This is a genomic window from Pseudomonas sp. KH_046_2 (assembly GCF_057838985.1).
On record NZ_CM174480.1, the window covers coordinates 2,812,710 to 3,274,082 of the forward strand.

Here is a 461,373-nt window from a genome sequence, read left to right on the forward strand (position 1 = left end):
CAGGGCATGATCCAGCGGATCGGACACCGGCAGCAGCAGCAGGTCGCAATGACGCGATAACAGGCTCAGTTGTTGCTCGGCACTGTCCGACAGGGCGCGTTCGTCGCAGATCACGATCACCAGGCTGCCCGGGCGTGACACTTCCCGGGCGCGGCGCAGGGCGATACCGAAGGCGTCACGGTCCGGCTCGATTTCGCTGTTGAGCGACTGATTGACTCGCACCAGCCGGTTGAGCAACTGCAGCAGGCTTTGCTTGCTGCGCCGAGGCTTGATTTCGTAGTGCTCATTGTCGCCATACACCAGTCCGCCGACCCGGTCGTTGTGCCCCAGGGCCGCCCAACCGATCAGACTCGCGGCCTGGGCGGCGAGCACCGACTTGAACATCAGGCCCGAACCGAAAAACAGCCGGCGGCTTTGTTCGACCATGATGAAAATCGGCCGCTCACGTTCTTCGTGAAACAGCTTGGTGTGAGGCTCCTGGGTGCGCGCGGTCACGCGCCAGTCAATGGTGCGCACATCGTCGCCGGCCTGATAGACCCGCACCTGATCGAAGTCGACGCCACGCCCGCGCAATTTGGAATGGTGCAGGCCGATCAGCGGGCTGCGTTGGCTCGGCGTGGAAAACAGCTGCACTTCGCGCACGCGATGGCGCATCTCGATCAGGTCGGCGAGGCTGACACGGATGCCCGGCTCGGGCGGCAGGCTGGCGTTCATCGGGGTCAAGCGACGGCTACGACGTCGAGAATCCGCTGGACCACACGGTCCTGATCGATGCCGGCGGCTTCGGCTTCAAAGGAAAGAATGATGCGATGGCGCAGTACGTCGAACAGCACGGCCTGGATATCTTCGGGGCTGACGAAGTCGCGTCCGGCCAGCCATGCGTGGGCGCGGGCGCAACGGTCCAGGGCAATCGAACCGCGGGGGCTGGCGCCGTAGGCGATCCACTCGGCCATCTCCGGATCGAACTTGGCCGGGGTGCGGGTGGCCATGACCAGTTGCACCAGGTATTCCTCCACGGCGTCGGCCATGTACAAGCCGAGGATTTCCTTGCGTGCGACAAAAATCGTCTGTTGGGTCACCCGACGCTCAGGCTTCGCTTCGCCGTTCAGGGCTTCTCCACGGGCTTGCTGCAGAATCCGGCGCTCGACAGTGGCATCGGGAAAGCCGATTTTCACGTGCATCAGGAACCGGTCAAGTTGGGCTTCCGGCAGCGGATAGGTACCTTCCTGTTCGATGGGGTTTTGCGTGGCCATCACCAGGAACAGCGGCGACAGCTCATAGGTGCTGCGCCCGACACTGACTTGCCGCTCGCCCATGGCTTCGAGCAAGGCCGACTGAACCTTGGCCGGGGCACGGTTGATTTCGTCCGCCAACACCAGGTTGTGGAAGATCGGGCCTTGCTGGAACACGAAACTGCCGGTTTCCGGGCGGTAGATTTCCGTACCGGTAATGTCGGCCGGCAACAGGTCAGGGGTGAACTGGATGCGGTGGAACTGGGCCTCGATGCCTTCGGCCAATTCTTTGATGGCCTTGGTCTTGGCCAGGCCAGGAGCGCCTTCGACCAGCATGTGGCCGTCGGCGAGCAGGGCGATGAGCAAGCGCTCGATGAGCTTTTCCTGGCCGAGAATCTGCGTTGAAAGAAAGGTTCGCAGCGCCAGCAGCGCTTCACGATGTTCCATCGATGACTGTTCCTGCAAAAGGGTGGCCGAGGACGTTCGAAATACGCCAGGGCTGGGGGCGTTACTTTAATCCATCGCGGGGGGCGCCGACTAACGGCATTTTGCGCAAAGTGCGGGAAATGATTGGGGTAATTGCTGGATTTTTGTAGCAGGGGAGTGATTGGGTGGCTGTGCCGGCCCCATCGCGAGCAGGCTCACTCCTACATTATTGACGGTGTACGACGATCAATTGTAGGAGTGAGCCTGCTCGCGATGAGGACAGATCAAACACCTCAAATCTGGCTGATAAAGGTGCCAGTGCCTTTAAGAATGTTCTGCAAGGTCTCTTCCACTTCAGCCAGATCCGTCATATCGGCATCAAAAGTGATCTCCAGTACATCATCCCCATTCAGCGCATCGGCATCCGCAGCCGCAATTTCGATCTTCAGCAGGGAAGGGCTGAGGGTGACTTTCACGCCATCGAGGGTCGAAGGTTCGCCGTCGAGGGTGATTTCCAGTTCGTCTTCATCCGGGTAGCGGCTCATCAGGAACATTTCGCCCTGTTCGCTGTGGCAGCAGAGCATGGCCATGTTGTCTTCTTCGTCGTCGCAAGGGTTGACGATCAAGAGGGCGGTTTTCATTTTCATGGGAAATTCCTGGCTCGACGGGCGTGGTAAACGCAGCAAAGGGCGATTCTGCCAGTCCGCGCACATTTCTGCTTGTCCGCGTGTGAATGACCGGGTTACGAACGGGCAGAGTGTTACTGGTCATTTCTGGTACGCATGTCCCATAAAACCGGATGGATAACCGTCATTTTTCTGTACGACTGCTAGTGTTGTTCGATGCGCATGCCTTGAGCTGCGTGCCGATGACCGAATATGTCGCAGCACCGCAAGCACGGGCCTTGCCGCTCTGGTTAAGCTGCGCAACGGATGAGCACCCGTAAAGACATTGCGCTGCACGCAGCCCAGTCGTTTTTGCAGATGCCCATTCACGGAAGGTGAATGTGACCCGAGTGTCCCGTCCAGCTTCACCCACCTGTCACCCTGTTTCCTCTGCCCGAGAATCAGGAACGGGGTGACGGGTAGCCCCGAACAGGGGTTTTGCACGCGACGCTTCCATCAATAACAAGCCCAAGCGGAGTACCACAGATGGCGTTCTTCACCGCAGCCAGCAAAGCCGACTTCCAGCACCAACTGCAAGCGGCACTGGCGCAGCACATCAGTGAACAGGCACTGCCACAAGTGGCGCTGTTCGCTGAACAATTCTTCGGCATCATTTCCCTTGACGAGCTGACCCAGCGTCGGTTGTCCGACCTCGCTGGCTGCACCCTTTCTGCATGGCGCCTGCTTGAGCGCTTCGATCACGCGCAGCCGCAAGTGCGCGTCTACAACCCCGATTACGAACGCCACGGCTGGCAGTCGACCCACACCGCGGTCGAAGTGCTGCACCACGACCTGCCATTCCTGGTGGACTCGGTGCGTACCGAGCTGAACCGCCGCGGCTACAGCATCCATACCCTGCAAACCACCGTGCTCAGCGTGCGTCGTGGCAGCAAGGGCGAGTTGCTGGAAATCCTGCCAAAAGGCACCCAGGGCGACGACATTCAGCAAGAGTCGCTGATGTACCTGGAAATCGACCGCTGCGCCAACACCGCCGAGCTCAATGTGCTGAGCAAAGAGCTGGAGCAGGTGCTCGGTGAAGTCCGTGTGGCCGTCGGCGATTTCGAGCCGATGAAGGCCAAGGTCCAGGAGATCCTGACCAAGCTGGACAACAGCCAGTTCGCCGTCGATGGCGACGAGAAGAGCGAAATCAAGAGCTTCCTGGAATGGCTGGTGGGCAACCACTTCACCTTCCTCGGCTACGAAGAGTTCGTGGTCAGCGATGAAGCCGATGGCGGCCATATCGTCTACGACAAGGATTCCTTCCTTGGCCTGACCAAGCTGCTGCGCGCTGGCCTGACCTACGATGACCTGCGCATCGAAGACTACGCCGTGAACTACCTGCGCGAACCGACCCTGCTGTCGTTCGCCAAGGCTTCGCACCCAAGCCGTGTCCATCGTCCGGCTTATCCGGATTTCGTGTCGATCCGTGAAGTTGACGCCAACGGCAAGGTCATCAAGGAATGCCGTTTCATGGGCCTGTACACCTCGTCGGTGTATGGCGAGAGCGTGCGGGTGATCCCGTACATCCGCCGCAAGGTTGAGGAAATCGAACACCGTTCCGGCTTCCAGGCCAAGGCTCACCTGGGCAAGGAACTGGCGCAGGTACTCGAAGTGCTGCCGCGCGACGATCTGTTCCAGACCCCGGTTGACGAGCTGTTCAGCACCGTGATGTCGATCGTGCAGATCCAGGAACGCAACAAGATTCGAGTGTTCCTGCGCAAAGACCCGTACGGCCGCTTCTGCTACTGCCTGGCCTACGTGCCGCGTGACATCTATTCCACCGAAGTGCGCCAGAAGATCCAGCAAGTACTGATGGATCGCCTGAAAGCGACCGATTGCGAGTTCTGGACCTTCTTCTCCGAGTCCGTGCTGGCCCGCGTGCAGCTTATCCTGCGCGTCGACCCGAAAAACCGCCTCGACATCGACCCGCTGCTGCTGGAAAAAGAAGTGGTGCAGGCCTGCCGCAGCTGGCAGGACGACTACGCCGCCCTGACCATCGAAAGCTTCGGCGAAGCCCACGGCACCAACGTGCTGGCCGACTTCCCGAAAGGCTTCCCGGCCGGCTACCGCGAGCGTTTCGCCGCTCACTCGGCGGTGGTCGACATGCAGCACCTGCTGAGCCTCAACGAAAAAAATCCGCTGGTGATGAGCTTCTATCAGCCGCTGGGCCAGGTGTCCGGCCAGCGCATGCTGCACTGCAAGCTGTATCACGCCGACACTCCGCTGGCGTTGTCCGACGTCCTGCCGATCCTGGAAAATCTCGGCCTGCGCGTGCTGGGTGAGTTCCCGTACCGCCTGCGCCACAACAGTGGCCGCGAATTCTGGATTCACGATTTCGCGTTCACCGCCGCCGAAGGCCTGGAACTCGACATCCAGCAACTCAACGACACGCTGCAGGACGCCTTTGTCCACATCGTGCGTGGCGATGCCGAGAACGATGCGTTCAACCGTCTGGTACTGACCGCCGGCCTGCCATGGCGCGACGTGGCGCTGCTGCGTGCCTACGCCCGTTACCTGAAGCAGATCCGCCTGGGCTTCGACCTCGGCTACATCGCCAGCACCCTGAACAACCACACCGACATCGCTCGCGAACTGACCCGGTTGTTCAAGACCCGTTTCTACCTGGCACGCAAGCTGAGCAGCGACGACCTCGAACAACGTCTGGAACACGCAATTCTGGCCGCTCTGGACGACGTCCAGGTACTGAACGAAGACCGCATCCTGCGTCGCTACCTGGACCTGATCAAGGCCACCCTGCGCACCAACTTCTACCAGACCGATGCCAACGGCCATAACAAGTCGTACTTCAGCTTCAAGTTCAACCCGCACTTGATCCCTGAACTGCCGAAGCCGGTACCGAAATTCGAAATCTTCGTTTACTCGCCGCGCGTCGAAGGCGTGCACCTGCGCTTCGGCAACGTGGCCCGTGGTGGCCTGCGCTGGTCCGACCGTGAAGAAGACTTCCGTACCGAAGTCCTGGGCCTGGTAAAAGCCCAGCAAGTGAAGAACTCGGTGATCGTGCCGGTGGGTGCGAAGGGCGGCTTCCTGCCGCGTCGCCTGCCACTGGGCGGCAGCCGTGACGAGATCGCGGCCGAGGGCATCGCCTGCTACCGCATCTTCATTTCCGGCCTGCTGGACATCACCGACAACCTGAAGGACGGCGCCCTGGTGCCGCCGGCCAACGTCGTGCGTCATGACCACGATGACCCGTACCTGGTAGTGGCTGCGGACAAGGGCACTGCGACCTTCTCCGACATCGCCAACGGCATTGCCATCGACTACGGCTTCTGGCTGGGTGACGCGTTTGCGTCCGGTGGTTCGGCCGGTTACGACCACAAGAAGATGGGCATCACCGCCAAGGGCGCGTGGGTGGGCGTTCAGCGCCACTTCCGCGAGCGCGGCATCAATGTCCAGGAAGACAGCATCACCGTGGTCGGTGTCGGCGACATGGCCGGCGACGTGTTCGGTAACGGCTTGCTGATGTCCGACAAGCTGCAACTGGTCGCGGCCTTCAACCACCTGCACATCTTCATCGATCCAAACCCTGAGCCGGCGTCGAGCTTCGCCGAGCGTCAGCGCCTGTTCGACCTGCCGCGTTCGGCCTGGTCGGACTACGACACCAGCATCATGTCCGAAGGTGGCGGCATCTTCTCCCGTAGCGCGAAGAGCATTGCGATTTCCCCGCAAATGCAGGAACGCTTCGACATCTCGGCCGACAAGCTGACCCCGACCGAGCTGCTGAACGCCTTGCTCAAGGCGCCGGTGGATCTGCTGTGGAACGGCGGTATCGGTACTTACGTCAAGGCCAGCAGCGAAAGCCACGCCGATGTCGGCGACAAGGCCAACGATGCATTGCGCGTGAACGGCAACGAACTGCGCTGCAAAGTCGTGGGCGAGGGCGGTAACCTGGGCATGACCCAACTGGGTCGCGTCGAGTTCGGCCTCAATGGCGGCGGTTCCAACACCGACTTCATCGACAACGCCGGTGGTGTGGACTGCTCCGACCACGAAGTGAACATCAAGATCCTGCTGAACGAAGTGGTTCAGGCCGGCGACATGACCGACAAGCAACGTAACCAGTTGCTGGCGAGCATGACCGACGAAGTCGGTGGCTTGGTGCTGGGCAACAACTACAAGCAGACCCAGGCACTGTCCCTGGCGGCTCGTCGCGCCTTGCCGCGGATCGCCGAATACAAGCGCCTGATGAACGACCTGGAAGGTCGCGGCAAGCTGGATCGCGCCATCGAGTTCCTGCCGGCCGAAGAAGCCATCAACGAGCGTGTCGCTGAAGGCCATGGCCTGACCCGTGCCGAGCTGTCGGTGCTGATTTCGTACAGCAAGATCGACCTCAAGGAGCAGTTGCTGGGCTCCCTGGTGCCGGACGACGATTACCTGACCCGCGACATGGAAACCGCTTTCCCGCCAACCCTGGTGAGCAAGTTCTCCGCGGCGATGCGTCGTCACCGTCTGAAGCGCGAAATCGTCAGCACCCAGATCGCCAACGATCTGGTCAACCACATGGGCATCACCTTCGTTCAGCGACTCAAAGAGTCGACCGGCATGAGCCCGGCGAACGTGGCCGGCGCTTATGTGATCGTGCGCGACATTTTCCATCTCCCGCACTGGTTCCGTCAGATTGAAGCCCTGGACTACCAGGTCTCCGCCGACGTGCAACTGGAGCTGATGGACGAGCTGATGCGCCTGGGCCGTCGCGCTACGCGCTGGTTCCTGCGTGCCCGTCGCAACGAGCAGAACGCTGCCCGTGACGTCGCGCACTTCGGTCCGCATCTGAAGGAGTTGGGCCTGAAGCTCGACGAGCTGCTCAGTGGCGAGATCCGCGAAACCTGGCAGGCCCGTTATCAGGCTTACGTCGAAGCCGGTGTGCCGGAGTTGCTGGCCCGTATGGTGGCTGGCACCTCGCACCTGTACACCCTGCTGCCGATCATCGAGGCCTCTGACGTGACCGGCCAGGACCCGGCGGACGTGGCCAAGGCGTACTTCGCCGTGGGCAGCGCGCTGGACATCACCTGGTACATGCAACAGATCAGCGCTCTACCGGTTGAAAACAACTGGCAGGCCCTGGCCCGTGAAGCGTTCCGCGATGACGTCGACTGGCAGCAACGCGCGATCACCATCTCGGTCCTGCAACAGGGCAACGGCACCCAGGACGTGGAAACACGACTCTCCCTGTGGATGGCGCAGCACGAGAGCATGATCGAACGCTGGCGTGCCATGCTGGTGGAAATCCGTGCCGCCAGCGGCACCGACTACGCCATGTACGCGGTGGCCAACCGCGAACTGCTGGACCTGGCGTTGAGCGGTCAAGCGGTAGTGACTGCCGCTGTCGCCGCCGAGCTGGAACCGGCTGCCTGATCAGGCGCTGAATGAAAAAGCCCCTGTATCGAAAGATGCAGGGGCTTTTTTTGCCTTGAAGTTCAGGGAAGTTTGTACTGGCCTCTTCGCGAGCAGGCTCGCTCCCACAGGTAGTATGCGGTCAACTGTAGGAGCGAGCCTGCTCGCGATAGGGCCTTCAGTTTCAATACAACTTTTGGCTTGAGTTATTATCAAGCATCGACACATTACTTGTCGGGCTGGTCAGTAAATTGCTGAGCGATTGGTCAAACTTTTGCAGCGCCCTAACTTGCACACTCTGTTGCTCGTTAATGTCCGCAACTATCTCTTCACTGCGCTTATAGTCGGCCCATACCGGACTAAGTGCCTTGGCGTCATGGCCTTGTGCAGTACCGATGTAGTTGAAGTTCTTGTCATAAAAGTCCGCACTGACATCCGCCTGGATATCCGAACTGCGCGATGTCATCAGCTGACTGCGGGTGTCGACCACTGCCATCACATCCGGTTTTGCGGCCCTGAGGCTCTGCATGTCCGGGTATACGATAACCGAGCCGAACTGCCGCTGGAGGGAGGCCTTGACCCAATCCACCGCCATGTCCGGCCTGGAGGTGGCCACATAGGCGTCATGGATCGGCTGTATCAACAGGCTCTGGCCGAAACCGGTGCCGGCGTTGGCCTGGTAATCCTGAAGATAAGCGCGGTTGGTCTGGGTATTCTGGCTGTAGACGATGCCCAGCGAGACATGGCTGCCGTTGGTAATGCGGGTGGCAGCGCTGCGGCCTACCGGTTCGGTGAAGATACCGTTCAGCGAAGAGACCGCCGTAGGTGCGGTAGGGACCGAGCAACCGGTTAAAACAACAGCCATGGTCAACGTACTGGCGAGCGCAAGTTTCATGGTGTTTCTCCAGTGAAACAACTTCAGTCGAAAGTTAAAGTTGCCGGCGTGGTACCGGCGGTGATTCAAGACTAAACCCTGAATGATTTATTTAAATAGCCAATACCTGCACTTGTCTGGTGACCAATAGTTTTGTTTGGTTTAAAAGTTCTCGGTTAATTGCGTGAGGAAATAAAAAGGCCCGAATCCACGATTCGAGCCTTTTTATTTATAGCTGTACGTTCAGCCATCAGTGTTCCAATGGGATCAACACTTTCTCGTCCGGGGCCAAAACCATGAATACCAGCAACTTGGCAGGCTGGGTTGCGCTGGCGTTTTTCGACACCAGGTGTTCCGACCCCGCCGGCTCGTACCAGAATTCTCCGGGCTTGTAGGTTTTCGCCGGCTGGCCCTTCACCTGGGAGGTGATTGCCCCGGAAAGGACATAGGCCATGGTGGTGCCTTCGTGTTTGTGGGCGATGGAAGACTGACTGGGTTGGTAATCGACCTCGATCATCAGCGCTTTCTTGCCAGGCACGTTCTTCAGCATTTCCTCCTGCAAAACGGTGACCTTTTCCGAAGGGTCATGGGCAAAGGCCGATGCGCAAAACATCAGGGCCAGGGCGGCAAGGGGGGCGGCACACAAGCGCAACATGTTCATGGTTCTTTACCTGCGGTGGTTGGTTGTTGCAAACCACAGTAGTGCGCAAGCTGTAGAGGTTAAACAGCCAATATTCTGGAAGGCGAGGGGACCAATTGCAGACGGGCCAACGGAGAAAAAATGATGGTGAGGGAGCAAGCTCCCTCACCACAGGAAATGGTTAAACGATCGGAAAACTGTTGAAGTCCACGGCATTGGCCAGCTGGCTATCAATCAGGTTGATGAAGCCCTGGACTTCGGGGCAGTTGAAATGCGAACGCATGGCCGCTTCCGATTGCCAGTGGGCGCTGACGGTCCAGCGATTGGTGTCCTCGGGGCAGCGGTCGACCATATAGGATTCGCAGCCGGGAAGTTCACGCAGGGTTTCGACAATCTTCTGCAGTTGCTTGCCCAGTTCATCCGAGCGGCCGGCGGCGGCCTGTACCTGTACGGTATTGATCACTTCATGGGACATTGCTCACACTCCTGAATCAGGTCGGACGAATCCTGCTCATTGAGGGATAACGCCTATGCAGGATAGGCCCGGCCCCCGGGACCGCCAATAGCCAATCGACAGATAAAGCCGCAGGCCAATCCGTCAGGCCACCTGCTGCAGAATGTCGCGCAATCGGTCCAGGGCGATGTCGATGTCGAGGGTTTCGATGGCGCCAAAACCGAAGAAAAGCCCGGCCCTGGGCGCTTGCTGATAGAAAAAGCTGTCGATGGCATAGAGCCCGACTTCGACTTTTTTCGCCAGTTCGATCACCAATGGCATATCCATCGGCACTTTGCACATCACCACCATGTGGAAGCCGGCGGTGGACGGTACCGCCTCCAGCCAGGGCGAAAGATCGCCAGCCATGCGCGCCAGGATCCGCTCGCGGCGCCCGGCATAGACCGTATGGCAGCGTCGGATGTGCTTGAGCAGGCAGCCTTCGGCGATGAACTTGGCCAACGCCCATTGCGGCAGGGTCGAGGTGTGCAGGTCAGTGAGTTGTTTGGCGCGCACCACAGCCTCGAGGATCGCTGGCGGCAGGATGGCATAACCGAGCCGCAGTTCCGGCAACAGGGTTTTGGAGAACGTCCCGACATAGGCGACGATCCCCCGTTCATCCATGCTTTGCAGGGAATCGGTGGGGCGGCCTTCATAGCGGAACTCGCTGTCGTAGTCGTCCTCGATGATGATCGCACCCAGCTCATGGGCCTTGGCCAGCAGTGCTTCCCGGCGCGCCTGGCTCATGGGCATGCCCAGCGGGAACTGGTGCGAAGGGGTGACATAGATCAGGCGTGTGCCGTGAGGAATCTGGTCCACCACAATGCCTTCGGCGTCGACCGGCACACCAATCACCGTGGCGCCATGGGTGCCGAACAGCAGGCGCGCCGGCGGGTAGCCGGGGTCCTCCATGGCGACCAGGCTGCCCGGACTGATCAGCACCCGGGCAATCAGGTCCAGCGCCTGCTGTGCGCCGTTGCACACCACCACATCCTCATCCTGGCAATTGACCCCGCGGGAGAACGCGATGTGCTGCGCAATGGCGTTACGCAGCGCTGGCAAGCCCTCGGGCAAGCTGTACAAGCCCTTGGAGCCGGCCATCTGGCGCAGTGCATGGGAGGTGCAGCGCCGCCAGTCGTCTTGGGGAAACTGGCCCTTGCTGGTGGCGCCACCAATGAAGTCGTAGCGCAGCGAGCCTTCCAGGGTCGGATGACGCAGAAACACCGGCAGGTTGCGCCAGGACTCGATCACCTCGAAGCTGGCTAGCTCGGTGTGGCTCTGTTTACGCTGCACCTTCGAGGAGCGCGCGTTGACATAGGTGCCTTTGCCGACCACCCCGGTGAGGAAGTTTTCGTAGGTCAGCTGGGCGTAGGTATCGGAAATGGTCTTGCGCGATATACCCAGTTGTTCGGCCAGCAAGCGGCTGGGCGGCAGTTGCGTCCCGGCGGTCAGGCGACCGGACTCGATGGCGCTGCGCAGTTGGTTGTACAGCTGGCCGGCCAGATCCTTGCGGCCGTTGATGACAACATGTAGTTCCATACCGGCGAGGCTCCGGGGCTGTTGGGCGCGTGTGCGTCGCGCAAGATTACCCCTATCCGCTTGTGGTACAGAAGTTGCGCAGTGGAAAAACCGTCGATTGGTCTGGCGGCGGTGGTCCCCGGGGAAATCGCCTGATTGGATCTGTCATGCACCCGCGTCGGAGATTACCGTGAAGACCACATCACGGTTGCACGAGATCGCTCCATGAACCCCCGTCTGGATTACTACAGCGCCTCCCCCAAGGCGATGAAAGCCATGATCGCCATGGAGGCCCTGACCAGCAGCCTGAGCATCGAGCAGGGCCTGCTGCACCTGATCAAGATTCGTGCTTCGCAGCTCAACGGCTGTGCCTTTTGCACCGACATGCACTCGGTGGATGCAAGGCGCCTGGGCGAAAGTGACCGGCGTCTGTATTCCATTGTGGTCTGGCGCGACAGCAACTTTTTCAATCTCCGGGAAAGAGCCGCGCTGGCCTGGACCGAGGCGGTCACCTTGCTCTCCGAAAGCCACGTGCCGGACGATGTCTACGCCCAAGCCCGTGAGCAGTTCAGTGAAAGCGAAATGGTCGACCTGACCATTGCCGTTACCACCATCAACAGCTGGAATCGCCTGGCCGTGAGCTTTAGGCAGACACCCAGCCCCTGAGTCATTGTCACAGCAGGTTCATGAACGTTGCGCAGGATGCAACTGTCAGTGTCAGTTCGACAGGGAGTCCTCAATGTCAGTCATGGAAGCCAGCGCCCATCAGGGGGCTGCCGAGTATCGTGTCGCTATCGATAAAAACACGTCCTGGCGCCAGTTGGCGGCGTCTATCGACCCCGAACTGGCGCTGTGTTTCACCGTCAGCGCCCGTTGCGGTTGCTTCATGCAGGCCGCCCGCAGTCTCAACATCAAGGCCACCCGTCTGCGCAGGCAACTGGTGCTGCTGGAAACGCAGTTCCAGTGTTCGTTGTTCAATCATGCAGACAATGGTTTCAGCCTCAGCCGCGATGGCTTGCGATTGCACGCACAATTGCTCGCCCTGGCCCATGAGCGCAACTTGCCGGTAATCGCGCAGCCGTTGATTCGCCTGGCCGTGGCGGATTCGATCCTGCATGACATTCTCGGTCGTGACCTGGTTGCACTGCTGCGGCGCAACGCCAGCGTGCGCCTGGACATCATGACCCTCGACAGCGAGTTGGCCTTGCAGGCGGTCAGCGCCGACGTGGTGGTGTGGCTGGGTGAGACCGGATCGCCGTTACCGGGGCCGAGCTTTGCCACCACCGAACCCCGGCGCCTGGCGCAACTGGAATACCTGCCGCACATTGCCAAGCGCTATTCGCGGGTTGCTTCCAGGCCAGAATGTCTGGATGACCTGGCCGATTTTCTCCTGGTGCAATGGCAGCAGGACGGCCAGGTCGAAAGCTTCCGACCATGGAATGCACTGGTTGACCAGCGCCTGGCCGGGGCGGTGCAACTGCAATCCTGGGAACTGATGCTGGAGATGATCCGTTGCAGTGCCTGCATCGGTCTGCTACCGCATTACATGAGCCACTTCGACCGCGGGCTGATTGCCTTGCCGGGCCTGTTTGGCCAGCCCATGCGGCGTCAGGTGTGGATGGCGGTCAATGCTGATTCCGGGGGCGACGAGCAAGTACGGATGATCGTCGAATTGATCGAAAATACCTTCAGCGAGCGCCGGGAGTGGTTCGAATGAAGATAGCTTGAATAGACTGCAATCCTTGTGGCGAGGGGGCTTGCCCCCGTTGGGTTGCGTAGCGACCCCCGACAAACCATTACTCGTTTTCACCCTGCAAACCGCAGTGCCCGTTATTGCGACTGCTGCGCAGCCGAACGGGGGCAAGCCCCCTCGCCACAAAGGTTTCGTTCGTTATAGAGTGAATGGCCATGTCTGCTTCAAGGATGATTCACCCATGCCAAGCACCGAACCTGTCATCACCCTCGAACGTTTCAACGAATCTCATATCGAAGGCATTACGGCGCTTTACAACGATCCGACAATCGCCCGTCAAACCCTGCAAATGCCATTTCAGTCCACCGAACTCTGGCGCAGTCGCCTGGCGCTGGATAACGAACGCCTGGTGAAAGTGGTGGCCCTGCATCAAGGCACGGTCATCGGCAACATTGGTCTGGAGCAGTTCTCACGCATTCGTCGCAGCCATGCCGGCAGTTTCGGCATGGGCGTTGCGGTGGCGTGGCAGGGCAAGGGCGTGGGTTCGAAGCTGCTCGCGGCGGCACTGGACATCGCCGACAACTGGATGAATCTGCGGCGCATCGAGCTGTCGGTGTATGCCGACAACGAAGCGGCCATTGCCCTGTACCGCAAGTTCGGCTTCGAAACCGAGGGCCTGTTCCGTGATTATGCCGTGCGCGACGGCGTGCTGGTGGACACCTTGAGCATGGCGCGCCTGCGCCGCAGGCCCAAGGCTGGTTGAGTCAGTCGCCCAGGGCAAACGACACCGCAGCCAATACCGTTCGCACTTTTAGTCGTACGCTGGCAACGCGCATCTGCCATTCTGAAAGTCCGCAGTACTGCTTCAACCAAAGGACCACCGCAATGGACGATGTACAGCAGCTGGGCGAGATGCTTCGTCACTACGCAGAAAGCGAAGCGCACAAGAAACAGCTGTTCGAGTCGCAATCGGCACAATGGGCGACGCGCATTGCTGAGCTGTTCGATCAGATCCAGCAGTGGCTGGAGCCGGTGCTGGTACCGCATCTGCTGGAAGTAAGCCGTGAGGCCTATGTCGCATCGGGGCCGAGCGTGCCAGTCGAGACATCGACGTTCAAGAGCGAAAAGCTGTCCATTGTGATTGCTGGCAAGCCGGTGGAGTTCGTGCCGGATGTGATGGGTGTCGGCGGGCAGATTTCGGTTGCCGTGATGGGGTTTACCGCAGCGCGTTATGGCAGCGTGTCACTGGTGTGCCTGCCGCCGTCCACTGGCTGGCAGTGGCGCAAGACCAATGGCTTGAAGGACCCGGATACCTTTGAGTTCGATGCGAACTTTCTGGCGCAACAGCTGCAGAGCCTGATTCCCCGCGAGCGCAGCTGATTTTTTCGGTCAGGGTGTCCCGCGTCTATCTGGACCATAGGCGCGGGCTCGCTGGCGTCAGCCGTTACTGTCGCACGTTCTGATACAGCATTAACCTTGAGGTTTCATGCATGGCGCGGGTCAGTTGCGCCAGGCGTTTGAACTCTTCAGGGTTTTGTTCAGCCACGTTATCCAGAGGCGTCTTCGAGGCAAGGTCGTGGAGTGTTGGTGAGCTGCCGTCGTGCTCCATTTGCACCATGTAATGTTGAGTCACGCCGGCAATCAACGGGAACGTTCCCTCACGCAATACCAGCGGTACCACGCGTTCACCCTCGGGCGCCGGCTGCTGGATATCTCGACCCATGCCGCTGTTGCGGAACTCAAGACCGGCCATGCCCGCCACGGTTGGCAGCAAATCCACCAGGCCAACCGCCTCCTGGACCTTGCGTGTACCGAGCAAGCCCGGGGCATGGATGATCATCGGCACCGCATTGCTTTCCAGGCCCAGTTGCTCATAGGCCGGGGCCAGGAAAGGGATCTGCGCGATACGGGTGTTATGGTCGCCAAACAGCACAAAAATGGTGTTGTCGTAGTAGCCGCCTGCCTTGGCGATTTCCATCAAGCGGCCGATGTTGAAGTCAAGCAGGCGCACGGCGTTGTATTGCTCGACACTGCGCGATCCAGCGGCCTGGACTTCCTCGAGGGTAGGGTGCTTGACCTCGAATCCGTCATTGGTCTTGGGAATCGTGAAGGGACGATGGTTGCCGGCCGTCTGTACATACGCAAAGAACGGTTTGTCCTTGGGCAGCGCTTGCAGGAGCTGGTCGGTTTCCTTGAACAGGTCCAGATCGGAAATGCCCCAGACATCCACCACCGGGGATTTCCAGTCCCGCTCTTCGTACAAGCGAACGCCGTCGATGCTTTGCCGAATCAAGGCATTCATGTTGGCCCAGCCGGAGTTGCCGCCGATGGTGTAGATCTTCTCGTAGCCGGTGAAGGCATTGACCAGGGAGTTCTGCCGGGTGATCAGCGGGTTACGCGTCGCAGTCTCCTGACGTGTGACGTCAGGGACCCCGCTAATGCTGGCCCATACTGTTTTTGCAGTGCCTGTCACCGGCACATAGAAGTGCTCGAAGAACCAGCTCTGCGTGGCCAGGCGATCGAGATTGGGGGTCGGATTGATCGGGTTGCCGTAGGCCCCGACGGCACTGGTGCCCAGGGATTCAAGCATGACAAACATCACGTTCGGCGGTCGTGATCCCGGTACTTTGTAGGGTTGTGGTGCCTGGTGGCGAACAAAATTGAGAGTTTGCGGATCGGGCTGGTCAACGCCCAGGTAGTTGGCCATGACTGAATAGTGCTTGCGCACCTGCGCTTCGTCATAGCGCGACTGGCCGACCTTGAGCGTGTCATAGAGGAATAACACCGGGTTGAGCCCCAGTGCGGCAGTCTGGTTATTGCCCGAGAAGAAGGCATCGCTCCAGCGCAATGGCACCGGGTTTTCCAGGTTCATGTTCTCGACACGGCCCAGGATGCCCAGCAATACCACAATGACCATCAACGCACCGCCCCATGTGGCGCAGAGCGGGTGAATCGGTTTGCGAGGGCGGTCCAGCGTCACTCGTTCCAGACGCACCAGGGCCAGTGTCGTCAACGCTACCGTTGCCAGCCAACCCAGAGAAATCCAGATGACCGGGTAGGTCTGCCAGACCATGTCACGGGATATCTGTGCATCCTCGATGAAGCGCAACACCGTCGCGTTGATCCTCACGCCCAGGTACGCGTAATGCCCGAAATCGATGATGTAAACCAGCAGCAGGGCACCCAGGGACGCGAAGATATACAGGCGGGCGATCCAGCGCAGCAAGCGGCTTGTGATGAGGTTCCAGCGAGGAATCCAGGCCAGCAAGGCCAACGGCAGCATCACCAGAATGGCCAGGCGCAGATCGAAACGAAAACCGATGCCCAGGGTTTTGCGCACGGCCTCGTCGTTGGTCAGGGCATTAGCGTCGAAACCGGAATAGCCGAAAAAGAACATCACCCGTAGCAGGGCAAACAACGCAAACAGAATCGCTGTCGCGCCTAGCCAATAGTGCAAACGTCTCGATTGCAGCCAGCCCATCCATGTTCCCCTGTTAAAAATGTCGTTGGAGCTCAAGCGGATCCGGATACGTTACGCACTGAGCTGAGTCGTTTGTTCAGGTAACCATACGTCCAGCGTGTGAAAAGCATCAGAAGTGCCACGCAGCAAAACAGACCCAGTAGCGGATCAATCAGGTAATCCCAATAGTTTTGCGAAGGTTTTATCCCGGCGATGAAGGCCAGGGTCGCGCTGGCCAGCATCACGACGGCCAGGCTGTTGCGCAGGTAAAACAGGCCCAGAGTGAGCAGTGCGAAGAAAATCAACATCGGGCGCGGGTTGTATCCAAGCCGATAAGGATCCAGATCGCTCAGACCAAGGGTTGCCGGATACAGCACCAGGGCCAGCAGGGCGAACATGATCAATATGCCGGTTTTGCCCTGCTGCGCAGGTGGCAGGAAGCCCAGCCGACGTAAACACCCCCATGCCATGAACACCAGTGACGTGATCGCAAGGTCATCGATGTGGCTGCGCAAATACACGGCCAACGACAACCCGTCCAGTGGAATGAAGCCGGCGGCCAGCAAGGCGGCAAGCAGAGCGATACGCCAGTTCCTGTTCAAACCGAAAGACGGCAGCACGAGGAAGATGATCATCGCGAAGCTGACATGGGCTTGCCAAAGGTTAATCATTTGAGTCGCTCGGACAGCCACGCATCGTTGAAAGCAACGTGCTTGATGAAAGTGTTGTTCCAGGAATAAACCAGGTGATACATGCCGTCGGGGCTGCGGATGAAATATGGATATTCATATTCAAACTCGCAGCCTCGGGGGTTACAGACACGTGTGTCGAGATTCTTCAGGAATTGCGCCTCCAGCGGTTGGCGGAGCGCGCCACTGGAACCGCGGAACTCATTGCCTATGATTTTTTTGTAGGCCAGGGGTGAAAACGGATCGCCTTCCGGATCAGGTGATTTGTCCAGGTCACGCAACGAGCGCCAATCGTCCATTTTTTCGTCGGTACCATAGAGGCTTAGCTTGAAGCGCCCCTCTTGCAGGTCATTGAGCGCTACCAGCAACCCATGCTTGGGGGTTGCGACGGCCGCCAGCGAGGAATTGGGATTCGATGGGTCGAGCGGATAAGGTTCACTCCAGGTTTGTCCGGCATCTTCAGTGCGGGTCGCCAGAACACGGTGGTGAGTGTTGCCGGCATATCGCAACAAGGCGATACCGCGCTGCCCATCCAGCGGTACCACCGTGGGTTGCAAAGAGTTCTTGCCGTGGCTGATGCGGTATTTGTCGATCACATCACCGTCTGCGCTCAAGTAGAGGTACTCGGCAAACTTGCCCAGGAATTCGTGGTAGACCGGTAAACCAATGGAACCGTCGGCATGAAATACCGGTGCGGATCGGACCAGGGTGCTGATGTTCAGAAAGGGGGAGGTGATCAGTTGGCGCGGAGCGGACCAATGTTCACCGAAGTCGTCGGAAACCATCACGTTGACTGCACTGCCGGCCCAGCCGCCCATGGACACGGATACGTAGAACAACCACAGGCGTTTATCCGGTGCCAGAGCAACCACCGGATTGCCCAGCTTGCGGATGTATCTTTGGGTGCCCTGTTGGGTCGAACTCCGAGTCGCCAATACCTTTTCAGCACCCCATTCGCCGGTTTTTGCGTCGAAGCGGGCGGAACGCACCTGCACATCGGCTGCGCCTTCGCGAGAGCCAGCAAACCAGGCTGTCATCAAGCTACCGTCAGGCAAGGCTGTTACGGCCGAGGAGTGTACGAAGTCCACCAGCCCGGACGAGGCGAAACGGCTGGTATAAATGGGCCGGGCCACTTGATCGGCCACAGCCTTCACTGGATTCATCGCAAAGGACGAATGCGTGTGGGCAGGATTGAGCAACCATGCGGTCAAGAAGAGGCAAGACAGTGCGAGATAAGCACCGAGGGCAGGAACACTGGGTAGTCTGATGCGCATGTGAGGCTAGGCATCTCTTGGCCCGATCGAGGGCCATAACCTATCATCTATAGTTGCAAGTCCGGGTTTTCGCAAACGAAGTATTTGTTAGCAAATGTGTTTTCGGTGTCGCCGCTGTTGAAAAAGTCGACCCGGCGAAAGGGGGAATAGATCGAATCCAGGCGTATATTGATAGTGTCGATCCAGATGGTTGAGGCGATAGTAAATCGTCGGTGGTGTGACAGGCCAGAGCGCTGGGGGAGCCAGATATCCCGAACGTTTGGAGGTGTTACATGAGCCAGTATCAACGACTCTTTCTGATAGCCGGTCCAGCGATGCGCCACACCCCGGCATTGGAGCGAGCTGTCGCCATTGCCGAGGCCACTGGCGCTGCGCTGCACATCACGGTGTTTATCGAAGACTCCAACCTGATGGGTTTGATGAGCGCCGGTGCACGTTTTCGCGAAGCCTGTCAGCAAGAGAACGAAAAATGGTTGAAGGATGAGGCCGAGCTTATTCGCGGGCGCGGAGTCACGGTGAGTACCGAAGTGCTTGTTACGCGAACCGCGCTGCAGGAAATACTTCGGCACGTGGCAGAAATGCAGCCGGACCTGGTGATCAAGGACGTGCAGCACGAGTCAGCGCTCAAGCGCGTTTTCATTACGCCTCTGGATTGGCATCTGTTGCGCGAGTGTCCGGTGGCTGTGCATCTGGTCAGCGAAATCAGGTGCCCACTTCCGCGGGTGGTAGTGGCGGCAGTCGATCCATCACAACCCGAGACTCAGATCACTGGCATCAACGACCGCATCATCCAGGCGGCGAACGGATTGTCGATGCAATGCAGCGCGGAGCTACATCTGCTGCATGCCTACGATCTATCGCAGACACATATATCCGACGCAGGTGCTGGTGCAGTGACGATGCTGGGCTTCAGCAGCGATGTGCGCAAGTCACTGCAAAAGTCATTTATCGCACTGGCCGACCACTACGGCGTGCCCACTGAGCGACAACACTTCGTTGAAGGGCCACCTGGCAAAGCACTGGGCGACTTTGCAGCGCATCACCGGGCCGATGTGATCGTCATGGGAAATGCGCATCGCCAGGGACTGGGCAAATGGGTGGGCAGTACGACGGAGCATGTCCTGTACCAAGTGCCCTGCAACATTTTCGCCGTTACGGGATCTGCCGATCAGTGAATGGATTGGCCATTACTCAGCCAAATGACTCGCTCCTGCAGCTATCACATCGAATTCGCAGGAGCGAGGCTTGCTCGCGAGAGGCCTTTGAGTCAGCCCCCCGATCATTTCAACGCCGGATCCCCCATGTTCATTTTCTTCCAGCCCTGCAACAGCACTTGTGCCTTGGGCTCCTGCCCGTTGTCCAGGTAGTACTGGATCAACGACAGCCGTGCATTGCGGTTGGCCGGTTGTGATTTCAACAGCCGTTCCAGCTCTGCGCACGCCTGGTCAACCTTGCCGCTGTCATGCAGGGCCACCGCCAGCACATAGCCAAACTGTCCACTCTGCGGTTCCAGTTGCGCTGCTTTGAGCAGGTACGGCATGGCTTGAACGGCCTTGCCCGCACGAATCAGCGCCAGGCCCTGGGTGTGTTGCAGCAGGCCTGAGTCAGGGTGGTCCTTGAGGCTTTGCGCCAGCAGGGCATGGCCTTCCTGGCTGCGACCGTTGGCCTCCAGCCATTGCACCAGGGTCACCAGCGCCGGGAAGAAGTCCGGATCGCGCTGCAGGGCTGCGCGCAGGAAGCCTTCGACTTCAGCATTGCGACCGCTGGCCTGATACAGCATCGCCAGGTTGAGGTTCGCTTCGGCACGTTCGAGCAGATTCTTCTGTACCGTCTCGTATTCGGCGATGGCGGCATTCCAGCTGTCTTGAGCCGTGCCCAGGCCGTTGCGCGCCACACTGAGCAAATCCCGGGCGGCGGCGATACGCACGGCTCTGACAGGGTCATTCAACAAGGGTGTCAGCAGTGGTGCGCGTTCCGGCGGTGGCAGGAATGCGCTGAGCGCGCGTATGGCGCTCTCACGTACTTGCGGCGCCGGGTTGTTCAGGTCCTTGGTGGCCAGTTTCAACGCTTGTTCGCTCGGATACAGCGACAGTTCGCCGAGCAGCGTCGCGCGCTGGATCGCCGGCAGATTGCTGCGTTGCAGTTGCTCGAACAACGCCTGCGCCGCGCCCGGTTGACCATTGCGGATCAGCCACAGGCTTTCGTCGTAACGAGGGGCTTGTACCGCACTGGCATTGGCGGTGTTCCACAGCTTGAACTGCTCGGTGACCTTCTCACCGGCCTTGCCTTGGTGGCAGGTCAGGCAGGCGTCCGGCGTCCCCAGTTTTTTCGCCCGCTCGGGGTTGGGAATGCTGAAGCTGTGGTCATGCCGGAAGTCGTTGCCCATATAGAACTTGCCGGGCATGTGACAATCCACGCACTGCGAACCCGGCTGGCCCATGGTGTGGCGAGTGTGTTCGATGGAATCGTAGTTTTTCGCTTGCAGGCCCTTGCCGTCGACACCTTCCACAGTGGTTTTGCCGGCGGTGTTGTGACATTGCAGGCACACGCCATTGCCTGGCGCCTTCAGCTGAGTGCTGTGGGGGTTGTGGCAGTTGCTGCAACGCACGCCCTTGTCGAACATTTTGCTCTGGGCGAAGGAGCCGTGTTCGAACACTTCGTCCTTGATTTTGCCGTCCAGCGCGTACAACTCGCGGGTCAGGACGCTCGGCAGGTAGTCGTCCATCAGCCGTTTGCCGACCGTGTAGCCATCGTCCAGCGGCGCGCGGCGCGAGTGGCAGCGGGCGCAGGTTTCGATTTCGACGGTGGCGTTCTTGTCCTTGAGATCGACGGCAAACCCGGCATGGATCAGGTCGGTTTTCTTCGCGGTCCATTCCAGGTGATTGGATGCCGGGCCATGGCAGGCCTGGCAGCCGACGCCGAGGCTGTTCCAATTGCTGTCGAAGGTGTTTTTCGCGGCATCGAAATTGCGCTTGTAACCGGTGGTGTGGCACTCGACGCACATGAAGTTGGCGTTCTGGCTCGGCTTGCTCCAGTGCAGCGGGTTCTTGAAGTTCACGCCCTGGCCCGGATAGAGGTGAAACCAGCGGTGCTTCTCGGTATCCCAGGCCACGGCGAGGGCCTGGAGGCGGCCTTCGCCGACCTCGATCAGGTATTGCTGCAAGGGAGCTATGCCAAAGGCATAGGCCACCTTGAAGTCGGCATTCTTGCCGTCGACGCCGGGGGTGTTGACCCAGAATTCGTCGCCTTTGCGCGAGAACACCGTGGTCTCTTTTTCGGCCTTGAAGGTGACGTTGTTGAAGTCGCCGAGCAGGGTGTCGGCATTGGCTGCCTGCATCGCCAACTGGTGATGGGAGCCTTGCCAGTCCTTGACCTGCTCGCCGTGGCAGCCCTGGCATTGTTGTTCGTCGACCATCTTCGCCGGTGCGACAACCACCGGTTGCGGTTTGGCTGGTTGAACGGCGGGTGTGCTGACAGGCGCTGGCTTGAGCGGCGTCGGTGTGCCGCTCATCAAAAACCAGCCGATACCGGCTACGGCCAACAGCAGGATGCCGATGGTGACGGGGAAGAGATAACGGTTGATCAGGGTCGGTTGCGAATCAGGGTTTGGGCTTGCAGCTTTATTTTTATGTTTCGGCATTACGACTTCCATGGTCCAGGTGCGTTTGCCTTGCGGCGCGCGATGACGCTTGATGCAGCTTTGCCGGATGGTCGGCGTGTGTCAAATGACATTGTTTCGAGGCTGATGGCCCCTTCGCGGGCAAGCCCGCTCCCACAGGGTTTGGTGTTGTTCACAGCAATTGAGTACGACACAACACCTTGTGGGAGCGAGCTTGCTCGCGATGGCGATCTGTCAGGTGCCGCATCACTCCCCGACAAACCACCGGAAATACGGATTCCCGGAATCCCCACGCATCACCTCGCGCATATCCCTGGCCCAGGCGTCACGGTTTCCGTCGTAGGCATGCAGGCTCGCCCGATAGAACTGCATCAGGCGTTGTTGCTGGGTGTTCATGCGCTCAATGAACCCGGCGTCGGCGTTCAACACCGCTGGCGGCTGGTGCAAGTCGAGCAGGGCCGGCAATACGCGGCTGATCTCTTTCGAGCGAACCCAGGGCGCGTATTCGATCTTCGGCTGGTCGTCCGTCACCGGTTGCGCATCGCCAGCGAAGCGCTCAAGCCCCGCACGGTCAGTCACCCAGGTGGCGAGCAACGCCGCGGCCGAACCGACGCCGACATCCTGCAAGGAGCTGCGAACGCTGTCCTGCTGGAAGCGCGCGTTGATCTTCGCCGCGTCCAGTTCAATCGGCTCCATCGAGCCCACCAGCAGCATCTCGTGGAATTCGCTGGTCCACAGGGTCGCGTACGGGAACACGTCGAGGAAGCTGCGCACCAGTGAGCGCGAGTCGTCGATGTTCTGCGTCGGCAGCGGTAGCCATTGGGCCACCAGGCCTTGTTTGTGCAAACGGCTGGCGGCCAGTTGGTAGAAGTCCCGGGAATACAGGTTGACCACGCCGGCAGCGGAGGGCGGTGGCGGTTCGAGGGTGATCAGGTCGTAGCGCTGCGGATTGCGCAGCAGTTCCTGGCGACCGTCACGCAAGCGTACGTCGACCCCCGGATCGGACCCGGCATTGAAGTTGCCCTTGAACAACGGCGCCGCCTTGACCACCGAGGGCAGCAGTTCGGCGACCACGCGATGTTCCAGGCCGGGGTAGCGGGTCAGGGCGCCGGCGGTGATGCCGGTACCGAAACCGATTACCAGCGCCGAGCGCGGCTCACCGTTGTGGATCAACAGTGGCAGCAGCGCCTGAATCCGCATGTAGCGCAGGGATGGCATGGCGTCGCCGGTGTTGGACACACCCTGAATGTACAAGCGCTGGAACGCTCTTTCGCCCTTGCCTTGGGAGACCACGGCGACGGTTCCGCCACGTCCTTCTTCGTAGAACGTCAGCGTGCCATTGCGCGCACCCGGCAGCAGGCTGGCGAGCTTGTTGACCGGCGTGAACACGGCGAGTGCCAGGGACACCAGGCCGATAGCAACCACCGCCTGGCGTCGGCCTTTCTTCACGCCATGGCCCTTGCGCACGGCGAAGCAGGCGATACCGGCGGCGATCATCGCCAGCAGGCCCAGAGTCCGTACCAGGCCCAACATCGGGATCAGGACAAAACCGCAGAGCATCACGCCGACAATCCCGCCGAGGGTATTGAACGCGACGACTTCGCCGACATTGCGCCCCACCTGTTCGCCGCCGACGCTCAAGCGCAGGGCCAAGGGGAACGCAGCCCCCAGCAACAGGGTCGGTACAAACACGATGCTCAAGGCGGCCACGGCAAAGCGCGTGCTCATGCCCGCCAGTTCACTGCCGCCCAATGACAATACCCAGGATTCGGCCAGGGTCTGGGCGAGCACCAGCCAGCGTCCGAGCAAGGCCACTTCCAGCAAGGCAATCGCGCCGGCCGCGGCAATCAGCAAACCGAACACCCCCCAGGGATCGCGCAGGCGATCGACCCGACGGGCCAGCAGGATGCTGCCCAGGAACAACCCGGTGAGGTAAGTCGCCAGCACCACGGCAAAGGCGTAGGTGCGGGTGCTCATGAATTGCACGATCGATTGCGACCACACCACTTCGTAGCCCAGGGCCACACCACCGGCAATGGAGTACAGCCACAGGGCCAGGCGGTCGGGGGCTTTTTCAGTGTGATGTTTCACCGGGGCATCGACGGGTGCCACGCGCTGGCGCTGGAACCACAAGGCACCGGCAGCGGCCAGCAGGTTGAGCATGGAGGCGGCCAGCGCGCTGCCGCGCACACCGAGGGTAGCAATCAACAAAAACGCGGCGAGCAGGGTGCCGACGATGGCCCCGGCGGTGTTCGCCGCATACAGTTGCCCGCCGGCCTTGCCCAGCTGTTGCGGGTCGGTGGCCAGGGAGCGAACCAGCACCGGCAGGGTGCCGCCCATCAACAGCGCGGGAATGCCCACCAGCGCGAACGGCAGCACCCAGGCCAGCAAACCCACGTGTGCTTCCAGCCAGGCAAACGGGCTGGCCGCCAGGCTCATGGCGAAGGTCGCAGCGACACCGAGCACGGCCACCAGCACTTCCAGCCCGGCGTACAACAGCACCGGTTGTTGCATCCGGTCCGCCCAACGCCCGAACAGCAAACCACCCAGGGCCAGCCCGGCAAAGAACGCGCTGATGCCGGTGGTGATGGCATAGACCTCGACACCCACCACCAACGACAGCTGCTTGATCCACAGCACCTGGTACACCAGCGCGGCGGCGCCGGAGACAAACAGCAACAGGGCGGGGATCAACAGCGCCGGGGAGGCGACATGGGAGGCAGGTATGGCCGACGACTTGCTGGCGACACGTGAGGTCATTGCGGATTGCCTTGTTCCAATTCGAAATAGCCTGTGACCGCACCGGCCCTTCGCGAGCAGGCTCGCTCCCACATTTGGAATGCAGCCCCTGTGGGAGCGAGCCTGCTCGCGAATGAAGTCGATGCGGTCCCAGATCGAAAATAAGTCCGCTCGCCGGTGAGGGCGAGCGGCGGTCCAGCGGTCTTACTGTGCAGCTTTCATTTTTTCCGCGATTTTGGCGTCTACCGCAGCACGGATCTGGTCGATGCTGAAGCTGGCCGGTTTCTGGCTAGGTGGATAGTCGATGAAGGTTTGCAGGAATACCGCCGACTTGCCCACGGCAACCGCAGCCAGGTAGACGTTCTTGGTTTGCCAATCGTAATACTGATCGGAAACCACGTCGGCACGTTCATAGGGGTCCATCCGCAGGTTGAAGATCTTCGGCACGCGCAAGCAAACGAACGGTTCGCTCCAGACCTTGAAACCGCCTGGCGCACGTTGTTCGCAGAACACTGCTTTCCAGTTGTCGAAGCGCATGGATACCAGCACGCCGTCGTCGTTGAAGTAGTAGAACTCCTTACGATCGCCTTTCGGTTGTTGGCCTGTCAGGTACGGCAGCTGGTTGTAACCGTCCAGGTGCACCTTGAAGTTGGTGCCGCCGGAGGTAGGTGCCCAGCCTTTGAGCAACTTGTTCTTCACATCGGTTTCGCCGGCAGCGGCCAGCAGCGTCGGGAACCAGTCCAGACCGGAGAACATCTCGTTGGAGACCTCACCCGGCTTGATCTTGCCCGGCCAGCGCACAATCGCCGGAACGCGATAGGCGCCTTCCCAGTTGGAGTTCTTCTCGTTACGGAACGGCGTGGTCGCCGCGTCCGGCCAGGAGAACTGGTTCGGGCCGTTGTCGGTGGTGTAGACGACGATGGTGTTGTCGGTGATTTTCAGGTCATCGAGGGTTTTCAGCAGTTTGCCGACGTCGCCGTCGTGCTCGATCATGCCATCGGCGTAATCGTTGCCGGGCATGCCGCTCTGGCCCTTCATCGACTCGCGCACGTGGGTGAACAAGTGCATGCGGGTGGTGTTCATCCAGACGAAGAACGGTTTGTCCGCCTTGGCCTGTTTCTCGATGAACGCCTGCGCGGCGGCGGTGGTTTCGTCGTCGATGGTTTCCATGCGCTTGGTGTTCAGCGGGCCGGTGTCTTCGATCTTGCCGTCGGCGAAGCTGTGGATCACGCCACGCGGGGTGTTGGCCTTGACGAAGGCAGCGTCGTCCTTGGGCCAGTACGGGCGCTCAGGCTCTTCTTCGGCGTTGAGGTGGTACAGGTTGCCGAAGAACTCGTCGAAACCGTGGTTGGTCGGCAGGTATTCATCCTTGTCGCCCAAGTGGTTCTTGCCGAACTGACCGGTGGCATAGCCCTGGGACTTGAGTGCCTGGGCAATGGTGATATCACGCTTTTGCAAACCCACCGGAGCACCCGGGATGCCGACTTTCGACAAACCGGTGCGCAATGGTGTCTGGCCAGTGATAAACGATGACCGTCCGGCCGTGCAGCTGTTCTCCGCATAGTAGTCGGTGAACATCATGCCTTCTTTGGCGATGCGGTCGATGTTCGGAGTCTTGTAGCCGACCACACCCATGGAGTAGGCGCTGATGTTGGTCTGGCCGATATCGTCGCCGAAGATCACCAGAATGTTGGGTTTTTCAGCGGCCCCGGCGGTTGCCGAAAACGCCATGACCGTAGTCGCCACAAGGGCGAGTTTCGGTATCCACTTACGTATGCGAGTCATCTGACTGGCTCCTTATGCTCACTTGCGTCGCGTGCAGCGACAAACGTTTACTGCAGTCCTGCGTTACGTCTTTTTATTGCACTTGCTCAGGTGTGGCGGCATCGAACGGGTAGATCCGACGCCATTCGGACGCCATGTCGACAACCGTCCAGCCACGTTTGTTTGCTTCATCCAGGGCCTTGTCCAGGCGGCCGATCTGCGATTGGCGGTCGTAAGCCCATTCGCGTTTGGCGTCGGTGTGATGCACCAGGCCCATGAAGCGTTTTCCGGGACCGGCGGCGGTCCACTGGAGCATTTGCAGGTCGCCGTCGGAGTTGCCGAAGGCGAGGATTGGCCGACGACCGATCACCGCGTCGATGCTGACCGGTTTGCCCGGGCCATCGTCGTTGTGCGCGAGTTTCGGCGTGCGCAGGATCGACGCCTTGCCATCCTTGTAGTCAAAGGTTGTGACGAATGTGGTGCCGATGACCTGCTCGGGTGGAACGCCGTAGACCTTCTCGGCGAAGGCGCGCATGAACCCGGTGTCGCCGCCGGAGACGATGTAGGTCTTGAAGTCCTTGCCGCGCAGATAGTCGAGCATTTCCAGCATCGGCTGGAAGATCATCTCGGTGTACGGCTTGCCGGTTTTCGGATGGCGGGCCTGGGTCAGCCAGGTCTTGGCGTAGTCATCGAAGGCTTCGGTGGTCATCCCGGTGTGGGTGGCACCGAAAATTTTCATCATGCCCTCAAGGCCACTGGCAGCCAGGGCCTTGTGATCGTTTTCCAGCACCGCCTGGAACGGCTGGGTGGTTTTCCATTCCGGATGCTGCGATGCGGTGCGCTTGACTTCTTCCAGGGCGAACAGCAACTCGAAGTACATCGGCTGCTCGCTCCACAAGGTGCCGTCGTTATCGAACACGGCAATGCGGTCCTCGGGCTTGACGAAGTCCTTGCTGCTTTGATCGGTGACTGTCTGCACGAATTCGATGATCTGCTTTTTCGACGGCCCGTCGTTCCACGAGGGCAGCGGCTCGGCGGCCTGCACCAGCAGCGGCAGGCTCAAGGCCAGGGTCAGCAGGAAACTGAGTGCGCGATGATGGCGCAGCGATATCGAATTTGTCATGGGAAATCCTTCTCGTGAACGGGGTTGAGCGGATGAAGCGCAGAGACGACTGATTCTCTGTTGTGTCCGGCCTGACTATGCAGCGTAGACAAGGATTCTCCGATTTGGCGTAGCGCCTGCTCTTTGTCCGGTTCGCGGCCATAACAGGCCCGCAGGAAGGTTTGCAGGCGCGGGCCGAGATTGGTCAGTTTCAGGCCGTGACGGCTGCGCCGGGTCCACAGGTACAGGGCGCTGAGTTGCGCCGGTTTACCCTCGATTTGTGCCGGGATCTGCCGCCACGCGTAGTCGGCGGACTCGAGCCAGGCAGCGTGTCCGGCGCGGCGTCGGGCTTGCCAGTTGAGGTAGATGCGATGAGCCAGCGGGCGGGCAAACCAACCGAGCGTCACCACCGCCAACACCAGTGCCAATAATCCAAGCCAGTGCCCGGAAAGGTGCAGGCGATTCTGCTGGCCGAGTTTTTTCAGGTCCTCGGTGATCGAAAAAACCGGCTTGTAGGCGCCATTGGCTGTCGCCTCGAAGGTCACGGCAGGCACCGTGACGGAGCTGGTTTTCTGGCTGCGGGTATCCCACCATTTCAGTTCGATCGATGGCAGGGTGTAGTGGCCTTCGGTGTCGATTCGATAAGTCACGCTGTCGATGCGCTGACCACCGGTAAAGCCACCACGCCCGTCTGACAGATTGCCGACCTGCGGGGCTTTCGGATAGCGACTCAGGCCACTGACGTCGCCCAGTGCTGGCGTTGGCAATGACATCGCCAGGGCACCGTCCGCCTGCAAGGTCAGTTCCCGGGTGATGCTGTCGCCGACCTTCAATGGCGTGGCCGAATTGAAGGTCTTCTGGGTAAACCGCAGCCCTTGGGCCACCAGCACCGCCTCACCAGGCTGGAACCCCGGAGGTTGCGCGGCGTTGAAATGCAAAGGCTGGCTTTGGGCGCTGAGTTCGTGGCTGGCCTGACCCGGTGTGGCTTGTACCGTCAGTGCCGGAATGTCGAAGCCCTGGGCCAGGTTCGGGGTGATCAGGTAGCTGTAGCGCATGCCGCTGAAGGATTGACCGTCGAAGGTCTGGTTGATGTGCTGGGCATGGCCGTCCGGTGGCATCACCAATGCGCCGGGCAGTTTCAGGTCGGGCAGGGTGGGGGCGCTGGTGAACCAGGTGTCGGTGAAGACATCGAGTTGCAACTCGACCAGGCTGCCGACCATGACGGGGTCGGCGGGTTGCAGGCTGGCGCTGACCCGCAGTTGCGGTTCATTGCCCCAAGCTGCGAGGCTCGTCAGGCATAGGAGTACGGTGCCAATTGCTGCGGCGACTGATCTGACGCCATCGCGGGCAAGCCCGCTCCCACAGTTGATTGAAGTGATTCCCACAATTTGTGTGCGATACAAAGCCCCTGTGGGAGCGGGCTTGCCCGCGATGGCGGCGACTCGGTCTTGAAGGCTGATCATGGTTTAGCCCCCGCCTGATCCTGCAGGCTGAACTTCTGCTTGAGGAATTTTGCCGGTGAAGTGGTCAGGTTCTGCAGCCACTGCTCATCCGATGCCGCTTGCTGGGTCTCCACCTTTTTGCTTTGGCCTTTGCCCGGTGCCTTGTCCATTTTGATTTCGTCGGGCTTGACCTCCGGCGTGTTTTCTTCCGCGCTTTCGGTGTCTTTCTGCAAGGCGATGGCCAGGGCCAGGTTGGCCGTCGCTTCCGGGAACTGCGGTTGCAACTTCAGTGCCTGGGTATAGGCCGCGATGGCCTGATCGAACTTGAACCGGCGCACGTAGATATTGCCCAGGTAGAAATACGCCTGCGGTGTGTTGAGGCGCGCGAAGCTGGCCAGTGCCAGGTCGAAATCGGCCGCGTTGTAGGCGGCAACGCCTTTCCAGTACGAATCGACAAACAGTGCCGCCGCCTGAGGGTAGTGTTTATGCTCGAAGGCCCAGCGACCTTGTTGGTCGCGGGTGAAAAAGGCATCGGTCAGCGCGTTGGCCTGTGCCGGCGCCGGTTGCAGGCCCAGGCCCACCGCCAGCAGTAGTGCGGCCATCCAGTTCAGGCTCCAGCCCCTGCGTACGCTGAAGAAGGCGATCAGCAACAGCGGCCAGCACAGCCAGTAACCGGCGTCTTTCCAGTGCAGTTCGCGCTGTTCGTCACTGGCTGCCTGGAAGTGCTGCTCGGCGTGCAGTTCGATCCAGTCCAGATCGTCATCGTTGAGGGTCAGGCTACCCAGGGGGGCATCAATCGTTGAGGCCAGCTGCTTGAGGGCGTCCTGATCGAAACTGCCCATTTGTGGGCGACCGTTGCTGTCGGTGCGTGGCTGGCCGCTGGCATCGCGGATGATCCCGCCGTCGCTGCTGCCAGCCGCCAGTATCAGCACTTGCAGCGCACTGTCCGCCAGTTGCTTGTCCAGCCCGGCCAGTGCCGAGGTGTCGGCGCCATCGGTGATCAGCAGCAGGGTGCCGGGTGTTTTCTCGGCGGCGAGCAGGCGCTTGGCCTGATTGATGACCGCGCTGACATTTTTCCCCGGTTTGTTGATCAGGTCGGTGCTCAGGGCCTGAATGAACGTATCGAGCAGCACCGGGTCGTCGGTGGCGGGCAACACCAGGTGCGCGCTGCCGGCGTAGGCAATCAAGGCATTACGCGAACCGGCGCGGCGCTGGATCAAGTCGTGGAGCTTGTGCTTGACCGCTTCCAGGCGACTTGGAGGAACATCGCTGGCGTCCATGGACGGCGACAGGTCGACGGCGATGATCAGCGGCGCACGGTTTTCCAGAAAATCCGGCCGATCCTGTTCCCAGGTCGGTCCGGCGGCGGCGATGGCGCCCAGTACCAGCAGCGCAGACACCAGATGCACCGGACGCAGGCGTTGCCGGTCTTGTGGGGTGATCAGCAGATGCGGCAGCAGGTGCGCGGCGATGTTGCTGCGCAAGCGCCGTTGCAGGTCCTGGTTGCGCCGCCACAGCAATGGCAGCAACGCACCGAACAGCGCGAGCAACAGCCACAGAGGGCGCAAGAAATGGAAGTCGCTGAGGTTGATGTCCATGTCAGGCCTCCTGCCGTTGACGGGCGAGCATCAGCCGTGGAAGCAGCAGGGCGCCCAGGTGATAAAGCGCGAGCAGGGCGATGGCCGCGCCCAGCGGCCACCAGAACAGATCGCGTTTGGGCTGATGGCTGAGGGTTTTCACCTGATGCGGAGTCAGTTTGTCGAGGGTGCTGTAGACCTGATCCAGGGCGTTACGGTCTTCGGCGCGGAAGAAGCGTCCGCCCGTGGCTTGGGCAATGTCCTGCAAGCCTTGCAGGTTGACCTTGGCTTCGCCCTCGGCATTCGGGTCGCCGATGCCGATGGTGTGAATCACCACGCCTTTGGCCGCAGCCATGGAGGCAGCGTGATCCGGGGTGATGGCGCTGCTGGTGTCGTTGCCGTCGGTGAGCAGGATCAGCACTTTTTCCTGCTCGTGGGCCTGGTCCAGCAGTTTGAGGCTCAGGCCGATGGCGTCGCCGATGGCCGTGTTGGGACCGGCCATGCCGATGCCGGTGTCATCCAGCAGCAGTGACAGGCTGGCGTGGTCGAGGGTCAACGGCGCCTGCGGATAAGCGCCGGTGCCGAACACGATCAGTCCGATTCGATCGTCTTTACGTTTGTCGATGAACCCGTGCACCACTTCCTTGACTGCGGCCAGGCGATTGATTTTCTGGCCGTTGGCGTCGGTGAAGTCGGTGGTTTCCATCGACTGGGAAATGTCGATGGCCAACATCAGGTCGCGCACCGGCTGCTGGCGCTCGATGGGTTTTTCCACCAACACCGGCCGGCTCGCCGCCACCAGCAACAGCGTCCAGACCAGCAGGCTCAGGAGCAATTGCCAGCGGTTGCTGCGGGTGCCGGCCTGGCTCGGTGCCTGGCCGATAGCACGGCTCATTGCCGCGAAAAACGGTACACGCACGGCGCTGCGCGCCTCGCGGTAATCGGGCAGGTAGCGATAGCCGAACCACGGCAGCGGCAGCAGGATCAGCAGCCAGGGGTAATCAAGCTGCCACATGATGTCGCTCCACCCAGGTTTTGCAGGTGCTGAACAGTTGTTGGCGGTGTTCAGTGGGCATGGCCTGCAATGTTGCGTCGGAGGCGTAGGCCAGCAGCGAGAGTTGTTGGCTGAGGTCAGTAGGCAAGGGTTGTTTAATTTGCCGCTGCAAAAACGCCTGCCAGTCCTCTTTCCCCAACGCCGCAGGAGATCCCTGTGGGAGCGGGCTTGCTCGCGAAGAGGCCATTGCATTCAATATTGATGTCGACTGACAGGACGCCTTCGCGAGCAAGCCCGCTCCCACAGGTTTTGTGTTCCAACCGGAGGGCATTGAAAGGGCCACGCGTTTGAGCAACTCCGGAAGCTCGCGCAACGCACTCAGATCATTGCTGCGCTGCTGCAGTTCCTCCAGGCGCACCAACGCCTCGCGCCGATAGCGATCACGCCGCCATTGTAAGTAGCGCCGCGCGCCGATCACCACCAGCGTAACGATCAGCAGCGCCAGCAACGCCCACCAACCCCAGGTTTGCGGCGCATAACTGACCGGCGCCGGCAGTGCCATTTCCTTGAGTTGGTCGATGCTCGGGATGGCGGGGTTCATCGGCGCCCTCCGGCAAACTTGCCCAGTTCGGCACGCAGTTGTTCGTGAGCTTCTGTAGCGGTGCTGAACATCATCAACGGCACCTGGCTGCGGCGCAGCAGGGTAGCGACGTCCTTGAGGCGGCCGCTGAGAAAGTCCCCGAGCGGCTGGTGCACTTGTTGCCGATCCACCGCCAGCTCCACCTGCAATTGCCCCTGGGTAACCAGCACCCGGCCGTTTTTCGGCAGGTTCAGCGCCAGCGGGTCGTAGACCTGCATGGCAATCACATCGTTATGGGCCGCCAGCTGCCGCATCAGTTGCAAGGTGCGTTCGCCGGCCCCGGCGAAGTCGCTGACGATGCAGATCAGGTGATCGTGACCGGCCACAGCCAGGCAGTGCTGCAGGACCTTGTCAAGCTGGTCTTCGCCTTCGGCGTCCGGGTTGGCGGCATTGAGTGCCTGGTTCTGCTGGGCGATGCGGCTGCACAGCGCTTCGATCCGTTTGCGGCTGCGCAGCGGGGCGATGCTGTCGATGCGTTGATCGTTGAAGACCAGTCCACCGACGCGGTCGCCGGCGTTGAACACCATCCACGCCGCCAGGGCGCCGAGCTCGGCGGCGACAGTGGATTTGAAGCTGCGTTGCGAGCCGAAGAACATCGACATGCGCTGGTCTACGAGGATCAGTGCCGGGCGGTCGCGCTCTTCGGTGAATGTCCGTACCACCGGTTTGCCGGTGCGCAGGGACGCGCGCCAGTCGAGGTGACGCAAATCGTCCCCCGGCTGATAGCGGCGCAGTTCATCGAAGTTCAGGCCCCGGCCACGCAAACGCGAAGCGTGGTTGCCGGCCAGGATGCTGCCCTGGGGCTGACGCGCCAGAAAACTCAGGTCACGGGCCTTGAACTCCAGGGCCATCAACTGCGCCAGAGAGACATACACCAGGCCGTCGGCACTGTTCATGGACATCAGGCTGGAATCGCCACTTTATCGAGCAGGCGGTCGAGCACCTGATCGGCGCTCACGCCATCGGCCACCGCGTCGTAGCTCAGTTGCAGACGATGACGCAGCACTGGGTGCACCACGGCACGGACGTTGTCCGGCGACACGAAATCCTGGCCCTGCAACCAGGCGTCGGCCCGGGCGCAACGGTCCAGGCCAATACCGCCGCGGGGGCTGGCGCCGATGCTGATCCAGCGCCCGAGGTCGGCGTCGTAATCGGCCGGGTGGCGAGTGGCGTTGATCAGGTCGATCAGGTAGCGGTCGATGGCCGGGGAGACGTGCACCGCGCTGACTTCACGGCGCGCGGCGAACACCACGTCCTGAGACAGGGAGAAGCCCTGCACGGCAGCGGTCTTGGCGCCGAGGGCCTGTTCTTCTTCGCGCAGCAAGCGCAGCACCTGGCTTTCGTTTTCCGCGCTCGGGTAATCGAGCAGCACTTTCATCAGGAAGCGGTCCATCTGCGCTTCCGGCAGCGGATACGTGCCTTCCTGTTCGATCGGGTTCTGGGTGGCGACCACGATGAACAGGTCCGGCAGCGCATGGCTGTTGCCGGCCACGGTGATCTGGCGTTCTTCCATGGCTTCGAGCAACGCCGCCTGGACCTTGGCCGGCGCACGGTTGATTTCGTCGGCGAGGATCAGGTTGCCGAACAGCGGGCCTGGCTGGAAGCGGATCTCGTTTTTACCCTCGACCTGATGCAGCACCTCGGCGCCGGTGATGTCCGACGGCAGCAAGTCCGGGGTGAACTGGATGCGGCTCATCTTCGCGTCCAGGTGTCTGGCCAGTGACTTGACCGTGCGGGTCTTGGCCAGGCCGGGCAAGCTTTCGAGGAGCAAATGCCCGTTGGCCAGCAAGCCGACGAGCATCTGCCGGATCACCTGGTCCTGGCCGAGCACCGCTTCGGCGATGCTGGCTTGCAGGGCGTTGAGGTCGTTGAGTGCGCTCATGGAGTCTCCTAGAAAAACGCCAGGGTCATGTTGACGCTGATGCCATTGCCTTCAGGGCGGTTCTTGGTGTCGAACTCCGGCACCCAGCGCGCATTGAAGTTGGCCTGGGCGTCGGCGAACTTGCCAGTCCAGCCCACTGTCGGGCCGGCGCCCACGGAGCGCCCGCGGAAACCGCTGTCGGCGCCGGACCCCGAGTCATCGGTGATCTGCTGGATGTAACCCGCGGCGATACCGGCGTTCCAACCGTTGCCAAAGCCGTGGGTCCACAGCGCATCGAGGGTGTAGATATCGCCGTTGCGATAATTGGTGGCGTCGTTCTCGGTGTAGAACTCCAGGCCGCTCGACAGCGTGAATTCGCCGCCTTTGCCGTCCAGATGAGTGAACGCCACGGTCGGCATGAAGGTGTAGTTGTTCTGCCCGGGGTTGGCCAGGCGATCATCGTTGTAGGCACCGGTGGGCACGTAGATCGGCAGCGAGAACGAGATGTGGTTGAGTTCGTCGAAGTGATAGCCGGCGGCAATCGGCGTCACCAGCATGTCGGCGAACTGGGTGCCGGTGTCCGAGGTGCCCAGGGTTCTGCCGCGAGGGCCGGTGATGCTCGCGGTGATGTCGGTGTACTGCACCGGTACGCCGATGGCCGAGGCGTAATTCCAGCGACCCTTGCCGGTGTCCCAGACATGGGTGAAGTTGGCCATGGTGTAAGACACTTTCATGTCCAGCCCGGTACTCAGGGCACCCACGATCGGCACCTGGTCGTTGCCCTTGAGGTCGCCGTCGTACCAGATGCTGGTCAGGGACATGACCCAACCCGGTTCCGGGGGCACGATCCCCGCGTTGGAAAACACTTGTTGCCCGGTGATGGGGCGTCCGACACCACCCTCGGCCGCCAGTACCAACGGGCTGCCGCTGACCATGCACAGCGCCAACAACAGGGGGCGCACTACGAAAGGCCTGATCATGACTGACTCCACTTATTGTTTTTGATTGACGGGGTTCAACAGCGGCATTTTCCATTCGCCGTTGCTGACTTCCGGTTTTGGCAAATACAGGCGCAATATCCCGTAGAACGGTCCGTTCGGTGCCGGCAGCCAATTGCTTTGCAGGTCTTTGGCCGGCGCCTTGTGCTGCACATAAAGAGTCAGGCCGCCATCGGCATCGAGCTTGAGATCAGGCAGCATGCGCGAGTTGATCAGGTAGCGATTGAGCGGGTTGGCCACCAGCAGCTTGTTCTTGCCGTCGTACATGGTCAGGGACCAGAACGCATCGGCCGGGGGCAGGGCGCCCTTGTCGAAATGCAGGGTGTAGTCGTTTCTCGAGGCGTCGACCGGTTTGCCGTCCTTGTCGACGAAATAACCGATGTAGTTCGCCTCTTCGGCGGAGTTGCCGAAAATCCCCATGTTGGCACCGGCATAGCGGTACAGGTAATTGCCCTTGAGGTGATCGCGGGTGCCGAAGAAATCACCGCTGCTAACCTCGTGGGTATCGACTTTGGTTTTCTTGAATTCGGCAAACCCGGCCTTGGCGTCGCTGATGCCGTCTTCCAGCGCCTTGCGCTGCTCGGCGCTGAGTTGGCTCAAGTTGAATGGCTTGCCGGCCTCGATACCGATCTTGGCGAAGCGCGCCAACAGGTCCTTTTCCACGTCCTGGGCCGGGGCGAACGCCAGCATGAAGTTCAGGTAGCGGAACAGGTCCGGGGTTTCGCTCATGGTCGGCGTGGGTTTTGGCCAGTCGATCTTCGGTGCGGCCACCGGCGCTTTGTGTTTGTCGTAATGACTCAGGGGTTCAACCTTGTAACCCTTCTGGATCTGCTTGACCTTGGCCAGATCCTTCTCATCGAACAGTTGTGTGCGGTACAGCGCATAGGCGATGTTGCTTTCACTGCGCAGCAGGTGGTCGATGTTCAGCGGTTGCTGGCCCTGCCAGTTGGGCCCGGCGATCATGAAATGCCCGCCATTGTTGCCGGTGCTGCGGGTGCCCAGGTAGGCAAAGTTCTGCGTATAGGCGTCGATCAGTTGCACCGAGTAGTAACGATGCTCTTCGATCGGCGGCAGGGTCAGTACCAGCGGCTCGGCGCGCAAATCCATCCAGACAAAGGAGTAGGGCGTGTCGGCGTTCGGCGTGACAAACGCGGTGTCCTTGGCGGTGAAGGCCTTGGCGGTGTTGCCGATCTGGTTGAACGGTGCCTTGAAGTTCGGGCTCTTCTTGTCCACAGCCTGGGTGTAGAGGGTCTTGTACATCTCCACCACCGGGAAGCCGTACAGATAAGCTTCCCTGGCGATGGCCCGGGCTTCCTCCGGGGTGGCGGTGAAGTCGGCCCAGGCGCTGGTACTCAGGGCAATCAGGCTGAAGCCGGTTGCGCGAAGGGCAACGTTCATGGATAGGTCCTTATGGACTGAGCTGCTCGTGCAGCAGTCGTTCGGTGAGCACATTGAAGAAGTCGCGGGCGTTCAATCCGGATGGAGTGGAGCGCAGGAAAGAAAGGCGTGTCAGCCGAGCATCTTGCGGCGGGCGACAGGTTGGACGGGGTGTTGGGGTGTGCCCGGGTATAAAAGCAAGGCGTATGCAGACTCGCCAAAAGAAAGGCGCGCATCTCCATATTTTTCGACATGATTCCCCCGATTCCCTGGTGGCTCATTGGGTACTCGGCCTTATTTTTGGCCGTTACTCCGTAATACCTTTCTGAACGAGCCGTAGGACGCGTCAGATAGAGTTAAGCATCTAAACATGAGTTAGCCAGTCGAATGAGTTAATTCTTTCGTTTTGTGTACAGGTTCTCGTTGTTTTTATGTACTAAGAAGTTAATACGAAACAAGGGGTTGGCGCTTTGAGCTGATAAACAGGGGGAGGATGCAGGCTTGCGGGCGGATGCGAGCCCCGGTGGGAGCGAGCGGGCTCGCTCCCACCGGGATGTTCAGTTTTTCTTCGCTTGTTCCCACACACGCTCTTCCTGCTCGCGCAGTTCCGGCGTGAACTCGGCACCAAAATCTTCGGCTTCAAACACTTGGCGAATCTCGATCTCGGCCTCGGTGCCCGGCATCGGGTTGGGGCAGCGCTTGACCCATTCGATGGCTTCTTCCCTGGACTTCACTTTCCACAACCAGAAACCGGCGATCAGTTCCTTGGTTTCGATGAAGGGGCCGTCGATCACCGTGTGTTTGTCACCGGAAAATTTTACCCGTGCGCCTTTGCTGCTCGGGTGCAGGCCTTCGCCCGCGAGCATGATGCCGGCCTTGACCAGTTCTTCGTTGTAGTTGCCCATGGCCGTCAGCAGTTCCTGGCTGGGCATGACGCCGGCTTCTGAATCCTGGCTGGCCTTGATGATGATCATGAATCGCATGGTCTCGTCTCCGTTGCAGTTGAGTGGCTCGATTTATAGTCGAACGACGGTGGAGCAATTCGACAGAGTGTTAACAAAAGTTTTCGTCGATGACGTGTGCCTTTCGTCATGAACCTCGGGAAGCAGTGGGTTAGGGCGTACTCTGTACTTTTGCCGACCTGTTCGGCTAACACAGGTTTGTGGGTTGTATCCAGTTTTGTGCCCTGTTACATGACAATTTATGTTTGACCGTAGGTCGTAGGACAATTTCATGGTTAACTTCGGCCTCGTCAAAATTCTCCACCACAACGTTCAGAAGGACTCCGTTCATGGCTCAAGTCACCCTTAAAGGCAACCCGGTTCAAGTCAACGGCCAACTGCCACAAGCCGGTTCCAAGGCGCCAGCCTTTTCCCTGGTTGCCGGCAATCTGTCCGACGTCACCCTGAAAGACTTTGCCGGCAAGCGCAAAGTGCTGAACATCTTCCCAAGCGTCGATACCCCGACCTGTGCCACTTCCGTGCGCCAGTTCAACGCCAAGGCCAGCGACGTGGCCAACACCGTTGTTCTGTGCATCTCCGCTGACCTGCCGTTCGCCCAGGCCCGTTTCTGCGGCGCCGAAGGCCTGGAAAACGTACAGAACCTGTCGACCCTGCGCGGTGCCGAGTTCATCCAGAACTACGGCGTTGCCATCGCCGACGGCCCACTCAAAGGCCTGACCGCCCGTGCCGTGGTGGTTCTGGACGAAAATGACAACGTGCTGCACAGCGAGCTGGTTGGCGAAATCGCTGACGAGCCGAACTACGAAGCGGCACTTGCTGTTCTCAAGTAAGTTAGCTTCATTACAATTGTTAACGGCCTGGCTCTGTCCAGGCCGTTTTCATTTGTGCTTCAGTGTCTTACACAAAACTCCTGTTACGTAAGCCGAAGGTAAATTGCCGGTAAAGGCGCTTTGCTTAAGACACGCCAGTGCTTATCGTTCAGCCTCATGTAAAAAAGCCCACGCGCCCAATGGTTGATCACTCAATGCAATCCTCCGCTTCCCGTAGTCCTCGTCGCTGGCTGTTCGGCCTGCTTGTCCTGATGGTCATCGCTGGCCTGTGCTGGAAATTCTGGCCCGGCAGCGCTGCACCCAAAGAGGCTGCGGGGCAGAAAGCCGTCGCCGGGCAAACCGGCAGGTCAGGCGGAATGCGCCCTGGATTCGGTGGCGCGTCCGGGCCGGTACCGGTGCGAGTGGCACCGGCGGTCAAGGGTGATTTCCCGCTGTATTTCAAGGCGCTGGGCACGGTCACGGCGCTGAACACCATCAATGTGCGCAGCCGCGTCGGCGGTGAGTTGGTCAAGATCCATTTCGAAGAAGGGCAGATGGTCAAGGCCGGCGACCTGCTGGCCGAAATCGACCCGCGCCCTTACCAGAACGCCTTGCTCCAGGCCGAAGGCACCTTGCTGCAAAATCAGGCGCAATTGAAAAACGCCCAGGTCGACGTCGAGCGCTATCGCGGCCTGTACCGCGAAGACAGTATTGCCAAGCAGACCCTGGACACCGCCGAAGCGCTGGTCGGTCAGTTCCAGGGCACGGTCAAGACCAATCAGGCAGCGGTCAACGACGCCAGGCTCAACCTCGAATTCACCCGGATCCGCGCACCGATCACCGGTCGCGTCGGCCTGCGTCAACTGGACGTCGGCAACCTGGTAGCGGCCAATGACACCACCGCACTGGCGATCATCACCCAGACCCAACCGATCAGCGTGGCCTTCACCCTCCCGGAAAACAGCCTCGACACCGTGCTCGCCCGTTATCGCAGTGGCGCCAAATTGCCGGCTGAAGCCTGGGATCGCGGTGATACCAAATTGCAGGCCACCGGCGTGCTGCAGAGTCTGGACAACCAGATCGACGTCACCACCGGCACCCTGAAATTCAAGGCCCGTTACGAGAACCGCGATCAGTCGCTGTTCCCCAACCAGTTCGTCAACGTGCGCCTGCTGGCCGACACCCTCAAAGACGTCGTACTGGCGCCTTCCGCCGCGATCCAGTTCGGCACCAACGGCACGTTCGCCTATGCCCTGGACGGTGACAAGAAGGTCAAGATCCGTCAGTTGAAAGTCGGCGCCAGTGACGGCGAGAACACCGTGGTCATCGAAGGCCTGTCCGCGGGCGACCGGGTGGTGTTGGAAGGCACTGACCGCCTGAAGGACGGCAGCGACGTGGAGGTGGTCAACGACAGCCAGGACGTGCCGACCACACCAGTCGAACACCTGCAAGGCGGGTCGGCGGTCAACGCGGCTGAGCCTGCGACCACCGGCAAGGCGAAAAAGGGCGGCGCATGAATCTCTCGCGGCTGTTCATCCTTCGCCCGGTAGCCACCACGCTGAGCATGCTGGCCATTATCCTGGCCGGCGTGATTGCCTATCGGCTGCTGCCGGTGTCGGCATTGCCCCAGGTCGATTACCCGACCATTCGCGTCATGACCTTGTACCCTGGCGCCAGCCCGGATGTCATGACCAGCGCAGTGACTGCGCCACTTGAGCGGCAATTCGGGCAGATGCCCGGCCTGACGCAAATGGCCTCCACCAGTTCCGGCGGCGCGTCGGTGCTGACCCTGCGTTTCAGCCTCGACATCAATATGGATGTGGCCGAGCAACAAGTGCAGGCAGCGATCAACGCCGCGACCAACTTGCTGCCCAAGGACCTGCCGGCACCGCCGGTGTACAACAAGGTCAACCCGGCCGATACACCGGTGCTGACCCTGGCCATCATCTCCAAGACCATGCTGCTGCCCAAGCTCAACGATCTGGTCGATACCCGCATGGCGCAGAAGATTGCCCAGATCAGCGGCGTCGGCATGGTCAGCATTGCCGGCGGCCAACGCCAGGCCGTACGCATCAAGGTCAATCCGGAAGCCCTGGCCGCCAATGGCCTGAACCTGTCGGACGTGCGAACCCTGATCGGCGCCTCCAACGTCAACCAGCCCAAGGGTAACTTCGACGGCCCGACCCGGGTCTCGATGCTCGATGCAAACGATCAACTGACGTCGCCCAAGGACTACGCCAACCTGATCCTGGCCTACGCCAATGGCGCACCGCTGCGCCTCAAGGACGTGGCGGAAATCGTCGACGGCGCCGAGAACGAGCGTCTGGCCGCGTGGGCCAACGAGAACCAGGCCGTACTACTGAACATCCAGCGTCAGCCCGGCGCCAACGTGATCGAGGTGGTGGACCGGATCAAGGCCCTGCTGCCGAGCATCACCGACAACCTGCCCGCCGGCCTCGACGTGGTGGTGCTGACCGACCGCACCCAGACCATCCGCGCCTCGGTCAAGGACGTGCAGCACGAATTGCTGATCGCCATCGCCCTGGTGGTCATGGTCACCTTCCTGTTCCTGCGTCGTGCCAGCGCCACGATCATTCCGTCGGTGGCCGTGCCGCTGTCGCTGATCGGTACGTTCGGCGTGATGTACCTGGCAGGCTTCTCGGTCAATAACCTGACCCTGATGGCCCTGACCATCGCCACCGGTTTCGTGGTGGACGATGCGATCGTCATGCTGGAGAACATTTCCCGATTCATCGAAGAAGGCGACAGCCCGCTGAACGCAGCGCTCAAGGGCGCCAAGCAAATCGGTTTCACCCTGATCTCCCTGACGTTGTCGCTGATCGCGGTGCTGATTCCGCTGCTATTCATGGCGGACGTGGTCGGGCGCTTGTTCCGCGAATTCGCCATCACCCTGGCGGTGGCGATCCTGATTTCCCTGGTGGTTTCCCTGACCCTGACGCCGATGATGTGCGCGCGGTTGCTCAAGCGTGAACCCAAGGAAGCAGAGCAGGGCCGTTTCTACCGTGCCAGCGGTGCGTTCATCGACTGGATGATCGCCGCCTACGGACGCAAATTGCAGTGGGTGCTCAAGCACCAGCCACTGACCCTGATGGTGGCCATCGGCACCTTGGCGCTGACGGTATTGCTGTACATGGTGGTGCCCAAGGGTTTCTTCCCGGTGCAGGACACCGGCGTCATCCAGGGCATATCCGAAGCGCCGCAATCGATTTCCTTCGCCGCCATGAGCGAGCGCCAGCAGGAACTGGCCAAGGTCATCCTGGCCGACCCGGCGGTCGAGAGCCTGTCGTCCTACATTGGTGTGGACGGCGACAACTCGACGCTCAACAGCGGTCGGTTGCTGATCAACCTCAAGTCGCACCACGACCGTGACCTAAGCGCCACGCAAGTGATTGCCCGCCTGCAACCGGAACTGGACAAACTGGTCGGCATCCGCCTGTTCATGCAGCCGGTACAGGACCTGACCATCGAAGACCGGGTCAGCCGCACGCAGTACCAGTTCAGCATGTCGTCGCCGGACTCTGAGTTGCTGAGCCTGTGGAGCGGGCGTCTGGTCGAGGCCCTGGCCGACCGGCCGGAATTGACCGACGTCGCCAGCGATTTGCAGGACAAGGGCTTGCAGGTCTACCTGGTGATCGACCGCGATGCGGCGTCGCGGGTCGGGGTGTCGGTGTCGAACATCACCGATGCGCTGTACGACGCCTTTGGCCAGCGGCAGATTTCCACGATCTACACCCAGGCCAGTCAGTACCGCGTGGTGCTGCAATCGCAGTCCGGCGAGAAGATCGGCCCGCAGGCGCTGGAGCAGATTCACGTCAAGACCACCGATGGCGGGCAGGTGCGCCTGTCCAGCCTGGCGCGCATCGAAGAGCGTCAGGCGCAACTGGCGATCACCCACATCGGCCAGTTCCCGGCGGTGATGATGTCCTTCAACCTGGCCCCCGGCGTGGCGCTGGGGCATGCGGTCGAGATCATCGAGCAGGTGCAGAAGGACATCGGCATGCCGATTGGCGTGCAGACCCAGTTCCAGGGCGCTGCGGAAGCTTTCCAGGCTTCGTTGTCGAGCACCTTGCTGCTGATCCTGGCGGCGGTGGTGACCATGTACATCGTGCTGGGCGTGCTCTACGAGAGCTACATCCACCCGATCACCATTCTCTCGACCCTGCCGTCGGCGGCGGTGGGCGCCTTGCTGGCGTTGATCCTCAGCGGCAACGACCTGGGCATGATCGCGATCATCGGCATCATCCTGCTGATTGGCATCGTGAAGAAGAACGCGATCATGATGATCGACTTCGCCCTCGACGCCGAGCGCAACCAGGGCATGGACCCGCAAACGGCGATCTATCAGGCGGCCTTGCTGCGTTTCCGGCCGATCCTGATGACCACCCTGGCCGCGCTGTTCGGTGCGGTGCCGTTGATGCTGGCCACCGGTTCCGGCGCGGAACTGCGCCAGCCGCTGGGTCTGGTGATGGTCGGCGGCCTGTTGCTGAGTCAGATTCTGACGCTGTTCACCACGCCGGTGATCTACCTGTATTTCGACCGTCTCGGTCGGCGCTGGGGGCGCAAGCCTGAGTCCGTGGAAACGGTAGAGCAGCCATGAACCTTTCCGGACCTTTCATCAAGCGCCCGGTCGCGACCATGTTGCTCAGCCTGGCGATCATGCTGCTGGGCGGCGTCAGCTTCGGTTTGCTGCCCGTGTCGCCGCTGCCGCAAATGGACTTTCCGGTGATCGTGGTCCAGGCCAGCCTGCCCGGCGCCAGCCCCGAGGTAATGGCGTCGACCGTGGCCACGCCTCTGGAGCGCTCCTTCGGCAGCATTGCCGGGGTCAACACCATGAGCAGCCGCTCCAGCCAGGGTTCGACCCGGGTCATCCTGCAATTTGACCTGGACCGTGACATCAACGGCGCGGCGCGGGAGGTGCAGGCCGCGATCAACGCCTCGCGCAACCTGCTGCCCAGCGGGATGCGCAGCATGCCGACCTACAAAAAGGTCAACCCGTCCCAGGCGCCGATCATGGTGCTGTCGCTGACGTCGGATGTGCTGGAAAAAGGCCAGCTCTATGACCTGGCCTCGACGATCCTGTCCCAGAGCCTGTCCCAGGTGCAGGGCGTCGGCGAGGTGCAGATCGGCGGCAGTTCGCTGCCGGCGGTGCGTATCGAGCTCGAACCACAGTCGTTGAACCAGTACGGCGTGGCCCTGGACGATGTGCGCAACACCATCGCCAATGCCAACGTGCGCCGGCCCAAGGGTTCGGTGGAAGACGATCAGCGGCTGTGGCAGGTCCAGGCCAACGACCAGCTGGAAAAAGCCAAGGACTACGAGTCGCTGATCATCCACTACAACGGCGGCGCGGCCCTGCGCCTGAAGGATGTGGCCAAGGTCAGCGATGGCGTCGAGGACCGCTACAACAGCGGTTTCTTTAACGACGACGCGGCGGTGCTGCTGGTGATCAACCGGCAGGCCGGCGCCAACATCATCGAGACGGTTAACGAGATCAAGGCGCAGCTGCCGGCGTTGCAGGCGGTGCTGCCGGCCAGCGTCAAGCTGAACCTGGCCATGGACCGCTCGCCAGTAATCAAGGCCACGCTGCACGAAGCGGAAATGACCCTGCTGATCGCTGTGGCGCTGGTGATCCTGGTGGTGTTCCTGTTCCTCGGCAACTTCCGCGCCTCGCTGATCCCGACCCTGGCGGTACCGGTGTCGCTGGTCGGCACCTTTGCCGTGATGTACCTCTACGGCTTTTCGCTGAACAACCTGTCGCTGATGGCGCTGATCCTGGCCACCGGGCTGGTGGTGGACGATGCCATCGTGGTGCTGGAGAACATTTCCCGGCACATCGACGAAGGCGTGCGGCCGATGCGGGCGGCGTACCTGGGTGCCCAGGAAGTCGGTTTTACCTTGCTGTCGATGAACGTGTCGCTGGTGGCGGTGTTCCTGTCGATCCTGTTCATGGGCGGGATCATTGAAAGCCTGTTCCGCGAATTCTCCATCACCCTGGCGGCGGCCATCGTGGTTTCGCTGGTGGTGTCGTTGACCCTGACCCCGATGCTCTGCGCCCGCTGGCTCAAGCCGCACACGCCGGGGCAGGAGAACCGTCTGCAACGCTGGAGCCGGCGGGCCAACGACTGGATGGTCGGCAAGTACGCCACCAGCCTCGACTGGGTGCTGCGCCACAAGCGCCTGACCCTGCTCAGTCTGTTCGTGACAATTGGGGTGAATATTGCGCTGTATGTTGTTGTTCCAAAAACATTTTTGCCGCAACAGGATGCCGGCCAGCTGATCGGGTTCGTGCGCGGAGACGACGGCCTGTCGTTCAGTGTGATGCAGCCGAAGATGGAGATTTTCCGCCGGGCAGTGTTGAAGGATGAGGCGGTAGAAAGCGTCGCCGGGTTCATTGGCGGCAACAACGGCACCAACAACGCCTTCATGCTGGTGCGCCTCAAGCCGATCAAGGAACGCAACATTTCCGCGCAAAAGGTCATCGAGCGTCTGCGCAAGGAAATGCCCAAGGTCCCTGGTGCACAACTGATGCTCATGGCGGACCAGGACCTGCAATTCGGTGGCGGCCGCGAGCAGACCTCGTCGCAATATTCGTACATCCTGCAAAGCGGTGACCTGGGGGCATTGCGCGAGTGGTATCCGAAAGTCGTCACCGCGCTCAGGGCCTTGCCGGAGCTGACGGCGATCGATGCGCGGGAAGGCCGCGGCGCCCGGCAAGTGACCCTGATCGTCGACCGCGACCAGGCCAAGCGCCTGGGTGTCGACATGGACATGGTCACGGCGGTGCTGAACAACGCCTACAGTCAGCGGCAGATTTCGACCATCTACGACAGTCTTAACCAGTATCAGGTGGTGATGGAGGTCAATCCGAAGTACGCCCAGGACCCGATCACCCTCAAGCAGGTCCAGGTGATCACCGCTGACGGCGCGCGGATCCCGCTGTCGACCATCGCCCATTACGAAAACAGCCTGGAAAACGACCGGGTCAGCCACGAAGGCCAGTTTGCCTCGGAAAGTATTGCCTTCGACATGGCCGAAGGTGTGACCGTAGAGCAGGGCGGTGCCGCCATCGAACGGGCGATTGCCAAGGTCGGCCTGCCGGAGGACGTGATCGCGAAAATGGCCGGCACAGCCAACGCTTTCGCGGCGACTCAAAAAAGTCAGCCGTGGATGATTCTGGGGGCGCTGGTGGCGGTGTATCTGGTATTGGGTGTGTTGTATGAAAGCTACATTCACCCGCTGACCATCCTGTCCACCCTGCCGTCGGCCGGGGTCGGCGCGTTGCTGTCGATCTATGCGCTGGGCGGCGAGTTCAGCCTGATTTCGTTGCTGGGGCTGTTTCTGCTGATCGGCGTGGTGAAGAAAAACGCCATCCTGATGATTGACCTGGCGTTGCAGTTGGAACGAAGCCAGGGCATGGCGCCGCTGGAATCGATTCGCAGCGCCTGCCTGCAACGTTTGCGACCTATCCTGATGACCACCCTGGCGGCGATCCTCGGTGCCTTGCCGTTGCTGCTGAGCCGCGCCGAGGGGGCGGAAATGCGCCAGCCGCTGGGCCTGACCATCATCGGCGGGCTGATCTTCAGCCAGGTGCTGACGCTTTACACCACCCCGGTGGTTTACCTCTATCTCGACAGACTGCGCCATCGCTTCAATAAATGGCGTGGGGTGCGTACCGATGCTGCTCTGGAAACTCCGCTATGACTGAACGTTCGCTTTTCAACCTGGCTGCACCGCTGATCACGGCCCGAGGCTCGCGTGTGTTGAGCCTGTCACTGTGTTTGGCGATGCTCAGTGCCTGCGCCGTCGGCCCGGATTACCAGCGCCCGCAAACCGCCGAGCCGGCGCAGTACAAGGCCGCAGAGGGCTGGCGTCAGGCCAATCCGAGCGATGCCCTGGCGCGCGGTGCGTGGTGGGAGTTGTACGGCGACCGGCAGCTCAACGACCTGATCGAAAAACTCAACAGCGCCAACCAGACCGTCGCCCAGTCCGAAGCGCAGTACCGCCAGGCCCAGGCCTTGGTGCGCAGCGCACGGGGGGCGTTTTTCCCGACGGTCGACCTGAACGTCAGCAAGAACCGTTCAAGCCAGGGCACCGGCAGCAGCAACTCCAGTCTGAGCAGTTCGTCCAGCGGCATTCGCGACACCTACTCGGCCCAGGCGGGCGTCAGTTGGGAGGCGGATGTGTGGGGCAAGCTGCGCCGAGGCCTCGAAGCCGACACCGCGAATGCCCAGGCCAGCTTTGCCGATCTGGCGGCCATGCGTCTGAGTCAACAGTCGGAGCTGGTGCAGAATTACCTGCAACTGCGCGTGATCGATGGCCAGAAGCGCTTGCTCCAGGACACGGTCGAGGCCTATCAGCGTTCGTTGAAGATGACCGAGAACCAGTACCGCGCCGGCGTATCGGGCAAGGACGCCGTGGCCCAGGCCCAGACACAGCTCAAAGGCACCGAAGCCGATATGATCGACCTGATCTGGCAACGCGCCCAGTTCGAGAACGCCATTGCCGTGCTGATCGGCCTGCCGCCGGCGCAGTTCAGCCTGGCGGAAAGCCAGGACATTCCGCAGTTGCCGCAAGTACCGTCGGCCCTGCCTTCGCAGTTGCTGGAGCGTCGCCCGGACATCGCTTCGGCCGAGCGCTCGGTGATGGCTGCCAACGCCAACATTGGCGTGGCCAAGGCCGCCTATTACCCCGACCTGACCCTGAACATGAACGGCGGCTACAGCAGCAGCACCTATTCCAACTGGATCAGCCTGCCGAACCGCTTCTGGTCGGTCGGACCGCAATTGGCCATGACCCTGTTCGACGGCGGCCAGCGCTCGGCAGAAGTCGACCGCAGTGAAGCGGCCTATGACGAAACGGTGGCCAAGTACCGCCAGACCGTGCTGGACGGTTTCCGCGAGGTGGAAAACTTCCTGGTGCAGCTCAAGGTGCTGCAGGACGAAGCCGTCGTGCGCCAACAGGCACTGGATGCCGCCCGGGAATCGTTGCGCCTGACCCAGAACCAGTACAAGGCCGGTTTGATTGCGTACATCGATGTGGTGGTGACCCAGGCTGCGGCGCTGAGCAATGAGCGCAGTAATCTGGATCTGTTGCAAAGCCGCCTGATTGCCAGCGTACAGTTGATTGCCGCGTTGGGAGGTGGCTGGGATGGGCAGCTTGAGGTGAGCGATAGCCGATAGCGCAATCTGACGCACGCTGCAATCCATGTGGGAGCAAGCTCGCTCCCACAGGTTTTGTGCGTTCGAAAGGAGTTAATGTAAAACCTTAAAACAAACGTTTCATCGGGATGATGGCCTTTTGCTAATTTTGTGAGTGCGTTCTCATTCGGAATCAGTACAATCGCCGCATTTGCCCCCCCAGCGAGAATCAATACCAATCACGGGGGCATTCGCGAGAAGTCCCCATGTACATCGGCAGCTATTCCCCCACCCTGGTTATCATTTCCCTCTGTGTAGCGATTCTCGCCTCATACACTGCACTCGACCTGACCGGACGCATTGCCACCGCCAAAGGCCGCGCCGTGCATTTGTGGACCGTGGGCGGGGCCGTTGCCATGGGCATCGGCATCTGGTCGATGCACTTTATCGGCATGCTCGCGTTCAAGTTGCCAATCGACCTTGGGTACGACGGCACCATCACCCTGTTGTCGCTGCTGATCGGCGTGCTCTCCAGCGGTTTTGCGCTGTGGCTGGTCAGCCAGCCGCATTTGCCGGCCTGGCAACTGGCCTTTGGCGCGTTGGTCATGGGCGCCGGTATCAGCGCGATGCACTACACCGGCATGGCCGCCATGCGCATGCAACCGGGCATCGACTACGACCCGACGCTGTTCGGCGCCTCGCTGCTGATCGCTGTCGGTGCTTCGGGCGCGGCATTGTGGATCGCTTTCCATCTGCGCCAGCACACGCCTTATGTCCGTCTGATCCGTGGTGGTGCCGCCGTGGTCATGGGCATCGCCATCGTCGGAATGCACTACACCGGGATGGCCGCCGCACGCTTTGCCGATGGCAGTTTTTGTGGGGCGGCAGTCAATGGCCTGACCGGCAAGGGCCTGGACAGCCTGGTGCTGATCACCACGTTGGCGGTGCTGAGCATTGCCTTGCTGACCTCGATCCTCGATGCACGCCTGGAGGCGCGCACCGCGAGCCTGGCCCATTCGCTGACCGAGGCCAACCGTGAACTGACCCAACTGGCCCTGCACGATACCCTCACCGGGTTGCCGAACCGGACGCTGCTCGCCGATCGAATCGATCAGGCCATGTCACGGGTCCGGGAAGACGGGGGGTGCTTTGCCCTGATGTTCATCGACCTGGATGGCTTCAAACCGGTCAACGATGCCTTCGGCCACCACATGGGTGATCTGCTGTTGCGCGAAGTGGCCGTGCGCCTGCGCGAAGACTTGCGCAGCCAGGACACCCTGGCGCGGATCGGCGGCGATGAGTTCGTGTTGCTGGTGCAATTGAGCGAACAGAACGACGCCTTGAACCTGGCGGCCCGTCAGGTCGGGTTGATCGCGCGCGCGTTCCGGGTTGCCGACCATGATTTGCACATTTCAGCCAGCGTCGGTATCGCGCTCTACCCGGGCAATGGGCAGTCCGCCCACGAATTGCTGATGAACGCCGACGCGGCGATGTATCACGCCAAGGGCGCGGGTAAAAACGGCTACAGCTTTTTCGATGCCTCGATGAACAGCAACGCCCGCAAACAACTGCAATTGCTGCAGGACCTGCGCAATGCCGTGGAACAGCAGGAATTCAGCCTGCATTACCAGCCCAAGTTCGACGCCGCCAACGGCCGGCCAGTGGGCGCCGAGGCCTTGTTGCGCTGGGAGCACCCGACGCAAGGGATGCTGTTGCCGGACAAATTCATCGAAATGGCGGAAAAGACCGGACTGATCATTCCGATCGGCGAGTGGGTGCTCAACGAAGCGTGCCGCCAGATGCGCGAGTGGTACGTGCTGGGCTATACCGACTGGCGCATCGCGGTGAACCTTTCGGCCATCCAGTTTTGCCATGCCGGGTTGGTGCAGAGCGTCGCCAAGGCGCTGGCGACACACCATCTGCCGGCCAACAGCCTGACCCTGGAAATCACCGAAACCACCGCCATGAGCGATGCCGATGCGAGCATGACGGTGCTGCAGGAACTGTCGGAAATGGGCGTCGACCTGTCCATCGACGATTTTGGTACTGGCTATTCGAGCTTGATGTACCTCAAGCGCCTGCCGGCCAACGAATTGAAAATCGACCGCGGTTTTGTCCGGGACCTGGAGCACGACAGCGACGACGCTGCCATCGTCTCGGCCATCGTCGCCCTCGGCCAGGCGCTGGGGCTGCGCATTGTCGCCGAAGGTGTGGAGACGGGCATGCAGCAGGACTTCCTGACGCAACTCGGCTGCGATTCGTTGCAGGGTTACCTGCTGGGGCATCCGCTGCCGGCCGCAGGTTTCATGGTGGAAATCCATCGCGGAGAGCAATTGGTCGAGCAGCTCAAAAACAGTGCCGAGTGTGAAATGTCGATGACATGACAGCTGACGTGAAGCCATGCAAAAACCGCCAATGGCGGTTATTCTTGCCCCCGACCGCTTAAGCTTTGATTGGGGGAAAGCTCGCATGGACAAAGTCATCGTCATCACCGGCGGTAGCCGCGGCATTGGTGCCGCCACCGCTCTGTTGGCCGCCGCGCAGGGCTATCGGATCTGCATCAACTATCAGGCGGACGAACAGTCTGCACTCGGCGTGCTGGAGCAAGTCCGCGCCCTCGGTGCGCAAGCCATTGCGGTAAGGGCCGATGTCAGCATCGAAGACGAAGTCATCGCGCTGTTCCATCGGGTAGACACTGAGTTGGGCCGAGTCACCGCGCTGGTGAACAACGCCGGCACCGTCGGGCAGAAGTCCCGGGTCGACGAGATGTCCGAGTTCCGCATTCTAAAAATCATGAAAACCAACGTCCTGGCGCCGATCCTCTGTGCCAAGCACGCGATCCTGCGCATGTCGCCCAGGCACGGAGGGCAGGGCGGCAGCATCGTCAACGTATCGTCGGTCGCCTCGCGCTTGGGATCACCCAACGAGTACGTGGATTACGCCGCGTCCAAAGGCGCGCTGGACACCTTCACCATCGGCCTGTCCAAGGAAGTGGCGGGTGAGGGGATTCGGGTCAACGCCGTGCGCCCCGGCTTCATCTATACCGATTTCCATGCCTTGAGCGGCGATCCGGATCGGGTCAGCAAACTGGAGTCGGCAATCCCGATGGCCCGGGGCGGGCGTCCGGATGAAGTGGCGGAGGCGATTGTCTGGTTGCTGTCGGACAAGGCTTCCTATGCGACCGGGACTTTTATTGATCTTGGTGGTGGGCGTTAACTCCTGGAACAGGCGTTGTTTGCGCTGGCCTCATCGCGAGCAGGCTCGCTCCCACAGGGTTCCTTGGTGTACGCAAAATCTGTTTACACCGGAGATCCCTTGTAGGAGCGGGCCTGCTCGCGAAGGCAATAGAGCAGGCAACATCCAACCATCAAAACGACCGCACAATCCGCCCCAACGTCTCCATCGCCTTTTCCGATTCCTCGGTCCACGGGCTCCCATAATTCAACCGAATACAATTCCTGAAGCGCTGGGTCGGTGAAAAGATCGGCCCCGGCGCAATGCTGATGCCTTGGGCCAACGCCATCTGAAACAACTTCAACGAATCCATCTGTTCCGGCAGTTCCAGCCACAGAAAGTACCCGCCCGCCGGTTGGCTCACCCGCGTCTGCGTCGGGAAATAGCGGGCGATGGCGGCGAGCATGGCGCTTTGCTGGTCTTCCAGTGCGTGGCGCAATTTACGCAGGTGCCGGTCGTAACCACCGTGTTGCAGGTAATCGGCGATTGCCGCCTGGGCCGGCATCGACGCGCACAGCGAGGTCATGAGTTTCAGTCGTTCGATCTTCTGCGCATAACGCCCGGCGGCAACCCAGCCGATGCGGTAGCCGGGGGCGAGGCTCTTGGCGAACGAGCCGCAATGCATCACCAGACCTTCGGTATCGAAGGCCTTGGCCGGTTTTGGTGCTTGCTGGCCGTAATAGAGTTCGGCGTAGACATCGTCCTCGATCAGCGGCACCTGGTGGCGGCGCAACAATTCCACAAGCTGCTGTTTCCTGGCCTCGGGCACGGTCGCGCCCATGGGGTTCTGGAAGCTGGTCATGCACCAGCAGGCCTTGATCGGATGGCGCTCCAGGGTTTGTTCGAGCACGCCGAGGTCGATGCCGTCGCGCGGGTGCACGGGGATTTCCACGGCCTTGAGTTTCAGGCGTTCGAGTACTTGCAGGCAGGCGTAGAACGCCGGGGCCTCGATGGCCACCAGATCGCCGGGTTGGGTCACCGCTTGCAGGCACAGGTTCAGGGCTTCGAGGGCGCCGTTGGTGATCAGCAGTTCTTCCATGGGCAGCATCAGCCCGCCGACCATGTAGCGCAGGGCGATTTGCCGACGCAGTTGCGGGTTACCCGGCGACATGTCGGTGACCACCATGCGCGGGTCCATCTCGCGGCTGGCGCTGGCCAGGGAGCGGGACAAGCGTTGCAGGGGAAACAGCGTCGGGCTGGGGAACGCCGAGCCGAAGGGCACGGTGTTCGGATCCTTGATCGAGTCGAGCACCGAGAACACCAGTTCGCTGACGTCGACTTCGGTGGACTCGTTGACTTCATTGCTGATCACCGGCTCGGAAAACGGCCGGGGTGCGTGGGCGTTGACGAAGTAGCCGGAGCGCGGACGGGCGCGTATCAGGCCGCGACGCTCCAGCAGGTAGTAGGCCTGGAACACCGTCGACGGGCTGACGCCGTAGGTCTGGCTGGCGTAGCGCACCGACGGAACCCGCTGACCGGGACCGAGGACGCCGGAGCGGATCAGTTCTGCGATGTCGTCGGCGAATTTTTCGTAGCGTTTCATCGGTGTCCCGCAATGGAGTCGGTTCGATTAATTGTGGCGAGGGGGCTTGCATTGCCAAAACAGGACTGCACTTCACCAAGGTCAGCATCTTAAAGGCTCAGCGATTCATCGGCGCAACAAACCGGCTTTTTGCCACGCTGTAGACGCCGGGCTCATCGCTGTCGACCACCTTGAAACCGATGCTCTGCGAACTGCTGGCCGGACGTTCCGTGAGCATCGTCACCGACACCGGCACATCGACAATCTCGCCCGGCGCCAGGCTGAATTCAGTCCTGCCCTGCAACTGGAAATCATCGGCATCCACCAGGCTCAATTGATAGTCCTGACGCTGCTGGGTTTTGTTGATCACCTTCAGACTGTAGATGTTTTCGATCTGCCCCTGGCTGTTCTCGCGGAACAGGCCCCGGTCCTTGCTGACGTCGAGGGACACCATCGGTCGTTCCGCCAGCGCCATCACCAGGGCTGCGATCATCACCAGCAGCACGGCGGTGTAGCCGATCAGGCGCGGGCGCAACAGATGTGTCTTGCCTCCCTGCAACTGATGTTCGGACGTATAGCTGATCAATCCTGGTGCGTAGCCCATTTTGTCCATGATCGAGTCGCAGGCGTCGATGCACGCGGCGCAACCGATGCATTCCATCTGCAAGCCATCGCGAATGTCGATGCCGGTCGGGCAGACCTGCACGCACAGCTGGCAATCGATGCAATCGCCCAAACCGACCTCGGCGGGTTTCACCTCGCGTTTGCGCGGGCCGCGGTTTTCGCCCCGGGCCACGTCGTAGGAAATGGTCAGGGTGTCCTTGTCGAACATCACGCTCTGGAACCGTGCGTAGGGGCACATGTGCATGCACACCGCTTCACGCAGCCAACCGGCATTGATGTACGTGGCGCCGGTAAAAAACAGCACCCAGAACAGACTGACGCCACTCATCTGGAAGGTCAGCAGCTCTTCGGCCAATGGCCGGATCGGCGTGAAGTAGCCGACGAACGTCAGGCCGGTCAGCAGGCTGATGGCCAGCCACAAGGTGTGCTTGGCCGAGCGACGCATCAGCTTGTTCAGGCCCCACGGCGCGGCTTGCAACTTGATCCGCTGGTTGCGCTCGCCTTCGGTGATCTTCTCGCACCACATGAAGATCCAGGTCCACGAACTTTGCGGGCAGGTGTAGCCGCACCAGACCCGGCCCGCGAACACGGTGATGGCAAACAGGCCGAATGCGGCGATGATCAACAGCGCCGAGAGCAGGATGAAATCCTGCGGCCAGAAGGTCGCGCCGAAGATATGGAATTTGCTTTCGGAAAGGTCCCAGAGCACCGCCTGGCGGCCGCCCCAGTTCAACCACACGGTGCCGAAAAACAGCAAAAACAGAAAACCCGCGCCGCTGATGCGCAGGTTGCGGAACAGCCCGGTGAAGCTGCGGGTGTGGATCAGGTTGTCGCTGGATTTGGCCTTCGTCTTCAGACGCGAAGGCTCGAATGTTTCTACGGTTCGGACGGGGATTCTCTCGCTCATGGTCTTTCGCTCATCAGCCTCCATCAGGCATGAGCACTATGAGCGGCGATCTGTTTGCATAACAGACTCAGGTATTGCATTAAAAAGCGGATCAGATGGCTGTGTTTGCACCGCCTGCGACAACTTGAAGCAGCCGTCGCTGCCGGGCCCAGGGGCCTTTGCAAAACAGCGGCGGCAGGTGCGGATCAATCCCGGTCAAATCACCGAACCACTGTCGGTGGCTTTCAAGTGCCGGCGTCCATCCACCGCGCCTGCCGGTCAGGGATTCACCCTGTCTGCGGAGGATTTTTCACAGCCTGACTCCTGCTCGTTGCTCTTTGTTTCCGAGAGTTCGTGCTGGCTGTAGTCCATATCACCGTGCAGCAGATGATTCTCCAGCTCCCTGATGATCGAGCTTTTGGTTGGTTGTTCAAAGGTTTTGCGTTCGGCTTCGAAGCAAAGAAATTCGTAGTTGAATATTTTCAAGGGAAGGCCAGCCGTCGATTGGTCGTTCACGGTTGAGCGCGTGGTGCAGTGCGCTAGCTCTGTTTGTGAATTCACTGACGCTGGAAAAAATCGTTTTCATGGCTGGCCACGCTCAAGGCTGACGGAGTGATGGCTATTTAAGGTGGGGGGTGTAAGTTTCGTAAAGTGTCGGGCGGGCAGAATTGCCGCTTCAGGACCGGTACTACGCGTTCTTGGGAAATGTCATTCATTTTTATGGTCGTCCTTGGTTTCTACGCAGGAACGACCAATTGTCGTCATTCAGGATTCACAATCACCGGCGGTATCGTCGTTGGAGGTTCTTCCTTTGGCGGTGGGGTCGTGGCAGGAATGGATTGTTCAATGTTCAAGCCTCCAGTGGCACATGGCGTGAGTCGTGCTTAAGTAGGTGGACTGGTTGGTTGACCGCAGCGCGTAGGACTTGATTCCGGAAATTGTCGATGAAACTTTCCCGGCGGCTGTCGCTCGGAACCTAAGTGAGTGCATCCCGGGGTGGATTGCCCGGCGGGGTGACGACCAGACACAAGCGCGTCCATGGGGCGTAAGGAGAGAGGCTCGATGACGGCTGAAAAACCGACTGAGTTGAGCTACAACCCGCACATGCCGCTGTCGCAGGCGCTGTTGCTGCCGCGTATCGTCATTGAAAACATCATGCCGACCCTTGAAGGCGGGCAGTTCGCGGTCAAGGCCGTGGTGGGGCAGGACGTGGTGGTGACGGCCAAGGTCTTCGCCGACGGGCATGACAAGCTGGCGGTGCGCGTGCGCTGGCGGGCCGAGGACGAGGACGTCTGGCAAAGCGCGGCCATGAACGACCTGGGCAACAACGGTTGGCAAGGGCAGTTCCGGGTCCACAGCCAGGGCCGTTATCTGTTCTGTATCGAAGCCTGGATCGATCAGTTCGCCAGTTTTTGTTATGAACTGGAAAAGAAGCATGCGGCTGCCGTTCCAGTCAGCCTGGAATTGCAGGAAGGCCGGATTCATGTGCAACAAGCCGCCGAACGCAGCGAAGGGCAACTCAGCGAGCAACTGGCGGCCTTGCACCATGAACTGTCAGGGCTGCTTGAAACCGAGCAGATTGCACTGTTTTTGCACCCGCGTAGCGCCGACCTTATGGCCCGCGTCGATCATCGCGCCTACCTGAGCCTGAGCCCGGAGTACCCGGTGGATGTGGAGCGCGAACTGGCGCAGTTCGCCAGTTGGTATGAATTGTTCCCGCGTTCGATCACCGACAGCCCGGCGCGCCATGGCACCTTCAATGACGTGCATTCGCGGCTGGCGATGATCCAGGACATGGGGTTCGACGTGCTGTATTTCCCGCCGATCCACCCGATCGGGCGCAGCTACCGCAAAGGCCCGAACAATTCGCTGACGGCGGGCCCCGATGATCCGGGCAGCCCTTATGCAATCGGCAGCGAAGAGGGCGGGCACGAGGCGATTCACGCGCAGTTGGGCACCCGCGAAGACTTCCGCCGACTGGTGGCGGCCGCTGCGGCCCATGGCCTGGAAATCGCCCTCGACTTCGCCATCCAGTGCTCCCAGGACCATCCGTGGCTCAAGCAACACCCGGGCTGGTTCAACTGGCGGCCGGACGGCACGATCAAATACGCGGAGAACCCGCCGAAGAAATACCAGGACATCGTCAACGTCGACTTCTATACGCCCGAGGCGATTCCGAGCCTGTGGGTGGAACTGCGGGACATCGTAGTCGGCTGGGTCGAAGAGGGCGTGAAGATCTTCCGCGTCGATAACCCACACACCAAGCCGTTGCCGTTCTGGCAGTGGCTGATCGCCGATGTACGGGCGCTGTACCCCGAGGTGATCTTCCTCGCCGAAGCCTTTACCACCCCGGCCATGATGGCACGCCTGGGCAAGGTCGGTTACTCCCAGAGCTACACCTATTTCACCTGGCGCAACACCAAGGCCGAACTGGCGACCTATTTCACTGAACTCAACGAGTCGCCCTGGCGCGAATGCTACCGGCCGAATTTTTTCGTCAATACACCGGACATCAACCCGGCGTTCCTCCACGAATCCGGGCGCCCCGGGTTTCTCATCCGCGCCGTGCTGGCGACCATGGGCTCGGGCCTGTGGGGCATGTACTCGGGTTTCGAGTTGTGCGAGTCGGCGCCGGTGTCGGGCAAAGAGGAATACCTCGACTCCGAGAAGTACGAAATCCGCCCCAGGGACTTCAACGCGCCGGGCAACATCATTGCCGAGATCGCCCAGCTCAACCGCATCCGCCGGCAGAACCCGGCATTGCACACGCATCTGGGCCTGAAGGTCTACAACGCCTGGAACGACAATATCCTGTACTTCGGCAAACGCAGTGCCGATGGAGGCAATTTCATTCTGGTGGCGGTCAGCCTCGATCCGCACAACGTGCAGGAGGCGAACTTCGAGTTGCCGTTGTGGGAAATGGGCTTGCCGGACTACGCCAGCACCCAGGGCGAAGACCTGATGAATGGCCATCGCTGGACCTGGCATGGCAAGCAGCAATTCATGCGGATCGACCCGGCGTACCAGCCGTTCGGGATTTGGAGAATTACCGCCTCTTGAGAACACCACAGGGGATTCTCAGCCTGTGACCAAGATGAATTCACCGGGAGTTTCACATGGCGAAGAAACCCAAGGCAGCCACGTTCATCAAGGACCCGCTCTGGTACAAGGACGCGGTGATCTATCAAGTTCACGTCAAATCGTATTTCGACTCCAACAACGACGGGATTGGCGACTTTCCCGGCCTCATCGCCAAGCTCGACTACATCGCCGACCTGGGCGTCAACACCATCTGGCTGTTGCCGTTCTATCCCTCGCCACGGCGCGACGATGGTTATGACATTGCCGAGTACCGCGGCGTACACAGCGACTACGGCACCATGGCCGATGCCAGGCGGTTCATTGCCGAGGCGCACAAGCGCGGCCTGCGGGTGATCACCGAGCTGGTCATCAACCACACCTCCGACCAGCACGCCTGGTTCCAGCGGGCGCGCAAGGCCAAACCCGGATCGGCGGCGCGGGACTTCTACGTGTGGTCCGATGACGATCAGAAATACGATGGCACCCGCATCATCTTTCTCGATACGGAGAAGTCCAACTGGACCTGGGACCCGGTCGCCGGCCAATACTTCTGGCACCGTTTCTACTCCCACCAGCCGGACCTGAATTTCGATAATCCGCAAGTCATGAAAGCGGTGCTGTCGGTGATGCGTTACTGGCTCGACATGGGCATCGACGGCCTGCGCCTGGACGCCATTCCCTACCTGATCGAGCGCGACGGCACCAACAACGAGAACCTGCCGGAAACCCACGACGTCCTGAAAAAGATCCGCGCGGAAATCGACGCCAACTACCCCGACCGCATGCTGCTGGCCGAGGCCAATCAGTGGCCGGAAGACACCCAGCTGTACTTCGGCGAAACCGACAAGAAAGGCCTGAACGGCGACGAATGCCACATGGCCTTCCACTTCCCGTTGATGCCGCGCATGTACATGGCGCTGGCCCAGGAAGATCGCTTCCCGATCACCGATATTCTGCGCCAGACCCCGGATATACCCGCCAACTGCCAATGGGCAATCTTCCTGCGCAACCACGATGAGCTGACCCTGGAGATGGTCACCGACAAGGAACGCGACTACCTGTGGAATTACTACGCCGCCGACCGCCGTGCGCGAATCAACCTGGGAATTCGCCGCCGCCTGGCGCCGCTGATGGAGCGCGATCGCCGTCGGGTCGAGCTGCTCAACAGCCTGCTGCTGTCCATGCCCGGCACGCCGACCCTGTATTACGGCGATGAGATCGGCATGGGCGACAACATCTACCTCGGCGACCGCGACGGCGTGCGCACGCCCATGCAATGGTCCATCGACCGCAACGGCGGTTTCTCCCGGGCCGACCCGGCCAGCCTGGTGCTGCCGCCGATCATGGACCCGCAATATGGCTACCTGTCGGTCAACGTCGAAACCCAGGCTGGCGACCCGCATTCGCTGTTGAACTGGACCCGGCGCATGCTCGCCGTGCGCAAGCAATCCAAGGCCTTCGGCCGCGGTACGTTGAAGATGCTGTCGCCGAGCAACCGGCGGATTCTGGCCTACACCCGCGAATACACCGGGGTGGACGGTAAACACGAAGTCATTCTGTGCGTGGCCAACGTGTCGCGCAGTGCCCAGGCCGCCGAGCTGGATCTGTCGGCCTACGTCGGCATGGTGCCGGTGGAAATGCTCGGGGGTAACGCGTTCCCGCCCATCGGCCAGCTGAATTTCCTCCTGACCCTGGCGCCTTATGGCTTCTACTGGTTCGGCCTCGCCGCGGAAAACCAGATGCCGAGCTGGCACGTGGAGCCCGCACAGAGCTTGCCGGACTTCACCACGCTGGTGCTGAAAAAGCGCATGGAGGAACTGCTCGAAACGCCGTCACGCACCACGCTGGAGCAAGGCATTCTGCCCAGCTGGCTGCAAAACCGCCGCTGGTTCGCCGGCAAGGACGCCGCCATTGAACAGGTCGACCTGGCCTATGGCGTGCGGTTCGGCGACCCGCAGCATCCGGTGCTGTTCAGCGAGATCAATGTCACCAGCGCTGGCCAGAGCAGCCGCTACCAGTTGCCGTTCGGTTTTATCCCGGAAGATCAGGTCGGTACGCCGTTGCCTCAGCAATTGGCGTTGTCGCGGGTACGGCGCGGACGCCAGGTCGGCCTGATCACCGATGCCTTCAGTCTGGAAACCTTTGTGCATGCCGTATTGCAGGGGATTCAGGCCGGTACCGTGTTGGCCTCCAGCGACGGCGACATTCGTTTCGAGTCCACCGCGGAGCTGGAAAAACTCGGCCTCAATGCCGAGTCGCCGGTACGTTACCTTTCAGCCGAACAGTCCAACAGCTCGGTGGTGATAGGCAACAGCCTGGTGTTGAAGCTGATCCGCAAGGTCGCCTGCGGTGTGCACCCGGAACTGGAAATGAGTGCGTTCCTGACGCAAGCCGGGTTCAGCAATATTTCGCCATTGCTGGGTGCGGTGGTGCGCCGGGACGGGGCGGGTGAAGACAACTTGCTGATGATCGCCCAAGGCTATCTGAGCAACCAGGGCGATGCCTGGGAGTGGACCCAGAACAACCTCGAACGGGCGCTTCGCGATGAATTGGCCGATGCCGTGTCCGAACAGGAACAGCATTACAACGCGCTCGGCGAACTGAAAGATTTCGCCGCTATGCTTGGTCAGCGCCTGGGGGAAATGCATCAGGTGCTGGCGGCACCGAGTGCCAACCCGGACTTCTTGCCCCAGGTCACCACGCAGAAAGAGGCGCTGGCCTCGGCCAGGGATGTTGCGGCGCAAATCGAGCACGCGCTGAATTTACTCAAGCAGCATAAAAATCAACTGAACCCGGCGGACCAGACCTTGGTCGGCCGTTTACTGGACAACAGGAAAGCCATCCTCGGTCATGTACAAGCGTTGGGCAAAAAGACCGCGGGCGGCTTGCGCATTCGTGTACACGGCGACCTGCATCTGGGGCAGGTGCTAGTGATCAAGGGCGATGCCTACCTGATCGACTTCGAAGGCGAACCGGCCCGGCCATTGCATGAACGAAGGGGCAAACACAGCCCGTACAAGGATGTCAGCGGCGTGCTGCGTTCCTTCGACTATGCAGCGGCGATGGCGATCAATGTGCAGAGCGTCGACAACACCGCAGCGGCCGATGCCGCGCGCTTGCGCGTGACCGAGCGCTACTTGAGTGAGGCACGGCAAGCATTTGTCGACGCTTATCGGCTGGCGGCAGCTAGTCTTGCCCATGCATGGCAAGATCCCGAAGGCGAGGATGCCGCGCTGGCGTTGTTCGGTCTTGAGAAGGCGGCGTATGAAGTGGCCTATGAGGCGGAAAATCGCCCCACCTGGTTGCCCGTGCCGTTGCACGGTTTATATGGATTATTGAGTGGGCTTAAACCCTTTTCCGATCTTGGTGGAGAGTAGTCATGAGTGTCTCGAACAAGGAACAGGGTCATCACAAAGAAGCGCTGCTGCCCGGCGCGCGGGATATCGATGCATTGGTGCGCGCCGAGCATATCGATCCTTTCGCCATTCTCGGCCCCCACGCTGACGGTGCCGGCGGGCAATACATCCGCGCTTATCTGCCTGGCGCCCTGAGTGTGCAGGTACTGGCCAGGGAGTCCGGGCAAGAGCTCGGTCAACTTGAAGCCACCGAAACACCGGGGTTGTTTGTCGGGCATTTCGAGCGGGTGCAAGCGTATCTGCTGCGCACCCGTTGGGCCGGCGGCGAGCAGACTGCCGAAGACCCTTACAGCTTCGGCCCGTTGCTGGGCGAAATGGACTTGTACCTGTTTGCCGAAGGCAATCACCGCGACCTCAGCGGGTGCCTGGGCGCGCAACTAAAGACCGTGGACGGCGTCGACGGCGTGCGTTTCGCGGTGTGGGCGCCGAATGCCCGGCGGGTGTCGGTGGTCGGTGATTTCAACGTCTGGGACGGGCGCCGGCATCCGATGCGCCTGCGTCATCCCACCGGCGTCTGGGAGTTGTTCATCCCGCGCCTGCAAGCCGGGGACATCTACAAATACGAGATTCTCGGCGCCCACGGCATTCTGCCGTTGAAGGCCGATCCCGTGGCGCTGGCCACCAGCCTGCCGCCGGACACCGCCTCGAAAGTCGCCTCACCCTTGAACATCGACTGGCAGGACCAGGACTGGATGATGTCCCGGGGCGACCGCCAGCGGGTGACGGCGCCGTTGTCGATCTACGAATTGCACGCCGGCTCGTGGCAATGCGAGCTGGACGACCTGGGTGAAGTGGCCCGCCAGTACACCTGGCCGGAACTGACCGAGCGGCTGATTCCCTATGTAAAAGACCTGGGCTTCACCCACATCGAACTGATGCCGATCATGGAGCACCCGTTCGGCGGCTCGTGGGGTTATCAGTTGTTGTCGCAATTCGCGCCGAGTGCGCGGTATGGCACGCCGGACGAGTTCGCCGCGTTCATCAACGCCTGCCACCAGGCCGAACTCGGGGTGATTCTCGATTGGGTGCCGGCGCATTTCCCCACCGATACTCACGGCCTGGCCCAGTTCGACGGCACGGCGCTGTACGAGTACGGCAACCCGCAGGAAGGTTTCCACCAGGACTGGGACACACTGATCTACAACCTGGGTCGCACCGAAGTGCACGGCTACATGCTGGCGTCGGCGCTGCACTGGCTCAAGCATTTCCACGTCGACGGGCTGCGGGTCGATGCGGTGGCCTCGATGCTGTACCGCGACTACTCGCGCAATGCCGGCGAATGGGTGCCGAACCGCCATGGCGGACGGGAGAACCTGGAAGCCATCGACTTCCTGCGTCACCTCAATGACGTGGTGGCCCTCGAAGCGCCCGGTGCCTTGGTGATCGCCGAAGAATCCACCGCATGGCCGGGTGTCAGCCAGGGCACGCAACAGGGCGGCCTGGGCTTTGCCTACAAATGGAACATGGGCTGGATGCACGATTCGCTGCATTACATCCAGCAGGACCCGGTGTACCGCGCCCATCACCACAACGAGCTGAGTTTCGGCCTGGTGTACGCCTGGTCAGAGCGCTTCATCCTGCCGATCTCCCACGATGAAGTGGTGCACGGCAAACACTCGCTGATCGACAAGATGCCCGGCGACCGCTGGCAGAAATTCGCCAACCTGCGGGCCTACCTGACTTTCATGTGGGCGCATCCGGGCAAGAAGCTGTTGTTCATGGGCTGCGAGTTCGGCCAGTGGCGCGAGTGGAACCATGACCAGCAACTGGACTGGTACCTGTTGCAATACCCCGAGCACAAGGGCGTGCAGAAACTGGTGGCCGACCTCAACCTCTTGTACCGCGAAGCGCCGGCGCTGCATGAGCAGGACGATGTGCCGCAGGGTTTTCAATGGCTGATCGGCGATGACGCGATCAACAGCGTTTATGCGTGGTTGCGCTGGAGCAAGGACGGCGAACCGGTGCTGGTGGTGGCCAACTTTACGCCGGTGCCCCGCGAGGCTTATCGCGTCGGGGTGCCGTTTGCCGGGCAGTGGAACGAGGTGCTCAACAGCGACTCGTCCATCTATGCCGGTTCCAACTACGGCAACAGTGGCGGGGCGGTTGCCGAGGAAACGCCGAGCCATGGCCAGGCGTTGTCGCTGGTGCTGAATTTGCCGCCGTTGGCGGTGTTGATGTTGCGGCCGCAGGGCTGACCCGAAGTCGGCGGTGCTGCTATTCGCGAGCAGGCTCGCTCCCACACTGGATTGATGTCGTACTTAAACCCGTGTGGGAGCGGGCCTGCCCGCGAAGGGGCCGGGAAATCGACACCGACACCTGGCGCCTGGCAATGAATGGCCGTGATTCAGAGATGCACCTCCACCGCCAACGGCAAATGGTCAGACAAGTGCGTCCACGGTTTGTGCCCGAGTATTTTCGGCTCATGGCTGCTGGCGTTGCGCAGGTAGACGCGGTCCAGGCGCAGCAAGGGAAACCGCGCGGGGTAGGTCTTGGCCGGACGGCCAAGGTGGCGTTCGAAGGCTTCGTGCAAGTAGTCGCGGCGGGCAAGGGCGGCATTGCCCTGCATCTGCCAGTCGTTGAAGTCACCGGCAATGATCACCGGCGCATCATCCGGCAGGGACTCGAGGAGCTGACAGAGCAACTGCAATTGCAGCTGGCGATGGCTTTCCAACAGGCTGAGGTGAACGCAGATGGCATGCACTTCGCGATGCCCCGGCACGTCCAGCACGCAATGCAGCAAGCCACGGCGTTCCGGGCCGGTAATGGAAACATCCAGGTTTCGATACTCGCGGATCGGGTATTTCGACAGCAGGGCATTGCCATGGTGACCGTCGGGATAGACGGCATTGCGCCCGTAGGCGAAGTCGCTCCACATGCTGTCGGCGAGAAATTCATATTGCGAGGTTTGTGGCCAATCGTTGTAGCGGGAGGAGTGGCGCTCGTGTTCGCCGACGACTTCTTGCAGAAACACCAGATCTGCCGACGTACTGCGCACCGCTTCACGCAATTCCGGGAGGACGAAGCGCCGGTTCAGCGCGGTAAACCCCTTGTGGGTGTTGACCGTCAGCACACGTAGCCGGTGAATCGCCGGGGGCGTGTTCAACGGCGTTGATTCGGCTACCTGCCGTTTTGAATGACTGGCCACATCCACTCCTCTGATCCAGGGCTGCTTATGTATGCGACTGATGCGACAGCAGGCAGTTCAGTCTGACCGGTTGCGCATTCAAACCAGGACAATTTCATAAGGCAAACGAATGCGCTCCAGCAGCGTCCGCGGCAGCGACGGCGCGAGGCCGATGGCCGGTTCGCCGTCCAGTTGGCTGGCGTAGGCGTGGGTGGCGTGGCTCTTGCGGGCGACGGTCCAGGTATCGAGGCGCACCTTGCGGGCACGATGCCAGGGAATCAGTTCCCGGTCCCGTGCCGGCCAGTGCCAGGCCCAGAACGGTACGTCGTTGTAGGTTGCCCCTGCGTTGGCCGCCGCCCTGGCGCTGGCACGGCCAACGGTGTCGTGGTCGACGTTACCGTCCTTGCGCCAGGTGCTGAACACCACATCACCGGGGCGCAGGTAACGCGTGATGAATTGGGCGATCTGTTCTTCGTGTTCCACCAGGACGTTGTCGGTAAAGCCGCCACGAATCCACTTCAGGCTGTGCATCGGTAACCCGAGACGGCGTATGGCTTCGACGCTTTCCTGAGGGCGAAATACACTGAGGCGTTTTTCCGACCATTGTCGAGAGCCCGGATGGCTGGCGCTGCCGTCGGTGATCGAGATCAATTGCAGCGGGTGGCCGAGGTTACTGAGCAGCTGCAGCAGGCCGCCGCAGGTCACGACCTCATCGCCGGGGTGCGGGGCAATGAGCACCGCGCGTGCGCCGCAGGGCACCAGCGACTGGGTACTGATGACCGGAATGCTGTCCAGTTGCGGGGCGCTGTTCCAGATCTGTGATGGCAGGCTGGCTTCGCTCAGGGAAACGGGTTTCATGGTGGATACGTCCTTGTTCTGCGTCGCCTTCAGTCGTGCATGGGACAAGCCCGGTCGACCCGTGAGGGCTGGTTGATAGCGAGGAGCGACAAGCCCAACCCTGGATCGCCGCGCTTCGAGTATTGCTCATGTAACGCTATTCGTCGCGCCGCGAACCTGGCCAGAATGATTTTTCCGCTCTACGGCAGTGGTGCCTTGAAATCGTGAGCCTCAACGTTACTCTTCCTCCTCATGCTGCAACTCGAACAACAACAAAGAGCGGCCGGTGACCGAGTACTCGTGGCCAAACTCGAAGCGCTCCTGGCCACGGATCGACGGTTGATTGGTGTCGATCATGCACGTCCAGAAACCGCCGTCAGGCACTTCCGGCAGCCGGAAATTGACAATGTCGTGATGTGCGTTGACCACCAGCATCAACGTCGCGTCGACGCCTTTGCGGCGAATGCCGGTTTCCTGGGCGCGGCCGTCGAGCAGCATGCCCAGGCATCGATTGTGCGCATCGTGCCAATGCTCGGTGGTCATTTGCGTGCCGTCCGGCGCCAGCCAGGTCACGTCCTTGACGCCGATGTCCTCGTTGTAATTACCCACCAGGAAACGCCCGCGCCGCAGGACCGGGTAAGTCAGGCGCAACTTGATCAGGCGTTTGACGAACTTGAGCAGGGCCTTGCCGTCTTCGCTGAGGTCCCAGTTGACCCAGCCGATCTCGCTGTCCTGGCAGTAAGCATTGTTGTTGCCGTCCTGGGTGCGGGCGAACTCGTCGCCGGCCACCAGCATCGGCGTGCCCTGGGCCAGCAGCAGGGTGGCGAAGAAATTGCGCATTTGCCGATGGCGCAGCGCGTTGATCTCGGGATCGTCGGTGGGGCCTTCGACGCCGTGGTTCCAGGACAGGTTGTTGTTGCTGCCGTCCTGATTGTTTTCGTCGTTGGCTTCGTTGTGCTTGTCGTTGTACGACACCAGGTCGTTGAGGGTGAAGCCGTCGTGGGCGGTGACGAAATTGACCGATGAGTAAGGCCGCCGACCACGTTGATTGAACATCTCACCCGAAGCGGTCAGGCGGCTGGCAAAGTCCGCCAGTTGGCCGTCGTCGCCTTTCCAGAATGCACGCACGGTGTCGCGGAATTTGTCGTTCCACTCGACCCAGCCCGGCGGAAAGTTGCCGACCTGATAACCGCCGGGGCCGCAGTCCCAGGGTTCGGCGATCAGTTTGACCTGGCGCAGCACCGGGTCCTGGCGGCAGGCCACCAGGAAGCTGTGGCGTTCGTCGAACCCGTCGTGATAGCGCCCCAGAATGGTCGCCAGGTCGAAGCGGAAGCCGTCCACGTGCATTTCCGAGGCCCAGTAGCGCAGGGAGTCGGTGACCATTTGCAGCACGCAGGGGTGGCTCAGGTCCAGGGTGTTGCCGGTGCCGGAATCGTTGATATAGAGGCGCTTGTCATCGGGCTTGAGGCGGTAGTAGGACGCATTGTCGATGCCGCGCATGGACAGGGTCGGGCCTTGCTCGTTGCCCTCGGCGGTGTGGTTGTAGACCACGTCGAGGATCACCTCCAGATTGGCTTCGTGCAGGTGCGCGACCATTTCCTTGAATTCGGCGATCTTGCCGCTGGCCAGGTAGCGCGGGTCGGGGGCGAAGAACGCGATGCTGTTGTAGCCCCAGTAATTGGTCATGCCCTTGTGCAGCAGATGCTGGTCGTTGACGAACGCATGGATCGGCAGCAACTCCACGGTCGACACGCCGAGCTTGCGGATGTGCTCCACCACATCATCGACCATCAACCCGGCAAAGGTGCCGCGCAGGTTTTCGGGGACGGCAGGGTGACGCATGCTGAAGCCGCGCACATGGGTTTCATAGATGATCGTTCTGTCCCACGGCACACTGACCCGATGATCGTGGCCCCAGGTGTGCGCCGGGTCGATGACCTTGCATTTGGGCACGAAGGGCGCGCTGTCCCGCTCATCGAAACTGAGGTCGGCGTCGGGGTGGCCGATGGTGTAGCCGAACAGCGCCTCGGACCATTTCAACTTGCCGACCAGTTGTTTGGCGTAGGGGTCGATCAACAGTTTGTTGGGGTTGAAGCGATGGCCATTGGCCGGGTCGTACGGGCCGTAGACGCGATAGCCATAAATCAGCCCGGGATGAGCGTCGGGCAAATAGCCGTGATAGATCTCGTCGGTGTATTCGGGCAGTTCGATGCGTTCGAGCTCCACCTCGCCAGTGTCGTCGAACAGGCACAGTTCAACCCGGGTGGCATGGGCGGAAAACAAGGCGAAGTTGACGCCCAGTCCGTCCCAGGTCGCACCCAGCGGAAAGGGCAGGCCTTCACGGATTCGCGTGGCTTCAGCGCGGGGGGCTGGCGCGGCGGATTTCTTCGGACTGGTCATAGGTACTCCTGTCAGTACTGCAACCTGTGGGAGCGAGCTTGCTCGCGATAGCGGTGTGTCAGGCACCATCAATACCGGATGTGATGGCCTCTTCGCGGGCAAGCCCGCTCCCACAGGGACCTGTGAGTTGCCACAGAATGCAGCCACACCATCAAACACTGTGGGAGCGGCGGTGCGGCGGTCCGACTTGCCCGCGAAGGGGTCTCAAGACATATTCAAACCGCTGGCGGTTTTCGCGCAGCCCGGGGCTTTTTCTCGACGGCTTTTTCTCCCGGCGGGATCACTTTTGAAGTCGCCGCCGGTTTGGCCTTGGTTTTTGCCGCGGCGACCTTGGCATCGCCAGCCTTGCCATTGGCCGTTTTGCTGACCGGGGGTTTACTCGTGGTTGCCTTGGCCGGTTTTTTCGGGGCCAGGGCTTCGGCTTCCGCCAGCTTGCACGCCATCTCCCAGTGGCGGGCTTCCTGACCTTCGGGTTTTCCTTCGGATTCCCAGATCTGATAGGCGAATTCGCGGATGCGTTTATCGTCGGTACTCATCGTAATGCTCCTGAACTGAACTCAAGTGTGGGCAGTTTGAAAAATGAGATTGACCGGGAAATCCCCCAGCGCGGCGCTGATCAGCAGCTCCCTGTGTTTTGTGACTGTGATGCCGGAAAAAAGTCCCTGCAGATGTTCGTCAGGGACGGTGAACGGCAGTTTGACCCGTGTATCGCCCCACAGCGGCGCGTGGACCTGTGGTACGGCACCGTTTTCCAGCAGTTCGGCACAACGTATCGGCACAATCACGATGGCGCGTTTTCCCTCCCGTTCACGGACAAAACCCAGCACTCGATGGGCCGAGCTGCCCACCACTTCCAAAGCCTGGTAGGTGCCACACCGAAACAGCTCGGCATGCTCGGCGCGCAGGCTCAGGGTGCGCGCAATCAAGGCTTGTTTGATGCGCCCGTCACGCCAGTTCTGGATCAAATCCGGCAGGTCCACCGTTTGCTGCAGTGCCTGCTGGCGGCTGGCGTAATCCACGGGGCGACGGTTGTCCGGGTCGACCAGGCTGAAGTCCCAGAAATCGTTGCCCTGATACAAATCCGGTACGCCGGGCACAGTCATGCGCAGCAAGGTTTGCGCCAAACCGTTGAGTGCGCCGGGGGCGCCGATCGAGCGGGCAGCCTTGGCCAGGGCGGTCCGCAACAGCTCGCCTTCAGGGCTGAGCAGCAGGCGCTGAATGAAGTCTTCGCTCGCTTGCTCGTAAGGGTCATTGGGCGCGCTCCAACTGCTTTGCAGCTTGGCTTCGCGCAGGGCCTTGCGTTGCCACTGGCAGAGGCGTTTTGCGTAGTCCTCGAGCGCCGGCGGATGATCGATATCCAGTTCCAGCGGCCAACTGCCGAGGATTGCCTGGTACAGAATCAATTCATCCCCCGCCGATGGCATTTGATCGTCGTTGCGCAAGGGCCGGGCGAGGGCGCGCCACAGGCCGATCTGGTCGGCGTACCAGCCGCTGCGCTCGCTCAGTACCGCCAGCCGCGCCCGTGAATCTTCGCCGCGCTTGTGGTCGTGGGTGGCGCTGGCCAGCAGATTGTCCGGGAAGGTGTCGAGGCGCTCGATGCAGGCCTGATGAAAGTCGGCGAGGGGTGCACTGAACTGCTCGGTGTTGAAGCCAACGTCATTGCGCGAGAGCAGGACCGCCGAACGATAGAACGCGGTGTCTTCCACCGCTTTCGCCGCCGCCGGCGAGGTCAGTTGCTGGAAACGTACGCAGGCGTGCTTGAGGCGTTTGCGCTGGCGACCGGCCGGGCGTTGCCGCCAGAGCTCACCGCCGAGCCAGCCGGCCAGGCAGTCGAGCACCGGCCAGTCCGCTTCGCCCAGGGTTTGACGGGCACCGGCCATGGCCTGCTGGAAAAAAACCTCGTCCTGGGCCAACCGGCCGAGGGGGCTGATGTAGGTGCGGTACACCGGGAAATGCACGATCAGCGCCTGCAAGGCCCGGCGAATGGCGCCGAGGGTCAGGTCGCGGGTCATGAGATTGTCCCGGGCCACTTGCAGCAGGGCCTGGGCGACACTTTCGAAATCTCCGGCCAGGGAACCACCGAGGATTTGCTGGCGCGCCAGTTGTGCTTCCTGGCAGAAGTCGGCGGGTCGCTCGCTGTGACGGTGCCAGAGTTCGGCCAGTGTCTGCGCGCCCCGTGGATCCTGTTGCAGCAGTGACAACTGGTTCATGAATTCGTAGCCGGTGGTGCCGTCCACCGACCAGTCGCGATGCAGGGTTTCGCCTTCGCCGAGGATCTTTTCCACATAGATGGGCAGGTGGCGGCCCGCCGAAAGGCTGTCGACCCGGCGGCGCAGCTTGCGGCAGTAGCCCCGCGGGTCGGCGAGGCCGTCGATGTGGTCGATGCGCAACCCGTCGATCAGCCCTTCAGCCACCAGTTGGAAGATTTTCGCGTGGGTGGCTTCGAACACGGCGGGACGCTCGACCCGCAGTCCGCCGAGCTCATTGATATCGAAGAAGCGCCGCCAGTTGATGTCATCGGCGGCGGTGCGCCAACTGGCGAGGCGATAGCTCTGGCGCTCCAGCAGGTTGTGCAGGCGCCGGAAGCCTTCGCCGGTCAGTGAGTCGTAGTTGTTCAGGTGCTGCTCGATGGCCTGGGCAAGAGCCGGATCGCTGACCAGATCGCGAAGTTCTGCCTTCAGCGGTTGCGCCAGGTTGTGGGCATCGGTCTGGTAGCTCAGGGTGCTGAAGCGGTCGGCCAGGTTTTTCAGTTGTTCGGCCTGTTGCGTATCGAGCGGTGCATCGGTCCTGAGCAGTTCGCCGTAATCGCTGGGACAAATCGGAAAGCGGTGTTCGTAGTGCTCGACATGGAAGCTGCCGTGCCAGGCATCGAAGCGCAGGGGCAGGGTGCCGTCCTGCAACGCGACGCCGTAGTCGCTGCCCAGAAACGGCAGGAGCAACTGGCCTTCCATCAACGGATCGGGTGAATGCCACTGGATATCGAAAAACTCGCCGTAGGGGCTCAGGCGCCCCCACTCCAGCAAATCCAGCCACCAGGGATTATCACTGCCGCCGACCGCCATGTGGTTGGAGACGACGTCGAGGATCAACCCCATGTCCTGCCCGTGCAAGGCACTGACCAGGCTGCGCAGCGCCGCCTCACCGCCCAGTTCCGGGTTGACCCGGGTCGGGTCCACCACGTCGTAGCCATGCATCGACCCCGCACGGGCGCGCAACAGCGGGGAGGCGTAGACATGGCTGATGCCAAGCCGCGCGAAATACGGCACCAGTGGCACCGCGTCTTCCAGCGTGAAGCCTTTGTGAAATTGCAGGCGCAAGGTGGCGCGCAGTGGTCGGGTCGGCACCTGGGTCATCGATCACGCTCGGCCGCCTGGAGCCGCGCACAGGCGAGCAGTTCCAGGCGTCGCGCGGCATCCGCTCCATCGAGCAGGGCTTCGCTGTAGCCCGGCAAGCGCCGCGACCAGTTGGGGTGGGTGTCGATGGTGCCGGGCAGGTTGGCTTGCTGTTCGACGCCCAGGGCATCTTCCAGGGGCAGCAGCACCAAGGGTGCCCGGGTATGACCGAGGAAGCGCACGCTGGCATCGAGCACCTGGTCGGTTTCGTGGGACTCTTCGCGAAAGTTCTGCGGGTCCTGGCTCAACGCCCGGCGCAGGCCTTCACGCTCACGTTCACGGTGCTGGCGCCATTCGATTTCACCGCTGGCATCGACCATGCCGAGCCGGGCATTCCAGTCGATATCGCGACCATGCCACCAGCCGTTGAGGGTGGGCAGGTCATGGGTGCTGGTGGTCGCCAGGGCGTTGTCCGGCCAGTCGAGGATCGGCTTGAAGTGGGTGTTGTCCTGTTCGAACAGCAACACCCGCATGCCCAGCATCGAACGGGCGATGAGTTTTTCCCGCAGGCCGTCCGGCACGGTGCCGAGGTCTTCGCCGAGGACGATGGCCTGGTGGCGATGGGATTCCAGGGTCAGCAGGCGCAGCAGGTCGTCCACCGGGTAATACAGGTAAGCGCCGTCGGCCGGCGGCGAACCGTTGGGGATGACCCACAGACGCTGCAAGCCCATGACGTGATCGATACGCAAGCCACCGGAGTGGGCGAAGTTGGCCCGCAGCATTTCGATGAAGGCCCGGAAACCATTGCGCACCAGGCCTTCAGGGGAGAACGCGGAAATCCCCCAGCCTTGGCCAGTGCGGTTGAGAATGTCCGGCGGCGCACCAACGGTGAGGGACGCGAGCAGTTCGTCCTGACGGCTCCAGGCCTGGCTGCCGCCGCCATCGGCGCCGACCGCCAGATCGGCGATCAGGCCGATACTCATGCCGCTGGCACGGGCGGCGGTTTGCGCGCGCTCCAGACAGCGCGTGATCAGCCACTGACAGAAGGCGAAGAAGCCGATACGCCCGGCATTCTCTTCGGCGAATGCCGCCAGTTCGGCGGTGCGCGGGTTGCGCCAGGGTTCGGGCCACTGCCGCCAGTCGAGGTGCTCACCGCGGGCGGCGCGCGCCTCCTGGATGGCTTCGAAACGGCAGTGGTTTTCCAGCGCTTCGCCGGCAGCGTGACGAAAACTGCTGAAGTCTTCATGCAAAGGGTGTTCACCCTGGACGAAACCTTCGTACAGCGACTGCAACAACCGATGCTTGGCTTCGGCAGCAGCCGGCCAGTCAATCAGCGGACGTTCTTCCAGCGCTTTGAGTTCAATCGCCAGTCCGGTGGCATCAATGGCGGAACGCAGGGCACGTTCGCCGAGAATGGTGCCGGGGGCACAGTAAAGGCTGTTGAGAAACAATCGGCTGGATGGGGAATACGGACTGTAGCGTCGGGTGTCACTGGAAAACATCGCATGCAACGGGCTGATCGCCAGCGCCTCGGCGCCACGCTCACCGGCCACCCGGGCGAGGTCTTCCAGCGCCTGGGTGTCACCAAACCCGCCATCGCCGGGGCGGCGCAATCCATACAACTGCACGCTCAGGCCCCAGGCACGGGGGATCGGGTTATCCACGGCATCGGCCACGCTGTAACAACGGGACGGGGCCACGGCCAGGGTGAAGGTTTGTCCGTCGATGCTGACCTGTTGATAGCCGACCGGTACCAGCCCCGGCAGCACTGCCTTGGCGTCCAGTTTCAGGTTGAGCCGCGAACCGTCTTCGAGGTGGATTTCGCAAGGGGTCCCGGGCTCGAAAAAACGCGCCAGGTCCAGGCCCGCCCCGACATCGGCGGTGATCAATGGCGGCAAGTGATGGGTCTGTTGCGCCGCTTGCAGTTCCAGCAGGCTGGCGTCGATTTCCTGGGCACTGCCTGCCGGGTGGCCAAGGCCGGTCAGCACGTTGCGCAACACGGAAGGTGCGACTTTTTGCGGGCGGCCGTTGGCGTCGAGCCAGTCGACAGCGAGGCCGGCACGGCTGGCCAGGATTTCCAGTTGCGCATCACTCATGGACGCTCTCCAAACGAGGTAGCAAAGGGGGCTGCGGCGGCGAGGCTGACGAGCGCGCAATACGGGGCAAGGGTGTTTGGGGTCGGCAGGTCGGGGTACTGTGGCGGGTATTCGAACAAGCGCGTGGCACCGGTCTGTGAGGTGTGGACTACGGGCCTGGCACTGAGGTTCAGGTCAATGCGCAGCTGGCTGCCATCACCCAAGCGCCAGGATGCACTGATCGCGCCTTCGCCCAGTACGTCGCTGCCCAGTGCCTGGGCGCCCGGCAGGCGCGGGATGATGTGCCGGTGGCGGATCTGCAACAGTCGGCAATACAGGTCGTGCATCTCGCAATGGCCGGTCGATGGCAGGACCGGGCGGGACGCTGCAAACGTCTGCGGATCGTTCGGGTCCGGAATGTGTTCGCGCAGGATAGGGTCGGCAAAGGCGCTGAACGCCGCGAACTCATTGCGCCGACCGTCGCGTACCTGTTTGGCCAATGCACCGTGATGGCTGGTGAAAAACAGGAAGGGTTGTTCAACGGCAAACTCGTCGCCCATGAACAGCAGCGGAATCATCGGCGACAACAGCAACAACACCGTGGCGGCCCGCAGCGCTTGCGGGTGGGCGAGTTGATGCAGGCGCTCGCCGAAGGCCCGGTTGCCGATCTGGTCATGGTTCTGCAAAAACAGGATGAAGGCACTGGGTGGCAGATGCCCGCTGGGTTCACCCCGCGCCACACCATGGCGGTTGATATGGCCCTGGAACACGAAACCCTGGCTCAGGCAGCGCGCCAGTTGTTCGGTGGGGTTTTGCGCGTAATCGGCGTAATAGGCGTCGGTTTCGCCGGTCAGCAATACATGCAGGGCGTTGTGGCCGTCGTCATTCCATTGTGCGTCGTAACCTTGCTCCAGCAGGCTGGCCTGGTTGTGTTCGTTCTCCACCATCAGCCACACATGCCGCGCCGGTCCGGTCTGCTGGCGCACCCGAAGCGCCAGTTCCTGGAGGAAATCCGGGTCTTCGATGGCATGCACCGCGTCCAGGCGCAAACCGTCGAAACGGTATTCGAGCAGCCACATCAAGGCGTTTTCGATGAAGAAGTCCCGGACTTCGCGACGGCGCAAGTCGATGGCCGCGCCCCACGGCGTGTGTTGGTCCTCGCGAAAAAAGCCTTGGGCATAACGATGCAGGTAGTTGCCGTCCGGGCCGAAGTGGTTGTAGACCACGTCGAGAATCACCGCGAGGCCGTGGCCGTGGGCGGTGTCGATCAAGTGCTTGAGCTGCGCGGGTGAGCCGTATGACGCCTGGGGCGCGTAGGGCAGGACGCCGTCATAACCCCAATTGCGCTCGCCGGGAAACTGCGCCACGGGCATCAGTTCGATCGCGGTGACACCCAGTTCGACCAGCCGTGCCAGATGCTGCTCGACGGCACTGAAGCCGCCGAGCGCACCGACATGCAATTCGTAGATCACCGCCTCGTTCCACGGCCGCCCCAGCCAGGCGCTGTGTTGCCAGGCATAGGCCAGCGGATCGACCACCACACTGTGCCGGTCGATGTCGCCGGCCTGAGCGCGGGAGGCCGGGTCGGGCACTTCCAGTTCGCCGTCGATGCAGTAGCGGTAACGCGTACCCGCCGCGCATCGGGTGTCGCTCACGAACCAGCCGTCGGCCTGGGGCAGCAACGGCAAGGACTGTCCATTTTCCAGTTCGACACTGACGTAGAACGCATCTGGCGCCCACAACGCGAATCGCGTGTGCTCTGCGTCCAGCATGATTGCGCCGTGGGGCCAGGTCTCAAGGGTCCGTAACGGCATCTTGAAAGCCTCTTACTGTTTGTTCGATTTCCCCAATGCTTTAGCCACAAGCTGTTCGTAGAGCTCGGCGTAGGGCTCGACCGCCTTGCACCAGTTGAACGGCGCCGCCATGGCCCGGCAGCGCATGGCGTGCAGCAGGTCGGGAAAGGCGAACACCTTGAACGCGCGGCTCAGGGCTTCCTGGTAGCTCTGCACCGTGGATTCATCGAACAGGAAACCGGTCACGCCGTTTTCGATGGTGTCGGCCAGGCCACCGGTATTGCGGGCCACCGGCAACGAGCCGAAGCGCTGGGCATACATCTGGCTCAGGCCGCATGGCTCGTAACGCGAAGGCATCAGCAGGAAGTCGCTACCGGCGAACATGCGCCGGGCGTCGGTTTCGTTGAAGCCGATGCGTACGCCGATCTGCCCGGGGAAACGCAGGGCCAGTTCACGCATCGATTGTTCTTCTTCCGGCTCGCCGCGGCCGATGATCGCGATTTGCCCGCCGTTTTTGACGATGTACTCGGACACCGCTTCGGTCAGGTCCAGGCCTTTCTGATAAACCAGGCGCGAAACCACCGCAAACAGTGGACCTTCGGAGTCTTGCAGGCCGAACAGTTCGCGGACATGGGCGGCGTTCACGGCCTTGCCATCCCAGTCGCCGATGCTGAACGGGCAGAACAGGTGTGGATCGGTCGCCGCATCCCAGCTTTCATCGATGCCGTTCGGAATGCCGCTGAGCAGGCCTTGCTGGGTCTTGGCGGCGAGAAAGCCGTCGAGACCGCAGCCGAAATCCGGGGTGGTGATTTCCTGGGCGTAGGTCGCGCTGACCGTGGTGATGTGGCTCGAATAGGCCATGCCGGCCTTGAGGAACGACATCTTGCCGTAGAACTCCATGCCTTCCTGTTGCAGCGCGTGATGGGGAATGCCCAGTTCGGGGCATGAGCCCAGGCTGGTCACGCCTTGATAGGCCAGGTTGTGGATGGTGAACAGCGTCGGCGTGCGCTGCCCACGCCAGTGCATGTAGGCCGGGGCCAGGCCGGCGGGCCAGTCGTGGGCGTGCACCAGGTCTGGGCACCAGTGGATCTGCGCGAGGTTGGCGGCAATGTCGGCCGCCGCCAGGCCCAGGCGGGCGAAACGGATATGGTTGTCCGGCCAGTCGCGGCCGTTGTTGGCGCCGTAGGGCGAGCCTTCGCGCTCGTAGAGTTCGGGGCAGATCAACACGTAAATGACCAGGCCATCGGGCATGTCCATGCGCCCGATCTTGCACGGTGGCAACGCAGCATGACCGCCAAGCTCGCCAATGATATGGATCGGATTTTCGCTGTGCAGCACCTGCGGGTAACCGGGGATCAACACCCGTACATCGTGCAGATGGGCCATGGCCCGTGGCAGCGCCGCGGAAACGTCGCCCAGGCCACCGGTTTTCACCAGGTCGGCAATTTCCGAGGTGACGAACAGGACTTTCTTACGGTTCGGATTCTGGTTGGCTGCCGGGGTCAGGGTCCTGGTGCCTGGAACGCTGACGGGTAGGGTGTTTGCGGCAGTTACGGCGCTCGATTCGCCGACCTGATGAGCACGCTCTCCCTGTATTTCCAAAGCCGTACCGATCATATGAATCTCCCGTGTTGTTGATCTAATTCTTAGGTCTGGCAAACGGTGTTTCATGGCCAATTTCCCGTGGCCGGCGCAAACGCGCTGCGCATCAGTGAGCAAGCGCTGCCCAATGCGTCGAAGCAAAAGGGTTGAATCAGCCGTTGCAAAGATTGCACCAGTCGCAACGCACCTTCTTGTCAGAGGACCGATCGGGAATGGAAAAAGTTTCGACTATTTTTCCATTTTATGACCGACCGGTTTCGCTTTGAGAAAGTGAGTCTAGGCCAGAACTTAGAGCGGTAAAGGGCAGATGGCAAAATTGTTCGACAATCGGTTTGTAGCGGTACGGACGTGCCTGATCGAGGTGCAAACGCCCCGACGAAGTGCATGTTTTTTTGTGTTTCGGCTTCAAAAAGTCACGGGGTAGTCACATAAATGTGCGACGTGATTTATCAGGCGTGCACTATTGTGGTGCGCATTTTTGAGTCCCGCATTTGGCCGAACCGCTGCCTTACTGCCCACCGTGATGCCTTGTTATAGTTCGGGCCTCATTTTTGCCCGCAAAAGGATCACTGGCATGTCTCAGTACAGCGCGTTCAACGTCGAGCTGGTCGATAAAATCGCCCATGTGCAGATCAACCGACCGGAGAAGATCAACTCGATGAACGCGGCGTTCTGGAGCGAGATCGTCGAAATCTTCCAGTGGATCGACGACACCGATGAAGTGCGCGTGGTGGTCCTCAGCGGGGCCGGCAAGCATTTCTCTTCGGGCATCGACCTGATGATGCTGGCCGGTGTGGCCAATGAGCTGGGCAAGGACATCGGACGCAATGCGCGCCTGCTGCGACGCAAGATCCTCACCCTGCAAGCGTCGTTCAATGCCGTCGACAACTGCCGCAAACCGGTGCTTGCAGCGATTCAGGGGTACTGCCTGGGTGGCGCCATCGACCTGATTGCCGCGTGTGACATGCGTTACGCCGCTGAAGACGCACAGTTTTCGATCAAGGAAATCGACATCGGCATGGCCGCCGACGTTGGTACGCTGCAACGCTTGCCGCGGATCATCGGTGACGGCATGCTGCGCGAACTGGCTTACACTGGTCGCACGTTTGGCGCTGACGAAGCGCGAGGCATGGGCCTGGTCAATCGCGTCTACAGCGACAATGCCAGCCTGCTCGACGGCGTGATGGGCATTGCCCGGGAAATCGCCGGCAAGTCGCCGATCGCCGTCACCGGCACCAAGGAGATGATCAGCTACATGCGCGACCATCGCATCGATGACGGCCTCGAATACATCGCCACCTGGAACGCCGCCATGCTGCAATCCACCGATCTGCGCGTGGCCATGGCGGCCCATATGAGCAAACAGAAACCCGAATTTCTGGATTGATTAACCATGATTCCTCGCTGGACCACCGCAGTACTGGACACCGATCAACCCGGCGGCTGGGCCATCGCGCGCAGCCCCGAAGGCTTTCTGTTCGATGACAACGGCGCACTGTTCGCTCGCGAATGGCTAAAACGCCAGGACCTGTCGATTCTGGCCGAACATGGCATCGGGCATCTCGATGGCGAGCCGGTTTATCTGCTGGAGTTGCGCAGTCACAGCGAGGTGCCGGGTTGCAACTGGAAAGGCCTGCGGGCGTTCATGCTCGAAGGCGACCACACGCTGTACAAGGTGCTCGGTTACGCCGCGCAGATCGGTACATGGGCCCGCGAGCACCGCTTTTGCGGTAACTGCGGTCAGGCCATGACCCAGGTGCCGCGCGAACGGGCGATGTATTGTCAGCCGTGCGATCTGCGCAGCTACCCACGGATTTCGCCGAGCATGATCGTACTGGTCACCCGAGGCGATGAAGTGCTGTTGGCACGCTCACCGCGTTTTGTCAGCGGTGTCTACAGCACATTGGCGGGGTTCGCCGAGCCGGGCGAATCGGCCGAAGACTGCCTGATTCGCGAGGTTCGCGAAGAGGTGAGCATCGAGGTCAGGAACATCCAGTACATGGGCAGCCAGTGCTGGCCGTTCCCGCACTCGATGATGCTCGGTTTTCACGCCGAATATGCCAGCGGCGAGATCGTCTGTCAGGAAGACGAGATCGAGGACGCCCAGTGGTTCAACGTGCACGAGCTGCCGCCGTTGCCGGCGTCACGCTCGATTGCCCGTTACCTGATCGACGTCTACGTGGCCCGGCGTTTAGGCCACGCTGAACCAGTGCTGCCAGGCTAGGCGCACGGTCAGGCCCAGCACCACGGTGATGAACACCGGACGAATGAATTTCGCGCCGCCGCTGATGGCGGTGCGGGCGCCGAAGAAGGCGCCGACCATCAACGACGAGCCCATGCACAGGCCGATGACCCAGTCCACCTGACCGGAAAAGATGAAGATCGACAGCGCCGCCGCGTTGCTGACGAAGTTCATGCTGCGCGCCACGCCGCTGGCCTTCACCAGGTCGATGGGGTAGAGCAGCAGGCTGCTCACGGTCCAGAACGCGCCCGTGCCGGGACCGGCCACGCCGTCATAGAAGCCGAGGCTGAAGCCTTGGGTCGACTGCCACTTTTTCTTGATCGGTGCGTTGCTGTCCAGCGGCGCTTTCGGCGTGCCGCCAAACAAGAGATAGACACCGCAAGCGAAGACGATCACCGGCAGCATTTTGTTCAGCCATTCCGCCGGCAGGTAATGGGCGACCACGGCACCGGTCAGCGCGCCGACCAGGGTGCCGACGATGGCGTGCACCCATTGCGCGGGGTGGAACAGCTTGCGGCGGTAGAAGGTGAAACTGGCAATCGCCGAGCCGAAGGTCGAACTGAGCTTGTTGGTGCCCAGCACCAGGTGCGGCGGCAGGCCGGCGGTCAACAAGGCCGGGGTGGTCAACAGACCACCGCCACCGGCGATGGCGTCGATGAAACCGGCAACAAAAGCGACAAGGGCCAGGATGGCCAGGGTGGAGAGGTCAACGCTGAGTTCGAAAGGCATGGGATCGGCTTGAATAGCGGGGAAGAGCGGGCCGCCATCATATCCGTAACCATCGTTTCCCGCGACTCGGATTGTCACCGGGGAGGCCGGGTCAGGAGCGTAATTCTGCAGGCATTAAGAACTTGATATTGTCGACGTAATAGGCCCCCTTATTGCCAAATGGATCACTTGGAATAGCTAAGTGAACATCCACATGCTGATAACCTGGTGGAAGAGTGCCCTCAATGGTTATCAATTGATTTTTTGGCCCTACATAACTCAATCCCTGCCAGATTTCCGATGCTTCGTCGATTGGTGACGTTGCCCAGACTGTGTACAAGACGAACGCATTAACCAGTGGATTGGCCTTTCCCTCTGCACCTGTGATGTGCACGCGTTGATGGTCGCTGTTTACCAACTGGTACGCCTCAGGGGCCTGGACATTGAAACTGAACGTGAAGGGACCCGACGGTGTTTCGAAAACATCAGACGCCAGATTTTGCCCAAGACTTTTGCCTCCGGTCATTCGGGCTACATAGTTGAAGTCCCTGAGTTCGACTGACATAGGCGTGTGATTGTTGCTTGCCGTCCAGTGGCTGAAGTCACCGGTACTGAAGTTACCATTCAAGAGGTAGTTCTTGTTCTTGATCATGTTATTTACTCATTGCCAGGTAGCGGGGGAGTGAGCGATGACCATCGCTTTCGCCGGGAAAGTCCTCGCTGTGTGGCAATGATGGGATGCATCCGCGCATGCATCTACTGTCACAAATGACAGTAGATAAGCATTTTTGGCAATTAAAAGAATATCTGTCTGACGTTTTAATGAAACTGATGTGTTGGTGCGGGCAATAACGCCTCATGTGCTGACTTGATAGACAGCGGCAGTTGCTTGATACGGACAAGACGTTGAATGCCATGTTGCTGAAGGTGATCGGGCATCATCGACCAATGACGATGTCTTCAACGGGGCCAATCACCTCCAGCGTGCTGGCAAACCACGCAACGGTCTGCCATTGAATCTGGATTACAGGCCCAGATCCGACAGCCCCGGATGATCATCTGGGCGACGCCCCAGCGGCCAGTGGAACTTGCGCTCGCTTTCCTTGATCGGCATGTCGTTGATGCAGGCGAAGCGGTGGGCCATCAGGCCGTCCTCGTTGAACTCCCAGTTTTCGTTACCGTAGGAGCGGAACCAGTTGCCCGAGTCGTCGTGCCATTCATAGGCATAACGCACGGCAATGCGATTGTCGGTAAATGCCCAGAGCTCCTTGATCAGCCGGTAGTTCAGCTCCTTGGCCCATTTGCGGGTCAGGAAGCTTTTGGCTTCTTCGCGGTTGTGGGCGAACTCGGCGCGGTTGCGCCATTGGGTGTCCAGGGTATAGGCCAGGGACACACGCTCGGGGTCGCGGGAGTTCCAGCCGTCTTCGGCCAGGCGAACTTTTTCAATCGCCGATTCACGGGTGAAAGGGGGTAATGGCGGACGTACTTCGGCATTAGACATTTAAAGTCTCCGTATCAAGTTAATGTTCAAACAACTGTCGAGCTTGATCAGGTTGCTACAGGTCCAATAACTTTCGCGCCATGCATTGCGCATTATCGGCGGCACTGTGATCACCCATTACAAGCGCCACGGTAATGGCACCGTCGATCAGGATCAGCAACTGTCTGGCCAGCAGCTGCGGATCCTCGGCGCCATGTTCGGTACACAGCTCGCACAGGTAGTCGAGCAGCTTCTGTTTATGCTCTTTGGCGACTAGGCGCACCGTGTCCTGCGGGTCGCCGGTTTCACCGCTGGTGTTGATGAAGGCGCAGCCGCGGAAACCTTCGGATTCGAACCACGATTTGAGCACGGTAAACAGGTTGAGCAGTCGCTCGGCCGGGGTGTGTGCCTGGCCGACTGCGCCTCTGTACCAGTGCATCCAGCGCTGGTCGCGGCGTTGCAGGGCGGCCACCACCAGATCGTCCTTGTTGGCGAAGTAGCGGTAGATGCTTTTTCTGGAGACGCCGGCGGTTTTCACCAGAAGATCCATGCCAGTGGCGGCTATGCCACTTTTGTAGATCAACTTTTCGGTGACATCCAGAATGATGTCGCGTGTGTCATTGCTAGTGATTTCGTTCATGTGGCAAACAGTAGAATGATCGTTCTCCATGGTCAATCGATATTTTTGTAGTGTCTGATAAATGGTCTTCGCGAGCAGGCTCGCTCTCACATTGAAATGCATTCTCCTGTGGAAGCGAGCCTGCTCGCGAAGGGGACATTACAGACAGTAACAAGACCCGAACCTCTGCATGGTGTAAGCTCTCGGGTTCTTCGGATTCGACCCAATTGCGAGCCCTATGCCGTCGCTTTTCAAACGCTCCCTGCTGCCCAAGTTGCGCAGTTTTCCGCTGTCGGCCGATGCCGTTGGCGTCCTTTCCGGCGCTGCCGAATTCCGTCGTTGCCTGCTGGAGAAAATCGCCAGCGCGACCCGGCGCATTTACATCGTTGCGCTGTACCTGCAACAGGATGAAGCCGGCCAGGAAATCCTCGATGCCTTGCACGCTGCCAAACTGGCGCGTCCGGAACTGGACGTGGTGGTGGTCGTCGACTGGCTGCGCGCCCAGCGCGGCCTGATCGGTGCCGGCAAGCAACCGGGCAACTCAGCCTGGTACCAGGAAATGACCCGCACCCATGCCAGCGAAGTGCCGATCTACGGCGTCCCGGTTCAAACCCGCGAACTGTTCGGTGTGTTGCACCTTAAAGGCTTCGTGATCGATGACTGCGTGCTCTATAGCGGCGCGAGCCTGAACAACGTCTATCTGCACAAGTTCGACAAGTACCGCTACGACCGCTATCACCTGCTGCACAATCGTGAACTGGCCGATTCGATGCAGCACCTGGTGCAGCACGGCCTTGTGGCTTCCAAGGCGGTGCACCGCCTCGACCTGCCGAACCTGCCGACCACCCGCAGCCTGCGCAATGACATCGGTGACCTGCGCAGCCGCCTCAAGCACGCGGCCTACGACACCACGCGAGGCACCACCGACAGGAGCGGTTTGTCCGTCAGCCCGTTGCTCGGTGTCGGCAAGAACAATCCGCTGAATCGGGTGATCTGCGAACTGATCGCCAGCGCCCAGCAGCAACTGACGATTTGCACGCCGTACTTCAACCTGCCGCTGGCGATCATCCGCGAGATCAACCGTGCGCTGGCCCGCGGGGTGAAGATCGACATTGTGGTCGGCGACAAGACGGCCAACGACTTCTACATTCCACCGAGCGAACCGTTCCGGGTCATTTCGGCGCTGCCGTACCTGTACGAAATCAGCTTGCGCCGGTTTGCCAAGCGTCATCAGCGCAACATCGACAGCGGCCAGTTGAACCTGCACCTGTGGCGTGATGGCGACAACACCTACCACCTCAAGGGCATGTGGATCGACCGGCGCTATACCTTGCTGACCGGCAACAACCTCAACCCGCGGGCGTTTCGACTCGATCTGGAAAATGCCTTGTTGCTCGATGATCCCCATGGCGAACTGCTGGAGCCGCGTCGCAAAGAGCTGGCAGAGATCTTCCAGCACACTCGGCGAATCGAGCACTTCCAGAACCTGGAAACCCTGGCCGAATACCCGGCGGGCGTGGCCAAGTTCCTCAAGCGCGTGAGTCGTGTGCGGATCGAGCGGTTGCTCTATCGCATTCTGTAAAGCCGGTGGGTCACAGAAAAGCAATCGCGAGCTTGCTCGCGATGACGGCCTGACAGCCGACCAGGTCATCACAGACGAACGAACCCAACAAACAGGCCGGCCGGTAGGCCGCCTCGAGCGCTGTTGCGGTGTACGCCCCCTCGTGAGGCCGAGCGCAGGTTCTGCGCAGTGGGCAACCCGGCATGGATGCCGGGTTAGCTGCCGCCGGCCATGGATGGCCGATGGCGGCGGGCCCACGGAGCAGGACCGGAGCGAGGGCATGCCGAGCCTTGGCGAGGCACCGAACGTCAGGGGCAAGAGCCCTTGGTTACTTGGGGCTTTTCCAAGTGACCCGCCGTAATTGGATGGACTCGCCCGCGCCGAGGCGTCAATGCGCCACGGGGGCAGTCTAAGAAGCCACCGACAGCGAGGGCGAATCCATGAAAAAGAATACGACGGTTAAACAGTCCCTGTCTCCAACCGATCTATCGACATGCACGACAGTGGCAGTCGATCTTGCCAAGCAGATATTCCAGGTCGCGGGGGAAGATGCCCTTGGCCAAGTGCTTTACGAAGAGCGAATCAAGTCGCGTGAAGCCTTTCATACCTTCCTGCGCAAACTGCCGCCAACCGTAGTGGTGCTGGTAGAAACGGGCCCAGGCGCTCAAGCATGGGCGCGGCAGCTACAGGCTCAGGGCAATCTGGCGCGAATTCTTCCGGCGCAACTTGTGGCCAAGCACCGCAGCGGCGCCAAAAATGATCGTAATGATGCCCGGGCCATATTGCGTGCGGGGCGCGACAGCAAAATTGCGGCGGTCCCCATCGAAAGTGCCACAGCACTGGCCATGCAGGCCTTGCACCGTGCCCGGCAGGGTTATGTGCGTCGGCGCACAGCCATGAGTAACCAGATGCGGGGCTTGCTGATGGAACACGGTATAACCCTGGCACAAGGTGATGTCGCTATCAGTCAGACCCTGCCTCGGGTGCTGGAAGACGCGACACAACCATTGCCAGACATATTGCGTGAGCTGATAGACGAGCTGCTGGGCGAGTGGCGTCAGTTAGGCGAACGGATCAACGTGCTGACCGGTCGCCTGGAGAGCGCCGCGAACGAGGATAAAACAGCCCGGCGACTGATGACCGTGCGCGGTATCGGCCCGATCATCGCCACAGCGCTTTTGGCCAAGGAGACCGAACCTGAACGTTTTGCCAATGCACGCCAGTTCGCGGCCTACTTTGGCATGGTGCCTGAGCAGAACAGCAGTGGGCAGAAGATTCGCCTGGGCAGGATGAGCAAACGAGGCGACAGCTATGTGCGCAGCCTGATGGTTCAAGGGGCTCACGCGGTATTGAGGCATTTGCGCCCTGATTCAGAGCAGCCCGACGATCGTCGGTTGCAACGTTGGCTGGGTCGACTGGGACGCAAGGAAGCGGCGATACGGTTGGCGAACCGCAACCTTCGAATCGTTTGGGTGCTGCTACAAAATGACCAGACTTACCGCAGCCAACCGGCCAATGGCCGGCCAGCTGCGCCAAGTTACTGATCGACAGCGTTCTGCCTCCGGGGCGCCAAGGCGCTCCAGCCCCTGCTAGAAAACATTGACCCCAGGTCAGACCGTCGCGGATCGATGCCTGCGCCCTTACCGGCCTTCGAGGCCTGAACGTAATCGGCATGCCGCGAGCTCAACCAATGTTGGCCAGAAGCCGAAGACAGCTTCCTCGAACAGGCCTTATACATAGATGCAACCGGGTAGCAGTGTTTGAAAAGCAGGTAGACCGTAGGGGCGAGTCCATACATAAGGGCGGAACCCTAAGCCGCCGTTACCGCAGAAACGGATATGTACACCCTCAAAAATCCATGTCGCCTGCCAAGCAGCCATCGCGAGCAGGCTCGCTCCCACAGGGTTATTCGATCTGCGTTGAGGTGGTGGTTTCGGCTAATATGCCCCCCACTCGAACAAGAACAGGGCTTGCCGCGATCCATGTCGGAAAAAGACACCATCTGCGCACAACTGCTGCGTGAAGCACTGTTGCAAAGTTGCGCTCCGGGAGCCGCCACCGAAGAGGTGTTGCACAAGCTCGGTATCGACCCGCATTTGCTGGACAGCACCGATGCCCGCCTGCCGGCCACGACCTATGCAAAGTGCTGGCGACTGCTGGCACGGCGCGGGGATGACGAGTTTTTTGGCATGGACCCACGCAAGCTAAAGTCCGGCAGTTTTGCCTTTCTGTGTCGTACGGCCATGCTCCAGCCCAACGTGGCGGCGGGACTGACCTGCGGCCTGGACTTTCTGTCATTGATGCTTGAGCGGCTGCCGGCACAGTTGGTGCGCCAGCAAAGCCTGGCGGAAATCGTCCTGCTGGAGGACGACAAGGACCCGCGCCGGGCCTTCACCTATTTCACCTACTGGATGATCGTGCATGGTGTTGCCTGCTGGCTGGCAGGACGGCGGATTCCGATCCTGGCCATCGAACTGCGCTGCTCGAAGCCGGATTTCTGTGATGACTATCAGGTGATGTTTTCCGAGAACCTGCGCTTCGACCGCCCACGTACACGGATGATTTTCTCTGCCGATTGCCTGGACCTGCCCATCAAGCGCAGCCCTGAAGAACTCAAGCGATTCCTGGCCCATGCGCCGGCGAACATACTGGTCAAATACCGAGATCCGCAGAGCCTGGCCAGCCGCATCAAACATGATCTGCGCCACCTGCCGGCCGAACACTGGCCGGAAACCGAAACCCTGGCACAACGCCTGTGCATGTCGGCTTCAACCCTGCGCCGCCGACTGGCCGAAGAAGGGCAAACCTACCAAGGCCTCAAGGACGGCGTGCGCAAGGAACTGGCGATTGTCTGGCTGGCCGAACCCACGATCAGCTTCAGCGAAATCGCCACGCGGCTGGGCTTCGCTGACGTCAGTTCGTTCTACAAGGCGTTTCGCAAGTGGTCGGGGTCAAATCCGGGGCATTACCGCAGCCTGATTCTCAATGACACCGAGTAAGTTCAGCGGCGCAACGACCATTTCTTCGCAGGTAATTAACGGCTGCCAGTCGTCGATGCCGGCAGATTGAGCGTGCCACTGTCCACGAAACGCATCGTGTTGAATACCCCGCCCGAGAGTTTGCCGCGCAGGACGTAGGGCATGTTGTTCAGCGTTTTCATCTGGCTGATGCCATAGGTCTGGCGGATTACCGAAAACGCCGAAACGCTGACTGGTACGCTCACGACGGTGTCGGAAAAACGCCCGATCGTACCCCTCTCATCGGTGACACCGGAGGCGAAGGGCTGGCCGTTGATATCCAGGTCCAGGGCGATGCCGCTGTAGGTGAGGGTATAGTCATTGGGGTTCTGTACGCGGATTCTCACGGCAAAGCGCACCTCCATGCCTTCGCCTTGCAGGGGCTCGACACCCACGACGTTGATTTTCAACGGGTCTCGATTGGGCAGCGAGGAACAGGCGCTCAGGCAGAGCAGAAGGGAAATCAGGACGGCGTGGAGGCTGCGCATGGACGTGCTCTCATCTGAAAAAGGCTGAACCGCCAGCGGCTCAGCCCTTGAGCCGGTCTAGTGGTTCGACTGTGCGACCACCGCAGGCTTTACGGGTTCATCCCTGGCGGTCACAACGGGGTTCTGCATCACCTGAAGCACTGAGGCCTCCGGATCGAATTCATCCTCTTCCAGTTCGATGAACTCCTCGGGCAGGAAGATATTAAGAACGATAGCGCACAGCGCGCCGACGGTGATGGGCGATTCGAAAATGTTGTGCAGGGCTTTGGGCAGTTCGCGCAAGACTTCCGGCACGGCAGCCACGCCCAGGCCCATGCCTACGGAAATCGCCACGATCAGCATGTTGCGCCGATGCAGGCCGGCCTCGGCGAGGATCTTGATCCCGGCCACGGCGACGGTGCCGAACATCACCAGCTCCGCGCCACCCAGCACCGGTTTCGGCATCAGTTGCAGTACCGCACCGATCATCGGGAACAGGCCAAGCACCACCAGCAATCCGGCAATGAAAAACGCTACGTAGCGGCTGGCCACGCCGGTGAGCTGGATCACCCCGTTGTTCTGGGCGAAGGTCACCATCGGCATGCTGTTGAACACCGCGGCCATGGCCGAGTTGAGGCCGTCGGCGAGCAGGCCGGACTTGATCCGGCGGATGTACACCGGGCCTTTGACCGGTTGCCGGGAGATCATCGAGTTGGCCGTAAGGTCACCGGCGGCCTCCAGCGGTGACACGAGGAAGATCACCGCCACCGGAATGAACGCCACCCAATCGAAGTTGAACCCGTACTTGAACGGCACCGGTACGCTCATCAACGGGACTTCGGGCAGGCTGTTGAAATCCACCTGGCCCATGAGCCATGCCACCCCGTAGCCCAGGGTCAGGCCGATGACAATCGCCCCCAGGCGCAGAAACGGCACATCCACCCGGTTCAACACCACGATGGTTCCCAGCACCAGCGCCGCCAGGGCCAGGTGACTGGCCGCCCCCAGATCCGGTGCGCCGAAGCCGCCGGCGATGTCGGTCATGGCGACCTTGATCAACGACAAGCCCATCAGCGTGATGATCGTCCCGGTCACCACCGGGGTGATCAGCATGCGCAATTTGCCGATGAACTGGCTCAACACCACTTCGATGAACGCGGCAAAAAAACACACGCCGAAGATGGTCGAGAGAATCTCATCGGTGCCGCCACCCCGGGCCTTGACCATGAAGCCGGCGCTGAGAATCACACTGATGAACGAGAAACTGGTGCCTTGCAGGCACAACAGGCCGGAGCCCACTGGACCGAAGCGCCGCGCCTGCACGAAGGTGCCCAGGCCGGAGACAAACAACGCCATGCTGATCAGATAAGGAATTTCGCTTTGCAGGCCCAGGGCGCTGCCCATGATCAGCGTCGGGGTGATGATGCCGACGAAACTTGCCAACACGTGTTGCAAGGCGGCGAAGACGGTGGCGGTCAGATGCGGGCGATCATCGAGACCGTAGATCAGGTCGCTGTGGCGTGGAGCAGGGGCTTTTTCAGAGGCGGTCATGGTGGTTTGCGTGCCAGAAGGCGGGCCGGGTCAGAAAATGGAGGCGCAGGATGCCAGAACCGTCCGGCCACGGCAAAAGAACCTCCAAATCAGTGGTTTACAATCGTGGAGCCAACACCTCGCCAACGCTGCGGCGTCTGGCGTGCAGTTGGCTGGCCTGGATCAACTGTTCGAGGTCTTCGGGCGTGACGTCATAGAACGCTTCCATGTCGGCCAACGCCAGTTTCAGGTCATCGGCGGTGATGGCCTGACGGTCGACCGGCGGATGATCGGCAGGAATCCTGGCCACCGGTTCGCTGGCACTCTTGGGGTAACGAACTCGGGTCAGGTTGTTGTAGGCCAGGGCGCAGAGCAGCATCGTCGCCGCGCTGAGCATCACCGGTCCGATGGCTCTCCAGTCCATGGCAATGGTTGCCGGATCGGCCAGCACCAGGGTCAGGGCCAATGCACCGGCCGGTGGATGCAGGCACCGCAGCCAGCACATCAGGATCAACGCCATGCCCGCCGCCAGGCAAGCGCTACCAAGGGTTCGGCCCAACACATGGGCCACCAGCAAGGCAACCACCCCGGCGCAAAAGTAACCGCCGAGAATCGACCAGGGCTGGGCGAGCGCGCCCGAAGACACGGCAAACAACAGCACCGCCGAGGCGCCCAGCGGGCCGATCAAGTGCTGGGCCACCTCGATGCCGAACACCTGGCTACAGAGCCACACACTCATCAGTGTCCCCAAGGCCATGCCGATGGCGGCGCGGCTCCATTCGGTGGGGCGGGTGTTGATGGCGGCGGGCAACCAGCGAGCAAGCATTTCGAGAAGACTCCGGCAGAAAAATCGAGGCAAAAAAAAGGGCTTGGCTGGGGAACCCAGAAAGCCCTTGAAGTTGTTCCAACTGTTGGGGGAGGAACGTGCACAGTGTGCCGTTCAATCCTGCTACTGACAAATTCATATTAATGAGCTTTCAGTGCATTAATTTTGCTGTAATTTGCTCCGTCGGCCGCTTGTGTAGCACAGCAAACCACCCAGGGCCGCGAGTGTACTCAAGGCATAAAACATCGTCGGCGCCGGGGTGTGCATCAGCATGAAGCCGCAAATCACCGGGCTCAACGCACCGCCAAGGGCCGCAAGGTTTTGCGCGCCGTAGTAGCTGCCCCGCAGTTCTTCCGGCGCCAGGGTGTCGACGAAGAGAAACTCGGCCGGGTAAATGATGATTTCACCGAGGGTGAAGATGAACATCGCCATGCACCAGCTCACCAGGCTGTCCGCCAGGCTGAAGCCGATCAGCCCGAGGACGAACAGGCCGGTGCCGGCAACGATCCATTGGCGCAGTTGCTCGCGCTTGAGAAAACGCCCGATCTGGTATTGCAGCAGGATCACACTGATGGCGTTGCAGGCGAGCAGGGCGGCCATGATTTCCATGGTGTTCCGGGGATTGCTGGTCACCAGCAGGTACTGCGACAGGTAAAAGGTAAACCGCCCGTGCACCACGGTGCTGAGCAGGCAACCGGCGGTGAACAGGATCAGGGTGCGGTCGTTTTTAAGGGTGATCAGGGTTTTGAGAAAACTCTGCGCCTGACCGGTGACAGGCGAACGCGCCGGGTCCTTCGCGATCCCGGTCATCAGGAAAATACTGAAAAAGGCGATGGCCGCCGCGATCAGGAAGGGTGCACTGGCAAAGACCCCGGCAATCAGCACACCGAGCATCGGCCCGACGGCGTAGCCAATGTTGGTCAGCGTATAGCTCAAGGAAAACGCCTTGGCGCGCTGGCCCACGGGGAGGTTGTCGCTGAGGATCGCTTTCGAGCCGATGAGGAACAGCGATGAGGCGGTTTCGGTGACGATCAGGGTGATCGTGGTCAGGTAGAGGTTTTCAGCAAAGGTCAGCAACACCAGGCCGACCGCGCTGGACGCCATCGAGAGAATCAGCAACCGGCGTTTTTCGAAGCGATCGATGATGTAGCCGCCATACAGGGAAAGCAGGGTGGCGACGAACACCGCGATGCCGAGCAGCAAGCCAACGTCCTGCTGGTTGAGGCCCAGCTTGTCGCTGACGAACAGTGTGAGCAACGGGCTGGTGATGGCGCGGCTGACGACGATGGTCAGCGAGCAGATCAGCAGGCGGCGGATAAGGGGGGAGTAGCGGGTCACGGCGTGAATGTCCTTATTCGATCGGGCCGGCATCAGCCCGATCGTGAACGCTACTCTAGCAGTCGGACACTCGGTCGTTCGACCACTGACTGGGTTAACCATTGCTGGTACGGAATCGGCAATTTGCTCGACTCGCCCCGGCCGATCGGGAAGTAGGTGAAACCAATGCGTGCCAGACGGTCCGAGTCGTACAGGTTGCGGCCGTCAAAGATCACTGGTGCGTTGAGCCGCTGCTGGATCAACTGGAAGTCAGGCGCCTTGAATTGTTGCCATTCGGTGCAGATGATCAGTGCATCGGCGCCGGACAAGACCGACTCGGGCGTACCCATTAACATCAGTTTCGATTCGTCGGGATACAACTTCTGGGTTTCCTGCATGGCTTCCGGATCGAATGCACGGACATTCGCCCCGGCGGCCCACAAGGATTCGAGCAACACCCGGCTCGGTGCATCGCGCATGTCGTCGGTGTTTGGCTTGAATGCCAGGCCCCACAAGGCAAAGGTCCTGCCACGCAAGTCGCCCTTGTAGAACGCGTTGATACGCTCGAACAGCTTGAATTTCTGTCGCTCGTTGATGGCTTCCACCGCTTGCAGCAGGTCACTGGAGCAATGGGCCTGTTCCGCGCTGTGGATCAGGGCGCGCATGTCCTTGGGGAAACATGAGCCACCGTAACCGCAACCGGGGTAGATGAAGTGATAGCCGATGCGGGAGTCGGCGCCGATGCCCAGGCGGATCGATTCGATGTCGGCACCCAGGTGTTCGGCCAGTTCGGCGATCTGGTTGATGAAGCTGATCTTGGTCGCCAGCATGCAGTTGGCGGCGTACTTGGTCAGCTCGGCGCTGCGCAGGTCCATGAACATGATGCGCTCATGGTTGCGGTTGAAGGGCGAGTACAGATCACGCATCACGTCACGCACTTCTTCGCGTTCACAGCCGATGACGATACGGTCCGGGCGCCGGCAGTCGGCCACGGCCGAACCTTCTTTCAAGAATTCCGGGTTGGAGACGATATCGAACTGCAATACGCGCCCGGCGCTGAGCAGGCATTTGTCGATGTGTGCACGCAAGGCATCGCCGGTGCCGACTGGCACGGTGGATTTCTCCACCAGGATCGTCGGTTGCTCGCGATGACGGGCCACGGCGTCGCCCACCGACATCACGTAGCGCAAGTCCGCCGAGCCGTCGTCCCGGGACGGTGTACCGACCGCGATGAACAGCACCTGTCCGTGCTGGACGGCGAATTTTTCGTCGCTGGTGAACTGCAACCGCCTGGCGTCAAGGCCTTCGCGTACCAGGCTGGCCAGCCCGGGTTCGAATATGCTCACGTGGCCTTGTTGGAGCAGTTCGACTTTATTCTCGTCAACGTCCATGCAGACCACGTCGTGGCCGACTTCCGCCAGAACCGCCGCCTGCACCAGGCCAACATACCCGCTACCAAACACGCTGATTTTCATTGGACACTCCTTTGTTCGGGCGCACGGGCTGTTTCGGTGAAGCAGGATAGGCAGGGCCATGTTTCAATTCGGTTATCGTGTGGAAAAGCTACTTGCGGGCGTGTCGGTTGACTTTTTTCGTCATGGCCGGCAGGTTGCACGTCCATTCGGGCTGCACCGGCTTGCGAAAAGTCCTGCAGAGGTAATGTCTTTTACATCACCGTAATTTCACTTCCTGCTTGTTTCACTGAACTGTTTACATTCAAGGCTGTTTCGTTTGATTGACTTAGCTGTTACTGATTCACGCTCATCCCGGACCAATCCGCTGACCCTTTATCTGACGCGACTGGCGCCGTCCAGCCAACTGACCATGCGTTATGTGCTGCAGGATGCCGCCGACCGCCTGGGCTTCGAAGACCACGATATAGAGGAAATCCCCTGGCATAACCTGCAGCCCGAGGACGTCATTGCGCTGGTGGCCACCTTGCGTTCGGACGGCTATGCGCCGAACACGTCTTCGCTGTATGTCAACGCAGTGCGCGGGGTGATGAACGAAGCGTGGCGCATGAGCCTGATCTCTCAGGAACATCTGTTGAAGATGCGTACGGTGAAGGGTATGGCCGGTAAAAGGCTGTCCCAGGGGCGCAATCTCAGGCGCACGCTGATCCAGGAGCTGATGGCGGTCTGCGCTGCCGATCCGCGGCCGCAAGGCCTGCGGGATGCAGCGATCATCGGAATTTTGTACGGCTCGGGAATGCGCAAATCCGAATCGGTGAACCTGGAGCTGAACCAGGTCGATTTCACCGAGCGCAGCCTGCGGGTGACGGCCAAGGGCAACAAGCAGTTGATCAAGTACGCCCCGGCCTGGGCCTTTGCCAAGCTTGAAGCCTGGCTTGAGCTGCGCCGTTCGTTGCTCAAGGATGGCGAGTCGGACGACCCGTTTCTGTTCAACCGCATCCGCCGGGGCAGCCACATCACCCGTGAGCGCATCACCAAACACGCGATTTACTACATCGCCCGGCAACGGGGTGCGCAGGTCGGGGTGAAAATCATGCCCCACGACTTCCGGCGTTCATTCATCACCCGGGTGATCGAAGAGCATGACTTGTCGATTGCGCAGAAACTGGCGCACCACAGCAACATCCAGACCACGGCCAACTACGATGTGCGCGATGACAACGAGCGGCGTCGGGCGGTGGATCGATTCGATTTGTAAGCGATCACATCTCGCTCAGTACATGGGCATGGCCAATGGTCGAGACCTGAACCGCGCTGCCGGCCGGTGGCGCATACATGCCTGAACTGCGCACCAGCAGTGATCGACCCGACTGCTCGTTGCGGGTCAAAGGCTGGAGCTCCACCGTCAGCGTGCAGGTGTTGCCGCTGAAATCCCGATCGGTGACCACGGCCCGGCAGCCGCTGGCCTCCGGGTCGCTGGGCAGGATGCTGGCCAGTTGCAGTTGTTCGGGGCGCAGCATGATCTGCGCCGAACTGTTGTTGCGGTGGTTGTTGACCGGGATCCGCCCCAGGTCGCAATGGGCCCAACCGGCCTCGATGCGGGCAGGCATGACCACGGCATCCCCCAGAAACAGTGCGGTCTGCTCGTCTTCGGGGTAGCGGTAAAGGTCCAGCGGATGCCCCGACTGCACCAGTCGGCCATGACGCATCACCGCCAACTGGTCGGCGAAGGACAGGGCTTCACTCTGGTCGTGGGTGACCAGGATGGTGGTGACACCCGCGTCCTCCAGCAGCCGCGCAACCATCTTGCGCATGGCGGCGCGCAATCCGGTGTCGAGCGCCGAGAACGGTTCGTCCAGCAGCATCAGCCGTGGCTGTTGCGCCAGGGCCCGGGCCAGGGCCACACGCTGTTGCTGACCGCCGGACAATTCGTGAGGCCAGCGCTGGGCCATCTTTGCGTCCAGCGCCACGCTGTCCATCAGTTCGGCGACGCGCTGCTGTTTTTCAGTGCCCTTGATGGACAAGCCGAATCCGATGTTTGCGGCCACGGTCATGTGCGGGAACAGTGCGCCGTCCTGTGGCACATAGCCGATCAGGCGCTGATGGGCCGGTACTTCGTGGGTGCCGTCGACCAGCGTCTGGCCATTGAGCGACAGGCGTCCGGAATCGGGGAACTCGAAGCCGGCAATCATCCGCAGCAACGTGGTCTTGCCCGAGCCGGAAGGGCCGACGATGACCGTGCGACTGCCGCTGGGCACCGACAGGCTGACGTTGTCCAGGGCGCAATGGGCGCCATAAGACTTGTAGAGGGCATTCAATTCAAGTGTGTTCATCGGCCAGCCGTTTTTTTCGATTGGTGATAAAGAAGTCCGGTCAACGGAAGCGACAGCACAACCATCAATAAGGCGTAGGGCGCTGCGGCTGCGTAATCGATTTCGCTGGTCAAGGCCCAGAACCCGGTCGCCAGGGTGCGCGTGCCGTTAGGGGCCAGCAGCAGGGTGGCGGTCAATTCGTTGGTGATCGCCAGGAACACCAGCGCCGCGCCGGCGGCCGCCCCCGGGGCAGCCAGGCGCAAGGTGATCAGCCACAGTGCCCGGGCCGGCGAGCGGCCAAGGCTGCGGGCGATGTTTTCCAGTTCCACCGGGGCCTGGGCAATGCCTGCGCGCAGGCTCACCAGGGCACGGGGCAAGAACATCAACAGGTACGCCAGCAGCACGGTGAAGGTGGTCTGGTAGATCGGCCGGGCAAAATGGATCGTGACGGTCACCAGCGCCAGGGCAACGATAATGCCGGGCAAGGAACTGGTGATGTAGTTGCAGCTTTCCAGCACCCGTTGCATTCGACCGGGGTAGCGGATCGACAGCCAGGCAATCGGGATCGCCGCGCAGGTGGTCAGCGCCGCGCCCGCGATGCCGAGCAGCAGGGTTTGCTCCAGGGCGGGCAACAATTCGGCCATGTCCCAGACTTCCACGCCACCGGCGATGAGCCATTTACCCAGAGTGATCAAGGGCACGCCCAGGGCCAGGGCGCAGGTCACGATTTGCAGCGTCAGCGAGAGCAGGGTGGAGACCGGTTTCAGGTACACGACCCGTTGCTCCCGGGCGCTTCCCGAACCGACACGAGCGTAACGCGCGGAACCCCGGGCGGCGGATTCGGCCGTCAACATCGCCAGGCAACACAGCGCCAGCACACTGGCCAGCATGTGCGCAGCCGCACCGTTGAAGGTCGATTTGAACTGATCGAAGATCGCGGTGGTAAAGGTGTCGAAGCGGATCATGGCGTACAGGCCATATTCGGCCAGCAGGTGCAGGCCGACCAGCAAGGCGCCGCCGCAGATCGCCAGGCGCAATTGCGGCAACACCACGCGGAAAAACACTTTCCAGGGTTTGAGCCCCATGGACTCGGCGACGTCTTCGATGGCCGGATCGAGCCGGCGCAAGGTGGCCGCTACCGGCAAATACAGGAACGGGAAGTAGGCGATGACCGAGACCAGGACACCGGCAAACAAGCCGTGAATCGGTGGCACCAGGCTGACCCAGGCGTAGCTGTGAACGAACGCCGGCACCGCCAGCGGCGCGGTGGCCAGCAACGACCACCAGCGCCGCCCCGGCAGATTCGTGCGTTCCGTGAGCCACGCCAGCGTCACCCCCAGCGCGACGCACAAGGGAATCGTCAGCAGCACCAGCAACACGGTATTGACCAGCAGTTCACCGACACGAGGGCGGAACACCAGAGCCACAACGGTTGACCAGCCGGTCTGCAGGGACACGCCGATAACGTAAGCGATCGGTAGCAGTGCCAGTAATGAAACCAGCACCGACAAACCGATCACCCATACACCGCCACGTCCCGCAAAGACTCCACGGGATCGTCGACGCAAATGTGCGGGTGTCGCCTCAGCGACCCCCGCAGGCAGGGTTTCTGGCATCAATTTAGAGCAGTCCGGCCTGTGTCATCAGCTCCACGGCTTTTTTACTATCGAGTTTCGAAGCATCGACAGTCGGCGCATCGAGTTGATTCAGAGGCACCAGTTTAGGGTTGGATGCAGCGCCTTTGCCCACGGCGTATTCAAACGATTTGCCGTTTTTCAGGACAGCCTGGCCATCCTTGCCGGTAATGTATTTGAGAAACGCCTGAGCTTGTTCCTGGTGTTTGCTGGAAGCGAGGACGCCGCCGCCGGAGATGCTAACAAAAGCGCCAGGGTCTTTGTGCTTGAAATAGTGCAGGGTAGTGTTCTTGCTGTTTTCGCCCGTCTTGGACTGATCCACCAGGCTGTAATAGTGGTAGATCACGCCGCTGTCGATCTGCCCGGCATTCACCGCCTTGAGTACCGAGCTGTTGCCGCGGTAGTTGGCATAGTTGGTTTTCATCCCCTTGAGCCACTCCAGCGTGGCGGCTTCACCCTTTTGTTGCAGGATGGCCGCGACGATGGCCTGGAAGTCGGCACCGCCTGGCGATGCACCCCAGCGACCCTTCCAGCTCGGCGAAGCCAGGTCCATGATCGATTTCGGCAGGTCAGCTTCCGGCAGTTTACTCGGGTTGTAGACGAACACCGTGGAGCGCGCGGCAATCCCCACCCATTTGCCGTGGGCCGGACGGTAGGCGGAGTCAACCTGCTCCAGCGTGGCCTTATCGATAGGCGCAAACAGCCCGGCATTATCGACCAGGACCATGGCCGGGGAGTTTTCGGTCAGGAATACGTCCGCCGGAGAAGCCGCACCTTCCTGCACGATCTGGTTGCCCATCTCGGTGTCATCGCCGTTGCGCAAGGTGACGGGAATACCGGTTTCCTGGGTAAAGCCCTCGACCCAGGCCTTGGTCAGGCTTGCGTGTTGCGCGTTGTACACCACGATGCCGACGGAGTCAGCGGCATAGGCCTGGCCAGCGCTCAGCAAAGCGGTGGCCAGCAGGGCTTTTTTCAAGAACGAAGGGATTTTGGGAATCATTCTGCGGGCTGCTCCTGGTGCATTTTTTTGAAAGTCATGCGCATTCAAACGCCAGTTAACCAATGCGAATCATTTGCATGTTTTTGAAGTGCGGGAAATGTAGAGATCCAAATGAGAAAATAACGTCAAAAAAACGTTAATACATGTAATTTTCATTCAGATTAGCAGCACTGTATCCACTGTGGTTCGACTCGTCGATCAAACGATGCCGTCGATCAGAATATGGCGCTGTCCCCGGCTGCATTTTTCGATCCGGGCGTCGACCTTGTAGACGTCTCGCAGCATCTGCCCGGTGATCACTTCTTCGCTGGGGCCACTGCCTTTTGTCGTGCCTTCGGCGATCACCAATACCTGATCGGCAAAGCGCAGCGCCTGATTCAGGTCATGGATGGCGATGAACACGATCACCTCGCGCTTTCGCGCCAGCTCGCGCATGAAGTTCAGCACCTGCACCTGACGGTGCATGTCCAGGGCGCTGGTGGGTTCATCCATCAGCAGCACTTCCGGTTCCCGAACCAGGGTTTGCGCAATCGAGACCAGTTGCTGCTGGCCTCCGCTGAGTTCACCGAGGTTGCGAAATGATAGCTCAGTGATGGCTAGTGCGCCGAGGATCTGGTCCACCCGTTTCAACTCGTCGTCGTCGACGGTCCAGCCGGGGGTCAATTGCTTGCGCGCCAGCAGAACCGATTCGTAGACTGTCAGACGGGCGCTGGCATTCAGGCCCTGAGGCATGTAGCTGATGCCTTGCAGGCCTTTTTTTGAATCTTGCAAATTGACCCGGCCTGGCCCGTCGATCAACCCGGCCATGCGTTTGAACAGGGTGGATTTTCCGGCGGCATTCGGTCCGACCACGGCGACCACCTGGCCGCCGATGAAGCTCGAGGTGGTGACGCCGGAAATGATCTCGCGCTGACCGTAGCGGGCGCCGAGGTTCTCAAGTTGTATCTTCACCATGAGTTTTTCTTCCCGCCCAGAATCAGAGAAATGAAGAACGGCACGCCGATCAGCGAAGTGACCACCCCGATCGGAAAGATCGCACCCGGAATCAGGGTTTTACTGACCACCGAACTGGCGGACAGGATCAGCGCCCCGGTCAACAGCGATGCGGGCAGAAAGAAGCGTTGATCTTCGCCGATCAGCATCCGTGCGATATGCGGGCCGACCAGCCCGATAAAACCGATGGTGCCGACAAACGCCACCGGAAACGACGCCAGCAGGCTGACCATGATCAACGTCTGGAAGCGCAGGCTGCGCACGTTGATGCCGAAACTCGCGGCCTTGTCATCGCCCAGGCGCAGGGCAGTCAGCGCCCAGGCACGCCGGGCGAAGACCGGCAGGGTGATCAGGATCACCAGGCAAATGATGCCGAGTTTGGGCCAGGTGGCCTTGGTCAGGCTGCCCATGGTCCAGAACACCACGGCCGCCACGGCTTGTTCGGTGGCAAAAAACTGCACCAGCGCCAGCAGTGCATTGAAGGTGAACACCAGCGCAATCCCCAGCAATACGATGGTTTCGGCGGTGACGCCGCGGCGCATGCTGAGGAAGTGGATCAGCAGCGCTGACAGCATCGCCATGATGAACGCATTGACCGGGACCATGTATTGCGCCGCCAGGGGAAACAGCGCCACACCGAAGGCCAGGCCCATGGCCGCGCCAAAGCTGGCCGCAGCGGAAATGCCCAGGGTAAAAGGGCTGGCGAGGGGGTTGTTGAGGATGGTCTGCATCTGGGCGCCGGCCAGGGACAACGCGGCGCCGACCGCCACCGCCATCAATGCCACCGGCAGGCGAATGTCCCACATCACCACGCGCACTTGTGCCGGCGCGCTGTCCGGCGAAAGCAGTGCGCCGAGCACTTCACTCAGACTGTAACTCGCCGGTCCCAGCGCCAGGTCCAGCAACACGCTGAGCAGCAGCAAAACAGCCAGCGCCACGAGGATCAAGCGTTTGCGCAACACCAGATGCCGATAGACGTCGCGCTGCACCACAGGGGCTTCGCCGAGCGAGCTCATGGCATGACCTCCGGGTTCTTCAGACTGACGAAATAGCCCGGTTCGTAGGGGACCGGCAGGAACCGCTCATGCAGTTCGCGAAACGAGGCATCGGGGTCGAGGTCGGCAAACAGTTGCGGATGAAACCACTTGGCCAGTTGCTGAATGGCCACGAATTGGTAAGGACTGTTGTAGAACTGGTGCCAGATGGCGTGAAACCCCTGGTCGTCCTGCGCTTTGATACCGGCATAGGCCGGGCGCCGGGTGTACCACGCCAGTTTGTCCCGTGCCTGCTGCAGATCGGCGCCAGGCCCGACCCCCACCCAGTGTCCGCCCGGCGCAAAGGCCTGCCAGTTGGCGCTGGTGACCACCACCTGGTCCGGGTTGGCCACCACCACCTGTTCGGCGTTCAACTGACCGAAGGTCGTGGGGATGATGCCTTTGGCGATGTTGTTGCCGCCGGCCATTTCGACGAAACGGCCGAAATTTTCGTCGCCGAAACTCAGGCAGCAATCGTCGGTGTAACCGCCGATGCGCTCTATGAAGACGTTTGGTCGCGTTGGCCGGCGGGCCTCGATGAGCGAGGTGACCCGGCGGATCTGCTGGTTGCGAAAATCGATGAACGCCTCGGCGCGATCTTCCTTGCCAAACAGCTGGCCGAACAGACGCATGGTCGGCTCGGTGTTTTGCATCGGGTTATTGCGAAAGTCGACATAGACCACCGGGATGCCCAGCGCATCGAGTTTCTCGATGTACCGAGCGTCTTCAGTGGCGTGCTGCGCCTCGATGTTGAGGATGATCACATCGGGTTGCTGGGAGATGGCCTGCTCGATGTCGAACGTGCCGTCTTCAAAGCCGCCGAAGGTCGGGATGTTCGCGATGTCCGGAAATTTGCGCAGATAAGCGCCGTATGTATCCGGATCGGACTGGATCAGATCCTTGCGCCAGCCGACGATGCGCTGGATGGGGTTTTGTGTGTCCAGCGCGGCCACCAGGTACAACTGACGACCTTCGCCGAGTATGACCCGCCTGACCGGCACGTGAACCTTGACCTTGCGACCCAGCAGATCTGTCACAGTCACGGCGGCAGGGTCTTGATCGAGTGCATTCGCAGCACGCGGTGTCAGGGCAAGCGCCGTCATGATGAAAAGCCCGACAAGCAAAAACGCAGCGAGGCTGCGTCGATGTACAGATGCCATGGTTGAAACCTTTACCAAAGGCCAGCCCGGACAACGGCTCAGGTCGCTGTCCGGGGCCGGGCGTTTCAGAAATCGACGGTGGCCGACATGAGCAGGGTGCGTGGCGCGCCCTGGGAGAACGCACCGTAAGAGGCCACGCCGGACCAGTATTCACGGTCGAACACGTTCTGCACTGTCGCCCGGAATGTGGTCGGTCGCTCGGCGATACGCGTGGTGTAGCGGGCGCCGGCATCGAAACGGGTCCACGCGTCAAGCTCCTGGGTATTGGCCTGGTTGACGTACTGGCTGCCGGTGTAGATCGCGCCACTGGTGAGCGTCAGGCCTTCGACCCAGGGGGTGTCCCATTCAGCCCAGAGGTTGGCCTGGACGTCAGGCACCCCCACCGGTTTGTTGCCACGGTTGGCGGGCGTGCCGGAGTCGGTCAGCTCGGCGTCCAGCAGCGTGACGCCACCGAGCAGGCGAGTGCCCTGGGCAATTTCGCCAAACACATTCAACTCCACGCCACGGTTGCGTTGCTCGCCTTGCACCGAGAACACGCCGTTGGCCAGTTCGCCGCTCGGCTTCTTGATCTGGAACAGGCTGAGGGTCGAGGTGAAGGTGCCGTAGTCGACCTTGACCCCGACTTCCTGTTGCCGGGAGATGTACGGCGCGAAGATCTCTCCCGAGTTCGAGGCGGTGGCCGGCGCGATATCGCCTTTGCTCAGACCCTCGATGTAGTTGTAGTAGAACGAAACATGGTCCCAGGGTTTGACCACCACCCCGAACATCGGCGTGGTTTCGCTTTCGTCGTAGGACGTGGTGACGAAACCGGCCGTGTTGTAGTTGTCGGACTTGATGTTCTGGTTGCGCAGACCGAGGGTGACCTGCACGCGCTCGTCCAGTACCGAAAGGGTATCGGCCAGTGCCACGCCGGACAGCTCGGTCTCTGACACTTTGGGTGTGGCAGGCGTTGCGATGTTCGGCTTTGGACGATCGATCGGGTGGTAGATGTTGGACAGCACAGGTGGTCCGGAAATGATGCCGCGGGACAATTCATCGCGGTAACGGGTGACTTGCAGGGTGGTGCTGTGGCTGATCGGGCCGGTGTCGAAGCGCAGCCGGGCGCCGGCGTCGACGGTGTAGCGCTCGACTTCGAACTTGTAGTAACCGGGAATCGAGGACGTGTCGCCGGCGCTGTTGAGGATGGTCGGGGTCTGGTCGGACATCCGCGACACATCGGATTTACCGCCGCCGGCATGGGCGAACACGGTCAGTGCGTCGTTCAGGTCGTACTCGCCGCTAAGCAGTGCCGACTTGTCGCGGGTTTCGGACCAGCCCCATTCCTGTGTCACGTTGGTGCGGCCGTTGGCGGCAGAAGGAATGTCGACGCCCTTGGCAATCAGGAAGGGCCGAGAAGGGGCGTCAAACTCTTCTTTCTGGCTGATCAGGTCCAGGGAGGTGCGCAGGCGTTCACCCTGGTAATCCAGGGAGATGGCGCCGATGTCGACGTCCCGGGATTGTTCGTCGATGGCGGTGTCGCCGGTTGCCGTGCTGCCGTTGATGCGCACGCCGAACTCACGGCCTTCGCCGAAGCGGCGGCTGACATCGATATGCCCACCGACCTGGGAGTTCATGGCGTAGCTGGCGGTGAAGCGGGTCAGGTCCTCCTCCAGCGAGCGCTTCGGCACCACGTTGATCACGCCGCCGATGCCGCTGTTGGGCGACATGCCGTAGAGCAGCGCGCCAGGGCCCTTGATCACTTCAATGCGCTCGGCGTATTCGGTAAACACCCGATAGTTAGGCGCGACACCGTAGACACCGTCGAAGGCCAGTTCGCCGAGGTTGCCTTCACCCACCGGGAAGCCACGGATGAAGAACGAGTCGACCACGCCGCCGGTCTGGCCGGTGGAGCGCACGGAAGAATCGCGCTCCAGTACGTCGGCCACGGTCACGGCTTGTTGATCCTTCATCAGGGCCGAGGTGTAGTTGCTGACGCTGAAGGGGGCGTCCATCACATCGGTGTTACCCAGCATGCCGAGCCGGCCACCTCGGGCGACCTGTCCGCCCGGGTACACCGCTGGCAAGCCGTCAGTGCGCCCATCGGTGCCGTTGACTGTGGTGGCGCCCAGCGTCAGGGTGCCCGCACTGTCGGCCGGGCGGCGCGCCAGGGTGTAGCTGCCGTCGCCGCGCGCAACGATTTGCAGATCGCTGTCCGCCAGCAGCACGCTGATGGCTTCCTGGGTCGAATAGGTGCCGGACAGGCCCAGGCTGCTCAGGCCATCGGTCAGCGATGGCTGGAACGACAACGCAATGCCGGCTTCCACGGCAAATTTCGACAGGGTCGTACCGAGCGGGCCAGGGGCAATGTTGTAGGTACGGGTGGCGGTGGCATCCAGTTGCGCCGGCTCGGCGGCTTGGGTGTACAGGCTGGCGGCACCGGTCAGGGCAAGGCTTAGCAGTGCGCTGCGGATCGCCAGTTTGAGTGAGCGATCCGAACGCAGAGGTCGTGCAACGAACATGGAGTGATGACCCTATCGACGAGGTTGAGAAGTTCTTCCTTTCCTTGCCAGCCGAGATCAAAAAAAGTATCACCCGCGCAGCAAATATTCTTTTGCACGGGATCAGGCGGGGTAGAGCGTCACCCAATAACCGCTTAGATGGCCGGTGGCGATGACCGGGTAGGTCTGCACCAGCATGTTCAGGGTGCGTTGGGTCTCACGGATGGGAAAGGCACCGGAGATCCGCAGATCGGCAATCGCCGGGTGGCAGCGCACGATGCCGCTGCGATAACGCGCCAGTTCGACCACGAAATCTGCCAGCCGCAGGTTGTCGGCCATCAACATGCCCTGGGTCCAGGCGCTGACGGAGCGGTCGACGTGACTGAGCTGGCCAAAGCTGCGCGACGAAAAGTCGGTACGTTCTCCGGCATTGACGATCAAGGGCGCTGCACGACTGGCGTCGGACAACCGGACCTTGACCGCTCCCTCAAGGACCGCGAGTTGGGTGCGGGTCGACAGTTCTCGTACGGTGAAGCGGGTGCCCAGGGCCTGCATCAGCCCCTGCCGGGTGCTCACCAGAAATGGCCGCGCCTGGGGCAGGCTGTCGGTTGCGGTCTGCACCAGGATTTCGCCTTCGCGCAAACGGATCAATCGTTGGTTGGCATCAATCAGCACATCAATGGCGGTGTCGGTGTTCAGGGTGATCTGCGACCCGTCGGCCAGGGTCAATTGGCGTTGCTGGCCGATGGCGGTGCGGTGGTCGGCGGTCCACTGTTGCGACTCCACCAGCTTCCAGCTGCCCCAACCCACGGGCAACGCCGCCAGAATCATTGCCAGTTTGCCCAGCGCCCCCCGGCGTGCCGGATTGCTCGGGCGGTCCAGTGCCGACATCGCCAGCGACGGCGGCACCCCGCCAAGCTTGGTTTGCAGCAACCGGGCGCGGGCCCAGGCACGATGGCGCTCAGGTGTGCTGACCTGCCAGCGTTCCCATTCGGCGCGTTCGGTTTCGTCGAGTTCGCCTTCGCCCAGGCGGATCAGCCATTCAGCGGCCTCTTCGAGGGCCTGTCGATCGAGCTGGATATCACTGCGCAAAGTCGACATTCATTCCACCAGCAACAGGCACTGCACGAAGGCTTGCTTCATGTAGCGTTTGACGGTGATCAGCGATACACCGAGCTGTTCGGCGATATCGTCGTACTTCAGGCCGCTGATCTGCGACAGCAGGAATGCCCGTTTGACCAGCGGCGGCAAGGCATCGAGCATGGCGTCGATTTCATGCAGGGTTTCCAGCACGATGAAGCGCAGTTCGGGGGATGGCACTTGCGGGGCCGGCAGCAACGCCAGGGCGTCGAGGTAAGCGCGTTCCAGTGCCTTGCGCTGATACCAATTGACGAGAATGCCCTTGGCCACGCAACTCAGGTACGCCCGAGGTTGTTCAATGACCGAAACCCGCGAAGCCAGAATGCGGGTGAAGGTGTCCTGCGTCAGATCCGCCGCATCCATGGCGTTGCCCAGTTTTTTCCGTAACGTGGCGTACAGCCAGCCGTGATGGCCGCTGTACAGCGCCTCGATCACGGCCAGGTGGTTGTTGTGGGGTAAGGTGAGGGCGTCGCTCATGGATGACTTTTTTGTAATTGAGAAGTATTCCCAATGCTAATGGACAGCCTGCCTCTGACGCAAGCACGATCCTGTCCGGTCAGTCGCCTGTCGCGGTTTCACCCGATGGCACGGCCGTGCCTCGCGTGCGCAGGGCGATGACGGGAATCAACGCCAGCAGATAGGCGGCGCAAACGAACAGGTAGGTGTACTGCAGGCCATACGCCTGGCTGAGCAGACCGCCGACCGAGATGCCGGCGATGGACGCCAGTTGCAAGGCGCTTTGCGCAACCCCCATTACATAACCTTGTTGAGCGTTGCCAACCGCTTTTGAAATCTGCGCCATCAGCACCGGGGTCGTCGCCCCCAGCAGTACGCCCCAGATGAAATAGGCGCTGACGAACACAAGCGGTTGGCGGGTGATGGCGGCAACGGCGCTCAGGCCGGCGCAGCCGAGGATGATGTAGGTGAGGCGGTGTAGTGTCTGCTGCCGGTTCCTGTTTTCGAAATACCGCGCCCATGGGCTTGCCGACAGGATGAAACCCAGCGCCAGCAAGCCGTAGCACAGGCCCACCAGCGAATGGCTGACCTGGAAAACCGAGCTGACATACAGCGAGAACGAGGTTTGCGGGAGCATTCGCGCCAACAACAGGATGCCCATGACGCCCAACAGCGGCAGCAGCGGCGAATGTCGCCAGAGAATGCCTGACCGATTGGACTGCGCTGTTGCATCCGCCACGGGCGCTTTCGGTGCGGGCGGCACGTTCGGCAGGGTTATCGCGGCCACGACGGTGCATACCGCGCATAGCGCCGAGGCGATGATATTGATCCAGAAAAACGTCGCGTAATCGAGGATCAGACCGCCGACCACCGCACCGAGCAAAGAGCCGACATTGGTCGAAATCTGCAGAATGGCGAACAATCGCGCTCGTCGCGCCGGCGCTTCGATGCTCACCCCATAGGCCTGGGCCGGGGCAATGTAGCCGGCGAACGCACCCTGCAAAAAGCGCAACAGCAGGATGACCCAGATATCGCTGCACAGGGCCAGGCCAAGCTGCGTCAGGGACAAACCGGCCAGGGCGCGGATCATCATCAGCTTGTGCCCATGGCGGTCACCGATGCGACCCCAGAACGCGCTGGTGAGCATGATGCCCAGCATGGGGCCGATGTAAACGGCGATGCTGGCGAAGCTGAACAGCGCTTCGGAGTTTGTCAGCCCTCGCAGGTACAGGGGCCAGAACGGGCCGCTCATTTCCATTGCGCCCATGGAGACAAGCTGGATCGTGAACAAGAGAAAAATCAGGATTCTGACGCTCGATCCCTGGAACGTACCTGCAACGGGCATTGACGGCTCTCGGTGGTTAAACGCTATCGATGGATGGCGCGAAGAGTACCGGCCTTGTCGCTGTGCTGAACACCCCACTGGCGAAGATCGCTGGCACAAATGAAAAAATCGAGAGGCCGGGCCACTCGGTTTTTTTCGTCTCGGCGATCAGGCCCGGCATGGCGGCGGGCATCAGTGCCACCAATAGCCAGATGCCGAGGGCGGCATCGCCCATAACGTCAATGGCCGCAGGATTTGCAGGGCGTTGGCGATGATCCAGCCCAGCAGCACGATGAACGCCAGGGACAGGCTGAACATCTCGGTATTCTCGAAAGTCTCTTTGCTCAATTGCAGGTAAAGCAAAGCAACCATGGCCGTCGTGGCAATGAGGACGTTGAGCCAACCGTTGAAACGAATTCACAGGCCGTGGCTCATCAGCGGCAGCAAGTAGAACACAACGAACGTCAGTAACAACGCCAATGTTGGAGCACCAGGTAAGTGCTGCTAAACAAAGCCTGTAACAGCACAATAAGTTTCCGTCGAGACTAAGTTCAGCGAATTGATTGCCGCTCAGGTTAAATCAGCGCAGGGGTGGGGACGGTGAACGGGATGTGAAAAAATTGCAGGGGGGATTGCGGCGGGTAATTAGTCAACTACTGGAAATTGTTGTCTTTTGCTATTGCCTGGAATGACAGCGGAAAACAGAGAGAACGTATGGAACGGGATCAACGGCGAACTTGTCGCCGTTGATCCGGGAGGCGGGAAAAAGTCGTTCAAGGCGAAGGGCAGTTCGCCTGTGGTCTGGTGGCAGCCTGGCTGATCAGCGCAGCCAGGCGTTTGACGTTGTTTTGCTGGGCCAGTACCAGGTCGTCAATGGTCGCACCTGACGGCGTTTGCAAGGTGCTGCGGCAAACCACCCGTGCCGTGTCGCCTTCGTCGACACCGCGCAGGCGCCATTTCACGTCCATCAACGCGTATTGACCGGGGACCGAGTCAAAACGCTGCACATCGACCCGCACCGAGTATTTGCCTTGTGCGGGACTGTTGCTCAGCTGATCGGCCAGCGCACTGCTCAATTCGTCCACGAGGGTCGCGCCCCACCATTGGGTTTCCAGGATCGCCAGGCCACTGTTGCCCTCGCGAATGACGATCTGCGCGCGATCGACCTGGGGTGGCACGCTGATCATCTCGATCTGAATCACCCCGACGGTGGTCCTTGAGTGATCGCCCACCTGAGCCGGGGTCAGGGTGTGGAAGTGAATCGGGTCACTGCGGCAAGCGGCGAGCAGCAACAATGCGGTGACCAGAGTGAACTTCAGCGGAAAAGCCATGGGTGATGCTCCTGTGTTCAATTGCGCGGTGGCCCTTGCAGATCCATGGGGGCGGCATTGTTCGGACGGCCGCGAAGCAGCGATTCCGGATGCCGTCCCAGGTAATCCGAAAGATCACGCAAGGATCTCGACGTGCGTCCCAGTTCATCCAGGGTCTGCCCCAGTTTTTCCCGTTGCGGCGAGTCATCGGCCAAGGTCGAACTGGCGGATTGCAGGGTCGAATTGGCCGTTTCCAGCGTTTTGCTGACGTCCGCCAGGGTGGTTTGCACGCCAGGCAGGATCTTGCCGTTGAATTGCATCATGCCTTTGCGCAGTTCGACGAGGTTGCCGTCGAGATTGCCGGCAATACGTTCGATCGGCAGTTTGTTGATCTTGTCGACCATGGCTTCGAGTTTTTCCTGCAATTGCTCGAGGCTGCCCGCAATGGTCGGGATCATGACCGGGCGTGCGTTTGCATCGAAAGCGACTTTGTCGGCCTTGGGGTAGAAGTCCAGAGAGATGTACAACTGGCCGGTCAGGAAGTTGCCGGTGCGGGCCTGGGCACGCAGGCCGTTGTCGATAAAGGTGCCGATCAAGCGTACGCCAGCGGCTTCGTTATTAGGGTCATGATCGAGCGCCTTGAGCATTTTGATGTGGGCCTGGCCCAGGCGCTGCGGGTAGATCACGATACCGACGTTGATTGGAAAGGAACGTTTTTTCTCGTCGTAATCCAGATTGACCGCCACCACCTTGCCAATTTCCACTCCGAGGAATTCCACTGGAGCATCAACCTTGAGCCCGCGCAGGGCCTGGTCGAATCGCATGGCCAGGTACTGCGGCTTGCCGTTTGGCGGAGCGAGGGCGGTTTGTTGGTCCTCGAACAGTTCGTAGGCGTACTCTGCGGCAGCAGGTTTATCGCCGGGGCTGTAGTCGGGCGCACGGAAGGCAATGCCGCCCACCAGCAAGGAAGACAACGACTCGGTCTTGACTGCAAAACCGTTGGCGCCCACGTTCACGTCAATGCCGCTGGCGTTCCAGAAACGGGTATTTTCGGTGACGTACTTGTCATGGGGGGCATGGATGAACAGCTCTATGTTCACGCCCTTGCCATCCGGGTCCAGTGCGTAGGCCACCACCTGGCCCACGGGGATCTTGCGGTAGTAGACGGGAGAGCCGATATCCAGCGACCCCAGGTCCTGGGTGAACAGGGTGAAACGCTTGCCCGGCTCGCCATAGGTGATGGGTGGCGGGTTTTCCAGGCCCTTGAAGTTTTTTGCCCGGCCGTTGGCCTGGCCGATATCGGCACCGATGTAATCGCCCGACAGCAACGTATCGATACCGGACACACCGCCCGCGCCAATGCGCGGCCGCACGACCCAGAACTGCGAATCTTCGCGGGTAAAGCTTTCGGCCTGCTTTTCCAGTTTGATGGTGGCGTTGACGCTCTTCTGGTCACCGCTCAGCTCCACATCGGAGACATGGCCGATCACGACATTGCGGTATTTGACCTCGGTTTTATTCGCGGTCAGGCCGTCCCCGGTCTTGAACGTGACAACGATGGTCGGGCCTTGCTGCAAAATGCTGTGAACCACCAGCGAAATACCCACCAGCACCGCGACGATCGGCACGATCCAGACCAGCGAAACGCTGAAACGGCGGGTCTTGATCGGCGCCAGCCCGGGGGCTTGCGGCCCGTCAGTGGCTTGTGACTTCATCCGTGACCTCCTCATTGTGTGGGTTTTCCCGTTCTTTATCCCAAATCAAGCGTGGATCGAAACTCATTGCCGACAGCATGGTAAATACCACCACCAGACCAAAAAACAGAATGCCCGGGCGCGGTTCGATATCGGCCAGGGCCTGGAACTTGACCAGCGAGGCCACCAGGGCGACCACGATCACATCGAGCATCGACCAATAGCCGATGACCTCGACGAAACGGTACAGCGTTGACCGCTCCTTGCGTGCCCACTCGCTGTCGCGTTGCACGGTGACCAGCAGCAATGTGATGGCGACGAACTTGATGCCAGGCACGGCGATACTGGCAATGAAAATGATCAGGGCGATGTCCCAGGCCCCGGCCTCCCAGAACTCCAGCACGCCGCTCATGATCGTGCTGTCGGCGCCATTGCCGACCATTTCGGTGTTCATCACCGGTAGCAAATTGGCGGGGATGTAGAACACCAGGGCGGCAATCATGAAGGCCCAGGTGCGGGTCAACGAATTGGTTTTGCGCCGGTGCAGTGGCGCACCGCAACGCTCGCATTCGTGGGGCTCGCAAGTCATATCGCAGGCCAGGCCGCAGGTGTGGCACAGGCACAGGTTGAGCTCGTCGGCGTACGGAGGCGTGCTCATACAAGGTCCCATAGTTCGCGGATATCGCGCCCGGCAATGCGGATCATCATCAGGCTCAGTGCAGCCAGGGCAAACAGACCGATGCCGGGCAGCACATCAAGCAGTCCGGCGAGCTTGATCACCGCGACCATGGCACCCAGCAGGCAGACCTCGAGCATGCTCCAGGGCCTCAGGGTTTCCAGCCAGCGCATGCAGAACTTGAATCCGGGCGAGCGTCGCCCTCTGAGGGCGAAGCCCAGCACCCAGATCAGCAGCATTAACTGGAAAATCGGCGCGATGATCATGGCGATTGCCGCCACCATGGCGATGAAGGTGATAGGCCCCAGGCTCAGGGCCAGCACCGAGTCCCAGAGCGTTGCGCTGTTCTTCACGCCTTTGAGGTTGATGCTCATCACCGGATAGAAGTTGGCGAATATCCAGAGCATCAACGCGGTGAAGGTCAATGCAAGACGCTGTTCCACCGTGAGGCCGTTATAGCGCTGAAGTACGCCGCCGCAGCGCGTACACAGGGTTTTCTGGTGTTTGGCGAGCGTTGCTTTTTGGTACACGCTGTCGCAGTGCTCGCAGATGATCAGCTGATCAGTAGTTGCCATGGGTCAAGCTCAACAGAAGGCAGGAAGTTCAGAGCACCCCCTCAATATAGAGGTGACTTGCAATTGAGCAAATCGAAAGTCGCAACCTTAACACTATCCGCCGCCCGGGGATGACTCGACCCAAGGTATTTCATGGGGAAACATGCGACGAACGACTTTGAATTCCTCTGCCTGCAATGCGCGTTTTGACAATAACCGTACTAGGCTGATTCGGGTGCCTTGAGTAGCAACAGGAATTCAATTGTTTGCTCAGTTGAACGCTTGGAACTAACCAGAGGGCATGGTTTGGGGGTAACACACCAGGTTCCTGTTACGGATTATTTGAAAACAAGTAGCCGGCCACAAGGATCCGTCCCGATAAAGGAAGGTCGCCATGAAAAGACTCTCGCATCGCTCAAGGTTCTACATTGCAGGTTCATTACTGATAGCGCTTAACGGTATGGCCCAGGCAGCACAAACAGAAAAACCCAATATCCTGTTCATCGTGTCCGACGATACCGGCTACGGCGATCTTGGTCCGTACGGTGGCGGTGTCGGTCGAGGCATGCCGACACCCAGTATCGACCAACTGGCCGCTGAAGGCACAACCTTTTACTCGTTCTACGCACAACCGAGTTGCACGCCAGGGCGAGCCGCCATGCAGACCGGGCGCATCCCCAATCGCAGCGGCATGACCACCGTGGCCTTTCAGGGCCAGGGCGGCGGGTTGCCAGCCGCCGAGTGGACGCTGGCCTCGGTGCTCAAGACCGGCGGTTACGAGACCTACTTCACCGGCAAGTGGCACCTGGGTGAAGCCGACTATGCGATGCCCAATGCACAGGGGTATGACGTGATGAAGTACGTCGGCCTCTATCACCTCAATGCCTACACCTACGCCGACCCGACCTGGTTCCCCGACATGGACCCGGAAACCCGGGCGATGTTTGCCCAAGTGACCAAGGGCGCACTCTCGGGCAAGGCCGGAGAGAAGGCCGTCGAAGAGTTCAAGATCAACGGCCAGTATGTTGATACGCCGGTCATCGATGGCAAACCCGGTGTAGTCGGAATTCCCTACTTCGACGGCTATGTGGAAAAGGCCGCACTGGAATTCCTCGACACCGCCGCCAAATCCGACAAGCCCTTCTTCATCAACGTCAACTTCATGAAAGTGCACCAGCCGAACCTGCCGGCACCGGAGTTCGTTCACAAGTCGATCTCCAAGTCCAAGTACGCCGACTCGGTAGTCGAACTGGATACGCGCATCGGCCATATCATGGACAAGCTCAAGGCGCTGGGCCTGGATAAGAACACGCTGGTGGTCTACACCACCGACAACGGCGCCTGGCAGGACGTTTACCCGGATGCCGGCTACACGCCATTTCGCGGTACCAAGGGCACCGTACGCGAGGGTGGTAACCGGGTTCCTGCGATCATGGCCTGGCCCGGAAAAATCAAACCGAACGCCAAGAACCACGACATTCTCGGCGGGCTCGATCTGATGGCGACCTTCGCCTCGGTGGCCGGCATCAAGTTGCCGGAGAAGGATCGTGAAGGTCAGCCGATCTTTTTCGACAGCTATGACATGACCCCGGTGATTACCGGCACTGGCCCCGACCCACGTAAAGAGTGGTTCTACTTCACCGAAAACGAGTTGTCGCCGGGGGCGGCCCGTGTGGGCAACTACAAGGCCGTGTTCAACCTGCGCGGCGACGATGGTGCCCAAACCGGTGGCTTGGCCGTGGACACCAACCTGGGTTGGAAAGGCGCCACCAAGTACGTGGCGACGGTGCCTCAGGTCTTCGATTTGTACCAAGACCCACAGGAGCGCTATGACATCTTCATGAGTAACGTCACCGAGCGTACCTGGACCATGGTGCCGATCAGTCAGGCGATCAACAAGCTGATGCAGACCTACATCAAGTATCCGCCACGCAAGATGCAAAGCATGACCTATGACGGGCCGATCGAATTGTCCAAGTATCAGAAGTTCCAGTCGGTTCGGGAGGATTTGCAGAAGGAAGGCATTAAAATTCCGATACCTCAATAGGCGTATCGCAGCGGCCACTTAAGGTCGCTGCAGCCCCGCCTGACCTGCCGGGACGCCTGAAACGAGGGACAACCCGCATCAGGCGCCCGGTGGTCAACCCAGCACTTCCCGCATCCGATACCAGAACATGCCAAGGGCCAGTAACGGAGAACGCAGGGCGCGTCCGCCGGGGAAGGTCATGTGCGGCACGGCGCTGAACACGTCGAAGCCTTTGCTGTGGCCGGCATGGATCGCTTCGCCCAACAACTTCGCGCACCAATGTGTCACGTTCAGTCCATGACCGGAGTAGCCCTGGGCGTAGAACACGTTGGGGTGCTGGCTCAAACGCCCGACCTGCGGGAAGCGGTTGGCCGAGATGCCGATCATGCCGCCCCACTGATAGTCGATGCGCGCATCGGCCAGTTGCGGGAACACCTTGAGCATTTGCGGACGCATGTAGGCGCTGATGTCCGAAGGATCGCGCCCGGAGTAGTGGCAGGCACCGCCGAACAGCAAACGCCGGTCAGCCGAAAGCCGGTAGTAGTCCAGGCCGACCTTCTGGTCGCACAGCGCGACGTTGTGCGGGATCAGTTGCCTGGCGGCGTCTTCCGACAACGGTTCGGTGGCGATGATGTAGCTGCCCGCCGGGAGCACCTTGCCGCTGAGCTTCGGTTCCAACTCTTCGAGGTGCGCGTTGCAAGCCAGCACCAACGTATCGGCGCGCACCGTGCCACCCGCGCAACGGACCTGCACCGTGCTGCCATGGATCAGCTCCAGCACCGGGCTCTGCTCGAAAATCTGTACCCCAAGGGACTCGGCAACTTGCGCTTCGCCAAGGACCAGGTTCAGCGGATGCAAATGCCCCGAGCCCATGTCCACCAGACCGCCGGTGTACACACCGGAGTTCACCACCTGTTCACGAACTTTCTCCGGCGCGACCAGTCGGGTTTCAAAGGCGTAGCCGGATTCAATCAGTTCCGCCTGCTCGGCCTTCAGCGCCTTGAACTGGGCCGGGGTGTTGGCCAGTTCGCAGAAGCCCCAGCTCAGGTCGCAATCGATACCGTGCTCGCGGACGCGATTGGCGACCACCTGCACCGACTCGGTCCCGGCATGTTCCAGGTACTGCACCCCTTCGGCGCCGATGTGCTTGGCAAAGCCGCTGACGTCATGACCGATGCCGCGAATCAACTGGCCGCCGTTGCGCCCGCTGGCGCCCCAGCCAATTCGCCGGGCTTCCAGCAGGACCACCGAGAGCCCACGCTGGGCCAGCTCGATGGCGGTGTTGATGCCGGTGAAGCCCGCGCCGACCACGCAGACATCGGCCACAAGGTCCGAGGCCAGTGCGGGACGCTGCCTCATGCCCTTGGCGGACGCCGCGTAATAGGAGTGGGTGTGTTCCTTGGTGTACTGATTCATTTGTTGGACTTCACTTTGCTCCACGAGCGGGTCATCAGGCGCATGATCGACTGCGGCGGCGTGGTGGAGATGTAGAGTTTGTCGAGGACTTCCTGGGGCGGGTAAACCTCGGGGTTGTTGACCAGTTCAGGGTCCATGTACTGCTTGGCGGCCGGGTTCGGGTTGGCGTAGCCGACCGACGCGCTGACCTTGGCAATCACTTGCGGGTCCAGCAGGTAGTTGATGAAGGCGTGGGCTTGCTTAGGATTGCTGGCGTCGGCGGGGATGGCCAGCAGATCGAACCACAGATTGGCGCCTTCCTTGGGAATGGCGTAGGCGATGTTCACGCCGTTGCCGGCTTCCTTGGCCCGGTTGGCGGCCTGGAACACGTCGCCCGAGTAACCGAACGCCACGCAGATGTCGCCGTTGGCCAGGTCCGAGACGTACTTGGAGGAGTGGAAGTAGGTGATGTAGGGGCGGATCTGCAGCAGCTTGGCTTCGGCCTTCTTGAAGTCCTCGGGGTTTTCGCTGCGCGGGTCCATGCCCATGTAGTTGAGCATTGCCGGGAACACTTCGTCCGCCGAATCCATCATCGACACGCCGCAGGCGCTGAGCTTCTTGATGTTTTCCGGTTCGAACAGCACGGCCCAGGAGTCGATCTTGTCGATGCCCAGCACAGCCTTGACCTTGTCGACGTTGTAGCCGATGCCGTTGGTGCCCCACAGGTACGGCACCGAGTGTGAGTTGCCCGGATCGTTTTTCTCCAGCAGCGCCAGCAATTTCGGGTCGAGGTTCTTGAAATTCGGCAGTTGCTCGCGATCGAGCTTGAGGAACGCGCCGGCCTTCACCTGGCGGGCGAGGAAGTGGTTGGACGGCACCACCACGTCATACCCGGTACGACCGGCAAGCAGTTTGCCTTCCAGGGTTTCGTTGGAATCGAATACGTCGTAGATCACCTTGATCCCGGTCTTGGCCTGGAAGTCGGCGAGGGTGGTTTCGCCGATGTAGTCGGTCCAGTTGTAGACGCTGACCTGTGGCTGGGCCTGGGCAACGGCGCTGAGCAGAACCGCCAGCGCGGCCGGGACCATGGATTTCAATAGACGCATGTCGATACCTTCTTGGAATTATTGGGTTATTCCGATGTTTCTTTGGTGTTCTGGCGGCCGTCTTCGCGAGCAGGCTCGCTCCTACATTTGGAATGCGTTCCCCTGTAGGAGCGAGCCTGCTCGCGATGAGGTCGTTACGGACAGCGCAGATCTCAGACGCTGAGCATCAGGAACTCACGCTCCCACGAACTGATCACCCGTTTGAAGTTCTCGTGCTCGGCGCGTTTGACCGCGACATAGCCGCGCACGAACTTGCCGCCCAGGTAACGGCTGATGGTGTCGCATTCTTCCATCTGGGTCAGGGCGTCTTCGATGGTGATGGGCAGGCGCAGGTTGCGACGCTCATAGGCGCGGCCCTGTACCGCAGCGCTCGGCTCGATGCGCTCGACCATGCCCAGGTAACCACACAGCAGGCTGGCGGCGATGGCCAGGTACGGGTTGGCGTCAGCGCCCGGCAGACGGTTCTCGACGCGCATGGCATCGGGGCTGGAGGTCGGTACGCGCAGGCCGACGGTGCGGTTTTCTTCGCCCCATTCGACGTTCACCGGCGCCGAGGTGTCCGGCAGGAAGCGGCGGAACGAGTTGACGTTCGGCGCGAACATCGGCAGCACTTTCGGGATGTACTTCTGCAGGCCGCCAATGTGGTGCAGGAACAGCTCGCTCATGTTGCCATCGGCATCGGCAAAGATCGGCTGGCCGGTGGCAATGTCCACCACGCTCTGGTGAATGTGCATGGCGCTGCCGGGCTCGTCGCCGACCGGCTTGGCCATGAAGGTGGCCGCCACGTTGTGCTTGAGCGCCGCTTCACGCATGGTGCGCTTGAACACGGTGATCTGGTCCGCCAGGTCCAGGGCGTTGCCATGACGGAAGTTGATTTCCATCTGCGCCGGGCCGTCTTCGTGGATCAGCGTGTCGAGGTCCAGGCCTTGCAGCTCGCACCAGTCGTAGACGTCTTCGAACAGCGGGTCGAATTCGTTGGCCGCGTCGATGGAGAACGACTGACGACCGCTTTCGGCACGGCCCGAACGGCCCATCGGCGCCTTGAGTGGCAAGTCCGGGTCTTCGCAGCGCTGGGTCAGGTAGAACTCCATTTCCGGCGCGACAATCGGCCGCCAGCCTTTGTCGGTGTACAACTGCAGGACTTTCTTCAGCACGTTGCGCGGCGACAGCTCGATCGGGTTGCCGAACTTGTCGAAGGTGTCGTGGATCACGATGGCGGTCGGCTCGATGGCCCATGGCACCACGTAGACGGCGTCGGCGTCCGGCTTGCAGACCATGTCGATATCGGCCGGGTCGAGCAGGTCGTAGTAGATGTCGTCGTCGACAAAGTCCCCGGTTACCGTTTGCAGAAGGACACTTTCCGGCAGGCGCATGCCTCGCTCATGCAGGAACTTGTTGGTCGGTGCAATTTTGCCGCGTGCAATGCCGGTCAGATCGCTGACGACGCACTCGACTTCGGTAATCTTGTGATCTTTCAGCCAAGTGAACAGCTGATCGAAAGGGACATTCATAAAGACCTCGTTATTGGTTTTATTAACGCCAGGAGAGACCGGTTTCATCCGCCGGACACTTCCCCTGTAGCGCGTTGACGACTATCTTGTGCGAGCCTTGCAGTTCCATCTATCCACTTTAAGCAGCACAAAGCGCACCAAAAGAGTGCGTAAGGTCGCCCCATGACAGGTTCCACTTCCCTCCAGGTCCAAGCGTTCAGCACTGCCGATGTCGCCGAGCAAATCCGCGCCACGCCGGGTTGGGTGCAGCAATACCAGCAGATGTCGCCGGGGCATTTCGCGGGTCTGGTGCGTTATCTGGACCTGCAGGGCGTGGAGATTTACGAGGAGTCGATGAACACCCGGGTCGAGCAGAATTTCAGCGCGCCCCAGGGGTCGTTGTCGTTCTGTTTCGATCGCGGCGACAACGCGCTGTACGTGTTGAATGGCGAGAGCCGCAACATCTGGATCACCCCGGAGAACTACCAGGAAATCGCCGTGGTGTTCGGGCCGGAGTTTGTAAAGCGCCACAGCCTCGACATCGCCAGGCTCGAAGGGCTGTTCATGGCACCGCTCAACTCCCGGCAGAACGCGCTGTTCTGTCGTTGGCTCAGCGGGACCTTGACGCGGCTGTCGCAGACCTTCGATCCGCCGAGCCGCGAAGCGCTGACCCAGCAACTGCTGGAAGACTGCCTGTTCATCCTCGACAACGCCTGTGTCGGCCTCGACCAGGGGTCCCTGCAGCGTCGGGCCGGGGAGCGGTCGATCATGAAGCGGGTAGGGGAATGGGCGGCGGACACCCCGGAAGAACACCTCAACCTGCTGGAGTTGTCCCAGGTCGCGGGGGTTTCACTGCGCCAGTTGCAGCATGCGTTCAAGACCTACACCGGCATGTCGCCGACCCAGTGGTTGCGCCTGCGCCGACTCAACAGCGCCCGCCGCGAATTGCTCAGCCGCACGCCCACGCAAACCACCGTGGCCGAGGTGGCGATGCATTGGTCGTTCTGGCATCTGGGGCGGTTTTCCAGCAGCTACCGCGCGTTGTTCAACGAGCTGCCGAGCGACACCCTCAAGCGTGCGAGTACCACTCAGGCAAGCGGTCGCAGCCGACGTTAGAACGTCGGCGGCGTAATCACCCAGATCACCACCGCATCCACCTCGCCGGGATTACCGTAACGGTGCGGTTCCTGGCTGGAAAAGCTGAAGCTGTCGCCTTCATTAAGCTGGAAATGGCGCTCGCCGACCCACAACTCGAAACTCCCCGAGAGCAAGTAGCCGGCCTCTTCACCGTCGTGGCTGTAGCTTTGCTGGCTGTAGGTGCCGGGCGGGAAACGCGAGTGGAGCATTTCCAGTTGGCGGTTGGCTTGCGGCGTCAGCAACTGGTCGACGATGCCGTCTTCGTAATGCACGTTCAGGCGACTGTTCTTGCGCACCACGACGCCATCGTCTTCGGGCGCGGTGACCGCTTCACTGGCGAAGAACCACTGGATGGTGACGCCGAGGCTGCGGGCAATGTTGAACAGCGCCGGAATCGACGGGTAGGCGAGGTTGCGTTCCAGCTGGCTGATGTAGCCGGCGGTGAGTTCGCTCTGTTGCGCCAGTTCCGCCAGGGTCATGCCCCGGCGCTTGCGCAGGCCGCGAATGCGCGTGCCGAGGAAATGCGGTTCGGCGCTGCCTGAGGCGGGCGGGGTCTTGCTGTTGTTGCTCATGGAAAGTTCCGAACCGGGGGCTGCACTACGTCCCTTGTAGGAGCGAGCTTGCTCGCGATGGACTTCAGAACACCGCGTGTTATCCAGAAAGCACGAGTCATCGTTAGCGACCATCGCGAGCAAGCTCGCTCCTACAAAGAGCAATCATGTGAATGTAAAGCCCCGGAGTATAAACAGCCTTAAAGCTCCCACGCGACTTTCAGGCCTTCATAAATCGCTTCTTCGGCGGTGCGCGGCGCCAGGCAGTCGCCGATGCGGCGAAACTCCACCAGCCCCTGCAGTTCATCACCCAAACTATCCACCGGTTGATGGCCTTGGCACAGCACCAGGGTGTCGATGTTTTCCATCAGCATCGGCTCGCCACTGGCGGTGTGTTGCAGGTACACCGTGTTGTCATCGCAGCCATACAACCGCGCGTACGGCGTGATCGGCACGCCCAGCTTATGCAGCTCGCCGGCCAGTTGATCGCGCACGTACAGCGGCAGGTTTTCCCCGCAATGGGTGCCGTTGACCGCCAGTTGCACCTGATGCCCTGCGCGTACCAGACGTTCGGCGATGCCGGGGCCGATCCAGTCGCAACGCCAGTCGACCACCACCACCGAACGGCCGATCTGGACTTCATCGCGCAGCACTTGCCAGGCGTCCACCACCTGCAACTCACCGCCGCGCTCGAAGGGCGGCCAGTAGGGCTCGGCTCCGGTAGCGACGATCACTACGTCCGGTTTTTCCTGCTCCACCAGCGCGCGGTCGACCCGGGTATTGCGCACCACGCGCACGCCAGCCAGTTCCATTTCCCGCTGCAGGTTGGTGCTCGCTCCGCCGAATTCGCTGCGCCGTGGCAGCAGCTGTGCGAGCAGCACCTGACCGCCGAGTTGCGAAGCGGCTTCGTACAGCGTCACGTCATGGCCCCGCTGAGCTGCGACGGTGGCCGCTTTCATCCCGGCCGGGCCGCCGCCGGCGATCATGATGCGTTTGCGTTTCGGCGCCTGTCGGCGTTCGCCGAAGATCAGCTCGCGCCCGGTTTCCGGGTGCTGGATGCAGGAAATCGGCAAGCCCTTGTGGAAGTGGCCGATGCAGGCCTGGTTACAGGCGATACAGGCCCGCACGTCTTCGACGCGGCCGGTGTCGGTCTTGTTGGGCATTTGCGGATCGCAGATCAGCGCCCGGGTCATGCCACACACATCGGCCTGGCCGCGAGCCAGAATCAGCTCGGCTTCCTGGGGCTGGTTGATGCGCCCGGTGACGAACAGCGGAATGTTCAGACTGGCCTTGAACGTCCCGGCTTCTTTAGCCAGGTACGCCGCTTCGATCGCCATGGGCGGCACGATATGCACCGCGCCGCCAAGGGACGCCGAGGTACCGGCGACGATGTGCACGTAATCGAGCTGCGCTTGCAATGACTGCACGGCGGCCAGGGATTCGTCCTCGGTCAGGCCCTCCGGGTCGCGCTCGTCGGCGGAGATGCGCAGGCCGACAATGAACTGCTCGTCGGTTGCCGCACGCACGGCTTTGATGACTTCGCGCAGAAAACGCAACCGCTGTTCCAGTTCGCCGTTGTAGCCATCGGTACGCCGGTTGACCCGCGGATTGATGAATTGCGCCGGCAGGTAACCGTGGCTGGCAACCACTTCGACGCCATCGATCCCGGCCTGATGCAGGCGCCGGGCGGCAGCGGCATAACCGGCGACGATCTCGTCGATCATTGCCTGATCCAGCGCGCGGGGCATCACCCGGAAGCGTTCGTTGGGCACCGACGATGCGGAGTAGGCCACCGCCAGCAAGCCATCGCTGGACTCCATGATCTCCCGCCCCGGATGGAACACCTGGGACAACACCACAGTGCCGTGGGCATGGCAGGTTTGCGCCAGTTGGCGGTAGCCCTCGATGCACGCGTCGTCGGTGGCCATCAGCACGTGGGAGGTGTAGCGCGCACTGTCATGCACGCCGGCCACTTGCAGCACGATCAGCCCGGCACCGCCTTCGGCACGCGCCCGGTGATAGGCGATCAATTGCTCATTCACCAGGTTGTCGGTGGGCATCGAGGTGTCGTGTCCGCTGGACATGATGCGGTTCTTCAGGCGCTTGCCACGGATCTCCAGGGGTTCGAACAGGTGCGCGAAGGCGGGTGTCGAGGTCGGCATGGGGCGGGTACTCCTGGCAGGCTGAAGCCGAAAGACCGGGTTTTCGGCGTTGTAATTATTGTGCTATAGAAATTTACCAGTAGTAAAAAATCAACTTGTTTTTTTACTTTTTAGTCGATCGGAGTCGCATCCTCTACAGGGCGAAGGCCAGCGGGTAGGCTCAGCAGGGTGTTTATACGTGGGGGTTCATCTGACCAAGGATTTGACGCAGTCGTGCTAGGGTTTAACAGTCTTGGCCCCAACAGCGCCAAGGCAAGGCTGAATGACCGTCTTGAGGCCGTCATTGTTTTCTGGCAATGAGAAGGTTGCGGTCAATTGCTTGTCGCCAGCTTTTGCCGGATCCAATGAAAGTTTCAGGGGGTGGCCGCGTGCGGCATCGCTCGCCCAGTGGGCCAATTCATCGCGGGAAATGGAGGTAGTGATCGCAAAGATCGTTCCGACCTGGAAAACCCCACCGTGAGTCCAAAATCCAGAAACCCGATGATTGGTGGTGCGTGCTCCAGCAGTGATGCGCAGTGGCCCATCTGCGGTGGCATCCGGGCCTTCAAATGGATTGCTATCAAAGCCCAGTGATACAGGTGCAATCTGCAGTGTAAAACCGGCCGCTTGATTCTGCGGATGACAACTGATCTGCAGGCTGGCGTTAACGTGATAATCGCCATAAGCGCTGTCACCGAATGTACGCGCGGTCAGCAAGGGGTTATCGGCATAGGGTTGCTCAAGCAACCAGACGGGGCGCGTCGGGCGGATGATTTGAGTCCCTTCAGTCTTCGTGCCACCCGCCTGAGCATGAGCTTCGAATGGTAAAAAACAAGTGGCTGTAAGCAATGTAAAAAAGAGAACTTGAGTAGAGTGAGGTGAGCCAATCATGGTGGTGTTCTTCCGTGTGCTGGATTTTCCAGAATAGGGGAAATCAACATCCAGTAGTTTCAAGCCATGTAAGTAGATTTCTCCGGTATAGGTACGCGCAGCGACTGGACGTGACTGTACGTCCAGCCGTACTGTCTGCCCCAGCCGATTAGCCTGGAGAACCACGACAATGAATAAAATCGCCAATCACCTGGCCCCCGAGCGCAGCGCCACCGAGCAGCGCCTGCGTGAGGAACTGGCGGCCTGTTACCGCCTGATTGCGCACTTTCGCATGACCGATTTGATCTTCACCCACATCTCGGTGCGCATTCCGGGGCCGGAGCATCACTTTCTGATCAACCCGTACGGGCTGATGTTCGATGAGATCACTGCGTCCAACCTGGTGAAGATCGACCTCGATGGCCATGCCGTGGAGCCTTCGCCATACCCGGTGAACCCGGCCGGCTTCGTGATCCACAGCGCCATCCACGGCGCCCGCGAAGATGCGCAGTGCGTGCTGCATACCCACACCAAATCCGGGTGCGCGGTGGCGGCGTTGAAGTGCGGGCTGTTGCCGGTGAACCAGATTTCCATGGAGTTCTATGGACGGGTCGCTTACCACGACTACGAAGGCGTGGCGCTGGACCTGAGCGAGCAGCAACGGCTGGTGGCGGACCTGGGCGACAAGTCGGTACTGATGCTGCGCAACCATGGTTTGCTGACGGTGGGCGAGACGGTGAGCCAGGCATTCCTGCGCATGTACTACCTGGAAAAGGCTTGTGAAATTCAGTTGGCGGCCCAGGCCGCCGGTGAAGTTGTTTTGCCGTCGCACGAGGTCTGCGCGCATACCGAACGGCAGTTCAATGAGCCGGGGCGGCCGTTGGAGGAGGGGGAGTTGAGTGACCCGGATGCGATGCAACTGGCTTGGGCTGCGTTGTTGCGGTTGCTGGATCGAGTGGCGCCGGGTTACCGCGACTGATCCGGATTTTGTGTTGTATGGACTGACGTCATCGCGAGCAAGCTCGCTCCCACAGTGGTTTGGGTTGTTCGCAGATCTTGCGTACACCCGTTAACCCTGTGGGAGCGAGCTTGCTCGCGATGGGGGCGCCTCGGTTCTCAGGCTTACACCCGACTGGAGACTTGGCCCGCTCTTGCTGTACATTCGTTCAGCTCGCCGCTAACCCGCGCGGGCCTAAACGATTGAACCAAGGAGCGTGTCGCCCATGAATCAGGAAGCCCGTTTTTCCCGCATGGAACCGGAGTTGCGCAAAGCCAACCTGATCGAGGCGACGCTGGTGTGCCTCAAGCGTCATGGCTTCCAGGGCGCGTCGATCCGCAAGATATCCGCCGAGGCCGGGGTCTCGGTGGGGCTGATCAGCCATCACTATTCCGGCAAGGATGAACTGGTGGCCGAGGCCTACATGGCGATCACCGGGCGGGTCATGACCTTGCTGCGAGACGCCATGGAGCAAGCCGCGCCGAATGCCCGGGAGCGTTTGTCGGCGTTTTTCCGCGGGTCGTTTTCCGCCGAACTGCTCGACCCGCAACTGATCGATGCCTGGCTGGCGTTCTGGGGCGCGGTGAAAACCGCCGAGGCCATCAACCAGGCCCACGATCATTCCTATGGCGAGTATCGCGGCATCCTGCGCAAGGTGCTGGCGGAACTGGCCCGAGAGGAGGGCTGGGAAAACTTCGACGCCGACCTCGCCGCCATCAGCCTCAGCGCCTTGCTCGACGGCTTGTGGCTGGAGTCCGGGCTGAACCCCGGCACCTTCACCCCGGAGCAGGGCATCCAGATTTGCGAGGCCTGGGTTGACGGCTTGCAGGCCGGCGGCCGTCAGCGCTTTTGCGTGCAGACGAGCGACTGTTGATCAGTCGTTCAGCAATCGATATTCTCTGGCGCCGATGCAGCAAAACACTCTAATAAGAAACTGGCCTCAGGGCCTATGCCGGACACCAAGCGATGACTCCTCGGGTATTGATCGTCGATGACGATCCGCTGATTCGCGATCTGCTGCACGCCTACCTGTCCCAGGAAGGCTACGACGTCCATTGCGCCGCCACGGCGGAACTGGCGGAAACTTTCCTCGCCAGCCAGAACGTCGACCTGGTGATGCTCGATATCCGCCTGCCGGGCAAGGACGGCCTGACCCTGACCCGCGAGCTGCGGGTGCGCTCGGAGGTCGGGATCATACTGATCACCGGGCGCAACGACGAAATCGACCGCATCGTCGGCCTCGAATGCGGCGCCGATGACTACGTGATCAAACCACTCAATCCAAGGGAGCTGGTGTCCCGGGCGAAAAACCTGATTCGCCGGGTACGTCATGCGCAAACGCCAGCGCCAGCCGTCGCGGCGGCCAAACCGGTCAAGCAGTTCGCCGACTGGGCGCTGGACACCGACCGCCGTCGCCTGATCGATCCGTCGGGCAGCGAAACCCTGCTGACCCACGGCGAATACCAGTTGCTCAGCGTGTTCCTGCGCAACAGCGGCCACACCCTCAGCCGCGATCAGTTGATGGACCAGATCCGCAACCGCGAATGGGTGCCCAACGACCGCTCCATCGACGTGCTGGTCGGGCGCCTGCGCCGCAAGTTGCACGACGATCCGGCCGAACCCCAATTGATCATCACCATTCACGGCGCCGGTTACCTGTTCACCGCCAGCGTGGCGGCCTGAAACTGATGGCGCGATGGCTTTGCCTGCTGGCAATGCTCGTGGCCGGCCATGCCGTCGCGGCGGACAAGGTTCGCTATTGCGATTACCCGGTGTACCCGCCGGTCTCCTGGAGCGACGGCAAGCAGGTGCGCGGCCTGGCGCCGAATGTGGTGAAAAACCTGTTTGGGCAGTTGGGTTACGAGGTCGAGATGGTGGTGCTGGGCAACTGGAAACGCTGCCTGCTGGACGCCGCCGAAGGCCGGGTCGATGTGGTACTGGCCTACAGCACTGCACAACGGGAGCAGAGCATGCTGTTCTCGACGGTGCCGGTATTGCGTGAAGAAGTGGCGCTGTTCATCAACCGCCAACACCCGGTGAAATTCGAACAACTGGACGACCTGGCCCGTTACCGTGGCGGCCTGTTGTTCGGCGAGAGCTACGGCGTGGAATTCGATCGTATGGTTGCGCGCAACAACAATATCGAATGGGTTTCCGACAGCCACCAGAACTTCGGGAAGCTGATTCGCGGGCGCATCGATTTCATCACCCAGGAGCGGCGCACCGGCCAGCTGTACGTGGAAAACCTGCCCGGCGGCCAGGACATCGTCGCCTTGCCCAAGGCATTGAGCGTGGACTATCTGCGAGTTGCCGTATCGCGGCGCTCGCCCTTGGCCACTCGTATGCCCGAGATCGATGCGCAGTTGCAGCGCATGGTCGATGCCGGTGACATCGAGCGCTGGCTCAACGAAAGCGAAGTGACCTACCGCGACATGATCAACCTGCCGGCGGATGCGCAATGATCCGCGCCCGTCCTGGTGGACTGCTGCGACGCCTGTTGCTGTTCATTCTGTTGTTCAGCCTGTGCTTCACCGTGCTGGCCAGCAGCGTGCAGCTGTACATTGAGTATCGACGGGAAATGCACGACATCGATTCGCGCATGGAACTGATCCGCGCCGGCTACCTGGCCAGCCTGGAACGCAGCCTCTGGGACTTGAACCAGGAGCAGTTGAACGTGCAGTTGCGCGGGCTGGTGGACTTCTCCGACGTCGCGCGGGTGCACTTGACCAGCGCCGATTTCGACCTGGTACAGGGCAATCCGCACCCCACGGGACCGCTGCGCATCGAGCGCTTTGCCCTCGACTATCAGCCGCCGTCCGGCACGTTGCGCAACCTTGGCGAGCTGGAGGTCAGTACGGATCTGGGGGCGGTGTACCAGCGTCTCTACGCCACCGGTTTGACCAGCCTGTTGTGGATGGCAGTGTTTCTCTGCGGCTTGGCCGTGGCGTTGTCGGGCTTGTTTTATCGACTGGTGACCCGGCACCTGAAAGTCATGGCCGAGTTTGCCCGGCGCATCGCGGCAGGTGAATGGCACGAACCCCTGCACCTGGACAAGCGTCGTGGCAGTGACGAAATCGACACCGTGGCCCATGCGCTGGACGATATGCGCCGGGCGATCCTGCGGGACATCGAGCGCCGGGAAACCGACCGCCTGGCCTTGCAGGACAACCGTGACGAGCTGCTGAAAATGGTCGAGCGCCGCACCGCCAGCCTGATGCGTGCCAAAGACGAAGCGGAAGCGGCCAACCTTGCCAAGTCGCGGTTCCTGGCGACCATGAGCCACGAACTGCGCACGCCCCTCAACGGCATTCTCGGCATGGCCGAGTTGCTGCGCGGCGCGCGTCTGGATGCCCAGGACGGCAAACGCCTGGATGCCTTGCACAAGGCCGGCGAAGGCTTGCTGACGATCCTCAATGAAGTGCTGTATTTCGCCAAGCTGGAGGAGGGCGTCAGCCATCCCGAACCGGTGGATTTCTCGTTGCGCCAGTTGCTCGACGAGGTGCTGACACTTCTGGAACCGCGCGCGCTGAACAACGACACGATCCTCAGTTGCCGCATCGATCAGCGGATTGCCGAGTATCACCACGGCGCCGAGCAGTTCCTGCGCCAGGTGCTGAGCAACCTGCTGGCCAACGCGATCAAGTTCACCGAAGGCGGCGAAGTCAGCGTCGAGGTGGCGCTGCTCGGCGAAACCGGCGAACAGACCGGGCAGCGGCTGCGGGTCAGTGTCACGGACGACGGCATCGGCATTGCCCCGGCGATGCAGGCGAAGATTTTCGAGCGCTTCACCCAGGCCAGCGAAGAAGTCGCGCAACGTTTTGGTGGCACCGGGTTGGGATTGGCGATCTGCAAACATCTGGTGGAGCAGATGGGCGGCTGCATCGGCGTGGACAGTGAAGAGGGGCGCGGCAGTTGCTTCTGGTTCGAACTGTCCTTGCAGCCGGCCAGCGGCGTGGCTGAGGTTGCGCCGGTTCGCGCGGCGGGGCCGGCACTGAACATCCTGGTGGTCGAGGACGTGGCGCTCAATCGCGAAGTGGCCAAGGGCTTGCTGCAACGGGACGGCCACCGGGTGTGGCTCGCCGAAGAAGCGGATCAGGCGCTGGAACACTGCGCGGCGCAGGTGTTCGACCTGATGCTGCTGGACGTGCATCTGCCGGGCATCAGCGGTGTCAAGCTGTGCCGGCAGATCCGCCACAGCGACGGACCGAACCGCCATACGCGCATTTTCGCCCTGACCGCCAGCGTCCAGCCGGCACTGGTGCGCGGTTATCTGGAGGCCGGCATGGACGGTGTCCTGGCCAAGCCCTTGAAACTGGAAAACCTGCGCCAGGTGCTGGAAGGGCATGCGCCTGTCGCCGAGTCGCTGCCGAGCGATGAGGCCATGGACTGGCCGCTGTTGCAGACCCATCGCAGCCTGCTCGGTGCGCAAAAGGTCCAGGGCCTGCTGGCGGTGCTGCGTGATTCGATCCTGCAACACCGCGATGCGCTGCATGAAGCCATGGCCGCCGACGACTGCACAGAGGTCGCGCAACTGGCTCACCGCCTGGCCGGTAGTTGCGACTCCCTGGGCTTTCGGGGCTTGGCCAGCACCTTGAGGGCGCTGGAGACCTTGGCGCTGGAAAACGATGAATCGGCGATCCAGCGCATGGGCCCGCTGCTCGATGAGCAATTGCAGCACTCGCTCGATACTCTCAAAGGCCTGCTGCAGAGCTGACGTACAAGTTTGTTACGACTTTGTACAACTTCGATCTTTACGGTCAACGCGACCTTACATGGCTTTCCAATAATCGACGCAACCGCCGCAGCGCGGTCTTCGAAGCTTATTGGAGATAATAATAATGAATTGCCGTAAAGCTGATCCCTCCCTGCGCCGTGACGTCCTGTCGCGCGCAGTTCACCTCATCGACTGCTGAGGTGCCGACATGAACGAAAACACTGATCGTAAAGGCATACAGCTGACCCGCGCCCTGAAAAGCCGGCACATTTTCATGCTGTCCCTGGGCGGCGTCATCGGCACCGGGTTGTTCATGGGTTCCGGCGTGACCATCAATCAGGGCGGCCCGGTTGGGGCGATCCTGGCTTACCTGGTTGCGGGGTTCCTGATGTACCTGGTGATGGTCTGCCTGGGTGAACTGTCGGTGCAGATGCCGGTGTCCGGTTCGTTCCAGACCCACGCCACCCAATACATCGGCCCGGCCACCGGGTTCATGATCGGCTGGGTGTACTGGATGAGCTGGGCCACCACCGTGGGCCTGGAATTCACCGCCGCCGGCATGCTGATGACCCGCTGGTTCCCGGAGGTGCCGATCTGGTACTGGTCGGCGCTGTTCGTGGTGGTGCTGTTCGGTATCAATGCCATGGCGACCCGCGCCTTTGGTGAAGCCGAATACTGGTTCTCGGGGATCAAGGTCGCGGCGATTCTCGGTTTCATCGTGGTCGGCGTGCTGGTGATCTTCGGCGTGATGCCCCTGAGCAGCGGTGCACCGGCACCGATGGCGACCAACCTGATCGGCGATTCGTTGTTCCCCAACGGCCTGTCGGCGGTGTTCGCGGTGATGATGACCGTGGTCTATGCGTTCCAGGGTTGCGAGATCATGGGTGTGGCCGCCGGTGAAACCGATCAGCCGGAAAAGAGCATTCCCCGTGCCGTGCGCAACGTGGTGTTCCGTGTGTTGATCTTCTACGTGCTGGCGATCATCGTGCTGTCGGCCATCGTGCCGTGGCAGCAGGCAGGCTTGATGGAAAGCCCGTTCGTGCAGGTGTTCGACATGGTCGGCATTCCCTACGCCGCCGACCTGATGAACTTCGTGATCCTCACCGCGATCCTGTCGGTGGGCAACTCCGGCCTGTATGCCTCGACGCGCATCCTGTGGGCGATGTCGAAAACCGGTATGGCGCCGAAAAGCCTGTCGTCATTGAGCAAGCGTGGCGTCCCGCTGCGCGCCTTGAGCATCACCCTGTGCTTCGCGCTGGTGTCGCTGATGACCAGCTTCGTCGCCGCCGATACCTTGTTCATGGTGCTGATGGCGGTGAGCGGCATGTCCGGCACCGTGACCTGGATTGTCATCGCCCTGGCGCAGTACAAGTTCCGCAAGGCGTACTTGCGTGACGGCGGCAAACTCAGCGACCTGAAATACCGCGTACCGTGGTTCCCGGTATTGCCGCTGATGTGCATCACGCTGTGCTGCTTGCTGTTCGTGTTCCTGGCCCTGGATGAAACCCAGCGTCCGTCGCTGTATTGGGGCTTTGGATTCATTGCGCTGTGCTATGGCGCGTACTTCCTGATCCATCGCAAGCGTCAGGGCGTGCTGGCGCCGAGTTTGCCGACTGTGTAATTCCTTAAATCCAGCACATTCCCTGTGGGAGCGAGCTTGCTCGCGATGGCGGCATCAGGTTCAACATCACTGTTGACTGGTCCACTGCTATCGCGAGCAAGCTCGCTCCCACAGGGGTTTTCGGCGTTCGGTAAATTTGCGACCCGCCTCCTGTCGCCAGTTGTTCGAAGTTGTAACAGCGCTAACGGCTTACGCTCGCCAATCTATAAATAGTTCAATAAAACCAATGTGTTATCGAATTCATGAGCTTGTTACAGCCCATTTCTCCACCGATTGCCGCCTTACTGAACACTCGTTTAGTATGGCCTCAAGTCGCATCACCTCAGACCCATCACAATAACTCGAGGATTCCCATGACCACTCAATCGTCGCTGCTCAGCCAGGTCGAAGCAGGCGTTGCCTGGATCACCCTCAATCGCACTGCCCAGCGCAATGCGCTGGACATTCCGACGCTGAAAAACCTGCACGGCTTGCTCGATGCTTTCAACGCCGACCCTGCGGTGCGTGTGGTGGTATTGACGGGCAGTGGCCGCAGCTTCTGCGCCGGTGCCGACCTCGATGAGTGGGCCGATGCCGAAGCCCGGGGCGCGCTGGAAACCTACGGCTGGACCGAAAACGCCCATGCCTTGATGACCCGCCTGCACAGCCTGGAAAAACCGACCATCGCCGCCATCAACGGCACCGCCGTCGGCGCCGGGATGGACCTGACCCTGTGCTGCGACCTGCGCATCGCCGGGCAATCGGCGCGCTTCAAGGCCGGCTACACCAGCATGGCGTACTCGCCGGATGCCGGCGCCAGTTGGCACTTGCCGCGCCTGATTGGCAGCGAACAGGCCAAGCGCCTGCTGTTCCTCGACGAGTTGTGGGGTGCTGACCGTGCTCTCGACGCCGGTCTGGTCGGCGATGTCTGTGCCGACGATCAACTGCTGACGGTCACCAGCGAACTGGCCGCACGCCTGGCCGCCGGCCCGACCTTCGCCTTCGCCCAGACCAAAAAACTCATGCGCGAAGGCGCCGAACGCAGCTTGGCCGAGCAACTGCAAGCCGAACTCGCCGCCGGCCTGCTCTGCGGTCGCAGTGAAGACGGCAACGAAGCCCTGCGCGCGGCCATGGAAAAACGCCCGGCACGCTTCATCGGCCGTTGATTCCCCACACTTCTTTCAGCATACGAACAACAGGTAGCAGCATGAATTTCCAACTGACCCAAGAACAAGAAATGTTGGTGGACTCGGTACGCAGCTTCGTCGAGAAGGAACTGCTGCCCTATGAAGAGCAAGTCGACCGCGCCGACGAGGTTTCCCCGGAACTGGCGGCACAGATTCGCGGCAAGGCCATCGCGGCAGGTTTCTACGCCTTCAACATGCCCGAAGAAGTGGGTGGTGGTGGCCTGGACTACCTGTCCCAGGCGCTGATCGAACGTGAGCTGTCCAAGGTGTCCTGGGCGCTGCACGTGTTCGTCGCGCGGCCGTCGAAAATCCTCATGGCCTGCACCGGCGAGCAGATCAACGACTACCTGTTGCCGTGCATCCAGGGTGAAAAGATCGACTGCTTCGCCCTGACCGAGCCGGGTGCAGGCTCCGATGCCAATGCGATCAAGACCCGCGCCGTGCGCGAAGGCGACGATTTCATTCTCAACGGCAGCAAGCATTTCATCAGCCACGCTGGCCATGCCGATTTCGCCATCGTCTTCGCCGTGACCGACACCTACGAACACAACGGCAAAAAGCGCAACGCCGTGACCTCGTTCCTGGTCGACCGCAACACCCCGGGCATGACCATCCGCCGTGGGCCCAAGTGCGTGAGCAACCGGGGTTATCACACCTTCGAAATGTTCTTCGATGACTGCCGCGTGCCGGCCAGCAAAGTGCTGGGCGAAGTCGGCAAGGGGTGGGAGGTGGCCAACGCCTGGCTGACCGCCGGGCGGGTGATGGTCGCCGCCAACTGCGTCGGTCAGGCCCAGCGCGCACTGGATGTGTCGCTGCAATGGGCGGCGGACCGCAAGCAATTCGGTCAGCCGATCGGTACTTACCAGGGCGTGTCGTTCAAATTGGCCGACATGGCCACGCAAATCCGCGCCGCCGAACTGCTGACCCTGCACACCGCCTGGAAAATGGACCAGGGCACCATGACCGATGGCGAGGCCGGCATGGCCAAGCTGTTCGCCAGTGAAGTGCTCGGGCGTACCGCCGATGAAGCGGTGCAGATTTTCGGCGGCATGGGCCTGATGGACGAAGGTCCGGTGGAGCGCATCTGGCGTAACGCGCGGATCGAACGGATCTGGGAAGGCACCTCGGAAATCCAGCGCCACATCATTTCCCGCGAGCTGCTGCGGCCGCTGCTGCGCTGATCGGCCCGGAGAACTCCCATGTCCCAAACCATTCGTGACAACCTCAAACGCATGCTCGCGCCGCAACACGTGGCGTTCGTCGGCGGTCGCAGCATGGCCCGCGCCCTCAAGCGCTGTGCCGAAGGCGGCTACCAAGGGCAAATGTGGCTGGTCAACCCGCAACACGACAGCCTTGAAGGCGTGCCGTGCGTGCGCAGCGTTGCCGAGCTGCCTTGCGGCCCGGACGCGGTATTCATTGCCACCAACCGCGAACTGACGTTGACTTGCGTGGCCGAACTGGCCGCCATCGGCGCGGGCGGCGCGATCTGCTACGCCTCCGGCTTCGCCGAGACTGGCGCCGAAGGCCAGGCCCTGCAACAGCAACTGCTCAAGGTCGCTGGCGACATGGCCTTGCTCGGCCCCAACTGCTACGGCCTGCTCGACTACCTGCACAGCTCCGCGCTGTGGCCGGTGGCCCATGGCGGTAAAGCGGTGGAGAAGGGCGTGGCGGTGCTGACCCAGAGCGGCAACTTCGCCTACAACCTGTCCATGAGCGACCGCTCGCTGCCGGTGGCCTACATGGCCTCGGTGGGCAACCAGGCGCAACTGGGCGTGGCTGAACTGATGGACGTGTTGCTCGACGAGCCGCGCGTCACCGCGATCGGCCTGCACCTGGAAGGCCTGAAGAACGTGCCGGGGTTTGCCTGTGCCGCGCACAAGGCGCTGGAGAAGGGCATCCCGATCATCGCCCTGAAGACCGGCGTGTCGCAGATCGGCGCCGAACTGGCCTTGAGTCACACCAGTTCTTTGTCGGGTTCCGATGCGCTGTACGACGCACTGTTCGACCGTCTCGGCGTGATCCGCGTCAGCGGCCCGGTGAGTTTTGTCGAAACCCTCAAGGCCGCCGCCTGCGGCAACCTGCCTGCGGGCAACAGCCTGATCGCGCTGGCCTGTTCCGGTGGCGACGCCGGGCTGATTGCCGACTACGCCGAACGCAACGACCTGGGCCTGCCGAAACTCGATCAAGGGCAGGTTGGCGAACTCGCGCAAGTGCTGCCGACCTACGCCAACCTGGTCAACCCGCTGGATTTCACCACGGCGATCTGGGGCGACGGCGAAGCCTTGAACCGCATGCTCGACAGCGCGCTGCGCACCGAGGCCGACGCGGCGATGCTGGTGCTCGACTACCCGTCGGAGTTCACCGGCGAGCGAAAGGAGTGCGACCTGCTGCTGGAGTTGTACTGCGCGGCACTGCAACGTCACGGCAAGACCGGTTTTGTCACCTCGGCCTTCCCCGAGTTGCTGCCGGCCCATGCCCGTGAGCGTCTGCACGCCCAAGGCGTCGCGGCCTTGCAGGGTGTTGAAGACGGCTTGGCCGCGTGGGGGCGCATCGCCGGTTATCAGCGCAACCGTCAGGCGTTGCTGGCGCTGGGGGAATCGGCGCTGGTGCCGTTGAGCCCGCAAGCGCTGCAAGGCGAAGGACGCTTGCTCAATGAATGGGATTCCAAACAGGCGTTAAGAGCCTTTGGCCTGCCGACGCCCAACGGCGTTTTGAGCACCCCGGACAAGGCCCTGAAGGACGCCGAAGCATTGGGCTATCCGCTGGTACTCAAAGCGGTCAGTGCCCAACTGCCACACAAGACCGAGGCCGGCGCCGTGGCGCTGAACCTCAAGGACGGCGCGGTATTGAGTGCCGCACTGGAGAAGATGCGCGCCAGCATTGCCGCTTACGCCCCGGGCGTACCTTTCGATCAACTGTTGCTCGAACCCATGGCCAAGCCGCCACTGGCTGAGCTGATCGTCGGGATCAAACGCGAAAACGATTTCGGCCTCGCCTTGGTGATCGGTGCCGGCGGCATTCTAGTGGAACTGCTCAAGGACAGTCGCAGCCTGTTGCTGCCGACCACCGACGGCGCGATTCGCAATGCCTTGCTCAGCCTGCGCAGTGCGCCGTTGCTGCAAGGTTTCCGTGGTCGCGAGCCTGCTGACCTGGACGCCCTGGTGACCGCTATCCGCGCCGTGGCCGACTACGCCTGCGAAAACGCCGCGCACTTGCTGGAGCTCGATGTGAACCCATTATTGGTCGGTGCCCAAGGCACGACTGCGGTCGATGCGTTGATTCGCCTCGGCCAGGAGTGAGGACATGAAAATGCAAAGCAAAACCTTGACCGGTGGCCAGGCCCTGGTGCGTCTGTTGGCCAACTACGGCGTCGATACCGTGTTCGGCATCCCCGGCGTACACACCCTGGAGCTGTATCGCGGCTTGCCCGGCAGTGGCATTCGCCACGTGTTGACACGCCATGAGCAGGGCGCCAGTTTCATGGCCGACGGCTATGCCCGGGTCAGCGGCAAACCCGGCGTGTGCTTCGTCATCACCGGCCCCGGCGTGACCAACGCCGCCACCGGCATTGGCCAGGCCTACGCCGACTCGATTCCGATGCTGGTGATTTCCAGCGTCAACCACAGCGCCAGCCTCGGCAAGGGCTGGGGCAGCCTGCACGAATGCCAGGACCAACGGGCGATGACCGCGCCTATTACCGCGTTCTCGGCAGTGGCGCTGACCGCCGAAGACCTGCCGGAACTGATCGCCCGTGCCTACGCGGTGTTCGACAGCGAGCGGCCGCGCCCGGTGCACATCTCGGTGCCGCTGGACGTGCTGTCGGCGCCGATTGCCCGTGACTGGAGCAACGAGGTGGTGCGTCGTCCGGGTCGTGGTCCGGCATCCGTCACTGCCATCGATCAAGCCGTGGCCAAACTGAAGACTGCCAAGCGTCCAATGATCATCGCCGGTGGTGGTGCGCTCAATGCCACCTCTGAACTGCAAGACATCAGCACCCGGCTCGCTGCGCCGCTGTTCACCAGCGTCGCTGGCAAAGGCCTGCTGCCGCCGGATGCGCCGCTCAATGCCGGTTCATCCCTGTGTGTGGAGCCGGGCTGGAAGCTGATTTCCGAGGCCGATGTGGTGCTGGCGGTCGGCACCGAAATGGCCGACACCGATTTCTGGCGCGAACGCCTGCCACTCAATGGCGAACTGCTGCGCGTCGACATCGACCCACGCAAATTCAACGACTTCTACCCCTGCGCCGTGGCATTGCATGGTGACGCACAACAAACCCTCAGTGGCGTGCTTGAGCGCCTGCCGTCCGACGTGCGCGACGCTGGCGCCGCCACTGCCTCGGTCGCCGCCCTGCGCGCAGCGGTCAAGGCCAGCCATGGCCCGTTGCAGTCGATCCATCAAGCGATTCTCGACCGTATCGCCGCAGAGCTGCCGGAAAATGCCTTCATCAGCACCGACATGACCCAACTGGCCTACACCGGCAACTACGCCTTCGACAGCCTGGCCATCCGCAGCTGGCTGCACCCAACCGGCTACGGCACCTTGGGTTATGGCCTGCCGGCCGGTATCGGCGCCAAGTTCGGCGCGCCGCAACGGCCGGGCCTGGTTCTGGTGGGCGACGGTGGTTTCCTCTACACCGCCCAGGAACTGGCCACGGCTGTTGAAGAACTGGACAGCCCGCTGGTGGTGCTGCTGTGGAACAACGACGCCCTGGGGCAGATCCGCGACGACATGATCGGGCTGGATATCGAGCCCATCGGCGTGCTGCCACGCAACCCGGATTTCGCCGCCCTCGCGCGTGCGTTCGGCTGCACCGTGACTCAGCCGCAAAGCCTGGCCGAGTTGCAGACCGACTTGCGCCAGGGCTTCAAACGTAACGGCGTGACTTTGATTGAACTCAAGCATGCCTGTGCGCATTGATCTGCATTTCAAGGGGATGAAGCCATGCGCTTTTCCGATCTGACTCAACGAATCGCCGGTGACGGCGCCGCCGCGTGGGACATTCACTACCGCGCCCTGGCAAAGCGCGAGCAGGGCGAAGACATTCTGCTGCTGTCCGTGGGCGATCCGGATTTCGATACCCCACAGCCTATCGTGCAGGGCGCCATCGACAGTCTGCTGAGCGGCAACACTCACTACGCCGAGGTGCGCGGCAAGCGTGCCCTGCGTGAAGCCATTGCCAGGCGTCATCAACAGCGCAGCGGTCAAGCCGTCTCGGCGGATCAGGTCACCGTGCTGGCCGGGGCGCAATGTGCGCTGTTCAGCGTGGCCCAATGCGTGCTCAATCCCGGTGACGAGGTGATCGTCGCCGAACCGATGTACGTCACCTACGAAGCGGTGTTCGGTGCTTGCGGCGCCGTGGTGGTGCCGGTGCCGGTGCGCTCGGAAAATGGTTTCCGCGTGCTGCCCGAAGACGTCGCCGCGCGCATCACCCCGCGCACCCGGGCGCTGGCACTGAACAGCCCGCACAACCCGTCGGGCGCGAGTCTGCCGCGCAGCACTTGGGCGGCTTTGGCTGAACTGTGCATCGGCCACGACCTGTGGCTGATTTCCGATGAGGTCTACAGCGAACTGCTGTTCGAAGGCGAACACGTCAGCCCGGCGAGCCTGCCGGGCATGGCCGAGCGCACCGCGACCCTCAACAGCCTGTCGAAGTCCCACGCCATGACCGGCTGGCGCGTCGGCTGGGTGGTGGCGCCGCCATCCCTGGCCGCGCACCTGGAAAACCTCGCGTTGTGCATGCTCTACGGCTCGCCGGATTTCATTCAGGACGCTGCCGTGGTGGCCCTGGAAAGCAACCTGCCGGAACTCGAAGCCATGCGCGAAGCCTATCGCCAGCGTCGCGACCTGGTGTGCGACAGCCTGGCCGATTGCCCCGGCGTGCGGGCGTTGAAACCCGATGGCGGGATGTTCGTGATGCTCGATATCCGTCAGACCGGGCTCAGCGCCCAGGCGTTTGCCGACCGTCTGCTGGATCGCCACGGCGTGTCGGTGCTGGCGGGAGAGGCCTTTGGTCCGAGCGCGGCGGGGCACATTCGCCTCGGTCTGGTGTTCGGTGCCGAACCGCTGCGCGATGCCTGCCAGCGCATTGCCCGTTGTGCTCAAGAATTGATGGAGGCCCAGGTTCATGCTTAATCACAAGACACTGTTTATTGATGGTCGCTGGCAAACCCCATCGGGGCAGGGCATCGCCGAGGTGATCAACCCGGCCACCGAGGAAGTCTGCGGCAGCGTTCCGCTGGGTGATGAGCGCGATGTCGAAAACGCCGTGGCGGCTGCACGCCGGGCCTTCGCTTCATGGTCGCGCACGCCGTCCAGCGTGCGTGCCGGCTACATCCGCGCCCTGGCCGAGCAACTGCGCAATCGTGCCGATGAGATGGCCGCGGTCATCACCACGGAACTGGGCATGCCGGTGCAATGGTGCCGCTCGGTACAGGTCGACGGGCCGATCACTGGCCTTGAGCAATACGTCGAACTGGCTCATCTCATGGACGAAGTGCGCGAAGTCGGCAACTCGCTGGTGGTCCGCGAGGCCGTGGGCGTCTGCGCGTTCATCAACCCGTGGAATTACCCGCTGCACCAGTTGATCGGCAAACTCGCCCCGGCCCTGGCCGCCGGTTGCACCGTGGTAGTGAAGCCGAGCCAGGAAACCCCGCTGCATGCCTTCCTGTTGGCGCAAATGATCGAGGACATCGGCCTGCCGGCGGGGGTATTCAACCTGGTCAGCGGGCCCGGCTCGAAAGTCGGCGAAGCGCTGGCCAAACACCCGGACGTGGACATGGTGTCGTTTACCGGTTCCACCGGCGCCGGGGTTCGCGTTGCCCAGGCGGCGGCGCCATCGGTCAAGCGGGTGTGCCTGGAACTGGGCGGCAAGTCGCCGCTGCTGATCGCCGAGGATGCCGATCTGGCAGCGGCGGTGCGCTACGGCGTGCAGGACGTGATGATCAACTCCGGCCAGACCTGCACCGCACTGACCCGCATGCTGCTGCCGGCCAGCCGCTACGCCGAGGCTGTGGAACTGGCGCTGGCGGAAACCCTGAGCCTGCGCATGGGTGACCCCCTCGACCCGCAAAGCTTCCTCGGCCCGATGTGTTCGGCGGGGCAAAAACGCACCGTGCTCGACTACATCAAGGTCGGCCAACAGGAAGGCGCCCGGCTGCTGTGCGGCGGTGACATGCCGTCGGCATTCGAGCGCGGCTTCTATGTCAGCCCGACACTGTTCGCCGATGTCGACAACCGCATGCGCATCGCCCAGGAAGAAATCTTCGGCCCGGTGCTGTGCCTGATTCCCTACACCGATGAGGCGCAAGCGATCCAGATCGCCAACGACTCACCGTTCGGCCTGTCCAGCGGCGTCTGGGCCGGCAGTGCCGAGCGCGCCTTGCACCTGGGGCGGCAGATGCGCGCCGGTCAGTGCTTCCTCAATGGCGCGGCGTTCAATTATCAGGCGCCGTTCGGTGGCTACAAACAATCGGGCAATGGCCGGGAGTGGGGGGAAGAAGGGCTGAACGAATTCGTCGAAGTGAAGGCGATCCAGGTGTGACGGTTGGCGATTCAAAGGTTGTATGCGCCGGGCCATGGCCCGGTGTTTTGCGTGGTTTTGAATTGGAATTCCATTAGCTTTTGATCAGGGGCAATGCAATGAGCGATAACAAAAACAAGATTACTCAAGCGAACCATGAATTCAGTTTTCCGCGTAGAGACTTCCTCAAGTACAGCGCGGCCGCCGCGGCGGTGGCCGGGGCGTTCTCCATGGGGCTGCCGTTTGGCGCTTTTGCCGAGGAGGCCACGCCGAAACCCGGCGGCGTACTGCGTCTGGGCCTGGCTGGAGGCAGCACCACCGACTCCAGGGATCCGGGCTCCTGGGCCGACACCTTTACCTTCGTCGGCTTCTCGGCGGTCTATAACACCCTGACCGAAATTGCCGTCGACGGCACGGCGATCCCCGAACTGGCGGAAAGCTGGACTTCGACCCCGGACGCGCGCATCTGGACCTTCAAAATCCGTCAGGGCGTGACCTTTCACAACGGCAAGACCCTGACCGCCGACGATGTGGTGGCTTCGATTCAGCATCACCTCGGCGAGAACTCCACCTCGGCGGCCAAGACCGTGCTGGGCGACGTGGCCAAAGTCAGTGCCAACGGCAGCGACAGCGTGGTGTTCGAACTGCACTCGGGCAACGCTGACTTCTCCTATGTGGTCGCCGACTACCACCTGGCGATCATGCCGAGCAAGGATGGCGTGGCGGACTGGCAGGCTGGCGCCGGCACCGGTGGCTATCGCCTCAAGGACTTCGAGCCGGGCGTGCGCATGACCCTGGAACGCAGCCCCGACTACTGGAAACCGGGCCGGGCGCACTTCGCCAGTGCCGAGTTGATTGCCATCTCCGACGGCGCGGCACGGGTCAACGCGCTGGTCACCGGGCAAGTGGATGTGATCAACAAGGTCGACCTGAAAACCGTGGCGCTGCTCAAGCGCAACCCGAACCTGATCATCGAAGAAACCAAAGGCGCCCAGCACTACACCTTCCCGATGCTCACCGACAGCCAGGTGTTCCTGAACAACGACGTGCGCCTGGCGATGAAACACGCGATCAACCGCGAAACCCTGCTGGCCTCGGTGCTGCACGGCTACGGCCTGGTAGGCAACGACCACCCGATCCAGCCCGGCAGCCGCTTCATCAACACCGCGCTGGAACAACGTACCTACGATCCGGATAAATCGCGCTTCTACCTGAAAAAGGCCGGCCTGGATTCGCTCAAGGTGCGCCTGCAAGCCTCCGATGCAGCCTACACCGGTGCCGTGGACGCCTCGGTGTTGTTCAAGGAACAGGCCCGCGCGGCCGGTATCGACATCGACGTGGTGCGCGAGCCGGCGGACGGCTTCTTCTCCAACGTGTGGATGAAGCAACCGTTCACCACCTCGTTCTGGTACAGCAGCCTGACCGCCGACCGCATGTTCAGCATCGGCTACGCCAAAGGCGCTGCGTGGAACGAAACCCACTGGGACAACCCGCGCTTCAACCAACTGCTCAACGCCGCCCGCGGCGAGATGAACGACCCGCTGCGCCGCGAGATGTACAACGAAATGCAGGCGCTGTGCCGGGACGAGGGCGGGGCGATTGTGCCGTTGTTTGCCAGCTCGGTGGCGGCGCGCTCCAACCGCGTGGTTCACGGCGGGCAGACCGCGCCCTATGGCGAGCTGGATGGGTTGCGGGTGATCGAGCGGTGGTGGCAGGCGTAAGCCTATCGTCGATGCAACGAAGATCCCTGTGGGAGCGGGCTTGCCCGCGATGACGGTGGCACATTCAACATCAATGTTGCCTGACAGTCCGCTATCGCTGGCAAGCCAGCTCCCACAGTGGATATGTGCAATCTGCACCAGCGTGCCCATTTCAAGGAACCGCACGATGAGAAGTATTTTCAAGCTGTTGGGGCAGCGCCTGGCTCTGGGCCTGCTGTCCCTGTTTGCCGTATCAGTGATCATCTTCCTGGCCGTCGGCATGCTCCCGGGCGACATTGCCCAAGCCATGCTCGGCCAGTCGGCCACCCCGGAAACCGTGGCGGCCTACCGCGCGCAACTGGGCCTGGACTTGCCGCCGCTGACCCGCTTCGGCCACTGGATCTGGCAGTTGCTCCACGGTGATCTCGGTGTATCGCTGGCCAACCAGCGGCCGATCGCCGATCTGGTCAGCACCCGTTTGGGCAACACCTTCAGCCTGGCGCTGCTGGCGGCTTTGGTTTCCGTGCCGTTGGCCTTGCTGCTGGGCATGCTCGCGGCGTTGTACCGCAACAGCTGGTTCGACCGTTTGCTCAACACCTCGGCCCTGAGCGCGGTGTCGTTCCCCGAGTTCTTCGTCGCCTACATCCTGATCCTGGTGTTCGCGGTGAAGCTCAACTGGTTCCCGAGCATTTCCAACCTGGCGCCGGACGCTTCGTTGGGCACGATACTGGAGCGCTCGGTGTTGCCGGTGGCGACCCTCAGCCTGGTGGTGATCGCACAGATGATGCGCATGACCCGCGCATCCTTGATCAACCTGCTGGCCAGCCCCTACATCGAAATGGCCCGCCTCAAGGGCATCAGCCAGTCGCGGATCATCTTCCGTCACGCCTTGCCCAATGCCCTGGCGCCGATTGTCAACGTGGTGGCGCTGAACCTGGCGTACCTGGTGGTCGGCGTGGTGGTGGTCGAGGTGGTGTTTGTCTATCCGGGGCTCGGCCAGTTGCTGGTGGACTCGGTGGCCAAACGTGACATCCCGGTGGTGCAGGCCTGCAGCCTGATCTTCGCCGCGACCTACATCCTGCTCAACACCAGCGCCGATGTGCTGTCGATTGCCAGCAACCCACGCCTGATGCATCCGAAGGGGTAGACCATGAGCCTGTTGATACAAGTATGGCGGGCGCCCCTGAGCGCCAAGTTCGGTTTATTGATGATCCTGCTGTACGTGCTGGTGGCGGTGTTCGCGCCGGTGCTGGCGCCGTTCGGCGAAACCCAGGTGGTGGGCGGGGGCTTTGAGCCATGGGGCGGGCAGTTCCTGTTGGGCACCGATAACCTGGGCCGCGACATGTTCAGCCGCCTGGTCTATGGCGCGCGCAATACCCTGGGCATTGCCTTCCTCACCACCGTCCTGGCGTTTTTGCTCGGTGGCACCTGCGGTTTGATCGCGGCGATCAAGGGCGGTTGGGTCGATCAGGGTTTGTCGCGGGTGGTGGACATCCTCATGGCCATTCCGCAACTGATCTTCGCCTTGCTGATCCTCAGCGTGGTCGGCACCACCGCGACCTCGCTGGTGCTGGTGATTGCGCTGCTGGATGCGACCCGGGTGTTTCGCCTGTCTCGCGCGGTGGCGATGAACGTCGTGGTGCAGGACTTCGTCGAAGCCGCACGCCTGCGTGGTGAAGGCCTGTGCTGGCTGGTGACCCGCGAGGTGTTGCCCAATGCGGCGGCACCGCTGATTGCCGAGTTCGGCCTGCGTTTCTGCTTCGTGTTCCTGTTCATCAGTGCGCTGTCCTTCCTCGGCCTGGGCATTCAACCACCCACCGCCGACTGGGGCAGCATGGTGCGCGACAACGCCGTGCTGATTACCTTCGGCGACATCAGTCCGCTGTTGCCCGCCCTGGCCGTGGCCTTGATCACGGTCAGCGTCAACTTCGTCGTCGACTGGTTGCTGCACAAATCCAGCGGCCTCAAGGAGTGCTGAACATGACGACAACCAAACCTTTGCTGGAAATCCGCGACCTGCACATCGAAGGCCATTACGAAGACGCCTGGCATCCGCTGATCAAGGGCATCGACCTGACCCTGCAACGGGGCGAGGTGCTGGGCTTGATCGGTGAGTCCGGCGCGGGCAAGTCGACCCTCGGCCTGTCGGCCATGGGCTACACCCGCGACGGCTGCCGGATCACCGGCGGCTCGGTGCACTTCGACGGCATCGACCTGCTCAAGGCCAAGCCCGAAGCCCTGCGCAAGTTGCGCGGTTTGCGCATTGCCTACGTGGCACAGAGCGCGGCGGCCTCGTTCAACCCGGCCCATCGACTCATCGATCAACACGTCGAAACCGCCGTGAAGAACGGTGGCATGAGCCGCGAAGAGGCCATGCGCGACGCGGTCGAATTGTATCGGGTGCTGCGCCTGCCCAATCCCGAAACCATTGGCCAGCGCTATCCGCATCAGGTGTCCGGCGGCCAGTTGCAGCGAGTCATGACGGCGATGGCCATGGCCTGTCATCCGGACCTGATCATCTTCGACGAACCGACCACCGCGCTGGACGTCACCACCCAGATCGAAGTGCTCGCCGCCATTCGTGATGCAGTGGCGACCTACGGCAGCGCGGCGATCTACATCAGCCACGACCTGGCGGTGGTGGCGCAGATGGCCGACCGCATCATGGTGCTGCGCCACGGCAAACTGGTGGAGGAGGCCGAGACTCGCAAGATGCTCGGCGACCCGCAGGAGGACTACACCAAGTCGCTGTGGGCGGTGCGCAGTTTTCGCACCGAGCCCAAGGCTTGCCCGCAGCAGGAACAGCCGCTACTGGAGTTGCGCAACAGCTGCGCCAGCTACGGCCAGCAACCGGTGCTGCACGACGTTTCCCTGAAGCTGTATCGCGGCCAGACCCTGGCGGTGATCGGCGAGTCCGGTAGCGGCAAAAGCTCCACGGCGCGGCTGATCACCGGTTTGCTGCCGCCGACTTACGGCCAGGTGCTGTACGACGGTGAACCCTTGCCGGCGGACTTTCGCCAGCGCAGCAAGGAACAACTGCGGCGCATCCAGATGATCTACCAGATCCCCGACACCGCGCTCAATCCGCGGCAGCGCATCGTCGACATCATCGGCCGGCCGCTGACGTTCTACCTCGGCCTCAAGGGCAAGGCCATGCGCGCCCGGGTCGCCGAACTGCTGGAAATGATCGAACTCGACCCGGCAACCTTCATGGAGCGTCAGCCCCGGGAACTGTCCGGCGGGCAGAAGCAACGCATCTGCATCGCCCGGGCGCTGGCGGCTGATCCGCAACTGATCATTTGCGATGAAGTCACTTCGGCCCTCGATCAACTGGTGGCCGAGGGCGTACTGAAATTGCTCAACCGCATCCAGCAACAGCTGGGTGTCGCCTACCTGTTCATCACCCACGATGTTGCTACAGTGCGGGCCATTGCCGATGAGGTATTGGTCATGCAAAGGGGCAGGGTGGTGGACCACGGCTCGCGCAGCCAGATCTTCACTCCGCCGCATCAGGACTACACCGGGCTGCTGTTTTCTTCCGAACCGCAAATGGACCCCGACTGGCTCGACCGGTTGCTGGCGTCGCGCGCTTCCACACCTTCAACCGATACGCTGGAACAAGTCTAAGGAACCACCATGAAAGTACTGATCGTCCACGCTCACCCGGAGCCGCAATCCTTCACCGCCGCCCTGCGGGACCAGGCTGTTTCCTCCCTCGAAGCCCAGGGCCACGAAGTGCAGGTCAGCGACCTGTACAAAATGAACTGGAACCCGGTGGCCAGCGACGCCGACTTCTCCAATCGGGAAAACCCCGAGTACCTGGTCTATGCCCTGGAACAACGCCTGGGCGTGAAGAGCCAGTCGCTGGCGGCGGACATCCAGGCTGAACTGGACAAGCTGCTGTGGGCCGACCTGCTGATCCTCAACTTCCCGATCTTCTGGTTCTCCACCCCGGCCATGCTCAAGGGCTGGATCGACCGGGTGCTGGTGTCCGGCATCTGCTACGGCGGCAAGCGTTTCTATGATCAGGGTGGTCTGGCTGGGAAGAAGGCGCTGGTGACCGTGACCCTGGGCGGGCGTGAGCACATGTTTGGGGAGGGCGCGATTCATGGGCCGTTGGAGGATATGTTGCGGCCGATCCTGCGTGGCACGTTGGCGTACGTCGGGTTCGATGTGCTGGAGCCGTTTGTGGCGTGGCATGTGCCGTACATCAGTGATGAGGCGCGCCAGCAGTTTCTGGTTGATTACGGGCAGCGGCTGCAGCATTTGAGTGATGATCAGCCGCTGGTGTTTCCGAAGTTGGCGGAGTTTGATGACAAGCTCTATCCAATTGGCCGCTAACTTTTACATTGACTGGATCTGAGATGTATCGCAGATCCAGTCCGTTTGCCGGTTTTAATTGGATGAAATAACGGGTGTCCAGATTAAAGTTAACGTTTTTTTGCGCTATCGCATTTCTTATAACTTTATTTGTCACTTTGTTTTTGTTTCGGATTTCGTTGTTGGCCCTTCTCGCAAGATCGCGAAGACCATTATGAGTCTGGGCGGCGTAATTGTAGAATTCACTCTTTGGACTCGATTCGCTTCCTGTTGGGCCGCCAAGGGCATCCCGGATTTTATTAATTGCTGTATTGCTGTCCATATGTGTGTTATGCCGCATTTCGTTCGTAAAAATTTCCAGAGCTATGTCTGGTTTAATTATGTGGGGTGTTATTGTTTGAAGTTGTAATGGGGGTGTTGCTTCTAATGCGAGGGTTTTGAGTGAAAGGGGGTCGCTAAGATTGGGGGTGGTGAGATGGCGTTTATAAATAAAATTGTATTGACTCTTTTGCAGTCGTTCGATTGTGTTTTTTCTGAAAGTTTCCGCATCTTGTTTGATTTTTGAAATGAGCTGATCAATCTCTCTGTTGATGTTCTTCTTGTTTATTATATTTTGAAAGAAATTTCTAACAGGCTTTATAATGTGACCTGTTGGGTCGCTGAAATTAGTTGGGGCGCCCTTGCAGTAGTTATACGAATTCAATCCTCCCTCACCAAACGGACTCCAACTGTCTGGACTATTGAATCGCATCAAAACCGGATTAAACGCCCGATATCCATTCCCCAATAAATAATGCCCGGTCAGCGGATCCGGCCGTTCACCGTTGAACCCGAGCAAACTGCTCATGCCACTTTCGGCGGAGCGATGGCCGTAGGGGGAATAGGCGATGGGTTGTGGTTGTTGGCCGCTCTTGAGCGTGTTCAGCACCGAGCGTTGCAGGTCCGTGGCTAGCAGGGTGGTGTCGAGTACTCCGTTCTGGCGCTGATGTTGCGCCAGCAGCAGGTCGTCGTGCTGGACGATTGAGTGTCCGACCGCACCCTGTACCTCGGTGGCCAGGCGACTTTTGCAATAGAAACGATGACGTTCCGGGGTATCGGACAGAGTGTGGCTGGTGAGGCGATCCAGTGGATCATAGCGATAACGGCAAATCAGGACTTTTTGAGGGGAAGACATGGTGACTCCTACTCTCACGGGGGTGAAAGCCTGAGTTTGGGTTCAATTGCTTTCGGCGGGTACTAGCAGAGCTAATAGTAGGTGGGCCGAGAATTGCGCGGGCTGTACTGACGTCATCGCGAGCAGGCTCGCTCCTACAATGATTGGTGTTGTTGCAGATGCCCGAGTACCCACACAAATCCCTGTGGGAGCGGGCTTGCCCGCGATTGGGGTATCAGCTTCAACATCTATGTTGACTGGGCCACCGCTATCGCGGGCAAGCCCGCTCCCACAGTTTTTGTATTTGCAGTTCAAATTGACGTGTGTTTAATGGGTGTTTAACGGCTGTCAGCGTTACTTCCCGCAAGCTACGACGGCTTGCGTCTTTGCCTACAGCTACGCCAGAATCCGCCGGCTTGTGCGTCTTGGGGGCGGGTTCTATCGTTGGCCGGTCGCTGCAAAACAGTAGCGATCGGGTTTGGTAGCCCGGTTATCCAGGCGCAGAGCACCACGCTTTGCAGAGTTTTTTCTCTGCTTAATGGTGGCCATGCGTAGGGCGTCTTCGGATGCGCCGGGTTCCTGGGCCGGTCTACCAACCTGCGTATGGCCGCCACCCATCGTTTGGTAGCGAAGGTTGATGGCTCCTCATCTACATCCAGGAGTTTCATCCATGTTCAAAGTCACACCCAACCCGCCGGACACCGATCCGACATCCCCGTACGAAACCCTCGACTCCCAAAAACTCCACGAAGCCGCCGAGCGCGCCCTTGATCATTACCTCAACCCCGGCCCCGGCATCATGGCCACGCCGCGTAAACCTAGTTCCATGTTCATCGTCAATCCCGAACTCAATGTCGAGACCTTACTGGTGCACGCCTGCGAGTCGCTGGCATCGGCCCATGTCATGGCCAACGATCTGGTGGATCATCTGCAAGGAACCAGCCGCAATGCGCTGCTGGGCATTGCGCAGGTGATCATGCTCGGAGAGCTGGCGGTGAACCGGGCGCTGGATCAGCTCGATCCGCCTGAGTAACCACAAATCTCCATATCTCCGATAGACCTGTAGGAGCGAGCCTGCTCGCGATGGCGCCAGTACTCCCGGCATAGATGCTGGCTGGTCGACCGCCTTCGCGAGCAGGCTCGCTCCCACACAACACCCACCGCTTGTTCGCAAGTCCTTCTCTGCGGGGCCGTTGAACTACACTTTTCAGTTGTTCCACCCGATCGGCAGGGCGACGCATGGCGTCGCTTGCCGCCGCCAGTCGCCCCAAGGCTTGCCCATTGCGGCAAGCCTGTCGGAGGTCATCATGAATAGGTTTTCACCGGTCAGCCTGTGCATCGCATTGTCGGTTTTGAGTAGCCCGCTTTGGGCGCAATCGGTGGTGCCGATGAAAGGGCAGAGTTCGCAACAAACCCAGGCTGACATCAACGAATGCAACAGCATCGCCGCCAGCCAAAGCGCCTCGACGTCTTCCACGCCTTCCGGCGGGAGGGTCAAGGGTGCCGCTGTGGGGGCTGCCGCTGGCGCGACGGCTGCCCAGGTGCGCGGCAATCAGCACGACGAAGCTTATGATCGTGTCGACGATGACAGGAAACAGGACTATCGCCAGGACCGGGCCAAATCGACGGCAGCGGCCGGGATGGTGGTCGGTGGCTCGCGTCAGCGCCAGGAACGCCGGGCGGACGAGAAAACCACACAGGCGAATACCGCGTCGGCTTATAGCAGCTGTCTGCAGGGCAAGGGGTATCAGGTCAATCCTTGAATCAGGTACGCAACACACTGTAGGAGCGAGCTTGCTCGCGAAAAACCTGAGTGCGCCGCGGACTGTCAGGTGCCCAGTGTCATCGTTAACGACCATCGCGAGCAAGCTCGCTCCTACAAGGACAAGGAAGCAGACGGGTAAAGAAACGGCCTGTAGTTCAAATCTGACAACCGTTCATCGGTGAACTACGCTGCGGTACGTACCCTCGATTTGAATTTTGTGAAGTAAGGATCCGACACATGCGGAGCAGGCTGCTCGCTGTAATGTTTACTGTTTTCGGGATGTTCTGGTCGGTGCAATTGTGGGCCGAAGATGCGCCGAAAGTGGTTGATGCTCCCGTTGAATTGAAAGTGGCCAACCGCAGCATCATGGTGTTTCGCGCGACCATCCTTGGAGAAGCCCCGGCGTCGCGGGTCAAACGGGCGAAATCGGTGATCGGTGAGGCGCTGGATGACGCCGACGATCTCAATGTCTCCATCGATCCGATCATGAAAAGCTACATGGTGCTGCTGGGTAGCCGGCGCGCCTTTATCGTTTCGCCCAAGGACTTCGACGAGACCGAATTCGACTCGGTACAGCAGGCCGCCGAAGCCGCGGCCGGCAAGCTGCGCCAGGTCGTGGCCGAAACCCAGGAGGCCCGCAGCCTGCGGTTGATCCTGCGCTCGGTAGTCGCCACGTTGCTGGCCACCGGCATTTACATCGCGCTGCTGTTCGGCATGTCGTACCTGCGGCGCAGAGTGCTGAAGAAACTGCCCGAGCTGATGCATCGGCACACCCAGGCCCTGAAAGTCGGACGGGTTCCGCTGGTCGACGCCAATTACCTGTATCCGTTGGCCAGCCGCCTGCTGGAGCTGGTGCGCTGGATCATCGTGTTGCTGCTGACGTACGAATGGCTGGGCTTTGTCCTGTCGCGCTTTCCCTATACCCGTCCCTGGGGCGAAAGCCTCAACAACTATCTGCTGGAGCTCGGCGGTTATCTGCTGCAAGGGATCGTCGGTGCCATACCCGGGCTGGGCGTGGCGCTGGCGATCTTCTTCATCGCCCGCGGCGCAACCGCGTTCATGCGGCGGATACTGCGGCGCATGGCTGCACCGGGAACCCTCAGCTGGCTGAACCATGAAACCCTGCAACCGACCCAACGCCTGACGTCCCTGGCGATCTGGCTGTTTGCACTGGCCATGGCCTACCCGTACCTGCCGGGTGCCGGCACCGATGCCTTCAAAGGCTTGTCGGTGTTGATCGGCCTGATGATTTCCCTGGGTGCTACCAGCGTGGTGGGCCAGGCGGCGGCGGGGTTGATCCTGACCTACACCCGTACCCTGCGCCCCGGCGAATTTGTGCGCATCGGCGACTACGAAGGCACGGTGACCGAACTGGGCATGTTCACCACCAGCATTCGCACCGGCCTGGGCGAGGTGCTGACCCTGCCCAACTCGATGATCACCGGCACCGTCACCAAGAACTACTCGCGGGTGGTACAAGGCCCCGGCTACGTGGTCGACACCATCGTGACCATCGGCTACGACACACCGTGGCGGCAGGTGGAGGCGATGTTGCTGGAGGCCGCGAAACGCACGCCGGGGATTCTCGAGGTACCGCCGGCCCAGGTGTTCCAGACGGCATTGTCGGACTTCTACCCGGAATACCGGCTGGTGGCCCAGGCCATTCCCAGCCAGCCTCGGCCGCGCGCCGTGCTGCTGAGCATGCTGCACGCCAACATCCAGGATGTGTTCAACGAGTACGGCGTGCAGATCATGTCGCCGCACTACCTGGGCGATCCGCAACAAGAGAAATGGGTGCCCAGGGACAAGTGGTACCCGGCCCCCGCGCAAGAACCGAAGGAATCCTGATTTCGCCTGAAAGGGAGTTCGCACCATGCTTGAGTTCATTCTCCACGCCCTGCGGACTGACCCGGAAATCGCGGTGTTCCTGGCCATTGCCCTGGGCGTCTTCATCGGGCGCATCCACATCGGCAGTTTCCACCTCGGTTCCGTGGCCGGTGCGCTGCTGATGGGGCTGCTGATCGGCCAGATCGGGCTGGAGGTGCCGACCGGATTGAAGTCGGTGTTCTTCGTGATGTTCATCTACGCGGTCGGCTTCAAGAGCGGGCCGGAGTTTTTCGGCAGCCTCAATCGCGGCACGTTGAAACTGGTGGTGTTGAGCGTGGTGCTGTGCGGGACGGCGCTGGCGGCGATCTTGCTGATGAATGCGGTGTTCGATTTCGACGCCGGTTTCACCGCCGGGCTCGGCGCCGGCGCACTGACCGATACGGCGATCATGGGTACCGCCACCAGCGCCATCAATCAACTGTCGATCGACACTGCGGCCAGGGCCCAACTCAACAGCCACATGGCGATTGCCTACGCGATCACGTACCTGTTCGGCACCATCGGCCTGATCGTCTTCGTCGGCAGCATTGCCCCAAAACTATTGGGCGTGGACCTCAAAGCCTCGGCACGGGAGCTGGAACTGGAGCTGGGCATCGCCAAGGAAGAAGACGCGATCACCGTGCCCTACACCCGCATTGTCGTGCGTGCCCACCAGGTGGCCGCCAATGGTTCGGCGAATGGGCAGCGTATTGCCGATGTGGAGAAACAGCATGAATCGCTGACCGTCGAGCGCGTGGTGCGTGCGGGAAAAGTCTTCGAGCGTGACGAAGCTTTCACGCTGATGGCCGGGGATATCGTCGGGGTCTATGCCTTGCGCGAAGCCGTGGGCACGCTCACCCAGTGGATCGGGCCGGAAATCGACCATGCCGAATCCTTGTCTTTCCCGACCCGCGAGGTGGACATCGTCGTGACTTCGCCTGAGTTCGCCGGCAAGACGATCCATCAGGCGAAAAGCCGGATGGAAAGCGCCAGGCGCCTGGGCTGCTTCATCAATACCATCACTCGCCAGGGCTACGAGTTGCCCTTGCTGCCCAACACCGTGCTGCGTCGAGGTGACGTGATCACCCTGACCGGCCGCACCGCCAGTGTCGAAGCGGTGGCCAAGCGGTTAGGGCGGATTCGCGAGAACAACTACAAGAGCGACATCGCCGTGCACACCCTTGGCATGGTGCTGGGCTCGTTGCTGGGGCTGTTGTCGACCCATATCGGGATGATCCCCGTGGAGCTGGGCATCGGTGGCGGGGTGTTGGTCGCCGCGCTGGTGATTGGCTGGTACAACTCGCGCCACCCGGAAATCGGCGCATTGCCGCCGGCTGCGCAATGGGCCTTTTCCGAGTTCGGCTTGACCGCGTTCGGCGCGGTGGTCGGCCTGCTGGCCGGGCCTGCAGCCTTTGCCGCGATGAAGGAACAAGGCCTGGCATTGCTGCTGTCCGGCGCCGTGGTCACCATAGTGCCACCGCTGGTGGCGCTGTACTTCGGCCGCTATGTGCTGCGCCTGCACCCGATGATCCTGTTCGGCGCCCTGGCCGGTGCGCAGACCGAAGCGGCGTCGATGAACAAGATCATCGAGCAGTCCGGCAGCAACACCCCGGTGATTGGCTTTACCGTGTGTTATGCGATTTCCAATGTGCTGTTGGCGGTGTGTGGGCCGATCATTGTGTTTGTGGTGGCGGGGTAGCCATTCCTGTGGCGAGGGAGCTTGCTCCCGTCGGGTCGCGAAGCGACCCCTCTCTTAAAAACAGGCCTGCTGCGCAGTCCAGCGGGAGCAAGCTCCCTCGCCACAGGTGCATCTGATTCTCAAAAACCGCTTTCCCTCATCAACACCGCCATCAAATGCGTCGCACCATCAGCCAGCAAGCTGCGTCGTTCCCCTTCGATTTTCAGATGACCCCGGGTTTCCCGCAGGCTCGGCAAGGGTTCGTCGAGTTGAATCAGCACCTGGAACAATGCCGCGCTGGGGATCAGCGCGTGTTCCGCCGAGGTGGTCGGCACCGGGCCGCCGAAGCGTGAGGAAAGCATGCGGTGCGACAGTTGGCTGGCGCGGGTGCTGCCGATCACCAGGACGCGGCCATTGAGCGGGGTGGTCTGGCCGTCCGGGTAAAAGCGCACGGGGTCACCGATGGCCATGCGGTGCACCTGATCCTGGGCGACATAGGCGTCCACCTGCCAGCTGCGCGGGTCGATCAACATGCCCAGGGATTCCTGGCGACCCACCCACTGACCGGGTTTCCAGTCCGGATTGACGTCCAGCCAGAGCCCGGCAAAGGGTGTTTGCAGGTTGAGCCGGGCGATCTCCGAGCGAGCGGCCCGGGCTTCTTCGAATTGCACGTTCAGGCGTTGGCGGGTGACGGCGTCTTCCTGCAAGCCACCGGGGTCGGCCAACAGGCCTGAAAGGCGCGCTTCATAACTGCGGGCATTGGCTTCGCTGCTTTGCAGGCGCGAGGCAATGTCCGGCTCGTCGAGCACGATCAGGGTTTCGCCGGCTTTGACGGGGCCTTCGGCATGAATGGATTGCAGGCGCGCCGGGTAGGGCGCATAGACGCGCAACTGGTGTTCGGCACGGGCTACGCCGACCGCGTCGATCTGGCTGTGCCAGGGGATCGCCAGCCCGGCGACCATCAGCGCCAGCACGCCGTAGAACACAAGTTTGCGCCGGCTTGGGATGCCGGCGCGCTGTTGCCACCAATGATTCAATTCGCGCACCACCGGCATGGCGATGAACCAGGACAATTCGACCATGAACAGGATGATCCCCAGCAGTTTGAAGAAGAACAGGTAGACCGCCAGGGCAATCCCCAGGAACAGTACCAGCCGATACAGCCAGGTGAAGATCGCGAACGTCACCAGCAGCCGGCGTTGCCCGGTCGGGAAGGCTTCCGGCCAGTCTTCCTGCAGGCCCAGCAGATTACGCCGCAGGGTGACCCGTGCCAGGGCCGATGCGCGCTCGTGCAGGTTGGGAAAGTCCAGCAGGTCAGAGAGGATGAAGTAGCCATCGAAACGCATGAACGGGCTGGCATTGAGCGCCAGTGACAGCAGCCAACTGGTGGTCGCCAGGTACAGCAGGGCATTGCGCAGCGCGCCTGGATCACACAACGCCCAGCCCAGGGTCGACAATCCGGCCAGGGACAACTCGGTGACGATACCCGCCGAGGCAATCGCCAGGCGCTGGCGCGAGCGACTGAGCTTCCAGCTCTCGCCCGTGTCGGTGTAGAGCATCGGCCACAACACCACGAAGGCGATGCCCATGTGGCCGACCCGCAAACCCAGGCGTGTCGCCACCAGTGCGTGCCCCAGCTCATGCAGGGTCTTGGCGACGATCAGCGCCAGGGCGAAGCTGAACAGGCCTTCGGTGGAAAACGACTCGACCACGGCGTGGGTAAAGACATCCCATTGCTGCAGGACCAGAATCACCCCCCACAGGCTCAGGGCGAAGACCAGCAGGCCAGTGAGCGGGTGAAACAGCCAGCCCAGCGCACGGGCCAGGTGTTGCAACGGCTGTTGCGGACGCAGCAACGGAATGCGGAAGAACAGGTAATGGTGCAACCACCAGCGCCAGCTCAGCCAGCTGCCTGCCTCATCCTTGGCCTTGAGCCGTTCAAGCGCGGCGGGGGCGGCGCGCAGCAGTTGGTGCTGTTCAAGGAACTGACGGAAGTCGAGGACCTGTTCGACATCCGGTTTGAGCGCGGTGCCTTCAGCAATTTGTGCGCTGATCTGCCGGGGCGACTGACCCCAGCGCAGCAGGCATTCGAACTCCAGCCAGCCGATGCGGTAAAAACGGTTGATTACCGTGTCCTGGATTACCCAGGCCGGTTCGCCGTTGCTGCCGTTGGCGGCTTCGCTCAGGCGCAGGTCTTCGCGCAAGGGCGGCAGGGGCAAGTCAGCGGGATCGAGCATTACCAGCCACTCCACGCCCGCAGCGTCGCCAGGGGCCGGCGCAGCAAGTAGTAACCGAGCATCACCCGGCCGCCGTAGAGTTTGGCGGTGCCGTGCAGGCCCAGGCGCGCATGCTCCGGCGCACCTTCGATGCTTGCCAGCAGACGGTAGGCGACCACGCCTTCATCGCTGGGGCGCGCCTGGTAGCTGGTTTCGAGGATCTGGCCCTTGAGCGGGGTCAGCGGGTACGCCGTGAGAAACAGCGTGACTTGCGCCCCGGGCTCCAGGGCAATGGCATCGGCCACCGCCAACTGGATCAGCATGGCCGGTTGACTCGGGTCGGCCACTTGCATGATCCGTTCGCCGGTGACCACTGGTTTGCCCAGCCAGTCGTTGGGGTCGCTGAACACTGCCACGCCGCCGCGGGGTGAAAGGACTTTGGTGCGCTTGAGTTGGGCTTGCACCGCCGCCAGTTCGGCCCGGCGTTGCTGGGCTCGGCCCTGGAGCAGGGTCAGCTCGCTTTTGCTTTGTGGATTATCGAACGCCCGCTGGCTGGCTGCCTGCAACTCGGCATCGGCCACCGCCACTTCCTTGCCCAACACTTCGGCGCGGCTGCGCAAGGTGGTTTCGTCCAGGGAGAACAACGGCGCCCCGGTTTCCACCGGTTGGTTGGGGCGCACCTGGATCTGCTCGATCACGCCGTCGATGGGTGAACTGATGATTTGCGCCTGGCGCGACACGATCTCCGTCGGGGCCAGTGCGGTTTGCCTTACCGGCAGCAACAACAAGGCGCCGAGCACGATCAGGCCCAATAGCAGTTGCTTGCGGTTGGGGTGCCAGCGGCCGAGGCGCCGATGCCGGGTCAGTGCGGCCCAGCAGTAGCCCCAGGTGTTGGCCAGGCCTTTGAGGTGCTGCCACAACACGGCCGGCGGCTCCTGCTCCAGCAGCAACACCAACAGGCCCAGGCGTTGCCCTTCACGGTCCTGGACCGGAATGCACCAGAGGCCCGACGGCCACCATTCGCTCCAGCCTTCGACGACGTCCGGCGGCGGGGAGGTGGTGTCCGGTGTCAGCCACACCGGTTCGCCATCGGTCACCTGAGTGGCGATCCAGCGACTGGCCCGGCGCAGCCAGACCAGGTACGGCGAATCTTCACTGGGACGTGACAGCCCGGAAACGTTCAGCAGTTCCAGCGACGATTCCCGTTGGGCAAAGACCAGCGCCTGATGAAACGGCAGCAGCGGATACAGGTCGTTGGCCATGCTGAACGCCAGGGCGTTCAGCGAGTCGGCGGCCATTGCCTTGTCCCGCAGGGCGTCGAGTTCGAGCAGCAGGTGAGGGTGAGGCAGCGGCTCGTTCATGGTCATGGTTGGGCACTGTTTTGTGCGTCGTTTTGCAGCGCAGTGTCCTGGTTGAACCGCGCCGTGCCGCTCATGCCGGCCATCAGGTCGGGGTATTTCTGGTCGAGCCGGGCTTCGAGCTCGACCGTCTGGGCCACCGCATCGACCCGCGAGTTGATGGCGCTGACGTGGGCTGGGTAGGTCTTGCCGGTTTCATGAATGCTCACTTGTAGCGGCAAACCGGGCTTGAGGGTCTTGAGCAGGTTGGAAGGTACGTTGAGCCGGACTTTCAAGGTGCCGTCGCTGACCAGATCGAACAGCGGTGTACCGGCGGTGACGGTCTGGAACGGCTTGACGTAGACCTTGGCGATACGCCCGGAAAACGGCGCCAGCACCTGGCAGTAGCCGCTCTGGGCCACGCCCATGGCACGCGCGCCGTCGGCTTTCTGCACTTCGGTGTTGGCCATGGAGACTTCGATGTCGCCCACCGCGTTGAGTTGGCGCAGCTGTTTTTTCGCCTCCAGGTTCTGTTTGGCCATGGCCAGTTCGGCGGCCGCCACTTTACTGCGGGCCTCGGCTTCGTTGCAGTTGAAGCGGGCGAGCACTTCGGCTTTGGCGACATGCTCGCCGAAACCGGTTTTCATTTCGCCCAGGGTGCCGCTCATCTGGCTCGACAGGGTGGTTTCCAGTTCAGCGGCCAGCAACACGCGAATGGCACTGGCGCTATCGAGGGTGGGGGCCGACGGTGTGTCATCGGCGTTGACGGGCAGGATCAGACAGGCCAACAGCAGGGCCCCTATACGGGACTCAAGGGCGGTTTTGCGCATTCGGCATTCCTTGCTGGGTGATGAGCAGGCGTTGCTGCTCTTGTTCGTTCAATTTGCGCTGGATTTCCCGGGCCAGGGTCTTGACGTCGTGCTTGGAGATTTCATCTGGCAGGACGTCCAGCCCCACGGAGTTGTACAAACGCCCCCACGCTGCCTGGGCACTGGAGAACGCCGCTTCACGCTGGTAGCGCGAGAGCAGGTAGCGACCTTCGGAGCGGATCACTTCAAGCTCGGACCCCAGCGCGCCGGTTTTCGCCGCCTGGGCGTAGTCGAGCAGGCTGCGATCGACCCGCAGGCTGTCTTCTGTGAATTCCACTTCCTGACGCGCCAGTTGATAGCGCAAGGTGCCGACCCGCACCTGGGTCAGGATCGCCATGGACAGGGCCACCCGGCGAGCGTCGTCGGTTTCGCTCTGGGATTTTTGCGCGGCATTGAGCGACGGCAATTGCAGCAGGCGTATGAGGTTCATCGAGACTTGCAGCCCGGTGGCGTTCCAGTCGTTGTTGTAGAGGAACTTGTTGGTGTCGTACCGGTAGCCGAAATCCGCGGTGACGTTCGGCCACAACTGGGCCTTGGCAATGTCCAGGTCCTTCTGGTTGACCCGCTTGCGATACCACTCTTCCATGATTTCCGGGCGGTGTTCCAGGGACAGTTGCTCCAGCTGCGCCATGCTTTGATGCACTTGCGGCAACGGTGGGTCCTGCATGTCGGCCAGGATCATTTTCGAGCCCGGCGGCAACGACATCAGCGCGGCGAGTTCGGCCTGGGCGAATTCCAGGTCCTGGCGGCGTACGGTCAGCAGGTAGATGGAGTCGAGCAGGGCGCGCTGGTAGGCGAGGATTTCCTGGCGTGGCAACAAGCCACGTGATTCGGCTTCCCGGGCGGAGGTCAGCGCGGTGTGGGTGCGCATCAGCAGCTTGTCCACTTCGGGCATCAGCCGTTGCGCGCCGAGGGCACGCCAGTAGGCATTGCGCACATCCTGCAGGACGTTTTGCGCGACCTTGCGCCGACGCTCCTCGGCCATGAGGATCTGATCGGACTTTTGCTGGGTGCGGTAATAGGCCACGCCGAAATCCAGCAGGCTCCAGCTCAGGCCCAGGCCATACAGCTCGCGATAGCGCTCTTCGGAGGTCGACGCGCGCAAGCTGACCTGGCGGTCTTCGATACCGATGGAGGTACCTCCGGAATCATTGTTTCGCCCGGCATAACCGGCCGAGGCCACCAGCCTGGGCAGCATCTCGTGGCTGGAAACATCGCGCAGGTCCGACGCCAGGGCGCTTTCCATGAGCTTGAGACGGTAGTCGAGGTTGTATTTCAACGCCCGGGCGGCCGCTTCATAAAAGGTGATGGGCGCGGTCACCTGTTCCTGGCCGGAATACATGCGCGCCTGATCGGCGAGGATGCGTTGCCGGTTCTCATCGTCGGTGGCGGGCTTGGGCTCCAGTGACGAACAGGCACTGAGCAGTAGTGCAGAAGCGAGGGCGGAACTGATGAACCTCGTCGCATGTTTCGGCATGTTCAATCCTTTGTGCTCTTTGAATTTATTTTGTTCGGTCACTTCAATTGCCCCGTTTGGTCGGGTGCAGACGCAGGGCGGCATTGCGCACCTGCGCGCTGAACCCCCGGGCCGGGCGCGGCTCCTGGGCTTTTTCGCCCTGGGCCGGACCGTGGGTCATGCCCGCAGGATCGACGACAAACAACGATGGATCAGGCAGCAGGCCATCGGCACTCAGGCCGACGCGGCCATGTCGTCCGAGAATCCAGGCCATTTCCAGCTCACTGTCGAGCCGGCTGTCGCGCACGGCTTCGGCGACGAATTGGCCGGGGACCAACCCCAGGCCATTGCCCAGCGAATCGCTGGTGAACTCGCCGCTGGAGCTGATGCGCAAGTTGCTGCCATCGGCGTTCCAGCTGGAGAGTTCATTCAACCGGGCGTTACGCTCGACTACCGGTGTCACGAAGATCGCAGGCACCGGATCGGGGATCAGCAGGCTGCTGCTCTGTCGGTCGGGGTCTCGATCGAAATGATTGCCTTCCGGTGCCGGGATGAAGGGTGTGGCTATGTCCAGAATGATCACCAGTTCCGCCTGATCGCTGGCTCCGCTCAGATCATTGATGGTGTAGGTAAAGACATCACGAAGCACTTGCCCAAGACCAGCGGCTGCCAACACTTGTGGATTGCTCTGGTCGATGGTGTAGGTGTAACTGCCATCGGCGTTGAGCACGAGGGTGCCGTACAGACCGAGGATCGGCTGGCCGATCACGCCCGCCGTGCCTGTGCCGTTCTCGGCACCGGTGCGTATCGCCACCACTTGCAGGTGATCGTTGCCATCGACGTCGCTGTCGTTGGGCAAAACATTGCCAGTCGCTTGCGGTGCCGGGGTTTCGTCGCTGGCAACCGCGCTGTCGTTTTGCGCCACCGGGTTGTCGTCGGCCCCCTGTATGACCACGGTCAGGCGCGCATCCGAAGTGACCCCGGCGGTGTCGGTCATGCGGTAGGTGAAAGTTTCGCTGAGGGTTTCGCCCGCCGTGCGCAAGGCCTGCACCAGCGGATTGCTGTTGTCGATCAGGTAGGTGTAGCTGCCGTTGGCGTTGATGATCATTTGCCCGTAGCGTCCGGCCAGCACTTGCCCTGCGCTGGCGGACTGGCCGTTTTCGCCGGTAACACTCAGCACCTGTCTGCTTTCGCCATTGGCCACGCCATCGACATCGCTGTCGTTGGCCAGCACGTTGCCCGTGGCGTTGCTGCCTGGCGTGCCATTGGCCACGCCGCCCGCTTCGACGGCGACAGAGTTGTCGTCCCGGGCAATCGGGTTGTCGTTGCGGCCATCGACGGTGATGCGCAATTCGGCCTGGCTGCTGGCACCGAAGACGTCGGACAGGGTGTAGCTGAAGACGTCTGTCAGGGTCTGGCCGCTTTGACGCAGGGCCTGGACCACCGCGAGGCTGTTGTCGACGGTGTAGGTGTAGCTGCCGTCGGCATTGATCACCAGGTCACCATAAAGCCCGCGCAGCACAGTACCCAGGGTGCCGCCGGTGCCGGTGTCGGCAAGCCCGCCGGTGCGGATCGCCGATACGTTGAGGGCATCGCTTTCGGCATCGGTGTCATTGCCGAGCACATTGCCCGTGGGGTCGATGCCGCTCTGGCTGTTGTTGAGGCCACCGGCTTCGACAGCCGTCGATGCATCACCGCCGGCCACCGGTGCCGAGTTGCGCCCGCGGATGATGATGTGAATTTCCGCCAGATCGCTTTGCCCGCCAAGGTCGGTGACCTGATAGGTGAAGCGTTCATTGAGAAATTGCAGCGGTCCCAGCGCCAGTACCGTGGGGTTGCTGGAGTCGACGACATAGGTGTAATTGCCGTCGGCACCGATGATCAGTTGTCCGTAGAGTCCGTTGATCAAGGTGCCGTTGGTGTTGTCGGTGCCTGGATCGACGGCGTCCAGGGTGCCGCCCGCCGCTTCAGTGCCGAAGCGGATGCCGGTGATTTGCAGGCTGTCGCCCTGATCGATATCGGTGTCGTTGGGCAACACGTTGCGGGTCGGGTTGATGCTGTTGCCATTGCCGTCATCGGCGACGGCGAGTGCCACGTCGTTGCTCGCCACCGGGGCATCCCAGGCGCCGTCGATGCGGATGTTGAGTTGGGCGACATCGGTGGCGCCGGCAGTGTCGCGCATCCGGTAGGTGAAGGTTTCCACCAGCGAATCGCCGACCTTCAGTGCCTGGACTGCGGCCAGGTTGTTGTTGATCACATAACTGTAGGTACCATCGGCGTTGATGGTCAGGGTGCCATACAGACCATTGAGGGTTTGTGTGGTGCCGACCGTGGTGAAGGTTCCAGCGGCGGTTTTTTCGCCACCCCGGACATCCGTGACGGTCTTGCTGTCGTTGGCGTCGACGTCGCGGTCATTGGCCAGCACGTTACCGGCAGGGTTCAGCCCAGGAGTGGCGTTGGCGGTGCCGCCAGCCTCGACGGCCACCGTGCTGTCGTCCGCCGCCCGCGGGTTGTCGTTGGCGCCACGGATGATGATGGTCAGCGTGGCCGTATTGCTGGCACCGAAGAGATCGCGGACCTGATAGGTGAAGGTTTCTGTCAGCACATCAAGCGGCGTGCGCAGGGCCTGGACCCGCAGGTTGTTGTTGTCGACCAGGTAACTGAAGGTCCCGTCGCCGTTCAATGTCAGGGTGCCGAACTTGCCGACCAGCCCGCTGCCGAGCACGCCGATGGAAGTCCCCTCGTTGAATCCGGTCACGCTGAGCCTTTCGGTATTGCCGTCGACGTCGGTGTCATTGAGCAGCACGTTACCGGAAGGGTTGGTTCCCTGGGTGCCGTTGTTCAGCCCGCCCGCTTCGAAGGCGATGCTGATGTCGTTGCGCGGAAGCGGCGTGTCGTCGCGACCGCGAATGTCGATGTTCAAGGTCGCGCGATCTTCGGCGCCACTGGCATCGATCACGGTGTAGCTGAAGGCATCCACCAGCCTTTCGCCGAACCGCAATGCCTGGACCTCGGCCATGTTGTTGTCGAGCCGATAGCTATAACTGCCGTCGGCATTGAGGGTCAGCCAGCCATAAGTGCCGCGCAGTTCGCTGCCCAGGGCGCCGGCTGTGCCGGTGGCGGCTTCGTTGCCGGTGCGCACCGAGGACACGGCGCGGGTCTCGCCATAGTCGTGGGCGGGCAGGTCGGCGGGCACCTCGCCACCGTCGACGTCGGTGTCGTTGTCCAGCACATTGCCGATCGGGTCCTGGCCGGGCTGATTGTTATTGGTGCCACCGGATTCAATGGCGATGGAGGTGTCATCGGTGGCGACGGGGTCGTCGTTCTGGCCACGGATCAGCACGATGATTTCCGCCGAGTCGGTTTCCGGCGTGGGGGCGACGTTGTCGCTGACGGTGTAGGTGAAGCGCTCCAGCAGCAGATCGCTGCCACGGCGCAACGCCTGGACATCCGCATTGGCATTGTCGAGCGCGTAGCTGTAGCTGCCGTTTGGAAAAATCGTCAGCGTTCCGTACAGGCCAACAATCACCGTGCCGCCGGCATTGACGGCGATTGGCGTGCCGGTACCAGCCTCTTCACCGGGCTTGATCAAGATCACTGTCAACGGGTCGCCATCGGGGTCGAAGTCATTGGCCGTGGCGTCGCCGGACGGATCTCGGCCGGCGGTGCCGTTGGCAATGCCGCCTTTTTCAGTGGCAATGGCAATCACGTTTTGCGATACGGGTGGATCGTTGACTCCGTGCACGGTGATGACCAGTTGCGCAGTGTCGGTCAGCCCATTGGTATCGGTGATCCGGTAGGTGAAGAACTCGGTCAGGGTCTGTCCCGCGGCGAGCGCCTGCACAGCGGCATTGGTACTGTCGACATCGTAGAAGTACGAGCCATCGGCGCCGATGCGCAAGGTGCCGAACAGGCCGGTCACCACCGTGCCGTCGGCTGAGGTAGTGCCCGTGGCGACGCCACTCAGGACATCGGTGGCCGGGTTGTAAGTCGCTTCGCTTTTATTGATCACCCCATTGACCAGCAACTGGCTGTTGGGTTGGTCCACCGCGTCGACGTCACGATCGATACCGTTATCGACAAGTCCGGGGCGGCTCGGGAACTGGACGACGTTGCCACTCGGGTTGCTTTCGCTGGCATTGTTGTTGGTGGAAGCCGCTTGCGCCTCTGCCTGGTCATCACTGGCCACCGGGTTGTCATTGGCCCCTTGCACCACGATGCGCAACTGCGCCACGTCGTCGAGCCCGCCGGTATCGGTGACCCGGTAGCTGAAGAAATCAACCAGTTGCTCACCGGCGCTCAGGCGCTGAACCCTGGTGTTGTTGTTATCGACCACGTAGCGATAAGTGCCATCGGGGTTGATGGTCAGGGTGCCGTACAGGCCGACGACGCTGGTGGCGGCGGTAACAGGCGTGAAATTGGCTGCAATGATCTCCGGGACCGGACGGATGCCGGTCACGGTCCTGGTTTCGCCATTGGCGGTGCTGTCCACATCGGTGTCATTGGTCAACACATTGCCGACCGCGTCGCTGCCCGGGGTGGTGTTGAACACGCCTCCGGCTTCGACGGCAACGCTATTGTCATTGACGCCCACAGGCGTGTCGTTGGCCCCCTCGATGGTCACGGTCAGGGTGGCAGTAGCGGTGGCACCGGCCAGGTCACTGGCAACGTAATCGAAACGATCGGTCAGGGTCTGGCCCGACAGGCGCAGGGCCTGTACGGCGGCATTGTTGTTATCGACGATGTATTCGTAGGAGCCATTGCTGCCGACCAGCAACTGTCCGAACTGGCCGTTGATCACCACCACACCGACGACCGGCGTCTGAATGCCGGCGCCCGGGCCGACCGACAGCACGTGCAACCGGTCGGCATTGGTGGGGATATCGACATCGGTATCGTTGACCAGCAGATTGCCCCGCGGGTCGACCCCAATAGCCGTGTTGTTGGTGCCGCCCGCTTCAATGGCGGTGGCGCTGTCATCGACCGCAATCGGTGGGTCGTTGACCGGGGCGAGGATGATTTGCAGGGTGTCGGTGTCGCTCAGGGCATCGGCAGATGTGCCGGGCAGGCCAGAGCCATTGGCATCGCCATAATTGCCCTGGTCGTTACTGACCACGGTCAGGGTGTCGGTGCCGTTGAAGTTCAGGTTACCCAGATAGCGCAGGCTGGCCAGTGCCGTGTTGAGGTCGGCGAGGGTACCGGTCAGGGACAGGGTGGCGGTATTGGCCCCGGTGACCGTCACGCCAGGAACGGTTGCACCGAGGGACAAGGTGCCGTTGAGCACACTCAAGGTCACGATCAGGTTGCGGCTGGCGACATTCGGGTCGCGGTTGGCGTCGACGTCGGCGACGCTGATGCCGCCGATGCTCAGCAGCACATCCTCCTGGCCGTTCTGGGTGCCGGGCAGGGTGTTGACCGGTGCATCGTTCTGTTCGACGTAACCGGCGTTGGCCGCCTGTGTCGCGGCATCGCCCAGGGTGATGGTGACCTGCCCGAGCGTGCCAGCATCGGTGTCGACCCGCACGCGCAAATCCCCCAGCGGCTGCGGATAGCTGACCAGTCCGGCCGGAACGTCAATGCGGAAAACGCCCAGGGGCAGCACGCCAAAGTGGTACTGGCCGTTGGCGTCGGTGACCGTGGTGAAAGTCAGGTTGTCGGCCGTAGTACCGAGCTGACCGTCGGCGCCGGCCCAGGTCAGGGTGACGGTCTGCCCGGCCAGACCGGCGCCGTCGGGCGTGGCGCTGGCGGTCGGCGAGGCAGTGTCGTTCCACAGGGTGCCGGTGATGACGCCGAGCCCGGCATTGTCGCGCAGGATGTACTGGTTCGGGCCGACGGTGCTGCCGGTGCGTTCACCGTTCGCCGTGCCGTCGATGCCGACAAAGTTGCCGCCCCAACTGGTGAAGTCTTCCGGCAGGCTGCTCCAGGTCAGGGTGGCGTTGCTGCTGGCGACAATCGAGGCATTGGGCAGGGTGACCTGATAGCGCACCTGAATCTGTGCGCCCACGTCCAGTTGATCGAAGTTGACACTCAAACCGCCGGTGGTGCTGAAGCTCACGCCGGCAGGCAGGTTGCCGGGGCCGGGGCCGAAAGTGGTGCCGTTGAGGGTGACGCTGAGCAAGGTGTAGTTGCTGCCACCGGCAAAGCTGTCGCTGACTTGCGTATCGAATGCCGGCAGGCCGCCGTTCTGAGTGAAACTCAGCTGCACCGTGGCGCTGCCGGTGGTGCCGCTCGGGTTGGGGTCGAACGCGACGATCTGTTTGTCCAGGCCGCTGAAGCTCGGCTCGACGATGCGTTCGAAAACCGTGTCGCTGTTGGCACGGCCCGCGCCGTTGACGATTTCGTGGGCCGAGACCGCCAGTTGAGCGCCGCTGATGTTACTGGCGGTGTTGCTGACCCGCACGTTGAACTCGATGGCGATGCCTTCCAGATCGTCGTCGTCGGCGCTGTTGACCACGTTGCCAAGGTTGAAGGTCACGACCTGGCTGCCGTCGGGATTGGTCACGACGGTCAGCCGGCTTGGGTCGAACACGCCGTTGGGCGCCAGCCCTGACAGGTCGGGAGTGATCGGCAAGGCTTGGGGACTGTTCTCGTTACCGTTGACGTTGAGTGTGCCGCCGACGATCAGGTTGGCATCGCTGGTCAGCCCGCCGTTGGAGATGAAGGCAATGCGCAACGCATTCACCAGGGCGTCCGGTGAAATGAACTGCAAGCCGTTGGCCAGGGTGATCTGGATCTGATAATTGGGGTTGTTGCCCTCGGGTACCAGTACCACTACCCGGTAGCGAATCACTTCGCCGATGGTCACCTGTTCCACAGCGGTAGTGGTCGGGCTCGGTGCCGCAGTGTCGGGCAAACCGCCGACCCGGGAGATTTCAATGGACTGTGCCACGGGCACCAGCAAGGTCGAAGCATTGCGGTAGTCGTTGAGCGTGCCGCCGTTGATCAGGCCATTGACCCCTGTGCGCTCGTCACCCTGGGTGCCATCCAGGCTGGTCCATTGCACCGTTGCCACGTTGGCGAAGTTGGACGTGGCCGCCGCCGTGGCATTGACCACGCCGGTCACCTGCAAGACGATGCTGCCACCCTTGGCAATGTCGATGTTGGCGCCGTTGGCGGTGCGCAACTGGCCGCCAACGATCTCGAAACCCACGCCGCCGTTGTTGGTGGCGCCGTTCTGGTACAGCACGCCAACCAGCGTGATGTTGCTGAGCTGGGTCGGCAGGTTATCGAGGAAGCTGATGTCGAAGGCAGTGAAGTCGCTGGCAGCGTTACCGTTGCTGATGGTGATCGTGAAGCTGACGGTGTCGCCCTGGTCATAGCCGCCGTTGCCGGTGGTTGTCGTCAGTGCCTGGCTTATCTGCAGGGTGGGTTCACGCACGATCACCGTAGGTCGGCCGCCGGTGACTGCGACTGTGCGATCCACCGCGACATTGCCGTTGGCGGTGTTGCTGTCCGGGTCGCTGTAGATCAATTGCGCGTTGTTTTGCCGGGACACGTTGGCCTGGTTGCCGATGACGTTGTTGGCCACCAGTTGCAGACGTATCACGAAGGTGTTGTTGCCGGTCTGGTTGTCGGCCGACACGCTGGACACGCTGAAGGTCCAGCGCGCATCCACACCATCGTTACCCACTGTGCCGCCCTGTCCACCAAAACCACTGACCAGCACGCTGCCGGCGAAGTCCGCTCCCAGGGCGCCACTGCCGGCGCGGGTGGTGATGATCTGGTAACCCAGGCCGCCGTTGAACGAGGTGTCCAGGCGCATGCCCGGCGGGATCAGGTCGTCGATGCGCAGGTTTTGCGTGCTGCCTTCGGGCAGGGTGATCACGATGTCGTAGCGCATGCTTTCGCCGATCACCAGGTCGCTGCCGGTGGTGTGGCTGGCGCTGGAGTCGCCATTGTCCAGCGTGCCATCGGCATACACTTTGCGAATGACCGGCGCGGCGACTTGCTGGTTGGCGAGGTCGGTCAGGTCGGCCGGCGTGAAATCGGTGCCGCCGTTGACGCTGGCATAGTTGCTCAAGGTGGCGGTGGATTGCAGGGTACGACTGGCCTCGATGGTGTTGCTGACCGCCACGTCGTAGCTGATCACCACCAGATTGGCGCCGCTGGTGTCGGCGGCGGTGCCGCTGCGTCCGGCGAGGAGTGTGGCCTGGCCGCCAGCGTCAAGGAAGGTGATCTGGTTGCCGCTCACGCTGTAGTCGGTGCCCAGCACCAGCAGCGTGCCGTCGCCTCGATAAATCTGCAGGTTCGCTGCCGCCAGGCTGCCGCCGACGAAGCTCAATCCGGTCGGCAGGGTGATGCTGGTGCTGACATCGAAAGCGCCGCCACCGCCGCTGTTTTCAATGGCGGTGACCAGGCGCAGCCGATCGCCGCCGTCGATGTTGACGATATTGCCGTCTACGGCTGCCAGGCTGGTGACGCTGCCATTGAAGGGCACTCCGGTGCTGCCCGGCGGGTTCCAGCTGCCGGTGGTGTTGCTGACGGTGCCGTTGGTGCCGGATACCACGCCGTGTTTGATATTCAGCACCGGCTCGGCGACGGACACGATCACCGCGACGTTGGAGGAAATCAGCGTACGGTCGGTGAGGGTGGTTTGCTGGCTCGATTGCGCCAGTACGTCCAGCGAGCGCTGGTCGGCAAAGGGCTGGTCGCCCACGCGCACGGTAAAGCGGATGACGATGCGGCTGCCGGTGGTGTCGGCCGTGGTGAAGCTGCCGAAATCGAAGACCACCGAGTTGCCGTTGGCACTGGTGACGCTGACCACGCCGCCGGCATTGGTGTTGCCGGGACCGATTTGCCATTGGCCAACATCGCTGCCCGTGGCCCAGGTCACGCCACCCACGTTGAACAATGGCAATGGCAGATAGGCCGTGAGCTTGAATTGTTCGTAATCACCGGTGACCAGGTCGTAGCTGAGCTGGAACGTCACTTCATCGCCAGGGCGCAGTTCACCGCTGGCCGGCGGGGTGCCGTTATTGACCTCGACCAGGCTGATATCGACGACGCTGGTAGGGATCACGCTGGTGGTCGCCGAACCATCGGTTTCGCCCTGGCCGGTGAGGTTGAGAGGGTCTTGCAACAGGGTGCCATCGACCACCGCACTGTTACCCAGTTCGTCGCCTTCGTTGATTTCCGGCTGCGGGTTGCCGGAAGGCGGTTTGTAGGTCTGGCCGACGATCGCCGAATAGCTGAGCACCGCCAGCATGGCGCCCTGAAGCTGCTGGTCGAAGGCCAGGTCGCCATTGAGCCAGCCCCGCTGGGCAAACGAATTACGCAACGACTGGGCAATGTCGAACACCATCGATGTGCTGCCGTCGGTATTGTTGACGACGGTGGTGACCAGGGTAATGGTCTGCGTGACGCCGTTGATGGTGACGGTCATGGCCGGGGTGCCGGTCAGTGTCTGGCCGTCACTGAGCTGATCGCGAATGATCAGCTGACCTGCGTTGAAGGCGTCTTTGCCGAAGGCGAAGTAGTCGGAGACGGCCAGGTTCAGGTTGTACTGCAAGGTGTCGCCGGGGGTGATGCCGGTGTGGCCGATATCCGTCTGCACGGTGACGGTCTTGAGCAGCGTGATCGATTTGGCGATGAACTGCGTGGTGACGCCGGTGCCGCTGAAATCGATGGTGGTGTTCGGCGCGGTGAGGTCCCGTGGGTCAAGCGGTACCCATTGGCCGGAAGCACTGGGCGCGTCAAGGGTGATGGTCACGTCGTCGCCGGTTACCGGGTTGATGATCGGCAGGCCGTTGGCATCGACTTCCGGCACGTAGAATGCGACCACGGTATCGGTCTTGCCCGCAAGGCTGGCATAGGTCACGGAAAACGAGCTGAGGTACACGTCGTCGGCGGCGATCAGCACGGCGATTTGCGCCGCGTTGGTGACCACCGTGCCATCGTGCAGGGTGATGGAGGTCACTCGGCCACCGGGGCCGGAGGTAATGGCGGTGACTTGCACATTGTCCGGCAACGGCTGGGTCACCACGACGTTGGACAGCGTCTGGCCTGGGGCCGGGGTCACGGATAGGGTCAATGTACGACCATAGTTGGGGCCGGTCGCGGTTTCACCCTCCGGGGTGCTCAGGATTTCATCGAAGGTGATGACCGTCGGATGCACCACAAACGCGGCGGTACCGGCCTGAATCAGGCTGGGATCGTTGGTCGGGTTGTCCAGGGCGTCGTTACCGAACTCAAAGCCGCCGCTGGTGCGGATGGTCAGGTCCGGGGTGCCATTGGAAAAACTGGTGTCGGCCAGGTTGCTGAGGCTGGCGTTGATCTGTACCGGGATGACGGGTTGCCCATTGGTGACGCTGGCAAAGGGCAGCTCAATGACCACCAGGGTGTCGCCCGCGCGCATGCCGTAGGTCGACGCGTTGATGACAAGGAAGTTGCCGTTGGCGTCTTTGGCCAATGGGTGGGTGGCGTTGCCCGACGCATCGAACGTCACCAGGTGGCTGACCAGGTTTTGCCCCAGGTAACTGGCGGAGATGAAATTAACGCCGTCATTACCGTCCCGGCCGGTGGTCGGTAGCGCCAGGTTGATGAAGGGGGCAAAACCGGTCTGGGTGGAGGTGTTGCTGAAGTTCACGGTGAACGAGAACGTGTCACCCAGCAAAACATTGCTGCCGGCGACGGGCAGGCTCGCGGTCGGTGCTGCATCGGCCAGCAAGCCGTCGAAACTGGCCATGGCGGCGCTGCTGATCGCAATGCTCTTGTCGATATCGCCGACTCTGGTTTCCAGCGTCCAGTCACCACCGGCCCGGGTGCTCCCGGTGTCATTGCTGGAGGCGGCCACATCGGCGCCGGTCCAGCGGGCCAGCTCGGTGACCAGGGTTTTGCCGGCCATGCCCGCGCCGATGTCGCAACCATAGAGCTGGATATCCGCGCCCTGGATCAGGTTGTTGCGCCATTGTCCGAGGGTCTGGCTGAGTTGGTCGACGTTGTCCGAGGTGATGGTGCGATTGCCCAGGGTAAATTGCCCGGCGGCGCCGTGGGACATGACCTGGATCGAATCGACTTTGCCCAGTTGCGCCAGCGCCGCGGAGATCGCCGCCAGGCCATCCTCACCGGCGTTGACCACTATGGCGGTGACGTTGCCCGGCAATTGGGCCAGCAGTTGATCGCGGTTTTCGATACGGCTGTCGAGCACCAGCAGGCTACGCGCCGCCGATGGCGCCTGCTCGGTGGCGGCACGGCCTTCGGTCGGGGTCGCATGAGGGACGGGGGCGTCAACCGCCGCATGCGTGGCGGTCGGGTCCGTATGCGGCTGATCGGCTGCCGCCGAAGCGGCCGCACCGTCGAAAAGAATCCTTGGTTCCAGCGCAAGCGCCTGGCGTTGCGGACGCAAATGGGAGCCGAAACGTGGATGCCCTGACCCTTGCATAGTGAGGCCCTCTGCCTACGCGGTTAACATTCCATTGATACCAAGCCCACTACTGGACTCATGGAGCGTAGGACGTTTCTGTAGCTTTTCCAGTGTGTTAGCGGATTTTTCTAAAGTCCCGGGAAGGACTCCGGGAATTTGGGGTAAGTGGCTTTTTGGCACTATGCGGGGAGGGAGGGTGTATTGCGGGAGGAGAGGCGTGGGATGTTGCCCAAGGGGCGTTGAGCGACCGGCAAGGCCGCTCAGTTGTAGCGGTGTCAGAAAAGCATATAGGCGGATGCAGTCGTCTGATTCAGGTCGATCTCGCCGACCTCCAGCACTTCGTATTCGGCGCGCAGGCCGATGTTGCGAAAGACATCGAACTCGACGCCGACACCGTAGGTCAGGTCAACCCCGGTATCGTCGTCGGTGGCATTGCCGTCGGCGTCCCAGGCGTGAGCACCGACACTGCCGAACACCCGCAACCGATCGCCCAGCGGAAAGCCGACATGGGCGGCAGCCTGGGCCGACTTGCCGTCGAAATCGACATTCTTGTCCTTGAATTGACCGAGATCGACATAGGCACCCTCGAAGGCCAGGTAACTATTGACGCGATACCCGGCATAAACCTTGTAGCTGGTGTCGTCGTCGTCCAGTCTGGATTCGTCGGTCTGAATGCTGCTTACGCCAGCTCCAAGATACAAACCTTTGTCATCAGCGAGCGCCTGAAAAGACAGCAGCGATAGCAGTGAAGCGAAGCCAAGGTTTCGAAGTAGCATGTTGAGTGGAGTCCTTGTACAGGGTTGTCTGGTGTTAGGGTTCGGCGAGCATTTGAGTGGCCATGAGGGGTTAATAGAAGTCATTGATTGATATTTTTGAGTCGTAGGGCGGGATGTTTGCCGGGCATTGAAAGTAGCGTCTTGCCAACGCTTGAATCGGCAGTGCTTTGGAGAACAACCAGCCTTGCGCCAATAAAACCCCTTCCGAAACCAGATGCGGCAGTTGCTCCTGAGTCTCGACGCCTTCGGCCACGACCTTGAGTCTTAGCGACTTGGCCAACTGGGCAATGTGGCGCCACAAGGCGTCCTTGGCCGCGATCTTGTCGTCTGCGATGAATGAGCGATCTATTTTCAGAATGTCGAAAGGCACTGAATCGAGGAGCGAGAGGTTGGAATAGCCGGTGCCGAAGTCGTCCACGGCAATGCGGTGTCCGCACGCACGAAGCCGTCGCAATTGCAGGGCGGCAGGCTTCTGGTCGAGCATGGTCCTTTCGGTAATTTCAAAGGCCATGGCGGACACAGGCATGTTGTAGGTGGCCAGCACGTCGGCCACATAGTCAGGGAAACTCGGGTCCTGAATATCCTGGGCGGCAAGATTGACCGTAATGTAGAAGTCCTTGCAGGCCCAAAGGTAGGTGCTGTAGTCCTCCGCGACTTGTCGAACCACCGAACGTGTAAGTTGGCGGATCAAGTCGGACTTCTCCGCTACCGGAATGAAAACATCCGCAGGTACTTGGGTGCCGTTGTCGTTCCAGAGAGAAAGTGATTCGGCGCCCACCAGATAGCCCGTCGTCAAATTGACGATGGGCTGGTAGTGAACGCCCAGCGTGTTGGCTTTCAGGGCTTTGCGAAGCCGTGCGGCGGTAGAGGCGTAATGTCGTTGAATACACATTGCGAGCAAGAGCAGCGCTGCGAACACGCATGCAAGGCCAATGAATAATTTGAATTTGAGACTTGTCAGGTAGCTCAACGGAAGAGAAATGACAGCGATCAGTTCATTTCGGTTGCCCGCAAAGGCGATCAGGACCTTGTCTGCCGAGGTAACCAGTTCTTCCAGGTGGAACGGCTTGCGCATCGTCAGCGGTTTGTGGCCCGTGGAGGCAATGGGCAATGCGCCGCCGGGGCCGATGAGGTCCAGTTGCAGGTCCTCGGGAAACTTCAGATTGTCGAGCAGGATCTTCTTGTTAGCCCAGACGTAGGTTGACTGTTCCGACACAATGATAAAGTCGGTGTCCGCAGAAACCGTGTGGCCAGCATCCACCCAGTAGGTTCGCTTCCCAACGGAGAACTTGCGTTTCTCGCTACCGCTCAGTATCGACTGGAGTTCTTGTCCGTAGGAGGAACAGATCTTGCCATTGGGCAGCTGGATTGCCGCTTGATCAACAAAACGCAGGTTCTTGACCACATCAGCCAGTTGTGAATATTGCTCGACGGAGCATTCCTGGCCCGAACGATCAAGATCGCCGAGGGTTTCCAGTACTTTGTCGATCTGCGCATTGGGCTCCACTTGAGCAGCACGCAGTTCGGCATAAACGTTATTCAACTTCCGTGCAATGAATGGCTCCGCCAGTGCTCCAGCACAGAGCCATGCGGCCCAACCCGCCGCAGCAATCAGACAGACAGTGACTGCGTGCCTTCCAAGTAACGCTTTATATGCGGCAACCATCGAAAAACCCCGAGGTATCATTATTTCACTGTGCATTCTGTAGTTACGGATCAAGCGTCCTCAGTTCCAGTCAATTACCCAAGCCAATAAGATGCCGCTTGCATAAACGGCAATGCACAGTGCGATTTTCTGCTTGAGTGGCAGTGTGTTTATACGATGATGCATGCTTATCTCCTTGAGTAGGCAAATAAGCAATTGTGGGCGTCTGTGGTTAATCAAGGAAAATCATTAATCATCATTTACTGGGGCATTGATAAATGCCTGTTAACGATAATGTCTAACCCCAGCGACCTGATTGTAAACAGGTGAGGTTGTGTTCCTGGGCCTGGCTGAGTTGCGTTTGGCCGTTGCCGACGGTGTCTCTCCGTAAGCCAGCTGATACGCCTTGGAAAACCGGCCCAGATGGTGAAAATTCCAGAACATCGCGGTTTCTGTAACGGTGGGCCACGTTTTATTGATCAGGTCGCGACGGGCACTTGCGAGTCTCAAGTTCCTGATATAAGCGATGGGCGACATCCCGAACGTTTCAATAAAGCCAAAATGCAGGGTGCGAGTGGTGGTTTCAAGTTGCCTTACGAGCGACTTTATAGTGAGCGTTTTTTTTGTGTTTTCATGGATGTACTGTATGGCTTCTATCGCCACCTTTCTTCTTGTCGGGACTTTGCGGCTGAAACCGCCATCGGGTGTCAACGATTTCAACAGAGAAGCGAGTACCGCACTTTCAATCGCCGGACCTTCTGCTTCGCGCAGTTGTGCTGAAGCAGCATCGTAGATGTCGACGCAGCAAGCGCTGATGGCTTGAATGGCCGATTGTATGAGTTGAAAGTTTTCCGCCTGGAAGCTGTGTTGTGTCCGGTTTGCAAGGATATCTATGACAGAGTGATGTTGGCGGCACCGGTTATAGTTTTCCAGTGTCGTGGTGATGCTGAAAAGTGTTTCATTCGGTTCGCAAGTGTAATGCACCGATTCATCGCTGTGCAGTACGATGACTTCGTCAGGCCGTAGTTTGTGATTGTTTACAACGGGGCGACCAATCGGGGCCTGGGAGATGGCGAATGTCACGAATCCGGCAGGGACAGAACTGACCAGCGTCACGGATGAGTCGAACTCAAGGCGACTGCACTGCAGTCGCGGACTGTGAAAGAGTTTGTATTGCCGAATGCGCGCCTCATGCTCGGTCGGAATAAGGCTCATTTCCCATTTGCCTATTGTTCTATTCAGTTGGCTCGGCAAGGCAGAAGACAAATGAAAGATCTCGTCGGGCGGTGCGATACTCATGAAATTGAAGGCTCATCTGTTAAATGATTAGGGTCAAGCATTGAACGGACTGTCAGAGTCCCCGGATCAGTTCCAGTTCCGCCGAAAACGCGTACTTGCTGTCCAGCGGTGAGTCGTCCATGTGCTGAACGTTGCGCGGATCAATTCTCGAACTGAAAATCTGCGATTGGGGTTTCATCGGGTCAATGGCTGCGGCTGTAAAGGAGCAAAAGTCGTCAATACGATAACCGGTTTTTACCTGGTAGCCAGTTTTCACAGTACTTGGGGCCTTCTTGTTGGTTTCGACACTCGTCAACTTTGCACTATAGACGCCCTTGTCGTCGGCCATGGCCTTGAGGGAAAGCAATAAACCAAACGACACGGTGACGAAGTTTTTCAGTAGCATCGAGGCGATTCCTTATTAACAGTTTATTCAGGCAGAACAGAATGTCAGCTGCATCTGCCACGACTTGGGCTGCAAATAATCTCACTTCGATGGTGCCGGCCAAAGTCAATAACTCATATTTTCCAGGTCGCCGGAGGAGGACAGTCACCGCTTGCCCCTGCGAATACCACGCGCCTCAAAGCAGTATGAGTGAGTTGGCGTAGCTCATGCCGGTATCACTGTCCCGGGCGAGAATCAAGCAGGCTCGATTCCAAGGATTATCGGCGGGGGATTTTTGGCAGGAGAGACGTTTGATTCAAATCAATAAGTGTTATTTTTGTTTGAAAACATCTTTGATGTGAACCTGTGCCAGGCGGGTGTCGAGTCGCTACGAGAGGCCGATTAATGGTTCATGCAGCGCAAGCGGCCAAGCTCATGGATGTAAAAACACACGGCGTTTTTATCCTGGGTCGGGATCAACTCGTAGTTTAGAATGGCGCCTTCTTGCAAGACATATTGACGCCTGAAGAACAGGTCAGGGGTCTTTTCAATGGCAAAAAGTTCATTGTCCTGGCTGAGTTTGATATTGCTGACCTTGATCTCGACGTGTGTATTGTTTTCTCCGATTATATTCGCCGAGATGGTCGCGTTGCGGATTTTCCCATTCAGGCTTTCCAGCGTGGTCCCCGTGAGTCGACCATGCCCGATAGTGAGGTACTCTTCGGTGTTGAGTTGGTTGAGATCCTCCAGCCATTGTCGGGATTTTGTCTGGTAACTGGTATTTTCCATGTAGTGCGAGGGTGAATAGACAAAAGATAAAATGCACAGTGCATTGATCAAGACTATAAGAGGCCAGTGAACGGCTTGCGGGACTTCAAACTTCATAAGGCGACTTCCAGACATTGACGAATCATCAAGGCGAGGTCTCTTTCGCTGCTGTTCAATTGCAGATTTGCAGTGCTTTGATCCTGGCGAATGCACGAAACGGAATAATTGGCTTTATACAGGTTGACCCAGACCTGGCCCTTCAGGTTTGGTGCTAGCTGTTCAGTTTGTTTGACCGACAGTTCCATCAGCGCTTGAGCCTCGGCAAGATCACCGCCCACGGCGTGTATGACCAGTCCATTCTTGTCGATACTGGAAATTTCAATTTTTGGCGCGTCGAAGTCGAATTGAAAAATAGTAAAGGCAACGACTGCCAGCGTAACGACATAAGCGATCAGCTGGGCCTGTGTAATGCGGGTGGGTTTACGGGTTTTACCTGACGCTGCCAGTCGTTCATCACCACCCGTTGGCGGTAGTTGCTCAGTGATGGGCGCGGGTGGCTGCGCTGTTTCCTCTAGGGGTGATGGCACATCAGCTTGTGCATCGACGACACATTGCCGGTTGAAGCAATACCCTCGTCGAGGAACAGTCATCAAGATCTCGTGATCCCGACTGTCATTGAGGATATTGCGTAGCGAGAAAACCGTCTGGTTCAAACTGCCGGAGGCAACCACACGGTCATTCCAGGTGTAGTCGATGATTTCATCGCGGCTTTTGGTGACACCTGGCTCCATGAGCAGCAGGTCCAACAGACGCGACTCAGCTCTGCCTAGAGTGGAATTTTGTACATCTCCATGGGGGGTTGTAATGGAAAGCATGGCGCTGTCCGGATCGAATACCGCCACGGCGCCATTTTTCAACTTGAAGGTGTAGCTCATAGAAATCTTCCGTTCAGGCGGTGCTGGCCTGAGTATAGGGGCCGGATTTGGCTCGGTACATTCTGGTCCGGGAAGTGAACGAAGATGAGGGCCAGGCGGAAGGTGCACTGTGTGTCGCATTTACAAGGCCGGACTGGCTCGTTTCAGAGGCGTGCAGTGCGGCAAACAGCTCGGCCTGTCAGCGGTGTCAGTTGAATCAAACAAAGAAAAGGCATTGCTGGATGACCCATGGTTTTCGATTTGGACACCATGAATAATGCTTGGATAGGATCAATCGCGCTATCCGAAAACTGCAAGCCCGGGCAGGTGGGTTTGCGCGCAGCCACGCCTGAATGAACCCACTTCGCTGTTCCGACAGGCTTCAATTTCAGTCTGGATTATCAACGGGGGCGGGGCTTTTCTTGAGTGGGCGCAGGCGGCCAGAGGTCGGTAACACTTCAGGCCATTGTCTTCGTCGATCAAGGCAAGACATCGTAGCCACGTTGTTGCAGGCAGCTGCTGTAGACGGAGTTGTTGGCGGTGATGCTTTGTTCGCTCTCACTCATATTCTGCCGGCGCTCCTGACGTTGCCTGGAGCCCCCCACGACGGCGCCGGCAGCCGCGGCACTGTGTGCCCGGTTCTGGCGATAGTCTTGCTTGGTATCGTCGTCGATCTGGTCATAGAGGTTTTCATGTTGACGACCGCGAATTTCTGCCGCGGTCGCACCGGCAACCGCGGCGGTTGCGGCGCCCTTGACCCGGCCACCGGAGGGCACGGTGCTTTGCACCGGATGTTGCGCGTTGGCCTGGGATTGGCAGGCACCGGTGTCCTGCTGGATGGTCTGGGAGGTCTGACCTTTGAGGGGGATTACCGTCGCCGCCAGGGCGCTGGTACTCAGCAACATCGTAGTAACCGCTAAGGCATGGGCCAGTATTTTCATCATTGAGTCTCGCGTCAGGCGTTGGCACGGCTAACGGTTAGTCAGAGGGAAAACGCGGCGGGGCGCCACATTGAAACCCCATGCCGGTTTGCTTGCGATGGGGTTTGCCCGAGCGTCAACGCTTGAGGAGGAGGGCCTGCATATCGTCTGTCATGCCTTTGAGTGCAACCTTGAAGTCATTGGCAACAATCGGCTGTTCGGCATTCTTGATGGTCTCGCCGAATACCTTGCGCACGATTTTCGCGACCGGCATACCGGTCTTGGCGTCGATCAGGTTGGCTTCGATGTACATCTCGGCGGTCTGGTCCCGATGCCCGGTGGCTGCTTGTGTCGCCCCGACAATGGCCCCGATTGGAACAACCTCATACCAGTGCATGCCTTCGTTGTTGGCGCTGACGTGAGTGATCGCCGCCTGCAGGATCAGCGACCGCGAATCGGTCGGCGCCAGCTGCGGATAAGGGACGATCGCATAGCGACGGGCAAAGGCGGTCTTGACGCTGTTGCTGGCCATCAATTGCAGGTCTTGCAGGGTCTTCAGGCTGACGCGTGCGGTCGGCTGCGGCGATGGATACAGTTCCATCTGCCGGAACACCACAGTGGAGTACGCGCGAGGATCGAACCCTGGCGATACCCAGCGCAATACTTTCTGCTCACTCGGTGTAGTTTGCTCCTCCAGGCCCTGGTAATTGCCCAGGAAGCCCGAGTATTGCTCTTGCTGCGCGACTTTCGAGACACAGCCGACCTGAAATACACAGCTCAAAGCAATACCCGCAATCCATTTATTCGACATGCCCATGTGTTTGGTTCTCAAGTGATGAAAGTTGTCATTCGGGTTCCGACCGGGCCCCGGGCATTGGTCCGGGCGCCTTGTATTCAGGCACTGGTACTTGCCGGTCGGTTACGCAAGGCAGGTGCTTGCACGCCGGTCAATGCGGGCCGAATGCTGCCTGTAGCGGCGGGATAATCCGAATCAATAACTCTCAAAAACTGTTAAACACGGGGCCGGGAAAAATTGCACATCGATCACAGTTGCCTACGCTAACCCTTTGCAACGCCGGTTTTGGCGTCTACAGGTGAGTGAGATGGATTTGAAAGAAGGATGGATGGGAACCGCCTCGACACTCGTCGTTGCGTTGGGCTTCATCCCGATGGCTCAGGCCGACGATTCGGCAGAGTTGGCGAGGAAAGCCCTCAACCCGGTCGCGGCGATGTACAGCCTGCCGGTGCAGTACAACTGGGACCAGAAGATGGGGCCGACCGGGGAGGGCATGCACAGCGTCACCAACATCCAGCCTGTGCTGCCGTTTGCCTTGAACGAAGACTGGAACCTCATTTCCCGGACCATTCTGCCGATCATCGACCAGCACGGCCTGGCTCCCAATGGCGTGGCGGACAAATCCGGCAGCGGCGATATCACCCAGAGTTTTTTCTTCTCACCGACCAAGCCCACGGACAGTGGCTGGATACTCGGCGGCGGCCCGGCGCTGCTGATACCGACCGGCAGTGACGAATTGCTCAGCAGCGAGCAATGGGGCCTCGGCCCGACGGCGGTGGCGTTGAAACAGTCCAATGGCTGGACCCGAGGCATTCTGGCCAACCATATCTGGGGCCTGGACGACAGCCCGCCGGACGACAAGGAAAAGGTCAACCAGACCTTCCTGCAACCCTTCCTCTCGTACACCACCCATACGTACACGACCTACGGGGTGAACACCGAGTCGACCTACAATTGGCAATCGCGCGAATGGTCGGTACCGGTCAACCTCACGGTCACCCAACTGCTGAGGATCGGCGGTCAACCATTGACGGTGCAGGCTGGTCCGCGCTACTGGCTCGACAGTCCGGAAGACGGCCCGCAAGGCTGGGGCTTTCGCGCCGCCGTGACGTTACTGTTTCCACGCTGATACGCCGTTTCGCACGCCCTGGAGGAGACACCCCATGGACCGATTCACTGGCGGTTGTTTGTGCGGCAAGGTGCGCCTTGTCGCGTCGGGGCGCCCGTTCCGGGTTGGCGTTTGTCACTGTCTCGACTGCCGCAAGCACCATGGGGCGCTGTTCCACGCCTCCGCGATATTTCATCAGGATGCCGTGATAATCGAGGGCGAAACCCGTGACTACGTCGGGCGGCATTTCTGTCCGCACTGCGGTTCGTCGGTGTTCTCGCGCAGTGCAGACGAAATCGAAGTGAACCTCGGATCCCTGGATGCCCCTGATCAGTTGACGCCAACCTACGAAAGCTGGACGGTGCGCCGCGAGGCCTGGTTGCCGGCGTTTGCACTCACCCGACACTACGAGCGCAATCGAGATTCCACGGGGCGTTTTGATGACTAGCGAGCACATACTCATATGCCATGAAAAGCGGCTATGACAATGAGCGCGAGAAAACACACCAACTGAACGCTAAAGAAAGTAAACCGAACCGCCACGAACCCATTGGTTTGCTCATGGGACACGTGAACCAACGACTGGCACACGCGAGCGATCAGGACGAGCGTGGACAAGTAGTTCACTGCAGCGCCGTTGACATCAAGGGCTGTCATCACGAACACGATGACGCCAAAGACTGGCAGGTTTTCCACACAGTTGGCGTGTGCCCTTGTCCCGCGCCGATACCAATCCTCGCCTTCGAGCCGATCGCTGCGGAAAGAGGCGATCGGAACACTGGAGAACAGGATCCCGACCCAGCGATACACCCCGACGGTTGCCATCAACAGCAGCAAGGTCCAGGTCGCAAACCCGAGCAGCATCCACATCGGTATGGTCATGGCCGCCATCCTCAACAAATCATTGTCATCGCGCTGCGTGACCGACAAACAGTCGGTCACGCGCTGTCGGTCAATTGCTCATGATGGGTGCCAGCGCAGTCTGAATCCGGGCCATCTGTGCCGGCGTTGTCATCTGCGTCAGCAGTCGGCCGAAGTGTGGATGCTGCACGCCCGAGATAATGTATTGCCAGCGGTAGGCGCTCAGCATGCAGGTCTTGATTTGCGCGGTCTCATCGATACTGAACGATCGTGAAGCATTACTGATGAAGTAGTCGGCATCGGCTGCCGATTGTGCCTGCAGGATTGCGTCCACGGCCGCCACCAGCGCAATCAGGTCATTCACTGCCAGGTCACGCTCGCCTGGCGAGAGTTTCGCGTGCTCGTCCTGCCACTCCAGTTCATCGAGTACGACGTGACGGCTTTCATCCTTCCAGTGGAACTTGAAGACATCCTTGAACAACGGGCACAGCTCCTCGCGCGGGGCGATGCTTTGCACGTAGTGCGCCTGAACGAACAGCTCGATGTGACAGGTCAGCGCCAGCACCGACCAGGTACTGGCCGCCAGTACCGCGCGCGCCACCTCGTTCGGATCGGCAACCTGGCGATATCCCGCTGGCAATTGCGAACTCATCATCGTCTCCATGCGCCGGAACAACTCCTGGTGCTTGATCTCGTCGTTGGAAAAACGCACCAGCGCTTCAAGCGCCAGTTGATTGTCAAATACATGAGCCCGACCCTGATCGAGCATCTTGGCACTGATGAAACGCTCGACCAGACCAAAGATGTACGCGTAGGTCCGGCCCTGGATCTGACTGAGCAGGCGCGCATCGGCCCCATCGAGAAAGGTCAGGCGGTCGACCTGCGACAGTCCGTCGGGCAGGAATTTGCGCGAGAAGTCGAAACGGCGGTCCTGGAGCAGATCGCGATCGATCTGCCATTCGGTTTTTTTCGAAGACCTGACCATTTGCGCATAACGGGCGGTGTTGCCTGACGCTGAGCCGGGTAGGGTAACGACGCTGTTCATATGGATCTCCTGCTGCCCTGGTTGAGTTGGAATGGGGCAATTTCGGGTGACGTCGGAGCCAATGACCTCAGGTGAAACCTCTGGGGACAATCTCGATCGCTGAGTCCGCGTTGGTGCTAATCTAGGCGTCGCAGTTCGGGCGGTGAATGACCGGTGCGCCTGAATACCTGCTCCGGACTCCGGAAAGGAGGGCGGTCAAGTGTTGGATGCGCTTTCTGATGTCTTGCGTGTGATTCGGCTGTCTGGAGGGGTCTTCCTCGAGGCGGAGCTCACTGCGCCCTGGTGCATCAACGGCAGAATCTCGGCGGATGATTGCAAGCCGTTCCTGGCGGCACCTCGACACATCATTGCATCGCACTTTGTCGCCACGGGGCACATGCAAATTCAAATCGACGGTAGTGCCGCCATCGAGGTAGGGGCAGGCGAACTCGTTCTGCTTCCCCGCAACGACGCACATTCCTTTGGCAGCGACCTGAGCATTGCGCCCATGCCGGCCAGAGAAGTCATCCAGCCGCCAGAAGTCGGCGGCATTTCACGGATCAAGTACGGCGGGGGCGGCGAGGCCACGCAGTTGCTGTGCGGGTTTCTTGGTTCGGAAACCCCCTTCAGTCCGTTGCTTTCGTCGTTGCCTTCCTTATTGAAACTGGATCTGCGCGCGACGGCTTCGGGCACCTGGATCGAGAGCTCATTCCGTTTCGCTGTCAGTGAAATCGCGGCGGGCCGCGTCGGCTCGGCAACGGTCATCGCCAAGCTATCGGAACTGCTGTTCGTTGAAGCCGTCGGCCAGTATGTCGCCAGCCTTCCCGCAGAGCGGCGAGGCTGGCTGGCGGGTTTGCGCGATCCGCACATCGGGCGCGCCCTGGCGCTACTGCATGCCCGCCCGACCGAAGGCTGGACCGCAGAAGCGCTGGCGCTTGAGGTGGGCATGTCGCGCTCGGTGTTCGCCGAACGCTTCACGGCATTGGTCGGACAGCCACCGATGCAATACCTGACGCTGTGGCGCATGCACGTAGCGGCTCAACAGTTACGCGAAGGTCGGGGCAATGTGGCGCAAATCGGCTTTGCCGTTGGCTACGATTCCGAGGCTGCGTTCAGTCGCGCATTCAAACGCCAGTTCGGCACATCTCCCGGCACCTGGCGCAGACAATCAGCGTGAGGGGGGCTGTGCCACCTCTGCATGGTTACCTGACCAGGCTTGACCCTTTGCACTCAAGGAAGCCGAGGCGATTCTGCCCGAGCCTGGCTGGCTCGCAGCGTTCTGGAGACCTGGGCTTGAATCTCGTAGGCAGGCGCCTCGACGGCTTCGTAATCACGGGTATAACGAGTGGCGAACTCGCGATCGCCCCATTGCTGGTACTGCTGCACGTGCTTCAACTCATGCGCCCACAGCGCGACATCGTTCTGTGCATCTTCGGCACTTCGAAAGACGATGATGTCTATCAGGGTGACCGCACGTACATCGGGATTCTGCAGCATGGTGTTTGCGGCGTTCAGCTCCACATCATCGCCGACCTTGTAGCGCGCCGAATCGAGCACTTGAAGGTCATAGTAGGGTTCGAGCTGGGCCCGGATGTTCAGCGGGATTGGCCGGATATCGCCCGTTGCCGCGGAGTCGCGCGATTGCACAATCCAGCTCTGCAATCCAGAGGCCGCCATCTGGTTCATGTCGTCGAAGATCGATCCAGCTTCCTCTTCGGAACCTGGAGCACAAAAACAAGCGACCATGCAGACCTGGGACTGTCCGGCCGGGCAGGCGAAAACCGAGGACGAGGTGCCTGCGCAAAAGAGCACGATCGCTAACCGGAAAACCTGACGCAAAAATACAGCTGACAATGGGTTCTCCCCTGGGCAATGGCGGTCGGCAGGCGATACGTTGGGCATCTTGCACCCATTGTCCTGCCGCGTGTTGGACCGCTGCGACACCGTTCGATTCCCTGGGTTTCACAGTATTTTCAACATTGCCTGAAAGTCCGTGCCTGGCCGAAAGCAGCACGTTTACGCCGGAAACAGTAACGGGTGTTTAAGAAAATCGGTTTGGCATGGGAACTTTACTTCGGAAATCGCTTCAATAGGCTGTCCTGGTGGCCACTCGACATGCCTGCCAGGCCAGGCATGGCGCAACACCAAGGATATCTGGAAGCAACAAACCATTCAGGGATTAAAGGACTTATCGAATGAACACTACAGATCAAGTGCAAGGCAGCAGCAAGTACAGCGCAAAATGGCAGGCGCGTTTTGCGTTCTTCGATGCTCACGGTGCGCCCAATGCACCAGGTTACAAACCGGCACTGCAGCAGCTTCCCCTGAAACAGAAGATAACCATCAACGCAAACATCATTGCGTTCTTCTTCGGACCGATTTATCTGTTTGTGCTGGGACTTTGGAAAAAGAACCTGACGCTGATTGCGCTCATGGTTGCAATTTCCTTCGCTCTGGACGCTGTGTACGCCATGGTCGACTTTGGCTACGCCAAGCAGGTCAACTTTGGCGTGGGTTTCGCTTTCAATCTGCTCTACACCCTCTCGACCAATTACGCCTACTACCTCAAGGAGCAAAAGGGCGAACAGGGATGGAACCCGTTTAAAGGCATGCGCTGGTAAACAGTTCTGCAAACACGACTACAGGGTCATGACAAAACATGGTCCTGTAGTTGAGTCGGGATCAAATGCGTCCCCTTGCTACTCGTCCTCTACTGGCTGTGCGGGCGAAGGGGCCCATAAGGCTGTCTCTTGAAACGGTAAAAAGCCGGCTGATCAGATGGGTCTAACCGAACCTCGAACATTGACGCAGCTGCGACGGACTCACGCCAAGGCGTTGCTTGAAAGTGGTCGCCATGTGCGCCTGTGAATTGAAACCGCAGGCGTAGGCGATCTCCGTCAGGGTGGCGGCGGAATCGCGCATCAGGGCGCGGGCCTTGGCCAGGCGTCGGTCGATCAGGTAACTGTGGGGGCTTTTGCCGGTGGCGTTTTTGAAGGCCCGCATGAAATACCCTTCGGACAATCCAAGCAGGCCCGCCATCGCCGGTACGCCCAACGGGCCATCGAGGCCTGCATCAATGAATTCATCGAGCAAGCGCATCCGGCTGCCGGTTATCGAGCCGTGGAGGGCTGTCGACAGCGCTTCGCTAGCCGTCGCGCGCTCGGACAATGCCAGTGCCCAGGCTTCCCAATCGTCCTCCACGGAGGCCAGCAACAGCGCGGCGCGCATTCGCCACGCGAGGGCAGTGGCCTGCCGGTCGATGCGATTGTTGAAGGCACGATCCCCGACCAACGCCATACCGTCGGTGCGAATCACCCGCAGGTATTCACCACCTTGAGGGGATTCGGACAACACGTCACACCCGGCGGGGACAAACGCCAGGCCGTTGGGCACGGCCTCGAAGGGGCGTATTCGGTCACTGCCGATGGCGTGCAGGCCTCGCTGGCTGTCGAAGGCAAAGCCGATTCCCGCCTGGGTCGCGACATAGCGGGTCGCGTAGGAACAGCCGGGGAGCAGTTCGATCGCCCAAGGGCCGGCCTCGATACGACGGACCGGTTCGGACAGCAGTGGCGGCGGGCGGTTTCGATGACTCATGGACACCATAGTAGTGAAGAGAGGGGACAAAAGTCAGGTCAGTTTTTTGAAAGCCGGAGTACTGCGCCGTTGTTCAGACTGGGCAAAACCTCAGGGAGACCTCTCATGCACAGACTGACTCGCGACGATATCGAACAGGCCGCTCGCCACGTTTACCAGGTCATGCCCGCCACCGCCCAGTACCCTTGGCCCTTGCTGGCTCAGCGGCTGGGTTGCACGGTGTGGGTCAAGCATGAAAATCACACGCCTACCGGTGCTTTCAAAGTGCGCGGCGGTATCACGTTCATGCACTGGCTGAAGCGCGAGCACCCAGGCGCGAAGGGCATTGTCAGCGCTACCCGCGGCAACCATGGCCAGAGTCTGGCACTGGCGGCTCGCACATTGGGTTTGCAGGCGTTGATCGTCGTGCCGGAAGGTAACTCGGTAGAAAAGAACAACGCCATGCGCGGCTTTGGTGCTGAAGTGGTCGAGTATGGCCGCGATTTCGATGATGCCCGCGAAGAGGCTGCTCGCCTGGCGCAAGCGCATGACCTGTTCCTGGTTCCGCCGTTTCACACAGAATTGGTCAAAGGCGTCGCCACTTATGCGCTGGAGCTGTTCAATGCAGCGCCGGACCTGGACACCGTTTATGTACCGATTGGCTGTGGATCGGGGATTTGCGGGGTGATCGCCGCCCGCGATGCGCTAGGTTTGCAAACAGAAGTGGTTGGCGTGGTTTCCACGGAGGCGGCGGCTGCACAGTTGTCGTTTGACGCTGGAGCGATATGCGAAACCGCCTCGGCCAACACCTTTGCCGACGGTCTGGCCGTGCGCAAGCCGATTCCCGAAGCCTTTGCCGTTTACGCGGCAGGTGCGGCGCGGATCGTATCGGTCAGCGATGAGCAGATCGCCGAAGCCATGCGTGTGTATTACACCGATACCCATAACCTTGCCGAAGGAGCCGGTGCGTCGGCGTTGGCAGCGCTCATCTCGGAGCGTGAAGTCATGTCGGGAAAAAGGGTGGGGGTGATTCTGTCCGGTGGCAACGTCGACAGATCGGTGTATGCGCGAGTGATTGCGTGAAGGGGGCCATGAGCCTGGTCACATAAATTTGAAATGCACGGCATTGCTCGACACAATCGCGCCCCGATCCGGCCAAAGGCGCCGGACGTTCGTGGTGAAAAGGGGCCGCAGTTGAACGAACAGACATTGTCCATGCGCCTGGAGCGCGTGGCGGCACAGGTGCCAGCCGGTGCGCGCCTGGCCGATATCGGCTCGGATCACGGTTACCTGCCGGTGGCGTTGATGCGCCGTGGCGCCATCACGGCAGCGGTGGCCGGCGAGGTGGCGTTGACGCCGTTCCACGCGGCCAACCGCACCGTGCGCGAGAACGGCCTGGACTCGCAAGTTACCGTGCGCCTGGCCAACGGCCTGGCGGCAATCGAGCCGGGAGACGGGATTACAGCAGTCAGCATTTGCGGCATGGGCGGCGAAACCATCCGCGACATCCTCGACAGCGGCAAGGCGTACCTGAGCGGTCAGGAGCGCCTGATCCTGCAACCCAACGGCGGCGAGCAGCCGCTGCGCCAATGGCTGATGGACAATGGCTACCGCATCCTCTGCGAGGAAGTGCTGCGGGAAAATCGTTTCGACTACGAAATCATCGTCGCCGAGCGCTCCGGACCGGTGATCTACACCGCCCAAGAGCTGTACTTCGGCCCGTTGCAGATGCAGGTCCGCAGTCCGGCGTTCCTGCTCAAGTGGCAGCGCAAGTTGCGCCAGAAACAGAAGACCCTGAGCCACTTTGCCCGGGCGCAGCAGGTCGTGCCCGAGGAGACGGTGCAGGACATCGCGCGGCAGGTCCGGTGGATCACCCAATTGCTGGCTTGAGCCAGGTCCGGGATTTGTAAACGTCTTCGCTTACGCGGGCGATGGATCGGCTTTTTTCCCGGACCCATTGCCTTTGGCCTGACGGGCGCTGCGACGCAGTTCCTGTGGCGTGCGCCCCACGACTCGCACGAAGCTGCGGAGCATGTGGTCGGCATCGCCGAATCCGAAGCACCTGGCGATCTCTTCGAATGTCTGCATGCCGTCCTCGACCAGTGGCCGCGCCGACTCGATACGCAGGCGCTCGATAGCTTTCGCCGGCGTCACCCCGACCGATGCCGCGAACACGCGGCCAAACTGGCGCACGCTCATATGTGCAACGTCTGCCAGGCGTTCGACTGACAGATCATCACGCAGATGATCGCGCACATAGCTCAACACCGTGCGGATCCGATCCGAGCCTGGGTCGAAATCCAGCAGCGAAGAAAACTGATACTGACCACCGGGTCGCCGATAGTAGACAACCAGCATGCGCGCGACGGAGCGTGACACGTCCTTGCCCAGGTCCTGCTCGATCATCGCCAGGGCCATGTCGATGCCCGCCGACATACCGGCGGACGTCCAGACATTCCCGTCTTCGGTCCAGATTCGATCTCCATCCACGCGCAGTGACGGATAGCGTGCCTGCAATTGCGGCGCGTAGTTCCAGTGCGTGGTCGCGACACGACCGTCGAGCAGGCCGCTCTCGGCCAGCAGGAAGGCGCCAGTGCAGACGCTGGCAGTGCGGCGAGCGCGCGGGGACATCTGGCGTATCGCCGCGGCCATCGGCAGCATCCTGTCATCGATCGGCGCGGTGGGGGCGCCGACGATGATCAACGTGTCCAGGTGGTCGACCACCTGCAAGGCCTCGGTCGCGACTTGCAGTCCACTCGAAGCGCTGATCAATCCGCCTTCAAGGGAAGCGACAGTGAATCGATAGCCGGGAGGACGTGCACGATTGGCATTGGAGAAGGCTTCGAGCGGGCCACTCAGATCGAGCAATACGAAGCCCGGATAGACCAGGAAACATATGTGACGCTGCATGCACGGAACATCCACAGTCTGAATGGGGTCATGGTACGCGCTTGCTGTCGGGAAGGTCACGGGGGGCATTGAACCCTGCCGTCTCATGCAAGATGCCTGGGCTTGTCGGCCGAAATCCAGGGATATATGTCCATTTCGTGCGGTCTTCTCGCCGTACCGTAAATGCACCACCCCCACATTGCGGACGTGCAACATGACCTTCAACCGAATTCATCCCGCCAGACTCATCTCCTGCGCCACCTTACTGGGGGCTATCCTGATGGCGCCCGGCATCGGCTTCGCCGCCGAGAACCCTTACGCCGATCCAGTCAAACCGGCGCTGCCGGCCTCCACCTTTCAATGGGATGCCAGTCGAACCGCACTGGTCGTGATCGACCCGCAAATCGACTTCATGAGCCCGCAGGGTGCTGGATGGTCAGTCTTCGGCCAGAGCGTTACCGAGCAGAACCTGGTGCCGAATCTGACCCGGCTGTTCACGGCGTTCAAGCAGGCTGGAGCGACCGTCGCCATCTCGCCGCACTACTATTATCCCCACGATCATCAGTGGGAGTTTGAGGCGCCAGCGGAGACTGTTCAGCACAAGCTGGGAATGTTCGACCGCAAGGGTGCCCTGACGCTGGATGGATTCCGCAATTCGGGTGCCGACTTCATGAAGGAGTTCAAGCCCTTCATCGAAGACGGCAAGACCCTCGTCGCCTCACCACACAAGTTGTATGGCCCGCAAAGCAACGACCTGATGCTGCAGTTGCGCAAGCAGCGGGTCGACAAAATCATCCTGGCCGGCATGGCGTCCAACCTGTGCGTCGAATCGCACCTTCGCGAGTTTCTGGAGTGCGGTTTCGAGGTGGTAGTCGTACGTGACGCGGTCGCCGGCCCGAAGCTGCCTGACGGCGACGGATACGGGAGCGCGCTGGTCAATTTCCGCTACATCGCCAACGATGTAATGACTACCGACGAAGTCGTGAAAAAACTGGAAGGGCGCTGATCTGCGGTATGACCCATCCGCTGAACAGACACGGGAGTCCTTGTGGCTCCCGTGCCCGCAGACTGACCCGGAATGACTCAAGAGCGAAGGATCCGCCTCATCACTCTTCCTCTCTGAGTGCATGGATCCGCCCTGATTTTTCCGCAGCTATCAGCGCAGCATGGTCTTTCGCATTTTGATTGGCATAGGCGATGGAGAACTTGCCGACGGCCTGGTCGAAGGTGTCCAGCTTGCCCAGATAGCCACTGATGAGCGCTGCATCCCCGGATTTGGCGTGGGCACGGGCGAGGGTAAGACCACACCACTCGGCGTACATCTTCATCCGTGTGGCGGAAATGCCTTCTATGGGTGCTGACATTTTCATGTCTCGCAACTGGCGTACAAAGAAATGCCGGCCATTTTGACCGCGTGTCCAGCCCAGGAAGATGTCACTGGAGGACTGCATCAACCGCTGTCCGGTGACAACGCGCTGCCCCTGGTTCTCGTAGTCGCTGTTGCCTGCATAGGGTGCCAACACCGAGGGACAGGCTTCCTTGAATTGCAGGAGCAAGGGGTGGTTTTCCGCGGAAAAGAACAGACCGACGAAACAATAGGTCCCCACGCTCCCGATTCCGACAGCTTTGACCGCAATGTCTTCGAGGCGATAACGATCGAAGAGCACGCGCCGTTCATGGGGTAGCGACAGACGATAATCACGCAGAGCGATACGGACTCGCTGCTTGAAACCTTTTTCATACACATGAAAAAGCAAGGGCGGCTGATCGATCAGTCGCCGCCGCCCACCCACTTCGCTGCTGATCTTGGGATAGAGGTAATCACCCAGGCGCAACCTGGCCTTTGCGATCACCTGCTCGCGAATTTTCTTGATTTCGGCATTGGGCGCCATATCGATGATCGTTTGGGCATCCAGGCGGTCATACCAGACATCCAGCGGGCCCATTTTCGAAAATTTGCGCAGGCCCTCGCGGTAAGCGCAAACGCATTTGACGGCAATGCACCGAGCCTCCTTATCGTTGAGTCGGTTATCGCGCGCGGCCACGGCAAAACTGATCGCCAGGCGCTTGACGTCCCATTCCCAGGGGGCCGGGAGCGTTTCGTCGAAATCGTTGATGTCAAAAATCAGGTTGCGTTCAGGTGTCGCGAACAACCCGAAATTCATCAGGTGGCAATCCCCGCAGGCCTGCACCTGGACGCCAGTGGTCGGGGTCGTGGCCAGGTCATGGGCCATCAAGCCAGCGGAGCCGCGTAAAAAGGTGAATGGACTGCGCAGCATGCGCCCGTAGCGCAGTGGCACCAGGTTGGGCAGTCGAAAGCGGTTGGACTCTTCGAGCAGTTCGATAGGGTCGCGGTGTTTGCCGGGTGGTTTCCATTCGGCGTGAACCGAATGCGGCAAGCGTTCGCGTAGTTGCTCACCGGCGAACAGACGTTCCTTGCGCGAGAGAAAGACCGAATCGTCACCGGAGTCGTCCGACGGCTTTGCCAGGCCGTCGGCAGATTTGCTTTTGCGGGGGGGCATGTCCACTCCTTTGCTCAACGAAGTCTGACTCGCTCGGGCACAGGATCTGGTAATGCGACTGTTCCATCAGCCCCCGGGGCGCGCGTGCACTGGCATCATGGAAAGTGTCGAAGCTGTTTTTCAAGCGTAGCAGTTCCGATCCTGGATGCTGTATTGCCAGTACTGAATCTGCGCTCGAATCGAAGTGGTTTGCGGATGACCGCAGGCGACTCGAACTTGCCGGTGACAGGTAGGAAATTGAGCCACTGGTCGGGTTTGGCGACGAAAGTTCAGCGCAAAAGCGGTTTTTTTTTCGGCGTGGAACAAAAAACGATTCAGCGGCGTAGCGTCGCGGGTTTCAGCCAAAGAGGCAGGTAGCCTCAGGTGCTGGAAACAGTACCGTTTGTCGATGTTTGTGCTCAAAAATTGAACGATCGGGATATGCTGGGCTCTGATTTTCCAGCAGACGGCCCCTTGGGGACACGCTGCACTCACTAGAAAAATGGACGTATACCTCATCTGCATTGAATGGAATGCACATGGGGATTTTTTTTACCTGAGACCTGGAGTGATAGTATGCCGTCATCACTGACTCGCTGGGCGAGTCGCACTCTCTTGTAATACCAAATTATTTAGTTGCTTCAATCTTTGCCAACTTGACCTTGCAGGTGCGAACAAATAATTCGTATGCCTGGGGCATGGTCAATTTGCACTGCTGCTATAAGTGGAGATGTAAACTTGGATATTAATACAATGATCGGCCTGATCGGCCAGAAAGAATCCATGGAGTTTTTGCGTTTAGGTGTTGTGTACGTTCATCTATTGGCTTGCTGCGTAGCTATTGGCCTGGTGTTCGCCAGCGATGCGGCAATGGTAAAGGACTTGTTGAAAGGTCGCGTGTCGTCGGGGCACGATAATGAACATATGGCCAGTCTTCAGAAGTCTGTTGCCAATGCGTTGATATTCTTGTGGGTCACCGGAGCTGCGATTATAGGTATTGATTACCTTGAAAAAGGCATGACCTATTTTGCCAACCCGAAACTTCAAGCCAAAGTTATTATTGTATTGCTGCTGACGTTCAACGGCATGTTGTTGCACCGCTATGTATTGCCGGCAATGCTGAAGGCCGGTTCGCTGCTTGATCTCCAGATCAATGTGCGAATGTTTGCCCTGTTCTCTGGCGCACTGTCGGGCGTGTCCTGGTTGTATGCCGCCATGCTCGGTGTCGGTCGACCGCTGGCCTGGAAGTATTCGCTCACCGAGTTGCTGATGGCCTATCCGGTGTTGATCGTGCTCGGTTTTGCGATGATGGTGGCACTGACCCAGTGGGCGCGTAAGCGCAACGAAGCAACTCCGGTTCAAGAGACTTCGTGGCTGTTTGCGGGTATTCCTGCGCTGCGCTGAGCTGACGAAATTCCGGGAAGAGACGGGTGAAACCGTCTGAACCGTTCAAACTTCAGACCCCCTCCTTGTGAGGGGGTTTTTGTGCGTGCGGGTATCAGCAAGTCAAAGAAAACCGGCTCGATAGGCCGGTTTTTTTTCGAGTGAAATACGTCCATTTCATTTCAGCGCCAACGCATTGATCGTCGCGTGTGAAAGCGATCCGAAGCGCGTAACCAGAGGTCCAGACGGTGAGAAGCCCATCATCCTTTCGACAAGGGGGAGGGTAGCGGGGTTGAGCTCGCGTCTACCGCTCATCGGCAAGGCATAAAACAGGCTTTGACATCATTGGGGCTTTGGTTGAGTATTCATCTATCGCATACGATCAAATCGAAAGCGATAAGACGTAACGACAACCCTTGCCGTTTGGAGACTCAGCCATGAACACCGGAAGCCGCCGCACAATGTTTATCTCGACCGCTCACGCTTCCCATGGCCAAAACGGCAACAACTGGATCATTGCACAGGCCAATTGATGAACGTCGTCTCTTTAAGTGCCACAAATATCGCATGCGATAAGATCGCACGAAATATTAAATCCTGAGGAAATCCCCATGAGCAAGATCGAAAAAGTACTGGCCAGCGGCAAAACCCACACCACTCACAACAGCGCAGGCAACACCTCGCGCGGCCACAACGGCAACCTCGACATCGTGCTGTCGTCCCCTGGCAGCGACACACCGGCACACGTGCTCACCGCCGTCCAGCCGCACCCGAAAGCCGAACAACTGTTCGCCGGAGCGTGGTCGGCCTGCTACATCGCAGCGGTGGGGCTGGCCGCCCAGCAGATGAAGGTGACACTGCCGAGCGACACGGCCGTCGATATTGAAGTGGACCTGGGCCAGACCGGTGCGGCTTACTTCCTCCAGGCCCGACTGACCCTGCGAGTGCCAGGGCTGGACCAAGGGGTGGCGACCGAGTTGGCCCACAACGCCGATGCAATCTGCCCTTACTCCAAGGCCACACGCGGCAACATTGATGTCGACATCAACGTCCTGACCGTATAACCCACTGCACGGCCGACTCACCGGGGATCTTCCCGGTGAGCCGGCCGTCGGTGTTTATGCGCACTTCCGATACCATCGCGTACGACGTATAGTTTCAGCCTCGCCAGGCTGACCCAAGAGAACGTCCATGAAAAACACCGACAAGACATCCGCCCTGGAGCTCAAACTCTCCGAGTTCCTGTGTTTTGCGGTCTATTCCACCAACCTGGCCTTCGGCAAGGCCTACAAGCCGATGCTTGAACGGCTCGGCCTGACCTATACGCAATACATCACCCTCGTTGCGCTGTGGGAGGAAGACAACCAGACCGTTGGCAGCCTCGGTGAAAAGCTGTTTCTCGAATCCAATACCCTCACGCCGATCCTGAAGAAGCTGGAAGCGATGGGTTATCTGCTGCGCCAGCGCGACCCGGAAGACGAACGCCAGGTGCGGATCAGTCTCACCAAAGAGGGCCGAAAACTGCGCGAAGGCCTAACCGAAGACGGCTTCCCGCAAACCGGACTTGATCCCGACGACTTCGTGCAGATGCAGAAGGCGATTGTGAAGTTACGGGGCAGTCTCATTCGGTCGACGAAAGACCGGGAGTAAGTGGGAGCGAGTTAAGTGAGTGGCCCCCGGATTTGTGGGGTGCACTGCGCGGAGAAACCCTTTCCAGAGGGTAATGCAGCTGTCGGATGTTGTGCGGCGGTTGTACCGCAAGTTTGGTCCTTGATCTGAATCCCCCCGATTTCGGAGTGAATTCACCCCGCTAATGGGCGCGATTCCCCGGCAGGATTCGCGTCTGCATCAGCTCGGGCATTTCAAATTCCGAGCAATGTTTGCGGGGCGTTCAGGTATGCCGACAAATATTGTCACATCGATGGCAGGGTAATTGCTCAGCGAGGCTATCCCGTTCATGAAAGGTGTCGGGACGCCGTGGAGCTGCAAGTACCCCCATTGAGTGATTGATGTAACTGTCGGGTTGCATTACGAAATACCCCTGGCGACTCAATGGAAGTGCTGCGGTCATCCTCTGCAACTGTCCAGGGGAAGTCGTTATGAACCACTCCAAGGTAGTGCTGCTGCGCCGTCTGTTGTGCTTGCTGGTTTGCCTGCTGACGGCAACGCTGGTTGCGGCCGACGAACCTCAGGGCAATGACAGTCAAAGCAATGAGAAGTGGGTGGAGCCGGCACGCTCCAGGCTCATGCATGTGATTGGCGCGATGCCGTTCTTTCCCCATCGGGCCAATACCACCGGCAACCTGGTCTTGAATGTGAAGGACTTCGACAATGCCCAGGTCTGTGGCGCTTGCCATACGGAGATCTACAAGCAATGGCGCTCGTCGATGATGTCCCAGGCCTGGGATGAACCCATCTATCGGGCCTTGCTCAAGCGTGCGAGTGCGGCCACCGAGGGCAAGGTCGATAACTTCTGCACCGGCTGCCATACCCCGATCGGTCTCACGACCGGGCAGATCACTTCGCAAGTCAACCGCTCCTCGATTGAAGACAGCGAGAAGAATCATCCGATGCCAGGGGTAGATTGCGAGACCTGCCACAACATCAGTGCCCGCACGGGCCTCGATAACGGTGCCTATGTCCTGAGCCCTCGAGCGAACGGTAAACCGACCAAGTTCGGCCCGCGCAGGGATGCCGTTTCGCCTTATCACGACACCGTGTATTCCGCTCTGCACACGCGCTCGGACTTTTGCGGCACCTGCCACAACGTCACGCATCCCTTCAGCAGTGTGGCGGTCGAGCGCACTTATGACGAATGGCAGGAGAGCACCTACAGCCTTAACAATGTGACCTGCCAGAACTGTCACATGCCGGGTTTTGCAGGCAAGGCCGCGATCATGGGGCCAGACCGCGAGGAGGTCGCCTCGCATTGGTTCAGCGGAGCCAACGCGACGATGCTCAAGCATCTCGGTCAGGAGGAGGGCGCGCAACGCGCGCGCGACATGCTCGCACGCGCGGCGGAAATAACGTTCCAGCCACCGCCGGCCGCCATCATTCCCGGACAATACGCCTCGGTAGCGGTCAAAGTTGCCAATGTCGGCGCCGGGCACAAGCTGCCGACCGGCTTTCCGGAGGGACGGGAGATGTGGATCGATTTCCGGGTGCAGGATGCCAGTGGTCGCGAGATCTATCGCCTGGGTGCGATCAAGGACGGCAAGACCGAGGTCAACACGCGAAACTTCAAAGTGCACATAGGCGACAAGGACGGCAATCCGCTGGACGTCGAGGTCTGGAATGCCACGCAGATTCTCTCGGACAACCGCATTCTGCCCAAGGGCTACGATGTCGGGGAGTTCTCTTTCCTGGTGCCGGCCGATGCGGTCGGGCCGCTGACTCTGACGGCCGAACTGAACTACTGGCCGTTTTCGCAGAAGCTGGCCGACTACCTGCTCGGCAAGGATAAATTGCAGGTGGAAATCACCCGGATGGCCAACGTCACGCAGAGCGTACCCCTGTCGACCGGATCCAAGACGGCGAAGCGGACGGTACCCTCGAAGTTGAAACTCGACGACGCTAGCGCTTACTACACAGAATGAATATGTCACTGCCATCATCGAACAGGTAACGCGTTTCGGACCGCGAGCGCATCCACCCCAAAGCCGACCGTGATGACAGGCGGCTTTGGGATTGAAACGATCATGCAAGCGGTTTTTGGCGTTTGCTGACGACATAACCAGCCGTTTGATAGACGACGCTAGCCTTTGCCTCCGCTGCCTCCGCTGCCTCCGCTGCCCCCGTTTCCACTGCCACTGCCACTGCCACTGCCACTGCTATCTTCCTGGTCATTGTCGACCCCGACCTGTGGCCCGACACCATCTCCCGTACGGAATGTCGGTAACGCAACCGAGTTCACGAATTTCACGCCGTCCCAGCTGGGCAATGGCGTGGGCATCAATTGGATCTGGCCCGGGTGCTCGGAGTCCCAGCGCAGCAGCATCGCCGTGTCCTCATGCTGTGTGTTGTGGCAGTGCTCCATGTAGGTACCGGCAAACTCACGGATGCGTATGGCCATTTCGACATTGTCGAGGCTCTCGGGATGGCGGCCTACATTGTAGATATCTTTGCGCGCGCCTTTTTCCCATTCTGGCGGTGGTTTGCCACCTTGAGTGAGAATGATCCCTTCCTCGAAATGCACATGCACCGGGTGACTCCAGCCATTGCCGCCGTTCTCGATCTTCCAGACTTCCAGCGTGCCTTCACCCTTGAACCCTGCCGGCGTCGGGCCAGTGGCCAGTTGTGGCGCGGCTGAAATCCGCCGCGGGTCCATGCCGAAGCCTTCACCGCCATCGGTCTTGATCGTCCAAGGCTTGAAATCCGTGCCGTTGGAGCGGCCAAAGATAAAGGTGCGGTGCCGCGCCTGGGCAAGCCGGGCGATATCGGCAGGGTCATCACGGTGCAAGGGCAGGGGGATCATGAACTTGCCCTCGGGCTTGCCAGGCTTGGCGGGCTCGAAGTCGACCGGATTCATGCTGACATCCTGGCCGGCGTAAGGCTGCACGTTCAGTTGCAGGAACAGGCCCACGCCCGGGTCACCGTTGACCCACTGTGGCCCGTGGCTGGTTTGCCGGACAACGGGCAGGTACTTCCCGGAGAGTACATCCGCCAATGGAATGTCACGTTCGGGACGCTTGCCGTTTTCATGCTCCTCGATGTTGACGAAGAAAATCTTGTCGCCCGGGTTGATGCCGTTTTTCGCGAAGTCAACGACGATGTCATAGCGTTCGGAAATGCCCTGTATCGGCAGAATGGCATTGTGGTCCTGTGTGTCGCCGTCGCCATCGAGGTCCAGGCTGCCATCGAACGGCACCGCGTGTTCCATGATATTGCCGTCGTTGGCAATCATGTGGAACGGCACCCGGTTATATGAAACCCCGGCGTTTTTCGGGCCAGGAAACTCGCCACCATTACCATTGACCTGACGCACCACCGCCAGCTTGAAGTAGCGAGAAACCGATCCGTTGAGAATGCGGAACCGGTAGCGGCGGGCACGTACGTCCAGGAAGGGCTTGTACTCCCAGTTGGTCAGCACCTGGTCACCGAGAAAACCGTCGGTGTTGAAGGGGTTGAACCACAACTGGCCGGCCTTGTCCCAGGCCTTGTCGGCGATCGTCAGGTTGACGTCATAGTCGCGGTTTCCCCACCCCAGCCCCGAACCGCTGGCCAAGCGCAGGTTGACCCCGTCGTCGACCGCCTCGTTGCCGCGGTCCACGGCGCTGTAGTAGTTCATCATCGTCGCATTGCCCTTGTAGACATTCTGCGCGGTGAAATCGAGCATGTGGTCGTGGAACCAGTGGCTGCTCATGGTTTCGCGCCAGTCGCCACGGATCTTGATGGTGCCGTTGTCGCAGGTCTTGAAGCCGGGGTTGGCGTCGTTGACGAACAGGATTTCACCGGGATCGCACGGGAATGCTGCACGCGGATCCTGAGCGCTGGTATTGATGCTGTCATAGCCGGCCAACTGGATCGGCCAGCGATAGTCGTAGTACTGGCCAGGGAAGAAAAACGCGTTGGCAAAGCCGTCGCTTTCCGCAGGCGAGTGGCCGTTATGTTCATGGGTGGTGATGGTGTGCAGGCCAAAGCCCCGGTTGGCCGATGGGTCTATGGGCAAGGCATCGTAATGACGCATCAGCATCGCCTGGCCATAGCGTACTAAAAGCAGTTTGGGCGGAAAGGTGCCGTCGAATGTCCACAACGCGTTATGGTCCTGGACAGGGAAGTTGGCGTGAAACTGCACTTGAATGCCCTTGGTGGTGCCCTCGTTGGCCGGGTTGCCGTTGGTGTTGTGATAGAGCCCGCCTGGCGCGAATTCCCCCACGGCGTAGTTATGCCGTTGCATACGATCACGCAAGCCGCTGTTGACATGCGCGCCGGCTTGCACCGTCTTGAAGGCGTCGCGCGGGAAAAACTCATTGAAACGCTGGTGCGACCAGCCTTTTCCCGGTGGCCGGCCTTCTGCGGGCGAATCGACTCGGCGATTGAGGAAAAGCTCGATCTGCGCCTTCCAGGGGTTGCGGTCCAGGACATTGGAGAACTCTGTCGGGAAGGGCGTCAATGCCGGCTGCCTGAGAAAGGCATCCAGCGCATCCGGCGACGGACCGCTACGAGCCACGTTCAATGGATCTTGCGCCGGTGCGGGTCCCACCGTCGGCACCGGAAACGGAACGGGTGATGGCGGGTCGGTCGCATCCAGTTTGTTCGAGCCGAACTCCTCGAACAGTTCGAGCTTCTGGGTGAACGGTTGAACCCCGAACACCGGGCTGGCATTACCGTTAGTGGGGATGTTGAAGCTGGGTTGCAGATCGGGTGGCAGCACATTGTCGACCAAGGGGGTCTGGCGGTTACCGACCACACCATTGGGCAAGTCGAAGGCGCCGACGTTTGCCGGAGGCAACTTGAGCAAGTCCCGCAATGCGGCTTCGGGGTCGGCGGGCTGATTGGTGAACGCCGATGGGTCGGTAGGAGGCGGTGGATCGGTGTTGTCGAGGGGCACTGCCTGGGTCTGGGACAAGCCCAGCCCAAACATGAACACGGCAGCAGAGATACTCAGCGCCAGTCTGGTTTTGGACAATGAACCAGGTTTCAACCTTCCGGTATCTAGTTTCATCGCAAACACCTCTGACGTGTTTCTCGGAGCGTGGCAATACATGGGTAACGAGCCACTGCTTGCCGCCCGGTTGGTAAATCGTTTGGTCCCGGGCCGGGATGGAAACGATGCATATCTCCCGCCAAAAGTGACAGGAAGTGACTAGTGGCTCTACGCCGCCTCCCCCTTGTCTACCGGCTTCAATCCGGCAGATGAGCAGCCAGGATGACAGCCCCGATGACGGGGAATATCCCCCAATACCGGGGGCGATTGTGTGGGGTGCTTGGGCTAAGAGACTTGGCCACTTTCTGAATGTTTCGATGACCGATTGCTGGCCAACCCGTAACAGGCGGACTGAACCTCGGTACGAGATTCAGTCCGTTGCCCTGTAAACGTCTTAACCTTGAAGCGCTTCCATCAGCACTCTGAGCAACGGGCCTTGTGCGTACTCCTCCATGCTGGAGGTCAGCACCACCGGCAGTTTCAAGATGCTGGCGGTCTTGGCGAGCATCAGGGCATTGCGTTTCAACTCTTGGAACGGAATCGATTTCCCTGGCGCCGGCTCAGGCAAGGCGTTATGCCGGGCGTCCGTTCAAACCGGCCGCACCGCCAGTATTTGCTCGATCAGCCACGCCAGCGCCGGCTCATGTTGGCGTTGCGCCAGGTACACTAGTTCGAGGTGGAACGAGCCGACGTCGAAGGGCAGTTCGAACACCTGCAGCGGTAGCAACTGCGCGAATTGATTGGCCAACTGGGTCGGCAGGACGACGCTCAAGTCTGAGTGGGCGACCAGGTGGGCTGCCTGCAGGTAGTTGGGTGTGGTGTAGACGATTTTCCGCGACAGGCCTTGCTTGCCCAGCCATTGGTCGACCATGCCGCGCGACTGGCCGCCACTCACCCAGAGATGGCGCAGCCCCAGGAAGTCATCCAGCGTGAGTGTGTCGTGTGCCAGCGGATGCTGCTTGCGCACCGCCAGTCGCAGGGTTTCGCTGTGCCAGGCCCGGCGGGTGAAACGCGCCGGCACTTCTTCGAAGCGTCCCAGAACCATATCCAGTTCACCCCGGTCCAGCAGCTCGGCAGGAAGGCTGGGGGCGAGGTGAGCAACGTCGATTCGCAGGTTTGGCGCCAGTTCTCCCAGGCGCGCGAGCAAGGGCGGCATGCACAGCTGTTCGACAAAGTCGGTCAGGGCGATGCGCACCTGCTGCTGGCTCAGGCGAGGGTCGAAGGTTTCCCCGGCATTGAGTGTCTGTTCGATCTGTTGCAAGGCCGCGCGAATCGGCCCTTCAAGCGCCAGCGCCCGGGAGGTGGGTTGCATGTGGCGGCCAACCCGCACCAGCAAGGGGTCGTCGAACAGTGAACGCAGGCGGGCGAGGGCATTGCTGACGGTGGGCTGGCTGAGGGCCAGGCGCTCGGCCGCTCGCGACACGTTCTGTTCGCGCAGCAGCATATCGAGCACCCGGAGCAAATTCAGATCGAAGCTTTTTAAATTCAAATTACAAATACCAGACATATGAAAATGAAATTTCAAAAATAGTAGGCGCCTGCTTAGGGTGACGGCAATCTTTTCCACTGCGCCAACCCATGAGGCCCGTCATGAAGTATCAAGCTCCCCTGCGCGACATGCGTTTTGTGCTCCACGAAGTGTTCGATGTCAGCGGCCATTGTGAGCGGCTGGACAACGGCCTGGACCGGGAAACCATCGACGGCGTCCTCGAAGAAGCCGCCCGCTTCGCCGGCGAAGTGGTCGCGCCGCTGAACCGCAACAGTGACGAGCAGGGCTGTCAGCTGATCGACGGCCACGTCACCACACCCCTGGGTTTTCGCGACGCCTACCGGCAGTACGTCGATAACGGCTGGGCGAGCATGACCGGGCCGCTGGAATTTGCCGGCCAGGGTTTCCCGCAGCTGATTTCGGCCAGTTTCCACGAAATGCTGATGGCCGCCTCATTGTCCTTTCGCATTTATTCCGGCCTCACCGAAGGCGCGGTGCTGGCTCTGCATCGTCATGGCAGCGAGGCGCTCAAACAGGCTTATCTGGAAAAAATGGTCAGCGGTAAATGGTCCGGCACCATGTGCCTCACCGAGCCCCAGGCCGGTACCGACCTAGCCCTGTTGCGTACCCGTGCCCAGCCTCAGGCCGACGGCAGTTATCAGGTCAGCGGCAGCAAGATTTTCATCAGTGGTGGCGAGCAGGACCTGACCGCCAACATCATTCACCTGGTGCTGGCCCGTTTGCCGGATGCACCGGCCGGGGTGAAGGGCATCAGCCTGTTCCTGGTTCCAAAGTTCATTGCCGCGGCCGATGGGACACCGGGGCTACGCAATTCGCTGAGCTGCGGCGCACTGGAACACAAGATGGGCATCAAGGGCGCGTCCACCTGTGTGATGAACTTCGATGGCGCACAAGGCTGGTTGATCGGTGAGCCGAATCAGGGGCTGGCGTGCATGTTCACCATGATGAACGACGCACGCTTCCAGGTTGGCTTGCAGGGACTGGGCATCGCCGAGGCCGCCTTCCAGGGTGGTCTCGCCTATGCCCGCGAACGCCTGCAATCGCGGGCCATCAGCGGTCCGGTGGCGCCGGACAAGAGTGCCGACCCGATCATCGTCCACCCCGATGTCCGGCGCATGCTGCTGACGCAAAAAACCTTGAGCGAAGGCTGCCGTTTGCTCGCGGCCTACACCGCCCTGCAACTGGATCTCGAACACGGCGACCCGCAACCCGAGGCTCGCCAGAAGGCAAGTCGTCGCGCGGCGCTGCTGATTCCGATCGTAAAAGCCTTCTTCACCGACGTCGGCCAGGAAGTCGCCAGCCTGGGCGTTCAGCTGTACGGCGGTCACGGTTACATCCGCGAGTGGGGCATGGAGCAGTTGATGCGCGACAGCCGCATCACCCAGCTATACGAGGGGACCAACGGTATCCAGGCGCTGGACCTGCTTCGGCGCAAGGTGCTGGGCGACGGCGCTACGGAATTGGGCGCCTTGATCGATGAACTCGCGGCGCATGTTGATGCCGCTGGTTCGCAAGCATCACTGAGGGAAACGGCCGAGGCCATGCAGCAGCGTCTCGCCGAGTGGCGTGAACTGGGTACCGAGGTGGTTGAGGCGTGTCGGCGCGATGTGCAGGAGATCGGCGCCATGTCGGTGGACTTCCTGGCGTACAGCGCTTACGTGCTGGTGGGCGGGTTGTGGTTGCAGGCGGCTGTGCGTGCCCAAGCCGCGCTGGATGCGGGTACCGACGAACCCGGGTTCTATCGGGCCAAGCTGCAAGCGGCGGATGTTTACTGGCGCCGGGTGCTGCCCCGTGCCAGTGGCCACCGCGAAAGCCTGCGGGGCGGCGCCCATTGCCTGATGGCCATGGACGAGGCCGATTTCGCATTTTGATGGCAGCATCGTGAACCCCCACCTATATGCATAATGCTGTTCACTTAAGGACGAACACTGTATCTGTGGCGAGGGAGCTTGCTCCCGCTGGGGCGCGAAGCGGCCCTAAAAATGGGACTGCTGCGCAGTCCAGCGGGAGCAAGCTCCCTCGCCACAGGTTGCTTATTGTTTGCCTTATCTCTTAAGTGAGCAGCATTACACCTAGGTTCAGGCTTGCGCGGCGCTGACCTTGCCAGTGATCGTGGCGTTTTTGCGCACCGCTTGATAAAGCAGGCTGGAAACCATGAACCCGACGATGGCCAATAAGCTCATCAACGAGAACACGTAGTTGTAGCCTTGTTGACCCGGGAAGTGGTCAAGGATGGCGCCATAGATGACGTAGGCGAACATGCCCGGCGCATAGCCGATCAGGCAACCGATGCCGAAGGCTGAACCGGTGATGTGTTGTGGAATGCCGACTTCACCCATGGGTGCCCAGAACACGCCGCGCATGGAAAAGACAATCAGCGCGAAGGAGAGGGTGGCCGCCATGCCTGCGTAGATGTAATCCGGGCTTTTCGGGATGAGCATGATGACGCCCATCAGCGGCAACAACGCCAGGAATGCCCACTTCAGATAGCGGCTGGAACTCTTGAACTGCTTGTCGGCAATGAAGCCGCCAGCGGGGCCGCCCAGGATCTTGAGGAAGTACTGGTTGATGATGCCGTAGGCGCCTACCAGTGCCACCGGCAGTTCGTACATTTCCTTGAGGTAGGGAATGAAATAGGTCAGGCCGCAGTACACGATGTAGACCATGAACACGTTGAGGCTGACCAGCCAGATGCCCGGCACCTTGATGGCTTCGAACAGGTTCGACAACCCGTTCTTTGGCTTGACGGTCGACTGGGTTTTGCCGCTCTTGAGCAGCAGCCAGGTCAGGGTACCGGCAAGAATGTCGATGACCGAGTAGAACAGGATCGCCGATTTCAGGCCGTTTTCACCGGAGCCCATGGCGACGAAGACGCCCAGCGCAGAGAAGGCGACCAGGGTATCGATGACGCCACGCCCGCCTTCGAGCAGGCCGAACAGGCGACCCTGTTCCTTATCGTCGCCCAGGTTGCGGATGGCTTTGAGCAGCGAAGGCCAGAAGAGGCAGTCGGCACACACGGCCAGCAGGCAGAACACAACCAGCAGGTTGCTGAAGGGCGGAAAGGTCGCCAGGTAGAGTCCGAGGCCGCCGGTACCGATCAGGCCGAGGGGGATCAGCTTGCGCGTGTCGTACCGGTCGGCGAGCATGCCGCCCACCACGAACAGCGCGGTGGCGATGATGGCGTTGGCGCTCAGCAGCACGCCGATTTCAGTGTGGGACAGCCCCATGAATTCTTGCATGGGGATGTAGAAGGCGTCTTTGAGATTCGCCAGCTTGTAGATGGTGCCGCCACCGAGGATGAGAATCAGGAATCTGAGCCATTTGGCCTTGTCTTGGGATGTCATTATTGTTCTCCAGGCATTATTGGGTAGGCAGTGCCGATGGGCACGTCAGGTTCAGGCGTTAGCGCAATGGGCCAGGGTCAACTCGGCCAGGGTGCGGAACTCGGCCAGCAGACCTCGTACGTAGGCGACCTGGTTGTTTGCCCAACGGTGTTCATCGGCCAGCATTCGCTCCAGCGAGAAGCCTTCCGGCAGCGCTGTTTCACTCATTTCCCGGTACGCAATGAACGGGTCGGCGGCTTCGTCGAGCTGGCGGAACGCCGGGGCGACGTAGTGGTTTTCCTGCTCGAGAATGAAAGCGATCACTTGCGGAGTTGATTCGCCGAGCATCAGCAGTTCGAACAACATGCGTGCGCTGGGCAGGTCGTCTTCGTCACTGCCTTGCAGCACGCCGTAATGCCCGAAGCCGTTTTGCTCAGGCACGATGCGCACACCCTTGAGGTGGGTCTGGCGTATGTGCGGAGCCAGTGTGCGTAGCGCCTGCATAGGCTGCTCGCAGGCATTGATCATGTTGCCGAAGTCGAACAGGGCGTGCAGGCGAGGGTGGTTCAGCCGGCTCAGCAGTTGCGCGATCTCGCCGCTCTTGAGTTCCTCATGCTGCTCGAAGTCGAAGAACAGGTCGTGTTCGTCTGCCTGTTGCGCAAGGTAGTGCAGGTCTGACTCGATCACGTCCATGACCCGGGACAGCGCCCCTTCGTAGCGTGAGTAGACGCGGATGTTGCGGGTGCCCAGCGCCTTGGCAATGGCGATCACTTGATCGACATCTTTTTTCAGGGTGCTGCTGATTTCCAGATGCACGTCCAGCCCGAGTGCATTGGCCTTGGCAGCGAACGCCTGAAGCTGCGCGGCGGTCATTTGGCTCAGGCTGTTTTCCTCACCGTCGAGCAAGTGCAGGCTCAGGCCCTGCAGTTCGTGGCGATAGGCAAAATCCAGCAGGTCGCCAGGGGTGACACGGCCGTGGGTCAGATTGGTCAGCAAAGGGTAGGCATGGGCAAACAGGCGCAGTTGCGCCAGTCGGTCGAGCAACTGGCGAGCCAGTGCCTCGGTCAGTAGGGGGGGAGCCTCGGCCTCGACAGCCTTATGGCTGAGCAAGGCGTTGAATCGTTCCTGGATCTTATTGTTCATTCGAGTCGTTCCTGGTTCAGACACCGGGTCTACCGGCGCAGCCTTTATCGCGCCAGTCAGGAACTCTCGATAGATCCATTATCAGTTAAATCATAAGACCACTTGCCTTGGGTCAAGTGGCCGGTTGCAGGTAGCCCATTTTGCCCAGGGCCTGGGCCAGCGCTTCGACCCGCGCTTGGGCCTGGTCTTCGGGGGTGCTGGCAAAGCCGATCAGCAGCGCCGGCGGCAAGACATGCTCCAGGCAGTAATCACTCAAAGGATAGGTATGAATACCATGCTGGCCGAGCTCCCTGGCCAGGGCGTCGTCATCGAGATGCGCGGGTAACCAGGCGATCAGGTGCATGCCGGCTTCCACCGGCGTGATCCTGAAGAATGTGCCCAGGCGTTTCTGCAGTTGTTCCACCAGTGCCTGCTGGCGAGCCTGGTACAGGGCGCGCATTCGACGTATATGGCCGAGAAAGTGGCCTTCGCGCATGAAGTCCGCCGTGACGGCCTGGAGCAGGGTGGGCGGGCTGCGATCCATGACCGCCCGCAGGGTGCAGAAGGGTTCGATCAAGGCGTTCGGCAGTATCACGTAACCCAGTCGTAGCGAGGGGAAGAGCACCTTGCTGAAGGTTCCGGCGTAGATGACCCGGGCCCATTGGTCCATGGCATAGAGTGCCGGCAGGGGGCGGCCGTTGTAGCGAAACTCGCTGTCGCAGTCGTCCTCGATGATCCAGCTTTGATTCTGGGCGGCCCAGTCGATAAGTTCCTGGCGCCGCCCATAACTCATGGTGACGCCCAAGGGATGCTGGCGAGAAGGTGTGGTAAACACCAGGCGGGCGTCAGGACACAGGGCCAGGCCTTGCCGGACATCGATCCCCTGTTCGTCGATACGCAACGGCACGACCCGGCCACCTTGTGCCTGGAGCGCAATGCGCGCCGCGATATGCCCCGGATCCTCCATCCAGAAGCTGTCCTGCGGATTGAGCAACAGCATGCCCAGCAGGTTGAAGGCTTGCTGGGCGCCGGACACGATGACCACCTGATCGGCAGTGCAATCAATGCCACGGGCATCGAAGACGTACTCGGCAATCGCCTCGCGCAGGGCCAGCAATCCCTGTAGTTCGCCATAGCCGAGCATGGCCTTGGTCGGCTTGTGCAGGTGGCGGTTCAACAGGCGCTTCCAGACCGATTGCGGAAACGCATCGTAGGCGCTGTGGCTGGGCAGGAACGAGGTCGGGCTGCCGGTCGCCCAGTCGGCATAGGAAACACCGCGAAAATGATCGCTGCGCAACGACAGCATGGACTGGCTCAGGTCGGACAGGCGAGGGGGCTGGCGCTTGTGCTCATCGTCATCGATACCGCGGCTTTCCCACTCATGGCCGACATAGGTCCCGGCCCCTGTCCGCGACGTCAGAAAACCTTCGGCAATCAGTTGATCGAACGCATTGAGAATGCTGATTCGCGACAGCTGCAGTTCCTTGCTCAGGGTCCGGGTGGACGGCAGGCGCACGCCGCCCTGAATCCTGCCACTGAGAATCTGTTTGCGAATCTGCAAGTAGAGTTGGCGGTACAAGGGAATGGAACTGGCACGGTCCAGCTCGATACCTGACAACAGCAAACCTGCGGAGGATTTCATTTTTGGTTCGTCTGGATGAAGTGTGGTTTGGCCTGAAATGCCGTCAGGCGCCCGGGTGCGAAAGGGTATCGAGGGGTGCCGGATAAGTCATCCACCACAGCGTCACAATAATATGGCTGCTGAGTACGGCATTGCACTAACCGATCTTGTCATGGTCCATACACCCCGCACGACCCTCAGCGGTCGAACCGACCGACCCCGCATCGAAAACTTGATCAAGGACCGCGAAAGCATGATCGCCGCCACATAATCAGCAACGCCCTTCACCGGGTTCCGTGAATCGGGCCTCGCCGCACGTTTATCCCTCAATTCCATTCGAAGATTCAACCCATGTACCTACGCAAAATTGCAGTTGGGCTGTCGGCCCTTGTTTTGCTCTCGACCGGGGCGCAAGCCCGCAGTCTTTTCGACCTTCTCAAGCCACCCACCGCGCAACATGAACAAACATCCCGCTCCGGCTCGATCAGCCAGAACGCGGCCCTGGACCTCTATTCAAGCAAACAGAAACAGGCTTCGTTTGACGGCTGCGCAGACCTGTTCCCGGCAGCGAAACCGATCAACACGGCCACAGTGCCCGCATCGATGAAACCCCTGGCGCTGTGTTCCGACAACTTCGCGGTGCTGTACTCGCAAACCAGCAAGACCCCGCTGGTGGTGGTCGAACGCCTGAATGCGGCCCTGTTGCAGGATGCCAAAGGGGAAGAGCGCACCAACCAGTTCTACCCGGACCCACGCATACCCAAGAGTGGGCGCGCCGAGTTGAGCGACTACCGCAGCCAGCAGCCGGCGGTGGACCGTGGCCATCAATCCCCGGCAGCCGATGCCCCGAATCCCAAGGCAATGGCCCAATCCTTTGCGCTGTCGAACATGGTGCCGCAAGACCCGACCAACAACCGCAAGATCTGGAGCAAGGTCGAGTCTGACGTCAGGAAGTTTGCCAAGCGTGCCGATGGCAACGTGTTTGTCTTTACCGGTCCGCTCTTTGATCCCGGCCACTCGACCATCGGCGACAACCAGGTCTGGGTGCCGACCCGACTGTTCAAGCTGGTGTACGACGCATCGTCCAAACGTGCCTGGGCCTACGTGCTGCCTAACGCAGAAACCCGAATCGAGAAACCGATGGACTATGAGACGTTCGTGAAGAGTACCGGGCTCAAGCTGCTCGGGAACCTGCCCGTCACTGGTTCGGCCGGGCGCACCTGATGGCTGAATGAGCAGCGCCCCAAAGGTTGGAGGCAACCGATGGGGTGTTTTATTGCCATGAACCACGCAAAAACAAGGTCAAGGAAATAAATTCAGCAAGAAGTAACAAATAGTAAAAATGAACTATACCCAATAGGGCAATCGCTCCTGACCCCGGGACATGATGCCTCCATAGATACGCGTCCCAGGAACTTCAACGTCAGACAGACCGAGAGATTCTGGTTATGAACGCTTCGAAAATCGCTGCCAGCGATGCGGTCCGAGATCGCTTACGTAATGCCCGTGCGGCGCTCCGGCTCGACGAGACTCACTTCATCCGATGTCTCCGTGATCTCGGTAGATGATCTGGCGGCAGGGGCGCCGGATCCCTTCAAGCGACCGTCTTCGACCTCCCTATTTTCCGGTGGCCCTTCGCGGGCCGCATCAAGAACATGGCGGCAGCATCATCCTGCGCAGCACCCGACCTGCAAGATATACGTGGTCAAGCAGTAAGCATTAGTCCCTGTCCGGCCGCGCGCTGAACGTCGCCAGACCCAGGTTCAAAACTCTGCAAAAGGCAAGGAGTTTGCGATGGCTGATTCAAGCAAGAAAATGGGCCTGATGGGACTCACGACGCTGGTAACGGTCAACATGATGGGCTCGGGCATCATCATGTTGCCCACCAACATGGCTCAATTGGGTGCCGTCTCGCTGCTGTCATGGATCTTCACCGCGATCGGTTCGATGGCCATCGCCTACTGCTTTGCCCAGTGCGGGGTCTTCTGTCCGCGCTCCGGCGGCTTGTCCGCCTACACCGAAGAAGCTCATTCAAAGTCGGGTTTTTTCCTCTGCTCGTACCTGTACTTCCTGTCCCTGGCCATTGCCAATGTGGCCGTGGCCATTTCGGCGGTGGGCTACATGACAGCCTTCGTGCCCTGGTTGGGTACGGGTGCCATTCCATTGTGCGTCGGCACGATCGGGCTGATCTGGCTGACCACCTTCGCCAACTTCGGTGGCCCGGGCATCACCGGCAAGATCGGTGCGTTCACGGTGTGGGGGGTGATCATTCCGGTAGCGGGCCTGAGCATCATCGGCTGGTTCTGGTTCAAGCCCGATGTGCTGGCCGCCGCCTGGAATCCCAACAGCCTGCCGATTTCCGAAGCCATCGGCAAAGCCATACCCCTGACCCTGTGGGCCTTCCTGGGCATGGAGTCGGCGGCCCAGGCCACCGATGCCGTAGAAAACCCCAAGCGCAATGTGCCGTTGGCCTGCCTGTTCGGCACCCTGGGTGCCGCCGTAGTCTATGTGCTGTCGACAACCGTCATCCAGGGCATCATTCCCAATGACGAACTGGCCAAATCCACGGCGCCTTTCGCGTTGGTCTACGCCACGATGTTCAGCCCGATGGTGGGCAATATCGTCATGGCGCTGGCGGTCATGGCCTGTGTCGGCTCGCTGTTGGGCTGGCAATTCACCCTGGCGCAAACGGCCAAGATGACAGCTGACCAGAACCTGTTCCTGAAGCTGTTCAGCAAGGTCAACGCCGTGAATGCGCCCGTCGTCGGCATGATTGTCTGCGGCGTGTTGCAGACCCTCATGGCCCTGTCGACCATCTCGCCCGATGCCGCCGCCCAGTTCAGCAAGCTGGTCAGCCTGGCAGCGGTCACCAACCTGATTCCCTACATAACGGCGATGACCGGGCTGCTGGTGATCATGCACAAGGCCGGGGTCTCGTCGGCCATCTACTCGCGTAACCTGGTGGTCTTGCTGATTGCAATAACGTACTCCTTGTACGCCCTGTATGCCTGCGGCAAGGATGCAGTGATGGGCGGCACCCTGGTGCTCGCTTTCGGCTACCTGCTCTATGGATTCCTCGCCAAGCGCTTTACCGAAGCGCCAGCGGCCAACCCGGCCAGGGCCGCAAACCCTTAGGCGTGGCCAACAGGACTGCACAGACATCTGCATACGGGGAAACCGGACATGAACGTACCATTTGCCACAACCACCAGACTGCTGCTGGCCTTCGCACTCTCGACGCTGCCGCTGGTGGCCGGCGCCAACACCCTTGAACGCGTGCGCGCAAGCCACACCTTTACCCTGGGCTACCTGCCTGACCTGGCCCCATTCAGCAAGCAGGAAGGCGACAAGGCCAGCGGCTATGCCATCGACCTGTGCCTGAAAATCGCCGACAAGCTCAAGAGCGAGCTGGGCCTGCCCGACCTGCAAGTGCACTATCAGCCCGTAACGGTTTCGGACCAGGTCAGTGCGGTGAGCCAGGGCAAGGTTGATATCCTCTGCACGCCGACGGCGCCCACCCTGGAACGGCGCAAGATGATCAGCTACTCCATACCGGTCTACACCGCCGGCCTCTCGGTCGTGGTGCGCAACGATGCTGGCGAACCCTTGCTCAATGTGCTCAATGGCAAGGTCGCCAATGCCGGCCCAACCTGGCGTGCCAGCATCAACAACGGCCTGGCCAATCAAACCTACGCGACCCTGGAGGGGGGCGTGACCGAAGACTGGATTCGCGAGCAGATGCGCCTGCTCAACGTGATTGCCTCGCTGGTGACCGTGGCCAACAACGACGAGGGCATCAAGCTGGTCGCCGAGGGCAAGGCCGATGCCTTCTTCTCCGAACGTATGCTGCTGCGCAACGAAATCGCCAGGGAAGGCGCGGCGAAAAACCTGATGCTCCTGGACCGCATCTTCGAGTACTCGCCGGTGGCGATGATCGTGGATCGCAACGACGAAGACTTCCGCCTGCTGGTTGATACAGCCCTGAGTGAAGCCTATTACTCGGGCTTTGTAGAAAAGGCCTACGACCAGTATCTGGGCGGGAGCAACCTTACCGTGAAGAGACTGTTCAGGGTCTATGCATTGCCCTGATGGGTTTTGTAGGAGCGAGCTTGCTCGCGATGGTCGTTAACGAAAACGCGTGTTCATTGACTGAACGCAGCGCCCTTGAGTCCATCGCGAGCAAGCTCGCTCCTACAGATGAGCAGCATCACGTCTGTGGACGGCCACCGGCTTGCTGGTCAGCGCCAATTCGCCAGGACCATGGCGAAGTAGCCGAGGACCGTCAGCAGGATTCCCGAGACTTACGGGACTACCGGACGCCCGTCTGGCGTAGCGCAGCCGGGGTGTAATTGTTCGCCGAAGCTACGACGCCGAATTGAATGCTGCGTTTTTCCTCGTTTTTCAGGCCCAGCACCGAATAGCGGCCGGACTGCAGGTCATAGAGGGCTTCAGCGGTATAGCCCGGCACTTGCTTGTGGTAGTACTGCTGGGCATGCCCTTCGCCCACGCGCCACAGCTGGCCGCGTCCGTCGTAATGGTCCACCTCCGCCAGTTGCCAGCTGTCCTCATCGAAGTACATGTGTCGCGTCGCGTAAATGTGACGTTCGCCTGGCTTGACCTTGGCCACCACCTCCCATACACGGTGCAGCTCGTAGCGGGTCAGGTCCTGATTGATATGACCGGCCTTGAGGATGTCGGCGTACTTGAGGTTGGGTGAGTCGAGTTTGTAGCTGTTGTAGGGGATGTACAGCTCCTTTTTTCCGACCAGTTCCCAGGTGTATCGATCCGGTGCACCGTTGAACATGTCGTAGTTGTCCGTGGTAGCCAATCCATCGGCGGCAGTGGCCGGGCCGTCGTAGGCCACTTGTGGCGCCCGGCGCACGCGACGCTGGCCGGCGTTGTACAGCCAGGCATCACGGGGTTCCTTCACCTGGTCGATGGTTTCGTGGACCAGCAACACGTTGCCGGCCAGACGGGCCGGGCCTGTCACGCGCTGGATGAAGTAGAACAGGATGTTGTCAGCCTTGCTCTTGTCCAGGTCCGGCAGTTCTCGCGGGTAGGAGATTTCGTCTTCCAGTTCAACCATGCTGAAGGCGCCGTCGGCTTGCGGTTGCACCCGGGTTGCCCAGCGTTTGAGGTTGCCGCCGCGATAGCGGGTCAGGTGATTCCACAGCACTTCGATACCGCTCTTGGGCATCGGGAACGCGTAGTAACGGCTATCGGCAAAACCGGTCAGGCCATTGCCACCATCAACACCTTCGGTTTTCAGGGCACTGGCCTTGATCACCGAGTAAATGTCTGCCGGCACCGCCGCGGTGCGGTGAGTCGGGTAGACCGGCATTTTGTAGGTGTCGGGATAGCGCGCGAACATGGCCAACTGGCCTGCCGACAGCTTGTCCTTGTATTGATTTACGTTGGCGGCGGTGATGGTGAATAGAGGTTTTTCGTTGGCAAAGGGGTCGGACAAAAAGCCCTTGCCGTCGACTGTCCCTGCGGTGGTTGGCAGGCCTCCGGTCCAGGCGGGAATGCTGCCTGCGGCGTTCGCGGTTTTGACGGCGCCCATCGGCGTCAGCGTGGTGCCCAGCTGTGCAGCCTCCTCGGGAGAGACCTTGGCCATGACAGCCGTGGCCAGAAGGGAAAGCGCCAGGGCACCGGTTTGCACGAGTATTTTTGTTGTTTTCATGTAGTTGCTCTCAGGTTTTTCGATGGGCAGGGTCAGGTCATCGACCCAGGTAAAGCAGGCCAATCACCAGCATTGCGAGGAACAGCGTTTCACCAACCAGCAACGCGATCGGGCGCCAGCCGACAGTCGCGAGTTTTTGCAGTGAGGTTTTCAAACCCAGGGCAGCGATGGCGATCACCAGGCAGACGCGTGACGTGTCACTCATGGCGCTCGACAGCGAAATCGGCAGGACACCACTGCTGTTGATCGCGACCAGGCAAACGAAGGCGAGCAAAAAACCTGGAACCAGCGGCATCCGCCGTCCGGTGTCTGTCTGCTTGCCCTGTTGTCGGCGGAAAAACCAGGCAATCACCACGACTGCGGGAACCAACAGTGCTACACGCAGCAGTTTCACCACGGTGGCGATGTCGCCGGTCGCCGGCGAGATCATGTAGCCCGCACCGACCACCTGCGCCACGTCATGAATGGTGCCGCCGAGAAAGGTCCCGGCTTGTTCAGGAGAAAGGCCGAGCAATTTGCAGAGGATCGGATAGGTGATCATGGCCACGGTCGAGAGGCCGGTGACACTGACCACCGTCAGCAAGGTATCGCGCTCGCTGTTCTCATGTTTGGGCAGCACGGCGGAAATCGCCAGGGCGGCCGACGCACCGCAAATGGCCACGGCGCCACCGGTCAACACGCCGAAGTCGGCGCGTACGCCCAGCAGGCGAGCGCTGAGCCAACCGACAACAATGGTCGCAGTCACGGCAAACACGGCCGCCAGTACGGTTTCCCAGCCGAGCGAGCCGATCTGTTCCAGCGTGATACGCGCACCCAGCAGGGCGACACCGATGCGCAACAGGGACCGCGAGGCGAACTCTATGCCTGGCAGGCAGCGGCTATGCTCGCTGAGAAAATGGCAGGCCATGCCGAATAGCAGGGCATACAGCAGCGTAGGGCCACCGTAGTGATCAGCGATGAAGCCCGAGGCCATGGCGATCGCCAGGCTGACCAGCAGACCGGGACTGATCTGCCGCAACTGGCTGAGCCATTGCCGGGGTGGGCTGACGGGTGCGCTGATGTGCGACGCAGGGGGCGCGTTCTTGATCATCTTGGTTTTCTCTATGGTGTCCAGAGCAACGCGCGGGGAGCTACGTCAATCTGGACGCCATGCGGGGGATTAGTCGGTGACTGCTTGCTCGTAGCACGTCAAGGCACGATCGATCGGAACCCACGGTTGGGCGGAAGCACACCACAGGTGCAGGGCCGGGTTGAGTGCCGAGGTATCGCTGAGCGTGCCGGCCTTGACTGCAAACAGGCCGGGCATCGTGGTCACCGCGCTATACAGCGCAGAGCCGCAGTTGCTGCAGAAAAACCGCCGCACTGGCAAGCCGCTGCCGCCATTGCTGGAGAAACTGCCCAGGCTCTTGCCGGCGACTTCGAAGCCGTCGATTGGTACCAGCACGTTGATCGAAAAGGCACTGCCCGATTGTTTCTGGCAATCGCTGCAGTGGCATATAGCAGTCATCAGTGGGGCCGCGAGGGTGGAATACTGGATGTTGCCGCACAGGCAACTGCCATTGAGGGTCGTCATGGGTCAATTCTCTTCAGGGAGGACAGGTGTTACTTGCAATGGGTGCTGTCGGATTTCCAATGCAGGGCGTTTTGGACAGTGCGCCGCAAGCTGTGTCGCGCACCCAACAACAGTGTGCAGGCGAGGGCGCAGGCAATCAGCGTCACAATCAGAATCGAGTAGCGAATGGCGGCAGGGTCGACCAGCAGGTAGTCGGTGATGACACCGATAGCCACCGGACCGATGCCGGCACCGAGCAAGTTGAGTACACCTGTGAACAGGGCGATGAACTGTCCGCGCATCGGTGCAGGCGACATTTCGACGATTAACGCCGGGCCGACACCAAACAGGCAGACCCACAGGGCAGCAGTGAGCCCCAGGAAAGGCAACGCCATCCAAGCGCTGGGCGCCAGCAGTAACGGAGTGGCACACAGCGGCAAGACCATGCTGGCGATGATCGCCACACGCAGATTGCCATTGGCCACGCCGCGGCGGCGCCAGTATTCACCCAGCCAACTGGCAATGAGCACACCAAGCGGCGAGCTGACACACATGATCAGCCCCATCACTGTGCCGGCCTTGGCGTAAGTCCATCCGAACTCGCGTACCAGGTAGCTGGGCACCCAGGCGCCGCCACCGTATACCGCGGCGTTATAGCAGCCCATTCCGACCACAATGGCGAAAAAGGTGCGTCGGTTTGCGCGCAAAAACGCCAGCACTTCGCCCAGTGGCACGCCAGGCGTCACTGAGGTCGGTGTCGTCCGTCCGACGCGATCCAGTCGCGGCTCCGGCACGCCCATCATCAGCAACAGAACAATCAGCCCTGGCAGGCCAATCGACATTAGCGTGGATTGCCAGGGCGCGAGGGTGCCAAGCAATGGCAGGGTCAGTGGATGGGTGCTGAAGTAGCCCAGCACCAGGCCGGTGGCGAGAAGACCTCCGCCAACACCGACCGGGCCACCGGCGCCGAACACGCCGAGGGCGCGGCCGCGTTTCTCCGGTACGAACAAGTCGCTGATCAGCGACACCGCGCCCGGCAGCAACACCGCCTCGCCGACCGCCACACCGATGCGTGCGAGCAGCAGGTGCCAGAACTCGGTGGCCAGGCCACTGGCAGCTGTGGCCATACACCACAAGCCAATGCCGACAATGATGATCAGCCGTCGGTTGCCACGATCGATCAGGCGCGCGATCGGCAGACCGGCCAAGGCGTAGAAGAGGGCGAAGGTGAAGCCATGAAGCATGCCCATCCAGGTATCGTTGACGTGCAGCGATTGCTGGATCGGTCCGACCAGCAGGCTGAGGATCTGCCGGTCCATGACCGAGAAAACATAGGCGAGCAGCAGCACACCAAGGGCATAGCCGGCCCGGCTGCGATTGGGCAGTAACGGCGCCGCGCAAGGCGTTGTCGGCGCCGGGATGGTCGTTGTACTAGTCATCGACGGTTTACCTCTTGGGCTTGTTCTTGTTGTCGAGGTCGCGCGACACACAAGTCGCCGCGCGGTACAGCCTTAGCCGGCCGACGCGATCGCATCGGGCTGCTGCCAGAGGTTGTTGTCCTGCCAGATGTTTTCCTTGCGCCAGTGCATCGGGAGTTCGGCGCCGGTGTGCTCTATCACTCGACCGATCAGAAGCTTTAATTGCTGCGCCTCGTCGAAGGAAAGTGCTTCCAGAGCAGTCATCTCGGCGGCCTTGGCGAAGGACAGCCACTGGATCGCCAATTGGCGCCCTTTGTCGGTGAACAGCACGCGCGCCTCTTGCAGAGTCAGCAGATCCTTCTGCAGCCAGATCGCCAGCTGTTCTCGAGCTAACGACTTGCCGGTGAACTCGAACAATTGGCGCAACTCGTCCAGGGTCCGGCCTTCGCTGAAACTGAGGATGCCCAATAGCTCGAAGTCCTGGTCCTGCATGCCCATCGCCTTCAACTGCTGGCGAATCGGCAACTGGAGCTGGTAATAGGCGCGGCCGAAGAGAAAACCGAGCCAGTTTTCGCCGTATACAACACTTTCCTGGCCGCGCGCGGCGGCAGGCAGCAGGCGCCGGTAGCCACCGCTGTGGAACACCAGCGGGGCCTTGTCGAAGCGGTCGAATGCCAACACTTCACCAACCAGGATGATGTGGTCGCCCCCCTCGTACTGATAGGTGGTCTTGCACTGGAAGCGTGCCGAGCAGCCATCGAGCAGCGGAATGTCGCTGGGCCCGCGCTGCAGTTCAAGCGCTGCGAACTTGTCGGTGCCGCTTTTGGCGAAGCGATTGGACAGCAGTTCCTGGTCAGTAGCCAGGATGTGCACGGCGAAGTGCGAGCCTTCGGTGAAGGCGTGTGCCGACGAGGAATCCTTGTTGATGCTCCACAGCACCATGGGCGGGTCGATCGACACCGAGTTGAAGCTGTTGGCGGTCAATCCGTAGTCCTGACCGTCCTGGCCGCGGGTGGTGACGATGGTCACGCCGGTGGTGAAGGCGCCTAGCGCCTGGCGGAACTGCTTTGGGTCGAAGTCGGAGGTATTCATCGACGGGAACTCCATTGCCGCCGGACACGTCGGCGGCTGATTGTTATTGGATTGGAGTGGCTCAGCGGTCGAGCAGAGGCATGACCAGGCGGCCGAAGCGCTCGGCTTCCTCGTGATGCGGGTAGCCGGACAGACAGAATCCGCTGCAACCGGCATCGACGAACGCCAGCAACTGGTCGGCGACCTGCTGCGGGTTGCCGACCACGGCAATACCGGCACCGGGGCGCACTTCGGTGATGCCGGTCCACAGGTGTGGAGTCATCTTGCGGCCGGCGGTTTTGGAGAGCTCTTTCATTCGTTGGTTGGCAACGGACTCGGCCATCATGGTCTTGACTTGTTCGGTCCAGGTCGGATCGGCGCCGTTGACCAGGGTATCTGCGGCGGCCCAGGCCTCCTCTTCGGTTTCCCGGCAGATGATCTGCAGGCGCATGGCAAACTCGATTTCCTCGCCACGGCCATATTTGGCAGCGCGTTCGCGCATTTCCTTGATCTGTTCGGCGATGCGGTCCGGGTAGTCGCCCCAGAACAGGTGTACGGCGGAGTGCTTGGCGGAAATTTCGGCAGCCTGTTCCGACCCGCCCCCGAGGAAGAACGGTGGGTGCGGTTGCTGGAACGGGGCGGGGATGACCTTCGGGCCATGTGCCTGGTAGTACTTGCCTTCGTATTCCACACCTTGCTCGGTCCACAGGCGTTTCATCAACTCGACTTCTTCCTCCAACTGCTCGTAGCGCCCGTCCTTGGAGGCGATCTGGCCCTCCGCGTAGGCGTCTTTCTCGCTGAGGCCGGCGATCAGGTTAATGTAGATGCGTCCTTTGGACAGTTGGTCGAAGGTGGAGAACATCTTGGCCTGGGCGACCGGATGGATGAAGCCAGGCTTTACCGCCACCAAGGCTTTCAGTTTCTGGGTGCGGGCGATGACGAAGGAGGCAGTCACCCAGGCATCCCAACAGAACGGGGTTACGGGGACCAGTACGTAGTCGAATCCGGCCTGTTCGGCGGCGACGGCTACCCGCTCGAAATGCTCAAGGGATTGCGGGATGCTTTTGTTCGGATCGCTGAAGGCAGTGGTATCGCCAATAGTTGGAATGAACCAACCCATCTGCAGGGTTTTTTTATTATTCATGCTTGGGCTCTTGTATCGAGGGAACGATGGAGCTACTAAAACAAAGCCGGTACAGTGAGGGAAATGAATAGATAGAATCTCAGGTATGCACAACGTAAATACGCGCACCCTCGACCTGAACCTGCTGGTGGTGTTCGCCACCCTGTGGGATACGCAGAACGTGACCCGCGCGGGCGAACGCCTGGCATTGAGTCAGCCGGCGGTCAGCCATGCGCTACGGCGACTGCGCGAGCGCCTGGGCGACGAACTGTTCGTCACTGGCCGTCATAGCCTGGTACCGACCGCGCGCGCGGCCGAACTGATCGGCCCGGTGCGGGAAGCACTCAGCCGCCTGGACGACGTACTGCAAGGCTCTACGCCGTTTTTGCCGGCAGCGACGCAGCGCAAATTCCGGATTGCCTCCGGCGATTTCGTCGAGTTCCTGATCTTGCCCCGGCTGATCCAGCACATTGCCCGTGAAGCGCCTGGGGTGATGATCGAAGTGGTGCCACTGCCGCCGAGCAATGCATTGCCACCGCTGCTGGAAACCGGCGAGATCGACCTGGTCATCAACACCCCCCTGGCGTTGGGGGCTGGCCTGCGCGAGGAGTCGATCACCACGGTTTCGCTGCTCACGCTGATATGGCAGCGCGAAGGCTTGCCGCCCGGGCGCTTTCCGCTCGACCTCTACCTGGAGCGACCACAGGTCATGATCGAAATGCACCAACGGGTGGGCAACATTATCGACACGACCCTGCAGGCCCAGGGGCTGACTCGTCGTGTTGGCGTATTGGTGCAGAACTTCATGGCGATGCCGGTGATTGCCTCGCAAACGGGCTATATCTGCAATCTTCCCGGGCCGATTGCACAGGTTTTTGCAGAAACTTTCGGACTTAGCTGCCACCAGCCGCCAGTCGATTTCCCCGAACCCGAATTGATTGCGTACTGGCACGCCCGATTCGATTCAGATTCAGGCTTGAGGTGGTTGCGTGAGCTGATAAAGGATTGCGCGGTCACCCGCCCTGCGTGAAGCGCGGGTGTTCAGGCGGTGATCGGGTGGATCATAAACTCGACTGTCCGCACTTGGGCGACCACCCATTAAATTGAGACGATCGTTCTGAGTATGGATCGGAATGATATGTATTTACTTATAAAAGATAATCGTTATTATTCGCGCGATAATTCATACAAAGGTGTCCATGGTGGCTCGATCGCGCATTTACCCAGCCTCTCTGTCGTTGCTGGGTGTTCTGGTTGTACCTGATCTACAGGCAGAAACGGAGTCTGCTCTAACCCTACCGGCAACCGCTGTGAACAGTGAGTACAGCGAGCAGAGCTACATGCCGACCGAGAGCAGGAGCGCGCTGAAGATCGATGCGCCGCTACGTGATATCCCGCAAACCGTCAACGTGGTTCCCCAGAGCGTCATCAAGGATCAAGGGGCGCGGTCGATGGAGGACGTACTGAAGAACGTCCCTGGTATCGGTCTGTCCAATGGGGACGGCCAGCGCGACCAGGTCACCATCCGTGGTTTCAGTGCCATTGGCGACATGTATGTCGACGGCATTCGCGACGATGCGCTGTACTTCCGGGATCTTTCCAACGTCGAGCGGGTGGAAGTGATCAAGGGGCCGGCTGCGGTGCTCTATGGCCGAGGTTCTTCGGGGGGGCTGATCAACAGCATCAGTAAGGCACCCAACTTCGCACCCAGGCAGGAGGTCGGCGTCAGTGTCGACAGCGAAGGCGAAAAACGCACTCAGTTCGATGCCGGTTGGGCCGATCAGCAGCACGGCGATAAAGCCTTTCGTGTGACAGGCGCGCTGGAGAACAGTGACACCTTCCGGGATGACGGCTACACCGACCGCAAGGCCATCGCACCTTCGGCTTACTTCAAGCTCTCGGACGATCTGGAACTGGACCTGGGCGCTACCTATCTGTATGACAAGCGTCTGATCGACTTCGGCATCCCGGCATTCGGCGACCGTCCGGTCGATGTGGACCGCGACAAGCGCTTCGGTGCCGCCGACCCGGATGATGACTACACCCGCAGCGAGGTGTTCTCGTTCACGGCGGGTGTCGACTACCGCATCAATGATGACTTCACCCTGAGCAACACCAGCCGCTACTACCACTACGATCTGGATCGCAACAACACACTTGCTGACTCCAGCCCGACACGTTTCGTCACTGCTCCCAATGGTGAACTGCTGGTAAAACTCAACCGCGGCAACGTGCAGCGCAAGGAGGACGGGTGGTTCAACCAGATCGAGCTCAAGCAGCGCGCCGTACTCGCCGGGATGAACCATAACCTGCTCTACGGTGTGGAACTGGGGCGCCAGGTGAAGGACCAGTCCGTATTCAGCCAATCCAATGTGGCCAGGGTGCCGGTGTATCGCGATGCTTTGGTCGATGTGCCGTTCCAGGCCAACCGGCAAACCGCCAAGGGCACCAATACCCAGGATACCGCCGGGTTCTACGTGCAGGACTTGATCGAGCTGGCGCCGCAGTGGAAGGCACTGCTGGGTGTGCGTTACGACGTATTCGACCAGGAGTACGCCGATGACCTGACGCACAACGAGCTGTCCCGCACCGATACGACCTGGAGCCCGCGAATCGGTCTGGTCTACCAGCCTGATCAAGTGCAGTCCTATTACGTCTCGGTGAGCCGTTCCTACCAACCCTCCGCCGAGATGTTCGCCCTGAGTACGACGAACCAGGATCTTGAACCAGAGGAGACCACCAACTTCGAGATCGGCGGCAAGTGGGACCTGCTCGACAATCGCCTGGCGTTGACGGCGGCGCTGTTCCGCCTGGAACGCACCAATATGAAAACCAGCGATCCGGCGAACCCGACCAAACTGGTGCTTGCGGGTGAACAGCGCACCGATGGCCTTGAGCTGACCGCCAGCGGGCAGTTGAGTGACAAATGGCAGGTCTATGCCGGATACGCCTTTCTGGATGCCGAGATCACCAAGTCCAACAGCTTTACCAACGGTGTAGCCAACGAAGGCCAGGTACCCACCTTGACGCCACGCCACAGCGCCAACCTGTGGTTGGTGCGTTCGCTGACGCAAACCTGGCGTGTGGGCATGGGGGCCAACTATGTCGACGATCGCTATACCGCGCTGGATAACAATGTGGTCATGCCGGCTTATACAACCGTGGACGCCGCGTTGCTGTACAACGAGCCGGAATGGGACATGGCCCTGCGTCTGCGCAATGTCTTCGACAAGGACTATTACGCGTCGGCGCATGGTTCGGTGGATCTGATCACGCCCGGTGCCCCACGGACGCTGGAGCTGAGCACCAACTATCGCTTCTGAGTACAGCCCTGAAGTACAGGCGCCCGGCATTGTCGGGCGTTTGTTTGGGGGGCTTTCAAAAAGCGCTGTTCATGATCAGGGTCCGGCAACAGGCAGGAGTCGTATTTCCCGAAGAGCCGGTAACGATTAAGCGCAATGCGGTCGTATGCCCAATCTCGAAGCTTGCGAGGGAAGATGCGCAACAGGCTCACAGGGCGCCAGAGTGCGGGAAGCAGGGCGATGATTTCGAAAAAAGCTTGCGAACGCTCCCAGTAGCGTCGCTCGCGGATCACCACCATGGTGTGGAATTGATCCATGGGCAAACCCGCCCACGCGAGCAGAGCCTGCCCCTCGGGTGACTGAACCGCCGCCAACCGCACGTGCCGCTGGCGGTCATGGCGAATCAAGAACCTCACCCAGCCATTGCATAGCTTGCAGACACCGTCGAACAAGACCACAGTCTCTCCTGGCTTGAGCAGTGGCGCGGGGGAGGGGCGGATTTGCGAGGCTGGCATTTGAGGCTCGAGGTCGCACATTTTAGTTAGCCGGGGGGCGCGCTACACAGATCAGCTTTTGGCGCGATCGGTCGCCTTGGCTTTGCTTTGAGCTACAGCGCCTTCAGTCTTCTGTTTCTGTGCTACCTGGTAGGTTTCCATCGAGACTTTCCGGGCAGACTCCATGCGTGCGAAGGTCTTGTCACCACCACCTGTGGCCATCGCCAGAGAAGAAGCGGTCAGGGTGGCGACGACGAAAAGGGCTTTCATGGATTTCATTTGGGTATCCTCAGATGAGATTTTGACATTAGCTATAAACGGGATTCATTTACTGACGCTGAACGTCCTTGTTCAAGCTGGCTTCACCAGCCAGCCAGGGCGGCGTTTCCTGGTGACCAGGTGCCTTGCTCCATACGCGCTTCGGTGTCTCGGTTTTTTGCCCAGGCAGTGAGCAGTACCATCGCCCCGAATCCACCGACGATGAGAACCGGATAGGCGGCCAGCAACTCCAGCAGCGAGTATTTCCAGGCCAGCGGACGACCCACACCCAGCATGGCGGCATAGAACCACGACACGCCAGAGAGGGCACCGGAGAACAGCGCGAGCATGCGCAGGCTGAAGGAAAGTTTGAGTAACGAACCGGCTTTTTTCAGCGCCGGCAATACAGCGCTATGCAACAGGTAGCCGTTAAAGGTCAACAGCACAACGATGCCGATCTTGGCTTGCAGTTTGGGATTGAGGAAATACTCCATCCCCTTGCCGGCATAATCGATCCCGACAATGCCAATGCCCGTAATCCAAAGCGCTACAAGTGCAAGCGATACGGTTTTTTGAAGGCTTTGCATGTGCGCGTCATCGTGGTGACCTGACGCATCCCCCTTCAGGAGTTGCTTGACCATTGCAATGTCACTGGTCAAGACCAGCCCGATTGCAACGCAGCAGGCGATTAGATGAAAATATACAACGCCCAAACGCACATATTCCACGGTGGACGAAGAAAACATACTAAGTTCCATGGTGACCTCTTGGTTGTAATAGTGAATCAACTTGGCTCTCGGCACGGCTTGATTGGAATTTACCGTTGCTGACTGCCATTTAGATCCAGCAATTACTATTAATTAATCTTGCGACATTACGCCACCAAGATAATAGTGAGTTTCGCGAATGAACTATTAGTCATTCGATCATGTCCATTTTCAGGTAACAAAAAACCTCAATCACACTTGGTGCATAGGAGGTTTAACTTCCGCTTCTGGGGGGCGGCGAGGCCCGGAACCCGATCGACGAGACGGATCAGGCAATGCTGGTGGGGTCGGCGGGGCTGCCACCCCATTCGAGGAAACGGATCTTGTGAACTTCGCCCTCGCTGTCTTCGTAGACCAGGGTCACCGGTACCACGCCGGTCTTGTCGGATGTATCGGTGCGCTGCAGTACCCGCTTCACATCGATGTCCATCCCGTAGTGGTATTCGACGGCTGAGACATGCGCGCCGGGTTCTTGCAGGCTGTTCTGGTCGAAGACACTGGGTGCGAGACTGGAAATCACCGCACTGACAATTGTGGCCATGCTCATAAGGCTGTACCTCTTCTGAAGTTCGCTTGACAAGGACCTAATGTGACACGCGATGAAAGTGAAGTTCACTTTACCGCGACGAACGCGCCCGCCAGAAAAGCCTGTAGTGGCTGCAAACTCCCGGCAATTCCCCGCGCTTGACGCCTCTCGACCATTCGTCCTTTAACCCCAGTATTTGTTGGTCAAAGTCCATTTTTTGAGGGAGGTCATGACATGTCATGACGGATTTTCACGCCTGGTGATTTCAATTCATTCGGCTGAGTCCGAGCGATCGCGAACGCCGGTTATCCGGGCCAGGCGTCAGATCGCAGGATTCAACACGTGGGCCCAAAGAGAAATTTATGGACGGGGGGAGGCTAGCGCTCCTTCATGCGCCCTCTATACAGGGCAGGTGCCAGGCATTGCGGGCAAGCCATGAAGAAAGGCGGCAATCTGCTTGCTATTGCACAGATGCACCACAGCAATCCCTGGGCCTGTGGCCAGGCGCACCGCCTCGATACCCGGGCGGTAACCATGATCGAAATTCCACACAAAGTTCAGAAAGGTCACCCGCTTACATGGCGCCTGCCGGCTCGTTCGTGCTTCAGGCGGATGCGCCCACGCCTTCGGCGTTCTCCTGCGACGCAACGTCATGCAGGGAAATCCTTGAAGTCTCCGGTAATGCCAACCCGCCCGCCAATGCGAGCAATGCAATCGCAATCAGATAGAGCGCCGGCGACAGGTTGCTGCCGGTGGTGCTGATCAGCCACGTCGCCACCAGCGGCGCGGTGCCGCCGAACAGGGTGTACGCCATGTTGTAGGTGATAGCCGAGGCGGTGTACCGAGTACGGGTAGGGAAGGTTTCCGAGAGCAAGGCCGCGGTTACCACCCCACACAACACCGCGCCAATCGCCAGGAGCATGACGCCGACGATGGACGCGGCGAACGAACCGGAGCTGGCCATCAGGAACGATGGATACACGACCACGATCAACAGCGCGCAAGCGGTCATCACCGTGATTCGACGCCCGACCCGGTCCGAATACAGCCCGGCCAGCGGGCAGATCGCCGCAGCGAACAGCAATGCAATCAGAGATACCAGCAGGGCCGTTGCGCGACTCAGGCCACCGGCGACTTGCAGGTAGGTCGCGAAGTAGGTGGTGAACATGTAAAACGAAAGTGCCGTGAGTGACACAAAAGCGCCCAGGCAACAGATCGCCGCACCATGGTTGCGCAAGGTTTCCCTGAGTGGAGAATGTGCGACAGCATGCTCCTGAGTCACCGCCTGGAATGCCGGTGTCTCATCGAGCTTCCAGCGCAAGTAAAGCCCCACCAGGCCCAGGGGCGCGGCAATCAGGAACGGCAAGCGCCAACCCCAGCTCCCCATTGCTTCGGCCGACAAAGACGCCTCGAGTGCGTAGGCCACCACGGCGGCCGCGGCGAAGGCGGAAAATGTCGACACCGGAATGAAGCTGCCGTACCAGGCGCGTTTATCACTCGGTGCATGTTCCATCAGGTAGGCACAGGCACCTGCGTATTCTCCCCCGGCGGAAAAGCCTTGGGCGCAGCGGATCAGGGACAGAAGAATCGGCGCCATGACCCCGATCGCCGCATACGTGGGCAGCAGACCGATCAGGGTCGTGGCACCGGCCATCAGCAGGATGGTCATCGCAAGGGTGCGCTTGCGGCCGATCCTGTCGCCCAGCATGCCGAAGAAAATCCCGCCAAGGGGCCGAAACGCAAAGGCCACGGCGAATACCGCAAAGGTCTTGAGCAGCGCGGCGCTGGCATCGCCGCTGGGGAAGAATTGCTGGGCGATGGTCGTGGCCAGAAAGCCGTAGACGGCAAAGTCGAACCACTCGACGAAATTACCGATGCCGGCAGCCACAATCACTCTTCTCAGCGTTTGTGGGCTGACTTGTTCCATAGTTGCGCTCGTCATGCTTGACCTCGACAGTTCGTCAGTAAGCTATCGATTATCGGGGCAGGCACTGAGGTGGCTCACTTCAAAAGTGTCATCCACATAGTCAGTACCGACTTCATGCCGTTGAATCAGGCATGATTCGCGCCAGATTGGCCGAGGGAGAGAAAAGGGCGATTTTTTCGCGAATTTGAAAAGCGTTGAGGGTATTGTCGGTCGCCGGGATCAGATCAATCAGAAGGGATGAAGATGACATTGACTGTCGAAAGCCTGGTCAGGATCGCAATGACCAATCCGGTAAACGCAGAACTTTCCACTCGTTTGCCTGAACTCGGTTTGAACCAATGCATGCTCACGGCCGGTTGTTTGTTCCAGGCCGTCTGGAATCATCAGGCACAACGATCGCCAGAGTGGGGCGTGAAGGATTACGACGTCTTTTACTTTGATGATGACCTGTCGTGGGAAGCGGAGAATGAAGTCATCCAGTCAGGTCAGCGTCTGTTCCGGGACCTCGACGTGAACATCGAGATCAGGAATCAGGCTCGCGTTCACCTGTGGTACGGCCAACGCTTTGGCGGGGATTATCCAAGGCTTGAGTCGGCTAAAGACGGGATTGACCGCTACCTGATTGCCGGCACCTGCATTGGCCTGGACATCGAAACCGGCGAGGTCTATGCGCCCAACGGGCTGGCCGACACAGAGCACGGGCTACTTCGAATCAATCCCAGGAATCCCAAGCCAGACCTGTTCGATCAGAAGGCGAAAAGTTATCAGGCTCGCTGGCCTTGGCTCAGGATCCTGAAACCCCAAAGTTGAATTGGCGCGAGCATGCCGGCCCTCCCGCCATGGATAAAAATTCAACCCCTTGATCAGAGTTTTTCCAGGAAGCCCAGTAGCAGCTCATTGACCTCTGTCGCGCGTTCTCGCTGTATCCAGTGGCCGGCATCTTCAAGGATATGACACCCGCGCAGGCCCGGCAGTGTCTGCGCGAAGGCTTCAATCTGCCGTGGGGAGCCCGGAAACTTCAGCACGGCGTCGCGGCTCCCGGCAATGAACATCGACGGTTGCCGGATAATGCAATCGCGCCAAGGTGCCAGTAGTGCCCATGAGCGCGTCATGTTGCGGTACCAGTTCAAGCCGCCGCGAAATCCGCTACGGGTGAATTCGCGGGTGTAGTAGCCAATATCCGCAAGGCTTAGCCAGGCTGGCAGGGTTTCGGGTTCGATCATTCCTCCCAGAAAGCCCTGGCCCGGCTGCAGCCGACCGAACACCAGCCGATCGGGCCCGTCGCCCGAGCCACTGAAGTAGATGCGCCGGATCGACGACTCGACGTCCCTTTCCAGCTCGGCCTCGGCCACACCTGGCGTCTGGAAATACTGGATGTAGAAGTCGTTGATACCCCGCGAGGCAAGTGCACTCAGGATTTCCACCCGCCCCGGTGGTGAGAAGGGAACGCTCATGCCGACCACTGCGCGGAACAGATCGGGTCGCATCAATGCTGCGCTCCAGGCCACCTGCGCGCCCCAGTCATGGCCGACGATCACGGCTTGCTCTTCGCCGAGTGCGTTGACCAACTCCACCATGTCGCCTACCAGGTGGAGTGTGGTGTAGGCGTCGGGTTCGGCCGGCGCCTCTGTGCCGCCATAGCCACGCATGTCGGGCGCGACCGCTCTATAGCCGGCGGCCGCCAGCGCAGCAAGCTGGCTGCGCCACGAGTACCACAGCTCCGGGAAACCGTGGCATAGCAAGACCAAGGGGCCGCAACCCTGGGTGGCTACCTGCATGCGGATGCCATTGATGTCGAGTATTTCGAGGTGTGGCTCGTTCATGTGCGCTTCCTGCAATTCAAGCGATGGACTCCAGCAAACGCGGCAGACTCGCCAGAGCCTGCTGCTTGCTGACAGAGAGCCGATGCAGTTGTACCAGTTTCTCGGTGTCGGTTTCCTGCAAGCCCCTGACCACCGCCGTCATAAAGTACAAACGCGACTGCCTGATCCAGCGTGTCAGGCCTTCATGCTCTCCCCAGCGTAGTTGGTTACCCAGGTAGACCGACCACATTCTGATCCAGTCCGTGGGGAGGTGAGGCGGGGGGACCATCGTGCAAAGCGCGTTCATTTGCGTTTGATCGGCCAGATGGCTTTCCACGTACGCGATCAAGGCCGCGCTGAACAAGGGTTGGCAGCTGCTCACCATCAACAGGTTGATCTTGCCGCCGTCGAACACCTTCATTTCAGGCAATGACGGGATGGCACTGGCGCTGCAGTCAATGTGCAGAGCATTGGGACTCGTGGCGATGCTGCCTTGCTCGAGCACGATGCGCGTTGGCTCGATAACCCGCACTTTCCCCAGGCGCACAATGTTGTCGATGCGTCGAAGCTCACGCAATTCCGCCTGTGAGACGGTAGCGCAGCGGTAAACAGTGGGTTCGACGGACTTGTCTATGCGCAGGAGCTGGCCCGCCGCCTCAAGCCTGGAGAACAGGTCCGGGATCGAGTCTGCGGTTGCCATGGCCTCGAATTGTGCAGTGAGGCCACCGATTGTTCGCTCGAAGCTTTCGAGGCCAGGTTGCAGGTTGGCCCGGTCGATCAACCACGGATCGTTCGGCATGATCCAGCAGATTTTATCGGGTGCAATACCGTTTTGCAGACACCACAGGCAGGCGTCGATCCCGGTCTTGCCCGATCCCACCACTACGTAGCTGGAGTGTGGGTGCTGGATCTTCGGCAGGTTGTTCAGTGGCACGCATTGCACGCAGGGCTCCACCCTGTACCTGGGCGGGTGGGTCGAAGGAACTGCCGTCTGGGCGTGGGTGGCGTCTACCACCTTTTTGTGCACCTGGACCTGATGGTTGACGCCGCTGACTCGCGAGGTAAAGCGGTGGTCGTCAATGAGGTCGCCGGTGTAGTCGCACATGGGGAAGTAACGGACTCGACCTGACGGCAGAAACTGCTGATTCATCACCTGGTCGAAGTAGCTCACCACCTCGGCGCCGGAGGCTAGCTCATACAAGCCCTCATTGAGCTCCGTCTTGTCTTTCGTTCCACTGCCCAGTTCCCGTGAGTTGACGCCGTAGAAGGCCGAGGGCTGGTGCAACCGGACAAACGGGTAGGCATCATTCCAGTGCCCGCCAGGTCGGTCGTGTCGATCCACCATCATGATGCGTGCGTTGGTTTCCTTGAGTAGCGTATCGACGAAAGCCATGGCCATCGCGCCAGCACCGATGATCAGGTAGTCGGTTTCGATGTGATTTTCTTCCATATGCTTTCGCCTTTGCGAAGGTTGCACCCCCTTCAACCTCCGTAGATTAGCTACCTGTACCGAACCCGATAGAACGAATGGGCCTCATGCACATAACCGATGGAGTTAATGGCTGCAGCCTGAGTGACGACTCATGGAAAACGGCAAAAGCGGCCATTGGCAGACTTCCAGGAACCCGTGGTGCACCACGGGAATCTGGCCCGGTATATTTAGCTGATATCATTCAACAACTTACAAACCGAGCAGAAAAACATGAATCGTCGAAAAAAAATAAATCAGATACTAAAGGCTAACGCCAAGAAGGCCAGCGCCAAACTGGCACCGAAAAGCAAGGAAAAATACATCAGTAAAGCGGACCGATTGAAGCTGGCTGCAGAATCCAGTGACGAGTCAATCAGCGCTGGATCGCCGCAGGCCTAGCGGATACCGGCACCCGCCATTGACTCTGGCACCCACTGCGCCGTCGAAAGCGGCTCGATGTAGCGGATGCCGCCATGCGGGCCCACCACGCCATTGATGTTATAGGTGCCTTTCGACAGGTCGTAAGTCATGAAAGGGGTGGCGTCCGGGACCTGCTGGTCGTAACTCTGGCTGAAGAACGCGAAGGAGCCACGGTACAGCTGGCCACGGGTGTCGTACTGATCGGAGGCCACCGCGGCCCAGGTGTCTTCATCCAGGTAAAAGCGGCGCTTCTGGTAGATGTGCTTCGCCCCGGGCTTGAGGTTGCCCTCCACGACGTAGACCCGGTGCTTTTCCCAGCGTACGAAGTCCGGGGCAACGAAGTCAGGCGTGGTCAGCGACTTGGCAGCGCGAGCGTAGGTGAGTTTGTACGTGTTGTAGGGAACGATCATTTCCTGCTTGCCCACCAGCGTCCAGTCGTACAGTTCGAGCGCACGGGCGGTACCGGGGTTGGGAGTGTCGTAGGCCAGAATCGAAATCTGTTTGACGCGGCGCTGTGCAGGCATGTACTGCCACGCGCGGCCAGGGAACTGCGTCGGGTTGGTGGCGTTCTTGAGCATGATCGACTCGCCGGCTCGGCGCGCAGGTCCGGTATAGGACAGTTTCAACTGATAGTAGATGTCGGAACTATTGAACGGCTTCGACAGGTTCTCGTAGATCGGGAAGGAGACGAATGCCTCGCCGGTGACCGCCAGGCTCGGTACGCCCGCTGTGTCGACGCTCCAGGAGTCGTACTTGGAATGGATGTTGACGCCCTGGTAGCGCAGCAGGAAATTCCACATCGCTTCGGCGCCGGATTGCGGGATCGGGAACGGCACCCCGGGCATCACATTGTCGATGGCGATCCCGCCGTTGAGGGACCTGGCGTTGGTGGCATTCTTGCGGCTGTTGTCCAGTATCGCCTGTGGGAGCGATGCCGTGCGGTGGGTCGGATAGACGTCGATGCGAAAGTGGGGGTAGCGCTTGGCCAAGGCCACTGTGGTGGCGGTCAGCATGCTTTTGTACGCATCGACGTTCTTGCCGTTGATCACCAGCAGCGGTTTTTCGCCCGCGAAGGGGTCCGGGCGCATGCTGTCGCCGGTCTTGAAGCTGGATGGGGCGGTGGTCAGGCCACCGTTGTAGGGCGGAATGGAACCGTCGGCATTACCGGCCTTTTCGGCTCCCACCCACGTCAGGCTGGTGCCCAGCCGGGCGGCTTCCTGGCTCGATACATAGGCTCGGGCATCGATGGCCAGCGCCATGAGGGGTACAGCAGCCAGAAGATTTTTCACGAATTTCATATTGTTATTCTCCTGCCTGGCGTACCAGGCAACTCGTGACTCAGGCGCAGCAGTCGCTTACGTCGACTCATCGCCAGAGACCTTTTCAGTACTGCCATTAGATAGCCCCCGTATCAGGGGCGCTTTTCATTTGACGACAGCCCCTTGGCTATTGATGACAGGCCCGGGCTGTCTCGACGGGCATTCGATGGGGAGAGTGACCATCACGTGTTTGTATTTTTCGGCGGAATCATCGGGTTACCGAATGGTCATAACCATGGCTGAACACTGCCCGGATGAAGGTTTCGGGCAGCCATGACCCTTCCATACCTCCGACGTTTAGGACGTTTTTATGAATCGCGCAGTAATCTTGATCGTGGCCATTTCCAGCGCCGTCTTGTTGGGAGGCTGCGGCCCGCACTGGGATGACGGAGAACGGTACGGGCGATATCACGATCATGACCATCGACGTGGATACGACCAAGGGGATGACGATGATCAAGGTTATGACCGTCGATATGATCGTCGTGATTATGATCGCGACCACCGTCGCTACCGTGATCGCGATGACAACGACGACTGATACGTTGACTTCGAGTGATGGAAGCCAGGTCTGGGCAATACACAGCGAATAATTTGCAGCCCGTCTCAGACCTGGCACTAAAGTGAACAAAATCATTGAAAAAAACCGCCATAAGCTTTAAACGGAAAGCCAAATGGCACATTGCAAGCAATCAGCCAGTGAGTTTCAGCCGTTTTGGCTCAGGGAGCGCTGATGAGTTTTCGTACATTGACCGGTTCCCCGCGGCAATCGAGCAATGACGCAGTTGCCGCATTTCACCCCCCAGGGAGACCGGATACTGTCGGCATGGCTTGCGCCGGCAACGACGACAGGATCGGACAACTGCTGGACTCGGCGCGCAACTGGGCCCATACCACCGCGTGGGTGTTTTACCGCGCCGGTGAACAGTTACATCGGGTTGGCCAGGGCGACCCACGGGTACAGTGGCCTTCAAGCGTTGCGAATGACGAATTTGAAGCCTTTTGCCTGGCCTCGAACCTGCACCGCTGGCCCACCGGCAGGGGCGAAAGTGAGCTCGGTTGGCTGCTCGCGCCGGTCGCCGATGCTGCAGAACCGGCGCTTGCTGAACTTGCCCAACGCCTGGGCATCGAACTGCAGACCAATACCCTGGCCCGTGCGCAAATCACTCAGCGCGTGCTGTATGAAATTACCTACCTGGCCAGCTCGACCCGTGACCGGTCAGAATTCCTGGTGGGGGCTCACCGGCTGCTGGCCAGCCTGATCGACGCCGAGAACTTCTTTCTCGCGTTGTATAACCCGCACACCGGCAAGATCGACTACCCGTATTACGTCGACATCATCGACGTTGATGCCCTGGAATCCGAAAACTACGAATACCTTGTCCCTTCGCGCCTGTCGCTGACGGGCCAGGTGTTGACCACCGGCCAGCCGTTGCTGATCGATGCCGCCGGTATTCTCGCGGCCCAGGCCGAGGACCGTTTCCATTGTGTGGGTGATCGTCCCGAATTCTGGATGGGTGCGCCGTTGAAAAACGCCTCGGACGAGGTGTTTGGCATGCTGGCGATGCAGGTCTACGACGTTTCTCGCATCTACAGCGCTGAAGACCGCGCGCTGTTCCTGGTGGTCGCCCGTCACGTGGCCATGGCGCTGGACCGGATTCTGCACCGGGAGGACCTGGAAGAAACGGTGTTGCGTCGCACCCTGGAGCTTTCGGCAGTCAACGACGCATTGCGCCAGGAAGTCACAGAGCGGGAGCGTGCCGAACATCTGCAAAGCGCGTTGTTCCAGATTGCAGAATTGTCGAGCCAGCCGGGTGACATGGCCGAGTTGTTCCAGACCCTGCATGGCATCGTCGGTGATCTGCTGTTCGCGCAGAACTTCTACATTGCGCTGTTTGACGACGGGACCGGCGAAGTGACGTTTCCCTATTACGTGGATGAACGGCAGACCACCTGCCCGGCGGCACGTCGAGGGCGCCGGGGCTTGACTGAGTACGTCATCCGTCAGCGCCGCCCCTGCCTGATTGACGTCGGCGAGGCTGAACGATTGTCCGCGCAGGGTGAAATCGAAATTGCCCATGAGTCCGTGCGCTCCTTCTCCTGGCTGGGCATTCCCTTGTTCGAAGACGACGTGGTGCGTGGTGTGCTGGCGGTGCAAAGCTATACCTCGCAGGTGCGCTATACCCTGCGCGACCAGGAACTGCTGACCTTCGTGTCGCGGCACATCGACACAGCGTTGTCGCGACGCACGGCCGCCGAAGCGATTCATGCCGCCAACCTCCAGCTCGAAGCCCGGGTACAGAGCCGCACCCGCGAACTCGATCACGCCAATGCCAAGTTGCAGCACGAAAACTCCCACGATGCGCTGACCGGGCTACCCAATCGCACCTATCTGCAGCAGCGTCTCAACCTCGCCTGGTCGCGGTTCGGCAGCGAAGGCGGGCACCTGGCGGTGATGTTCATCGACCTCGACCGCTTCAAGATGGTCAACGACAGCCTCGGCCACCATTTTGGCGACCTGCTGTTGATGCAGGCCGCCCACCGATTGCGCGGTTGCCTGCGCGACACCGACATGCTGGCGCGCCTGGGGGGCGACGAGTTTTCAGTGATGGCTCCCGAGGCATCGCTGGAGGTGGTGATCGAAATCGCCGAACGGATCCTGGTGGCATTCGACCTGCCGTTCTTCATCAATGGCCATGAGGTTTTTTCGTCCTGCAGTATCGGCATCGTCAGCGCCGACAGCCAGTTTCATCACGAACCCGCCGACTTGCTGCGCGATGCCGATGCGGCGATGTACCGGGTCAAGAGTGCCGGGCGCGACAGCTACGCGGTGTTCAACCAGGAATTGCGCCGTGAAGTCTCGGACCAGGTCGAGCGAGAAGGGGCCTTGCGCAACGCGCTCAAGCGCACCGACGAACTGCTGCCGTATTTCCAGCCGATCGTCAGCGTCGAAACCGGCGAACTGTTGGCCCTTGAAGCGCTGATCCGCTGGCATCAGCCGGGCGGCCGGGTGATCGCACCGGGCGAGTTCCTGCCGGATGTCGAGGGGTTGCGCCTGATCGGCCGACTGGACCTGTACATGCTCGCCAGCATTGCCGCGATCCTCGCACAGCCCGAACACGCCAACTGGCCGCCGGTGCACGTCAATTGCTCCAGCTACAGCATGACGCGCCCTGAATTCGCTAGTGAGGTGCTGGCACTGTTGGCACAGCACCGGGTTTCGCCATCGCGAATCTGCCTGGAACTGACCGAAGGTGCGCTGGTCGCCGAGCCGGCGATTGCCCGACAGACCATGCAACAACTGGCCGACAACGGCATGTCAGTGGTGCTCGATGACTTCGGCGCAGGGTTTTCATCCCTGAGCTATGTGCATCAATACCGTTTCAGCGGCTTGAAAATCGACAAGTCATTCATCTTCGAACTGACCACCAGCCCTCGCAGTCGCGCGATTGTCCGGGCCATTGTGCGGATGGCCGAATCGCTGGACCTTAGTGTGGTGGCCGAAGGCGTCGAGGACCAGGCGACGCTGGAGTTGCTGCGTGAAATGGGGGCAGGGCAGGCCCAGGGTTATCATTTTGCCAGGCCGATGTCCTTGAAGACGTTGCTGGCGAGTTCACTGCTCGGTGGCTAGCAGGGGGGCAACACTGTCCGCTACCTGGGGCGCCCAATGCCGCCCATCACCACGCGCCTGTTGGCGCTGCTTGTACTTTGCCTGACGCTTGAAGTGCCGGCCCCGAGCGACAGCTTCAGGTACTACCCCTTTGGGGGTACTCACTCCGCGTGATAGGAAGTTTTGCCACGTTCCGCATACTTGTCGGGCCTTTGACCAAAGTCATCCGCTTCCTGGCCAGGACGCTTTTTCACCTGAAAGGTCTGACAATGAAACTTGAACTCGTACAGTTGGCGGGTCGCGATGGCGATGTCGCTTACAACCTGGAACGCATTCTGCAAGCGATTGCCGAAAGTGCGCCTGGCACCGATATCGTGCTGTTCCCCGAGTCGTACATCACCGGTTTTCTCGATCACGGCAATATTGCCCGGCTCGCCGAACCCGTTTGCGGTCCCAGCGTCCAGGCCATCTGCGCTGCCGCCCGGGAGCGAGATGTCGCGGTGGTCGTCGGTTTGATCGAGCGCGATGGCGAGCGCTTTTACAACACCACCTTGTTCATTACCCCGGAAGGCGTGGCACTCAATTATCGCAAGACTCATCTGTGGGTGGGTGAGCCGGGATTGGTGCTGCCGGGCGATCGTTTCTCCACCGTGCAATGGCGCGGAGTGCGCATCGGTTTGTTGATCTGCTACGACATTGAATTCCCGGAAGGCGCGTGCGCCCTGGCGGCACTCGGTGCGCAGCTGATTCTGATTACTGACGGCAACATGCAGCCTTACGGCCATGTGCACCATACCGCCGTTGCTGCCAGAGCCCAGGAAAACCAGGTCTTCGCCGCCATGGTGAATCGCGTCGGCGAGGGGGTTGGCGAAGTCTTCGCCGGGGGCAGCACCGTCGTCGACCCGTTCGGCAAGCGACTGTGCGAGGCCGGATCGCAAGAGAGTCGGCAGGTCATCGAACTGGACATGACGCAGGTCACCGCGGCACGGGCGCTCTATGACTACCGCGCGGAAAAGCGCTTGCAATTGCACGGTGCTCTAGATGAGCAGGCGGACGGTCGCCGTGAGTGGTTGATTCCCTGAGCGGCGAATCCTGTTTCACATTCCAATAAGAACAACATTGCGGCGGACTGCCCTCAGTTGGCCGATTCGCCAGGAGCACCCCATGAAATTCAAGCGTTTGCTGCACCTTGGCCTGTTAACCGTTTGCGGGCTGGGGACGACCGCCAGTTGGGCACAGGGCCCCAGCGTGAACCTGTACAACTGGTACGACTTCATTGACCCGCAAGCACCGAAGGAGTTCGAGAAAGAGACCGGCACCCCCATGGTGCTCGATACCTTTGACAGCTCTGAAGTCATGCAGAGCAAGTTGATGGTGGGACGTAGCGGATACGACGTGGTGGTGGTGACGAACAGTGCGCTGCCCAACCTGATCAAGGCCGGCGTACTCCAGGAACTCGATGGCAGCCAACTGAGCAACCGTTCGCACCTTGATCCGGACATTCTCGCCAAGGTCGCGCAGAACGATCCCGGCAACCGTTATGCGATTCCCTACATGTGGGGCACGACGGGGATCGGCTATGACGTCGACCAGGTGACCAAGGTCCTGGGGGCGGCAGCCCCGGTGGATTCCTGGGACCTGATCTTCAAGGAAGAGAACATTGCCAAACTCAGCCAATGCGGCGTCGCCATGCTCGACTCGCCCAGCGAGATCATTCCGATCACCTTGCACTATCTCGGCTTGCCGCCTGACAGTAAAAACCCTGAAGACTATGCAAAAGCCGAAGCGCTGCTGCTGAAAATCCGTCCCTACATCACCTATTTTGATTCGTCTCGGTTCATCACTGACCTGGCCAACGGCAACATTTGCGCGGTGGTGGCCTGGTCCGGTGGGGTGTACGACGCGAAGATCAACGCCGAGCGCGCCAACAACGGGCGCAACCTGGCTTACCGGATTCCGCGCGAGGGTTCGTCGGTCTGGATGGAAACGCTGGTGTTGCTCAAGGATGCACCTCATCCGCAGCAAGGATTGAGTTTCATCAACTACATGATGCGCCCCGACATCATCGCCAAGAGCTCCAACTACCTGGGTTATCCCAACGGTAACAAGAGCGCCATGGCGTACATCGATGAGGGGCTGAAAAACAATCCTGACGTCTATCCTCCGGCAGCCACACTGGCCACGTTGTTCCCCGATCAGCCACTGCCGCTCAAAATCGAACGCATCCGGACCCGGATCTGGAGCAAGGTCAAAAGCGGGACTTGAATCTATTGATCACCTCCCCACTGCCAGGTTGGGCAGTGGGGTTTGACGAGATACACCGGGCTTTCATACCGATCTTCCTGATTGCTTCGATGAAAAATGCAACGTGAAATACCACAGCACCAGAGCCGTCGCACTGATCAAGGCGCCCAGCAGGCTGACGGCAGTCCATCCCCATAACGCATACACCTGCGTTGCGGCGGCGGCACCCAGCGCGCTGCCCACCGAGTAAAAGCACATGTAGGCGCCGACCATGCGACTTTGGGCATCGGGCCGTGCCGCGAAAATCAGGCTCTGGTTGGTGACGTGTACGGCTTGCACCGCGAAGTCGAGCAGAATCACCCCGCAAACCAGCGCGATCAGCGACGACTGCGCAAAGGCGATGGGTAGCCAGGACAGCGTCAGGATCGCCAGCGAAATACCGGTGACCCGTTGCCCCAGCCCCTGGTCGGCCCAGCGACCGGATCTTCTGGCAGCAAGGGCGCCAGCGACACCCGCCAGGCCAAACAGGCCGATGACCGAGTGTGAAAGCGACAGCGGTGGGGCGCTCAACGGCAGCACCATGGATGTCCACAGCACGGAAAAAGCGGCAAAGATCAGCAAGGCCAACAGGCCCCTGGTTCGCAACACTGGTTCGGTCATGAACAGCGTGAAGAGCGAGCGGATGAGTGTTGGGTAGGTGTATCGACTGCGTGGCGTCACTGCAGGAGGCAAGACTTTCCACAACACCGCCGCAAGGGTCAGCATCAGTCCCGAGGAAACGAAATACACGGCGCGCCAGCCCGCCAGATCGGCGATCAGTCCGGAGGTGAACCGCGCCAGAAGAATGCCCAGGACAATGCCGCTGGTGACGGTCCCCACAGCCTGGCCACGTTGTGCCGGCGTTGCTAGCGCGGCGGTGCAGGCCACCAGCACTTGAACCATCACTGCCAGTAAACCCACAGCGATCATGGCCCCCAACAGGGTCAGCCATTGCTGTGCGGCGCCGACTCCCGCCAGCGCAATCGCGGACAGCAGCATTTGCGTCAGAATCAGCCCCTTACGGTTCAACAAGTCGCCCAAAGGGACGATGAGCAGCAACCCCAGCGCGTAACCGACTTGAGTCGCCGTCACCACAAACCCGATCATTGATGGGGCAACATCCAGGCTCCGGGCCATTGAGTCGAGCAAGGGTTGTGCGAAGTAGACGTTGGCGACAGCAAGCGCGCAGGTGACAGAAAACAGGAACGTAAGTTGCGCAGAAAGCCCCGAAGCCTGCGCGGTGAATGGATGGATGGCTGAATCGGTATCTGCTTTCACATGAGCCTCCGTGGCGCTAAACTGGTTTCAATTAGCAACTCGATTCAATTATTATCGAATCAGGTTTCAAATTGCAACCACCTTACTCAAGGCCAGACGATTGACCTGGCTGTCCTTATCCAAAAGGTAAACACCATGGTCGCAGACCCTTCATCGCAAGGCAGCGAATGCCCGGTAGCACGAACACTGGAAGCCATTGGGGATCGATGGTCGCTGATGATCATTCGCGATGCGTTCGACGGCATTCGCCGATTCAGCGAGTTTCAAAAAAGCCTGGGGGTGGCCAAGAACATTCTGGCATCACGCCTGAAGACGCTGGTTGAGGTCGGTGTGTTCGACGTTCAACCTGCGTCGGATGGCAGTGCCTACAAGGAGTACGTCCTTACAGAGAAAGGACGGGAGATCTTTCCAGTGGTGGTCAGTATGAGGCAGTGGGGTGAACGGTTTCTGTTCACGCGTGAGGAGACGCGTTCGGTGTTGCTGGACAATGAGTACGGCCAGTCCCTGATGCCGATTGAAGTTCGCTCCGCGAGCGGTCAAAAACTTGGACCGTCCGACTGCCACCGAGTGAGGGTGGTTGCCGACGAGTCGTGAATCAAACGGTTTAAGGCGAGTCAGTCGAGCAGCGACACCCGCCGCGGTTCGATGATACCGTCATCAAGATTGGCCGCCACGTCGGCGATGTCATGCACTAGCAGCGGGCGGCTCTAGCGGCATTCTGGTTACTCGCGCTCCCGATCTACAGCTCGCCTCACCTGGTTCAACAGGTGATCGACATCCTCAGCGGTGGTGGCGAACGAGGTGACAAAGCGAACGACGTTCGGTCCCCAACGATCGTGATAGAACCCGAAGCCGGCCTTTAGCAGCGCATCGATCATTGCCGGGTCCAGCCGACAGAACAGGATGTTCGCCTCGGTGCCGCCGAGCACCTCAACGCCGCTCAGGCCAGCAAGTCCCTGGGCCAGGCGCTGGGCGGCAGCATTGGCCTTGCGTGCATTGCGCAGCCAGAGATCGTCGGTCAGGTACGCATCGATCTGTGCCGACAGAAAACGCATCTTGGAAGAGAGATGGCCTGCGCGCTTGCGGCGGTAACTCAGCTCGGTGGCGAGGGAGGTATTGAACAGGACGATGGCTTCCGCCGCCAGCACGCCGTTCTTGGTGGCACCGAACGACAGCGCATCCACGCCGGCCTTCCACGTCATCTCGGCCGGGGAGCAGCCCAGCGACACCAGGGCGTTGGCAAAGCGCGACCCATCCATATGCAATCCCAGGGAAGAAGACTTGCAGACGTCACCAATGGCTGCGATTTCATCCAGGGTGTAGATGCTGCCGACTTCAGTGGCCTGGGTGATGCTGACGCAGGCGGGCTGGGTCGTGTGCACGTCGCCGACTTTGTCGCGAGTGCGCTCGCGCAGTCGGCCGATATCCAGCTTGGCCGCCGGACCGTCGACAGTCATCAGCTTCGCGCCGCTGGAAAAGAACTCCGGCGCGCCGCATTCATCGTTGTTGATATGGCTGGCCGGATGGCAGTAGATGTTGCCCCAGGGTGGCGTCATCGCGCTCAGGCACAGGGCGTTGGCGGCGGTGCCGGTGGGTACGAGAAAGACCTCCACGTCACGTTCGAAGATCTCGCAGAACTTGCGCTGAACCTGCGCCGTCAACTCGTCGGTGCCATAGGGGCTCGCCTGGCCCGAGCTGTGTTTGACCAGGGCTTGTGCCACCTCCGGCGATGCACCGGCGATGTTGTCACTTGAAAAACCCAGCGCGGGCGGTCTGTTTGTTTCACCGTTCATCATCCAGTTCTCGGCTGCGCAGGCGAAGGTGTTTCGCCCGGATTGGCGCATCCTATGGAGGGGAAGGGTTGTCGCGCTTGTAAAAAATTGACGGTGGCCTGGTGGTCGACGGCCTAAGTCCTGTAGCGCGATGGCGCGACGCCGAATGCCTGCCGAAAGGCGCGGTTGAAATGGCTTTGATCGTAAAAGCCGACGGCGTGGGCGACCTCGACGATGGGTTGCGCGCTGCGAGAGAGCAGACCACAGGCCCGTTCGAGACGCAGGCGAAGCAGCCACGCGTGGGGCGTCATGCCGATGGTCCGCTTGAACTGCTTGAGGAATGGGAAACGCCCCAGCCCACAGAGTCCGGCGAGATCATCGAGGGTGATTCGCTCATCGATGTGGCTGAAACAATAGTCCCTGACGCGAGACCATTGCAGAGGTGAAAGCGTGCCGGTAATCGTTTCGGGCTTGATCGCCCGTGACTGGCTCAACAGCTGTTCAAGCAGGGTGAACCATTGCGTCTGCACCGCGAGGCTGCCGGGGCCAACGGCCTGCTGCATCGCGTCGTGCAATCCGCGCAGGTTGCCGGCAAGCCCCGTGTTCTCGAGCAACACACCGGTCAATTCAAGCTCTTTCGGTTGACCGCTGATCTCTTCGCACAGGCTCGCGACCAACGCCTGGGACAGGCGGAATGTCTTGAGCGTATAAGCGCCGCCGCCCTCGGACACGCCATCGTGGATTTCACCTGGCGGCATCAGGGCAACACTGCCCGGACCTAAAAGAAACGACTCGCCTTTCGATCGATGACGCTGGATGCCTTCGGTGACAAAACCAATGTGGAAATCGAGGTGGTAATGACGATCGAAGCCGACATCCGCAAAACGTGCGGAGCCCAGCACCAGGCCTGGTACTTCGGACACGTGATGGTACTTGGCATGCTCAGTCATGAAACCCGTTCAACAATCGGCGAGGAGGGCGGGGACCACGAAGTTTAGGTCCTCCAGCGGTATAGATCCATGGGTTGCCAGCAATTGGCCTGAGTTCGTGCATGAGTCATTGAGTGTCAACCGAAGTTGCTCGACATGATGATGTTGCGCAGCAAGTGACTACGGCTCATTTGTCCGCTGCGCAACATCCAGTAGCCGCCCTTAACTTTGTGGCACCACCCGCGCTTCGTTTCCGGCACCCTCGACGTACACGTTCATGCCTTTTCTCAGCGCCGGGTTGATCGGCTGGGTCACCTGAACCAGTACGCCGCTCTGGGTGCGAACGATGATCTGCTGTGCGTCCACGGGCTGATCATATTTTTTCTTTTCGACGTAGTTGCCGCCTGCCGCACCCGCGAGGGCACCGGCGACCATCGCCACATCCCGGCCGGTGCCCCCGCCGATCAGGCTACCCAGGGCCAGACCGCCAATACCCCCCATTATGGCACCGACGCCGCTATCGTGATTGGTCTGCATCTGGGTCTGTGTAATCTGCTCGATTTTCCCCGAGCGAATTTCCATCTCGCCAGCGCCCCCGCTCCCGGCACCCACCGCGGCACAGCCGCCAAGCACCAGACCAAAAAGTGTAATCGTCAGCCAGGAAGCGATTGTTTTCATCGTCGAACTCCATTTTCAGAGGAAGTGGATCATGCAAACGCATCCAATGACGTTAGACGAAAAAGTCCGGTTCATGCGCTTGTTTGGCGGCGCACAGCGCTTGAGGTTCGTGAACCAGAACGCCAGGCGCGGATGAGCGGGTGGGTGATATTGATTCGCCAGCGTGGCTCAAGCCGTTCCGGCTCCCTTACCGCTCAGGCGGGGAATTGGGCCATCCAGTGCCTGGCAATTTCTTCGCGTCGGCAGATCCACACCGCGTCGTGGCCTTGCACGTAATCGAGAAACCGCGCCAGCGCCATCGCCCGACCAGGATGGCCACTGATCCGCCCATGCAGGCCGACGCTCATCATCTTCGGGTGTTGCGCGCCCTCCTGCCACAGCAGGTCGAAAGCATCCTTGAGCAGCCGGAAGAAGTCTTCACCGCAGGCGAAACCATTCGGCAGCAGGTAGCGGGCGTCGTTGTTGACCAGTGTGTAAGGGATCACCAGGTGGGCGGGCGAGCCTGGGAGCCAATAGGGCAGATCATCGTTGTAGGCATCCGAGCTATAGAGAAACCCGCCTTCCTCACGCAACAGGCGGCGGGTGTTCTGGCTGACCCTTCCGGTGTACCAACCTGCGGGGCGTTTACCGCAGATCTGCTCGATCACGTCGAGGGTGAGGCGGATGTGAAGCCGCTCCTGGTCTTCAGGCATGTCGCGATAGTCCAGCCAACGGTAGCCATGCCCGGCAATCTCATGCCCGGCAGCGCAGAGCGCATGGCCAATCGCCGGGGTGAGTTCCAGTGCCCGGCCGACGGCGAAGGCGGTCAGCGGCAGGCCTCGGGCGCTGAACAGCTGCAGAATGCGCCACACACCTGCGCGCGATCCGTATTCGTACATGCCCTCGACACTCAAGTCCGGTTCCCCCACACGCGGCGGACGGCCCGGTAGCTCGTGAAGCCAGGCCTCCGACTGTGCATCGCCATTGACGATGCATGACTCCGCGCCTTCTTCGATGTTGAGAACGAACTGGACCGCGACGCGCGCCTCACCGGGCCATCGCGGGTGGGGTGGGCAGCCGCCATAACCGATGAGGTCGCGAGCGGACATCAGCCCAGCTCGAAGGTCGTGACGCCGAACACACGTTCGTGCGCGATCGCCGGGGGAGGGCCGAGGTACATGCGTGCGCAGCCGAAAACCTCGATCATGCCCTGTTGTTGCACGAGCGCCATCGCGGCGGGGTTATTCTGCGGGGCATCGAGAAACAGCGGGCCACCCTGCGCATATTCCGCCAGGCGCGCGTAGAGGGCGTTGGCTGCCAGGGCGTCATCGGCGAACAAGGGGCCGATCTTGCAGCCTTCCCGGCAGCGCCTTATCACGCCATAGCCGCTTAGCCTGCCTTCGCGCCGGCAACCCGCGGCGAGTGCATCGGCCTGGGCTATCCACCCGCTCAGGAAACTTGCGCGCGCGGCGGGGAAGCAGGTGCGGTCGTAATCGACCACCTGATCGAACGGGAAGGAGGCCAACGGGACGATGTCCTGGCCGTCTACCTGCGAGGTCGTCGGGTGGGCGGTGAAATTGGCACGAAATCGCATGTTGCGATGGGAGAAGACGAAACCACCCTTGGCGTAGTAATCCTGCATCGCGAAGACGCCGTCCATGCCGATGCTCGCGCCTGGGCGCAGGCGGGCGAGGAGTCGCTCGCGGCGTGCGTGCCAGAGGGTATTGCCCAGGCCTTGACCGCGATATTCAGGCCGGACGATGAAAAAACCCATGAAACCGAATTCGCCATTGTAGGAGGTGATGGCACCGCCGCCGATCAATTCGCCGCCCTGATACGCCGCGATGAAGGCGGAAGGGTCCGTAGCCCAGAACAGCTCGGCATCGTGAAGGCCGGGATTCCAACCCTCACGGGCAGCCCAATCGACGAGCTCGTCCAGCTCGGGACGGGTCATGTTGCGTATGGCCAGCTGATTCGACACCGCGAAGTTCTCCTCAGTCGCTTAGGACTCTTGCGCCAGACCTGCTACGGCCTGCAGGAGCCTGGGCATGTTTTCCAGGGCTTTTTTCCTGGCTTCAGTAAATCGGTTCAACACGGCAAGCTTTTCAGGGTCCCCCTCTTGCAGGCTTCTCAGCACGGTCGGCAAAAGGTGCAGATGGCACTGCGCAAGCCAGTCGGACAACCCCGCATGGTTCTTCCATTGCCGCTGATTGCCAAGATAAGCGGCCCACATCCTGACCCAGTCCACCGGTGAGCGTGGCAGCGGGACAAACCCACATAGTTGATTCATCTGCATCTGATCGTCGAGGTGGCTTTCCACGTATGCGATGAGTGCGGCACTGAACAGAAGCTGATAACTGCTGACTGTCACCAGGTTGATCCGATTGCCATCAAACGCTTTCACGCTTCCCTCAGGAATAATCGGGACAGCGCTTGCGCTGCAGTCGATGTAAAGGGCGTCGGGATCTCCAGCGATGCTGCCCCTTTCGAGGGATATACGGCTGGCTTCAATCGCGCACACCCGCCCCAGGCGCACTACATTGGTTATGCGCCGTAGCGCACGCAATTCACCCTGTGAAATGGTCGCAGCGCGGAAGGCGGTGGGTTCGACGGCTTGATCGATGCGCAGCAGTTCGCCGGCACTTTCGAGCCTGAGGAACAGGTCCGGGATCGAATCTGCAGCACCTATTGCTTCGAACTGGTTCGCGAGGCTACCGATCGTTCGTACAACATTCTCCTGGCCGGGTTGAAAGTTGGCGCGATCCAACAGCCAGGGGGCGTTTGGAACGATCCATTGAATCCTGCCTGGTGCCACGCCATTCTCCAGCAGCCACAGACAGGCATCGATGCCGGTCTTTCCTCCGCCCACCACCACGTAACGCAAGTAAGGCTGTCCGATCTTTGGCAAGTCGTTGAGCGGTACGCACCGTATACCGGGCTCTACCCGGTAATGCGGTGGATGGGTCGAAGGAACGGCTGCCTGTGCAATAGTCGCATCCACCAGCTTTCTTCGTACCTGGACAGCATTACGTTCGCCGGTGAGCAAGGAAGTGATGCAATGACTATCGGTGCGTTCACCTTCGTAGTTGTGCATCGGAAAATATTGCACCCGACCTGACGGCAAGAATCGATGATGCATAAGCTGATCGAAGTAACTGACAATCTCGGCGCCTGAGGCCAATTCATATAAGCCACCGCCCCATTCGGATTCGTCCTTTTGGCCGGAGCCCAACTCGCAGGAGTTAACGCCATAGAAGACAGACGGCTGGTGCAAGCGGACGAACGAGTAGGCATCGTTCCAGTGTCCACCGGGTTGAGCGTGTCGATCCACCATCAGCACGCTCGCATCCGACTGATCGAGCAAAGTATCGACGAAGGCCATGGCTGTTGCCCCCGCGCCGATGACCAGATAATCCGTCACTAGGGTGGTTGTGTTCATAGGTACGCCCTGATGAAAGTTGAAAATACGCCTCCATCGAATCAGGCTAGTTGTTTTCGCTTGTCGCAAAAGAACGGTTGTTCCTTGCCGACATAGCCAACAGATTTAAAGGCTCTCTAAATCCCATGTCGACTCATCTGCTGGTGGAACCCCGCCAGGCAAGCGCTGGCGGTTTTGTCGATGGTTCAATGCATCGGCAGCAGCTCCCGAAAATCTACCTCCAGACACTCCACTACCAGTGGCGCAAATGATCACGCAACTTCAGTATGGAAAGGATAGTCCGTGTAACCCGCTTGCGTGCCACCGAAAAACGACTCCCGGTCGTACTGGTTCAGCGGCCATCCATTGCGCAGGCGCTCGGGCAAGTCAGGGTTGGCGATGAAGTGGCGGCCAAACGCGACCAGGTCTGCATCGCCGGCCTCAAGGATCGCGTTGGCCGATTCACCGGAGAAACCACCCGCCGCGATAAGGGTGCCCTTGTAGTGCTGGCGGATGAGTTGGGACGCCACCGGATTCTGGTCGCGACGCTCGTCTTCGGCGACACCCAGGATGCGCGGCTCGATCAGGTGCAGATAGGCGAGGTCCAGCTTGTTCAGCTCGCGCGCGACATAGGTGAACAGGCCAATGGGGTCGCTGTCGGACATATCGCCGAAATTTCCGCTCGGCCCCAGGCGCACCGCCACCCGATTGCTGCCCCAGACGGAGATCACTGCTTCTACCGCTTCCAGCAGGAACCGGCTGCGGTTCTCGAACGAGCCACCGTAGATATCCGTACGTTTGTTGCTGCCGTCCTGAAGGAATTGATCAAACAGGTAACCGTTGGCCGAGTGCAGTTCCACGCCGTCGAATCCGGCTGCGATACCGCGTTTGGCCGCGGCGCGGAAGCTTTCTACCAGGTCGCGGATTTCAGTGACGGTCAGTTCGCGCGGCGGGCTGCCGGGTGTCCAGCCAGTCTCGGTGAAAGCGAGGCCGCCGTGGTCCATGACGGAAGGGGCCACCGGTTGGGCACCGCCTGGCTGCAGGAGGCTATTGGATTGGCGCCCCGCATGATAAAGCTGCAGAAATATCTTGCCGCCCTTGGCATGAACAGCGTCGGTCACGAGCCTCCAGCCGGCGATCTGGCTGTCGTCATACAAACCGGGAGCACCGAGGTAGCCATTGCCGTTGGCTGCGGCGATAGTCGCTTCGCCGATCAGCAAGCCGCCGGCGGTGGTGCGCTGGGCGTAATACTCGGCCATCAACTGGCCAGGGATGGCGCCCGGCTCGGCACGCATACGGGTGAGTGGCGCCAGAACGACGCGATGGGAAATCTGGTAAGGACCTATCTGGATGCTCGTATGCAGTTTGGACATGACATCGATACCTATCAGTGGTGGGATGGGCGCAATGTAGGCGTAAAATCCGCGGAGAAAAATATCCCGCGATGCCGAACATTTCGGATGGATTTTCCGCAATCCCGCCTTTTGGGTGGGGTTCTACCGGAGCAGGCAGGAAACGTGATGGAAAGTCTGAGTGGCATCTCGACGTTCGTGCAGGTTGCCGAAACGCGTAGCTTTACCGAGTCCGCCCGCCAGTTGGGGGTGTCGTCCTCGACCGTGGGCAAAACCATTGCCCGGATGGAGGAGCGCTTGCATGTAAGGCTGTTTCATCGCAGCACTCGCAGTATCACGCTGACGGCCGAGGGGGCCCTGTTCCTTGAGCGATGCCGCCGCATCCTCAACGAGGTCAGCGCTGCCGAGTCCGAACTGTCAGGCCTGGCTGGCAGTCCACGAGGGCGACTTCGCGTAGGCACTCCGCTACTGGGCGACTTGATGATGCCGGCCTTTGACGGGTTTATGGAGCAGTATCCGGAAGTGGAACTGGATATCGATTTTTGCGACCGCATGGTCGATGTGATTGATGAGGGGTTCGACGTGGTGATTCGGACCGGCGAGCAAACCGATTCACGCTTGACTGCGCGCCGCCTGGGTTCCTGCGCACACGTGCTGGTGGCGTCGCCCACGTATCTCAAGCGGCATGGTGTACCCAGGTATCCGCATCAATTGGAGCGACATTCATGCCTGCAGCACAAATTCCCCGCAACGGGAAAGCTGGAGCGTTGGCCGCTGCGGCTCGAAGCCTCCGAGGCTGAACTGGTGCTGCCCGCCACGATGACGTCGAACACGATCGAGCCTCTTGCCTATGCCGCAACCAGGGGCAGGGGCATTGCCTTTCTGCCGACTTTCCTGGTGCGCGAAGCGCTGGAAAGCGGCCAACTGGTCACAGTGCTGGACGACTACATTGACCGCGAGGTCGTCTTCTGGATGCTGTGGCCAGCCAGCCGTTATGCCTCACCCAAATTGCGCGTTTTCATTGATTACATGAGCGCGCACTTGCGCATCTGATCGCTTACGCCTGCAGGTTCAGTATCACCCTTGACTGACCGGCATCAGGGCGAGCCTGCTCCCGCAGGGGTGGGCTTAACCCAAAGCAGTGAAATCGCTGGCGTGCAACTCCTGGACACCCACCAGTTGGATTTCGAACTCGGGGGTGGCGTCGGCGTTGACACTGCCCTGGAGAATGCCATTGGCAAAGCGCAGTTGACCGGTGGCGTTGGCAGGGTCGAAGGCGTTGCTGCCGATGAAGGTGAAGGCGTCGACAGTTGCGGTCAGCGGATTGGCGTCCAGGCCGGTGAAATCCAGATGATCGCCCTCGGTGCTCTTGAAACCGTTGATCACATCGCGCAAAGCCCCGACGCTCATGTCCGACAGCGCACTGAACGCGAAGACATCCGTGCCAGTACCACCGGAGAGGTTGTCGGTGCCGGCACCGCCGATCAGCCGGTCATCGCCCGAGCCGCCCACGAGCGAATCGTTGCCCGCACCACCGTTCAAAACGTTCGCGGCGCTGTTGCCCGACAGACTGTCGGCGTAGGCGCTTCCCGTCAGGTTTTCCACGAACTTCAAGGTGTCGAGCCCGGAGCCCGTGGTGTTTTGTTGCGCTGACGTCGACAGGTTTACGGTAACGCCGGACAGCGCGCGTTCAAAGGACACCGTGTCAATGCCATCGCGCCCGTCCAGCACATTGTTGCCGGCTCCGGCGAACAGCGTGTTGTCCAGCGCGTTGCCCGTGCCATTGGCGGCGCCAGTGCTATCGATGTACAGATGCTCGACGTTGTTGCCGAGGGTATAGGCCGCCAGGCTGCTGTGCACAGTGTCGATCCCTCCAGGTGCCACATTGCTGTTGATCTCGATCATGGCGTCATCGGCGTTGTCGACATAGTAGGTGTCGTTGCCATCGCCGCCGCTCATGCTGTCAGCCCCGGCGGCACCATCAAGAACGTTACTGGCGGCATTGCCGGTGATGAAGTTGTGCCGCTCATTGCCGGTGCCGTTGATGTCCGACACGCCGGTGAGCACCAGGTTCTCGAGATTGGCGCCCAGGGTCCAGCTGACGGAGGCCTGCACCGTATCGATCTGCGAGGTCGATGTACTGCTTTCCACCACGCGGTCGAACGCATTGTCGACCACATAGATGTCGTTGCCATTGCCACCGGTCATGGTGTCGGCGCCAAGGGATCCATCCAGTGTGTCGTTGCCCGAACTGCCCACCAGGGTATCGGCCTGGTTGGTGCCGGAAATCATGTTCCGGGCGTTGTCGAAAATGTCCTGCACGCTGTTGTTGTCGTTGGGGTCGCCCTGGAAGCCAAGGTCACCGGCAATGTAGTCGGCCAAACGCTGACCGACGATCTCCGCCGACTCCTCGTGCAGATGCCAGACGTCGTCGGGATACGCCAGCGGATCGACTTCGTGGCGCAAGGGGAGGTCGGTGTAGTCCACCGCCAGCTTGACGTCGGCGCGTTCGGCGGCGATGGCTTCCTGGGCGGCGCGGACATAGCCAGCCCCCTCGACGATGGAGGCAATCTTCTCTTGCGAATAACCACGGGCACGCGCCGCGTCCTGATCGTAGTGACCGGTTTCCATCATGTACACGCTGAAGTTGCCGAACTGGGCATGCAGGTAATCAAACACTTTGAGGGTCGCGGCTTTGTACGCCGCTGCTGCCGCGGCTTTGTCCGTGGCGCGGGCGATCTCCTGGGCGGCTTCCTCGCCCTGGCCCCAAATGATGCCCATGGTGACGTTATTGATCGATTGCAGTTCGCTGAGCTGGTCCCGCAGCAGCGTTACAGCGCGCAACAACGCGGCCCCGGGTTGGTTGGTGTCGGTCAGCCACCAGCACAACTCGAGTTCCCCGGCGCCGAGCGTCGACAGGCCGGTGACCGTACTGCCACCCACCGCGATGTCGATGCCGTTGCCATCGGCATCAGTGAACTGGCTGCGCACGTCGTAGGGGGTGTAGCGGTCCAGGTCGTTGACCAGCATCGAGGTGCCGGACTGACCGTCGTCCTCGGTCATGCGTAGCAGGCGCGCATTGGATTGGCCGAGGGTGGGCAGGTAGAGGATGTCCTGCTGGACGCGCTCGCCGAACACGAAGTCGCTGGCGGTCAGGGTGTTGAGGTAGTTGCCGCTGAGGGCGATTTCAAAACGATTGCCATCGGCATCCGCTTCGGCGGACTTGATGTAGGTCTTGTCGCCGGCCGAGTTGAGGGTGATGTACAACGTGCCATTGTGGCCATCGCCGAGGCCGAGAAAGCCCACGCCCGAAACATCGATCTTGTCGACACCCGCGGTGAAGTCATAAATCGTATCGGTGGCCGTGACCCCGCCGGTGTCGTAGTCGCGGTAGCTGTCGAGTACGTTGCTGTAGCGGAAGGTGTCGGCACCGGCGTCGCCGTACAGCGAGTCGCGTCCGGCGCCGCCGTCGAGCTTATCGTCGCCCGCGCCGCCGCTGAGGCTGTCGTTACCCGCCAGGCCGAGCAGGGTGTCGGCCGAATCGCTACCCAGCAGCGAGTCGCTGGCGCTGGTGCCGGTGATCACACGATTGAAGATGAAGTGGCTGGCGGTCAGGGTGCCGGCGAGGTTGCCCGAGAGAATCAATTCGAAGCGATTGCCGCTGGCATCGGCATCGTAGTCCTTGATGTAGGTGCGGTTGCTGCTGGCGCTGTAGCTGACCTGCAGGGTGCCACCACGGCCATTGCCCATGCCTGTGAAACCGAGGCCGGCGAGGTCGATCTTGTCCTGGGTGACGTCGAAGTCGGTGAGGATGTCATCGAAGCTTGTGGTTGCGTTGCGGTAACTGTCGGACTGAGCGGTGAAACGGAACGTATCGGCGCCGGTGCCGCCTGTGAGTTTGTCGATGCCAGCACCACCCACCAGAATGTCGCCACCGGCCCCGCCATTGATAGTGTCGTTGCCGGCAGCGCCGTAGAAAATCTCGCTGGCGGCGCTGCCCAGCAGGGTGTCGTTGCCGGCCGTACCTTGCACGATGGTCATCGGCACCGTGGCGCTGACGTAGCTGCCGTCGCCATAGATCAGCGTGGCGCCGTTGCTGGTGTGACTGATGGTATTGCCAATAATGGCGTTGCGATCGGTGCCGTCTTCATTGCGCTCTGCAACGCCGTAGGTCGACAGGTTGCTGCCGGTGATGAAGTTGCCCTGGATGGTGTTATCGCTGCCGTTGAAGTACTGGCCGGACACGCCCAGGGTGTCGTCGTAGGACTGGATGATGATCTCCGGGACGGGGTTGCCCAGGGAATTGTTGTTGAGCGTGTTGTCGATGATCTCGACGTGGTTGCTGCCGTAGATGCGGACCCCGGCGCTGGCGTTGTCGTGAATGTCGACGCCGCTGACGGTTACCTCGCTGGACAGTTTGATCAGCACCCCTTCGGCGCCGTTGCCGTACACCTCGCCACCGGTGATGGTGATGTTGCTGGGGGAGGGGATGTCCTCACTGCCGCGCTGCACGACGATGCCAGTGCCGCCGTTGTTGTAGGCAACGTTATTGGTGAGCGTGAAGTCGTGGGTGCTGGTAACGATGTTGAAACCGTGCCGGTCGTTGTCGTAGGCGACGTTGTTTTCGAAAGTGCTGTCGCTGAGGAAGTCGGCAACGAAACCGTCCAGGCCATTGCCGTGGGACACGCTGTTATTGATGACCATGTTCACGGTCTGCTCGTGGGGGTCGAAACCGTATCCGGAGCAATCCTTGATCTCGACGCTGTCGAGGGTGACGTTGGAGTCGTAGCCCGCTTCGCCGGGAATGTAGCCGTTGAACCAACCGTCGATCTTGCCCGTGGTGTTGTCACGGTTGCCGTCGATGGTGAGGTTGCTGACGCCGAAGTCGTGGGTTTGCTCGCCATAGGCGGAGCGGATGACTCCGGTGATCTTGGTGTCGGAGCCGTCAGCCACCTTGACGGTGGTTGCGCCCATGCCGTCGCCGTACAGGTAGACGTTGCTCTTGAGCATCAGGCAGCCGTCGGAGGGTTCCTCACCTCCCGAAACGATGTAAGTTCCGGTCGGCATGTACACCTGCCCCCCGCCTGCAGCGGCCGCCGCATCAATTGCATTTTGTATCGCCGCCGTGTCGTCAGTGATGCCATCTCCTTTGGCGCCAAAATTTTGTACATTGAAAATCATGAGTTTATCTCCGTATCAGGCGAAAACCTCGGTAGTGCCAATATTCAATCGACAGCTACCGTTTTATGACCCAACGGAGCGCAAAAGTTGTGACCGCATATCGGGCAAGCGTCAAAAAACCGAGCCAACTGATTAGCGGTTATGAGATGTTTCGATGAGATAACGTTTTGTTGACGCTCGCTCAAGTAGCGAGGTCGAAGTGGACCAGCCAAAGAATGGGTGGAAGGTGTCTGGAGAGTCCGGGACGATTCAAGTGGGCTCTACGTTTACCCCGAGGTTTAGTGAGATACTGGCACCGTAATACTTCGGACTTCCCTTTTACTGCATGGATTGCACCTCGCTTGAAAACCATAGCGCTTACCTTCGCCTTACTTATTCCTATCGGCACCACGTACTCTCTGCGCATTGAGAAGCCCGAATGATGTTTACCAAGCGGCGCAGCTCCTTGGTGGGATTCATTCTTTTGGCGGTTGGTTTGGTTGGTTTTTCGACCTTGTTACTGCTGACGTCCGAGACCGAACGTCGGGAAACCCGTTTTTCAGAATACGTACAGAACATTTCCGGCATCGTGCGCAACCAACTGGATACCAATGAAGCGGTATTGTCGGGTTTTTCAGCATTTCTCCAGGCCGTCGACCAGAGCGATACGGAAGCAGCAGTTCGTTATGCGGCAGCGGTTTTATCCGCGTACCCTCATATTTACATGCTCGAGGCGGCGAGGGCGGTACCCATTGCCGAGCAGGCTGCCTTTGAAGCACTGTTGAGACGCACCTGGCGTGCGGATTTTGCACTCAAGGATTTCCCGAGCCTCGCTCAACAGCCCGCGCAGCATCAGGTCAATCTCAATGAGACCTGGCCCGTGTTGTTCATGTACCCGCCACTCCCGCAATCCAGTTCGATCTATGGCGTCAGGCTGGAAACCGTTGGGCATCTTTCATATGCACTGGCTCGAACCCGCAGTAATCAGAAGCCCGTCGTATCACCCGTTTTCTCGATGTACGAAGGTGGTAATGCTTACATTCTGATGCAGTCTGTCAATCGGACCGAGGATGCAAGAGAGAGCACACGCCCCAATTTTTTCGGCAGCACGATGTTGTCCTTACTGTTGATCAGAACGGACTCGTTATTGGAAGCCGTGAACGATGCGAACGTCGATCCTTTCGTCCATATCAGCGCTGTTCTGAAAACCGGCGCCGGTTCAGAAAACAACGTGTTTTCCACAGACACAAAGCAGGCAGGTTTTCTGGATCAGCTTTTCCTGCCGCGCCTGACCGATCGGGTCGACATTAAAAACGCTTCACAACCAATGACGTTGCTGTTTGAGCGTCAGTTGCGGTTTGGGGATGTTCTGAGCGCCGAAACGTTGGTGATCCTTGCCGTTTTGGCTGGGGCGCTTGTCCTCATGCCGCTTGTGTTGATTCGGCATTTCAAGGCGATAGAAAGGGCAGAAGTCGAGCACGAACGAGCAACGTACCTGGCAACCCATGACGTACTCACAGAGTTGCCCAACCGCTACCTCTTTGCTGACCGTTTTGAGCAGGCCATTGCCAATTGGAAAGTGAGTGGGAAACAGTTTGCCGTGATGTTGATCGACCTGGATCACTTCAAGGAAATCAACGACGAATGCGGCCATGAAGTAGGCGATCAAGTGCTTCGAACAGTCGCAAATCGCATGCTTCAGGCGACTCGCTCGCGTGACACGGTCGCACGCTATGGCGGGGATGAATTCGTCATTCTGCTTACGGACATTACCAACGCTGAGAGTGCTGAAAAAAAGGCGGAGCGGTTGTTTGAAGCCATCGCGCAGCCAGTCATGACAACCGCTGGAGAGCGATCGCTCTCGTGCAGTATCGGGGTTTCGCTATTTCCTGTTCACGGCCAGAGCCTCGACACTCTGCTGAAGGCGGCGGATCAGTCGATGTATGGCGTCAAACAATTAGGTCGCAAAGGCATTGCAATGACTGAAACGCTAGAGGCCTGATCTGGCGAAGTTTCAGCGATGCTTGACTGAAGCCGAGGTCTATCGAAGGCTTGAATGGAACATTTCGACTAAAGGACGCGACATTTTATGGACATCCCCTTTTCTCAGATCAACGAGCGTTTGAACAATCGCCGATTTACTGTAGCGGATAACGCCAATGGGCTATCCGGTACGGGTACGGTGTTTCATTACCATGTCGAGGAAAGTGCTATTACGAGCACTTACCAAGGTGGCCGGATTCGCATGGGCAATCAAGTCGGCCGGGTGACAGGCCCCGATACCATTGAGCTTCTTTTTCACTGCTTGACCACGGATGGTGAAATGCTTGCCGGCTGGTCTCGGGGCTCGGTAGGCGTTGATCACGCAGGGCGTACCACTCTGACCTTCGTATGGGGTTGGTTGTCAGGCGCGACTGGAGGAGGGGAGTCAAGCTACGTCGAGCTTGCGACGTAGCGGTTAAGGATTTTTAGTAATTTCGCATCCAGCTGTGTCGTAGCCGTTCGGAAATCTCACTCGCTCGCTGCTTCATGCGAAGCACAGGAATGATTCTTCAGCCTTGAGATCAATCTAGATTCCGCGCGGAGTTGGTCAGCGCACGAGAACATTGCAACAGCGCCGGCGCCAGTTGCCGCTCGGCGTCCGCGCGGCTCCAGCGACTGGTGGGTGCTACCACATGCACCGCCGCTACCGGCCGACCGTTAGCCCCCAGCACCGGAGCACCGATGGTCATGTCGCCGAGGAAAAGTTCCTGGGTATTGACTGCATAACCTTGCTCCCGCACCACCTGCAGCGACTCCAGAATCTTGTCGACCTGCGTCAGCGTATGGCTGGTATGGGCGACTCGCTGGCTATTCTCGATTAACACCAACGCTTCATCCTGCGGTAGCGCACTTAAGTAGGCCCTGCCGGACGCTGTGCAATACATCGGCACGCGCGAGCCAATCGGCATATGCACCGGCACAAAACCTGAGCTGACGAAGCGCGCAATGTAGGTCATGTCGTAGCCCGCTGGCTCCGTAAGGCAGGAGGTCTCTCCGGTCAGTCGCGTTAGTTCGGAAAGGAACGGGTTGGCCACTTCGATCAGCGAATGGGCATCCAGGTAACTGAACCCCAGCTCCAGCACCCGTGGTGTCAGTTGGTAATGACGTGTGCGGGAATGTTTCCGAAGGTAACCAAGGCTCTCCAGGGTAAATACCATGCGCTGGGCCGAGCTTTTCGTCATGCCAGCGGCGTCAGCTACCTCTGCAAGGCTCATGCTACGGCGCTGCGCACTGAAAGCCTTGAGCACCGACAGACCTTTTTCCAGGGATTGATTGTGCAAACTGTTGCGTTCTTCGGACATGGCGAACTCGCTGTCAGATCGATCGATTATGGGGAGATTTCTACACCACAAAGCAAAAATAGGCCATTAAATATCGCATATCGATACAATATAATCATTTTACGTATTTTATGAATCGATATTCACTCAAATAGAATCGGAATGGCATGAGGCTTGCGGTTGTTCTCTTGCCGCTAGCGGTATTGACGATCCGTTTTCCTTTTGGAGTAACCCGATGAACAGTCTTTCACCATTGTTTCGCCGCCTCGCCTTCGGTCTATGTGCCACCCTTTGCGTGACCGCCGTGCACGCCGCCAGTGCGACCACGTACAAAGTTGGTGCAACAGCCAGCGGCTCGCCGTTTACCTTCCTCGATATCAAGAGCAATAGCATCCAGGGGGTGATGGTCGATGTCGCCGAAGCGGTGGGCAGGGCCGGGGGCTTCACCAGCCAAATCGAACAGACCAACTTCGCCGCGCTTATTCCCTCCCTAACTTCCGATAAGCTCGACTTCATATCCGCTGGCATGCTGAAAACCGAAGAGCGTACAAAAGTCGTCGACTTCAGTAACCCGGTCTACGCCTACGGAGAAGGCCTGATCATCAGCGCCGATGACAATGCCGCCTACCCCGACCTGAGTCCGCTCAAAGATCAGGTAGTGGGTGTGCAGGCCGGCACCATCTTTTACGACCAGCTCAAAAAGCTCGGCATCTTCAAGGAAATCCGCACCTACGACTCCATTGGCGAGATGGTTCGTGACCTGTCCCTGGGGCGCATCAAGGCCGCTGTTGGTGACCAGCCGGTGGTGGCCTATCAGATCCGGCAGAATCTGTTCAAAGGCGTGAAACTGGCCGCCGACTACAAGCCCACCAATGTCGGCGAGGTTTGCCTGGTGGTGCGCAAGGGCGACACCGAAACCCTGGAGCGATTGAATCAGGCCATCGCCAGCATTAAAGCCGACGGAACCCTGGCCAGTATCCTCAAGAAGTGGGGGCTTGATACCCAGGTGAACCTATGAGCCCCACTGAATTCCTGCAAAGCGCCGTAGATTTTTTACCCATCCTGCTTCAGGGCGCCTGGGTGACTATCCAGATCACCGTACTGTCGTTCCTACTCAGCAGCGCCATTGGCCTGGTGCTGGCGTTGCTCAAGCTGTCGCCGATCCGCGCGCTGTCGGTGGCGGCGAGCACGGTGATCAATGTGATTCGCGGCCTGCCGATCATCGTGCAGCTGTTTTACATTTACTTCGTGCTGCCGGACATGGGTGTGCACCTCACTGCCTTCCAGGCCGGGGTGATCGGCATGGGTATCGCCTATTCAGCCTATCAAGCCGAGAACTTTCGTACCGGTATCATCGCAGTGGAGCAAGGACAGCGCGAAGCCGCCGAAGCCTTGGGAATGCGCTCGGTACTGATGATGCGCCGCGTGATTCTGCCCCAGGCATTCCGTATCGCCTTGCCACCCTATGGCAACACCTTGGTGATGATGCTCAAGGACTCATCACTGGTATCCACTATTACCGTCGCCGAGATGACCCGCCAAGGGCAATTGATTGCCTCATCCACCTTTCAGAATATGACTGTTTACACCCTGGTAGCGCTGCTTTACCTGCTGATGAGCCTGCCGTTGGTGTATGGCCTGCGTCGTATGGAACAGCATCTGGGTCGGAGGAAAAAAGCATGATCGAGATTCGACAGCTGCAGAAACATTACGGCAACCACCGCGTACTGCACGGAGTAGATCTGGACGTGGCCAAGGGTGAAGTGGTGTGTCTGATTGGCCCTTCTGGTTCGGGCAAATCCACGCTGCTGCGCTGCATCAATGCACTGGAAACCTACGACGGCGGCGCCATCACAGTGTTCGGCGAAACCGTGCAACGGAGCAGTAAAACCGTGCACGCGCTACGAAGTCGCATGGGTATGGTGTTCCAACGTTTCAACCTGTTTCCCCATCGCACCGTGTTGGAAAACGTCATGGAAGGGCCGGTATACGTCAAAGGTGAGTCACCCACTCAAGCACATGAAGAAGCCCTGGCCTTACTGGAGAAAGTTGGCCTGTCGGCAAAGGCGGAGTCCTACCCGGAACAACTCTCCGGCGGCCAGCAACAACGGGTGGCCATCGCACGCGCCTTGGCTATGAAGCCCGAAGCCATGCTGTTCGACGAACCTACCTCGGCCCTCGACCCTGAGCTGGTAGGCGACGTGCTGGAAGTCATGCGTACGCTGGCGGATGAAGGCATGACCATGATCGTGGTCACCCATGAAATGGGCTTTGCCCGCGAAGTGGCCGACCGCGTGTGTTTCCTCCATGGCGGCTACATCGTTGAAAGCGGCCCGGCGGAGCAAGTCCTGGGCAATCCGCAGCAACCGCGAACCCAAGACTTTTTGCGCCGGGTACTGCATCCGACCGCCAGCACCCGGAGCCTTTCATGAAGTCACTATGGGCAGCGACTGCGCCGTCAGCCGTACCGACGCCTGCGTTGAGCGAATCGTTGAAGGTGGATGTGGCGATTGTGGGAGCGGGGTATACCGGCTTGTCGACGGCCCTGCACCTGGCTGAGAAGGGAGTAAGCGTCTGTGTACTGGAGGCCAATGAACCTGGCTGGGGCGCTTCGGGCCGTAATGGTGGACAGGTCAACCCGACGTTGAAATACGATCCGGATCAACTGGTGCAGATTTACGGCGCTGAGCGCGCTGAACCCTTGATCGATACTGTGTCGAGCTCCGCTGACCTGGTGTTCAATTTGATCGAGCGGCATGAGATTGATTGCGCGCCAGTGCGAAAGGGATGGATGCAGGTTTCCTACTCGGACAAAGGCGTAGCCGGGCTGCATGCCCGTGCGGACCAGTGGGCCCGGCGTGGTGTGCCAGTGCAGTGTTTGGAGGCGAGGGCAGTGGCTACGCGCATGGGCAGTGAAGCTTTTGCCGGCGGTTGGCTGGATGGCCGGGCTGGGGCAATTCAGCCTTTGGCTTACGCACGCGGGTTAGTGCGTGCGGCGCTGGCCGCAGGTGTGCGGATTCATGGCCAGAGTGCCGTGACTGAGTTGCAGCGCCAAGGCTCTGGGTGGCAATTGCAGACCACTTGCGGCGCACAAGTAACGGCGGATCAGGTGGTACTGGCAACCAACGGGTACAGCAGCAACCTGTGGCCGGGTATGGCGCAGAGCATATTGGCTGCCAATAGTTTTATCGTCGCTACCAAACCGCTGAGTGGGTCTGTTGCCGAAAGTATTTTGCCAGGACAGGAAACAGTTTCTACGGCGCAACGATTACTACTGTATTTCCGTAAGGATGCCTACGGTCGTCTGTTGATGGGCGGACGAGGGTTGTTCAACGATCCTACTGGGCCGACAGACTTTGCTCACCTGGAGCGCTCGCTGGCATTGCTGTTTCCGCAGTTGGGGCCATTGGAATTTGAGTATCACTGGGCTGGCCGGATCGCGATCACTCGAGATTTCATGCCCCATGTTCATGAGCCGGCGCCTGGGCTGACCTTGGCGCTTGGGTGTAATGGCCGGGGGATCGCTCTGTGTACCAGCCTTGGGCAGCAGTTGGCTGGGCGCTTGTGTGATAGCCGCGCGGCGTTTGCGTATCCGGTGTCGCAATTGCAGCGGCTGCCATTACATGGGTTGCAGAGGTTCTATATTGGCGCGGGAGTGGCTTGGTATAGCTTGTTGGATCGGTTGAATGTGAGTTGAGGGATTCTCTATTGCGGATGTCGAGGCCTGATCGTTCGTACCCGGGACGATCAGGATCAACGCCATCGCCAAGCTGTTTTGTGCCACATAGCAATGCGGAGGAGGAAGCGTGATGGATTCCCCGATACACGATTTAACATAATATACATTACACGTAATGTGATATTGCCAGATTGACCCCGACATACACAGATCTTGAAGCACGCAACCACCTCATCCTCGCGTCAGCTTTTCGATCAATGCCCAATGCTCAGGAAACTGCTGTCCGAGCTTTTGCCGGTCACCCATTTCCATATCCGCGAAATCAAAGCCTGGTGAAACCGCTTCACTGATCAAGCCGAATCCTGCCGCGCCGTGCATCACCAGCGAAGCTTTCCAGATGCCACCGGGCACGTGTAGCTGCAAGCATTGTCCGGCGAGAACGTCGTGACCCATCACGATGGTTTTCAATGTGCCGTCCGGAAAAATCAGCCTGTACTGAATCGGATCGCCCAGATGATAGTAATGAACGATGTCTGACTGGTTGAGATGGAAATGACCTATTGGAGAATCCTGGGTCAACAGATAGAAAATCGACGTCATGCAATGTCGTTGGCCAGCGGACGTCAGGATCATGTGCTGGTCGTCCGATTGGTAGGTTCTGCGAAAGAAACCACCTTCGATATGGGGCTCAAGGCCCAGGGCTTTGATCAGCCCTGCAATTTTTGGGGGGCGTTGAGTCATCTTGCCTCCTTGCCGTTGATTCGCGATTTTATTGGTATATTCAATGCCTTTGACAACATAACTCGACTAAATAGTGCTTTAGTCGAGTTGGCTTTTATCCTGGCCGGCACCCTGTCCCACCGTTTGCTGCCCCCGCCAGTTTCTCATGGCTGGCTTCGGTATCACAGTGTGTCGGCACGACACCTCGATACACAGACTTTCATCCGGCCTGCAATTGGACACAGCCCGGATACGTTGCCGCGCTTCAATGCATGCAAGGTTTGAAGGGGCTCGGACGGAACCCCTGACCCCTGGCTGGTAAAGGAGATATCCCATGAAGATGGCACTGCGCAACAGCAACCCCGGCAAGACATGCCGCCACCTGGTCGGCCCTTCTATCTTCGCGCTGACGCTGTTCGGCGTCCTCGGCGCGGCCCACGCACAAACGGCGGCCACCACCGCGCAGCCGGCGGTGGCCCCGGCCGGTACCACCCAATCGGCGCCCTCGCCCTTTGGCCCGCTCAAGCATGTCAACGCCGGACTGCTGGACGTGGCGTACGCCGAAACAGGCCCGGCCAACGGGCCGGTGGTGATCCTTCTGCACGGCTGGCCGTATGACATTCACAGCTATGACGAGGTTGCGCCGTTGCTGGCCGCCAAGGGCTATCGGGTGCTGATGCCCTATGCCCGGGGTTATGGCGATACGCATTTCCTGTCCGACAAAACACTGCGCAATGGCCAACCCGCTGCGCTGGCCAGTGATGTCATCGATTTCATGGATGCCCTGAAGATCAAGCAAGCGGTGCTCGGTGGCTACGACTGGGGTGCGCGTTCGGCCGACATTGTCTCGGCACTATGGCCGGAACGGGTCAAGGCACTGGTCTCGGTCAGCGGGTATCTGATCGGCAATCAGGCCGCCGGAAAGAACCCGCTGCCACCCAAGGCGGAATTGCAGTGGTGGTATCAGTTCTACTTCGCCACTGACCGTGGCCGCGCCGGTTACGAGAAGAACACCCACGACTTCGCCAAATTGATCTGGCAACTGGCTTCGCCGAAATGGGCATTCGATGACGCCACCTTCGACCGCAGTGCCAAGGCGCTGGACAACCCCGACCATGTCGATATTACCGTGTTCAACTACCGCTGGCGCCTGGGTCTGATCCAGGGCGAGAGCCGATACGAAGCGCTGGAGCAGAAACTGGCCACGGCACCGTCCATCAGCGTGCCGACCATTACCCTTGAAGGCGATGCCAACGGTGCGCCGCACCCTGCCCCCGAGGATTACGCCAAGCGCTTCACCGGCCAATACGAGTTCCGGCTGATTAACGGCGGCATTGGCCACAACCTGCCGCAGGAAGATCCGCAGGCGTTTGCCAAGGCTGTGATCGATGCGGACCATCTTTGAGGTCTGATCCGGCATTCGCCTGCTGTTGCCCCACCTTCGTGGGCACGGTCCCTTGTAGGAGCCAGCTTGCTGGCGTTGGTCGTAAACGATAACGCGTGTGAACTGGATAAACGCGGTGCACTTGAGTCCATCGCCGGCAAGCCGGCTCCTACAGGTATTGCTGCGGCAAACATGAGCTATCTTTTCAGCAGCCCACCTGCATCAGGTGATCGCCATCCAGTAAGGACGCTTTATGATTCGTTTGCCCCGGCGCCATGCCGTCTTTGCGTTGACCTTCGTCAGCGTGCTCACCGCCACCCCCCTGCTGGGTGCCCAGGGCAAAGCGCTCGAAGCCACCGTTGCCGGCTCGGTCGCAGGTCCCGTGGCAGGCACCAAAGTAACCGAACCGTATGTGCGCATGATGGCGCGCGAGGCGTATTTCTGGGCCTGGCCTATGGCCAACATCTTCAATCGTCGCCAGGCGTTCAAAAACCTGCCCGAGCCCGGCTTGATGGGTGGCATCGTACCCGTGGCCCCGATCAATCGGCTGTCGATGCTCAGTGACTACATCGACCCGGCCGAGCGACTGGTGGCCTGCCCAAACCAGGACGTGGTGTACGGCGCAGGCAGCATCGCCCTGGACCTTGAGCCGGTGGTGCTGCAAGTACCGGACTTCGACGGCCGCTTCTGGGTGTACCAGGTGGTCGACCTGCGCTCCGACAGCTTCGCCGAGATGGGCAAGATGTATAACACCCAACCGGGTTTCTACCTGCTGGTCGGCCCGGACTGGAACGGCAAGGTGCCGCCCGGCATCAAGCGTGTGTACCGGGCACGAACGAACACCGGGTTCGTGATCCCCCGGGTATTCCAGGACGACACCGCGGCCGACCGCCAGGCCGTGCAGCCGGCATTGTCGGGCATCGACATGTACCCGCTGTCGCAATACGACGGCAAGATGAAGAAGCGCAACTGGGCCAGGCTGCCGAAATTCCCGGCCCAGGCTTCTGATGGCAACGCGGAAACCAAATGGGTGGCGCCGGAGAAATTCTTCGACGAACTGCCGGCCCTGCTCAAGGACGCCAAGCCATTGCCGGGCGAAGAAGTCCGCTACGCGCAAATGGCCGCCCTCGCGGCCGTCGCCAAGGCCGATCCGCAACTTCGCGCCGCGATGATCGATGAGGCGAGAAAGGCCGACAGCGAAGTGATCGACCCGCTGTTGCAGTTCCGTAACTACGGCCTGCAATTGCCCGATCACTGGAGCACGGTGAGCAACGGCGCAGCGTTCGGCACCGACTATTTCACCCGTACCGCCGTCGCGCGCTCGAACATATTCGTCAATCAGCAGAAAGAGACCAAATACTTCTATCAGGACCTGGATGAGAACGGCCTGCGTCTCAACGGCCGGTACGGCTACAGCGTTACGTTCGCCAAAGGCAAGCTGCCGCCGGTCAAGGGGTTCTGGTCGCTGACGCTGTACAACGAACAGCACTTCTTCTCGCCGAACGAGCTCAAGCGTTACTCCATCGGCACCAAGAACAAATCTCTGCAAACCAACCCTGACGGCTCGCTGACCATTTACGTGCAAAGCGAATCACCGGGCAAGGACAAGGAAAGCAACTGGCTGCCCTCGCCCAAGGACGCCAGCTTCTCGTTGTACATCCGGGCTTACTGGCCGGAATCCGACGTACTCGACGGCGACTGGACCCCACCGGCGGTGGTGAAAACCAAATGAACAGGACCTGAAAAGAGGAAGTACTCAGATTTCGCGTCCGACACAGTTCAACTGTGGGAGCGAGCCTGCTCGCGATGGCGGCGATGTGGCGCGAGTGATTGTGTAGAGGCGACTGAATAGGTTCGCCTGGTACTGTAAACCGGATGTCGGCTACGAGTAATGGATCTCACTCAAGTCGATCGACACCAGCAACGCCTCTTTGTTGACCTGCCCATCGGCCTTGCGCCGATAGGCTCGCCGCTTGCCCGGCATGCGCAATCCGTCGGCTTCGACGTAATCATGAACCAGCTGGGCAGCGGGCATGCCGCCGCTCACATCGACGTTGTAGTCGTGGCGGCGCAGCAGAAAGTCATCGCCGAAATAGAAGTCCTGGATGGCGCTGTGGGTTGCGATGCTGTCGGGAAATTGCACCCGCAAATGCCGCCAGCGCTCGGCGCCCTCTTGCAAGGGCTCGATTTCCTCGCAGGTGACGCCCGGCAAGGTGAACAGGAAGGGCATGGTCAGGTAGGACCACATCGCATAGCCGTTGAAGTAGGCCCGGTGCAACGGGTCCCAGGCCGTGTGCTCCCCATGGCCCTTGAAGGATGCCCGGGGTGCCTGGCGCTCGGCAATCACCTTGCCCGCGGTATTCTCGATGGCGATTCGGTTCGGCGTATAGGCCGTGAATTGCTCCGGTGAGCCGAAAGGTCTCACCGAGGCTCTTTGTTCATGCAGCCACACGGTCATCTGGCGTGGCGCGCTGTCCTGGGTCAACCCTTTCATGCCCCAGAGCGAGCCGCCGGTGACGATCGTGGCGCAGACCTTATTGAAACTGTTCCAGCGCACCAGGCCGCCATGGGCAGTCAGCACCTGGTCCAGCAATTCGCGATCCTGTGCAGACATGATTGCGTCCCCTCCTCGCCCTGTAGCGCTTGCGTCATTACCAGAATAATCGATAGTCGGCCGCATGCAGGACCGGGCCGATGGACAGCCGTATTGAGGTTCAAACCACTTTGCGCACCCGGCATCAAAGACAGCACACCGATTCAATGTTCCCGACCCGATCTACGTAACCATGAGGACCTCACTCCCCCCCGGTAAGGACAGTGTCATGGCCATTGCAAAGGCAGTACCTGGTAAAACCCTGCCCCTATGATCCTTTCCCCGCAAGACTCCAGGGCGGCCATTGCCCTGTGCTTCTGCCTGTTGGCCACCCACGCACTGGCCGAGGAGTCAGCACAAGTCCCGGAAGGATTTTTCGAAGGCGCAACGCTTGGCGTGCTCAGCCGAAACTTCTATCTGAACAGCGACTATCGATCCCCCTCGCCGACCGGCAAGAGCTACAAGGCCGAATGGGCTCAAGGTTTCATCAGCGCTTTTGAATCCGGTTTCACGCCGGGCACAGTTGGTTTCGGCCTTGATGCCCATGCCTTTGTCGGACTCAAGCTCGATGGCGGCAAGGGCCATTCCGGGACCGGATTGCTGCCGGTGGACAGTGACGGCCGCAGCGAAAACAACTACTCCAGCGCTGGCGGCGCGATCAAGCTCAAGGCATCGAACACCACCCTGGCGTTTGGCGAGATGGAGGTCGAATCCCCGGTATTCGACACCGCGGACAAACGCCTGCAGCCGGAGTACGCCACCGGTTTTCTGCTCAACAGCCGCGAAATCGATGGCATGAACCTGCAAGCCGGTCACTTCACAGCGTTCAAGAATCAGGACAGTGCGTCAGGCAAGGGCAACTTTTTCGGTTATGGCGCCAACACCGAGGCCGGCGGCATTTCGTTTGTTGGCGCCGACCTGTTTACCCAAAGTCCTATCGGCGGTGCCCTGTATGCCTCGGAGCTGACCGATACCTGGCATCAGTACTACGGCAACCTGCACTTCAAGCAGTCCGAGGTGTTCCTCGACGCCAACCTCTATCACACCCGGGACACTGGCCAGGCGCTGGTCGGTGCCATCGACAACACCGCGTACAGCCTGTCCGGCAGATACACGATCGGCGCCCATGGTTTCACCCTGGCCTATCAGAAAATCGACGGTGATACGCCATTCGATTTTGTCGGTGGCGACTCCATCTATCTCGCCAACTCGATCAAGTACGCCGACTTCAACGGCGCCCGCGAACGCTCCTGGCAGGTTCGTTACGACCTGGACCTGGCCACCTTCGGCATACCCGGCCTGAAGTTCATGACCCGCTACGTCACCGGCGACCAGATCGACGGCACCCATGCGCCGCAAGGCGGGGCCTACAACCCGTTCGACCCGGCGACCGGCACCTTCGTGCCGCAACAAGGTGAAGGGGGCAAACACTGGGAGCGCGACATCGACCTGCACTACATCGTGCAGTCCGGGGAGGCCAAGGGCTTGTCGCTGCAACTGTCCCATGTGTCGCACCGAGCGAATGCGGCCCAGGCTGGCGACGACATCGACCGGGTGTACGTGGTTATCCAGTACCCGCTGGGCTTCGGGCCGTTCTGAGCGGAAAGTGGCGGAAGGCAGCCGGAGTCGAACCTGCCCGGGAACGGATGCCGTCCCCAACCGGGTTTGAAGCCCGGCCGCGCCACCGGGCGCGATTGCCTTCCTTGAGTTCAGTTTTCATTGCGCTGGGCAAACGCACTGTCCAGGCGAATCTGGCGTCGATCACCAAAGCGCCGGGTCAGGCCTATACGGTCGAAGTACTCCAGTATCTGGATACTGCGCTTGCGCCCCAGGCCCACCGCATCACGAAACGCCGCCACCTGGATCACCGGGTTGGCGTCCGCCAGTTGCAAGAGCATAGCCGCCAATCGGCGAATCATGCTGTCGGTGTAAAAAAGGTCGCGCACCACCTGGTGCATCAAGCCCAGGCGCGCCATTTTGCGCAGCAATGCGCGGACGGTTGCTTCGTCATGCCCAAGGTTGCGCACCCAGGGCGGGTCGAATCCCGCCTGTTCGAATAACGGCTGCAATTGTAGCCACAGGGCTTCGTCCTCTTCGCTCAAACGCACCTGATGCCCGGGCAGCTGCAACCACGGGCCGCTGCTGGCGATGTCGCCGCTGGCCAACAACTCGTCGAGCAGGCTGATAAACGTTGGGCGTTCCAAAGTACTGCCGGTGAATCGACGCAGGCGATCCCGGTCCGGGCCCATCTGATCTGGTTCGAGTTCATGGAAACGCGCGAGCTGGTCCACTAAAGGCGCTTTCAAGGCTTCCCAGCGACTTGCACTGAACAGCAATGCGCCTTGACGGGTATCGATCAGGCGCACGTAGGCAGGCAACACCCAGCTGCTGCGCGGTCGGTTGAATTGCCGCTCCAGACGCTGAGGATCGAGCCCTGTGTCGCTATGGGCCAGCAATGCCGGCAAAACATCTTCCAGCCCGGCACAGTTCGCCAGCGCACCCAGTTGCGCCAGGCGTTCGGGGCTGCGGCGTTGCCGGTCAGGGGCAAACGGGTCGAGCACCCGACCGCCGCCCAGGGTTCGTTGGGCACTCTGGTCACGCAGGATCAGCGGATCACCCTTCACTGCATGCACCGCCGTATTGAGCAGCAGTTGCGCAAACATCCGTCCACCGGGCGCCAGGCTGGTGCCTTCCAGCAAGGCGACGCGCCCGGTCACATCCTGGGTGCCGAGGTGTACGTGCACCGGTTGAAAGTGCTCGAAGGGCCAGGGTTCGCCGGCCAGCAGTTGCATGTCGATGTCCAGACGTTGGGTGGGCGCATACAGGCCTTCGGCGAGTAACCAGTGGCCGCGATGGATGTGTTCCAGGGCCAGCCGTTCGGCGCTCAGGTTCAACGCCACGCGCTGGCCGGCAAAGGCGTGGTCGGCGGCCTGGTTTTGCGCGTGCAGGCCGCGAATGCGCACCGGTTTTCCTTGTGGCCCCAACAGCAGGGTATCGCCCACCGCGACCTTGCCGGACAGCGCCGTGCCGGTCACCACGATACCGGCCCCGGCCACGCTGAAGGCCCGGTCGATCGCCAGGCGAAAACCACCTTCGGTGCTGCGTTGCTGAACTTCTCGCTGGGCTTGCAGCAATTGTTGGCGCAGGGTTTCGATGCCCTCGCCGGTCACGCTCGACAGCACAATCAACGGTGCATCGGCATAGGGACCGGGCGCCAGCAAGGTGCGGATTTGCTCGCGCACGTCTTGCACCCGAGCGCTGTCGACCTGGTCGCACTTGCTTATCGCCACCAGTGCCCGAGGGATACCCAGCAACTCGACAATCGCCAGGTGCTCGCGGGTTTGCGGCATCACCCCGTCATCGGCGGCCACCACCAGCAACACCAGATCGATGCCCTGCGCCCCGGCCAGCATGTTGTGGGTGAAGCGCTCATGGCCGGGAACGTCGATGAACCCGGTCAGCGGCGCATCCGCCTCCAGCGCGGCATACAGGTAGCCGAGGTCGATGGTCATGCCGCGCTCGCGCTCTTCGCGGCGTCGGTCACCCGCCTGCCCGGTCAGCGCCTGGAGCAGCGCCGTCTTGCCATGGTCGATATGTCCCGCGGTGCCGACAATCACCCTGCCCGGCCCTCCACCTGTAATTGATCGAGTTGCGCCAGCCATGCCGGCTCGTCGTCCAGTTGCCGCAGGTCGAGCCACAGGGCGTCATCGTCGATGCGCCCCAGGACCGCAATCGGCAAGGCGCGAAAGGCTTCTTCCAGCGTCAACAGCGAGCGCCCGCGCAAGCGCTTGGAGGTCAGCGGGCGCAGACACAGCGCTGCGCTGGCCAACCGCGCCACCGGCTGGCTGCCGCTGCCGATCATGCCCAGTGCCGACATGGCGCTGACGCTCCAGCCATCACCCAGCACCTGGGCCAGCCCCGGCCGCAAACGCTCGGCCTGGGCGAGGATATCGGCCTGTGGCCGGGTCAACAGGCGCAGGCTCGGCAAACGCTCGGCGAGACGATCAGGGTTGCGGTACAAACCCAGCACCGCTTCCAGGGCGGCCAGGGTCATTTTGTCGACCCGCAGCGCACGCTTGAGCGGATTTTTCTTGATCCTGGCGATCAGTTCCTTGCGCCCGACAATCAACCCGGCCTGTGGTCCGCCGAGCAGTTTGTCGCCACTGAAGGTGACGATGTCCGCGCCATCGAGCAGCGCCTGGCGTACCGTCGGCTCTGCCGGCAGGCCCCAGCGGGTCAGATCCAGCAGGCTGCCGCTGCCGAGGTCTTCGAGCAGCGGCAAACCGTGCTGGTGGGCAATCTGCGCCAGTTCAGCCGTCGCCACGCTCGTGGTGAAGCCTTGAATGCTGTAGTTGCTTGCATGCACGCGCATGATCAATCCACTGCGTGGGCCGATGGCGGCCTCGTAGTCGCGGGCATGGGTGCGGTTGGTGGTGCCGACTTCATGCAGCTTCACCCCGGCGCGGGCCATGATGTCGGGGATGCGGAAGGCGCCGCCGATTTCAATCAGTTCGCCCCGGGAAATAATCCCTTCCTTGCGCGCGCCCAGGCTGTTGAGGGTCAGCAGCACCGCCGCGGCATTGTTGTTGACCACGGTCACCGCTTCGGCGCCGGTGAGCTCGCGGATCAAGCCTTCGATCAGGTCGTCGCGATCTCCACGCTTGCCACTGCGCAGGTCGAATTCGAGGTTGAGCGGATAGCGCGCGGCCATTTGCACCGCCTCAATCGCTTCCTCGGGCAACAGCGCCCGACCGAGGTTGGTGTGCAAGACCGTGCCGGTGAGGTTGAACACCCGGCGCACATGGCTGCGATGCTGGATGGTCAAGCGCTCGCCGACCCTGCCCGCCAGTACCTCGGGGCTGACTTCAACAGCTTCGAGCAAACCTTGCCGTACCCCTTCGCGCAATTCATCCAGCAATAGCCGCAAGGTGACCAGCAAGGCGTCGCGGCCATAGCGCTCGGCCAACGGCTGGCACGCCGGGTGCCGCAACAAACTGTCGATGGAAGGTAGACGCAGGGGTTGGCTGGCACCGCGTGCAGACATCTGGCGCTCCTGAAAACGAATGGCCGTCGCGCCAGAGTGTAGACGCTGTGGTTACTCGTCTCCCGGCGCCAGCAACAGATTGGGTGCCAGACGCTGATAACCGTCCTGGGCCAGGCGCATATCGAGCATCAGGCTGGACAGGTCGGCCGACAACGCTTCGGCGTGCGCATCGTTCTCCAGATAGAGCAACTTCAGATAACTGTTACAACCGGGGCAGACTTCGGCGCGCAAAGGCGCCTGGTTGGCGGCATGGCGATCATCTTCAAGGCTTAGATATTCCAGGCCCTTGCTCTGCTCGCAATACACGCACTTGACCCGCACCACATGCCACTCGCAGGCACACAGCGAACAGACCAGATAACGCAAGCCGTTGTGCTTGCCGCGATGGCGGATCACTCCGGCCATGGCCGGCGAGCCACAGGCCGGGCACTGGCTGAGACTGTCGCCGGGGGTTAGCGCGAGGTTCGGCGTACTCAACAGCCAGTGGCTCCAGGCTGTTTGCAGCGCCGCACCGAGAAACGGCACCAGCGCTGCCGGCACCAGCGAATACTGGCCGCTGACCAGTGCCACCGCCCAGGCGCGACGTTGCCCGGCACCGGCCAGGCGCAGGGTGTCCACGGCATCGGCCACGGTGGATTGCGGCGGTGCGCTATAGCGCTGCAACAAGGCATCGAGGTAAAGCTGCCAATCGTCTTCACGCGCCAGGCTATCGGCCGCGAACGGCGGCAAGCCGTGTTGCTGGCACAACTCGATGCGTTGTCGGTCGATGGGCTCGCAAAGCGGAGGGTCGTCCAACACCTGTTGCTGCACCCGGCACAACCCGGCGATCAGGCGCAGGTAATCGGCCAGCGGGTGCCCTTCGGCCAACGCTTCCAGGCGCTGGGCGCGCAGGCTGAACAGGTTAGACGGTGGCATGTACAGAAACGGCGGAGAACTGGCCGCCGCTTCGATTTCTCCAGGTTCCAGGATGGTTGGCAAATGTCAGCCCTTTTTAGTGATCGGTCGCTCAGGCGCTTCGTCGCGGGTCTCATCTTGAGTCACTTGGCGATACCAGAGTTCGTGGTGTTTCCTCGCCCAGCCGCGGCTGACCCTGCCGTGCAACATGGCGCTGACCGAGCCCTTGATCCAGATGCCGGCATAGATGTGCACGATGATGCTCAGGATCAGTACGAAACCGGCCAACGCATGCAGCAACATCGCCCAGCGTATCGTGGTGATGCCGAAATACTCGCTGAAGTACGCACGCCAGATCACCAGCCCGCTGAACAACAGCACCAGCATGCACAGCAGTAAAGTCCAGAACAGCAGCTTCTGCCCGGGGTTGTATTTGCCGATGGGCGGGACGCCCTCCTCTTCATTTTTCATCACCCGGTCGATGCGCTTGAGCCACAGGCGGTCATTGGCGATGAAGTAGTTGGCGCGCCAGAAACGCAGCACCAAACCGAGAAACAGCACGAACATCAGCACGCCCATGAACGGGTGCAGGATGCGTGTCCATGGCCCGCCGCCGAACAGGTTGCTCAGCCAGAACAGCGCCGGGTGGAACAGTGCCAGTCCGGACAACCCGGCCATCAGGAACAGGATCGCCACCAGCCAGTGATTGGTGCGCTGGTTGCTGGTGTAGCGCAGGATCGTCTTGTTGCTCATGGCCTGCCCTCCCCACGGGGATCGAAGGTGTGCACCGACGGATCGACTTCATGCACGGCGGTGTCCGGCGGCTCCGGATGTTCATCCTCTTCGACGATTTGCGGGCCGACCCGCACGTAGTGGAAGAACCCGGCCAGCACCGCTGCGCCCATGGCCAGCAGCGCCAGAGGTTTGCTGATGCCTTTCCACAGCCCTACCAACGGACTGATCGCCGGGTGATCGGGCAAACCGGCGTACAGCCTTGGCGTATCGGCGTGGTGCAGCACATACATCACGTGGGTACCGCCAACGCCTTCGGGGTCGTACAGGCCGGCGTTTTCAAAGCCCCGGCTCTTGAGGTCGACGATACGTTCGGCGGCATGTTCCTTCATGTCGTCCTTGGAGCCGAACACGATGGCACCGGTCGGGCAGGTTTTCACGCAGGCCGGTTCCAGCCCTACCGCCACCCGGTCCGAGCACAAGGTGCATTTGTAGGCCTTGTGATCCTTTTGCGAGATCCGTGGAATGTCGAACGGACACCCGGTGATGCAGTAGCCGCAGCCAATGCAGTGGTCCTGATCGAAATCGACGATGCCGTTGGCGTGCTTGATGATCGCCCCGGGGCTTGGGCATGCCGCCAGGCAACCGGGCTCGGCGCAGTGCATGCAACCGTCCTTGCGGATCAGCCATTCCAGGTTGCCGGCGTCGGTCTCGTGCTCGGTGAAGCGCATCAACGTCCAGGTTTCTGCGGTGAGGTCCTGCGGGTTGTCGTAGGTGCCATGGTTGTGACCGACTTCGTCCCGCAGTTCGTTCCATTCCGAACAGGCGACCTGGCAGGCCTTGCAGCCGATGCATTTGGTGGTGTCGATCAGCTTGGCGACTTCCTCCACTCCGCGCACCGAGGGCGCGGGAGTGGTGGTGGCCGAGCGGGCGATGATGTCTTGGCTGGCCATTTAGACTTTCTCCACGTTGACCAGGAATGACTTGGATTCCGGGGTCTGGGTGTTGCCATCGCCGAGGAACGGCACCAGGGTGTTGGTCAGGTAACCGTGGCGCGTGAGGCCGGTGAAGCCCCAGTGCAACGGAATGCCGATCTGGTGCACCACCTGGTTGTTGACCTGCAGCGGACGAATCCGCTTGGTCACCACCGCCACCGCTTCGATGAAGCCACGCTTGCTGCTGACCCGTACCCGGTCGCCGGCGACAATGCCTTTTTCCTTGGCCAGCACTTCACCGATTTCGACGAATTGCTCCGGTTGGGTAATCGCGTTGAGCTTGCAATGCTTGCTCCAGAAGTGGAAATGCTCGGTCAGCCGGTAACTGGTGGCTGCGTACGGGTAATCCTTGGCCACGCCGAGGGAGTCCCACACCGAATCGAAGATCCGCGCCGCCGGGTTGCTGGTGGCTTTCTTGTTTTGCGGGTGCAGCGGGTTGATGCCGATCGGCGTCTCGAACGGCTCGTAGTGTTCCGGGAACGGGCCTTCGTTCATCTTGTCGACGGCGAAGAATCGGGCCACGCCCTCAGGGTTCATGATGAACGGATTCATCCCCGCTTCCGGCGGCACATCAGCCTTGTAGTCCGGCACATCGGTGCCGCCCCAGGTTTTGCCGTTCCACCACACCAGGCGTTTTTTCGGATCCCACGGCTTGCCGTGCAGGTCCGCCGAAGCGCGGTTGTAGAGAATCCGCCGGTTGGCCGGCCAGGCCCATGCCCAGCCTTGATGCTGGTGCATGCCGAACGGATCGTTGTTGTCGCGCCGGGCCATCTGGTTGCCCAGTTCGGTCCAGCTGCCACAGAAAATCCAGCAGCCGGACGCGGTGCTGCCGTCATCCTTGAGCTGGCCAAACCCGGCCAGTTGCGCATTGGCCTTGATCGCAGCGCCTGTGGCGTCGGTGAAGTCGGTGGTGGCAGAGCCGTTGATTTCCTTGGCCAGCTCTTCCGGCGAAGGTTCGTCGGGGATCTTGTACGGCCACGACAGCTTGAGCATCGGATCGGGGTATTTGCCGCCTTCAGCCTGGTAGCGCTGGCGCAAACGCAGGAACAGCTCGCTCATGATGCGGATGTCGGTGTGCGCTTCGCCGGGGCCATCCGCGCCCTTCCAGTGCCATTGCAGCCAGCGGCTGCTGTTGACCAGCGAACCATCCTCCTCGGCAAAGCAGGTGGTGGGCAGGCGAATGACTTCGGTCTGGATGTCGGCGCTGTTCACGTCATTGTACGGCCCGACCTTATGCCAGAACTCCGAGGTCTCGGTGGCCAATGGATCCATCACCACCAGCCACTTCAGCTTGGCCAACGCCACCATCACCCGGTTCTTGTCGGGTAATGCGGCGATGGGATTGAAGCCCTGACACAGGTAGCCGTTGACCTTGCCCTGGCCCATCAGGTCGAACACCTTGAGGATGTCGTATTGGGGAATGTCCAGTTTCGGCAGGTAGTCGTAAGCCCAGTTGTTCTCGGCCGTGGCGTTGGCGCCGTACCAGGCTTTCATCAGGCTGACGTGGAATTTGCTGTAGTTCTGCCAATAGGACAGTTGCCCCGGGCGCAACGGTTTTTGCGTGCGCTTGACGATGTAGGCGTTGTAGTCCTGTTCGGCATCGCCGGGTAGCGAGAGGTAGCCCGGCAGTGAGTTGGACAACAGCCCCAGGTCGGTCAGCCCCTGGATGTTGGAGTGCCCGCGCAAGGCATTCACCCCCCCGCCCGGCATGCCGACGTTACCCAGCAGCAGTTGCACCATCGCCGCGCTGCGGATCATCTGCGCGCCAGTCGAGTGCTGGGTCCAGCCCAGTGCATAGAGGATGGTCATGGTCTTGCCCGGCGTCGAGCAAGTGGCGATCTCCTCCCAGATTTTCTGCATGGCGTCGACCGGCATGCCGCAGATCTGGCTCGCCAGTTCCCTGGTGTAACGGCTGTAATGCTGCTTCATCAGTTGATAGACGCAGCGTGGGTCTTGCAGGGTCGGGTCGACCTTGGCAAAGCCGTCTTCACCGAGTTCATAGCCCCAGCCGGACTTGTCGGTGTAGAGGCGCTTGGCCGCGTCGTAGCCGCTGAAAATCCCGTCCTCGAAACCATAGCCGGCTCTGACGATGAAGGACACGTCGGTGTAGTTGCGCACGTATTCGTGCTGGATCTTGTCCTCGGTCAGCAGGTAATTGATCAGCCCGCCCATGAAGGCAATGTCGGTGCCGGTGCGGATCGGCGCGTAATAGTCGGCCACCGAGGCGGTCCGGGTAAAACGCGGATCGACCACGATCAGCCGCGCCTTGTTGTGCGCCTTGGCTTCGGTCACCCATTTGAAGCCGCACGGGTGCGCTTCTGCTGCGTTGCCGCCCATCACCAGAACCAGATTCGCGTTGGCGATATCGGTCCAGGTATTGGTCATGGCACCACGGCCGTACGTCGGGGCAAGACTTGCCACCGTCGGGCCGTGTCAGACACGCGCCTGGTTATCGAACCCCAGCATGCCGAGACTGCGCACCACCTTGTGGGTGATGTATCCGGCTTCGTTGGACGCCGCCGATGCCGCGAGGAAACCGGTGGTCAGCCAGCGGTTCACCGTTTGGCCCTGGGCGTTCTTCTCGATGAAGTTGGCGTCGCGGTCGGCCTTCATCAGGTCGGCGATGCGATCGAGGGCTTCATCCCAGGAGACGCGGGTCCACTCGGTGCTGCCGGGTTTGCGCACCTGCGGGTATTGCAGGCGGCCGGGGCTGTGAATGAAGTCCAGCAGGCCTGCGCCTTTGGGGCAAAGGGTACCGCGGTTGACCGGGTGGTCGGCGTCACCTTCGATGTGGATGATGTTTTGCGCGACATTCTTCGCCGCATCGCCCTGGCTGTACATGATCAAGCCGCAACCGACCGAGCAATACGGGCAGGTGTTGCGGGTTTCATGGGTGTGGGCGAGCTTGAAGTGACGCACCTGTTCGGCAAAGGCAAGTGTCGGGGCCATGCCCAACGCGCCCAGGCTAGAGCCTGCAAGGCCGATACCGGCGACCTTGAAGAACTGACGACGGCTGAGATCCATCGTGCACTCCTGATCAGGTGGAACCCGGGTACATGGCCGGGCTTTTTTGAACAACCACGGTCGGGGCAGTCTGGCTGCCGACACAACAAACTGTAGTCAATGCTGTCGAAATCACCATGACAGCCGACCGTCGGGCAATTCCCGGTGGGCGCCCAAGGCACACAAGCTCGCTCCCACAGGGCTTGGCGATTATCATGGTCAGCATTCCAACCCAGCTTTCATGAGACTACGCATGACTTTCGATTTTGATCAGGTGTTCGACCGCCACAACACCGGCAGTACCAAGTGGAGCCGCTACCCGGCCGACGTGTTGCCGATGTGGGTCGCCGACATGGACTTCGCCGCACCGCCGGTGATCATCCAGGCCCTGCAAAAGCGACTGGAACACCCGATGGTCGGCTACAGCGTGGCCCAGGAAGACTTGCGCGAGGCGATCGTCGCCGACCTCTGGAACAAATACGCCTGGCGTGTCGAGCCCCAGGAGCTGATTTTCCTGCCGGGCGTCGAGTCCGGTTTCAACATGGCGCTGAAGGCACTGGTGCAGGCGCCACAGAATGTCGTTGTGCAGGTACCGAACTACCCACCACTGCGCCACGCACCCGGGCATTGGGGCCTGAACAAGGTCGAGCTCAACTTCGATGCACAAGCCGATGGCACCTACACCACGCCGCTGGATACCTTGAGCCAGTCGCTGCAAGGCGGTGGCGCACTGCTGCTGAGCAACCCGCATAACCCGCTGGGCAAGGCCTTCCCCCGCGCAGAGCTGCAAGCCATTGCCGACATTTGCCTTGAGCACAGTGCCTGGATCATTTCCGACGAGATCCACGCCGAGTTGTGCTTCGACGGCCGCACGCACATTCCGATGGCTACCCTGAGCCCACAAGTGGCCCAATGCACCATCACGCTGATGTCGGCGAGCAAGGCCTACAACATCGCCGGCCTGAAGACCTCGTTCATGATCATCCAGGACCGCCACCTGCGCGAGAAGGTCAACCACGCCCGTTGCGGCATGGTCGACAGCGTCAATCCGCTGGGCATGGAAGCCACCCGCGTCGCCTACAGCGAAGCCGCACCATGGCTGGCCGAGCTGAAGGTCTACCTGCAAGGCAACCGCGACTTCCTCGCCGAGGCCGTGCGCACCCGCCTGCCGGGCATCACCATGAACCTGCCGCAAAGCACCTACCTGGCATGGCTCGACTGCACGGCACTGGGGCTGGACAACCCGCAGCAGTTTTTCCTCGAACAGGCCAAAGTGGGTTTGAGCGCGGGCCTGGACTTTGGTGATGACTGCAAGCAGTTCGTGCGCCTGAACTTCGGCTGCCCACGGTCGCTGCTGGAAGAAGGCATTGCGCGGATGGAGCGCAGCTTGCGCCATCTCAAGGCCTGATACACCCCTCAAGTCACAGACAACCCCCTTGTGGGAGCGAGCCTGCTCGCGATGGCGTCCAGTCAGTCGGCAATGATGTTGCCTGACACGGCGCTATCGCGAGCAGGCTCACTCCCACAGGGCGACAACCCGATGCTGTGATGCTCCGACTCATTGAACCGATGCAAGCCTGCAATGGCCCACCAACGCGGCAGCAACTGCCTGACTTTGCTCTCGCCAAAACGGTCGTCGATCAACATCACCACCCCTTGATCCTGTTGCGTACGGATGACCCGTCCGGCGGCCTGCACCACTTTCTGCACACCGGGATAAAGGTAGGTGTAGTCATAACCGGCACCGAAAATCGCGGCCATGCGCCGTTTCAGTTGCTCGTTCACCGGATTGAGCTGCGCCAGCCCCAGCGTGGCGATAAATGCGCCGATTAACCTGGCACCGGGCAAGTCGATGCCTTCACCAAAGGCGCCGCCCAGCACCGCAAAGCCGATACCCTGGCCGTCGGCGTGAAACTGATCGAGAAACTGCTGGCGCTGCGCTTCGCCCATGCCTCGGGACTGTGACCACAGACTGATGTGCGGATGTTTCTCGGCGAGTAACTGCGCCACCTGCTGCAAATAATCGAAACTGCTGAAAAACGCCAGGTAATTGCCGGGGCGTGCGCCGAACTGCCTGGCGATCAAGTCCACGATCGGCTCAAGAGACGACTGGCGATGGACGTACCGGGTGGAGATCTGGTCGACGATGTGCACTTGCAGTTGATCGGCATGAAACGGCGACTCGACGTCGATGCACACGGTATCCGCCGGTGTCCCCAGTAAATCGGCGTAATAGTGCCGGGGGCTGAGGGTCGCGGAAAACAGCACCGTGCTACGCGCGGCGGTCAGGCGCGGGCGGATGAACCCCGCGGGGACCACATTGCGCAGGCACAGTTGCGAGAGGTTGCGCTGGCGCTCGAGGTCGCGCTTGCTGATGTCGAACAGAAACTGATCATCGAACAGTTCGGCGACCCGGCAAAAGTGCAGCATGTCGAAGTAAAACCCCTGCAGCGCACTGTCCAGGCCTTGAGGGTGATCGTTGAGGTAGTCGCCGATGCTGGCGCTGCACGATGACAGTGCCTGAAGGAGCTTTTCCGGCGCCTTGTCATAGGCCTGATAAGCACCGGTTTGTGCGTTATGCAAGGCATTCCACTCGCGGTTGATCCGCTGCATCGGCTTTTTCAGCACTTCGGGCGCGTTTTTGCGTACGCCGTTGAAGGTCGCCTGATCGAGGCTGGCGCTGTACATCTGCCGGCCGCGTTCCACCAGATTGTGGGCTTCGTCGACCAGCACCGCGACCTTCCAGTTGTTGGCCTGGGCCAGACCGAACAGCAACGCGCTGAAATCGAAATAATAGTTGTAGTCGGCAACTACCACGTCGGCCCAACGCGCCATCTCCTGGCTCAGGTAATACGGGCAGACATCGTGCGCCAGGGCAACCTCGCGCAAGGCGCTCTGGTTCAACAGGCTCAGTTGGCTGGCCGCCTGCCGTGCGGCGGGCAGGCGATCGTAGAAACCCCGGGCCAGCGGGCAGGACTCGCCGTGGCAGGCTTTGTCCGGGTGTTCGCAGGCCTTGTCCCGGGCGATCATCTCCAGCACCCGCAACGGCGGCGCATCGGCGCGGGCAAGTATCACTTGCGCGGCGTCCAGGGCCAGTTGGCGTCCCGGGGTTTTCGCCGTGAGGAAGAACACCTTGTCCAGTTGCTGGGGCGCCAGCGCCTTGAGCATGGGAAACAAGGTGCCCAGGGTTTTGCCGATTCCCGTGGGCGCCTGGGCCATCAGGCAGCGCCCCGTGCTGACAGCCTTGAACACCGACTCGGCCAGGTGGCGCTGCCCCGGCCGAAAGTCGGCGTGGGGAAACGCCAGACGCTGCGCTGCGAGATTGCGCCCGTCACGATGGGCCACTTCCTGTTCCGCCCATTGCAGGAAACGCGCGCAATGCTGTTCGAAGAACTGTTGCAGTTGCGCGGCCTCGAAGGGTTCGACCAGACAGGTTTCCTTTTCGCTGACGATGTCGAAATACACCAGCGCCAGGTTGATCTGAGACAGATCCAGTTTCCGGCACATCAACCAGCCGTAGATTTTCGCCTGGGCCCAATGCAACTGTCGGTGGTTGGCCGGTTGCTTGCTCAAATCACCGCGGTAGGTCTTGACCTCTTCCAGACAGTTTTGCCCGGGGTCATAGCCATCCGCCCTGCCCTTGACCGTCAGGGTTTGATACTGGCCTTCAAGGGCGACTTCGCTTTGGTAACCCTCGCTGCGCCGCGATGCCACCGTACGGTGCCCGACAATGCCCTCCAGCGCGGTCGGCGACGGTGTGAAGCGCAGATCGAGGTCGCCGGCCTTGGCGGTGAACTCACACAGCGCCCGCACCGCAATGCTGTAGCTCAAGCGCCCGGCTCCGCCCATTGCACGTAGCACACGGCGATCGGCATCTGGTGTTCATGGCAGAACTCCAGCCAGCGCAACTGGTTGTCCTGCAGGCGATCGCCCGGGCCTTTGACTTCGATCATGCGGTAGGTCTTTTGCTGCGGCCAGAACTGGATCAGGTCCGGCATGCCGGCGCGATTGGCCTTGATGTCCAGCAACAGGCGATTGAACCAGTGCTTGAGGTGCTCGGCCGGGAGGCAATCGAGGGCTTGCTCCAGCAACTCTTCGCTGAGCACGCTCCAGAACACGAACGGCGACTGCACGCCCCACTTGGCGGCACAACGTTCGCGGATGGTTTGCCGATAGCGCCCGTCGTCGAGTTCGGCCAGGCACGCCTGAAACAGTTCGGCCCGGCGGACCTGGAAGTCTTCGCTGAGCAAGTCCACCGGCCCACGCTGGAACGGGTGAAAAAACGCACCCGGCAAAGGCGCGAAAATCGCTGGCCAGCACAGCAGGCCAAACAGGGAGTTGACCAGGCTGTTTTCCACGTAGTGCACCGGCGCCGACTCTTGCGCCAGATGCGCCTGAACGTAGAACTCCACCGATAACGCCGGGTCTGTCCTGGGCAATTGCAGGTCCAGGCGCTGCATTTCCCGCGGCGCAGCCCGTTTGATGGGCGGCCCGCCGAGCTTGCGCCGCAGGCGTGGCAGCACGCGGAGCAACTGCTGGTGTTCGGCGGCGCTCTCCGGTGCCTGCTCGGCCTGCACGGCCAAGTCCATGGCTTGCTCGAACTGGCCGCTACGCTCAAGCACGCGAATCAGCCGCGCACGCGCCCCCGGATAATCGCATTCAAGGTACAGGCTCTGGGCCATGGAGAAATCCGCGATGCGTTCGCAGTACTGGGCCATCTGGAACAGCAGCTTGCCGCGCCGGCGTTGCAACCACGGATTGTCCAGCGCCAGGCCCTTGATCCGTTCGGCCACCTCTTCCAGCCTTTCACCGGCCTCGAATTGTTGCTGGTAGGCGTGCAGGAGGACGCAGGCATCCACGTCTTCGCGGCTGCGCAAGCCACGGGACTCGGCGCAGAATTCGACTTTTTCGTAGGTGTAGATACCGAGGTCGGCCAACACGAACTCCGACCAGTCCTGATACAGGTTGCCGAAAAACATCAGGCGCAGGCGGTCGCATAATTGCATGATGGTCAGGCTGAACAGGCGCTCGTCCAGGCTCGGGCACCAGTCGTTGAAGCTTTGCACCTGGGGAAACTGCTCGCACAGCGCTGGCAACCAATCGGCTTTTTTGCCTTTGGGTCGATCGATTGCCGGGCCAAAGGCCTGGAGGATTTCACCCTTGAGCAGCACCTCGAACAGCGCTTCGACCGCCAACGGCATTTGCTCATCGACCCAACCGAGCGCTAACAACGGCCCGACGGCGCTGCCGGAATCGCCAATTTCCTCGTAGTGCAGTTTGCTCGCCCTGAAATGAACGCCCTTGCGCATGACCATTCTGACCAGCAGTGCCTGCGATTCACGGGGTAACCGCTTAAACTCATGAATGAATCGCTGCTCGTCGACGCTCAGCACATCGGCAAAGCGCTGCTCAAGCCAATCAAGTACTTGCATGAAGTTGTTCAAGTAGTAGAACGGATCGTCGAGGGGATTTGCGGTCACTGGAAAATGGGCCATGGCGAGGGGTACTGGTTATGCATACAGATACCAGTTCCACGCCGCGTGGCGCAATCGGAAAAGGATAAATGGCGGCGCTGTACGAAATTTTCCCCGGGCAGTAGAACTTTCTGCCCCCTGGCGGCACCAACCGCCATACAGGTCAGTGACAGCCTCGGGCTGATGGCGCTGCCTTAAACGTACGGGAGGTGATCATGGACATCAAGACATTGGGCTTGCCCCTGGCTGTAGCGGCCCTGCTGGCGCTGGCCGGTTGCTCGACGCCAACGGTGGTGACGCTGCAGAACGGCACTCAATACCTGACCAAGGACATGCCGAAGACCAAAACCAAGGATGGGTTCTTTGAGTTTGAGGACATTTCGGGGGCGATGGTGAAAGTCAGGGCCGATGAAGTGGCGACGATTCGCGAAGAGGACTGACGTTTCTCCTGGCACGATGTGGCAGGTTTCGAGCACTGCTTTACACTCGATAGACCCCGTGCGACCGAATGACTGTGCAACGCTTCGACACAGGCGTTGCAATACGGGCATCACGCAAAGACTCAGGTGACGCCGAAATGAAAATGGTCATGCCACTTCTGGCCTCAGTGCTCGCCGTCAGCGCGTGCGTGACGGCGAGCCTGTGTGACGCCGCCACAAAGGCCAAGCCAAAGCCCTTGCCAACGTACAAAACCAGTTTCGATTGCGCCACGCCCCAGGCATCCGCCGAAAAGCTTGTCTGTCACGACGCTCAACTGGCGCGCATGGACCTGGAACTCAATCGTCTTTATCTCCTGGCACTCACCGACGAACATTCAGTGCCGCGCCCTGACAAAGTCGAGATTGATCAGCGGTTCTGGTTTGAATCCCGCAACCAGTGTGGTGGCGGGGCTCAAGCCAAGGCGTGCGTCGTGCGAAGTTATGCCGAGCGTGCGTTCCAACTGCGCCAGGGCTCGGCCATTGCGAGAACCAAGGACCCCAGCAGACTCACCGAAGGCCCCTTGGCTTATCGTTGCGCAGGGTTTAACGCATTGGTTGCCGCGACCTTCTTTACGGTCGAACCAGGCGTGGTGTTCCTGAAATGGGCCAACACCTCGGTGACGCTGAACCAGGTGCCTGACAATTCCGGAACCCGGTACACGGGCAAGGACTACAAAGGCAGCTACAGCTTCTGGCAACTGGGCGATGACGTGTTTTTCCAGATTCCCGGCTCAGGCCAGATGAGTTGCGCAGCCGAGCCGGTCGGCTGATGACGATGGCATCGGGACGTCCTGTCCCGATGGCCGCTCAGCGCTTTAGCTGCCGGTGCGAATCTTGTTCCAGACCCGGGTACGCACCCGGTCGATGTTCAGCGGCATGGCTTCCAGCGCAAACAGCTTGCCCATCATTTCAGGACTTGGGTAAACCTTGGTGTCGTTCTTGATCGCTGGATCAATCAGGCTGTCAGCCTTCTCGTTGCCATTGGCGTAATGCACGTAGTTGCTGACGCTGGCCATGACGTCCGGACGCAGCAGGTAGTCCATGAAGGCGTAACCGGCTTTTTCGTCCGGCGCGTCGGCGGGCATCGCGACCATGTCAAACCAGATCGCGGCGCCTTCCTTGGGAATCGAATAGCCGATGTCGATGCCGTTGTTGGCTTCCCTGGCGCGGTTTTCCGCTTGCAGGATGTCGCCGGAGAAACCGACCGCGACGCAGATATCGCCGTTGGCCAGGTCACTGGTGTACTTGGACGAGTGGAAATAGCTGACATAGGGCCGCACTTTCAGCAGCAGGGCTTCGGCCTTCTTGTAGTCTTCCGGGTTCTTGCTGTGAGGCGGCAATCCGAGGTAGTTCAACGCGGCTGGCAGCAGTTCGGGGCCGTTGTCGAGGATGGCCACGCCGCACTTCTGCAATTTCTGCATGTTCTCGGGCTTGAAGATCAGGTCCCAGGAATCCACCGGCGCGTTGTCGCCCAGCACCGCCTTGACCTTGGCAATGTTGTAGCCGATGCCGGTGCTGCCCCACAGGTACGGGAAGCCGTGCTCATTGCCCGGGTCGTTGGTCTGCAATGCCTTGAGCAATACCGGGTTGAGGTTTTTCCAGTTCGGCAGCTGACTCTTGTCGAGTTTCTTCAGCGCGCCGCCTTCAATCTGCCGGGCCATGAAGTGGTTGGACGGGAACACCACGTCGTAGCCGGATTTGCCGGTCATCAACTTGCCATCGAGGGTTTCGTTGCTGTCGTAGACGTCGTAGGTGAAGCCGATGCCGGTTTCTTTCTGGAAGTTTTTCGTGGTGTCTGGCGCGATGTAATCCGACCAGTTGTAGATCTTGACGGTTTCGGCGGCCTGGCTGATCGATGCAACCAGCATCAACGGGGCCAGAGTCAGTGTCTTTCGGATCATGAGTCGATTCCTGTAGGTTTTTTTTGTTGGCAGGCAATCAAAGGATCAGCTTTCAAATTTCAAAGAATTGAAAATTTAAAAAATCAGTACGTAGGTCTTGCGCACGGTTTCCTGGATGTCCCAGATGCCGAGGCTGTTGGCCGGCAACATCAGTGCGTCGCCGGCTTCTATGTACAGGGGCTCGCCGCCGTCCGGGGTGAAGGTGCAGCGGCCCTGGATGAAGTGGCAGAACTCCTGGGCGACGATCTGCCGCCGCCAGCGTCCGGGGGTGCATTCCCAGACACCGGTCTCGACGCCGTCGTCGCGTTCGACGCTGGTGGTCGACGCCACGGCCACGGGGGTGCCCAGAGGTACGGCGACCGGATTGGACTCATCCAGTTTCAGGGTTGCGGTGTTCTTGAATTGCGTGATGCTCATGGGAATACCTGTCGATATAGAAGCGTGTTTAGTGCATGAAACCTTCCATGAAACCGGCCACCCCGCTGGCCAGCTTGCGCCGCCAGGGCGCAGTGGCCGGGTTGGCCAGGGTCTGGTCCTCATGGACAAAGCTGCGGATGATCGCGTTGTAGCCGAGCCAGCGGATCGGCTCCGGCTCCCAGGCCCGCAGTGCGTCGAGGCCGCGCTGGGGGATGACCCACGGCTGGCGCACCAGTTCGGTGTCGCGCCCCAGGATCAGGTCGGCCAGCGTGCGGCCTCCCAGGTTGCTGGCGCCAACGCCCTCCCCGCCATAACCGCCAGACAGCGCAATGCCGTTGGCCCGGTCGCAAAGCATGTGCGGCTGGAAATGCCGGGACATGCCCAGGTTGCCGCCCCAGGAATGGGTGATCTGCACGTTCTTCAACTGCGGGAACAGTTCGCCGAACAGGTAGCGCCGCAGCTGTATTTCGTCAGAGGTCAGGTCGAAGTCGTGCCGCAGCTTGCCGGCGAACTGGTAGCCGCCTCGGGCGCCAAAGATCAATCGGTTGTCTGCGGTGCGCTGACCGTAGGTGACCTGGCGACTGGCCTCGCTGAACGCCTGGCCGCGACTCAGGCCGATTTCGTCCCAGGTGGCCGCAGGCAATGGCTCGGTCGCGACGATCAGGCTCTGCACCGGCATCTGGTAACGCCCCAATGGCGGCAGCGTGACCGAGTAGCCTTCTACCGCCGGCACCACCCAGCGACTGCGCACCGAAGCTTTCGCCGTGCGCAGGCTGCCGGACTGCCAATGGGTGACCGGGCTGTTTTCGTAGATTCTGACGCCCAGGCGCTCCACTGCCCGGGCCAGCCCCCGCACCAGTCTGGCCGGGTGAATGGTCGCCACGTGCGGTGCGTAGATGCCGCCATAGGGTTTGGCGACGCGGATCTGTTGCGCCAGTTGTTCCGGGTTCAGCCAGCGATAGTGGCTGTCGTTGAGGCCCTGGCGGTGGAGATCGTCCAGATAGTGACGCAGGCTGGCCTCCTGCTCCGGATAGCGTGCGGCGCAATACAGCACTCCACCTTTTCGGTAATCGCAGTCGATTCCCTCGCGTTCGAGGACAATCTCCACTTCATCCGGAATACTGTGCAACAAATCGTAGGAGGCACGGCGTTCTTCGGCCGGCAGCTTGGCCAGCAGGCGATCTTCACCCAGCAAATTGCCCATCAGCCAGCCGCCATTGCGTCCAGACGCACCGAAACCGGCGGTTTGCGCTTCGACAATCGCAATGTTCAGGTCTGGTTTATGTTGCTTGAGGTAGTACGCGGTCCAGAGCCCGGTGTAGCCCGCGCCGATGATCGCCACGTCGACATCCAGGTCCCGCTCCAGCGCCGGACGCGCCAATAGCGGCTCGTCGAGCTGGTCCATCCACAAACTGATAGTGCGCCACGCCGGCATGCAAGACTCCGCCACTCAAACTTCGATGGCGTCGATCCTAGTGCGTGGGCTCAGGGGCTGTCTTGCGCGCGTGCACGCAAAGAAATTTGTTTGACGTAGGCCTTGGGTGACTGGCCGGTGTGCTGGCGGAAACAGCTGTAGAACGCCGACAGCGAATTGAAGCCGGCAGCGAACGCCAGCTCATCGATACGCACGGGCGGCGTGGCGGCATCCAGCGCCGCCAGCAAGTGTTGCAGGCGCGCGTGGTTGACGTAGCGGTAGAAGCTCTGGCCCAGCACCTGGTTCAACAGGTAGGAAATCTGGTTGCGGCTGTAGCCACACTCCTTCGCCACTCGTTGCAGATCGAGCTCCGGGTCCAGATAAGGCTGTTGACCCTGGAAATACTGTTGCAGGTCATCGGCCATGAAGCTCAACTGGCGAGGCGACAGGCCGAGCCGGCTGACCGCCGGGCGCTGGTTGCCGGACGTTTTGCTGCCGGGTTGTTCGTGCACCAATGAAGCATATTCATTGACCCGCCAAATCAGCCCGTCCTTGACGGTGATCGCTTCGCTGGCGCGGAACGACACCAGCCCTTCACCGCCACGCAGGGTGATGCGGTACTGAATGAACGCGGTATTGCCGTCCAGTCGAATTCGGTCGGAATGCTCCAGCGCTTCATCCGGATCCCGGGGCATGCTGCTACGTACATACTCGCGCAATTCGGCCAGGCCCATGATCCGGTTCTGGAAAAAATCGTTGTACTGGACCTCAGGGTGATAAAGCGCCATGACGCCGTCCAGATCCCGGTGCTTCCAGCGCAAGTGATAGCGCATGACCGTCTCGCCCGTAGCCTGGGTTTGCAGCGGGCCATCATCATCGGCGTGCATTGAACATCTCGACGGAAAAATACCGAGCTTGCCCAACTTCCGTTTTGTCTTCAACGACTAAACCGAGGATGGCGGGTGCCGGTAAATGGCTGATAAGCGTGAGCTGGATCAAAAAAAACGTTGGCAATCGCCAAACGACCTGAAAACTCCACATTATTTTCACATCCGGATGCTACTTTTAAAAACTGTCACTGGTTGAACCAATGAAGGTTCTTCCCTCCTACCATGAGCTAACGGACGCGCTCGATAATGAAGGCGGGCAACACATGAATAAAGGGTTCAGTAAGGTTACGTTTCCAAACGCCTGCCAGCTGATGCGCTGGCATTTTCATCCCATGGGTTTCGAGGCGAGCATGGACGCACCGGGCAGCATGATTGCCCGTCTTTTTGATCGTGCCACTGGCGAGACCATGATCGCCATTGCCGGTATTCCGTGCGCCACCGTCATGAATGCTGCGGATGTAGAACTGATAATCGAAGCGGTGGAGGATGAACTTGAAGCCTTCGTACCACCACAAGCCCTCAGAAGTTATGCCTGAAGGCCGAGTTATTAAAAAGCCCACTTTCAAGTGGGCTTTTTGTTGAGCGCTGTTCCCTGTAGGAGCGAGCTTGCTCGCGATGGACTCAAGAGCGCCGCGTTTAACCAGTAAATACGCGTTTTCGTTAACGACCATCGCGAGCAAGCTCGCTCCTACAAAGCCTCGATTCAAAAGTCAGACGGTGATTTGGCTTCCACGATGATCGACAAAGAACGCCTTGCCCTTGCCGATCCGGTCGGAGGCCTTGGGCATGTTCGCGGCCTGGGAGTCTTGCGCATCGACGTACCAGTAGCAATGGCTGACGGCGCGGGTAATACCCACGTAGGCCAGCCGCAGGATCTCGTCCTTCTGGGCGTTGTCGTAGGGTTCGCTGTCACCGGCCTTGCCCAGGCCCGCCATCCGGTAAACCTGATTCTTGTAAGGCGAACTGGTCAGGTGCTGGCAGTCGCCCAGCAAAAACACCGCATCGGCCTGGAGGCCCTTGGCGCTGTGATACGTCAGTTGCTTGAGCCTGCGAGCCTCATACGGCAAGCTAGAATCAGCATTAACTACAGGCTGAATATGCTCTTCTATCAATAACTTATCGCTACTTTTTCGATAAAGCATCAAGATCGAATCGCCCTTTCGGTAATGTTCCATCAGGCGTTGGGCCATGCCCTGGTCATCACGATCGAGGACGTTCACTGGCAGCAACGCCTTGGGTTCACCGCTGGCCTTGGCTTTCTTCCCGGCAATGGCTGGTGCTGCACGCACGATGTGCTCGGCGGCATCGATGATGTGCTGGTGGCTGCGGTAGTTGTCGCTGAGCATGACCTTGGTGGTGCTCGGCGACGGGAACTCCTTGTTGAACTCCATGAAGTAGGTCGGTGAACTGCCGCGCCAACCATAGATGGACTGCCAGTCATCGCCCACACACAGCAGCGAGGAGCGCTGGGCTCCGCGTCCGACGTGCATGGCCGGCCCGCGACTGCGGATCTCTGCCAGGCTGGCCCTGATCCAGGAGACGATCTGCGGCGAGACATCCTGGAATTCGTCGATCATCAGGTGTGACAGCGGCTGCAGCAGTTCATCACTGAGCAGCTTGAGGTTCTCCGGCGAATGTTCGCTGAACAGAGCGAACATCCGGTTGTAGGTCATGATCGGCGGCTTCTGATCCAGCAAGTGATCTTCCAGCGCCCGCCAGTAAAGGCTCAAGGCCTCGAAGAAGAACCGGTCGGGATCGTCCTTGGCGAAACTCATCTGGCCTACCGCGCTCGGCACATCCAGCCCGAGGTTTTCGATGAACCCGGCGGCGGCGACAAAGCAATCGAGCAGCGGCGCGGAAGCGAGCTCGCCCTTGACCTTGTAATCGAAGCCCGGCCCGGCGCTGGCATCACCGGCAAGCGAGGCCAAGACACGTTTTGATGATTCGTAACTATCAAGCCATATCAACGGCTTACGGCAGAAAGCTTGAAACAGGGTGCGCTTTACTGCCCATTCTGCGCGTACCGTCAGCTTGGCGTTTGGTCGCGTGACCTGCGGATTTTCCCGAGGATCGAACCCCAGCACCACCCAGGCATCCAGGGACGGGATGTAGCCGTGACAATGGAATGTCGAACCGTTGATATCGAACGACTGGCGATTCGGTTCGATGCCCTTGATGGGCCAGGCGCCGGCGCGAAACCACAGGTCCTCGATGGCGTCGCACAGTTCTTCATCGCGTTTGGCCGCAAGCTCGGTAACGCCCATGCGTTTCTGCACATCCGGGTGATCGCGCTCCAGCTCCTTGAGTTGCAAGGCATGCCGGGACAATGGCTTGATCAGCTCGCGAAAACGTTCATCGTCACTGTGCAGGCGGTGATAACAGGCATTGAGCTGTTGGCGCTGAGCGTCGTTGATGCGCAGATCGAACGGATTGCTGTCGACCTCCTCATCACCCTGTGCGGCCCGCAGGCTGAGGTTCTCGAAAGCCTGCAAACGCTCGAAACCCGGAAGGCTGCGCACCATCGGCAGGATCCGCGAGTGGAAGGTACGCACCAGATCCCGCGCCTCCTTGAAACTGATTGCGCGGCCCCAGAGCGCAAACAGTTCGATCAACTTGTTGATGAAGTCCTTGCGCGACTCTCGGGTGAAGGTCACCACCGTCATCGAACTCAGTTCGAAGCCCAGATAGTGGGTCAACAGCAAGATACGCAGCACCAGCGTGGTCGATTTGCCTGCACCGGCACCCGCGATCACCGAGGTGGACGGGGTGTCGCTGAAGATCATTTTCCACTGTGCGGCGCTGGGTTGGGCATGGGCCGGCAACAACCGCGCGACATCGGCTTTCATGCGCTTCTTCAACTCGGCGCTCAATGGCAGGCGCCAATCGTCGAACAGCAGGTCATCGACATTCGGCGGTCGGTGTTCAGTACAGCGCGAGTCGCGGATCAGCAGGACCTGCCGGCCCTCCTCCAGCCCTTCGAGCTTGCCTTCCTTGTAGCCGTAATCGACCCCGGCGCTGTGACCGCTGCGAAAACCGTCGGCCTGGCCATGCAACCACGACGCACGATGCTGTGCGTGCAGGCGGGTCAGGCTGTAACCGAAGAATCGGGCGAGCAGTCGCTTGATCAGCGGCATCTCGGCCAGGGGGCGAAGTTCAGGAGGAAGATCGGGGGTGTGTTGCGGCACGCGGACTGACTCCAGGGTGTGAGGCTGTTGAGCTCTATGGTGTCTGCATTTGCCGTTGAGTTCTAGTCAATTGCTTATGACTCATTGGCTTATGCGATGAAGTGAAGGCTGGATGAGAGCCTTTCGAGACCATTTGGCATCGATTAATTCGATGGGAATGCTGCATTTTTTACGCTTTTTATCGATTGTTGCCTGTTGGATGATGGCCGTCATCACTCACCGGTCTCGCTTCGTGGCTCAGGCACCTGGCCCCATGACGAACCTTTTCTGGAGACGATCATGCTTGAACTCAGACCTTTTAACTCCCTCGGTGGCGCTCACCACGGCTGGTTGGATGCTCACCACCATTTTTCGTTCGCCGAATACTACGATCCCAAGCGCATGAACTGGGGCAACCTGCGGGTCTGGAACGACGACGTGATCGCTCCCGGCACCGGTTTCCCGCAACATCCGCACCGTGACATGGAAATCATCACCTATGTCCGTGAAGGCGCCATTACCCACCAGGACAACCTTGGCAACAAGGGCCGCACCGAAGCCGGTGACGTCCAGGTCATGAGTGCCGGTACCGGGATCGCCCACAGCGAGTACAACCTGGAAGCGACGCCGACCAGGATTTTCCAGATCTGGATCATCCCGAACGAGTCCGGCCTGGCCCCGTCCTGGGGCGCCAAGCCGTTCCCGAAAGGCGACCGCGAAGGTTTTGTCACCCTGGCCAGCGGCAAGGAAGGCGACGATCAGAGCCTGCGCATCCGCGCCGATGCCCGGCTGGTAGCAGCCAACCTGAAAGCCGGCGAGTCTGCCGAATACCCGCTGGACAAGGGCCGCCGCGCGTACCTGGTGCCGGCTACCGGGGTCATTGAAGTCAATGGCTTGCGTGCACAAGCTCGAGATGGTGTCGCGGTTGCCGATGAGCAGGTGCTGCGGGTGATGGCGATCGAGGACAGCGAGATTGTTCTGGTGGATGTGGCTTGATTCGCTGAACGTAATCCAAAAAAAGGGGCGACCGTATTGGTCGCCCCTTTTTTACGCCTGGCTCATTGTGGCGAGGGGGCTTGCCCCCGTTCGACTGCGAAGCAGTCGTAGATCCAGACTATGCGGTGCTTCAGGAAAACCGCGTTTGCCGGTTTCAGGGTCGCTTCGCAACCCAACGGGGGCAAGCCCCCTCGCCACAGTGTCCCTCACCACAGTGCCCGCGATCACTTCGCGGAAATGGCACCATCCACCAGCGTTTGCGCCTCGGCCACCAGTTGCTTGAGGTGGTCGTCGCTGACAAAGCTTTCGGCGTAGATCTTGTAGATGTCTTCCGTGCCCGATGGACGCGCCGCGAACCAGCCGTTCTCGGTCATGACCTTGAGACCGCCAATGGCCTGGTCATTGCCCGGTGCGTGGCTGAGGATGCTCTGGATCGGCTCGCCCGCCAGTTGGGTCGAGGTGACCTGTTGCGGTGACAGCTTGCTCAACAGCGCTTTTTGCTCCGGATTGGCCTTGGCGTCGACCCGCACCGAGAACGGCTCACCCAGTTCATCGGTCAAGGCACGGTACGCCTGGCTCGGGTCGCGACCGGTGCGGGCCGTCATTTCGGCGGCCAACAGGGCCGGAATCAAACCGTCCTTGTCGGTGCTCCAGACCCCGCCGTCCTTGCGCAGGAACGAGGCACCAGCGCTTTCTTCGCCGCCAAAACCCAGGGATCCATCGAACAGGCCGTCGGCAAACCATTTGAAACCGACCGGCACTTCATACAGGCGACGACCCAGGCGCTTGGCCACGCGATCGATCAGGCCGCTGCTGACCACGGTTTTACCCACGGCGGCATCGGCGCGCCATTGCGGACGGTTCTGGAACAGGTAGTCGATGGCCACGGCGAGGTAGTTGTTCGGCGCCAGCAAGCCACCGGAAGGGGTGACGATGCCATGGCGGTCGTGGTCCGGGTCGCAGGCAAACGCCACGTCGAAGCGTTCTTTCAGGCCGATCAGGCCTTGCATCGCATGGCTGGACGATGGGTCCATGCGGATCTGACCGTCCCAGTCGACGGTCATGAAGCGGAAGGTCGGGTCGACCTCTTTGTTCACCACGTCCAGGTCCAGGCGGTAATGCTCGGCAATCGCCGACCAGTAGCGCACCCCTGCTCCACCCAGCGGATCGACACCCAGGCGCAGCTTGGCGTCGCGGATGGCGTCGAAGTCGATCACGTTGATCAGGTCGGCGACATAGGTGTTGAGGTAATCGTGACGATGAGTGGTGCTGGCCTTCAGAGCCTGCTCGTAGCTGATGCGCTTGACGCCAGCGAGCTTGTTGGCCAGCAGTTCGTTGGCCTTGGCTTCGATCCACTTGGTGATGTGGGTATCGGCCGGGCCACCGTTGGTTGGGTTGTACTTGTAGCCACCGCTTTGCGGCGGGTTGTGGGACGGCGTGATGACAATGCCGTCCGCCAGGCCGCTGGTGCGACCACGGTTGTAGCAGAGAATCGCATGGGAAATGGCCGGTGTCGGCGTGTACTCGTCGCCAGTGGCAATCATCACGGTCACGCCGTTGGCCGCCAGTACTTCGAGGGCGCTGGCGCCCGCTGGCGTGGACAGCGCGTGGGTGTCGATACCGACAAACAGCGGGCCATCGATGCCTTGAGCTTCGCGGTACAGGCAGATCGCCTGGCTGATCGCCAGCACGTGCCATTCGTTGAAACTCAAGTCGAACGAGCTGCCCCGGTGCCCGGACGTGCCGAAGGCAACGCGCTGGGTCGAAATCGCGGCATCAGGCTGGCCGGTGTAATAGGCCGTTACCAGTCGCGGGATGTCGACCAACAATTGTGCCGGTGCCGGTTTACCCGCAAAAGGACTGAGTGTCATGCAAAACCTCTGGAATAGAGTGGTTCAGGAATTGGGTCGCAGTTTACTGGCAGTTTGACCGCAAGGCGATGGGATCGATCCAACACAGTGGAGGTTGTTATTTTTTGTCTCACTCACTCGATAGATTCCAGGCGCAGCGCATCCCCCAGCAGCCCCAGTGCAGCCGCCAGGTTGTGATCGCCGCCGAAGGTATGGCTCAGGCGCAAATGCTGTCCGTGCAGACCGTGGAGGCTGAACAGCTCGCCCGGTGCGATGACCACCTGATGCGCCAGCAGGCGCTGGAACACACGACGGACATTGACCCGACGCAACGAACGCGCCCAGACCGTTGCGCCACCTTCTGGCTCGACGAAATGCACGGCATCACCCAATCGCTCCTGCAACAACAGGGTCATTTGACTCTTGCGCTCCTTGAGTAGCCGTCGCAGCACCAGCAGGTGTTGATCGATGCGACCGCTGCTGTACAAGCGGGCGATGGCTTTCTGGCGAATCGGCGAGAGACGGAAGGAACGCAGCAGAAAGTGCCGTTGCAGTTCAGCGCTCAAATGCCTTGAAAGCAGGTAACCATAGGGCGCTTCAGGCCCGATGATTTTCTCGAACGTGGAAAACACCATCAGCCGTTCAGGGTCCAGCAAGTCTCGAAACCGCACGGCGCCCAGGTCGAATCCGAGTTCGCCATAACAGTCGTTTTCCAGCACCCAACTGCCATGCGCGGCCAACATCCGGGCAATGACCTGCCTGTTTTCGTCAGGCGCCAGGCTGCCACGGGGCATGTTCAGTGCCGATGACAACAGCACCAGCCTTACCGGCTCGGTATCGAGCAGCATTTTCAGACGTTGCGGATCCAGGCCGCCATCGGCTTGCACAGGCAATTCGATCACCCGTACGCAAGCGGCTTGAAACAGACGCAGGATCGCCCAGTCGCACGGCGATTCGACCACCACCGTGGCGTCTTTCAAGTCCAGCACGGCGATCAGGATTTCCAGTACACCGCGAAGGTCGGCGCCGATGTAGACATCATCGGCGTGCCAGTAACGCATGGGAGACGTGGTGTAGCGTGCTGCCAGGGCGGTGCGCAATTCGAGCTCGCCGCAGGGTTGCGAAGGCGACTGCGGCTGGCGGGGATATTGGCGCAGCAACTCCCGCTCCAACAGCAACAAAGGACTGTCGAGCGGCTGCAATAACGCCGGTTCATCGGCGCTCAAGACCAGCATCCCCGGGCGCCTGGCATTGACGTAGACGGCTTCCAGCAAGTCGCTGCCGCTGTCCTGCAGGTTGGTCGAGGACACTGGCAATGCGTAGTAGCCGGACTTGGCCACCGAATAGACCCGCCCTTCTTTCTCCAGCAGCGAATAGGCGTATTGAATGGTCGAGATCGATACATTGAGACGCTCCGCCAGGTGCCGCAGCGACGGCAGGCGGATGCGCGAATCCCCTTCAGACTCGTTGATCAGGCTGACCAGGTATCGATACACCGCCTGATAGGCGAAATCCGTTTCTCGTGGGCCTTTCATGGGCGAAGGCCAACCGTACTGGCTGAAAATCCGCCCACGTTCAGTGGCCCGCTGACCATTCATCCACCAACGTACTGTCAGCCTCAGGATCGCCCAGCGCATTTTGCAACACAGCCCTTTGAATGATTGTTTCAGCCGCCCCGCTATCGCCTGCGGGCGTCCACTCCATGCGGTAAAGCCGGCCGATCAGGCTGACGGGCAATCCGCTGACATCAATCATCCATTGCATGATCTGTTCGGCCACCGGATGCCCCTGCATAGCCTTGTGCAGCTCGGGCATGGCCACCAGCATGCCGGGATGGCACTGACGCAGAAAACGCTCGAGCCCCGCACCTTTTTCGATAAAGGGCGCAAACAGCAGGCACACCAGTTGTGCTTCGCTCAGTCCGAGGTTCTTTTGTGCCTCGGCCGCCGCTCGGGCGCGCAGTTCGGACAGTGTTGCCGGATTGCCGAAGACCTCGATGGCCTGCTCGTACAATCGCTCGGGCAAGTGCTTGCGGCGCATCATCACCAGGGCGCGTTGCAGGTATTGCGCAACACCGGATTCGTAATTGCGGTTCTGCACGAAGCACGCATGCAACCCTCGAACGTGTGCCGAGATCAACGGGCTGACGAATTCGTTGTCGCTGATCTGCGCGGACAATTCGTCTGACTGGAACCCGAGAAATTCCGTCAGCAATGGCCAGCGCTCCTCCAGGTTGCTGACCAGCAAGTCATGAATGTCGATGCAGGCCGTACGACGACAGATCTCGAAGCGCTCTTGCGGGCGCCACGGAGCCTGGCCGTAATCGGCGTAGAACCCTTGATAACAGTCACTGCCCAGTTCATCGAGCAATGCAAACAACCCCGCATAACCAGCCTCGCCCGTGTGCGAAAACTGGAGCCCGGCCTTGGTGGCGGCACGTTTCAAACCCTCGATGAACTGCTTCTGCTGACGTGGCGTGTCACTGATGAGCAAAGCGTCGACACCAGCGTCCCAGCGGGCGATCTGTCCGTAGAACTCTCCCGTGGCCAGATAACCGTCATCCCACAGGGCGAACCCGCTGCGCCACTCCCGGCAATGGCCGATCAGCAGCAGGTTCAGGCGGCTGGACTCGCGACCGGCGTCGGAGATCGGCGTCAGGTGGTTGAACGCCAATACTTCCCGATCATCGACCATCAACACCTCGACCCGGGGATCGTCATAGACAAACAATGCGCTGTTGGTCCGGTGCATGTTTTCCACGGCCGCACCGTTCGTCCCGTTCAGCCGTAACGAGGCGATGCGCAACTGGAATGTCGCCGGCGCGCGAGTAGCGATGGTCAACTGCGCGGCACGCAACAGTGCCAACGTGTAGCAGTTGTCACGGGCCCCGGACTGGATCGCCAACACCTTGTAGTCGCCAATGTGCTCCATGCCCCCGGCCGCTACCGCCAGGCGCTGAATCAACAATTGCAATGCAGTGCGTTCGGCCCGGGAGAAAAAACCCAGCAGTCGCTGCAGCACTTGTTGATAGACATAGTTCATCGCTTGGTCATGGATGCTGGTCATCTTTATTTACCTGATACTCGTAAGTTCAATATCGTGCAGACAGCAAATCCCGTTGGACTGTCGGCGCGAATGGAGTCATGGACTTTATTGCCAAATGCTAACACTTGAATTTTCTTGAAATCATTTGAAACGATCGCAACACCCCCTCGTTTTAACGACAAAGACGAAGCTGGAGCGCCCGACTGGCAAGGGTTTGTTCGTTTTAAACCAGAGTCCTAGGAAATGTCCGACAAAGTCCCACAGACACTTAACACAAGAAATAAGGAAGGGAGTTGTCGCTGTCTTTTTGGCAACTAAACAACAACCAACTAATTTGGAGATTTGCACCGATGGCGCACAGTTAAAAGTTCCAGCCTGACACCCAGCCATGACTCATTCCTTGAGATGAAAGTAATCATTCAATTATCAGGGCTTAGTGGCTGATTAGAAGCTACAGATTACGGGCAAAAACCAGTTCAGTTGCTGGACCGGCCTGCGGATCGACGATTTTTGGGGGTACAAACGAAAGAGTCCGTGCGGGCACGGACTCTTGGGAGGGCTGTCGGGTGAGTGTCAGGCCGGTTCGACCTGCAGCGCAACCCGTTCACGACACGGGCATTCGTCCATGTAGCGGTGTGCTTCGACAAACTCGGCAAACGGGAAGACCCGAGTCTTGAGCGGCAGCAGCACGCGGTCGGCGGTCAGCTGATTGATGTCGCGCAAGGCACGTTGCAGTGCGGCCTGGTCCTGGGTGATACCCAGTTCCGGCTTGCCCGTGAAGTTGCCGATGCAGTGGACGAAGAACTGAATGTTCTTCTGGAACGCTGCGCAGGCCGGGAAAGGCGTCTGGTTGCCACCTTGCAGGCCGTACAGCACCAGGCTGCCGCGAGGTGCCAGTACATCGCCCAGCAACGACATCTGCGGACCGCCCAAACCATCGAACACCACGTCCACGCCGCGGTTATCGGTGATCTTGTTGATCCGCATCAGCAGATCTTCTTCCTCGGTGACGATCACTTTCTCGGCACCCAGCGACAGCAGATATTCACGTTCCTCCGCGGTCTTTGTCGCGGCGATCACTCGAACACCCAAGGCTTTGCCCAGTTGTACGAACGAAGGTCCGGCGCAATGACTCGCGTCAGTCACCAGGGCGAATTGCCCGGGTTTGACCCGTGCCAGATCGGCATAGGCGAAATAGGCGATCAACAACGGCGTGTAGTGCACGCTGGCTTCAATCGGGCTGAGCACATCCGGATAACGGGTGACCGCCGAGCGTGGCAGAACGATCAGCTCACCGTAGACCGGGTAGTCGTTCGGGCTTTGGGCCGGAAAGCTGGCGACCTTGTCACCGACTTCCAGGTCATCGACGCCATCACCGACAGCGGTGACGATACCGGCCATCTCCTGGCCAAGGCCTGACGGCAGACGGGCATGGGACGAGGCCAGGTTCTGGCGCCAGAGAGTGTCATACCAGCTGATGCCGATCGCCTCGACGCGCACCTGCACTTCGCCCGGTGCAGGCAGAGCCGTCGCATGCTCTTCGCATTTGAGCACCTCGGCAGGACCAAACTTGTGAAAACGGATCGTGCGGGACATCGCAAACCTCGCCAAATGAACCTCTAATGCCTTGAACTCTAGCTGGGCTTTCAACCCAACACTATCAGTGGCTATTAATAGTCGACATGCCTGTCATTGATTCCGCAGCGGCGGCAACATCGTCAAATGTCGTAAGAAACCGAAGCAGCCTATGTAGGAAAAACTGAATTACCCGGTGCAGAGTACCAGCCTTTCCCCGTAATATTCCTGCTGGCCATTGTTCTCATATGGCCGCCCACGTCAAGTTTGCTGACTCTGCCAGGACTCCAGATGAATCGTAATGACCTGCGTCGTGTCGACCTGAACCTGTTGATCGTTTTCGAAACATTGATGCACGAACGCAGCGTGACCCGTGCTGCGGAAAAACTGTTCCTTGGCCAACCCGCCATCAGTGCGGCGCTCTCGCGCCTGCGCGGGTTGTTCGATGATCCTTTGTTCGTGCGTACCGGCCGCAGCATGGAGCCGTCCGCCAGGGCGGTCGAGATCTTCGCCCTGCTCTCGCCGGCACTGGATTCGATTTCCACCGCCGTCAGCCGTGCGGCCGAGTTCGATCCTGCCACAAGTACCGCCGTGTTCCGCATCGGCCTTTCGGACGACGTCGAGTTCGCCTTGCTGCCCATGCTGCTCAAGCGCCTGCGTGCCGAATCGCCGGGGATCGTGCTGGTGGTGCGCAGGGTCAACTACATCCTGATGCCGGGGTTGCTGGCATCCGGCGAGATATCCATCGGTGTCAGCTACACCACCGACCTGCCGGCCAACGCCAAGCGCAAGGTACTGCGCCGCAGCCAGCCGAAGCTGTTGCGCGCCGACACCGTGCCGGGGCCGTTGAGCCTGGACGATTACTGTGCCCGCCCCCATGCGCTGGTGTCGTTCGCCGGCGACCTCAGCGGCTTTATTGACGAAGAACTGGAAAAACTCGGGCGCAAGCGTCATGTGGTGCTGGCCGTGCCGCAGTTCAACGGGTTGAGTACCCTGCTCGCGGGCACTGACATCGTGGCGACGGTGCCGGATTACACCGCCGATGCGCTGACTGCCGCTGGCGGTGTGCGGGCCGAAGATCCGCCGTTGCCGGTGCGCAGTTTCGAACTGCATATGGCCTGGCGCGGATCGCAGGATAATGATCCGGGTGAACGCTGGTTGCGCTCGCGGATTCAGATGTTTTTCGGGGATCCGGATAGCCTCTGAGAACGCGGCGCAGGCCTGAATGAAAACGGGCGCCTTGACAGGCGCCCGTTTTGTTGTAGAGGGTTGCATGACCGACATCGGGTGCATCGACGTCGAACCGGGGAAGATCAGCAAAAGAATTTCGTATACCCTAGCGCTATCTCACTCCAAATGATTGCCGCCGTGAACCTACCAAAACTCAACGCACCCGACCTTGGCAACACGCCTTCGACTTCGGAAATCATCACCCGCCATCTGCGGGATGCAATTGTCGCCGGGCATTTTGCCGAGGATGAGCCGATCCGCCAGGACGACATCGCCCGCCAGTTCAATGTCAGCAAGATCCCGGTGCGCGAAGCCCTCAAGCGGCTGGAGGCCGAAGGGTTGGTGATGTTCCAGCGCAATCGCGGGGCGATGGTCACGCGGGTTTCCGATGCGGAACTGGCGCAGATGTTCGAAGTGCGGATGTTGCTGGAAGACAAGATTCTGCGCCTGGCCATTCCGAACATGACCGAAGAGACCTTCGCCCGTGCCGAGCGCATCTGCCAGGAGTTCGTCGGCGAGGACGACGTGGGGCGCTGGGCCGAGCTCAACTGGGAGCTGCATTCCTGCCTGTACGAGCCGGCGCAGCGACCGTTTCTGGTGAGTCTGATCCGTTCGGTCAACGACAAGCTGGAGCGTTATCTACGCATGCAGATGAGCTTGTCGGCCGGTAAGGAACGGGCCGATCACGAACACCGTGAGATCCTGGCGGCCTGCCGCGCCGGGGATGTGGACCTGGCGGTGAAGCTTCTGGACGAGCACATTGCCGGCGTCTGCACGACCCTGTTCGAGCACCTGCCCCACACCCACTGACAGTTGCGGATGCTGTGCCGATTTCGTCATCGACACAGACTAAATCCATCAAGCCGACACCCCGCCGCACGGGCCACTCTTGCGTTCACTCAACCGAATGGACGTGGCCCTCCCATGAATCGCATCTCTGTGATCGACTCCCACACCGGCGGCGAACCGACCCGCCTGGTGACCGCCGGCTTTCCTGACCTGGGCACCGGCAGCATGGCCGAACGGCGCAAGGTATTAGCCGAACAGCATGACCAATGGCGCGCCGCCTGTATGCTGGAACCACGGGGCAGTGACGTGCTGGTGGGCGCCCTGCTCTGCACGCCGGTGGACCCTGGCGCCTGCGCCGGGGTGATTTTCTTCAACAACACCGGTTATCTGGGCATGTGCGGCCACGGCACCATCGGCCTGGTGGCGTCGTTGGCGCACCTGGGCAAGATCGGCCCCGGCGTGCACAGCATAGAGACGCCAGTCGGTACGGTGCAGGCAACCCTGCACGAAGACCATTCGGTGAGCGTGCGCAACGTGCCGGCCTACCGTTATCGCAAGGCGCTGGTGGTGCAGGCGCCGGGCATCGGCCAAGTGGTCGGTGATATCGCTTGGGGCGGCAACTGGTTTTTCCTGATCGCCGAGCATGGCCTGCGGGTGGCCGGCGACAACCTCGAAGCGCTGACCGCTTACACCTTCGCCGTGCAGCAAGCACTGGAAGCCCAAGGCATTCGCGGTGAAGACGGCGGCTTGATCGATCACGTCGAGTTGTTCGCCGATGACGATCACGCCGACAGCCGCAACTTCGTGCTCTGCCCCGGCAAAGCCTATGACCGTTCGCCCTGCGGCACCGGCACCAGTGCCAAACTGGCATGCCTGGCGGCCGACGACAAGTTGCAACCGGGGCAGATCTGGCGCCAGGCCAGCGTCATCGGCAGCGAGTTCGAGGGTTCCTACGAACTGCAGGGTGAGCGCATCGTGCCGACCATTCGTGGTCGCGCGTTCATCAGTGCCGAGGCGAGCCTGATCATCGAACAGGATGACCCGTTCGCCTGGGGCATTCGTCCATGAACGAGGGCCAGGTGGCCGATGTGATCGTGATCGGCGCCGGCATTATCGGCGCCGCCTGTGCCCAGGCGCTGGCCCGTCGCGGCTTGCAGGTGCTGGTGCTGGACGCCGGCCTGCACGGCGCCACGGCCGCCGGCATGGGTCACTTGCTGGTACTCGACGACAACCCCGCCGAACTGGCCCTGAGTCAATATTCGTTGCAGCGCTGGCGCGAACTGGGCGCGGACCTGCCCGACAGCTGTGCCTACCGCTGCAACGGCACGCTGTGGCTGGCGGCGAATGCCGAAGAAATGGCGGTGGCCCACAGCAAATTCCTGAACCTGCAAGCCCATGGCGTGGCTTGCGAACTGATCGGCGCCAGTGCCCTGCGCCAGCGCGAACAGGAACTGAGCGAAGGATTGGAGGGCGGCTTGCTGATCAATGGCGACGGCATTCTCTACGCCCCGGCGACGGCCGGATGGATGCTCGAAACTCCGAACATCCGCCAGCGCCGGGCACGGGTCAGTGCGGTCGATGGCAACCGCGTCTGCCTCGATGATGGTCACTGGTTGAGTGCCGATGCCGTGGTGTTGGCCAACGGTATTCAAGCCAACGAGCTGTGCCCGGAATTGCCCATCGAGCCGAAAAAAGGCCACTTGCTGATCACTGACCGCTACCCCGGCAGCGTTACCCATACGCTGGTGGAACTGGGTTACGTCACCAGTGCCCACAACGCCACGGGGCCGTCGACCGCCTGCAATATCCAGCCGCGCCCCACCGGGCAACTGTTCATCGGCGCCTCGCGGCAATTCGGCACCACCGACCCGCAGGTCGAAGGCTGGATGCTCGCGAAAATGCTCAAGCGTGCCGCCGAGTACATGCCGGGGCTGGCCCGGCTCAATGGCATCCGTGCCTGGACCGGTTTGCGCGCCGCCAGCCCCGACGGCTTGCCGCTGGTGGGCCAACATCCACAACGTCAAGGCTTGTGGCTGGCAGTCGGTCACGAAGGACTGGGCGTAACCACCGCCCCCGGCACCGCCGATTTATTGGTGGCGCAACTGTTCAACGAAACCCCGCCACTGGCCGCACAACCTTATCTGCCCCAGCGTTTTCTCGGAGAACCGGTCTATGCCTGAATTGTTGCTGGACGGCCACGCCCTGAAAGTCGCCGAAGGCACCAGCGTCGCCGCTGCCCTGGCGTTGGCCAGTGATGGCTGTACCCGCACCTCGGTCAGCGGTCAGCGCCGTGCGCCGCTGTGCGGCATGGGCATTTGTCAGGAATGCCGGGTGACCATCGATGGCCGGCGTCGCCTGGCTTGCCAGAGCCTGTGCCGTGACGGCATGCAGGTGGAGACTCGCCCATGAATGAATACGCTGATCTGTTGATCATTGGCGCTGGCCCTGCCGGGATGAGCGCCGCCCTTGCCGCCGCCCCCAGTGGCGCCCGCATTGTCATGCTCGACGACAACCCGCTGCCGGGCGGGCAAATCTGGCGCGACGGACCTCAAGCCAACGTGCCCGGCCAGGCCCGGCGCCTGCGCGAGCGTCTGGCGTCGTGCAACAACATCCGCCATCACGCCGGTACTCGGGTGATCGCCGCCCCCGGCGCGAAACAACTGCTGGTGGAAGATGACGACCATGGCTGGTTGATCAGCTACGACAAACTGATTCTGTGCACCGGCGCCCGTGAATTGCTGCTGCCCTTCCCCGGCTGGACCCTGCCGGGTGTCACCGGTGCGGGTGGTTTGCAGGCGCTGATCAAGGCCGGTTTGCCGGTGCAGAACGAGCGCGTGGTGATCGCCGGCAGCGGCCCGCTGTTACTGGCCAGTGCCGCCACCGCCAAACAGCATGGCGCGCAAGTGCAACGCATCGCCGAACAAGCCAGCCGTAGCGCCGTCGCCGGTTTCGTCGCGCAATTGCCGCGCTGGCCCGGCAAATGGCTGCAATCGTTCAGTCTGTTCGACCACCACTACCGCACCGCCACCCACGTATTGGCCGCGCTCGGCACCGACCGAGTGGAAGGCGTGCGCCTGCAGCAACAAGGCAACATCGTCGAACTGGAATGTGATCGACTGGCCTGTGGTTTCGGATTGATTCCGAATATCCAGTTGGGTCAGGCACTGGGTTGCGCCATCGAAGATCAAGCCATCGCGGTGGATGCCTGGCAGGCCAGCAACCGCGCCGATCATTATGCGGCGGGCGAATGCACAGGGTTCGGCGGCAGTGAGCTGGCCTTGGTGGAAGGTGCGATTGCCGGCCACGCTGCGGTCGGCAATCTGCAAGCAGCCAGGCAATTGTGGCCGCGCCGGGCGCGCTGGCAGGGTTTCGCCAAGGCGCTGAACAGCGCGTTCGCCCTCGACCCGCGACTCAAGTCCCTGGCCCAACCCGACACCCTGGTTTGCCGCTGCGAGGACGTGCCCTACGCGGCATTGACCGGTCACTCTGACTGGCGCGAAGCCAAACTCGCCAGTCGCTGCGGCATGGGCGCCTGCCAGGGCCGGGTGTGTGGCGGCGCAGTGCAGCTTTTGTTTGGTTGGCAGCCCTCAGCACCGCGCCCACCCTTCAGCCCGGCGCGGATCGAAACCTTGATGTCCCTGGACGATACCCCGCCAGCGTGATGACCACGCCAGGGGTTTCGGCCACGCTGCCGAGTCTCTATGATCCCGGGGGTCACCCTCAGACCCCCAGCGCCATGTATCCCTCGCTCACCACCTTTAAACCTTGCGATTTGCCGACGCTGCTGAACAGCCTTCAGCCCATCGCGCCGTTGCTCGATACCCTGTCGGACGTGGTGTTTTTCATCAAGGACGGCGAGGCCCGCTACGCCTTCGTCAACCAGACCCTGGCCCGGCGTTGTGGTTTCAAACACAGGGACGAGCTGCTGGGGCGCACCGCCGAAATGGTCTTCCCGGAACGCTTCGGTCCGCTGTACACCGAGCAGGATCGGCGAGTGCTGTCCAGCGGTCGCGAACTGGCCGATCAGCTGGAGCTGCATTTGTATTATGGCAATCAGCCGATCTGGTGCCTGACCCACAAACTCGCCTTGAAGGATGAACAGGGTCGAATCGTGGGCCTGGCCGGTATCTCCCGCGACCTGCAATCGCCGCAGTCGAACCATCCGGCGTTCCAGAAACTCGCCGCCGTGGATGCCCACATCCGCCGCCACTTCGCCCGCTCCATCAGCCTCGCCGAACTGACCGCCATCGCTGGCTATTCCGTGGCGCAATTGGAGCGGCACTGCAAACGGGTGTTCCAGCTCACCCCACGGCAAATGATTCACAAGGCGCGCCTGGAAGAAGGTTCGCGGTTGTTACTGCACACCGGGTTGCCGATCACCGAGATTGCCTTGCGCTGCGGGTATACCGACCACAGTGCTTTTAGCCGGCAGTTTCGGGCGCTGACCAGTTTGTCGCCGAGTCAGTATCGCGATAATCAGCGTTAGGCGGGCGATGAAGAGTGTTCTTCCGGGCCTCATCGCCAGCCCATCCACCACAAAACCCGCAATGAACCGATAAACAGGCACGCACCTCTCACCTGCCCGTGTTCCTTAAAGGTGCGCCCACACACCCATTGCTCCCATCTGTAACACTGCCATCGTTTGCCCAGGCTTCCACTCTCCCGCCCGTTGCTCCCCCGCAAGACCTCTACTTCAAGGCCTGACGATTTATTCACCGTCAGAACTGGAATCGGGCACGTTGATTGCTATTGTTAATATCGTATACGAAATTACCAATACGATATTCAACAGCACTTCACATCAACGAGGCCTCTATGAAAAACCCCGCATTTGCCGTAGCCCTCAGCGCTGTTCTCAGTACCTCCTTCATCGCCACTGCCCAGGCCGACAAGCTCGACGACATCATCGGTTCGGGCAAGCTGCGCTGCGCCGTGACCCTGGACTTCCCGCCCATGGGCTTTCGCGATGCCAGCAACTCGCCGGCAGGCTTCGATGTGGACTATTGCCGCGACCTGGCGAAGATCCTCGGGGTCGAGGCCGAAGTGGTGGAAACGCCGTTCCCGGATCGCATTCCGGCACTGGTCTCCGGGCGGGCTGACGTGATCGTCGCGTCCACCTCCGACACCCTCGAACGCGCCAAGACCGTTGGCCTCACCGTGCCCTACTTTGCCTTCCAGATGGTGGTGCTGACCCGCGACGACACCGGCATCAACGGCTTCGACGACCTCAAGGGCAAAGCAGTGGGCAACACCAGCGGCACCTATGAGGCCATCGCCCTGGAGAAAGACGTGAAGAACTGGGGCTCGGGCAGTTTCCGAGCCTACCAGTCGCAGAGCGATACCCTGCTAGCCGTCGCCCAAGGCCACATCGATGCCACTGTGGTCACCAACACCGTGGCCGCCGCCACCCTCAAGTCGGGCAAATACAAAAACCTGAAAGTCGCCGGTAACGCCCCGTACGTCATCGACTACGTGTCCCTGGGTGCCAAGCGCAGCGAGTTCGGCCTGCTCAACTACCTCAACCTGTTCGTCAACCAACAGGTGCGCACCGGTCGCTACAAGGAGCTGTTCGTTAAATGGGTCGGCACCGAGATCCCGCCGACCAACCTGACCGTGCCTCAGGTCTACTACTGAGATGTCCGGCATGCCTAGGCCAATTTCTCTGACCGGGCGCAGCCTGGTGGCGGGTGCCGCGCAAGGCGCCCTGCTGTTTGCCGATGTCGGCTTGAGCTTCTGGGGCGGAGTCGATCCCTGCACGGGTGAAGTCATCGACCGCCATCACCCGCTCAGCGGCCAACACCTGGCCGGCCGCGTGCTGGCGATTCCCAGTGGTCGCGGCTCGTGCACCGGCAGCAGTGTGTTGATGGAACTGATCAGCAACGGCCATGCACCGGTGGCATTGGTGCTGGCCGAAGCCGACGAGATCCTGACCTTGGGCGTGCTCGTGGCGCAGACCATTTTTGCCCGTTCCCTGCCGGTGCTGTGCATCGGTCGGGAGGCCTTCGCCGCCTTGCGCGGCCAGGCCTTCGCCCGGGTCGAAAATACAACGCTGAGCCTGTTCGATCACCTGCCGGGCGACGCCTGGCAGGCGCTCGACAGCCCTTTACCAAACACTGACAGCACCGCCTCGATCAGGCTCACCGAGCACGATCGGGCGCTGCTCGATGGCCGGCATGGCAAGGCCGCGCAAATGGCCATGCAGATCGTCCTGCGTATGGCCGAACTGCAGGGTGCCGAGCACTTGGTGGATGTCACACAAGCACACATCGACGGCTGCATTTACACCGGCCCGGCGAGCCTGCGCTTTGCCGGGCAACTGGTGCAATGGGGTGCAAAAGTGCGAGTGCCCACCACCCTCAATTCAATTTCCGTCGACCAGCGCCGTTGGCGCGAACTGGGTATCGACCCGGCACTGGGTGAACCGGCCAGTGCCTTGGGCGATGCCTATATGGCGATGGGCGCACAGCTCAGTTTCACCTGTGCGCCGTACCTGCTCGACACTGCACCGAAGGCTGGCGAGCAAATCGTCTGGGCCGAATCCAACGCAGTGGTCTACGCCAACAGCGTGCTCGGTGCACGCACCCTGAAATACCCGGATTACCTGGACATCTGCATCGCCCTCACCGGTCGCGCCCCGCTGATCGGCTGCCACCTGGACGCGCAACGCAAGGCCCGGTTGCAGCTCGAGTTGCCTGCCCTCGGTGAACTGGACGATGCCTTCTACCCGCTGCTGGGTTACCACATTGGTGCCCTGGCCGGCAGTCGCGTGCCGCTGGTGCTGGGACTGGAAAAACGCAAGCCGAGCCTGGACGACCTCAAAGCCTTTGGCGCGGCCTTCGCCACCACCTCTTCGGCGCCACTGTTCCACATCGCCGGGGTCACCCCGGAGGCCATTGACCCGGCGCAGGTGCTGGATGCGGACACTGCCATTGCCGTGGAAAAAATCCGCCTGAAGGACCTGCTGTCGAGTTGGCGCGAACTCAACAGTGCTCGCGATAACCGGGTGGATGTGGTGTCGCTGGGTAACCCGCACTTTTCCCTCAGCGAGTTCGCTCACCTGGCGCGACTGTGCCGGGGACGACAAAGACACCCGGATGTGGTGCTTGCCATCACCTGCGGCCGTGCCGTGTTGGAGCAGGCCCGCGAGGCCGGGCACATCGCCGTGATCCAAGCGTTTGGCGCGACCCTGGTCACCGACACCTGCTGGTGCATGCTCGGCGAACCCGTAATCCCCCTGGCGGCTAAAACCCTGATGACCAACTCGGGCAAATACGCCCACTACGCACCGGGCCTGGTCGGCCGCAAGGTGCACTTCGCCAGCCTTGCCGAATGCGTCGATGCGGCCTGCACCGCAACGGCCAGCGGACGTTTGCCGGCCTGGTTACAACCTGCTGCCCTACTGGAGAGCCCTGCGCATGTTTGACTACAGCTTCCAATGGCGCGCCGCCCTGCGCGCCCTGCCGGACATGCTTGCCGGTGCCATCGTCACCTTCGAAACCGCCGCGCTGTCGATGATCTTCGGCGTGCTGATCGCCCTGGCCCTGACGGTGATGCGCGAGGCCAAACACCCATTACTGCGCGGGTTCAGCAACGGTTGGGTATCGATTGCCCGCAACACCCCGTCGCTGTTCCAGATCTACATCCTCTACTTCGGCCTCGGCTCGCTGAACCTGCACGTCAGTTCCTGGTTCGCCCTGCTGGCCGGGATCACTTTCAACAATGCCGGGTATCTGGCGGAGAACTTTCGCGGCGGCCTCAAGGCCGTGCCTGACACCCAGGTGCGTGCGGCGCGTTCACTCGGCATGAGTGCCTTCCAGGCCTACCGCATGATCATCGTCCCGCAACTGCTGCGGATCGTGTTCTACCCGCTGACCAATCAGATGGTCTGGGCGGTGTTGATGACGTCGCTGGGGGTGATCGTCGGGCTAAACAATGACCTGACCGGTGTGACCCAGGAATACAACGTCAAAACCTTCCGCACCTTCGAGTACTTCGCCATCGCAGCGGTGCTGTATTACTTGATTGCCAAGGCGATCGTCGCGGCAGCCCGGCTGATGGCCTGGCGGTTGTTCCGTTACTGAGGAGCTGTCCATGTTTTCCACCGATTTTTCCTCGAATGACCTGATGTTCCTGCTCAACGGTGCGTGGGTCACGATGCAACTGACGTTCTGGTCGATCATTCTCGGCTCCTTGGCCGGGTTGTTCTTCGGCTTGCTGCGGGCCTTGTTGCCACGGGCCAGCCTGCCGTTGGCCTGGGTGCTGGATGTGTTTCGCAGCGTGCCGTTGCTGATCCAGTTCGTACTGTTCAACTCACTCAAAAGCATCATCGGTTTGAACATCAGCGCCTTTAGCGTCGGCTGCATTGTATTGGGGGTTTACGCCGCGGCGTACTTCACCGAGATCGTGCGTGCCGGCGTGCTGGCGGTGCCGTTCACCGTGCGCCGGGCCAGCCGTTCGTTGGGGCTGAGCTTCTTGCAGGACTTGCGCTGGATCGTCCTGCCGATGGCCACCCGAGTAGCGTTCCCCGGCTGGCTGAACCTGGTGCTCGGTGTAATGAAAGACACCGCGCTGGTGATGTGGATCGGCATCGTCGAACTGCTGCGCGCCTCGCAAACCATCGTCACCCGCATCCAGGAACCGTTGCTGGTGCTGTGCATCGCGGGCCTTATCTACTACGTCATGAGCCTGGTGGTCGCACGCCTGGGCGCTCGTCTGGAAAGAAGGTGGCAAGAAAATGATTGAGATCGACAACGTACATAAATCCTTCGGCAACCTCGAAGTGGTCAAGGGCGTCAACCTGACGGTGAACAAGGGCGAAGTGGTGTCGATCATCGGCGGCTCCGGCTCCGGCAAATCGACCTTGCTGATGTGCATCAACGGCCTGGAACCGATCCAGAAAGGCAACATCCGCGTTGACGGCGTCGAGGTCCATCACAGCGCCACCGACCTCAATCGCCTGCGGCAGAAAATCGGCATTGTGTTCCAGCAATGGAATGCCTTCCCGCACCTGACGGTGCTGGAAAACGTCATGCTCGCGCCGCGCAAAGTGCTGGGCAAAAGCAAGGCTGAAGCGCAAGAGCTAGCGGTGAAGCAACTGACCCACGTCGGTCTGGGCGACAAGCTCAAGACCTTCCCTGGCAAGCTGTCCGGTGGACAGCAACAACGCATGGCCATCGCCCGCGCCCTGGCCATGTCACCGGACTACATGCTGTTTGACGAAGCCACCTCGGCCCTCGACCCGCAGTTGGTCGGTGAAGTGCTGGACACCATGCGCATGCTCGCCGAAGACGGCATGACCATGGTCTTGGTGACCCACGAGATCCGCTTTGCCCGGGACGTGTCCGACCGTGTGGCGTTTTTCCGCAATGGCCTGGTGCATGAGATCGGGACGCCGGATCAGGTGATTGGCAATCCGGTGCGTGCGGAGACTGCAGAGTTTCTGAAATCAGTGAAATAACCCAAGGCCAAAGCAATCCTGTAGGAGCTGGCTTGCCAGCGATGGACGTCAACGATGACGCGTGCATGCTGGATAAACGCGTCGTCCTTGCAATCTTCGCTGGCAAGCCAGCTCCTACAGTGATCGAGGTCCTGACAGAAAAAACAAGGATCAAGCCATGCGTTCATCAAAAGTCATTCATGTAGTCAGCTGCCACGCCGAAGGCGAAGTCGGCGACGTGATCGTCGGCGGTGTCGCCCCGCCGCCCGGCGCTACCGTGTGGGAACAGTCGCGCTGGATCGCCCGGGACGAAACCCTGCGCAACTTCGTCCTCAACGAACCCCGCGGCGGCGTGTTCCGCCACGTCAACCTGCTGGTCCCGGCCAAGGACCCACGGGCGCAGATGGCCTGGATCATCATGGAACCGGCAGACACCCCGCCGATGTCCGGCTCCAACTCGTTGTGCGTCGCCACCGTATTGCTCGACAGCGGCATCCTGCCCATGACCGAGCCGCAAACCCGACTGGTGCTGGAAGCGCCCGGCGGCCTGATCGAAGCCGTGGCCGACTGCCGGGATGGCAAGGTGCAACGGGTGGAAGTGAAAAACGTGCCGTCCTTCGCTGATCGACTGGATGCGTGGATTGAAGTCGAAGGCATCGGCTCGCTGAAGGTTGACACCGCTTATGGTGGCGACAGTTTTGTGATTGCCGATGCCAAAGGCCTGGGTTTCTCCATCCGCCCGGATGAAGCGGCCGATCTGGTGGCGGTCGGGCTGAAAATCACTCGAGCGGCCAACGAACAACTGGGCTTCGTGCATCCGCTGAATCCCGAGTGGTCGCACATTTCCTTCTGCCAGATCGCCGCGCCCATCGTCCATGAGAACGGCATCGCCACCGGCGCCAATGCGGTGGTGATTCAACCGGGCAAGATCGACCGCTCCCCCACCGGCACTGGTTGCTCGGCGCGCATGGCGGTGTTGCAGGCCAAAGGCTTGATGCAGGTAGGCGAGCGCTTTGTCGGCCGTTCGATTATCGGCTCCGAGTTCCACTGCCGCATTGATTCGCTGACCGAAGTCGCCGGCCGCGCCGCGATTTACCCGTGCATTTCCGGACGGGCCTGGATCACCGGCACCCACCAGTTATTGCTCGATCCGAGCGATCCATGGCCACATGGCTATCGTCTGTCCGACACCTGGCCCGGCGCCTGATCACGCAATCCCTGAACCCCCAGACCAACGGCCGGTAAAAACCCCTGAAAACCGAAAAAAGCACTAGCCGAGCACTGTCATCTTATATATCGTATACGAAATACAATAAACGAACCGGAGGCAACAATGAGCAAGCGCATTAACTGGAGTGGCGTCTTCCCAGCGGTGACCACTCAATTCAACGATGACTTCTCCATCAACCTGGACAAAACCCATCAGGTGATTTCCAACGTGATCCGCGACGGCGTGTCGGGCCTGGTGGTCTGCGGCTCTGTGGGTGAAAACACCTCGCTGACCGCCGAAGAAAAAATCGCCGTGACTGAGGTCGCTGTCGATGCCGCCCGTGGTCGCGTACCGGTGATTTGCGGCGTGGCCGAGTTCACCAGCATCGCAGCGGCCAAGGTCGCCAATGCCGTACGCCGGGTCGGCGTCGATGGCGTGATGCTGATGCCGGCGCTGGTCTACGGTTCCAAGCCGTTCGAGACCGCCGAGCATTACCGCTACGTGGCGAAAAACGCCGACGTGCCGCTGATGGTCTACAACAACCCGCCTATCTATAAGAACGACGTCACCCCGGACATCCTGATTTCCCTGGCCGACTGCGACAACGTGGTGTGCTTCAAGGATTCTTCCGGCGACACCCGCCGCTTCATCGACGTGCGCAACGAAGTCGGTGACCGTTTCGTGCTGTTCGCCGGCCTCGACGACGTGGTGCTGGAAAGCATCGCCGTGGGTGCCGAAGGTTGGGTCTCGGGCATGTCCAACGTGTTCCCGAAAGAAGGCGAAACCATCTTCCGCCTGGCCAAGGCCGGTCGTTTCGCCGAAGCCATGCCGATCTACGAATGGCTGATGCCGATCCTGCACCTGGATGCCCGTGCCGACCTGGTGCAGTGCATCAAACTGTGTGAAGCGATCGCCGGCCGCGGCAGCGCGCTGACCCGTCCGCCACGCCTGGCCTTGCCGGAAGCCGATCGGCTTTACGTCGAGCAGATCATGGCCAAGGCCCTAGCCAACCGTCCGCAGTTGCCGGACGTCGGTCTCTGAGTGATTGCCGGGCGGGCCCTTGCGGGTCCGGCCCGGCTGCCTGTTTTTTAAGCCTCAACAGGAAACGCCAGCATGTCCAATCCTCAACACATTCAAAGCGCAACCACACCCTCGGGACTCAAACGCGTCGTGGCCGCCGCCATGGCTGGCACCGTCGCCGAATGGTATGAGTTCTTTCTCTACGGCACCGCCTCGGCGCTGGTCTTCGGCCAGCTGTTCTTTCGCCAGACCGACAGCCCCATCGACGGCATCATCGCCGCCTTCGCCTTGTACGCGGTCGGCTTTCTCGCCCGGCCATTGGGCGGTTTGGTATTCGGTCACTACGGTGACAAATACGGCCGCAAACGCCTGCTGCAACTGAGCCTGGTAGTGGTCGGCATCACCACCTTCCTGATGGGTTGCCTGCCTGGCTTCGACCAGATCGGTTACGCAGCGCCGGTGCTACTGGTGCTGTTGCGGTTGATCCAGGGCTTCGCTTTCGGTGGCGAATGGGGCGGCGCGATTCTGCTGGTGTCCGAACACTGCCCGGACAATCGTCGGGGCTTCTGGGCCAGTTGGCCGCAAGCCGGGGTGCCGGCCGGCAACCTGGTGGCCACGGTCGCCCTGCTACTGTTGTCGTCGAACCTGTCAGAGCAACAGTTCCTTGCCTGGGGCTGGCGCGTGGCGTTCTGGTTCTCGGCGGTAGTCGTGTTGATCGGTTACTGGATTCGCACCAGCGTCGATGACGCGCCGATCTTCAAGGAAGCCCAGGCCCGTCAGGCGCAGACCAAACAGCAACAGCTCGGTGTGGTGGAAGTGCTGCGTCATCACTGGCGTTCGGTGCTGGTGGGAATCGGCGCACGCTTTGCCGAGAACATCCTCTACTACACCGTGGTGACGTTCTCGATTACCTATCTGAAACTGGTGGTGCACAAGGACACTTCGGAGATTCTGCTGCTGATGTTCGGCGCGCACCTGGTGCACTTTTTCCTGATTCCGCTGATGGGCTATCTGTCGGACATCGTCGGGCGCAAGCCGGTGTACCTGACCGGCGCGGTGCTCACAGCGTTCTGGGGTTTCATCGGTTTCCCGATGATGGACACCGGCAACAACTGGCTGATCATGGCCGCCATCACTCTGGGCCTGGCCATCGAGTCGATGACTTATGCGCCTTACTCGGCGCTGATGGCTGAACTGTTCCCGACCCACGTACGCTACACCGCTCTGTCCCTGTGCTACCAGGTGGCGCCGATCTTCGCCGGTTCCCTGGCACCGCTGATCGCCATCACCTTGCTCAACAAGTACCACAGCTCGACTCCGATCGCCTGGTATCTGGTGGGCGCCGCGCTGATTTCCGTGGTAGCTGTCGGCCTGACCCGCGAGACCCGCGGCAAGTCATTGCGCCAGGTGGATGCCGAGTCGGCAGCGCGGGTTGCTGCGCTGGACCCAGCCCCGACTAGCCCACGCCGGGCCGATTCTCTGGCCTGAGCAAATCCCTGTGGGAGCGAGCTTGCTCGCGATGGACGTCAACGATAACGCGTGTTGTCTGAATGGAAGCGTTGTCCTTGCGTTTTTCGCGAGCAAGCTCGCTCCCACAGAGGTTTTGTGTTGCTACCCCATTTTTCGACAGGAGCTTTTTTGATGTCTGAGATCCTTGGCCACAACTACATCGGCGGAGCGCGCAGCGCCGTCGGCGGCATCATCCTGAACAGCCATGACGCCAGCACCGGCGAAGCACTGCCCTACTCTTTCGTGCAAGCCACCGCGCAAGAAGTCGACGCGGCCGCCCAGGCCGCTGCGGCTGCCTATCCAGCCTTTCGTAATTTGCCGGCGACGCGCCGGGCGCAATTCCTTGAAGCCATCGCCGCGCAACTGGATGCCCTGGATGACGCGTTCGTTGCCCTGGTGACCCGTGAGACCGCCCTGCCCAGCGCCCGGATTCAGGGCGAGCGCGGCCGCACCAGCGGCCAGATGCGTCTGTTCGCTCAGGTCCTGCGTCGGGGCGATTTCTACGGCGCGCGCATCGACCGTGCCCTGCCCGACCGTCAGCCGCTGCCACGGGTTGACCTGCGCCAATACCGGATCGGCGTCGGCCCGGTGGCAGTGTTCGGTGCCAGCAATTTTCCGTTGGCCTTTTCGACTGCTGGCGGCGACACCGCAGCGGCCCTGGCCGCCGGTTGCCCGGTGGTGTTCAAGGCCCACAGCGGGCACATGGCAACCGCCGAATGCGTGGCCAATGCGATCCAGCGCGCCGCCGAGCAGACCGACATGCCCAAGGGTGTGTTCAACATGATCTACGGCGCTGGTGTCGGTGAAGCGCTGGTCAAGCACCCGGCGATTCAGGCCGTCGGTTTCACCGGCTCGCTCAAAGGTGGCCGTGCCCTTTGCGACATGGCCGCCGCACGGCAACAACCCATCCCGGTGTTCGCCGAGATGAGCAGCATCAATCCAGTGTTGGTATTGCCCGAAGCCTTGCGTGCGCGCGGCGAGAAAATCGCCGGTGAACTGGTGGCATCAGTGGTCCAGGGTTGCGGGCAGTTCTGCACCAATCCGGGGTTGGTCATTGGTATTCGCGCCCCTGAATGGACGGCGTTTACTGCGCGACTAAGCAACCTGATGGCCGAACAACCGGCGCAAACCATGCTCAATGTCGGCACCCTCGGCAGCTATGAAAAAGGGGTGCGGGCCTTGCTCGATCATCCGGGCGTGACGCACCTGGCGGGCCACGGCCAGCAGGGCAATCAGGCGCGGCCGCAATTGTTCAAGGCCGACGTCAGCCTGCTGATCAATGGGGATCCGCTGCTACAGGAAGAAGTGTTCGGGCCGACCACCATTGTCGTTGAAGTGGCGGACAAGGTTGAGCTGCGGCAGGCGTTGAACAGCCTGCACGGGCAACTTACTGCGACATTGATTGGCGAAGCATCGGATCTTCAGACCCATGCGGACCTGCTGATACTGCTGGAACAAAAAGTCGGCCGGGTACTGTTCAACGGTTACCCCACCGGGGTCGAAGTCTGCGATGCCATGGTCCATGGCGGGCCTTACCCTGCAACCTCCGACGCCCGTGGCACGTCGGTTGGCAGCCTGGCCATCGAGCGATTCCTGCGTCCGGTGTGCTACCAGAACTGCCCGGACGCCTTGCTACCCGACGCCTTGAAAAACGCCAACCCGCTGGGGATTGCACGGCTGGTGGATGGCAGCAGCCAACGCGACTCAATCTAGAAAACCACACAAAGAACTGTGGGAGCGAGCCTGCTCCCACAGGATTGAGCACTTTGATTCAATCAGACGAGCAAGGCCTTCAGGTCGTTGTACAGCGCCTCGGGAATTTGCACGCCTTCCACCAGGCTACGTACCCGCGCCGCGTAACGTCGTTGCGACGGTAAGCGTGCGCCCTGCCCTTCAATGCCCTGGAACAACGTTTCGGCCCGGGCCAAATGTTCTTCAGTGGCGTCCCCCAGAAAGCGCCGAGGGTCCAGGGCGATGATCAACTCGCCATGGTACGGCGACGACTTGCTGCCCCCGTCGTAAGCCAACGACTCGGCACTGGTCAGGTCACCAATCAGCGGCCCGGCAATCAACTCCACCATCGCCGCCAACGCCGAACCCTTGTGCCCGCCGAACGTCAGCATCGCGCCGCTGTCGAGTACCACGTTGGCATCGGTGCTCGGCTGGCCTTGGGCGTCGACGCCCCAACCTTCGGGAATCGCCTTGCCGGCACGCCGGTGCAGTTCGATATCACCACGGGCAATCGCGCTGGTGGCGAAGTCGAACACAAACGGATCTTGCCCCGCACGCGGCCAACCGAAGGCAATGGGATTGGTGCCGAACACCGGCAGTCGTCCTCCAGTCGGCGCCACCCAGGCGTGGCTCGGATTACACGCCAGTGCCACCAGACCGGCAGCAGTCAGTTGCTCGATCTCCACCCACAGCGCCGAGAAATGTACACAGCGGTTGATTGCCAACGCCGCAATGCCGTTGGCCCGGGTTCTCTGCGCCAGCAACGGCAACCCCGCCTGAAACGCCAACTGCGAAAACCCACCGCCAGCATCCACCCGCACAATCGACGGCGCCTGGTCGATCACCTGTGGCTCGGCATCGGCTGACACCTTGCCGGCCCGCAGGGAATTGACACACCCCAGAATCCGGTACAAACCGTGGGAGGCACAGCCATCACGTTCGCCAGCAATCACCGTCGCCGCCACCGCTTGTGCATGGGCCAGATTAAAACCGTTGTGCAACAAGATCGATTCGGCCAACTCACGGGCTTCGATCAGGGTCAGTCGGATCATGGTCATCTCCTTGGACAGACCGGTCAGAGTGGTCTATCCGAGGCGTTATGGCTTGATGGATTTGGGCATTGGCGGTGACGAAATTGGCACAGCGCAGGCAGTTGTGGCCCGTTAAACAAGCTGACTATTGCATCCAATGCAACACACAATTGTCATCAATCCAGTTGATGGCAACCGAACGCAAGGCGCAGGCTAGAGGGCTGGCTTGGGTCTCATATCATTCCGAATGATAGTTACCTTCGCCCCATTCGATTCGTGAGATACAAACCCGCCGCGCATCATTCGCCAATCTCAACACATTGGCGGATGCATCCATGGAACAGTCATTCAAACATTTGCGCTTCCCGTTGGCTTTGTTGGCCGTAGTGGTGATCAGCGCTTGCGGCAAGGCCCCGGAGACCGCCGCCAGCATGCCGGCAGCCAAGGTCAGCGTGGCCAAGGTGCTGGAACAACCGGTCAACGAGTGGGACGAATTCACCGGCCGCCTCGAAGCACCGGAAACCGTCGAGATTCGTCCACGGGTCTCCGGCCAGATCGATGAAGTAGCGTTCACTGAAGGCGCCCTGGTCAAGAAAGGCGACCTGCTGTTCCAGATCGACCCGCGTCCGTTCCAGGCTGAGGTCCGCCGCCTCGAAGCACTGGTTGCACAATCGCGCGCCAATGCTACCCGCAGCGAAAACGAAGCCCAGCGCGGTGAGCGCCTGCGTACCAGCAACGCGATTTCCGCCGAACTGGCCGATTCGCGTACCAGCGCCGCCCAGGAAGCCCGCGCTGCGGTCGGCGCCCTGCAGGCGCAACTGGACCTGGCGAAGCTGAACCTGAGCTTCACCCGCGTGACGGCTCCAATCAGCGGCCGCGTCAGCCGTGCGGAAATCACCGCCGGCAACCTCGTAACTGCCGACACCACCCCGCTGACCAGTGTGGTCTCCACCGACAAGGTGTACGCCTACTTCGACGCGGACGAGCGCGTGTTCCTCAAGTACACGGAACTCGCTCGCCAGGGCAAGCGCGGCGCCACCACCCCGGTCTACATGGGCCTGTCCAACGAGGACGGCAACCCGCACCAGGGCGTGATGAACTTCGTCGACAATCAGGTCAACCCGAAGACCGGCACCATCCGTGGTCGCGCCGTGTTCGACAACAGCGATGGCAGCTACACCCCGGGCCTGTATGCACGCCTGAAACTGGTGGGCAGCGGCACCTACAGCGCCATGCTGATCAATGACGAAGCGGTCGGCACCGACCTGGGCAAGAAGTTCGTGCTAGTGATGGATGCCGACAACAAGACCGCCTACCGCGCGGTGGAGCTGGGTCCGAAGATCGAAGGTCTGCGTATTGTGCGCAACGGCCTGAACAAGGACGACACCATCATCGTCAAGGGCCTGCAACGGGTACGCCCTGGTTCACCGGTCACCCCTGAAGTGATTCCGATGGCCAGCGAACAAACCCTCGCGGCACTCGCACAACAACGCCAAGCGCTGGAAGCCAGCAACCTGCCCCAAGTCGCGCCTGCGAAGGTTGCGTCGGGCACGGCTGTGAAACTGGCTGCCACGACCCCACGCGGTTAAGGGATTTTTACGATGAATTTTTCCCAATTCTTCATTTCGCGGCCGATCTTCGCAGCGGTGCTGTCGCTGTTGATCCTGATCGCCGGTGCGATCTCGCTGTTCCAGTTGCCGATCAGCGAATACCCGGAAGTGGTGCCGCCGACCGTGGTGGTCCGCGCCAACTTCCCGGGTGCCAACCCTAAAGTCATCGGTGAAACCGTGGCCGCTCCGCTGGAGCAAGCGATCACTGGCGTCGAGAACATGCTGTACATGTCCTCGCAATCCACCGCTGACGGCAAGATCACCCTGACCATCACCTTTGCCCTGGGTACTGACCTGGACAACGCGCAGGTGCAGGTGCAGAACCGCGTGACCCGCACCGAGCCAAAACTTCCCGAGGAAGTGACGCGTATCGGTATCACAGTGGACAAGGCGTCGCCCGACCTGACCATGGTTGTGCACTTGACCTCGCCGGACAAACGCTACGACATGCTGTATCTGTCCAACTACGCGATCCTGAACATCAAGGATGAGCTGGCGCGGCTGGGCGGTGTCGGTGACGTACAACTGTTCGGTATGGGCGATTACTCGCTTCGTGTGTGGCTCGACCCGAACAAGACCGCTTCGCGCAACCTGACCGCCACCGATGTGGTCACCGCGATTCGTGAACAGAACCGCCAGGTGGCGGCCGGTGCCTTGGGGGCGCCCCCTGCCCCGAATGCCCAAAGCTTCCAGTTGTCGGTCAACACTCAGGGCCGTCTGGTTTCCGAGGAAGAGTTCGAGAACATCATCATTCGCTCAGGCGACAACGGTGAAATCACTCGCCTCAAGGACATCGCCCGCGTCGAGCTGGGGTCCAGCCAATACGCCCTGCGTTCCCTGCTGAACAACCAGCCGGCGGTAGCGATCCCGATCTTCCAGCGTCCGGGTTCCAACGCCATCGAAATCTCCAACGAAGTCCGGGCGAAAATGGCCGAGCTGAAGAAGACCTTCCCCGAAGGCATGGACTTCAGCATCGTCTATGACCCGACGATCTTCGTGCGCGGCTCCATCGAGGCGGTGGTTCACACCCTCTTCGAAGCGCTGATCCTCGTGGTGCTGGTGGTGATCCTGTTCCTGCAAACCTGGCGCGCCTCGATCATTCCGTTGGTGGCGGTGCCGGTATCGCTGATCGGTACCTTTGCCGTGATGCATCTGTTTGGCTTCTCATTGAACGCCTTGTCGCTGTTCGGATTGGTACTGGCCATCGGCATCGTGGTCGACGATGCGATCGTGGTGGTGGAGAACGTCGAGCGCAACATCGAACTCGGATTGACCCCGGTCGAAGCCACCAAGCGCGCCATGCGTGAAGTGACCGGCCCGATCATTGCCACGGCGCTGGTGCTGTGTGCGGTGTTTGTTCCGGCGGCGTTCATTTCCGGTCTGACTGGCCAGTTCTACAAGCAGTTCGCCCTGACCATCGCGATTTCCACGGTGATCTCGGCCTTCAACTCCCTGACCCTGTCGCCGGCCCTGGCCGCGGTGTTGCTCAAGGGCCATGACGCACCGAAAGACCGCTTCTCCAAGGTGCTGGACAAGATTTTCGGTGGCTGGTTGTTCCGTCCGTTCAATCGCTTCTTTGAAAAGGCCAGCCATGGTTATGTCGGCACCGTTGCCCGCGTGATTCGCTCAAGCGGTATTGCCCTGCTGCTGTACGCCGGCCTGATGGTCCTGACCTTCTTCGGTTTCTCCAGCACCCCGACCGGTTTCGTCCCCGGCCAGGACAAGCAATACCTGGTGGCCTTCGCGCAACTGCCGGATGCCTCGAGCCTGGACCGTACCGAAGACGTGATCAAGCGCATGTCCGACCTCGCCCTTAAACAACCGGGCGTGGAAAGCGCGGTGGCCTTCCCTGGCCTGTCGATCAACGGTTTCACCAACAGTCCGAACGCCGGCATCGTGTTCGTGACCCTCAAACCGTTCGACGAGCGTAAAGACCCGAGCATGTCCGCCGGTGCGATTGCCGGTGCCTTGAACGGCCAGTACGCGAACATCCAGGAAGCCTACATGGCGATCTTCCCGCCGCCGCCGGTACAAGGTTTGGGCACCATCGGTGGTTTCCGTCTGCAAATCGAAGACCGGGGCAACCTGGGCTACGAAGAGCTGTACAAGGAAACCATGAACATCATCAACAAGAGCCACAACGTGCCGGAACTGGCCGGCCTGTTCACCAGCTACACGGTGAACGTGCCCCAGGTCGATGCTGCTATCGACCGGGAAAAAGCCAAGACCCACGGCGTGGCCGTCAGCGACATCTTCGACACCCTGCAGATTTACCTGGGTTCGCTGTATGCCAACGACTTCAACCGCTTCGGTCGCACCTATCAGGTCAACGTTCAGGCCGAGCAACAGTTCCGTCTCGAATCCGACCAGATCGGCCAGCTGAAAGTGCGTAACAACAAAGGCGAGATGATCCCGCTGGCGACCTTCATCAAGGTCAGCGACACCTCGGGTCCGGACCGCGTCATGCACTACAACGGCTTCATCACCGCGGAAATCAACGGTGCGGCAGCCCCCGGCTACAGTTCCGGCCAGGCGGAAAAAGCCATCGAGAAACTGCTCAAGGAAGAATTGCCCAACGGCATGACCTACGAGTGGACCGACCTGACTTACCAGCAGATCCTCTCGGGCAACACCGCGCTGTTCGTGTTCCCGCTCTGCGTACTGCTGGCGTTCCTGGTGCTCGCCGCTCAGTACGAAAGCTGGAGCCTGCCACTGGCGGTGATCCTGATCGTACCGATGACGCTGCTGTCGGCCATTACCGGGGTGATTGCTTCCGGTGGCGACAACAACATCTTCACCCAGATCGGCTTGATCGTACTGGTGGGGCTTGCCTGTAAGAACGCGATCCTGATCGTCGAGTTTGCCAAGGACAAACAGGAGGAAGGCTTGAGCCCGCTGGCGGCGGTACTCGAAGCGTGCCGTCTGCGTCTGCGGCCGATCCTGATGACTTCCTTCGCGTTCATCATGGGTGTGGTGCCATTGGTGTTCTCCAGCGGAGCCGGTGCCGAAATGCGCCATGCCATGGGTGTAGCAGTGTTCTCCGGGATGCTCGGGGTGACCTTCTTCGGACTGTTGCTGACGCCGGTGTTCTACGTACTGATCCGTAACTTTGTCGAGCGCGGCGAGAAGCGCAAAGCTGCCAAGGCCACCCTGAAGCTGGAGTCGCATTGATGAGTTTGAAAGCTTTCCTGCCGAGCCTGCTGGTATTGGCGCTGAGCGCCTGTGCCGTCGGCCCGGACTACAAGACCGAAGCCCTTGAACCGGCCAACATCACCACTGCTACCGATGGTGCGGCCGGCCAGAAGAACTTTGACCGCTCGCGTTTCGAAGGCATCTGGTGGCAGCAGTTCGAAGACCCGACCCTCAACCAGTTGGTGACCGAATCGCTCAAGGGCAACCGTGATTTGCGCGTCGCCTTCGCCCGCTGGAAAGCGGCGCGGGCGATCCGCGATGACGTCAGCAATGACGCGATGCCGACCATCACCAGCCGCGTCAGCAGTGACCTGGGCAAAGGCCAGATTCCCGGCCAGACCACCGACCGGGTCAACAGCGAACGCTATGACCTAGGCCTGGACATGGCCTGGGAGATTGATCTGTTCGGCCGTATCCAGCGCAACCTGGAATCGGCCAATGCCGAGCAACAAGCAATCGAGGCTGACCTGTACCAACTGCAAGTCACCATGATTGCCGAACTGGTGGACGCCTACGGTCAACTGCGCGGCGCGCAGTTGCGGGAGAAAATTGCCCTGGCCAACCTGGAGAACCAGCAGGAGTCGCGCAAGATCACTGTCAGCCTGCGTGATGCCGGCGTCGGTGATCAGCTCGATGTGGAGCGTGCCGATGCGCGACTGGCGTCGGTCGAAGCCAGCGTGCCGCAACTGCAGGCCGAACAGGTGCGGCAGAAAAACCGCATCGCCACCCTGCTGGGTGAGCGTCCGGACAAGTTGACCGTGGACCTGAGCCCAAAAGACTTGCCGGCGATTGCCAAGGCGCTGCCGATTGGCAATCCGGGTGAATTGCTGCAACGTCGTCCGGACATTCTCAGCGCCGAACGCAAACTGGCGTCGGCCACGGCGCGGATTGGCGTGGCCAAGGCCGATCTGTTCCCGCGGGTCAGCCTCAGCGGCTTCCTTGGCTTCACCGCCGGCCGTGGTTCGCAGATCGGCTCCTCGGCGGCCAATGCCTGGGCACTCGGTCCGAGCATTACTTGGGCGGCGTTCGATCTGGGCAGCGTGCGCGCTCGTTTGCGTGGCGCCGATGCCGATGCCGAAGGCGCCTTGGCGACCTACGAGCAGCAAGTGTTGCTGGCTCTGGAAGAATCGGAAAACGCTTTCAGCGACTACGGCAAACGTCAGCAGCGACTGATTTCGTTGATTCGCCAGAGTGAGTCGAGCCGTTCCGCTGCCGATCTCGCCGAGATCCGCTACCGCGAAGGCACTGCCGATTTCCTCGTGCTGCTGGATGCGCAGCGTGAACGTCTGGCGGCGGAAGATACGCAGGCCCAGGCCGAAGTCGATCTGTATCGCGGCATCGTCGCGATCTACAAGGCCCTTGGTGGTGGTTGGCAGCCGGAAACCGTCGCGAGCAAGTAATACGGTTTTAAAGCGCTCCTTTGGTTGGCCGCAACCAACCAATTTCCTTGCCCTGCGTCTCATTCGGTCGCGGGGCTTTTTTTGAATCCGCCACCAACCCATGTAGGAGCGAGCCTGCTCGCGATAGCGGTGTGTCAGTCGACATCATCTTCGAATGTGAGTCCGTCATCGCGAGCAGGCTCGCTCCTACAGGGGGTCAGTGCTGGTCTTTGGATTTTTGGTTTTCCTGGACGGTCACGGTAGCGGTAGTCCCGGCACGCAAGCTGTTTTTACCCGCATAGTCGGCATCGATCTCGATCCGCACCGGTACCCGTTGCGCCAGTTTGATCCAGGTGTAACTGGGGTTGATGTTGGCCAACAGGCGGCCACCGGGCAGGTTTTCCCGGTCGGAAATGGCGAAGGCAATGCTCTGCACTTTGCCGCCGAATGTCTCGCCACTCATCAACTCGATCCTGACCCGGTCGCCCTCCCCGATCCGCGGCAACTTGGTTTCTTCAAAGTAACCACTGACATAGAACGAATCGCTGTCCACCAGCGCCAGCAAGGGACCACCGGCCGTGGCGTAGTCGCCCTCCCGGGTCAGCAGATTGGTGACATAGCCGGTCACCGGGGAGACGACGTGGGTACGCTGCAAATCGAGCTCGGACTGGGTCAGTGCGGCAATGGCCAGTTGCACGTTGGCCTGGGCCAGCACCAGATTGGCCTGATTGCGCAGCAAGTCGGCCTGGGCCACCGACACATCGGTGTTGGCCTTTTCCCACTCTTCGCCGGAAATCGCCGAACGATCCTTGAGCGTGCGCCGGCGGTGCTCCTCGCTCTGGCGTTGTTTGAGCAACGCTTCGCTGGCGCTAATGGCCGCCTGGGCCTGCCCGAGCGAGGCTTTCGCCACCTCCACCGCGCGCTTGGCATGCTCCACTGCCAGGGTGTAACGCGCCGGATCGATCTCCAGCAGCGCCTGGCCTTTGTTCACGTGTTGGTTGTCCTGCACGGCCAGGCTGACGATTCGCCCCGAAACGTCGGCGGACAAGGTCACCACATCGGCACGCACCCGGGCATCCCGGGTCCAGGGCGCGCGGGTGTAATGCTCCCAGGCGAACCAACCCAGAATGAAGGCCAGCAGTACCACCGCTACTGTCGTGAGTCGGGAAAGGATGTTCTTCAAGGCATCAGGCTCCCATGACCAGAATCAACGTGGCACAGACGCAGGCGTACAGCGCGCCTTCGAACAACGCCTCGTGCCAGACGAACTGCAGCACGCCGAGGCGCCGCAACGTCCAGTCCAGCAACAGGAAAATCGGCAAGCCCAGCAGCAGCGCCTGGGCAATCGGGGGCAGATAGGCACCACCCACTTCCAGATCAATGGGCAAGGACAGGGTCTCCTTCAAGGCCTGAGGATTGAAAGTAGTCGCGAAAGCGTTCGACGAACGACACCACGATCAACAGCGCCACTCGCATGCGGAACACCGACCACAAGTGCTCATGAACATCGGTATGCAAGGCATCCAGGTCGTCGCCCAGGGTGTGGAGGCTATCCAGCACCTGCGCCACTTCGACGCCGGGCCGACCGGCGACCAGCCTTCCCGTATCCCGGACTGTCGAAAACAGGCGACTTTGCAGATCCGGGCTCAGCAGTGCGTTGTTCTGCCCCTGTTGCCGGAGCTGATTCAGGGCAATACCCAGTGCCATGCAGCCCAGGCTGACTTGAAACCGCTCACGCGATTGAGGCTCCTGGATCGCCGGCAGCAGCCCCAGCATCATGGTCAGGCGATCAACCATGCGGCTCTCGAAAGCAAACTGCTGCTCATCGGTCGCCGAGGTTTTGAGCAAGGCGTACACCTGCTCACAGTTCTCCTTGTGGAGCCGGCGCATGCGCAAATCCGGCATGAACGGAAAGATCAGTGCATAGACACTCAACGCCAGCACCGTCGCGCAGGTATAAGCACCGGCAAATTCAAACCACTGGATCGCGGTGTTTTGACCGATTCCCACGTTCAATGGACCGAGCAACAGAAAAGTCGTGAGCCCCAGGCCAATCCCGGTACCGGTGGTGGGTGGACTGGCCAGCCCTACCGCAACGGCGTAGAGCAAGGGCGCCAGGAGCAAGGCAAGCATCTCGAAATTGCTGATCATCGGCACAAACATGAACTGAAGGAGCGCCGAGGCCACCAGTGCCAGCCCGAATCCCCGCGCATAGCTTTGAACGGCCAGCAACGGCCGTGGAAAGGTCGACATCAGCGAGCAGAGGATTCCCACCAATACCATGCCGCCTCGTGCACCGTCCCAGCCGGTTTCGATCCAGATCAGACCGGCGATCAATAGCGCGGAAAAAGCCCGGATGGCGTTCATGGTCGCCAGGGTGAAGTCCAGATGCAGCGGATTTTCCCGCCCGCGAAACACGCTGCTGGCGGGGCGCCCACTCTGGATGGCATCACTCAACTCCAGAATCTGCTCAAGCTGCTGCAACAGGCGCGCCTGCTCCCAGCGCAGCGACCAGGCCAGCGAACGCAAGGTGGCCGGCAGCGGCTCGGTCAATTGTTCGGCCCTGTAGGCCAGCTCATCAAAGCGTTGTTGCAGCGACGTGAAATGGTGGCGCTTTTCACTGGACAGCGAACGCCCCTCTCGCGCCAGTTCATCGAGAAAGGCCAGTTCTTCAGCACGCAGCCGTTGAATTTCTTCAGGCAACTCGCCCTCCCAGCGCTCGGTCAACAACAACCGCTGATGGCGCAAGGCGGTCAGCCGCGCGGTCAACAGCACCAATTGGTTGCCCAGCAGTTGCACCAGACCGTTGGCACTGCGTAACCGTGGCGCATCGAAGTACATGTGCCGGCGCACGCCCTCCAGGCCGCTGATCTGGCCCAACAGCTGCATTTGCCGCTGCAGGAAATCGGCTTCGCTCTCTTCGGTGCGGATGACAGCGCTGGCATGGGTGGCGAGCAAGCGGGTGATTTGATCGATCCTGGCAAAGTAATCCCGGGCCACGGCTTCCGGCCTGGCGGTGAGCAGGCTGACCACGCACACGCAGGCAACCGCCAGCAGCGTCTCGGTGACACGGGTGACCGCCAGCAAGAACATGCCGTCCTGGTCCGGCACTGCCAGCAGGGCCACCACCACGGCGGTGTAGCCGCTGAGGACAAACGCCCCGGAACTTGTATAGCGCAACAAGGTGCCACCGGCGGTGCACAACGCCAGCCACAACGCCAGGGTGGTGATGAACGGCAACGGCGCCTGGGGAAAGATCGCCATGATCAGCACCGCCACAGCCGCGCCCGTCGTGGTGCCGACCACCTGGCCAAAACTGCGGGCCAGCACCATGCCGCCCAGTGGCTGGCTGATGATGACCACGGCCATGATCGACCACTTGGGCTGGTCCAGATCGAACAGGAACGCCAGGTACAGGGTCAACAACCCGGCCGCGATGGTTCGCAGGGCAAACAGCAACACCCCGGGCCCGGGGTTGAGCATGGCCTTGAAGTACTGCAACAGCCCTTGCATGGAAACACTCGTCGATTCACCTCCAGCAAGCGTAGTCACTGCTGCGGGGCCTCGAGAGGTTTTGCTGTCGACGCAGCCTGCAGGCCCGTTGATTGTCGGCTGAAGGGCTGTACAACGGTTTGAATCGCCATTGAACGTCGTCAAGGTTTGACTCAAAGCCTGGCCTGACCGAAGCTGGCGCCTTTGCAAAAGCTTGCCAGCTTCCGGATTCCTGCATGCCCAAGTCCCGCCGCATCCTGTTTATCAGCGTCTTCGCCCTGCTCGTCATCGGCCTTGTGTGGTTCTCCCTGCGCGATACCGCCCCGGTGGTTCCCGAAGCCATCCAGCATGGCTACAGCGAAGCGCTGGCGGCTGCCCGGGGCGGTCAACCGGGTGCCGCGCGGGTGCTCTATCAGCAATTGGCCCGTCCGGACCTGTCCCCCAAGCGGCGTATCTGGTTGCATGCCGAGCTGCCCAACTATCCAAGCTCAGTGGCCCTGAAGCTGGCGGATGCCGACTTGCAGAACGAGTCGCCAGAAGTACGTATCGCGGCGATCAGGAGCGTCAGCGGCCTGGTACCGAGCGGCCAGCGCAGTCTGCTGCTGGGACCATTGCTCGATGACAGCGAACAAAGCGTGCGGCTGGCGGCGATCAACGCGCTGCTGGGGTTGTCACCTGATGATCTGGGTTTGTATTTCGGGCCGCTGGAGCAAGCCATCGATGCCTGGGAGCAAGTGCTCAAGAGCGAGCCGCAAAGCGCCGCAAACCAATACCAACTGGCCCGGCTGCACCTGCACAACGCCGAGCTTAAGGAGGCGCAGCAGGCGCTGGACAACACCCTGCGCCTGGCGCCGGACAACCTGCCGGCGCTGGTGCTGCAAATCGAGGTGCTGGATAAACAGGGCCAGAATGACGCTGCCCGGCAACTGTTGGCCAGGCAACTGCAGGCACAACCCAACTCGGCCTACCTGCAACACGCGCTGGGGCTCTGGCTGCTGCATCACGAGCAAAGTGAATTCGCCCTGCTCGGCCTGTCCAAGGCCGTTGAACTTGAGCCCAATAACCGGGATTACCGCTATGACCTGGCCACCACGTTGCACGGTGAGCATGAGCTCGAAGCGGCGCAGAAACAGTTGCAGGAAGTCGTTCAGCGCCATCCGAACGATCGCAAGGCTCGGGTGCAGCTGATCAACTACTGGAAGGAAAGCGGGCAGCTGCAAAACGTGCAGATCCTGTTGGCCCAACTCGAACAGATGAACCCCGATGATCCGGCGCTGCAACAGGGGCTTTGACCCCGACTGAAATTTCGTTGAACCGTCGTCCCGGCCCGGGGTCAAGTGAACAGGCAGCCATTGTGGCTGATCACCAGGCCATTTGCCTTCGATCTGTTGACGGTGAAGGCAAGGGAGATGATCCGCGCCTGAATGCTTACGAAAGCATGTCCTGCATCAACTCCTGCAATTTATCCAGATCGAAGGGTTTCTCCAGGATCGGTGCCTTGCGCGTAATCGGGCTGTCGGTCTCACGGATTTCCTGGGCATAGCCGCTGATGAAAATCACCTTGAGTTCCGGTCGCAGCTTCACGGCGGGCTCGGCGATCTGCACGCCGGAAATTCCTCCGGGCAGGCGGAAGTCGGTGATCATCATGTCCAGGTGCGGCTTGCTCGCCAGGATTTCGAAAGCCTGCTCGCCGTTTTCGGCCTGCAATACGCGGTAACCCTCGCCCGACAGATAAGCGGACAGCACCATCAGAATCGAGGGATCGTCCTCGACGACGAGTACTACATCTTGTGCATCTTCGCTCATGGGAAGCCTTTGTTCAGTCAATTGCTGCTGATACGACCGTGGGGTCGTTCAGAGGTTGCGTTTACCTGTCTGTTTTCCTACAGCGGCAGACAAACGCGAAACAAGGCGCCTTCGCCAATCCTGCTCTGGACGGTAATAGTACCGCCATGGGCGGCCACAATCTGCTCTGAAATAAACAATCCCAGGCCCAGCCCGGCGACGGCGTGTTTGGCCGATACCCGTTCGAACTGCTGGAAGATCCGCTTCTGGTTTGCCTCGCTGATACCAATCCCTTGATCCTGCACGTCCACCAGCGCCTGGCCACCTTCACTGTAGACCTTCACCGAAATCGGGCTCTTGGCCCCGTAGCGCAAGGCGTTGGTCAACAGGTTGGAAATGACCTGTTCAATACGAAACTCGTCCCAGTTTCCGATTACCGGTCGCTCGGCATCGAGGGTGACCGACGCTTCGGCGGCATCGATTTGCCGGGAGAAGTTGTGCAACACGTCGCGAACCAGCGTTGAAAGGTCGACGCGCGTCGGCCGGATCGACAACTTGCCGGTGCGAATTCGCGAGACATCGAGCATGTCTTCGATCAACCGAATGAGGTTTTTGATCTGCCGCTCGTCGCGGTCAACCATCGCGTGCATCTTGTCCAGGGTGAACGCGGCGGCGTTGTCCCGGGCCAGGTGCATCTTGCGTAACTGGGTTTCAAGGATCAGGCCGTTGAGCGGCGTGCGCACTTCGTGGGCGACAATGGACATGAAGTCATCGCGCATGCGCACCGCCTGCTCGAGTTCCAGCTGGGTATTTTTCAGTTGTTTGAGCAGCGCTTCCTGTTCGCGGCGGCTTTGCTCAAGGGCCTGCACCTGTTCCTTCATCGCCTTGCTTTGGCGGTACAGGTCGACGAACACATTGACCTTGCTCTTGACCGCCTGGATGTCCAGCGGCTTGTGCAGGAAATCCACGGCACCGCTTTCATAGCCCTTGAAGGCATAGTTCAGTTCACGCCCGGCGGCGCTGACGAAAACGATCGGGATGTTCCTGGTCCTTTCCGTGCCGCGCATCAACTCGGCCAGCTCGAAGCCATTCATGCCGGGCATCTGCACATCGAGAATGGCCAAGGCGAACTCGTGTTGCAACAGCAGGGACAAGGCCTCGTCGGCGGACAGCGCCTTGTACACGATGCGGTCCTCACGCTTGATCAGCGCTTCGAGCGCCAGCAGATTCTCCGGCAAATCGTCGACGATCAGCAGTTTGGTCTGGATATTGCTCAGCATGCGATTCGTTCCAGCTCGACAAGCAAACGGCCGATGCCGCGTACAGGGAGGATGTGGTCCGGCCGGTGCAGATCCAGCGCGGCCCGGGGCATGGTGGCGACCTGAGCCTCTTGCGGGTCCTGCACGATGGTCATGCCACCGCGCTGCTTGACCTGGACCAGTCCGCGCGCGCCATCGCAGTTGGCGCCGGTGAGCAATACCGCAGCCAGGTTGGCGCCGTAAGCATCGGCGGCCGATTCGAACAGATAATCGATGGCAGGTCGCGAATGATGCACTCGAGGCTCCAGGCTCAGGGAAAAGCTGCGGTCCCGCTCCACCGACAGGTGATAACCGGGCGCGGCGAAATACAGCGTGCCGGCCTCGACCGGGGTCTTGTCGCAGGCCTCCCGCACCGGCAGGGCAACCCGGCGGGAAAACACGTCCGCCAGCTGGCTGCGGCGCTCGTCCGGCATGTGCAGCACGACAATGATCGGCAGTGCGAAGCCTTCGCGCAGCGGGCCGAGGATGCTCAACAGCGCCTCGACGCCACCGGCGGAGGCACCGATCACGATAGCTTCGATCGCCGGCAATTTCGTTGCACTGTTCATGATTTTCGATAAATCCGTTCTTGTTTGACCAACGGCTCGAACTGATCGCCGAAGGCTGAGAAATCCGGGGTTTCCTTACTGCCCAGCACCAAAAAACCGCGATGGCAGAGGGACTCATGAAACAGTCCGAATGCCCGATCCTGAAGTTTTTTATTAAAATAAATCAGTACGTTACGACATGAAATTAATTGAGTTTCGGAGAATACGCTGTCCGTTGCCAGGCTGTGATCGGCGAAGGTCACGTTCTCGTGCAGTGTCTTGTCGAAAATCGCGTACCCATAGGCCGCCGTATAGTAGTCGGCAAAGGAACACTGGCCACCGGCCTGCTGGTAATTAGCAGTGTAGGCACGGACATTCTCCATCGAGAAAATCCCTTGCTTGGCCTTTTCCAGCGAGCGCGGATTGATGTCGGTGGCGTAGATGATCGTGCGGTCCAGCAGGCCCTCTTCGCGCAACAGAATGGCCATTGAATACACCTCTTCGCCGGTGCTGCATCCGGCGATCCAGATCTTGAGCGAAGGGTAGGTTCGCAGCAGCGGCACCACTTCCCTGCGAATGGCCAGGAAGTGCGAAGGGTCGCGAAACATCTCGCTGACCGGGATGGTCAGCAATTGCAGCAGTTGCATGAACGCGACGGGATCGTGCAGGACCTTATCCTGCAGTGCCGAGATGGTATTGCACTCGAACTGGCTCAATGCATGATTGACCCGGCGCTTGATCGAGGCGCCGGAATAATCGCGAAAATCGTAGCTGTACTTGAGGTAGATCGCCTCGATCAACAGCCGCAATTCGATTTCGCTGTTTCGCTCCACTGAAAAATTGCGCTCCACTAGATACGTTCCATCTTCGGTAACCACACACGAATCAGCGAAAACAGGCGATCCAGGTCGATGGGTTTGGCCAGGTAGTCGTTGGCGCCGGCCTGCAGGCAGCGCTCCTGATCGTCCTTCATGGCCTTGGCCGTCACCGCAATGATCGGCAGCTTGCGCCAGCGCGGGTCCTTGCGGATTTCAACGGTGGCTTCATAGCCATCCATTTCCGGCATCATCACGTCCATCAACACCAGATCGATGTCTTGTACCTCATTCAGTCGTTCAATCGCTTCGCGACCGTTGCGGCCGATGACCACGACTGCGCCCTTTTGCTCCAGGGCGCTGGTGAGAGCGAAAATGTTGCGCACATCGTCATCTACCAGCAGCACCTTGCGGCCTTCGAAGACCTTGTCGCGGCTGCGGGCGACCTTGAGCATCTTCTGCCGTTCATGGGACAACCGTGATTCGACCTTGTGCAGAAAAAGCGTCACCTCATCCAGCAACCGCTCCGGCGAGCGTGCGCCCTTGATGATGATCGAACGCGAATACTTGCGCAGTTCGGCCTCTTCATCCCGGGTCAGGTTACGCCCGGTATAGACGATGACGGGTGGAAAGGAGCAGATGTCTTCGGTGGACATGCGCTTGAGCAAGTCATTGCCGAGCATATCCGGCAGCTTGAGGTCGATGATCATGCAATCGAAGACCGACGTGCGCAGCAGGTCCAGCGCCTCCTGGGCCAGGCCAACGGCGGTGATCTCGATGTCATCGTCGCCGATCAGGCGGGCAATGCTGTCGCGCTGCAAGTCATCGTCCTCGACCAGCAGCACGCGTTTGACCTTCTGGGTCAGCTTGGCCTCGAGGCGTGCAAACACGTCCTTGAGTTCCTCGCGGGTGGTCGGTTTGACCGCATAGCCGATGGCGCCCATGTGCATCGCCGCCTCGACCCGGTCTTCGACCGAAATCACGTGCACCGGGATGTGCCGGGTTTCGGCGTGTTCCTTCAAACGTTGCAGCACGGTCAGGCCGGAATGATCCGGCAGGCGCATGTCCAGCAGGATCGCATCGGGGATGAACGCCTTGGCCAGCTCATAGCCTTCGTCGGCACCGTGGGCCACCAGGCACTGATAACCCAGCTCATGGGCCAGATCGTAGAGGATGTGCGCAAAGTTCGGCTCATCTTCCACCACCAGAATGCAGCGAGTGGTGAACGGCGCCTTGTTGCGATCGTCGTCGAAACGCGGAATGTCGACTTCGGCCACCCGTGGTGACAACGTGGGCGGCAATACGCTCGGCGCCGCCACCGGAGCGGCTCGCATCAGTTCGACAGGCACTTCGCCCGGTTCCACGTACTGCTGCGGCAAGACCAGGGTAAACACACTGCCCTGCCCCGGTGTGCTGGTCACACTGATGGAGCCGCCGAGCAAGGCCGCCAGGTCACGGGAGATCGACAACCCCAGCCCGGTACCGCCGTAACGCCGGTTGGTGGTGCCATCGGCCTGACGGAACGCTTCGAAGATGCTTTCGTGCTGATCCACCTCGATGCCGATCCCGGAATCGCCGATGCTGAAGGCGATGCCGTCATTCGGCGCCGTGGCGACGGACAGGCTGACGCTGCCGCTTTCAGTGAATTTCAAGGCATTGGACAGCAGATTCTTGAGGACCTGCTCCAGGCGCTGGCGGTCGGTGAACAGCATCAGCGGCGCACCGTCCTGCATATCCACCTGGAAATCCAGCTGCTTGTCCGTGGCCAATGGCTGGAACAGACCGTGCAGGCCATCCACCAGACGCGCCACGCTGGTGTTCTCCGGGCGGATTTCCAGCTTGCCGGCCTCGACTTTGGAAATGTCCAGAATGTCGTTGATCAGGTTGAGCAAGTCATTGCCGGCGCAGTAGATCGACTCGGCAAACTTGACCTGCTCGGCAGTGAGGTTTTCTTCCGGATTTTCCGCCAACAGCCTGGCCAGGATCAACGAGCTGTTCAGCGGTGTGCGCAGCTCGTGGGACATGTTGGCGAGGAATTCGGACTTGTACTTGCTCGATCGCTGCAATTCTAATGCGCGTATTTCGAGCTGGATCTGGGCCTGATTGAGCTCGGTATTCTTCAGGTCCATGGCGTCGCGTTGCTCGGCCAATACTTCTGCCTGCTCGGCGAGTTGTTCGTTGGTCTGCTCCAGCTCCACCTGCTGGGTTTCCAGGTGCGCCTGGGACTCCTTGAGAATCCTCGACTGCTCTTCGAGCTCTTCGTTGGCGGTCTTGAGTTCTTCCTGCTGAACCTGCAACTCTTCATTGAGTTGCTGGGTTTCGGCCAACACCTCCTGCAAACGCTGGCGGTAGCGTGCCGCCTCGATCGAGGTGCCGATGTTGCCGGCTATCAGCTCAAGCAATTCAACGTCACGGTCCGTCAGTGGACGCAGAAAGCCCAACTCGATCACGCCATTGACCCGCTCGTCGTCGCTGGTTGGCACCACCAGCACACTGTGCGGCAAACCGTCACCGAGGCCGGAGCTGACTTTGAAGTAATCTTGCGGCACCTCATCCAGGCGAATCAGCCGTGCCTGCTGCGCCACCTGGCCGACAATGCCTTCGTCGCTGTAGATCTGCTGTTCACGCTCTTGCTGTTCGCGGGAAAAACCGTAGGTGGCGATGCGCTTGAGTCCGCCGTGGTCTTCGCGCACATAAATAGCCGCCACGGCGGTGCCCATGTACTGCGCACAAAATTGCAGGATGTTGCGACCCAACATGTTCAGGCTCAATTGCCCCAGCACCTGCTCGGCCAGCTCGGTCTGGCCGTTGCGCAGCCAGGCCTGCTGTTCCAGACGATGGGCGCTGGCCTGTTGGGCGGCAAGATTGACGCTGTAGTTCTGCGACAGAGTCAACAAATCGCGGCGCCCGACATACGCCAGCAACCCACTGACCCCGGCTATGAACAACACGTAGAGGCTGATGCTCATGATCGTGGTACGTCGCACCTCTTCATTGCGAGCGGTGCGCAGTTGCTGCTCGGAGTCGATCACATCCTCGAACTGCTTGCGAATCTCATCGGTCAGGCGTTTGCCGCGTCCGGCCTTGACCACGGCGCGATAGTCACCACTGCTGCGCTGCAATTCGATCAGCGATTGTGCATAGCCGGCCCACTCCTGCTGCAAAGCCTGCAAGCGCAGCAAGCGGTCGGTCTGCACCGGGTTGTCGGCGGTCAGTTCGAGCAAGGTGGTGAGGGCCACGGCGATGCGCGGCTTGGCGGTTTCGTAGGGATCGAGGAAATGGTCGTCGCCACTGAGCAGGAAACCGCGCATCCCGGTTTCCAGGTCCACGGTCAACTTGACCGCTTCATTGGCGTTATTGATCACTCGGTCGGTGTGTTCCACCCACTGGATGGTCGACAGTAAATAGCTGATCAGCGACACGAAGAACACGGCGCTGATGAGTCCCAGACCCAATGGCAGGCTGATGTTGCGACTCAGGAGTTTACGAAATCGTTGCTCATCAACCGAGGACGCGAAGGGCATGGGGCAATCCTTGTCGAACTGTCAGAATGCAAGGAGTTTGCCCCAAAACTGGCGCACTGATCCATTTTTCTGACATGTTTGCGCGCAAGGTCCTACATTCCTCTGCACCCCTGCAAAGCGCCGGGTTATCCTTGCCTGCCCAGCGTCGGGGTCTTTTTTGCATCACGTTGGGAACTTGCCGGGACCCGCCACTTACTCATGCAAGAGGCCGGTGATTTCCAGCGACCGGCAGCGCCAATTTTTATCGGGAATCTCACTATGTCATCCGCCAACGCCCCCACCATCCTTGTCGTTGAAGACGATGCCATCGTGCGCATGCTGATCGTCGACGTACTGGAGGAGTTGGAGTTCAAGGTGCTGGAAGCCGATGGCAGCGACCGGGCAATGGAGATGCTCAAGGACGTGGACCAGCACATTGATCTGATGATGACTGATGTTGGCCTGCCTTTCATGGACGGCCGCGAACTGGCCACCCTCGCCCGCACGTTACGCCCCGACTTGCCCATCTTGTTTGCCAGCGGCTATGCCGAAAGCATCGAAGTCCCTGTCGATATGCACGTGATCGGCAAACCCTTCTCCATTGATCAGTTACGGCAGAAGATACGCGAGATGCTGCCAGCCAAGTAATTAACAGTTAAAGCGCCATTTACATCACCCTATCGAGCCGGCCCTCTGAGCCAGGCTCAATGATAAGTGCTGCCAGAAACAAAAAGCACAGTATACAAACTGGGCAAACAAGCTTCAAAAACATACTCTTCGTCACAAACTTCAGAGGACGCAAACCTCAATAATCGAGATTATTTTTTCACCCAAAAAACACAAGCGCACCCATCTAAAAAGGATTTATTGATGAGCAACAATCAATACGACTATAGAAAGCCAACAACTTTTGAAACCCTGCAACGGGACATTGAAAGTCTGAAGCAGACAAACAACCTTGAAAAGACTCATATCGCTTCAATCCTGCAGCGAAACCACCCTGGCCTTATCGACGCCAACAACCAGTTCATTCTCAGCAACTGGATTATCGCTTTCACTTATGACAGTTCGCTACACATCGCCCACCGAGCGGGCCAGTCACTGCTAAACGACATACTGGCCAGCAAAGAGTTTATTGGTCTGAAGGAGCTATCAAACCTTCCAACTCACACAACGTACATGTGCGACGCCAACATGAATATGTACGTGTTGGTTGACGACAAAAAGATGCATGTTGACGACTTACTTAAAGAAAATGAAATACTTCACCAGCGCCTGAAACAGTTGAGCAGTTACGCGAGCAGCGCTGGCGGCTTCATTTACAGCTCTGACGAGTTCAATATCGAACAGTGGTTACGGTTCTACGGGTACCCGATTCCGTCAACCGCCAGACAGCTTGTTAACCTAATTGATTTCTTTAACAAGGAGCGGCCAAAAATTCCGGCAGCAACAGACTTCTACAAAATACTCAAAGACCCGGAATCTTCCCCGACAGCACTGCCTCTGATAGAACGGCGAAAAATCGAAGAAGTAACAAAAACATTCGGAGCAACTAAAAAAGGTCAACTGCTAAAAATCCTGGTCGAGCAAGCCATCAGCGTACCAACTGATACCTTGAGAGCCGCCCCCGGCCAACACATTAACAATCTTCTTGAAGGCGCGATTGGAAAAATTTGGGCGCGGGGCTATCTGGATGCATTGAACTGGTATGGCGCTACCGCAGGTACTTCACCATCCCCGAAGGATCTTGAGCAATTACTCATTACCGCCATCATCCTGAACCTTGAACCAGACGCCGGCCTGAATCAAAACAAAGGCCGGGCACTGGGCTATGGGTTTTACAACCCGGTCAACGCCGAGCTTCATCCTGCCAAAGTATTGCCGATGTTCGAAAAGCATCTTGTCGATAACAATATCGTCGATGCAACAGTAGCTCCTCTGGCTGCGTACATACTCGCATGCGCTGCAGCACCTGAACTCCTCGTAAAACGAATCCCGGACGACATGGCCATAAACTCGCCTGCGTGGGTGGTGCATAGCGTTGCCGTCGAAAAAATCGAGCACATTGCACCTGGCGCCTCGACCGCCATGACATTCGATGATGTTCAGACTTACGCTGATCTGGAGCCATTCGATGAGAACCTTGAGCAATTGTTCGGGCTGAATGTGCTGACGTCGATGCTGAACTGGGGCGCAATGAATCGCCTCATCCCCTATAGCGAACGAGGTGAGTACAACAGTGATCACTACCGAACGGTCGAAGCTCGTTACACCGATTACACCGAAGCACTTGAACAATGCAGTAAAGCCATAAGTACCCCACTACCAACGCGACACGAAATGGCCTTGAATGAACTGAAGAGAGCCATGCCTGACGGAGACTATCTAACAAATAGAAATTATATGCACACCGACCTACCCTTGGGCGAAACCATATCGGTGCATGAACTATTCATGTCTGGCGACCTCATGAATGAAGGTTGGACCGGACTTACCCTGTCCCACAAAATCGCGTCAACCTTTGAAGCTTATGAACTTCCAAGAACACTACCCTACCTAGGGCGACTGCAGGACATTAAGAAACTCTACACAGACACGTTCAACGATTACTTCAACCAGTTAAAGCTGGCAACCGCCACCGCATTGAAGCTCGCCATATCAAAAATGCCTGAAGCTGATCGAAAACGACTGGAGTATGGCTATCTAAGCTTCTTTACTGTTCGCAAACAATTCAGCGCTGCAGCGACCAAGGAAACACAGCGTGACCGGGACAAATACAGAGGTCGTTTCGGCGTAATTATCTCGTCTGAATACAATTCACAATTTTATTATTACGAACTGTTCACATTACGAGCCGAATGCCACCCCCGTCACGACCTTCGAGCGATGTTCAGTTCATCCTACCTGCACCCCGCAGAAGCCACTGAGTGGTATGACAAAGATGAAAAGCAATGGCAGGTCCAAGGCCTTGACTGGCCATTGGATATCGACGCATATCTCAATGGAACGGCCCCCAAAAAGAATGTCAACAATAAAGTGGTTGTCGAAAAGCTTTGGCAAGCCTATGAACAGGAAGGCGTGGAGCGCGTAGCCCCACAAAACAGAAGTCAAGTCGAAATATTTTTTTCCGAAGCGACAGCAGACACTGTTAACCGAGTACTTGACTACTTCCCGCCCGCTACCTACGCCGAACTGTACAACGCCGGTTACGGTATAGCGCCCCTGGAAGCGGCAAGACAGAACAGCAAAGACAGAATAGACCTGATTCTTAACCTGATTATCCCGTTCAAGAGTTGCATCGAAGACCTGAGCTCCGGTGACCGTGATCGTGAGCGGCAGGCCATCTTTGGATGCGCATTGGACGCACTGTCGATCGTCGGGGCTGTATTGGGTGTCGCGCCCAAATTCGCCTCCATCGCGTTCAAATCCGGTAGCCTCCTTTCCAAATCTTTAACACTCGCCAGGGTCAGCGGCAGTTTTGCCCTGAGTTTGGTCAACCCGCTCGATGGTGTGCCAAGTCTTTTGAAGAAGGGAGCGACCATCACCAAAAACGGAGTCGTGCTTGTTACAGGGGTTGGCTCCAAAGTCAGCGGCAAAGCCGCGAAGCAACTCCAATCCATCTCCGGAGCACTCGATACCTATACCGCTGCAAGGTCCTTGAATTGCGTCGATATGAAATTGGCGCGCGTGGAAGGTATCAGCGAGCTATCTCAGGCAACTGATGTTCTGCTATTCAAAAGAGCATACGACTGGTACGAACTTGACCTGAACAATTGTAAGGTGAGAGGCGGAAAAGTCACCAATTACAAGGAATTGACTCAGAAAGGAGAACTTGAACGGATGTAACCCGAAACATCCAGCAGGCAATGAGAGCGGTGAAAGCTATCACTCACCGCTCGCAGACCGAGTGTCACATCGTCTGACGGTCTGCTGTGGTTTAATACCCGCGTTTTTCCCAGCCTTCTACCGGTCCAAGGAATTCCCGTTCATGAGTCAACCCCACGCAACCAAAGTCCTGGTCATTGGTTACGTCTGGCCCGAGCCCCGCTCTTCGGCGGCCAGCGGGCATGTCATGCAGATTCTCGAGGTTTTCCTGGAGCAAGGCTGGGACATCACCTTCAGCAGCCCGGCGGGCTTCGGCGAGCAACGCGCAGACCTGACAGCGTTGGGTATTGACGAAGTACCCATCGAGCTGAACAACAGCAGTTTCGACGCATTCATCAGTGAACTGGCACCGGACATCGTGTTGTTCGATCAATTCATGATGGAAGAACAGTTCGGCTGGCGGGTCGAGAAGCATTGTCCCGATGCCTTGCGCGTACTCGAAAGTTGCGACCTGCAAAGCCTCAGGCATGGTCGTCATCAACGCCTCAAGGAGCGTTTGAAGGCCAGTGATGACAACAATGACTTCAGCGACCTGTTCGTCCAGGCAGAGCGTGAAGAATTTGAACACATGGCCAACACCGATCTGGCGAAGCGCGAGATCGCCTCGTTTTATCGTTGTGATTTGACACTGATGGTTTCCGAAGTGGAAATCGAATTGCTGGTCGAGCAATTCAGGTTTCCGCGCAATCTGTTGCACTGGTGTCCCTTGATGATCGACCAACCGAGCAGTACACCCGTACCGTTCGAAGACCGGGCGCACTTTCTGCACATCGGTAATTTTCGCCATGCACCGAACTGGGATGCGGTCCTCTGGTTGAAAACCACTATCTGGCCACTGATTCGCGAGCAGATACCCGGCGCTCAACTGCATATCTATGGTGCCTACACCCCACCCAAGGCGACTGCCCTGCATAACCCGGCCCAGGGTTTTCATGTCATGAACTGGGCAGAAGACGCCCTGCAAGTCATGTCGTCGGCACGAGTCTGCATGGCGCCTCTGCGTTTTGGCGCGGGAATCAAGGGCAAGATTGTCGATGCGATGCTCTGTGGCACACCGAATGTGACGACGCCAGTGGGCGCCGAGGCGATGCATGGCCTGGAGGCATGGCCCGGTGCAGTGACCCGTTCGGCGCGCGAGTTCGCCGATCACGCCGTGCAACTGCACAACGACAAGACGCGCTGGCTGGACGCCCAGGCGCACGGGCAAACCCTGCTTGCCAGCCGCTACCGCAAATCCGTTCACGGCCCGGCCTTGATCCAGCGGCTGATCGATTGCCAACGGGATGTGGCAAACATCAGACGAGATAACTTTACCGGCAGCATGCTGCGTCATCACCAGCACAAGAGCACGCAATACATGGCGCAATGGATTGAGGCGAAGAACCGGCTGAATCAGGAGTAACCCGCCCTCCTTGCGCGTGCCTTGCAGGAGTAGGCGCACAGGCGGTAGTAGCGTGATCCCTGCGGCAAGAGGCATGATCGGGACGGGATAACAACACAAGCGCCCTGACATGACCCGCACCGCCAGAGTCACCGACCCCTCCTACGAGCTGATGGACGACCACAACGGCTTGTCCATCATCTACCGCCAGCACGGTTTCCCCTGCCCGCTGGTGCGCTGGCATTTCCACAAAGAGTACGAGCTGCACCTGATCGTCGCCAGTTCCGGCAAGGTGTTCATCGGCGACTACATCGGCAACTTCTATCCCCAGACACTGTTTCTCACCGGCCCCAACCTGCCCCACAACTGGATCAGCCAGGTGGCCGAGGATGAAGTGGTGCCCAAGCGCGACATGCTGGTCAACTTCACCGACGAGTTGTTCGACAGCGGCTATCAGGTGTTCGCCGAACTCAAGGCCCTGGCGCCGCTGCTGGAGCGTGCGCAGTACGGCATCGAGTTTCGCTGCAAGCACACCATCGCCAAGGCGATGGATCTGATGCAGCGCATCGCCGATACCACTGGTATGACCCGTCTCGGGCACTTTTTCATTCTGCTGGAGTTGCTTGCAGCCACCGACGACTACCAATTGCTCTCCGGCGCCACGACCCCGCAACTGGCCGACGAACACAACATCGACCGTACCAACCGCGCGGTGGATTACATTTTTGCCCACTACGCCCGGGATTTGACGCTGGAGGAAGTCGCCGAGCACCTGGGCATGAAACCGACTTATTTCAGCCGGGTGTTCAAGCAGGCCACCGGGCGCAATTTCATCGAGTTCGTCAATCGCCTGCGCATCAGCAAATCCTGCGAGTTGCTGGCCGATGGCGACAAGCCGGTGACCGATGTTTGCTTCGAATCGGGCTTCAACAATATTTCCAACTTCAACCGGCGCTTCCAGCAGCTCAAGGGCATGACCCCGTCGCACTACCGGCGCTTGGTGGTGCAGCGATTGACCGAACAGAATCTCGGCTGACAACCCCAACCCCTGTGGGAGCAGTTTTCAAGCTTGAAACCTGTACGGTTTCAATACCCCTCCTTTGCTGAAAAGCCCTTCCCTGTGAATAGCACCCAAAACCTCAGTGCAAAAAAGTATCGATCAAGGTGCGATGGATGATTTGTCTCGCCTGCCATTGAAGGATGTAATCAGCACAGATTCTTCCCTCCGCAGGAAGACACAAAAACAATAACTGTCCTTCTGTTTCCCGCCGGGTGCAGAAAAGGAGTGCACGATGCAACCTTCGGTAAAAGCCCTGCTTGCCCTCACCTGCATGACCCTCAGCAGCGTCAGCCTTGGCGCACAGACCCTGACCATCGCCACCGTCAACAACAGCGACATGATCCGCATGCAAAAGCTCTCGAAAACCTTCGAGGCCGAGCATCCGGACATCAAGCTCAATTGGGTGGTCCTCGAAGAAAACGTCCTGCGCCAGCGCCTGACCACCGACATCGCCACCCAGGGCGGGCAGTTCGACGTGCTGACCATTGGCATGTACGAAGCCGCACTCTGGGGCGCCAAGGGTTGGCTGGCGCCGATGACGGATTTGCCGGCCAGCTATGCCCTCGACGACGTGTTCCCGTCGGTGCGCGAAGGCCTGTCGGTCAAAGGTTCGCTGTACGCCCTGCCGTTCTACGCCGAAAGCTCGATCACTTACTACCGCACCGACCTGTTCAAGGATGCCGGCCTGACCATGCCCGAGCGCCCGACCTGGGAGCAGATCGGTGAATTCGCCGCCAAACTGAACAAACCCGAGCAGGAACGGTACGGCATCTGCCTGCGGGGCAAGGCTGGCTGGGGCGAGAACATGGCGCTGATCAGCACCGTGGCCAACGCCTATGGCGCGCGCTGGTTCGATGAAAAGTGGCAGCCGGAATTCAACGGCCCCGAATGGAAAAACGCGCTGAGCTTCTATGTCGACACCATGAAGAAATCCGGCCCGCCGGGGGCGTCGAGCAACGGTTTTAATGAAAACCTCGCGTTGTTCAACAGCGGTAAATGCGCGATCTGGGTCGATGCCAGCGTCGCCGGTTCGTTCGTCACCGACAAATCCCAGAGCAAGGTCACCGATCACGTCGGTTTCACCTATGCGCCGCATCAGGTCACTGACAAGGGCTCGGCCTGGTTGTATTCATGGGCGCTGGCCATTCCGACCAGTTCCAAGGCCAAGGACGCGGCGAAAACCTTCAGCGCCTGGGCCACGTCCAAAGAATACGGCGCACTGGTCGCGGAAAAGGACGGTATCGCCAACGTGCCGCCGGGCACCCGGGCCTCGACCTACAGCGAGGCATACATGAACGCCGCGCCGTTCGCCAGGGTCACGCTGGAGTCGCTCAAGGTCGCGGACCCAAGCAAGCCGGGCGCCAGACCTGTGCCGTACATCGGCATCCAGTTGGTGACCATTCCCGAGTTCCAGGGCATTGGCACCCAGGTCGGCAAATCCTTCTCGGCGGCGCTGATTGGCCAGACCACAGTCGACCAGGCCCTGGCGGCAGCCCAACAAACCACTGAACGTGAAATGAAGCGCGCGGGTTATCCCAAGTAACCCCGTTGCTCGCTCCTGCCTTCTGTAGGAGTGAGCCTGCTCGCGATGACGGGCTCCCATTCAACATTGTGGGTGACTGATACAGCGCTATCGCGAGCAGGCTCGCTCCTACAGTGGATCTCCATAGGTCTGTATGACTCGGTTCTGATCACCATGAATACATCAACTGCCAAAGCTCACATGGACATTGCCCAACCCCAGCGCAAAAGCCGCGTGGCCAATCCCGGCTGGTTTCTGGTCAGCCCTTCGGTGGCATTGCTGCTGCTGTGGATGATCGTGCCGCTGGGCATGACCGTCTACTTCTCGATGATTCGCTACAACTTGCTCAACCCCGGCGAAAACGAGTTCGTCGGGCTGGAGAACTTCACCTACTTCCTCACCGACTCGGGCTTCTTGCCCGGCGCCACCAACACGCTGCTGCTGGTGGGCAGCGTGCTGTTGATCAGTGTGGTGTTCGGTGTACTGATCAGTGCTTTGCTTGAGGCCAGTGAGTTTTTCGGTCGCGGCATCGTGCGGGTGATGCTGATCTCGCCGTTTTTCATCATGCCCACGGTGGGCGCACTGATCTGGAAGAACCTGATTTTCCATCCGGTGTCGGGGATTCTCGCCTACGTCTGGAAGCTGTTCGGCGCGCAACCGGTGGACTGGCTGGCGCACTACCCGCTGCTGTCGATCATCATCATTGTCTCGTGGCAATGGCTGCCCTTCGCCATCCTGATCCTGATGACCGCCATGCAGTCCCTCGACCAGGAACAGAAAGAAGCCGCGCGCCTCGACGGTGCCGGGCCCGTCGCGATTTTCTGGCACCTGACCCTGCCGCACCTGGCACGGCCGATTGCAGTGGTGGTGATGATCGAAACCATCTTCCTGCTCTCGGTGTTCGCCGAAATCTTCACCACCACCAACGGCGGCCCCGGCTACGCCTCGACCAACCTCGCCTACCTGATCTACAACCAGGCGCTGGTGCAGTTCGACGTCGGCATGGCCTCGGCGGGTGGCTTGATCGCCGTGGTCATCGCCAACATCGCCGCGATCATCCTGGTGCGGATGATCGGCAAAAACCTGACCGACAAAGCCTGAGGCCTGCCATGACTCTTCAACAATCCCGTCGCCTGCAAAGCCTGCTGCTCGGTACGTTGGCCTGGGCCATCGCCATCGTGATTTTCTTCCCGATCTTCTGGATGGTACTGACCAGTTTCAAGACCGAAATCGATGCCTTCGCCACGCCGCCACAGTTCATCTTCATGCCGACGCTGGAGAACTACCTGCACATCAACGAGCGCAGTGATTACTTCAGCTTCGCCTGGAACTCGGTGGTGATTTCCTTCAGCGCCACGGCCCTGAGCCTGCTGATCGCGGTGCCGGCGGCCTACTCCATGGCGTTCTACGAAACCCAGCGCACCAGAGGCACGCTGCTGTGGATGCTCTCCACCAAGATGTTGCCGCCGGTGGGCGTGCTGATGCCGATCTACCTGCTGGCCAAGAGTTTCGGCCTGCTCGACACGCGGATCGCGCTGATCGTGATCTACACGCTGATCAACCTGCCGATCGTGGTCTGGATGATTTACACCTACTTCAAGGACATCCCCAGGGACATCCTCGAAGCCGCGCGGCTGGACGGCGCAACGCTGGCCCAGGAGATGCTCCGGGTGTTGCTGCCCATCGCCAAGGGCGGGCTGGCTTCCACGGTGCTGCTGTCGCTGATCCTGTGCTGGAACGAGGCGTTCTGGTCGCTGAACCTGACCTCGTCGAAAGCCGCGCCGTTGACCGCGTTGATCGCCTCGTATTCGAGCCCCGAAGGGCTGTTCTGGGCCAAGTTGTCGGCGGTCTCGACCCTGGCCTGCGCGCCGATCCTGATCTTCGGCTGGATCAGCCAGAAGCAACTGGTGCGCGGCCTGTCGTTCGGCGCCGTGAAATAAATCCCTGTAGGAGCGAGCTTGCTCGCGATGGACGTGAACGATAACGCGTGCAGACAGGAAGAACGCTCCGCCTACAAATTTATCGCGAGCAAGCTCGCTCCTACAGAAAAATAAACGGAGGCCCATCACCATGGCCAACCTGAAAATCAAGAATCTGCAAAAAAACTTCGAAGGTTTTTCCATCATCAAGGGCATCGACCTTGAAGTGAACGACAAGGAATTCGTGGTCTTCGTCGGCCCGTCCGGCTGCGGCAAATCCACGCTGCTGCGGTTGATAGCCGGGCTGGAGGAAGTCAGCGGCGGCACCATCGAGCTCGATGGTCGCGACATCACCGAAGTCAGCCCGGCCAAGCGCGACCTGGCGATGGTGTTCCAGACCTACGCCCTGTACCCGCACATGAGCGTGCGCAAGAACATGTCGTTCGCCCTCGACCTGGCCGGCGTAGCGAAAGCCGAAGTGGAGAAAAAGGTTGGTGAAGCGGCGCGCATCCTCGAACTGGGGCCGATGCTGGAGCGTAAGCCCAAGCAACTGTCCGGCGGCCAGCGCCAGCGCGTGGCGATTGGCCGGGCCATCGTGCGCAACCCGAAAATCTTCCTGTTCGACGAACCGTTGTCCAACCTCGATGCCGCCCTGCGGGTGCAGATGCGCCTGGAACTGTTGCGCCTGCACAAAGAACTGCAAGCCACGATGATCTACGTGACTCACGATCAGGTCGAAGCGATGACCATGGCCGACAAAGTGGTCGTACTCAACGGCGGCAAGATCGAGCAGGTCGGGTCGCCACTGGATCTCTATCACCAACCGGCCAACCTGTTCGTCGCCGGTTTCCTGGGCACGCCGAAAATGGGTTTTCTCAAAGGCAAGGTCACCCGCGTCGACAGCCAGGGTTGTGAAGTGCAGCTGGATGCCGGAACCCGCATCAACCTGCCCTTGAGCGGCAGGCACCTGAGCGTCGGGAGTGCGGTGACGCTGGGCATTCGCCCGGAACACCTGGAACTGGCCAAGCCCGACGACTGCACCTTGCAGGTCACCGCCGATGTCAGCGAACGCTTGGGCAGCGACACCTTCTGCCACGTCCGGACGGCATCCGGTGAAGCTCTGACCATGCGTGCTCGCGGCGACTTGGCCAGCCGCTACGGTGAAACCCTGAGCCTGCATCTGGATGCGCAACACTGCCATTTGTTCGATGCCGACGGCGTGGCGTTGACCCGCCCGCTGCGCGTTGCTGCCTGATTTCAGAGAGCCTGCGATGAAACTGAACAACCAAAGCCTCAGCCGCCTCGCCCCTGAAGTGGTCCTGCCCGCCTACGCCCTTAGCGAGACCCGCCAAGGCATCGCGCACATCGGCGTCGGCGGTTTCCACCGTGCCCATCAGGCGTACTACACCGACGCCTTGATGAATACCGGCGAAGGCCTGGACTGGGCCATCTGCGGTGTCGGCCTGCGCGCTGAAGACCGCCGCGCCCGTGACGATCTCAAGGATCAGGATTATTTGTTCACCCTGTTCGAACTCGGCGATGGCGACGACACCGAAGTGCGGGTGATCGGCGCCCTGCGCGACATGCTGCTGGCCGAGGACGGTGCACAGGCGTTGATCGACAAACTGGCCAGCCCCGAGATCCGCATCGTCTCGCTGACCATCACCGAAGGCGGTTACTGCATCGACGACAGCAGCGGCGAGTTCATGGCGCACTTGCCGCAGATCCAGCATGACCTGACGCACCCGAATTCCCCGAAAACCGTATTCGGTTTCCTCTGTGCCGCACTGGCCAGGCGCCGCGCTGCTGGCACAGCGGCCTTCACCCTGATGTCCTGCGATAACCTGCCCCACAACGGCGCCGTCACCCGCAAGGCCCTGCTGGCCTTCGCCGCCTTGCACGACAGCCAATTGCGCGACTGGATCGACGCCAACGTCAGCTTCCCCAACGCCATGGTCGACCGCATCACGCCGATGACCAGCACACGGCACCGTCTGCAACTGGCGGACCAGCATGGCGTGGACGATGCCTGGCCGGTGGTCTGTGAACCCTTCGCGCAATGGGTGCTGGAAGACCGGTTCGTCAACGGTCGCCCGGCCTGGGAAAAGGTCGGCGTGCAATTTACCGACGACGTCACGCCCTACGAAGAAATGAAGATCAAGCTGCTCAACGGCAGTCATCTGGCGCTGACGTACCTGGGATTCCTGAAGGGTTACCGCTTCGTCCACGAGACCATGAACGACCCGCTGTTCGTGCGCTACATGCGCGCCTACATGGACCTCGATGTGACGCCACAGCTGCCGGCGGTGCCGGGAATCGACCTGGCCGAATACAAGAACACCCTGGTGGCGCGGTTCTCCAATCAGGCGATTGCCGATCAGCTTGAACGGGTGTGTTCGGACGGTTCGTCGAAGTTTCCGAAATTCACCGTACCGACCATCAACCGCTTGATCGCCGATGGCCGCGAGACCCAGCGCGCGGCGTTGGTGGTGGCGGCGTGGGCGCTGTATCTCAAGGGCGTGGATGAACAGGGCGAGACCTACACGATTGCTGATCCGCGCGCGGCGTTCTGCCAGGCGCTGGTGGCCGATGATGTGCTGATTACCCAGCGCTTGCTGGCGGTCGAGGAGATTTTTGGAACCGCCATTGCGCGCTCGCCGGAGTTTGTCGCGGCGTTTGAGTGGTGCTGCAACAGTTTGCGCGAGGTTGGGGTGTCGCGGACTCTGGAACGAGTTTTGGCGTAAGTCCTGCGGTGGAGCTGCTGCCGTCTTCGCGGGCAAGCCCGCTCCCACAGGGTTCGCGTTGTTCACAAATCTTGGGTTCACCGCACTTCATGTGGGAGCGGGCTTGCCCGCGATGGCGGCATGAAAGGCGACATCTATGTTGAATGATCCAAGGATCCACTATGCCAAACCAAGAACTCTTCCTCGGCATCGACTGCGGCACCCAGGGCACCAAAGCGCTCATCCTCGACGCCGTCAGCGGCGAGGTGCTGGGCCAGGGCGCAGCCACCCACACGATGATCAGCGGCGCCAACGGCCGCCGCGAACAGGACACCCAGCAGTGGCTGGAAGCCTTCGCCACCGCCACCCGCCGCGCCTTGCTCGCGGCCAACGTCGATGGCCAGTCGATTCTCGGCATTGGCGTGTCCGGTCAGCAACACGGCCTGGTGCTGCTCGACGATCAGGGCAAGGTGCTGCGTCCTGCCAAACTCTGGTGCGACACCGAATCCACCCCTGAGAATGACCGACTGCTGGCCCACCTGGGTGGCGAAAAGGGTTCGCTGGAACGCCTCGGCGTGGTCATCGCACCGGGCTATACCGTCTCCAAGCTGTTATGGACCAAAGAGCAGCATCCCGAAGTGTTTTCCCGGATCGCCCGCATTCTGCTGCCCCATGACTACCTCAACCATTGGCTCACCGGCCGCAGTTGCAGCGAATACGGCGATGCCTCGGGCACCGGGTATTTCAATGTGCGTACGCGCCAGTGGGATGTGCAATTGTTGCGTGACATCGACCCCAGCGGACGCCTGCAAGCCGCGCTGCCGGAGCTGATCGATCCCCACCAGGCGGTCGGCACGATTCTGCCGGGCATTGCCGAACACCTGGGCATCAACCCCCGGGCACTGGTGTCCAGTGGCGGCGGCGACAACATGATGGGCGCCATCGGCACCGGCAACATCCAGCCCGGTGCAATCACCATGAGTCTCGGCTCGTCGGGCACGGTTTACGCCTACGCCAATGAGCCGAACGTCGCCGCAGATGCCACGGTTGCCACCTTCTGTTCTTCCAGTGGCGGCTGGTTGCCATTGATCTGCACCATGAACCTGACTAATGCCACCGGCCTGATTCGCGACTTGCTGGACCTCGACATCGACCAGTTCAACGATCTCGTTGCCCAGGCGCCGATCGGTGCCGAAGGCGTTTGCATGCTGCCATTCTTCAACGGCGAGCGGGTGCCCGCCCTGCCCCATGCCAGTGCCAGCCTGTCGGGTTTGACCATGACCAACCTGACCCGGGCCAACCTGTGCCGTGCGGTGGTCGAAGGCACGACGTTCGGATTGCGTTACGGACTGGACCTGTTACGCCGCAATGGCTTACAAAGCCGCAGCATTCGGCTGATCGGCGGTGGTTCGAAAAGCGCGGTGTGGCGGCAGATCGTCGCCGACACCATGAATACACCGGTGATCTGCACCGAACAAAGCGAGGCCGCGGCCTTGGGTGCGGCGATTCAGACGGCCTGGTGCGTAGCCCGGGCGAACGGGCGCGAAGACAGCCTGGCGCAATTGTGCGAGCGCTGCGTAAAACTCGACCCGGCCAGCGAAACCCTGCCAGTCGCCGACAATGTGCAAGCCTGCCAGCAGGCGTATGAACGCTATCAACAGCATGTCGCAACCCTATTTGAAGAGTGAACAACTATGTACCTGGTGTGTGGCGAAGCGCTGTTCGATTTTTTCAGTGAAAACGACGCCAGCGGTCTGGCGTCCAAAGTGAACTTCAAAGCCATTGCCGGTGGCTCGCCGTTCAACGTGGCGGTGGGCTTGCGCCGCTTGGGCGTGGACGCGGCGCTGTTGGCCGGGTTGTCCACCGACTACCTGGGCCGGCGCCTGCTGCAAGTGCTGGAAGATGAAGGCGTGTGCCTGGACTACCTGCTGGATTTTGCCGCGCCGACCACCCTGGCGATGGTCGCCGTGGGGGCCAATGGCTCGCCGCAGTACAGCTTCCGTGGCGAGGGCTGCGCGGATCGACAATTGCAACCGGAACACCTGCCGGCACTCGGGCCGCAGGTGCGCGGCCTGCATATCGGCTCGTTTTCCCTGGTGGTGCAACCGATTGCCGACACGCTATTGGCATTGGTGCGCCGGGAAAGCGGCAAGCGCCTGATCAGCCTCGACCCGAACGTACGCCTGAACCCGGAGCCAGACATCGACCTGTGGCGTAACCGGATCGCGACGCTGGTGGAGCTGGCCGACCTGATCAAGGTCAGCGACGAGGACCTGCATCTGCTGTACCCCGGCCAGGACCCGGCGCAGGTGATCGAAGGCTGGTTGCAGCACCGCTGTCAGCTGGCATTCCTGACCCGGGGTGGCGAAGGCGCGAGCGTGTTCAGCCGGACTCACGGTTCGTGGTCTACTCCTGCCTGTGGGGTAAAAATCGCCGACACCGTGGGCGCAGGCGATACCTTTCAGGCGGCGCTGATTACCTGGTTGACCGAACAGCAGCTGGATTCAGTAGAGGGCGTGAAGCAACTTGGCCGCGAGCAGATCGACCGCATGCTGAAGTTCGCGGTGCAGGCGGCGGCGTTGACGTGCAGCAAGACCGGACCGGATTTGCCTTATCGGCAGCAACTGGATGTGCACTGAATTCGAGGGCCTCATCGCGAGCAAGCTCGCTCCCACAGGGTTGCGGGTCGTTCACAGCGTTTGTGTCCACCCTTGTTCGCGATGACTTTCCATCAGGCGCCCGATGGTCTTAACTGATACACAGGATCGCGCATTCGCAACAGACGGCGTTCAGCCGGGTTAACCCTCGTTTAACCGTGCGGTCCAACACTTCACTGGACCGCACGCTCTCAGACTGTTCTGACGCCCAGTGCGGCAAGTTCGACAAGCGGCACATCGAACTGACATTCCGCCCGCACCGGAGATCGCTGATGAACACTCGCACCCTGCTGGTTACCGCCGCCCTCGCCTGCACCGCCTTTGCCGGCCTGGCTCAGGCCGATGACACTACAACCTCTCAAGCCGTGCCCTATCACTACGGAATGCCATTGCATGTCAGCAAAGTGATTTCGCTGACCGAGCCGGACACTCTGGAGTGCAAAGTGGTGAAGGCCGAGATGAAGTACATCGATGACACGGGAAAACCCGCAGAAATTTCCTACCGTAAACTGTCCGACGCTTGCGAGAACCAAGGCTGACTGAAAAGTCTGATTTGATACTTGGCGGTATTCCTTTGCGGGTTGCGGCGCTATGCTCTAGCGCTTCCCCCTCTGCCCGCAAGGATTCGCCATGCAGTTGTCGTTTCGCACGCTGTCGATGTTTACCGCCGCCTTATGTCTTTTGCTGAGTCTGGTCTGGGGCCTGACACCGCAATGGTTATTGTCGTTCTGGGACATCGAGTTTTCATTCGCGGTGGGATTGGTCGCGCGACGCACCGCCGTGCTGTTTGCGGCGTTGAGCGTGTTCTCTTTTCTGGTTCGCAACGCGCCCCCTTGCGAAACCCGCAATGCCCTGAGCCTCGGCTTCGTCGTCGGCAGCTGGGGATTGGCCGTGCTGGGTTTTGCCGAATGGCTCAACGGCCATGTCGGGCCGGGCATATTACTGGCGGTAGGATTTGAACTGGCGCTGGGCCTGGCGTTCTTCCAGACCCGGCGCGTGTCCGTGGAACTCGAGACAGCAAGCTAGAGCGCTTTGCCCAGCATGGAGTGCGGCTCGACCTCGACGTGATGCTGTCTGTAACGCAATTGGGCAATCAACTCGTTGATTTCCCGACAACCATTGAGCCCGGAGGCATCTATACCGGTGACCAATAGATCGAGGTGATCGGTTTGCCCGTCTGCATAAACCTTGACGGTCATCGACAGATCCGGTGACAGCGTGCACTGGCAGCGCTTGGGTAGAAAACTGCTTTCGATGATATTGCGAAGTTCCAAGGCAGAAAGAAACATGGCGACTCCCTCCTTTGTGATACTGCCTGACGATCAATGCTCGCTCATTTGAAATCCCGGCAAGCTTCAAGGACAGCTACAGCATAAAACATACCCTGAACTTCGCTGTGCAGTTCATCGGCAATTCAAGGGTCCGGACGGGTTACCTGTAAAGCCTGTCATGCAATTTGCAATTATAGACCCTGGTGCCCCTGCAATTTGCACACTGGGTATCCCGGGTTTGCATTCACTGCACACGACAGTGAAAATGCCACCCTTCACTTCAAGCAAGGAGGCATCATGAGTTCATTGACCGTTAACGCTTGCGCAGCGCTAGTCACACTGGGGCTTGCCGGCGTGGCGCATGCCGCCAAACTCGAAGACACCGCGCCTTATCCGAAGGCCGAAAGCGGGTTTACCCGCCAGGTCATCCACCTCGCGCCACAGGCCCGGGAAAACGACTTCCAGGTCGAGATCCTGGCCGGCAAGACGATGACCGTCGACTGCAATAACCCGCGCCTGGGCGGCATTCTCGAGGAGAAGAACCTCGAGGGTTGGGGCTATCCGTTCTATCGCCTGGAAAAAGTCATTGGTCCGATGAGCACGCTGATGGCCTGCCCGGCAGGCACGAGCAAGCAGGGTTTTGTACCGGTGGTCGGTGACGGCTTCCTGCTGCGTTACAACAGCAAGCTGCCGCTCGTGCTGTACGTGCCCAAGGGCATCGAAGTGCGCTATCGGATCTGGTCGGCGTCGACCAAAGTCGAGAAAGCCATTCAGGAATAACCCCGCCATCTGGCAGCGCCTGCTGTAGACCTGTCCAAACATCATGCCGAGACGCCACTCAACGCGGCGCGCTCGGCCACATGCCCCAGGCTGTCGAAGTTGATGTTGGCACCCGAGTCAATCGCCACCAGGGTCTGCCCCAAGGCACCGGTTTGCGCGACGTATTTCTTGATCCCGGCCACGGCCAGCGCACCGGAAGGTTCGGTGATCGAGCGGGTATCGTCGTAGATATTCTTGATTGCGGCGCAAAGCTCGTCGTTGCTGACCGTCACCACGTCATCGACGCAGAACCGACAGACCTCAAAACCGTAAGCGCCGATCTGCGCCACTGCCACCCCATCGGCGAAGGTGCCGACGCTCGGCAGCACGACCCGTTCGCCGGCATGCATCGCCGCTTGCAGACACGCGGAGTGTTCCGACTCGACGCCAATGATGCGCACCTCCGGCCGCAGGTATTTGACGTAGGCGGCGATGCCTGCGATCAGCCCGCCGCCGCCCACCGGCACGAAGATCGCGTCCAGCGGCCCCTGATGCTGGCGCAGGATCTCCATGGCCACCGTGCCTTGCCCCGCGATCACCTCCGGGTCGTCGAAGGGCGATACAAAGGTGCGACCGGTTTCCAAGGCCAGGTCCAGTGCATAGGCCAGCGCAAACGGAAAACTTTCGCCGTACAGCACCGCATCGGCGCCGCGACTGCGCACCCCGATGACCTTCAGTTGCGGCGTCGTGCGGGGCATCACGATGGTGGCGTTGATCCCCAGTTCCCGCGCCGCCAGTGCCACACCCTGCGCATGATTGCCGGCGGAAGCCGTGACCACGCCACGAGCCTTTTGCGCCTCGCTCAGTTGCACCAGTTTGTTGTAGGCACCGCGGATCTTGAAGGAAAAGGTCGGTTGCAGGTCTTCGCGCTTGAGCAGGATCCGGTTGCCCAAGGCTTCGGACAAGGCCGGCGCCGGTTGCAACGGCGTGCGCACGGCCAGTTCATACACCGGCGCGGCTAGGATTTTTTTGACGTAATGTTCAAGCAGGCTTTGCTGGTCGGTCGTAAAACTCATGGTCGTCTCCTGACATTGTTCGGGGCCCGGGAGACAGAAAGTAAAAACCCGCCTCGAGGGCGGGTTGGGTGCTGCAGTCGTGAGCTAGCCCGCCAAATGAGGAATGGCGGTAATAATGCTTGGCTGGCAGCGCAATACGGTGGAAGTCATGGCTGGAAATTAGCCGGGTGTTGATGGCAAGTCAATGGCAAGTTTGCGGTGGTCGCTATAGGCTACCGGTTCTATTCATTGCCCAAGGAAGGAAAACATGAAGGCCATCACCCTGCCCCTTATCGCCCTGATCGCTTTTTCCGGTTACACCGTTTCGGTGATGCTCCAGGCCGAACAGTCGCTGATCGATTTCGGCATCAGCCTGATGTCACGCCCCGATACTGCACAGGTGGTGATCGATCTCTATCTGCTCGCAACTTTGGCGGGCATCTGGATGTACCAGGATGCGCGAAAGCGCGGGCAGTCGGCGCTTTCGGTGCTGCCTTATCTACTGATCACAGCAGTGTTGGTTTCAATTGGGCCATTGTTGTATCTGGTGGTACGCGGGTTTCAGGATCGAAAGAGATCAGTAGCCGCGACTCGGCAGATCTGACCCGAATACCCGCGCTGCAGCCGCTCGCTCGGGCGGCCGCAGAACATGCCAGCGATATTGGCTACTTCAAACCCACCTTGTACAACCCGCCGTTCTCCTCATCGGTCAAAACATACAAATAGCCGTCCGGCCCCTGCCGCACATCGCGAATGCGTTTTTTCAGTTCCCCGAGCATGCGTTCCTCGTGGATCACCTTGTCGCCATCGAACTCCAGGCGGATCAGTTCCTGGCTGATCAGCGCGCCGATAAACACGTTGCGCTGCCAGGCCTTGAAACGATCGCCATCGTAGAACGCCATGCCACTCAGGCCCGGGGATTTTTCCCAGACGTGGTTCGGGGCAACGGTGCCTTCGGCGGTTTCACCCTTGGCTTCGGGAATCGGTTGACCGGAGTAGTTGATGCCATGGGTTGCCAGCGGCCAGCCGTAATTCTTGCCGCGCTCGATGATGTTGACTTCATCGCCGCCCAGAGGGCCGTGTTCGTTTTCCCACAGCGTGCCGTTCCACGGGTTGAGCGCCGCGCCTTGCGGGTTGCGTTGCCCGTAGGACCAGATCTCCGGGCGCACGTTGGCCTGGCCGACAAAGGGGTTGTCCTTGGGCACCGTACCGTCCGGGTAGATGCGCACCACTTTGCCTTGCAGCTTGTCGAGGTCCTGGGCGGTCGGGCGGTCGTTGTTTTCCCCCAGGGTCACGAACAGATAGCCGTCGCGATCAAACACCAGGCGCGAGCCAAAATGGTTGCCGACCGAGAGTTTGGGCTCCTGGCGCAGGATCACCTGGAAATCCTTGAGCGCCGTCATATCGTCGGAGAGCCGGCCGCGACCCACCGCTGTGCCGGCCTTGTCTCCTTTACCGTCACCTTCGGCATAGGACAGATAGACCATCCGGTCCTGCTTGAAGTCGGGCGACAGCGCCACGTCGAGCAATCCACCCTGCCCCTTGGCCCAGACCTTGGGTACGCCGTTGAGCGGTGCCGACAGTTTGCCGTCCGCGGTCACCAGCCGCAGGTTGCCGGGCCGTTCGGTCACCAGCATGTTTTTGCTATCCGGCAAGAATGCCAGGGCCCAGGGATGCTCCAGCCCCGTCACGATGGGGGTGACCTCAAGGGTGCCGTCTTCGCTTTTCATCGTCTGGGCCGGCGCGGCCAGCACAGGAACAGTGGCGCTGATCAATACGCCGGCACAAAGGGTTGCCAACAGGTTTTTACGCAACATGCAGGATTCCTTTTCTGATGGAAATGAGGCCTGGTGAAAAATAGCGGGCAGACGTGATGCCTGCCACTCAACGGTTGTTGGTGCCAGTGTCGCGTGGGGGTGGATTGGGAATGAATTTCGGTGGGCTGGCGGGCGCTGTCCGGTCGGGATAGCGATTACCGATGCCACCGTTGTCCAGCGTCGGCGGGCGCGGGACCGGTACGGTATTGGGTCCGCGTATAGCCGGGGCACTGGGTTGAGTACCTTGCATACTGTTGGGATTGGCCCGCCGAATCGGGCTGTTGTAAGGATTGTTGCTGGTGCTGCCCGGCAGGTTCTGGGCCAACTGCAACGAAGCAGAGACGTCGGCCTGGGCCACGGGGCCCAATACGCCACTCAAGGCCAGTGCAATGGCGCCAAACACGTATCGGTTCATGGGGTGCCTCTCTACATCGCGCGGATAAGGGCTTCGATACCACGCTACGCCCGGGGTTCGGTTTTGTTAACAAAAACCTCCCCGGCAAGATGTAATAGGCTGGATGCTCCGGCCTCATCGTCGGAACGCCGCCCGGGGCAAGCCCGCTCCCACAGGTACGATGGCGTCCGCGATCACGTCGCCAGCGCGAACACACCTCTCAGATCAGAATGAAGACCGCCAGTAACCCGGCAAAGATCGACCACTTTTGGAGGTAGTAAAGCTTACGGTTGCGCTTTTTCAGTTCCTTGGCGCGCAGGCGAACCTTGTAGACCTTGCTGAACAGTCGGTTGATCCCCCCGGTGCGGTCTCCGTCCTCGTTCGGTGCACCTGCCGCCGACATGACATTGCGGCTGAACCAGCGATTGAATGCCGCTGCCCACCGATACTTCATCGGCCGCTCGACGTCGCAGAACAGGATGATGCGATTGTGCGGCGTGGTGTTCTCTGCGTAATGAATGTAGGTCTCATCGAACATCACCGCTTCGCCATCGCGCCAATGGTAGTTCTGGCCATCGACATTGATGTAGCAGCCGGCATCGTTGGGTGTTTCCAGACCCAGGTGATAACGGTACGAACCGGCGTATGGATCGCGGTGACGCACCAGTCTGGAGCCCGGTGGCAGCTCGGCGAACATCGCCGCCTTGATCGAACCAATGCCCTGCACCAGTTCGGTGGTGCGCGGGCAGAGCTTCATGGCCGACGGGTGGCTATCGCCGTACCACTTGAGATAGAAGCGTTTCCAGCCGGTCTTGAAGAACGAGTTGAAGCCAACGTCGTCGTATTGGTTCGAACGCTTGATCTCGCCGGCGTGAAGCAGGTTCTGGCCCTCCGCACGAATTTCTTCCCAATGCGCCTGCAGCGGGCTCAGGTCGGGAAAGTCAGCCGGATCGAGATACGGTTTGTTGGGGATTTTCGAAAACAGATAAAGAAAGCAATTGATCGGCGCCAGAAACGTCGAGTGATCACTCAACTGGCGGCCCAGCTTGTGGCGCACTCGGCCACGCAGGTGGACGTACGCTATAGAGAGAATGTAGACAACGGCAATGATCAGTTTCACGGAAATCGTCACAGGTTGGAAAAAAACAAACTGCGCCCTTTACCGGCATGCCGGTCCCCGGGTCTTGTGCAGCGACTGAATGCGAAACAACGCCCCCGTAATGCCATCGAGCCAAGCCGATAGTCGACGTTCAGCTGATGGATGGCATTTTAGCCACAGTTTATAGCCAATAGTTAACCTGCAACCGTGAAAATGTGTCCGCAAAAACGCCAAAGCGTTGCAGTGGCCTCAATGCCCTATCGTTTAAAGAGCCAGACCAGTACAATCGCCGCCAAACTTTACGCGCCCCCAGGTTGAGAACGGGAAAATCCCCTTTCAGCGCACGTTGACTCGGGCCTGGCGCGCCACATGCTGCTGTCCACTTAATGCCAGATGGATCTTCCACTGCCGATCGGGATGAATGTCCCGGGGTCCGGACAGTGGAAACGGGTACTGAACCGGTACTGCCGCAACCCTAGCTACTCTGAATGCTTCGCAGGAAAAACCTTTGATTTCTACAGCTAACATCACGATGCAGTTCGGCGCCAAGCCGCTCTTCGAAAACGTTTCGGTCAAGTTCAACGGTGGCAACCGTTACGGTCTGATCGGCGCCAACGGTTGCGGCAAGTCGACCTTCATGAAGATCCTCGGCAACGACCTCGAGCCGTCCGGCGGCCAGGTCATGCTGGAGCCGAACGTGCGCCTGGGTAAATTGCGCCAGGACCAGTTCGCCTACGAAGAATTCACCGTGATCGACACCGTGATCATGGGTCACGAAGAGCTGTGGAAGGTCAAGGCCGAACGCGACCGCATCTATTCGCTGCCGGAAATGAGCGAAGCAGACGGCATGGCCGTGGCCGAGCTGGAAACCGAATTCGCCGAAATGGACGGCTACACCGCTGAATCCCGCGCCGGTGAACTGTTGCTGGGCCTGGGTATTCCCCTGGAACAGCATTTCGGCCCGATGTCTGAAGTGGCTCCAGGCTGGAAACTGCGGGTATTGCTGGCCCAGGCATTGTTCTCCGATCCTGAAGTGCTGTTGCTCGACGAACCGACCAACCACCTGGACATCAACACCATCCGCTGGCTGGAAACGATCCTCAAGGCGCGTAACAGCACCATGATCATCATTTCCCACGACCGTCACTTCCTTAACAGTGTCTGCACTCACATGGCCGACCTGGACTACGGTGAGTTGCGCCTGTTCCCGGGCAACTACGACGAGTACATGACCGCGGCGACCCAGTCCCGCGAGCAACTGCTGTCGGACAACGCCAAGAAGAAAGCGCAGATCTCCGAACTGCAAACGTTCGTCAGCCGCTTCTCGGCCAACGCCTCGAAAGCCAAGCAGGCCACGTCCCGCGCCAAGCAGATCGACAAGATCCAGCTGGCCGAAGTCAAGCCATCGAGCCGCGTCAGCCCGTTCATCCGCTTCGAGCAAACCAAAAAACTGCACCGCCAGGCCGTGACCATCGAGCAGATGTCCAAGGGCTTCGACGGCAAGACCCTGTTCAAGAACTTCAGCTTCACCGTCGAAGCCGGCGAACGCGTGGCTATCATCGGCCCGAACGGTATCGGCAAGACCACCTTGCTGCGTACCCTGATGGGCGAGCTGACCCCGGACGCCGGTTCCGTGAAGTGGACCGAAAGCGCAGAACTGGGCTACTACGCCCAGGACCACGCCCACGACTTCGAAGACGACGTCAGCCTGTTCGACTGGATGGGCCAGTGGACCCAGGGCGAGCAGATCATTCGCGGCACACTGGGCCGGATGCTGTTTTCCAACGACGAGATCCTCAAGTCGGTCAAGGTGATTTCCGGTGGTGAACAAGGTCGTATGCTGTTCGGCAAGCTGATCCTGCAAAAGCCAAACGTGCTGGTGATGGACGAACCGACCAACCACCTGGACATGGAATCCATCGAGTCGCTGAACCTGGCGCTGGAGAACTACCCGGGTACGCTGATCTTCGTCAGCCACGACCGCGAGTTCGTATCGTCCCTGGCCACCCGCATCATCGAGTTGAGCCCTAACGGCGTGACCGACTTCAGCGGCACCTACGACGACTACCTGCGCAGCCAGGGTGTGGTGTTCTAAGAGCAGCCTGTAGGAGCGAGCCTGCTCGCGAAGAGGGAGTGTCAGACAACATCATTCCCGGCTGATCCACCGTCTTCGCGAGCAGGCTCGCTCCTACAGGGCTGCGCGCACATTACTGATCGGCGGTTTGCATCCCGGCCCGGGTCGCCCTGCCCAGGGTGCGCGAGAAGAAACGTCCGGCTTCAGAGATCAGATTGCGGTGGATGTCTTGCCGGTCGACGCCATCGGCATCGGTGCACAGCGCGGGCGTGATCACGATCTGCTCGTCATTGCACGGCGCCATGAAGACAAAGTGCCCTGCCCCGGCCAATAGCTTGAAGTCAGGTGCGGTCGGCAGTTTGCGCGCCAGTGCCGCGGCGTTCTTGTCGACAGCCACCAGCTTGTCGCCATCGCCGCTGTAGAGCAGCACCGGCACATGCACATCGGCCAGGGTGTGACGGCCGAACTTCAGGCTCAACGGCGCCATCAGCATCAAGGCGTGGACGCGAGGGTCGGCCACCGGTTGCAGGTCGTCGCGGTCGACAATCAATTCGCCCCGGGTGTTGCAGGCATCGCGGTCGTCCGGGCGCTCCTGGCAGTATCGGCGCAGGCGATCCAGGTCCGGGGTCGCGCCAGACAGAATCAATGCGGTCTCGCCACCGGCCGAGTAACCGATGACCCCTACCTGCTCGGCATTGACGAACGGCGACAGCATACGGTCGCCCAAGGTTGCGGTAATGGCTTCGGAAATCTGGATCGGCCGGCCGTACAGGTTACTCAAAGTACCGAGTCGGCTGTGGTCTTTGGAGTTGTCACCGGGGTGAATCACCGCCACCACCACAAAGCCTTTGCGCGCCAGTGACGTGGCAAGGTCGTGCAAGGCCAGTGGAGTGCCGGTGTTGCCGTGGGACAGCATCAACATCGGGAAGCGGCCGATGGCGACCTTGGTGTCCTCCCCGGCTTCGACGGTGTAACCCTCGAGCTTGCTGGTGTGCTCCCGATCACTGGAAGGATAGAAGGCGATGGCGCGCATCGGCTGCAGGTCCAGCGGGTCGAGAAAAGTCATCTCGTGGAAGCCGACGCTCCAGTGAAGATGCGGTGCAGGCGCGGCGTGCACTGTATTCAGGCTGCTGAGCAGGCAAATCAGTAAAGCTGCACAAAGACGCATCATGGATGCCCCACTTTGTTACCGGACTTGAGACGTACACCCTGGATAGCATAAGTCGGGCCACAAACTGAAACGACCAGAAACAAAAAACTCCGTACCTGGTACTTGCGTAGCCAGAATACAGAGTTTTTTGGGCTTTACCTGAACGGTTGCCTACTTTTACGCAAGCCTTACGCAGCGGCGAACAACTGCTCGCTGATTTGCGCGTGAGCAGCGCTCATGGCTTTGTTGCGAACGTCGTCACCGTAAGCCAGGCCTTCGGCGCGGACGATTTCGATGTCGGTGATGCCGATGAAACCGAACAGCAGCTTCAAATATTCTTCGTGGGCAACACCGGTTGCCTGGCCGGCGTGCATGCCACCGGAAGTCGAAACGATCACCACTTTCTTGCCACCGCACAGGCCTTCAGGGCCGGCTTCGGTGTAGCGGAAGGTCTGACCGGCCACCGCGATGCGGTCGATCCATGCCTTCAGTTGAGTCGGGATGGTGAAGTTGTACATCGGTGCGGCAATCACCACGGCATCGGCAGCCAGGAATTCGGCCAGGGTCGAGGCGCTCAGTTCAGCTTCGTGCTGTTGTGCGGCGTTGCGCAGTTCAGCGGTGGTGCCGGCGGCGACCAGGGTGGTGGCGGAGAAGTGGCTGATGGCGTCGGCGGCCAGGTCGCGGTAGGTCACCACGGCGGTTGGCTCGGCGGTTTGCCAGGCTTTGACGACTTCACCGCTCAACAGACGGGAAGCCGAGTTGTCGCCCAGGATGCTCGAATCGATATGCAGCAGTTTCATGTGGGTTCTCCAAGTGAGGATCGCCCACAAGGGCGATCTGATGGGACTAATCCTACACACGAAACCAATAGCTGATTAGACGGCAACAATGCGATAGTTCGTCCCACAGATAGAACAGTCGGATTCACATCATGCAAGACCTCAACGTTTTCCTAGAGTGACCAGAATCATCTACAAATTATCAAGCAACATAAAACCTATTCCATGCCGGGGAATGCTGTAAGGTGATGCTTATCCCCTCACCCCCCCCTCTGTGCGATCTGCCCCTCCTGCTGTTCGGCGCCCCCCATCCCGCCCAGCTCCCAGCTTCACAGCGATTCATTACCCTCCAGCTTATCCCCTCCATGAACACCGCAAAGCCTAGAAGCGTACCTACCGCGCCCAATAGAAGCCTCACGGCAGGCACCAACTCCCCCGATAAGAAAGACAGCGTGGATAGTCCAGCACCGAATGCATTGGGCCGCACCATCCCCCCCCCCCCCAACGCGGCTTGAATTAGGATTTTGAAGTGGGCACGTGCTCGGGGGTAGTCCAGGATCATCGACGGAGCTACTATCGTTCGTACTAAGTCTCCACTTATGTGAAGGATTTGAGGGCTTTCCCTGGGATTTCCAAGAGTGTTGCAACCGAATCATCCGTTTCTGCTGCGGCAAGTATGGCAACGCCCCGTATCGAGGAGAATGAAATTTCGAGCGGTGCAACGTCTTAGACTGACACCCAACCTGATTTCAAGGCACGCAATGCATCGATTCAGCCGAAATTTTGAGAAACCTAACTTTTTGATAGCCGCTACAAATCCGTTATTTGACTATGTTGACAAGGCAAAAAAAATCATAAATATCCTACGTGAATAATCTTCTGCTGCAGCAATTTTCTGGGTAGGACGAAGACACCCTAACTCTATAAAAATATAACTAAAATAAAAACATATACTATACAGACTTTAGCCATAATTTGAACGGAGCCACAGCATCTGCCATGACTCCAGCTATTTTTTCGTGATATTCATACTCCGTCAAAAGTTTTGTCTTAAAGTCTGCCTCAAGTTGCTCAAGCGCATTAATAGCGGCAAGTACAGCTGTACCATGCACCGCAGCATCAACTACCTGCTCGATCATGTTTAACTCGGAAAAAGCAACCTTTATATACACATCCAACGACTTAATACTTCTATGCCCCGACCACTCTTTCAACCGAAGCTTAAGTAACTCAGAACTTGCAATGACACTGCGTACACTAGCAGAATTGACCAGACCATACGTAACAATTAGATTTTTAAGTTGCTCAGTAATGAATCGATGCCTGAACAGATGTGCATGAGCGGGCACTGTGAGCCTCGCCATGACTTTCAAATCATGAATATCATTTGTGATAGAATCAGGACTCAGAGGCGTACCTTTATTTAGACTAACAAACACAAATCCATGATCAAATTTCAAACCTATTTTCTTATCTACAACCTCCAACCTACTAGATTCAATATATTTTACCCACTCAGAGACGATCATCTTTGGAACTGGTACAAAACGAAATGTAACCGTATCCTGCTTCATTGTTTCGAACCTAACCAACGGACTAGGATCATTGGACTGATGAGCTCTTACGACATCCATAACCCGAAGCCTTGCGACCTCGTAACGCCGAGCGCCACTGAACTCAAGCACAGATAGCATGCAACGCATCCTACCTTTCAAATGCCTTGGTTTTTTATCGGCTTGTGCCCTGAGAGATGCAATAGCAGTTTCGTCAATAGGGAACCGAACGTTATCTGAACTACCAGAAGGAAAACTAAAATGATGCCACTTCAATCGGTGATATCTTTCTCGGAATTTACGCCGTTCTTCTGGAGTGACCTCAACACCATGAAGAATGCCGTTAGGAGACACGAAATCAGGATATCCTAGTGATTTGCTTGTAAAATGAATAAAATCCAAACAACGCGACCCAATTTCTCGAACCTTCGGGCTCTCCCTCAAACGTAGTCCTTGAACTTTCGCCTCCAACCCTCTAATAAATAGCTCAAAAATTGAATCAGTAAAGTCAAGGCACGACAGCTGATTTACAAACATAAACCTTACCAGATGACTCAACTGAAAAGCATATTGCCGTAACGTCCCTCCCCTATTAGTCAAAGATGGATTGCTCTTGATACATAAGTCCTGGAGATATGCAGTTACCTCGAAGCAAAATCTGCCATCTGGGAAGTAGAAACATGGAAGACCACCTACTGACCGAAAAATCAGCTCACCATCCATCTGCAACAGCACTGGAAGTACAGCGAACTCACCTAATGGACGATGTAATTGCTCTTTATTCATGCCCCACCTGCCCCTGATAATACAACACAGCGTGAATAAATTTAATTTCTTTTTCGTAATAAGCTATACGGTTCGGCAAATCAGTCACGGCCAATTGCCGAGCTAACTCCATCAGGCGTTGAATAACAAGCACCTGCCTATGGAGTGCTAAATCCTGCAGTTCCAGGAGCCTTCCCAACTCTTGCTTTTCAGAGGTAAGGGATCTCCTGCTTTCCTTTTTTGTCCGTACAGGAACTTTCTGGGCTAAGAGATTTTTTAGCTCACCCCGTAACTTGTCAATTCCTTTGAATCCACCTGCCAAAGTATTTGAATGTTTAATAAATGTATTAAGCGACATGCCAACGACCCCACGACTCGGATCAGAAAAACATGCGAGAGAACCTTGACTTGAAACTGCGGCGAATAACTCAGGTTCCCCAATCCATTGTTCTGGGTGGGCTACGGCCTGCACAAGGATTTTTTGGACATTTGCTACAGACCCGCGCATTTTGTCCTTCATCTCATGTCACCTTGTTATCTTTAATACCAGATGCATACTGACCGGGTCGCTTCCATCAACTTCAGTGGCTGTTATCACCTCAGGGGCAAGATCAATGACTTTATGTTCCAGAAGCACTAACACTTGATCAAACAAATCGGGGTTACAGGACGATGAAAAACTACTAACATTAACGGAAACGAGCCCCCTATCTACCTGATAGCTGTAACTGTCATAAACATCAGCAGGGGTATCAATAAATATATCTCCCACCCCAAATCTTGCCATTAGCAGATCCTTGATAGCATCAAGATTCTCGATATCCGTGAGACCACTGATAAGAGACGTGCAAATTTTTTCAGCCTTCACCACCTTCAACATTGAACCGGGGGTAACTTTGGTTATATATCTAACCAAATGTTTGAAGTCTGCATGCCCCAAAACTGCACGCAACGAGTCAAGGCAGTAGAACCCGGCACTCCAGAAAAATGCGGTGGCAAAAAAGCCACGCAACTGATGCTGACGAATATAAAACCGCCGGATAATTCCATCAGCCCCGGTAATTTTTGGAATCTCGATAAAATCACATGCTCTATCCAAGAAACCATTATAAATATAAGCAGACAGTTCTGAAACTTTATCACCCCACGGTGAGATGGCCAAAAACAACGGACAAGTTGAATCTATTAATTCTAACGCTTGGCACTTTAAATGAAAGCACCTTAATCTCCATATGATCTTTGCGACCATTCTTGGAATTGGCACTTTTAGCTCTTGCTCACCGTTGGGATTTCCAGTTTTCCCAGCATTGAAGTCTAGAGAATACATTTCACTATTCCCAACTTCGCTATAAGGGTCAATAAGTGGGCATAAACATTCCGTTGTCAGTTTCAGCAACTCTTCTTGCCGCCTAGCAGCAAAGATACCGATCAGAATGAGACAGCACCCCATCAAACCGGCATAGGTCGTATACAAGGAGTCACACTTTCTCATTTCATCGAACGAAAATTCTGGAGATCCGCTGCCCACCCCAATAGGCTTCAATGACCAGGTTTTAAAGCCATTAAAATTTTCATTGGTGTTCCGAAAACATTCGTAGATGGAATAATTCGACCGGCCTGAGGCACGCTGACCAATGGCAAAAATACGTAGCATACGTTCAAGAGCCTCGAAAATACGTAAAGCATGATCCTCTTGGAACTCATAGCTTTTTCTTATTGCATAGAAAACGATCTCATAGGGTAACAAACGATACCTGTCACTGCTTTTCTCTTCTATATGGGGTCGCACAGCACCAACACTGAGTTCAGCAAGCTCTTCCATATTCATTCGCGTCTTTGCGAGCGTATCGACAATTAAGAAGTACTTGATAACACGAAGATGATTCCTGATCGTTTGATTAGAGAGGCCTGGCCGAGGAGGATTTCTTATCGGAATCATTGCATACTCTCTCGCTCCAGTAACATTCCACTTAAGCTCGCCGGGGATTTTGAAATGGATGGTAGGCCCAAGCAGCGTGTGTTTATAAGTTTCCCTCGCAAATGCCTTTGTATTAAATCTAATGCCTCCACCCTGTGCCACATACATATTGTTCTGAAGTATGAACACCCTCGCCTTGACAATCTCGGCATCGCTCAAGCTAAGGTGACGTTCCTCTGGGTCTGGCAGATCCAACAGCCCTGGCCACTTAGATGAAGCTGCCAATATATCTTCCTCAGTAACAAATAATGCTTTTCTTTTGATCCATTCAGAAAGCTTTTCTGAAAGACAATAGAGTTTCTCCGCAACCGGCGGCGAGGTATACTTGATCAAATATAGATTTATACTATCCCTACTCACTAAAGAAAATGAATTTTCTATTATATTAAAAATATGATCGTGCATTAAAATCCAATCCACAAAAAGAAGCGCGTTGGTGATGTAAGCACTTTGCGTAACACCCCCAATCTGAGACCTCTTCAAATATTTTGGATGCACTTGCAAAATTATAAAAAACTTTATCACCCATAATAAATGATGATTTTTTCCATCCGTAAGTAAGCTACCGTCAGAAAGAGTGACATTGAAATTTATCACCCTTCCGAAACATGCTCGGCCTTTGCCGAACATGCAGTACCATATACTGCTTCTCGCTGTTGTATCTTCGACCATCCAGCTAGGTTTATCGAGTTCAATGTCACCACTCCATCCCTCTCTGCATTTTTGTATCAAAAATAGGCGTTGCTCGAAATAATTCATTTGATACAAATTACGCCACAACTCCGCATCATCACTTGATAAGGGGATATCATCGCTTTGATTAAAACCTTTCTTATCGCGTCGCTTGGTCATCTAGTAAGCTCCCAGAAAACCGCTAATAGAAAAAGCTGCGTTCCTAAACCACGATGAGCTCACGTAAACGCGTTGCAAGTTTAGGAAAGTACTTCGCCTCTCTAAATGTAGAGATCACTTCAGCAGAGCACGTAGCGATCTGACCTGAATCATGCAGATTCACTACAGTCTTCATAAAGTTTGCAGTATGAAACCAGTTCAGAGCGCTATCTTTTATCGTCTCACCACGCGCCTTACAATCATCAACCACGTCGGCCAGGGTTATGAGAGTCGTACAAAGCGCCGGCGACACAGGAATAACGGCTCGTGAGGAATCTGGTGGCACATCATCCGAATAGTACTCTTGTATGAATGCGCGTAAACTTATACTGTCTGGCAACGGTTTCAGCCTGTAGTGCTTCAAAAACTCTTCAAGTTCTTCTAGTGTATCAAAGTCCAAAGCATCAGCTAGGCACTCACTGTCCTTCATAGACTCGAAAATAAACGCATTGTGAAAAAAACGAACTCTCCGATTTGAAAAATATTGCCTAATCTCCAACGGCAAGTATTCTTTTAAAGAATCCTCTCCCGTCCCCGCATGTCCAAGATCCTCGGCCATCGAGTAGGTATCGCCGCTTTCCATAAAACGCATGACTGCTACGTTTACCCTAAAAGGGCGTAATCCAATTCGACTCAGATCAATCCTTTTATCGCCCTCAAAAAACATCTTTAGTGCAATCGTCAAAGGACAGGTCACGTGCAGATTTTCGCTGATTTTGTCAAGCTTATTAATTCGACCAGGTTTAGAAAACCCTCTATGCCGTCCTAGTAACAGGTAACGCCAATTGTCATCACCTATCGACCTCAAATACTCGCGTGCCTGTTTAGTCAAGTCTTGAATTTCCCTAAATAATTCTTTGCTTTTCGGGTTTGAGTTGATGATTTGCTGAGCATTAGTAAATCCCATTCGGGATTTTTCGCTTACGGCAAATTCTCCGTCTCCTCGAAGTCCATACTCCTCCCCATTTTTTCCCGCCACCTCAAATTTTATTAACCAACTCGGTGTAATTTTAGGATGTTGGTAGACTAGAAGGTACAGGAACGGAACTAGTGTAGTTCCGGTCAAAAGCCCTAGGTTTGCTGCCAGTTCAGGAGTTTGTTGATAAAGCGTATATTTGTTACGCTTTCCTAGCCTAGTGTAATTGAAGCGTTCCCAGTTGTAACAATGCCGAGCGTAACTCTCATCTTCTCTGCTTTCGAAGCCGACTTCCAACATTCTCAGGTAAGTTCTTGCGGCTTTTTTTCTACGCTCTACCAGCGCAATGTGCGTCTCCCTTACCTGTTCGCAGACTGTAGCGATATTCAAAGCGTCTTCTGAAATTTCACGACAGACTTGAGCTGCGACTTTATCGCTACTGATGTGCAATGGTATCGGCGTAATAATCGCCACAAGCTGTTTTTCAGATACCTTCGCAAGTTCAGGGCCATCCACATATATTACCTTAGGCAGATCATAGGCCGGACTGGCAAAAACTTTGTACGTTACAAAGAACTCACGGACAACCAGCACGATTTGCGCCCATCGTTTTTTAAATGCAGGAAGATCGTGCCCTAAGTTCCTAACTCGAAGCTCCTCGACATTCTTAATGTGCTCAAAAAAAGCGTTCACTTCGCGCCCGTCCAGCAATAAATCAAGAGCCTTCCGGCTCGGCAAAAAATGACACATATAACCGAAAACAAATTTAATATTCGTCAACTTATATAATGCTGTGTTTTTCTTATATTTACGCAGAAACCGAAGTAACTTATGTGAAAATTCATCGGCGTACGTAGTACCATACTGTAGGCGCGCAGATTCCAAATCAATGTGCATCACATGCCCATCACTAGAAACCGCCGTCCATCCTTCATAATACTTGAGCGCCTGTAGATTTCTCACTCCATCCAGATAGGCCCTAGTGCAGTCATCCACGGAACAAATTTTACACACCTCCCCCATCGCAGACTCATCGAGCCCAATACGTGTGAGCCAGGGCTTGGCGACCCTTAACATAACCTCTATATAGTTTTCATTGGCATCCGTTTCAACAATCAAAAAACCTCTGAACTGCATAAACGTCGTTTTAGAAGGACTTGCGCCCTCTTCGCAACACGGGAACGCTTCAATCACTCGTATAAAAGCATCAAACAAATGAGCACAAATTTCTATAGTGGTGAACATTTTCACCTCATACGCGAGGCCACGAATTTCATCTAGAAATTCTTCACCAAAGTTCGGCATGCCGAAAAACTTTATAGACCTTAACTTAATCAAGTTTTAATACTCACAAAAAAGCCCAGGACAGACACAGTCCAACGGCAGATCACCCAATAGGAAAAACTTTAAAATAAAAATCACACACAACCATCTCATGGGCTAACTCAGCGTTCTGCATGCGCAGCAGATACTTAATTTGCTTTAGTCATATTATCCCTAATGCATTCAATTACACCCGTTGCAAAGCGAAGACTGATGGCCGCCGCCATGGCGTTAGCGACAGGTATGGATCGATGCATTTGGGACGTAGAAAGAAGCCTCAAGAATGCACCATGATTTCGTCAGAAGCCTAGAGAACCCTTTATAAAATCAACGCTTACCTGATCACTCCTCATGACAACTTACCTTTAATTATTCTTTGACAGGCAGAGCAAAATTAAATCAACCATTATTAAAATCATTAAGACCAAGACACTAAAAGTAATGAATCGCAACCCACAGTCGCAATTAAACATCAAGATTGAGCGTGAACTGATACCGTTCTCTTCTGACGGTGGCACCTAACAAGAGCGCATGGTCGGATATAACGATTACCCTTTTTACAAAGCGAATCAGTAGAAAAAGCGTTACCTCTTATATCATCAAGTGTTCAAGCCAACTCGTTGAATCGAGGCTAGCTCTAATTTCCGTCTTTTTCCAGCCTCAACCCTATCATGACTTTTCGATTTTTAGAGCCCCAAAATGGGGCAACGATTCAGCTAAAGATAAAAGGAAAATATTTAGAGTGTGGTTGCATTATGGAAAAAATGACGTTTGCTTGACATAGTGAATCACGTATTAAAAATTGAATTTTTGAGCGATTTTTGTGGTCTGAAATGCTATTTCCTAGTTCATAACTCACTGATTTAGTTCGCCCCACATTGTAACTTATAGCTAATATTGACATGCATCTGCCGAGGCTTATTAAAGCTATATGGCTTATAATTATGGCGAATATAAATTCTTACGAATAAGCTCTATTTTTCTTATTCAAATAATTCATTACGTCGGCCTCCATTATTTCCTTCGACATCTGTTTCCCTCAAAATCCGCTCGTCCACATTCCACATCGATGTGCAAAAACCCGACTGACGGTACAAAATCTTTTCATTTTAAGAATTGTCTCGGTGCATCTTGGTAGCGGTTCGGTTTCGTAGAAATTATTTCGTGACTCTAATCTCCGCCAGCCCGATGCCGAGTTTCACTGCGGCTGTAAATGGACATGGAGCCCTAGACTTTGTATGAAAGGTACCGCCTTAGGCGGCGCAACGTTACTGACCAGGTGACCATCGCCGCGAAGCTTTTGCGCCAACTTGCCGAGGAGGGTGCCAATACACCGGCACACTTTCAGCCAGCCAACCGCTCGATGAATTTCTGCCGTAGGTATTCGGGGCGGCCAAACAGCCCGGGGGTTGGGTTTGCGTTGCATGGTGTGCTGTCGGTTCACTGGTTGAATGCGGTAGCGGTTTATGTACTGACGCAGGTATTTGTCGCAGTAATCCTTTTCAGCCGGTGACCAGTGACAGTGTTTACGAGGCCGCCCAGGCTTTCCGGAAATGCCTACCTGCTGCTAGCACTACTGGGCATGCCCAATGTCGCAGGCCTGCCCTGGCGAAAGTAAAAGACGAAGCGACACACCGTTAACATCCCAGATCAGGTGAGTCTTTTTGATCAGGCTGCCTGGCTGATTTCCAAGGCATGGTCTAGCGATTCTTCCGCCCCCCCCTTTTTCCGGCGCCTGCAGAGACTCGGGTTACACAAACCAGTGGAGTCGGTCATCCAGGTGCAGAACTCAATTAGCCTTTCATGGTTCAGGCGAACATGCACAAGCTCAAAGACAGCTTTCGTTTCCGCCCTCGTCCCCAGCATTTCTATCGGACGCTTCGATCCGAGCCCTCGCACCGGTTACGTCATCCATTCCCCAGCAGCCGCGACATCGTTTTCGAACAGAGAATGAGCTTCCTCAAAGACAGCTACCAATGTGACGAGGCGGTCGCTTTCTACGGCGTTGAACCGCCCCGCTTTCGCTCTCCGCGCTAACGTCGAGGGAGCTATGCAAATAGCCTTGGAGATCACCCCTCTCTGCGCCTGCAGTAGGCTCGCTATCCGGTCAAGGAGTTCGAATGGAAGTCCTTCGCGAACTAGGTCATGAAGCCTGGTGCCACGTGGCGGCAGCCCAAGGGTCATCCAAGCGCTTTGTGGGATCTTGGGCCCTGGTTGGTAGTGCTTGATTGATGACTACAATATTACCTTCGGTTACTCCTTCGCCTCCGCATTCACCAGCCGACTAACTTCTCGGCCGTTCTTAGTGATGACGAAACTGTGCCTTAGTGCGACCAGCGAAAATAGGCGGCGAATTTGTCGACGTGCCTAGCTACAACTGAAGGTCGTAATCATGGCATATGTGCCTCGTGGGAGTACTTGGGCGTGTAGCTTCATACAGCCTACTACATATCCACCAGTCGTCTGCCCTCGACTAAGCCTGTTCTGGATGACTCGGATGCTCCCCAAAAATGCTCTTAGGGATTGACGGCTAAGTATTCCTTGATCGATGAGAGAACTTTCATCTCCATCTGAAAAACTCCAGGCTAGCCAGGCCTAGGGCCCGAATCAGCGACATTCCCTCTAGGCGACAAGCATCGCTGCGACTTACGAAAGCAGAGCATGACAAGAGCATTGAGTCCATCGACCATTTAAGCCGCCTGCCACAGCCTATATGGGAGGCGTCTAGGTAGTCGCCGTTGACTTGCCCGTCACTCATGCCGCGATGAAGCCAGCAACCTAGGGTGTCGATGCATGGCTATAGAAGCTCAGTGCTCAAATGGTGATCCAGTTCGTGGCCTCATTTGCCCGCAAAGATTGGGAAGACCGCCGGACTCACCAGACGCAGGTACTCTTAGGGTACCTTAAGATACTGAATAGAAAGTGAATTCTTTAAGACCAAAGGTCGTTTTCACCTTTGACAGGTGTTCAAAAGTCGACTTTGATCTACCTACACCAAGAGGGAAGCCGCCATGCCCTTTTCAGACATTTTTCACCCTGAATGCAATCCCGTAGAGCCACATGATGCTCCCCATCATGTGGTGTTTAGCTGCGTCCAGTGGAAAACCCCAAGCCTTGAAGTGATGCCGCAGGCAGCCAAACAAAGCTTTGCAGTCATGTACGGCGATCCGTCGAATCCGTTGAATCCATATACAAGCGCAGCCTTGGAGCGCGCGTACATCCTGGGAGCGATCTCGGCTGTTAAGCTGATCGCCGTACACGAAGACTCTCTCTCTACCTTTTTCTGGACAGTGGGGTATCAAGCGCCACCTTCCAAGAAATCGAGTCACTGTGGATGCAGGTCATGTGTATGAGCCACACTCGGCTAACAGTAGATTTTGCGAACGTTAACGAGGTCTACTCTGGACACTCCGACTACGTCTTTTGGCAGGTTGCGAAAGAAATTCTGGAATCCTATAGCTTGGGGATTGCGCCATATGATCTGAAGGCTCTCGATGATTTCTCTGGTGAAGGGTTCATCGATGAAGATCTGTGGTTTCTCCAATCACAAGAGGATGGTCAGCCTGAAGCTATTCAGCATTGCCCGGTCGAAATACCAAATTTCGCAGACATGATGGGTCATTCCAAATGTCGGATGTCGCCGTATTACATCTATCCGGATAATCGGAAGCCTGACGCGTAATACGTTGGCCCAAAGGGTCACGCCTCACTAAAGGCACTGGCCTACCCACATCGACTGTCATTACCGTAGCTTTGCCAAAGGGTGCGTATCATGATCTATTCCCGATTGCTTCATATAGAAAATGAACATTTTCATAATGAACATGGGGAGGGTGGTTACACAGTGTTCAGCACACAGCAGTCAAAGGGCATTAATTTCATTCCCCTTGATGTTATAAGCATGCAAAAATTTGCTGTTCTTTGGTGGGACAGCCCTGACACTCAAGTAATATATTTGATCGAGAAGGCCATCATCAAAGGACAGCTCTCGCCAGTAAAGCTGTTACACGCCTCAAAAGGTACGCTTGTCATCGTATTCGATTCTAACCTTAACGATGAGCAATATGATGATTTTAAAGCATCCTGGGAAGACATTGCCTCCTATGCATTATATGACTCTTGGACTGCAATACTTATCAAAGAGAGCGAAATAGCCTTTGACTTTGATGGTGGCCGGCTGCTTAGAACATATGCTCCTGAAATTCTAGCAACAAACAAACTGGGCATTGTAGAGTTTACGCCTGACATGTTTCTGTTTTGGGATGAATGGAAACCTGAAAATATCTTTGGTCAAGATAATCCAGAGGAAGAGCGAGCCAGTTTGAAGCAACTGCGAGATGGGCCAGATCTTTTTGATGATGACGTGGATTTTTGATCCGCTTTAACACGATAAGGAGAGTAGAGATGAACCTTCCAGTATTGTTTCAGCTGACACGCGGCGCTATCCAACCAACGTCCTCGGGCGATTTTTACGGGCCGATAAAATATCGGGTCTTCGACTGCTTGCAAAAAAACGATGAGAATCTCGTCCCCATGTCGCAGTCGGCCCGGCACCGCTTTGCTGTGATGTATCGGAGAGGTTTCAGCCATGACCTTGTGGATGCTTTGGAGCACGCCTACAGGCTAGGAGGGATATCCCCGATCAAGCTAATCGACGTCACGAAGCGCTCTCTATACATCTTCTTGGATACCCGAGTGAGCAGCAGCACAGTTGCTGCAATCGAATCCATATGGTTGAAGGTGGCAAGATCTGGACGCCATGGCCATTGGGAGGTGCATTTTGCGAGCGAGAGCGAAATTTGCTCAGGGCGCTCTGATTACGATTTTTTGTCAGCTGCCAAGGAGGTTCTAGAGTCGCACAAACTGGGAATTATGGATGCCCCCGTGCCTACTCCCAACGTAGCTAATTTTAAAAACTTCTGGGCCGATGGTTCTGAGAAGCAACTCTCACTTGAACGACCAGTGCACGCGTCGTTACCTACAACAGTCGCGTGTTATTTATACAGTGCTGCTCAGTTCATCTCGTACCTTCAAAAACGAGAAATCACTGAGAACTCCGTCCGTCCGGGTGGATGCACGAAAAAGCAACAGCACAGCTTGTTAAAAGTCGCTTTGCAGTTGATGAGTGGCTTGCGCTTACCAAGTGAACCTGTACATCGGTCACCTGCAGTGTGTCCGTCGTGCAAATCCTTAGGAGTTGACTCCCTCTTCAAAAAAATGGAGGCCAGCTTGGGACACAAAAGCGAATCTTTTACATCAATTTATGCACTACCTCGCACAGCTATGGGGGCGTGCCCGAATACTTGTTCGTTGCAGCACAAGGATGCCGAGCTTCTTTACCCAGGTCGGATCAAAAAAATCGTCACAAAACCATTTTTGAGGCAGAAAAAATCTGGCAGGACTTAACAACATCACGACAGGAGCCTTCATTATTGGCGAACGTTGTCCGCTTTGTGAGGAGAACGCGATGAAAATGCAAAAGAAGCCGCCTTCAATACATACCTGCTCCCGCTTCTTCCAGCCGGAGTACGACATGGTCAGCACGAAGACTGGTGAACTGATATACAGCGTTTATACCGCGCCTCAGCGTTTTAGCGCAGAGCTTGAATTGCAGGAGCTTGGGCTGCAGCGATTCGCCATCCTGTGGGATGAAAATCCGCAGTATCAGATTTTCGAGTTGATCGATCGGGCGCTTGTGGGTGATCTGCTATCCCCAGTCTCGATGCTTCATCTTTCCCCAGAAAAACTAACCATCATCGCGACTTTGCCAAAAGGCAAAAATGCTGACGCGACTACTTTTATTTACGATCGCCGGTGGATCGAATTTGCCTTGACAACTACGTGGCAAAGATGGGAGTTGCAACGGCTGGGGCCTGACGAACTGGCATCATTGGAGACAGACAATGTGCTTCGCCTGAATGGCCCATACATTTTGAGTAAAGAAAATTTCGGGGTTTATAATTACTGGGAGATGTACTTTGCCTTCAGAGACATGAAAGGCTGGAAGGAGTTGGGGTACTGATTAAATACTGGCATGATTCATTAATTAGTTCGATAAAAAGCTATTGAACCAAGCCTTGGTGCACGATACTTCGCCCATTTAGACTGTCTGGTATTAACGTTCAGCGTACGCTGAGCTTGGTTGCTAACCGACGCAGAAGCTAACTCTCCACAGCTATTAAGGCTATCTCATGCCCAACACGAAAATGCTGTCTGCTCACGAGGTCTACGAAGTTTTACGAGATGCCGCTGTTGCGTCACGCTCAATGCAGAGAATCACCAAGGCAAATTGGGGTGAGATCTACTGCGGATTGATGACCATAGATGTTGATGGCTGGATGATCACATTCTTCATAGATTGTGGTGACTTAGATTACTGCGACAGCTGCTTATCCCCGGACGGAAGAAAGTATGACTTCAGTGCAAAAGACGCTTTCGATCCAGTCGGGCTTCTATCCCCTGACGAGCATCGTCAGCTTGAGGAGCTGCTTCGTCAAATCTGAACAATTTGTCATTGTTCGACCACACTGCGAGGCCAGGAGATCGAGTCGCCGTGCCTCTGGGGAGATCAGCGAGGATCGTCCGGATTATCAACCTTTCAAACAGAGCTCAGCTGGATAATAACTGGCCATAGACCTGCTGTTCATCCTGATGCTCTCCAAGGTATCTAGTGGGTCACCACCTGCTGCATTCAAGGAATTCGAATTCATGAGCAACAACTACGTTGCCAAAGCCAAACGTCTTCTGTCTGAGATTGGCGTCCACCAGCTTTCGGAAGGTGTGTGGGCATTCACGGATGTTCACACTGCCAGCCAAGCCTACATCCACCACTCGCAAAAACCAGCCGCCCTTGCTGCCTACGCGGCAGTTGACCCCACGTTCGCAGCTGGCCGTTTTCCCGGCTGGGCGTTGGTCGATATGGTGGATAAAGTGCCTTGTATGGACGGTACTGAGATTACGGCGCTGGCGACAGTTTGCGGAGCTTCCATCCCTCCGTTCTCCAGTGCCTCAGAGCGCGAAATTATTTTTGGGCACGCAGTGTGGGGCATCGTAGAGGCTTACAAGCTTGAGGATTGTTTTGAGCGCGTCGAACGCGCCTATGGCGGTCAAGGCAACCATTACAACTTGCGGCCTCGCGGCTTCGATTGGGCAGGCGATGAAGAGCCTATCCCCGAATCCTTGAAGGCAATGCGCAAAAGCTATCGCGCAATGTCGCCGCTGCAACAGATCATGGTTTTGACGATCATGCACTTGTACAACCAGGGCAAAGACAAGACATATCTGATTGGGGGCTGTCCGACGAAAATTCCTGCCGCCGAGGCAATGAATATTCTTCGCAGAAATGGGCCGGCGCTCTCGACCTGGGGCCACATGGTTACTCATTATGCGGGCTGGTAAGTACACAATTACCGACTTTGCTACCAACGAGTGCCTAACACCTAAGGAAATGAACACTGACAGTATGATGTGGTAGCAAATGCCCGCAAGCCGGGCCCAAGGGCCCGAAATCACGACGTCTTTGGATAGCTCCAGATCTCCCACCCTGTAGGCAGCCTCATCAGTTCACGCAGCGTGACGGAGCTGATCCTGTCGACCTACTATGTACTTAGGGGGCATGATCAGCTCGAACAGCTGCACGCTAAATCATGGATCGAATAAACGAGCTCACTGGGGCCTGGAATAGTGGGAAAAAGTGATGATTGACGCGACTCGTCTCTGGCAACGCGAACGCAAACGGCGCTACGCATTGTGGGATTTAGAAAAACTGCAGCCCGGATCTGATCGGGCCCTTCAATACCTCGCGATTCTTGATGAAATTGAGCGCCAAGATCGAGATGACCCTATTGGCGATGCAGTCGCAATGTCAGTTGAAGAGCTACGAGAATGTGTCTCAGAGACCGAGATCGAGGGAGTCAGCGGATCCCATTTTTTAGTCGTGCTTGACGAGCACATACCAGAACCGTGGAAGACTCGTTTCGAAGAAGCGAGCACCGGGTCTACTCGATTGCGGCAAGGCTGTTATGCGAGAGATTGGCGCCGTTTTTTACGACTTTGGACAGCCGAGATGCAGAACCTCGCGGCGCATAGGGAGATGCGTTAAGAGCCTGATGCAGCTATTCGAGTATCAGGATTGTCAGAGGGTGCCAGGGTTCTGGTGCCGATCAAATAGTCCGTCTGACGGGTCTCACACAAGAATCCCCTTCTCCAGCTGGCCGATAAGATATAAAACAGTTTTCGTTTCCACCCTCGTAGCCAGCATGTCGAGTGGACGCTTCGATCCGAGTCCTCGAACCGGTGAGTTCATCCATTTCGTTGCTGCGGGATTATCGTTTTCGAAGAGGTAAAGTGCGTCCTCAAAGACAGCTACCAATGCAACCAGACTGCTCTGTACATTGCGCCATATAATCGCTGGGGCGGTTGCGACGAGCATGAGGCTGTACTGAGTCGTTTCGACCCAATTTGAGAGACTCTACTTAAGGCCAGGCTCCTGCTTTCGAATGAGTTATCGTTCAGTCCTAATGGGTATCAGCCTTTTCATCCGGCGGTCTGAGTGGCTCTCAGATACGACCCCGGCTCAAGGCCGGGGTGGATGCAGCGCCTAACAGCGCTCAACTGACCTCCTCGCAGCTTTCAAACAAGCGCTTGGCATAAGCAAAACCGCGAACTCGAACCCAGTCACGGTTCACTAAAAATATCCAGCCCAGAAAAATTAGCAGCTCGACACCCGTAGCGGTCACTAAGTACGGATGCCTTGTTAAATCCGTAAGACTTAGGCTTTCCAATGGAACGCCTATCACGTGATATAAACCCAGCAAGCAGATCACAAGGCAAATTAATGTCAGTACGATGCCAAAAGGTTTGCACGCAGTAAGGTTTCGGCTAAATCCATACTCAATATTTTCATTGAAAATCATGGAGTATTTTTTCTGATCCCGAGTCCTTTCCCTAACATAATTAGCCGCTGACCGATACATTTCATCCGCAGCTTTGGGATCATTTTTCTCATCTGCTTCACTGATCACAGAAAACCCCTTGATCAGACCTGCCAAGTGTTGCATGTAGCGGCTTTTGGTCGGTCGATCCAGCGTGTCATCAGAGTGTCTGCAAACAATAGTGGTAGGTGCTCCACCCCACTTATTGTAAAGCTTTTCCTGAAGGATATTGCCTCTGCTGGACATTTGGTTGGCCGCAAAGGCGATGACTCCAAACGACACCAAAAAAGTTAACGCAATACCCTCCATCGTACGAGACGGCTCAAAAAAAGCCATCACACATATAACTACAGGCAAAAATAGCAAAAAAGCTGGCTTGATCCTAGCATTGATTTTGTACGGGTCGTAGATCTTACTCAAGTCCATACTCACCTCTCAGAGAGTGTATTCTGTCTCTACTTCAAACGAGCCAATATAACCCGGATACTTGTTTTCCCCCTCATCGCTCAAGAAGTCCCGAGAGTACCCTTCCGCTGATACATACACATGGACATTACCATCACTGCAATCCATTGTGATATGACCAGCCGTATTCTGGGTAATCGTTTGGTAGCCTGTGTAATAATGCATGTCACGGCGCGGTGCTTCACCAATTACGATGATTTGAGGATCCAGTTTTTTCAGCCAGGAATCTGGAATTTTCCCTGTCTTTCGACCATGATGAGACGCGAAAACCACGGTGGTCTTCTCCAACTCAATGTCATCGGCGATACTTTCCATGAAGTCCGTTTCAAGATCGCCAAGCCACATGAAGCTTGCACCATTTTTGACTGCATAGCGAAGTACGCAAGAAAGGTTATTCGGACTATGTCCAGCCTCACTTTTTCTCATCGCTTCGATGAAGTTTGGATTGGACACATTAGGCCACAAGACCTGTACGCCGGCGCCGCCACGTGATTCATCGCTAGCGTTAAGCCAGCGTCGCCTCACACCTTTCTCAAGATAGAAAACATTATCTCCGTCTCGCAGAGACTTGTAATGCAGCCACGAGTCCGTCAGATCATCTTTCTCCACCTTGTTCTTAACGCAGTAGAAATTATTAATGGGAAGCGCTTTATCCAGCAACTCGATCCCTCGGAAGTGATCCTCATCAGGATGAGTGCAAATGAACCTACGCATTCCTTTCGTTCGGGCCACCCGCTTGAGCTCAGCAATGATCTCCTCTGAGTTATCTGCTTTAAGATTGCAATCGATCATGGTGAAACTATCACCAGCGTGCGCAATATAAAACATATCGCCATTGCCCACGGAAAGGCTTTTTATTACCGGCATACCACCCCCAAAGTCAAAACAATCAAGATCTCAACATATACTAGCCAAGTGCAGACAACCATCCACCTGCAGGCAGAAATATGCATCGCACATTAAATCGTGAGCACCTTCAAATCATTGTATAAATTTCCGCTGTTCTCCACTGGAGAGCAGGCCGGCCAGAACACATTCGCCACTTAACAGAACGCTAGATCACGTACACACCTAGGTCGACATCTGAAACAATCAACATCATTGCCGGAAGCCCCTCCACTTGCATCCTTTTCACTAACGTGGCAAATAATATTTCGTCGTCTGCGCTTGGCTTAACGGAGCAACCATTGGGGTGCGAATGCCAGTCACCCACATAGTCAACGACCCCAGCAGTTAGGTCATGCACCCTCTTCAGTGCGTCCAGCTGCCCCTCCCTGCCTCTGATGAAGTGGGAGGGGCCTGACTCGCTGTCTGGTGGAGGTGGCAAGGTATCAACCAGGACGATCGTTTTACTCTTCAAGTCAGTAATCCCAAGAATCGATCCACCGGTCTCATTGGGAAGCTCGGACAACCTTTGCGCCCTGATCTTTTCAATCAAACCGCCGTCATATTTGACCATCCACTCCCCTACCTTTACGGAAGTGACTGGGTGGACGTGCACCTCATGAGACTCCACACTGCCTGATTCATCATCCAGTGTAGATATCAGGATCTTGGGCTCTGAACTGGTTACTATTTTCCGCAACCTGCGCGAAATCAAACCCGCATGTATGTGGATGTTCTCATTGGACATCCGGAACGATACATCACGGCAGCCACCACCGACCCAACGATCCCCCAGATGGTTAACGAGATGATCTTCGCCCCAGGGATTATTCAATATCGCCCGGTAATACTGCCCCTCCAGTGCATCAACTCGTTGTAGCCGTTCCGAATCCTCGAGAATGATGACGTTGACCATGCCAGATGGCGTCAGAAATACGCTCGCGACCCGAGGAGCCTGATCCCGCAGCGCCAAATCCCGAGGCGCCGCCAACGTCGTTGTAGCGTCAATCAAAAGATCCGCGTGTTCAATGGCCTCATGGATGCGAGCATCATCTGCCAAGATTCCTTTGGAGATGGCTTTGGGAGCTGGTTCCCCCGGATACACTCGCTGCATCATGTCCTGGAGCACGTCCGCTTTCCGAAAACCTACGTACTCGTCATTAGCAACGTGTCTTACAACGTTATGCGGTAGCAGCAAGTCAGGGTCGATGAATGTCCAGTTTCCCCAAGCCAATCGCGTCCAGATATCCGCGAGCATGCCTCCAAGGGCACCCGTTCCGGCCAGCACTCCATTGAATGTCGCAGTGGTAGAGTCAACAGCAGAGAGATCTCTAGCGAACGCCGCATTCAGGGAGCTGCGAACCTCCACAGGACGAACGCCAAACTCTTTCCAGGCCTGTCCCGTGTACCCTCCAATCTGCACTGCAGGGAAAAAAACTCCCTCTGCCGTTGCCGGTGCAAGCATTTCGAATGAGGCTGCCAGATCAAACAAGTTGACCTCCAGCATGTACCCCTTCACATCCGTACGCTCTACGACGCCATGGCGAAGCCTAGGCACCCAGACCAGAATCAAAAGCCCTTGTCTTTCGCCCTTTTCAAATTTCTGAATACCACCGGTAGCAGCCTCGTACACACAATCAGAAAGCTGCTGGGACAGTTCGCTGCCCCACTCCACCAACTGATCATGCAGCTCCCCGAGGTTGGCTGGAAACATCACCACTGACATTGGTTCAACAGGCGGAACCATGATGTTGAGCAACCGGTAGCCTGATTTTTCTGACGAAGCATCAGAATCGATAACAGCCCGTAGCGTGATTTTTTCGGCTGTGTCAGTCAGCACAACTCGAAGCTTGCAAGCTCCCTGAGCCAGCTGCGCTGGATCCATAGCCGGAAGAATCAGCTGGAAGGGACTGGCGTAGAACATCTGCTCCAACGGCTGATCCTCCCGGTGCAATCGCAGCTCTGATGATTCGCGCAACCACCAGAACATCCGCTCCAGAAAACGTTCAGCCGTCCAGATCCGCTCGACTCCGCTCCAATCCACGTCGTAAAGGCAAAGGATCCTGGGAGTCCCCGGATCTGACCCGTGTAGGTGTGAACGCTCTGGGAAGTCCATTCGCAGCGCATGCACGGTAACCGGGATATGAAGCCGTGGATTGACTGCAATTGCTAGCGTCTCCACGCGATGGATTCCACCTGGATTTCCACCGGTAACAGTCCCGTCGCCGGCCTCGATCACGAGGTACTCCGTCACCCCGCCGGCTTCGCTTTCCTGCCGAAGCCCCAGGAGCTCGACACCCGAGTACGCCTTGCATGCTTTCACCAATGCTTTGGTGTACGCATGAATGGGTTCGGGCTTCTCCCCCATAGCCTCACCCAACACGTAGAAGCTGGTCATTTTTTGACGGCACCTGCGCGGGGTGCAGCAGCTGCTGCAGCCGAGGTCGCAGCTGCGGCGACCGCTACAACCGCTTTGACTACGCTGCCGCCAGATGTCGCCTCAAGCTCAAGTACCCCTTTGGAGCCATTTTCTTCCGTGCAGGCAAACCAGCCATCGACATCTTTCAAGATCGCCTGGTACTCCCGCTTAGCGCGGATGCAGGGCGGGTCGTTGGCATCATCTACGATTGTTTTACTGCTGGAGATAATTGTGGCCGACTCTTTAGCTTGGCCAAGGGCGTTCCGTGCAGCCTCGGAGACCTTCGCGTTCTCTCCCTTGCCAGACCAACTGTCCCACGACAGCGTGTGCCACGAGCAATGATGGGGTGCAAGCAGCAGATCATAAGCGAGGGTTTGCGGGTCATCCTCAAACCGATCCCACATCCGCTCCCAGATCAAAACCTCTGCGTCCCCGCCTACCAGGAACCGGGTACGCTTGCTGGTGAAGATTGACGGTGCGATCTCCATGTTCATGACAACACTGGACTCGTTCTTGGTCAGCTCCTCTTCGAGCTCAGCGTCATCTTCATGGGGTGCCGGCGCCAGAAGCTGCGCTCTGAACAGAGAAGAGGAAGAGCCGTCGATGGTGTTGAACCATTCGCCTGCCTTGACCAGGATCGCTCTCAGGTCATCGGTCTTGTCATCCACGTCCTCGCCCATGATCTGGATGCGATTGCCGCTGGACGCCCAGCGGTGATCACGCCAGTGCTTCACCCGCCGACGTGCCTCTTTATTGAAGGCACTCGCATCATCGCAAAGGGTGTGGTTCTTCGACCGCCGCCTGAAGACCAGCGGGGAAGACCAAAGCTCGCGGATGATGATCCGCTTTTCCCAGCGATCAAGATCATCGTCAGGGTAGTCATCGGGGTGCCCCAGCCAGAAATGCTTGCGCAGCCCCCCGCAATGATCCTGATCAGGGTGGCTCAGCAGAAATGCATCAACGAAGGGGCGGCCATCCTTGTCATAAATCAACCGCTCACGCAGCGCCCTACCAACGTTGGGGGTGTCATCGTTCGGGTTATCTGCCGCCGCCCTAATGTGGCAATCAATCAGAATGGTAGTGACCCTAGTATCCGCCAAGCGCACCAAGGTCATATCGCCATTACCAACTTGGAAAAAAGAAAACTTAGCTACCACTCGTACCTCCTTGCGCTATCTGGAAAATCGTACCCAAGATCGGCTGGATACGACTTTCCAAACACGGAAAACGTTTTTGTTTAAAAGCCACTGCCCTTCAGAAAAGGCGGAGCGCGAATGAACCTGTTGCTTTGTCTAGTTCTGGACAAAGCTTTAAGTACGCTTATGTGCTGAATGCGGATTTCGGGTGAACAGGATAGTTTTGAGGATGCAGTAACCAGCTGCGCTTAAACACTCCGAGTGATTTCCTGTCGAAAGCTCCGTACTGGAGTTTGGGTCAGCACAATCCACTCATTGAGCATCCACACGGCCTGAAACATTGGCAGCCCCAACACACATCATCCCACCGACTCATTCACTGGCCGCGATTCAAGGGTGGCCGTTAGCCACTCCCACTCACCTAGCAACCATCCTGCGAAATCCATTTCAAGACCACAGAGAAAAACACAACATGTAGTGCCACATTTCAACCATAGCTACAACATAGGCAAAAAAGCACGACACCGCAAGCGGACATCGCACGAAGATCTAGTGCGCAAGCCGTCTGTTGGATCCCATTTTTCAGCTGTACGTATGCACAGCCCGCGAGTTACAGGGGTTTGGTGGATTTGACGAGAAATAAACTGTTACAAACTTAGGGCGAACGCCTCTACATACGAGATGACGAGTCGTGTCACGACTAGCTGAACGTCTGAAAAGTGACGTGTTTTTCTGTCAAAATTACGACAAAAAAGTTGCCTGGATTGAGAAAAATGCATTAGTTGCGAACCATTCTCGCCTTAACAAAAACCTGACCCGCTTGTTAGTTTAGTTCTTTGCTCGGCTTAATTTATAAGAATTGACTCATCAACTAAACTGCAGCCTAGTGTTAGGAGGATGGCAATGTGAAACGAATTATTTATTCAAGCCACGTATCGCGGAGTTACCTAGCCTAATTTACAGAAGGCAAGCCACAGCTCATCCATCCTCGTTGTAAGCCTTGGTTCATCCTCTCTCGCTGCATTTCCCAATTCGGTTCAACCGGCACGCCAGCCAACTTTATCTCCCCTCCCTCACCGACCATCTACCGTATCGAGCACGCCCATTAACTTCTCACTTGCAAACAGGCTGGGCAGCCGCAGACAGATCTCCGGTGATCACTTGGTCTCATCGGGGTTGGACATTCCGGGATGCGCACTCACACGCAGTCGTTTGCAAAGCGACTGCTGAGCCCGCAGTTTTTCGGCAGACCTGGACATATAGGTGGCCACGCCCCCTTTGATCAGAATCAGATCTGTCAGCCGCTCAGCCGGCGCCGACGTATCACCTTGGTAACCCTCAGAGCGGCTTCGCTTCTGGCGCCAACGTTTTTTCGCCGCTGACAGTCGGCGCCGGCCTGTTCTGAGCAGAACATTCCGCTCTCCAGACTTTGCGAAAAACATGCAAATACCGCCCGATGACACAGCCTGACGCCGGTGAAAATAGTGCCTGCATTTGGTCATGACAGCACGATCAGCAGATCGCACAGCAATCGAGGCCATGATGGCGATGCAAAAACAAATCGGAAACCTTGTACTGGTCGGAGGAAAATCTGCCGTTATAAATACTGTTGCCCTCGAAAAAGGAGGTGGGGCAACTGATGAATAAGAAACAGCTGAAAACTGCGCTGATAGGTCTTGCCGTTGGCATTCCGAGTGGCTACATCGTCTTGCTGCTCCCGTTGCCTGGCAAGCCTTCGAAAACCGAACCTCAGTTACTTCCACGACTGATGCACGTACAGCACCATGAGCCGGCAAATGCCGGCGACCTGGTCTTGGTGACAATTCGGTGAAAGCCCGACATCAAATCCCATTGCTCAGCCCGAGAAGCCTGGCTTAAATTGACCGGCTTCGGCATTGGGCAGACGCACTGCCGCTATATGAATTCTCAGGTAACGATTCGAATGAGCGCGACACCTAAATGGGAAGCCCAACTTACTGATGGCGCCCCAATGCATTTACATCAGCTGGCTCAACAAAACGACGATAGCGGACATTTTTGGGTTTGGGGGGGAGTCAACGATTATCTTGACTGCAGGGATGACAATTTCAGCTTCAACTCGTCCCATTTCGACGATATAGACGATGATGTTGACCTTGCATGGCAGGTGGCGCATGAGCTCCTGTCGCTGTTCAATGGCGCCATGTCCCTCATCCGGCATCATAAATATCCCTTCCGCCTGGGCGCTTTACTACATCATGGCCGCAACACAAGCTACGTTGAAAAGCGAAACGCACAAGGACTGCTGGGCGCGCGCTCGCCCTCCGCGAAGCGAGACAGGGATCGTGGTGATAGCTCGTTAGTATTTCGTCTTCTCTCACTTGCTTGCGAGCACCAGGATGCGTATCACCTAGTCAAGTTGTTCGAGCTAAAAGGGGGATGGTCTAGCTACTATATGATTCTTGAAACCATAGAATCCTATACGACCAAGTACGAACTGGAAATTTCCTTAGATAAGAATATCAAGAGAAGATTTGAGCTCACTGCAAACAACTTCTCGATAAGTGGCTTCGATTCAAGGCATGGGTTCAAGCAGCAAGTTAAGGAGATCAAAACCCCCTCGCTAACCATCGACGAAGGGTTCAGATTCATTAGGGACTATGCAATGCGATATCTCTCGGCAAGATATGGCAGCTCGCTGCAGGAAAGACCCGCTAGGCGATAACCTAGCCGGGCAATACCCAAATTACTGGGGTAAGCATGAAGACCTCCTATGGAGGCATTCCCTAATGCAACCTTCTGGCGCCAAGCTTCGACAACCTCGACACCGTACTCCGCTTTTTCCCCGGCTTGAGCAGCGCGATAGACTCTCTTACCTTTCTCGCTCAAGTGTACCGTACCTAATGACCCATCTCACTCGCCCTCCGACCTAGCTCACTTGATGGCGTGACGTCATTTCGGTTTTCGGAGGTCGACCCATCGAGCCGAAAGAGAGATTGCTTGGAAAGCTTGATACACAGCCATCTTCGCCCTCGGCTTCTTTAGCTCAGGCAAAAAAAGCCCCATTTAAGGGGCTCTGGCTTCACTGTATTACGATCATCGCTGACGCCCAAAACATCTGGCAGCTAATCAGGAGCGGCACGTCAACACAGCAAGTAAACTGTATACTTATACACATGTTTCCGTCAAGCATTTTTTTTCAGACACCCGGCCCTCACACGTCGAGCCGGGCTTACGCCCGAAGGAGCGATAGCAAAAATAGCTACAGCTCTCCAGCCCACTAGACCGTCTAGTGAGTCTCACACAAGCACTCCCCTCTCCAGTCGACCAATAAGATCGAAGGCAGTCTTCGTTTCCACCCTCGTACTCATCATATCCAGGGGACGCTTCCAACCGAGCCCTCGAGCCGGCGAGCTAATCCATTCTGTCGCAACAGCGACCTCGCCCTCGAATAGGGAAAGGGCCTCCTCAAAGACAGCTATCAATGCGATCAAGCGGTCGCTTTCTATGGTGCTGAAACGACCTGCTTTCGCCCTTCCAGACAACGTTGAGGGCGACACACAAATAGCCTTGGAGATATCCCCTCGCTTCATCTGCAGTAGGGTCGCTATCCGGTCGAGGAATTCGAAAGGCAGTCCTTCATGAATTAGGTCATGAAGCCTGGTACCGCGTGACGGCAGTCCGAGGGCCATCCAAATACTCGGTGGGCTGTGAGGCCCTGGTTGGTATTCCTTGATCGATGACAGCACTTTCACCTCCATCTGAAAAACCTACGACCGAGCCGGGCCAAGTGGCCCGAACCAGCGAAATCCCCTATTGCCCGCCACGTAGGATCTGCCAGCCCCAGGAAGAACTGGCGTCGAGGGGACGTTAGTGCATCCCAGCCTGCGAGCTTTCGTGACTTCAACGAAATGCTAGCCACCGCGCTGCTCTTTTCGAAATCTACACCGTTGGCTGACAGGCGCTTCAAGAACGGATAGTGTCAGGCCATGAATGTCTAAAAACCAGCCCTCACCGCACACGTGCTCTGCGAGATGCTGACGGACGGCAATTCGGTAGACACATCAAGTTGCGAAGCTCCATTCAGCATGGAATGGGATTTGTCACGGCCTCCTATCTGAGGAGATTGCTGGCGGACTTTCGTCTTTAATCCAATTCTTGAATCGTGGTATTAAGTGGATTGCTCGGTCTGAGCCACCAAAAGTCCTGTAATCCAAAGCTGTTCCACAAGCCAGAACGCTTCCTCAAAGCTCAGCGTGAATGATCGATCCTCAATGCCCAAGCATGGAAGATTAAGGTCATCATTCAAGCAAATCACGAGCTTGTAATACACCGATTCTCCATGTTGCAACTCTGGGTGCCTAAATGAACCAGAGACGCAAAACTCCAGCCCTTTGCTCCCCGATTCATAAATCTGCAAAAAGTCACGCTCAGCAGAGGAGGTTTGTGTTTTGAACAATTGGAACCAAGAGCCTATAGCTTCTAATCGTAAAACAGATACCGCACTTCCTTGGCAGATCCCAAGACCCGAGTATCTCAACAACAACTTTACAAGATTTGTAGTCACCGCAGCGCACTGTTGTGCGGTAAAACAATACTCTGATCCATCAAGTACAAACGATACGTAATTATCCACAACTTCAACCGAGGCCACGTACGATGCATCATCAGAATAACCGTGCCAGCTAATCGAGCGTTCGACCATATAAACAATTTTGCTTGTAGCCAAAGCTTCAGATTTCATATGCATCCACCAATTAGCATCCATGCATATACAATCGGTACGCCGCACTTAAAACTTTAATGACGACTAACAATTTTTTTCTACTAAGAAACGCAGGGTCATTAGGCTCTTGATTCTCGGTTTCGCTCATGAGGTGATACTCCGAAAATCGCGCTGGAATCCGTCCTCGTGACTCCTACGAACTGTACAGGTGAGTGGAAGAACAAGTGCTTTGCGAGTATCGACTGCTTGCACATGACATCACTAGGATTGCTCCAATCTCCTGCGCCCTTAAGCTTTAGACGAGATTGCTTAGATTGCCTGTGCTGAATAAGCCGTCGATGTAGATTGCTACTGATACCTACCTTCAGAAGCTTTCCTTCGTCGGTTACGATCTCATAGAGACTTCACGCCGATGGCACTGCGGTTTCGAACTCGGAAAATCTAATTTTAAAATTCTGTTCAATCATGTGGCGACGTCCATTCGTGCCTTACTGCCTGAATCAAAGCACTATTGAGGATGGACAGCCACCTTCGTATAAGAGCGCCTGCTGCAGCTGCATTCGGATTGCCTTTCAACCCCGGCGCGAATAATGTCAGCGCCATGAATGTCTCAAACGTAGCCCTCCCCGACTCGATTCCTCAGTCAATTCTGGCGAGCGCAGACTCGCTCGTAACGAAGACTGCTTTCCTAGCTGGCATGGTCGCGCCTGAAACCGCAGCGTGCTTTAGCAAATTGTGGGTGGACTCTGACGCCCATTATTCAAGGATCATCGACGGGTACCACACAGAGCCAGAAATTCTGAAGAATGCACTTAACTCAGCGAATCGGCTGTCCACGCAGGAGAAGATACCTGAGCTTCGTAGACGTATCGTTGCGGCGATAGCCCACCACTTCCACCTTCTCGAAACGCAAGCGTTTCCCGATGGTAAAGGGGCTGGCGCGAGGGTGAACTTTCACCAGCAATTGGCTCAGCTTGGGTTGCATCCCCACCTGTGGTCGCTTGCTCGCGGCCTGGCCCGCAGGCACGATGAATTTGAGGCTTTAGCTCCGACTCATCGCACGCGAGTGAGCCAGCCTACTGATGGTGCCCAACCGTCAGGTAAATCCATTCTCAGCTTCATTGAATTCATGCTTGAGGTTTGCCTTGGAGAAGTGGGTTACATGACTGCTGCGCTGAATCGCAGCCGGCTTCGGGAGGCAGTTATGCATGTTTTCAGATCGAACTTGCGCTTAACAGAGGCAGGGATCAGACCAGAAACAGCGCCAGCATTCTTTGCGCTGCTGATCCAAGGCGCACTACCGCATACCGAGTTCGAAACCTTTACCGGGCTTCAGCCTAGCGAAGCAAGCGATCAGCTCAGCAGGTTGATTAATGTTGGCCTTGCAGTGAGCGCGGCATCTAATATCCATACGGTGCAGGTAGGCCTACCGCTCTGGTTTGCACAGGATATTTTTCCTGATTTCTCTTTAGCGGAAAGCGAAGTCAAGCCGGGCTAGAAGCCCGAAGAGCCGATAGTTTTTGGGCTGTGGATGCGGTCGATGTATTTAATATCGCGGCCTTTGTCTCTTGGTTTTCTGCTGATCGATCTCCTGCTGCCCGGTTTTTGCGGCGACGCAGGTTTGAAAATCCAGTGGTTTGTCTCTTGGCCTTCAGCGACAGCCACTCGGGGCACCCGTTAGCATGGGTTGGCTGGAATATCGTGGCATTTGTCTCTTGGTTTTAGCGGATTGATCATTTGCCTAACTGTCGCTGACGGCTATGGCTTGAATATCCCTCAATTTGTCTCTTAGCTTTCAGCGACAGTCACTGAGAACATCCATCAGCACGGGCCTGGCCGCAATAAATGAGGCTCCTATCCCTTGGTTTTATGCGGATTGATCTCCTGCCGAGCAGTGTTTGCGGTCGAGGACTTGAATATCACGTGATTGGTCTCTTGGTTTTCAGAGACATCATCTCCAGGCACGCTCGGCATTGGCTGGCCGGAATATCGCGGCTTTTGTCTCTTGGTCTGTACCCGTCTGAATTCATCCCACCATTGACCTGCAACTCAAGCTAGTGGTTTCCAGTACATCCAGCGGCTCACCCCCTGTGGCCTCCATCAAGCTATTAGCTAGCCATACTGCGTCAAGCATGCTGAACGAATAACACATAAAGTCGAAAACGAGCTCTATTCCACCGTCCTCCATTGTGTAGACACTCACCCCCCCAGTTATATCGTCCACATGGCTTGAAAGCTCACCAAAATAGAATTCATCCTCCGTTTCCGAGCAGTTGAACCTTCCGTCAGCGGTATAACTCCAGCATCCCGGCGCTCTGTTACGAAACTTCCTCTCAAGCTTGCTGGTGCGCCTGGTAGGCGTTGGTAGAAAGCCCGCCCTGTTTCCCACCGTCACGAGGACAGCATCGTAAAGACAGTGCGCGATCTCTTCAGCTATGGCGCTGGCGAAAACGATCGATACAATATCTAAGTTAAGATTGACACCATCCTCGCCCTGCCTGGATACCTGACATGGATATTGGTCGTTGAACTCACGATCGCGCCAGCATGTAAAATCGCGAGCTACGAGAAACATTCCTGACTGCCCTTTATCTTTGCCCACAAACACCGCCATAAATTATAATTCTTAAAATCAAATCGGATGTTTTTGGGTCAATCTTTAACGTTGAAGAGAAATAATTTTCCGTAACAACAAAATTTGTTAAAGACGATTGCAACATAGAGCTGCTCTCGTGGCAGCGTGGTCGGGCCCAAAAGCCCGAAAAATTAAGACCTCTATCTAAAGTAGGAGATTGTCGATCGCAGACGGATTACGAGCAATGGAGATGCATGACGAAGGCTATCGATGTATCGAGGCCAACGGTTTGCTCACTGCTCTGTAATTTTCTGCTCCCACCCGCATTGCTGCATCGGATCCATGGCTCGGTGTAACCTGACCAGACTCAAAGTAAGGTCTCCCATGCCATGAGCATTGAAGCAAAGCTCCTTCATCTCCAAGCCATCCGAAGCCTCCTCGCGCCATACCGCTACCTCTATTGCGTAGACCTTGAGGCAACCTGCGATGAGGTAGGTGAGTCGGAATCAAAAAGGCCGCTTGCAGTCGTCCCCGATCAGATGGAAACGATTGAAATTGGCCTGGTGGTGATCGATCTGGAAACGCTTGAGATCGTCGATGAATTCCAGCGCTTCGTCCGGCCTCAAATCAATCCCATCCTCACCGACTTCTGCAAAAAGCTCACATCCATTCAACAAGCGGACGTGGACAGTGCAGGAACCTATAAAGAGATTGGCCAGGAGCTAGCAGCGTTTATTGCGCGGTTTCCAAACGCTGCTTGGGCGTCATGGGGTGACTATGATGCGAGACAGCTAGAGCGCGATGCTGGATTTGCTGCGTGCCCTTCCATGCTCTCCGGTTTGCAGCATTTCAATGCCAGAAAATGGCACGCGGGCCTATATGACAATCGACCGAAAAGCCTCAAACAAACGGTAGAGTCGATGGACTCGGATTGGCAGGGTACCTATCACCGAGGGATCGACGACGCTAGAAATGTTGCTTCCATCATTAGGGAGATGCTCGGCTGACTATTCAAGCCGGGCCCAGGTGCCCGAAGAAGCGATTTATCGCTCTAGATTTTTATCTCAGCGAAATTAGGCGTATGCACGAAGACCTTCCTCAGTGGCCATCCATAACAAAGCGTCAGCACACGCCAAGCCACAAAATTCCATTTATTCCAAACATTGATGGTAAATTACTTTACAAATTTAGATGCCAGGTCTAGCCTCACCTCACCAAAAGAGAGACCGGCACATGAAAACCAACCAACATTTAGAGTTTGTTCATCCTACCGACCCCATTTCGTTGCGAGCTCTGCTGAAGGAAGTCGATGAGATTTTCGACGTCCAGCTCACTGCGCTGTCCACGCTCTACAAGATAAGTAAGTCAGCCGCCAAGCTCACACTCGGAAGCTCGGATCGCCCCAAGTACTTGGCGCAGGTTTGCTATGAGTATGCGGTGGAAGGTAAGTGGTCTTCTCACGGTCATGACAATGACGCTGACTGGTTGGATTTGAGTGCGTTTGTTGCGACTGGCCGAATCTATGTGGAGCACTACGGAGCTGCTCCACCCAAAGCGCTGGAAAAGGTCTTGGTGATGGGAGGGATTCGCGCGAGTTTGGACTCCGAACGATCCGACATCGAGGGAGTTCCAGCGGTGCTGGAGGGGCTATATTCAGAATTTCTCACCCTGCTCGAGATAGCGATCATGGCACAGATGTCTGAAAAGTCCGTTCGGAACGCAACTCTGCCAACGGCTCAAGATCGTCTTATGACCACCAAGCAAGGTACTCGAACAGTAGTCGAGCTATCTGAAGCACTACGGTGGTTGTCTGGTCGTCGAAGCTTTAACCCAACACAGGTGATCTGATCATGGGACTCGCAAAGCAAGCTGAAGAGTATTGCGCAGCAAAGCTCAGCCTCAATGCCAAACCTTCTAAGTACATTGCTGGGTTCACTACACGCCTAGGACGACAGCTGGCTATTGAACGAGTTAGAGGAGCCATCTACTGCTGGACGGAGCATACGTCACTTAGCGCGGCGCCCTGCTCTCCCGTAGCCCTCTACCCTGCATCCAAAACGCGTACCTCAGCATTGAATGGAAAGCATGCCTCACGGTTGAGAATTGGGAAGGCCGCTCAGTATTGGCGTTTTGAACACTTTGAAGAATTTAAGCGTTTTATCGAGTGGTACGCGTGATGTAGTCCCGCCAGGTAGGGGGCGGTAGTACCCTCCCTCTCGTATGCTGGATAAAACCAGCTTGTGCGGCTCCCAGCAAATTGGGGAGCCGTTTTTTTGTTTGATTATTAGAGCACTAAACTCATCCCCCTACGCTCCAAGAGCTATTCCCGCTATAAACCTCGCCCTTTTTGAAACCTCATGGATGTGAACTGTGTAGTGGTCAACTAATCCCGGACACGACGTTATGTTTTTTCTCGACCGACCTGACCGCCGGCAAATTGACCACCATTGAGAGTCACTTTAATACGGTAGGCTGAAGCGTCGGGGGGCATGCAGCAGGACTCGCGTTCTGCGAGAGCGCCATTTCAGCGTATCGGCCGGGACTGTTCCTGAGATTCCCTAAGGCTACCGCACAGGCAAGTAGGCCAGCGAGAAGCCGACTCCCATCCGCGTCGGCTTCAGCAACGTTGTTCGGCATATCCGCCAACTCTGCGCTTCGACCCCGTCGCCTCTAAGAAAGAGGGATGACCTGAACGGACTCGAGATAACCGATGAAAGCCCCTGTGCAGCTTACCGTGAAAAACACGGTCTTGCCGGCTGTCATATCCCACTGGGCCGCTGCTAGTCCGTGGTCGTTGGTAGTTGCACAGTAGGCACTTCTGCTGCCCCACGGGCCTTGAAGGGTCATCGTAATTTGGTAGCCAGAGAAATTCGCTACGACGAGATAATTACCATCGGACGGAACCTTGAACTGCACGTAGCATACGGAGCCATCCCACTGGCCGATGTTCGGGCCAGTGGATATGATTACGTCCATGAAGACCAAATTTAGCTCACAGTCCCAACGACCGGGTTGGAAAACATCCATGTAGCCGGCAGGGTCATACGGATGCCGTGCCGTCAATATCATAGACGCCTTGGCGCTCGGCGGCAGCACGATCCCACCGAGATCTTTTGTGACATCGATAAGTCTTTTGTGGGTGAGCGCTGCGACTTTCGGCGCCTTTACCGTAAAGCGTTCCTTTAGTGCTGCAGCAGAGAAAACCTCGAACGGATCAATTCGTTTGGTCGTCATGCTGTACCTCAACTCAGTTATCTCGTCTCCGGCTGAACACCACCGAGGATGATCGGTTAATCTAACTAGCAGACAAAAGCGTGGTTGTTTGCTTTTCAGCTAAGGAGGTGAGCGCATTGTTAGCGTTACTCACCATTGCCAACGCTCAATGTTGTAGTTGCCCATTTTTCCAATCTTCACATGATCGAACCCCAAGGTTGATAAATTACTACCTTGCCTAGCTTGGAGGACTCGACCTACGGAAATAGACTAGATCAGAAGGGTTTCATCATTGGACGAATTTGCTATAGCCAATACTTTGGGAAGCAATTATACGACCCGGGATTCCCAATCTGCTGATAGTAACCGATCATTATCGACTCGAGCGCTGAGAGGCTACCGCCGGTTGAATTGGCTACCTTTGACACGGCCAGCCAACTTGCGGATGTGCCGGGTATCTGTGGTGCTTGGCATCCAGCGCAGCCTCGAGCCGGGACTTCTGCCACTTGATCACCACCGACAGGGTGTTGGTGGTTCAGGAGGATGTTAGCTGCTCTGCAACAATCGACATGAACGATCCGATTTCCCCCAACCGGCCAATGCCCCCAATCGAACACGAAGTGCCTAGCTTCCCAATAGGAGTAACAAATTGCTGACCCGTCCCGACAAAGACGCGCTACGTGCAATGCTGGAATCGCAAGTTCAAGAAAAACTACAGCACGACCCAGATGCGGTAACGACTTATGCAGCCAAGCCTGTACCAGAGCGAAAACCGTACACCAGCAAACCCACGGTTCAGGACAAAGCATTTCACAAAGAACTCGAGCAAATGCGTGCAGATGCGGAAGCAGGAGTGATAAACACGCCTAAACACGAGCCAGAGGACGGGAGTACTCCTAGCCTTAAGCTTGATAATTATCCGGATTTGTAAAAAATGTCGCCGAGAATCTACGGGCGTTGACGGCATGCCGACTCAGAAGCAAACCGCACGTGAAAAAGCCACCTATGAAAATCATCATCGAAGAATGGGATGGTGACGGTGCGATTCGAATTCCTTATGAGGCGTTGCAGGAGCTGGAGTTGGATGTCGGCGACGCGGTGTACCTGGTAGAAGAATTTGTCGGCAACACGCGCGGCCTAGTCCTATCAAAAAAGCCTCGAGTCGCGGATCGAATAGACGAGCTCACTGAAGCCTGGAATAGCGACAAGCAAGGCAGCGCCGAACGCAAATGTGCCCCTTCGCAGGTCTCATCATTGACCTCAACATCTGGCTCCTGGGCAACGGCCTCCCCCCTCTTTCCAGTGGTAGTCACGCAGGCTCATCAATCCGCTTCGCACTAAAGGAGTCATGCTCAGGGGGATTTCTTGTCAGTAAGGCACAGCCGAAATCAAATGGCCACCAATGATGGCTAAATGATGTTTTTAACTACCAATAGAAGCAAGTGGCCATCAGTGTCGCTCATCGTTTAATACTCATCTCTCCTCCAGCCCGCCGGAGCTCAGGGCGAAGGCCATGTCATCTGGGACGGTAAATGCCCTGATCGAGCTGGAACTGCACTTTGCCCTGAAGCAGGTTCTTGATTCCGTTGAGCGGGCCCACGACCGGGTTTGCTCCAATCGGTCGAGTCGTCGAATAGCGGGGCTTGCAGCGCAGAGCACGTTGAGGAGTTTATAGACGGGAAGGTTACCAACGTTTCTTTAGGCGACAGCCTTTTATCATTCCATGACAATCCACTACCTTTGATCCGGAATTGCGCAGAGGGCTATCGTCAGGGAGCATTAAGTCTATCGCTCTGCCGATACAGATTTAACCGTCCGGCAAAGGCGCCTTCCTGATAATTACTTGGCTGCTCTTGGCAAAACATATCCATTCACGGGGACTTGCCTTTCCTAGGCTCATTTCGTAACACTTGAGTTGCACAATCGCGTCCACGAGGGTTGGGACGCGCTACCCTTTACCAACCCGAGGAGCGATGAATGCGTGTGCGTTCAGCAATAATTGATGACTCTGACGTCATTAGCAGAATCGCGAAGGATACTTTTTCGATGGCGTGCCCTGCAGACACTCCAACGGAAGAATTAGCGCGTTACATCAGCGAAAATCTAACTCCATCGTGCTTTCAGACCGCGTTGACCACCTCAAGTCAGGAGGTGCTGGTGCTGGAAAAAGCCGGAGATGTCGTGGGTTTCAGCTTGATCGACTACACACCAGATCGATTAGGGATCGCACTGGCAGACGGCATTCCTGAGTTGAAACGATGCTATGTCGCTTCAGAGCATCATGGCACTGGCGCTGCTCAGTACCTACTAACCGCAACGCTTGCTGTTGTTTCCAATCGCATCCGACTCACGGTGAATGATCAGAATGCCAGGGCCATAGGCTTCTACCAACGTAATGGGTTTCAGGCAGTGGGAGAAACGAGCTTTCAATGCGGCAAGGATATCCAACGAGATTTGGTGATGGTACGCGAGTGGAAGGAGTTGGTGTAACTGCTGCCGAAAGTTGTCTGATAGGTGGGAAAGCCATCCAGATCACTCAGGTGTCATGAGCATCGCTAACGTCATGTTGATAAACTCTTCGTTCTTGCTGATTGTTGCCAGCGCACCGCGCACATTGCCTCCAACCTCACCTGAGCCGCGCTGCTCGACCCAAAGTGTCAGCTCCATGATCGCGGCTTCGAGGGCTAGCTGGTTCTGATTGATCTTGAAGAGTAGGGAAGGGAGTAGGTCTGCGTTCGACATTGTGGTTCCTCCGTGGAAGAGGTCACCTCAGGGCTATCATTACGGGATCACAAGAAACTCAAAGAACCCTGATGTGCCCACTTTCAGAGGCTATTTTGTTGTCTGCGCGCCCAATGCACTCATGGAGGAATGAGCTATGGCTCACCCAAAACTATTTCCAGCTACGCTGGCTAGCCTTCAATTGAATCAGATGATGATCGGTGAGGCCTTCGAGGAGATCGCGACCTGGCTGGAGAAAGAAGGTGCAACAAAAGACAGCGATGAAACTTAGGATTCGTGTTGGCGATCTGAGATTCAACGCGGAAGTAATGGATAAGGCGATTGCTGAACTGCTTATGACAGATGAGAGCATGCACTGACTACCCTTCTCAGGGTTTCTTCGAAGGTTACTTCTCACACTTGAACGAGTTAAAGCGTGAGAAGCAACCTTCGTTAATTATAGCTTTGTCAAAAATTACTTGATCATTACCAAAAGCTTTTGCGAGAGCTTTCTATAGAAGTCTTCTCTGTTTCGCGGACTCTTTAATTCGGCACAGCACTCAGTCAATGCTTTGATGGCTTCAGCCTTCTTAATTATACCTTTTGAAATATGAGGTTCTAATTTCTCATCATATATATACTGAAGCTCATTATACCCATTGCACTGTCCGCACGCGACGAATAGAGAATCTTTCTTTCCTTGCGGATGCTCATCTTTGTAATCGTAAAGGTCGTTAATATCTTTTATGGACTTCGGGGAAGTCTCATTCATTTTTTTCACAAGATCACGTAACCAGTCGTTAGTCATAGGCTCTCCTTCCCTCATCCTTGTATGACGTCAAAGCAGATTACTCGACGTCTGAGAAAATGGCGACCCATTGATGGCATAAGGCCTTGTTCCCATCAACAACCTCACGGGTGCTCATCGTCACCACCCTTACCCTTGCGTTGCGGCTACCAACGGTGAACCTAGTACCGCTTCCGCTGCGCTCCCTGATGTGGCCAAACCTGCAGTTGCTGAGCCTCCCAAAAAGCCTAAAGCACCGGTGAGCTTCATCGCCAAGATCATGGACGACATTGCTGATGAGGATGGCTGGGCACATTTAAGCGCGCTGGGCACGAACATTACGAAACTACGCCCGGAGTTTGACCCACGCACTCATGGTTACAAGAAACTCAGCGACCTCATCAAAGGCTACCCGCAAGCGTTTGAGTTGCAGGCCAGAGGCACATCAGGTGGCACGGCAGTGATGTACGCTCGTCACAAGCAGCCAAGCAAATGACAGCTTCGGCATGTGAAACCTTGGATGGGACAGGCGTGCACCGACTTAAGAATTGTTAGATAGACGTTAGCGGTCGGGGAAAAGAGAAGCACGTTGCGCGGTCATAAACTGTCGCAGCTCAGTCCTGCATAGTTGTTGAAATCATGGAGTCTTACCGGCACTTGTAGAGGGTAGGCTTTCCGGGACTCCTTACATATTTCCGACACGCCATAATATTTGGCGGTTTTCTGTAGGGCTCTTCCACCGCTACAGGAGCGCACCATGTCTGCGGATCAATACCTGGCGAGACTTGATTGCCGCCATCGACCCACCAGGACGCAAGCCCACGCGTTATCGCCCGACTGACGCCCTGCTCAAGTTTCTGGAAAGTCTCTGAAATTATGCAAAGTCGACAGCGCAGGCGACGAGGTGCGTTGACCTCCGTTGCCGGATACCCGACATAATTTCCGACTGAGGATAATTGCGCTTATGCCAAGCTTGGCATAAACGCTCGAATTGGTTGTTTGCCGGATCGCTACGTAGCGGCAAACGGTCGGCAGCGATCATGAGTTTGATCCAGTCGGCGCGCATGAATGGGCACGATCCGTTTGCTTATCTGAAGGATGTGCTGACTCGTCTGCCGACGCAGCGGGCAAGTGAGATTACGGAGTTGCTACCGCATAAGTGGGCGCCCGTTTAACTACGCAAAGCGTGTTCGCCGGACGCTTACGAACAAACAGCCCACGCGGGGTTCAGGAGGAGGTTCAGGTCAAAAGCAGATAGAGCTTGGTTCGTTTCAGTTAGGTGGCCTTCTGGGAGCGCAATGCCAAGCCCGTCCAAATCGCTCCGAGTAAATCCACTACCCCAAATAGAAGGAGGGGAGGCTTGACTAACCCCAGCAGCACAAAGGCGGCGAAAAAGACTATGACAGCGGAACGCGCATAAACCGTCCATTTGAATAATTCGGCGAGCTCCATGCGGGCTGCCTGGATGTCGTAGTAGGCAAAAATAAGCAGCAGCATTCCGACAACACGGATCCATACTTCTGAGGTACTGGGAAGACTGAAGATTCCAAGCAGGAGGTTGGGTGCTATCAGCAGAACAATGCCAAGCACCAATAGATATAGACTAAACACGAAGACACTGCGTGCGGCGGCGCTCATTTTATTCGCGTGTCCTTGTGTAGTTGTGCGGGAGGTGCGCTAGTGCACCCTCTTCAGGCGCATGAGGAAAGCTTAGCAGCAGGCACAAAAAGCGTAAGCGAACGGCGAACCCACCTTGTCTGATTAAGCCGGCTGCCACTTATGCGGCAGCAACTCGTCAATCTGACTCATCTTCTGCGCCGCCAGCCAGATACCCAACCCGTCGTGCACCAGCACTTTCATACGATTGGTGCGGCGGTTGGCAAACAAATAAGCACAGTGCGGCTGCGCCGCACCGAACACAGCGACCACACGCGCCAGAGCAATTTCGGTAGGACTTACGTTGGCGCATGGCGATCCTGATGTTGAGGGTAATTGCGTCCGCTTAAAAATACGCGGACACAATCGTCCTTATTACCCAGGGTCGGTAGGTGTGTTTGCCGGCCCCTTACATAGGTCGTACGTCCCTGAGCCTTTGATCCACTCGTTTCGGAACGCCAAGCGCCGGGTGATTTGTAGGACTGCTCATACCTACAGCGCAGTCATGGATTCCCGCTCCGTTACGCATTGATCCCGTTTCCATTGGGATTCAGCATCGTCCGGAACTCCAAGCTTGCGACGTCTCGATCATGTGGCGAGCACCCGGAAGTAACGCCGACCCGCCAGCTACACTGATTCGATACACTTCTGCACAGAGACTTCGACCATGGCTACCAAAACCGCAATCGTATTCGCTGGCGGCGGCAGCTTGGGTGCTGTCCAAGTGGGGATGTTGCGGGCCTTGGTCGAGGCCAACATTCGATTCGACATGGTGGTGGGCGCTTCGGTGGGCGCCATCAACGGTGCCTATTTTGCCGCAAGACCCGATTCCGAAGGTGTCGAGGCGCTCGCCAATTTCTGGCGGGGCCTACGTAAAACGGACATCTTTCCCCTGTCTTGGCTCGATACCTGTAGAGGGCTGATCAAACGGCGTGGCTTTCTGTTGCAGCCGGCGGCTTTGAACCAACTGTTGGATCAGGCACTGCCTATACACCGCATTGAGGATGCGGCGTTGCCCCTGCACATCGTCACCACCGACCTGCTCAGCGGTGTCGAGACGGTTCTGTCCAGTGGCGAACTCAAGCAGGCGTTACTGGCCAGCGCTGCCATTCCGCTGGTGTTCCCCTGCGTACAAATCGCCGATCAGTTCCTGGTTGACGGCGGCGTGGCAAGCAATACACCTATCTCAACTGCCGTAGCCCTGGGCGCCACCAACGTAGTGGTGGTTCCGACAGGAGTGAGTTGCGCCCTACCACAACCGCCCCGAGGCTTGATCGCCTTAGCCCTACATACCGTCAACCTGATGAGCATGCGCCAGTTGGTGAGTGACATCGAACACTTCCGCACTCTCACCAGCCTGCATATCGTCCCGCCCTTGTGCCCTGTGGATGTCTCGGTGTTCAACTTTGACCAGACCGAGTCTTTGCTGCAGCGCGCCTATACGCAGACCCTCCGGTGGCTGGAACGTGGGGGGGCTCGAGCGCACCAAGATACCTGGTGCCCTGACCATCCATTCACATGCCCATGAGCATTGAGTGATGTGAATTACCTATAAAAGAGGCCTTCAACACTCCGTGTACTATTGCGAGAGTACCTGGAGAGGTTGAGCATGTCCCACTTCGATGTTGACCTATGCCGAATGTCCCGTGAGCACTACATCACCGGGAAAGCCGCGATCAATTTCCAGCTTAGTTGGGTCACGCGGACTCAAGATTGTGCTCCGCCCTTCTGAAAGCGTCCCACCTCATTTTTCCTCCTGCTACGCTGACCTCTTCCACGAAGGAATCACAATGTCGAATGCAGACCTACTCCCTTCCCTACTCTTCAAGATCAATCAGAACCAGTTAGCTCTCGAAGCCGCGATCATGGAACTGACTCTCTGGGTCGAGCAGCGCGGCTCGGGTGAGGCTGGAGGCAATGTGCGCGGTGCGCTAGCAACGATCAGCAAAAACGAAGAGTTCATCAATATGACGCTGGCGGTGCTCATGACGCCTGAATGACTTCTTCCTGACAGACAGCAATCGACCGATTCTGTTGAAAAAGTCGGTCTGCCCAAACTGCCGGATCATTGACTGGTGAAAACGCCTTTTTTGCACACTGCTACGTGAAATCCGAGTCCGGAAGCCTCTGCCCAAAATAAAGATTTCAATCTCGGACGCGTACTTTTCTGATGCGCAAAACATGGCCGGCTTTTTCAACAGAATCGGTCAATAGCAGTCAGTCATGAGCGTCAATCGCCCACTTGGACTACTTTTAACTGACGAAGTAAAGCGTAGGGCAACTAATTGTCGTATCGGCGCGCGGCTATGCGAGTATCAATTCTTTTGCCTACCCATCTAGGGATTTCGCGGAGTCCCCACTGCAAGGATCAAGGATGAGCGCCCTGGCCATACAGCCCACTCCGAGTAGAACTCTTCGCCATGTTATTACGGCTTCTGGATATCGTCCTTTTTTCACGCAGAAAGGACTGGACAAAGACCTGGATGATCAAGCCGATGAAAAGCGCCCGGGTAGCAACTTCGATCTGTTCCAAAATTGCTTGGCGCAGTGGCTACGCGCTATACGCGACGACTGTGGTGCCGACTGGAGCAATCTGATCGAATCTGCCTGGCATCGGCACAGTAACCTACTGCAGTCATTGGCACGTAACACCGATACTTCTGGAATGATCGCAGAGCCTGCTCAACATGCTCTTTTCAGACTGTTTGTAGTTCCTGAGCTTTCAGGGATGATCCGTCGCGCCAGCCACGAAGTACCCCTGCTCGATTTAAATCAATGGTGGGGAGCTCCCTTTGCCACCTGGCTACAGGCTGCCGCTCAGCAGACCATGCTCCCTGTAAGGCAGTTGCTGGAGCAGCTTGCCAATCATCTGAATATCGATGAACGCACATTGGAGCGCTGGCAGCACGGTGGCCCGATTAAAAAGCCGATGTGGCCCTACCGATCCACGACACAAGCCATGTTTCACGGTAGCGAACTTGCCGCTAAAAAGTCGGAGCATCTCACCGGCTGGCTGGCCATGGTTGTAGCGCTGCAGTCGCTGCCTGCCGACTTGCGTGACGACATCAAGCGTGACTTCTATCTGCATGGCCAGCGCCCCCTTCAAAACGAGCAGCAGTTTATTTCCCAGTTGAAGCGTGACGCCGCTGATCGTAATAGCCTGCCTGTACGTGATGAGGCGGCTCGCGTACTGGCTGACCTTGAGCGACTGTTTGCCGATGCACGGGGCAACGAACAGCCGATTCGTGATCGACTCAATTGGCTTCGCGCCCTTTGTGAACGGAGCAGCCCGTCTCTAAGGGCTACTCATGAGTACCTCTGGTTGTGGCTCTGCGCAAGGCTAGATGCCAATCTCGGAGAACAGGACAGCGCACTCAAACTCTATAGAGCTGCCTGCCAAGGTGCGTGGTGGAGAGCTGGCCCAAACCAGCATGGGATCCTGCACGAGGCCCTGTGCTACGCAGTTGGTGTAGGCGACAAGGTTCAGGCCAATCACTATTGGGATAAATGCTTTCTGCTGGGATTGAACAAGCCGCTGAAACGGGAACTGGACGAGCAGAAAATGCAGCATCTCTCAACCGAGTTCGAGCGTCTGTTTGCGCAGCAAAAGGCCAAAAAACGCGTTCTACCTGCAATGCGAGTTGTGGTGCTGAACAAGCCTTTCTCGCTATCAGCCAAAGAGCTTGCCAACCCCAACCGTATCAGTGCCCAGTCCGATGGACAGGTTCGCTATACACCGCTGATGAATGCTGTGCTGTTGGGCACGCTCGACGATGTGAAGCAAGCTGTACAAGCGGGGGCTGATCCGAACTTGATTATTCCGGAATCGGGCGAAAACGCACTGATCATGGCGCTGCGTCGAGCTTATGACAGAAAAGACCCAGACATCCTGAAGTATCTGATGACACTGCGCATCAGCCCTGAAACGGCCAACTACCCTGCCTCAAGCAAACGGGAAACGCCCCTACAGATTGCCATGAATATGGGCGATGCCGAGGTCGTCGACAAGCTGATCACCCTCGGTGCGGATGTCGAGCAGTCTTGCTTCACCTCACCCTGTGCACTTGTTTATGCCATGGCACTGCTGCACGACAGCATGCATGTGAGTGACCCCGCACAGCGGGACGCCTATCTTGATGGTCGCGTCCCGGCAGACGCCTTTGATGCCAAGGCCGGCGCGATTCTGGACTGTGAACTGCCAGCTAGACGCCAGGCCTGGATGTCGGATCTCGAAGCGCCACGAAAGCAGTTGATCTACGAGGCAGTGACCTCGTACTACAGACGCCCCGTCAATGCGAGGCGCCAAGTGGTCATGATATTGCTGGAAAACAAAGCCGATCCAAATCGGCGCTACGAGGACTTCAACGGGTATCAGGATCTTTGGACGCCTACGCTGTTTGCCGCTCAGATAGGGAACCTGGATGTTCTCAAGGCCATGATCAAGGCTGATGGCAATCCTTGGCTTTCGCTGGACAATGAATCTCCTCTGAACGTGAAGGACGCGCTGTGGGTTGCCGCTGTCTACAAGCGGCATGCCGTTGTCGAATACCTGCAGATGCAGCTCCCACGGGGCCCCGCCTGCTGATCGGTCATTTTTGATTTTTTCTTTCGGTCGCCTGTCGGGCTTGCCCCGAGCTTCCGCTGCATCGTTCGCGTAACGCAATACAGCAGGGGAAAATCATGTACTTCAGCAAGAACAAAGACATCAATGAGCTCGTACTGGAGCTACTTCAACGAGGCTGGACGTATGCCAAAGGCCGGCATTATAAGCTTTTCCCACCCAACGGCTGCGGCATGGTCATAGTGCCCACGACACCCGGTGACCGACGTGCCTTCCAGAACTTTCGCCGTGATGTCCGACAACGGCTACGTGGCCATGCCGAGCGATACCGGCATGCCTGGCAGAGGGTGATGCCATGAAGCAGGTCATTCTGGTATCGCTGGATTGGCGCAGGCCACAAGATGGTAAAACAGGCTTGGGTATCGCCTCGATTGCCGCGGCCCTACAAGTCGCGGATGTTCTATGGCGGATCATCGACGCACAGGTGAACAGCCCGACGTTCTCCCAAGAGCGGGTATTGAGTGAGTTGCGCCTGGCAATTGCCGAGGCTGGCCCGGGGTGCCTGGTAGGCTTTGGCACCTACGTGTGGAACGACGCCGAGGTTCGCAGTTTGATTCGCCTGATCCAGGGTACAGGAGCGAGCATCGCTCTTGGCGGGCCACAGATTTCCTACATGACCAAAGGGCAACTGGAAAGTACTTACCCCGAAGCCGACTATTTCATTCGCGGGCAGGGGGAAATGGCCATGGTTGCGCTGGCTCACGGCGTGTTGCCCAGCGAATGTGGAATTCATGTTGCTGGCACTCCTGACCTAGGCCTCAAGGCAGATCATGACCTGCTGGATTTACCCTCGCCGTACCTGCTGGGAACAGCCAAAGTTCGGGACAACATTCGTTGGGAAACCCAGCGTGGCTGCCCCTTCAAGTGTTCATTCTGCCAGCACCGTGAGCCGGGAAAACGGCTCAAGCATCAGTCGTTCGATGGCCAGCGCCTAGAAAGGGAGCTAGCGCTATTTACCGCAACAGGGGTAAAGCGTATTTCAGTACTGGATCCGATCTTCCACACCAATCAGACACGTGCTATTGAGGTTTTGAACAGCATCAAGGCAGCCGGCATAAATGCCCAGTTCTCGCTGCAGTGCCGCTTCGAAACCTGCAGCACAGATTTTCTGGATGCACTCGAGGGACTGAACGTCACCTTGGAGTTTGGCCTGCAGACGACCGTGGAAGCGGAGTATCGGGCGATCAAAAGACCCAACCATATGGAGATCGTTTGCAACAGGATCCGCCAGCTACAACAGCGGCAGATCGACTTCGAGGTTTCCCTGATCTACGGTCTGCCAAATCAGACGCTGGACAGCTTCAATGCCAGCGTTGACTGGTGCTTGCAGCGGCACGTCCCTCGATTGAGAGCATGGCCACTGATGCTGTTGCGGGGAACACCGCTGTATGAGCAGAAGCAACTGTTTGGATTCAGGGAAAGCGACGATCAGCGCATTCCCATCGTAGTTGCCAGCAACAGCTTTTCCGAGGCAGACCATGCCGAGATGGCGTGCATTGCCAAACTGCTCGAGGAGATTTGAAATGGGGGGCTTTGTTGCCATTGAGGGGCTGGATGGCGTTGGGAAATCCACGGTGGTTAAAAGACTGGCCGAGATCTTTTCAGGCCATGCCATGAGCACACCCGGGCCAGCGCTTCGAGGCAGTCGCCCTGCTGTGCTTGAAGCATTTGCCCATGATGAGCTGGCCAAAGCGTTATTCTATGCGGCCAGCGTATCGAGCGAGGGAAGGCAGGCGATCAGCCTGGCAGAGCGAGGAAAATGGGTATTCATGGATCGCTACTGGGCCTCGACACTGGCCTATGCGAAAGCCCGAGGTGTCACGGCTGACCTAGACGCGCTGAGCAAGAGTCTGATCCCGCCAAACATAACCATATTGCTATTGCTTGACGAATCGGAGCGACAACATCGCCTGCTTACCCGAGGGGCTACTGTGGAAGATATGGAAACCTTGGATCCGTACTTTCGCAAGCGAGTGCTCGACGAGCTTCAGGCCCGTGCCAACCTAGTGATCAACATCAGCGGACTTTCTGAAATGGATGCCTCAGCAAAGTTAGTCCGCGCCATTAAGGATAATCTGCCCGTGCACTGAATAGCTCCGGATTGTCTGGGCAACATGAACGACGGCTATGGGTCGTTTTGTGCCTGTAGCTTGGGTCGATTTCGGTCGTTTGTGGAGGTGAAAACCCGGCAGCACAACCCTCTCTTGTTTCTGGACTTGGCTCTGAATCGATGCCCATGCGTACCCGCGCTGATGACGATCGGCTATGGGATAGGTTTGACGGACACCATATCGCTCGTATCTCCGCCAACTCCACTCTCCTCCAAATACCATGCGCCATTAAAGTGAGGACATCGAAGTCACAAAAATTGTAAGTTACTGAGTGGCTACACTCGAACCTGGAGAGGGGCCTTCGTTGAAGGTGTAGTTAATGACGACATCATTTCTTATCAGCACATCCAGAGCTTTCTGAGTACCCGTGGTCGTAACCTTCATCGTCACAACATAGCTTTGCGCATGAGCCGAGCCGTTCGTGTATGTGTAAATCCACTTCTCGTCGGTTTCGCTCACAGCGCTCTTCGCGTAGGGCTCACCAAAGAGCGATTTTAACTCCGTAGTAGTCGTTTTCCCCTTCTCTAGCTTGGTCACATTCGCCGAGGAAAAATCTCGGCCAGCGGTGTAGTGGGAAGTGGCGCAGCCACCGAGGATGAAACACATTCCAATTGCTACGATGAGCTTGTTCATAGTCGTCCTTGATGAAGTGAAAGACTGGAGACTAGCGTTTGCTGCACCAAAAATGCCATTACGCTATAGGCAAATTTGGGCACCTTGAATCCACGATAATCGTGGCAAGCCCCTGTGGGGTTGACGAAAGCGTACGGAGTTACCTGGACTTTCCCTAGTGAGTCAGGTCAAATTTTAATCGGTATAATCCGCCTTATTGAGCATAGGGATGGATAGCACCGTTGGCCAAGAAGAACCGGGATGATTTCCTACAAATCTACTATCACAGTTATGCGTCAGCGAGCGGGCGAAGTTTGCTCAAACCCCGAATGCCTAGCACCTACTGCCGCTCCGTGCGGTAGCGACAAGGTCACAAGCATTGGTGTGGCGGCTCACATTCATGCCGCAGCACCAGGAGGAAAACGCTACCTCGCAGGAATGACTCGGGAAGAGCGGATACACATAGATAACGGTCTCTGGCTGTGCTCGAACTGTTCGATCATGATCGACAGGGACATTGAACTGTTTCCCGCAGAACGACTTTTTGAATGGAAGGTAGCCGCTGGTAATAGGGCCACTGAGGCACTCGGCAAAAGGCCCGAGCGCTCTGAGGATACGATAAGCAAGTTGATTGAGGCCCTGGATAACAGGCAACCTAAGCTCAACCTTGCACAGGCGATTGCTAAAGCCCACCGTGATCAGGAAGAGTTCCTTGAGCGGCTAGACCATCGCTTTGCTGTCACATCCCACCTTATACACGGCAGGCCCTGCATCGAGATCAAGGCCAAGGAAACCGTAAACGTCCGACTCCAGGTAAGCACGACGCAAAAAAACGGGTACGCAGAGGGGTTCAGGAATCTTTTCGATCATGGTAAGAAGTTTGAGATTGATCTGTTAGATGCTTCCGTCCATGGATCTGATCTTCTCTCTCACCTTTTTGCCGGAGACGCCAAGGTAGGCGGAAAGATGGTCTTTAGCCCGTCAACCCGCACTGCATCTGCCAGGATCGAACTCGTTGATCCGAAAACCAATCTGGTCGACCACGTGACAGAGGTTGCTGGAGAGATTACTGCCGGCAAGAAGTCGATGCATTTTGAGGGCAAAGCCTTTGAGGGTTTATTCACCGTTGGCTTCAATAAAAACCTTGTAGAGGATGGCTCACCTCAAACCATCTCTATGCATATCGACCTTGGCCAGTGGGAGAAGCGACCACTGGCCTCCCTTCCATACCTATCGAAGGTGGCAAAACTTTACCAACGCCTGGCAGACGGCTGGGAGCTCTCACTAATCATGGAGCACAAGGGCGACGTTATTTTCAGTGGCACAGGTGATTTCAAAGCCTGTGCAGATGACATTCAAGTACTCAACGCCTTCATGATTTACACAACGAGAGCCCGCAGTGTTTCGATGCTGCTTCAAAAGCCAATCACCTTCACCAAAGACATAACGTTCGACAGTCAGGAATTGACTAATCTCGAAGACATTCGCCTAATCCTAGAGAATCAAGGCCAGGTTCCAAGGGAAAACCTAACAAAGCCGATGATCGTCGAAGTGATCTATGACGATAGCATCGATCAGTTGGAAATCTTAGGGGCAAACAATCCAGGAACCTTGCGATTCATTGAAAACGAACATGGGGCGGTTGTGGTTTTCGGTCAGGTAATCGGGCTGCCCAGAAGGATTCTGCTCGTCGAAGGGTTCATTCCTCAAATCAAGCAGAAGAAGGGAAAGTGGAAGAACGGACATATCATCAAGCTGACCCTCAAGCCTATCGAAGGCTACTCTGTGACAAATCTCTACGACCAACGTATTTGAGCTCAGGTGCACAGAGTTGCAACTGCCCCCTCCCTCCACTGCCCGCGAGGGATTTAGTTGCAGTCAATCCACCGCTGCATCGCTTGGTTGCTCACCATCTTCAATGACAGTGGCACCCTGGACTACTGCGGTACTGCAGGTCGCCTGACGGTCGAGTCGGTACACTTGAACTCTGGCAGCGCGACGGAGCTGATCCTGTCGACCTATTGAGTGCCTGGGAGCGTGAACAGCTCGAACGTCTGCTCGCCGCGCTCTGAGCCTGCATGCAAAACCGGCAGGTGATGGTCTGGCCACTTCCATCTCGAAAGCTGCTTCCAAGACTGTAGCTATGACATCATTTTCACCACAGACGGTTGCCGCCAAGGCTTGGTAGGCTTACCAGGATTTTTAACCTGCAAACCCAGTAACGGCCAATCTGCAATGCAACAATAAATATGAGCCGCCCTACTTTCCCCAACCGGCCTGCCAGTCCCCCCAACAAAAACTGAGTGCCTGGCTTCCCAATAGGAGTAACAAATTGCTGACCCGTCCCGACAAAGACGCGCTCCGTGCAATACTGGAATCGCAAGTTCAAGAAAAACTACAGCACGACCCGGATGCGGTAACGACTTATGCAGCCAAGCCTGTACCAGAGCGAAAACCGTACACCAGCAAACCCACGGTTCAGGACAAAGCATTTCACAAAGAGCTCGAGCAGATGCGTGCAGATGCTGAGGCTGGAGTGATACATACGCCTAAGCGCGAACCGGAGGACGGAGGCGCTCCTAGCCTTAAGCTTGATGATTATCCGGATCTGTAAAAAGTGTCGCCGAGAACCTACTGGCGTTGAATGGCTTGCCGATTCAAAAGCAATGAAGACCACACGTGAGAAAGCCATCTATGAAAATCATCATCGAAGAATGGGATGGTGACGGTGCAATCCGGATTCCCGATGAGGCATTGCAAGAACTGGAGCTGGATGTCGGCGACGCCGTGTATCTGATTGAAGAATTTGTCGGCAACACGCGATGCCTAGTCCTATCAAAAACGGCTCAACTCGCGGATCGAATAGACGAGCTCACTGAAACCTGGGATAGCGGACAGCTTGGCAACGCCGAGGTGAAATAAGGCAGTCGTAATGCGCTTCCGTGACTCGCCCAGGGCGTGAGAAGACTTGGGTTCGAGCCGGGCTTAAGCCCGAAGGAGCGATAGCCAGCGTAGCTTTAGCTTCCCAGAAGAAAGAACTATGCCCCATTGACGTCTGCTCAAAGAAAAGCCGACTTCGCCAGAGTGTTTTTTGGGTTGAATACTGCCCTTCGCGACGGCTGCCTACATGCATGCCAAAGCACGGGGTCAGAACAGGCGAGAGACTATCCATTGGAATAGTTCCCCTGGACGAATTGCAATCTGAAATCGCCCTTACATCGGCCGCCTCTCCTCATGTGCTAACGTGCGCGAGTGTTCACTTAGCAGCCTCTAAATCCCATGTCCGTCGCCGAAAATCTTTTAGCGTTTACCTTCGCCGCCACTCTACTGACGCTGACGCCGGGCCTCGATACCGCATTGGTCTTGAGAACCGCAACTGTGGAGGGTAAACAACAGGCATTCCGAGCTGCGCTGGGTATCAATGCTGGCTGCCTGCTGTGGGGCGCTGCCGTCGCCTTTGGTCTGGGTGCGTTGATTGCAGTCTCTGAGCTGGCATTCAATCTCTTGAAATACTGTGGCGCCGCTTACCTAACCTGGCTTGGTTTGAATATGCTCTTGCGTCCACGTACCTCACTGTCGCCCGCTGAAACCGACGGAAAGCCAAATGCAAATTGGTTTCTGAAGGGAATGATGGGGAACGTCCTTAATCCCAAGGTTGGCATTTTCTACGTCTCTTTTCTCCCTCAGTTCATTCCCCAAGGGCACTCGTTGATTGCCTGGACATTTGGCTTGGTCAGCATCCACGTGGCGCTCGGTTTACTGTGGTCGTCAATGTTGATTGGCGCCACTCAACCACTGGCTGGCATTTTGCGGCGTGAGAATGTGACCAAGTGGATGGATCGCACCACCGGTATGGTCTTTGTTCTGTTTGCCACTCGGCTGGCTTTCAGCAAGCGTTGAGAACGGCATCTCCCCTGCTTTCACATTTCCATCAGTGATTGGGTGTGATACCTGCCGAGGCAGTATTCCTACTGTTTTTTGCAAGTGCCCTGAACCGGATGCTTCGCCAAAGCATTGATCTAGAGCCTTTGTTTCATTTTGATACATCTGAAAAGTACGCTACGATCCGCCGCACTAAAACGCATAGGGATTGCAGATGAACGTCAGAATTGAAGCGCATAAGGAAGGCAGTGGATGCACGGTCTGGCTCGACAACAATGCAGTGTCGTTCCAGAACCTGGAGGAAGCGAAGACATACGTGACTCAGTTGCAGGAACGGATTGAAGCCGCATCCAGTTCATTCGCTCAAGGAACAACAGATTCCGAGCAAATGTAAGCGTTCTGCCTAGCAGCAGCTTTGGCTGTAAGCCATGGAGGGCTCAGTGCTGCCGGGATTGAAATAAAGCTGTTCATCGCGCCACCCAAAGTGTGGCTTAGGCGGACTAGCTTTAAGTGGTGGACGCGGGTCACGCGAGCTTGATGGCTCTGCCTTGGATATCGTCCCGCGCCATTCGCAAGTCATTGGCGTCTTGGTTGAGCCGATGAATCAAGTTCAGCAATCGTTGGCGCAACACCTCATCTTGGAGTTGCTCAGTAGCACGCATCACATCAAGCGCCGCTGCCTCATTGTTGGTAGCAACGGCGTCGAGCAGTTTGCGCATGCTTCTTGATGGCCGATTCATCTCCAACCCTCCTATGTTTCGGTGGTGCGAATCATATGGCCGGAATGTTTCGTCAGTATTTCAGCTGCACGAACTGGTTTTGAATTACCTGGAAGTAGCTGACGAAGGCTGGATTGCTATCGCAGCGTGCTGCTCAACAGCTTCTCCAGGCGTGCTCCATCTATTCCCTGGAAATCCCCCGCTTCACCGAAGATCACATCGATGTTGGCCCGAGCAAAGAACTCACGTGCCGTGAAGTCAGAAGCGGTGCTCGCTGGCAGCACCAAGTACAGTTTCGTGCCAGCACTACCAAATCGATGGTGGTAGTACGCAAGTTGGCCAAAGGCTGTGTAGAGCTGAGCCGATAGCGAGCCGCTAGTCTTGACCTCAAAAATCGCCTTGGCTTTCCCTGTAGTCCGGTCAACGAGCGCTAGGTCGACGTTGCAATTTTTCCTGACTTCGAGCTCTGAGTGGCCCTCAACAAGCTCGCTCAATTTGCGGTGTAGCGCATTGCACAGTGGGCCATGCAAATACGGGTACTCACGCTTGCCTGGGTTTGGGGTGTAGGACTTGTCGCCCTCGTACTCCTCTTGATCTCGCCAACCGGCATCTGATTCGTCTTCGCCAACAGAGGTGGAATCTTCGTCGTCCAGACCATCACTGATCTCTGTCTTCAGCTGTTCTTTGAGCTGCTTTACCTCAAAGACAAATTCAGAGATGTCATTCGCAATGGTGGGAGAATCAGTTGAAGTAACGGCAATCACCTCTGCCGTTCTGCCGTCATCGTCGACAACCTGAAGCCACGCCTGAAAATGCTCAAGCGTGATGCTTCGAGGTATCCGCCCTCGAAATGCCGTGAATGTGCCGCGATGGCAGATCATGATCTTGCCATCATCGGCAGCAGCTAAAACACCGGAAACCCTTCGGTTCAAGCCGGTCGGAATGTTGATCTCAGCATCTGGAGAGAGCGTCCCTCCCTCATAACCCAGCTTAAACAAATGAGCTTGTCGTCCCTCCCAAGGCGGTGGGACAGCGAACACCATTTCACCAAGATCTGTCTGCAAGGCGTAAGTGATACATAGTGCTTTATATCCATTAGGAAACGCCCACTCGAGCCTACCACGTGGCTCTGCTTGGGCAATAAGCGCCCTTTGTAAAGACCGAACTCCCTTCCGGAGCCGAGCGCTTACCGTAATTACGTGAACCACCTGCTACCTCCTTGTTCATCCTCGAATCCACCAAGATCGTCCAAAGTCGAGGATCGTTGGTGGCAAATTGCATAATGGTAGCACTTTGATACGTATTCGAATCTGGTACGTGAAGTCGGCTATTTTCCAGAGAAAGCAGTGGCCATAGCTGTCTACAGTTGGGGGAATGAGAGTCGCGGCGCGCTGTCATAAATTGTCGCAGCTCAGTCCTCCATAATTGTTGAACTCATAGAGTCATACCGGTACTCCTAGAACACCATTCTTTAGCAGGGAACGCACCATGCACCCAAGATTCAGGGTCATCGAGACCGCCGGACGGGAAGATGGCAGTAAGCGATACAGAGTCGTTGATCTCGTCGAAGGAGGCTCAGCTAGCAAGCATGGTGTGTTCAAGGTCAGGGCCGAGGCAGACGCTATTTGTTCGCTCCTGAATGCCGAGCATCCACGTCAGAATGGTGTAGGTCGTGCGTCCCTAAGCCTATGATCCACCCGATTCGGAACGCCATGCGCCGGATGACTTTGTAGGACAGCTGCATGCCTATAGCGCAGTCGTGGATTTCCGTTCCGAAAGTACGTTTTGAAGGCGCTCCAGGTTAAGTCGCTGACTCTCAACCTCGGCTTCCTCTAGAGCCTGATAGGTGTTCTGGAGACGTAGTTTCTCTTCGTTGTCATAGACGTTCAATCCTATGGGCGCAGTTTCGCAGTAGAACCGCGCTCCGTTATGCATTGATCCCGTTTCCATTGGAATTCAGCATCGTCCGGAACTCCAAGCTTGCGACGTCTCGATCATGTTGCAAGCACCCGGAAGTAACGTCGACCTGCCAGCTACACTAATTCGATACATTTCTGTACAGAGACTTCGATCATGGCTACCAAAACCGCAATCGTATTCGCTGGCGGCGGCAGTTTGGGTGCTGTCCAAGTGGGTATGTTGCGGGCCTTGGTCGAGGCCAACATTCGATTCGACATGGTGGTGGGCGCTTCGGTGGGCGCCATCAACGGTGCCTATTTTGCCGCAAGACCCGATTCCGAAGGCGTCGAGGCGCTCGCCAATTTCTGGCGGGGCCTACGTAAAACGGACATCTTTCCCCTGTCCTGGCTCGATACCTGTAGAGGACTGATCAAACGGCGTAGCTTTCTGTTGCAGCCGGCGGCTTTGAACCAACTGTTGGATCAGGCACTGCCTATACACCGCATTGAGGATGCGGCGTTGCCCCTGCACATCGTCACCACTGACCTGCTGAGCGGTGCCGAGACCGTTCTGTCCAGTGGCGAACTCCGACAGGCATTACTGGCCAGCGCTGCCATCCCGCTGGTGTTCCCCTGCGTAAAGATAGCCGATCAATTCCTGATTGACGGTGGCGTGGCAAGCAATACACCTATTTCAACTGCCGTAGCCCTGGGCGCCACCAACGTAGTGGTGGTTCCTACAGGAGTGAGTTGCGCCCTACCACAACCGCCCCGAGGCTTGATCGCCTTAGCCCTACATACCGTCAACCTGATGAGCATGCGCCAGTTGGTGAGTGACATCGAACACTTCCGCACTCTCACCAGCCTACACATCGTCCCGCCCTTGTGCCCTGTGGATGTCTCGGTGTTCAACTTTGACCAGACCGAGTCTTTGCTGCAGCGCGCCTATGAGCAGACCCTCCGGTGGCTGGAACGTGGGGGGCTCGAACGCACCAAGGTACCTGGTGCCCTGACCATCCATTCACATGCCCATGAGCATTGAGTGATAGCTCAATGCGCGCTGCGCTTAATCGCCAGGGGCACTTCGGATGGGCAGGCCGTACTACTTATGACCGTCCAGAAGGACGTCATCTGTACCTCCATCAGGAACACCAAAAGCTTAGCCGGGCCCAGTTGGCCCGAAGTAGCGACTTTAGGAAACTGGCGTGGGCGCTTTATCAGCTACCAGCGAGGCAAGAATGCCTTGGCTAAATCCCATATGAAGGCCACATATGTGTCATACGGAGCTGGCATCGTGTCGTGCACGAACACATGGTTGCTTCTAGCATTAGCGCCCTCTCCTGCTCGACCTCTATCGCCTCAGTCCAAGTCCACAGAGGCAGGAAACGCGACGATGTCATTCTGCATTCAACCGGGTCGTGAAATACCGTGATGACGCAGTTTGCGATAGAGCGTATTTCGGCTGATTCCTAGGCGGGCGGCAACATGGGCGATATGCCAGTGTTCCGCCTCAATCAATGTTAGCAGCGTCTGCCGTTCGGATACTCCAAGCGGATTTTCGGCCAACGCGACTGTCGCTGGTACTGTCGGCAGCAGCTCCGCCAAGTCGTCCAGGGTGACACGCCCCTCCAACGACAACGCTACCAGTGTGCGCAAACACGTACGCAGCTGCCGGACATTGCCCGGCCAAGGCTGCGTCAGCAAGCGCTCTTTGACGCCCGCCTCTAGCCGAATCCTTGCACCTTTTGTCTCTTCGCGCAGTAGAAGGTCGAGCAAACTGCCCTTGTCTGATCGTTCGCGCAGCGGCGGGAGTTGCACAGCGAACCCAGCAATGCGATAAAACAGATCTTCGCGAAAACGCCCTTCGGCCACACAGGCGTGCAGATCCTGGTGGCTGGCACTGATAAGGCGTACGTCGAGCGGACGTGCCGTCGCGCCGCCTAGCGGCACCACCTGACGTTCCTCCAGCACACGCAGCAGGCGAGTCTGTAACGCCAGTGGCATATCGGCGATCTCATCGAGAAATAGAATGCCGCCATGGGCCTGCTCCAGCTTACCGATCATCCCGTCCTTGCGTGCGCCGGTGAAGCTGCCGCCGCGATAGCCGAACAGCTCGCTCTCGATCAGCGTTTCTGGAATGGCCGCGCAATTGATCGCCACAAACGGCTGGTTCGCTCTGGAGCTGGCACGATGCAGCGCCGCAGCAAAAGCTTCTTTGCCGGTACCGGTTTCGCCCTGTAAAAACACCGGAACGTCACGCTCCAAAACACGCAATGCGCGAGCAAAGCCGCGTTGCAGGCGCGGGTCTTCCAGACACACGTGCACGTCGTTAATTTGGGGGATTGCAGGAGTAACTAAAGGCACCTGGCGTAAGGGTTCTCGCAACTGTCCGTAGAGCAGGCGTCCGTCCACCAGCCGCATTGGCCAACAGACACTCGGCTGAGAGCTGGCCTGACTCATCACCTGATCGATAGGTGTTTCCAGCAGCATCGTCAGAGATTGCCCAACCACCTGGTCACGACTGAGGCCCAGCAGATCCAGCGCAGCATCATTAACTGAACAGATACGGGCACTCTCGTCGAAACTGAGCAGACCTTCACCCAGCAGCCCAACGAAACCTGCCTCAGGGTGGAAGCGCAGCAAGTATCGCTGCGGATCATGCCCTAAGAAAAAACAGCTCTCGATCAACTTGGCTGACAGGTTGGTCAACGCCATGGCCTTGAAGCGTTGCTGAAGACTGTGTTCCTCCCGCACAGAGGAGAGGTTGAGCACGGCAAGCAACTCTCCGTTCGCATCAAATATCGGGCTAGCCGAACACGTTAAGCCGACGTGCTTACCACGGAAATGTTCATCACGACGGATGGTTACGTGCTGTCGCTCGACCAAGCAGGTGCCGACACCGTTGGTACCCTCGCAATCCTCGCTCCATACCGAACCGAGCCACAGTCCGGAACGCTGGAACTCGGCTCGTTCGGTTTCGTTGAACACACTGTCAATCGCCACACCGCGGGCATCGGTGAGTAGCACCACGTGGCCGTCACGCCCGAGTTGTTGGTGCAAACTGCTCATCTGCCAGTGCGCCACGGAGATGATGTGTTCCAGTGGCGCGCGGTGATCCTGTAAGCGTGGGTGCTCAACTACATTAGGCGCGCGGCGGCTGGCGGGATCGAGCTGATGCTGATCCAGGCACCGGCGCCAAGATCGTGTGATGGCCAGGTCAGCAGTATGGCCGTGGCTGGCGGGAGTGCCCTGCACGGCTTGTAGCACTTGTTGTGCATGGGCGTTGATCAAGGCCGGCTTCATTGTTCTTGTTCTCCGCTACGGTTAGGACACGGGGCTATTCGCAGCTTATATGAAAAGACTGCAACGAGCGCTCTTTGCGCCGCGTGACACTCTGTCATCCGCCGTTCCCAAAATCGTGACATAGATCCGAGTCAAAGCCTGAGTACTACTGCGGCAGCCGCTCTGCAACGGGGCTTTCATGAAGATGGCCCGGGCCTTGCTCTAGGGCAAGTTGTTACAAAAACAACAAGATCGGGAGAGGCTCCATGAACATCGCTATCGAAACACCTCTGCAAACGCCAACTGCTCAGCTCGCGGCCTGGGTCGAAAACCTCGGCGAGTGTCTCGCCCAACGTGATTTGGACGGCGCGCTGGAATTGTTTGCCGAAGAGTGTCACTGGCGTGACCTGCTACTTTTCAGCTGGAACTTAGTGACCTTGGAAGGCAAGCCTGCCATCCGAGACATGCTCGAAACACGCCTCGACCAAACGCGTCCTGAGCGATGGAAACTGGAAGGAGAGGCGACGCTGAATAACGGTGTGCTCGAAGGTTGGATCAGCCTGGAAACCGATACGGCGCGAGGTAAAGGCTACGTGCGTCTAAAGGAGGGCCTGTGCTGGACGCTGCTGACGACCATGCGCGAGCTCAAAGGCTTTGAAGAACCCAGCGGCCGCCGTCGTCCAATGGGTGCCAATCATGGTCACGCCCATGCCGACAAACGCAACTGGCTAGAACGCCGTCGTGATGAAGAAGCTTCGCTAGGCATCAACACCCAACCTTACTGCCTGATTGTGGGCGGCGGCCAGGGTGGGCTGGGGCTCGCAGCGCGGCTCAAGCGAATGGGCGTGCCAACTCTGATCGTCGACAAAGCCGAGCGTCCTGGCGATCAGTGGCGCGGTCGCTACAAGTCGCTGTGCCTACACGACCCTGTCTGGTACGACCATATGCCTTACCTGCCCTTCCCCGATCACTGGCCAGTCTTCACCCCAAAAGACCAGATTGGCGACTGGCTGGAAATGTACACCAAAGTCATGGAGCTCAATTATTGGCCGCGTACAGAATGCGTGAGCGCCAGCTTTGACGAGCAAAGTGACACCTGGAAGGTTGAAGTGCAGCGCGATGGCGAGCGTGTGACTTTACAGCCTACCCAGTTGATCCTCGCTACCGGCATGTCAGGCGTACCCAATGTTCCTAGTTATCCGGGTGCCGAGGTTTTCCATGGCCAGCAGCATCATTCCAGTCGCCATCCCGGCGGAGACGCCTGGAGCGGCAAGCGCGCGGTGGTCATCGGTGCGAACAATTCGGCTCACGATATCTGCGCCGACCTGGTGGAGAACGGTGCCGAGGTGACCATGGTGCAACGCTCGAGCACCCACATCGTGCGTTCCGACAGTTTAATGGATCTCGTCTTCGGCGGGCTCTACTCGGAAAACGCCCTGGAGACGGGTTTGACCACGGACAAGGCCGACATGCTGTTCGCCTCTATCCCCTACAAAGTCATGCCAAGCTTTCATCAACCCATCTTTGACGCGATCAAGGAGCGTGACAAGGACTTCTACGAACGCTTGGCCAAGGCCGGCTTCATGCTCGACTTCGGTGACGACGACTCTGGCCTTTTCATGAAATACGTGCGCCGTGGCTCTGGTTACTACATCGACGTCGGCGCCTCAGAACTGATCGCTAACGGCACGATAAAGCTCAAGAGCGCGCCTGGCCTGGGTGTCGAGTGTATCGAAGCCGATGCCGTCGTACTCAACGATGGCAGCCGGCTACCGGCAGATCTGATCGTCTACGCCACGGGCTATGGCTCAATGAATGGTTGGGCGGCGAAGCTGATTTCCCAGGAAGTAGCTGACAAGGTCGGCCGCTGCTGGGGCCTGGGTTCTGGAACCACGAATGATCCTGGCCCCTACGAGGGCGAACTGCGGAACATGTGGAAGCCAACACAGCAGGAAAACCTCTGGTTCCATGGTGGCAACCTGCATCAGTCAAGGCATTATTCGCTGTATCTGGCGCTGCAGTTAAAGGCGCGCTTCGAAGGCATCGACACATCCGTCTACGGCCTTGCCGAGTGTCACCACACTGGCTGAGTCAAATGGCGCCCAGCCGTGGTTGGGCGCCGCTCCACAATATCCCGGACGCAGCCTATGGATACCAATGCAACCAGCCGGTCGCTTTCTGGGGTGTTGAACCGTCCTGCTTTCGCCCGACGCGCCAACGTTGTGGGTGACATGCAAATAGCCTTGGAGATAACCGCTAGCTGCACCTGCAGAAGGCTCACTAACTGGTCGAGGAATTCGAAAGGCAGTCCTCACGAATTAGGTCATGAAGCTTTGTACCGCGTGACGGCAGCCCGAGAGTCATCCAAATGCTCTGCGGCATCTGAGGCCCTGGTTGGTACTCCTTGATCGATGACACCACTTTCACCTCCATCTGAAAACCTACCACCAAGCCGGGCCAGTTGGCCCGAACCAGCGACATCTCCATTGCCCTCAGCGTAGGTCTATTAGGCACGGAAAGAGAAGGCGCCTGCAGTCAGTCATGGAGCGAGAGCTGCCTCGATCACCCAGTGCGACTTTTACACGAGAGGCATCCCGTCGGGTTACCGAAGCCATCCATGGGGCGCTAGTTGAGCGTTCCACCACCGCGACGGATCATCGGATGCCCAGTCGTCGATCCAACGAAAGTACCCCCGCTCCCCGCGCAATAATCAGCAGCAGCAAGCCAGCCCAAGAAAGATGGGTCGGCCAGGCGTCTGGGTAGACAAAAATCTCGATGACCAAAGTCATGCCCAGCAGCGCCAAAGCTGATAGCCGGGTAAACAGCCCTGCCACCAGAAGCACGGGGAACAAGTGTTCGCTGTAGGCAGTAAGGTGCGCAGCAAGTTCTGGAGAGATCAAGGGTAACGCGTATTCAGTACGGAACAGCTCGTAGGTACTCGGCGTGATCGTCAGAAAACCACTGACCTTGGTACGCCCGGACATAAAGAAAATGGCTGCGATCGAAAGACGGGCCACCAGCACCAAGAGTGAATCGCCAATAAGTGCGCTCAATCGGTTGGCGGCGCGGTTCCAGATTCCAAGCAGGGATTTATCGGCGACGAATGAGTGAATTCGAGATACGCCCATGGTGTGCTCCGTTGATTATAGGGCCTTACAAGAAGGTCGACCTGGGTTCGCAGCGGTGAACGCGCCAGCGCTCACCAGGCGGATGAGGAGGTTTTCCAGATTCAGAGTCGGCTCGACTCCAACGGCTTTGTCTACCGCCAAATCGAGGGGCAGATGTGTCGCGCACGCGTCGAGAAAGGCACAATCGGCAGCGCTAGCGGCTTGCCAATGCACACGACCGCCATTGCGCGTCAGCAGCGCACCCTCGCCCTGCCAGTTGAGTTCGTCAGGCATTCGCAGCTGCTCACGGTTAATGCGCCAGATCGTGTAGGCGGGACAGTCGGGTAACCAGGCCCAGCGGCAGCTGGCCCGTGGTGTAAGCCGCAGGCTGGGAAAATCTGCCGAGTGCAGGTGCGCCAAGGCGCTCATCTCGATAACGGGTTCTTCATCGGCGCAATGTACTTGCGTCCAGAGCAGATCCAGGCGCGCGACGTCGCCCAGATAGGGCATTTCCCGAGCATGTACAAAACCGTCGAGAAAATCGGGGAAGTCGGCTCCGTAGTACAGCAAACGGGCATCCGTTGGCGGCGAAAGTCTGGCGTGGATTGCGGCGGCGCTGCGAAGCCAGTCGGTGCCCACCAGGCGCTCAATGGTCGGGAAATTGGCGAGCAGTGCATCAATTGCACCTTTGAGAACGGTATTGCGGTAAACCGCAAAGCCAGGCTGTCGGGTAAGCGCCATCATCTCGGATGATTCGGCACCGTACAGGGCATCGACGAATGCATCTTGAAAGCTTTCCAGGGACGGCTTCATATCGCCCCCCGCAACCGCAGGTGCTGCCCACGATTCAATAGAGTTTGCGCTCTGTCGCGCTCGGCAAGCAGAGCATCGAAAGTGGGGATATGGTCGTCACGCTCGATCAATGTCGGACGCATGCCTACCCGCTCGATTAAACGCTCATACAAAAACCATACCTCGTCAGCGACAGGTGCGTCGTGAGTATCGATGAGTAACGTTGAATCCCCAGGATCCGGGGCATGTCCCGCCAGATGAATCTCCATGATTGCAGCAGCCGGAAAGTCATCCAGATAGGTTGTCGCATCGAATCCCAGGTTATGGGCGCTGATGTGTGCGTTATTGACATCCAGCAGCAACCCGCAGCCAGTCCTCTCACTTAACTCGATCAGAAAATCGATTTCGCTGTAGTCATGGCCATCGAGTTGTAAATAATGGGTCGGGTTTTCAATCGCGATTCGACGCCCAAGCACCTCTTGTGTGCATTGGATATTGCGGATTATGCGCCGCAATGCCTCGCCTGTGCGGGGAAATGGCAGCAAATCTGGATGATACTGGCCGCGCCAGGCCGACCAGGCCAGGTGCTCGGAAACCAATACGGGTTGAATGCGGTCAGCGAGTCCTTTTAGACGCTTCAAGTGCTCTGCGTCCGGCGCACAGTCGGCCGCCAGCGAGAGTGATACACCGTGCAACGACAGCGGATGTCGGCTACCAATCGCCTCCAGCCATGCCACACGGGGGCCACCACCGACCATGTAGTTTTCCGGATGAACTTCGAACCACAGCCCCTCGTCTGTGCAGTCGAAGGCGTCCTGATAGTGGTTCGGTTTGAGGCCGAGTCCGGCCCCTACCTGGAATTGATTCTTCATGATTGGCGTGCGCCCCGTGGTATGGAAGTTACTTCGGTGCCAAAGTGCCCATGCCTTTTGGGGTCTTGATGGAAGTGCAAGTCCCTACCGGGACGTTTTTCCAGGCGTTAGCCTGATAGTCCATTTTAGCGGTGCCTGCACAGGTGGTGCCTGCACCGGCTTTGCAATCGTTCTGACCGGCCTTGGCGACGCCGTAACATTTTTCCATGGCGCCGGCTGCAGCTGGGGCCTCGGCAGCGATAGCACCTGCTGCGAAAGAAGAGAACGCAACGGCGAGAGCGGCGAGTTTCAGATTGTTCATGGTTGTACTCCGGGGTCATGATGAGGGGGCGTCGCATCAGTGCAGGAGTGCGCTGTGCTTGCGATCCGAAAAGTAGTTCGCTGAGATTTCATATCCAGTTACAGCCATCGCAAAATATTTTTCAGAATCGCAAAATAACGCCGCTGGTTGCCCTATGCCCTTGAGTGCAAGCATGATCCGCTGCCCGTCATTAGCGCTGGCGTCATGTCGGTACGGAATATTTTTTCCCTTCGTGTAACTAGAGCGGGCGATGGAACGAACTACACATAACGACGCATTGCGCAGCCGGGAGATGCATCTTCAGAGCCTGTTCCTCGCCGGTTTAAAGGGAGACGAACAGGCTTACCGTGTATTCCTGTCGGAATTAAGTGGTCACATACGCGGCTTTCTGCGAGCGAGACTTCAACGACAACCAGGTGAAGTCGAGGATTTGCTGCAAGAGGTCTTGCTGGCCGTTCATAACGGTCGCCACACCTACCAGGAAGATCAGCCACTGACGGCGTGGGTTTTTGCTATTGCGCGCTACAAGCTCACGGATTTTTTTCGAGGCAGGTCACGCCATGAGGTGTTCAACAACTCCCTCGACAATGCGGCAGAGCTGTTTGCCGAGCCCTACCTTGAACCGGCACAGGCCAGTCGCGACCTCGGCAAATTACTGGAGCAATTACCCGAGCGTCAGCGTCTGCCCATCGTCCATGTGAAGCTTGAAGGATTGTCAGTCACTGAAACCGCGCTGATAACCGGACTATCCGAGTCAGCCGTAAAGATAGGCGTACATCGCGGGCTTAAAGCGTTGGCGGCGAAGATTAGAGGTACACGATGAAAACTGATGACTTCATTACCATGCTCGCATCAGGGGCCATCCCGGTTGATCAGTATGCGCTCGCCAAGCGTTTCGGTGTTGCGGTGCTGGTCAGCCTGGTGACTGCCACTTTGTTGGTGATGGTCATACTGGGCGTTCGTTCAGATCTTTCCACTGTGGCGACAACGCCGATCTTCTGGGCCAAGATCGCCTTCCCGCTGTGCTTGATGATTGGTGCGCTGAGTGTGGTTATGCGATTGGCGGTACCTGGAAAAACCCCCGGTTCCGGAAAGCTACTGATCTTTGCTGCAGTCGCTGCAGTATGGGCTGGTGCCATTTATGTCCTCATGGGCTCCGCACCCGATGTGCGCGTCGCGGTCATTCTCGGCAAGACTTGGCGGGTGTGCGCATTGAACATTACCTTGTTGTCAATTCCGGGATTCATTGCTGTTTTCTGGGCGCTACGCGGCCTGGCACCCACCTGCCTGACATTGACCGGGGCATGCGGCGGGCTGCTGGCAGGTGCGATGGCAACCCTTGCGTATTGTCTGCATTGCCCTGAAATGGAAGTTCCATTTTGGGGAGCCTGGTACTTGTTAGGCATGTTAGTACCCACAGTTATAGGCGCGCTACTCGGACAGCGCTGGCTGCGCTGGTAGCAATTATCCGCAGTCGGAAATTATGTCGGGTATGCGGCGATCATGAGCCGGATCCCGTCTGCGCGGCTGAATGGACATGATCCGTATGCCTATCTAAAAGATGTTCTCACGCGCCTGCCGACGCAGCGGGCGAGTGAGATCACCGAGCTGCTGCCGCATAAGTGGGCATCTGTTTAGCCACGCAAGGTGTGTTGGGCGGACGCTTACCCTGAGACAGCCGCAGCAGCACCTGTATCAGTTGGCGAGAAAGACATGACAAGGCATGGCGTGGCGTGGCAGACCTGGATCCGCGCCATTGCGGTATTCAAGGCATTGCAGGGTAAGGTCGAACCACCTTTTCATTTGGTTTTCAGTGAGCAACGGCAGCTCCTCAACCTGCTTTTATTCCGCTGACTTTATCGAGTAGCTCGACTTGCCTCAAAAGGAACGCCCTGTAGAAGCCAGCGGCAGACTTTCGATGACGTCTAACAATGCCTGATCCAGCTGCTTTTCGACGGTCGCAGGTGCTGGCTCACGGCGTATCTGGCGGTATTTACTGGGGGAGCAACCGGCGAACTGCTTGAAGGCACGGGCGAAGTAAGAAGGATCCATGAAGCCTACCTGATAGCCAATGCTGGTGATGGGCATCTGGCTGTTGTCGAGCAGATCTTTGGCGCACTCCATACGCTTGTTCAGAACGTAGTCCATGAAGCGCAGGCCGTTCACCTCCTTAAACAGGCGGCTGAAGCGAAACGCTGTCATGCCAAAGCGGCTGGCCAGTTCCTTCTGATCGATGCTTTCTCGAAAGTGCTGGTCTATGTAAAGCAATACCTTGCCTAGGGCCTTGTGTTTACGGTATTCGGCTGTCAGGCGGATGCTATCCGGCAGGGAGGGGCCATGCTCGATCAATGCCTTGTTAGCGCGTATGGAATTACGACGCAGCTCGCACAGCTGCGCCAAGGCATTCAGAAAGCGGTTTTTCTCTGTGGTGGTCAGAGGCAGCACCACGTATTCCCAAACTCGCGAGCGCATGGCCCAAATGACCAGTTCTTCGGAGTGCTGCACGGTGAACATAGTAATAGGAATGGACGGTGCGGCTTGTTTTATCTCCAACAATAGGCTCAGGCCGTGCATGTCGGGACAATCGTAATGCAGGCAGATCATGTCCGGTTTTCGTGCGAAGTCGAAATCGGTCGGCTTTGCGGTCTTCACCAGTTTGCAATCGCAGTCGGAGCGAAAATGCTCGATCAGCTCTTCAGCCGAATGATCATGGGTGAGATCAAGCCATAACAACGATGGCTTTTTAGCCGAAGCCTCTGAATTCATATACTCTGCCCCGCCCCTGTTTGCCTGCCCCACACAGCAGTATGGTCAATATGCCATCAAGGCGAGGATTAATTCTATATGACTACAGGGCGTTCTCATTTTAGGTAAATCGAGCCACTAGATACCCTTGAGCGGCATCGGCATAAATCTCGCTTTCCTCACCATTCAGCAGTTCGACTAAGCACAGTGCGGCTTCGCCGCCCCGAACACGGCCACGATCCGCGCCAGAGCGGTTTCAGTGCCGGCGCGCATGTCCATGGGCTCGGTGGCGAGCCAGATGGCGTCGATGCGGATCACTTGGCAAGCTCACGGACAAAACGAGCACACCCGTCAGGATCTGAGGATGGCCACTTCACAGTGAGTTTTTGCTGCCCGAAAGGAACCTCGATGTTGACCGACATCTGCTGATCGGGCCGGGTTGCGGGCGCAAGTTTCATCGGAACAAAAGCAGGCAACGCCGGCGCCTGATGATCAGATAAGCAGGTATCCACTTTCGAACCAGGTTGGCGTTAATGCCATGACGCAGGGCCACGCTGGCCATCGACACGCCAGGCTGCAGGCATTCTTGGACGATCTGGGCTTTAAAGGGTTTGGGATAAGAGGTTCTTTGGCGCATGGCAATCCTGATGATAGGGCGATAGTGTCCACGTATTTTTAAGTGGACAACATCGCCCTTATCGTTGGGATCGGGTAGGTGACTTTGCCAGACGCTTACGATAATCCTGCTGATTTTTGGGGATGATTGGACTACAAGAATAAAGGCCATCCGTATGGATGGCCTTTTCTTACTTTAAATCCGAGTTCAGGTCGCGAAAGCCTTCCTGCTTCATCGCGATATTCAGGGCGTCGCCTGAAAATATTTTTTGTACCATTTTTCCTGCGTATAGGGTGTATTAGGTAGACCTTGTGCGATGTAGCAAAGCTGGAATTTTTTCGCATCAAGGGCTTTGCTTTTTCCGACTAAAGTCCAAGTTCCACTTTGGGCGTTGGCATAAATTTCCATGTCCCATTTGTCATTCGATGCCTTGATGCCTGTTGGCGCTTCGTCTGAAAGAACCTCAAGATACTTCTTTACGTTGGTGTGGAAGCCGCACGCAGGTTCTTTCAGGAAGCCCTCTGAATCGCGCTCCGCTGCATAAGGGTCTGTATCCTCAGCAACAGCCCCTGACAACGCACTCAAGATCAGCAGGAAAGTGAAGAGCATGGGTCTCAAAAGATTTGTGGGGGTCATGCGTTTTCTCCCGTTTCCTGCTTCTGCCGAAAGTTACGGCACTGAAAAACTTACAGTGCGGCCACCTGAAAATACTTTTTGTACCAAGCTTCCTGCGCGTAGGGGGTATCTGACAGTCCTCTTGCAAGGCGACATAATTGAGAGGATCTTGCATTCGGATCTTTGCTTTTTCCCAGTAAAGTCCAACTGCCGTCTGCCGGGTCGGCATAAATCTACATATCCCATTTCTCGTTTGATGATTTAATGCCAGTGGGCGCTTCACCCAAGAATATCGATAGAGACTTTTTTACGCTGGTATGAAAACCGCAGCTGGGCTCTTTGAAAAAGCCTTCTGAATCACGCTCCGCTGCATCAGGGGCAGTATCCTCAACTGCGGCCCCTGATAGGGGGCTGAAGGTTAGCAGGGAACCGAAAACAACGATTATCAGAAGACTTATATAAGTCATGATCTTCACCGCTCGCAGCTAAGAAAGGGGCGTTGACAGTCTGCGCGGAGCGCCTTGTTTACTTATGCTCCGCATTCGGGTCGCGGAAACCTTCCAGCTTCACGGGGGCGCGCCCTGGAAGGCGGGCTACCAACTCTAGCGTTCCCCCCATGGCTTCGACGTACTCACGCAGCGTGGAGATCAGCATGTCGGTGCGTTTCTCCACTTTGGAGACGTTTCCTTGTTTTATATCGAGAAGATCGGCCATCGCCTCTTGCGTAAGGTTTAGCCCCTTGCGTAACTCCTGCAAGGTCATCTGCTCCTGGATGAGCTCTGCGCCGCGCTGCTCGATTTTCTGCCTGCGCGCGGTGGGAAGCCCTTTCATAACCTGGTCGAGTGACTTAGCCATTGCCTTACCCTTTCTTCAATGTGCCCAGGTGCCGGTCGAAGCGGGCATCCGCGCTCTTGATTAAAGCCTTGTAGAACTTCTTCTCGCTGCCGCCTGACTTATCGCCGCCAACCAGCAGTACGGCCTTCCTTTCGGGATCGAACGCGAAGGCCACGCGCCAGACCCCATCGTCAGCCTTGAAGCGCAGCTCCTTCATGTTGGCGTGTTTCGAGCCGTTGAGCGTATCCACGTGGGGTCGCCCCAACTCCGGGCCAAATCGCTCAAGCACCTTGAGCTGCGCCAGCAGTTCGTCCTGAACCGCCTCAGCCATGACCTCGAATTCCGGCTCAAATTCGTCACAAAATTCGATATGCCACGCCATTATTAAATATATCCTTAAGTGAATATTCCGTCAAGGGTATAATTTCAACCCCTGCCCGATCCTAGGCCGATTCCGAGGCCTTTGGAAGGGTTTGCGAACGTTATTCGGTGAGGTTTTTCAGGCGCTTGCACCAGGCGCTGTAGGCCTCTTTCTGTTCGGCCAGATAGTCGTACTGATCGTAAACCTGCCAGCTGCCCGGCAGCTTGTGGCCGAGCATGATTTCGGCGATATGCGGCTCTGTCAGGGTCGAAAAATTGGTGCGCGCAGTCTTGCGCAGGTCGTGAACCGGCGCTTGCTCAGGGCGTGTCCTGGAAGTATTTCTTGAACCAGACTTCCTGCGTATACGGATTGTCTGATAGCCCGCTTGCTAATGTGCAGAGTTTTTTAATGCTCGATGTCGTGGGTTCTTTGTTTTTTCCAACCAATGTCCAGTTACCACGGGTTGGATTCGCATAAAGTTCCATATCCCACTTGCTGTTGGATGCCGTGATGCCAGTCGGCTGCTCACCTAATAGAGTCGATAAGCCTTTCTTAATGCGGAAATCGTAATCGCAAATCGGTTTTTTAAAGAGGCCTTCCGCGCTTTGCTCGCGGGTGAGTATGTCGTAATCAGCAATGGCTGTGCCTGCGATGGTACTGCTGGCTAGTAGAGAGCCCAGAGCAGCTATTTTCAGAAGACTTACGCTAGTCATGATCTTCACCTCTCGCGGGAAGAAGAAAGGCACTAAACAATTACGATCCTTGCCCGATCCTAGGCCGATTCCAGAGCCTTGGGTAGGGTGGCTGAACCGCTTTCGACGAGACTTTCCAAGCGCTTTCACCAAGCGCTGTAGGCCTCTTTCTGCTCAGCCAGATAGTCGTATTGGTCGTAAACCTGCCAGCTGCCCGGCAGCTTGTGGCCGAGCATGATTTCGGCGATATGGGGTTCGGTCAGGGTCGAGAAATTGGTGCGCGCCGTCTTGCGCAGGTCGTGCACCGACCAGTGCTGCATTTCGTATTTCTGATGCCGCCGCAGCCACTGCATGATGTTGTAGGGCAGCTGCAAGGGAGCCCCCACGCCAAGGGTTACCGCTATAGGCTTTCAGCCAGATGTCTGAGATCGCCATGAGCTCTCCGGACTGCGTCATAATTTTCTTGAGGTTCCGATACGCCATTTTGCTGGTGGCTTAAATCAGACAACCCAGGCCTGCTGCGGCAGAGCGTTTCTATTGGGTACAAACTCTTAAAACAAGGCCATCCGTATGGATGGCCTTGTTTACTTGCAGTCCGCATTCAGATCGCGGAAGCCTTGCCGCCCCATGGTGAAACTCAGGGCGTCTGCTGAAAATACTTTTTGTACCATTTTTCTTGAGTGTAAGATGTGTCGTAACCGCTTTTCAATATGCAGCTTTCTTCATACTCGGATGCTGGGTTTTTGTTGCGCGACAGCAGAGACCATAAACCAGTGGCTTTGTTTTCATATATTTCCATGTCCCACTTATCGTTCGATGCCTTTTTTCCAGAGGGAAGTTCAGAATTCTCTACAAGCATATCCTTCATTGTGCTGAATTCATCACAGGAGGGCTCCATCCTGAATCCTTCGGTGTCATGTAAAAACGAGGGAGACTCTGCCCCAGCCATCCCTGAGTTCGCGCAGACAATGAGAAAAGTGTTTAGAAATATGACTTTCAGAGAGTTATTTGAGGCCATGAGCTATCTCCTGCGGGAAGATAGTAACCGTCCGGGCAACACACCTTCCTGATGCCATCGCTTAAGGCGATGGTGTCCACCTAATTTAAGTGGACACCATTTTTTAGCCTTTTTAAGCGGACGCCCATGCCACAAGAACGTCGTTCCTATTCCAAGTCCTTCAAGGCCCAAGTCATTGCCGAATGTGCGCAGCCTGACACCTCGATTGCCAATGTCGCTTTGACCCACAACCTCAACGCCAACCTAGTCCATAAATGGATTCGGGTGCATGTGCAGAAAACTCTGGCGCTGCAAACCGCCTTCATCCCGGTCAAGGCATCGCCAGCGCCAGCGGTGCATCAAGTCCTTCCTGCCTCGATCAGGATCGAAGTGCCTCATTCAAAAGGCGTAGTTGTTGTGAGTTGGCCGGCAGAAAATGCAGCGGCGTGTTCTGCTTTCCTGCGAGACCTGCTGCGATGATCCGCATCGACTCCATCTGGCTCGCCACCGAGCCCATGGACATGCGGGCCGGCACTGAAACCGCGCTGGCGCGAGTTGTCGCGGTGTTCGGTGCGGCGAAGCCGCACTGTGCCTATCTGTTCGCCAACCGCCGCGCCAATCGCATGAAAGTGCTGGTGCATGACGGCGTGGGGATTTGGCTTGCCGCCCGGCGTTTGAATCAAGGACGCTTCTTCTGGCCGGGTGTGCGACACGGCTCCGAAGTTGAGTTGGATGCCGAGCAACTTCAGGCTCTGGTGCTCGGTTTACCTTGGCAGCGCGTCGGTGCAGGCGGAATCATCTCGATGCTTTAACACCTGCAATGGCGCGCTTGCCAGCGCAATTGGCCCATCAGTCTGTCGCAGCCATGTGCCCTCTCTGGCAAAATCGGCGGCATGACTTCGCATCCGAATCTCGATCAATTAAACCCTGAAGAACTGCGTGCCTTGGCGGCGCAGTTGATCCAGCGCGTCGAGACGATGGACAAGCAAATCACTCATCACAAGTCGGTCAACGAGAAGCTGGCCCACGAGATCGCGCTGCTCAAACGCTTCAAGTTTGCCAAGCGCAGCGAGCAGCTAAGTCCGGATCAAGCCAGCTTGCTCGACGACTTGATCGACACCGATATCGCCGCCATCGAAGCTGAGCTTGAAGCACTGCAACCCGTGTCTGTCGAAGCCAAAATGCGCCAGCAGCCCAAGCGCGCTGCGCTGCCACCGCAGTTCCCTCGCACGCTAATCCATCACGAACCGGAAAACAGCCACTGCCAATGCGGCTGCGCCCTCAAGCGTATCGGCGAAGATGCCAGCGAAAAGCTCGACTACACACCGGGCGTCTTCACTGTCGAGCGCCATATCCGTGGAAAATGGGCCTGCGAGCAGTGCGAAACACTGATCCAGGCGCCGGTACCGGCGCACGTCATCGACAAAGGCATCCCGACGGCGGGCCTGCTGGCCCACGTCATGGTGGCCAAGTTTGCCGACCATCTGCCGCTGTATCGGCAGGAGAAAATCTTCGGCCGCGCCGGACTGCCGATTGCTCGCTCGACCTTGGCGCAATGGGTGGGCAACTGCGGCGTGCAATTACAGCCGCTGGTTGATGCGCTGCGCGAAGCCGTGCTGACGCACGGCGTCGTCCACGCCGACGAGACCCCTGTACAAATGCTGACGCCTGGCGCGAAGAAAACTCATCGCGCTTATATCTGGGCCTATGCCACCAGCCAGTTCTCCGATCTGGCTGCAGTCGTTTATGACTTCAGTCCGAGCCGTGCTGGCGAACATGCCCGAAACTTCCTTGGCCACTGGAACGGCAAGCTGGTCTGCGATGACTTTGCCGGTTATGTTGCGGCCTGAGTTATGTGATCCCGACCGGGCGAATAGGCAGTTTCTCTGTTGTCGATAGGTGATTGACGCAACATAAGTTGCAGCGCCTTGGTAGACCCTCATCACCTGGAGTGTCTGCCATGTTCGAGAATATCTATTCTTCAAACGCTGCCTGTAAACGCCATCGTGTGGGATCGCTGGCCGCTGAACGCGAGCGATATCTACAGCACTGTGCTGAGCAGGGCTGTACGCATGCCTCCCTTTACTTGAAGGCGTGCTGCTTGCTTTGGATCGCCGAACGGGTGCAGCCAAGCGACCTCAATGCAATCAATTCGTCACGGCTGCGCCAGATCATTCACGAAGGGCCATTGCCGGCCAATTCTCCTGCAACTGCTACGACGTTGATAAACACCGCAAGACCTTGGTTTAAGTTCCTGGGCTGGTGGCAAGAGCCAACGGCGGAGCCAATTCCATTCGAGGAGAATCTTGAGCTTTTCGTCTCGTGGATGCGGGATGAACGCGGGTTGACACCATGTACCATCAGTCAATGGCGCAGTCGAACGGCAACCTTTTTGCGCTGGTGCTTCAACACAGGCCGCAGATTTTCGACGCTTAGCCCCGAGGATATTGATGCCTACTTCATCACCTACGGTGCGCAACGGTGGTCGCGAATTTCGGCAGGGCACGTCGCAACAATGTTGCGGGTATTCCTGCGCTACGCGGCAACGCAGGGAGCATGCAGCAGTACATTGGCCGACTCGATCCGCGCCCCGCGACATTACGCCCTAGAGTCACTTCCCTATGCACTGAGCTGGGAGGATGTTCAGCGAGTACTCGCAACTACAAATTCAAGCTCTGAACGCGATGTGCGCGACCGAGCCATCCTGATGCTTCTCGCCGTCTACGGTTTACGCCGGGGAGAAGTTGCCGCACTCCGGTTGGATCAGATCGACTGGGCTGCTGGCCAATTGCATATTTGGCGATTGAAGCGCCGTCAGCCACAGGTTTATCCATTGGCGTTCACAGTGGCTGAGGCATTAGCGCAATACGTCGACACAGTGCGTCCGAAGGTACTGCACCCTGAGATATTCATCCGAACTCGGGCGCCGCGAGTCCCCATCTCCGCTGCTGGCCTATACAACATCGTCAGCGGCAGATTGCGTCTGCTCAACATACAAGTCGCACATTTGGGGCCGCACGCGCTGCGACATGCATGCGCGGCCAGGCTGCTCGCCAATGGGCTGAGCCTCAAGGAGATTGGCGACCACCTGGGCCACCGCAGCACGTCGGCGACAATGACGTACACCAAGGTTGATCTGGTCTCGTTACGTGAAGTCGGTGACTTCGACCTGGGAGACCTGCTATGAGAACCTTGGACGTAGTCAATGCCTACGTGGCTGTCCGTCGTGCCCAAGGCGTGGGCCTGAATAGCAGTGCCAGAGTACTACGTCAGTTTGCACGTGAGACTGGAAACCTGCCGCTGCCCGAAGTTACTCCAGAGGCAGTAGCCGCATTTCTGCATGGGCACGGTGAGCTAAGCGCTACGTGGAAGACGAAGCGAGGATTACTTGTTAGCTTTTATCGCTTCGCAATCGCACGTGGTCACACAACGATCTCGCCCCTGCCGGAACGACCACCACAGTTTCCACCGGCACAGACTCCCTATGTCTATGCCACCGCAGAAATACAGCACTTGTTAGATGCCACCGTCATACTGAGTACCTCGCTCAGTCGCCTTCAAGCTGCGACATACAGAACCCTCCTGCTGATCCTTTACGGTGCAGGGTTGCGCGTCGGAGAGGCGATCAGACTAAATCTCTGTGACGTCGACCTCGAGCAGCGAATCATCACCGTTCGTGACACGAAGTTCTATAAGACAAGACTGGTGCCGATTGGGCCCAGGCTGGCATCGAAACTGCGAGTCTATCTAGGACAACGTTGCGCGCTGGCACTTCCACTGGGCCAAGACTCTGCCCTGCTGTGCACTCGTACTGGCCATCGCCTGAACTACCAATACGTCATAACTGTGTTCCAACGTGTTCGTTTGGCGGCAGGTATTGCTCGCCCAACTGGCGAGCTACGGCCACCGCGCCTCCATGATCTGCGGCATACAGCCGCCGTTCATCGTGTACTGGGATGGTATCGCGCCGGTAAGGATGTACAGCGGCTATTGCCGCAATTGGCAACGTATTTGGGGCATGTCGACATAAGGTCGACCCAGCGCTATTTGCATATGACTCCCGAACTGTTGCACGAAGCGAGTCGCCGATTTGCCATTTATTCAGGCCAGGAGATTGATCATGATTGACCGCAATCGCCTCGGGGCATGGGTACGTCGCTTCTTGTTGGAGTATCTGGTCGCCGAGCGCAACCTATCCCACAACACCCAGATCAGTTACCGCGACACGCTGACGCTCCTGCTTCCATTTGTCAGTCGACGAGCCTCGGTGGCAATCGACCATTTAACGGTGCTCGACATATCGCCCGCCATCGTGCGCGCATTCCTTGAACACGTCGAACACGAGCGCGGTTGTGGCATCGTCACGCGCAACCAGCGGCTCTGCGCGATTCATTCATTAGGGCGTTTCATTGCTATGCGATCGCCAGAGCATTTGGCGTGGTGCACAGAGATCCGTTCTATCCCGTTCAAAAAAACTACCCAGGCAGTCATCCACTACCTCGACAAGCCAGAAGTGGAGGCTCTGCTCCGGGCACCTAATCGGGCTACGAGCCAGGGTGCACGGGACTATGCGATTTTGCTGTTCCTATACAACACCGGCGCCCGCGCTGACGAAGCTGCCTGCCTCAGCGTTGGTAATTTGCAACTTGGGACTTCACCCTCCGTGCGCATTCTGGGTAAGGGAAACAAATGGCGCGTCTGCCCCCTGTGGTCAGTAACAGCTACAGCGCTGCGGGCACTCATCGTCGAACGCAGAACAGAGGATCGCGTATTCATAGGTCGTGCCGGGAATCCCATGACTCGATTCGGCATCCATCGCGTTGTGTCGGTGTATGGACGAGCAGCCGGCAAGTGGGTTGATTCCATGCAAGGCAGGCGCATCAGCCCGCACACTATTCGACACACGACCGCCGTTCACCTGTTAAGAGCCGGGGTCGATATCAATACAATTCGGGCCTGGCTGGGGCATGTCTCCTTGGACACAACCCACATCTACGCGGAAGTCGATCTCGAAATGAAGGCCAAGGCGCTTGCATGTTTGGACGTCACAAATGTGCCTGAGGCTGTGCGCCTGCGACCGAGTTCAGCATCTCTCATGGCGTTCATGCGAGGGCTGTAACATGAATTTATGTGCCACTTTTTGCGCCGAACTCCCGATTGGGAGGCGGCGCCTCTTACCACCGCAACATAACTCAGACCGCAACATAACCGCAATTATGTGTTGCAACACATAATGGTGGCTACAAGGCAGGCTTTGAACTGGGCGTCACGGAGATCGGCTGCATGGCCCATGCCCGCCGCAAGTTCTTCGACTTGCACGCGACCAACAAAAGCCAGATCGCCGAAAAAGCGCTGCACTACATCGCGGCCTTGTACGAAGTTGAACGAGAAGTCCGCGATCTGGAACCGGGTGTCCGACAGCGAATACGGCAGGAAAAAGCAGGGCCGATCATCGATGCACTTCATACCTGGATGATCGCCCAGAGGCAGCTTGTGCCTGAGGGATCGGCCATCGCCAAGGCGTTGGATTACAGCCTCAAACGCTGGATAGCGCTAACGCGCTATCTCGATGACGGTGCTGTACCCATCGATAATAACTGGTGCGAGAATCAAATTCGGCCGTGGGCTCTTGGTCGCTCGAACTGGCTGTTCGCAGGCTCGTTACGCAGTGGTAAACGTGCCGCAGCGATCATGAGTTTGATCCAGTCGGCGCGGCTCAACGGGCATGATCCGTATGCTTATTTGAAGGATGTTCTTACACGCCTGCCGACGCAGCGGGCGAGTGAGATTACCGAGCTGTTGCCGCACAGGTGGGTGTCCGTTTAATCACGCAAGGTGTGTTGGGCGGACGCTTACGGAAGATATTGCTAAATCAACATTCCAAATAACGAATTAAAGAAGAATAATTTTAGCTCTAGCATATAACTTCGCAATAAAAGAGATCATAACAAGACTCCGCCCTTTGATTTCAGCGGCTATGCGGTCAGGCTTTCGAGACGCTGGCACCAAGCGCTGTAGGCCTCTTTCTGCTCGGCCAGATAGTCGTACTGATCGTAGACCTGCCAGCTGCCCGGCAGCTTGTGGCCGAGCATGATTTCGGCGATATGGGGCTCGGTCAGGGTCGAGAAATTCGTGCGCGCAGTCTTGCGCAAATCGTGAACCGACCAATGCTGCATTTCGTATTTCTCATGCCGCCGCAGCCACTGCATGATGTTGTAGGGCAACTGCAAGGGAGCCCCTATTCCCATCGGCTTGGCCGTTCCACTGTTCGTGAACAGGTGCTTGCCCTCGGAACTGAGCGCCATGGCCTGTTTGATAAGCGCTTCGATCTCCGGGGTGATCGGGCGCAGAAGCGGCTTGCCTGATGCCTTACCCAGCTTGTGGTTCTCGATAGGCACCGTCCAGATCTTCCTGGCAAAGTCGAAATGGCTTTTTTCGCTGAGGCGCAGCTCGCTGTTGCGGCATCCATAGATAAGACAAAGCTTCAGGAAAAGCTTGTTCTTGGTCGCCATGCGCGATTGCTCCATGGCTTTCCACACCAGCCTGATTTCCTCGTCGGAAAAGGAGCGCGACCCGGCGACCTTTTTGATCTGCAAGTCATCCCTGGCGTTGATTTCCGATAGCGGGTGCGCGGGGATCAGCTGGCGCTTCACACCCCATTTCAGCATCTGCTTGGCATTGACCAGGATGCGTTCGGCAATACCGGGCCGTGCTTTGGCCTGCCCTTCAAGAAGCGCCAGCCATTCGTGCAGGGTGACTTTCCCAGCCGGGAGCTTGCCGATTTTCGGGAACACATGAATTTCGAAGGAGCGCAGGATTTCGTGATGCCCCTTCTTGTTGCCTTTGCAGTACGCCGCGTACCACTGGCGGAACAGGGACTCTACGGAGTCGGCCTGGAGGATCGCCTGCTTCTCCAACTGCTTCACCACCCGAGGGTCATACCCCTGCTCCAGCTGGGCGCGCAGGCGCTGCGTTTCTACGCGCGCATCCTTGAGCGACATCAACGGATACGTGCCGAGATCAAGACGGCAGGGACGACCGTCATAGCGAAAGCGCAGCTGAAAGGTGATCTTGCCCTTGGGCGTCACGCGCACACTTAAGGCCTCGCGGTCGGCCTTCTGTTCGCGTGTGGCGTGGGGTTTGCCGCTATGGGCTTTCAGCCAGGTGTCTGAGATCGCCATGGGCTTCTCCGGACTGCGTACATAATTTTCTGGGGGTTCCGAAATGCTGTTTTGTGTACGCGGCCATGTACACAGATCGCGTGGCTCAGCTTGTCTTCGGATGTCTCAGATTGTCGCGACCTGGACTGATTTCATCAATGAAATCAGTAGATTATTTGTGAATATGGCGGGGGCTGTCTTAGCCTGACTCAGAGGGTAATGTCAGGGTGGGAAATGATTGGCAAAATTCGGCGGATGTATTTTCGCGACAAGCTGTCGCTGCATCAGATGGCCAAGCGTACCTGACTGTCGAGAAACACCATCCGAAAATGGGTCAGAGCGCCCGAAGCAACTCAGCCGGGGCACCAGCAGTGCGCAGCCTTCAACAAACTCCGTCCATTTCACGAGACACTGGAGCAGGTGCTCAAGGCCGATTCGTTAAGTGCTTTTTGCCCGAATGTCACCGCATGGGCAGTATTTAATTCTTCACGCCAGTGAACTGCGAGAAAACTGCTTCGAAGCATTACTCCGAGCCTATGACAGTAAGAACTGGCCAGTACCCTGAGGCTTCAGCGGATGGCTGCCATGGTCAAGTTGCCGTGCCTGTAACGATACCTCTTAAAAACCTAGGCTTACGGTGCATCTTGCGTGGCGGAAGAGCCACGAGTGATGGCATAGTGGAATCACTGATTTGCGCCCAGGAGTTTGGGAGGATCATCAGCGTTGTACCAATAAAAAATTGCTCGTGAATGTAGGGCTGCTCCTGATGATACTCCCGTGAGGTTCAGCTCACGAAAACTAGCGGGCGTTGAGTTGCCGCTGATATGAGCCGGGAATCGCGCTGAATGCGTGCCGGGCAATTGAGAAAAGAACATTACAGATAGGTGTCGTAATGCAGCGTAGCTCTGACAATCCCGCCACAACGTACATTCAACTGCTAAAAGAGGTCGCCACAGCGGCCAATGAGGCCATTAGTGTAGATGCTGCGCTGCTCTTGGTCTTGCAGAGCATTTGCCGGATCACCGGTTGGCCCGTGGGGCACGCACTCAAACTTCGGGAGGATAGCCTCCATTCGACTGGCATTTGGCATGTCGATGAACGCTTTTCGGACGGTGCCCTTGGAGCTTTCCGTCAAGCTACTGAAGAGCAATGTTTTGCCTCGGGGATAGGGCTGCCGGGGCGGGTCTTGGCTGAAGGTCGCCCTCTGGGAATGAGTGATGCGAGGACAGAAGTCACCTTTCTCCGTCGCACCTCTGCTATGCAAGCAGGCCTCGCCGCTGGATTTGCTTTGCCGGTGCATTCCGGTTACCGCATTACTGCGGTGCTGGAGTTTTATACTCCGACCCCGCAGCAGCTAACACCTGAACTGCTGGAGATCATGACGCAGGTCGGCGTCCAAGTGGGGCGAGTATTCGAGCGCGAAGCAGCACAATCCACGCTGCAAGCCAGTGAGCAGCGCAGTCGTCAGATCATCGACAGTGCCGGGTACGCCTTTATCGCCATCAACGCCGTAGGAGTTATTACCGCCTGGAACAAGGCGTCAGAAAAAATCTTTGGCTGGTCTTCGGCAGAGGTAGTAGGGCACGTGGTCTCTGACATCATAGCCCCTATCCACCACCGCAAAGCGCATCGACGAGGATTGGCGCGCCTAGTTAGTCATGGCAAGGCCTTGGCCAAGGGGCAGCGACTTGAGCTGCCAGCCATGCACCGGGGTGGGCGGGAATTTCCTATAGAAATTACTCTCTGGTCGTTCAAAGAGAATCATGAATGGAGCCTCTTTGCCTTCGCTCACGATATCACTGCACGAATCGAGGTTGAAGAAGACCTTGAGCACCGGGCTCTGCACGATTCGTTAACTGGTCTTCCTAATCGGACGTTGGTGCTGGATCGGCTGCGCCAATGCTTATCCCGAAGAGATGCGTCCAATACTGGCCTTGCTGTGTTGTTTATCGATCTGGATCATTTCAAACGAATTAACGACAGCTTTGGCCATGATGCAGGCGATCAAGTACTCATCACTGTGGCTCAACGGTTGCAGAGAACCATGCGACCTTCCGACACAGTCGCACGTCTGGCCGGCGATGAATTCGTGGTGGTTTGCCCTGACGTAACCACCTATCGCGATGCGGCTGTTATAGCCGAGCGTCTGCTGAAGGGGCTGGCACCGGTTATTCACTTAAAAGACGATGAGGTCTTCGTCGCGGCCAGTATCGGGATTGCGATGGCGGAGCCGGGTTATGATGCTGAAAAATTGATTGGCTCGGCTGATATTGCCATGTATGAAGCCAAAACAAGTGGGCGCGCCCGCTACCAATTGTTTGATGGGCAGATGCAGATGCAGGTCGCAACCCGACTGCGCATCGAGCGCGATCTGCACCGTGCCATCGCCAATGGCGAGTTCTGCCTATATTTCCAACCCGTTATTGCCGCCGCCAGTGGCGCAGTGGTTTCAGTCGAAGCGTTGTTGCGCTGGCAACACCCAGAAAGAGGGTTGCTGTCACCCGCAGAATTTATCCCAATTGCCGAAGAAACGGGCTTGATTATCCCCATAGGCACCTGGGTCATCGAGGAGACTTGTCGACTGGCTCAAACGTGGGGGATTCTGCGCGATACCTGTTTGCCACTTGGTGTCTCGGTCAACCTTTCGGCCAGGCAGCTGATTCAGTCCGATTTGATCGAGAAGGTCACGCGTATTTTTAGTCTCACTGCCTTCGATCCGACACGAATCGAGTTTGGCTTCGAAGTCACGGAAACAGCCGTGATGAGCGACCCTGCCGCCGCCGCCGAGACGTTGCAGGCGCTACGCGATCTCGGTGCCCGCATATCGATTGATGACTTCGGTACCGGTTATTCGTCGTTGGCGTATCTCAAGCGGTTTCCAGTTGATACGCTCAAGGTTGATCGCTCCTTTGTGATGAACATCGACAACGACCGAATCGATCAAGCGATCGTCCGCGCGGTCACGGACTTGGGTCATAGCATGGATCTAATGGTTGTCGCCGAAGGAGTAGAAACGGCGGAGCAAGCGCAAATATTGCGTCAGTTAGATGTCGACTTACTACAGGGATTCCTCTACGCCCGCCCACAACCCGTAGAACAATTGGAAGCCTTACTGTATAGGACTCGGCCGGTATACTGATCAACACCATTGGAATCCTTTCGTGAGGTGGACGGGCCAATGCCGAGCTCGGGTTAAAGCGCTCTTGTCTTTACGAGGTCTGTATATCGCTTCGCAAGCAGAGCCTGTAATTGGCGTTGGTCGTTTTTACCTTACGGTTTCTTCAATGATTCGATTCCCTTTCTGATGGACTCGGCGTTCAAGTCGAGCGTGGCAATGGCTCCAAGAGCCTTGATATCAGGCGGGGCAATGAAGCACTACTCTGCATAAAAAAGGGTCTTGCTTAAGACCCTTTTGTACTCAAACCAAGATCACTTGGTCAGCCAGGACTCGACAGTGTCGGAGCCGTACTCAGCTTTCCACTCTTTCAGAGTCCGGTGATTGCCACCTTTGGTTTCTACGACTTCGCCAGTGTGAGGATTTTTGTAGACCTTCACTTGGCGTGGCTTACGGCTACCTGCTTTGGACTCGACGGCTGGAGCGCGACGGCGAGCCTGAGGATCCAGCAAGTTGATCACCTTCGGCAGGCTGTAACCGTATTCGGCAAGCAATGCGCGTAGCTTCGTTTCAAATTCGATTTCTTTCTGAAGGCCCGCGTTTTCTTTGAGAGCTTCGAGAGCTTGGAGCTGCTCGGCCAGATGTTTTTCGAGCTGACGGAATTCTGCGAGTTTGGACATTGGAGCCTCCGAGGATTTATTGGATAATCAAGTCAAAATAAAATCTAGAGCGCCTTGTGAAGGCAACAGGAATTGGGTTCCTAATACTTTACCGTATAGCTGGAAAGACGGTTATACACATCTGCATAAATGTCAGCATCTGCCAGCGAAAAAAGTAGCATTTCAACTTCATGGATGTGGGTGGCATCACCCCAGAGCCTGCTCTACGATCTGGCTCTTGTTGGTCGTATGCAAATTGAAGAACTTGCGACGAGTGTGGGCCATGCAACCGATCTCGGTCACGCCCAGTCGCCGAAATCGCCGCAGACCAACTTGCCATCGCGCGCGTGCTCGCCGGCGCGGCCTTGGCCGGCGGTGTAAGGCGGTGCGCTTGGTTTTTCGCCGAATCTCGGATGATACCAGGGCCGGTTGCAGGGCCTCGAATTCGGCTTCGATGGCAACGATGTCGGTACCAAGCAGGTCATGGCGCAGGTTGGTTGCCAGCACTGTAGAAGCGCCCTTACGTTACTACCTGCCTCCTCCCGATCAGAACCGCATTGCCAATTTTCACTACCGGAGCCTCCGAAAATAACTGGCTGAGTCCGGCCAAAAGTAGTCAGTGAGTAGTGAAACCATACGCAGATAAAAGCCCAACCATTAAGCTTGGATATAAAACCTTCGGTTGATGGGCACGAATATCTATATACTTCTCCATTTTTTGGGCTGTAGATGATGACTTGATGCCTACAATGACTGAACGGAATGATAGAAAGATCAAGGTTCGCCATGCGATTTATTTTGTCGTTGCCGTATGCCTGTCGTTGGTAGCGGTTGCCATTTTTGGCAGTTGGAATTCAAGACAACATCAATTGCATGATAAAGAAATAGCGATGTCGAACCTTGCTCAAACGTTATCCTCCCAAGCTGAGGCTACGATTAAGCAGGCTGACACCGTTCTTTTGGGATTGGTAGAAAGGCTCGAAACGGATGGCATGAATCGCTCCCAGCTGGAGAGAATGGAGCGACTACTTAAAGTTCAGAATAACGAACTGCCTCAGCTACACGGGTTTTTTATCTACGACGACAAGGGTCGCTGGATTGTAAATTCGCGCGGGGTATTACCACCTAACGCCAATAACTCCGATCGTGAGTATTTCATCTTCCACCGTGACCATCCTGAGCGTGGGCCTCATATGGGGCCTTCGATACGCAGCCGTTCTACGGGGGATTGGGTCATCACTGTCTCGCGCCGGTTCAATCACCCTGATGGAAGTTTCGCCGGAGTGGTAACAGCCACCCTCTATCTCAAACATTTTCTAAAGCTATACAATAGTATCGAAGTAGGCCGTAACGGAGTTATTACGTTGATATCGGCAGACGCCAAGATCTTGGTGCGCCGCCCTTTCAGGGAAGCTGATATCGGCAGTAGCCTCATCAACGCTCCGTTATTTACTCAACTGTTGCCTAATGCTCCTTTTGGCACAGCTGCCGTGCGATCGCATGTGGACGGCGTAGAGCGCATTGTGGGCTATCGTCGAGTAGATGGATACCCACTGGTTATTTTTGCCGCATACGAAAAGGACGAAGTTCTTTCCAGCTGGCGTAATGAGTCGCTACCCAGTGCAGCGTTGGTCTCATTGCTATTAGTGATTTTGGGCACAATCGGCTTTCGGCTTGTTAAACTCATGAAACACCAGATGCATGTGCAAGGTGAGTTGTATATTACTCAAAACCGGCTTATAAAGGCGAACCGAGCCCTGGAGCTGATGGCACTAGAGGATGCGCTCACAGGTCTTGCTAATCGACGCGAGTTCGACAAATTTATAAAGGCCGAAGCGGCCCGAGCAAGACGCCATAACAATGCCTTTTCCTTGCTCATGATCGATGTGGATTACTTTAAGAACTACAACGATCATTACGGTCACCCCCGAGGCGACGAATGCCTAAGAACACTCAGCGCAATAATCCAAAAAAACATTGTGCGATCTAACGACCTAGCAGCCCGCTATGGTGGTGAAGAGTTTGCCGTGGTGCTTCCAGACACCGACTCTGAAGGTGCTTTTCTTGTAGCTGAAAAAATACGGCGGGCAGTACTGCAAGCTGAAATTCAGCATTGTGACAGTCCTGAAGGTATCATTACCGTAAGCATTGGCGTTAGTACGTGCATATCTACACGCGAGGATTCTCCCGATGTATTGATAGAGTCTGCGGATAAAGCACTCTATGCCGCCAAGGCCAGCGGAAAAAATATGAGCATTGTTGTCAACTCGCTATCGCAGGTTGAGTTGCATTTGGCTTAGCGGAGACTTTTAACCGCCCGCCATGGGTCGGTAGTGTGACTTTGTTGCACCCCGATTTCGCTCAATGTAATCGAGGCTGAGGCCCGCCGAGTACTTGACGCTAATACTCGCCAACAGCAGCGAACAGCGCTTTTTCTTCAAGACACAGCTTTTCGACTTCTCGTGCAGGCTGCGTTTCTTGCGCCTTGTGGTATCGAGGTAGTGCCTGCTTTGCACGCTCCATTAGCCGTTCGCCTGCCTTAACCTTTTCGCCCAAACTTTAGCCGTCACCGACATTCTTATCCTTGCTCATCGTATCCACCACTTTGATCGTAGGTTTGCTCCGTAATACCAAGGGCCATCATTCGCATCCATTGATTGGCATCAGCCCCAAGTGCCCTAGCCCGAATCACCGCTTCCTGATCCTCACAAGCCCCCTCCTCCATTAGACTAATGCCCTCCCATGATCTAGACAGCTGTGCGAATGATCATCTCGTGCTGAGGAGATGTCTCGGATCCCTTCATTCGTCATATCCAAGAGACCGATCACGATGTGGCTGGAGAGATCGCGACAATGCCTCTCAGTACGTGTGGACAGGAAGAAAGTTAAAATGCTGTTTGCCCCCCCTCGAACGAATCCTGTGTCTGGATCGTCTCCACCTACGAGGTTTGAGTGGTGCATAAGAGGAGTTTCTACTGGCTGCCGTTGCCCAGAATTTATTTCAACAGCCATCGTTAACCATATTAAAATTGTGGCAATAGCACTGATGATGGCACAATGGTCATATTGCATACTTTTTGTAGGAATTGACCTTGCGCACAACACATCCGATTACGACTGTTGAGCAAATTTTTCCCGCTCAGCAGCGCTTAATCTCAGCTACTGATGCCAGCGGTAACATCACCTACTGCAATGATGAGTTCACGAAAATAAGCGGCTACTCCCGTGAGGAGTTGGTCGGTAGCCCACACAATTTGGTTCGCCATCCCGACATGCCACCTGCTGTTTTTGGGATGATGTGGAGCTACCTGAAGGCCGGTAAAAGCTGGATGGGAATCGTAAAAAACCGCTGCAAAAATGGCGACTATTACTGGGTCAATGCGTACGTCACTCCCATTCTCGAAAATGGCCATCTGGTAGGCTACGAGTCCGTGAGGGTCAAGCCGACTCGCGAACAGATTGAGCGTGCACAAACACTGTATGAGCGGTTGCGGGCTGGCAAACAAGCCGTTCCGAAAAGGCGCCACTGTGCCGCTTTTATTGGCAGGCTGGCCTTGCCCGCAATTGCGGCGCTGATCGCTATCGGTGTGGTTAACACGCTGCCGAACCTGCCGGCCCAAACAATAATCGCCATGCTCTTCCTAGCCATGGGATGGTGGTCATATACGCGAGAGGGAAATCAACTCAATCGAATTATTAAAGGTGCTCCAGATGCTTTCAGTGACTCGATTAGTGCCCTTACTTACAGCGACATATACGGTCGCTCGGCGCAGCTGGAAATGATATTGATCAGTGAGGATGCGCGCCTTAAAACCGCCCTCACCCGGCTCAGCGATCTGGCTAGCCAAGTGGCTGAAGCTGCCGCAGATTCCTCCTTGCTCTCTAACCAAACTGAACATGCGTTGCTGGAGCAGCGGGCCGAAACGGACATGACCGCAGCCGCCATGACCGAAATGGCGGCTTCTATCAGTGAGGTGGCGGGGCATGTTCAACAAACCGCCACCGAGGCGCAAACAGCGAATGAACTGGCCGAACAAGGCGACAAAGTAGCCCACACCACTAGAGAGGCAATTCAGCTTCTGGCGAGTACGGTAACAAACATCAGCACTGCGGTGGATAACCTCGCCAATGAAACGCAGCAAATCATGACCGCTGCCGGGGTAATCCAATCTATTGCTGATCAAACCAACTTGTTGGCCCTCAATGCGGCAATTGAAGCAGCCAGGGCTGGTGAACAGGGCCGAAGTTTTGCTGTGGTCGCTGATGAAGTTCGCGCCTTGGCCAGTAAAACCCGCGTGTCGACCCAACAAATTCAGAGTGTCATTGAAACCCTGAAAAAGGGTGCTGATGAGGCTGTGAGCATTGCCAAGCTTGGTATCCGCGAGGCAGATCACGGCGTACAACAAGTTATAGAGGCGCAGGGAGCCCTTCATGGCATTCGCGAGGCGGTTGAACGCATCAGTGGTATGAGCCAACAAATGGCAGCCGCCTCGGAAGAACAGGCTCATGTCGCTGAAGATATTGCTCGGCAGATCAACAACGTCGCTGGGACGGTTGATAGAACAGCTAAAAATGCTAACGCAGCAGTAGCTCGTGGCAGTGAGCTTGAGGCTACATCTCGTGGTCTACGGGCTCTGGTTGAACGGTTCAACAGGTAGCTATCCCTAAGGAGGGCTCGCCTTGATTATCAACCTAATTAATGGAGCTGCATTGCTTTTGGCTTTGTGCTGGCTGCACGCGTTCATCACGCGCCGCTGGGACGAGCACAACACAGTCATACAGATGCTGTCAGGCCTGTTGTTTGGCGCTACTTGCGTGATTGGCATGCTAAACCCAATCTCGCCAGAGCCCGGAATATTCTTCGATGGTCGCAGCGTAGTTCTAAGCATGGCCGCGCTATTTAATGGGCCATTCGTAGCCGGTGTAGCAGGTGTAATCGCAGGCATTTACCGGATATGGATGGGCGGCAGCGGTATGGTGTTTGGCCTGGCTGAGATCGGCCTATCCATACTGCTTGGCCTGTCTTACCGGCACTTTTGCTTAAGCGGCAAGTTCAGCATCGGCCCTTGGCAGCTTTGGTTTTTAGGCCTATTAATGCAGGCCTTGGATATGTTGTTGTTGCCTGCCGCACAAGCGGCATCCAGTCTGGAACAGACAGCTGTCCCCCTACTGCTGGTCATGCCATTTGCGACGGTTGTACTTGGTTTGATGCTCAAAGAGATCGAGCAGCGCAAACAAACAGAGCTCGCGCTGCAACTTAGAGAGTCGCGCCTACGCGCAATCACCGAGGCAATCCCTGACACCCTATTAGTGCTAGATGAAGATGGACTCTATCTTGAGGTGACCCCTTCCAAGAAAGAGGCGCACAGTGGTGCCCTGACTGCACGTATTGGCCAAAGCGTGCACGATGTATTACCTCAACACGAAGCCGAGCGTTTCATGGAGTTCATACGGCAGACCCTGGCCAGCAATCATCCGCAGCTCATTGAATACACTCGGCAAAATGTAGACGGAATTAAGGTGCTTGAGGGGCATGCCCAGCGCCTTGATATTCAACTCAATGGCAAGCAGGCAGTAGTGGTGCTCGCCCGCGATATAACCCAGCGGGTCGATGACGAACATGAATTGCGGATCGCCGCAGCCGCTTTCGAAACTCAGCAGGGCATGATTATCACCGACGAGTTCAACCGCATCCTGCGAGTGAATCAGGCCTTCAGCACAATCACCGGATATAGTCGCGAGGAAGCTATTGGGCAGCGAACCAGCCTGCTCAGCTCTGGACGTCAGAACTTGGCGTTTTATCAGAGCATGTGGCAACAGCTCAGGGCGGTAGATCGCTGGCAAGGCGAAATCTGGAATCGGCGTAAAAACGGAGAAATTTTCCCCGAATGGCTGTCAATCAGCGCGGTGCGAAATACCCAGGGTCAAGTTATCAATTACGTTGCATCAATTGACGATACATCCGAGCGTAAGGCGGCCGAGGAGCGTATCCAGCGCCTTGCCTTTTTTGATGGCCTGACCGACCTACCCAATCGGAGCCTTCTCCTCGATCGCTTGCAGCACGCGTTGGATGGTTGTGTGCGTAATGGCGAGTGTGCAGCACTGATGTTTCTCGACCTAGATGGGTTTAAGAACATCAACGATCTGCATGGGCATCATATTGGTGACAAGGTTTTGTGCCTAGCCGCTGCACGGCTCAACGGCGCAGTACGGGTGAGTGACACAGTGGCACGCCTTGGCGGCGATGAGTTCGTAGTACTGCTTGAGCATCTCAACAAGCAACCAGAACAGGCTGCCATGCAGGTCGAGCACGTAACCACATTACTGCTAACGACACTGGCCGCACCTTACCAAATTGACGGACTAGAACTGCGCAGCAGTGCAAGTATCGGCGTAACACTGTTCAACGACGGGTCTTGCTCAATAGATGAACTCATGCAACGCGCTGACCTGTCGATGTACGAGGCAAAAGCTGCGGGCAAGCATACGGTGCGGTTCTTCGATCCGCGCATGCAGGAGGCTGTTAGCGAGCGCCTAAATCTGGAACAGGACATCCGGCGGGGACTACTGTCCGAAGAGTTCATCCCCTACCTGCAACCGCAGCTAGATGACACAGGTCGTCTGGTTGGCGCTGAAGTATTGGCACGCTGGCAACACCCTAAACGCGGCCTGCTTAGTCCAGCTGCCTTTGTTGAGGTGGCTGAGCACGCCGGCTTGATTGAGACGCTGGATTTGCAAATGCTGCAGAAGGCTTGCCATCAGCTAGCGTTGTGGCGCCGTCAGTCGGCCACCGCATCGCTCAGTTTGTCCGTCAACCTAAGTGCACGGCTCCTCTATCAGACAAACTTTGTCGAGCGAGTGCTTCAGATTTTGGAGCAAAGTGGCGCAGATCCGCACAGACTGAAACTTGAGCTTACCGAAACGCTACTCCTTGACGACTTGCCAGGTGCCGTTACTCGGATATGTGAACTCAAGGTCTATGGAATTCGTTTCTCAATCGACGACTTTGGTACTGGTTACTCGTCGCTGGCCTACTTGCAGCAACTATCGCTAGATCAATTGAAGATCGACCAGTCTTTTGTTCGCGAGCTGCCGGGTGATTCAAACAGTCTTGCAATTGTCCGAGCCATCTGTGCCTTGGCCAGTAGTCTGCAGCTTGAGGTTATTGCCGAAGGGGTGGAGAGTCATGAGCAGTACGTTGCTCTGCAGGAGCTCGGCTGCCGGAGCTTCCAGGGCTACTTGTTTGGCCGGCCAATGCCACTGATCGAGTTCGAGCGCCTACTACCGACGACTACTGTAAAAGTCGAGAGTGAGGGCTCTATGTTGTTAGCCACGCCAAGTGCAATCGGCGAAACCGAGCACATCGTCAACACACCTAATACAAATGGGTGTCAGAACATGTTCGCAGATTAAGACTGCCTCTATTGCTCCCCCCTGCCCGAGCGGTGAGCGATGCGTCATTTGCTCTGGCAAAGCCCCTTGCTCGCCCCGGCCCTCCCCTCTTAATCGAAGCCCATTTCTTTGGCGAGCGATCAATGTTCTATAGGATTGGTCGAATTACCGATGCACTTGATTACGCCCACTACGCTTGGCCTGATAAAGGGCATCATCGGCACGAGTCAGAATCGTTTCCAGGTTGTCGCCAGCTTCGAAGAGTGCGATACCGAAGGACGCCGTAATCGTGTCGAGCATCTTGTCACTGCTACGAACCCTTATCCGCAACGACTGGATTTTCACACGCAGTTGCTCAGCGAACGCATGGACACTTTCGAGATCGGCGCAACCCTTCAAGATCACGCAAAATTCTTCGCCGCCATAGCGGGCCGCCGTGGCGTGCGGTGGTAGCAAGTTACGCAGCACCTGACCAACGTGTTGCAGCACGCGATCACCTAACGGGTGACCGTACTGGTCATTAAATAGCTTGAAGTGATCGATATCCAACATGACCAGCGCCACACCATCGGGGGCATTGTTTAGTGCTTCCTCCAGCAAGCGATTGAACGTGGCACGGTTGAATACTTGGGTCAGGCCATCCAGCATTGCTGCCTGGCTGGCCTCCTCCAGTTTGTCACGCAAGGTTTTAATCTCATTTTGAGCGGCGCGCAGCTGGTAGAGAAAAAGTGCTTGCTGATCCTGCATCAGCTGAGCGCTCTGCTGCAGCTCTTTGAGGATAGTCGGGAGACTATTGTCGTCCGGCGCCTCAAGCATTTCCATGCAGTGTCCAAGGCTGACCTGAAAATTGAGATTGCCTTTCACGCTACGCGAAACGTCGCGTTCCATACCATCTACCAATTTGATGGCTTGCTGCTGTCCGATGCGGGCGTCCTCCAGCTCATCACGGATGATGTACTCGCGAAAAAGCTTTGCAGCGGACTCCGGAGGAAAACAGTCGAAGTCTTTGACTAGCCTGTCCAGATGGCGATTGAGTTCCGGCTCTTGGCCTTTGCTGTAGGTGTACCAGAGGGCGTACTGCACAGGGTTGGCTGGAATGTTGTGACGCACCATCAGCGGTACAGCTTGCTTCAGCAGCGTCGCTGCTTCGAGGGTGTCCTCTGGGTACAGCGCCAAGGCAGTCGCACGCATCTCTGATGGGTTCATATCGTCACTGTCGTTATCGATTATTGTTGGCGAATGTACAACAAGAGACGTATGGCCACACCACATAGCAATTAGCCATCATCACGACAGCTCCCCCGCACATGAACTTGTCGTAGAGCTAGTTTAACCACAGCCAGATATGCGACCGGTTGAATCCACAGTCGAATGCGGCTGCTCGGAGTCAGCACTCAAACGCAGGTTTGAACCCGTATTGCGTTTTGCTGACGACGCTGACGACGACTCTGCTTATTGGCATACATAGAAGCATCGGCACAAGCAAGTAGCTCACCCAGAGGCTTAAGCTCCTTTGGCGAACACCCAACAGCGCCGATGCTTAACCCAATGGGATAACGACAGCGTTCACTACCATTGAACTCATCGACCAGTGCTTGCACACGAGCAGAGAGGGCATCCGACGGCTCCCCCGCGTCGACAGCCAGAACAACGAACTCATCACCGCCGATCCGAGCCACAACATCGCTTTGCCTAAACGCGGCTGTGAGCACCTGCGCAGCAGCGATGATCGCCAAGTCGCCCGCCTCATGGCCGTGAACATCATTAAGTTTTTTCAGACCGTCGAGATCAATAAAAAACAGCAAGCAGAATTGATCATTACGACGAGCTGAGCGCATTAGCTGGTCAGCCAAAAGAAAAAAACTGCGGCGATTGTGCAAGCCAGTCAGTTCATCCGTCAGCGACAGTCGGCGCACCTCATCTTCGACCTTTTGTCGCTGCGATATTTCCCCCATCAGCGTCCTGTTCGCCGTTTCTAGTTCACTGGTTCGCTCAACCACCCGCAATTCAAGTGCCGCATTCAGGGCTGCCAGTTCCGCCTCGGCATTCCCTCTCGACCTATCGATCTGCTGGAGATGCCTCGCAGTTCTCAGTATTACCGCAACAAGCGTGGCGATGCTCAAAGTCGCCATCCACGCCAAGCTGAACCGATCGTCGTAGTAGCCCAGCTTTTCTCCGGCTAGTAGGGCGCCTCCGATGCTGAGAATTACCACTGGGATACTAGCCAGTAAGCTTCTCGCTACCTCGCCACCCGCTGTATCGCTTGTCAGCAACTCGACGAATTCCGAGCGCTGTTGGATAGCCAGCAGTCCGGTATTGAACAGGATCAGCGCAATAGCCGTATGGATGGCCATAGAGCTATACAGGCCGACCGAGTAGAGAGCGCTGACGTCGAACAAATAACCAGCAAGAGCTATCAGGCTTATAAATAGTGTTGACGTTGCAAAATATTGCGGTAGTGACGGCCTGCCCCCAAGCAGCAGGCCAAAGCCAGAAAGCAGAAGGCACAGGGCCGTAGCGGGAGCCATTCGCCCTGGAAAAGTAACGGGTTGGCTGCGTTGAAGCTCGAAAGGAAGTAGCAAATCAAGCGCTAGATCAACCGACAGGACATATTCAATGAGGGTCAACCCACCAACCAGTATCGCCAATACTGCGCAAAACCGCCTGATCAAGCTTCCGGCCAGAGACGCTCTGAACGTAGCGCACCACAGTCCCACTCCGAGGACAGTGAACGTACTGGCGGTATTGACCATCATCGCAGTCCAGCCAGGAAGCACTGTCCTTAGCATGGGCACATCAAGCAGCCAGCCCGCCAGCACACATATACCGACTACCGTCACAGTGAAGGCGGCCAATCGGGCATAGATTATGAACTGACGCAGCCTTTTTACCTGGCTGACTTCGTACTCTAGCCTCATCGTCGTCTCCGTTAATGCATCACAAAACGCCATCATTATGATGGCACGCATTGAGTCCCGCCAATGAAATTCGGCCTCTGCACTGCGCCAGGAGCACGCTGGCAACAATTTCGATCTGTCTATCTGTGAGATGGACAGTAAGCTTCACGATGGATACGGTCGCGGTAGGAATGGTAGTTACCTGCCATGGGCACACTTTGTCGAGCGAGTAGTAAGCATTTCGGTCAGTCAGATCGAAATTCTTCCGTTCTTCTCCTGTGGAACTAATCCAATGGGTTTAGCGATGGTCGATCCAGTCCATCATGGTGTACGAGCACTGACGGTTAAGAAAGCGCGCTACGTCAAAGTCCGCAATCTATACAGAGTCGATGGCTAGGCAGCGGACAATGAATCTATCGTCTTTTCTCACCTAAAGACTGTCTCCCGCCCTATCAGGAGCGGGTGTGCTTCATAGGCAATGGAGTCTCGACCACAAAACTCGATCTTAGGTTCGCGAACAGAGCGCATGTCAATGAAGAGTAGAAAACTAATCGCGCTCACTACGCCGTTTCACGCGCTGTCTGAGCAACCGATCAATCATCGCCATCGCACTTGACCTCTTTTTTGTACTCATCTCGCTTGGCCTCGATCTTGACCTTGCAGCCACGCTCCCAGAATTCGTCTTTCCACTCGCCCCGACGCCAGTTGGCGCCGCGACCATCCGGGCATTTGATTTCTTCCTTGTATTGATCGTCTTTTGATTCGATCTTCACCTTGCATGGCCCGTCTCTGTACTCGTCCTTCCACTCGTCGCCCTCATGTCCACCGCGCCGGTGAGCCGCTCACTGTATGGTTTAGCGGCAAGTGGCTAGTGCATCAAATCTTCCCAATTGAAATCGATGGTTGGTTAGCCTGCTGAACGATTCAGCCAATACGTTGCGTCGACCGGTTGAATCCACAGCCGATTATTGCCTGTCGCGAAGGGCCGCAAACGGCCCAAAGCGCAGATTAACCCAGCGGGTTGTTCCTTCTTTCGACAACTCTGAAGGTCAATCGCATGGAAGTACCCTGTTGTTCGTGGCTAGTCAGACTGGCCTCTCCGCCAAAACTTTCCATGATCTGCTTCACCATGATCAGCCCTATGCCGAGCCTGCCTTGCTTGGTCGTATAGAAGGATTTGAAGGCCGACATTTCCTGCTGTCTTGTTAGGCCTTGACCGGTGTCATCTATGGTGAGATGCAGCCATTGTTGGGTGTCATCCAGACAGAACAGGATAGTCAATATCCCTCCTTCAGGCATTGCCTCGATCGCGTGGGCTATCAGGCTATTCATGATTTGAGACAGCAGAAGCGGATTACTGATTACCCGGGGAGTTGGCTCATTGCTGAACACAACCTGGATTCTGAATTCGACCAGTTGCGTGCTGAAGCTGCTCAGCGCTGCCTGCACCAATATCATCGGCTCCACCAATTCTGCGTCCCCGCGAATTGGGTGCAAGCACAGCAGCAATTCATGTACCCACTTCGACATCCGGTCAACCTGGCTGACGATATCGGCGATGTTCTTCCTGGCCGGCTGGCCGTCCATTTCGTCCGCCAACTCTGCACTTGAGCGGATGGAGGCCAGCGGATTGCGCAGGCTATGGGCGACTGCCGTGGACATCTCAACCAGCCCCACATACGTCTTGTTGGCGACCAGTTGGGCCTCCTGTGACGCCAGCTGGGTCGATGCCCGCCGGACAATCCAGTAGAGCCCGAAGTACAGAAGTACGCCACCCAGGGCCGTAGACAGCCAGATTATCCAGTGGCCGCGATTGAGTCTTTCGATCAGGTCGAACGGTTCCTTGTAAATTTCCACCACCGCTAAAGTGTTGCCCATGTCATCTACCAGGGGGATGTAGCTCTCGATAAAGAACATTTTCGGGGGATGCAAAAACTGCTGCTCGGGGCGGCTTACATCAGCGGTGTTGTATTCGGTGGACACGCGGTCTTTGGAATTGAATGCGGCTTCAAGCGCCTCGTTGTTCAGAAATTTCTGCCCGATCAATTGTGGATTGGTTGACCAGATCACTGTCCGCTCAGGGGAGTAGATGCTGATCAGCAGTGAGTCCGGGAGGTGTGAAAGGTGGTCGAGAAATTCGGAGCGCGCACGTTGCCTTTTCTGCGACATTTCCTCCGACAGCATTCCATACGGGGTTGCTGCCAAAACATCGCCTATCCGCATTCCCGAGAGCCCGTGATGGCTTATCTCGCTCTTTGCGATGGTCTGGATGAACTGCGCTGACAATAGCGCGTCGCGCTCCAGGCTTTCGATGATCAGAAATTGCGTCGACACGGTACCCAGCCCAAATGCAATGACGCTGATAAGAAAGAAGCTGATCAGCGAAAACCATCGCAGGAGGCTGAATTGTTGAGGGGGCCAAATGGAGTTAGCGACTCCCCTATGCAAACGCTTGAACAATGCTGATAGGGCAGGCATGGGGGAATGTCCTGTGGGGAGTTTCATTTCCGGTGCAGCAGGCAGAACCTCTACATTGAGCCTAAATCAATGCCAGCATTCTCCATGCCATAAACGGCGGCCAGGTTCGGGGCTTGGGCCGTCAGTCTTTGAACGAACTCAGGCTGCAAGCAGAGCAGCCTTAAATCGGGGCAGTGAAGCCAACTATGGGGGTAAATTCCCCGGTGAGTGGGGATGTCATTGGGCACAAGGATTGGGGCATAGCTTATGGTGACTGTAGTCAACCAGCGTTTTCCCCCTGAGTACTGGTGTTTCAGGGGCACATCGCGAATGGCTGGTTCTGGCCGATTTTTGCCTGTCGTTAAGGGCAGTAATCGACCGATTCTGTTGAAAAAGTCGACCATGGTTTCCACGGCAGAAAAATACGCGTCTGAGATTGAAATCTTTACTTTTGGCTGAGGCTTCCGGGTTCAGATTTCACGTAGCAGCGTGTAAAAATGGCGTTTTCACCAGTCAATATTCAGGCCATTTGGGCGAATCGACTTTTTCAACAGAATCGACCCAAAGCCGACGATCACAAGTGCCAACGAAACACGTGGCAATTCATCCTGCAGACATGTTTGCTAGCTGATTCCGGTGCGGGCTGGCCTCCCCTTCTTCTTGGCGCTGACTAGCAGGACGGCAGGTCTTGCTTACTGAGTGAATCTGCATAGTTGATCTGAGGTGCTATGCCAAGGCAGTTGGTTGGCCGGTGCAGTTGACTAACTCCTAAGTATGTGGCCGATGATTATGGTGGTTATATGGCCAAGAGGATGCCGCAGTATCTGCCGATGTACTGGATGATGGGGCGGCCAGTTCCTCCAGGTGGGTAATAATGTCGTCCGGTTTGAGCACCAGTACGTCACTGTCCAAGGTGTCCAGAATCATCTCGGCGGTATTGCCGATCAATGCGCCGGACAGTCCGGTACGGGCCACGCTACCGATCACCGTGAGTACGGCTTCGAGCTTGTGCGCGATGTACGGGATCAGCACATCGGCCGAACCTTCCTCGATATGCAGGCGTTCGTCGCTGACGTCGAATTCGGCCTGGAATGTCTTGCACAGTTCGCGATAGAGAGCCTGAATGCTCTCTTTGAGTTGGAGTACGGGGTCGGCCGCCGACAGCATGGGATAGGGGTGGGCGCTCATCATGTGTAGAGTGCCGCCGGCCAGTGCGGCGATGTCGTAGCCGTGGCTGACGATGCCGGAATGTAGGACGCGATGCTCCATATCACTGCTGCCAGCATCGATGGCCGCGAGAATGGTGCCACCGCTCCAGGGTCTTGCGGTTTTTACTATAAGCACTGGGCAGGGGCAGTATCGCAGTAGCTTCCAGTCCTCGGGGGTGAGAAGGGACTTCATCAGCGGGGTGTCGGGCAGGTGCTGCTTGATGACTAGGCCACAGCCCTCCTCCCGTTGGGCGGCGATGATGGTCTTGTGTGAGCTCCCATGCCAGGCCTGCTGGGTGCTGACGCTATAACCCTCCTGTACCAAGCCGTCTTGCATGTCGCTCAGGTAGGAGGAATGGTGGTGTCCTTTGTCGCAGGCCAGCAGATGCAGGTGCGACTGGGTGGCGCTGGCAATCATTTTGGCTCTATTCAGGATCAGTCCCTTGGACTGCTTCGAATCCACCACCACCAAGGTGTTGCGAATGGTGTGCATGAGTGTCTTCCTGTGCGTGAGTACAGTTTTTTTTATGTGGGGCAGCGTTGCTGGCGCACTTGGCCTATGCCCCTTCGGGCGGGTTGTACGCGTTACTGGCCAACCCTTGCCCGCCCGTCAACCGGAAGCTCACTTACCGACATCATGCACGCGACAGCTAAAATCGAATTCTACCCGCTCAGTCCGATTGTTAACGCTTGAATCGAGCTGGCTTTAATAACCGGAACGGCTGCTGATCGCTCATGCAACTGCGCAAGCTGACTCCACAGCGCTGGCGCTGTTGTTCCATTGCATCTATATTGAGTTGTAACGCGGCCGGTACACTTGGTGCCGGATGAACTGCGTTACTTCTTGTTGGCTGAGCTGCTGGCAAATAAAGCGCGTGAGCGTCTGCCGCTTTCAATGCCGTGGCTGCCTGCGCCTATCCGCCCGCGCAAATACTACGCTTAGGTGGATACCCCCGACCTTGGTGGAATGAATCGAGTTGCTTTCTTGTGGGCGCTTTTTGCGCGCTCAACTCAATGGCTAAGTATGGTGGCTATTCTGCTTAAAGCTTAGGTAGTTGGTCGACTGAGTTAGTTGATTTTCACCTAAGGAAACTCTGAACAAACCCCATTCGATCTGAAGAAAAGCACCGCTCTCGTTGGCCGAGACGCCTGAAGCAGATTACCTTTTTCGATGCCAAGCACGCCGAAAAACGCAAGCAAACTCGTCGCGAGCGCTTCCTGATTGTGATGGATCAGGTGGTGCCATGGACTGAGCTGGTTGCTTTGTTCAAGCCCCGTTACCCGGAGAGACAACGCAGTCATCCGGCGTAACCGCAATTTGGACTTGCCTGAACGTCAGTTTTTGGCCGATTTCTGCCTTCTACGACCGGCTGCAACCGACTGAAGCGGCCCTTCTCGACCAGTTAAATCCATGTCGCCTCAGGGCAAACAGCCCCTACCAAAAGCGGTCGGTAAAACAGGGTCGCTACTCTCTCCATAAATGGGGTACTACACCCACCCAACCAGGCGTTTACCACCAAATTTGAGGAATATTCCCACCTCACCCGTTCTCTCGCTTGAAACCCTCGGAAACAGCTTGTTAATTCATTTGAACTTTTTCCTCGCCCTATTGAAATGGCTCATTAGTTGCACTCCCCCCCTGGGACTCGCAACAGCTGTCGTCCCTGACATCATGGAGACGGCAGGGCTCGCCAGATTCGGTATGACGCGAGAGGTGAGAAATGAAACGCGCAACACCACCATGCGGTTCCATCGCCTTAGTGCCCAAGTCAAACCTGTGATGCGTATTCCACGCAAACGTGAGGATGGGTAATGGCTTCCACTGATAGATCAATTGCTCGAATCACGAAACGGCCGATGCCCCTTTATAAGCAGCTCGCTGAGTTGAGCCTGATGTTTATCGCGTTGGTGATGACGCTGGCGCTGTCCGCTGTACTAGCGATGGAGTTGACCCTTGGAGCAGTGCTATGACGAGTCCGGTAAAAGTAGATGAGAGCCCCGCTGATTTTTTGTCTTTAGACGAAGCACGCGCAGTGATCGGGGCCAGCCTGAACATCGATGCTGCGCAGCTAAAAGTGTGCCGTATCTGGCCCGACAACTGACAGGCTGGTCGACAGGGGTACGCTCTGCGTGACTTTGGCCAAGCGAATACCACCGCGTTACGAATAACGTACTGAAAGGAACCCCGCCATGCCGATGATCGACAGCGAACACCTCAAGCCCGGTCTGCGACCGGTACAGATAGCCGAAGCGGCTTGGTATAAGGCATTGAAGGCCCGCGAAGTGGCCGCTCCCGAAGATTTGCCCGCCGCCAGTGAAGCGGCCGATAAGGCACTCAGGGCGTATAACGATGCCTGCGTGGAGCTGTATGGCTATATTCAAAGCGCGGTGCAAAACGCCGAAGCGGAGGCCGTACAAAAAAGGTAGCCCAGTATCCCGAACCTAGGGCCGAACAGATGGTGCTGCTTCAGGGGGAGCCTGCTGAGGACTCGTGCTTCAAAGTCCACCCCGCGCAGGGCAGCGCACGAAACTAGGAATGCGGATTGATCGAACCGGGAGGAATCTGTAATGAGTATCCAAAATCGCAAACTCACAGATTTCATCTTGAAGGCCGGCGCGTTTGAGGCTACGCATCGGTTTCAATGGGCTTGAACTTCACTACCTCCTTGCCAAGCCATTCGTTGATTCGATCAAGCTTGAATGACCGCTTGTGGGTGTGGATTCAACCGATCGGGAAGTAATGCAAGGGAAAGTCTGAGAAATATCGTCTGGCTCTCGGTATTTGATTCTCCGACGGTGCGTCGGCACGACCTCCAGCTGATTGCAGTCATGCACATGCACCACTGGCCGCATTGAATTTGGTGGAGTAGGTGGGGGATTGGTAAGCCAAGGTTTTACCTCAGAAAAGAGGACTGGCATTTGATCTCGCTGTGGACGAGGCCCTATACCTCTTGCCTTAGTCCTTAAAATAACCTGGTTATTTCATTCAAGATCCGATCCTGGATTTGAGTACTTGGTCTATGGCGATAAGCCACTGCTAAAAAAGCAACTCCTTCGTAGTCGCAGCGGATCGAAAAAGTCATACCTTCACGAAACCCAAAGACTGATCTGTCTCCTGCATCAACAAAATATCTCGCTTTTGTAAGAGCCGCTCGGGCGTGCTTCAGGCAGTCAGTTTGGCTAAGCGAGTGTTGTATCCAGCTAGTAGTGACACGCACAGACGAAGTCTCGCTATCATCGATAGGTGGTCGAGTAATTTCTTTGGTGGGTGTGATAATATTTTCGTTACTGGTGCAAGCGATCAGCCCCATTAAGATAACAGTAAGTAAAAAGCCAAAACGAAGTCTCGAATGCTTAAGTGAGTTTCGCATCGCGGGGCGTTCCTCTGACGATGTGCAATGAATGAAGTTGCAGTTACTAACGTAATAGCGGATTTCTGATTTTTTGCTACCTGTGATCAGCGAATGCGACCAATGGCCGTACGTAGACCTGTCATGTGGTTTTTCTCGATTTTTATGCTGACTAACCGAACGTTCAGGTGAATCATGTCGCCCATAGGGTGAACTATGTCACTCAAAAATACCTTCAGGTCACATGCCATTTGTCGATATTACGTTAGCTCAAGCCGCTCTAATGCATAATTCTTACCTACCAAGGTAAGTTCAAATGTGGTGGCGCCGAACGTTCCTCGTGTCACTTTTTGCCTCACAAGACGTTTAACTTTGAGTTGATTTAAATCGGCTTTAACTTCTAACTTACTGAGTGAAACAAGTTTGCAAATCGAGTCTAAATTTGCAGTTTTCCTGAATTTTGCATGATAGGCTAATACTTCCATTAGTAGCGTTTGGTTATCTGTCAACTGTGGAAGCTGAGGGTTGTTCACTTTGTAAACTTTTCGCTCTATCTTATGTAACTTGCCGTAAGCTCCGTCGGTGATGCGGGCGTAGTAAATCGCTACAGACAGCGTGCTGATTAAAATCGCGATAATCGTCAGCAGAGACCAATTTAGCATTGGCGTTTCCAGCAAAAGCCAATCCCAAAAACGTAGCAGCCAGCCCGTGATATCTGCCAACAACGTCAGGTCGAAGTAGGTGTCGAGCAGCTTCATGGCAGCCCAAGCGACAAGGAAACCACCAGCCGAGTAGGCCATAGCCTTGAACGTGAACGGGGCATGCTTGCCTTGTGCTGCCATGCTGCTCGTCTCTAGTGTAGAAACAGATGTTGTTAGCATAGCAGTGGAAAAGTGGCCCTCTGGCAGCCGACCTGCAAGGTCAGCTGTTGGCCGATTCTGTTGAAAAAGTAGCTCCCCTGTCTGGCCTGCGGCAAAATTGCTTCATTGGCCGGCGGGGATCACACAGCATGATGGGACAGTTATCGAGTGGGCAGGAGCGACTGTTTTACTCGTTCAACCTTGAAGATCACATCCCAGCCAATCACCTTCTGCGCAGCATTGATCGGTGTCTCGATCTGAGTGATTTGCGCCATCACCTCGCCGACTTCTACAGCCCGATTGGGCGCCCGTCGATTGATCCTGAATTGATGATCCGCATGTTGATCGTGGGCTATTGCTACGGCATTCGCTCAGAGCGGCGGTTGTGCGAAGAGGCCCATTTGAACTTGGCGTATCGCTGGTTCTGCCGATTGAGCCTTGAAGATGAAGTCCCCAATCACTCGACCTTTTCCAAAAACCGACACGGCCGTTTTCGGGACAGCGATCTCTTTCGCTGGCTGTTCAATGAAGTGCTGCATCGTTGCATGGACGCAGGCTTGGTCAAAGGTGAAGGCTTTGCCGTGGACGCCAGCATCATCAAAGCGGATGCCAGCCGGCAGCGCGGTGTACCGGGTGATGAACAGGTCAACTGGAGCGATCCGTCCCTGAGCACCCGCGCCGTGCGTGAGTACCTTGAAGGCCTCGATGAAGAGGCTCTGGCCGAAACGCTACCGAAGCGCCTATCGCTGACTGATCCTCAAGCCCGCTGGACCGCAGCTCCAGGTGGCCCAGCGTTCTACGCTTACTCCACTAATTATCTGATTGATACCGAGCACGGCGTGATTATGGATGTGGAACCCACACCGGCTCATCGAACCGCAGAAGTCGAGAGCACCAAGACGATGATCGAACGGGTCGAAGCGCAGTTCGACATCAAGCCGGAGCGCCTCATTGGCGATACCGCTTACGGTACCGCGCCGATGCTGGCCTGGATGGTGGAGGAAAAAGACATCGAGCCGCATGTGCCGGTATGGGACAAAACCGAGCGCAAGAACGACAGTTTTTCGAGCAACGATTTCCACTGGAATGAAGAGGCTGAGGAATACCGCTGTCCAGCCGGCAACGTATTACGCAGCGAATGGCGAGCCTTCAAGAACGAGCGTTCGCACGTCACAAAAGCCAACACCATCATCTTCCGATCCAGACAGACCGACTGCGCAACATGTCCGATGAAAGCCAAGTGCTGCCCGAACACTTCGATTCGCAAGATCGTCCGCAGCGTCCATGAAGCCGCTCGTGATGTCGCTCGACGCATCGCGGCGACGCCGGAGTACGTGCGCTCTCGCCACGAACGTAAGAAGGTCGAAATGTTGTTTGCCCACCTCAAGCGCATCCTGAAATTGGATCGCTTGCGACTACGGGGCATGAGTGGCGCGACCGATGAGTTCACGCTAGCGGCAGCGGTGCAGAACCTACGTCGGCTGGCCAAACTGACATCTCACGGGCCACCAGTGACGGGATAGGTGCGCCTGCACTAAACCAAAAACCTCAAATTAACCCGATAACGACGCAGCAAAGGTCAATGAAGGGCCGAGAAACCACACCAAGTGGTGAATAGGCTCTCCGGTGGTAGCTGTACTTGATTTTACTCAGGCTGAAAATCCGACTTTTTCAACAGAATCGGCCGATGGCTGCCCTTGGCGAGAGGCAGCTTTTGGCCGACTCTTGCCTGTCATCCAGGGTAGCTATCGGCTGTGTATTCAATCTGTCGAGATTCTGCTGCGCGTCATGTGTATGAGTGCCGATCGGCCGTTTCCCAAAGAAGGTCGCTCCTCAATGGCATAAGGCACAAACCCAAGCTTGGGGTAGAGCAGCAACCCTGCCGTGTTTTCGTTGAAACAGGAAATCTGCACTTCGTTGGCTCCGTAACGCTCGAATGCCAAGCCGGTCATCGTCTCTACGATAAACGTGGCCACTCCTTCGCCCCGAGCGCTCGGCGAGACGATGGCATTGCCGATACAGCAAACGCCATTGCGTTCAGCTCGATAGAAATTGGCAAACCCAACGACAGTCCCATTGATCTCCACGACGGTAGAGTCAAAGCGTTGGGAGATCGCGGTAATTAATTGCGTTTCCGTTAGCGGGAAGTGCGCCTTCGGAAACATGAAAAACAACTCTTGAGCGTTCTGAGGAAAGCCGCAGATCACTTTAACGTCGCTAGCCTTCACTGGCCTGTGGTTCAGTTTCATTGCTCGTCTCTAAGCTCCATGAATCAGTACTTTAGCTGAGTCCCAAGGCTAGCGAAGGGTGATGGAAAGCAATGGCATGTCCGCAAATGGCCGATTGCAGCTGACATGCAGGGAGGTTGACGACCCGAAATAGTCATTTACCAACGAGTGCAGAGCATCCCTTTGACCTTAACATTCGAACTCTTCCAAACAATCAGAAAGTCATGGAAATTGGCCATAGCACTAGCTCCGTTAGCAGAGGGGCTAAGCAGATAGCATAGTAGGGCGTCCGGCAGCGCAAGGAGGCGGATCTATTTTCTACAGCCAGTCGACCGCTTTGTGGCCCTCACTACCGGCAGTAACCGCCTCTAGCTGCTGGTGGTCGCCGTTTGGTCGGAATGTAGAGTTTGTGGAGCTAAATCGACTCCAGTTTCTTACCCAGGTTCGATCGGCTGCTTTTGGCCGTTTTCAATCTGTCGCTACCGACTGAAAACGACCCATTGCCCTTCATTTCTGTATGCTTTGATGAAGTACCGTTGCTCCTCTGTGAACACTACTACTCAATGAAAACCCTTGGACGTACGCAAACTGACTGATTGCCCGTAGAAATTTTACGTAAAATTTACGGGGTTTTGAGGTTGAGCATCCGATACTGCGCGGCGTTAATTTGGCAGGCTACTTTTATGTCCCTCGCAGCAATGCGGCTTATCGGCTTCATCTTAGGCATTTTTCTGATCACGCTGGCCGTAAGCATGGCTATTCCCATGATCACGCTGGTGGCCTATGAGCGTAGCGACGATCTTTCTGCCTTTCTCTGGTCGAGTTTGATTACCTTCATTTTTGGCCTTCTGTTGGTCGTGCGGGGGCGCCCGGATACTGGCCAGCTTCGTCCCAGGGATATGTACCTGCTGACTACCGGAAGCTGGGTGGTTGTGTGCACCTTCGCGGCGTTGCCAATGGTGTTCATCAGCGATATCAGCTACACCGACGCGTTCTTTGAAACGATGTCTGGCATCACAACCACTGGCTCGACTGTACTCACCGGTTTGGATAGCTCATCTCCCGGCTTGTTGATATGGCGCTCCATGCTGCATTGGTTGGGAGGCATCGGTTTTATCGGCATGGCTGTGGCGATCCTTCCACTGTTGCGAGTAGGCGGCATGCGTCTGTTCCAGACAGAGTCCTCAGATTGGTCGGAGAAAGTGACGCCGCGTTCCCATGTGGCAGCCAAGTACATTCTTTTGCTCTATCTGGGGCTTACTGGCATCGGAGCTCTGGCGCTCTGGCTCGCTGGGATGACGCCATTTGAAGCGGTCAACCACGCAATGTCGTTGATCTCTACCGGGGGGTTCTCAACTTCGGACGCCTCACTTGGGCATTGGACGCAACCAGCTATTCACTGGGTGGCGGTGGCCATCATGATTCTGGGTAGCCTGCCCTTTACCTTGTACGTTGCGACATTGCGGGGCAATCGGCGTGCGCTGATCAAGGATCACCAGGTACGCGGATTCATTGGATTCTTGCTCGTCACATCGCTGGCGGTGGGTACCTGGCTTTGTTTTCACAGCGATTACGGATGGTGGGATGCGTTTCGTATCGTGGCAGTCAATGTGACCTCGGTCGTCACGACCACTGGAATTGCGGTTGGCGACTACACGTTATGGGGCAGCTTCGCTGTCTTGTTGTTTTTCTATCTGACCTTTGTCGGCGGATGTTCAGGCTCAACTGCAGGCGGTCTCAAAATCTTCCGCTTTCAGGTTGCTGCCGCTCTGCTGGTCAGTAGTTTGAAGCAGTTGATCCATCCTCGAGCCGTGATTCAGAAGAAGTACAACGGCCATCCCATTGACGAAGAGATCTTGCGCTCGCTTTTGACCTTCTCGTTTTTCTTCACCATCACAATTGCCGCTATCGCCTTGGGCTTGGCTCTCATTGGGCTTGATTGGACAACAGCGTTGAGCGGTGCCGCTACTGCGGTGTGTAACGTCGGGCCAGGGCTTGGCACGATCATTGGGCCGGCAGGTAATTTCTCATCGTTACCTGACGCAGCCAAATGGTTACTGACTGTTGGAATGCTCCTAGGGAGGCTGGAAATCCTGACTGTGTTGGTGCTCGTAACTCCAGTTTTCTGGAGATATTGACCTTTACAGTAATTGAGCTGTATCACCGACTTTGTCGGGCTCTGGGGCCAGTTTAAAAGGTGCATGGAGCATGACCGTCGTCGCCGTTGAGAAGCAGGTCGAAGGTCAGATCATCCGCTGTCTCGACTGGCCGTAGTCAACCCAAAGCTGCCGATAAAGACCCGCAGATATCGGCCAAGATCATTACTGAAGATCGCATAGGCTGCATCCAAGGCGCCAACAAGACTGCACAGACGATCGCTTTCTATGGTGTTCAATCGCCCCCCTGCCAATACCCTTCTAGAAAATGTTGCAGGTGCTATGCACAAGTACTGACGAAGCCAACTCTCGGGCACATCCAGGATGAATGCCAACCGTTTTAAAAAAACCAGAGGCAAACCCTGATGAACCAATTTTTGCAACTCCACGCCGCGAGACGGTATTCCCAACATCCCCCATACATTGGCTGGAACAAATCCGACGGGGACATATTCTTTGATGGATAAATCCATGAGCACAACATACCTCTGGAATATCGGAATGGGACGTCAACCGATCTTACAGGCTACACATACCGCCATGCCCCTTTCAAACCCATGAACCTCTTGCCCCTCAATCGAAAAACCAATAATCCACGGTGCACAACGCAGCCCTGCAGTCTCATGGACAAAGTGCCACTAGACATCACCGTTCAGACTCCGTAGCGTTCAGCAGACATAGGTAGCTGCGTCTTGGCTTATAAAAGGACTTGTGATGGGCGAATGGTCAAAGAAATTGGGTGAGCGTGGGGAACACGTTGTTGAAACCCTCCTCAACCTCATCGGGTGGAAAGCGGCGCTCAAGGGAACAAGCATCGATTGCGTCAAGCCCAAGCCGCACAGCACAACTGATAACCCGAGACAGACGCATGGCGCGGATTTCATCTTCAGCTGCCTATCTCCCCTTGAGGATGGCGTGCTCAAGCACATGGTCATCTCGTCGAAGTTTTCGAGCGTGCCCTACCCCACTTCACCGGGAGCCAAATTCAAAGAGCACTTCGTCGACCTGGCGACAACGGTCGAATGCTTCAATCGCTCGACCGTGAAGAAGTCCATCAATACCGGCTACTCCAATGCCAGCTCTCAATCGATTGCGGGCGTCCTGTTCTGGCTAAGCGCGAAATCAGACGCCGAGGCAGATGTGGTCAGTCAGGTTGCTGGCTCGCGAAAGCTGGATGACTCCAATTACGGGACTATCTATGTAATCGATAACTGCCGCGCGAGCTTTCTGTTCGACACCATCACTTACGTCAGAAACACGTTCGGTGCGCAGAACGTGAGCTTCCTGTACCCCTCCACAGGGAAGAACGTCAGCCCCATCCAAAGGCTGACTAACGGCCCGATTTTGCCCCCTGAGTACCTCAACAGCGGTCTCATTCCTTTCTTTGTTCAGGAGCACGGCAAGAAACAATTGGTCATCTGCTGCCAGGACGAGTTCAGCGAGGAAGCCGTGAAACGCATGATCGGATTTTCGATGGCAATCGCCCTTGAATTTCCACATAAAGTGACGCTCGCATTCCCTGACTATAACTACGTCGAACACGAAGAAATCGCGAATATTGCCAAGGTGGCAATCGCGAATAAAGAATTCGCCTCCATAGTAGATGTGGAGTCTTACCTGGCAGATTTTAGAGGTTGATACAGTGAGCAATCAGAATATTGACTCGATCCTGCCGCAAGGTGAGGCATTGCGCACCTACCTGGCCCAACCCTACATTGGCGCAGGCGATATCAAAACCGTACTGAAGAGTCGGGGCGTCTTCATCAATAGTCAGGAAAAAGAGCAGTCTATCCCTGCACTGACGCTTTCCCTGATCAGGCCGAGCGAATTTTCTCAACTCCAGCTTGCCTACACGACCAAGGAAGACAATCCAAAGATCACCACCCAAACGATCAAGTGGCTCGGACAAGATACGTTACTCGACTCTGTCCCCGATTTGATCGACGTAAACAAACTCCTTGACCTCGACTTCGTAAATTTCAAGGTACTGGGGACACCAGGTTTCTACCCCGTCAACAAAGACTTGGACACCATCCGGATGGACTACCTTCTGGAGCGAATTGATCGATCCAAAAGCTGGGCGGATTCCCACAAGACCTTTAAAGGGTCAATCGAGATCAAGAAAAACAAGGCCCAAGACGAACTGATTCTGATCAGCACGCATACCGCGCCAGAGACAAGAACCACGAACAAGGCGATGTCCAAGTACTTGGTCTCGCACTTCAAATCGGTTAAGCAAATCGACGAGAACGAGACGGTCACGTCGATCCGCTTCTGCGATTTCACCAACGAAAACAGATTCCTTTATCTATTGGGTCTGACCCAGTACAGCCGTTTGGTGGCCATCACGTTCCTCGAAATCGTGGACATTGGGATAGCCCCTGACCCTGACAATTTGCTCCCAACCGATTTGGGGTGGATGAAGGAGAAAATTCGCAATCTTGATTTGAAGGGATTCAGCCTAGAGGATTCGGATTTTCTCTCCAATGTAGGCTATCGACCGAGCCTGTTCCTGCATCGCCTGGACGCCAAGTTTCGCTTCAGCACGTCGGGGCTCGATGGCAATTGCGTTATTTCCCTTGGCTTTCCAGAGTTCTCTGCCGGCCAGAACAAGGACAGCGAAATCGAACTGCGGATCAAGCAGATCACCTTCGACAATACAGGCAAGACGATTGATAAGAACGATGCGAAGGAGACGATCTTGAAGGAACTGGAGTCAGAGAAAATTGAGACGTTCAAGACGCTCTCGATTCCTGGTAAACCAACGATGTCAAAGTCGCTTTCACCTCATTAGTGGATCTGAGCGAACCAGCGCCATTCGAGCTCGGTGTGGCGCTGCGTTGTGCCCTACTGCACATGCAGTGCCCTACAGGATGCACACCTGAGATTATTTGGACGCATTCGAGCCAGTTTGTTTGCTGACTAGAACCAACCTCTGTGACCAGCGATGTGCCCTGCGAGCAGCAATCTTTGCCGGCAACAATCAAGAGCCCGGGGGCGACGTTTTCTGCCAAGCCATCCTGATACACCTGAACGGATCTTCGCCCGTCGAACAGCGTAGCCAAAGGAGATACCGTCGCATTTCTACAAATAGCTCTCTGCTCTTCCCTATCGTATCGGAGGTCGAGGGCTACATCAAAAGCGTGCTGATCGAGCCTTCGCAGATGATCGACTTCGCAGCACCTACTTTTAATGCTCGGCTTGATGAGCAATCAAGACCAAGGCACATCGCAGCTAAGGAACGCCATGCGTGTAATGATTCTGGAAAATGACTCTTGGAGTGCAGACCTACTCAAACAGATCGTGTTGAGTATCCGTCCTGGCATCCAGGTCGATTGGTTCACCCGTGTCCAGAATGCGATTGAGGCCTGGCAGCTTGCCCCCTACCAATTGGTCTTGACCGAATGGAATCTATCCGATGCCACCGGCATCAATCTGCTGAAAAGTATCCGCCAGGAGGATCGCAGCACGCCTGTGGTCATCGTCACCGGCCATGCAGAACGGGCTAGTATCATGGCGGTTCGCACTCTGGGAGTTAGCGCCTTCATCACCAAGCCGTTTCAAGTGCCGCGTGTAATCGAGTACCTTGCGAAGTTGATTCCACAACCTGACGCAGCCCCCAGCAGCCCGCTCTTGGGGGAGGATTTGATCGCGTATCTTGCCGGGAAAGATGTCGGTGAACTCGACATGCCGTTGATCGGCAATGTGCGGGAGCAGTTGTTGAGCTGTCTCAAAGGAGAGGAGCAAGATCTGCGTGAACTCGCTGAGTCTTGGCGACATGACCCAGCCCTATGCGCCAAATTGATTGCCGTCGCCAACAGTAGTGCCTATAACAATGGTGGCAGGCCATGCCTCAACCACATAGAGGCTCTAAGCAAACTTGGCGTACAAACTTGCCTCAATTTAGCCACAGGGATGGCGTTGCGCCAGCACACCGAACAGGCAAGTCCTCTGCTTCAGCTGAAAATCCAAAGTCAGTTGGACGAAATCGAACACCTCAGTGATCGAACGATAGCCTTATCGAGGCAGTGCCGCATTGATCCAGCCCCTCTGCACACCGCAGCGCTGCTCCATCGGATGGGCGAGCTATGTGTGCTCCACCTCGCTCAGATCTGGGAAAATAGCGGCCACATCATTGACGACGACCAGCTCATGCAGGCCATTGCCAAGTTCAGCGGCCCCTTCGCCATTAACCTGAAAGCCCATTGGGGCTTGCCCATGCCTCTGCGCGAATTGATCGGGGCAGTTTATGTATTGCCACCAGCCCAGGTACGACGCGAGCAGGTGGTGATGCGCCTGGCAGCTGCAGAAGTCCAAGGAGAAGAGCTCGTGACGATCGAACGGCTGAAGAGAATGGCGGGGTTGGCTTAGCCCAATGTCCCTGGGAGTCCTTGCTCGTGACCGACCTCTCGATGCGGCCTGATCATCATCCGCCTCGGCGCCTTTCTTGCGCTCCTCTTAGCCAACATGGGTAAGCTAGATTCGTACAGATCTAGCCGAACCTTCAGGATGGCGAGCGTTGCCATGTTTTCTAAGGAAGCCTGACAGATTCACGCGATGAATACGCCAACGCCCCCAGGGCTGTAGTCCAATGCAACACCGCCAGTGGAATACTCATGCCGACAGCCGCTTGCACCCAAGCCTTCATGGGGCATGCCGAGGCACGACAAAAAATCAGGATACTTTCGTCACAAGCGATTGATCTATAAAGGCTTCCGTGTAAACAACTTTAGTTTTCACTGAAGTGATAGGCGCAGACCTCGCCCCATCCTCACCCGCCTGTCGCGTGTCCTCTGGAATTTTCAATTCCACCCCGCCCCCATGCTAATGTGCATCAACGAAAAAAATGATATCACTGAGCCATCAAGCACAAAGGTGATCGATCTCTAGCAAATAGTAGCTATCTATATATGGATATCATCTATTAATGATTAAACTTATTCCTGCTAATGAGCTTTGCCTCGGCATGTATGTTCATGATTTCAGCGATTCAGGAATGGATCCGACCTTTTGGAAAGGCCGATTCCTGATCCAGACTTCATATGATCTGAAACGTATCAAGGACTCGACTGTTCATGAGGTGTGGATCGATGTCGGCAAAGGCATAGATGCCGTGTCCGGGCGACTTGAGGCGCCACATCTTTCGACAGTAGGTGGTACTGCGCCACGAGGCTTGACGACGTTAGCGGCTGAGTTGCCTCAAGCACAAAAGCTCTGTGCGGAGGCCAAAATGGCCGTGGTCGCGATGTTCCGCAAGGCGCGCATGGGCCAGCCGTTAAAACTGGCCCGTGTTGCCGAACTGGTTTCGGAGTTCTCCGATTCAGTGTTACGCCACCCCAGAGCACTAATCAGCCTGGCTCGCCTGAAAACCGCAAACGACTACACGTACATGCACTCAGTGGCGGTCAGCTCGCTCATGATCGCCCTCGCTCACGAATTGAATCTGAGTCAAGATTTAGTACTTGAGGCAGGCATCGCAGGGCTGTTGCACGACATCGGAAAAATCGCGATCCCAGAAACAATCCTTGATAAACCTGGGAAACTCACCGATGAAGAGTTTGAAATTATACGCAAGCATCCTAAAGCGGCAATCAACATACTGACCGACAATGAGTACATAAGTGATTTAGTGCTTGATGTATGCCTGCACCATCACGAAAAGTACGATGGCAGTGGCTACCCACATCGACTTGCCAGCGAGCAAATTAGCCTATTTTCGCGCATGGGAGCGGTGTGCGATGTGTTCGATGCGCTGACATCGGCACGCCCCTACAAACCAGGTTGGGATCCCGCCGAGGCTATCCATCAGATGGCGACGTGGCAAGGCCACTTCGATACTGAAATATTGCACGCTTTTATTAGAACAATCGGCATCTACCCGGTGGGTGCTCTGGTTCGACTGGAGAGTGGGCTGCTGGGCGTAGTGATTGAGCAGCATGAAAAATCGCTGTTGACACCACAGGTCAAGGTATTTTTCTCAACACATTCAAATCTACCCGTTCCACATGAAATCATTGACCTCGCCAAATTAGTAGGGCGTGAAAAAATCACTAGCCGAGAGAGTCCAGCGAAGTGGGGCTTTAGTCAGCTCGATTTACTCTGGAGGGGTTTACCGACCACCGTGGACTGTCGCGCATCGACATGATGCAGAAGCACCACTCTGCTAAGATCTCGCCATGTTCTCTGCCCAGAAGGGAGAACATAAGAACCCCGGCAGGGCCAACCTCCGGGGTTTTGCTTTTCTCACCCATGCAATGCCCTAACTGCAATTCTGCGCTTCGACCAGCACCTAATTGAAACCGGCTGAATCTTCCATCTGTGGTGCATGGCCTTTGCCTGCAAACTCGATCAGCTTTACCGGCGCGCATGTTCATCGGCTCGGTGGCGAGCCAGTTGGAATCGATGCGGATCATCGCAACAGGTCTCGAAGACAGGTCGCGCAGGCAGCAGCGTTTTCGGTCGGCCAGCTCACTTTGACGGTGCCGCATGAGCGTTGGATTTCGAGGCAGATCATGGCTGGGGGTGATATCCGATCATGACGCCGACGGAGATAATGTCATCGGAATGAGGCAGGTTGCAGGACGACACTTTTCTGCGATCGCAGCCGAATCCACTTATGGACGAGGTTCGTGTTGAGCCAGTGGCTCAGTGCGACGTTGGCAATCGAAGCGCCGGGCCGTCAACATGACGCTCGCAGCGCTGATAACACCAGAATGATTTCTTCATGACAGGCAGCTAACGGTTGAATCCACAGCCAAAAGCGGCCGATCGTGGCGAGCAGCATACGACCGGCAGCCTGTTACAAGAGCCTTGGAACATGGTCACTGGCAAGCTCGCGAAGTGACCACGATCTCATGGGTGATTTACCGATTAAGGAGGAATGCGAAGCTCCGATGAGGCTTAGGCGGCCTTGAAGCAGTACGCAGCCAGCTTGTTACCGTCCAGATCTCGGGCATAGGCGGCATACGCATTAGGTGCCCAGCCTCGTGGCCCGGGTGTGCCTTCGTCGGTGCCACCGCAGGCCAGAGCTGCCGCGTGGAAGGCATCGATTGCGGCGCGACTCGGTGCTTCAAAGCTGACAGTGACACCGTTACCGACGCTGGCAGGAGCGCCGTTTGCCGGTTTCAGCACGAAGAAGGACGGGGCGTTCTCACCCCAGATCGATCCATTTTCATCCAGATCAGCGATGCGTTTCTGGCCGAGTGCGCCGAGTACATTGTCGTAAAAACTACGGGCCTTTTGCAGATCGTTGGTACCGACGGTGACATGAGTGAAGATGCTCATATTGATTCTCTCTTTGATAATACGGGGGGTGGGCATTGCAGTTCGACCGAGCGCTGCTCGATTGACGATGCACGCCGGGGCGGTTCTATCAGCGTTCGAAATGGATAACGGTGCGAATGCTCTTGCCTTCATGCATCAACTCGAAGGCTTTGTTGATGTCTTCAAGCCCCATGGTGTGGGTGATGAAGGTGCTTAGCGGGATTACGCCGGCCTGAGCCTTCTCGACATAAGTGGGCAATTCACTGCGACCTTTGACGCCGCCGAAAGCGGAGCCGCGCCAGACGCGACCGGTCACCAGCTGGAACGGTCGAGTACTGATTTCCTGGCCCGCGCCGGCGACACCGATGATCACCGACTCGCCCCACCCCTTGTGACAACACTCCAGGGCCGCGCGCATGAGGTTGACGTTGCCAATGCATTCGAAGGAGTAGTCGACACCGCCCTCGGTCATCTCGACGATCACGTCCTGGATCGGTCTGTCGTAATCCTTCGGGTTGATGAAGTCAGTAGCGCCCAGTTGCCTGGCGATCTCGAACTTGGCGGGATTGATATCGATCGCGATGATTCGACCGGCCTTGGCCATGGTGGCGCCGATAATAGCCGCCAGGCCGATGCCGCCCAGACCGAAGATCGCCACGCTGGCGCCCTCCTCGACTTTGGCGGTGTTGAGCACCGCGCCAATGCCCGTCGTCACACCGCAACCGAGCAGGCAAACCTGCTCCAGCGGCGCCTCTTTGGGAATTTTGGCCAGCGAGATTTCCGGCAGCACCGTGTACTCGGAAAAGGTCGAGGTGCCCATGTAGTGAAACAGGGGCTGGCCGTTGTAGGAGAAGCGGCTGGTGCCGTCTGGCATCAGGCCTTTGCCCTGGGTCGCACGAATTTTCTGGCAGAGGTTGGTCTTCCCGGATTTGCAGAATTTGCAGTCGCCACATTCCGGGGTGTAGAGCGGGATCACATGATCGCCGACCGTCAGTGACGTCACCCCCTCACCAACCGCCTCGACAATACCGCCACCTTCGTGGCCAAGAATGACAGGGAAAATCCCTTCAGGATCGGCTCCAGACAAGGTAAACGCATCAGTATGGCAGACACCTGTCGCAACGATGCGTACCAGCACCTCGCCGGCTTGCGGTGGCGCTACATCGATTTCGACAATTTGCAGAGGCTGGTTCGCCGCGAAAGCGACGGCCGCTCGTGATTTGATCATGGTCATGATTCCCGGAGGCAAAGAGAAGCCTCCACTTTGTAGAAACGGTAAAGAGGTTGTGTTCAGAGGGGCGTTACAGAGGGCGGGCGTCCTTGCCCTGGAGGCCGATTAGAGCGATGCCTCGATCTTTTTTGCTGCGCCTTCATCGACCCAGGCGTGCCAGACTTCCGGGTGTTCCTTGAGGAACATCCTGGCCAGCTTCGGCGACTCGATGCGTTCCCTGGTCATTCTCGCCAGGTTCTGATTCAACAGATCGATGGGAATGTTGACCTTTTCAAGTACCGCGACCAGTTCGGGAGCCTGTTCATGAAACGCCTTGGAGAGCCCGACCATGGTGATGACGTCTTTGTTGGCTCCGGTCTTTTCCTCCAGTCTTATCGCATCGATCTGCCCCATCAGCGGCGTCGGTGACCAGTAGTAGAACAGTACCGGCTCACCGCGTTTGTAACTGGACAGGACAGCCGCATCCAATGCCGCACCGGTGCCTGGACGGAAGTTCGTGAAGGTGTTTTCAAGACCGTACTCTTTGAGCATCTCGGTATTGTCCTGCTCACAAATCCAGCCAGCAGGACAGTTGTAGAAGCGGCCTTTGGACGGCTCCTCCGGGTCTTTGAAAACGCCCGGGTACTTGCTCAGGTCGGCGACTGTCTTGAGGTCGGGTGCTTGTGCCGGTCTATTGCGTTTTGCGTCCCCCTCCACGACATAGCGCGGCACATACCAGCCTTGAGTCGCACCGACGATCGGAGCGCCAACCCCGACGACCTTCCCGGCTGCCGCAGCCTTCTTCCAGACTTCGCTGCGCTCCATCCACTCCTCGCCAAACACTTGAATGTCGTTGCCGGCCAGCGCGGTCTCAAGAATGATGGTGTTACCCACCAACTGATCCGTTGCACAGCCGTAGCCTTCCTTGAGCACGATCATCATGATGTCGGTTAGGAGCATCCCGCTCTCCCAGTTCAACCCGGCAAATTTCACCGGTTTGCCCGATTCACACCATCCCGAAGCCTGGCTTGAAGCACTACCAACGAGCAAGCCGAGGGTGAGTAACGAGGCCAGCAAACTCTTCCTGTTTTTCATGATCAGACGCTCCGAATCGTTATTATTGGGGGCAGCGAACTGTTGTGTGCGACACAGGAACAAACGAGCCCATCTGATTCAGCATGGACTGGTACGCGCGCAAACACGTGAGGCAAAGGCGTGAATCAATTGCTTTTATTGTTATCGGCGAAACTTAAACCAATGGATCAACGGAGGTACGCCCGTAGAACAATTGGCGGGCATAGGCACTGAATTCGACATTGGGCTGATCCACGTACGCGAACACCGCGTTGAGCCTCAACCTGTCCCCTTCCACCGGCGTGACCCGGTGCAATGAATAGCGGCCACGGAACAATGTCAGGGTGCCGGGCACTTGAGGTAAAACCTCTATCTGCTGTGTTTTCGGGTTATCGAGGAATTGCCTGACCGCGTCATAACAGTCGTCGTTTTCATTGCGCAGCATGCGCACGTACTCAAAATCCCCGCCAACGCTCGCCGCCTGAAGGGACAGCGTGACGCTGAAGTCGGAACGATCAAAGTGCCACCCCAACTCCTGTCCTGCCGTGAAGCCCTGCAAGTTAAGGGCGGCCAGTGGATCGGCATGACGATAGAGCGTACCCAGATCCAGAACATCTTTGATGAAAGCAAGGACTTCGTCCGATCCGTAGATCTGCCGGATCAAATGGTCGGCAGGAATATCGGCATAAGCAACGGTGTCTTTTGCAGTATTCATCAACCGCCGGAGCGGATGTTCCGGATCAACGCTTTCGTCCTGAGGTTTGAAATAAACCGTGTGGTTTTCCCGAAAATGAAACATGCGCGAGTGCAGTGCAAGTGTCTGTTGCGCCATCGCGACAACCGATGGATCACGAACAAAACCCGGAAAGATCGCAACGCCCTCTTGTCCCAGCAACGACTGACTGTGAGTGACCAGTGCGAGATAAGCGGGACTGGTGCGATCGGTAATGGGGTAACGCTCGAGATCAATGATATCGCCCAGGGTGAGCGCTGGTGTGAAAGGCAGGGTAGTCATTATTGTTGGTCTCCGGTGGCTCTGCTGGATTCAGATTGCATCGCCACCAAAAACAAGTCACGCTCATAATTTTACGCAATTCTGTGAATTATTTTCAGGTTATAGCCATGAGACTCACGCTGGATCACCTTGTGATGTTGCAAACCCTGTCGGAAGTCGATTCGATTACGGCGGTGGCCGAGCGTCTATGGCTGACCCCCTCAGCGGTCAGTCACCGCATACGCGAAGCGGAGCGGCGGCTAGGTGTGAGCCTGACGGAAAGATCAGGAGGAAAGCTCAGACTCAGCCCTGCTGGTGTGCGCCTGGAACGTGCGGCCAAAGACATCATCGCGATACTCAATGAAGCCGAGTCTGAAGCCAGATCCATGGCCGGCGGCGTCACAGCGTTTGTCCGTATGGGTGTCACCTCCTACGGCCCGTTTCGCTGGATTCCAAAATTCATCAAGCACTACTCAAGTCTTCGGCCCGACATCGAAATCACACTGGTGACCGTGCCCCGTAACGACGTTTACGCGAGCCTGATGCAAGGAAGGCTTGATGTGTCCATTATCGATGACGGCATGGTGCCTAGCGGTGTCGCCAAGCTGCCGCTTTTTCGGGACGACTTGATTGCGATCATGGCAACCGATCATCCCCTTGCGGGGAGGAAGAATATTTACGCGGAAGACTTCAAGACTTACAACCTGGTGACATATTCAACTGATCGCGCAAGTGGCTGGGAATATGACCGTTTCTTCGCCCCCGCCAGCATCTTGCCGCGTCGCATGATCACGGTGGAGTTGATTGAAGCCATTGTCGAACTGGTACGCTCAGGCTACGGAATCAGCATATTGCAACGGGATTTGGTAACCCCCAGCCTTGAGCGTGGGGAGCTTGCTTGGGCAGCCCTGAACGACGGCTTGGACATCGCTTGGAACGCTATTATTCGCCCCTCGGAACGGGAAGACAGTGAGGTCAATAAAATGGTTACCGTACTTGATACCTGGATTAAAAATGCAGGAAAACCTGCACACAGCTAATCCTTGGCCAATGCGTGAAAATGGTTTCTTTGGGTCGATGACAGTCTTTCGCAACAGGCAACTATCGGCCGATTCTGTTGGAAAAGTCGGATTTTCAGATCGCCTTAATCCGCTGCGGGCGATGGGAAGCCTGCGGGACTTTGAACGAAAAAAAGGGAAGCTGAACTCCCCCTTCTGCCAATGGGCCGAGAATGGTGACGCTCATGAGTGATGCCTTAACCTAAACTGTATATAAATACAGTTACCGTCGAAGCCTGTCTGCGGTCAATATCGAGCGAGAAAACTTGCGACCGATGGATTCGTTGAGAACAGAGTTAGAGGTTGGCCAGGCGATCATAAGTGCTGAGTCATGACCGCTTTTTTGTGGTTCTAACGTCGCCAGGTAATGCAGTCGCTTCTTCGCGTAAGCGACTAGCCGTGCGAGTTGAATTCCTGGCTAATGCGGTACGTAGTATCTGGGCTCAGACGAATATCGAGGGTTTCATCTCTCACCCAGTGACGCGGGCCGAATCAGCTGGCTGAAGCGAATATAAGCGGTTTCATCTCCCGACCCTGCTGGCCGTTCCGCCAAGCAAACACGGGCCTTTAACGAATATCGCGGGGTTGATCTCCCACCCCTGGCAAGGGCCGGATCGGCTGGCTGAAGCGAATATCGGCAGTTTCATCTCCCGCCCCCTGGCAAGGGCAAGATCGGCTCGCGGCAGCGAATATAAGCGGTTTCATCTCCCGGCCCCGCTAGCCGTTCCGTCAAGCAAACACGGGCCTTTGGCGAATATCGGTAGTTTGATCTCCCACCCCCTGGCGAGGGTCGGATCGATTCGCGGCAGCGAATATAAGCGGTTTCATCTCCCGGCTCCGCTGGCCGTTCCGCCAAGCAAACACGGGCCTTTGATGAACATCGGGGGGTTCATCTCCCACCCCATGTCACGGGCCGAATCGACTCGCGGCAGCGAATATCGGCGGTTTCATCTCCCGGCCCTGCTGGCCGTTCCTCCAAGCAAACATGGTAATGGTCGAAGTCGAGACCGTTACTTACGTCTTGTGCGATGTATGCCGTTGCGCCGCCTGCTTGGGTACTGGCGGGCATCAGTTCAGAACTCTACACACTGGGGTAATGGCACTCCCCATAACGGAGAGCGCTATGAACTGCACCTGTGAAGGTTGCTTCTTCAAAATTCCCTGACCTGGCGCAGCAATAGATAATTTGTTCACCGAGAGCACAATTTGCAGGTTGGCCATGAGTTCGTGAGGTTTGAGCCCTGACCGCTTTTCGCTGTGCCGTTGGCATTGCTGCAGTCGCTTCTCCGCGTCAGCGGCTAGGCCGTTCGGGTAGGGCTGAGTTCAATAAGAAAGGGGCTTTAGCAATATTCCAGTTAGCATCCGGCTATATAGTGTACGCGTGATAGCCTCCTCTCAGATGTCAACGTCACGAGAATCCATCTTGAGAACCACCAGGCTACCTAACGATTTCGATGCACTGATCAGCGCACCAAAATTTTCGGACGATCCTATCGGGCACCGGCAAAAGAAGAGGTGGCAACTGATCGCTAGCGACATTTACAAGAGTACGTCTATCGAGGCATTGCTCGAGGCAAGAGGCAGAGCTGATGGCTACATCCATGGCCTGGTGGATGCTGGGCACCTGTCCACAAGGGATACCGACCGGGATTATTTGATTCTCTGCATCGTTCAAAGGCGGCGCGAGTTTTTACAGAAATTGTTGAACGAGTTCGGCTACTGAGCCCCACCTCTAGTCTCTTGCATCAGCCAATAGCTGAGGGGAATCATAAGCTAGAGCCAGACAAATGAAGGGCTCCGAATTGCGGTTTCGGAGCTCTTTGACTGGAATACTCAGATGCGCTCGCCGGTGCGCAGAAACTTCAGAAAACTCCCCCGTCCAACATCTCGCATGAAGCTGCAGATAACGTAATCGCCATCTTGTGCTTCAAGCAGCCAGAAACGCCCTTCTTTCCGTACGATGTGAATTTTTCCTGTTCGAAGGATGGCGCCATCTGCTTTGCGGTATCCCTCGTGTTTCTCTGCGTGGTCAAAAGAAACGCCTGCGCACGTATCCTCAGCGATGAAAGCATCACTAATGAAAGCAGTAATCGGCACGCTGTATTTTCGATGGCTCGCTCGCACCAAGCGAACCAGTTGAAACTCACTGACATCTTTACCGTGCAGCTCTACTTCGATTGCATCAGGCATCCGGCCAAATCTCCAAAATGACTCAATATGTGTTTGCGGTGTTCACCGCTCACGCGGGCGACATCGAAAACGCGGCACCCACAGTGGCCTCTTTTCGTTGGCCTGGGCCCCA

The 461,373-nt window shown here is 58.5% G+C and carries 366 protein-coding genes, 1 tRNA gene and 17 pseudogenes (2 of these 384 running past the window's edge); 178 read left to right on the forward strand and 206 right to left on the reverse strand.

Going from position 1 to position 461,373, the window contains the following annotated elements; all coding sequences use genetic code 11:
• From AC3IX1_RS12780 to AC3IX1_RS12790, 3 genes are all read right to left on the reverse strand, one after another.
• Window positions 1-714, reverse strand: partial view of a DUF58 domain-containing protein gene (locus AC3IX1_RS12780; protein WP_489388461.1) — the 5' portion only. Its footprint begins 231 nt before the window's first position; only the first 714 of its 945 coding nucleotides appear in the window; the start codon lies at window positions 712-714; its stop codon lies beyond the left edge, outside the window.
• Window positions 715-719: 5 nt separating this feature from the next.
• Window positions 720-1,679: an AAA family ATPase gene (locus AC3IX1_RS12785; RefSeq protein WP_057715002.1), complete on the reverse strand. Its 960-nt coding sequence runs from the start codon at window positions 1,677-1,679 to the stop codon at window positions 720-722.
• Window positions 1,680-1,951: 272 nt separating this feature from the next.
• Complete coding sequence (locus tag AC3IX1_RS12790) at window positions 1,952-2,305, reverse strand: hypothetical protein (RefSeq protein ID WP_489388462.1); 354 nt, start codon at window positions 2,303-2,305, stop codon at window positions 1,952-1,954.
• 504 nt (window positions 2,306-2,809) lie between these two features.
• Here AC3IX1_RS12790 and AC3IX1_RS12795 point away from each other — a divergent pair.
• A complete protein-coding gene (locus tag AC3IX1_RS12795) occupies window positions 2,810-7,696 on the forward strand; it encodes an NAD-glutamate dehydrogenase (RefSeq protein ID WP_489388463.1) in 4,887 nt (1,628 codons plus the stop codon).
• A 163-nt stretch (window positions 7,697-7,859) separates the two neighbouring features.
• On the opposite strand, the gene AC3IX1_RS12800 is transcribed toward AC3IX1_RS12795, so the two are convergent.
• The 4 genes from AC3IX1_RS12800 to pdxR (AC3IX1_RS12815) all read right to left on the reverse strand — a co-directional run bounded on the left by AC3IX1_RS12800 (window position 7,860) and on the right by pdxR (AC3IX1_RS12815) (window position 11,221).
• Window positions 7,860-8,570, reverse strand: coding sequence for an ATPase (locus tag AC3IX1_RS12800; RefSeq protein WP_489388464.1), 711 nt, complete (start codon window positions 8,568-8,570; stop codon window positions 7,860-7,862).
• A 229-nt stretch (window positions 8,571-8,799) separates the two neighbouring features.
• Entirely contained in the window at window positions 8,800-9,210 is a 411-nt protein-coding gene (locus AC3IX1_RS12805) for a cupin domain-containing protein (protein ID WP_489388465.1), read from the reverse strand.
• Window positions 9,211-9,370: 160 nt separating this feature from the next.
• Window positions 9,371-9,664: an antibiotic biosynthesis monooxygenase family protein gene (locus AC3IX1_RS12810; RefSeq protein ID WP_489388466.1), complete on the reverse strand. Its 294-nt coding sequence runs from the start codon at window positions 9,662-9,664 to the stop codon at window positions 9,371-9,373.
• 123 nt (window positions 9,665-9,787) lie between these two features.
• Window positions 9,788-11,221 (reverse strand): MocR-like pyridoxine biosynthesis transcription factor PdxR, encoded by a 1,434-nt coding sequence (gene pdxR / locus AC3IX1_RS12815; protein ID WP_489388467.1) that lies wholly within the window; start codon window positions 11,219-11,221, stop codon window positions 9,788-9,790.
• 204 nt (window positions 11,222-11,425) lie between these two features.
• Here pdxR (AC3IX1_RS12815) and AC3IX1_RS12820 point away from each other — a divergent pair, with 204 nt between their 5' ends.
• The 4 genes from AC3IX1_RS12820 to AC3IX1_RS12835 all read left to right on the forward strand — a co-directional run bounded on the left by AC3IX1_RS12820 (window position 11,426) and on the right by AC3IX1_RS12835 (window position 14,273).
• Window positions 11,426-11,866 (forward strand): carboxymuconolactone decarboxylase family protein, encoded by a 441-nt coding sequence (locus AC3IX1_RS12820; RefSeq protein ID WP_489388468.1) that lies wholly within the window; start codon window positions 11,426-11,428, stop codon window positions 11,864-11,866.
• Between the two features lie 73 nt (window positions 11,867-11,939).
• Window positions 11,940-12,917: a LysR substrate-binding domain-containing protein gene (locus AC3IX1_RS12825; protein ID WP_489388469.1), complete on the forward strand. Its 978-nt coding sequence runs from the start codon at window positions 11,940-11,942 to the stop codon at window positions 12,915-12,917.
• Window positions 12,918-13,134: 217 nt separating this feature from the next.
• Window positions 13,135-13,656: a GNAT family N-acetyltransferase gene (locus AC3IX1_RS12830; protein WP_489388470.1), complete on the forward strand. Its 522-nt coding sequence runs from the start codon at window positions 13,135-13,137 to the stop codon at window positions 13,654-13,656.
• Window positions 13,657-13,778: 122 nt separating this feature from the next.
• Entirely contained in the window at window positions 13,779-14,273 is a 495-nt protein-coding gene (locus AC3IX1_RS12835) for a hypothetical protein (protein ID WP_489388471.1), read from the forward strand.
• A gap of 64 nt (window positions 14,274-14,337) precedes the next feature.
• Here the strand turns inward: AC3IX1_RS12835 and AC3IX1_RS12840 are convergent, their stop codons facing one another.
• From AC3IX1_RS12840 to AC3IX1_RS12850, 3 genes are read right to left on the reverse strand one after another with little or no spacing between them, the layout of a single operon-like run.
• Window positions 14,338-16,374, reverse strand: coding sequence for an LTA synthase family protein (locus tag AC3IX1_RS12840; protein WP_489388472.1), 2,037 nt, complete (start codon window positions 16,372-16,374; stop codon window positions 14,338-14,340).
• Between the two features lie 32 nt (window positions 16,375-16,406).
• Window positions 16,407-17,024 carry a hypothetical protein gene (locus tag AC3IX1_RS12845; protein ID WP_489388473.1) on the reverse strand — a complete coding sequence of 206 codons (618 nt, stop codon included), beginning with the start codon at window positions 17,022-17,024 and terminating at the stop codon, window positions 16,407-16,409.
• Entirely contained in the window at window positions 17,021-18,316 is a 1,296-nt protein-coding gene (locus AC3IX1_RS12850) for a sialidase family protein (protein WP_489388474.1), read from the reverse strand. Before AC3IX1_RS12850 ends, AC3IX1_RS12845 begins: the two co-directional genes overlap by 4 nt.
• A 272-nt stretch (window positions 18,317-18,588) precedes the next feature.
• Here AC3IX1_RS12850 and AC3IX1_RS12855 point away from each other — a divergent pair, with 272 nt between their 5' ends.
• Window positions 18,589-19,491, forward strand: coding sequence for a universal stress protein (locus tag AC3IX1_RS12855; protein WP_489388475.1), 903 nt, complete (start codon window positions 18,589-18,591; stop codon window positions 19,489-19,491).
• A gap of 104 nt (window positions 19,492-19,595) precedes the next feature.
• Here AC3IX1_RS12855 and AC3IX1_RS12860 read toward each other — a convergent pair whose 3' ends face one another.
• The 13 genes from AC3IX1_RS12860 to AC3IX1_RS12920 form a co-directional block, all read right to left on the reverse strand.
• Entirely contained in the window at window positions 19,596-21,956 is a 2,361-nt protein-coding gene (locus AC3IX1_RS12860; protein ID WP_489388476.1) for a tetratricopeptide repeat protein, read from the reverse strand.
• A gap of 225 nt (window positions 21,957-22,181) precedes the next feature.
• Window positions 22,182-24,695: a fused MFS/spermidine synthase gene (locus AC3IX1_RS12865; RefSeq protein ID WP_489388477.1), complete on the reverse strand. Its 2,514-nt coding sequence runs from the start codon at window positions 24,693-24,695 to the stop codon at window positions 22,182-22,184.
• 183 nt (window positions 24,696-24,878) lie between these two features.
• Window positions 24,879-26,459, reverse strand: a complete 1,581-nt coding sequence (locus AC3IX1_RS12870; protein ID WP_489388478.1) for an arylsulfatase — start codon at window positions 26,457-26,459, stop codon at window positions 24,879-24,881.
• A 73-nt stretch (window positions 26,460-26,532) separates the two neighbouring features.
• On the reverse strand, window positions 26,533-27,561 hold the full coding sequence (locus AC3IX1_RS12875; protein ID WP_489388479.1) for an HAD family hydrolase: 1,029 nt from the start codon (window positions 27,559-27,561) through the stop codon (window positions 26,533-26,535).
• A complete protein-coding gene (locus tag AC3IX1_RS12880) occupies window positions 27,558-29,003 on the reverse strand; it encodes a BatD family protein (RefSeq protein ID WP_489388480.1) in 1,446 nt (481 codons plus the stop codon). Before AC3IX1_RS12880 ends, AC3IX1_RS12875 begins: the two co-directional genes overlap by 4 nt.
• A complete protein-coding gene (locus AC3IX1_RS12885; RefSeq protein ID WP_489388481.1) occupies window positions 29,000-30,580 on the reverse strand; it encodes a VWA domain-containing protein in 1,581 nt (526 codons plus the stop codon). The genes AC3IX1_RS12880 and AC3IX1_RS12885 overlap by 4 nt, the downstream gene beginning before the upstream one ends.
• A gap of 1 nt (window position 30,581) precedes the next feature.
• On the reverse strand, window positions 30,582-31,574 hold the full coding sequence (locus tag AC3IX1_RS12890; RefSeq protein WP_489388482.1) for a vWA domain-containing protein: 993 nt from the start codon (window positions 31,572-31,574) through the stop codon (window positions 30,582-30,584).
• On the reverse strand, window positions 31,561-32,154 hold the full coding sequence (locus AC3IX1_RS12895; RefSeq protein WP_489388483.1) for a DUF4381 domain-containing protein: 594 nt from the start codon (window positions 32,152-32,154) through the stop codon (window positions 31,561-31,563). The genes AC3IX1_RS12890 and AC3IX1_RS12895 overlap by 14 nt, the downstream gene beginning before the upstream one ends.
• Entirely contained in the window at window positions 32,151-33,095 is a 945-nt protein-coding gene (locus AC3IX1_RS12900) for a DUF58 domain-containing protein (protein ID WP_489388484.1), read from the reverse strand. Before AC3IX1_RS12900 ends, AC3IX1_RS12895 begins: the two co-directional genes overlap by 4 nt.
• Window positions 33,095-34,075 carry an AAA family ATPase gene (locus tag AC3IX1_RS12905; protein WP_056727548.1) on the reverse strand — a complete coding sequence of 327 codons (981 nt, stop codon included), beginning with the start codon at window positions 34,073-34,075 and terminating at the stop codon, window positions 33,095-33,097. Before AC3IX1_RS12905 ends, AC3IX1_RS12900 begins: the two co-directional genes overlap by 1 nt.
• An 8-nt stretch (window positions 34,076-34,083) precedes the next feature.
• On the reverse strand, window positions 34,084-35,034 hold the full coding sequence (locus AC3IX1_RS12910; RefSeq protein WP_489388485.1) for a SphA family protein: 951 nt from the start codon (window positions 35,032-35,034) through the stop codon (window positions 34,084-34,086).
• A 12-nt stretch (window positions 35,035-35,046) separates the two neighbouring features.
• Window positions 35,047-36,450 carry a DUF1254 domain-containing protein gene (locus AC3IX1_RS12915; RefSeq protein ID WP_489388486.1) on the reverse strand — a complete coding sequence of 468 codons (1,404 nt, stop codon included), beginning with the start codon at window positions 36,448-36,450 and terminating at the stop codon, window positions 35,047-35,049.
• Window positions 36,451-36,986: 536 nt separating this feature from the next.
• Window positions 36,987-37,412 carry a YciI family protein gene (locus AC3IX1_RS12920; protein WP_223512620.1) on the reverse strand — a complete coding sequence of 142 codons (426 nt, stop codon included), beginning with the start codon at window positions 37,410-37,412 and terminating at the stop codon, window positions 36,987-36,989.
• A 308-nt stretch (window positions 37,413-37,720) separates the two neighbouring features.
• Between AC3IX1_RS12920 and tpx the strand changes: the two genes are divergently transcribed.
• The 7 genes from tpx (at window position 37,721) to AC3IX1_RS12955 (ending at window position 50,574) form a co-directional block, all read left to right on the forward strand.
• Window positions 37,721-38,221 carry a thiol peroxidase gene (tpx, locus tag AC3IX1_RS12925; protein WP_103393591.1) on the forward strand — a complete coding sequence of 167 codons (501 nt, stop codon included), beginning with the start codon at window positions 37,721-37,723 and terminating at the stop codon, window positions 38,219-38,221.
• Window positions 38,222-38,400: 179 nt separating this feature from the next.
• Entirely contained in the window at window positions 38,401-39,717 is a 1,317-nt protein-coding gene (locus AC3IX1_RS12930; protein ID WP_489388487.1) for an MdtA/MuxA family multidrug efflux RND transporter periplasmic adaptor subunit, read from the forward strand.
• Entirely contained in the window at window positions 39,714-42,818 is a 3,105-nt protein-coding gene (locus AC3IX1_RS12935) for an MdtB/MuxB family multidrug efflux RND transporter permease subunit (RefSeq protein ID WP_489388488.1), read from the forward strand. Before AC3IX1_RS12930 ends, AC3IX1_RS12935 begins: the two co-directional genes overlap by 4 nt.
• Complete coding sequence (locus AC3IX1_RS12940; protein ID WP_489388489.1) at window positions 42,815-45,922, forward strand: efflux RND transporter permease subunit; 3,108 nt, start codon at window positions 42,815-42,817, stop codon at window positions 45,920-45,922. Before AC3IX1_RS12935 ends, AC3IX1_RS12940 begins: the two co-directional genes overlap by 4 nt.
• Window positions 45,919-47,400 (forward strand): efflux transporter outer membrane subunit, encoded by a 1,482-nt coding sequence (locus AC3IX1_RS12945; RefSeq protein WP_489388490.1) that lies wholly within the window; start codon window positions 45,919-45,921, stop codon window positions 47,398-47,400. The genes AC3IX1_RS12940 and AC3IX1_RS12945 overlap by 4 nt, the downstream gene beginning before the upstream one ends.
• A gap of 224 nt (window positions 47,401-47,624) precedes the next feature.
• Window positions 47,625-49,742, forward strand: a complete 2,118-nt coding sequence (locus AC3IX1_RS12950) for a putative bifunctional diguanylate cyclase/phosphodiesterase (protein WP_489388491.1) — start codon at window positions 47,625-47,627, stop codon at window positions 49,740-49,742.
• Window positions 49,743-49,827: 85 nt separating this feature from the next.
• Window positions 49,828-50,574 carry an SDR family oxidoreductase gene (locus tag AC3IX1_RS12955; RefSeq protein ID WP_489388492.1) on the forward strand — a complete coding sequence of 249 codons (747 nt, stop codon included), beginning with the start codon at window positions 49,828-49,830 and terminating at the stop codon, window positions 50,572-50,574.
• 151 nt (window positions 50,575-50,725) lie between these two features.
• On the opposite strand, the gene mapR is transcribed toward AC3IX1_RS12955, so the two are convergent.
• The 3 genes from mapR to AC3IX1_RS12970 all read right to left on the reverse strand — a co-directional run bounded on the left by mapR (window position 50,726) and on the right by AC3IX1_RS12970 (window position 54,140).
• Entirely contained in the window at window positions 50,726-52,135 is a 1,410-nt protein-coding gene (mapR, locus tag AC3IX1_RS12960; RefSeq protein ID WP_489388493.1) for a GntR family transcriptional regulator MpaR, read from the reverse strand.
• Between the two features lie 97 nt (window positions 52,136-52,232).
• Complete coding sequence (gene ccoG / locus AC3IX1_RS12965) at window positions 52,233-53,645, reverse strand: cytochrome c oxidase accessory protein CcoG (protein WP_489388494.1); 1,413 nt, start codon at window positions 53,643-53,645, stop codon at window positions 52,233-52,235.
• Between the two features lie 258 nt (window positions 53,646-53,903).
• Complete coding sequence (locus AC3IX1_RS12970; RefSeq protein WP_489388495.1) at window positions 53,904-54,140, reverse strand: hypothetical protein; 237 nt, start codon at window positions 54,138-54,140, stop codon at window positions 53,904-53,906.
• 546 nt (window positions 54,141-54,686) lie between these two features.
• Here AC3IX1_RS12970 and AC3IX1_RS12975 point away from each other — a divergent pair.
• Genes AC3IX1_RS12975 through glgB form a run of 3 tightly spaced genes read left to right on the forward strand, consistent with a single transcriptional unit; the run spans window position 54,687 to window position 62,316 of the window.
• A complete protein-coding gene (locus AC3IX1_RS12975) occupies window positions 54,687-56,684 on the forward strand; it encodes an alpha-1,4-glucan--maltose-1-phosphate maltosyltransferase (RefSeq protein ID WP_489388496.1) in 1,998 nt (665 codons plus the stop codon).
• Window positions 56,685-56,740: 56 nt separating this feature from the next.
• Window positions 56,741-60,082, forward strand: a complete 3,342-nt coding sequence (gene treS, locus AC3IX1_RS12980; RefSeq protein WP_489388497.1) for a maltose alpha-D-glucosyltransferase — start codon at window positions 56,741-56,743, stop codon at window positions 60,080-60,082.
• Window positions 60,083-60,084: 2 nt separating this feature from the next.
• Window positions 60,085-62,316 (forward strand): 1,4-alpha-glucan branching protein GlgB, encoded by a 2,232-nt coding sequence (glgB, locus tag AC3IX1_RS12985; RefSeq protein ID WP_489388498.1) that lies wholly within the window; start codon window positions 60,085-60,087, stop codon window positions 62,314-62,316.
• Window positions 62,317-62,465: 149 nt separating this feature from the next.
• Here glgB and AC3IX1_RS12990 read toward each other — a convergent pair whose 3' ends face one another.
• The 8 genes from AC3IX1_RS12990 to glgA form a co-directional block, all read right to left on the reverse strand.
• Window positions 62,466-63,266, reverse strand: coding sequence for an endonuclease/exonuclease/phosphatase family protein (locus AC3IX1_RS12990; RefSeq protein WP_489388499.1), 801 nt, complete (start codon window positions 63,264-63,266; stop codon window positions 62,466-62,468).
• 78 nt (window positions 63,267-63,344) lie between these two features.
• The gene (locus AC3IX1_RS12995) at window positions 63,345-64,103 is read right to left on the reverse strand and encodes a PIG-L deacetylase family protein (RefSeq protein WP_489388500.1); all 759 of its coding nucleotides are present in this window, start codon (window positions 64,101-64,103) and stop codon (window positions 63,345-63,347) included.
• 216 nt (window positions 64,104-64,319) lie between these two features.
• On the reverse strand, window positions 64,320-66,482 hold the full coding sequence (gene glgX, locus AC3IX1_RS13000) for a glycogen debranching protein GlgX (protein WP_489388501.1): 2,163 nt from the start codon (window positions 66,480-66,482) through the stop codon (window positions 64,320-64,322).
• Window positions 66,483-66,697: 215 nt separating this feature from the next.
• Window positions 66,698-67,018: a DUF2934 domain-containing protein gene (locus AC3IX1_RS13005; protein ID WP_489388502.1), complete on the reverse strand. Its 321-nt coding sequence runs from the start codon at window positions 67,016-67,018 to the stop codon at window positions 66,698-66,700.
• A gap of 21 nt (window positions 67,019-67,039) precedes the next feature.
• On the reverse strand, window positions 67,040-69,835 hold the full coding sequence (locus AC3IX1_RS13010) for a malto-oligosyltrehalose synthase (protein ID WP_489388503.1): 2,796 nt from the start codon (window positions 69,833-69,835) through the stop codon (window positions 67,040-67,042).
• Entirely contained in the window at window positions 69,832-71,910 is a 2,079-nt protein-coding gene (gene malQ, locus AC3IX1_RS13015) for a 4-alpha-glucanotransferase (protein ID WP_489388504.1), read from the reverse strand. Before malQ ends, AC3IX1_RS13010 begins: the two co-directional genes overlap by 4 nt.
• Window positions 71,907-73,703, reverse strand: coding sequence for a malto-oligosyltrehalose trehalohydrolase (treZ, locus tag AC3IX1_RS13020; protein ID WP_489388505.1), 1,797 nt, complete (start codon window positions 73,701-73,703; stop codon window positions 71,907-71,909). The genes malQ and treZ overlap by 4 nt, the downstream gene beginning before the upstream one ends.
• Before the next feature lie 12 nt (window positions 73,704-73,715).
• On the reverse strand, window positions 73,716-75,299 hold the full coding sequence (gene glgA / locus AC3IX1_RS13025) for a glycogen synthase GlgA (RefSeq protein ID WP_489388506.1): 1,584 nt from the start codon (window positions 75,297-75,299) through the stop codon (window positions 73,716-73,718).
• A gap of 559 nt (window positions 75,300-75,858) precedes the next feature.
• Between glgA and AC3IX1_RS13030 the strand changes: the two genes are divergently transcribed.
• Both AC3IX1_RS13030 and nudC read left to right on the forward strand, forming a co-directional pair.
• On the forward strand, window positions 75,859-76,671 hold the full coding sequence (locus AC3IX1_RS13030) for a crotonase/enoyl-CoA hydratase family protein (RefSeq protein WP_489388507.1): 813 nt from the start codon (window positions 75,859-75,861) through the stop codon (window positions 76,669-76,671).
• Window positions 76,672-76,677: 6 nt separating this feature from the next.
• The gene (nudC, locus tag AC3IX1_RS13035) at window positions 76,678-77,508 is read left to right on the forward strand and encodes an NAD(+) diphosphatase (RefSeq protein WP_489388508.1); all 831 of its coding nucleotides are present in this window, start codon (window positions 76,678-76,680) and stop codon (window positions 77,506-77,508) included.
• Here nudC and AC3IX1_RS13040 read toward each other — a convergent pair.
• The 4 genes from AC3IX1_RS13040 to AC3IX1_RS13055 all read right to left on the reverse strand — a co-directional run bounded on the left by AC3IX1_RS13040 (window position 77,476) and on the right by AC3IX1_RS13055 (window position 80,354).
• Complete coding sequence (locus AC3IX1_RS13040; RefSeq protein ID WP_056727498.1) at window positions 77,476-78,255, reverse strand: TSUP family transporter; 780 nt, start codon at window positions 78,253-78,255, stop codon at window positions 77,476-77,478. The genes nudC and AC3IX1_RS13040 overlap by 33 nt on opposite strands.
• A gap of 91 nt (window positions 78,256-78,346) precedes the next feature.
• Window positions 78,347-78,886, reverse strand: coding sequence for a carbohydrate binding domain-containing protein (locus AC3IX1_RS13045; protein ID WP_489388509.1), 540 nt, complete (start codon window positions 78,884-78,886; stop codon window positions 78,347-78,349).
• A 372-nt stretch (window positions 78,887-79,258) separates the two neighbouring features.
• The gene (locus tag AC3IX1_RS13050; protein WP_489388510.1) at window positions 79,259-79,735 is read right to left on the reverse strand and encodes a nuclear transport factor 2 family protein; all 477 of its coding nucleotides are present in this window, start codon (window positions 79,733-79,735) and stop codon (window positions 79,259-79,261) included.
• A gap of 55 nt (window positions 79,736-79,790) precedes the next feature.
• Complete coding sequence (locus AC3IX1_RS13055; protein ID WP_489388511.1) at window positions 79,791-80,354, reverse strand: TetR/AcrR family transcriptional regulator; 564 nt, start codon at window positions 80,352-80,354, stop codon at window positions 79,791-79,793.
• A 217-nt stretch (window positions 80,355-80,571) separates the two neighbouring features.
• Here AC3IX1_RS13055 and pssA point away from each other — a divergent pair, with 217 nt between their 5' ends.
• From pssA to AC3IX1_RS13070, 3 genes are all read left to right on the forward strand, one after another.
• Entirely contained in the window at window positions 80,572-81,915 is a 1,344-nt protein-coding gene (gene pssA, locus AC3IX1_RS13060; RefSeq protein WP_489388512.1) for a CDP-diacylglycerol--serine O-phosphatidyltransferase, read from the forward strand.
• Window positions 81,916-82,334: 419 nt separating this feature from the next.
• Window positions 82,335-83,438 carry an IS110 family RNA-guided transposase gene (locus tag AC3IX1_RS13065; protein WP_489388444.1) on the forward strand — a complete coding sequence of 368 codons (1,104 nt, stop codon included), beginning with the start codon at window positions 82,335-82,337 and terminating at the stop codon, window positions 83,436-83,438.
• A 438-nt stretch (window positions 83,439-83,876) separates the two neighbouring features.
• A complete protein-coding gene (locus AC3IX1_RS13070) occupies window positions 83,877-84,893 on the forward strand; it encodes an AraC family transcriptional regulator (protein ID WP_489388735.1) in 1,017 nt (338 codons plus the stop codon).
• Between the two features lie 35 nt (window positions 84,894-84,928).
• Here the strand turns inward: AC3IX1_RS13070 and AC3IX1_RS13075 are convergent, their stop codons facing one another.
• The 5 genes from AC3IX1_RS13075 to AC3IX1_RS13095 form a co-directional block, all read right to left on the reverse strand.
• Window positions 84,929-85,399, reverse strand: a complete 471-nt coding sequence (locus tag AC3IX1_RS13075) for an LEA/WHy family protein (protein ID WP_489388513.1) — start codon at window positions 85,397-85,399, stop codon at window positions 84,929-84,931.
• A 57-nt stretch (window positions 85,400-85,456) separates the two neighbouring features.
• Entirely contained in the window at window positions 85,457-86,929 is a 1,473-nt protein-coding gene (locus AC3IX1_RS13080) for a nucleobase:cation symporter-2 family protein (RefSeq protein WP_489388514.1), read from the reverse strand.
• A gap of 97 nt (window positions 86,930-87,026) precedes the next feature.
• Complete coding sequence (locus tag AC3IX1_RS13085) at window positions 87,027-87,734, reverse strand: HPP family protein (protein WP_489388515.1); 708 nt, start codon at window positions 87,732-87,734, stop codon at window positions 87,027-87,029.
• A gap of 159 nt (window positions 87,735-87,893) precedes the next feature.
• Window positions 87,894-89,105, reverse strand: a complete 1,212-nt coding sequence (locus tag AC3IX1_RS13090; protein ID WP_489388516.1) for an MFS transporter — start codon at window positions 89,103-89,105, stop codon at window positions 87,894-87,896.
• Between the two features lie 17 nt (window positions 89,106-89,122).
• Window positions 89,123-90,526, reverse strand: coding sequence for a UDP-glucose dehydrogenase family protein (locus tag AC3IX1_RS13095; protein WP_489388517.1), 1,404 nt, complete (start codon window positions 90,524-90,526; stop codon window positions 89,123-89,125).
• Window positions 90,527-90,782: 256 nt separating this feature from the next.
• On the opposite strand from AC3IX1_RS13095, the gene AC3IX1_RS13100 reads away from it, so the two are divergent.
• On the forward strand, window positions 90,783-91,721 hold the full coding sequence (locus AC3IX1_RS13100) for a site-specific integrase (RefSeq protein WP_489388518.1): 939 nt from the start codon (window positions 90,783-90,785) through the stop codon (window positions 91,719-91,721).
• Window positions 91,722-91,725: 4 nt separating this feature from the next.
• Here AC3IX1_RS13100 and AC3IX1_RS13105 read toward each other — a convergent pair whose 3' ends face one another.
• The 15 genes and pseudogenes from AC3IX1_RS13105 to AC3IX1_RS13175 all read right to left on the reverse strand — a co-directional run bounded on the left by AC3IX1_RS13105 (window position 91,726) and on the right by AC3IX1_RS13175 (window position 108,248).
• The gene (locus tag AC3IX1_RS13105) at window positions 91,726-92,796 is read right to left on the reverse strand and encodes an ABC transporter ATP-binding protein (RefSeq protein WP_489388519.1); all 1,071 of its coding nucleotides are present in this window, start codon (window positions 92,794-92,796) and stop codon (window positions 91,726-91,728) included.
• The gene (locus AC3IX1_RS13110) at window positions 92,793-94,391 is read right to left on the reverse strand and encodes an ABC transporter permease (RefSeq protein ID WP_489388520.1); all 1,599 of its coding nucleotides are present in this window, start codon (window positions 94,389-94,391) and stop codon (window positions 92,793-92,795) included. The genes AC3IX1_RS13105 and AC3IX1_RS13110 overlap by 4 nt, the downstream gene beginning before the upstream one ends.
• Before the next feature lie 4 nt (window positions 94,392-94,395).
• The gene (locus tag AC3IX1_RS13115) at window positions 94,396-95,409 is read right to left on the reverse strand and encodes an iron ABC transporter substrate-binding protein (protein ID WP_489388521.1); all 1,014 of its coding nucleotides are present in this window, start codon (window positions 95,407-95,409) and stop codon (window positions 94,396-94,398) included.
• A 198-nt stretch (window positions 95,410-95,607) separates the two neighbouring features.
• The gene (locus tag AC3IX1_RS13120) at window positions 95,608-96,363 is read right to left on the reverse strand and encodes an ABC transporter ATP-binding protein (RefSeq protein WP_489388522.1); all 756 of its coding nucleotides are present in this window, start codon (window positions 96,361-96,363) and stop codon (window positions 95,608-95,610) included.
• Window positions 96,357-97,418, reverse strand: coding sequence for a FecCD family ABC transporter permease (locus tag AC3IX1_RS13125; protein ID WP_489388523.1), 1,062 nt, complete (start codon window positions 97,416-97,418; stop codon window positions 96,357-96,359). Before AC3IX1_RS13125 ends, AC3IX1_RS13120 begins: the two co-directional genes overlap by 7 nt.
• Window positions 97,415-98,596: an ABC transporter substrate-binding protein gene (locus tag AC3IX1_RS13130; protein ID WP_489388524.1), complete on the reverse strand. Its 1,182-nt coding sequence runs from the start codon at window positions 98,594-98,596 to the stop codon at window positions 97,415-97,417. Before AC3IX1_RS13130 ends, AC3IX1_RS13125 begins: the two co-directional genes overlap by 4 nt.
• 65 nt (window positions 98,597-98,661) lie before the next feature.
• Window positions 98,662-101,094 carry a TonB-dependent siderophore receptor gene (locus AC3IX1_RS13135; protein WP_489388525.1) on the reverse strand — a complete coding sequence of 811 codons (2,433 nt, stop codon included), beginning with the start codon at window positions 101,092-101,094 and terminating at the stop codon, window positions 98,662-98,664.
• 102 nt (window positions 101,095-101,196) lie between these two features.
• Complete coding sequence (locus tag AC3IX1_RS13140) at window positions 101,197-102,174, reverse strand: FecR domain-containing protein (protein WP_489388526.1); 978 nt, start codon at window positions 102,172-102,174, stop codon at window positions 101,197-101,199.
• Window positions 102,175-102,690: a sigma-70 family RNA polymerase sigma factor gene (locus AC3IX1_RS13145; RefSeq protein ID WP_489388527.1), complete on the reverse strand. Its 516-nt coding sequence runs from the start codon at window positions 102,688-102,690 to the stop codon at window positions 102,175-102,177.
• A 79-nt stretch (window positions 102,691-102,769) separates the two neighbouring features.
• Entirely contained in the window at window positions 102,770-104,014 is a 1,245-nt protein-coding gene (locus AC3IX1_RS13150) for an MFS transporter (RefSeq protein WP_489388528.1), read from the reverse strand.
• A gap of 133 nt (window positions 104,015-104,147) precedes the next feature.
• Window positions 104,148-104,410, reverse strand: a pseudogene (locus AC3IX1_RS13155) (lipid IV(A) 4-amino-4-deoxy-L-arabinosyltransferase); the annotation flags it as partial.
• Window positions 104,411-104,766: 356 nt separating this feature from the next.
• Window positions 104,767-105,324, reverse strand: coding sequence for a PqiC family protein (locus tag AC3IX1_RS13160; RefSeq protein WP_489388529.1), 558 nt, complete (start codon window positions 105,322-105,324; stop codon window positions 104,767-104,769).
• Window positions 105,325-105,341: 17 nt separating this feature from the next.
• Window positions 105,342-107,018, reverse strand: a complete 1,677-nt coding sequence (locus AC3IX1_RS13165) for a PqiB family protein (RefSeq protein ID WP_489388530.1) — start codon at window positions 107,016-107,018, stop codon at window positions 105,342-105,344.
• The gene (locus AC3IX1_RS13170) at window positions 106,999-107,655 is read right to left on the reverse strand and encodes a paraquat-inducible protein A (protein ID WP_489388531.1); all 657 of its coding nucleotides are present in this window, start codon (window positions 107,653-107,655) and stop codon (window positions 106,999-107,001) included. Before AC3IX1_RS13170 ends, AC3IX1_RS13165 begins: the two co-directional genes overlap by 20 nt.
• Window positions 107,652-108,248, reverse strand: a complete 597-nt coding sequence (locus AC3IX1_RS13175) for a paraquat-inducible protein A (protein ID WP_489388532.1) — start codon at window positions 108,246-108,248, stop codon at window positions 107,652-107,654. The genes AC3IX1_RS13170 and AC3IX1_RS13175 overlap by 4 nt, the downstream gene beginning before the upstream one ends.
• A 373-nt stretch (window positions 108,249-108,621) precedes the next feature.
• Here AC3IX1_RS13175 and AC3IX1_RS13180 point away from each other — a divergent pair, with 373 nt between their 5' ends.
• Window positions 108,622-110,274: an arylsulfatase gene (locus AC3IX1_RS13180; protein ID WP_489388533.1), complete on the forward strand. Its 1,653-nt coding sequence runs from the start codon at window positions 108,622-108,624 to the stop codon at window positions 110,272-110,274.
• 93 nt (window positions 110,275-110,367) lie between these two features.
• Here the strand turns inward: AC3IX1_RS13180 and AC3IX1_RS13185 are convergent, their stop codons facing one another.
• From AC3IX1_RS13185 to AC3IX1_RS13195, 3 genes are all read right to left on the reverse strand, one after another.
• Window positions 110,368-111,669: an NAD(P)/FAD-dependent oxidoreductase gene (locus tag AC3IX1_RS13185; protein ID WP_489388534.1), complete on the reverse strand. Its 1,302-nt coding sequence runs from the start codon at window positions 111,667-111,669 to the stop codon at window positions 110,368-110,370.
• Window positions 111,666-112,754, reverse strand: a complete 1,089-nt coding sequence (locus tag AC3IX1_RS13190) for a polyamine ABC transporter substrate-binding protein (protein ID WP_489388535.1) — start codon at window positions 112,752-112,754, stop codon at window positions 111,666-111,668. The genes AC3IX1_RS13185 and AC3IX1_RS13190 overlap by 4 nt, the downstream gene beginning before the upstream one ends.
• 152 nt (window positions 112,755-112,906) lie before the next feature.
• Window positions 112,907-114,265, reverse strand: coding sequence for a glutamine synthetase family protein (locus AC3IX1_RS13195; protein WP_102673544.1), 1,359 nt, complete (start codon window positions 114,263-114,265; stop codon window positions 112,907-112,909).
• Between the two features lie 162 nt (window positions 114,266-114,427).
• Here AC3IX1_RS13195 and AC3IX1_RS13200 point away from each other — a divergent pair, with 162 nt between their 5' ends.
• Window positions 114,428-115,360 (forward strand): helix-turn-helix domain-containing protein, encoded by a 933-nt coding sequence (locus tag AC3IX1_RS13200; RefSeq protein ID WP_489388536.1) that lies wholly within the window; start codon window positions 114,428-114,430, stop codon window positions 115,358-115,360.
• On the opposite strand, the gene AC3IX1_RS13205 is transcribed toward AC3IX1_RS13200, so the two are convergent.
• The 3 genes from AC3IX1_RS13205 to AC3IX1_RS13215 all read right to left on the reverse strand — a co-directional run bounded on the left by AC3IX1_RS13205 (window position 115,357) and on the right by AC3IX1_RS13215 (window position 119,150).
• Window positions 115,357-115,953 (reverse strand): cupin domain-containing protein, encoded by a 597-nt coding sequence (locus AC3IX1_RS13205; RefSeq protein WP_477799075.1) that lies wholly within the window; start codon window positions 115,951-115,953, stop codon window positions 115,357-115,359. The two genes, AC3IX1_RS13200 and AC3IX1_RS13205, sit on opposite strands and share 4 nt — an antisense overlap.
• A 179-nt stretch (window positions 115,954-116,132) precedes the next feature.
• On the reverse strand, window positions 116,133-118,094 hold the full coding sequence (locus AC3IX1_RS13210) for an oxidoreductase (protein WP_489388537.1): 1,962 nt from the start codon (window positions 118,092-118,094) through the stop codon (window positions 116,133-116,135).
• 216 nt (window positions 118,095-118,310) lie between these two features.
• A complete protein-coding gene (locus AC3IX1_RS13215; RefSeq protein ID WP_489388538.1) occupies window positions 118,311-119,150 on the reverse strand; it encodes a hypothetical protein in 840 nt (279 codons plus the stop codon).
• Here AC3IX1_RS13215 and AC3IX1_RS13220 point away from each other — a divergent pair.
• The 17 genes from AC3IX1_RS13220 to AC3IX1_RS13300 all read left to right on the forward strand — a co-directional run bounded on the left by AC3IX1_RS13220 (window position 119,134) and on the right by AC3IX1_RS13300 (window position 141,001).
• Window positions 119,134-119,922: a class II aldolase/adducin family protein gene (locus AC3IX1_RS13220; RefSeq protein WP_489388539.1), complete on the forward strand. Its 789-nt coding sequence runs from the start codon at window positions 119,134-119,136 to the stop codon at window positions 119,920-119,922. The two genes, AC3IX1_RS13215 and AC3IX1_RS13220, sit on opposite strands and share 17 nt — an antisense overlap.
• A 244-nt stretch (window positions 119,923-120,166) precedes the next feature.
• A complete protein-coding gene (locus tag AC3IX1_RS13225; protein WP_110659255.1) occupies window positions 120,167-120,814 on the forward strand; it encodes a TetR family transcriptional regulator C-terminal domain-containing protein in 648 nt (215 codons plus the stop codon).
• A 92-nt stretch (window positions 120,815-120,906) separates the two neighbouring features.
• The gene (locus tag AC3IX1_RS13230; RefSeq protein WP_489388540.1) at window positions 120,907-121,623 is read left to right on the forward strand and encodes a response regulator; all 717 of its coding nucleotides are present in this window, start codon (window positions 120,907-120,909) and stop codon (window positions 121,621-121,623) included.
• 5 nt (window positions 121,624-121,628) lie between these two features.
• Window positions 121,629-122,402 (forward strand): substrate-binding periplasmic protein, encoded by a 774-nt coding sequence (locus AC3IX1_RS13235; RefSeq protein ID WP_489388541.1) that lies wholly within the window; start codon window positions 121,629-121,631, stop codon window positions 122,400-122,402.
• Window positions 122,399-124,654 carry an ATP-binding protein gene (locus tag AC3IX1_RS13240; protein ID WP_489388542.1) on the forward strand — a complete coding sequence of 752 codons (2,256 nt, stop codon included), beginning with the start codon at window positions 122,399-122,401 and terminating at the stop codon, window positions 124,652-124,654. The genes AC3IX1_RS13235 and AC3IX1_RS13240 overlap by 4 nt, the downstream gene beginning before the upstream one ends.
• Window positions 124,655-124,862: 208 nt before the next feature.
• On the forward strand, window positions 124,863-126,275 hold the full coding sequence (locus AC3IX1_RS13245) for an amino acid permease (RefSeq protein WP_489388543.1): 1,413 nt from the start codon (window positions 124,863-124,865) through the stop codon (window positions 126,273-126,275).
• Window positions 126,276-126,628: 353 nt separating this feature from the next.
• Complete coding sequence (locus AC3IX1_RS13250; RefSeq protein WP_489388544.1) at window positions 126,629-127,420, forward strand: enoyl-CoA hydratase/isomerase family protein; 792 nt, start codon at window positions 126,629-126,631, stop codon at window positions 127,418-127,420.
• Between the two features lie 41 nt (window positions 127,421-127,461).
• Complete coding sequence (locus AC3IX1_RS13255; protein ID WP_489388545.1) at window positions 127,462-128,622, forward strand: acyl-CoA dehydrogenase family protein; 1,161 nt, start codon at window positions 127,462-127,464, stop codon at window positions 128,620-128,622.
• An 18-nt stretch (window positions 128,623-128,640) separates the two neighbouring features.
• A complete protein-coding gene (locus tag AC3IX1_RS13260) occupies window positions 128,641-130,740 on the forward strand; it encodes an acetate--CoA ligase family protein (protein WP_489388546.1) in 2,100 nt (699 codons plus the stop codon).
• 10 nt (window positions 130,741-130,750) lie between these two features.
• Window positions 130,751-132,358, forward strand: a complete 1,608-nt coding sequence (locus AC3IX1_RS13265) for a 5-guanidino-2-oxopentanoate decarboxylase (protein ID WP_489388736.1) — start codon at window positions 130,751-130,753, stop codon at window positions 132,356-132,358.
• Window positions 132,359-132,382: 24 nt separating this feature from the next.
• Window positions 132,383-133,573: a pyridoxal phosphate-dependent aminotransferase gene (locus AC3IX1_RS13270; RefSeq protein WP_489388547.1), complete on the forward strand. Its 1,191-nt coding sequence runs from the start codon at window positions 132,383-132,385 to the stop codon at window positions 133,571-133,573.
• The gene (locus tag AC3IX1_RS13275) at window positions 133,566-134,981 is read left to right on the forward strand and encodes an aldehyde dehydrogenase family protein (protein WP_489388548.1); all 1,416 of its coding nucleotides are present in this window, start codon (window positions 133,566-133,568) and stop codon (window positions 134,979-134,981) included. The genes AC3IX1_RS13270 and AC3IX1_RS13275 overlap by 8 nt, the downstream gene beginning before the upstream one ends.
• Before the next feature lie 98 nt (window positions 134,982-135,079).
• A complete protein-coding gene (locus AC3IX1_RS13280; RefSeq protein WP_489388549.1) occupies window positions 135,080-136,681 on the forward strand; it encodes an ABC transporter substrate-binding protein in 1,602 nt (533 codons plus the stop codon).
• A 166-nt stretch (window positions 136,682-136,847) separates the two neighbouring features.
• Window positions 136,848-137,807 (forward strand): ABC transporter permease, encoded by a 960-nt coding sequence (locus AC3IX1_RS13285; RefSeq protein ID WP_489388550.1) that lies wholly within the window; start codon window positions 136,848-136,850, stop codon window positions 137,805-137,807.
• Between the two features lie 3 nt (window positions 137,808-137,810).
• On the forward strand, window positions 137,811-138,638 hold the full coding sequence (locus tag AC3IX1_RS13290; protein WP_489388551.1) for an ABC transporter permease: 828 nt from the start codon (window positions 137,811-137,813) through the stop codon (window positions 138,636-138,638).
• 2 nt (window positions 138,639-138,640) lie between these two features.
• Complete coding sequence (locus AC3IX1_RS13295) at window positions 138,641-140,287, forward strand: ABC transporter ATP-binding protein (RefSeq protein ID WP_489388552.1); 1,647 nt, start codon at window positions 138,641-138,643, stop codon at window positions 140,285-140,287.
• Between the two features lie 9 nt (window positions 140,288-140,296).
• Window positions 140,297-141,001, forward strand: a complete 705-nt coding sequence (locus AC3IX1_RS13300; RefSeq protein WP_489388553.1) for an NAD(P)H-dependent oxidoreductase — start codon at window positions 140,297-140,299, stop codon at window positions 140,999-141,001.
• A 619-nt stretch (window positions 141,002-141,620) separates the two neighbouring features.
• On the opposite strand, the pseudogene AC3IX1_RS13305 reads toward AC3IX1_RS13300, so the two are convergent.
• Window positions 141,621-142,154, reverse strand: a pseudogene (locus AC3IX1_RS13305) (RHS repeat-associated core domain-containing protein); the annotation flags it as partial.
• Window positions 142,155-142,803: 649 nt separating this feature from the next.
• Here AC3IX1_RS13305 and AC3IX1_RS13310 point away from each other — a divergent pair.
• On the forward strand, window positions 142,804-143,166 hold the full coding sequence (locus AC3IX1_RS13310; protein ID WP_489388554.1) for a DUF6124 family protein: 363 nt from the start codon (window positions 142,804-142,806) through the stop codon (window positions 143,164-143,166).
• Between the two features lie 274 nt (window positions 143,167-143,440).
• A complete protein-coding gene (locus AC3IX1_RS13315; RefSeq protein ID WP_489388555.1) occupies window positions 143,441-143,896 on the forward strand; it encodes a hypothetical protein in 456 nt (151 codons plus the stop codon).
• A 6-nt stretch (window positions 143,897-143,902) separates the two neighbouring features.
• On the opposite strand, the pseudogene AC3IX1_RS13320 reads toward AC3IX1_RS13315, so the two are convergent.
• Window positions 143,903-143,992, reverse strand: a pseudogene (locus tag AC3IX1_RS13320) (outer membrane lipoprotein carrier protein LolA); the annotation flags it as partial.
• 143 nt (window positions 143,993-144,135) lie between these two features.
• On the opposite strand from AC3IX1_RS13320, the gene AC3IX1_RS13325 reads away from it, so the two are divergent.
• Both AC3IX1_RS13325 and aspT read left to right on the forward strand, forming a co-directional pair.
• Entirely contained in the window at window positions 144,136-145,746 is a 1,611-nt protein-coding gene (locus tag AC3IX1_RS13325) for a mechanosensitive ion channel family protein (RefSeq protein ID WP_489388556.1), read from the forward strand.
• Window positions 145,747-145,771: 25 nt separating this feature from the next.
• A complete protein-coding gene (gene aspT / locus AC3IX1_RS13330; protein ID WP_489388557.1) occupies window positions 145,772-147,463 on the forward strand; it encodes an aspartate-alanine antiporter in 1,692 nt (563 codons plus the stop codon).
• A gap of 119 nt (window positions 147,464-147,582) precedes the next feature.
• On the opposite strand, the gene AC3IX1_RS13335 is transcribed toward aspT, so the two are convergent.
• From AC3IX1_RS13335 to AC3IX1_RS13395, 13 genes are all read right to left on the reverse strand, one after another.
• Window positions 147,583-149,679: a site-2 protease family protein gene (locus AC3IX1_RS13335; RefSeq protein ID WP_489388558.1), complete on the reverse strand. Its 2,097-nt coding sequence runs from the start codon at window positions 149,677-149,679 to the stop codon at window positions 147,583-147,585.
• Window positions 149,679-151,025 carry an efflux RND transporter periplasmic adaptor subunit gene (locus AC3IX1_RS13340; RefSeq protein ID WP_489388559.1) on the reverse strand — a complete coding sequence of 449 codons (1,347 nt, stop codon included), beginning with the start codon at window positions 151,023-151,025 and terminating at the stop codon, window positions 149,679-149,681. Before AC3IX1_RS13340 ends, AC3IX1_RS13335 begins: the two co-directional genes overlap by 1 nt.
• Window positions 151,022-151,825, reverse strand: coding sequence for an efflux RND transporter periplasmic adaptor subunit (locus AC3IX1_RS13345; protein WP_489388560.1), 804 nt, complete (start codon window positions 151,823-151,825; stop codon window positions 151,022-151,024). The genes AC3IX1_RS13340 and AC3IX1_RS13345 overlap by 4 nt, the downstream gene beginning before the upstream one ends.
• Window positions 151,806-153,341: a TolC family protein gene (locus tag AC3IX1_RS13350; RefSeq protein ID WP_489388561.1), complete on the reverse strand. Its 1,536-nt coding sequence runs from the start codon at window positions 153,339-153,341 to the stop codon at window positions 151,806-151,808. Before AC3IX1_RS13350 ends, AC3IX1_RS13345 begins: the two co-directional genes overlap by 20 nt.
• Before the next feature lie 43 nt (window positions 153,342-153,384).
• Window positions 153,385-164,700 (reverse strand): cadherin-like domain-containing protein, encoded by an 11,316-nt coding sequence (locus AC3IX1_RS13355; protein WP_489388562.1) that lies wholly within the window; start codon window positions 164,698-164,700, stop codon window positions 153,385-153,387.
• Between the two features lie 257 nt (window positions 164,701-164,957).
• Window positions 164,958-165,458, reverse strand: a complete 501-nt coding sequence (locus AC3IX1_RS13360) for an outer membrane beta-barrel protein (RefSeq protein ID WP_057714909.1) — start codon at window positions 165,456-165,458, stop codon at window positions 164,958-164,960.
• 70 nt (window positions 165,459-165,528) lie between these two features.
• Window positions 165,529-167,178: an EAL domain-containing protein gene (locus tag AC3IX1_RS13365; protein ID WP_489388563.1), complete on the reverse strand. Its 1,650-nt coding sequence runs from the start codon at window positions 167,176-167,178 to the stop codon at window positions 165,529-165,531.
• Between the two features lie 210 nt (window positions 167,179-167,388).
• A complete protein-coding gene (locus tag AC3IX1_RS13370; RefSeq protein ID WP_489388564.1) occupies window positions 167,389-168,402 on the reverse strand; it encodes a helix-turn-helix domain-containing protein in 1,014 nt (337 codons plus the stop codon).
• Between the two features lie 52 nt (window positions 168,403-168,454).
• Window positions 168,455-168,787, reverse strand: a complete 333-nt coding sequence (locus AC3IX1_RS13375; RefSeq protein ID WP_489388565.1) for a hypothetical protein — start codon at window positions 168,785-168,787, stop codon at window positions 168,455-168,457.
• 381 nt (window positions 168,788-169,168) lie between these two features.
• Window positions 169,169-169,651, reverse strand: a complete 483-nt coding sequence (locus AC3IX1_RS13380; RefSeq protein WP_489388566.1) for a hypothetical protein — start codon at window positions 169,649-169,651, stop codon at window positions 169,169-169,171.
• Window positions 169,648-170,469 (reverse strand): winged helix-turn-helix domain-containing protein, encoded by an 822-nt coding sequence (locus AC3IX1_RS13385; RefSeq protein WP_489388567.1) that lies wholly within the window; start codon window positions 170,467-170,469, stop codon window positions 169,648-169,650. The genes AC3IX1_RS13380 and AC3IX1_RS13385 overlap by 4 nt, the downstream gene beginning before the upstream one ends.
• Window positions 170,470-170,927: 458 nt before the next feature.
• On the reverse strand, window positions 170,928-171,389 hold the full coding sequence (locus AC3IX1_RS13390) for a hypothetical protein (RefSeq protein WP_489388737.1): 462 nt from the start codon (window positions 171,387-171,389) through the stop codon (window positions 170,928-170,930).
• A gap of 115 nt (window positions 171,390-171,504) precedes the next feature.
• On the reverse strand, window positions 171,505-172,185 hold the full coding sequence (locus AC3IX1_RS13395) for a DUF3313 domain-containing protein (protein WP_489388568.1): 681 nt from the start codon (window positions 172,183-172,185) through the stop codon (window positions 171,505-171,507).
• A 307-nt stretch (window positions 172,186-172,492) separates the two neighbouring features.
• Here AC3IX1_RS13395 and AC3IX1_RS13400 point away from each other — a divergent pair, with 307 nt between their 5' ends.
• Window positions 172,493-173,293, forward strand: a complete 801-nt coding sequence (locus AC3IX1_RS13400) for a transporter (RefSeq protein ID WP_489388738.1) — start codon at window positions 172,493-172,495, stop codon at window positions 173,291-173,293.
• 34 nt (window positions 173,294-173,327) lie between these two features.
• Window positions 173,328-173,720, forward strand: coding sequence for a GFA family protein (locus AC3IX1_RS13405; RefSeq protein ID WP_489388569.1), 393 nt, complete (start codon window positions 173,328-173,330; stop codon window positions 173,718-173,720).
• Window positions 173,721-173,731: 11 nt separating this feature from the next.
• On the opposite strand, the gene AC3IX1_RS13410 is transcribed toward AC3IX1_RS13405, so the two are convergent.
• Complete coding sequence (locus AC3IX1_RS13410; protein ID WP_489388570.1) at window positions 173,732-174,154, reverse strand: MAPEG family protein; 423 nt, start codon at window positions 174,152-174,154, stop codon at window positions 173,732-173,734.
• Window positions 174,155-174,224: 70 nt separating this feature from the next.
• Window positions 174,225-175,178, reverse strand: a complete 954-nt coding sequence (locus AC3IX1_RS13415; RefSeq protein WP_489388571.1) for a diiron oxygenase — start codon at window positions 175,176-175,178, stop codon at window positions 174,225-174,227.
• A 199-nt stretch (window positions 175,179-175,377) separates the two neighbouring features.
• Between AC3IX1_RS13415 and AC3IX1_RS13420 the strand changes: the two genes are divergently transcribed.
• Window positions 175,378-176,334, forward strand: a complete 957-nt coding sequence (locus AC3IX1_RS13420; RefSeq protein ID WP_489388572.1) for an AraC family transcriptional regulator — start codon at window positions 175,378-175,380, stop codon at window positions 176,332-176,334.
• A gap of 53 nt (window positions 176,335-176,387) precedes the next feature.
• Here AC3IX1_RS13420 and AC3IX1_RS13425 read toward each other — a convergent pair whose 3' ends face one another.
• Window positions 176,388-177,059, reverse strand: a complete 672-nt coding sequence (locus AC3IX1_RS13425) for an eCIS core domain-containing protein (RefSeq protein WP_489388573.1) — start codon at window positions 177,057-177,059, stop codon at window positions 176,388-176,390.
• Window positions 177,060-177,352: 293 nt separating this feature from the next.
• Here AC3IX1_RS13425 and AC3IX1_RS13430 point away from each other — a divergent pair, with 293 nt between their 5' ends.
• Window positions 177,353-177,778, forward strand: coding sequence for a DUF2628 domain-containing protein (locus AC3IX1_RS13430; protein ID WP_489388574.1), 426 nt, complete (start codon window positions 177,353-177,355; stop codon window positions 177,776-177,778).
• Between the two features lie 163 nt (window positions 177,779-177,941).
• On the opposite strand, the gene AC3IX1_RS13435 is transcribed toward AC3IX1_RS13430, so the two are convergent.
• Window positions 177,942-178,760: a helix-turn-helix transcriptional regulator gene (locus tag AC3IX1_RS13435; protein WP_489388739.1), complete on the reverse strand. Its 819-nt coding sequence runs from the start codon at window positions 178,758-178,760 to the stop codon at window positions 177,942-177,944.
• A 96-nt stretch (window positions 178,761-178,856) separates the two neighbouring features.
• Here AC3IX1_RS13435 and AC3IX1_RS13440 point away from each other — a divergent pair, with 96 nt between their 5' ends.
• Together AC3IX1_RS13440 and AC3IX1_RS13445 are read left to right on the forward strand one after the other, a co-directional pair.
• Window positions 178,857-179,813, forward strand: a complete 957-nt coding sequence (locus tag AC3IX1_RS13440) for a threonine dehydratase (RefSeq protein ID WP_489388575.1) — start codon at window positions 178,857-178,859, stop codon at window positions 179,811-179,813.
• 111 nt (window positions 179,814-179,924) lie between these two features.
• Window positions 179,925-180,620, forward strand: a complete 696-nt coding sequence (locus AC3IX1_RS13445; RefSeq protein ID WP_489388576.1) for a tRNA (adenine(22)-N(1))-methyltransferase — start codon at window positions 179,925-179,927, stop codon at window positions 180,618-180,620.
• Window positions 180,621-180,650: 30 nt separating this feature from the next.
• On the opposite strand, the gene AC3IX1_RS13450 is transcribed toward AC3IX1_RS13445, so the two are convergent.
• Window positions 180,651-181,640 carry a GlxA family transcriptional regulator gene (locus AC3IX1_RS13450; RefSeq protein ID WP_489388577.1) on the reverse strand — a complete coding sequence of 330 codons (990 nt, stop codon included), beginning with the start codon at window positions 181,638-181,640 and terminating at the stop codon, window positions 180,651-180,653.
• A gap of 193 nt (window positions 181,641-181,833) precedes the next feature.
• On the opposite strand from AC3IX1_RS13450, the gene AC3IX1_RS13455 reads away from it, so the two are divergent.
• Complete coding sequence (locus AC3IX1_RS13455) at window positions 181,834-182,625, forward strand: cysteine hydrolase family protein (protein WP_489388578.1); 792 nt, start codon at window positions 181,834-181,836, stop codon at window positions 182,623-182,625.
• 100 nt (window positions 182,626-182,725) lie between these two features.
• Here the strand turns inward: AC3IX1_RS13455 and AC3IX1_RS13460 are convergent, their stop codons facing one another.
• A complete protein-coding gene (locus AC3IX1_RS13460; RefSeq protein WP_489388579.1) occupies window positions 182,726-184,141 on the reverse strand; it encodes a DUF2252 domain-containing protein in 1,416 nt (471 codons plus the stop codon).
• A 732-nt stretch (window positions 184,142-184,873) separates the two neighbouring features.
• Here AC3IX1_RS13460 and AC3IX1_RS13465 point away from each other — a divergent pair.
• The 4 genes from AC3IX1_RS13465 to AC3IX1_RS13480 all read left to right on the forward strand — a co-directional run bounded on the left by AC3IX1_RS13465 (window position 184,874) and on the right by AC3IX1_RS13480 (window position 189,099).
• Complete coding sequence (locus tag AC3IX1_RS13465) at window positions 184,874-185,524, forward strand: hypothetical protein (RefSeq protein ID WP_150724312.1); 651 nt, start codon at window positions 184,874-184,876, stop codon at window positions 185,522-185,524.
• Window positions 185,525-186,114: 590 nt separating this feature from the next.
• Window positions 186,115-186,567 carry an Ohr family peroxiredoxin gene (locus tag AC3IX1_RS13470; protein WP_489388580.1) on the forward strand — a complete coding sequence of 151 codons (453 nt, stop codon included), beginning with the start codon at window positions 186,115-186,117 and terminating at the stop codon, window positions 186,565-186,567.
• Window positions 186,568-186,694: 127 nt separating this feature from the next.
• Window positions 186,695-187,153 carry a MarR family winged helix-turn-helix transcriptional regulator gene (locus AC3IX1_RS13475; RefSeq protein ID WP_489388581.1) on the forward strand — a complete coding sequence of 153 codons (459 nt, stop codon included), beginning with the start codon at window positions 186,695-186,697 and terminating at the stop codon, window positions 187,151-187,153.
• 449 nt (window positions 187,154-187,602) lie between these two features.
• On the forward strand, window positions 187,603-189,099 hold the full coding sequence (locus AC3IX1_RS13480; protein WP_489388582.1) for a multiheme c-type cytochrome: 1,497 nt from the start codon (window positions 187,603-187,605) through the stop codon (window positions 189,097-189,099).
• A 158-nt stretch (window positions 189,100-189,257) separates the two neighbouring features.
• On the opposite strand, the gene AC3IX1_RS13485 is transcribed toward AC3IX1_RS13480, so the two are convergent.
• The 3 genes and pseudogenes from AC3IX1_RS13485 to AC3IX1_RS13495 form a co-directional block, all read right to left on the reverse strand.
• Entirely contained in the window at window positions 189,258-192,167 is a 2,910-nt protein-coding gene (locus AC3IX1_RS13485; protein ID WP_489388583.1) for a multicopper oxidase domain-containing protein, read from the reverse strand.
• Between the two features lie 385 nt (window positions 192,168-192,552).
• Window positions 192,553-192,696: pseudogene (locus tag AC3IX1_RS13490) on the reverse strand (isochorismatase family protein); the annotation flags it as partial.
• A gap of 42 nt (window positions 192,697-192,738) precedes the next feature.
• Window positions 192,739-193,656: a LysR family transcriptional regulator gene (locus AC3IX1_RS13495; RefSeq protein WP_489388584.1), complete on the reverse strand. Its 918-nt coding sequence runs from the start codon at window positions 193,654-193,656 to the stop codon at window positions 192,739-192,741.
• A gap of 83 nt (window positions 193,657-193,739) precedes the next feature.
• Between AC3IX1_RS13495 and AC3IX1_RS13500 the strand changes: the two genes are divergently transcribed.
• Complete coding sequence (locus tag AC3IX1_RS13500) at window positions 193,740-195,530, forward strand: acyl-CoA dehydrogenase C-terminal domain-containing protein (RefSeq protein WP_489388585.1); 1,791 nt, start codon at window positions 193,740-193,742, stop codon at window positions 195,528-195,530.
• Window positions 195,531-195,737: 207 nt separating this feature from the next.
• Here AC3IX1_RS13500 and AC3IX1_RS13505 read toward each other — a convergent pair whose 3' ends face one another.
• From AC3IX1_RS13505 to pdxR (AC3IX1_RS13515), 3 genes are all read right to left on the reverse strand, one after another.
• The gene (locus AC3IX1_RS13505; RefSeq protein ID WP_489388586.1) at window positions 195,738-197,003 is read right to left on the reverse strand and encodes an MFS transporter; all 1,266 of its coding nucleotides are present in this window, start codon (window positions 197,001-197,003) and stop codon (window positions 195,738-195,740) included.
• A gap of 51 nt (window positions 197,004-197,054) precedes the next feature.
• Window positions 197,055-198,125, reverse strand: a complete 1,071-nt coding sequence (locus tag AC3IX1_RS13510) for a sugar phosphate isomerase/epimerase family protein (protein ID WP_489388587.1) — start codon at window positions 198,123-198,125, stop codon at window positions 197,055-197,057.
• A 112-nt stretch (window positions 198,126-198,237) separates the two neighbouring features.
• Window positions 198,238-199,746 (reverse strand): MocR-like pyridoxine biosynthesis transcription factor PdxR, encoded by a 1,509-nt coding sequence (gene pdxR / locus AC3IX1_RS13515; RefSeq protein WP_489388588.1) that lies wholly within the window; start codon window positions 199,744-199,746, stop codon window positions 198,238-198,240.
• A gap of 330 nt (window positions 199,747-200,076) precedes the next feature.
• Between pdxR (AC3IX1_RS13515) and AC3IX1_RS13520 the strand changes: the two genes are divergently transcribed.
• The 3 genes from AC3IX1_RS13520 to AC3IX1_RS13530 all read left to right on the forward strand — a co-directional run bounded on the left by AC3IX1_RS13520 (window position 200,077) and on the right by AC3IX1_RS13530 (window position 203,814).
• A complete protein-coding gene (locus AC3IX1_RS13520) occupies window positions 200,077-200,949 on the forward strand; it encodes a DNA/RNA non-specific endonuclease (RefSeq protein ID WP_489388589.1) in 873 nt (290 codons plus the stop codon).
• Window positions 200,950-201,519: 570 nt separating this feature from the next.
• Window positions 201,520-202,860, forward strand: coding sequence for a putrescine-ornithine antiporter (potE, locus tag AC3IX1_RS13525; protein WP_489388590.1), 1,341 nt, complete (start codon window positions 201,520-201,522; stop codon window positions 202,858-202,860).
• Between the two features lie 48 nt (window positions 202,861-202,908).
• Window positions 202,909-203,814, forward strand: a complete 906-nt coding sequence (locus tag AC3IX1_RS13530) for an amino acid ABC transporter substrate-binding protein (protein ID WP_489388591.1) — start codon at window positions 202,909-202,911, stop codon at window positions 203,812-203,814.
• 220 nt (window positions 203,815-204,034) lie between these two features.
• On the opposite strand, the gene AC3IX1_RS13535 is transcribed toward AC3IX1_RS13530, so the two are convergent.
• The 6 genes from AC3IX1_RS13535 to AC3IX1_RS13560 all read right to left on the reverse strand — a co-directional run bounded on the left by AC3IX1_RS13535 (window position 204,035) and on the right by AC3IX1_RS13560 (window position 210,593).
• Window positions 204,035-205,408, reverse strand: coding sequence for a DUF1329 domain-containing protein (locus tag AC3IX1_RS13535; protein ID WP_489388592.1), 1,374 nt, complete (start codon window positions 205,406-205,408; stop codon window positions 204,035-204,037).
• A gap of 37 nt (window positions 205,409-205,445) precedes the next feature.
• Window positions 205,446-206,498, reverse strand: coding sequence for a YeiH family protein (locus AC3IX1_RS13540; protein ID WP_489388593.1), 1,053 nt, complete (start codon window positions 206,496-206,498; stop codon window positions 205,446-205,448).
• A 69-nt stretch (window positions 206,499-206,567) separates the two neighbouring features.
• Window positions 206,568-206,981, reverse strand: coding sequence for a GFA family protein (locus AC3IX1_RS13545; RefSeq protein WP_489388594.1), 414 nt, complete (start codon window positions 206,979-206,981; stop codon window positions 206,568-206,570).
• A 29-nt stretch (window positions 206,982-207,010) separates the two neighbouring features.
• The gene (locus AC3IX1_RS13550) at window positions 207,011-208,399 is read right to left on the reverse strand and encodes an MFS transporter (RefSeq protein ID WP_489388595.1); all 1,389 of its coding nucleotides are present in this window, start codon (window positions 208,397-208,399) and stop codon (window positions 207,011-207,013) included.
• Between the two features lie 72 nt (window positions 208,400-208,471).
• Entirely contained in the window at window positions 208,472-209,470 is a 999-nt protein-coding gene (locus tag AC3IX1_RS13555) for a flavin reductase (protein WP_489388596.1), read from the reverse strand.
• Window positions 209,471-209,531: 61 nt separating this feature from the next.
• Window positions 209,532-210,593, reverse strand: coding sequence for an LLM class flavin-dependent oxidoreductase (locus AC3IX1_RS13560; RefSeq protein WP_489388597.1), 1,062 nt, complete (start codon window positions 210,591-210,593; stop codon window positions 209,532-209,534).
• Window positions 210,594-210,678: 85 nt separating this feature from the next.
• Here AC3IX1_RS13560 and AC3IX1_RS13565 point away from each other — a divergent pair, with 85 nt between their 5' ends.
• Window positions 210,679-211,602 (forward strand): LysR family transcriptional regulator, encoded by a 924-nt coding sequence (locus AC3IX1_RS13565; RefSeq protein WP_489388598.1) that lies wholly within the window; start codon window positions 210,679-210,681, stop codon window positions 211,600-211,602.
• Window positions 211,603-211,771: 169 nt separating this feature from the next.
• Window positions 211,772-213,895: a TonB-dependent receptor gene (locus AC3IX1_RS13570; RefSeq protein ID WP_489388599.1), complete on the forward strand. Its 2,124-nt coding sequence runs from the start codon at window positions 211,772-211,774 to the stop codon at window positions 213,893-213,895.
• Here AC3IX1_RS13570 and AC3IX1_RS13575 read toward each other — a convergent pair.
• The 6 genes and pseudogenes from AC3IX1_RS13575 to AC3IX1_RS13600 all read right to left on the reverse strand — a co-directional run bounded on the left by AC3IX1_RS13575 (window position 213,883) and on the right by AC3IX1_RS13600 (window position 217,861).
• Window positions 213,883-214,389: a thiol-disulfide oxidoreductase DCC family protein gene (locus AC3IX1_RS13575; RefSeq protein WP_489388600.1), complete on the reverse strand. Its 507-nt coding sequence runs from the start codon at window positions 214,387-214,389 to the stop codon at window positions 213,883-213,885. The genes AC3IX1_RS13570 and AC3IX1_RS13575 overlap by 13 nt on opposite strands.
• A gap of 51 nt (window positions 214,390-214,440) precedes the next feature.
• Window positions 214,441-214,647 (reverse strand): co-regulatory protein PtrA N-terminal domain-containing protein, encoded by a 207-nt coding sequence (locus AC3IX1_RS13580; RefSeq protein ID WP_489388601.1) that lies wholly within the window; start codon window positions 214,645-214,647, stop codon window positions 214,441-214,443.
• Between the two features lie 83 nt (window positions 214,648-214,730).
• Window positions 214,731-215,384, reverse strand: a complete 654-nt coding sequence (locus AC3IX1_RS13585; RefSeq protein WP_489388602.1) for a hypothetical protein — start codon at window positions 215,382-215,384, stop codon at window positions 214,731-214,733.
• A 277-nt stretch (window positions 215,385-215,661) separates the two neighbouring features.
• On the reverse strand, window positions 215,662-215,940 hold the full coding sequence (locus AC3IX1_RS13590) for a DUF2790 domain-containing protein (protein WP_008047217.1): 279 nt from the start codon (window positions 215,938-215,940) through the stop codon (window positions 215,662-215,664).
• Window positions 215,941-216,318: 378 nt separating this feature from the next.
• A pseudogene (locus AC3IX1_RS13595) lies at window positions 216,319-216,489 on the reverse strand (AAA family ATPase); the annotation flags it as partial.
• Window positions 216,490-216,523: 34 nt separating this feature from the next.
• Complete coding sequence (locus AC3IX1_RS13600) at window positions 216,524-217,861, reverse strand: MFS transporter (protein ID WP_489388603.1); 1,338 nt, start codon at window positions 217,859-217,861, stop codon at window positions 216,524-216,526.
• A gap of 228 nt (window positions 217,862-218,089) precedes the next feature.
• Here AC3IX1_RS13600 and AC3IX1_RS13605 point away from each other — a divergent pair, with 228 nt between their 5' ends.
• Window positions 218,090-218,656, forward strand: a complete 567-nt coding sequence (locus AC3IX1_RS13605; RefSeq protein ID WP_489388740.1) for a nucleotidyltransferase family protein — start codon at window positions 218,090-218,092, stop codon at window positions 218,654-218,656.
• Between the two features lie 53 nt (window positions 218,657-218,709).
• Here AC3IX1_RS13605 and AC3IX1_RS13610 read toward each other — a convergent pair whose 3' ends face one another.
• Entirely contained in the window at window positions 218,710-219,669 is a 960-nt protein-coding gene (locus tag AC3IX1_RS13610; protein ID WP_489388604.1) for an alpha/beta fold hydrolase, read from the reverse strand.
• 16 nt (window positions 219,670-219,685) lie between these two features.
• Window positions 219,686-221,098 carry an NAD(P)/FAD-dependent oxidoreductase gene (locus AC3IX1_RS13615; protein ID WP_489388741.1) on the reverse strand — a complete coding sequence of 471 codons (1,413 nt, stop codon included), beginning with the start codon at window positions 221,096-221,098 and terminating at the stop codon, window positions 219,686-219,688.
• Between the two features lie 252 nt (window positions 221,099-221,350).
• Here AC3IX1_RS13615 and AC3IX1_RS13620 point away from each other — a divergent pair, with 252 nt between their 5' ends.
• A complete protein-coding gene (locus AC3IX1_RS13620) occupies window positions 221,351-221,518 on the forward strand; it encodes a DUF2986 domain-containing protein (protein WP_489388605.1) in 168 nt (55 codons plus the stop codon).
• Here the strand turns inward: AC3IX1_RS13620 and AC3IX1_RS13625 are convergent.
• Entirely contained in the window at window positions 221,515-222,837 is a 1,323-nt protein-coding gene (locus tag AC3IX1_RS13625; RefSeq protein ID WP_489388606.1) for a DUF1329 domain-containing protein, read from the reverse strand. The two genes, AC3IX1_RS13620 and AC3IX1_RS13625, sit on opposite strands and share 4 nt — an antisense overlap.
• A gap of 331 nt (window positions 222,838-223,168) precedes the next feature.
• Here AC3IX1_RS13625 and AC3IX1_RS13630 point away from each other — a divergent pair, with 331 nt between their 5' ends.
• The 4 genes from AC3IX1_RS13630 to AC3IX1_RS13645 all read left to right on the forward strand — a co-directional run bounded on the left by AC3IX1_RS13630 (window position 223,169) and on the right by AC3IX1_RS13645 (window position 228,733).
• Window positions 223,169-223,399, forward strand: a complete 231-nt coding sequence (locus AC3IX1_RS13630) for a hypothetical protein (protein WP_489388607.1) — start codon at window positions 223,169-223,171, stop codon at window positions 223,397-223,399.
• A 192-nt stretch (window positions 223,400-223,591) separates the two neighbouring features.
• Window positions 223,592-226,489 carry a sensor domain-containing phosphodiesterase gene (locus AC3IX1_RS13635; RefSeq protein ID WP_489388608.1) on the forward strand — a complete coding sequence of 966 codons (2,898 nt, stop codon included), beginning with the start codon at window positions 223,592-223,594 and terminating at the stop codon, window positions 226,487-226,489.
• Between the two features lie 248 nt (window positions 226,490-226,737).
• Window positions 226,738-227,550, forward strand: coding sequence for a carbon-nitrogen hydrolase family protein (locus AC3IX1_RS13640; protein ID WP_489388609.1), 813 nt, complete (start codon window positions 226,738-226,740; stop codon window positions 227,548-227,550).
• 82 nt (window positions 227,551-227,632) lie between these two features.
• Complete coding sequence (locus tag AC3IX1_RS13645) at window positions 227,633-228,733, forward strand: polyamine ABC transporter substrate-binding protein (protein ID WP_489388610.1); 1,101 nt, start codon at window positions 227,633-227,635, stop codon at window positions 228,731-228,733.
• A gap of 63 nt (window positions 228,734-228,796) precedes the next feature.
• Here AC3IX1_RS13645 and AC3IX1_RS13650 read toward each other — a convergent pair whose 3' ends face one another.
• Window positions 228,797-230,029, reverse strand: coding sequence for an MFS transporter (locus AC3IX1_RS13650; protein WP_489388611.1), 1,233 nt, complete (start codon window positions 230,027-230,029; stop codon window positions 228,797-228,799).
• A gap of 135 nt (window positions 230,030-230,164) precedes the next feature.
• Between AC3IX1_RS13650 and AC3IX1_RS13655 the strand changes: the two genes are divergently transcribed.
• The gene (locus tag AC3IX1_RS13655; RefSeq protein ID WP_489388612.1) at window positions 230,165-230,623 is read left to right on the forward strand and encodes a winged helix-turn-helix transcriptional regulator; all 459 of its coding nucleotides are present in this window, start codon (window positions 230,165-230,167) and stop codon (window positions 230,621-230,623) included.
• Between the two features lie 128 nt (window positions 230,624-230,751).
• Here the strand turns inward: AC3IX1_RS13655 and AC3IX1_RS13660 are convergent, their stop codons facing one another.
• The 7 genes from AC3IX1_RS13660 to AC3IX1_RS13690 all read right to left on the reverse strand — a co-directional run bounded on the left by AC3IX1_RS13660 (window position 230,752) and on the right by AC3IX1_RS13690 (window position 238,178).
• Window positions 230,752-231,822, reverse strand: coding sequence for a threonine aldolase family protein (locus tag AC3IX1_RS13660; RefSeq protein ID WP_489388613.1), 1,071 nt, complete (start codon window positions 231,820-231,822; stop codon window positions 230,752-230,754).
• 113 nt (window positions 231,823-231,935) lie between these two features.
• Window positions 231,936-232,751: an AraC family transcriptional regulator gene (locus tag AC3IX1_RS13665; RefSeq protein WP_489388614.1), complete on the reverse strand. Its 816-nt coding sequence runs from the start codon at window positions 232,749-232,751 to the stop codon at window positions 231,936-231,938.
• A gap of 201 nt (window positions 232,752-232,952) precedes the next feature.
• Window positions 232,953-233,408: a glycine zipper 2TM domain-containing protein gene (locus AC3IX1_RS13670; RefSeq protein WP_489388615.1), complete on the reverse strand. Its 456-nt coding sequence runs from the start codon at window positions 233,406-233,408 to the stop codon at window positions 232,953-232,955.
• A gap of 194 nt (window positions 233,409-233,602) precedes the next feature.
• Window positions 233,603-234,496, reverse strand: a complete 894-nt coding sequence (locus tag AC3IX1_RS13675; protein WP_489388616.1) for a polysaccharide deacetylase family protein — start codon at window positions 234,494-234,496, stop codon at window positions 233,603-233,605.
• Entirely contained in the window at window positions 234,496-235,368 is an 873-nt protein-coding gene (locus tag AC3IX1_RS13680; RefSeq protein WP_489388617.1) for a GNAT family N-acetyltransferase, read from the reverse strand. Before AC3IX1_RS13680 ends, AC3IX1_RS13675 begins: the two co-directional genes overlap by 1 nt.
• Window positions 235,369-235,389: 21 nt before the next feature.
• Window positions 235,390-236,826: an NAD(P)-binding protein gene (locus tag AC3IX1_RS13685; RefSeq protein ID WP_489388618.1), complete on the reverse strand. Its 1,437-nt coding sequence runs from the start codon at window positions 236,824-236,826 to the stop codon at window positions 235,390-235,392.
• Between the two features lie 251 nt (window positions 236,827-237,077).
• Window positions 237,078-238,178: an alkene reductase gene (locus AC3IX1_RS13690; RefSeq protein WP_489388619.1), complete on the reverse strand. Its 1,101-nt coding sequence runs from the start codon at window positions 238,176-238,178 to the stop codon at window positions 237,078-237,080.
• Between the two features lie 147 nt (window positions 238,179-238,325).
• Between AC3IX1_RS13690 and AC3IX1_RS13695 the strand changes: the two genes are divergently transcribed.
• A complete protein-coding gene (locus tag AC3IX1_RS13695) occupies window positions 238,326-239,210 on the forward strand; it encodes a LysR family transcriptional regulator (protein WP_489388742.1) in 885 nt (294 codons plus the stop codon).
• A 75-nt stretch (window positions 239,211-239,285) separates the two neighbouring features.
• Here AC3IX1_RS13695 and AC3IX1_RS13700 read toward each other — a convergent pair whose 3' ends face one another.
• A complete protein-coding gene (locus tag AC3IX1_RS13700; protein ID WP_489388620.1) occupies window positions 239,286-243,338 on the reverse strand; it encodes a glycosyl hydrolase family 28-related protein in 4,053 nt (1,350 codons plus the stop codon).
• Between the two features lie 421 nt (window positions 243,339-243,759).
• Here AC3IX1_RS13700 and AC3IX1_RS13705 point away from each other — a divergent pair, with 421 nt between their 5' ends.
• Together AC3IX1_RS13705 and AC3IX1_RS13710 are read left to right on the forward strand one after the other, a co-directional pair.
• Window positions 243,760-245,319, forward strand: coding sequence for a diguanylate cyclase domain-containing protein (locus AC3IX1_RS13705; RefSeq protein WP_489388743.1), 1,560 nt, complete (start codon window positions 243,760-243,762; stop codon window positions 245,317-245,319).
• A gap of 87 nt (window positions 245,320-245,406) precedes the next feature.
• Window positions 245,407-245,772 carry an avidin-fold protein gene (locus AC3IX1_RS13710; protein WP_489388621.1) on the forward strand — a complete coding sequence of 122 codons (366 nt, stop codon included), beginning with the start codon at window positions 245,407-245,409 and terminating at the stop codon, window positions 245,770-245,772.
• Window positions 245,773-245,881: 109 nt separating this feature from the next.
• Here AC3IX1_RS13710 and AC3IX1_RS13715 read toward each other — a convergent pair whose 3' ends face one another.
• A complete protein-coding gene (locus AC3IX1_RS13715; protein ID WP_116265395.1) occupies window positions 245,882-246,661 on the reverse strand; it encodes an IclR family transcriptional regulator in 780 nt (259 codons plus the stop codon).
• 214 nt (window positions 246,662-246,875) lie between these two features.
• Between AC3IX1_RS13715 and AC3IX1_RS13720 the strand changes: the two genes are divergently transcribed.
• Genes AC3IX1_RS13720 through AC3IX1_RS13735 form a run of 4 tightly spaced genes read left to right on the forward strand, consistent with a single transcriptional unit; the run spans window position 246,876 to window position 250,337 of the window.
• Window positions 246,876-247,658, forward strand: coding sequence for an ABC transporter substrate-binding protein (locus AC3IX1_RS13720; protein WP_489388622.1), 783 nt, complete (start codon window positions 246,876-246,878; stop codon window positions 247,656-247,658).
• Window positions 247,655-248,323: an amino acid ABC transporter permease gene (locus AC3IX1_RS13725; RefSeq protein ID WP_116265397.1), complete on the forward strand. Its 669-nt coding sequence runs from the start codon at window positions 247,655-247,657 to the stop codon at window positions 248,321-248,323. The genes AC3IX1_RS13720 and AC3IX1_RS13725 overlap by 4 nt, the downstream gene beginning before the upstream one ends.
• Window positions 248,320-249,072, forward strand: coding sequence for an amino acid ABC transporter ATP-binding protein (locus AC3IX1_RS13730; RefSeq protein WP_489388623.1), 753 nt, complete (start codon window positions 248,320-248,322; stop codon window positions 249,070-249,072). The genes AC3IX1_RS13725 and AC3IX1_RS13730 overlap by 4 nt, the downstream gene beginning before the upstream one ends.
• Complete coding sequence (locus AC3IX1_RS13735; protein ID WP_489388624.1) at window positions 249,069-250,337, forward strand: NAD(P)/FAD-dependent oxidoreductase; 1,269 nt, start codon at window positions 249,069-249,071, stop codon at window positions 250,335-250,337. The genes AC3IX1_RS13730 and AC3IX1_RS13735 overlap by 4 nt, the downstream gene beginning before the upstream one ends.
• Window positions 250,338-250,550: 213 nt before the next feature.
• Here the strand turns inward: AC3IX1_RS13735 and AC3IX1_RS13740 are convergent, their stop codons facing one another.
• Entirely contained in the window at window positions 250,551-251,060 is a 510-nt protein-coding gene (locus AC3IX1_RS13740; protein WP_489388625.1) for a cupin domain-containing protein, read from the reverse strand.
• Window positions 251,061-251,373: 313 nt separating this feature from the next.
• Between AC3IX1_RS13740 and AC3IX1_RS13745 the strand changes: the two genes are divergently transcribed.
• Together AC3IX1_RS13745 and AC3IX1_RS13750 are read left to right on the forward strand one after the other, a co-directional pair.
• Complete coding sequence (locus AC3IX1_RS13745; protein WP_489388626.1) at window positions 251,374-252,444, forward strand: alpha/beta fold hydrolase; 1,071 nt, start codon at window positions 251,374-251,376, stop codon at window positions 252,442-252,444.
• 232 nt (window positions 252,445-252,676) lie between these two features.
• On the forward strand, window positions 252,677-254,155 hold the full coding sequence (locus tag AC3IX1_RS13750; RefSeq protein WP_489388627.1) for a DUF1254 domain-containing protein: 1,479 nt from the start codon (window positions 252,677-252,679) through the stop codon (window positions 254,153-254,155).
• Between the two features lie 150 nt (window positions 254,156-254,305).
• Here the strand turns inward: AC3IX1_RS13750 and AC3IX1_RS13755 are convergent, their stop codons facing one another.
• Window positions 254,306-255,037, reverse strand: coding sequence for a hypothetical protein (locus AC3IX1_RS13755; RefSeq protein ID WP_489388628.1), 732 nt, complete (start codon window positions 255,035-255,037; stop codon window positions 254,306-254,308).
• Window positions 255,038-255,286: 249 nt separating this feature from the next.
• On the opposite strand from AC3IX1_RS13755, the gene AC3IX1_RS13760 reads away from it, so the two are divergent.
• On the forward strand, window positions 255,287-256,615 hold the full coding sequence (locus AC3IX1_RS13760; protein WP_489388629.1) for an OprD family porin: 1,329 nt from the start codon (window positions 255,287-255,289) through the stop codon (window positions 256,613-256,615).
• Window positions 256,616-256,623: 8 nt separating this feature from the next.
• On the opposite strand, the gene AC3IX1_RS13765 is transcribed toward AC3IX1_RS13760, so the two are convergent.
• From AC3IX1_RS13765 to fdnG, 7 genes are all read right to left on the reverse strand, one after another.
• A tRNA-Sec gene (locus tag AC3IX1_RS13765) sits at window positions 256,624-256,719 on the reverse strand.
• A gap of 6 nt (window positions 256,720-256,725) precedes the next feature.
• Window positions 256,726-258,633 carry a selenocysteine-specific translation elongation factor gene (selB, locus tag AC3IX1_RS13770; RefSeq protein WP_489388630.1) on the reverse strand — a complete coding sequence of 636 codons (1,908 nt, stop codon included), beginning with the start codon at window positions 258,631-258,633 and terminating at the stop codon, window positions 256,726-256,728.
• Complete coding sequence (gene selA, locus AC3IX1_RS13775) at window positions 258,630-260,060, reverse strand: L-seryl-tRNA(Sec) selenium transferase (RefSeq protein WP_489388631.1); 1,431 nt, start codon at window positions 260,058-260,060, stop codon at window positions 258,630-258,632. The genes selB and selA overlap by 4 nt, the downstream gene beginning before the upstream one ends.
• Before the next feature lie 51 nt (window positions 260,061-260,111).
• Entirely contained in the window at window positions 260,112-261,038 is a 927-nt protein-coding gene (fdhE, locus tag AC3IX1_RS13780) for a formate dehydrogenase accessory protein FdhE (RefSeq protein WP_489388632.1), read from the reverse strand.
• A 3-nt stretch (window positions 261,039-261,041) separates the two neighbouring features.
• Entirely contained in the window at window positions 261,042-261,707 is a 666-nt protein-coding gene (locus tag AC3IX1_RS13785; RefSeq protein ID WP_489388633.1) for a formate dehydrogenase subunit gamma, read from the reverse strand.
• Window positions 261,704-262,639 (reverse strand): formate dehydrogenase subunit beta, encoded by a 936-nt coding sequence (gene fdxH, locus AC3IX1_RS13790; protein ID WP_489388634.1) that lies wholly within the window; start codon window positions 262,637-262,639, stop codon window positions 261,704-261,706. Before fdxH ends, AC3IX1_RS13785 begins: the two co-directional genes overlap by 4 nt.
• Window positions 262,640-265,705 (reverse strand): formate dehydrogenase-N subunit alpha, encoded by a 3,066-nt coding sequence (gene fdnG, locus AC3IX1_RS13795; RefSeq protein ID WP_489388635.1) that lies wholly within the window; start codon window positions 265,703-265,705, stop codon window positions 262,640-262,642.
• A 232-nt stretch (window positions 265,706-265,937) separates the two neighbouring features.
• On the opposite strand from fdnG, the gene AC3IX1_RS13800 reads away from it, so the two are divergent.
• Window positions 265,938-267,092, forward strand: coding sequence for a MalY/PatB family protein (locus AC3IX1_RS13800; protein ID WP_489388636.1), 1,155 nt, complete (start codon window positions 265,938-265,940; stop codon window positions 267,090-267,092).
• Window positions 267,093-267,154: 62 nt separating this feature from the next.
• On the opposite strand, the gene AC3IX1_RS13805 is transcribed toward AC3IX1_RS13800, so the two are convergent.
• Together AC3IX1_RS13805 and AC3IX1_RS13810 are read right to left on the reverse strand one after the other, a co-directional pair.
• Window positions 267,155-269,515, reverse strand: coding sequence for an ATP-dependent DNA helicase (locus AC3IX1_RS13805; protein WP_489388637.1), 2,361 nt, complete (start codon window positions 269,513-269,515; stop codon window positions 267,155-267,157).
• Entirely contained in the window at window positions 269,512-271,179 is a 1,668-nt protein-coding gene (locus AC3IX1_RS13810) for a VRR-NUC domain-containing protein (RefSeq protein ID WP_489388638.1), read from the reverse strand. Before AC3IX1_RS13810 ends, AC3IX1_RS13805 begins: the two co-directional genes overlap by 4 nt.
• A gap of 194 nt (window positions 271,180-271,373) precedes the next feature.
• Here AC3IX1_RS13810 and AC3IX1_RS13815 point away from each other — a divergent pair, with 194 nt between their 5' ends.
• Both AC3IX1_RS13815 and AC3IX1_RS13820 read left to right on the forward strand, forming a co-directional pair.
• On the forward strand, window positions 271,374-271,598 hold the full coding sequence (locus AC3IX1_RS13815) for a YgdI/YgdR family lipoprotein (protein ID WP_046043323.1): 225 nt from the start codon (window positions 271,374-271,376) through the stop codon (window positions 271,596-271,598).
• 137 nt (window positions 271,599-271,735) lie between these two features.
• Window positions 271,736-272,407 carry an MliC family protein gene (locus tag AC3IX1_RS13820; RefSeq protein ID WP_489388744.1) on the forward strand — a complete coding sequence of 224 codons (672 nt, stop codon included), beginning with the start codon at window positions 271,736-271,738 and terminating at the stop codon, window positions 272,405-272,407.
• 45 nt (window positions 272,408-272,452) lie between these two features.
• Here the strand turns inward: AC3IX1_RS13820 and AC3IX1_RS13825 are convergent, their stop codons facing one another.
• From AC3IX1_RS13825 to AC3IX1_RS13840, 4 genes are all read right to left on the reverse strand, one after another.
• Window positions 272,453-273,538 (reverse strand): polyamine ABC transporter substrate-binding protein, encoded by a 1,086-nt coding sequence (locus AC3IX1_RS13825; RefSeq protein ID WP_489388639.1) that lies wholly within the window; start codon window positions 273,536-273,538, stop codon window positions 272,453-272,455.
• Between the two features lie 75 nt (window positions 273,539-273,613).
• Window positions 273,614-273,955 carry a cupin domain-containing protein gene (locus AC3IX1_RS13830; RefSeq protein ID WP_477776212.1) on the reverse strand — a complete coding sequence of 114 codons (342 nt, stop codon included), beginning with the start codon at window positions 273,953-273,955 and terminating at the stop codon, window positions 273,614-273,616.
• Window positions 273,956-273,983: 28 nt separating this feature from the next.
• On the reverse strand, window positions 273,984-275,390 hold the full coding sequence (locus AC3IX1_RS13835; protein ID WP_489388640.1) for an NAD(P)/FAD-dependent oxidoreductase: 1,407 nt from the start codon (window positions 275,388-275,390) through the stop codon (window positions 273,984-273,986).
• Between the two features lie 50 nt (window positions 275,391-275,440).
• The gene (locus AC3IX1_RS13840; RefSeq protein WP_489388641.1) at window positions 275,441-276,256 is read right to left on the reverse strand and encodes a helix-turn-helix transcriptional regulator; all 816 of its coding nucleotides are present in this window, start codon (window positions 276,254-276,256) and stop codon (window positions 275,441-275,443) included.
• A gap of 266 nt (window positions 276,257-276,522) precedes the next feature.
• On the opposite strand from AC3IX1_RS13840, the gene AC3IX1_RS13845 reads away from it, so the two are divergent.
• Window positions 276,523-276,795: a DUF1652 domain-containing protein gene (locus AC3IX1_RS13845; protein ID WP_095942234.1), complete on the forward strand. Its 273-nt coding sequence runs from the start codon at window positions 276,523-276,525 to the stop codon at window positions 276,793-276,795.
• Between the two features lie 174 nt (window positions 276,796-276,969).
• Here the strand turns inward: AC3IX1_RS13845 and AC3IX1_RS13850 are convergent, their stop codons facing one another.
• Window positions 276,970-279,444, reverse strand: a complete 2,475-nt coding sequence (locus AC3IX1_RS13850) for a UvrD-helicase domain-containing protein (RefSeq protein WP_489388642.1) — start codon at window positions 279,442-279,444, stop codon at window positions 276,970-276,972.
• A 279-nt stretch (window positions 279,445-279,723) separates the two neighbouring features.
• Here AC3IX1_RS13850 and AC3IX1_RS13855 point away from each other — a divergent pair, with 279 nt between their 5' ends.
• On the forward strand, window positions 279,724-280,419 hold the full coding sequence (locus tag AC3IX1_RS13855; RefSeq protein ID WP_489388643.1) for a pirin family protein: 696 nt from the start codon (window positions 279,724-279,726) through the stop codon (window positions 280,417-280,419).
• 224 nt (window positions 280,420-280,643) lie between these two features.
• Here AC3IX1_RS13855 and pgm read toward each other — a convergent pair whose 3' ends face one another.
• The 4 genes from pgm to AC3IX1_RS13875 form a co-directional block, all read right to left on the reverse strand.
• Window positions 280,644-282,290: a phosphoglucomutase (alpha-D-glucose-1,6-bisphosphate-dependent) gene (pgm, locus tag AC3IX1_RS13860; protein ID WP_489388644.1), complete on the reverse strand. Its 1,647-nt coding sequence runs from the start codon at window positions 282,288-282,290 to the stop codon at window positions 280,644-280,646.
• 113 nt (window positions 282,291-282,403) lie between these two features.
• Window positions 282,404-283,804, reverse strand: coding sequence for an aminotransferase-like domain-containing protein (locus tag AC3IX1_RS13865; RefSeq protein ID WP_489388645.1), 1,401 nt, complete (start codon window positions 283,802-283,804; stop codon window positions 282,404-282,406).
• Between the two features lie 40 nt (window positions 283,805-283,844).
• Window positions 283,845-285,335 (reverse strand): hypothetical protein, encoded by a 1,491-nt coding sequence (locus tag AC3IX1_RS13870; RefSeq protein WP_489388646.1) that lies wholly within the window; start codon window positions 285,333-285,335, stop codon window positions 283,845-283,847.
• 552 nt (window positions 285,336-285,887) lie between these two features.
• Window positions 285,888-286,910 (reverse strand): zinc-dependent alcohol dehydrogenase family protein, encoded by a 1,023-nt coding sequence (locus AC3IX1_RS13875; RefSeq protein WP_489388647.1) that lies wholly within the window; start codon window positions 286,908-286,910, stop codon window positions 285,888-285,890.
• A gap of 270 nt (window positions 286,911-287,180) precedes the next feature.
• On the opposite strand from AC3IX1_RS13875, the gene AC3IX1_RS13880 reads away from it, so the two are divergent.
• The 16 genes from AC3IX1_RS13880 (at window position 287,181) to AC3IX1_RS13955 (ending at window position 303,796) form a co-directional block, all read left to right on the forward strand.
• A complete protein-coding gene (locus AC3IX1_RS13880) occupies window positions 287,181-288,095 on the forward strand; it encodes a LysR family transcriptional regulator (RefSeq protein ID WP_095942189.1) in 915 nt (304 codons plus the stop codon).
• A 150-nt stretch (window positions 288,096-288,245) separates the two neighbouring features.
• The gene (locus AC3IX1_RS13885) at window positions 288,246-288,929 is read left to right on the forward strand and encodes a GntR family transcriptional regulator (RefSeq protein WP_489388648.1); all 684 of its coding nucleotides are present in this window, start codon (window positions 288,246-288,248) and stop codon (window positions 288,927-288,929) included.
• 114 nt (window positions 288,930-289,043) lie between these two features.
• Complete coding sequence (locus AC3IX1_RS13890) at window positions 289,044-289,976, forward strand: 4-hydroxyproline epimerase (RefSeq protein WP_489388649.1); 933 nt, start codon at window positions 289,044-289,046, stop codon at window positions 289,974-289,976.
• Entirely contained in the window at window positions 289,973-291,088 is a 1,116-nt protein-coding gene (locus tag AC3IX1_RS13895; RefSeq protein ID WP_489388650.1) for an NAD(P)/FAD-dependent oxidoreductase, read from the forward strand. The genes AC3IX1_RS13890 and AC3IX1_RS13895 overlap by 4 nt, the downstream gene beginning before the upstream one ends.
• Window positions 291,081-291,317 (forward strand): 2Fe-2S iron-sulfur cluster-binding protein, encoded by a 237-nt coding sequence (locus AC3IX1_RS13900; protein ID WP_489388651.1) that lies wholly within the window; start codon window positions 291,081-291,083, stop codon window positions 291,315-291,317. The genes AC3IX1_RS13895 and AC3IX1_RS13900 overlap by 8 nt, the downstream gene beginning before the upstream one ends.
• Entirely contained in the window at window positions 291,314-292,570 is a 1,257-nt protein-coding gene (locus tag AC3IX1_RS13905) for an FAD-dependent oxidoreductase (RefSeq protein ID WP_489388652.1), read from the forward strand. Before AC3IX1_RS13900 ends, AC3IX1_RS13905 begins: the two co-directional genes overlap by 4 nt.
• A 74-nt stretch (window positions 292,571-292,644) precedes the next feature.
• Window positions 292,645-293,394 carry an AraC family transcriptional regulator gene (locus AC3IX1_RS13910; RefSeq protein ID WP_056724741.1) on the forward strand — a complete coding sequence of 250 codons (750 nt, stop codon included), beginning with the start codon at window positions 292,645-292,647 and terminating at the stop codon, window positions 293,392-293,394.
• 329 nt (window positions 293,395-293,723) lie between these two features.
• Window positions 293,724-294,542, forward strand: coding sequence for an ABC transporter substrate-binding protein (locus tag AC3IX1_RS13915; protein ID WP_046042020.1), 819 nt, complete (start codon window positions 293,724-293,726; stop codon window positions 294,540-294,542).
• Between the two features lie 10 nt (window positions 294,543-294,552).
• Entirely contained in the window at window positions 294,553-296,331 is a 1,779-nt protein-coding gene (gene lhpI, locus AC3IX1_RS13920) for a cis-3-hydroxy-L-proline dehydratase (protein ID WP_489388653.1), read from the forward strand.
• Window positions 296,324-296,989 (forward strand): amino acid ABC transporter permease, encoded by a 666-nt coding sequence (locus AC3IX1_RS13925; protein ID WP_489388654.1) that lies wholly within the window; start codon window positions 296,324-296,326, stop codon window positions 296,987-296,989. Before lhpI ends, AC3IX1_RS13925 begins: the two co-directional genes overlap by 8 nt.
• 10 nt (window positions 296,990-296,999) lie before the next feature.
• A complete protein-coding gene (locus tag AC3IX1_RS13930) occupies window positions 297,000-297,650 on the forward strand; it encodes an amino acid ABC transporter permease (protein WP_414873032.1) in 651 nt (216 codons plus the stop codon).
• Window positions 297,643-298,365: an amino acid ABC transporter ATP-binding protein gene (locus AC3IX1_RS13935; protein WP_489388655.1), complete on the forward strand. Its 723-nt coding sequence runs from the start codon at window positions 297,643-297,645 to the stop codon at window positions 298,363-298,365. Before AC3IX1_RS13930 ends, AC3IX1_RS13935 begins: the two co-directional genes overlap by 8 nt.
• 157 nt (window positions 298,366-298,522) lie before the next feature.
• A complete protein-coding gene (locus tag AC3IX1_RS13940; protein ID WP_489388656.1) occupies window positions 298,523-299,551 on the forward strand; it encodes a trans-3-hydroxy-L-proline dehydratase in 1,029 nt (342 codons plus the stop codon).
• A gap of 126 nt (window positions 299,552-299,677) precedes the next feature.
• Complete coding sequence (locus tag AC3IX1_RS13945) at window positions 299,678-300,595, forward strand: dihydrodipicolinate synthase family protein (RefSeq protein ID WP_489388657.1); 918 nt, start codon at window positions 299,678-299,680, stop codon at window positions 300,593-300,595.
• Between the two features lie 72 nt (window positions 300,596-300,667).
• Window positions 300,668-302,062 (forward strand): fosfomycin efflux MFS transporter AbaF, encoded by a 1,395-nt coding sequence (gene abaF / locus AC3IX1_RS13950; protein ID WP_489388658.1) that lies wholly within the window; start codon window positions 300,668-300,670, stop codon window positions 302,060-302,062.
• 153 nt (window positions 302,063-302,215) lie between these two features.
• Window positions 302,216-303,796, forward strand: a complete 1,581-nt coding sequence (locus AC3IX1_RS13955) for an aldehyde dehydrogenase (NADP(+)) (protein WP_489388659.1) — start codon at window positions 302,216-302,218, stop codon at window positions 303,794-303,796.
• Between the two features lie 62 nt (window positions 303,797-303,858).
• On the opposite strand, the gene AC3IX1_RS13960 is transcribed toward AC3IX1_RS13955, so the two are convergent.
• Complete coding sequence (locus AC3IX1_RS13960; RefSeq protein WP_489388660.1) at window positions 303,859-304,866, reverse strand: Ldh family oxidoreductase; 1,008 nt, start codon at window positions 304,864-304,866, stop codon at window positions 303,859-303,861.
• 314 nt (window positions 304,867-305,180) lie between these two features.
• Here AC3IX1_RS13960 and mexE point away from each other — a divergent pair, with 314 nt between their 5' ends.
• The 3 genes from mexE to AC3IX1_RS13975 are packed head-to-tail and all read left to right on the forward strand — an operon-like array spanning window position 305,181 to window position 311,047.
• Entirely contained in the window at window positions 305,181-306,434 is a 1,254-nt protein-coding gene (gene mexE / locus AC3IX1_RS13965; RefSeq protein ID WP_489388661.1) for a multidrug efflux RND transporter periplasmic adaptor subunit MexE, read from the forward strand.
• Between the two features lie 12 nt (window positions 306,435-306,446).
• Entirely contained in the window at window positions 306,447-309,626 is a 3,180-nt protein-coding gene (locus AC3IX1_RS13970; protein ID WP_489388662.1) for an efflux RND transporter permease subunit, read from the forward strand.
• The gene (locus AC3IX1_RS13975; protein ID WP_489388663.1) at window positions 309,626-311,047 is read left to right on the forward strand and encodes an efflux transporter outer membrane subunit; all 1,422 of its coding nucleotides are present in this window, start codon (window positions 309,626-309,628) and stop codon (window positions 311,045-311,047) included. Before AC3IX1_RS13970 ends, AC3IX1_RS13975 begins: the two co-directional genes overlap by 1 nt.
• Before the next feature lie 196 nt (window positions 311,048-311,243).
• On the opposite strand, the gene AC3IX1_RS13980 is transcribed toward AC3IX1_RS13975, so the two are convergent.
• Genes AC3IX1_RS13980 through AC3IX1_RS13990 form a run of 3 tightly spaced genes read right to left on the reverse strand, consistent with a single transcriptional unit; the run spans window position 311,244 to window position 314,539 of the window.
• The gene (locus AC3IX1_RS13980; protein WP_489388664.1) at window positions 311,244-312,209 is read right to left on the reverse strand and encodes an HlyD family secretion protein; all 966 of its coding nucleotides are present in this window, start codon (window positions 312,207-312,209) and stop codon (window positions 311,244-311,246) included.
• 4 nt (window positions 312,210-312,213) lie between these two features.
• Entirely contained in the window at window positions 312,214-312,414 is a 201-nt protein-coding gene (locus AC3IX1_RS13985) for a DUF1656 domain-containing protein (RefSeq protein WP_032829912.1), read from the reverse strand.
• The gene (locus AC3IX1_RS13990) at window positions 312,404-314,539 is read right to left on the reverse strand and encodes an FUSC family protein (protein WP_489388665.1); all 2,136 of its coding nucleotides are present in this window, start codon (window positions 314,537-314,539) and stop codon (window positions 312,404-312,406) included. Before AC3IX1_RS13990 ends, AC3IX1_RS13985 begins: the two co-directional genes overlap by 11 nt.
• A 215-nt stretch (window positions 314,540-314,754) precedes the next feature.
• Between AC3IX1_RS13990 and AC3IX1_RS13995 the strand changes: the two genes are divergently transcribed.
• Window positions 314,755-315,810, forward strand: coding sequence for a tetratricopeptide repeat protein (locus tag AC3IX1_RS13995; protein ID WP_489388666.1), 1,056 nt, complete (start codon window positions 314,755-314,757; stop codon window positions 315,808-315,810).
• Between the two features lie 136 nt (window positions 315,811-315,946).
• On the opposite strand, the gene AC3IX1_RS14000 is transcribed toward AC3IX1_RS13995, so the two are convergent.
• The 5 genes from AC3IX1_RS14000 to AC3IX1_RS14020 all read right to left on the reverse strand — a co-directional run bounded on the left by AC3IX1_RS14000 (window position 315,947) and on the right by AC3IX1_RS14020 (window position 322,488).
• Window positions 315,947-316,324 carry a response regulator gene (locus AC3IX1_RS14000; RefSeq protein WP_007983728.1) on the reverse strand — a complete coding sequence of 126 codons (378 nt, stop codon included), beginning with the start codon at window positions 316,322-316,324 and terminating at the stop codon, window positions 315,947-315,949.
• 77 nt (window positions 316,325-316,401) lie between these two features.
• Entirely contained in the window at window positions 316,402-317,583 is a 1,182-nt protein-coding gene (locus AC3IX1_RS14005) for a hybrid sensor histidine kinase/response regulator (protein ID WP_489388667.1), read from the reverse strand.
• Complete coding sequence (locus AC3IX1_RS14010; RefSeq protein WP_489388668.1) at window positions 317,577-318,170, reverse strand: chemotaxis protein CheB; 594 nt, start codon at window positions 318,168-318,170, stop codon at window positions 317,577-317,579. Before AC3IX1_RS14010 ends, AC3IX1_RS14005 begins: the two co-directional genes overlap by 7 nt.
• On the reverse strand, window positions 318,167-318,982 hold the full coding sequence (locus AC3IX1_RS14015) for a CheR family methyltransferase (protein ID WP_489388745.1): 816 nt from the start codon (window positions 318,980-318,982) through the stop codon (window positions 318,167-318,169). Before AC3IX1_RS14015 ends, AC3IX1_RS14010 begins: the two co-directional genes overlap by 4 nt.
• A gap of 17 nt (window positions 318,983-318,999) precedes the next feature.
• A complete protein-coding gene (locus AC3IX1_RS14020; RefSeq protein WP_489388669.1) occupies window positions 319,000-322,488 on the reverse strand; it encodes a response regulator in 3,489 nt (1,162 codons plus the stop codon).
• Between the two features lie 258 nt (window positions 322,489-322,746).
• On the opposite strand from AC3IX1_RS14020, the gene AC3IX1_RS14025 reads away from it, so the two are divergent.
• The 13 genes from AC3IX1_RS14025 (at window position 322,747) to AC3IX1_RS14085 (ending at window position 338,640) form a co-directional block, all read left to right on the forward strand.
• Window positions 322,747-323,115, forward strand: coding sequence for a response regulator (locus tag AC3IX1_RS14025; RefSeq protein ID WP_489388670.1), 369 nt, complete (start codon window positions 322,747-322,749; stop codon window positions 323,113-323,115).
• A 222-nt stretch (window positions 323,116-323,337) separates the two neighbouring features.
• The gene (locus AC3IX1_RS14030) at window positions 323,338-326,313 is read left to right on the forward strand and encodes a hypothetical protein (protein ID WP_489388671.1); all 2,976 of its coding nucleotides are present in this window, start codon (window positions 323,338-323,340) and stop codon (window positions 326,311-326,313) included.
• Window positions 326,314-326,455: 142 nt separating this feature from the next.
• A complete protein-coding gene (locus AC3IX1_RS14035) occupies window positions 326,456-327,754 on the forward strand; it encodes a glycosyltransferase (protein ID WP_489384581.1) in 1,299 nt (432 codons plus the stop codon).
• 109 nt (window positions 327,755-327,863) lie between these two features.
• Window positions 327,864-328,769 carry an AraC family transcriptional regulator gene (locus AC3IX1_RS14040; RefSeq protein WP_489384582.1) on the forward strand — a complete coding sequence of 302 codons (906 nt, stop codon included), beginning with the start codon at window positions 327,864-327,866 and terminating at the stop codon, window positions 328,767-328,769.
• 256 nt (window positions 328,770-329,025) lie between these two features.
• A complete protein-coding gene (locus AC3IX1_RS14045; protein WP_489384583.1) occupies window positions 329,026-330,336 on the forward strand; it encodes an ABC transporter substrate-binding protein in 1,311 nt (436 codons plus the stop codon).
• 153 nt (window positions 330,337-330,489) lie between these two features.
• Complete coding sequence (locus tag AC3IX1_RS14050) at window positions 330,490-331,416, forward strand: carbohydrate ABC transporter permease (protein WP_489384584.1); 927 nt, start codon at window positions 330,490-330,492, stop codon at window positions 331,414-331,416.
• Window positions 331,417-331,424: 8 nt separating this feature from the next.
• Window positions 331,425-332,255, forward strand: coding sequence for a carbohydrate ABC transporter permease (locus AC3IX1_RS14055; RefSeq protein WP_489384585.1), 831 nt, complete (start codon window positions 331,425-331,427; stop codon window positions 332,253-332,255).
• A 130-nt stretch (window positions 332,256-332,385) separates the two neighbouring features.
• Window positions 332,386-333,489 (forward strand): ABC transporter ATP-binding protein, encoded by a 1,104-nt coding sequence (locus AC3IX1_RS14060; RefSeq protein ID WP_489384586.1) that lies wholly within the window; start codon window positions 332,386-332,388, stop codon window positions 333,487-333,489.
• Between the two features lie 16 nt (window positions 333,490-333,505).
• Window positions 333,506-334,978 carry a mannitol dehydrogenase family protein gene (locus AC3IX1_RS14065; protein ID WP_489384587.1) on the forward strand — a complete coding sequence of 491 codons (1,473 nt, stop codon included), beginning with the start codon at window positions 333,506-333,508 and terminating at the stop codon, window positions 334,976-334,978.
• Between the two features lie 161 nt (window positions 334,979-335,139).
• Window positions 335,140-336,645: a xylulokinase gene (gene xylB, locus AC3IX1_RS14070; RefSeq protein WP_489384588.1), complete on the forward strand. Its 1,506-nt coding sequence runs from the start codon at window positions 335,140-335,142 to the stop codon at window positions 336,643-336,645.
• A 6-nt stretch (window positions 336,646-336,651) separates the two neighbouring features.
• Window positions 336,652-337,596 carry a carbohydrate kinase family protein gene (locus AC3IX1_RS14075; RefSeq protein WP_489384589.1) on the forward strand — a complete coding sequence of 315 codons (945 nt, stop codon included), beginning with the start codon at window positions 336,652-336,654 and terminating at the stop codon, window positions 337,594-337,596.
• A 290-nt stretch (window positions 337,597-337,886) separates the two neighbouring features.
• Window positions 337,887-338,153 carry a DUF2790 domain-containing protein gene (locus AC3IX1_RS14080; RefSeq protein ID WP_489384590.1) on the forward strand — a complete coding sequence of 89 codons (267 nt, stop codon included), beginning with the start codon at window positions 337,887-337,889 and terminating at the stop codon, window positions 338,151-338,153.
• 91 nt (window positions 338,154-338,244) lie between these two features.
• The gene (locus tag AC3IX1_RS14085; RefSeq protein WP_489384591.1) at window positions 338,245-338,640 is read left to right on the forward strand and encodes a hypothetical protein; all 396 of its coding nucleotides are present in this window, start codon (window positions 338,245-338,247) and stop codon (window positions 338,638-338,640) included.
• Here AC3IX1_RS14085 and AC3IX1_RS14090 read toward each other — a convergent pair.
• The gene (locus tag AC3IX1_RS14090) at window positions 338,637-338,903 is read right to left on the reverse strand and encodes a DUF1652 domain-containing protein (RefSeq protein WP_489384592.1); all 267 of its coding nucleotides are present in this window, start codon (window positions 338,901-338,903) and stop codon (window positions 338,637-338,639) included. The genes AC3IX1_RS14085 and AC3IX1_RS14090 overlap by 4 nt on opposite strands.
• A gap of 279 nt (window positions 338,904-339,182) precedes the next feature.
• On the opposite strand from AC3IX1_RS14090, the gene eco reads away from it, so the two are divergent.
• A complete protein-coding gene (eco, locus tag AC3IX1_RS14095) occupies window positions 339,183-339,665 on the forward strand; it encodes a serine protease inhibitor ecotin (RefSeq protein WP_489384593.1) in 483 nt (160 codons plus the stop codon).
• 41 nt (window positions 339,666-339,706) lie between these two features.
• On the opposite strand, the gene ilvA is transcribed toward eco, so the two are convergent.
• The gene (gene ilvA, locus AC3IX1_RS14100) at window positions 339,707-340,720 is read right to left on the reverse strand and encodes a threonine ammonia-lyase, biosynthetic (RefSeq protein WP_489384594.1); all 1,014 of its coding nucleotides are present in this window, start codon (window positions 340,718-340,720) and stop codon (window positions 339,707-339,709) included.
• A 247-nt stretch (window positions 340,721-340,967) separates the two neighbouring features.
• Here ilvA and AC3IX1_RS14105 point away from each other — a divergent pair, with 247 nt between their 5' ends.
• The gene (locus tag AC3IX1_RS14105) at window positions 340,968-341,303 is read left to right on the forward strand and encodes a DUF2834 domain-containing protein (RefSeq protein WP_489384595.1); all 336 of its coding nucleotides are present in this window, start codon (window positions 340,968-340,970) and stop codon (window positions 341,301-341,303) included.
• A gap of 61 nt (window positions 341,304-341,364) precedes the next feature.
• Here the strand turns inward: AC3IX1_RS14105 and AC3IX1_RS14110 are convergent, their stop codons facing one another.
• The 3 genes from AC3IX1_RS14110 to lpxO all read right to left on the reverse strand — a co-directional run bounded on the left by AC3IX1_RS14110 (window position 341,365) and on the right by lpxO (window position 344,030).
• Window positions 341,365-342,516, reverse strand: a complete 1,152-nt coding sequence (locus tag AC3IX1_RS14110; protein WP_489384596.1) for a PQQ-dependent sugar dehydrogenase — start codon at window positions 342,514-342,516, stop codon at window positions 341,365-341,367.
• Between the two features lie 67 nt (window positions 342,517-342,583).
• Entirely contained in the window at window positions 342,584-342,931 is a 348-nt protein-coding gene (locus AC3IX1_RS14115) for a hypothetical protein (protein ID WP_489384597.1), read from the reverse strand.
• A 199-nt stretch (window positions 342,932-343,130) separates the two neighbouring features.
• Entirely contained in the window at window positions 343,131-344,030 is a 900-nt protein-coding gene (lpxO, locus tag AC3IX1_RS14120; RefSeq protein WP_489384598.1) for a lipid A hydroxylase LpxO, read from the reverse strand.
• Window positions 344,031-344,517: 487 nt separating this feature from the next.
• On the opposite strand from lpxO, the gene AC3IX1_RS14125 reads away from it, so the two are divergent.
• Complete coding sequence (locus AC3IX1_RS14125) at window positions 344,518-346,104, forward strand: ABC-F family ATPase (RefSeq protein WP_223458138.1); 1,587 nt, start codon at window positions 344,518-344,520, stop codon at window positions 346,102-346,104.
• A 112-nt stretch (window positions 346,105-346,216) separates the two neighbouring features.
• On the opposite strand, the gene AC3IX1_RS14130 is transcribed toward AC3IX1_RS14125, so the two are convergent.
• The 7 genes from AC3IX1_RS14130 to AC3IX1_RS14160 all read right to left on the reverse strand — a co-directional run bounded on the left by AC3IX1_RS14130 (window position 346,217) and on the right by AC3IX1_RS14160 (window position 357,622).
• A complete protein-coding gene (locus tag AC3IX1_RS14130) occupies window positions 346,217-347,254 on the reverse strand; it encodes an alpha/beta hydrolase family protein (RefSeq protein ID WP_489384599.1) in 1,038 nt (345 codons plus the stop codon).
• 167 nt (window positions 347,255-347,421) lie between these two features.
• Window positions 347,422-348,033 (reverse strand): FMN-dependent NADH-azoreductase, encoded by a 612-nt coding sequence (locus tag AC3IX1_RS14135; protein WP_489384600.1) that lies wholly within the window; start codon window positions 348,031-348,033, stop codon window positions 347,422-347,424.
• Between the two features lie 932 nt (window positions 348,034-348,965).
• Window positions 348,966-350,351, reverse strand: coding sequence for a hypothetical protein (locus tag AC3IX1_RS14140; protein ID WP_489384601.1), 1,386 nt, complete (start codon window positions 350,349-350,351; stop codon window positions 348,966-348,968).
• Window positions 350,344-350,850, reverse strand: coding sequence for a hypothetical protein (locus AC3IX1_RS14145; protein WP_489384602.1), 507 nt, complete (start codon window positions 350,848-350,850; stop codon window positions 350,344-350,346). Before AC3IX1_RS14145 ends, AC3IX1_RS14140 begins: the two co-directional genes overlap by 8 nt.
• A gap of 6 nt (window positions 350,851-350,856) precedes the next feature.
• Window positions 350,857-353,160, reverse strand: a complete 2,304-nt coding sequence (locus tag AC3IX1_RS14150) for a hypothetical protein (protein WP_489384603.1) — start codon at window positions 353,158-353,160, stop codon at window positions 350,857-350,859.
• A gap of 43 nt (window positions 353,161-353,203) precedes the next feature.
• Window positions 353,204-355,420 carry a hypothetical protein gene (locus AC3IX1_RS14155; RefSeq protein WP_489384604.1) on the reverse strand — a complete coding sequence of 739 codons (2,217 nt, stop codon included), beginning with the start codon at window positions 355,418-355,420 and terminating at the stop codon, window positions 353,204-353,206.
• A gap of 1,920 nt (window positions 355,421-357,340) precedes the next feature.
• Window positions 357,341-357,622 carry an antitoxin Xre-like helix-turn-helix domain-containing protein gene (locus tag AC3IX1_RS14160; protein ID WP_489384605.1) on the reverse strand — a complete coding sequence of 94 codons (282 nt, stop codon included), beginning with the start codon at window positions 357,620-357,622 and terminating at the stop codon, window positions 357,341-357,343.
• A 1,165-nt stretch (window positions 357,623-358,787) separates the two neighbouring features.
• Here AC3IX1_RS14160 and AC3IX1_RS14165 point away from each other — a divergent pair.
• From AC3IX1_RS14165 to AC3IX1_RS14195, 7 genes are all read left to right on the forward strand, one after another.
• Window positions 358,788-359,120, forward strand: a complete 333-nt coding sequence (locus AC3IX1_RS14165) for a hypothetical protein (RefSeq protein WP_489384606.1) — start codon at window positions 358,788-358,790, stop codon at window positions 359,118-359,120.
• Between the two features lie 90 nt (window positions 359,121-359,210).
• Entirely contained in the window at window positions 359,211-359,813 is a 603-nt protein-coding gene (locus tag AC3IX1_RS14170; RefSeq protein ID WP_489384607.1) for a hypothetical protein, read from the forward strand.
• Between the two features lie 29 nt (window positions 359,814-359,842).
• The gene (locus tag AC3IX1_RS14175) at window positions 359,843-360,844 is read left to right on the forward strand and encodes a hypothetical protein (RefSeq protein WP_489384608.1); all 1,002 of its coding nucleotides are present in this window, start codon (window positions 359,843-359,845) and stop codon (window positions 360,842-360,844) included.
• 61 nt (window positions 360,845-360,905) lie between these two features.
• Window positions 360,906-361,460, forward strand: a complete 555-nt coding sequence (locus AC3IX1_RS14180; RefSeq protein WP_489384609.1) for a hypothetical protein — start codon at window positions 360,906-360,908, stop codon at window positions 361,458-361,460.
• A 169-nt stretch (window positions 361,461-361,629) separates the two neighbouring features.
• Window positions 361,630-361,941, forward strand: a complete 312-nt coding sequence (locus AC3IX1_RS14185; RefSeq protein WP_489384610.1) for a DUF7693 family protein — start codon at window positions 361,630-361,632, stop codon at window positions 361,939-361,941.
• Window positions 361,942-362,146: 205 nt separating this feature from the next.
• Entirely contained in the window at window positions 362,147-362,836 is a 690-nt protein-coding gene (locus AC3IX1_RS14190; protein WP_489384611.1) for a hypothetical protein, read from the forward strand.
• A 298-nt stretch (window positions 362,837-363,134) separates the two neighbouring features.
• Window positions 363,135-363,539: a hypothetical protein gene (locus AC3IX1_RS14195; protein WP_489384612.1), complete on the forward strand. Its 405-nt coding sequence runs from the start codon at window positions 363,135-363,137 to the stop codon at window positions 363,537-363,539.
• A gap of 84 nt (window positions 363,540-363,623) precedes the next feature.
• Here AC3IX1_RS14195 and AC3IX1_RS14200 read toward each other — a convergent pair whose 3' ends face one another.
• From AC3IX1_RS14200 to mblB, 5 genes are all read right to left on the reverse strand, one after another.
• The gene (locus AC3IX1_RS14200; protein WP_489384613.1) at window positions 363,624-363,869 is read right to left on the reverse strand and encodes an antitoxin Xre/MbcA/ParS toxin-binding domain-containing protein; all 246 of its coding nucleotides are present in this window, start codon (window positions 363,867-363,869) and stop codon (window positions 363,624-363,626) included.
• A 178-nt stretch (window positions 363,870-364,047) separates the two neighbouring features.
• Window positions 364,048-364,797 carry a hypothetical protein gene (locus AC3IX1_RS14205; protein ID WP_489384614.1) on the reverse strand — a complete coding sequence of 250 codons (750 nt, stop codon included), beginning with the start codon at window positions 364,795-364,797 and terminating at the stop codon, window positions 364,048-364,050.
• 9 nt (window positions 364,798-364,806) lie between these two features.
• Entirely contained in the window at window positions 364,807-365,703 is an 897-nt protein-coding gene (locus AC3IX1_RS14210; RefSeq protein WP_489384615.1) for a ComEC/Rec2 family competence protein, read from the reverse strand.
• A 187-nt stretch (window positions 365,704-365,890) separates the two neighbouring features.
• Window positions 365,891-368,119, reverse strand: a complete 2,229-nt coding sequence (gene cap2-3, locus AC3IX1_RS14215) for an anti-phage 6A-MBL system cap2_3 protein (RefSeq protein WP_489384616.1) — start codon at window positions 368,117-368,119, stop codon at window positions 365,891-365,893.
• Window positions 368,116-369,297, reverse strand: a complete 1,182-nt coding sequence (gene mblB, locus AC3IX1_RS14220; RefSeq protein ID WP_489384617.1) for an anti-phage 6A-MBL system MBL-fold protein — start codon at window positions 369,295-369,297, stop codon at window positions 368,116-368,118. The genes cap2-3 and mblB overlap by 4 nt, the downstream gene beginning before the upstream one ends.
• 1,618 nt (window positions 369,298-370,915) lie before the next feature.
• Between mblB and AC3IX1_RS14225 the strand changes: the two genes are divergently transcribed.
• Together AC3IX1_RS14225 and AC3IX1_RS14230 are read left to right on the forward strand one after the other, a co-directional pair.
• Window positions 370,916-371,107 (forward strand): hypothetical protein, encoded by a 192-nt coding sequence (locus AC3IX1_RS14225; RefSeq protein ID WP_489384618.1) that lies wholly within the window; start codon window positions 370,916-370,918, stop codon window positions 371,105-371,107.
• Between the two features lie 111 nt (window positions 371,108-371,218).
• On the forward strand, window positions 371,219-371,980 hold the full coding sequence (locus tag AC3IX1_RS14230; protein ID WP_489384619.1) for a hypothetical protein: 762 nt from the start codon (window positions 371,219-371,221) through the stop codon (window positions 371,978-371,980).
• A gap of 574 nt (window positions 371,981-372,554) precedes the next feature.
• On the opposite strand, the gene AC3IX1_RS14235 is transcribed toward AC3IX1_RS14230, so the two are convergent.
• Window positions 372,555-373,016, reverse strand: coding sequence for an Xre family toxin-antitoxin system antitoxin (locus tag AC3IX1_RS14235; protein ID WP_489384620.1), 462 nt, complete (start codon window positions 373,014-373,016; stop codon window positions 372,555-372,557).
• Window positions 373,017-373,426: 410 nt separating this feature from the next.
• The gene (locus tag AC3IX1_RS14240; protein WP_489384621.1) at window positions 373,427-373,999 is read right to left on the reverse strand and encodes a hypothetical protein; all 573 of its coding nucleotides are present in this window, start codon (window positions 373,997-373,999) and stop codon (window positions 373,427-373,429) included.
• A gap of 499 nt (window positions 374,000-374,498) precedes the next feature.
• On the opposite strand from AC3IX1_RS14240, the gene AC3IX1_RS14245 reads away from it, so the two are divergent.
• Window positions 374,499-375,479, forward strand: coding sequence for a Fic family protein (locus AC3IX1_RS14245; protein WP_489384622.1), 981 nt, complete (start codon window positions 374,499-374,501; stop codon window positions 375,477-375,479).
• A 528-nt stretch (window positions 375,480-376,007) separates the two neighbouring features.
• On the opposite strand, the gene AC3IX1_RS14250 is transcribed toward AC3IX1_RS14245, so the two are convergent.
• Window positions 376,008-376,583, reverse strand: coding sequence for a hypothetical protein (locus AC3IX1_RS14250; protein WP_489384623.1), 576 nt, complete (start codon window positions 376,581-376,583; stop codon window positions 376,008-376,010).
• Between the two features lie 362 nt (window positions 376,584-376,945).
• Between AC3IX1_RS14250 and AC3IX1_RS14255 the strand changes: the two genes are divergently transcribed.
• Together AC3IX1_RS14255 and AC3IX1_RS14260 are read left to right on the forward strand one after the other, a co-directional pair.
• Entirely contained in the window at window positions 376,946-377,563 is a 618-nt protein-coding gene (locus AC3IX1_RS14255; protein WP_489384624.1) for a 3'-5' exonuclease, read from the forward strand.
• A gap of 226 nt (window positions 377,564-377,789) precedes the next feature.
• A complete protein-coding gene (locus tag AC3IX1_RS14260; protein WP_489384625.1) occupies window positions 377,790-378,404 on the forward strand; it encodes a hypothetical protein in 615 nt (204 codons plus the stop codon).
• An 822-nt stretch (window positions 378,405-379,226) separates the two neighbouring features.
• Here AC3IX1_RS14260 and AC3IX1_RS14265 read toward each other — a convergent pair.
• The gene (locus tag AC3IX1_RS14265; RefSeq protein ID WP_489384626.1) at window positions 379,227-379,790 is read right to left on the reverse strand and encodes a hypothetical protein; all 564 of its coding nucleotides are present in this window, start codon (window positions 379,788-379,790) and stop codon (window positions 379,227-379,229) included.
• A 628-nt stretch (window positions 379,791-380,418) separates the two neighbouring features.
• Here AC3IX1_RS14265 and AC3IX1_RS14270 point away from each other — a divergent pair.
• The 3 genes and pseudogenes from AC3IX1_RS14270 (at window position 380,419) to AC3IX1_RS14280 (ending at window position 382,259) form a co-directional block, all read left to right on the forward strand.
• Entirely contained in the window at window positions 380,419-380,700 is a 282-nt protein-coding gene (locus AC3IX1_RS14270; RefSeq protein WP_489384627.1) for a hypothetical protein, read from the forward strand.
• Window positions 380,701-380,759: 59 nt separating this feature from the next.
• Window positions 380,760-380,999 (forward strand): annotated as a pseudogene (locus tag AC3IX1_RS14275) (AbrB/MazE/SpoVT family DNA-binding domain-containing protein); the annotation flags it as partial.
• A 747-nt stretch (window positions 381,000-381,746) separates the two neighbouring features.
• On the forward strand, window positions 381,747-382,259 hold the full coding sequence (locus AC3IX1_RS14280; RefSeq protein ID WP_489384628.1) for a GNAT family N-acetyltransferase: 513 nt from the start codon (window positions 381,747-381,749) through the stop codon (window positions 382,257-382,259).
• A 42-nt stretch (window positions 382,260-382,301) separates the two neighbouring features.
• Here the strand turns inward: AC3IX1_RS14280 and AC3IX1_RS14285 are convergent, their stop codons facing one another.
• Window positions 382,302-382,511, reverse strand: coding sequence for a hypothetical protein (locus AC3IX1_RS14285; protein WP_489384629.1), 210 nt, complete (start codon window positions 382,509-382,511; stop codon window positions 382,302-382,304).
• A 136-nt stretch (window positions 382,512-382,647) separates the two neighbouring features.
• Here AC3IX1_RS14285 and AC3IX1_RS14290 point away from each other — a divergent pair, with 136 nt between their 5' ends.
• Entirely contained in the window at window positions 382,648-382,782 is a 135-nt protein-coding gene (locus AC3IX1_RS14290; protein ID WP_489384630.1) for a hypothetical protein, read from the forward strand.
• A gap of 183 nt (window positions 382,783-382,965) precedes the next feature.
• On the opposite strand, the gene AC3IX1_RS14295 is transcribed toward AC3IX1_RS14290, so the two are convergent.
• Window positions 382,966-383,298, reverse strand: coding sequence for a hypothetical protein (locus tag AC3IX1_RS14295; protein WP_489384631.1), 333 nt, complete (start codon window positions 383,296-383,298; stop codon window positions 382,966-382,968).
• 202 nt (window positions 383,299-383,500) lie between these two features.
• On the opposite strand from AC3IX1_RS14295, the pseudogene AC3IX1_RS14300 reads away from it, so the two are divergent.
• Together AC3IX1_RS14300 and AC3IX1_RS14305 are read left to right on the forward strand one after the other, a co-directional pair.
• A pseudogene (locus AC3IX1_RS14300) lies at window positions 383,501-383,773 on the forward strand (OST-HTH/LOTUS domain-containing protein); the annotation flags it as partial.
• Window positions 383,774-384,260: 487 nt separating this feature from the next.
• A pseudogene (locus tag AC3IX1_RS14305) lies at window positions 384,261-384,452 on the forward strand (transposase domain-containing protein); the annotation flags it as partial.
• Window positions 384,453-384,552: 100 nt separating this feature from the next.
• Here AC3IX1_RS14305 and AC3IX1_RS14310 read toward each other — a convergent pair.
• A complete protein-coding gene (locus tag AC3IX1_RS14310; RefSeq protein ID WP_489384632.1) occupies window positions 384,553-384,915 on the reverse strand; it encodes a hypothetical protein in 363 nt (120 codons plus the stop codon).
• A gap of 123 nt (window positions 384,916-385,038) precedes the next feature.
• Entirely contained in the window at window positions 385,039-385,206 is a 168-nt protein-coding gene (gene tnpB / locus AC3IX1_RS14315) for an IS66 family insertion sequence element accessory protein TnpB (RefSeq protein ID WP_489384633.1), read from the reverse strand.
• Window positions 385,207-385,600: 394 nt separating this feature from the next.
• Here tnpB (AC3IX1_RS14315) and AC3IX1_RS14320 point away from each other — a divergent pair.
• From AC3IX1_RS14320 to AC3IX1_RS14340, 5 genes and pseudogenes are all read left to right on the forward strand, one after another.
• Window positions 385,601-386,468, forward strand: a pseudogene (locus AC3IX1_RS14320) (patatin-like phospholipase family protein).
• A gap of 255 nt (window positions 386,469-386,723) precedes the next feature.
• A complete protein-coding gene (locus AC3IX1_RS14325; RefSeq protein ID WP_489384634.1) occupies window positions 386,724-386,933 on the forward strand; it encodes a hypothetical protein in 210 nt (69 codons plus the stop codon).
• Between the two features lie 374 nt (window positions 386,934-387,307).
• Window positions 387,308-389,518 carry an ankyrin repeat domain-containing protein gene (locus tag AC3IX1_RS14330; RefSeq protein WP_489384635.1) on the forward strand — a complete coding sequence of 737 codons (2,211 nt, stop codon included), beginning with the start codon at window positions 387,308-387,310 and terminating at the stop codon, window positions 389,516-389,518.
• Window positions 389,519-389,849: 331 nt separating this feature from the next.
• Window positions 389,850-391,076, forward strand: coding sequence for a B12-binding domain-containing radical SAM protein (locus AC3IX1_RS14335; RefSeq protein WP_489384636.1), 1,227 nt, complete (start codon window positions 389,850-389,852; stop codon window positions 391,074-391,076).
• 1 nt (window position 391,077) lies between these two features.
• Window positions 391,078-391,644 carry a dTMP kinase gene (locus tag AC3IX1_RS14340; protein ID WP_489384637.1) on the forward strand — a complete coding sequence of 189 codons (567 nt, stop codon included), beginning with the start codon at window positions 391,078-391,080 and terminating at the stop codon, window positions 391,642-391,644.
• Window positions 391,645-391,929: 285 nt separating this feature from the next.
• Here AC3IX1_RS14340 and AC3IX1_RS14345 read toward each other — a convergent pair whose 3' ends face one another.
• A complete protein-coding gene (locus AC3IX1_RS14345; RefSeq protein ID WP_489384638.1) occupies window positions 391,930-392,298 on the reverse strand; it encodes a hypothetical protein in 369 nt (122 codons plus the stop codon).
• 240 nt (window positions 392,299-392,538) lie between these two features.
• Here AC3IX1_RS14345 and AC3IX1_RS14350 point away from each other — a divergent pair, with 240 nt between their 5' ends.
• The 6 genes from AC3IX1_RS14350 (at window position 392,539) to AC3IX1_RS14375 (ending at window position 396,553) form a co-directional block, all read left to right on the forward strand.
• Window positions 392,539-394,092, forward strand: a complete 1,554-nt coding sequence (locus tag AC3IX1_RS14350) for a hypothetical protein (RefSeq protein ID WP_489384639.1) — start codon at window positions 392,539-392,541, stop codon at window positions 394,090-394,092.
• 125 nt (window positions 394,093-394,217) lie between these two features.
• Entirely contained in the window at window positions 394,218-394,349 is a 132-nt protein-coding gene (locus AC3IX1_RS14355; protein WP_489388746.1) for a DUF7693 family protein, read from the forward strand.
• Between the two features lie 260 nt (window positions 394,350-394,609).
• Window positions 394,610-394,891, forward strand: a complete 282-nt coding sequence (locus tag AC3IX1_RS14360) for a hypothetical protein (protein ID WP_489384640.1) — start codon at window positions 394,610-394,612, stop codon at window positions 394,889-394,891.
• Window positions 394,892-394,971: 80 nt separating this feature from the next.
• Entirely contained in the window at window positions 394,972-395,199 is a 228-nt protein-coding gene (locus tag AC3IX1_RS14365) for an AbrB/MazE/SpoVT family DNA-binding domain-containing protein (protein ID WP_489384641.1), read from the forward strand.
• Between the two features lie 357 nt (window positions 395,200-395,556).
• Window positions 395,557-396,177 carry a LysE family translocator gene (locus tag AC3IX1_RS14370; RefSeq protein WP_489384642.1) on the forward strand — a complete coding sequence of 207 codons (621 nt, stop codon included), beginning with the start codon at window positions 395,557-395,559 and terminating at the stop codon, window positions 396,175-396,177.
• Between the two features lie 196 nt (window positions 396,178-396,373).
• Entirely contained in the window at window positions 396,374-396,553 is a 180-nt protein-coding gene (locus AC3IX1_RS14375) for a hypothetical protein (RefSeq protein ID WP_489384643.1), read from the forward strand.
• A 130-nt stretch (window positions 396,554-396,683) separates the two neighbouring features.
• Here AC3IX1_RS14375 and AC3IX1_RS14380 read toward each other — a convergent pair whose 3' ends face one another.
• Together AC3IX1_RS14380 and AC3IX1_RS14385 are read right to left on the reverse strand one after the other, a co-directional pair.
• Window positions 396,684-396,899, reverse strand: coding sequence for a hypothetical protein (locus tag AC3IX1_RS14380; RefSeq protein ID WP_489384644.1), 216 nt, complete (start codon window positions 396,897-396,899; stop codon window positions 396,684-396,686).
• Window positions 396,900-397,015: 116 nt separating this feature from the next.
• Window positions 397,016-397,921, reverse strand: coding sequence for a hypothetical protein (locus AC3IX1_RS14385; RefSeq protein ID WP_489384645.1), 906 nt, complete (start codon window positions 397,919-397,921; stop codon window positions 397,016-397,018).
• Between the two features lie 1,030 nt (window positions 397,922-398,951).
• Between AC3IX1_RS14385 and AC3IX1_RS14390 the strand changes: the two genes are divergently transcribed.
• Window positions 398,952-399,818 carry a patatin-like phospholipase family protein gene (locus AC3IX1_RS14390; RefSeq protein WP_489384646.1) on the forward strand — a complete coding sequence of 289 codons (867 nt, stop codon included), beginning with the start codon at window positions 398,952-398,954 and terminating at the stop codon, window positions 399,816-399,818.
• Between the two features lie 365 nt (window positions 399,819-400,183).
• Here the strand turns inward: AC3IX1_RS14390 and AC3IX1_RS14395 are convergent, their stop codons facing one another.
• Window positions 400,184-402,079: a sigma-54-dependent Fis family transcriptional regulator gene (locus AC3IX1_RS14395; RefSeq protein ID WP_489384647.1), complete on the reverse strand. Its 1,896-nt coding sequence runs from the start codon at window positions 402,077-402,079 to the stop codon at window positions 400,184-400,186.
• Window positions 402,080-402,324: 245 nt separating this feature from the next.
• On the opposite strand from AC3IX1_RS14395, the gene AC3IX1_RS14400 reads away from it, so the two are divergent.
• Window positions 402,325-404,148, forward strand: a complete 1,824-nt coding sequence (locus AC3IX1_RS14400) for an NAD(P)/FAD-dependent oxidoreductase (RefSeq protein WP_489384648.1) — start codon at window positions 402,325-402,327, stop codon at window positions 404,146-404,148.
• Here the strand turns inward: AC3IX1_RS14400 and AC3IX1_RS14405 are convergent.
• From AC3IX1_RS14405 to AC3IX1_RS14430, 6 genes are all read right to left on the reverse strand, one after another.
• On the reverse strand, window positions 404,133-404,339 hold the full coding sequence (locus AC3IX1_RS14405; protein WP_489384649.1) for a hypothetical protein: 207 nt from the start codon (window positions 404,337-404,339) through the stop codon (window positions 404,133-404,135). The two genes, AC3IX1_RS14400 and AC3IX1_RS14405, sit on opposite strands and share 16 nt — an antisense overlap.
• A gap of 373 nt (window positions 404,340-404,712) precedes the next feature.
• Window positions 404,713-405,186 (reverse strand): DoxX family protein, encoded by a 474-nt coding sequence (locus AC3IX1_RS14410; RefSeq protein ID WP_489384650.1) that lies wholly within the window; start codon window positions 405,184-405,186, stop codon window positions 404,713-404,715.
• Between the two features lie 15 nt (window positions 405,187-405,201).
• Entirely contained in the window at window positions 405,202-405,978 is a 777-nt protein-coding gene (locus tag AC3IX1_RS14415; protein ID WP_489384651.1) for an HvfC/BufC family peptide modification chaperone, read from the reverse strand.
• Complete coding sequence (bufB, locus tag AC3IX1_RS14420) at window positions 405,975-406,829, reverse strand: MNIO family bufferin maturase (protein ID WP_489384652.1); 855 nt, start codon at window positions 406,827-406,829, stop codon at window positions 405,975-405,977. Before bufB ends, AC3IX1_RS14415 begins: the two co-directional genes overlap by 4 nt.
• A 28-nt stretch (window positions 406,830-406,857) precedes the next feature.
• Complete coding sequence (locus AC3IX1_RS14425) at window positions 406,858-407,130, reverse strand: BufA1 family periplasmic bufferin-type metallophore (RefSeq protein ID WP_489384653.1); 273 nt, start codon at window positions 407,128-407,130, stop codon at window positions 406,858-406,860.
• 36 nt (window positions 407,131-407,166) lie between these two features.
• Entirely contained in the window at window positions 407,167-407,304 is a 138-nt protein-coding gene (locus tag AC3IX1_RS14430; RefSeq protein WP_489384654.1) for a hypothetical protein, read from the reverse strand.
• Between the two features lie 76 nt (window positions 407,305-407,380).
• Here AC3IX1_RS14430 and AC3IX1_RS14435 point away from each other — a divergent pair, with 76 nt between their 5' ends.
• The 3 genes and pseudogenes from AC3IX1_RS14435 to AC3IX1_RS14445 all read left to right on the forward strand — a co-directional run.
• Window positions 407,381-407,953, forward strand: coding sequence for a sigma-70 family RNA polymerase sigma factor (locus AC3IX1_RS14435; protein ID WP_489384655.1), 573 nt, complete (start codon window positions 407,381-407,383; stop codon window positions 407,951-407,953).
• A complete protein-coding gene (locus AC3IX1_RS14440) occupies window positions 407,950-408,591 on the forward strand; it encodes a DUF1109 domain-containing protein (protein ID WP_489384656.1) in 642 nt (213 codons plus the stop codon). The genes AC3IX1_RS14435 and AC3IX1_RS14440 overlap by 4 nt, the downstream gene beginning before the upstream one ends.
• Before the next feature lie 33 nt (window positions 408,592-408,624).
• Window positions 408,625-408,768, forward strand: a pseudogene (locus tag AC3IX1_RS14445) (transposase domain-containing protein); the annotation flags it as partial.
• Window positions 408,769-409,008: 240 nt separating this feature from the next.
• Here the strand turns inward: AC3IX1_RS14445 and AC3IX1_RS14450 are convergent.
• From AC3IX1_RS14450 to AC3IX1_RS14485, 8 genes are all read right to left on the reverse strand, one after another.
• On the reverse strand, window positions 409,009-409,896 hold the full coding sequence (locus AC3IX1_RS14450; RefSeq protein ID WP_489384657.1) for a helix-turn-helix transcriptional regulator: 888 nt from the start codon (window positions 409,894-409,896) through the stop codon (window positions 409,009-409,011).
• A gap of 433 nt (window positions 409,897-410,329) precedes the next feature.
• On the reverse strand, window positions 410,330-410,662 hold the full coding sequence (locus tag AC3IX1_RS14455; RefSeq protein ID WP_489384658.1) for a transposase: 333 nt from the start codon (window positions 410,660-410,662) through the stop codon (window positions 410,330-410,332).
• A 72-nt stretch (window positions 410,663-410,734) separates the two neighbouring features.
• A complete protein-coding gene (locus tag AC3IX1_RS14460) occupies window positions 410,735-411,127 on the reverse strand; it encodes a hypothetical protein (RefSeq protein WP_489384659.1) in 393 nt (130 codons plus the stop codon).
• A gap of 504 nt (window positions 411,128-411,631) precedes the next feature.
• Window positions 411,632-411,961, reverse strand: coding sequence for an XRE family transcriptional regulator (locus AC3IX1_RS14465; RefSeq protein WP_489384660.1), 330 nt, complete (start codon window positions 411,959-411,961; stop codon window positions 411,632-411,634).
• A 4-nt stretch (window positions 411,962-411,965) separates the two neighbouring features.
• Window positions 411,966-412,322 carry a type II toxin-antitoxin system RelE/ParE family toxin gene (locus tag AC3IX1_RS14470; RefSeq protein WP_489384661.1) on the reverse strand — a complete coding sequence of 119 codons (357 nt, stop codon included), beginning with the start codon at window positions 412,320-412,322 and terminating at the stop codon, window positions 411,966-411,968.
• Window positions 412,323-412,618: 296 nt separating this feature from the next.
• A complete protein-coding gene (locus AC3IX1_RS14475; protein WP_489384662.1) occupies window positions 412,619-413,014 on the reverse strand; it encodes a hypothetical protein in 396 nt (131 codons plus the stop codon).
• Window positions 413,015-413,139: 125 nt separating this feature from the next.
• Entirely contained in the window at window positions 413,140-413,367 is a 228-nt protein-coding gene (locus tag AC3IX1_RS14480) for a site-specific integrase (RefSeq protein ID WP_489384663.1), read from the reverse strand.
• Between the two features lie 263 nt (window positions 413,368-413,630).
• Window positions 413,631-414,011 (reverse strand): hypothetical protein, encoded by a 381-nt coding sequence (locus tag AC3IX1_RS14485; RefSeq protein WP_489384664.1) that lies wholly within the window; start codon window positions 414,009-414,011, stop codon window positions 413,631-413,633.
• A 126-nt stretch (window positions 414,012-414,137) separates the two neighbouring features.
• On the opposite strand from AC3IX1_RS14485, the gene tnpA reads away from it, so the two are divergent.
• The 7 genes and pseudogenes from tnpA to tnpC (AC3IX1_RS14520) all read left to right on the forward strand — a co-directional run.
• Window positions 414,138-414,470, forward strand: a complete 333-nt coding sequence (gene tnpA / locus AC3IX1_RS14490) for an IS66-like element accessory protein TnpA (RefSeq protein ID WP_489384665.1) — start codon at window positions 414,138-414,140, stop codon at window positions 414,468-414,470.
• The gene (tnpB, locus tag AC3IX1_RS14495) at window positions 414,467-414,802 is read left to right on the forward strand and encodes an IS66 family insertion sequence element accessory protein TnpB (protein WP_150787408.1); all 336 of its coding nucleotides are present in this window, start codon (window positions 414,467-414,469) and stop codon (window positions 414,800-414,802) included. The genes tnpA and tnpB (AC3IX1_RS14495) overlap by 4 nt, the downstream gene beginning before the upstream one ends.
• An 81-nt stretch (window positions 414,803-414,883) precedes the next feature.
• A pseudogene (gene tnpC, locus AC3IX1_RS14500) lies at window positions 414,884-415,837 on the forward strand (IS66 family transposase); the annotation flags it as partial.
• A 113-nt stretch (window positions 415,838-415,950) separates the two neighbouring features.
• A complete protein-coding gene (locus AC3IX1_RS14505) occupies window positions 415,951-417,177 on the forward strand; it encodes a tyrosine-type recombinase/integrase (RefSeq protein ID WP_489384666.1) in 1,227 nt (408 codons plus the stop codon).
• A complete protein-coding gene (locus AC3IX1_RS14510; protein WP_489384667.1) occupies window positions 417,174-418,118 on the forward strand; it encodes a tyrosine-type recombinase/integrase in 945 nt (314 codons plus the stop codon). Before AC3IX1_RS14505 ends, AC3IX1_RS14510 begins: the two co-directional genes overlap by 4 nt.
• Window positions 418,111-419,109 carry a tyrosine-type recombinase/integrase gene (locus AC3IX1_RS14515; protein ID WP_489384668.1) on the forward strand — a complete coding sequence of 333 codons (999 nt, stop codon included), beginning with the start codon at window positions 418,111-418,113 and terminating at the stop codon, window positions 419,107-419,109. The genes AC3IX1_RS14510 and AC3IX1_RS14515 overlap by 8 nt, the downstream gene beginning before the upstream one ends.
• A 119-nt stretch (window positions 419,110-419,228) precedes the next feature.
• Window positions 419,229-419,816 (forward strand): annotated as a pseudogene (gene tnpC / locus AC3IX1_RS14520) (IS66 family transposase); the annotation flags it as partial.
• Window positions 419,817-419,965: 149 nt separating this feature from the next.
• Here the strand turns inward: tnpC (AC3IX1_RS14520) and AC3IX1_RS14525 are convergent.
• Window positions 419,966-421,171, reverse strand: a complete 1,206-nt coding sequence (locus tag AC3IX1_RS14525; RefSeq protein ID WP_489384669.1) for a tyrosine-type recombinase/integrase — start codon at window positions 421,169-421,171, stop codon at window positions 419,966-419,968.
• A 198-nt stretch (window positions 421,172-421,369) separates the two neighbouring features.
• Between AC3IX1_RS14525 and AC3IX1_RS14530 the strand changes: the two are divergent.
• Together AC3IX1_RS14530 and AC3IX1_RS14535 are read left to right on the forward strand one after the other, a co-directional pair.
• Window positions 421,370-421,588: pseudogene (locus AC3IX1_RS14530) on the forward strand (IS21 family transposase); the annotation flags it as partial.
• Between the two features lie 454 nt (window positions 421,589-422,042).
• Complete coding sequence (locus tag AC3IX1_RS14535; RefSeq protein WP_489384670.1) at window positions 422,043-424,289, forward strand: putative bifunctional diguanylate cyclase/phosphodiesterase; 2,247 nt, start codon at window positions 422,043-422,045, stop codon at window positions 424,287-424,289.
• 290 nt (window positions 424,290-424,579) lie between these two features.
• Here AC3IX1_RS14535 and AC3IX1_RS14540 read toward each other — a convergent pair whose 3' ends face one another.
• Window positions 424,580-424,945, reverse strand: coding sequence for a histone-like nucleoid-structuring protein, MvaT/MvaU family (locus tag AC3IX1_RS14540; protein ID WP_489384671.1), 366 nt, complete (start codon window positions 424,943-424,945; stop codon window positions 424,580-424,582).
• A gap of 192 nt (window positions 424,946-425,137) precedes the next feature.
• Window positions 425,138-425,316 (reverse strand): annotated as a pseudogene (locus AC3IX1_RS14545) (IS66 family transposase); the annotation flags it as partial.
• Between the two features lie 348 nt (window positions 425,317-425,664).
• Here AC3IX1_RS14545 and AC3IX1_RS14550 point away from each other — a divergent pair.
• From AC3IX1_RS14550 to AC3IX1_RS14565, 4 genes and pseudogenes are all read left to right on the forward strand, one after another.
• A complete protein-coding gene (locus tag AC3IX1_RS14550) occupies window positions 425,665-427,224 on the forward strand; it encodes a sensor domain-containing diguanylate cyclase (protein ID WP_489384672.1) in 1,560 nt (519 codons plus the stop codon).
• 792 nt (window positions 427,225-428,016) lie between these two features.
• A pseudogene (locus AC3IX1_RS14555) lies at window positions 428,017-428,346 on the forward strand (PAS domain-containing protein); the annotation flags it as partial.
• 165 nt (window positions 428,347-428,511) lie between these two features.
• Window positions 428,512-429,582 (forward strand): methyl-accepting chemotaxis protein, encoded by a 1,071-nt coding sequence (locus AC3IX1_RS14560; protein ID WP_489388747.1) that lies wholly within the window; start codon window positions 428,512-428,514, stop codon window positions 429,580-429,582.
• A 22-nt stretch (window positions 429,583-429,604) separates the two neighbouring features.
• Window positions 429,605-432,337, forward strand: coding sequence for an EAL domain-containing protein (locus AC3IX1_RS14565; protein ID WP_489384673.1), 2,733 nt, complete (start codon window positions 429,605-429,607; stop codon window positions 432,335-432,337).
• A 144-nt stretch (window positions 432,338-432,481) separates the two neighbouring features.
• Here AC3IX1_RS14565 and AC3IX1_RS14570 read toward each other — a convergent pair whose 3' ends face one another.
• The 5 genes from AC3IX1_RS14570 to AC3IX1_RS14590 form a co-directional block, all read right to left on the reverse strand.
• A complete protein-coding gene (locus AC3IX1_RS14570; protein WP_489384674.1) occupies window positions 432,482-433,522 on the reverse strand; it encodes a GGDEF domain-containing protein in 1,041 nt (346 codons plus the stop codon).
• Window positions 433,523-433,710: 188 nt separating this feature from the next.
• Window positions 433,711-435,285 carry a diguanylate cyclase domain-containing protein gene (locus AC3IX1_RS14575; protein WP_489384675.1) on the reverse strand — a complete coding sequence of 525 codons (1,575 nt, stop codon included), beginning with the start codon at window positions 435,283-435,285 and terminating at the stop codon, window positions 433,711-433,713.
• Between the two features lie 521 nt (window positions 435,286-435,806).
• On the reverse strand, window positions 435,807-435,986 hold the full coding sequence (locus AC3IX1_RS14580; protein WP_489384676.1) for a hypothetical protein: 180 nt from the start codon (window positions 435,984-435,986) through the stop codon (window positions 435,807-435,809).
• A gap of 235 nt (window positions 435,987-436,221) precedes the next feature.
• The gene (locus AC3IX1_RS14585; RefSeq protein ID WP_489384677.1) at window positions 436,222-437,691 is read right to left on the reverse strand and encodes a sensor histidine kinase; all 1,470 of its coding nucleotides are present in this window, start codon (window positions 437,689-437,691) and stop codon (window positions 436,222-436,224) included.
• A gap of 747 nt (window positions 437,692-438,438) precedes the next feature.
• Entirely contained in the window at window positions 438,439-439,371 is a 933-nt protein-coding gene (locus AC3IX1_RS14590) for a universal stress protein (protein WP_489384678.1), read from the reverse strand.
• A 656-nt stretch (window positions 439,372-440,027) separates the two neighbouring features.
• Here AC3IX1_RS14590 and AC3IX1_RS14595 point away from each other — a divergent pair.
• The 3 genes and pseudogenes from AC3IX1_RS14595 to AC3IX1_RS14605 form a co-directional block, all read left to right on the forward strand.
• Window positions 440,028-440,186: pseudogene (locus AC3IX1_RS14595) on the forward strand (IS5/IS1182 family transposase); the annotation flags it as partial.
• 504 nt (window positions 440,187-440,690) lie between these two features.
• A complete protein-coding gene (locus tag AC3IX1_RS14600) occupies window positions 440,691-440,849 on the forward strand; it encodes a hypothetical protein (RefSeq protein ID WP_489384679.1) in 159 nt (52 codons plus the stop codon).
• A 219-nt stretch (window positions 440,850-441,068) separates the two neighbouring features.
• The gene (locus AC3IX1_RS14605) at window positions 441,069-441,305 is read left to right on the forward strand and encodes a hypothetical protein (protein WP_489384680.1); all 237 of its coding nucleotides are present in this window, start codon (window positions 441,069-441,071) and stop codon (window positions 441,303-441,305) included.
• 1,183 nt (window positions 441,306-442,488) lie between these two features.
• Here the strand turns inward: AC3IX1_RS14605 and AC3IX1_RS14610 are convergent.
• Complete coding sequence (locus tag AC3IX1_RS14610) at window positions 442,489-443,070, reverse strand: hypothetical protein (RefSeq protein WP_489384681.1); 582 nt, start codon at window positions 443,068-443,070, stop codon at window positions 442,489-442,491.
• 167 nt (window positions 443,071-443,237) lie between these two features.
• Between AC3IX1_RS14610 and AC3IX1_RS14615 the strand changes: the two genes are divergently transcribed.
• On the forward strand, window positions 443,238-444,611 hold the full coding sequence (locus AC3IX1_RS14615; protein ID WP_489384682.1) for a transposase: 1,374 nt from the start codon (window positions 443,238-443,240) through the stop codon (window positions 444,609-444,611).
• A gap of 237 nt (window positions 444,612-444,848) precedes the next feature.
• On the opposite strand, the gene AC3IX1_RS14620 is transcribed toward AC3IX1_RS14615, so the two are convergent.
• Window positions 444,849-445,337: a GNAT family N-acetyltransferase gene (locus AC3IX1_RS14620; RefSeq protein WP_489384683.1), complete on the reverse strand. Its 489-nt coding sequence runs from the start codon at window positions 445,335-445,337 to the stop codon at window positions 444,849-444,851.
• Between the two features lie 662 nt (window positions 445,338-445,999).
• On the opposite strand from AC3IX1_RS14620, the gene AC3IX1_RS14625 reads away from it, so the two are divergent.
• A complete protein-coding gene (locus AC3IX1_RS14625) occupies window positions 446,000-447,454 on the forward strand; it encodes a TrkH family potassium uptake protein (protein ID WP_489384684.1) in 1,455 nt (484 codons plus the stop codon).
• Between the two features lie 110 nt (window positions 447,455-447,564).
• On the opposite strand, the gene AC3IX1_RS14630 is transcribed toward AC3IX1_RS14625, so the two are convergent.
• Window positions 447,565-447,945 carry an antitoxin Xre-like helix-turn-helix domain-containing protein gene (locus AC3IX1_RS14630; RefSeq protein WP_489384685.1) on the reverse strand — a complete coding sequence of 127 codons (381 nt, stop codon included), beginning with the start codon at window positions 447,943-447,945 and terminating at the stop codon, window positions 447,565-447,567.
• 241 nt (window positions 447,946-448,186) lie between these two features.
• Here AC3IX1_RS14630 and gapS4a point away from each other — a divergent pair, with 241 nt between their 5' ends.
• The 4 genes from gapS4a to AC3IX1_RS14650 all read left to right on the forward strand — a co-directional run bounded on the left by gapS4a (window position 448,187) and on the right by AC3IX1_RS14650 (window position 453,617).
• Window positions 448,187-449,110: a GapS4a family protein gene (gene gapS4a, locus AC3IX1_RS14635; protein WP_489384686.1), complete on the forward strand. Its 924-nt coding sequence runs from the start codon at window positions 448,187-448,189 to the stop codon at window positions 449,108-449,110.
• A gap of 4 nt (window positions 449,111-449,114) precedes the next feature.
• Window positions 449,115-450,266 (forward strand): GapS4b family protein, encoded by a 1,152-nt coding sequence (gapS4b, locus tag AC3IX1_RS14640; RefSeq protein WP_489384687.1) that lies wholly within the window; start codon window positions 449,115-449,117, stop codon window positions 450,264-450,266.
• 452 nt (window positions 450,267-450,718) lie between these two features.
• Window positions 450,719-451,843 (forward strand): HDOD domain-containing protein, encoded by a 1,125-nt coding sequence (locus AC3IX1_RS14645; RefSeq protein WP_489384688.1) that lies wholly within the window; start codon window positions 450,719-450,721, stop codon window positions 451,841-451,843.
• A gap of 556 nt (window positions 451,844-452,399) precedes the next feature.
• Window positions 452,400-453,617, forward strand: a complete 1,218-nt coding sequence (locus AC3IX1_RS14650; RefSeq protein WP_489384689.1) for a cyclic di-GMP phosphodiesterase — start codon at window positions 452,400-452,402, stop codon at window positions 453,615-453,617.
• Window positions 453,618-454,372: 755 nt separating this feature from the next.
• Here the strand turns inward: AC3IX1_RS14650 and AC3IX1_RS14655 are convergent.
• The 4 genes from AC3IX1_RS14655 to AC3IX1_RS14670 all read right to left on the reverse strand — a co-directional run bounded on the left by AC3IX1_RS14655 (window position 454,373) and on the right by AC3IX1_RS14670 (window position 458,034).
• Window positions 454,373-454,756 (reverse strand): VOC family protein, encoded by a 384-nt coding sequence (locus AC3IX1_RS14655; RefSeq protein WP_489384690.1) that lies wholly within the window; start codon window positions 454,754-454,756, stop codon window positions 454,373-454,375.
• Window positions 454,757-454,844: 88 nt separating this feature from the next.
• Window positions 454,845-455,963: an S-(hydroxymethyl)glutathione dehydrogenase/class III alcohol dehydrogenase gene (locus AC3IX1_RS14660; RefSeq protein ID WP_489384691.1), complete on the reverse strand. Its 1,119-nt coding sequence runs from the start codon at window positions 455,961-455,963 to the stop codon at window positions 454,845-454,847.
• A gap of 108 nt (window positions 455,964-456,071) precedes the next feature.
• Entirely contained in the window at window positions 456,072-457,040 is a 969-nt protein-coding gene (locus tag AC3IX1_RS14665) for an ABC transporter substrate-binding protein (protein WP_489384692.1), read from the reverse strand.
• A 154-nt stretch (window positions 457,041-457,194) separates the two neighbouring features.
• Window positions 457,195-458,034, reverse strand: a complete 840-nt coding sequence (locus tag AC3IX1_RS14670) for a HalD/BesD family halogenase (protein WP_489384693.1) — start codon at window positions 458,032-458,034, stop codon at window positions 457,195-457,197.
• A 107-nt stretch (window positions 458,035-458,141) separates the two neighbouring features.
• Here AC3IX1_RS14670 and AC3IX1_RS14675 point away from each other — a divergent pair, with 107 nt between their 5' ends.
• On the forward strand, window positions 458,142-459,053 hold the full coding sequence (locus AC3IX1_RS14675; RefSeq protein WP_489384694.1) for a LysR family transcriptional regulator: 912 nt from the start codon (window positions 458,142-458,144) through the stop codon (window positions 459,051-459,053).
• Between the two features lie 107 nt (window positions 459,054-459,160).
• Here the strand turns inward: AC3IX1_RS14675 and AC3IX1_RS14680 are convergent.
• A pseudogene (locus AC3IX1_RS14680) lies at window positions 459,161-459,258 on the reverse strand (peptidase S24); the annotation flags it as partial.
• Window positions 459,259-460,494: 1,236 nt separating this feature from the next.
• Here AC3IX1_RS14680 and AC3IX1_RS14685 point away from each other — a divergent pair.
• Window positions 460,495-460,794 carry a hypothetical protein gene (locus AC3IX1_RS14685; RefSeq protein ID WP_489384695.1) on the forward strand — a complete coding sequence of 100 codons (300 nt, stop codon included), beginning with the start codon at window positions 460,495-460,497 and terminating at the stop codon, window positions 460,792-460,794.
• 110 nt (window positions 460,795-460,904) lie between these two features.
• On the opposite strand, the gene AC3IX1_RS14690 is transcribed toward AC3IX1_RS14685, so the two are convergent.
• On the reverse strand, window positions 460,905-461,261 hold the full coding sequence (locus tag AC3IX1_RS14690; protein WP_489384696.1) for a hypothetical protein: 357 nt from the start codon (window positions 461,259-461,261) through the stop codon (window positions 460,905-460,907).
• 49 nt (window positions 461,262-461,310) lie between these two features.
• Window positions 461,311-461,373, reverse strand: partial view of a DUF6957 family protein gene (locus tag AC3IX1_RS14695; protein ID WP_489384697.1) — the 3' portion only. Its footprint extends 342 nt past the window's final position; only the last 63 of its 405 coding nucleotides appear in the window; the start codon falls outside the window, past its right edge; its stop codon occupies window positions 461,311-461,313.

Bases quoted from the DNA above. Each gene is read 5' to 3' on its own strand.
- AC3IX1_RS12785 (WP_057715002.1), bottom strand. From the start codon at position 1,679: ATGGAACATCGTGAAGCGCTGCTGGCGCTGCGAACCTTTCTTTCAACG.
- AC3IX1_RS12790 (WP_489388462.1), bottom strand. From the start codon at position 2,305: ATGAAAATGAAAACCGCCCTCTTGATCGTCAACCCTTGCGACGACGAA.
- AC3IX1_RS12795 (WP_489388463.1), top strand. From the start codon at position 2,810: ATGGCGTTCTTCACCGCAGCCAGCAAAGCCGACTTCCAGCACCAACTG.
- AC3IX1_RS12800 (WP_489388464.1), bottom strand. From the start codon at position 8,570: ATGAAACTTGCGCTCGCCAGTACGTTGACCATGGCTGTTGTTTTAACC.
- AC3IX1_RS12805 (WP_489388465.1), bottom strand. From the start codon at position 9,210: ATGAACATGTTGCGCTTGTGTGCCGCCCCCCTTGCCGCCCTGGCCCTG.
- AC3IX1_RS12810 (WP_489388466.1), bottom strand. From the start codon at position 9,664: ATGTCCCATGAAGTGATCAATACCGTACAGGTACAGGCCGCCGCCGGC.
- pdxR (WP_489388467.1), bottom strand. From the start codon at position 11,221: ATGGAACTACATGTTGTCATCAACGGCCGCAAGGATCTGGCCGGCCAG.
- AC3IX1_RS12820 (WP_489388468.1), top strand. From the start codon at position 11,426: ATGAACCCCCGTCTGGATTACTACAGCGCCTCCCCCAAGGCGATGAAA.
- AC3IX1_RS12825 (WP_489388469.1), top strand. From the start codon at position 11,940: ATGTCAGTCATGGAAGCCAGCGCCCATCAGGGGGCTGCCGAGTATCGT.
- AC3IX1_RS12830 (WP_489388470.1), top strand. From the start codon at position 13,135: ATGCCAAGCACCGAACCTGTCATCACCCTCGAACGTTTCAACGAATCT.
- AC3IX1_RS12835 (WP_489388471.1), top strand. From the start codon at position 13,779: ATGGACGATGTACAGCAGCTGGGCGAGATGCTTCGTCACTACGCAGAA.
- AC3IX1_RS12840 (WP_489388472.1), bottom strand. From the start codon at position 16,374: ATGGGCTGGCTGCAATCGAGACGTTTGCACTATTGGCTAGGCGCGACA.
- AC3IX1_RS12845 (WP_489388473.1), bottom strand. From the start codon at position 17,024: ATGATTAACCTTTGGCAAGCCCATGTCAGCTTCGCGATGATCATCTTC.
- AC3IX1_RS12850 (WP_489388474.1), bottom strand. From the start codon at position 18,316: ATGCGCATCAGACTACCCAGTGTTCCTGCCCTCGGTGCTTATCTCGCA.
- AC3IX1_RS12855 (WP_489388475.1), top strand. From the start codon at position 18,589: ATGAGCCAGTATCAACGACTCTTTCTGATAGCCGGTCCAGCGATGCGC.
- AC3IX1_RS12860 (WP_489388476.1), bottom strand. From the start codon at position 21,956: ATGCCGAAACATAAAAATAAAGCTGCAAGCCCAAACCCTGATTCGCAA.
- AC3IX1_RS12865 (WP_489388477.1), bottom strand. From the start codon at position 24,695: ATGACCTCACGTGTCGCCAGCAAGTCGTCGGCCATACCTGCCTCCCAT.
- AC3IX1_RS12870 (WP_489388478.1), bottom strand. From the start codon at position 26,459: ATGACTCGCATACGTAAGTGGATACCGAAACTCGCCCTTGTGGCGACT.
- AC3IX1_RS12875 (WP_489388479.1), bottom strand. From the start codon at position 27,561: ATGACAAATTCGATATCGCTGCGCCATCATCGCGCACTCAGTTTCCTG.
- AC3IX1_RS12880 (WP_489388480.1), bottom strand. From the start codon at position 29,003: ATGATCAGCCTTCAAGACCGAGTCGCCGCCATCGCGGGCAAGCCCGCT.
- AC3IX1_RS12885 (WP_489388481.1), bottom strand. From the start codon at position 30,580: ATGGACATCAACCTCAGCGACTTCCATTTCTTGCGCCCTCTGTGGCTG.
- AC3IX1_RS12890 (WP_489388482.1), bottom strand. From the start codon at position 31,574: ATGTGGCAGCTTGATTACCCCTGGCTGCTGATCCTGCTGCCGCTGCCG.
- AC3IX1_RS12895 (WP_489388483.1), bottom strand. From the start codon at position 32,154: ATGAACCCCGCCATCCCGAGCATCGACCAACTCAAGGAAATGGCACTG.
- AC3IX1_RS12900 (WP_489388484.1), bottom strand. From the start codon at position 33,095: ATGTCCATGAACAGTGCCGACGGCCTGGTGTATGTCTCTCTGGCGCAG.
- AC3IX1_RS12905 (WP_056727548.1), bottom strand. From the start codon at position 34,075: ATGAGCGCACTCAACGACCTCAACGCCCTGCAAGCCAGCATCGCCGAA.
- AC3IX1_RS12910 (WP_489388485.1), bottom strand. From the start codon at position 35,034: ATGATCAGGCCTTTCGTAGTGCGCCCCCTGTTGTTGGCGCTGTGCATG.
- AC3IX1_RS12915 (WP_489388486.1), bottom strand. From the start codon at position 36,450: ATGAACGTTGCCCTTCGCGCAACCGGCTTCAGCCTGATTGCCCTGAGT.
- AC3IX1_RS12920 (WP_223512620.1), bottom strand. From the start codon at position 37,412: ATGCGATTCATGATCATCATCAAGGCCAGCCAGGATTCAGAAGCCGGC.
- tpx (WP_103393591.1), top strand. From the start codon at position 37,721: ATGGCTCAAGTCACCCTTAAAGGCAACCCGGTTCAAGTCAACGGCCAA.
- AC3IX1_RS12930 (WP_489388487.1), top strand. From the start codon at position 38,401: ATGGTTGATCACTCAATGCAATCCTCCGCTTCCCGTAGTCCTCGTCGC.
- AC3IX1_RS12935 (WP_489388488.1), top strand. From the start codon at position 39,714: ATGAATCTCTCGCGGCTGTTCATCCTTCGCCCGGTAGCCACCACGCTG.
- AC3IX1_RS12940 (WP_489388489.1), top strand. From the start codon at position 42,815: ATGAACCTTTCCGGACCTTTCATCAAGCGCCCGGTCGCGACCATGTTG.
- AC3IX1_RS12945 (WP_489388490.1), top strand. From the start codon at position 45,919: ATGACTGAACGTTCGCTTTTCAACCTGGCTGCACCGCTGATCACGGCC.
- AC3IX1_RS12950 (WP_489388491.1), top strand. From the start codon at position 47,625: ATGTACATCGGCAGCTATTCCCCCACCCTGGTTATCATTTCCCTCTGT.
- AC3IX1_RS12955 (WP_489388492.1), top strand. From the start codon at position 49,828: ATGGACAAAGTCATCGTCATCACCGGCGGTAGCCGCGGCATTGGTGCC.
- mapR (WP_489388493.1), bottom strand. From the start codon at position 52,135: ATGAAACGCTACGAAAAATTCGCCGACGACATCGCAGAACTGATCCGC.
- ccoG (WP_489388494.1), bottom strand. From the start codon at position 53,645: ATGAGCGAGAGAATCCCCGTCCGAACCGTAGAAACATTCGAGCCTTCG.
- AC3IX1_RS12975 (WP_489388496.1), top strand. From the start codon at position 54,687: ATGACGGCTGAAAAACCGACTGAGTTGAGCTACAACCCGCACATGCCG.
- treS (WP_489388497.1), top strand. From the start codon at position 56,741: ATGGCGAAGAAACCCAAGGCAGCCACGTTCATCAAGGACCCGCTCTGG.
- glgB (WP_489388498.1), top strand. From the start codon at position 60,085: ATGAGTGTCTCGAACAAGGAACAGGGTCATCACAAAGAAGCGCTGCTG.
- AC3IX1_RS12995 (WP_489388500.1), bottom strand. From the start codon at position 64,103: ATGAAACCCGTTTCCCTGAGCGAAGCCAGCCTGCCATCACAGATCTGG.
- glgX (WP_489388501.1), bottom strand. From the start codon at position 66,482: ATGACCAGTCCGAAGAAATCCGCCGCGCCAGCCCCCCGCGCTGAAGCC.
- AC3IX1_RS13005 (WP_489388502.1), bottom strand. From the start codon at position 67,018: ATGAGTACCGACGATAAACGCATCCGCGAATTCGCCTATCAGATCTGG.
- AC3IX1_RS13010 (WP_489388503.1), bottom strand. From the start codon at position 69,835: ATGACCCAGGTGCCGACCCGACCACTGCGCGCCACCTTGCGCCTGCAA.
- malQ (WP_489388504.1), bottom strand. From the start codon at position 71,910: ATGAGTGATGCGCAACTGGAAATCCTGGCCAGCCGTGCCGGCCTCGCT.
- treZ (WP_489388505.1), bottom strand. From the start codon at position 73,703: ATGCCGTTACGGACCCTTGAGACCTGGCCCCACGGCGCAATCATGCTG.
- glgA (WP_489388506.1), bottom strand. From the start codon at position 75,299: ATGATCGGTACGGCTTTGGAAATACAGGGAGAGCGTGCTCATCAGGTC.
- AC3IX1_RS13030 (WP_489388507.1), top strand. From the start codon at position 75,859: ATGTCTCAGTACAGCGCGTTCAACGTCGAGCTGGTCGATAAAATCGCC.
- nudC (WP_489388508.1), top strand. From the start codon at position 76,678: ATGATTCCTCGCTGGACCACCGCAGTACTGGACACCGATCAACCCGGC.
- AC3IX1_RS13040 (WP_056727498.1), bottom strand. From the start codon at position 78,255: ATGCCTTTCGAACTCAGCGTTGACCTCTCCACCCTGGCCATCCTGGCC.
- AC3IX1_RS13045 (WP_489388509.1), bottom strand. From the start codon at position 78,886: ATGATCAAGAACAAGAACTACCTCTTGAATGGTAACTTCAGTACCGGT.
- AC3IX1_RS13050 (WP_489388510.1), bottom strand. From the start codon at position 79,735: ATGTCTAATGCCGAAGTACGTCCGCCATTACCCCCTTTCACCCGTGAA.
- AC3IX1_RS13055 (WP_489388511.1), bottom strand. From the start codon at position 80,354: ATGAACGAAATCACTAGCAATGACACACGCGACATCATTCTGGATGTC.
- pssA (WP_489388512.1), top strand. From the start codon at position 80,572: ATGCCGTCGCTTTTCAAACGCTCCCTGCTGCCCAAGTTGCGCAGTTTT.
- AC3IX1_RS13065 (WP_489388444.1), top strand. From the start codon at position 82,335: ATGAAAAAGAATACGACGGTTAAACAGTCCCTGTCTCCAACCGATCTA.
- AC3IX1_RS13070 (WP_489388735.1), top strand. From the start codon at position 83,877: ATGTCGGAAAAAGACACCATCTGCGCACAACTGCTGCGTGAAGCACTG.
- AC3IX1_RS13075 (WP_489388513.1), bottom strand. From the start codon at position 85,399: ATGCGCAGCCTCCACGCCGTCCTGATTTCCCTTCTGCTCTGCCTGAGC.
- AC3IX1_RS13080 (WP_489388514.1), bottom strand. From the start codon at position 86,929: ATGACCGCCTCTGAAAAAGCCCCTGCTCCACGCCACAGCGACCTGATC.
- AC3IX1_RS13085 (WP_489388515.1), bottom strand. From the start codon at position 87,734: ATGCTTGCTCGCTGGTTGCCCGCCGCCATCAACACCCGCCCCACCGAA.
- AC3IX1_RS13090 (WP_489388516.1), bottom strand. From the start codon at position 89,105: ATGCCGGCCCGATCGAATAAGGACATTCACGCCGTGACCCGCTACTCC.
- AC3IX1_RS13095 (WP_489388517.1), bottom strand. From the start codon at position 90,526: ATGAAAATCAGCGTGTTTGGTAGCGGGTATGTTGGCCTGGTGCAGGCG.
- AC3IX1_RS13105 (WP_489388519.1), bottom strand. From the start codon at position 92,796: ATGAACACACTTGAATTGAATGCCCTCTACAAGTCTTATGGCGCCCAT.
- AC3IX1_RS13110 (WP_489388520.1), bottom strand. From the start codon at position 94,391: ATGCCAGAAACCCTGCCTGCGGGGGTCGCTGAGGCGACACCCGCACAT.
- AC3IX1_RS13115 (WP_489388521.1), bottom strand. From the start codon at position 95,409: ATGATTCCCAAAATCCCTTCGTTCTTGAAAAAAGCCCTGCTGGCCACC.
- AC3IX1_RS13120 (WP_489388522.1), bottom strand. From the start codon at position 96,363: ATGGTGAAGATACAACTTGAGAACCTCGGCGCCCGCTACGGTCAGCGC.
- AC3IX1_RS13125 (WP_489388523.1), bottom strand. From the start codon at position 97,418: ATGAGCTCGCTCGGCGAAGCCCCTGTGGTGCAGCGCGACGTCTATCGG.
- AC3IX1_RS13130 (WP_489388524.1), bottom strand. From the start codon at position 98,596: ATGGCATCTGTACATCGACGCAGCCTCGCTGCGTTTTTGCTTGTCGGG.
- AC3IX1_RS13135 (WP_489388525.1), bottom strand. From the start codon at position 101,094: ATGTTCGTTGCACGACCTCTGCGTTCGGATCGCTCACTCAAACTGGCG.
- AC3IX1_RS13140 (WP_489388526.1), bottom strand. From the start codon at position 102,174: ATGTCGACTTTGCGCAGTGATATCCAGCTCGATCGACAGGCCCTCGAA.
- AC3IX1_RS13145 (WP_489388527.1), bottom strand. From the start codon at position 102,690: ATGAGCGACGCCCTCACCTTACCCCACAACAACCACCTGGCCGTGATC.
- AC3IX1_RS13150 (WP_489388528.1), bottom strand. From the start codon at position 104,014: ATGCCCGTTGCAGGTACGTTCCAGGGATCGAGCGTCAGAATCCTGATT.
- AC3IX1_RS13160 (WP_489388529.1), bottom strand. From the start codon at position 105,324: ATGGCTTTTCCGCTGAAGTTCACTCTGGTCACCGCATTGTTGCTGCTC.
- AC3IX1_RS13165 (WP_489388530.1), bottom strand. From the start codon at position 107,018: ATGAAGTCACAAGCCACTGACGGGCCGCAAGCCCCCGGGCTGGCGCCG.
- AC3IX1_RS13170 (WP_489388531.1), bottom strand. From the start codon at position 107,655: ATGAGCACGCCTCCGTACGCCGACGAGCTCAACCTGTGCCTGTGCCAC.
- AC3IX1_RS13175 (WP_489388532.1), bottom strand. From the start codon at position 108,248: ATGGCAACTACTGATCAGCTGATCATCTGCGAGCACTGCGACAGCGTG.
- AC3IX1_RS13180 (WP_489388533.1), top strand. From the start codon at position 108,622: ATGAAAAGACTCTCGCATCGCTCAAGGTTCTACATTGCAGGTTCATTA.
- AC3IX1_RS13185 (WP_489388534.1), bottom strand. From the start codon at position 111,669: ATGAATCAGTACACCAAGGAACACACCCACTCCTATTACGCGGCGTCC.
- AC3IX1_RS13190 (WP_489388535.1), bottom strand. From the start codon at position 112,754: ATGCGTCTATTGAAATCCATGGTCCCGGCCGCGCTGGCGGTTCTGCTC.
- AC3IX1_RS13195 (WP_102673544.1), bottom strand. From the start codon at position 114,265: ATGAATGTCCCTTTCGATCAGCTGTTCACTTGGCTGAAAGATCACAAG.
- AC3IX1_RS13200 (WP_489388536.1), top strand. From the start codon at position 114,428: ATGACAGGTTCCACTTCCCTCCAGGTCCAAGCGTTCAGCACTGCCGAT.
- AC3IX1_RS13205 (WP_477799075.1), bottom strand. From the start codon at position 115,953: ATGAGCAACAACAGCAAGACCCCGCCCGCCTCAGGCAGCGCCGAACCG.
- AC3IX1_RS13210 (WP_489388537.1), bottom strand. From the start codon at position 118,094: ATGCCGACCTCGACACCCGCCTTCGCGCACCTGTTCGAACCCCTGGAG.
- AC3IX1_RS13220 (WP_489388539.1), top strand. From the start codon at position 119,134: ATGAATAAAATCGCCAATCACCTGGCCCCCGAGCGCAGCGCCACCGAG.
- AC3IX1_RS13225 (WP_110659255.1), top strand. From the start codon at position 120,167: ATGAATCAGGAAGCCCGTTTTTCCCGCATGGAACCGGAGTTGCGCAAA.
- AC3IX1_RS13230 (WP_489388540.1), top strand. From the start codon at position 120,907: ATGACTCCTCGGGTATTGATCGTCGATGACGATCCGCTGATTCGCGAT.
- AC3IX1_RS13235 (WP_489388541.1), top strand. From the start codon at position 121,629: ATGGCGCGATGGCTTTGCCTGCTGGCAATGCTCGTGGCCGGCCATGCC.
- AC3IX1_RS13240 (WP_489388542.1), top strand. From the start codon at position 122,399: ATGATCCGCGCCCGTCCTGGTGGACTGCTGCGACGCCTGTTGCTGTTC.
- AC3IX1_RS13245 (WP_489388543.1), top strand. From the start codon at position 124,863: ATGAACGAAAACACTGATCGTAAAGGCATACAGCTGACCCGCGCCCTG.
- AC3IX1_RS13250 (WP_489388544.1), top strand. From the start codon at position 126,629: ATGACCACTCAATCGTCGCTGCTCAGCCAGGTCGAAGCAGGCGTTGCC.
- AC3IX1_RS13255 (WP_489388545.1), top strand. From the start codon at position 127,462: ATGAATTTCCAACTGACCCAAGAACAAGAAATGTTGGTGGACTCGGTA.
- AC3IX1_RS13260 (WP_489388546.1), top strand. From the start codon at position 128,641: ATGTCCCAAACCATTCGTGACAACCTCAAACGCATGCTCGCGCCGCAA.
- AC3IX1_RS13265 (WP_489388736.1), top strand. From the start codon at position 130,751: ATGCAAAGCAAAACCTTGACCGGTGGCCAGGCCCTGGTGCGTCTGTTG.
- AC3IX1_RS13270 (WP_489388547.1), top strand. From the start codon at position 132,383: ATGCGCTTTTCCGATCTGACTCAACGAATCGCCGGTGACGGCGCCGCC.
- AC3IX1_RS13275 (WP_489388548.1), top strand. From the start codon at position 133,566: ATGCTTAATCACAAGACACTGTTTATTGATGGTCGCTGGCAAACCCCA.
- AC3IX1_RS13280 (WP_489388549.1), top strand. From the start codon at position 135,080: ATGAGCGATAACAAAAACAAGATTACTCAAGCGAACCATGAATTCAGT.
- AC3IX1_RS13285 (WP_489388550.1), top strand. From the start codon at position 136,848: ATGAGAAGTATTTTCAAGCTGTTGGGGCAGCGCCTGGCTCTGGGCCTG.
- AC3IX1_RS13290 (WP_489388551.1), top strand. From the start codon at position 137,811: ATGAGCCTGTTGATACAAGTATGGCGGGCGCCCCTGAGCGCCAAGTTC.
- AC3IX1_RS13295 (WP_489388552.1), top strand. From the start codon at position 138,641: ATGACGACAACCAAACCTTTGCTGGAAATCCGCGACCTGCACATCGAA.
- AC3IX1_RS13300 (WP_489388553.1), top strand. From the start codon at position 140,297: ATGAAAGTACTGATCGTCCACGCTCACCCGGAGCCGCAATCCTTCACC.
- AC3IX1_RS13310 (WP_489388554.1), top strand. From the start codon at position 142,804: ATGTTCAAAGTCACACCCAACCCGCCGGACACCGATCCGACATCCCCG.
- AC3IX1_RS13315 (WP_489388555.1), top strand. From the start codon at position 143,441: ATGAATAGGTTTTCACCGGTCAGCCTGTGCATCGCATTGTCGGTTTTG.
- AC3IX1_RS13325 (WP_489388556.1), top strand. From the start codon at position 144,136: ATGCGGAGCAGGCTGCTCGCTGTAATGTTTACTGTTTTCGGGATGTTC.
- aspT (WP_489388557.1), top strand. From the start codon at position 145,772: ATGCTTGAGTTCATTCTCCACGCCCTGCGGACTGACCCGGAAATCGCG.
- AC3IX1_RS13335 (WP_489388558.1), bottom strand. From the start codon at position 149,679: ATGCTCGATCCCGCTGACTTGCCCCTGCCGCCCTTGCGCGAAGACCTG.
- AC3IX1_RS13340 (WP_489388559.1), bottom strand. From the start codon at position 151,025: ATGACCATGAACGAGCCGCTGCCTCACCCTCACCTGCTGCTCGAACTC.
- AC3IX1_RS13345 (WP_489388560.1), bottom strand. From the start codon at position 151,825: ATGCGCAAAACCGCCCTTGAGTCCCGTATAGGGGCCCTGCTGTTGGCC.
- AC3IX1_RS13350 (WP_489388561.1), bottom strand. From the start codon at position 153,341: ATGCCGAAACATGCGACGAGGTTCATCAGTTCCGCCCTCGCTTCTGCA.
- AC3IX1_RS13355 (WP_489388562.1), bottom strand. From the start codon at position 164,700: ATGCAAGGGTCAGGGCATCCACGTTTCGGCTCCCATTTGCGTCCGCAA.
- AC3IX1_RS13360 (WP_057714909.1), bottom strand. From the start codon at position 165,458: ATGCTACTTCGAAACCTTGGCTTCGCTTCACTGCTATCGCTGCTGTCT.
- AC3IX1_RS13370 (WP_489388564.1), bottom strand. From the start codon at position 168,402: ATGAGTATCGCACCGCCCGACGAGATCTTTCATTTGTCTTCTGCCTTG.
- AC3IX1_RS13375 (WP_489388565.1), bottom strand. From the start codon at position 168,787: ATGCTACTGAAAAACTTCGTCACCGTGTCGTTTGGTTTATTGCTTTCC.
- AC3IX1_RS13380 (WP_489388566.1), bottom strand. From the start codon at position 169,651: ATGAAGTTTGAAGTCCCGCAAGCCGTTCACTGGCCTCTTATAGTCTTG.
- AC3IX1_RS13385 (WP_489388567.1), bottom strand. From the start codon at position 170,469: ATGAGCTACACCTTCAAGTTGAAAAATGGCGCCGTGGCGGTATTCGAT.
- AC3IX1_RS13390 (WP_489388737.1), bottom strand. From the start codon at position 171,389: ATGAAAATACTGGCCCATGCCTTAGCGGTTACTACGATGTTGCTGAGT.
- AC3IX1_RS13395 (WP_489388568.1), bottom strand. From the start codon at position 172,185: ATGGGCATGTCGAATAAATGGATTGCGGGTATTGCTTTGAGCTGTGTA.
- AC3IX1_RS13400 (WP_489388738.1), top strand. From the start codon at position 172,493: ATGGGAACCGCCTCGACACTCGTCGTTGCGTTGGGCTTCATCCCGATG.
- AC3IX1_RS13405 (WP_489388569.1), top strand. From the start codon at position 173,328: ATGGACCGATTCACTGGCGGTTGTTTGTGCGGCAAGGTGCGCCTTGTC.
- AC3IX1_RS13410 (WP_489388570.1), bottom strand. From the start codon at position 174,154: ATGACCATACCGATGTGGATGCTGCTCGGGTTTGCGACCTGGACCTTG.
- AC3IX1_RS13415 (WP_489388571.1), bottom strand. From the start codon at position 175,178: ATGAACAGCGTCGTTACCCTACCCGGCTCAGCGTCAGGCAACACCGCC.
- AC3IX1_RS13425 (WP_489388573.1), bottom strand. From the start codon at position 177,059: ATGCCCAACGTATCGCCTGCCGACCGCCATTGCCCAGGGGAGAACCCA.
- AC3IX1_RS13430 (WP_489388574.1), top strand. From the start codon at position 177,353: ATGAACACTACAGATCAAGTGCAAGGCAGCAGCAAGTACAGCGCAAAA.
- AC3IX1_RS13435 (WP_489388739.1), bottom strand. From the start codon at position 178,760: ATGGTGTCCATGAGTCATCGAAACCGCCCGCCGCCACTGCTGTCCGAA.
- AC3IX1_RS13440 (WP_489388575.1), top strand. From the start codon at position 178,857: ATGCACAGACTGACTCGCGACGATATCGAACAGGCCGCTCGCCACGTT.
- AC3IX1_RS13450 (WP_489388577.1), bottom strand. From the start codon at position 181,640: ATGCAGCGTCACATATGTTTCCTGGTCTATCCGGGCTTCGTATTGCTC.
- AC3IX1_RS13455 (WP_489388578.1), top strand. From the start codon at position 181,834: ATGACCTTCAACCGAATTCATCCCGCCAGACTCATCTCCTGCGCCACC.
- AC3IX1_RS13460 (WP_489388579.1), bottom strand. From the start codon at position 184,141: ATGCCCCCCCGCAAAAGCAAATCTGCCGACGGCCTGGCAAAGCCGTCG.
- AC3IX1_RS13465 (WP_150724312.1), top strand. From the start codon at position 184,874: ATGATCGGCCTGATCGGCCAGAAAGAATCCATGGAGTTTTTGCGTTTA.
- AC3IX1_RS13470 (WP_489388580.1), top strand. From the start codon at position 186,115: ATGAGCAAGATCGAAAAAGTACTGGCCAGCGGCAAAACCCACACCACT.
- AC3IX1_RS13475 (WP_489388581.1), top strand. From the start codon at position 186,695: ATGAAAAACACCGACAAGACATCCGCCCTGGAGCTCAAACTCTCCGAG.
- AC3IX1_RS13480 (WP_489388582.1), top strand. From the start codon at position 187,603: ATGAACCACTCCAAGGTAGTGCTGCTGCGCCGTCTGTTGTGCTTGCTG.
- AC3IX1_RS13485 (WP_489388583.1), bottom strand. From the start codon at position 192,167: ATGAAACTAGATACCGGAAGGTTGAAACCTGGTTCATTGTCCAAAACC.
- AC3IX1_RS13495 (WP_489388584.1), bottom strand. From the start codon at position 193,656: ATGTCTGGTATTTGTAATTTGAATTTAAAAAGCTTCGATCTGAATTTG.
- AC3IX1_RS13500 (WP_489388585.1), top strand. From the start codon at position 193,740: ATGAAGTATCAAGCTCCCCTGCGCGACATGCGTTTTGTGCTCCACGAA.
- AC3IX1_RS13505 (WP_489388586.1), bottom strand. From the start codon at position 197,003: ATGACATCCCAAGACAAGGCCAAATGGCTCAGATTCCTGATTCTCATC.
- AC3IX1_RS13510 (WP_489388587.1), bottom strand. From the start codon at position 198,125: ATGAACAATAAGATCCAGGAACGATTCAACGCCTTGCTCAGCCATAAG.
- pdxR (WP_489388588.1), bottom strand. From the start codon at position 199,746: ATGAAATCCTCCGCAGGTTTGCTGTTGTCAGGTATCGAGCTGGACCGT.
- AC3IX1_RS13520 (WP_489388589.1), top strand. From the start codon at position 200,077: ATGTACCTACGCAAAATTGCAGTTGGGCTGTCGGCCCTTGTTTTGCTC.
- potE (WP_489388590.1), top strand. From the start codon at position 201,520: ATGGCTGATTCAAGCAAGAAAATGGGCCTGATGGGACTCACGACGCTG.
- AC3IX1_RS13530 (WP_489388591.1), top strand. From the start codon at position 202,909: ATGAACGTACCATTTGCCACAACCACCAGACTGCTGCTGGCCTTCGCA.
- AC3IX1_RS13535 (WP_489388592.1), bottom strand. From the start codon at position 205,408: ATGAAAACAACAAAAATACTCGTGCAAACCGGTGCCCTGGCGCTTTCC.
- AC3IX1_RS13540 (WP_489388593.1), bottom strand. From the start codon at position 206,498: ATGATCAAGAACGCGCCCCCTGCGTCGCACATCAGCGCACCCGTCAGC.
- AC3IX1_RS13545 (WP_489388594.1), bottom strand. From the start codon at position 206,981: ATGACGACCCTCAATGGCAGTTGCCTGTGCGGCAACATCCAGTATTCC.
- AC3IX1_RS13550 (WP_489388595.1), bottom strand. From the start codon at position 208,399: ATGACTAGTACAACGACCATCCCGGCGCCGACAACGCCTTGCGCGGCG.
- AC3IX1_RS13555 (WP_489388596.1), bottom strand. From the start codon at position 209,470: ATGAATACCTCCGACTTCGACCCAAAGCAGTTCCGCCAGGCGCTAGGC.
- AC3IX1_RS13560 (WP_489388597.1), bottom strand. From the start codon at position 210,593: ATGAATAATAAAAAAACCCTGCAGATGGGTTGGTTCATTCCAACTATT.
- AC3IX1_RS13565 (WP_489388598.1), top strand. From the start codon at position 210,679: ATGCACAACGTAAATACGCGCACCCTCGACCTGAACCTGCTGGTGGTG.
- AC3IX1_RS13570 (WP_489388599.1), top strand. From the start codon at position 211,772: ATGGTGGCTCGATCGCGCATTTACCCAGCCTCTCTGTCGTTGCTGGGT.
- AC3IX1_RS13575 (WP_489388600.1), bottom strand. From the start codon at position 214,389: ATGCCAGCCTCGCAAATCCGCCCCTCCCCCGCGCCACTGCTCAAGCCA.
- AC3IX1_RS13580 (WP_489388601.1), bottom strand. From the start codon at position 214,647: ATGAAATCCATGAAAGCCCTTTTCGTCGTCGCCACCCTGACCGCTTCT.
- AC3IX1_RS13585 (WP_489388602.1), bottom strand. From the start codon at position 215,384: ATGGAACTTAGTATGTTTTCTTCGTCCACCGTGGAATATGTGCGTTTG.
- AC3IX1_RS13590 (WP_008047217.1), bottom strand. From the start codon at position 215,940: ATGAGCATGGCCACAATTGTCAGTGCGGTGATTTCCAGTCTCGCACCC.
- AC3IX1_RS13600 (WP_489388603.1), bottom strand. From the start codon at position 217,861: ATGACGAGCGCAACTATGGAACAAGTCAGCCCACAAACGCTGAGAAGA.
- AC3IX1_RS13605 (WP_489388740.1), top strand. From the start codon at position 218,090: ATGACATTGACTGTCGAAAGCCTGGTCAGGATCGCAATGACCAATCCG.
- AC3IX1_RS13610 (WP_489388604.1), bottom strand. From the start codon at position 219,669: ATGAACGAGCCACACCTCGAAATACTCGACATCAATGGCATCCGCATG.
- AC3IX1_RS13615 (WP_489388741.1), bottom strand. From the start codon at position 221,098: ATGGAAGAAAATCACATCGAAACCGACTACCTGATCATCGGTGCTGGC.
- AC3IX1_RS13620 (WP_489388605.1), top strand. From the start codon at position 221,351: ATGAATCGTCGAAAAAAAATAAATCAGATACTAAAGGCTAACGCCAAG.
- AC3IX1_RS13625 (WP_489388606.1), bottom strand. From the start codon at position 222,837: ATGAAATTCGTGAAAAATCTTCTGGCTGCTGTACCCCTCATGGCGCTG.
- AC3IX1_RS13630 (WP_489388607.1), top strand. From the start codon at position 223,169: ATGAATCGCGCAGTAATCTTGATCGTGGCCATTTCCAGCGCCGTCTTG.
- AC3IX1_RS13635 (WP_489388608.1), top strand. From the start codon at position 223,592: ATGAGTTTTCGTACATTGACCGGTTCCCCGCGGCAATCGAGCAATGAC.
- AC3IX1_RS13640 (WP_489388609.1), top strand. From the start codon at position 226,738: ATGAAACTTGAACTCGTACAGTTGGCGGGTCGCGATGGCGATGTCGCT.
- AC3IX1_RS13645 (WP_489388610.1), top strand. From the start codon at position 227,633: ATGAAATTCAAGCGTTTGCTGCACCTTGGCCTGTTAACCGTTTGCGGG.
- AC3IX1_RS13655 (WP_489388612.1), top strand. From the start codon at position 230,165: ATGGTCGCAGACCCTTCATCGCAAGGCAGCGAATGCCCGGTAGCACGA.
- AC3IX1_RS13660 (WP_489388613.1), bottom strand. From the start codon at position 231,822: ATGAACGGTGAAACAAACAGACCGCCCGCGCTGGGTTTTTCAAGTGAC.
- AC3IX1_RS13665 (WP_489388614.1), bottom strand. From the start codon at position 232,751: ATGACTGAGCATGCCAAGTACCATCACGTGTCCGAAGTACCAGGCCTG.
- AC3IX1_RS13670 (WP_489388615.1), bottom strand. From the start codon at position 233,408: ATGAAAACAATCGCTTCCTGGCTGACGATTACACTTTTTGGTCTGGTG.
- AC3IX1_RS13675 (WP_489388616.1), bottom strand. From the start codon at position 234,496: ATGTCCGCTCGCGACCTCATCGGTTATGGCGGCTGCCCACCCCACCCG.
- AC3IX1_RS13685 (WP_489388618.1), bottom strand. From the start codon at position 236,826: ATGAACACAACCACCCTAGTGACGGATTATCTGGTCATCGGCGCGGGG.
- AC3IX1_RS13690 (WP_489388619.1), bottom strand. From the start codon at position 238,178: ATGTCCAAACTGCATACGAGCATCCAGATAGGTCCTTACCAGATTTCC.
- AC3IX1_RS13695 (WP_489388742.1), top strand. From the start codon at position 238,326: ATGGAAAGTCTGAGTGGCATCTCGACGTTCGTGCAGGTTGCCGAAACG.
- AC3IX1_RS13700 (WP_489388620.1), bottom strand. From the start codon at position 243,338: ATGATTTTCAATGTACAAAATTTTGGCGCCAAAGGAGATGGCATCACT.
- AC3IX1_RS13705 (WP_489388743.1), top strand. From the start codon at position 243,760: ATGTTTACCAAGCGGCGCAGCTCCTTGGTGGGATTCATTCTTTTGGCG.
- AC3IX1_RS13710 (WP_489388621.1), top strand. From the start codon at position 245,407: ATGGACATCCCCTTTTCTCAGATCAACGAGCGTTTGAACAATCGCCGA.
- AC3IX1_RS13715 (WP_116265395.1), bottom strand. From the start codon at position 246,661: ATGTCCGAAGAACGCAACAGTTTGCACAATCAATCCCTGGAAAAAGGT.
- AC3IX1_RS13720 (WP_489388622.1), top strand. From the start codon at position 246,876: ATGAACAGTCTTTCACCATTGTTTCGCCGCCTCGCCTTCGGTCTATGT.
- AC3IX1_RS13725 (WP_116265397.1), top strand. From the start codon at position 247,655: ATGAGCCCCACTGAATTCCTGCAAAGCGCCGTAGATTTTTTACCCATC.
- AC3IX1_RS13730 (WP_489388623.1), top strand. From the start codon at position 248,320: ATGATCGAGATTCGACAGCTGCAGAAACATTACGGCAACCACCGCGTA.
- AC3IX1_RS13735 (WP_489388624.1), top strand. From the start codon at position 249,069: ATGAAGTCACTATGGGCAGCGACTGCGCCGTCAGCCGTACCGACGCCT.
- AC3IX1_RS13740 (WP_489388625.1), bottom strand. From the start codon at position 251,060: ATGACTCAACGCCCCCCAAAAATTGCAGGGCTGATCAAAGCCCTGGGC.
- AC3IX1_RS13745 (WP_489388626.1), top strand. From the start codon at position 251,374: ATGAAGATGGCACTGCGCAACAGCAACCCCGGCAAGACATGCCGCCAC.
- AC3IX1_RS13750 (WP_489388627.1), top strand. From the start codon at position 252,677: ATGATTCGTTTGCCCCGGCGCCATGCCGTCTTTGCGTTGACCTTCGTC.
- AC3IX1_RS13755 (WP_489388628.1), bottom strand. From the start codon at position 255,037: ATGTCTGCACAGGATCGCGAATTGCTGGACCAGGTGCTGACTGCCCAT.
- AC3IX1_RS13760 (WP_489388629.1), top strand. From the start codon at position 255,287: ATGATCCTTTCCCCGCAAGACTCCAGGGCGGCCATTGCCCTGTGCTTC.
- selA (WP_489388631.1), bottom strand. From the start codon at position 260,060: ATGTCTGCACGCGGTGCCAGCCAACCCCTGCGTCTACCTTCCATCGAC.
- AC3IX1_RS13785 (WP_489388633.1), bottom strand. From the start codon at position 261,707: ATGAGCAACAAGACGATCCTGCGCTACACCAGCAACCAGCGCACCAAT.
- fdxH (WP_489388634.1), bottom strand. From the start codon at position 262,639: ATGGCCAGCCAAGACATCATCGCCCGCTCGGCCACCACCACTCCCGCG.
- AC3IX1_RS13800 (WP_489388636.1), top strand. From the start codon at position 265,938: ATGACTTTCGATTTTGATCAGGTGTTCGACCGCCACAACACCGGCAGT.
- AC3IX1_RS13810 (WP_489388638.1), bottom strand. From the start codon at position 271,179: ATGGCCCATTTTCCAGTGACCGCAAATCCCCTCGACGATCCGTTCTAC.
- AC3IX1_RS13815 (WP_046043323.1), top strand. From the start codon at position 271,374: ATGGACATCAAGACATTGGGCTTGCCCCTGGCTGTAGCGGCCCTGCTG.
- AC3IX1_RS13820 (WP_489388744.1), top strand. From the start codon at position 271,736: ATGAAAATGGTCATGCCACTTCTGGCCTCAGTGCTCGCCGTCAGCGCG.
- AC3IX1_RS13825 (WP_489388639.1), bottom strand. From the start codon at position 273,538: ATGATCCGAAAGACACTGACTCTGGCCCCGTTGATGCTGGTTGCATCG.
- AC3IX1_RS13830 (WP_477776212.1), bottom strand. From the start codon at position 273,955: ATGAGCATCACGCAATTCAAGAACACCGCAACCCTGAAACTGGATGAG.
- AC3IX1_RS13835 (WP_489388640.1), bottom strand. From the start codon at position 275,390: ATGCCGGCGTGGCGCACTATCAGTTTGTGGATGGACCAGCTCGACGAG.
- AC3IX1_RS13840 (WP_489388641.1), bottom strand. From the start codon at position 276,256: ATGCACGCCGATGATGATGGCCCGCTGCAAACCCAGGCTACGGGCGAG.
- AC3IX1_RS13845 (WP_095942234.1), top strand. From the start codon at position 276,523: ATGAATAAAGGGTTCAGTAAGGTTACGTTTCCAAACGCCTGCCAGCTG.
- AC3IX1_RS13855 (WP_489388643.1), top strand. From the start codon at position 279,724: ATGCTTGAACTCAGACCTTTTAACTCCCTCGGTGGCGCTCACCACGGC.
- pgm (WP_489388644.1), bottom strand. From the start codon at position 282,290: ATGACACTCAGTCCTTTTGCGGGTAAACCGGCACCGGCACAATTGTTG.
- AC3IX1_RS13865 (WP_489388645.1), bottom strand. From the start codon at position 283,804: ATGAAAGGCCCACGAGAAACGGATTTCGCCTATCAGGCGGTGTATCGA.
- AC3IX1_RS13870 (WP_489388646.1), bottom strand. From the start codon at position 285,335: ATGACCAGCATCCATGACCAAGCGATGAACTATGTCTATCAACAAGTG.
- AC3IX1_RS13875 (WP_489388647.1), bottom strand. From the start codon at position 286,910: ATGTCCCGCACGATCCGTTTTCACAAGTTTGGTCCTGCCGAGGTGCTC.
- AC3IX1_RS13880 (WP_095942189.1), top strand. From the start codon at position 287,181: ATGAATCGTAATGACCTGCGTCGTGTCGACCTGAACCTGTTGATCGTT.
- AC3IX1_RS13885 (WP_489388648.1), top strand. From the start codon at position 288,246: ATGATTGCCGCCGTGAACCTACCAAAACTCAACGCACCCGACCTTGGC.
- AC3IX1_RS13890 (WP_489388649.1), top strand. From the start codon at position 289,044: ATGAATCGCATCTCTGTGATCGACTCCCACACCGGCGGCGAACCGACC.
- AC3IX1_RS13895 (WP_489388650.1), top strand. From the start codon at position 289,973: ATGAACGAGGGCCAGGTGGCCGATGTGATCGTGATCGGCGCCGGCATT.
- AC3IX1_RS13900 (WP_489388651.1), top strand. From the start codon at position 291,081: ATGCCTGAATTGTTGCTGGACGGCCACGCCCTGAAAGTCGCCGAAGGC.
- AC3IX1_RS13905 (WP_489388652.1), top strand. From the start codon at position 291,314: ATGAATGAATACGCTGATCTGTTGATCATTGGCGCTGGCCCTGCCGGG.
- AC3IX1_RS13910 (WP_056724741.1), top strand. From the start codon at position 292,645: ATGTATCCCTCGCTCACCACCTTTAAACCTTGCGATTTGCCGACGCTG.
- AC3IX1_RS13915 (WP_046042020.1), top strand. From the start codon at position 293,724: ATGAAAAACCCCGCATTTGCCGTAGCCCTCAGCGCTGTTCTCAGTACC.
- lhpI (WP_489388653.1), top strand. From the start codon at position 294,553: ATGCCTAGGCCAATTTCTCTGACCGGGCGCAGCCTGGTGGCGGGTGCC.
- AC3IX1_RS13925 (WP_489388654.1), top strand. From the start codon at position 296,324: ATGTTTGACTACAGCTTCCAATGGCGCGCCGCCCTGCGCGCCCTGCCG.
- AC3IX1_RS13930 (WP_414873032.1), top strand. From the start codon at position 297,000: ATGTTTTCCACCGATTTTTCCTCGAATGACCTGATGTTCCTGCTCAAC.
- AC3IX1_RS13935 (WP_489388655.1), top strand. From the start codon at position 297,643: ATGATTGAGATCGACAACGTACATAAATCCTTCGGCAACCTCGAAGTG.
- AC3IX1_RS13940 (WP_489388656.1), top strand. From the start codon at position 298,523: ATGCGTTCATCAAAAGTCATTCATGTAGTCAGCTGCCACGCCGAAGGC.
- AC3IX1_RS13945 (WP_489388657.1), top strand. From the start codon at position 299,678: ATGAGCAAGCGCATTAACTGGAGTGGCGTCTTCCCAGCGGTGACCACT.
- abaF (WP_489388658.1), top strand. From the start codon at position 300,668: ATGTCCAATCCTCAACACATTCAAAGCGCAACCACACCCTCGGGACTC.
- AC3IX1_RS13955 (WP_489388659.1), top strand. From the start codon at position 302,216: ATGTCTGAGATCCTTGGCCACAACTACATCGGCGGAGCGCGCAGCGCC.
- AC3IX1_RS13960 (WP_489388660.1), bottom strand. From the start codon at position 304,866: ATGATCCGACTGACCCTGATCGAAGCCCGTGAGTTGGCCGAATCGATC.
- mexE (WP_489388661.1), top strand. From the start codon at position 305,181: ATGGAACAGTCATTCAAACATTTGCGCTTCCCGTTGGCTTTGTTGGCC.
- AC3IX1_RS13970 (WP_489388662.1), top strand. From the start codon at position 306,447: ATGAATTTTTCCCAATTCTTCATTTCGCGGCCGATCTTCGCAGCGGTG.
- AC3IX1_RS13975 (WP_489388663.1), top strand. From the start codon at position 309,626: ATGAGTTTGAAAGCTTTCCTGCCGAGCCTGCTGGTATTGGCGCTGAGC.
- AC3IX1_RS13990 (WP_489388665.1), bottom strand. From the start codon at position 314,539: ATGCAAGGGCTGTTGCAGTACTTCAAGGCCATGCTCAACCCCGGGCCC.
- AC3IX1_RS13995 (WP_489388666.1), top strand. From the start codon at position 314,755: ATGCCCAAGTCCCGCCGCATCCTGTTTATCAGCGTCTTCGCCCTGCTC.
- AC3IX1_RS14000 (WP_007983728.1), bottom strand. From the start codon at position 316,324: ATGAGCGAAGATGCACAAGATGTAGTACTCGTCGTCGAGGACGATCCC.
- AC3IX1_RS14005 (WP_489388667.1), bottom strand. From the start codon at position 317,583: ATGCTGAGCAATATCCAGACCAAACTGCTGATCGTCGACGATTTGCCG.
- AC3IX1_RS14010 (WP_489388668.1), bottom strand. From the start codon at position 318,170: ATGAACAGTGCAACGAAATTGCCGGCGATCGAAGCTATCGTGATCGGT.
- AC3IX1_RS14020 (WP_489388669.1), bottom strand. From the start codon at position 322,488: ATGCCCTTCGCGTCCTCGGTTGATGAGCAACGATTTCGTAAACTCCTG.
- AC3IX1_RS14025 (WP_489388670.1), top strand. From the start codon at position 322,747: ATGTCATCCGCCAACGCCCCCACCATCCTTGTCGTTGAAGACGATGCC.
- AC3IX1_RS14030 (WP_489388671.1), top strand. From the start codon at position 323,338: ATGAGCAACAATCAATACGACTATAGAAAGCCAACAACTTTTGAAACC.
- AC3IX1_RS14035 (WP_489384581.1), top strand. From the start codon at position 326,456: ATGAGTCAACCCCACGCAACCAAAGTCCTGGTCATTGGTTACGTCTGG.
- AC3IX1_RS14040 (WP_489384582.1), top strand. From the start codon at position 327,864: ATGACCCGCACCGCCAGAGTCACCGACCCCTCCTACGAGCTGATGGAC.
- AC3IX1_RS14045 (WP_489384583.1), top strand. From the start codon at position 329,026: ATGCAACCTTCGGTAAAAGCCCTGCTTGCCCTCACCTGCATGACCCTC.
- AC3IX1_RS14050 (WP_489384584.1), top strand. From the start codon at position 330,490: ATGAATACATCAACTGCCAAAGCTCACATGGACATTGCCCAACCCCAG.
- AC3IX1_RS14055 (WP_489384585.1), top strand. From the start codon at position 331,425: ATGACTCTTCAACAATCCCGTCGCCTGCAAAGCCTGCTGCTCGGTACG.
- AC3IX1_RS14060 (WP_489384586.1), top strand. From the start codon at position 332,386: ATGGCCAACCTGAAAATCAAGAATCTGCAAAAAAACTTCGAAGGTTTT.
- AC3IX1_RS14065 (WP_489384587.1), top strand. From the start codon at position 333,506: ATGAAACTGAACAACCAAAGCCTCAGCCGCCTCGCCCCTGAAGTGGTC.
- xylB (WP_489384588.1), top strand. From the start codon at position 335,140: ATGCCAAACCAAGAACTCTTCCTCGGCATCGACTGCGGCACCCAGGGC.
- AC3IX1_RS14075 (WP_489384589.1), top strand. From the start codon at position 336,652: ATGTACCTGGTGTGTGGCGAAGCGCTGTTCGATTTTTTCAGTGAAAAC.
- AC3IX1_RS14080 (WP_489384590.1), top strand. From the start codon at position 337,887: ATGAACACTCGCACCCTGCTGGTTACCGCCGCCCTCGCCTGCACCGCC.
- AC3IX1_RS14085 (WP_489384591.1), top strand. From the start codon at position 338,245: ATGCAGTTGTCGTTTCGCACGCTGTCGATGTTTACCGCCGCCTTATGT.
- AC3IX1_RS14090 (WP_489384592.1), bottom strand. From the start codon at position 338,903: ATGTTTCTTTCTGCCTTGGAACTTCGCAATATCATCGAAAGCAGTTTT.
- eco (WP_489384593.1), top strand. From the start codon at position 339,183: ATGAGTTCATTGACCGTTAACGCTTGCGCAGCGCTAGTCACACTGGGG.
- ilvA (WP_489384594.1), bottom strand. From the start codon at position 340,720: ATGAGTTTTACGACCGACCAGCAAAGCCTGCTTGAACATTACGTCAAA.
- AC3IX1_RS14105 (WP_489384595.1), top strand. From the start codon at position 340,968: ATGAAGGCCATCACCCTGCCCCTTATCGCCCTGATCGCTTTTTCCGGT.
- AC3IX1_RS14110 (WP_489384596.1), bottom strand. From the start codon at position 342,516: ATGTTGCGTAAAAACCTGTTGGCAACCCTTTGTGCCGGCGTATTGATC.
- AC3IX1_RS14115 (WP_489384597.1), bottom strand. From the start codon at position 342,931: ATGAACCGATACGTGTTTGGCGCCATTGCACTGGCCTTGAGTGGCGTA.
- AC3IX1_RS14130 (WP_489384599.1), bottom strand. From the start codon at position 347,254: ATGATGCGTCTTTGTGCAGCTTTACTGATTTGCCTGCTCAGCAGCCTG.
- AC3IX1_RS14135 (WP_489384600.1), bottom strand. From the start codon at position 348,033: ATGAAACTGCTGCATATCGATTCGAGCATCCTGGGCGACAACTCGGCT.
- AC3IX1_RS14140 (WP_489384601.1), bottom strand. From the start codon at position 350,351: ATGAATAAAGAGCAATTACATCGTCCATTAGGTGAGTTCGCTGTACTT.
- AC3IX1_RS14145 (WP_489384602.1), bottom strand. From the start codon at position 350,850: ATGAAGGACAAAATGCGCGGGTCTGTAGCAAATGTCCAAAAAATCCTT.
- AC3IX1_RS14150 (WP_489384603.1), bottom strand. From the start codon at position 353,160: ATGACCAAGCGACGCGATAAGAAAGGTTTTAATCAAAGCGATGATATC.
- AC3IX1_RS14155 (WP_489384604.1), bottom strand. From the start codon at position 355,420: ATGCCGAACTTTGGTGAAGAATTTCTAGATGAAATTCGTGGCCTCGCG.
- AC3IX1_RS14160 (WP_489384605.1), bottom strand. From the start codon at position 357,622: ATGACCCTTGGGCTGCCGCCACGTGGCACCAGGCTTCATGACCTAGTT.
- AC3IX1_RS14165 (WP_489384606.1), top strand. From the start codon at position 358,788: ATGAGCCACACTCGGCTAACAGTAGATTTTGCGAACGTTAACGAGGTC.
- AC3IX1_RS14170 (WP_489384607.1), top strand. From the start codon at position 359,211: ATGATCTATTCCCGATTGCTTCATATAGAAAATGAACATTTTCATAAT.
- AC3IX1_RS14175 (WP_489384608.1), top strand. From the start codon at position 359,843: ATGAACCTTCCAGTATTGTTTCAGCTGACACGCGGCGCTATCCAACCA.
- AC3IX1_RS14180 (WP_489384609.1), top strand. From the start codon at position 360,906: ATGAAAATGCAAAAGAAGCCGCCTTCAATACATACCTGCTCCCGCTTC.
- AC3IX1_RS14185 (WP_489384610.1), top strand. From the start codon at position 361,630: ATGCCCAACACGAAAATGCTGTCTGCTCACGAGGTCTACGAAGTTTTA.
- AC3IX1_RS14190 (WP_489384611.1), top strand. From the start codon at position 362,147: ATGAGCAACAACTACGTTGCCAAAGCCAAACGTCTTCTGTCTGAGATT.
- AC3IX1_RS14195 (WP_489384612.1), top strand. From the start codon at position 363,135: ATGATTGACGCGACTCGTCTCTGGCAACGCGAACGCAAACGGCGCTAC.
- AC3IX1_RS14200 (WP_489384613.1), bottom strand. From the start codon at position 363,869: ATGCTCGTCGCAACCGCCCCAGCGATTATATGGCGCAATGTACAGAGC.
- AC3IX1_RS14205 (WP_489384614.1), bottom strand. From the start codon at position 364,797: ATGGACTTGAGTAAGATCTACGACCCGTACAAAATCAATGCTAGGATC.
- AC3IX1_RS14210 (WP_489384615.1), bottom strand. From the start codon at position 365,703: ATGCCGGTAATAAAAAGCCTTTCCGTGGGCAATGGCGATATGTTTTAT.
- cap2-3 (WP_489384616.1), bottom strand. From the start codon at position 368,119: ATGACCAGCTTCTACGTGTTGGGTGAGGCTATGGGGGAGAAGCCCGAA.
- AC3IX1_RS14225 (WP_489384618.1), top strand. From the start codon at position 370,916: ATGAATAAGAAACAGCTGAAAACTGCGCTGATAGGTCTTGCCGTTGGC.
- AC3IX1_RS14230 (WP_489384619.1), top strand. From the start codon at position 371,219: ATGAGCGCGACACCTAAATGGGAAGCCCAACTTACTGATGGCGCCCCA.
- AC3IX1_RS14235 (WP_489384620.1), bottom strand. From the start codon at position 373,016: ATGGAGGTGAAAGTGCTGTCATCGATCAAGGAATACCAACCAGGGCCT.
- AC3IX1_RS14240 (WP_489384621.1), bottom strand. From the start codon at position 373,999: ATGAAATCTGAAGCTTTGGCTACAAGCAAAATTGTTTATATGGTCGAA.
- AC3IX1_RS14245 (WP_489384622.1), top strand. From the start codon at position 374,499: ATGGACAGCCACCTTCGTATAAGAGCGCCTGCTGCAGCTGCATTCGGA.
- AC3IX1_RS14255 (WP_489384624.1), top strand. From the start codon at position 376,946: ATGAGCATTGAAGCAAAGCTCCTTCATCTCCAAGCCATCCGAAGCCTC.
- AC3IX1_RS14260 (WP_489384625.1), top strand. From the start codon at position 377,790: ATGAAAACCAACCAACATTTAGAGTTTGTTCATCCTACCGACCCCATT.
- AC3IX1_RS14265 (WP_489384626.1), bottom strand. From the start codon at position 379,790: ATGACGACCAAACGAATTGATCCGTTCGAGGTTTTCTCTGCTGCAGCA.
- AC3IX1_RS14280 (WP_489384628.1), top strand. From the start codon at position 381,747: ATGCGTGTGCGTTCAGCAATAATTGATGACTCTGACGTCATTAGCAGA.
- AC3IX1_RS14285 (WP_489384629.1), bottom strand. From the start codon at position 382,511: ATGTCGAACGCAGACCTACTCCCTTCCCTACTCTTCAAGATCAATCAG.
- AC3IX1_RS14290 (WP_489384630.1), top strand. From the start codon at position 382,648: ATGGCTCACCCAAAACTATTTCCAGCTACGCTGGCTAGCCTTCAATTG.
- AC3IX1_RS14295 (WP_489384631.1), bottom strand. From the start codon at position 383,298: ATGACTAACGACTGGTTACGTGATCTTGTGAAAAAAATGAATGAGACT.
- AC3IX1_RS14310 (WP_489384632.1), bottom strand. From the start codon at position 384,915: ATGAGCGCCGCCGCACGCAGTGTCTTCGTGTTTAGTCTATATCTATTG.
- AC3IX1_RS14325 (WP_489384634.1), top strand. From the start codon at position 386,724: ATGTCGAATGCAGACCTACTCCCTTCCCTACTCTTCAAGATCAATCAG.
- AC3IX1_RS14330 (WP_489384635.1), top strand. From the start codon at position 387,308: ATGAGCGCCCTGGCCATACAGCCCACTCCGAGTAGAACTCTTCGCCAT.
- AC3IX1_RS14335 (WP_489384636.1), top strand. From the start codon at position 389,850: ATGAAGCAGGTCATTCTGGTATCGCTGGATTGGCGCAGGCCACAAGAT.
- AC3IX1_RS14340 (WP_489384637.1), top strand. From the start codon at position 391,078: ATGGGGGGCTTTGTTGCCATTGAGGGGCTGGATGGCGTTGGGAAATCC.
- AC3IX1_RS14345 (WP_489384638.1), bottom strand. From the start codon at position 392,298: ATGAACAAGCTCATCGTAGCAATTGGAATGTGTTTCATCCTCGGTGGC.
- AC3IX1_RS14350 (WP_489384639.1), top strand. From the start codon at position 392,539: ATGATTTCCTACAAATCTACTATCACAGTTATGCGTCAGCGAGCGGGC.
- AC3IX1_RS14365 (WP_489384641.1), top strand. From the start codon at position 394,972: ATGAAAATCATCATCGAAGAATGGGATGGTGACGGTGCAATCCGGATT.
- AC3IX1_RS14370 (WP_489384642.1), top strand. From the start codon at position 395,557: ATGTCCGTCGCCGAAAATCTTTTAGCGTTTACCTTCGCCGCCACTCTA.
- AC3IX1_RS14375 (WP_489384643.1), top strand. From the start codon at position 396,374: ATGAACGTCAGAATTGAAGCGCATAAGGAAGGCAGTGGATGCACGGTC.
- AC3IX1_RS14380 (WP_489384644.1), bottom strand. From the start codon at position 396,899: ATGAATCGGCCATCAAGAAGCATGCGCAAACTGCTCGACGCCGTTGCT.
- AC3IX1_RS14385 (WP_489384645.1), bottom strand. From the start codon at position 397,921: ATGGTGTTCGCTGTCCCACCGCCTTGGGAGGGACGACAAGCTCATTTG.
- AC3IX1_RS14390 (WP_489384646.1), top strand. From the start codon at position 398,952: ATGGCTACCAAAACCGCAATCGTATTCGCTGGCGGCGGCAGTTTGGGT.
- AC3IX1_RS14395 (WP_489384647.1), bottom strand. From the start codon at position 402,079: ATGAAGCCGGCCTTGATCAACGCCCATGCACAACAAGTGCTACAAGCC.
- AC3IX1_RS14400 (WP_489384648.1), top strand. From the start codon at position 402,325: ATGAACATCGCTATCGAAACACCTCTGCAAACGCCAACTGCTCAGCTC.
- AC3IX1_RS14410 (WP_489384650.1), bottom strand. From the start codon at position 405,186: ATGGGCGTATCTCGAATTCACTCATTCGTCGCCGATAAATCCCTGCTT.
- AC3IX1_RS14415 (WP_489384651.1), bottom strand. From the start codon at position 405,978: ATGAAGCCGTCCCTGGAAAGCTTTCAAGATGCATTCGTCGATGCCCTG.
- bufB (WP_489384652.1), bottom strand. From the start codon at position 406,829: ATGAAGAATCAATTCCAGGTAGGGGCCGGACTCGGCCTCAAACCGAAC.
- AC3IX1_RS14425 (WP_489384653.1), bottom strand. From the start codon at position 407,130: ATGAACAATCTGAAACTCGCCGCTCTCGCCGTTGCGTTCTCTTCTTTC.
- AC3IX1_RS14430 (WP_489384654.1), bottom strand. From the start codon at position 407,304: ATGCTTGCACTCAAGGGCATAGGGCAACCAGCGGCGTTATTTTGCGAT.
- AC3IX1_RS14435 (WP_489384655.1), top strand. From the start codon at position 407,381: ATGGAACGAACTACACATAACGACGCATTGCGCAGCCGGGAGATGCAT.
- AC3IX1_RS14440 (WP_489384656.1), top strand. From the start codon at position 407,950: ATGAAAACTGATGACTTCATTACCATGCTCGCATCAGGGGCCATCCCG.
- AC3IX1_RS14450 (WP_489384657.1), bottom strand. From the start codon at position 409,896: ATGAATTCAGAGGCTTCGGCTAAAAAGCCATCGTTGTTATGGCTTGAT.
- AC3IX1_RS14455 (WP_489384658.1), bottom strand. From the start codon at position 410,662: ATGGCCTTTATTCTTGTAGTCCAATCATCCCCAAAAATCAGCAGGATT.
- AC3IX1_RS14460 (WP_489384659.1), bottom strand. From the start codon at position 411,127: ATGACCCCCACAAATCTTTTGAGACCCATGCTCTTCACTTTCCTGCTG.
- AC3IX1_RS14465 (WP_489384660.1), bottom strand. From the start codon at position 411,961: ATGGCTAAGTCACTCGACCAGGTTATGAAAGGGCTTCCCACCGCGCGC.
- AC3IX1_RS14470 (WP_489384661.1), bottom strand. From the start codon at position 412,322: ATGGCGTGGCATATCGAATTTTGTGACGAATTTGAGCCGGAATTCGAG.
- AC3IX1_RS14475 (WP_489384662.1), bottom strand. From the start codon at position 413,014: ATGACTAGCGTAAGTCTTCTGAAAATAGCTGCTCTGGGCTCTCTACTA.
- AC3IX1_RS14485 (WP_489384664.1), bottom strand. From the start codon at position 414,011: ATGGCCTCAAATAACTCTCTGAAAGTCATATTTCTAAACACTTTTCTC.
- tnpA (WP_489384665.1), top strand. From the start codon at position 414,138: ATGCCACAAGAACGTCGTTCCTATTCCAAGTCCTTCAAGGCCCAAGTC.
- tnpB (WP_150787408.1), top strand. From the start codon at position 414,467: ATGATCCGCATCGACTCCATCTGGCTCGCCACCGAGCCCATGGACATG.
- AC3IX1_RS14505 (WP_489384666.1), top strand. From the start codon at position 415,951: ATGTTCGAGAATATCTATTCTTCAAACGCTGCCTGTAAACGCCATCGT.
- AC3IX1_RS14510 (WP_489384667.1), top strand. From the start codon at position 417,174: ATGAGAACCTTGGACGTAGTCAATGCCTACGTGGCTGTCCGTCGTGCC.
- AC3IX1_RS14515 (WP_489384668.1), top strand. From the start codon at position 418,111: ATGATTGACCGCAATCGCCTCGGGGCATGGGTACGTCGCTTCTTGTTG.
- AC3IX1_RS14525 (WP_489384669.1), bottom strand. From the start codon at position 421,171: ATGGCGATCTCAGACACCTGGCTGAAAGCCCATAGCGGCAAACCCCAC.
- AC3IX1_RS14535 (WP_489384670.1), top strand. From the start codon at position 422,043: ATGCAGCGTAGCTCTGACAATCCCGCCACAACGTACATTCAACTGCTA.
- AC3IX1_RS14540 (WP_489384671.1), bottom strand. From the start codon at position 424,945: ATGTCCAAACTCGCAGAATTCCGTCAGCTCGAAAAACATCTGGCCGAG.
- AC3IX1_RS14550 (WP_489384672.1), top strand. From the start codon at position 425,665: ATGCCTACAATGACTGAACGGAATGATAGAAAGATCAAGGTTCGCCAT.
- AC3IX1_RS14570 (WP_489384674.1), bottom strand. From the start codon at position 433,522: ATGAACCCATCAGAGATGCGTGCGACTGCCTTGGCGCTGTACCCAGAG.
- AC3IX1_RS14575 (WP_489384675.1), bottom strand. From the start codon at position 435,285: ATGCGTGCCATCATAATGATGGCGTTTTGTGATGCATTAACGGAGACG.
- AC3IX1_RS14585 (WP_489384677.1), bottom strand. From the start codon at position 437,691: ATGCCTGCCCTATCAGCATTGTTCAAGCGTTTGCATAGGGGAGTCGCT.
- AC3IX1_RS14590 (WP_489384678.1), bottom strand. From the start codon at position 439,371: ATGCACACCATTCGCAACACCTTGGTGGTGGTGGATTCGAAGCAGTCC.
- AC3IX1_RS14600 (WP_489384679.1), top strand. From the start codon at position 440,691: ATGGCTTCCACTGATAGATCAATTGCTCGAATCACGAAACGGCCGATG.
- AC3IX1_RS14605 (WP_489384680.1), top strand. From the start codon at position 441,069: ATGCCGATGATCGACAGCGAACACCTCAAGCCCGGTCTGCGACCGGTA.
- AC3IX1_RS14610 (WP_489384681.1), bottom strand. From the start codon at position 443,070: ATGGCAGCACAAGGCAAGCATGCCCCGTTCACGTTCAAGGCTATGGCC.
- AC3IX1_RS14615 (WP_489384682.1), top strand. From the start codon at position 443,238: ATGATGGGACAGTTATCGAGTGGGCAGGAGCGACTGTTTTACTCGTTC.
- AC3IX1_RS14620 (WP_489384683.1), bottom strand. From the start codon at position 445,337: ATGAAACTGAACCACAGGCCAGTGAAGGCTAGCGACGTTAAAGTGATC.
- AC3IX1_RS14625 (WP_489384684.1), top strand. From the start codon at position 446,000: ATGTCCCTCGCAGCAATGCGGCTTATCGGCTTCATCTTAGGCATTTTT.
- AC3IX1_RS14630 (WP_489384685.1), bottom strand. From the start codon at position 447,945: ATGGATTTATCCATCAAAGAATATGTCCCCGTCGGATTTGTTCCAGCC.
- gapS4a (WP_489384686.1), top strand. From the start codon at position 448,187: ATGGGCGAATGGTCAAAGAAATTGGGTGAGCGTGGGGAACACGTTGTT.
- AC3IX1_RS14645 (WP_489384688.1), top strand. From the start codon at position 450,719: ATGCGTGTAATGATTCTGGAAAATGACTCTTGGAGTGCAGACCTACTC.
- AC3IX1_RS14650 (WP_489384689.1), top strand. From the start codon at position 452,400: ATGATTAAACTTATTCCTGCTAATGAGCTTTGCCTCGGCATGTATGTT.
- AC3IX1_RS14655 (WP_489384690.1), bottom strand. From the start codon at position 454,756: ATGAGCATCTTCACTCATGTCACCGTCGGTACCAACGATCTGCAAAAG.
- AC3IX1_RS14660 (WP_489384691.1), bottom strand. From the start codon at position 455,963: ATGATCAAATCACGAGCGGCCGTCGCTTTCGCGGCGAACCAGCCTCTG.
- AC3IX1_RS14665 (WP_489384692.1), bottom strand. From the start codon at position 457,040: ATGAAAAACAGGAAGAGTTTGCTGGCCTCGTTACTCACCCTCGGCTTG.
- AC3IX1_RS14670 (WP_489384693.1), bottom strand. From the start codon at position 458,034: ATGACTACCCTGCCTTTCACACCAGCGCTCACCCTGGGCGATATCATT.
- AC3IX1_RS14675 (WP_489384694.1), top strand. From the start codon at position 458,142: ATGAGACTCACGCTGGATCACCTTGTGATGTTGCAAACCCTGTCGGAA.
- AC3IX1_RS14690 (WP_489384696.1), bottom strand. From the start codon at position 461,261: ATGCCTGATGCAATCGAAGTAGAGCTGCACGGTAAAGATGTCAGTGAG.